Annotated in this window: 365 protein-coding genes, 2 tRNA genes, 2 pseudogenes and 1 CRISPR repeat array (2 of these 370 running past the window's edge); of the genes and pseudogenes, 187 read left to right on the forward strand and 182 right to left on the reverse strand. The window is 47.0% G+C overall.

Annotated features, from left to right (window positions below; translation table 11 throughout):
* Together H6F73_RS11375 and H6F73_RS11380 are read left to right on the forward strand one after the other, a co-directional pair.
* Positions 1-109, forward strand: partial view of an AAA-like domain-containing protein gene (locus tag H6F73_RS11375; protein WP_190758865.1) — the final stretch only. It extends 2171 nt beyond the left edge of the window; the window shows 109 of its 2280 coding nt (coding positions 2172-2280); the start codon falls outside the window, past its left edge; its stop codon occupies positions 107-109.
* A gap of 36 nt (positions 110-145) precedes the next feature.
* A complete protein-coding gene (locus H6F73_RS11380; protein ID WP_190758866.1) occupies positions 146-3610 on the forward strand; it encodes an AAA-like domain-containing protein in 3465 nt (1154 codons plus the stop codon).
* Positions 3611-3703: 93 nt separating this feature from the next.
* Here the strand turns inward: H6F73_RS11380 and H6F73_RS11385 are convergent, their stop codons facing one another.
* The 3 genes from H6F73_RS11385 to H6F73_RS11395 form a co-directional block, all read right to left on the reverse strand.
* Positions 3704-3853: a hypothetical protein gene (locus H6F73_RS11385; RefSeq protein WP_190758867.1), complete on the reverse strand. Its 150-nt coding sequence runs from the start codon at positions 3851-3853 to the stop codon at positions 3704-3706.
* A gap of 356 nt (positions 3854-4209) precedes the next feature.
* Positions 4210-4905 (reverse strand): two-component system response regulator RppA, encoded by a 696-nt coding sequence (gene rppA, locus H6F73_RS11390; RefSeq protein WP_190758868.1) that lies wholly within the window; start codon positions 4903-4905, stop codon positions 4210-4212.
* Positions 4906-4923: 18 nt separating this feature from the next.
* Positions 4924-5577, reverse strand: coding sequence for a glutathione S-transferase family protein (locus H6F73_RS11395; protein WP_242072420.1), 654 nt, complete (start codon positions 5575-5577; stop codon positions 4924-4926).
* 59 nt (positions 5578-5636) lie between these two features.
* On the opposite strand from H6F73_RS11395, the gene hisG reads away from it, so the two are divergent.
* The gene (gene hisG, locus H6F73_RS11400) at positions 5637-6281 is read left to right on the forward strand and encodes an ATP phosphoribosyltransferase (RefSeq protein WP_190758869.1); all 645 of its coding nucleotides are present in this window, start codon (positions 5637-5639) and stop codon (positions 6279-6281) included.
* A gap of 415 nt (positions 6282-6696) precedes the next feature.
* Positions 6697-8541, forward strand: coding sequence for an ABC transporter ATP-binding protein (locus tag H6F73_RS11405; RefSeq protein WP_190758870.1), 1845 nt, complete (start codon positions 6697-6699; stop codon positions 8539-8541).
* 173 nt (positions 8542-8714) lie between these two features.
* On the opposite strand, the gene H6F73_RS11410 is transcribed toward H6F73_RS11405, so the two are convergent.
* Complete coding sequence (locus tag H6F73_RS11410; RefSeq protein ID WP_190758871.1) at positions 8715-11441, reverse strand: PAS domain S-box protein; 2727 nt, start codon at positions 11439-11441, stop codon at positions 8715-8717.
* 881 nt (positions 11442-12322) lie between these two features.
* Here H6F73_RS11410 and H6F73_RS11415 point away from each other — a divergent pair.
* The 4 genes from H6F73_RS11415 to H6F73_RS11430 all read left to right on the forward strand — a co-directional run bounded on the left by H6F73_RS11415 (position 12323) and on the right by H6F73_RS11430 (position 16472).
* A complete protein-coding gene (locus tag H6F73_RS11415) occupies positions 12323-13540 on the forward strand; it encodes a HAMP domain-containing sensor histidine kinase (protein ID WP_190758872.1) in 1218 nt (405 codons plus the stop codon).
* An 85-nt stretch (positions 13541-13625) separates the two neighbouring features.
* Positions 13626-15668, forward strand: a complete 2043-nt coding sequence (bchD, locus tag H6F73_RS11420; RefSeq protein WP_190758873.1) for a magnesium chelatase ATPase subunit D — start codon at positions 13626-13628, stop codon at positions 15666-15668.
* 64 nt (positions 15669-15732) lie between these two features.
* Positions 15733-16200 carry a GNAT family N-acetyltransferase gene (locus H6F73_RS11425; protein ID WP_190758874.1) on the forward strand — a complete coding sequence of 156 codons (468 nt, stop codon included), beginning with the start codon at positions 15733-15735 and terminating at the stop codon, positions 16198-16200.
* A gap of 77 nt (positions 16201-16277) precedes the next feature.
* Entirely contained in the window at positions 16278-16472 is a 195-nt protein-coding gene (locus H6F73_RS11430) for a hypothetical protein (RefSeq protein WP_190758875.1), read from the forward strand.
* A gap of 51 nt (positions 16473-16523) precedes the next feature.
* On the opposite strand, the gene H6F73_RS11435 is transcribed toward H6F73_RS11430, so the two are convergent.
* Together H6F73_RS11435 and H6F73_RS11440 are read right to left on the reverse strand one after the other, a co-directional pair.
* Positions 16524-17651: a succinylglutamate desuccinylase/aspartoacylase family protein gene (locus H6F73_RS11435; RefSeq protein WP_190758876.1), complete on the reverse strand. Its 1128-nt coding sequence runs from the start codon at positions 17649-17651 to the stop codon at positions 16524-16526.
* A 283-nt stretch (positions 17652-17934) separates the two neighbouring features.
* Positions 17935-18270 (reverse strand): ribbon-helix-helix domain-containing protein, encoded by a 336-nt coding sequence (locus H6F73_RS11440; protein WP_190758877.1) that lies wholly within the window; start codon positions 18268-18270, stop codon positions 17935-17937.
* Positions 18271-18671: 401 nt separating this feature from the next.
* On the opposite strand from H6F73_RS11440, the gene H6F73_RS11445 reads away from it, so the two are divergent.
* Both H6F73_RS11445 and H6F73_RS11450 read left to right on the forward strand, forming a co-directional pair.
* Positions 18672-19196: an HNH endonuclease gene (locus H6F73_RS11445; RefSeq protein WP_347239520.1), complete on the forward strand. Its 525-nt coding sequence runs from the start codon at positions 18672-18674 to the stop codon at positions 19194-19196.
* A gap of 63 nt (positions 19197-19259) precedes the next feature.
* Positions 19260-19658: an alr0857 family protein gene (locus H6F73_RS11450; protein ID WP_190759618.1), complete on the forward strand. Its 399-nt coding sequence runs from the start codon at positions 19260-19262 to the stop codon at positions 19656-19658.
* 81 nt (positions 19659-19739) lie between these two features.
* On the opposite strand, the gene H6F73_RS11455 is transcribed toward H6F73_RS11450, so the two are convergent.
* The 3 genes from H6F73_RS11455 to H6F73_RS11465 all read right to left on the reverse strand — a co-directional run bounded on the left by H6F73_RS11455 (position 19740) and on the right by H6F73_RS11465 (position 21436).
* Entirely contained in the window at positions 19740-20591 is an 852-nt protein-coding gene (locus H6F73_RS11455; protein ID WP_190758879.1) for an Npun_R2479 family HD domain-containing metalloprotein, read from the reverse strand.
* 114 nt (positions 20592-20705) lie between these two features.
* Entirely contained in the window at positions 20706-20906 is a 201-nt protein-coding gene (locus H6F73_RS11460; protein WP_190758880.1) for a hypothetical protein, read from the reverse strand.
* A 329-nt stretch (positions 20907-21235) separates the two neighbouring features.
* Positions 21236-21436: a hypothetical protein gene (locus H6F73_RS11465; protein WP_190758881.1), complete on the reverse strand. Its 201-nt coding sequence runs from the start codon at positions 21434-21436 to the stop codon at positions 21236-21238.
* Between the two features lie 1124 nt (positions 21437-22560).
* Here H6F73_RS11465 and trmB point away from each other — a divergent pair.
* Both trmB and H6F73_RS11475 read left to right on the forward strand, forming a co-directional pair.
* Positions 22561-23199, forward strand: coding sequence for a tRNA (guanosine(46)-N7)-methyltransferase TrmB (gene trmB / locus H6F73_RS11470; RefSeq protein WP_190758882.1), 639 nt, complete (start codon positions 22561-22563; stop codon positions 23197-23199).
* Between the two features lie 20 nt (positions 23200-23219).
* Positions 23220-23771 (forward strand): pentapeptide repeat-containing protein, encoded by a 552-nt coding sequence (locus tag H6F73_RS11475; RefSeq protein WP_242072421.1) that lies wholly within the window; start codon positions 23220-23222, stop codon positions 23769-23771.
* A gap of 139 nt (positions 23772-23910) precedes the next feature.
* On the opposite strand, the gene H6F73_RS11480 is transcribed toward H6F73_RS11475, so the two are convergent.
* Complete coding sequence (locus H6F73_RS11480; RefSeq protein WP_190758884.1) at positions 23911-25482, reverse strand: phospholipid carrier-dependent glycosyltransferase; 1572 nt, start codon at positions 25480-25482, stop codon at positions 23911-23913.
* Positions 25483-25673: 191 nt separating this feature from the next.
* On the opposite strand from H6F73_RS11480, the gene H6F73_RS11485 reads away from it, so the two are divergent.
* On the forward strand, positions 25674-27104 hold the full coding sequence (locus tag H6F73_RS11485; RefSeq protein ID WP_190758885.1) for an NCS2 family permease: 1431 nt from the start codon (positions 25674-25676) through the stop codon (positions 27102-27104).
* Between the two features lie 48 nt (positions 27105-27152).
* Here H6F73_RS11485 and H6F73_RS11490 read toward each other — a convergent pair whose 3' ends face one another.
* Positions 27153-27668 carry a Coq4 family protein gene (locus H6F73_RS11490; protein ID WP_190758886.1) on the reverse strand — a complete coding sequence of 172 codons (516 nt, stop codon included), beginning with the start codon at positions 27666-27668 and terminating at the stop codon, positions 27153-27155.
* Between the two features lie 643 nt (positions 27669-28311).
* Between H6F73_RS11490 and H6F73_RS11495 the strand changes: the two genes are divergently transcribed.
* Both H6F73_RS11495 and H6F73_RS11500 read left to right on the forward strand, forming a co-directional pair.
* A complete protein-coding gene (locus tag H6F73_RS11495; RefSeq protein WP_190758887.1) occupies positions 28312-29103 on the forward strand; it encodes an endonuclease/exonuclease/phosphatase family protein in 792 nt (263 codons plus the stop codon).
* A gap of 293 nt (positions 29104-29396) precedes the next feature.
* Positions 29397-30674 (forward strand): FAD-dependent hydroxylase, encoded by a 1278-nt coding sequence (locus H6F73_RS11500; RefSeq protein WP_190758888.1) that lies wholly within the window; start codon positions 29397-29399, stop codon positions 30672-30674.
* Positions 30675-30710: 36 nt separating this feature from the next.
* On the opposite strand, the gene H6F73_RS11505 is transcribed toward H6F73_RS11500, so the two are convergent.
* On the reverse strand, positions 30711-31412 hold the full coding sequence (locus tag H6F73_RS11505; RefSeq protein WP_190758889.1) for a cyclase family protein: 702 nt from the start codon (positions 31410-31412) through the stop codon (positions 30711-30713).
* A gap of 123 nt (positions 31413-31535) precedes the next feature.
* On the opposite strand from H6F73_RS11505, the gene H6F73_RS11510 reads away from it, so the two are divergent.
* From H6F73_RS11510 to acs, 14 genes are all read left to right on the forward strand, one after another.
* Complete coding sequence (locus tag H6F73_RS11510) at positions 31536-32366, forward strand: DUF3386 domain-containing protein (protein WP_190758890.1); 831 nt, start codon at positions 31536-31538, stop codon at positions 32364-32366.
* 171 nt (positions 32367-32537) lie between these two features.
* Positions 32538-32840 carry an antibiotic biosynthesis monooxygenase gene (locus H6F73_RS11515; RefSeq protein ID WP_190758891.1) on the forward strand — a complete coding sequence of 101 codons (303 nt, stop codon included), beginning with the start codon at positions 32538-32540 and terminating at the stop codon, positions 32838-32840.
* Positions 32841-32962: 122 nt separating this feature from the next.
* Positions 32963-33085 (forward strand): hypothetical protein, encoded by a 123-nt coding sequence (locus tag H6F73_RS26980; protein ID WP_277882599.1) that lies wholly within the window; start codon positions 32963-32965, stop codon positions 33083-33085.
* Positions 33073-35124 (forward strand): NAD-dependent DNA ligase LigA, encoded by a 2052-nt coding sequence (gene ligA, locus H6F73_RS11520; protein WP_190758892.1) that lies wholly within the window; start codon positions 33073-33075, stop codon positions 35122-35124. The genes H6F73_RS26980 and ligA overlap by 13 nt, the downstream gene beginning before the upstream one ends.
* 114 nt (positions 35125-35238) lie before the next feature.
* A complete protein-coding gene (locus H6F73_RS11525) occupies positions 35239-36177 on the forward strand; it encodes a DMT family transporter (protein WP_190758893.1) in 939 nt (312 codons plus the stop codon).
* A 317-nt stretch (positions 36178-36494) separates the two neighbouring features.
* Positions 36495-38288: an alpha/beta hydrolase gene (locus H6F73_RS11530; protein ID WP_190758894.1), complete on the forward strand. Its 1794-nt coding sequence runs from the start codon at positions 36495-36497 to the stop codon at positions 38286-38288.
* A 121-nt stretch (positions 38289-38409) separates the two neighbouring features.
* Complete coding sequence (truB, locus tag H6F73_RS11535) at positions 38410-39375, forward strand: tRNA pseudouridine(55) synthase TruB (RefSeq protein ID WP_190759619.1); 966 nt, start codon at positions 38410-38412, stop codon at positions 39373-39375.
* A 7-nt stretch (positions 39376-39382) separates the two neighbouring features.
* Positions 39383-39817, forward strand: coding sequence for a hypothetical protein (locus H6F73_RS11540; RefSeq protein ID WP_190758895.1), 435 nt, complete (start codon positions 39383-39385; stop codon positions 39815-39817).
* Positions 39818-39962: 145 nt separating this feature from the next.
* Positions 39963-41906 carry a S9 family peptidase gene (locus H6F73_RS11545; RefSeq protein ID WP_190758896.1) on the forward strand — a complete coding sequence of 648 codons (1944 nt, stop codon included), beginning with the start codon at positions 39963-39965 and terminating at the stop codon, positions 41904-41906.
* 260 nt (positions 41907-42166) lie between these two features.
* On the forward strand, positions 42167-42400 hold the full coding sequence (locus tag H6F73_RS11550; RefSeq protein WP_190758897.1) for a Nif11-like leader peptide family natural product precursor: 234 nt from the start codon (positions 42167-42169) through the stop codon (positions 42398-42400).
* 330 nt (positions 42401-42730) lie between these two features.
* Positions 42731-43315 carry a rhomboid family intramembrane serine protease gene (locus tag H6F73_RS11555; protein WP_190758898.1) on the forward strand — a complete coding sequence of 195 codons (585 nt, stop codon included), beginning with the start codon at positions 42731-42733 and terminating at the stop codon, positions 43313-43315.
* Positions 43316-43386: 71 nt separating this feature from the next.
* Complete coding sequence (locus H6F73_RS11560; protein WP_190758899.1) at positions 43387-43596, forward strand: hypothetical protein; 210 nt, start codon at positions 43387-43389, stop codon at positions 43594-43596.
* Between the two features lie 218 nt (positions 43597-43814).
* On the forward strand, positions 43815-44084 hold the full coding sequence (locus H6F73_RS11565) for a TIGR02450 family Trp-rich protein (protein WP_190758900.1): 270 nt from the start codon (positions 43815-43817) through the stop codon (positions 44082-44084).
* A 346-nt stretch (positions 44085-44430) separates the two neighbouring features.
* Complete coding sequence (gene acs, locus H6F73_RS11570; protein WP_190758901.1) at positions 44431-46401, forward strand: acetate--CoA ligase; 1971 nt, start codon at positions 44431-44433, stop codon at positions 46399-46401.
* Positions 46402-46598: 197 nt separating this feature from the next.
* Here acs and H6F73_RS11575 read toward each other — a convergent pair whose 3' ends face one another.
* On the reverse strand, positions 46599-46841 hold the full coding sequence (locus tag H6F73_RS11575; protein ID WP_190758902.1) for a hypothetical protein: 243 nt from the start codon (positions 46839-46841) through the stop codon (positions 46599-46601).
* 459 nt (positions 46842-47300) lie between these two features.
* On the opposite strand from H6F73_RS11575, the gene H6F73_RS11580 reads away from it, so the two are divergent.
* Positions 47301-47657 (forward strand): 4a-hydroxytetrahydrobiopterin dehydratase, encoded by a 357-nt coding sequence (locus tag H6F73_RS11580; protein WP_190758903.1) that lies wholly within the window; start codon positions 47301-47303, stop codon positions 47655-47657.
* A 105-nt stretch (positions 47658-47762) separates the two neighbouring features.
* Here H6F73_RS11580 and H6F73_RS11585 read toward each other — a convergent pair whose 3' ends face one another.
* Positions 47763-49103: a cytochrome P450 gene (locus H6F73_RS11585; RefSeq protein WP_190758904.1), complete on the reverse strand. Its 1341-nt coding sequence runs from the start codon at positions 49101-49103 to the stop codon at positions 47763-47765.
* A gap of 656 nt (positions 49104-49759) precedes the next feature.
* Between H6F73_RS11585 and H6F73_RS11590 the strand changes: the two genes are divergently transcribed.
* The 6 genes from H6F73_RS11590 to H6F73_RS11615 are packed head-to-tail and all read left to right on the forward strand — an operon-like array spanning position 49760 to position 54064.
* Positions 49760-50092 (forward strand): hypothetical protein, encoded by a 333-nt coding sequence (locus H6F73_RS11590; protein ID WP_190758905.1) that lies wholly within the window; start codon positions 49760-49762, stop codon positions 50090-50092.
* Between the two features lie 47 nt (positions 50093-50139).
* On the forward strand, positions 50140-50808 hold the full coding sequence (locus H6F73_RS11595) for a class I SAM-dependent methyltransferase (protein WP_190758906.1): 669 nt from the start codon (positions 50140-50142) through the stop codon (positions 50806-50808).
* Between the two features lie 9 nt (positions 50809-50817).
* Complete coding sequence (locus H6F73_RS11600) at positions 50818-51783, forward strand: glycosyltransferase family 2 protein (RefSeq protein WP_190758907.1); 966 nt, start codon at positions 50818-50820, stop codon at positions 51781-51783.
* Positions 51784-51810: 27 nt separating this feature from the next.
* Positions 51811-53235 (forward strand): DUF2142 domain-containing protein, encoded by a 1425-nt coding sequence (locus H6F73_RS11605; RefSeq protein ID WP_190758908.1) that lies wholly within the window; start codon positions 51811-51813, stop codon positions 53233-53235.
* A gap of 15 nt (positions 53236-53250) precedes the next feature.
* Positions 53251-53898, forward strand: coding sequence for a class I SAM-dependent methyltransferase (locus H6F73_RS11610; RefSeq protein ID WP_190758909.1), 648 nt, complete (start codon positions 53251-53253; stop codon positions 53896-53898).
* Positions 53870-54064, forward strand: a complete 195-nt coding sequence (locus tag H6F73_RS11615) for a hypothetical protein (protein ID WP_190758910.1) — start codon at positions 53870-53872, stop codon at positions 54062-54064. Before H6F73_RS11610 ends, H6F73_RS11615 begins: the two co-directional genes overlap by 29 nt.
* On the opposite strand, the gene H6F73_RS11620 is transcribed toward H6F73_RS11615, so the two are convergent.
* Together H6F73_RS11620 and H6F73_RS11625 are read right to left on the reverse strand one after the other, a co-directional pair.
* Positions 54043-54924, reverse strand: coding sequence for an inositol monophosphatase family protein (locus tag H6F73_RS11620; RefSeq protein ID WP_190759620.1), 882 nt, complete (start codon positions 54922-54924; stop codon positions 54043-54045). The two genes, H6F73_RS11615 and H6F73_RS11620, sit on opposite strands and share 22 nt — an antisense overlap.
* A 10-nt stretch (positions 54925-54934) precedes the next feature.
* The gene (locus tag H6F73_RS11625; RefSeq protein ID WP_190758911.1) at positions 54935-55414 is read right to left on the reverse strand and encodes a hypothetical protein; all 480 of its coding nucleotides are present in this window, start codon (positions 55412-55414) and stop codon (positions 54935-54937) included.
* Positions 55415-55720: 306 nt separating this feature from the next.
* Here H6F73_RS11625 and H6F73_RS11630 point away from each other — a divergent pair, with 306 nt between their 5' ends.
* Complete coding sequence (locus H6F73_RS11630) at positions 55721-57142, forward strand: NADP-dependent isocitrate dehydrogenase (protein ID WP_190758912.1); 1422 nt, start codon at positions 55721-55723, stop codon at positions 57140-57142.
* Positions 57143-57379: 237 nt separating this feature from the next.
* Here H6F73_RS11630 and H6F73_RS11635 read toward each other — a convergent pair whose 3' ends face one another.
* The 6 genes from H6F73_RS11635 to H6F73_RS11660 form a co-directional block, all read right to left on the reverse strand.
* Complete coding sequence (locus H6F73_RS11635; RefSeq protein WP_190758913.1) at positions 57380-58861, reverse strand: hypothetical protein; 1482 nt, start codon at positions 58859-58861, stop codon at positions 57380-57382.
* Positions 58862-59158: 297 nt separating this feature from the next.
* Positions 59159-60334: an LptF/LptG family permease gene (locus H6F73_RS11640; protein WP_190758914.1), complete on the reverse strand. Its 1176-nt coding sequence runs from the start codon at positions 60332-60334 to the stop codon at positions 59159-59161.
* 226 nt (positions 60335-60560) lie between these two features.
* Positions 60561-61289, reverse strand: a complete 729-nt coding sequence (lptB, locus tag H6F73_RS11645; RefSeq protein WP_190758915.1) for an LPS export ABC transporter ATP-binding protein — start codon at positions 61287-61289, stop codon at positions 60561-60563.
* An 82-nt stretch (positions 61290-61371) separates the two neighbouring features.
* Positions 61372-61845 carry an LptA/OstA family protein gene (locus tag H6F73_RS11650; RefSeq protein WP_190758916.1) on the reverse strand — a complete coding sequence of 158 codons (474 nt, stop codon included), beginning with the start codon at positions 61843-61845 and terminating at the stop codon, positions 61372-61374.
* 292 nt (positions 61846-62137) lie between these two features.
* Positions 62138-62551, reverse strand: coding sequence for a DUF309 domain-containing protein (locus H6F73_RS11655; RefSeq protein WP_190758917.1), 414 nt, complete (start codon positions 62549-62551; stop codon positions 62138-62140).
* Positions 62548-62916, reverse strand: a complete 369-nt coding sequence (locus H6F73_RS11660) for a ferredoxin-thioredoxin reductase catalytic domain-containing protein (RefSeq protein WP_190758918.1) — start codon at positions 62914-62916, stop codon at positions 62548-62550. Before H6F73_RS11660 ends, H6F73_RS11655 begins: the two co-directional genes overlap by 4 nt.
* A 5-nt stretch (positions 62917-62921) precedes the next feature.
* Between H6F73_RS11660 and H6F73_RS11665 the strand changes: the two genes are divergently transcribed.
* Positions 62922-63065 carry a hypothetical protein gene (locus H6F73_RS11665; RefSeq protein ID WP_190758919.1) on the forward strand — a complete coding sequence of 48 codons (144 nt, stop codon included), beginning with the start codon at positions 62922-62924 and terminating at the stop codon, positions 63063-63065.
* Positions 63066-63168: 103 nt separating this feature from the next.
* Here H6F73_RS11665 and H6F73_RS11670 read toward each other — a convergent pair whose 3' ends face one another.
* Positions 63169-64353 carry a DUF58 domain-containing protein gene (locus H6F73_RS11670; RefSeq protein WP_190758920.1) on the reverse strand — a complete coding sequence of 395 codons (1185 nt, stop codon included), beginning with the start codon at positions 64351-64353 and terminating at the stop codon, positions 63169-63171.
* A 433-nt stretch (positions 64354-64786) separates the two neighbouring features.
* On the opposite strand from H6F73_RS11670, the gene H6F73_RS11675 reads away from it, so the two are divergent.
* The gene (locus H6F73_RS11675; protein WP_190758921.1) at positions 64787-66001 is read left to right on the forward strand and encodes a type IV pilus twitching motility protein PilT; all 1215 of its coding nucleotides are present in this window, start codon (positions 64787-64789) and stop codon (positions 65999-66001) included.
* A gap of 227 nt (positions 66002-66228) precedes the next feature.
* On the opposite strand, the gene H6F73_RS11680 is transcribed toward H6F73_RS11675, so the two are convergent.
* The gene (locus H6F73_RS11680; RefSeq protein WP_190758922.1) at positions 66229-66999 is read right to left on the reverse strand and encodes a YebC/PmpR family DNA-binding transcriptional regulator; all 771 of its coding nucleotides are present in this window, start codon (positions 66997-66999) and stop codon (positions 66229-66231) included.
* A gap of 517 nt (positions 67000-67516) precedes the next feature.
* On the opposite strand from H6F73_RS11680, the gene treZ reads away from it, so the two are divergent.
* Entirely contained in the window at positions 67517-69346 is a 1830-nt protein-coding gene (gene treZ, locus H6F73_RS11685; protein WP_190758923.1) for a malto-oligosyltrehalose trehalohydrolase, read from the forward strand.
* A gap of 44 nt (positions 69347-69390) precedes the next feature.
* Positions 69391-72180: a malto-oligosyltrehalose synthase gene (treY, locus tag H6F73_RS11690; RefSeq protein WP_190758924.1), complete on the forward strand. Its 2790-nt coding sequence runs from the start codon at positions 69391-69393 to the stop codon at positions 72178-72180.
* 113 nt (positions 72181-72293) lie between these two features.
* Here treY and H6F73_RS11695 read toward each other — a convergent pair whose 3' ends face one another.
* Complete coding sequence (locus tag H6F73_RS11695; protein ID WP_190758925.1) at positions 72294-75023, reverse strand: PAS domain-containing sensor histidine kinase; 2730 nt, start codon at positions 75021-75023, stop codon at positions 72294-72296.
* Between the two features lie 573 nt (positions 75024-75596).
* Here H6F73_RS11695 and glgB point away from each other — a divergent pair.
* Positions 75597-77900 (forward strand): 1,4-alpha-glucan branching enzyme, encoded by a 2304-nt coding sequence (glgB, locus tag H6F73_RS11700; protein ID WP_190758926.1) that lies wholly within the window; start codon positions 75597-75599, stop codon positions 77898-77900.
* Positions 77901-77933: 33 nt separating this feature from the next.
* On the opposite strand, the gene H6F73_RS11705 is transcribed toward glgB, so the two are convergent.
* Complete coding sequence (locus H6F73_RS11705) at positions 77934-78089, reverse strand: hypothetical protein (protein WP_190758927.1); 156 nt, start codon at positions 78087-78089, stop codon at positions 77934-77936.
* A gap of 71 nt (positions 78090-78160) precedes the next feature.
* Here H6F73_RS11705 and H6F73_RS11710 point away from each other — a divergent pair, with 71 nt between their 5' ends.
* The 4 genes from H6F73_RS11710 to H6F73_RS11725 all read left to right on the forward strand — a co-directional run bounded on the left by H6F73_RS11710 (position 78161) and on the right by H6F73_RS11725 (position 82685).
* Positions 78161-78898: a phycocyanobilin:ferredoxin oxidoreductase gene (locus H6F73_RS11710; RefSeq protein WP_190758928.1), complete on the forward strand. Its 738-nt coding sequence runs from the start codon at positions 78161-78163 to the stop codon at positions 78896-78898.
* A gap of 206 nt (positions 78899-79104) precedes the next feature.
* Entirely contained in the window at positions 79105-80592 is a 1488-nt protein-coding gene (locus H6F73_RS11715) for an ABC exporter membrane fusion protein (RefSeq protein WP_242072422.1), read from the forward strand.
* A gap of 141 nt (positions 80593-80733) precedes the next feature.
* A complete protein-coding gene (gene devC, locus H6F73_RS11720; protein ID WP_190758930.1) occupies positions 80734-81882 on the forward strand; it encodes an ABC transporter permease DevC in 1149 nt (382 codons plus the stop codon).
* 89 nt (positions 81883-81971) lie between these two features.
* A complete protein-coding gene (locus H6F73_RS11725) occupies positions 81972-82685 on the forward strand; it encodes a DevA family ABC transporter ATP-binding protein (RefSeq protein ID WP_190758931.1) in 714 nt (237 codons plus the stop codon).
* Positions 82686-82716: 31 nt separating this feature from the next.
* On the opposite strand, the gene H6F73_RS11730 is transcribed toward H6F73_RS11725, so the two are convergent.
* Both H6F73_RS11730 and H6F73_RS11735 read right to left on the reverse strand, forming a co-directional pair.
* A complete protein-coding gene (locus H6F73_RS11730; protein ID WP_190758932.1) occupies positions 82717-84474 on the reverse strand; it encodes a ShlB/FhaC/HecB family hemolysin secretion/activation protein in 1758 nt (585 codons plus the stop codon).
* Positions 84475-84893: 419 nt separating this feature from the next.
* Complete coding sequence (locus H6F73_RS11735; RefSeq protein WP_190758933.1) at positions 84894-85064, reverse strand: hypothetical protein; 171 nt, start codon at positions 85062-85064, stop codon at positions 84894-84896.
* 191 nt (positions 85065-85255) lie between these two features.
* Here H6F73_RS11735 and glpX point away from each other — a divergent pair, with 191 nt between their 5' ends.
* The 5 genes from glpX (at position 85256) to H6F73_RS11760 (ending at position 93772) form a co-directional block, all read left to right on the forward strand.
* A complete protein-coding gene (gene glpX / locus H6F73_RS11740) occupies positions 85256-86293 on the forward strand; it encodes a class II fructose-bisphosphatase (RefSeq protein WP_190758934.1) in 1038 nt (345 codons plus the stop codon).
* Positions 86294-86499: 206 nt separating this feature from the next.
* Positions 86500-87798, forward strand: coding sequence for a glutamyl-tRNA reductase (locus H6F73_RS11745; RefSeq protein WP_190758935.1), 1299 nt, complete (start codon positions 86500-86502; stop codon positions 87796-87798).
* A 218-nt stretch (positions 87799-88016) separates the two neighbouring features.
* Entirely contained in the window at positions 88017-91202 is a 3186-nt protein-coding gene (locus H6F73_RS11750) for a UPF0182 family protein (protein WP_190758936.1), read from the forward strand.
* A 129-nt stretch (positions 91203-91331) separates the two neighbouring features.
* Positions 91332-92924, forward strand: a complete 1593-nt coding sequence (locus H6F73_RS11755) for a glucose-6-phosphate isomerase (protein WP_190758937.1) — start codon at positions 91332-91334, stop codon at positions 92922-92924.
* Between the two features lie 146 nt (positions 92925-93070).
* Positions 93071-93772 carry a response regulator transcription factor gene (locus H6F73_RS11760; RefSeq protein WP_190758938.1) on the forward strand — a complete coding sequence of 234 codons (702 nt, stop codon included), beginning with the start codon at positions 93071-93073 and terminating at the stop codon, positions 93770-93772.
* 52 nt (positions 93773-93824) lie between these two features.
* Here H6F73_RS11760 and H6F73_RS11765 read toward each other — a convergent pair whose 3' ends face one another.
* Both H6F73_RS11765 and H6F73_RS27270 read right to left on the reverse strand, forming a co-directional pair.
* Entirely contained in the window at positions 93825-94256 is a 432-nt protein-coding gene (locus tag H6F73_RS11765) for a low molecular weight protein-tyrosine-phosphatase (protein ID WP_347239521.1), read from the reverse strand.
* Positions 94207-94431: a hypothetical protein gene (locus tag H6F73_RS27270; protein WP_347239522.1), complete on the reverse strand. Its 225-nt coding sequence runs from the start codon at positions 94429-94431 to the stop codon at positions 94207-94209. The genes H6F73_RS11765 and H6F73_RS27270 overlap by 50 nt, the downstream gene beginning before the upstream one ends.
* Positions 94432-94738: 307 nt before the next feature.
* On the opposite strand from H6F73_RS27270, the gene H6F73_RS11770 reads away from it, so the two are divergent.
* Positions 94739-96094 (forward strand): SGNH/GDSL hydrolase family protein, encoded by a 1356-nt coding sequence (locus H6F73_RS11770; protein WP_190758940.1) that lies wholly within the window; start codon positions 94739-94741, stop codon positions 96092-96094.
* A 286-nt stretch (positions 96095-96380) separates the two neighbouring features.
* On the opposite strand, the gene H6F73_RS11775 is transcribed toward H6F73_RS11770, so the two are convergent.
* The 3 genes from H6F73_RS11775 to murC form a co-directional block, all read right to left on the reverse strand.
* A complete protein-coding gene (locus tag H6F73_RS11775; RefSeq protein WP_190667965.1) occupies positions 96381-96725 on the reverse strand; it encodes a YbaB/EbfC family nucleoid-associated protein in 345 nt (114 codons plus the stop codon).
* Positions 96726-97063: 338 nt separating this feature from the next.
* Positions 97064-98056, reverse strand: coding sequence for a UDP-N-acetylmuramate dehydrogenase (gene murB, locus H6F73_RS11780; protein WP_190758941.1), 993 nt, complete (start codon positions 98054-98056; stop codon positions 97064-97066).
* A gap of 104 nt (positions 98057-98160) precedes the next feature.
* Positions 98161-99741 carry a UDP-N-acetylmuramate--L-alanine ligase gene (murC, locus tag H6F73_RS11785; RefSeq protein WP_190758942.1) on the reverse strand — a complete coding sequence of 527 codons (1581 nt, stop codon included), beginning with the start codon at positions 99739-99741 and terminating at the stop codon, positions 98161-98163.
* A 458-nt stretch (positions 99742-100199) separates the two neighbouring features.
* On the opposite strand from murC, the gene nadD reads away from it, so the two are divergent.
* Entirely contained in the window at positions 100200-100904 is a 705-nt protein-coding gene (nadD, locus tag H6F73_RS11790; RefSeq protein ID WP_190758943.1) for a nicotinate (nicotinamide) nucleotide adenylyltransferase, read from the forward strand.
* A gap of 57 nt (positions 100905-100961) precedes the next feature.
* Here the strand turns inward: nadD and H6F73_RS11795 are convergent, their stop codons facing one another.
* Positions 100962-101123: a hypothetical protein gene (locus tag H6F73_RS11795; protein WP_190758944.1), complete on the reverse strand. Its 162-nt coding sequence runs from the start codon at positions 101121-101123 to the stop codon at positions 100962-100964.
* A 96-nt stretch (positions 101124-101219) separates the two neighbouring features.
* Between H6F73_RS11795 and H6F73_RS11800 the strand changes: the two genes are divergently transcribed.
* The gene (locus H6F73_RS11800) at positions 101220-102236 is read left to right on the forward strand and encodes a type I glyceraldehyde-3-phosphate dehydrogenase (protein WP_190758945.1); all 1017 of its coding nucleotides are present in this window, start codon (positions 101220-101222) and stop codon (positions 102234-102236) included.
* A gap of 169 nt (positions 102237-102405) precedes the next feature.
* On the opposite strand, the gene thiL is transcribed toward H6F73_RS11800, so the two are convergent.
* On the reverse strand, positions 102406-103422 hold the full coding sequence (thiL, locus tag H6F73_RS11805) for a thiamine-phosphate kinase (RefSeq protein WP_190758946.1): 1017 nt from the start codon (positions 103420-103422) through the stop codon (positions 102406-102408).
* Positions 103423-103633: 211 nt separating this feature from the next.
* Between thiL and H6F73_RS11810 the strand changes: the two genes are divergently transcribed.
* The 4 genes from H6F73_RS11810 (at position 103634) to H6F73_RS11825 (ending at position 109043) form a co-directional block, all read left to right on the forward strand.
* Complete coding sequence (locus H6F73_RS11810) at positions 103634-104290, forward strand: Uma2 family endonuclease (RefSeq protein ID WP_190758947.1); 657 nt, start codon at positions 103634-103636, stop codon at positions 104288-104290.
* Positions 104291-104518: 228 nt separating this feature from the next.
* Positions 104519-106039 (forward strand): EcsC family protein, encoded by a 1521-nt coding sequence (locus H6F73_RS11815; RefSeq protein ID WP_190758948.1) that lies wholly within the window; start codon positions 104519-104521, stop codon positions 106037-106039.
* Between the two features lie 195 nt (positions 106040-106234).
* On the forward strand, positions 106235-107572 hold the full coding sequence (locus H6F73_RS11820) for a hypothetical protein (RefSeq protein ID WP_199330501.1): 1338 nt from the start codon (positions 106235-106237) through the stop codon (positions 107570-107572).
* Between the two features lies 1 nt (position 107573).
* Positions 107574-109043 (forward strand): hypothetical protein, encoded by a 1470-nt coding sequence (locus H6F73_RS11825; protein WP_190758949.1) that lies wholly within the window; start codon positions 107574-107576, stop codon positions 109041-109043.
* Between the two features lie 201 nt (positions 109044-109244).
* Here the strand turns inward: H6F73_RS11825 and H6F73_RS11830 are convergent, their stop codons facing one another.
* Both H6F73_RS11830 and H6F73_RS11835 read right to left on the reverse strand, forming a co-directional pair.
* Positions 109245-109547 carry a hypothetical protein gene (locus H6F73_RS11830; RefSeq protein ID WP_190758950.1) on the reverse strand — a complete coding sequence of 101 codons (303 nt, stop codon included), beginning with the start codon at positions 109545-109547 and terminating at the stop codon, positions 109245-109247.
* Positions 109548-109844: 297 nt separating this feature from the next.
* The gene (locus H6F73_RS11835) at positions 109845-110957 is read right to left on the reverse strand and encodes a peptidylprolyl isomerase (protein WP_190759622.1); all 1113 of its coding nucleotides are present in this window, start codon (positions 110955-110957) and stop codon (positions 109845-109847) included.
* A 201-nt stretch (positions 110958-111158) separates the two neighbouring features.
* Between H6F73_RS11835 and efp the strand changes: the two genes are divergently transcribed.
* The 3 genes from efp to H6F73_RS11850 all read left to right on the forward strand — a co-directional run bounded on the left by efp (position 111159) and on the right by H6F73_RS11850 (position 112987).
* Positions 111159-111716 carry an elongation factor P gene (gene efp / locus H6F73_RS11840; protein ID WP_190758951.1) on the forward strand — a complete coding sequence of 186 codons (558 nt, stop codon included), beginning with the start codon at positions 111159-111161 and terminating at the stop codon, positions 111714-111716.
* Between the two features lie 75 nt (positions 111717-111791).
* Positions 111792-112355, forward strand: a complete 564-nt coding sequence (gene accB / locus H6F73_RS11845; RefSeq protein WP_190758952.1) for an acetyl-CoA carboxylase biotin carboxyl carrier protein — start codon at positions 111792-111794, stop codon at positions 112353-112355.
* 278 nt (positions 112356-112633) lie between these two features.
* Positions 112634-112987, forward strand: coding sequence for a metalloregulator ArsR/SmtB family transcription factor (locus H6F73_RS11850; protein WP_190667996.1), 354 nt, complete (start codon positions 112634-112636; stop codon positions 112985-112987).
* 108 nt (positions 112988-113095) lie between these two features.
* Here the strand turns inward: H6F73_RS11850 and H6F73_RS11855 are convergent, their stop codons facing one another.
* The 5 genes from H6F73_RS11855 to H6F73_RS11875 all read right to left on the reverse strand — a co-directional run bounded on the left by H6F73_RS11855 (position 113096) and on the right by H6F73_RS11875 (position 117474).
* On the reverse strand, positions 113096-113773 hold the full coding sequence (locus tag H6F73_RS11855) for a GerMN domain-containing protein (protein ID WP_190758953.1): 678 nt from the start codon (positions 113771-113773) through the stop codon (positions 113096-113098).
* A gap of 254 nt (positions 113774-114027) precedes the next feature.
* Positions 114028-114819, reverse strand: a complete 792-nt coding sequence (locus H6F73_RS11860) for a DUF2993 domain-containing protein (RefSeq protein ID WP_190758954.1) — start codon at positions 114817-114819, stop codon at positions 114028-114030.
* A gap of 80 nt (positions 114820-114899) precedes the next feature.
* Positions 114900-116708, reverse strand: a complete 1809-nt coding sequence (gene proS / locus H6F73_RS11865; RefSeq protein WP_190758955.1) for a proline--tRNA ligase — start codon at positions 116706-116708, stop codon at positions 114900-114902.
* 62 nt (positions 116709-116770) lie between these two features.
* Positions 116771-117184, reverse strand: a complete 414-nt coding sequence (locus H6F73_RS11870; RefSeq protein WP_190758956.1) for a PIN domain-containing protein — start codon at positions 117182-117184, stop codon at positions 116771-116773.
* Positions 117181-117474 carry a hypothetical protein gene (locus tag H6F73_RS11875; protein ID WP_190758957.1) on the reverse strand — a complete coding sequence of 98 codons (294 nt, stop codon included), beginning with the start codon at positions 117472-117474 and terminating at the stop codon, positions 117181-117183. The genes H6F73_RS11870 and H6F73_RS11875 overlap by 4 nt, the downstream gene beginning before the upstream one ends.
* Before the next feature lie 623 nt (positions 117475-118097).
* On the opposite strand from H6F73_RS11875, the gene H6F73_RS11880 reads away from it, so the two are divergent.
* Entirely contained in the window at positions 118098-118577 is a 480-nt protein-coding gene (locus H6F73_RS11880; RefSeq protein ID WP_190758958.1) for an orange carotenoid protein N-terminal domain-containing protein, read from the forward strand.
* Positions 118578-118654: 77 nt separating this feature from the next.
* Here the strand turns inward: H6F73_RS11880 and H6F73_RS11885 are convergent, their stop codons facing one another.
* The gene (locus tag H6F73_RS11885) at positions 118655-119326 is read right to left on the reverse strand and encodes an acetoacetate decarboxylase family protein (protein WP_190758959.1); all 672 of its coding nucleotides are present in this window, start codon (positions 119324-119326) and stop codon (positions 118655-118657) included.
* 370 nt (positions 119327-119696) lie between these two features.
* On the opposite strand from H6F73_RS11885, the gene H6F73_RS11890 reads away from it, so the two are divergent.
* Positions 119697-120434, forward strand: a complete 738-nt coding sequence (locus H6F73_RS11890) for a DUF6714 family protein (protein WP_190758960.1) — start codon at positions 119697-119699, stop codon at positions 120432-120434.
* Here H6F73_RS11890 and H6F73_RS11895 read toward each other — a convergent pair.
* The 4 genes from H6F73_RS11895 to H6F73_RS11910 form a co-directional block, all read right to left on the reverse strand.
* Positions 120379-120738: a hypothetical protein gene (locus H6F73_RS11895; protein WP_199330503.1), complete on the reverse strand. Its 360-nt coding sequence runs from the start codon at positions 120736-120738 to the stop codon at positions 120379-120381. The genes H6F73_RS11890 and H6F73_RS11895 overlap by 56 nt on opposite strands.
* A gap of 28 nt (positions 120739-120766) precedes the next feature.
* Positions 120767-121255 (reverse strand): peptidoglycan-binding protein, encoded by a 489-nt coding sequence (locus tag H6F73_RS11900; protein ID WP_190759624.1) that lies wholly within the window; start codon positions 121253-121255, stop codon positions 120767-120769.
* Positions 121256-121802: 547 nt separating this feature from the next.
* Complete coding sequence (gene dnaK / locus H6F73_RS11905; RefSeq protein WP_190758961.1) at positions 121803-123716, reverse strand: molecular chaperone DnaK; 1914 nt, start codon at positions 123714-123716, stop codon at positions 121803-121805.
* A 352-nt stretch (positions 123717-124068) separates the two neighbouring features.
* Positions 124069-124692, reverse strand: coding sequence for an Hsp20/alpha crystallin family protein (locus H6F73_RS11910; protein WP_199330504.1), 624 nt, complete (start codon positions 124690-124692; stop codon positions 124069-124071).
* Between the two features lie 974 nt (positions 124693-125666).
* On the opposite strand from H6F73_RS11910, the gene H6F73_RS11915 reads away from it, so the two are divergent.
* Positions 125667-127100: a DICT sensory domain-containing protein gene (locus tag H6F73_RS11915; RefSeq protein ID WP_190758962.1), complete on the forward strand. Its 1434-nt coding sequence runs from the start codon at positions 125667-125669 to the stop codon at positions 127098-127100.
* A complete protein-coding gene (locus H6F73_RS11920) occupies positions 127090-127734 on the forward strand; it encodes a pentapeptide repeat-containing protein (protein WP_190758963.1) in 645 nt (214 codons plus the stop codon). Before H6F73_RS11915 ends, H6F73_RS11920 begins: the two co-directional genes overlap by 11 nt.
* A gap of 49 nt (positions 127735-127783) precedes the next feature.
* Here H6F73_RS11920 and H6F73_RS11925 read toward each other — a convergent pair whose 3' ends face one another.
* The 4 genes from H6F73_RS11925 to H6F73_RS11940 all read right to left on the reverse strand — a co-directional run bounded on the left by H6F73_RS11925 (position 127784) and on the right by H6F73_RS11940 (position 129808).
* On the reverse strand, positions 127784-128632 hold the full coding sequence (locus H6F73_RS11925) for a type II CAAX endopeptidase family protein (protein ID WP_190758964.1): 849 nt from the start codon (positions 128630-128632) through the stop codon (positions 127784-127786).
* Between the two features lie 100 nt (positions 128633-128732).
* Positions 128733-129014 (reverse strand): ATP-dependent Clp protease adapter ClpS, encoded by a 282-nt coding sequence (gene clpS / locus H6F73_RS11930; RefSeq protein WP_190668035.1) that lies wholly within the window; start codon positions 129012-129014, stop codon positions 128733-128735.
* Between the two features lie 147 nt (positions 129015-129161).
* Complete coding sequence (locus H6F73_RS11935) at positions 129162-129548, reverse strand: type II toxin-antitoxin system VapC family toxin (RefSeq protein ID WP_190758965.1); 387 nt, start codon at positions 129546-129548, stop codon at positions 129162-129164.
* Positions 129545-129808, reverse strand: coding sequence for a DUF2281 domain-containing protein (locus H6F73_RS11940; protein WP_190758966.1), 264 nt, complete (start codon positions 129806-129808; stop codon positions 129545-129547). The genes H6F73_RS11935 and H6F73_RS11940 overlap by 4 nt, the downstream gene beginning before the upstream one ends.
* A 384-nt stretch (positions 129809-130192) precedes the next feature.
* Here H6F73_RS11940 and H6F73_RS11945 point away from each other — a divergent pair, with 384 nt between their 5' ends.
* Positions 130193-130603 (forward strand): hypothetical protein, encoded by a 411-nt coding sequence (locus H6F73_RS11945; RefSeq protein WP_190758967.1) that lies wholly within the window; start codon positions 130193-130195, stop codon positions 130601-130603.
* 611 nt (positions 130604-131214) lie between these two features.
* On the opposite strand, the gene H6F73_RS11950 is transcribed toward H6F73_RS11945, so the two are convergent.
* Positions 131215-131409 (reverse strand): hypothetical protein, encoded by a 195-nt coding sequence (locus H6F73_RS11950; RefSeq protein ID WP_190758968.1) that lies wholly within the window; start codon positions 131407-131409, stop codon positions 131215-131217.
* A gap of 451 nt (positions 131410-131860) precedes the next feature.
* Here H6F73_RS11950 and H6F73_RS11955 point away from each other — a divergent pair, with 451 nt between their 5' ends.
* The 5 genes from H6F73_RS11955 to H6F73_RS11975 all read left to right on the forward strand — a co-directional run bounded on the left by H6F73_RS11955 (position 131861) and on the right by H6F73_RS11975 (position 140032).
* Complete coding sequence (locus H6F73_RS11955; RefSeq protein ID WP_190758969.1) at positions 131861-132196, forward strand: STAS domain-containing protein; 336 nt, start codon at positions 131861-131863, stop codon at positions 132194-132196.
* 360 nt (positions 132197-132556) lie between these two features.
* Positions 132557-135337, forward strand: a complete 2781-nt coding sequence (locus H6F73_RS11960; RefSeq protein WP_190758970.1) for a TIGR03960 family B12-binding radical SAM protein — start codon at positions 132557-132559, stop codon at positions 135335-135337.
* Between the two features lie 1128 nt (positions 135338-136465).
* Entirely contained in the window at positions 136466-138694 is a 2229-nt protein-coding gene (locus H6F73_RS11965) for an Rne/Rng family ribonuclease (RefSeq protein ID WP_190758971.1), read from the forward strand.
* Between the two features lie 50 nt (positions 138695-138744).
* A complete protein-coding gene (locus H6F73_RS11970) occupies positions 138745-139401 on the forward strand; it encodes a ribonuclease HII (RefSeq protein ID WP_190758972.1) in 657 nt (218 codons plus the stop codon).
* Complete coding sequence (locus tag H6F73_RS11975; RefSeq protein ID WP_190758973.1) at positions 139331-140032, forward strand: hypothetical protein; 702 nt, start codon at positions 139331-139333, stop codon at positions 140030-140032. The genes H6F73_RS11970 and H6F73_RS11975 overlap by 71 nt, the downstream gene beginning before the upstream one ends.
* A gap of 28 nt (positions 140033-140060) precedes the next feature.
* Here the strand turns inward: H6F73_RS11975 and H6F73_RS11980 are convergent, their stop codons facing one another.
* Positions 140061-140648, reverse strand: a complete 588-nt coding sequence (locus H6F73_RS11980) for a DUF1997 domain-containing protein (protein ID WP_190758974.1) — start codon at positions 140646-140648, stop codon at positions 140061-140063.
* Positions 140649-140876: 228 nt separating this feature from the next.
* Between H6F73_RS11980 and pheA the strand changes: the two genes are divergently transcribed.
* The 3 genes from pheA (at position 140877) to H6F73_RS11995 (ending at position 144904) form a co-directional block, all read left to right on the forward strand.
* Complete coding sequence (gene pheA / locus H6F73_RS11985) at positions 140877-141785, forward strand: prephenate dehydratase (protein ID WP_190758975.1); 909 nt, start codon at positions 140877-140879, stop codon at positions 141783-141785.
* An 82-nt stretch (positions 141786-141867) separates the two neighbouring features.
* Positions 141868-142509: a pentapeptide repeat-containing protein gene (locus tag H6F73_RS11990; RefSeq protein WP_190758976.1), complete on the forward strand. Its 642-nt coding sequence runs from the start codon at positions 141868-141870 to the stop codon at positions 142507-142509.
* A 994-nt stretch (positions 142510-143503) separates the two neighbouring features.
* On the forward strand, positions 143504-144904 hold the full coding sequence (locus H6F73_RS11995) for a hypothetical protein (RefSeq protein ID WP_190758977.1): 1401 nt from the start codon (positions 143504-143506) through the stop codon (positions 144902-144904).
* A gap of 59 nt (positions 144905-144963) precedes the next feature.
* On the opposite strand, the gene H6F73_RS12000 is transcribed toward H6F73_RS11995, so the two are convergent.
* The 6 genes from H6F73_RS12000 to rpsL form a co-directional block, all read right to left on the reverse strand.
* Positions 144964-145605, reverse strand: coding sequence for an LON peptidase substrate-binding domain-containing protein (locus tag H6F73_RS12000; protein ID WP_190758978.1), 642 nt, complete (start codon positions 145603-145605; stop codon positions 144964-144966).
* Between the two features lie 153 nt (positions 145606-145758).
* The gene (rpsJ, locus tag H6F73_RS12005; RefSeq protein WP_190668083.1) at positions 145759-146076 is read right to left on the reverse strand and encodes a 30S ribosomal protein S10; all 318 of its coding nucleotides are present in this window, start codon (positions 146074-146076) and stop codon (positions 145759-145761) included.
* 164 nt (positions 146077-146240) lie between these two features.
* Positions 146241-147470, reverse strand: a complete 1230-nt coding sequence (gene tuf / locus H6F73_RS12010) for an elongation factor Tu (RefSeq protein ID WP_190758979.1) — start codon at positions 147468-147470, stop codon at positions 146241-146243.
* A gap of 103 nt (positions 147471-147573) precedes the next feature.
* Positions 147574-149646, reverse strand: coding sequence for an elongation factor G (fusA, locus tag H6F73_RS12015; protein WP_190758980.1), 2073 nt, complete (start codon positions 149644-149646; stop codon positions 147574-147576).
* A 328-nt stretch (positions 149647-149974) separates the two neighbouring features.
* Positions 149975-150445: a 30S ribosomal protein S7 gene (gene rpsG / locus H6F73_RS12020; protein WP_190668094.1), complete on the reverse strand. Its 471-nt coding sequence runs from the start codon at positions 150443-150445 to the stop codon at positions 149975-149977.
* Between the two features lie 321 nt (positions 150446-150766).
* The gene (rpsL, locus tag H6F73_RS12025) at positions 150767-151153 is read right to left on the reverse strand and encodes a 30S ribosomal protein S12 (protein WP_190758981.1); all 387 of its coding nucleotides are present in this window, start codon (positions 151151-151153) and stop codon (positions 150767-150769) included.
* Between rpsL and H6F73_RS12030 the strand changes: the two genes are divergently transcribed.
* Positions 151146-151379 (forward strand): hypothetical protein, encoded by a 234-nt coding sequence (locus tag H6F73_RS12030; RefSeq protein ID WP_190758982.1) that lies wholly within the window; start codon positions 151146-151148, stop codon positions 151377-151379. The genes rpsL and H6F73_RS12030 overlap by 8 nt on opposite strands.
* 17 nt (positions 151380-151396) lie before the next feature.
* On the opposite strand, the gene H6F73_RS12035 is transcribed toward H6F73_RS12030, so the two are convergent.
* The 3 genes from H6F73_RS12035 to H6F73_RS12045 all read right to left on the reverse strand — a co-directional run bounded on the left by H6F73_RS12035 (position 151397) and on the right by H6F73_RS12045 (position 154703).
* Positions 151397-151735 (reverse strand): iron-sulfur cluster assembly accessory protein, encoded by a 339-nt coding sequence (locus tag H6F73_RS12035; RefSeq protein WP_190758983.1) that lies wholly within the window; start codon positions 151733-151735, stop codon positions 151397-151399.
* 33 nt (positions 151736-151768) lie between these two features.
* Positions 151769-152185, reverse strand: coding sequence for a phosphomannose isomerase type II C-terminal cupin domain (locus H6F73_RS12040; RefSeq protein WP_190758984.1), 417 nt, complete (start codon positions 152183-152185; stop codon positions 151769-151771).
* Positions 152186-152606: 421 nt separating this feature from the next.
* On the reverse strand, positions 152607-154703 hold the full coding sequence (locus H6F73_RS12045; protein ID WP_242072423.1) for a phosphodiester glycosidase family protein: 2097 nt from the start codon (positions 154701-154703) through the stop codon (positions 152607-152609).
* A 1187-nt stretch (positions 154704-155890) separates the two neighbouring features.
* Here H6F73_RS12045 and H6F73_RS12050 point away from each other — a divergent pair.
* From H6F73_RS12050 to H6F73_RS12055, 3 genes are all read left to right on the forward strand, one after another.
* Complete coding sequence (locus H6F73_RS12050; protein WP_190758986.1) at positions 155891-160537, forward strand: glutamate synthase-related protein; 4647 nt, start codon at positions 155891-155893, stop codon at positions 160535-160537.
* A 138-nt stretch (positions 160538-160675) separates the two neighbouring features.
* Complete coding sequence (locus tag H6F73_RS25965) at positions 160676-160870, forward strand: hypothetical protein (protein ID WP_199330505.1); 195 nt, start codon at positions 160676-160678, stop codon at positions 160868-160870.
* 10 nt (positions 160871-160880) lie between these two features.
* A complete protein-coding gene (locus tag H6F73_RS12055) occupies positions 160881-161255 on the forward strand; it encodes a Uma2 family endonuclease (RefSeq protein WP_199330506.1) in 375 nt (124 codons plus the stop codon).
* A 94-nt stretch (positions 161256-161349) separates the two neighbouring features.
* Here H6F73_RS12055 and H6F73_RS12060 read toward each other — a convergent pair whose 3' ends face one another.
* The 6 genes from H6F73_RS12060 to H6F73_RS12085 all read right to left on the reverse strand — a co-directional run bounded on the left by H6F73_RS12060 (position 161350) and on the right by H6F73_RS12085 (position 167032).
* Positions 161350-161682, reverse strand: coding sequence for a helix-turn-helix domain-containing protein (locus H6F73_RS12060; RefSeq protein ID WP_190758987.1), 333 nt, complete (start codon positions 161680-161682; stop codon positions 161350-161352).
* 149 nt (positions 161683-161831) lie between these two features.
* Positions 161832-162167: a type II toxin-antitoxin system RelE/ParE family toxin gene (locus H6F73_RS12065; RefSeq protein ID WP_147686747.1), complete on the reverse strand. Its 336-nt coding sequence runs from the start codon at positions 162165-162167 to the stop codon at positions 161832-161834.
* A 262-nt stretch (positions 162168-162429) separates the two neighbouring features.
* A complete protein-coding gene (locus H6F73_RS12070; RefSeq protein ID WP_147686750.1) occupies positions 162430-162651 on the reverse strand; it encodes a hypothetical protein in 222 nt (73 codons plus the stop codon).
* Positions 162652-162802: 151 nt separating this feature from the next.
* Entirely contained in the window at positions 162803-163750 is a 948-nt protein-coding gene (locus H6F73_RS12075) for a polysaccharide deacetylase family protein (RefSeq protein WP_190758988.1), read from the reverse strand.
* Between the two features lie 176 nt (positions 163751-163926).
* Positions 163927-165540 carry a bifunctional pantoate--beta-alanine ligase/(d)CMP kinase gene (locus H6F73_RS12080; RefSeq protein ID WP_190758989.1) on the reverse strand — a complete coding sequence of 538 codons (1614 nt, stop codon included), beginning with the start codon at positions 165538-165540 and terminating at the stop codon, positions 163927-163929.
* Positions 165541-165898: 358 nt separating this feature from the next.
* Positions 165899-167032 (reverse strand): septal ring lytic transglycosylase RlpA family protein, encoded by a 1134-nt coding sequence (locus H6F73_RS12085; protein ID WP_190758990.1) that lies wholly within the window; start codon positions 167030-167032, stop codon positions 165899-165901.
* Between the two features lie 412 nt (positions 167033-167444).
* Here H6F73_RS12085 and purM point away from each other — a divergent pair, with 412 nt between their 5' ends.
* A complete protein-coding gene (gene purM, locus H6F73_RS12090; RefSeq protein ID WP_190758991.1) occupies positions 167445-168458 on the forward strand; it encodes a phosphoribosylformylglycinamidine cyclo-ligase in 1014 nt (337 codons plus the stop codon).
* 66 nt (positions 168459-168524) lie between these two features.
* Positions 168525-169412, forward strand: coding sequence for an Rpn family recombination-promoting nuclease/putative transposase (locus H6F73_RS12095; RefSeq protein WP_190758992.1), 888 nt, complete (start codon positions 168525-168527; stop codon positions 169410-169412).
* Positions 169413-169551: 139 nt separating this feature from the next.
* Here H6F73_RS12095 and H6F73_RS12100 read toward each other — a convergent pair whose 3' ends face one another.
* Positions 169552-170061 carry a pentapeptide repeat-containing protein gene (locus tag H6F73_RS12100; protein WP_347239523.1) on the reverse strand — a complete coding sequence of 170 codons (510 nt, stop codon included), beginning with the start codon at positions 170059-170061 and terminating at the stop codon, positions 169552-169554.
* 278 nt (positions 170062-170339) lie between these two features.
* Between H6F73_RS12100 and H6F73_RS12105 the strand changes: the two genes are divergently transcribed.
* The 7 genes and pseudogenes from H6F73_RS12105 to H6F73_RS12135 form a co-directional block, all read left to right on the forward strand.
* On the forward strand, positions 170340-171425 hold the full coding sequence (locus tag H6F73_RS12105; RefSeq protein WP_242072425.1) for a sulfate ABC transporter substrate-binding protein: 1086 nt from the start codon (positions 170340-170342) through the stop codon (positions 171423-171425).
* A 278-nt stretch (positions 171426-171703) separates the two neighbouring features.
* The gene (cysT, locus tag H6F73_RS12110) at positions 171704-172513 is read left to right on the forward strand and encodes a sulfate ABC transporter permease subunit CysT (protein WP_347239548.1); all 810 of its coding nucleotides are present in this window, start codon (positions 171704-171706) and stop codon (positions 172511-172513) included.
* Positions 172503-173393: a sulfate ABC transporter permease subunit CysW gene (gene cysW, locus H6F73_RS12115; RefSeq protein WP_190758995.1), complete on the forward strand. Its 891-nt coding sequence runs from the start codon at positions 172503-172505 to the stop codon at positions 173391-173393. Before cysT ends, cysW begins: the two co-directional genes overlap by 11 nt.
* A gap of 9 nt (positions 173394-173402) precedes the next feature.
* Positions 173403-173753 carry an NIL domain-containing protein gene (locus H6F73_RS12120; RefSeq protein WP_190758996.1) on the forward strand — a complete coding sequence of 117 codons (351 nt, stop codon included), beginning with the start codon at positions 173403-173405 and terminating at the stop codon, positions 173751-173753.
* Between the two features lie 46 nt (positions 173754-173799).
* Positions 173800-174048: an NIL domain-containing protein gene (locus tag H6F73_RS12125; RefSeq protein ID WP_190758997.1), complete on the forward strand. Its 249-nt coding sequence runs from the start codon at positions 173800-173802 to the stop codon at positions 174046-174048.
* A gap of 18 nt (positions 174049-174066) precedes the next feature.
* Positions 174067-174417: an NIL domain-containing protein gene (locus H6F73_RS12130; protein ID WP_190758998.1), complete on the forward strand. Its 351-nt coding sequence runs from the start codon at positions 174067-174069 to the stop codon at positions 174415-174417.
* Positions 174392-174517: pseudogene (locus H6F73_RS12135) on the forward strand (photosystem II q(b) protein); the annotation flags it as partial. The gene H6F73_RS12130 and the pseudogene H6F73_RS12135, both read left to right, overlap by 26 nt.
* A gap of 143 nt (positions 174518-174660) precedes the next feature.
* Here H6F73_RS12135 and H6F73_RS12140 read toward each other — a convergent pair.
* Positions 174661-175320: a class I SAM-dependent methyltransferase gene (locus tag H6F73_RS12140; RefSeq protein ID WP_190758999.1), complete on the reverse strand. Its 660-nt coding sequence runs from the start codon at positions 175318-175320 to the stop codon at positions 174661-174663.
* 163 nt (positions 175321-175483) lie between these two features.
* Here H6F73_RS12140 and trxB point away from each other — a divergent pair, with 163 nt between their 5' ends.
* The 3 genes from trxB (at position 175484) to H6F73_RS12155 (ending at position 179988) form a co-directional block, all read left to right on the forward strand.
* Positions 175484-176851 carry a thioredoxin-disulfide reductase gene (trxB, locus tag H6F73_RS12145; protein WP_190759000.1) on the forward strand — a complete coding sequence of 456 codons (1368 nt, stop codon included), beginning with the start codon at positions 175484-175486 and terminating at the stop codon, positions 176849-176851.
* Between the two features lie 163 nt (positions 176852-177014).
* Entirely contained in the window at positions 177015-177692 is a 678-nt protein-coding gene (locus tag H6F73_RS12150; protein WP_242072426.1) for a GDSL-type esterase/lipase family protein, read from the forward strand.
* Positions 177693-177873: 181 nt separating this feature from the next.
* Positions 177874-179988, forward strand: a complete 2115-nt coding sequence (locus H6F73_RS12155; protein ID WP_190759001.1) for a TIGR00300 family protein — start codon at positions 177874-177876, stop codon at positions 179986-179988.
* Between the two features lie 36 nt (positions 179989-180024).
* Here the strand turns inward: H6F73_RS12155 and H6F73_RS12160 are convergent, their stop codons facing one another.
* The 3 genes from H6F73_RS12160 to H6F73_RS12170 form a co-directional block, all read right to left on the reverse strand.
* Positions 180025-180726 carry a Uma2 family endonuclease gene (locus H6F73_RS12160; RefSeq protein ID WP_190759002.1) on the reverse strand — a complete coding sequence of 234 codons (702 nt, stop codon included), beginning with the start codon at positions 180724-180726 and terminating at the stop codon, positions 180025-180027.
* 89 nt (positions 180727-180815) lie between these two features.
* Positions 180816-182390, reverse strand: coding sequence for a Na+/H+ antiporter (locus H6F73_RS12165; RefSeq protein WP_190759003.1), 1575 nt, complete (start codon positions 182388-182390; stop codon positions 180816-180818).
* An 86-nt stretch (positions 182391-182476) separates the two neighbouring features.
* Positions 182477-183043 (reverse strand): hypothetical protein, encoded by a 567-nt coding sequence (locus tag H6F73_RS12170; protein WP_190759004.1) that lies wholly within the window; start codon positions 183041-183043, stop codon positions 182477-182479.
* 188 nt (positions 183044-183231) lie between these two features.
* Between H6F73_RS12170 and H6F73_RS12175 the strand changes: the two genes are divergently transcribed.
* Positions 183232-184212, forward strand: coding sequence for a hypothetical protein (locus H6F73_RS12175; RefSeq protein ID WP_347239524.1), 981 nt, complete (start codon positions 183232-183234; stop codon positions 184210-184212).
* Positions 184213-184384: 172 nt separating this feature from the next.
* Here H6F73_RS12175 and H6F73_RS12180 read toward each other — a convergent pair whose 3' ends face one another.
* From H6F73_RS12180 to H6F73_RS26985, 3 genes are all read right to left on the reverse strand, one after another.
* Entirely contained in the window at positions 184385-186142 is a 1758-nt protein-coding gene (locus tag H6F73_RS12180; protein WP_190759006.1) for an N-acetylmuramoyl-L-alanine amidase, read from the reverse strand.
* A gap of 544 nt (positions 186143-186686) precedes the next feature.
* Entirely contained in the window at positions 186687-187715 is a 1029-nt protein-coding gene (locus tag H6F73_RS12185) for an N-acetylmuramoyl-L-alanine amidase-like domain-containing protein (protein ID WP_190759007.1), read from the reverse strand.
* A 611-nt stretch (positions 187716-188326) separates the two neighbouring features.
* Complete coding sequence (locus tag H6F73_RS26985) at positions 188327-188455, reverse strand: hypothetical protein (RefSeq protein ID WP_277882600.1); 129 nt, start codon at positions 188453-188455, stop codon at positions 188327-188329.
* Positions 188456-188756: 301 nt separating this feature from the next.
* Between H6F73_RS26985 and H6F73_RS12190 the strand changes: the two genes are divergently transcribed.
* Complete coding sequence (locus H6F73_RS12190; protein WP_190759008.1) at positions 188757-190394, forward strand: CTP synthase; 1638 nt, start codon at positions 188757-188759, stop codon at positions 190392-190394.
* Positions 190395-190429: 35 nt separating this feature from the next.
* Positions 190430-190648: a hypothetical protein gene (locus H6F73_RS12195; protein WP_190667103.1), complete on the forward strand. Its 219-nt coding sequence runs from the start codon at positions 190430-190432 to the stop codon at positions 190646-190648.
* Between the two features lie 246 nt (positions 190649-190894).
* Here the strand turns inward: H6F73_RS12195 and H6F73_RS12200 are convergent, their stop codons facing one another.
* On the reverse strand, positions 190895-191674 hold the full coding sequence (locus tag H6F73_RS12200) for a response regulator (protein ID WP_190759009.1): 780 nt from the start codon (positions 191672-191674) through the stop codon (positions 190895-190897).
* A 207-nt stretch (positions 191675-191881) separates the two neighbouring features.
* On the opposite strand from H6F73_RS12200, the gene H6F73_RS12205 reads away from it, so the two are divergent.
* The 3 genes from H6F73_RS12205 (at position 191882) to H6F73_RS12215 (ending at position 193114) form a co-directional block, all read left to right on the forward strand.
* Entirely contained in the window at positions 191882-192382 is a 501-nt protein-coding gene (locus H6F73_RS12205; protein WP_190759010.1) for a hypothetical protein, read from the forward strand.
* A gap of 34 nt (positions 192383-192416) precedes the next feature.
* The gene (locus tag H6F73_RS12210) at positions 192417-192665 is read left to right on the forward strand and encodes a DUF6761 family protein (RefSeq protein WP_190759011.1); all 249 of its coding nucleotides are present in this window, start codon (positions 192417-192419) and stop codon (positions 192663-192665) included.
* A gap of 191 nt (positions 192666-192856) precedes the next feature.
* The gene (locus H6F73_RS12215; protein ID WP_199330509.1) at positions 192857-193114 is read left to right on the forward strand and encodes a hypothetical protein; all 258 of its coding nucleotides are present in this window, start codon (positions 192857-192859) and stop codon (positions 193112-193114) included.
* Between the two features lie 22 nt (positions 193115-193136).
* Here the strand turns inward: H6F73_RS12215 and H6F73_RS12220 are convergent, their stop codons facing one another.
* The 5 genes from H6F73_RS12220 to H6F73_RS12240 all read right to left on the reverse strand — a co-directional run bounded on the left by H6F73_RS12220 (position 193137) and on the right by H6F73_RS12240 (position 196828).
* Positions 193137-194714, reverse strand: a complete 1578-nt coding sequence (locus H6F73_RS12220; RefSeq protein ID WP_190759012.1) for an RNA-directed DNA polymerase — start codon at positions 194712-194714, stop codon at positions 193137-193139.
* Positions 194715-194959: 245 nt separating this feature from the next.
* Complete coding sequence (locus H6F73_RS12225) at positions 194960-195178, reverse strand: GNAT family N-acetyltransferase (protein WP_199330510.1); 219 nt, start codon at positions 195176-195178, stop codon at positions 194960-194962.
* A gap of 207 nt (positions 195179-195385) precedes the next feature.
* Positions 195386-195709, reverse strand: coding sequence for a Grx4 family monothiol glutaredoxin (gene grxD / locus H6F73_RS12230; RefSeq protein ID WP_190667091.1), 324 nt, complete (start codon positions 195707-195709; stop codon positions 195386-195388).
* 64 nt (positions 195710-195773) lie between these two features.
* Positions 195774-196034, reverse strand: a complete 261-nt coding sequence (locus tag H6F73_RS12235) for a BolA family transcriptional regulator (RefSeq protein WP_190759013.1) — start codon at positions 196032-196034, stop codon at positions 195774-195776.
* A 134-nt stretch (positions 196035-196168) separates the two neighbouring features.
* Entirely contained in the window at positions 196169-196828 is a 660-nt protein-coding gene (locus H6F73_RS12240; RefSeq protein ID WP_190759014.1) for a hypothetical protein, read from the reverse strand.
* Between the two features lie 360 nt (positions 196829-197188).
* On the opposite strand from H6F73_RS12240, the gene H6F73_RS12245 reads away from it, so the two are divergent.
* Positions 197189-199306 (forward strand): S8 family serine peptidase, encoded by a 2118-nt coding sequence (locus tag H6F73_RS12245; RefSeq protein WP_190759015.1) that lies wholly within the window; start codon positions 197189-197191, stop codon positions 199304-199306.
* 312 nt (positions 199307-199618) lie between these two features.
* Here the strand turns inward: H6F73_RS12245 and H6F73_RS12250 are convergent, their stop codons facing one another.
* The 7 genes from H6F73_RS12250 to H6F73_RS12285 all read right to left on the reverse strand — a co-directional run bounded on the left by H6F73_RS12250 (position 199619) and on the right by H6F73_RS12285 (position 216329).
* Complete coding sequence (locus tag H6F73_RS12250) at positions 199619-201364, reverse strand: CHASE2 domain-containing protein (RefSeq protein WP_190759016.1); 1746 nt, start codon at positions 201362-201364, stop codon at positions 199619-199621.
* Between the two features lie 335 nt (positions 201365-201699).
* On the reverse strand, positions 201700-204237 hold the full coding sequence (locus H6F73_RS12255) for a CHASE2 domain-containing protein (protein ID WP_190759017.1): 2538 nt from the start codon (positions 204235-204237) through the stop codon (positions 201700-201702).
* 193 nt (positions 204238-204430) lie between these two features.
* A complete protein-coding gene (locus H6F73_RS12260; RefSeq protein WP_190759018.1) occupies positions 204431-205207 on the reverse strand; it encodes a DUF928 domain-containing protein in 777 nt (258 codons plus the stop codon).
* 347 nt (positions 205208-205554) lie between these two features.
* Positions 205555-208218, reverse strand: coding sequence for a CHAT domain-containing protein (locus H6F73_RS12270; RefSeq protein ID WP_242072427.1), 2664 nt, complete (start codon positions 208216-208218; stop codon positions 205555-205557).
* Positions 208211-211204 carry a filamentous hemagglutinin N-terminal domain-containing protein gene (locus H6F73_RS12275; protein WP_190759020.1) on the reverse strand — a complete coding sequence of 998 codons (2994 nt, stop codon included), beginning with the start codon at positions 211202-211204 and terminating at the stop codon, positions 208211-208213. The genes H6F73_RS12270 and H6F73_RS12275 overlap by 8 nt, the downstream gene beginning before the upstream one ends.
* 65 nt (positions 211205-211269) lie before the next feature.
* Positions 211270-213582: a filamentous hemagglutinin N-terminal domain-containing protein gene (locus H6F73_RS12280; RefSeq protein ID WP_190759021.1), complete on the reverse strand. Its 2313-nt coding sequence runs from the start codon at positions 213580-213582 to the stop codon at positions 211270-211272.
* A gap of 68 nt (positions 213583-213650) precedes the next feature.
* On the reverse strand, positions 213651-216329 hold the full coding sequence (locus H6F73_RS12285) for an S-layer family protein (protein WP_190759022.1): 2679 nt from the start codon (positions 216327-216329) through the stop codon (positions 213651-213653).
* A 116-nt stretch (positions 216330-216445) separates the two neighbouring features.
* On the opposite strand from H6F73_RS12285, the gene H6F73_RS26990 reads away from it, so the two are divergent.
* Entirely contained in the window at positions 216446-216568 is a 123-nt protein-coding gene (locus H6F73_RS26990) for a hypothetical protein (protein ID WP_277882601.1), read from the forward strand.
* A gap of 255 nt (positions 216569-216823) precedes the next feature.
* On the opposite strand, the gene H6F73_RS12290 is transcribed toward H6F73_RS26990, so the two are convergent.
* Together H6F73_RS12290 and H6F73_RS12295 are read right to left on the reverse strand one after the other, a co-directional pair.
* Positions 216824-218173, reverse strand: coding sequence for a pitrilysin family protein (locus tag H6F73_RS12290; protein WP_190759023.1), 1350 nt, complete (start codon positions 218171-218173; stop codon positions 216824-216826).
* 86 nt (positions 218174-218259) lie between these two features.
* Positions 218260-219525, reverse strand: coding sequence for a pitrilysin family protein (locus tag H6F73_RS12295; protein WP_190759024.1), 1266 nt, complete (start codon positions 219523-219525; stop codon positions 218260-218262).
* Positions 219526-219780: 255 nt separating this feature from the next.
* Between H6F73_RS12295 and H6F73_RS12300 the strand changes: the two genes are divergently transcribed.
* A complete protein-coding gene (locus tag H6F73_RS12300) occupies positions 219781-220224 on the forward strand; it encodes a hypothetical protein (RefSeq protein WP_190759025.1) in 444 nt (147 codons plus the stop codon).
* Positions 220225-220463: 239 nt separating this feature from the next.
* Positions 220464-221486, forward strand: coding sequence for a phospholipase D-like domain-containing protein (locus tag H6F73_RS12305; protein WP_190759026.1), 1023 nt, complete (start codon positions 220464-220466; stop codon positions 221484-221486).
* A gap of 223 nt (positions 221487-221709) precedes the next feature.
* Here the strand turns inward: H6F73_RS12305 and H6F73_RS12310 are convergent, their stop codons facing one another.
* The 5 genes from H6F73_RS12310 to H6F73_RS12330 form a co-directional block, all read right to left on the reverse strand.
* Positions 221710-222720, reverse strand: a complete 1011-nt coding sequence (locus H6F73_RS12310) for a DnaJ C-terminal domain-containing protein (RefSeq protein ID WP_190759027.1) — start codon at positions 222718-222720, stop codon at positions 221710-221712.
* Between the two features lie 257 nt (positions 222721-222977).
* Positions 222978-223472: an AAA family ATPase gene (locus H6F73_RS12315; RefSeq protein ID WP_190759028.1), complete on the reverse strand. Its 495-nt coding sequence runs from the start codon at positions 223470-223472 to the stop codon at positions 222978-222980.
* Positions 223473-223542: 70 nt separating this feature from the next.
* A complete protein-coding gene (locus H6F73_RS12320; protein WP_190759029.1) occupies positions 223543-224832 on the reverse strand; it encodes a glucose-1-phosphate adenylyltransferase in 1290 nt (429 codons plus the stop codon).
* Between the two features lie 438 nt (positions 224833-225270).
* The gene (locus H6F73_RS12325) at positions 225271-226713 is read right to left on the reverse strand and encodes a tetratricopeptide repeat protein (RefSeq protein WP_190759030.1); all 1443 of its coding nucleotides are present in this window, start codon (positions 226711-226713) and stop codon (positions 225271-225273) included.
* Between the two features lie 69 nt (positions 226714-226782).
* Positions 226783-227247: a hypothetical protein gene (locus H6F73_RS12330; protein WP_190759031.1), complete on the reverse strand. Its 465-nt coding sequence runs from the start codon at positions 227245-227247 to the stop codon at positions 226783-226785.
* 490 nt (positions 227248-227737) lie between these two features.
* On the opposite strand from H6F73_RS12330, the gene H6F73_RS12335 reads away from it, so the two are divergent.
* Complete coding sequence (locus H6F73_RS12335) at positions 227738-229198, forward strand: glycoside hydrolase family 13 protein (protein ID WP_190759032.1); 1461 nt, start codon at positions 227738-227740, stop codon at positions 229196-229198.
* A 134-nt stretch (positions 229199-229332) separates the two neighbouring features.
* On the opposite strand, the gene H6F73_RS12340 is transcribed toward H6F73_RS12335, so the two are convergent.
* Both H6F73_RS12340 and H6F73_RS12345 read right to left on the reverse strand, forming a co-directional pair.
* A complete protein-coding gene (locus tag H6F73_RS12340; protein ID WP_190759033.1) occupies positions 229333-229752 on the reverse strand; it encodes a fasciclin domain-containing protein in 420 nt (139 codons plus the stop codon).
* A 210-nt stretch (positions 229753-229962) separates the two neighbouring features.
* On the reverse strand, positions 229963-230943 hold the full coding sequence (locus H6F73_RS12345; RefSeq protein WP_190759034.1) for an ABC transporter ATP-binding protein: 981 nt from the start codon (positions 230941-230943) through the stop codon (positions 229963-229965).
* A 193-nt stretch (positions 230944-231136) separates the two neighbouring features.
* Here H6F73_RS12345 and H6F73_RS12350 point away from each other — a divergent pair, with 193 nt between their 5' ends.
* From H6F73_RS12350 to H6F73_RS12360, 3 genes are all read left to right on the forward strand, one after another.
* Entirely contained in the window at positions 231137-231331 is a 195-nt protein-coding gene (locus H6F73_RS12350; protein WP_190759035.1) for a hypothetical protein, read from the forward strand.
* 411 nt (positions 231332-231742) lie between these two features.
* Positions 231743-232480 (forward strand): Uma2 family endonuclease, encoded by a 738-nt coding sequence (locus H6F73_RS12355; RefSeq protein WP_190759036.1) that lies wholly within the window; start codon positions 231743-231745, stop codon positions 232478-232480.
* Positions 232477-233412 (forward strand): RluA family pseudouridine synthase, encoded by a 936-nt coding sequence (locus H6F73_RS12360; RefSeq protein WP_190759037.1) that lies wholly within the window; start codon positions 232477-232479, stop codon positions 233410-233412. The genes H6F73_RS12355 and H6F73_RS12360 overlap by 4 nt, the downstream gene beginning before the upstream one ends.
* A 123-nt stretch (positions 233413-233535) precedes the next feature.
* Here H6F73_RS12360 and H6F73_RS12365 read toward each other — a convergent pair whose 3' ends face one another.
* From H6F73_RS12365 to H6F73_RS12375, 3 genes are all read right to left on the reverse strand, one after another.
* Positions 233536-234300 (reverse strand): phycobilisome rod-core linker polypeptide, encoded by a 765-nt coding sequence (locus H6F73_RS12365; RefSeq protein ID WP_190759038.1) that lies wholly within the window; start codon positions 234298-234300, stop codon positions 233536-233538.
* Positions 234301-234584: 284 nt separating this feature from the next.
* A complete protein-coding gene (locus tag H6F73_RS12370; protein ID WP_347239525.1) occupies positions 234585-235244 on the reverse strand; it encodes a hypothetical protein in 660 nt (219 codons plus the stop codon).
* Entirely contained in the window at positions 235241-235855 is a 615-nt protein-coding gene (locus H6F73_RS12375; protein ID WP_190759039.1) for a phycobiliprotein lyase, read from the reverse strand. Before H6F73_RS12375 ends, H6F73_RS12370 begins: the two co-directional genes overlap by 4 nt.
* A gap of 223 nt (positions 235856-236078) precedes the next feature.
* Here H6F73_RS12375 and H6F73_RS12380 point away from each other — a divergent pair, with 223 nt between their 5' ends.
* Complete coding sequence (locus tag H6F73_RS12380) at positions 236079-236249, forward strand: NblA/ycf18 family protein (RefSeq protein WP_190759040.1); 171 nt, start codon at positions 236079-236081, stop codon at positions 236247-236249.
* 249 nt (positions 236250-236498) lie between these two features.
* On the opposite strand, the gene H6F73_RS12385 is transcribed toward H6F73_RS12380, so the two are convergent.
* Positions 236499-236969 carry a helix-turn-helix domain-containing protein gene (locus H6F73_RS12385; RefSeq protein ID WP_190759041.1) on the reverse strand — a complete coding sequence of 157 codons (471 nt, stop codon included), beginning with the start codon at positions 236967-236969 and terminating at the stop codon, positions 236499-236501.
* A gap of 152 nt (positions 236970-237121) precedes the next feature.
* Positions 237122-237928 (reverse strand): phosphate ABC transporter ATP-binding protein PstB, encoded by an 807-nt coding sequence (gene pstB / locus H6F73_RS12390; protein ID WP_190759042.1) that lies wholly within the window; start codon positions 237926-237928, stop codon positions 237122-237124.
* 855 nt (positions 237929-238783) lie between these two features.
* On the opposite strand from pstB, the gene bioB reads away from it, so the two are divergent.
* From bioB to lspA, 3 genes are all read left to right on the forward strand, one after another.
* Positions 238784-239854, forward strand: coding sequence for a biotin synthase BioB (gene bioB, locus H6F73_RS12395; RefSeq protein ID WP_347239549.1), 1071 nt, complete (start codon positions 238784-238786; stop codon positions 239852-239854).
* Positions 239855-239914: 60 nt separating this feature from the next.
* On the forward strand, positions 239915-240484 hold the full coding sequence (locus H6F73_RS12400; RefSeq protein WP_190759631.1) for a biotin transporter BioY: 570 nt from the start codon (positions 239915-239917) through the stop codon (positions 240482-240484).
* Between the two features lie 85 nt (positions 240485-240569).
* Positions 240570-241040, forward strand: a complete 471-nt coding sequence (gene lspA, locus H6F73_RS12405; protein ID WP_190759044.1) for a signal peptidase II — start codon at positions 240570-240572, stop codon at positions 241038-241040.
* A gap of 127 nt (positions 241041-241167) precedes the next feature.
* On the opposite strand, the gene H6F73_RS12410 is transcribed toward lspA, so the two are convergent.
* The gene (locus H6F73_RS12410; RefSeq protein ID WP_242072428.1) at positions 241168-241848 is read right to left on the reverse strand and encodes a Coq4 family protein; all 681 of its coding nucleotides are present in this window, start codon (positions 241846-241848) and stop codon (positions 241168-241170) included.
* 851 nt (positions 241849-242699) lie between these two features.
* On the opposite strand from H6F73_RS12410, the gene H6F73_RS12415 reads away from it, so the two are divergent.
* Complete coding sequence (locus H6F73_RS12415) at positions 242700-244973, forward strand: transglycosylase domain-containing protein (protein ID WP_190759045.1); 2274 nt, start codon at positions 242700-242702, stop codon at positions 244971-244973.
* Positions 244974-245082: 109 nt separating this feature from the next.
* Here H6F73_RS12415 and H6F73_RS12420 read toward each other — a convergent pair whose 3' ends face one another.
* Entirely contained in the window at positions 245083-245619 is a 537-nt protein-coding gene (locus H6F73_RS12420; protein ID WP_190759046.1) for a DUF937 domain-containing protein, read from the reverse strand.
* Between the two features lie 271 nt (positions 245620-245890).
* Between H6F73_RS12420 and H6F73_RS12425 the strand changes: the two genes are divergently transcribed.
* Together H6F73_RS12425 and H6F73_RS12430 are read left to right on the forward strand one after the other, a co-directional pair.
* Entirely contained in the window at positions 245891-247543 is a 1653-nt protein-coding gene (locus H6F73_RS12425) for a DUF697 domain-containing protein (RefSeq protein WP_190759047.1), read from the forward strand.
* Between the two features lie 95 nt (positions 247544-247638).
* The gene (locus H6F73_RS12430; protein WP_190759048.1) at positions 247639-248610 is read left to right on the forward strand and encodes a phosphoribulokinase; all 972 of its coding nucleotides are present in this window, start codon (positions 247639-247641) and stop codon (positions 248608-248610) included.
* Positions 248611-248628: 18 nt separating this feature from the next.
* Here the strand turns inward: H6F73_RS12430 and H6F73_RS12435 are convergent, their stop codons facing one another.
* Positions 248629-249189: a Uma2 family endonuclease gene (locus tag H6F73_RS12435; protein ID WP_190759049.1), complete on the reverse strand. Its 561-nt coding sequence runs from the start codon at positions 249187-249189 to the stop codon at positions 248629-248631.
* A 289-nt stretch (positions 249190-249478) separates the two neighbouring features.
* Here H6F73_RS12435 and H6F73_RS12440 point away from each other — a divergent pair, with 289 nt between their 5' ends.
* The 4 genes from H6F73_RS12440 (at position 249479) to H6F73_RS12455 (ending at position 254749) form a co-directional block, all read left to right on the forward strand.
* A complete protein-coding gene (locus tag H6F73_RS12440) occupies positions 249479-252646 on the forward strand; it encodes a tetratricopeptide repeat protein (protein WP_190759050.1) in 3168 nt (1055 codons plus the stop codon).
* A 434-nt stretch (positions 252647-253080) separates the two neighbouring features.
* Positions 253081-253341, forward strand: coding sequence for a sulfiredoxin (locus H6F73_RS12445; RefSeq protein ID WP_190759051.1), 261 nt, complete (start codon positions 253081-253083; stop codon positions 253339-253341).
* A 121-nt stretch (positions 253342-253462) separates the two neighbouring features.
* Positions 253463-253954, forward strand: a complete 492-nt coding sequence (locus H6F73_RS12450) for a Dps family protein (RefSeq protein WP_190759052.1) — start codon at positions 253463-253465, stop codon at positions 253952-253954.
* 162 nt (positions 253955-254116) lie between these two features.
* Entirely contained in the window at positions 254117-254749 is a 633-nt protein-coding gene (locus H6F73_RS12455; RefSeq protein ID WP_190759053.1) for a helix-turn-helix domain-containing protein, read from the forward strand.
* Between the two features lie 6 nt (positions 254750-254755).
* On the opposite strand, the gene H6F73_RS12460 is transcribed toward H6F73_RS12455, so the two are convergent.
* The gene (locus H6F73_RS12460; protein ID WP_190759054.1) at positions 254756-255529 is read right to left on the reverse strand and encodes a DUF1350 family protein; all 774 of its coding nucleotides are present in this window, start codon (positions 255527-255529) and stop codon (positions 254756-254758) included.
* A 1114-nt stretch (positions 255530-256643) separates the two neighbouring features.
* On the opposite strand from H6F73_RS12460, the gene H6F73_RS12465 reads away from it, so the two are divergent.
* Positions 256644-258164 carry an ATP-binding protein gene (locus H6F73_RS12465; protein ID WP_190759055.1) on the forward strand — a complete coding sequence of 507 codons (1521 nt, stop codon included), beginning with the start codon at positions 256644-256646 and terminating at the stop codon, positions 258162-258164.
* A gap of 210 nt (positions 258165-258374) precedes the next feature.
* Complete coding sequence (locus H6F73_RS12470) at positions 258375-260816, forward strand: EAL domain-containing protein (RefSeq protein ID WP_190759056.1); 2442 nt, start codon at positions 258375-258377, stop codon at positions 260814-260816.
* A 373-nt stretch (positions 260817-261189) separates the two neighbouring features.
* Here the strand turns inward: H6F73_RS12470 and H6F73_RS12475 are convergent, their stop codons facing one another.
* The gene (locus H6F73_RS12475; RefSeq protein WP_190759057.1) at positions 261190-261450 is read right to left on the reverse strand and encodes a hypothetical protein; all 261 of its coding nucleotides are present in this window, start codon (positions 261448-261450) and stop codon (positions 261190-261192) included.
* A 244-nt stretch (positions 261451-261694) separates the two neighbouring features.
* On the opposite strand from H6F73_RS12475, the gene H6F73_RS12480 reads away from it, so the two are divergent.
* The 3 genes from H6F73_RS12480 to H6F73_RS12485 are packed head-to-tail and all read left to right on the forward strand — an operon-like array spanning position 261695 to position 264016.
* Complete coding sequence (locus H6F73_RS12480; RefSeq protein ID WP_190759058.1) at positions 261695-263248, forward strand: nucleoside transporter C-terminal domain-containing protein; 1554 nt, start codon at positions 261695-261697, stop codon at positions 263246-263248.
* 18 nt (positions 263249-263266) lie between these two features.
* Complete coding sequence (locus tag H6F73_RS26995) at positions 263267-263392, forward strand: hypothetical protein (RefSeq protein WP_277882603.1); 126 nt, start codon at positions 263267-263269, stop codon at positions 263390-263392.
* A 15-nt stretch (positions 263393-263407) separates the two neighbouring features.
* Positions 263408-264016 carry a DUF3318 domain-containing protein gene (locus tag H6F73_RS12485; protein WP_190759633.1) on the forward strand — a complete coding sequence of 203 codons (609 nt, stop codon included), beginning with the start codon at positions 263408-263410 and terminating at the stop codon, positions 264014-264016.
* A 97-nt stretch (positions 264017-264113) separates the two neighbouring features.
* Here the strand turns inward: H6F73_RS12485 and H6F73_RS12490 are convergent, their stop codons facing one another.
* The 5 genes from H6F73_RS12490 to H6F73_RS12510 all read right to left on the reverse strand — a co-directional run bounded on the left by H6F73_RS12490 (position 264114) and on the right by H6F73_RS12510 (position 272318).
* Positions 264114-265535: a hypothetical protein gene (locus tag H6F73_RS12490; RefSeq protein WP_190759059.1), complete on the reverse strand. Its 1422-nt coding sequence runs from the start codon at positions 265533-265535 to the stop codon at positions 264114-264116.
* Between the two features lie 311 nt (positions 265536-265846).
* A complete protein-coding gene (locus tag H6F73_RS12495; protein ID WP_190759060.1) occupies positions 265847-267781 on the reverse strand; it encodes a glycosyltransferase family 39 protein in 1935 nt (644 codons plus the stop codon).
* Positions 267782-267999: 218 nt separating this feature from the next.
* Positions 268000-269241, reverse strand: coding sequence for a glycosyltransferase (locus H6F73_RS12500; RefSeq protein ID WP_190759061.1), 1242 nt, complete (start codon positions 269239-269241; stop codon positions 268000-268002).
* A gap of 136 nt (positions 269242-269377) precedes the next feature.
* On the reverse strand, positions 269378-271087 hold the full coding sequence (locus tag H6F73_RS12505) for a glycosyltransferase family 39 protein (protein WP_190759062.1): 1710 nt from the start codon (positions 271085-271087) through the stop codon (positions 269378-269380).
* Positions 271088-271106: 19 nt separating this feature from the next.
* A complete protein-coding gene (locus tag H6F73_RS12510) occupies positions 271107-272318 on the reverse strand; it encodes an acyltransferase family protein (protein ID WP_190759063.1) in 1212 nt (403 codons plus the stop codon).
* A gap of 127 nt (positions 272319-272445) precedes the next feature.
* Here H6F73_RS12510 and cofH point away from each other — a divergent pair, with 127 nt between their 5' ends.
* From cofH to H6F73_RS12535, 5 genes are all read left to right on the forward strand, one after another.
* Complete coding sequence (cofH, locus tag H6F73_RS12515; RefSeq protein WP_190759064.1) at positions 272446-273600, forward strand: 7,8-didemethyl-8-hydroxy-5-deazariboflavin synthase subunit CofH; 1155 nt, start codon at positions 272446-272448, stop codon at positions 273598-273600.
* 304 nt (positions 273601-273904) lie between these two features.
* Positions 273905-275725, forward strand: coding sequence for a DUF3352 domain-containing protein (locus tag H6F73_RS12520; protein WP_190759065.1), 1821 nt, complete (start codon positions 273905-273907; stop codon positions 275723-275725).
* 120 nt (positions 275726-275845) lie between these two features.
* Entirely contained in the window at positions 275846-276730 is an 885-nt protein-coding gene (locus tag H6F73_RS12525) for an ABC transporter permease (protein WP_190759066.1), read from the forward strand.
* Positions 276731-276877: 147 nt separating this feature from the next.
* Entirely contained in the window at positions 276878-277438 is a 561-nt protein-coding gene (locus tag H6F73_RS12530; protein ID WP_190759067.1) for a hypothetical protein, read from the forward strand.
* 300 nt (positions 277439-277738) lie between these two features.
* Positions 277739-278671: an ROK family protein gene (locus tag H6F73_RS12535; protein ID WP_190759068.1), complete on the forward strand. Its 933-nt coding sequence runs from the start codon at positions 277739-277741 to the stop codon at positions 278669-278671.
* Positions 278672-278682: 11 nt separating this feature from the next.
* Here the strand turns inward: H6F73_RS12535 and H6F73_RS12540 are convergent, their stop codons facing one another.
* The 5 genes from H6F73_RS12540 to H6F73_RS12560 form a co-directional block, all read right to left on the reverse strand.
* Complete coding sequence (locus H6F73_RS12540; RefSeq protein ID WP_190759069.1) at positions 278683-279441, reverse strand: ATP-binding cassette domain-containing protein; 759 nt, start codon at positions 279439-279441, stop codon at positions 278683-278685.
* Between the two features lie 65 nt (positions 279442-279506).
* On the reverse strand, positions 279507-280061 hold the full coding sequence (locus H6F73_RS12545; RefSeq protein WP_190759070.1) for a hypothetical protein: 555 nt from the start codon (positions 280059-280061) through the stop codon (positions 279507-279509).
* A 92-nt stretch (positions 280062-280153) separates the two neighbouring features.
* Positions 280154-280591 (reverse strand): DUF4079 domain-containing protein, encoded by a 438-nt coding sequence (locus tag H6F73_RS12550; RefSeq protein ID WP_190759071.1) that lies wholly within the window; start codon positions 280589-280591, stop codon positions 280154-280156.
* A gap of 87 nt (positions 280592-280678) precedes the next feature.
* Complete coding sequence (locus H6F73_RS12555) at positions 280679-281071, reverse strand: DUF1830 domain-containing protein (protein ID WP_190759072.1); 393 nt, start codon at positions 281069-281071, stop codon at positions 280679-280681.
* Positions 281072-281401: 330 nt separating this feature from the next.
* On the reverse strand, positions 281402-282616 hold the full coding sequence (locus H6F73_RS12560; RefSeq protein WP_190759634.1) for an RNA-guided endonuclease TnpB family protein: 1215 nt from the start codon (positions 282614-282616) through the stop codon (positions 281402-281404).
* A gap of 182 nt (positions 282617-282798) precedes the next feature.
* Between H6F73_RS12560 and H6F73_RS12565 the strand changes: the two genes are divergently transcribed.
* Complete coding sequence (locus tag H6F73_RS12565; RefSeq protein WP_190759635.1) at positions 282799-284367, forward strand: photosystem II high light acclimation radical SAM protein; 1569 nt, start codon at positions 282799-282801, stop codon at positions 284365-284367.
* A 105-nt stretch (positions 284368-284472) separates the two neighbouring features.
* Here H6F73_RS12565 and argC read toward each other — a convergent pair whose 3' ends face one another.
* Complete coding sequence (gene argC, locus H6F73_RS12570) at positions 284473-285531, reverse strand: N-acetyl-gamma-glutamyl-phosphate reductase (RefSeq protein WP_190759073.1); 1059 nt, start codon at positions 285529-285531, stop codon at positions 284473-284475.
* A 452-nt stretch (positions 285532-285983) separates the two neighbouring features.
* Here argC and H6F73_RS26555 point away from each other — a divergent pair, with 452 nt between their 5' ends.
* Positions 285984-286271 carry a hypothetical protein gene (locus tag H6F73_RS26555; protein WP_242072430.1) on the forward strand — a complete coding sequence of 96 codons (288 nt, stop codon included), beginning with the start codon at positions 285984-285986 and terminating at the stop codon, positions 286269-286271.
* A gap of 886 nt (positions 286272-287157) precedes the next feature.
* Positions 287158-288852, forward strand: coding sequence for a bifunctional 3,4-dihydroxy-2-butanone-4-phosphate synthase/GTP cyclohydrolase II (ribBA, locus tag H6F73_RS12580; RefSeq protein ID WP_190759074.1), 1695 nt, complete (start codon positions 287158-287160; stop codon positions 288850-288852).
* Positions 288853-288893: 41 nt separating this feature from the next.
* On the opposite strand, the gene H6F73_RS12585 is transcribed toward ribBA, so the two are convergent.
* The 3 genes from H6F73_RS12585 to H6F73_RS12595 all read right to left on the reverse strand — a co-directional run bounded on the left by H6F73_RS12585 (position 288894) and on the right by H6F73_RS12595 (position 290479).
* Entirely contained in the window at positions 288894-289211 is a 318-nt protein-coding gene (locus H6F73_RS12585) for a glutathione S-transferase (protein WP_190759075.1), read from the reverse strand.
* A 29-nt stretch (positions 289212-289240) separates the two neighbouring features.
* Positions 289241-289909 (reverse strand): glutathione S-transferase family protein, encoded by a 669-nt coding sequence (locus tag H6F73_RS12590; RefSeq protein WP_190759076.1) that lies wholly within the window; start codon positions 289907-289909, stop codon positions 289241-289243.
* A gap of 363 nt (positions 289910-290272) precedes the next feature.
* A complete protein-coding gene (locus H6F73_RS12595) occupies positions 290273-290479 on the reverse strand; it encodes a hypothetical protein (protein ID WP_190759077.1) in 207 nt (68 codons plus the stop codon).
* A 417-nt stretch (positions 290480-290896) separates the two neighbouring features.
* Here H6F73_RS12595 and H6F73_RS12600 point away from each other — a divergent pair, with 417 nt between their 5' ends.
* Both H6F73_RS12600 and H6F73_RS12605 read left to right on the forward strand, forming a co-directional pair.
* A complete protein-coding gene (locus H6F73_RS12600) occupies positions 290897-291436 on the forward strand; it encodes a hypothetical protein (RefSeq protein ID WP_190759078.1) in 540 nt (179 codons plus the stop codon).
* Positions 291437-291607: 171 nt separating this feature from the next.
* Positions 291608-293578, forward strand: coding sequence for a penicillin-binding protein 2 (locus tag H6F73_RS12605; RefSeq protein ID WP_347239526.1), 1971 nt, complete (start codon positions 291608-291610; stop codon positions 293576-293578).
* A 30-nt stretch (positions 293579-293608) separates the two neighbouring features.
* On the opposite strand, the gene H6F73_RS12610 is transcribed toward H6F73_RS12605, so the two are convergent.
* Positions 293609-294205, reverse strand: coding sequence for a cobalt-precorrin-8X methylmutase (locus H6F73_RS12610; protein WP_242072431.1), 597 nt, complete (start codon positions 294203-294205; stop codon positions 293609-293611).
* Positions 294206-294211: 6 nt separating this feature from the next.
* Between H6F73_RS12610 and H6F73_RS12615 the strand changes: the two genes are divergently transcribed.
* The gene (locus H6F73_RS12615) at positions 294212-294352 is read left to right on the forward strand and encodes a hypothetical protein (RefSeq protein ID WP_190759080.1); all 141 of its coding nucleotides are present in this window, start codon (positions 294212-294214) and stop codon (positions 294350-294352) included.
* Positions 294353-294393: 41 nt separating this feature from the next.
* Here H6F73_RS12615 and H6F73_RS12620 read toward each other — a convergent pair whose 3' ends face one another.
* On the reverse strand, positions 294394-295137 hold the full coding sequence (locus tag H6F73_RS12620; protein WP_199330581.1) for a DUF1868 domain-containing protein: 744 nt from the start codon (positions 295135-295137) through the stop codon (positions 294394-294396).
* 74 nt (positions 295138-295211) lie between these two features.
* Here H6F73_RS12620 and holA point away from each other — a divergent pair, with 74 nt between their 5' ends.
* The 4 genes from holA to H6F73_RS12640 all read left to right on the forward strand — a co-directional run bounded on the left by holA (position 295212) and on the right by H6F73_RS12640 (position 299245).
* Positions 295212-296198, forward strand: coding sequence for a DNA polymerase III subunit delta (gene holA / locus H6F73_RS12625; RefSeq protein ID WP_190759081.1), 987 nt, complete (start codon positions 295212-295214; stop codon positions 296196-296198).
* A gap of 345 nt (positions 296199-296543) precedes the next feature.
* The gene (locus H6F73_RS12630; RefSeq protein WP_190759082.1) at positions 296544-297029 is read left to right on the forward strand and encodes a DUF4168 domain-containing protein; all 486 of its coding nucleotides are present in this window, start codon (positions 296544-296546) and stop codon (positions 297027-297029) included.
* 494 nt (positions 297030-297523) lie between these two features.
* A complete protein-coding gene (gene surE, locus H6F73_RS12635) occupies positions 297524-298198 on the forward strand; it encodes a 5'/3'-nucleotidase SurE (protein ID WP_190759083.1) in 675 nt (224 codons plus the stop codon).
* A gap of 111 nt (positions 298199-298309) precedes the next feature.
* A complete protein-coding gene (locus tag H6F73_RS12640; protein WP_190759084.1) occupies positions 298310-299245 on the forward strand; it encodes an NAD-dependent epimerase/dehydratase family protein in 936 nt (311 codons plus the stop codon).
* Positions 299246-299379: 134 nt separating this feature from the next.
* Here the strand turns inward: H6F73_RS12640 and H6F73_RS12645 are convergent, their stop codons facing one another.
* Both H6F73_RS12645 and H6F73_RS12650 read right to left on the reverse strand, forming a co-directional pair.
* Positions 299380-300372 carry an S-layer homology domain-containing protein gene (locus H6F73_RS12645; protein ID WP_190759085.1) on the reverse strand — a complete coding sequence of 331 codons (993 nt, stop codon included), beginning with the start codon at positions 300370-300372 and terminating at the stop codon, positions 299380-299382.
* A gap of 376 nt (positions 300373-300748) precedes the next feature.
* Complete coding sequence (locus H6F73_RS12650) at positions 300749-301699, reverse strand: DUF2382 domain-containing protein (RefSeq protein WP_190759086.1); 951 nt, start codon at positions 301697-301699, stop codon at positions 300749-300751.
* A gap of 842 nt (positions 301700-302541) precedes the next feature.
* On the opposite strand from H6F73_RS12650, the gene H6F73_RS12655 reads away from it, so the two are divergent.
* Positions 302542-303156, forward strand: coding sequence for a hypothetical protein (locus tag H6F73_RS12655; RefSeq protein ID WP_190759087.1), 615 nt, complete (start codon positions 302542-302544; stop codon positions 303154-303156).
* A gap of 68 nt (positions 303157-303224) precedes the next feature.
* Here H6F73_RS12655 and pgsA read toward each other — a convergent pair whose 3' ends face one another.
* The 5 genes from pgsA to H6F73_RS12675 form a co-directional block, all read right to left on the reverse strand.
* Positions 303225-303767 (reverse strand): CDP-diacylglycerol--glycerol-3-phosphate 3-phosphatidyltransferase, encoded by a 543-nt coding sequence (pgsA, locus tag H6F73_RS12660; RefSeq protein WP_190759088.1) that lies wholly within the window; start codon positions 303765-303767, stop codon positions 303225-303227.
* Between the two features lie 231 nt (positions 303768-303998).
* Positions 303999-304625: a sugar transferase gene (locus H6F73_RS12665; protein ID WP_190759089.1), complete on the reverse strand. Its 627-nt coding sequence runs from the start codon at positions 304623-304625 to the stop codon at positions 303999-304001.
* Between the two features lie 601 nt (positions 304626-305226).
* Positions 305227-310296 carry a hypothetical protein gene (locus tag H6F73_RS12670; RefSeq protein ID WP_190759090.1) on the reverse strand — a complete coding sequence of 1690 codons (5070 nt, stop codon included), beginning with the start codon at positions 310294-310296 and terminating at the stop codon, positions 305227-305229.
* Positions 310297-310800: 504 nt separating this feature from the next.
* A CRISPR array of direct repeats spans positions 310801-316330; the repeat unit is 36 nt; unit sequence TTGAAATTCACTTGAATCCCTATCAGGGATTGAAAC.
* Positions 316331-316505: 175 nt separating this feature from the next.
* Positions 316506-316634, reverse strand: a complete 129-nt coding sequence (locus H6F73_RS27000) for a hypothetical protein (protein ID WP_277882604.1) — start codon at positions 316632-316634, stop codon at positions 316506-316508.
* Between the two features lie 39 nt (positions 316635-316673).
* Positions 316674-321608 carry a PD40 domain-containing protein gene (locus tag H6F73_RS12675; RefSeq protein WP_190759091.1) on the reverse strand — a complete coding sequence of 1645 codons (4935 nt, stop codon included), beginning with the start codon at positions 321606-321608 and terminating at the stop codon, positions 316674-316676.
* Positions 321609-323306: 1698 nt separating this feature from the next.
* Between H6F73_RS12675 and H6F73_RS12680 the strand changes: the two genes are divergently transcribed.
* Positions 323307-323450 carry a hypothetical protein gene (locus H6F73_RS12680; RefSeq protein WP_190759092.1) on the forward strand — a complete coding sequence of 48 codons (144 nt, stop codon included), beginning with the start codon at positions 323307-323309 and terminating at the stop codon, positions 323448-323450.
* Positions 323451-323540: 90 nt separating this feature from the next.
* Here the strand turns inward: H6F73_RS12680 and H6F73_RS12685 are convergent, their stop codons facing one another.
* The 3 genes from H6F73_RS12685 to H6F73_RS12695 form a co-directional block, all read right to left on the reverse strand.
* Complete coding sequence (locus H6F73_RS12685; RefSeq protein WP_190759093.1) at positions 323541-328307, reverse strand: WD40 repeat domain-containing protein; 4767 nt, start codon at positions 328305-328307, stop codon at positions 323541-323543.
* On the reverse strand, positions 328304-329662 hold the full coding sequence (locus H6F73_RS12690) for an AAA family ATPase (RefSeq protein WP_190759094.1): 1359 nt from the start codon (positions 329660-329662) through the stop codon (positions 328304-328306). The genes H6F73_RS12685 and H6F73_RS12690 overlap by 4 nt, the downstream gene beginning before the upstream one ends.
* A 104-nt stretch (positions 329663-329766) precedes the next feature.
* Positions 329767-330003: a hypothetical protein gene (locus H6F73_RS12695; protein ID WP_190759095.1), complete on the reverse strand. Its 237-nt coding sequence runs from the start codon at positions 330001-330003 to the stop codon at positions 329767-329769.
* 257 nt (positions 330004-330260) lie between these two features.
* Here H6F73_RS12695 and H6F73_RS12700 point away from each other — a divergent pair, with 257 nt between their 5' ends.
* The 3 genes from H6F73_RS12700 (at position 330261) to H6F73_RS12710 (ending at position 334053) form a co-directional block, all read left to right on the forward strand.
* Complete coding sequence (locus tag H6F73_RS12700) at positions 330261-330755, forward strand: MarR family transcriptional regulator (protein ID WP_347239527.1); 495 nt, start codon at positions 330261-330263, stop codon at positions 330753-330755.
* A gap of 399 nt (positions 330756-331154) precedes the next feature.
* Positions 331155-332624 carry an efflux RND transporter periplasmic adaptor subunit gene (locus H6F73_RS12705; protein WP_242072478.1) on the forward strand — a complete coding sequence of 490 codons (1470 nt, stop codon included), beginning with the start codon at positions 331155-331157 and terminating at the stop codon, positions 332622-332624.
* Positions 332625-332835: 211 nt separating this feature from the next.
* The gene (locus tag H6F73_RS12710) at positions 332836-334053 is read left to right on the forward strand and encodes an ABC transporter permease (RefSeq protein ID WP_190759097.1); all 1218 of its coding nucleotides are present in this window, start codon (positions 332836-332838) and stop codon (positions 334051-334053) included.
* Between the two features lie 3 nt (positions 334054-334056).
* Here H6F73_RS12710 and H6F73_RS12715 read toward each other — a convergent pair whose 3' ends face one another.
* Positions 334057-334476 carry an SH3 domain-containing protein gene (locus H6F73_RS12715; RefSeq protein WP_190759098.1) on the reverse strand — a complete coding sequence of 140 codons (420 nt, stop codon included), beginning with the start codon at positions 334474-334476 and terminating at the stop codon, positions 334057-334059.
* Positions 334477-334750: 274 nt separating this feature from the next.
* Here H6F73_RS12715 and H6F73_RS12720 point away from each other — a divergent pair, with 274 nt between their 5' ends.
* Entirely contained in the window at positions 334751-335416 is a 666-nt protein-coding gene (locus H6F73_RS12720) for an ABC transporter ATP-binding protein (protein WP_242072479.1), read from the forward strand.
* A gap of 123 nt (positions 335417-335539) precedes the next feature.
* The gene (locus tag H6F73_RS12725; protein WP_190759099.1) at positions 335540-338932 is read left to right on the forward strand and encodes an ATP-binding protein; all 3393 of its coding nucleotides are present in this window, start codon (positions 335540-335542) and stop codon (positions 338930-338932) included.
* A gap of 148 nt (positions 338933-339080) precedes the next feature.
* On the opposite strand, the gene nblB is transcribed toward H6F73_RS12725, so the two are convergent.
* Positions 339081-339746: a phycobilisome degradation protein NblB gene (nblB, locus tag H6F73_RS12730; RefSeq protein WP_190759100.1), complete on the reverse strand. Its 666-nt coding sequence runs from the start codon at positions 339744-339746 to the stop codon at positions 339081-339083.
* 107 nt (positions 339747-339853) lie between these two features.
* On the reverse strand, positions 339854-340318 hold the full coding sequence (locus H6F73_RS12735; RefSeq protein ID WP_190759101.1) for a CBS domain-containing protein: 465 nt from the start codon (positions 340316-340318) through the stop codon (positions 339854-339856).
* Positions 340319-340458: 140 nt separating this feature from the next.
* Between H6F73_RS12735 and H6F73_RS12740 the strand changes: the two genes are divergently transcribed.
* Together H6F73_RS12740 and H6F73_RS12745 are read left to right on the forward strand one after the other, a co-directional pair.
* A complete protein-coding gene (locus H6F73_RS12740; RefSeq protein WP_147688702.1) occupies positions 340459-340788 on the forward strand; it encodes a (2Fe-2S) ferredoxin domain-containing protein in 330 nt (109 codons plus the stop codon).
* A 1-nt stretch (position 340789) separates the two neighbouring features.
* Positions 340790-340975 (forward strand): hypothetical protein, encoded by a 186-nt coding sequence (locus H6F73_RS12745; RefSeq protein WP_190759681.1) that lies wholly within the window; start codon positions 340790-340792, stop codon positions 340973-340975.
* Between the two features lie 100 nt (positions 340976-341075).
* Here the strand turns inward: H6F73_RS12745 and H6F73_RS12750 are convergent, their stop codons facing one another.
* Positions 341076-341999 (reverse strand): alpha/beta fold hydrolase, encoded by a 924-nt coding sequence (locus H6F73_RS12750; RefSeq protein WP_190759102.1) that lies wholly within the window; start codon positions 341997-341999, stop codon positions 341076-341078.
* 522 nt (positions 342000-342521) lie between these two features.
* Between H6F73_RS12750 and H6F73_RS12755 the strand changes: the two genes are divergently transcribed.
* Positions 342522-343706, forward strand: a complete 1185-nt coding sequence (locus H6F73_RS12755; RefSeq protein WP_190759103.1) for a hypothetical protein — start codon at positions 342522-342524, stop codon at positions 343704-343706.
* 50 nt (positions 343707-343756) lie between these two features.
* Here the strand turns inward: H6F73_RS12755 and H6F73_RS12760 are convergent, their stop codons facing one another.
* Complete coding sequence (locus H6F73_RS12760; RefSeq protein ID WP_347239528.1) at positions 343757-344749, reverse strand: ribose-phosphate pyrophosphokinase; 993 nt, start codon at positions 344747-344749, stop codon at positions 343757-343759.
* A gap of 347 nt (positions 344750-345096) precedes the next feature.
* On the opposite strand from H6F73_RS12760, the gene H6F73_RS12765 reads away from it, so the two are divergent.
* The 9 genes from H6F73_RS12765 (at position 345097) to H6F73_RS12805 (ending at position 367656) form a co-directional block, all read left to right on the forward strand.
* Positions 345097-345555, forward strand: coding sequence for a GatB/YqeY domain-containing protein (locus H6F73_RS12765; RefSeq protein ID WP_190759104.1), 459 nt, complete (start codon positions 345097-345099; stop codon positions 345553-345555).
* A 26-nt stretch (positions 345556-345581) separates the two neighbouring features.
* Positions 345582-346088, forward strand: a complete 507-nt coding sequence (locus H6F73_RS25970; RefSeq protein WP_199330514.1) for a hypothetical protein — start codon at positions 345582-345584, stop codon at positions 346086-346088.
* 162 nt (positions 346089-346250) lie between these two features.
* Positions 346251-348479 (forward strand): serine/threonine-protein kinase, encoded by a 2229-nt coding sequence (locus tag H6F73_RS12775; RefSeq protein ID WP_190759105.1) that lies wholly within the window; start codon positions 346251-346253, stop codon positions 348477-348479.
* Positions 348480-348676: 197 nt separating this feature from the next.
* Positions 348677-349405 carry a dethiobiotin synthase gene (bioD, locus tag H6F73_RS12780; RefSeq protein WP_190759106.1) on the forward strand — a complete coding sequence of 243 codons (729 nt, stop codon included), beginning with the start codon at positions 348677-348679 and terminating at the stop codon, positions 349403-349405.
* 886 nt (positions 349406-350291) lie between these two features.
* Positions 350292-355892: a tandem-95 repeat protein gene (locus H6F73_RS12785; protein WP_190759107.1), complete on the forward strand. Its 5601-nt coding sequence runs from the start codon at positions 350292-350294 to the stop codon at positions 355890-355892.
* A 965-nt stretch (positions 355893-356857) separates the two neighbouring features.
* Positions 356858-359965, forward strand: a complete 3108-nt coding sequence (gene ppc / locus H6F73_RS12790; RefSeq protein WP_190759108.1) for a phosphoenolpyruvate carboxylase — start codon at positions 356858-356860, stop codon at positions 359963-359965.
* A 169-nt stretch (positions 359966-360134) separates the two neighbouring features.
* A complete protein-coding gene (locus tag H6F73_RS12795) occupies positions 360135-365678 on the forward strand; it encodes an ATP-binding sensor histidine kinase (protein ID WP_190759109.1) in 5544 nt (1847 codons plus the stop codon).
* Positions 365678-365968, forward strand: a complete 291-nt coding sequence (locus tag H6F73_RS12800; RefSeq protein ID WP_190759110.1) for a hypothetical protein — start codon at positions 365678-365680, stop codon at positions 365966-365968. Before H6F73_RS12795 ends, H6F73_RS12800 begins: the two co-directional genes overlap by 1 nt.
* A 92-nt stretch (positions 365969-366060) precedes the next feature.
* Positions 366061-367656 carry an S-layer homology domain-containing protein gene (locus tag H6F73_RS12805; RefSeq protein WP_190759111.1) on the forward strand — a complete coding sequence of 532 codons (1596 nt, stop codon included), beginning with the start codon at positions 366061-366063 and terminating at the stop codon, positions 367654-367656.
* A 549-nt stretch (positions 367657-368205) separates the two neighbouring features.
* Here H6F73_RS12805 and H6F73_RS12810 read toward each other — a convergent pair.
* Complete coding sequence (locus H6F73_RS12810) at positions 368206-368346, reverse strand: hypothetical protein (RefSeq protein WP_190759112.1); 141 nt, start codon at positions 368344-368346, stop codon at positions 368206-368208.
* Positions 368347-368582: 236 nt separating this feature from the next.
* Between H6F73_RS12810 and H6F73_RS12815 the strand changes: the two genes are divergently transcribed.
* On the forward strand, positions 368583-368777 hold the full coding sequence (locus H6F73_RS12815) for a hypothetical protein (RefSeq protein ID WP_190759113.1): 195 nt from the start codon (positions 368583-368585) through the stop codon (positions 368775-368777).
* A 309-nt stretch (positions 368778-369086) separates the two neighbouring features.
* Positions 369087-369569: a hypothetical protein gene (locus tag H6F73_RS12820; RefSeq protein WP_190759114.1), complete on the forward strand. Its 483-nt coding sequence runs from the start codon at positions 369087-369089 to the stop codon at positions 369567-369569.
* Between the two features lie 55 nt (positions 369570-369624).
* Here H6F73_RS12820 and H6F73_RS26560 read toward each other — a convergent pair whose 3' ends face one another.
* Complete coding sequence (locus H6F73_RS26560; protein ID WP_190759115.1) at positions 369625-371259, reverse strand: chemotaxis protein CheB; 1635 nt, start codon at positions 371257-371259, stop codon at positions 369625-369627.
* A 211-nt stretch (positions 371260-371470) separates the two neighbouring features.
* Positions 371471-372433, reverse strand: a complete 963-nt coding sequence (locus tag H6F73_RS12830) for a glutathione S-transferase family protein (protein ID WP_190759116.1) — start codon at positions 372431-372433, stop codon at positions 371471-371473.
* Positions 372434-372643: 210 nt separating this feature from the next.
* Here H6F73_RS12830 and H6F73_RS12835 point away from each other — a divergent pair.
* From H6F73_RS12835 to H6F73_RS12855, 5 genes and pseudogenes are all read left to right on the forward strand, one after another.
* A pseudogene (locus H6F73_RS12835) lies at positions 372644-373551 on the forward strand (transposase).
* A gap of 124 nt (positions 373552-373675) precedes the next feature.
* Complete coding sequence (locus tag H6F73_RS12840; protein ID WP_190759117.1) at positions 373676-374308, forward strand: AAA family ATPase; 633 nt, start codon at positions 373676-373678, stop codon at positions 374306-374308.
* A complete protein-coding gene (locus H6F73_RS12845) occupies positions 374308-374982 on the forward strand; it encodes a hypothetical protein (RefSeq protein ID WP_190759118.1) in 675 nt (224 codons plus the stop codon). Before H6F73_RS12840 ends, H6F73_RS12845 begins: the two co-directional genes overlap by 1 nt.
* Positions 374983-375189: 207 nt before the next feature.
* Entirely contained in the window at positions 375190-375411 is a 222-nt protein-coding gene (locus tag H6F73_RS12850; RefSeq protein WP_190759119.1) for a type II toxin-antitoxin system HicA family toxin, read from the forward strand.
* Positions 375411-375638 carry a type II toxin-antitoxin system HicB family antitoxin gene (locus tag H6F73_RS12855; RefSeq protein ID WP_190759120.1) on the forward strand — a complete coding sequence of 76 codons (228 nt, stop codon included), beginning with the start codon at positions 375411-375413 and terminating at the stop codon, positions 375636-375638. The genes H6F73_RS12850 and H6F73_RS12855 overlap by 1 nt, the downstream gene beginning before the upstream one ends.
* A gap of 268 nt (positions 375639-375906) precedes the next feature.
* Here the strand turns inward: H6F73_RS12855 and H6F73_RS12860 are convergent, their stop codons facing one another.
* Positions 375907-377007 (reverse strand): site-2 protease family protein, encoded by a 1101-nt coding sequence (locus H6F73_RS12860; RefSeq protein ID WP_190759121.1) that lies wholly within the window; start codon positions 377005-377007, stop codon positions 375907-375909.
* 108 nt (positions 377008-377115) lie between these two features.
* Here H6F73_RS12860 and H6F73_RS12865 point away from each other — a divergent pair, with 108 nt between their 5' ends.
* Together H6F73_RS12865 and H6F73_RS12870 are read left to right on the forward strand one after the other, a co-directional pair.
* The gene (locus H6F73_RS12865; protein ID WP_190759122.1) at positions 377116-377391 is read left to right on the forward strand and encodes a hypothetical protein; all 276 of its coding nucleotides are present in this window, start codon (positions 377116-377118) and stop codon (positions 377389-377391) included.
* The gene (locus tag H6F73_RS12870; RefSeq protein WP_190759123.1) at positions 377378-377752 is read left to right on the forward strand and encodes a four helix bundle protein; all 375 of its coding nucleotides are present in this window, start codon (positions 377378-377380) and stop codon (positions 377750-377752) included. Before H6F73_RS12865 ends, H6F73_RS12870 begins: the two co-directional genes overlap by 14 nt.
* 64 nt (positions 377753-377816) lie before the next feature.
* Here H6F73_RS12870 and H6F73_RS12875 read toward each other — a convergent pair whose 3' ends face one another.
* A complete protein-coding gene (locus tag H6F73_RS12875) occupies positions 377817-380900 on the reverse strand; it encodes an SMC family ATPase (protein WP_190759124.1) in 3084 nt (1027 codons plus the stop codon).
* 291 nt (positions 380901-381191) lie between these two features.
* On the opposite strand from H6F73_RS12875, the gene H6F73_RS12880 reads away from it, so the two are divergent.
* On the forward strand, positions 381192-382046 hold the full coding sequence (locus H6F73_RS12880; RefSeq protein WP_190759125.1) for a hypothetical protein: 855 nt from the start codon (positions 381192-381194) through the stop codon (positions 382044-382046).
* A gap of 127 nt (positions 382047-382173) precedes the next feature.
* Here H6F73_RS12880 and H6F73_RS27005 read toward each other — a convergent pair whose 3' ends face one another.
* Together H6F73_RS27005 and H6F73_RS12890 are read right to left on the reverse strand one after the other, a co-directional pair.
* A complete protein-coding gene (locus H6F73_RS27005) occupies positions 382174-382305 on the reverse strand; it encodes a hypothetical protein (protein WP_277882605.1) in 132 nt (43 codons plus the stop codon).
* A gap of 174 nt (positions 382306-382479) precedes the next feature.
* The gene (locus tag H6F73_RS12890) at positions 382480-382701 is read right to left on the reverse strand and encodes a hypothetical protein (protein WP_190759126.1); all 222 of its coding nucleotides are present in this window, start codon (positions 382699-382701) and stop codon (positions 382480-382482) included.
* Positions 382702-382866: 165 nt separating this feature from the next.
* Between H6F73_RS12890 and H6F73_RS12895 the strand changes: the two genes are divergently transcribed.
* The 4 genes from H6F73_RS12895 to H6F73_RS12910 all read left to right on the forward strand — a co-directional run bounded on the left by H6F73_RS12895 (position 382867) and on the right by H6F73_RS12910 (position 389021).
* The gene (locus H6F73_RS12895) at positions 382867-385203 is read left to right on the forward strand and encodes an NACHT domain-containing protein (RefSeq protein ID WP_190759127.1); all 2337 of its coding nucleotides are present in this window, start codon (positions 382867-382869) and stop codon (positions 385201-385203) included.
* A 245-nt stretch (positions 385204-385448) separates the two neighbouring features.
* The gene (locus tag H6F73_RS12900; protein WP_190667146.1) at positions 385449-385985 is read left to right on the forward strand and encodes a cyclic nucleotide-binding domain-containing protein; all 537 of its coding nucleotides are present in this window, start codon (positions 385449-385451) and stop codon (positions 385983-385985) included.
* A gap of 362 nt (positions 385986-386347) precedes the next feature.
* Positions 386348-387073, forward strand: a complete 726-nt coding sequence (locus H6F73_RS12905) for a hypothetical protein (protein ID WP_190759128.1) — start codon at positions 386348-386350, stop codon at positions 387071-387073.
* Between the two features lie 688 nt (positions 387074-387761).
* Complete coding sequence (locus tag H6F73_RS12910; protein ID WP_242072432.1) at positions 387762-389021, forward strand: S-layer homology domain-containing protein; 1260 nt, start codon at positions 387762-387764, stop codon at positions 389019-389021.
* 174 nt (positions 389022-389195) lie between these two features.
* Here H6F73_RS12910 and H6F73_RS12915 read toward each other — a convergent pair whose 3' ends face one another.
* Positions 389196-390647 (reverse strand): ATP-binding protein, encoded by a 1452-nt coding sequence (locus H6F73_RS12915; protein WP_199330515.1) that lies wholly within the window; start codon positions 390645-390647, stop codon positions 389196-389198.
* Between the two features lie 470 nt (positions 390648-391117).
* On the opposite strand from H6F73_RS12915, the gene H6F73_RS12920 reads away from it, so the two are divergent.
* On the forward strand, positions 391118-391438 hold the full coding sequence (locus H6F73_RS12920; RefSeq protein ID WP_190666866.1) for a DUF3155 domain-containing protein: 321 nt from the start codon (positions 391118-391120) through the stop codon (positions 391436-391438).
* 329 nt (positions 391439-391767) lie between these two features.
* Here the strand turns inward: H6F73_RS12920 and H6F73_RS27010 are convergent, their stop codons facing one another.
* Complete coding sequence (locus H6F73_RS27010) at positions 391768-391896, reverse strand: hypothetical protein (RefSeq protein ID WP_277882606.1); 129 nt, start codon at positions 391894-391896, stop codon at positions 391768-391770.
* 279 nt (positions 391897-392175) lie between these two features.
* On the opposite strand from H6F73_RS27010, the gene H6F73_RS12925 reads away from it, so the two are divergent.
* Positions 392176-392508, forward strand: a complete 333-nt coding sequence (locus H6F73_RS12925; protein WP_190759130.1) for a DUF565 domain-containing protein — start codon at positions 392176-392178, stop codon at positions 392506-392508.
* A gap of 4 nt (positions 392509-392512) precedes the next feature.
* Entirely contained in the window at positions 392513-393571 is a 1059-nt protein-coding gene (locus H6F73_RS12930) for a glycerate kinase (RefSeq protein WP_190759131.1), read from the forward strand.
* A gap of 133 nt (positions 393572-393704) precedes the next feature.
* Here the strand turns inward: H6F73_RS12930 and H6F73_RS12935 are convergent, their stop codons facing one another.
* Together H6F73_RS12935 and H6F73_RS12940 are read right to left on the reverse strand one after the other, a co-directional pair.
* Positions 393705-394841 carry a glycosyl transferase gene (locus H6F73_RS12935; RefSeq protein WP_190759132.1) on the reverse strand — a complete coding sequence of 379 codons (1137 nt, stop codon included), beginning with the start codon at positions 394839-394841 and terminating at the stop codon, positions 393705-393707.
* Positions 394842-395024: 183 nt separating this feature from the next.
* A complete protein-coding gene (locus H6F73_RS12940; RefSeq protein WP_190759133.1) occupies positions 395025-396236 on the reverse strand; it encodes an aminotransferase class V-fold PLP-dependent enzyme in 1212 nt (403 codons plus the stop codon).
* A gap of 587 nt (positions 396237-396823) precedes the next feature.
* Between H6F73_RS12940 and H6F73_RS12945 the strand changes: the two genes are divergently transcribed.
* The gene (locus H6F73_RS12945; protein ID WP_190759134.1) at positions 396824-398290 is read left to right on the forward strand and encodes a TM0106 family RecB-like putative nuclease; all 1467 of its coding nucleotides are present in this window, start codon (positions 396824-396826) and stop codon (positions 398288-398290) included.
* A gap of 58 nt (positions 398291-398348) precedes the next feature.
* On the opposite strand, the gene H6F73_RS12950 is transcribed toward H6F73_RS12945, so the two are convergent.
* From H6F73_RS12950 to H6F73_RS12960, 3 genes are all read right to left on the reverse strand, one after another.
* Positions 398349-398900 carry a hypothetical protein gene (locus tag H6F73_RS12950; protein ID WP_190759135.1) on the reverse strand — a complete coding sequence of 184 codons (552 nt, stop codon included), beginning with the start codon at positions 398898-398900 and terminating at the stop codon, positions 398349-398351.
* 260 nt (positions 398901-399160) lie between these two features.
* A complete protein-coding gene (locus H6F73_RS12955) occupies positions 399161-399442 on the reverse strand; it encodes a hypothetical protein (protein WP_190759136.1) in 282 nt (93 codons plus the stop codon).
* The gene (locus H6F73_RS12960; RefSeq protein ID WP_190759137.1) at positions 399439-399576 is read right to left on the reverse strand and encodes a hypothetical protein; all 138 of its coding nucleotides are present in this window, start codon (positions 399574-399576) and stop codon (positions 399439-399441) included. Before H6F73_RS12960 ends, H6F73_RS12955 begins: the two co-directional genes overlap by 4 nt.
* 147 nt (positions 399577-399723) lie before the next feature.
* Here H6F73_RS12960 and H6F73_RS12965 point away from each other — a divergent pair.
* The 4 genes from H6F73_RS12965 to H6F73_RS12980 all read left to right on the forward strand — a co-directional run bounded on the left by H6F73_RS12965 (position 399724) and on the right by H6F73_RS12980 (position 402662).
* Positions 399724-399797, forward strand: a tRNA-Asp gene (locus tag H6F73_RS12965).
* Positions 399798-399920: 123 nt separating this feature from the next.
* Positions 399921-401858 (forward strand): glutamate--tRNA ligase, encoded by a 1938-nt coding sequence (gene gltX / locus H6F73_RS12970; protein WP_190759138.1) that lies wholly within the window; start codon positions 399921-399923, stop codon positions 401856-401858.
* 3 nt (positions 401859-401861) lie between these two features.
* Entirely contained in the window at positions 401862-402026 is a 165-nt protein-coding gene (locus H6F73_RS12975; RefSeq protein ID WP_190759139.1) for a hypothetical protein, read from the forward strand.
* Positions 402027-402131: 105 nt separating this feature from the next.
* A complete protein-coding gene (locus tag H6F73_RS12980; protein WP_242072433.1) occupies positions 402132-402662 on the forward strand; it encodes a hypothetical protein in 531 nt (176 codons plus the stop codon).
* A 281-nt stretch (positions 402663-402943) separates the two neighbouring features.
* On the opposite strand, the gene H6F73_RS12985 is transcribed toward H6F73_RS12980, so the two are convergent.
* From H6F73_RS12985 to H6F73_RS13050, 14 genes are all read right to left on the reverse strand, one after another.
* Positions 402944-403537 carry a plasmid segregation centromere-binding protein ParR gene (locus H6F73_RS12985; RefSeq protein ID WP_147688355.1) on the reverse strand — a complete coding sequence of 198 codons (594 nt, stop codon included), beginning with the start codon at positions 403535-403537 and terminating at the stop codon, positions 402944-402946.
* Between the two features lie 5 nt (positions 403538-403542).
* A complete protein-coding gene (locus tag H6F73_RS12990; RefSeq protein WP_190759140.1) occupies positions 403543-404700 on the reverse strand; it encodes a ParM/StbA family protein in 1158 nt (385 codons plus the stop codon).
* Between the two features lie 804 nt (positions 404701-405504).
* A complete protein-coding gene (locus H6F73_RS12995) occupies positions 405505-406395 on the reverse strand; it encodes a lipid kinase (protein WP_190759141.1) in 891 nt (296 codons plus the stop codon).
* On the reverse strand, positions 406388-406855 hold the full coding sequence (locus H6F73_RS13000) for a phosphate-starvation-inducible PsiE family protein (RefSeq protein ID WP_242072434.1): 468 nt from the start codon (positions 406853-406855) through the stop codon (positions 406388-406390). The genes H6F73_RS12995 and H6F73_RS13000 overlap by 8 nt, the downstream gene beginning before the upstream one ends.
* 317 nt (positions 406856-407172) lie before the next feature.
* Positions 407173-407997, reverse strand: a complete 825-nt coding sequence (locus H6F73_RS13005) for a nitrate ABC transporter ATP-binding protein (protein ID WP_199330587.1) — start codon at positions 407995-407997, stop codon at positions 407173-407175.
* Positions 407998-408188: 191 nt separating this feature from the next.
* A complete protein-coding gene (locus H6F73_RS13010) occupies positions 408189-410189 on the reverse strand; it encodes a nitrate ABC transporter ATP-binding protein (protein ID WP_190759144.1) in 2001 nt (666 codons plus the stop codon).
* A gap of 146 nt (positions 410190-410335) precedes the next feature.
* Entirely contained in the window at positions 410336-411184 is an 849-nt protein-coding gene (gene ntrB, locus H6F73_RS13015; RefSeq protein WP_190759145.1) for a nitrate ABC transporter permease, read from the reverse strand.
* A gap of 123 nt (positions 411185-411307) precedes the next feature.
* Entirely contained in the window at positions 411308-412657 is a 1350-nt protein-coding gene (locus H6F73_RS13020; protein ID WP_190759146.1) for a CmpA/NrtA family ABC transporter substrate-binding protein, read from the reverse strand.
* Between the two features lie 858 nt (positions 412658-413515).
* Positions 413516-414385 carry an NF038130 family PEP-CTERM protein gene (locus H6F73_RS13025; RefSeq protein ID WP_190759147.1) on the reverse strand — a complete coding sequence of 290 codons (870 nt, stop codon included), beginning with the start codon at positions 414383-414385 and terminating at the stop codon, positions 413516-413518.
* Positions 414386-414780: 395 nt separating this feature from the next.
* Positions 414781-415950 (reverse strand): LL-diaminopimelate aminotransferase, encoded by a 1170-nt coding sequence (locus H6F73_RS13030; RefSeq protein WP_190759643.1) that lies wholly within the window; start codon positions 415948-415950, stop codon positions 414781-414783.
* Between the two features lie 85 nt (positions 415951-416035).
* Positions 416036-416359, reverse strand: a complete 324-nt coding sequence (locus tag H6F73_RS13035) for a thioredoxin family protein (RefSeq protein WP_190666829.1) — start codon at positions 416357-416359, stop codon at positions 416036-416038.
* A gap of 342 nt (positions 416360-416701) precedes the next feature.
* On the reverse strand, positions 416702-417472 hold the full coding sequence (locus tag H6F73_RS13040) for a PspA/IM30 family protein (protein WP_147682906.1): 771 nt from the start codon (positions 417470-417472) through the stop codon (positions 416702-416704).
* 377 nt (positions 417473-417849) lie between these two features.
* Positions 417850-418554 carry a PspA/IM30 family protein gene (locus H6F73_RS13045; protein WP_190759148.1) on the reverse strand — a complete coding sequence of 235 codons (705 nt, stop codon included), beginning with the start codon at positions 418552-418554 and terminating at the stop codon, positions 417850-417852.
* Positions 418555-418938: 384 nt separating this feature from the next.
* Positions 418939-420342 (reverse strand): hypothetical protein, encoded by a 1404-nt coding sequence (locus H6F73_RS13050; protein ID WP_190759149.1) that lies wholly within the window; start codon positions 420340-420342, stop codon positions 418939-418941.
* Positions 420343-420837: 495 nt separating this feature from the next.
* Between H6F73_RS13050 and H6F73_RS13055 the strand changes: the two genes are divergently transcribed.
* Positions 420838-421395 carry a DUF721 domain-containing protein gene (locus tag H6F73_RS13055; protein ID WP_190759150.1) on the forward strand — a complete coding sequence of 186 codons (558 nt, stop codon included), beginning with the start codon at positions 420838-420840 and terminating at the stop codon, positions 421393-421395.
* Positions 421396-421842: 447 nt separating this feature from the next.
* Positions 421843-422154, forward strand: a complete 312-nt coding sequence (locus tag H6F73_RS13060; protein WP_190759151.1) for a hypothetical protein — start codon at positions 421843-421845, stop codon at positions 422152-422154.
* Between the two features lie 261 nt (positions 422155-422415).
* Here the strand turns inward: H6F73_RS13060 and menB are convergent, their stop codons facing one another.
* Both menB and H6F73_RS13070 read right to left on the reverse strand, forming a co-directional pair.
* The gene (gene menB / locus H6F73_RS13065; RefSeq protein ID WP_190759152.1) at positions 422416-423249 is read right to left on the reverse strand and encodes a 1,4-dihydroxy-2-naphthoyl-CoA synthase; all 834 of its coding nucleotides are present in this window, start codon (positions 423247-423249) and stop codon (positions 422416-422418) included.
* A gap of 379 nt (positions 423250-423628) precedes the next feature.
* A complete protein-coding gene (locus H6F73_RS13070; protein ID WP_242072435.1) occupies positions 423629-425437 on the reverse strand; it encodes a M3 family metallopeptidase in 1809 nt (602 codons plus the stop codon).
* A gap of 507 nt (positions 425438-425944) precedes the next feature.
* Here H6F73_RS13070 and H6F73_RS13075 point away from each other — a divergent pair.
* The 5 genes from H6F73_RS13075 to H6F73_RS13095 all read left to right on the forward strand — a co-directional run bounded on the left by H6F73_RS13075 (position 425945) and on the right by H6F73_RS13095 (position 443413).
* Positions 425945-432061, forward strand: coding sequence for a hybrid sensor histidine kinase/response regulator (locus H6F73_RS13075; RefSeq protein ID WP_190759154.1), 6117 nt, complete (start codon positions 425945-425947; stop codon positions 432059-432061).
* A 661-nt stretch (positions 432062-432722) separates the two neighbouring features.
* Positions 432723-438695 (forward strand): hybrid sensor histidine kinase/response regulator, encoded by a 5973-nt coding sequence (locus tag H6F73_RS13080; protein ID WP_190759155.1) that lies wholly within the window; start codon positions 432723-432725, stop codon positions 438693-438695.
* Positions 438692-440236 (forward strand): response regulator, encoded by a 1545-nt coding sequence (locus H6F73_RS13085; protein WP_190759156.1) that lies wholly within the window; start codon positions 438692-438694, stop codon positions 440234-440236. Before H6F73_RS13080 ends, H6F73_RS13085 begins: the two co-directional genes overlap by 4 nt.
* A 115-nt stretch (positions 440237-440351) precedes the next feature.
* Positions 440352-442256: an excinuclease ABC subunit UvrC gene (gene uvrC, locus H6F73_RS13090; protein ID WP_190759157.1), complete on the forward strand. Its 1905-nt coding sequence runs from the start codon at positions 440352-440354 to the stop codon at positions 442254-442256.
* Positions 442257-442531: 275 nt separating this feature from the next.
* Complete coding sequence (locus tag H6F73_RS13095; protein ID WP_190759158.1) at positions 442532-443413, forward strand: acyltransferase family protein; 882 nt, start codon at positions 442532-442534, stop codon at positions 443411-443413.
* A 199-nt stretch (positions 443414-443612) separates the two neighbouring features.
* On the opposite strand, the gene H6F73_RS13100 is transcribed toward H6F73_RS13095, so the two are convergent.
* The 3 genes from H6F73_RS13100 to H6F73_RS13110 form a co-directional block, all read right to left on the reverse strand.
* A complete protein-coding gene (locus H6F73_RS13100) occupies positions 443613-444365 on the reverse strand; it encodes a sucrose-phosphate phosphatase (protein ID WP_199330516.1) in 753 nt (250 codons plus the stop codon).
* A 98-nt stretch (positions 444366-444463) separates the two neighbouring features.
* The gene (locus H6F73_RS13105) at positions 444464-445195 is read right to left on the reverse strand and encodes a tetratricopeptide repeat protein (RefSeq protein ID WP_190759159.1); all 732 of its coding nucleotides are present in this window, start codon (positions 445193-445195) and stop codon (positions 444464-444466) included.
* A 564-nt stretch (positions 445196-445759) separates the two neighbouring features.
* Complete coding sequence (locus H6F73_RS13110; RefSeq protein ID WP_190759160.1) at positions 445760-447010, reverse strand: tetratricopeptide repeat protein; 1251 nt, start codon at positions 447008-447010, stop codon at positions 445760-445762.
* Positions 447011-447256: 246 nt separating this feature from the next.
* Between H6F73_RS13110 and H6F73_RS13115 the strand changes: the two genes are divergently transcribed.
* On the forward strand, positions 447257-448576 hold the full coding sequence (locus tag H6F73_RS13115) for an MFS transporter (protein WP_199330589.1): 1320 nt from the start codon (positions 447257-447259) through the stop codon (positions 448574-448576).
* Between the two features lie 68 nt (positions 448577-448644).
* Here the strand turns inward: H6F73_RS13115 and hisIE are convergent, their stop codons facing one another.
* The gene (gene hisIE, locus H6F73_RS13120) at positions 448645-449295 is read right to left on the reverse strand and encodes a bifunctional phosphoribosyl-AMP cyclohydrolase/phosphoribosyl-ATP diphosphatase HisIE (protein ID WP_190759162.1); all 651 of its coding nucleotides are present in this window, start codon (positions 449293-449295) and stop codon (positions 448645-448647) included.
* A 344-nt stretch (positions 449296-449639) separates the two neighbouring features.
* Between hisIE and hemL the strand changes: the two genes are divergently transcribed.
* Positions 449640-450938 carry a glutamate-1-semialdehyde 2,1-aminomutase gene (gene hemL / locus H6F73_RS13125; protein WP_190759163.1) on the forward strand — a complete coding sequence of 433 codons (1299 nt, stop codon included), beginning with the start codon at positions 449640-449642 and terminating at the stop codon, positions 450936-450938.
* Positions 450939-451147: 209 nt separating this feature from the next.
* Here the strand turns inward: hemL and H6F73_RS13130 are convergent, their stop codons facing one another.
* The 8 genes from H6F73_RS13130 to H6F73_RS13165 form a co-directional block, all read right to left on the reverse strand.
* Positions 451148-451597, reverse strand: coding sequence for a hypothetical protein (locus tag H6F73_RS13130; protein ID WP_190759164.1), 450 nt, complete (start codon positions 451595-451597; stop codon positions 451148-451150).
* Complete coding sequence (locus tag H6F73_RS13135; RefSeq protein ID WP_190759165.1) at positions 451575-452798, reverse strand: sulfite exporter TauE/SafE family protein; 1224 nt, start codon at positions 452796-452798, stop codon at positions 451575-451577. The genes H6F73_RS13130 and H6F73_RS13135 overlap by 23 nt, the downstream gene beginning before the upstream one ends.
* A 366-nt stretch (positions 452799-453164) precedes the next feature.
* The gene (locus H6F73_RS13140; protein WP_190759166.1) at positions 453165-453392 is read right to left on the reverse strand and encodes a 4Fe-4S dicluster domain-containing protein; all 228 of its coding nucleotides are present in this window, start codon (positions 453390-453392) and stop codon (positions 453165-453167) included.
* A gap of 32 nt (positions 453393-453424) precedes the next feature.
* Positions 453425-454639: an ATP phosphoribosyltransferase regulatory subunit gene (locus H6F73_RS13145; protein WP_190759167.1), complete on the reverse strand. Its 1215-nt coding sequence runs from the start codon at positions 454637-454639 to the stop codon at positions 453425-453427.
* Positions 454639-455616, reverse strand: coding sequence for a J domain-containing protein (locus H6F73_RS13150; protein ID WP_190759168.1), 978 nt, complete (start codon positions 455614-455616; stop codon positions 454639-454641). Before H6F73_RS13150 ends, H6F73_RS13145 begins: the two co-directional genes overlap by 1 nt.
* Before the next feature lie 67 nt (positions 455617-455683).
* The gene (locus H6F73_RS13155; RefSeq protein ID WP_190759169.1) at positions 455684-456523 is read right to left on the reverse strand and encodes an inositol monophosphatase family protein; all 840 of its coding nucleotides are present in this window, start codon (positions 456521-456523) and stop codon (positions 455684-455686) included.
* Positions 456524-456557: 34 nt separating this feature from the next.
* Positions 456558-457097, reverse strand: coding sequence for a thermonuclease family protein (locus H6F73_RS13160; RefSeq protein ID WP_347239529.1), 540 nt, complete (start codon positions 457095-457097; stop codon positions 456558-456560).
* 25 nt (positions 457098-457122) lie between these two features.
* On the reverse strand, positions 457123-457491 hold the full coding sequence (locus H6F73_RS13165) for a 2Fe-2S iron-sulfur cluster-binding protein (protein ID WP_190759171.1): 369 nt from the start codon (positions 457489-457491) through the stop codon (positions 457123-457125).
* A gap of 264 nt (positions 457492-457755) precedes the next feature.
* Between H6F73_RS13165 and H6F73_RS13170 the strand changes: the two genes are divergently transcribed.
* Together H6F73_RS13170 and H6F73_RS13175 are read left to right on the forward strand one after the other, a co-directional pair.
* Positions 457756-457842 (forward strand) — tRNA-Ser (locus H6F73_RS13170).
* A gap of 417 nt (positions 457843-458259) precedes the next feature.
* Positions 458260-459459: a tyrosine-type recombinase/integrase gene (locus tag H6F73_RS13175; RefSeq protein WP_190759172.1), complete on the forward strand. Its 1200-nt coding sequence runs from the start codon at positions 458260-458262 to the stop codon at positions 459457-459459.
* 159 nt (positions 459460-459618) lie between these two features.
* On the opposite strand, the gene uvrA is transcribed toward H6F73_RS13175, so the two are convergent.
* On the reverse strand, positions 459619-461373 hold the 3' portion of the coding sequence (gene uvrA / locus H6F73_RS13180) for an excinuclease ABC subunit UvrA (RefSeq protein ID WP_190759173.1). The gene runs 1248 nt beyond the window's last position; the window shows 1755 of its 3003 coding nt (coding positions 1249-3003); its start codon lies off the right edge, out of view — the gene reads right to left on this strand; the stop codon is at positions 459619-459621.

Consider the following 461373-nt stretch of genomic DNA (forward strand, 5'->3'; position numbering starts at 1 on the left):
AGTTTATCAAGTCGTTAGAACCCACTCAGATTTAAATGTGATTGACTTAGGCTTGCAACAGTTAAAAGGAATTCCTGAACCTGTACGATTGTACAAATTGATTCCCTGATTCTCTGATTTTCCCCCTATGAATTAACAATGACTTATGAAAGATTATCAATATCAAGTTGGAGGGAGTCTTCCTGCAAACGCCCCAACTTATGTCACTCGAAAGGCAGATGAAGAGCTTTATCAAGCTTTAAAAGCCGGAGAATTTTGCTATGTTCTCAATGCCAGACAAATGGGAAAATCATCCCTGCGAGTGCGGACGATGCAGCGGTTACAAGCAGAGGGAATCGCCTGTAGTAGCATTGATATCACAGAAATTGGCACCTCAGATATTACGCCAGAAGAGTGGTATGCAGGGGTGATCGATAGCATCATCAGCCGATTAAATTTGTATGAGGTTTTTGATTTAGATGAATGGTGGGAGAAGAACAGCTTACTATCGAATGTTAAACGATTTAGTAAATTTATTGAAGAGGTATTACTCAAGAACCTCTCAGGAAATATAGTAATTTTTGTCGATGAATCGGACAGCTTACTCAGTTTAAGTTTTAAAATAGAAGATTTTTTTGCGGTGATTCGTGATTGCTATAATAATCGAGCGGATAAACCCGACTATCGTCGATTAACATTTACGATGTTAGGGGTAGCCACTCCATCAGATTTAATTCACGACAAGCGACGCACTCCTTTTAATATTGGTCGAGGAGTAGAGTTAACAGGGTTTCAATTAGCAGAAGCTCAACCTTTGGCAGTTGGGTTAGACACTCAAGCAGAAAATTCTCAACCTCTATTAGAAGCAGTGTTATCTTGGACTGGCGGACAGCCATTTTTAACGCAAAGAGTTTGTAAATTACTGTTTAATTATGCCAACTCTGCATCCATGCAAAACCCCGCTGAGTGGGTAGAAAGTTTAGTGCGAGAAAAAGTGATTGAGAATTGGGAAATACAGGATGAACCAGAGCATTTAAAGACGATTCGAGATCGCATTTTACACAGCGAACAGCGTGCCAACCGATTACTGGGACTCTATCAGCAAATTTTACAGCATCATGAAATAGCGACTGATGATAGTCCCGAACAAATGGAACTGCGATTAACTGGGTTGGTGGTTAAGCAGTCTGGCAAACTTAAAGTTTATAACCGAATTTATCAATCAGTTTTTACGGCTGATTGGGTGGAAAAACAATTAGCAAATCTCCGCCCTTATAGCGAAAGTTTTAAAGCTTGGATAGAGTCTGATTGTAAGGATGAATCGCGACTGTTGCGAGGTCAAGCGTTGCAAAATGCTCAAGTTTGGGCAAATAGTAGAAGTTTGAGCGATTTGGATTATCAATTTTTAAGCCTTAGTCAAGAAATAGACAAACAAACAATTCAAACAGAATTGGATGTTCAAAAGAAAGCAAATCAAATTTTAGCAAAAGCTCGAGAAAAAGCGAGTTTGATTAGCTGGCTTTCCTTGGGTGTATCCTTGGGTATATTTATTTTTTCTATAGCTGCGACGATGATAGTTAATAGCGAAATATTGAAAGCAGCGGACGTAAGATTAAAAACTGCATCTTCTAGAGAAAAACTTGTTTCTGGTCAAGGATTAACCGCCTTACTGGAAGCATTGCGGGCGGGGCAACAACTCAAACAACTTAATAGATTACTCTGGGAAAAGGACGACACTCAAGCGGAAGTGTTAGATGCCTTGAGCCAAACGCTTTATGCTATCGGAGAACACAATACTTTGTCAGGTCATGAGGAGGTTGTCGGGAGTGTGAGTTGGAGTCCCGATGGTCAAACTCTAGCTACTGCAAGTGATGACAAGACGGTTAAACTCTGGAGCAAACAAGGCAAATTCCTCAACACTCTTAGTGGTCATAAAGGATCTGTCTATAGTGTCAGTTGGAGTCGCGATGGTCAAACTCTAGCAACTGCAAGTGAGGACAAGACGGTGAAACTGTGGAGTAAACAAGGCAAATTCCTCAAAACTCTTAGCAGTCATAAAGGCTCTGTCTATAGTGTCAGTTGGAGTCGCGATGGTCAAACTCTAGCAACTGCAAGTGAGGACAAGACGGTGAAACTGTGGAGTAAACAAGGCACGCTCCTCAAAACTCTTAGTGATCATCAAAAACCTGTCTGGGGTGTGAGTTGGAGTTCTGACGGTCAAACTCTAGCTTCTGCAAGTAGTGACAAGACGGTTAAACTCTGGAGTAAACAAGGCACACTCCTTAACACTCTTAGCGGTCATCAAAAACCTGTCTTGAGCGTGAGTTGGAGTTCTGATGGTCAAACTCTAGCTTCTACAAGTAATGACAAGACAGTGAAACTGTGGAGTAAACAAGGCAAACTCCTCAATACTCTTAGCGGTCATCAAAAACCTGTCTTGAGCGTGAGTTGGAATCCCGATGGTAAAACTCTGGCTTCTGCAAGTCGTGATAGCACAGTGAAACTCTGGCATAAACAAGGCAGATTCCTGCAAACTCTTAGTGATCATCAGGAAGTTGTCTGGAGTGTGGATTGGAGTCCCGACGGTAAAACTCTAGCTTCTGCAAGTGATGACAAGACGGTGAAACTCTGGAGTAAACAAGGCACACTCCTCAACACTCTTATCGGTCATCAGAATCCTATCTGGAGTGTGAGTTGGAGTCCCAACGGTCAAACTCTAGCTTCTGCAAGTGGTGACAAGACGGTGAAACTCTGGAGTAAACAAGGCAAACTCCTCAGCACTCTTAGCAGTCATCAAGGATCTGTCTCGGGTGTAGTTTGGAGTCCCGACGGTCAAACTCTAGCTTCTGCAAGTTTTGACAAGACGGTGAAACTCTGGAGTAAACAAGGCCAATTCCTCAAAACTCTTAGCGATCATCAAGCACCTGTTAATAGTGTGAGTTGGAGTCGCGACGGTCAAACTCTGGCTTCTGCAAGTGATGACAAGACGGTGAAACTCTGGAGTAAACAAGGCACACTCCTCAACACTCTTAGGGGTCATCAAGCACCTGTTAATAGTGTGAGTTGGAGTCCCGATGGTCAAACTCTAGCAACTGCAAGTTTTGACAAGACGGTGAAACTCTGGAGTAAACAAGGCCAATTCCTCAAAACTCTTAGCGATCATCAAGGATCTGTCTGGAGTGTGAGTTGGAGTCCCGACGGTCAAACTCTGGCTAGTGCTAGTGGTGACAAGACGGTGAAACTCTGGAGTAAACAAGGCACACTCCTCAACACTCTTAGCGATCATGAGAGTGTTGTCTGGAGTGTGAGTTGGAGTCCCGACGGTCAAACTCTAGCTTCTGAAAGTCGTGACAAGACGGTGAAACTGTGGAGTAAACAAGGCCAACTCCTGCAAACTCTTAGCGATCATGAGAGTTTTGTCTTTGCTGCCTATAGTATGAGTTGGAGTTCCGACAGTCAAACTCTGGCAACTAGAGGTATTGAGAATACCGTGAAACTGTGGAGAGTCGATAATAATTTAGAAAGCATTATGTCAGAAGGCTGCAATTGGATTAGCGATTATCTGAAAACCAATCCTAATGTTACAAAAGACGATAAACAGATGTGCGCCAGCTACCTCACCGACCAGTAGAAGGGGAAAAGAAAACGTAGATTTCTTAAACTTTTCCCGATTTCTAACTCAAATCACACTCTTCTTCAAAATCATTTCCATCTTTTCCGTTGTTCATTCCTCACTCGCATCAGTCACAACCCTAATATTTCGCTGAGGTTTATCTTCATCCACAACCGCCGGCAGCAATTTTTCCAACCCATTTGTCGGTGTTTTAGCGCCAAATCCTTTCCAAGATTGGTCTAAGGCTGGTAAGTCTAACAATTGAAGATTTCTTCTATCCACCGTCGCAAATAATTTAATGACATCAACCCCTTCCTGCTAATTTTCTGGCAATTCGATGTCAAAGCGAGTTTCGTTGTATTGTTCTGCTTCTACAACTTCGCTTATTTGCCCCTCGCAACCCTTCGTCAATTTCTCTGATTTCTTGATCCAATCGTAAGGGCGCGGTATTTGTAGGATTAGCAGCCAGAATCAAAATTGTTTGGACAGGCACGTTGTTACTCATCCGAGCACCACACTTTAATTTAGGCCAAGAATTGAGACAATATTAACCGGCTTTCTCACTTTTGAAGGGCAACGCAATGTTAGCCAGTGCTGGCATTGTACTCACCGGCAGCCTAAACCAAGTCGCCGGCACCGCCAAAACGATAGCCTCTGCCGTAAACCGTGTGTATCAGCGCAGTCTCACCGGCACCTTCAATTTTGCGGCGCAGCAGGCGAATTTGCGCGGCTAAGACATTACTGCTGGGTTTGTCACCTTCAGCCCATAAATGCTGGTAAATTTGGGCGTGAGTCAATAATTGACCGGGGTGACGCATGAAATACTCTAGCAACTGACTTTCTTTTTCAGACAGTTCAATCACGCGTCCCTGCCGGTAGGCTAACTGATTTTCCAGATCAAGTTCCAAATCCTCAACGCGTAACCGAGGCGCAACAAGTGTAGCTTCTTGGCCGGCAGATCGGCGCAGTTGAGCACGAACCCGCGCTAATAACTCGCGCAATTCAAAAGGTTTAACCAGATAATCATCCGCGCCGGCGTCCAAACCTCGCACGCGGTCATCTAAAGTATCCTTAGCCGTCAAAAATAGCACAGGTGTCGTGTCGCCCTTGCGGCGCAACTGCTGGCAAATCTCCAACCCCGACAGTTGCGGCAGCATCCAATCGAGAATCAGCAAATCATAGCCTCCCTGAGACGCCAACTGGGTGCCGGCAGCCCCATCACAGGCGACATCCACACTGTAACCCTCACGAGTCAGTAGCCGGCTCAAAGGGTCAGTCAGTTCCACTTCATCATCAACCAAAAGAATTCGCATACTGCCACCCATTCGCGGCTAAACTTCATAGTGAGCAATCACTTCGGGTTCAGCCTGTGCTGCGGCAACCCATTCTTGCATCGCCGGCAGCGCCCAAATCGCATCGGCATAGTCTTTCGCCACCGGCTCTAATTTGACATCGTAAGTAACGAAACGGGATACAACGGGCGCAAACATCGCATCAGCGAGCGTGAAATGACCGAACAGCAGATCGCCACCCGATCCAAAGTTTTGCCGGCATTCACGCCAAATTGCCGTAATGCGGTCAATTTCTTCGCGCACACCAGTTTCCATCCCTTTACCAGGAAGCCTCGCACGGCAGTTCATCGACATATTTTCGCGCAAGTTTGGGAAGCCGGCGTGCATCTCCGCGCTAATTGAGCGAGCGATCGCCCGCGCTGCCGGATTTTCTGGCCAAAAAGCCGGCGCAAACTGTTCAGCGACATACTCGCAAATCGCTAAAGAGTCCCACACCCTTACCTCACCGTGTTGTAAAAACGGCACTTTGCCAGAGGGAGAATAACGCAGAATCTCTTGCTGTGAGGTCGGTGTTTGCAGAGGAATTCGGACTTCTGTAAAGTCTACCCCAGCTTGTTTCACCGCGAGCCAAGCCCGCAGCGACCAAGATGAATAATTTTTGTTGCCAATAACTAAAGTTAGCTCGCTCATCATCTTACAGGTCAGCTTTCAGCTACTATTTTGCTGGACATTAACTGTAAAACCAACCCCCAATGATTACCGTTGCTTTGCCGAAGGGCGCATTGCTCAAAGACAGCATCAAACTGCTGCAATCCGTCGGATTAGATTTCAGTGCTTTTCTCGATTCATCCAACCGGCAACTCCAGATCCACGACACCACCGGCACCGCCAAAGCCTTGCTCGTTCGGACACATGACGTGCCGGTTTATGTAGAATACGGTCAAGCCCAACTGGGAGTTGTGGGATACGATGTACTGCGAGAGAAAAGCCCCAAAGTTGCACATCTTGCCGATCTTAAATTTGGCAAATGCCGGCTGTCAGTTGCTGTGAAAGCCTCTAGTCCCTACCGGCAGTCTCTAGAGTTGCCGGCACATGGACGGGTCGCCTCCAAATTCGTTCACTGCGCCCGCGAATACTTCCACAATTTAGATATGCCGGTGGAAATTGTACCGCTTTACGGTTCAGTTGAATTAGGGCCAATTACCGGAATGTCAGAAGCAATTGTTGACTTAGTTTCCACAGGTCGCACCCTCACAGAAAACGGATTAATTGAGATTGACGTACTTTTTGAAAGCAGCGCCCGACTAATTGCCCATCCCCTCAGTTATCGCCTTAATAGCGATAATTTAGAGCATTTAATTTCCCAATTGCGAGAAGCAACACTTGCAACCGCATAATTACAATTAATTTACCAAAACCCCTGCTACCCAACGTAAAATCATCCGCGTTTCATCTGCGTTTATCTGCGGACGCAGGTGGAACTTGAATGACGAGCAAAGCACATTCCAGTTTCACCTGCGGAATCTGCGGTTAATAAAAAATCCAGCAATTTCGCAACCAGTCCGATTGCCGGCAAAGTTGAGATAGAAATTACGCTAAAAATTCAGGAATTTAATTTTAACCACAGATGCACACAGATGGACACAGATGGCCTGTCTGCTTTGCCAACTAGCTTGATTGTGGGGTGGATTAGGGAAGAACTGCCCGAAGCGTAGCCGGCCTGTTTCTATCTGGGGCAGGATGACAGTGTAAATGACTGCGTTACATTGGGAGGGCGTGTTTTTTTCTACAGTGCTGCTGCTTAGGTTGTAAATGACTAGCTTATCACCGCCGACACAGGCTCCTGAAAACCGGCGATCGCGCGAAAATGACTGGCGCTTATTTTTGCGGTTAGTGCCCTATGCCCGACGTAGTGGGCGTTTGCTGGCCATTTCTCTTGTGTTATTGGTGCCCCTATCCTTTGCCGGTGCGATTCAGCCGATTATTATTGGGCAAGCAATTTCACTCATTCGTTCTGAACCGAATACCTTTGACTTTCTTCAAGGCAAACCGCTATCGCAGGGTTTGAATATACTCGCCGGCCTTCTGCTACTGACTGTCGTGATCCGGCTAGCATTAGAATCGGTGCAAAGCTATCTAGTGCAGAAAGTTGGCCAAAAAATTACCGCCGACATTCGTAATGACTTATTTCACCACGTCACGTCCCTGGGGGTGCGATTTTTTGATCGCTCACCCGTAGGCCGGCTAATCACTCGCCTCACCAGTGATGTAGACGCCTTGGGAGAAGTATTTTCCACCGGCGCAATTGGCATTATCACCGATTTATTTTCAATTGTGGTGATAACCATCACCATGTTTACCCTGCAATGGCAGTTAGCTTTGATGCTATTACTAATGTTGCTGCCGGTTGCCGGTGTGATTATTTATTTTCAACAGCAATACCGCAAAGCGAATTACAAAGCTAGAGAAGAACTTTCTAGTTTAAACTCCACCCTACAAGAAAATATCACCGGCATTGGGGTGGTGCAACTGTTCCGCCGAGAAAAATTTAATAGCCAACTATTTCGCACGATTAACCAACGCTATATCAAAGAGGTGGATAAAACCATCTTTCACGACTCAGCCGTATCTGCCACACTCGAATGGATCGCCCTTGTTGCGATTGGTGGTGTTTTGTGGCTGGGGGGTGTCCGTGTCATGCAAGACGCGCTCACTTTTGGTACATTATCTGCCTTTATTTTGTTCGCCCAGCGTTTATTTGATCCTCTGCGACAATTTGCTGAAAAATTCACCGCGATTCAAGCCGGGTTCACTGCGGTTGAACGCATCAGCGACATTTTAAGCGAACCGATTGAAATTCGCGATCCAGAAACATCATCTGTCAAAAGTCATCTGTCAGCAACGGATAACCCACAAATCGGTGAAATTCGCTTTGAACACGTTTGGTTTGCCTACAAAGAAGATGAATACGTCCTCAAAGACTTGGATTTCACGATTCATCCAGGTGAAAAAGTTGCTTTAGTTGGCCCTACCGGCGCGGGTAAAAGTTCGATTATTCGGCTGCTGTGCCGGCTTTATGAACCGACGAAAGGGCGGGTTCTTGTTAATGGGGTGGATGTTCGCCAGATGCCTCAAGCCCAATTGCGCCGGCATCTCAGTGTGATTTTGCAAGATGGTTTTTTGTTTGCCGGTGATGTCAAGAGTAACATTACACTCGGAGATGATTATTCTTTAGATGAAATCCAGACAGCCGCCCAGCAAACGAATGTGGCGAGTTTTATGGAACAGTTACCTCAAGGATATAATACCCAATTGCGAGAGCGGGGAACGAATCTTTCAGGAGGGCAAAAACAGTTATTAGCGTTTGCCCGCGCTGCAATTCGCAATCCTCAAATATTAGTCCTTGATGAAGCAACGGCAAGTTTGGATGTAGGGACTGAAGCTTTAGTTCAGGATGCGCTTGATCGTCTTTTGGTGAAACGTACTGCGATTATTATTGCTCACCGGCTTTCAACGATTCGTAATGTGGATCGGATTTTTGTGCTGAAGCGGGGACAGTTGGTGGAGTCGGGTAGTCATGAGGAATTGTTGCGGCAAGAAGGTCTTTATGCGAGTTTGTATAAGTTGCAAATGTTAGGAAATGAGGCGAGTTTGTAGGTGATAGTGGGGTCGGTTGGGTAGAATTTGCACAGTTGTGTGTTAAAACTTTTGGATTTTTTTTTAACCGCAGATGCACGCAGATAAACGCAGATGTAGGCGTAGTGTGTTGGTTAGGGATTGGGAGATTCACGCGGATGATGTTTTAGGGTTTTTGGATGTTTGAATGGGGTTTATTCGTGTTCTAGGGTTTGTTGCAGGGGAATTTCGATGAGAAATTCTGTACCTTGTGCCGGCGCTGAATTGCAAATCAGCCGGCCTCCGTGTTTTTCTACGATTATTTGATAGGCGATTGTTAAGCCTAATCCTGTGCCTTTACCGACGGGTTTTGTGGTAAAAAATGGGTCAAATAGGCGAGTTTGAACTTCCTCTGTCATGCCTGGGCCGTTGTCGGCAATGCGAATGATGGCTGAAGTTGTGTTTTGAGCCGGTTGTTTGCTGTCAAAGTCGGGTGTAAGCGGTTCAGAATTGATTGAGGTGCGAATTGTAATTCGCGGGGATGGCTGGTTTTCTATGGCGTCGATGGCGTTGGAGAGGAGATTCATAAAGACTTGGTTAAGCTGGCCGGCATAGCAATCTACTAAGGGCAAGTTGCCATACTCTTTAACGATCTCAATTCCTACACTGCTGGGTTTGGATTTGAGCCGATACTGTAATATCAGCAGGGTACTGTCGATGCCGGCGTGAATATCGACTCGTTTTTTTTCGGCTTCATCTAAGCGGGAGAAGTTGCGTAAAGACAGGACAATCTCACGGATGCGATCTGCGCCTATCCTCATAGAATTGAGAACTTTGGGCAAGTCTTCAGTTACAAAATCTAGATCAATATCTTCTGCTTTTGCTTGAATTGCCGGCATCGGTGACGGATAGCATTCGTCATAAAGATGTACCAGTTCCAGCAGTTGTTGAATGTACTGGCTAGCGTATTCGATGTTGCCGTAAATAAAGTTAATCGGGTTGTTAATTTCGTGAGCCACCCCTGCAACTAATTGCCCTAAGCTTGACATTTTTTCGGTTTGAATCAGTTGGGTTTGAGTTTTTTGCAACTGGCGCAAAGTGGCTTCTAATTGCGTTGCTTGTTGTCTTAGTTGCGCTTCTGATTGTCGCAAGGCGTCTTCAGCAGAGGCACGCTCAGTAATGTCTTCAGAAGTCACTAAGATGCCTACAACATTGCCGGCTCCATCATGAAGGGGAATTCTATTTTTATCTAACCAAACTTGGTTGCCATCGGCTTGCAGGTGGGATTCGATAATGTGATATTCTGGCGTGTCTGTAAGCATTACTCGCAGCTCGCCTTCCCGCAAGAAATCGGCCTCTTCAAGTTTCCAAGGTAAATCGCTATCTGTTTTGCCAATAATATCTTCTGGAGAAGATAAGCCGGCCACCCTAGCCATGCTGCGGTTACAACCGAGATAAACGGAATTGCAATCTTTCCAAGCAATTAATTGGGGAATATTGTCCATTACTTGCTGCAACATTTCTTGGGATTTGCGAAGTTGCTCTGCAACGTGTTTGCGTTCGGCAATTTCCCCATGCAACTGTCCAATGGCGTGTCGGAAGGCGGCGGTTCGCGCTTCAACTTTCATTTCCAGTTCTTCGTTGGCTTGTGTGAGCGATTCTGTGGCTTGTTTGCGTGCGGTGATGTCTGCAACGGTTCCGATCATCCGTACGGGGTTGCCGGCATTATCTCGCAAGACTTTCCCATTACCGGCAACCCAGCGGACGGTGCCATTGGGCCACATAATTCGGTTTTCGATATTGTACTCGTGGCCGGCTTCTACGGCACAAGCGAGCGCTAGCATCATCCGGCTGCGATCTTCAGGATGGATCAGGTTGAGAAAGGCGTAATAAGTGCCGGCAAAGCTGTTTGGAGGCAAGCCAAATAAGGCTTCCATGCTGTCTGAAAAGGTGACTTGGCCGCTGGCAATATCCCAGTCCCAAACGCCCATCCGAGCGGCTTTGAGAGCCAAATTTAGCCGCGCTTCACTTTGGCGCTGTGCCTCTAGGGTTCGCACGCGCTCGGTGGTATCTTGAACCAAGGTGACGAAGTAATCGATTGAGCCGTCACTTTGGCGGACGCAGCGCACTGAAATGTTCGCGTGGATCGTTTGGCCATCGGAGCGGATAAATCGTTGATCGATTGAGTAGCTATCAATTTCGCCGGCTAAGGCTCGGTTAAATTGCGTTAAATTGGCCGGCAAATCTTCAGGATGCGTTAGCGATTCCCAACTTTTTTGCATCAGTTCTGAGCGGCTATAGCCAAAGATTTTGCATAAGCTGTCATTGACTTCTAGCCAGCCTTTTTCGGGTGAGGTGATGGCGATGCCGATTGCGGAGAGTTCTAAGTAACTGCGTAAGCGTTCTTCCCTTTGCCTCAGTTGTTTCTGAGCGCGTTTACTTTTACGAATTTTTTGCCTAAGTAGGGTAATGGTACGGGTTAATTTTGGGGGTTGCTTTGGGTGGGTTGCTTCTGATTCGTCCCTTAGAATTGCCGGCTCTGATGGCGCTGCGGTTTCGTTGTTGCTAATATCTTTTGCTACGGCGTAGATCAATTCTTCTTGTGGGATAGATGTGGCATTCCACAATAGTCTTTTGTAGGAACCGTCGGCGCAGCGATAGCGATTTTCAAAGGAAAGTGTGTCCGTGTTGCCGGCTAGTGTTTGAATCGCCGCCAAGGTAGATTCTCGATCTTCGGGATGCACGAATTCAATCAGCGGGTTGCCGAGCAGTTCTTCCTCACTGAAGGACAAGGTGTTGAACCACATCGAGTTGATGCGTTTGAAATAGCCGTCCAAACCGACTACACAAAGCATATCTAGGGAGATTTTGAAAAAACAATCCGCCTCCGATGTGTGATCGGCAGGCTGATTAATTCGATTTTTTAATGTGTTAATTCCCATTTCCTACCTGCTTATTCTCTGATCTGGCGGCAGTTTGCTTTAGCGATTCTTAATGAAGTTTATAGAGCTGACAGATTTTATTTTGTTGGGGTAATGGATTTTTTTATATTTTTTAATTTTAATCTAGCTGATTTTATTTTTTGTTAAATCTAACATAGCTTAATCAAGCTGAACTGGGTCGAATTATGTAACCGGCAGCTATTGGGCGCAAAGGTAAGTGAAGCGTCAACAGCTCAGATTCTCTGGCTTTTCACTTTTTACGGTTGACTGCCGGCGAGGTAGGGAAGGCGGATCTCGATGCCGGTGTTGCTTAATTGAGCTGCGGTGAAGCCAGTGTGATCTCAGTTGCTTGTTCTGTTAACGCTCTGTAGGATAAGCGTTTATGCCGGCCTACTGCAAGCTGATGCTGTTAACTTTAGAGCAAATATGGGAAAACTGTCTCTTAGCGAGATGTGGCAGCCCATGTAAAATTTAAACTCGTTCACAGACATGGCAGTTGGCTGCCGGCTGCTCTGTTAATGAAGTTAGTGAGGTATGCTGAATAAAAAGGGCTACTTACCTAGGGCTACCCTACCAGTCAGTCTTTTATTTAAAGATGAGTGCGACTGTTAACAGTCTAGCCTCACTGCTTTTCTTTTTGAAAACAATTAAACTGGCGCTCTCCAAGAGCCTGCATTCGATTAAAAATTGAAAAAAGTTGCGACTATCGGCTGCTTTTAGAAGCGCGGGGATCACTCACGGGTCAATTTTTAGGGGTTGGTTCTTTGATTGAAAAAATGCCGGTGATGCCGGCTGCCATGAAATTTTCTTGAGAGAAGCGCTTTTTTACTTTAATCTAGATCCAGACAAATCTTACAACTACTCATCCTCTCGCACGAACTATGATGGATTTCAGTCAAGCGCTCCTCAATAAGATTGATACAATTGTAGAAATTTGGGTTGAAACGGTTCGTCAGGATGATAGAATTGAAACCGCTAAGGAACTGACTTATAAAGGGGTACGCGATAGTGTCCCGATTGTTCTTCAGGCGATAGCCAGAATGCTATCTCCCTCTGAAGACAATGATATTAAAACTTTGGTAGAGAAGAGTTTAGAACACGGCACGCTTCGAGCCAAGCAAGGTTATGATGCTGAAGAAATTGCGCGGGAATATCGCTTGTTGCGCTGGGTAATTTTTTCTACTTTAGAAGAAGATTTAATCAAAGGTTCGTCGGCAGAAGTGATTCGAGCCTGTCGGCTAATTGATACCGGCCTGGATGAAGTAATCGCCCGGTGCTTCAAAACATATACAGAAGAACGATTGCGGGAATTGGAGGATCTGCAAAATCAACTAAAGCTAACCAATCAGGAACTGACTCGGTTAGTTCGGGCAAGTAAGGATAATCTCTCTCACCTTGCCCACGAATTGAAAACACCTCTGACCTCAATTATCGGCTATTCAGATTTATTTTTGCGGCAACAAGAAAAAAATCCAGAAACTAAAGATTCGATTCCTAATTTAGGACATATTGATAAAGTCTTAAAACATGGGCGACAGTTACTTCATCTAATCAACGATGCCCTGGAAATTTCTCGGTATGAAGCGGGAAAGATGATCTTGCAGCCCAATGTAATAAATTTAAAAGAAATTATGGCGAATGTCACGGAAATGGTAGAACCGATGGCACGTTCAAAAAATATAAAAATAAGTGTAGATTACGAGGAGTTTCCAGAGCCGGTGGTGACAGATTGCTTACGATTGCAGCAAATTGTTACAAATTTGATGACCAATGCCATTCGTTATACCGAGTCGGGTTCAGTTAACATGAAGTGCCAGATGTTGTCTGACCGGCAGTGGTCGATTACCGTCAGCGATACGGGAATAGGAATCGCTCAAGAAAAGCAATTGCAAATTTTTGAACCTTATTTTCGAGAAGCAGAGGCCGGCAATCAGCCCTATGTGCCTTACAGTACAGGGCTAGGATTAGCAATTGTTACCAGATTAGTGGAACTATTACAAGGTAAAATAGAGTTAGAGTCAAACGTCGGAGTTGGCTCTAAATTCACGGTAATTTTTCCTTTGGAAATCAAGGTTTCCGAGGTTCAGGTAAAGCCTTAAAAAGTTTGTTGGGGAAATTAAATTGAATGAATTAGGGCAGTTGCGCCGGCTATGGTAAAATTCTGATTCCGCCTTGAGAGAAACCATGCCTTTGCTGAGTAGCCCCACTTCTATGTCTGCTTTTCCCCTAACAGCGGTCGTCGGCCAAGAAGCAATCAAGTTAGCTCTGCTGCTGGCGGCGGTCGATCCGGGGTTGGGAGGCGTTGCGATTGCCGGTCGTCGGGGAACCGCCAAATCGGTCATGGCACGCGCACTTCACGCCCTGCTGCCGCCGATAGAAGCGGTTAAGGGTTCGATTTGGAACGCCGATCCCAGCGAGTGGGAGGAAGAAATCGGGGGCGAAATTCCCACTACGGAAATCATTCCGTCACCGTTTGTGCAGATTCCCCTGGGGGTGACAGAAGACCGGCTCATCGGTTCGGTGGATGTTGAGCAGTCTGTCAGGCAGGGGCAAACCGTCTTTTTACCGGGGTTGCTGGCAGAGGCGCACCGGGGCGTTTTGTATGTGGATGAAATTAACCTGCTTGATGATAATATTGCCAACTTGTTGCTAAGTGTTCTCACAGAAGGACGCAACCGAGTTGAGCGGGAAGGCATTAGTTTTGAGCATCCTTGCAAACCGCTGTTTATTGCTACTTATAACCCGGAAGAAGGGCCACTGCGGGAGCATTTGTTGGATCGAATTGCGATCGCCCTCTCTGCAGATGGAGTGTTGGGATTAGATGAGCGGGTGCAGGCAGTTGAGCAGGCGCTTTCCTATGCAGATTCGCCAGGAGCATTTTTGCAGCAGTATGCAGAAGACTTGGATAATTTGAAAACGCAGATTATTCTGGCGCGGGAGTGGCTCAAGGATGTGGCAATCTCTCGCGAACAAATTATCTATTTAGTGGAAGAGGCGGTTCGGGGTGGAGTGCGGGGACATCGCGCTGAGCTGTTTGCGGTGCGAGTAGCGAAGGTGGCAGCAGCTTTGGAGGGGCGCACAGCGGTGAATGCTGAGGATTTGCGCCGCGCTGTGGAGTTGGTGATTGTGCCTCGCGCAACGATTGTGCAGACGCCACCGCCGGAGGAACCGCCACCACCCCCGCCACCGCCACCACCGGAGGATCAGTCAGAGCAAGAGCAGGAGGAACAGGAGGAGGAGGAAAATCCCGAACCCCCAGAGGAAGAGGAGATGAGCGTTCCAGAGGAGTTTCTGTTCGACCCTGAAGGAGTGATTCTCGATCCGGAAGTGCTGTTTTTCGCTCAAATGGCTCAGCGACGCGGGAAGTCGGGCAGTCGCAGTATTATTTTCTCCGATGATCGCGGGCGGTATGTGAAGCCGGTGTTGCCAAAAGGGCCGGTTCGCCGAATTGCGGTGGATGCGACGTTACGCGCGGCTGCACCCTATCAGAAGGCACGTCGGGCGCGTCATGGAGAAGCCGGTGCGCCGGCACAAACCAGCGATCAACCAAACCCACCCGCACCAAGCAAGCGGGTATTTGTTGAGCAAGGCGATATCCGGGCAAAGCGGTTGGCGAGAAAAGCCGGCGCATTGGTGGTGTTTGTCGTGGATGCCTCTGGATCGATGGCGCTGAACCGGATGCAGTCGGCAAAGGGTGCGGTGATGCACCTGCTGACGGAGGCGTATCAAAACCGCGATCAGGTGTCGCTGATTCCGTTCCGAGGTGAGGCGGCTGAGGTGCTGCTGCCGCCTACACGTTCGATTACAACAGCACGCCGGCGTCTGGAACGGATGCCCTGTGGTGGTGGTTCGCCCCTAGCACACGGGTTAACTCAGGCGGTGCGCGTGGGGGTTAATGCCCAGCAATCGGGGGATATTGGTCAGGTGGTAATTGTGGCGATTACGGATGGGCGGGGGAATATTCCCTTGGCGCGATCGCTGGGTGAACCGCCGGTTGAGGGTGAAAAGCCGGATATTAAGGGGGAATTGTTAGAGATTGCCGGCAAAATTCGGATGCTGGGAATTCAGTTGTTGGTGATTGATACGGAGAATAAGTTCGTTTCCACCGGCTTTGCCAAGGAGTTGGCGCAATCGGCTGGGGGTAAGTATTACCACTTGCCGAAGGCGACAGATCGGGCAATTGCGACAATGACAATGAATGCGATTGCGGATTTGAAAAGCCGGTGATTTTTAATGGCAATTTTAGTTGCTTTTATCGTCATAAAGTCTGCCGGCGCTAGCTTGAGAATTTATGAATCAGTTAGGTGTTTCACTACTACCCGGATGTGTTCTTCGCCCAGCTAAGGTTGAGGATATATGGGCGATTCGTAAATTAGTGCTGGGGGCAAAACTTGAGCCTACTCAGTTGCGGTGGCAGCAATTCTGGACGATTGAATATCAGGGAAAAATTGTTGCTTGCGGGCAATTGCGGAGCTTTTTAGGGGTTCAAGAACTCGGCAGTTTGGTGGTAGCGCCGGCTTGGCAGGGTAAAGGGTTGGCTTCCTATCTGACTCGGCATTTAATTGAGCAAGCAACGCAACCGCTGTATTTAGAATGTATGTCTGGGTTAGTGCCGTTTTACCGCCAATTTGGTTTTGTAGAAGTTTCTTGGAAGTCTTTACCACAGCCGTTGAAGATTAAATTTGCGCTGGGACAAGTTGCGTCTAAATTGCTGCCGGTTCGCTTTGCGGTGATGCAGTATCAAGGCATTTCTAAATAATAATGAATGATGTCTGCCGGCTATAATTTTAACAAGTTAAAATTAATCTAAATTGCTTTTTGTCAATCTAAAATTCTATGACGCCGGCAGAATTTGAGTATTTAATTCGCAAGACAGTCACCTATCTGGAATTTCACTCGGATGATTCAGCGAAAGAACTAGCCGCCGAGTGGCGAAAAATACTTGCTCAAATGAAGCAGATGAAGAAAAAGAAGGTGAAGATGGAAGCAAAATTAGAAGGTAAAATATTAAAACCAGACGAGCAAAAATAGATAAGCTGATTTTTTTGGCTTGATTTTGAAACTTAATTTTTTGATAAAATCTTACATCATTGATAAAACAAACTCGCCTTCATTCACCGACTCATTAATAGAAAGTTCAAAAACGCTGCCGGCATCCTCAGCACAAACATCCAAGACAGCCGGTAACTCTCCAACTTTATTAAAACTGAGAATCTGGTAAAGCAAATCTCCAGCCTTAACTGCAGTTTCCAAAGCTACTCGATTTTGAATCATGCCGCCGGCAGATGCAAAGTATTTTTTTACCTCGCTTCGTTGCTTTAAAATCATTTCGCGTGCTATATTTTTATCATGGGAAAATGTGCCGGCATATAATATCCCTTTTTGAATTAAATAATTCTTGATGCCTCGAATTCCTTTCTCCACAGATTCAGAATTCATTTGCATCCCCGAACCAAGTTCCAAAGTCCAAGCTTCTATATCAAATTGAATTTCTCTTCCCGATTTAGAAAAACTTTCTTCTAAAGCTAGCCAAGGCTTGATAAACGCTTCATCGAAGGCATCCCCATCATATTTATCCAAGATCATGCCACAATCCAGTAAAAAGTATTTGGCACTTTCTTCCCGATGGCGGAAGTAATAGACAAAATCCACGCATTGATTGGTAGAACTATGCAAGTCTATCAAATAATCTGCATCAATACATAAAGACTGTAACTGATAGCGGTAACGCTCATGATAGGGTACACTTGCCGGAGATTGGATTTTTTCTAACAGCTTTTCAAAGCTTTCTTTTATCCGCTTCAGATAATTTTGCCGAATGGTAGCTGTGTCAAAATTAAGCTGACTTTGCGCGAAGGCGTCTAAATCCTCGCACTCTTTTTCATAATCCCAGAAGATTCGATTCCAGTCTTTTCCATCATAACTGTTGAAGCGCCCTGTGGAAAAATTATGCCCTCGCTGATTAGTTCCCAATGGGTTGCACACCGGCAGCAGCCAAATTTCCCCGGCAAGCTGGGAGGCATCTAATGTCATCAAGAATTCTATCAGTTGGTGAATCACCGCATTGCCGACAATTTCAGCGCCATGCAGGTTCGCTTGCAAGTAAACTTTTTTACCCGGTTGGATGCCGGCAAACTTATAAACTTGCAATGAGAGGCGATCACCAGAAGCAAGTTGCAGTAGTGGAATCGTTGAAATATCTGGAATCATCTTAACTGCCGGCTGGGAACATTTATAAATAGCTACAGGTTGAGTTTTTAATATTCTTAAAAAATATAGAAAGCGAACCCATAAAATATTTTATCATGAATGCCAATTATCATTTAATGACATTTTCCACTCTCAGCGAATTATCATCGCCCTTCAAGAAACCCGGCAAATTATGACAGAAATCGATCAGATAATTAAAAGCTTGCTGCTGGTATAATTCTGGAAAAGAAGCAACAGGTTTCCCTGATTTGGCGCAAGGGGGAAACCTGTTGCTCTCATTAAGCTAGCCGGCCAAACTCTCCAAACTGAGGGGAACCATATCACCGTTCGTTGTGAGTCCTAATAACATGGGTTCCTGCGGTCGAATTAACTTGCCCGTGAGAACGCAGTGTTCTTCTTTTTGCGCGGTTGCTGCCAGACTCGCTCGAATATCCGCCCTGGAAAATTGCGGTCGATAATCTCCTGATTTCTGCTGAACATAATTCCAGAGCAAATCTCGAATTAGGGCTTGATATCCTTGATTGCCAGCGAGTTCTTTGAGTTTTTCCTTCAGCTCTCTCTCCAAGCGTATGCTAGTAACTTCCATTTCAGTGGTCGGAGTGCGAGTGAGGGTATGCATAACTTTTTTCCTCCAGAGGGTAGACAGGCTTGTACTATAAGTGTAGTATATAAGCTGTAGGATTAAAATAGCTGCTTTCAACAAGTATCACCGTGAACATTATTACCCTTATCTCCACGACATGGTCGGCCTTCCATCGCTTTTGCGGCTGGGAATTGGCGGCAATGGACGTGGAGTTTATATTTGAGGGTAGCGATAGCCTGCGATATCGGGCAAAAGATAATAGAAGCAATTTCAAGGGTGCCAGCGATCAGCCGGTCGTGGGGCCACAAATAAACAAACGAAGCGGGAGGTACAGGAGTCATGCTGTACCAAAATAGGATGAAAAGACTCCAACAGGACTTTTTCAGCCCCCGCTTCTAAACATAGAAAGCGGGGGTTTTTTTATGAGGAGTTCAGCTGTGACAAGCATAACTGACGTATTAAGCAGGTCGGTGGTGGTGTTCTCCCAGAACTACTTGCCAGTTAGCCGGATTAACATCAAGCGGGCAATTATTTTATTAGTCACCGGCAAGGCAGAACCACTCGATTTTGTGGGTGGAACAGGTGGCACTTCTTGGCCAGTGCGCTCACCAAATTGCATTTTGCAGGTGCCAGAATACATCCGTCTGACGATAGCCGGCAAAGAACGCATCTGGAAAGTTCCACCCGTAAACCGCCGGGAAGTTTTGCGGCGAGACGGCCACGCCTGCCAATACTGCGGCAGCGGCAAGCATTTGACCTTAGATCACGTCATTCCTCGGTCTAAAGGGGGTCCCCACACCTGGGATAACGTTGTCACCGCCTGCGAACGGTGCAACTCCCACAAAGGCAATCGCACACCCCTACAGGCGGGAATGCCACTTCGCAGCCAACCCAAGGCACCCATCCACCCAGCGGTGTCATTCTCCGAACACTTCTGGCGCGAACAGCAACTTCGGGAATAAGGCATGGGGAATCGGTCTGTACATTCCCCACTCAGCACTCAAAACAACGGGAGACCACCGGCAATGCTGAAGTTCACATACACTGAAACAAGCTTTCATTTAGATCGTCTGGCTCAATCTTTAGAGGAATTGGTTGCCGCACGAGTGATTGTGGCAATGCGAGTTGGCCAAAGCCTCTGCGTTGAACCAATAACGGCGTCCTTTCTACTCCCTGCCGATTTACCCGGTTTGCATTACTTGGAAACTGAGATGCAGCGAGAAGGAAGCGATACGATCTCAGTGTGTGCGGCTGATGCAGAGTATGTTGAAGTCAGCTTGCGGGGGACTTGGGTTGCGGCAGACGGTGAAACCGCTGAGGGGGTGTTTGTCACAGCATTGTGTGATCGCACTGAATTCTTCTTGCTCAAGTGTTGGCAAGAAGCTCAAACTTGCGCCTCTTTTGTAAAGGAAGCCGGTGATTGAAAATTTGACTAAAAAAGGGCGTTCAATTAGACGCCCTTTTTGGTTTAAATTCCTAACGAATTTAATTTTAAACTTGTTACGTTAGGCAACTAAAGATAGCGGCTGCTCGTGTTCGACTCGGCACACATTTGAGTAGAGGTTGGCAATAATTTGTTTCCCTTCTTGTGTGAGTTCTAAATAGCTGAGGGTTTCTTGAATGTAAGGGTAAACTCCGTTCCAATAAAACTTGGGATAGTTGCGCCGTAAATCTCCGGGGTGGCGGTAGTTTAGTGCTTTATTGGTGCCGGTTTCTTCAAATTCGTAGAACAAGGCACCAATTTTGTTTAAGTAGCGGGGATCGCTGAGTTGACCGATGAGATCGGCGGCACGAAGTAGTCCGGGATAGTTGATGGTATCTTGATGATCTTGATCTTTGGGCGCGGGAAAGCGAGTCAGCTCAATATTGCGTTTAATACTTTCGGCATCTATCAGCCGGTGTCCGCCAAATCGCTCATCAATAAACAGTTTGCCCCGATCCACATGATAAGGGGTAAGGCTGGCATCGGTTGCGCCGGCAGCGATACTGACTTTCATTCCGTCTATGCCGGTGGCGTACAATCTTTGCGCGTCGTCATCTTGCCGGCAAACGCCTTTAACATAGCCAATGTCATGGCATAACAGGGAAATAATGAAATGTAGCCAATCTTCGCAGGAAACCCCTCCTTCACGGATATGCTTGCCGCGCAGAATTTCCTGACCGACTAAGGTGACTAAAATAGTGTGTTCGACGTTGTGATAAAGTGCGTCGCTATTATCAATATTTTCTAATGCCATATTGCCGGCCCAGGCAATAATATCTGCATAGTCGGGTTTATATCCCCCATAAGTGCGCTGGTAGCCGGCTTGCAACTGCGGCACAAAGGCATCAATCAAAATTGCTGTTAAATTAAGCATATTCATTTCCCCCAAGACAGAATTTTTACAATTTATTTGAAACTCGCGATAAAGTTTAACTTTATTACACGGTTTTCCGCACCCCATTGCCTTAAGGGCAGGGTTTCTAATGGGTTAACTCACCACTTTTAACCAGCCTCTGCGAACCGCATAAAGCATTCTGTTGATAATGATTTGATCATATTCGCTTAAGGACTCGGCTAACAGTGCCGACCTGAGCTGCTGCCGGTGAGCTTGATTAATGCTACCAGTTTTCCAAACCTGAAAGCAGAGGTCTACAAGGTTAAATTGGGAAATATTTACGAAAAATTGCATAGCGTTAAGCTTTGAAATTTATCTTTATAGTATGAATCATGCCTCCCTTTCTTACTGTGATGCGAATCCAGAAGCTTTTGTGACAAAATCACTCAAGATTTGTGATTTAAATCTCTATGAATTATCTAGGCTTCCTGATAAAATTATCTAGAGGCTACGCTGGCTACCCAAACAAAAACGCCCCGAAGCGCACCCCGGAGCATTTTAAGCAATTAGGTTGTAATTCAATTGTCTTAATGTTGTGGGTGAGGGGTGAAAGATTTTTGCTAAACGTCGCAGTTTTTACACTTCAAGAGCCTGCCGGTGCTAAATCGCTTCGTCAACTTTGCTCAATCGGCTAGTTTCAACCATCCGCGACGAACTGCATAAAGCATTCGATTAATAATTCGGTAGTCAGCTTCGTTCAAAGAATCATTTAATAATGCCGCTTTTAAACTTTGCCGACTCGTAGAAGAAATGCTGCGAGTATTCCAGGCCGAGCAATACAATTCGGCAATATTAGACTGATATAGATTAGTTGATGCTTGCATAGATTTAAATGAAATTCAATCAGTGTTTACCTAAAAAACAGTTAGCACCCAGGATATAAATAGTATTGAGCCGATTTTTCGCTTGAATCAAACCGCTTTTTTTATGCCGAGCTAATATTTTTGTGTGCTCAGCGATTGTTTAGCGGCTCTTTCCATTCATACAGAGGCAGCCATCGTCTCAACATCTAGCTTTTTAACTGCTGCGATTGAACCCCACCAACTGAGACCCAGAGGAATTGTCAAGTGGGTTGCTGGTGGATCAACCCCACTGTTCTTCAGTCTATGCGCTCGTTTTTGCGTCGCCATCTATCTAGAGGAATATCATTAATATTTTATTAAGAAATAAAATAACGAAATCCTGACCGCACAGCAACTCGTCAAACTCTAAACTTCTCTTTTTATCAGCGACATATCCTGAAAAGCTGTAATTTGAACTTAACGACGCAAGCCCTTGTGGTTGCGTCAAATTACATATTTAACCCTGTTTATCTGTAACATTTAAATTTGCAATAATAAAATAAAATGTCAGTGTGACGCAGTGTTGCCGGCTGAAAGCCTCTAGAGAAAAGCTATTAAGTTTAACTTGACATTAAGCAGAAGATATATATTTTTTCTGAAAAACGTTGTCTGAAGAGTGTTGTTGCTGTAATTTTTTCTGCGGTTAGAACTTCTAAAAACCTCTAATTTCTTAGTTAAAATTTCAGTATTTCCCGCATTTAAAGATATAAAGTCTTTATCAAATAGAGGGTATACAATAAAATTGAGTAGGTGAATAAGATTAAAGCTTCTCGCCTGATAATTACATTTTCCCGCAAATACTTAACAAAATCAGAAATCGCCCAATACTCATTTCTAATAACAATCTTCTCCATAATTATAATCTAGATTAATGTGGGTTAGTTGAATAGACTTTGGGTAAATTTTTGTTTAAAGAAACTCATCGCACTTTTGTTTCACCGGCTGTCTTTTGCTTTCAGAAGGGTAGCTTTCGTTTTTTGAGCGGAGGGAAAGCAGATTTTCTGGTTTGCCATTGCAAAAACTGCGTTAATAGTTGTGGAAAGGCTAAAATTAAAAATATAATAGCTATCTTGACTGCAAAATTAAAATGACAGGAGGAATTGCCGGTGGCACGAGTGAGAGTGCGCCAACACGTTAATCCACTCAGCAAGATGTATCAGACGCCGGTGCAGCCGCCGGTTTGGAGTCAAGTCTATGCTGACGCTGCTAAGCCGCTACATCTAGATATTGGTTGCGCTTGGGGGCGATTTTTGCTCAATATGGCGCAATTAGAACCGGCTTGGAATTATCTAGGATTAGAAATTCGGGAAGCACTGGTAGAGCAAGCAATCGTATCGCGAAATCAACTCGGTTTAACTAACCTGCACTATCTGTTTTGCAATGCGAATAACTCATTGAAACCTGTGCTAGAATCCTTGCCGGCTGGCGTTTTACAGCGCGTTACCATTCAGTTTCCCGATCCTTGGTTCAAACACCGGCATCAAAAACGGCGTATGGTGCAACCGGCAATGGTAGAGGATTTAGCTGCCTGTATGACTGCCGGCGGACAGGTTTTTATTCAATCTGATGTTGAAGAAGTAGAAAGGGAAATGTGCGCTCGATTTGACGAGCATCCAGCGTTTAGCAGAACGCACGATGGCGAGGAATGGCTAACAGAAAATCCGCTGCCGGTAGCAACTGAACGCGAAATTTATACCCTAGAAAGGGGTGAGCCGGTGTATCGAGCGTTGTTTGTTCGTCGTTAAATTTGTAGCTTGCTGAGGCGATGGCTTTACGCACAGGTGAAGGCAATATGAAATTCAAAATAATTGAGATTGTCACTCTGTTAATCTCCCTCGGTTTAACCGTGCCGGTGATAGCAGCAAATCAGGCACACATTACGCGATTGCTGCAAACAAAAGAATGCCGGCTTTGCAATCTGAGTAATGCTAACCTAACTAACGCCAACCTCAGTGACGCCGATCTCCGCAATAGCTATCTTGAAGGTGCCGATCTTTCCGGTGCCGATCTTTCTGGTGCTAAACTCAACGGTGCCAAACTTAGAGGTGCCAACTTGAGCAATACCAATTTGATGGGTGCCGATCTTCAGAATGCTAACCTAATAGATGCCAACTTAAGTGGTGCTGACTTAAGATCCGCTCGCTTAAGTTTGGCAAATTTAACCAAGGCGAATCTGAGTAATGCTGATTTAATTGGTGCCTATTTAATTAAAGCCAACCTTGAAGAAGCCAATCTCACCGGCGTTGACTTAACAGATGTTATTTTAACAGGAACGATCATGCCAGATGGAAAAATTCACGAAGACATCAAAAAGTAAAAATGCATCCTACTAACTAGGGTTTTTCCCTATTATTGAACAGCCTAAGTGCGTTTCTAGCCCTTAAAAAGGTGTAATGGCAAAATCGAGCCATCTGATCCGCTCAAATCTCAGCCTTTTCTATAGGAATAAGCCAGAATTATATCCAAGAACGGAACCACATCCGGTGGTTAAAATCGGCTTGTGATATCGGCAACCCCCAATAAACCGGCAGCCAGAAAACTAAGGCAATCAGAATTGCAAAAATTGCGGTTACTCCCAGAATGCGATGTAGCTTTTGGTAACTCCGAAGCCAGCGATCAACCACCCAGGCAAGCGCTAAAAATGAAAACACAGAAGCGCTCATATAAAGATAGATAAAAGTGCAGCGAGTCACCCCTATCCAAGGCAGCCAATTTGCCGCATAATTAATAACTAAATAAAACGGTGTCCACAAGGTTGGCACAACCCACCGGCTGCCATTGACAGGAGAGTTAACGGGTTGGCGATTTGCTGCGACGTTCCTATCTGTTAGCCACATCCAAAGCTGATGCGCTAATAGTAAAAATAACAGCAAAATCGTAGAACTTGAAAGCCACCACAATCCCGGATTTCCCATTGCGTGAACATCATAAATTACCCTACCGACACCTTCAGGTAAAGGAGGATAAGTGGGAACTAATTCAGTGGTATTGCGAGCTTTTTCAAAAAGATACACCATCGGTCGGAGCATGAACGGCCAAGTGTACCAAGCCGAACAATAAGGATGGACATCCTTTCCACTAGGCATCCCCTTGTGAAAACTCAAAATAGCTTTGTGTACGCCCCAAAATCCAAAATCTGTGTTGATTTGCAGGTGAGGAATCCAGACCAAACAATACACAACTGCGGGGATCAGTCCTAAATATAAAAGCATTTGCCAGAAAGGCAATCGCCTTAAATTTTGCAGAGGCGTTTGGTTTTTAGCCACGCGAACCCATTTTAACTTTGAGAGTTTCGCTTGGAATTGCGGATAGTCTAAATCTAAAACATCGATAGTTAAATTTAAAATAGTCGGAAGCCAAGCAGCCAACCAAACTAAATAAATTCCCAGTAGAAATCCTAAGCCGTTCCACTTAACTGCAACAGATGCACCCAAACAAATGCCGGCAAAAACTAACCAAACTGAACGCCGCCTTCCCCGGCTATCTAATGCCAACAAAAACAACCAGTGCCCCAAAAATCCAAAAAACACCAAATACAAATTAATTAAGGCATAGCGAGACTCCACTAAAAGCAAACCATCGGTTGCAGTTAGCAAGCCGGCAATTAAAGCATAACTACGTCGATGAGTGAGTTGGTAGGCAAGACCGGCAACCACTAACGGCAATAAAGACCCAACAAAAGCATTCAACCAGCGATAACTAAACGGAGAAAGCATAATGCCGGTGAATCCGTTTGGTGTGCCGGTTCCGAATGGCAAATGAGAACCGATTAAAATCCCCAAGGCAATCATATATTTGCCCAAGGGCGGATGGGCATCAAATAGCGGCACTCCCTCTAAATAATTGAGGGCATATTTGGCATAATAAACCTCATCAAACACTAACGTATTAAATTGATTTATTCCCCAAAACCGCAGAGTCGCGGCCAGAAGAAAAATGCCGGCGATTGCTATCCAAAACCCAGAAACAGGCCGATAAGTTAGCTGTTTCAGAAATTTCGGTTTTAAGATTTGAGACTTTGGATTCATCTTGAGTGATGGCGTCATTGATCCTTCGCCGTTTATCCTCTATGTGCAAGTTGTTAACCCATGACCGATGGCTGAAGGTGCCCTTAGCCTCAGCACAAAACGTAATTGTGTAGTATTGTGCCAAAACTTGCTCGATAAAACTGTACTCTAATCGCATTGTTTGCGAACTACAGGGATAACCCCTCAAGATCATGAGTAATTTCGACGCAAATCCAGGATCTCAGCCTCCCAAGCAGCCGCCTGCTGCCGGTGTGGTAGGAAATATTGCCAAATTCTTCAAGTTTGCAGAATATAAGACCGATTTCCGCACCGAGGTACTGGCTGGAGTCACGACGTTTATGACGATGGCTTATATTCTGGCAGTTAATCCAGGGATTTTGTCTAATGCCATCTTTCTGCGACAACCAGGGGATCTATTGGGTGAACTGGTAATTGCAACAGCAATCTCCTCTGCGATTGGCACCCTGGCGATGGCCTTAATTGCCAATTATCCCTTCGCCCTCGCCCCCGGCATGGGCTTGAATGCCTTTTTTGCCTTCTCTGTTGTTCTCAAACTCGGAATCAGCTGGCGCGTGGCACTGACTGCCGTGTTGATTGAAGGGCTGATTGTCATTGCCCTCACCCTCTCAAACATTCGCAGCCAAATTCTCACAGCAATTCCCGAATGCCTCAAACAATCAACAGCGGCGGGTATTGGCTTATTTCTTGCCTACATCGCCCTCGCTGGCGATCCAGTCACCGGCGGTGCCGGCATTATTGTCGCCGATCCCGTAACCAAAACTGCCTTGGGAAACTTTAATCAGCCGCAAACTCTGATGGCAATTGCCGGCATTGCGATAGCATCGGCTTTAGTGGCCCGCCGCATCAATGGTGCACTTTTGTGGGCAATTTTGGCCACAGCTTTGCTGGGATGGATTTTGGGTGTCTCCCCTTGGCCAAATGGGATTGTCGCCTTGCCTCAGATGCCAGTAGATTTGATGGGCCAAGCGATTATCGGGTTGAGTGGGCTAACGCAAAGCAATTTCTGGGACGTGCTAGCCGTTACCTTTGTCTTTTTCTTTGTTGACTTATTTGACACCATTGGCACTCTTGCCGGTGTGGGCATTCAAGCCGGCTACATTGATCAAAACGGTGAATTGCCCCGTTCCAAGGAAGCATTACTAGCCGATGCGCTAGGCACTACGATTGGTGCTGTTTTGGGAACTTCCTGCGTCACCACCTACATTGAATCCGCTGCCGGTGTTTCTGAAGGGGGGCGCACCGGCTTTACCGCCGTTATCGTCGCTGCATTGTTCGCCCTATCGGTGTTTTTTATTCCCTTACTTTCCGCAATTCCCGCTTATGCAACCACCCCTGCACTCCTCATTGTCGGGGTTTTGATGGCCGGCAACGTTCGGGGAATTCGTTGGGATGATCCGGCAGAGTCAATTCCCTCATTTTTAACAATTTTGATTATGCCGTTGGCCTTTTCAATTGCTGAAGGATTAGCCATCGGTTTTATTACTTATCCGCTTCTCAAAACATTTCAAGGCAAAGCCCATGAAGTCAAGCCGGCAGTTTGGATTCTAGCCGGCGTTTTTGTGTTGAGATTTGTTTTGATGGCGCTTAAACCTGGAACTTAAATTTGGTTAGTGATCCATTGTGCAATTAGCTTGTTTACGATTGTCAAATTAAACTCGGAATAGCGCCTGCACCTGCATCAGCGGTAATTGCCAGAGCAATTCTGGCTGCCAATCATCGGGGTCAAATAAACAGTAACGACCGCGCTGGTAAGCTGCCCAAAGTCTCTCGCCGGTGATTGCGTTGCGCCGGTCTTTTTGGGGCGTTTGCAGCAGTTCTAGTAGCCGCAAGAGATTGAGTGGTCTTAACTTTGCCCCCAGCAAAAAAGCCTGAAGTTCAGCCTCACCGGCAGCATCGATTCCATAATCGGTGAGAACATGGATGCCATCATGTAGCTGTTGGCGTCTTGGGCCGGTGCTGATGGGTTCGAGTTGATGCCGGTCGAGAAAATCTGCCCAAGCGCGGCCAAAGCTGCCGGTGGGGAGTGCTTGCAATTGCTTAAGATCGACAATCTGAGACGCATTCATCCCAAAAATTCCGCTCGCACGATCCTCCCGATTCTGGAGTTGCTGGAAACGAGGGGCACTGTTGGGCGCAAGCTTGGGTGAAGTGAGAACTTGTAACATGGTGAGATCAGCTCCTCTTGAGTGTGACGGGAAGAAGTGTGCGAGACTTGTGGGCGGAGTCCGGGATGCGACCTTAGCCTTGAGGGGTCTGACCCCTCATCGCCCCTTATTAACTAATAACAACTTACACAACCTACTGTCCATAAAAATCGATGAAGTTTCCATAAAGAGTCGGCTGGAAGCTGTGAAAACAATTAATAAAAAAAATATTTGCCAAAATAGGGAGAAAACACCGTAATTTTACGGAGAAAAACTGACTCTCAAAGGCAACTCGCCTTGCTGGTAAATCTTGCCACAGTTCCAACCGCTTTTCAAGCAGGAGTTTTCACAACCGGCGCTTAAGGGACTTCTCATCTTTAGTTGTTTTTCTTGTAGGGAAAGGGTTCTTAGGGATAAATACTTTGGCGGAAGAGACCCAAAAATAGACTTTTCTGAAAAACATTTACAACCCGGCTATCCTTCCGTACTTTTTGGCAAAGGTTCCCTTTTTCCTCTCTTAATAAAAGCAGACGAGCCGGACGAGTGCAGGATTTTTGCAATCAGTAGATTAAAAAGTGGTAAAGCCACCCAGAAATTTATGTTTTTATGTTTTCGGTGTTCAGTTTGAGGGTAAATGGAATTAGCGAAAGAGGCAGGAACGGCTATGAGACTCAAAATTATGAGTTTGAATTTGCGCTACGACAAACCCGATCCGGGCGATCTTGCTTGGAAAGTGCGGTGCAAGGCGGTGGCAGCCATGATCTCCCACTATGCGCCGGATGTGATCGGCACCCAGGAAGCGTTGCCGCATCAACTGTTCGATTTGCTACAACTGCTGCCGGCTTACCAATGCGTGGGAGGTGAGCGCACCGGCAGGGGTTCTGGGGAACATTGTGCTATCTTTTACCGCACCGAGCAACTACGATATATAAGCAACGGCGATTTTTTCCTCAGCGATACGCCAGACATTCCAGGGAGTATCACTGCGGAGTGGGGAAATCCTATCCCGCGCATGGCAAGTTGGGCGGTATTTGCCGGCAGTGATGAAAGACAGTTGATGGTGTTTAATACTCATTTAGATTATCGCAGTGCGCGGGCGCGAGAACTTGGTGCTGAACTGATTTTTCAGCGCATGAGTGAAGTCAATTCCACTGAGTCGTTGCTATTGCTCACTGGCGATTTTAATGCTGAGCCGGCTACAGCGCCGCGAGAAAGTTTTCTGCGTCAATTACCGGATGGGAGACAACTTTTTGATGTGTTTGCCGGCATTGAATTAGAAGAGCAAATGACGTTTCATGATTTCACCGGCGAAGGATTTGCAGCCGTTGACACGATTTATTACGACAGCCGGTTAACGTTGCAGCAAGTGACAGTAGATACCGCCCAGTGGGAGAATTTTTGGCCCTCAGATCACTTTCCAGTCATTGCAGAGTTTATAGTTGCTGAGCCGATTTAATTCTGCAAACTTGTCATCTAGTTCTTGTAATCTGCTATGCCGCATCTGCCGGTAAAATCTCCAATAATTTCAGTGGAAAATTATTCACTTTCATAAAGAAGAAGGGCGAAGCATTCGCTTATATAGGCTGGCGAGACGGCAAAGATTGATGGCGCGAATGCTATCGCCCCTACGTGTCCTTTTGCTACACGGGGAAGAGGGATGGCGCGAATGCCCCTACCCCTTAAGCGCCAATTTGCGGCAAAATGAAGAAATGTAAAGATTACAGTTGTTTTTGATAAAATCCCTTAAAAATGCCGCTAGAGCAGTTAATCCGCACATCTGAACCGGCACCTGAACTGAATTTCGACTATGACATTACAATCGTGGGTGCCGGCATTGCTGGGACAACCCTGGCTGCCGGGTTAAAAAATTCCGGGTTGAAAGTCGCCCTGATTGAAGCACAACCCCAAACCGTCGCCGCCTCCAGGCAGCAAGTTTACGCCATTACCCTACTTTCGGGGAAAATCTTTCAAGGTTTGGGGATTTGGGACAAAATTCGCGCTAATATCACGGCTTTTTCCCAAATTAACCTCTCAGACACCGGCACAGAGGGCGTTGTTTTCAACCCCTCCGACTTAGGCAAAGACGAACTCGGATATGCCGGCGAACATTGTGCAATCCTGCCGGTGTTGCAAGAATTCCTCAACGACTGCCCTAATGTTACTTGGCTGTGTCCCGCCGAACTTGTGAGTGTGGACTATCAAAGCGATTTTGTTGAAATTGAAGTGAAGGTTGCTGGGGATGGAGACAGCGAAAATGCTCAACCGGCAAGCAATCAGAGGATTCGCACCCGCCTACTCGTCGCCGCAGATGGAACGCGATCACGCATTCGTAACGATGCCGGTATCCGTACCCACGGCTGGAAATACTGGCAATCTTGCATTACCACCCGCGTTAAACCCGAAAAACCCCACAATAACATCGCCTACGAACGTTTTTGGCCCAGTGGCCCTTTTGCCATCCTTCCCTTGCCTGGAAACCGCTGCAACATCGTGTGGACAGCGCCTCACGAAGAAGCCAAAGCTTTATTAGAACTCGATGACGAGCAATTTCTCGCGGAACTGCGGCGCAAATACGGCGATCAGATGGGGCATTTGGAATTGGAAGGGAAGCGGTTTATGTTTCAAGTGCAATTGATGCAAAGCAATCGCTACGTTCAGCCTAGACTCGCCCTGATTGGAGATGCCGCCCATTGCTGTCATCCCGTGGGAGGTCAGGGTTTAAATTTGGGGATTCGAGATGCTGCGGCAATAGCTCAAGTCTTGCAAGATGCACATAAAAATGGGGAAGATATTGGTTCGTTGCCGGTTTTGCAGCGTTACGAAGGCTGGCGAAAAACAGAAAACCTGGCAATTTTGGGTTTTACCGATATTTTAGACCGGCTCTTTTCTAATAATTGGTTGCCGGTGGTTGTTGTGCGCCGGCTGGGTTTGTGGGGGTTGCGGAAGATACAGCCGGTGAAGGTGTTTGCGTTGCGATTAATGACCGGCCTTTTGGGACGCACACCGCAAATCGCCCAACGTTTGTAGAGTGGAAATTGGTGGCTATTAATTAGCTAATTAGCATTAATAAAACGCCATCACTGCTGCCGGCGATCCTGATCCCTCGCGCAAGCGCAGAATTCCAATCACTAAAGTGGTGCCGGTAGGAGGCAAGCGATCTAAATTCGTTAGATTTTCTAACACAATCCCCCGGCGTTTTAATACCTGCCGGTTGGTGGCAAAGGTGGTATCCGATCCATCCACACCATGCGTATCAATTCCCACACCGGCAATATGACGTTCATCGATTAAAAAGCGCGTTGTTTCTCCGGCAAACCCTGGAAAGTGCATCTCATTGAGAAACGCCACGGGATTTAACCACTTTTCCAGCCAGCCAGTATACAACAGCACTACACTGCCGGCAGAAATTTTACCGTGCTGTTGCTCCCAAGCGAGGACATCCGCTATTGTGAGCGCATAATCAGGATTGGTAGTAGATTGGCTGCGAATATTGATCGCAACTGCCGGCACCACTAAAGACTCGGCGGGGTAAGCATCGATTCCCACACCATCGGCGTGAAAACTGTTTGGCGCGTTGATATGAGTAGCGCTGTGCTCTCCCATTGAAAAGCGCCGCAGGTAATAGCCATCTTTGTCTAATTCCGCTGCCGGCTCAAATTCCACCGGCGGATCGTTGGGCCATTGGGGAATCTGCGGGTTGATCCCATGACTCAGATGGATCACCCGCGAGTAATTGATGGTTAAAAAAGCCGGTTTCTCGTGCATTAAGCGGTCGATTAGTGATTGGGGCCGGCAAGAATAGCTATCTTTTTGTTTGCATCCATCTTGACTGACCGGAAGAATATGCTAAACCATTTTGAACAAGACTACCTTATTCAAACCAGTGTTATGCAACAATCACTAAAACGCCAAATTGTACTGTGGGGTCTGAGCTTAATTTTAACCGTTGCCGGCTGGGGATTTAGCGGGCCGGCGTTCGCCCAATCAACCTCCGCGCTTGATACTTTTCGCACCGCTTACGACAACCGTTACACTTGGGACAGCAAATTTCCCGGTTACACGGCAACAGTCGAAGTGAAGCAAGACGGAGAAAGCTATAAAGGCCAAATCCGCATCAATTCTGATCTCAGTATTGAAGTTGCCGGCATCGAAAGTAACGAGGCATCGGAAACTGTCTCCAACCAATTGCGAATGATGGTGACACACCGTAGATCCGTTCCCTTCAAACTCGCGCATGGCAAACACACTTTTACGTTTGGCGAAACTCCTAGTGCCGGTGCAGTACAAATCGATCAAAAAGGCGGGGATACACCCTCTTATTACGAAGTTAAAGCGGAAAAAATCACTCAAGTCAACCGATTTACCGGGCCGGTTTTAGTTACCGTAGATTTATTAGATTCAGAAGACACACCGGCAGGCTATCTAGGCACTCGCTATATCGCCACATTCAAATATGCCCAAACCGGCGACGTGCTGGAAAAATTAGAATTTAAAGACACGTACAAAAAAATAGGAGATTACTATATCTCAACTCACCAGACTGTTCGCAGCTTGGAACTCGGACAGCAAGACACAACAGAAGTTAACTTAACCGATATTCAACTGCTGCCGGCATCCGAAAGATCGCTCAAAACAGCTTACCTACCAACTTTTTCTTCCAGCTTCCAAGTATCCACATTTGGTCAATTTTATGCTGCCGGTGGAGGTAATTTTATGTAAGAACATGATTGATCAAGTAATTGTCTGTCAATTTAACCTATTGAGTGCTGGGCATTGTTGTCCCCTGAAAAGTGTCTAGGAGCCAATCCAGCTTTAATACTACTTAAGGCTTATTAACAAAGAAGTCTTGCCAGAACGTAGAATTTAAAGAAGTAGAACAATAAAAAAAGCATGATTTTGGAAATTGCAATCCTCAAGGTTAAACCTGGAAAAGCTGCTGAATTTGAAGCAGCCTTCACGATAGCATCATCAATTATCTCCTTAATTCCTGGCTACATTAGCCATGAGCTACAGCGGTGTTTGGAAGTTGAAAACCAATACATCCTGCTAGTGCGTTGGAGAAAACTCGAAGATCACACGGTTGGTTTCCGACAATCACCGGAGTATCAAAAATGGCGTCTCCTGTTGCACCATTTTTATGAGCCATTTCCGACGGTCGAACATTACGAAAAGGTTGCAAGCAATGGAATTTAATAGTTTGCGGATGCAGACTTATTTTGTGTAGCTGCGAATAGAATCCGCCACGGCTTAACCAAGAAGTATTGCGCCCTTACGGGGTTTAAAAAATATGAGTAATTAATAATAAATTAACCGTCATGCCTACTCCCTCTCATCGCTCACCGGCACAATGCCGGCATCCCCAAACATCCCATTCCCGGACTAAAATCCCTAAAGAGGGCAATTTCATCGCCGAGGGGACAACGCCGTGCAACAGCTAACACCAGAAACTCAACAGCGAGTACAGCAATTGCGACAGCAGGTGCAAAGCGCTAGCTATGCCTATTACGTCCTCGACGCACCCACGATGCCCGATGAGGTTTACGATCGGCTGTATCGCGAATTGCAAGAATTAGAAACGCAGTATCCCGAACTAATATCGCCCGATAGCCCCACCCAGCGCGTCGGAGAAAGGCCGGCAAGTCAGTTTACCTCGGTGCGGCATAACATCCCCCTCTACAGCCTGGAAAACGCCTTTAACATCGAGGAATTCGCCACATGGCAAGAACGCTGGCAGCGCGTTTCCCCCGCCGATGAGTTTGAATATGTTTGTGAGTTGAAAATAGACGGTTCTGCCTTGGCGCTGACTTACGAAAATGGCGTTTTGGTTAGAGGTGCAACGCGAGGTGATGGCATCACCGGCGAAGAAATTACCCAGAATGTCAAGACGATTCGCTCAATTCCGCTGCGGTTAAATTTGGAGAATCCGCCGGCAGTTGTGGAAGTGCGCGGCGAGGCATTTTTAGGATTAGCCGTATTTGAGCAAATTAATCGAGAACGAACCGAAGCCGGTGAAGCGTTATTTGCCAATCCCCGCAACGCCGCAGCCGGCACCCTGCGCCAGTTAGACTCCCGAATTGTTGCCCAGCGCCGCCTCGATTTCTTTGCCTATACTTTGCACATTCCACAACCATTGCCCAATGCCCAATTCCCAATGCCCAAAACCCAATGGGAATCCTTAGAAATGCTGCAAAAAATGGGTTTCCGGGTGAATCCGAATCGAACAATGTGCCAGTCTTTGCAAGCGGTTAAAGATTATTATGATCGTTGGGATACTGAGCGATTAAATTTGCCTTACATGACGGATGGTGTTGTCGCGAAGCTCAATTCTTTTGATTTACAGGAAAAACTAGGTTTCACTCAAAAGTTTCCTCGTTGGGCAGTTGCGCTGAAATATCCCGCTGAAGAAGCGCCAACGCGGGTTGAAAATATTTCGATTAATGTTGGCAGAACCGGCGCGTTGACACCCTTAGCAGAGTTGCAGCCGGTGCAGTTAGCGGGAACAACGGTTTCACGGGCAACATTGCACAATATTGATTATGTGCGATCGCTGGATATTCGTATTGGTGATACTGCAATTGTTCGTAAAGCCGGCGAAATTATTCCAGAAATTGTGCGTGTTTTACCAGAACTTCGCCCCAGCAATGCTCAATCTTTTGAAATGCCCACCCACTGCCCAGAATGTCGGCAGCCGGTGGTAAAACAAGCGAGTGAAGCAGTGACTCGCTGTATTAATACTTCTTGCCCTGCAATTTTGCGAGGGGCGCTGACTCATTGGGCGAGTCGAGATGCGATGGATATTAACGGATTAGGCGAAAAAATTGTGCTGCAATTGGTTGACCGGCAGCTAGTAAGTTCGGTTGCAGATTTGTACGATTTAACCGTTGATAAATTAGCATCTTTAGAGCGATTTGGCAAGAAGTCTGCAACTAAATTAGTTGAAGCAATTGCCCAATCAAAAAATCAACCTTGGGCGCGAGTTTTGTATGGTTTAGGCATCCGTCATGTTGGCAGTGTGAATGGGAAAACACTCAGCGAACAATTCCCCACGGTTGAACAGCTTGCCGCTGCAAAAACAACCGATATTGAAGCGGTTTATGGAATTGGGGCAGAAATTGCCCATGCTGTTTTTCAGTGGTTTCGGGTGCCGGCAAATCAAAGTTTAATCGATAGGCTTCGCGCTGCCGGTTTGCAACTCGCTAAACCCGAAACATCCCCGCTTTCTTCTACCGCAAAAACAGGCGAAAATTTGCTCTTATCTGGAAAAACCTTTGTGATCACCGGCACGCTGCCTACTCTCAAGCGAGATGAGGCAAAAACGCTGATTGAAAATGCGGGAGGCAAAGTCACCGATTCGGTTAGTTCTAAAACCGATTATTTAGTCCTAGGAGAGGATGCCGGTTCTAAACTGAAAAAAGCTGAGAAGTTAGGAATTGCTCAACTAAGTGAAGCGGAATTAATGACTTTATTAGAAAGCTAAAGACAATTTCTTAAACCTAAAACCATCTCTATTTTCGGAAATCACCCGATTGGAGGAAGCACAGTTTTAGGAAATGCTAGAGAATTAAATTTTAAAGGCACAACTGCAAAGTTAATGCAACTTCATCACACTTCAGGCCGGTGGCGTTTAGGGTTAGCGCTATCGCTAATAACTGTTTTTCTTTGGGGAATTTTGCCCATCGCTTTGACGGTAATACTTCAAGAGCTTGATGTATACACCGTCACATGGTTTCGCTTTCTCGGATCGTTTACACTTCTCGCCATTTATTTAGCGGCAAGGCAGCAATTACCGGCACTCCAAAAACTTCGCTCAACATCTTTAGGATTGTTGGCAATTGCGATTATATTTTTAGCGATTAATTACCTGCTTTTTCTCCAAGGGTTAGTACAAACCTCGCCGGCAAATGCCCAAATTCTCATCCAACTGGCTCCCGTACTTTTGGGTTTAGGAGGACTGGTTGTTTTTAAAGAACATTACACGCTGCGGCAGTGGGCCGGCGTTGGGGTATTAACGTCAGGATTTAGCCTGTTTTTTCACGAGAAATTACAAACTTTAATCACAACGCCTACTCAATATTTAACCGGCAGTGGATTGATTGTGATTGCGGCAGCAACGTGGGCGGTTTATGCGTTAGCGCAAAAGCAATTGCTGGATAAATTACCTTCGGCAAGTATTATGCTGATTATTTATGCCGGCTGTGCGCTTTTGTTCAGTCCTTTTGCCACACCAAAACAGATTTTAACTCTGAGTCCTTTCCATTTGGGAATATTGCTTTTTTGCGCTTTAAACACAGCCTTGGCTTATGGAGCTTTTGCGGAATCCTTAGAACACTGGGAAGCATCACGAGTCAGTGCCATGTTAGCTTTGACGCCCGTTGTTACTTTGATCTCTATTTGGCTGGTTTCGTTTTTATCGCCAAATTTAATCCCACCAGAACGCCTCACAATTTTAGGATTAATGGGGGCTATTTTGGTTGTCAGTGGTTCAATGACGATTGCGTTAGGAAAGCGCCCTAAAGTTAATCTTACTTAGCACACACTTTGATAAATACAAGTTGGATATTTAGCAATGAGGTGAGTTTGTGACAAAGGCAAGCCGGCAATCATTAATTAGAGAAAATCACCTCATTACCAGCGGCATCAGCGAAAAGATCCCGACACTTATAACCACCTTTAACCGTCTGTAGTGGTTAGTAACCGCTCTTTTATGTAACGGCTCGAAAAAAGATGACGCGCTGCTTTTGCTATTTTTTTGCACTGTTTCTCGATTTGAAAAGGTGTAATTGAAATTGGCCCAACCGCTCCAAAATCCGAAATCCAAAACTCAAACTGATATAAGAGGCTTGAGGAATGAATTGTCTGTTTCCTGTGTTATTTGCCACTGCCAAACGCTCTAACCGGCGTCTAATCGCTCGCCCCACCGGCAAACGTTCAAATCCGTCTAAAAGCCTGCTGTTAAACCTCAGTCTTTGGCTGCTGCCGGCAGTTTTGACCGCAACTCCAACCGTCGCAGCAGAAAAGATTTACGCTTCCTATGCGGTGCTTGAGCGCTCAATTTCCATATCCGCCTTAGAAGCCTTTGCCAAAGAAGGCCAAATCGATGAAGATTTAGCCGTCTACGCCCAATACGTCCCACCCGAACAATTGGAACAGCTACGGGAGATTCTTCTAACGCGCGCGGATATCACTCCCGTCACCATTTCCCAGTTTCTCTACACACAGCAAGGAGAAACCCTGCTCAAGCGGCTGGGACAAGTGATCAAAACCGGCTCGCGGCGGGAAGGTAAATTTGCAATTCGCTCGGCATTGATCTTAGCAGCCGCTGATCCGGAAGGATTAACGCTGCTGAATGTGCTGCGGAAGTTTCCCACCGAGAGCATTCGCATCGACTTGCAAAGTGTTCAGCGAATTGCTCGGCAATTGCAACAAGCAATCAATCAAACTAATCAGGCAATTGCCTTGGTAGACGGGCTTTCCACAACGGAGGCAGCCTCACAGCCTGGATTTGGTGGCATCCCTGTGGCTGTCGATCCCGGATCTTCTGAGTTTCCGGTGGCGCTAGGTGGCCAGTTAGATTTATGGCGGACTGGGCCGTTCACTAGCGAAGTGAAATCCATTGAAATCACCATTCGCAATGCCCAGATCCCAACAGCCCTAACAGATGAACGGATTTTTCCGGTCGATATTTACCTGCCCCAGCAAGCCACTCGTCAAGCTGCGCCGGTGATTGTCATCTCCCACGGCTTAGGCTCAGATCGCAAGACGTTTCAGTATTTAGCCCAACATCTGGCGTCCTACGGCTTTGCCGTTGCAGTTCCTCAGCATCCCGGCAGCGATGCCCGACAGTTGCAGGCGTTGCTCAGCGGTACAGCCAGTGACGTTGCAGAACCGAAAGAATTTGTCTATAGGCCGCTGGATGTGAAGTATTTGCTAGACACACTCACTCAGCTAGAACAAACAGACCCGCAACTGCAAGGCCGGCTCAATTTGCAACAGGTGGGAGTCCTCGGACAGTCATTCGGCGGCTATACCTCTCTAGCGCTGGCTGGTGCGCCGATCAACTTTAACCAACTCAGACAAGACTGCCCTAACTCCTTTGACTCTTGGAATATCTCGCTGCTGCTGCAATGTCGGGCGGCAGAGTTGCCAGATGCTGTGCAGTATGACTTAAGCGATGAACGCGTCAAAGCGGTAATCGCGATTAACCCGATTAATAGCAGCACTCTCGGTCGAGAAAGCCTGAGTCAAATTCAAGTGCCGGTGATGCTGGTTGCCGGGAGTGCGGATACAGCCGCACCGGCTTTGCCCGAACAAATTCAACCGTTTACTTGGCTAACGACACCAGAAAAGTATCTTGTCGTGATGAACGGCGGCACACACTTTTCTACCCTGGTTGAAGCAGACGGCGGGGGTGGCGTCGTACCCATTCCCTCTGACGTAATTGGCCCTACTCCTGGCCAAGCTCGTCGCTATATTTCTGCGTTAAGTTTGGCCTTTTTTAAAACCCATATTGCAGGAGATCCCCAATACCGGCCTTATCTGCGAGCATCTTATGCCGAAGCTATTAGCCGAGAACCGCTGTCTCTCAGTCTTATCGAATCCTTAACCGAGACTCAGCTAAATGAGGCGCTAAACCGCAGGTAGGCAGTTGTGTGGTGGGCGGATGGATGGAAATGCTGATGGGACGACTGGACTTCGCTCACAAAAAGTCGTAGGTCACCAGAAACAGTACAATAGCACAGGCTTTTTATCGGATGATTGTGCTGTGCAAGGGTTCGTAAACTTAAATAAGCCTGCCGGTTTTACCTCCCACGATTGTGTTGCGAGGATGCGCCGTCTATTGCGAATCAAGCGCGTGGGACACGCCGGCACCTTAGATCCGGCTGCCACCGGCGTCTTACCCATCGCTGTGGGCAATGCCACGCGGTTGCTGCAATTTCTCAGGACAGATAAGGCTTACCGGGCTACCATTCGCCTTGGCATCCGAACCGCGACGGATGACTTAGAAGGGGAAATTCTATCTCAGGTGCCGGTGTCTGGCTTGAGTCGGGAAACCGTGGAAGAGGCGCTGATGCGTTCGTTTGTGGGTAAAATCCAGCAGGTGCCACCGAACTACAGCGCAATTCAGGTGCAGGGAAAACGCCTGTATGACTTGGCGCGTGCCGGCGAAACGATTGACGTGCCGGCGCGAACGGTAGAGATATTCAAAATCGAAATTTTGGACTACAGATCGGCAGATTTTCCGGAAATTGAGCTGGCGATTGCCTGTGGCCCAGGAACCTATATCCGTGCCATTGCGCGGGATCTTGGCGCGGCTTTAAATACCGGCGGCACGCTGGCGCGTCTGATTCGCACGGAAAGCAGCGGGTTTACCTTGGCAGATAGCTTGACATTTGACACGTTCAATGAACAGCTAGAGCAAGGGGCATTTCAACCAATTTCACCGGCAGCCGTTTTAGCCCATTTAAGCGCTGTTACCTTGGCGGCAGCCGAAGCGCGGCGCTGGTGTCAGGGACAAAAAATTTTAGAGTTTAGGGATTTGATTGTAAATTCCGGTGAAGATAGCAGTTTAGAATCAGTAAGTTCTAAATTTAATGAGTCACTGCAAAATTCCACAACAGTTGTGCGAGTTCATCATGAAGATAGCCAACTTTTGGGGATTGGCAAGCTTGAGAATTTAGAAACAGAGCCGGTACTCATTCCTCAAGTTGTATTGAATCCAATTCAGTGAAGAAAATATGGTTAATTTTGGTCTTGCATTTGTTTTATGGTTGATTGCCTTCGCTATAGGTGCCGGGAATAATTCTATCGCCGATCTGTTTATTGCCCCAGGATATGGGGAGTACGGATCTCATGTTTATAAAATAACCGTGCTGATCGTCGTTTTCTTTGTATTAGCGTGGATCTACGCTCGGCAAAATCGAGGAGCTACTTGGGGAAGTTCTGTCTTAGGAACGGGTTTTTTATGGGTAGGACTGTCTGCCATTGCAGATTTAATTCTTAAAGCCTATGTTTGGAATATTCCCAGACAGTGCCCGGAAACTTATAAAACCCTAGTTTCCAGTACCTGTGTACTAGCTGATTATTACATTTGGGAAGGCCGGCTTTGGATATTACTGTTAGTGTGCGCTTTCCTCGCACCTCTAGTTATGGGAATCAGAGCTAATCGATAAAGTATCTGATAGCAAATTAGGTTCATAAACACCTTTGTTTGAATCGGTTCCTGACTTTCTTTTTCTGCGCTAGGAAGTCAGGAAAAAACCGCTGTTTTACGGGATCGCTAAGTATCTCACGACTCAACATGACTGGAGAATTTAAATGGCTGCACCACAAATAGTTGCTTACGGTTCATGGAAATCGCCCATTACCTCAGATTTAATTGTCTCTGAGACAATTGGCTTAGGGCCGATCGCTGTAGATGGAGAAGATATCTACTGGGTGGAAATGCGACCGGCAGAAGGTGGACGCAACGTGTTAGTGCGACGAACGCCACAGGGAGAAATCACGGATCGCACGCCAGCCGGTTTCAATGTTCGCACCCGTGTTCACGAGTATGGGGGTGGTTCGTTTGCCGTGGCGGATGGCACGATTTATTTTTCCAATTTTGCCGATCAACGCCTCTACCGGCAACTCCCAGACTCGGAACCGCAACCGCTGACACCGGCAGGGGTGGATCTCCGCTATGCAGACGCCACCATTGATCGGCAACGCAACCGCCTGATCTGTGTGCGGGAAGACTTCACCGGCAGCAGTCATGAGCCGGCAAATACCTTAGTTAGCATTCCTTTTGCCGGCGGTGATAGTGGTGAAGTGCTGGTTTCGGGCGATGATTTTTATGCCTCACTGCGTATAAGTCCAGATGGTTCTCAGTTATGCTGGCTGAGTTGGAATCATCCCAATATGCCGTGGGATGGAACGCAACTATGGGTGGCGCAACTCAATGCAGATGGTTCCCTCGGTGATCGTCAACAAATTGCCGGTGGTGTGGATGAATCGATTTTTCAGCCTGAGTGGTCGCCAGATGGGATTCTATACTTTGTGAGTGACCGTACCGGCTGGTGGAATCTTTACCGTTGGAATGCCGGTGAAGTCGAACCGCTGTGGGAAATGGCCGCCGAGTTTGGGCGTCCCCTGTGGGTGTTCGGGATGTGTACCTACACCTTCGCCTCTGCGGAACGCATCCTTTGCACCTACACCCAAGAAGGCGTCTGGCATTTGGCAAGTCTTGACACTAAGGCAAAACAGCTCGAAAAAATTGAAACGCCTTACACAGAAATTTCATCCCTACTGGTCGATGCCAAAGGTCGTGGGTTGATCTTAGCCGGCTCACCTTCCGAATCTACCGCCGTCGTTCAGCTCAATTTAGCGACAGGTGAGATGGATGTGTTGCGCCGTTCCAGTGAAATGTCAATTGATAGCGGTTACTTGTCCACACCGCAAACGATTGAATTCCCCACCGAGAATGGGTTAACCGCCTATGCCTTCTTCTACCCACCCCAAAATCGTGACTACACTGCCCCAGCCGGCGAAAAACCGCCGCTACTGGTGAAAAGTCACGGAGGGCCAACCGCAGCAGCGAGCAGCCGGCTGAATTTGGGAATTCAATACTGGACGAGTCGCGGGTTTGCCTTCTTAGATGTTAATTATGGCGGCAGCACCGGCTATGGACGGGAATACCGGCAACGGCTGGAGAAAATGTGGGGTGTGGTGGATGTGGATGACTGTGCGAATGGGGCGCGTTATCTGGCTGAACAAGGTTTGGTGGATGGCGAACGGCTAACCATTGCCGGAGGCAGCGCCGGCGGCTATACAACCCTGTGTGCGCTGGTATTTCACGATACCTTTAAAGCCGGGGCCAGCTACTACGGCGTCAGCGATCTAGAAGTATTGGCAAGAGACACGCACAAGTTTGAAGCCCGCTACTTAGACCGGCTGATTGGCCCATATCCTGAACAGCAAGACCTTTACAAGCAGCGTTCTCCCATCCACTACACGGATCGTCTTTCTTGCCCGGTGATTTTTTTCCAGGGAAAGGAAGATAAAGTGGTTCCGCCAAACCAAGCGGAGATGATGGTGGAGGCGCTAAAAGCCAAAGGGTTGCCGGTTGCCTATGTGTTGTTTGAGGGTGAACAACACGGTTTCCGTCGTGCTGAGAGTATAAAACGTGCGCTTGATGGGGAATTTTACTTCTATTCGCGGGTTTTTGGGTTTAAACCGGCTGAGGATTTAGAGCCTGTGTTGATTGAGAACTTGTCAATCTAATTTTCCTGTCTTTCAGCGGCAAAATGTTCGCCTACAGAATACTTTTTATAACTGCGCGAACCTTTGCCGCTGAAACCAATTCAGGGCTTTGTTAAGTAGTTTTTACGCCTTTTGCGCTTTTAGGAGTTTTGTGTTAGGACAGATTGAGCAGGCTGGTTAAAATCTTTCTTGCGGTGGATTGATTCCACAGGTCAAACTAATTAGATATAAAGTAGCTGTGCCGGCCTAATAAAACCCGACTGTGGAAGGAGCTTTTTACAATGTCTAAACAAAGTGCTACGCAATTTTTATCCGTTGCTGCTCGTAATACCGAGGTTCAAGAAAATTTTAAATCAGTTAACAACCCGGAAGAATTTGTACAAGTTGCCGAAGAGTTGGGTTATAACTTTACAACTGAAGAGTTGAAAGATGTTGTTAAAGAACACAGTGAGGGCGTTACGCTCAGAAGGAAAACCGGCGTTTGGCACTGGCTACGTCGCGTTAATTGGATTTAATGACGTTTTCTAGAAGCCGGTTCAGTAGAAATGTTTGCCAAAGACAACAAAATGTAAATCCTGTAGGGGCAGAGCATTCGGGGCGTAACTGATTCATCTGCGAATGCTTTGCCCTAAGCTAAGCGAGGAAAGCAATTTATCTTGATGAGCAGAAAAGAAGCCGACAGATGGGTTCGTTGGGTAAAGTAACGGGAAACTCAACACCTGCAAGCATTTGAGCCGTAGCGCTTCTCAAACCAACCGACATCATGCCGGCTGAATTTAAGCATACTCCTCGCTGATGTTGCTACGCTGGAAGCAGAAGAAACAGGCTACCCCAGAGGCAACGACATGAGCAGGGATGACACAAAATCAATTGCCCGTGAATTGAAAACCCAAGCCACGATCTTAGGTGGGTTGATCGCCCTCATCTGGATTTTGGAACTTGTGGATCTGTTTGTGTTCAGAGGAGCATTAAATTCTTATGGGATTGTACCGCGCCGAGTATTCGGGCTGCGCGGCATCCTATTCGCGCCCTTCCTTCACGGGAATTTAGTTCATTTGATGGCAAACACCGTACCCTTTCTGACGCTTGGCTGGTTGGTGATGCTACAAGAAACCAGCGACTTTTTTGCAGTTAGCGCTGTAACAATGGTTGTCAGTGGTTTAGGTGTTTGGCTATTTGGATCGCCAGGGATTCACATTGGCGCAAGCGGTGTGATTTTTGGCTATCTGGGTTTCCTGCTGCTGCGCGGCTTTTTTGAACGTAATATTCCCTCCATTTTCCTGTCATTAATTGTCGGCTTTTTCTACGGAGGCTTGATCTGGGGTGTATTGCCGGCACAAGTTGGAATTTCCTGGGAAGGGCACTTGTTTGGATTTTTAGGCGGTGCATTAGCTGCACGAATGCTAGCACGACGCAAGCAACCGGCATAGACGATTTGCCGGCAACAATTTTTCTGTAAACAACTGCCAAGTGGATGTAGTTAATATTCTAAAGTACAGTAATGACTGGAGGACTTATGCCAGAAGATGAAGTCGTGTTTCAAATTAACGAATCGATTTTTCAGCAATTAGTTGATTGGCAAGAAAAAATCGAAGAAACCGAAATAACTGAACCAGACGAAGAAACCCCCTGTTTCAACAGCCCCCAACCCCTGACTGAAGCAGAAAAAGCAAAACTCACAAAATCTCGCCCAAAAGATTCAATTAATTAAAAGAGTGCCGGTAGAGACGCGCCCATCGCGTCTTTATCTGCGTTATCATCTGCCTATCCCTAACGACAGCCTGCATTATCATCTGCGTTTATCTGCGGACGCAGGTGGAACTTGAATGACGAGCGTAGCACATTCCAGTTTCACCTGCGGAATCTGCGGTTAAAATCAAAACCTTCAGCCGTACACCCATCCATTAAAACTTAAAACTTATTAATATAATGCCTAAAAAACAAAAATTTCCTTACCTAGTTGGCTCCAAATGGACAGCCCAGCAAAAAATGTGGGGTTGGCGTCATTTTCAAGTTGCTAACCGCAAAAATCAAGGCGAGTGGGTATTTGCGGAAATGGTTGCTTCTTGCGATCCAGATGTCCGGTTTTGGATTAACTCCAAAATCTTAAAAGATCGTTCCCAGTGGCAACCGGGCTGGCAATCTTTAAAAGAAATGGGTGAAACTCAAGAAGAAGAGATGTGCTTTCATGTAGACTAAAAACATAGCAGAGAAAAAAGATGCCGGTTACACCAAACAATCTAAACCGGGAGAATCTTCCTCCCTGAGATGACAGCAAACCGGCAAGATGCCAATACGATATCATAATTAATCGAATTTAATATAATATTTTAAGCCAATAAAGTTAAAGATAAAAATAAAAGTTTGAGTGTAACTTCCACCCGGCACTATCCCGCGTCTACGGCGACAGTGAGACAGGGATGCCCAAAGCCGCGCTTGATTGCGAGCGTAAATCGCCGCGAAGTTTTAAAAAAACTCAAGATTCTTTTGTACCAATCTGCGGCAAAAATAGTTTAAAAGAGTAACCGCCGTAACAAAAATAGCGATGTCAGAATCCAGCATAGAATCAATCCTTCAAGAAAAACGCCTATTCCCTCCTGCTGCTGAATTCTCCCAGAACGCTCACATCAAGAGTCTGGAAGACTATCAACAGCTATATGAACGCGCCAAAGCTGACCCCCAGAAATTCTGGGCAGAATTGGCAGAACAAGAATTGCACTGGTTCCAGAAGTGGGACACTGTGCTGGATTGGCAGCCGCCGTTTGCCAAGTGGTTCACCGGCGGCAAAACGAATATTTCCTACAACTGCCTGGATCGGCACCTCACGACTTGGCGCAAAAATAAAGCTGCCCTAATTTGGGAAGGCGAACCCGGAGACTCGCGCACCCTCACCTATGCACAACTGCATCGGGAAGTCTGCCAGATGGCAAACGTTCTCAAACAGTTGGGTGTGCAAAAAGGCGATCTCGTCGGGATTTATATGCCGATGATTCCGGAAGCAGCAATTGCAATGCTGGCTTGTGCTCGGATTGGCGCACCGCATACGGTTGTTTTTGGTGGCTTTAGTGCAGAAGCGCTACGTGATCGCTTGAACGACGGCAAAGCAAAGCTGGTGATTACCGCCGATGGTGGGTGGCGCAAGGATGCGGCAGTTCCCCTTAAAGCTCAAGTCGATAAAGCTTTGGCGAATAACGCAGTTCCCAGTATCCAAAATGTCTTGGTTGTCAAGCGCACTGGGCAAGAAATCCAGATGGAATCCGGACGCGATCACTGGTGGCATGAGTTGCAAGCCGGCGCATCCGCAGATTGCCCTGCAGAACCGATGGATAGTGAGGATATGCTGTTTGTCCTCTACACCAGCGGCAGCACCGGCAAACCGAAAGGCGTGGTGCATACGACTGCCGGTTACAACCTCTACACCCACATGACAACCCAATGGATCTTTGACCTCAAAGATACCGATGTTTACTGGTGTACCGCTGATGTCGGCTGGATCACCGGCCACAGCTACATCGTCTATGGCCCACTCTCCAACGGTGCCACAACCTTGATGTACGAAGGTGCCCCTCGCGCCTCCAACCCCGGCTGTATGTGGGACATCATTGAAAAATACGGCGTCAACGTCTTCTATACCGCCCCCACTGCAATTCGGGCATTTATCAAAATGGGCGAACATTTGCCCAACGCCCGCAACCTGTCTTCCCTGCGCTTGCTGGGAACTGTGGGTGAACCGATTAACCCGGAAGCTTGGATGTGGTATCACCGGGTAATTGGTGGTGAACGTTGCCCCATTGTGGATACTTGGTGGCAGACGGAAACCGGCGGGATTATGATTACTCCCCTGCCTGGTGCAATTCCCTCCAAACCTGGTTCTGCAACGTTGCCTTTCCCCGGAATTCTGGCGGATGTTGTGGATTTGGACGGCAACTCGGTTGGCGTTAACCAAGGTGGGTATCTGGCGGTTAAATACCCCTGGCCCGGTATGATGCGGACAGTCTACGGCGATGACGATCGGTTCCGTCGCACCTACTGGGAGCATATTCCCCCCAAAGATGGCCAGTACACCTACTTTGCCGGCGATGGGGCGCGTCGTGACGAGGACGGTTATTTCTGGGTGATGGGACGTGTAGATGATGTGATTAACGTTGCCGGCCACCGGCTGGGTACGATGGAGATTGAATCAGCACTGGTGTCTCACCCGTCGGTTGCAGAGGCGGCGGTTGTAGGTAAACCGGATGACATTAAAGGCGAAGATATTGTGGCGTTTGTCACTTTGGAAGGAACGGCTAGCCCCAGCGATGAGTTGAATAAAGCTTTGAAGCAGCACGTTGTCAGTGAAATTGGGGCGATCGCTCGTCCAGGGGAAATCCGGTTTACGGATGCTTTGCCGAAGACGCGTTCCGGTAAAATCATGCGCCGGCTGTTGCGAAATCTGGCTGCCGGTGAGGAGGTTGCCGGTGATACTTCGACTTTAGAAGATCGGGGTGTGTTGGATAAGCTTCGTGAAGGCGCTTAATCTCATTTAAGATTTTTGGCCTTGGTTTTGATTTGACTTTGCGTGATTCAAAACTGAGGTCAAAAAGCAAAAGTTCTGGATTCGGTGAATGCCGGTGTCTTGGCTTTCAGCACAATAGGGGCGCACGATGTGGTACGCCCCGACTGAGTTGTTATGATTAAAGAAGAATGCAGTGGCTCAGCGAACCGGCCTGAACTTTAACTATCTTTTTGCTTAATCTGGAAAGTCGCGCCCAAGGCTGCGCCGGCCCCTGCTAATAAGCCAACGCTCATGCCTTCAAGGGTTTTGCTGAAGGGATCTTGAGTTAGGCACTCGTTGGTAACAGAGGTAGCGTTTTGACACTGATTGATCTCAGCTTGGCTGGCAGTTCCGCCGAGGACGACGCCGACAGCACTACAAGTAACAATAAGAATAAAAAGCCGACTTGTTTTTCTTACCATAGATAGATGTGAAAGGCAGCACTAACAACTTCACATCATTGTGCTGGGGTTCAGGGCATTTTGCAGCAGTATAAATACTGAGATTCTGCCACATTTTTTCAGAATATGCCGGCAAAGAAGGCAATTTTGCCGAGGTGTAGCGGGTGACAGGGCGATCAAAGCTATGCCGGTGGGAATATGGGGGTGAAAAGTGCCGGTCTTTTTTTTCAGAAAGTTCGCGGCATCAAAATTGCTGTGTTCGCTTGTGAGTGAAGTGGAGAGTACGGAAGAGGTTGCCGGCACGCTAATTCATCCTGTTCACATTATTAAAAATTTGCCAAATCTAACCTTTTAATTGACTCGAAATCACTTGCATTTCTATAAAAACTTTTATATTAAACTCTCTTTTTTGAAGTATATTTGATTCAAATTAAAAATTTTCAGTTAAACTTATTTCAACAAACAAAGGAAAGCGAAACGATGACCAACCTTACGACAGAAAAATGTTCTGCCTGCCATGACGGTGCACCCCGCGCCACTGAGGAAGAAATTGCTGAACTCAAACCCCATATTCCTGATTGGGATATTGTGGAGGAAGAGGGAGAACAGCGCTTACAACGCAGCTACAATTTTCCAGATTTTAAAACGGCATTAGCGTTCACAAACAGTATCGGAGATGCTGCCGAAGAAGTAGGACATCACCCAGCATTACTCACGGAATGGGGGAAGGTTACGGTTACTTGGTGGACTCATGCTATTTCTGGACTTCACCGGAACGATTTTATTATGGCGTCGAGAACTGATGACATTGTGAGCAAATTTACACAGAAGAATTGAATTTTTCTAAGTTCTAAGTGCAGCTCTACGCAAATTAACACAGAGCGGTAATTCTCTGTGTTAATTTGCCTTTTTAAGCAAGAAATAGGAAAATTTACAGCTAAATCAACGGTTTTTTAGAGTGACTTTAATGCCGTGTTCCGGTCGTAAAGTGATGGATGGTTGAGGAACAATGGGGTGTTCTGGCACAAGATTAAGTTGAAACTTTTGAGCAATTGTTGCTAGCAGTAAAACCGCTTCCATTAGGGCAAAACCTTTGCCGATGCAAATTCGGGGGCCATCTCCAAAGGGAAAGTATACGCCTCGTGGAAGCTGTTTTTCGAGGTCGCCGGCCCAACGTTCTGGTTTAAACTGTTCTGGATCTTCAAAATAACGGGGATGCCGGTGCATTACCCACTGACTCATGATGATCGCGCAGCCTGCCGGCACTTGATAGCCGCCAATTTCGCAATCTTTAATCGTTTGACGCCCCATCGTTGCCACTGCTGGATAAAGCCGCATGGCTTCCTTGATCACCATGTCTGTGTAGCGCAAACGCGGTAAGTCAGCCATCGTAGGGACGCGATCTCCCAATACCTCTTTTAACTCTTCTTGCAATTTAGTTCGCGCTTCCGGATATTGAGATAAAAGCATCCATGTCCATGCTAAAGTATTGGCGGTAGTTTCATGTCCAGCTAATATTAAAGTTGCCGCTTCATCGCGCAACTGTTTATCGGTCATTTTGCTGCCATCTTCTTCATCTTGCGCTTGCATTAACATCGAGAGTAAATCTCCTTGATCTTCTCCGCTAACACGGCGCTGATTGATGATGTTGTAAATATTTTTATCCAACTGCTGGATCGCATTTCTGTAGCGGATATTTTCTGGTCTGGGAAACCATTCCAGAATTAAAAATCCTTGTTTCCGCTTACTTTCAAACCAATCCATCGCCACATCAAGGGCATGGGCTACATCTTTCGCTTCGCCTTCGGTGACATCACTGTTAAATATCGTTTTCATCACAATATTTAAAGTCAGACGCATCATGTCTGCGTGGACATCACGAGTTTCTCCATCTTTCCAGCTTTCAAGCATTCGCTCAGTATAAGCAACCATGACCTCCCCATACCCAGCAATTCGCTTTTGATGGAAGATCGGTTGAGTAAGGCGTCGCTGGCGAAACCAAGAATCTCCCTCACTGCTTAAAAGTCCTTCGCCCAGCAAGGTTTTTAACGCCTTCAACCCACGACTTTTAACAAATAATTCTCGCTCTTTCAAGACATACTGGATATATTCAGGGTTGGCTAGCACACAGGCTGGTGCTAAGCCTAAGCGCAGAGGGGTAATATCCCCATATTTCCGAACACATTCAGTCATAAACTCCAGCGGATTACGACCAAAGTCGGCAAGGTTGCCGACTAGGGAATTTCCTTCTGGCCCAGGTAAGTCGAAGATATCTTGAGTCATGGTGAATTTTTCTAGATAAGATACTTACTACTTTAATTTAAATTTTTACGAAGTGGGATTAAAAAGGTGGTCGTGAAAATCTCAATCTTATTTTTATATTTTTGAAAAAGTAACATTGGAATTTTTAACATTATTGTAAAGTTAGCAAAAATGAGAAAGAATATTATTTTTTACTAAATACCGAATTTAATGCTACAGAATTCCCAAAATCACCTTAAATTGTTATAGCAACAAACCTGCTTAGATAACTCTACTCGCTTTTGATTGATTTCATTCAGCTTTTTAAGCCGGCATCCCATCCAAACTTCCCACAGCTTAGCGTTTTGAGTTGAACACCTGTCGCATTCCACCTATCGAAATCAGGGTATTCATAGTATAGGGTTAATTAAGTAGCAGGTTTTTCGTATTTACGTTTCTAATATGGCTCCTGAAACCTACACTATTCCTTACAACTTGATAATGACCGGCGGCGATGTGGCGCTGTTATGGCTTTGCGGTGCAAAATGCCTAAAATGGTGCAAAATGCCGGCTTATTCGCGTTAGCAGCTTTTGGACTAATTGCTCCGTTCTTTATGGGAGAATACGGCTTAGGCATCCTTTAACTATTAGCCTACGGAATCTTTGTCCACAGGTTTATTGTCCTCACCGGCTTACCGTTGGCAGCTTCCAGAAATTCTCGGTTAAAGGTTGCGCCTTGCGATCGCTTTCACATTGTTTTAGGTCATGCCCCGGACTGTGCCCTGGGTGATGTTGACGCCGATCTGCTGGTTGCCGGCCACACACACGGGGGCCAGGTGCGGCTTCCTTTCGTCGGGCCGGTGTTTACCCGTTCCAAAATACCGCGAAGTTGGGCTGCCGGCATGACGAAACTAACGGGCAATCGCACGCTAATTGTATCGCGGGGAATTGGGATGCAGCGAGGCGTTGCACCGAGGGTGAGATTTTTATGCCGGCCAGAATTAGTCATCATTGAATTGCTTCCCGCTTAGGGGCGAACAGCAGTGGTAAACTTCCTTAATGGTTGCTTATTGCTTTTATGTTTGTTGAGATTGAGCCAAATTTTCTTCGCACCATTGCCACCGACTCGGATCGGGTTCCCACGCTGTATTACTCTAAATATTGGCCGGTGAGGCAAGTGTTTTGGATGCGATTGAAGATGATTAACTTTCACCTGCAACGCCTGCAAATTTCCAAAGATTCTTGTCTGGATTTTGGCGGAGGTGGTGGTGTATTTTTACCAACGCTTACGCGTCACTTTCAAACGGTTTTTTTTCTGGATTTAGAAGATATTGAAGCACGACAAGTTGCTGAAAAGCATCAATTAAATAATGTTAAAATCATTAAAGATGATGTAGCGGTTGTCAAAATTCCTCAAGCGTCTTTTGATGCGATTATTGCTGCTGACGTTTTAGAACATTTTCAGGATTTATCGGTGCCGGCATCTATCCTGAGAAGTTGGTTAAAACCGAATGGTGTCTTGCTGACTTCATTGCCAACAGAAAATTTTATTTACATCGGCTTACGCAAAGTCTTTGGAATTACGAAGCCGGCTGATCACTATCACACCGGCAGCGAAGTAGAATCTTATCTAAAATCTCATGGATTCAAGCAAATTCGCAGAACCTTTGTTCCTTTATATTGGAATATATTCCCCTTGTTTCTCGTAAGCGCTTGGCAGCGTGATGAAAATTATAGCAATTTATAAAAAAGTAGGATGCTTCAAAAAGTTGCTGTTGTGATTCCCTGCTTTAACGTTAAAAAGCATATTTTGGAAGTTATTGATAAAATTGGATCTGAGGTGAATTTAATTTATGTGATTGATGATAAGTGTCCAGAGGCAACGGGCGATTATGTTAATAGCTATTGTCAAGATTCACGGGTAAAAGTTATCTTTCATCCAACGAATAGAGGCGTAGGAGGTGCCGTTGTTTCTGGGTATAGGGAAGCAATAGCTGCCGGCGCAACGATTATTATTAAAATTGATGGGGATGGACAAATGGAACCTGCCTTAATTCCCAAGTTTATTAAACCTATTGCCGGCGATTTGGCAGATTATGTTAAAGGCAATCGATTTTTTGATTTAGATTTACTGGCATCTATGCCGAAGCTAAGGCTAATCGGAAATGCCTTGCTGTCTTTTGTAAGTAAAATGTGTAGTGGATATTGGGATATTATGGACCCAACGAATGGCTATACCGCTATTCATGCAAGTGTTTTAAAAATGATTCCTCTGCATAAATTAGATAAAAGATATTTCTTTGAAAGTGATATGCTATTTCGATTAAATACCGTGCGTGCAGTAGTTTATGATTTGCCGATGGCTGCAAAGTATGGGGAGGAAATTAGCCATCTCAAAATCGGCAGAGTTATGTTAATTTTTCCCTGCAAGTATATCAACCGTTTTTTTAAACGAATTTTTTACAATTACTTTTTACGGGATTTTAATATTGGTTCGGTTGAGTTAATTGTTGCTATTATTTTAATCAGCCTGGGATTAATATTTGGATTGTATAATTGGTATTTAAGCATTCAACGAGGAATACCGGCAACCAGTGGTACAGTCATGCTAGCGTCTCTCCCGATTATTCTGGGATTTCAATCCTTATTGGCAGCAATTAACTATGATGTGACAAATGTCCCGAAAATGCCGGTTCACAAAATATGGGAAAGTTTGGAATAAAAATTTGCTATAAAATCTCAGCTTATAATGATACAAAACTGGAAATCGATTGTCAAAACGCCTGAAAAGGCATTTGTTATTATTAGTGTCATTTTTGGCATTTTATTTTTATTGATAACACCTCCCTTTCAAGCGGCTGATGAATACCAGCATTTTTATCGCTCTTTTCAGGTATCCCAAGGAGGTTTCATCTCAGAGAAAAAAATCGTTGACTGTCATGGAAGACTGGTTTACACGCCGGCAGCGATTTGTGTGGGAGGAATGCTGCCAAAAAGTGTTCTAATAACCGCGCAACAAGCCTCAACAGTTGATCTCCGTTTTCAACCAGAAAACAAGCAAAAAATTCAAGATATTCTTTCTTTGCTCAATTTACCGCTTAAGCGTCAAGATAAAATTTTTGTACGTTTTCCCAATGCTGCTTTATACTCTCCTGTTCCTTATTTACCCCAAGCTTTAGGAATGGCATTCGGGCAGTTGTTGGGAGTTTCTCCCATAATTATATTTTATTTGGGGAGAGCAGTAAACTTATTGGTTTGGGTGGGACTTATCTATCTAGCGATTAAAGTTACCCCGATTTATAAATGGCTGGTATTTTTGCTAGCTTTAACTCCCATGTCTCTGTTTCAAGCAGCCTCTCTATCGGCGGATGCTTTGACAAATGGTGCTTCATTTCTTTTAGCAGCTATTTTTTTCCAGATAGCTTTTGAACCGGCACAACGTATTAGATATATTAAAATTCTCAGTATCGCTTTACTTTCGATTTTAATCGGACTGTCTAAAACCGCTTACTTCCCATTAAATTTATTATATTTAATCATCCCAGTTAAAAAGCTAGGGAGTCTCGCAAAATATTTTTTAGGGTTTGCCGGCATAAATTTATTAACCTTGATCGCAATCCTAGCTTGGTCTTCTCTAATTAAAGATTTATATATTCCCCTAAGACCGGCTACAGACAATGTCGTATTAAGCGAACAGGTAAATTATATTTTAAATCAGCCGGTGCAATTTATTTTAACCCAAACTAATACACTTTCAACTTACGGCTTAACTTATTTAGAACAATTAATTGGAAAACTTGGATGGCTAGACACCTCATTGCCTGGTTTTCATATAATCTCCTATATAATTTTACTAATTACCGTTGCTTTATTTAGTCACCGATCCGATATTAAAATCTCATTATTCCAAAAAACTATACTTTTAATTATCATTCTTTTAACCGGCTTACTAATTACAACAGCTATGTATCTTGCTTGGACTCCAGTGGGTGCAAACCTTATAGAAGGCGTACAAGGACGATATTTTATCCCCCTCACTCCACTTTTTTTATTATTACTCTATAACCAAAAAATCAAGATTAATTTAAAAATCCCTATCTCAACACTCACCGGCTACGCCCTATTTTCCTGCACCCTGACGGCTGCGATATTATTAAAGAGGTATTATTTGTAACATTTCTTCACACTCATGGTACTCAAACCGATTCAGCGCACAAAATTAGACGATACCAGCGATAGCGACTTTTATTCAGTCCCGCGCTTCGTCACCCACGTAGACGAAGGATTTATCGATCAACTAACCAACCTCTACCGGCAACGCCTCCAACCCAACACACGCATCTTTGACATGATGAGTAGCTGGGTTTCCCATCTCCCAGAAGAGATGAAATTTGCCCACGTTGAGGGACACGGGATGAATGGGGATGAACTCGCCAAAAATCGCCGGCTGGATCATTACTTCCTGCAAAACCTGAACGAAACCCCCAAATTACCCTTACCGGATCAAGATTTTGACGCCGTTCTCAACTGCGTTTCTGTGCAATATTTGCAGTATCCAGATGCGGTGTTTTCCGAGATTTACCGCATCCTCAAACCGGGTGGTATTGCCATTATCAGCTTCTCCAACCGGATGTTTTATCAAAAAGCTATCCAAGCGTGGCGAGATGGTTCAGAAGCTAGCCGAGTTGAACTCGTTAAAAGCTATTTCCAATCAGTACCAGGATTTAGTCAACCAGAAGTTGTCGCCCATCAGTCAAGTGCGCCAAGTTTCCTACAAATGTTAGGAATGGGTGGGGGCGATCCTTTTTATGCCGTCATTGCCAGCCGGCAATCTTAGAGGATTTTTAGAAAGTGAGCATTGCAACCCAAACTGTCCCCTAAATCCACGCCAGTTGCTCCACTTGGGGGGAACCCAAGACCGCACTGGCTCCCCAAATTTGGGGGACTTTGAAGAGAAATTGGAAGCAGTCGCCACCGGCACTCATTTTTTGCGTTCCCCCTGAGTGAGAACCTTTTGAGCTTGAGCGCACAGATCTTCGTGACAGTGGCCATTACTGGCGATCACGCAACCCCACTGAGTGACATCCCCCTGGTTATACATCAGGGGGGTGCCATCCGCGTGAGTAAACCGGCCCCCAGCTTCGGTCAAAATTAACTCAGGCGCAGCAAAGTCCCAATCCTTCGGCGCACTTTTACCAGAAATCGAGATATAAACATCTGCCTCGTGTTCGACAATCTGGGCGATTTTGCAGCCGATACTCCCGCCAAATCTCTGATTTTTGCAAGGCAATCGGCGCATTAACTGGTTGAAGCGCTCATTTCGGTGGTTGTGGCCGCTGATAACCGTTAATTCCTGTAGGCGTTCCCGTGGGGAGACTTGCAACGGCGTCCGAAATCCCGCCGGATTTTCCACAAAAGCACCGGCACCTAACTGCGCGTAGTACAGCTTGCCTTCAGTCGGCCACACAACCACAGCCACTACAGGCCGACCTTCACAAACGAGGGCGATGTGAACAGCATAATTGCTGGTGCGCTTAATAAACTCGCGGGTGCCATCAATCGGGTCAATGATCCACACCCAAGATTGGGGGACAGGGATAGACTTTTGCGCTGCCGGCAAAGATTTATAAGTCTCCTCGGTGAGAAACCCGAAGTCTTGAGAACCCAAAGCAATGCGTAATTGTTGCAAGATGTAGCGATCAACTGCCAGATCGGCACTTGTCACCGGCCCATCTTTTTTATCCTCAACGCTAAGCCGGCTAGCCGCTGCGCCGTAGGAGTAGGAATGCAGGATCTCAGCCGCCCTCCAGCCTACAGCGCGGGCGATCTGACCGATCTCATCCAAATTCTTTTGATCGGGCAAATCGGGCACCCTAGGAATCCTCACCAATAACAAGAGATGCCGGCTGGAAAGATGCCACCCAATACCGGCGGCAACTCCACAACAACGCAATCCCCACTGCAATATAAATCAAACCGCGCACCTCAAAGCTAACGCCGGCAACCCGCAGCACAATACCAATGCCCATCATCGCCAAAATTAGAGCAATTGTCTTGCCCCCAAACATTTGAAACACGCTCTTAAACGGGTTAGGCTCTTGCAAGGTTTCCACCCGCTCAATTACCCTGCCGGCAGTGCGATCTAGAATCAATTTTCCTTTCACCAAACCAATCCCAAGGGCGGCTGCGCCTCCGAGAAGATGCTTGGAGTCTAAAAATCCCAAATAGGGAAAATGAAACCAAAACACCAAACCCATGACAAACAGGCCGGCACCAACCAGCGTCCAGATGCCGGCGGCGATCCAAAGATGTTGTGTACGGCTCAAACCGCTTTTTGTGTGAGTGCTTTCCATATTCAAAATTTTAAGATTGAGAAGCTTCACAAAGCAAACATTAGATGCAGCCAAGATGGATACAATTCGCAAAAAAGCTTAACTTACATTGAACGCTCCAGCTCGCCAAAGACTCTTTCTTAAACTAAGACGACCGATGTCGTTGTTTTCTCTCCAACTCCCCAACTCTCGGACTCACCCACTGTCCCACTCAGGACTCAGCACTCAGGACTCAGCACTATTTTGTTGTAGGATGAGCATTTTGCGCGTCCCATCAATGCTAAGTGTGGGATGTTAGTTCTACCGAAGAAGTGACGAGCCTGCGATATGTACGAGAAAATTACTGCCCCCTCCACCGGCGAACGCATCACCTTTGAAAATGGTAAGCCCATTGTCCCAGATAACCCGATCATTCCCTTCATTCGTGGGGACGGCACCGGCGTTGATATTTGGCCGGCATCCCAAAAAGTCCTTGATGCTGCCGTAGAAAAAGCCTATGGTGGCAAGCGGCAAATTAGCTGGTTTAAGGTATATGCCGGCGATGAAGCTTGCGAAAAATACGGCACCTATCAATATCTGCCCCAAGACACCCTCACAGCGATCAAAGAATACGGCGTGGCCATTAAAGGGCCACTTACTACGCCGGTTGGCGGTGGCATTCGCTCTTTAAATGTTGCCCTGCGGCAAATCTTTGACCTTTATTCCTGTGTGCGTCCTTGCCAATATTATGCCGGCACACCTTCACCGCACAAAACCCCTGAAAAACTGGATGTAATTATTTATCGGGAAAACACCGAAGATATTTATCTGGGGATTGAATGGCGGCAAGGCAGTGAAATCTGCGACAAATTAATCGCTTTGCTCAATAACGAGTTAATCCCTGCCACGCCTGAACATGGCAGCAAGCAAATTCGCCTCGACTCCGGCATTGGCATCAAGCCGGTGAGCAAAACCGGCTCTCAGCGACTTGTACGCCGCGCCATTCAGCACGCCCTGCGGTTGCCCAAAGCCAAGCAAATGGTGACTTTGGTTCATAAGGGCAACATTATGAAGTACACCGAAGGCGCGTTTCGCGATTGGGGTTATGAGGTTGCGACGAGCGAGTTTCGCGCTGAGTGCGTCACCGAACAGGAATCTTGGATTTTAGGCAATAAAGAGCGCAAACCCGATATTTCCCTCGAAGACAACGCCCGTGAAATTGAGCCAGGATTTGATGCCCTAACGCCTGATAAGCAAGCAAAAATTTGTCAGGAAGTGGAAACAGTCCTCAATTCCATCTGGGAAACTCACGGCAATGGGCAGTGGAAAGATAAGGTGATGGTGAATGACCGAATTGCCGATAGTATTTTCCAGCAAATTCAAACCAGGCCGGCAGAATATTCAATTCTTGCAACGTTAAACTTAAACGGCGATTACTTGTCTGATGCTGCGGCTGCCATTGTCGGCGGTTTAGGCATGGGTCCCGGTGCAAATATTGGCGATTCATCTGCAATTTTTGAAGCCACCCACGGCACCGCCCCCAAGCACGCCGGTTTAGATCGGGTAAATCCCGGTTCGGTGATTTTATCGGGGGTGATGATGCTGGAATTTATGGGCTGGCAAGAAGCCGCCGATCTGATTAAGAAAGGTTTGGGGGATGCCATTTCTAACCGGCAAGTCACTTACGATTTAGCCCGGTTAATGGAACCGCCGGTGGAACCGCCCCTAAAGTGTTCTGAGTTTGCCGAGGCAATTATTCAGCACTTTTGAAGAGGGGCATGGGGCATAGGGCATGGGGCATGGGACTAGAGGCTAGCGAAGAGGGAGAGAAGGGGAGAAAAGTTCTTTCATCCAATGCCCATACCTTTAGGTTGGCGAAGCCTTGCCCTATGCCCAATCCCCAATGCCCATACCTTTAGGTTGGCGCAGCCTTGCCCATACCTTTAGGTTGGCGAAGCCTTGCCCAATGCCCAATGCCCAATGCCCAATCCCCAATGCCCAATCCCCTCACCTTGTCGGATTTGAGAACGTATTGACTTGACCGTTACCAATACTTCCGGGTGCTGCATAGTTCGGTTGTGCGTTTGGCAGAGCCGGCTGCAGTCCTGGCGTCCCGTAGTTACTGGGAGATGCGGAGTTGATGCCGGTGCTTGGGGTATTTAAGCTGGGTAACGGTGATTGCCCGTAATTATTTGGGATCGCCGGCAATCCTTGCGGTTGCGCCCCAGGTGCGTTGAAGCCTGGGTAAACCGGCTGTCCGTAGTTGTTGGGAATGCCGCTGACTCCCGGTTGCGTTCCTGGTGCGTTAAAACCGGGGAAAGCCGGCTGGCTAGCGTTCGTCGGAACACCCGGCCTGCTTAGGGGCTGTACAGGACTATTAGAGGTTGGTAACGGGGCTGGGGCTGTGATGGTCGGTAATGGCGATTGTTGTCCTAAATTGCTGGGTGTAACGGTCGGTGCCGATGGTGCAAGGTTTACGGCGTTTGGTGCTGCGGGGGAAGAAGGGGAGCCGGTTAAATACTGGTAGGAATTATCGGGGGCTGCATTCGCTCCTGTCCCTGGCGTCAAGCTGGTGTCTGGTGCGCCGTAATTCGTTGAGGGAGCGATTTGTCCCGGTAACGTGGGAATCAACGAAGAATTGATACCGTCTGTGCCAGTGGAGCTGAGCCGGCCTGGATCTCGTCCCGGTCTTGGGCCTCGGTAGGGTGGGTCAAATCCATCTAAACCCCCTCTTGCCGGCGTGACTCCTGGCTTGTTGGGAAATGACTGGGCGACGCCTGTAAATCCTGCGTTAAAAGCGGCTTCAGTCTCGGTGCCGGTATCGGCATTCGCGGAAGGCAGCGATGATGAATTTTGGCCGAGCTTGTACCTGTCCAAAGCCGATTGCAGGGGGCTGGCAGGAGGCAAATTGCCAATCCCACCCGTGGCGTTGAGCAAGCTGTTACCTAAAGTTGTGTCATAGATTTGCCCCGCTGATGGCATCGCGCTAGGAATTCCTGTGTCATACCGCGCTGGGGAGGAATTGCCTTTAATCGGTGCGGTTGCTAAGGGTGTGCCGGCTAACAGATTTGCAGTTTCTGGCCCTATTGCATTGGGGTTTTTCTGTGGATCAACCGATTTGGTTTCTTCCTTTCCAGCCTTTGGGTTCAGCCCCAGGCTTTGTTCCAGCAGACTTTTAGAATTTGCTGAGGTTGGCTGTTTGCCGGCAGCATCCCCAGCTTTCAACTCTTTAAGCAGCGCCGACGAGCGCTCAATCTCAGCGATTCTGGCCTTTTCTTCGGGCGACAGTGCTCTTGCGTCGGATTCCTCTGCCCCCATTTGCTTTGGAATGAGTTCTGTAAATTGCTCTGGGTTCGCCAAATACTCAGACATAAACAGTCCCAATACCACCAGAACTCCTGCCGTTCCCCAAACAGCCGGTCTTAATAGGGGTCGTATTTTGGCTCTGATGTTGCGGATCGAGTTAGGCAGTTGCTTATGAGGTGACATAGGTTAAGCGCAGTTTGAGCTGGCACGGAAGGGGCAAAAATTTTACACTGACATTGATGCCAATTGTCTGGCTGCCGGTTACAGCGACAACAAGCGCCGGTGGGAAAGTGTCCCCAAAAGGAAAGTTGACTGTGATTACATCCTAGCCTTGAATTTGTCTTTAGGGGATTTTAACTTCCAACTTTCTTAAAGTTTATCCACCCAACGATTTTAAATCACCGCTATCTAAACTTGCATCCACCCTTGCAGACTTTCTTAACCGGCAGCTTGGTTTGATCTCTTTAGTCTCCCTAAAACTTATTGGGATACCCGCACTAACAACACTGCTCCCATTACAAAGCCGCACAGGGTTGGCAACCAGCCGGCTATCACAGGAGAAATCACCCCGCTCAACCCCAAGGCATCCCCAATCGACATCAATAAATAGTAAGCAAAGACTAATAAAACACTAACGCCAAAGCCTGTGGCTTTGCTGGTTCGCTGTGGTTTAGTCCCTAATGCCGCACCGACTAGGGCAAAGGCAACACACGCAAAGGGCAGCGAATATTTCTGTTGAATGCGGATAATCAGCTTGCGAATTTTCTTTTCTTTCCCGCTCTGTTGGAGTAGTTTCAAATACTCTTGGGATTGTGCAATATTCATTTCATTATAATCCCGGTCTTTTGATGCCAGATCAAACGGAGCGCGAGAAAGATTTAATTCTTGTTCTTCAAATTTTAAAATATTGCGATACGAACCGTCTGGTGCGACAATATAAATGGTGCCATTAAAAAAGTTCCACGTATTTGTTGCGTTATTCCAAATTGCTGATTCGGATACCAATATCTGATTAATATTTTCCTGCGAGCGATCTAAAATTGTCAAGCCTTTCATTCGCTGACCGTCAAATTCTTCTGCATAAAATAAGCGCGTAAGAACTTCTTGTTTTTTGCCATTGGGTTGCTTGACTTGACTAAATTCTGGATAAATAATATTTTTCTCTTGAAATACTTTTGTATCTTGTTTCAATGCCCGCTCTAAGGTAATAGACGCTTCATAATTTGCAGCCGGCACAAGAAGTTCATTAAAAAAAAAGGTCATCCCTGTCACGAAAATACTCAGCACCAGAGCCGGTGTAATCAATCGGTAAATACTAATGCCGCAGCTGCGGAGGGCAATTAGCTCGCTGTCACTCGATAGCCGGCTGTAGGTAAGTAAGGATGTTAGCAGCATTGACATGGGAAAGGCGAGAACGACGAAATAAGGAAGCTTTAACAGCAAAATTTTCATCGCCAGCGTCATTGGCAAGCCGGCTTCTGTTACCTTCCGCACCAAGTCAAACATTGACCCAATGGCTACCCCTACGGATGAAAAAGCTCCCACTCCAAATAGAAATGGCGGCAATAACTCCATTACAATATAGCGATCCATGACCGAAATTCTAGGAGTTAGCCAGCTAAGCGAATGGAAGGATTTGGACAGGCTTAATCTCATGTTTTGAGTCTGGGGATTGAGGTGTGAGGAGGAAGAGAGAAATTAAGAGTTTTATAAAAATAGATAAACACAGAGGGTTTATAAAAACTTTCAGCTATTGCCAAAAATTTGGTTATGAAGACCGGCAGGGGGATTGGATAATTTAGGTGAGTGATAAAACATTGAAAGTTTATTAAGTTATGGATTTTACCAGTAAATCCCCACTTTAAAATCTAAAATGAGCCGGCTATCGCTGGAAGCTTTCACCTAAGTAGTATTGTCGAACGAGGGGATTGTTGTAGAGTTCCTCTGCATTGCCGGCTGCTAAGATTTGGCCATCGCGCATAATGTAGGCGCGATCGGTAATGGCGAGGGTTTCTCGGACATTGTGATCGGTAATCAGGATGCCCATTTGGCGATCTCGCAATCCGGCGACAATTTGCTGAATTTCTGCCACAGCGATCGGATCAACACCGGCAAACGGTTCATCAAGCAGCAAAAATGTTGGGCCGGCTTGTCCAGCTGCCAATGCTCTCGCTAGTTCAGTACGCCGGCGTTCTCCGCCAGAGACTTGAATGCCGGCGGTATAAGCAACTTTTTCTAGGCGAAATTCTCGCAACAAATAATCTAGACGCTGCTGCCATTCGTGACGGGGAACGCCGGTTTGCTCTAATACCAGTAAGATATTATCCCGAACGCTCAATTGACGAAAGATACTTGCTTCTTGAGTTAAATAGCCAATGCCAAGCTGCGCCCGTTTGTGCATCGGCAGGTTAGTAATATTGACGTCATCAAGCCAAACGGTGCCGTGATTGGGTTTGATCAAGCCGGTGGTAATATAAAACGTTGTTGTCTTACCGGCACCGTTGGGTCCGAGCAATCCTACGACTTCTCCTTGCGCCACTGACAAGTTAACGCGGTTGACAATGACGCGCTTGCCATAGGATTTGTGAACATTTTCAAGCCAAATTTTCATTGGGGATTTGTGATAGATGATTCGGGAGAGGGTGATGGGAGATTTCTGCCGGTTGGTTCCCTCTCTCTATCCTCATTTGAAATTAAAATGCAGGCGTTGCCGGCGCGGTTTGAGTACCAGGTGCAGCGGCGTTTTCTTCTGGAACGAGATAAATTGATTCGACTTGCCGATTTGATTTGGGAAGTGCGATAAATCGCCCCTCATCAATCAGGTAAACAATGTTTTCACCCCGCAAACTGTTACCTTCCTGCAAAACATAAACATCGCCACTCAAGACAATACGGCGTTCTTTGCTGAAATATTGCGCTTGCGCGGCTGTGGCTTGAATTTGTCTTGCTGGATAATCGATTTGCACGTTCCCACGCGCTGTGACAACTCCAGTTTTGGCGTCAGCTTCTTGAATATCAGAACGCAGCGTCAGGGGTCTATCCACTGCGGCTGGGTTTGTTTGGGGATAGGTAGGAGCAACACTCCCACACAAAGCCGCCACCGGCAACATCAAGGTTAATCCGAGGCGTAGCATCAGTAAACCAGGCAGTTTTGCAAATGACATCATGGATTGTGAGGCTGAGGAGGAACAAGCGGTGCGGAACTACCTTTCAGGCTGAGGATCACCTGACAGGCTGCTGTAGGTAGTTTAACGTGTCCTGTGAAGACTCTATCGAGATCCCTACAGATGTGGTTGGCACTCGCCAAGCTATCACAATTTTGACGTTGACTGATTTACTGAGGGTTCCTCATCTTAAGTGCTGAGTGCTGAGTCCTGAGTCCTGAGTGGGGAAGTAGGGAAGTAGGGAAGTGGGGAAGTAGGGGTTATGGCTTGCTTGCGTTTTTCCAGCAAACCTGCCTTATTCTTTGGGTGCAGGAAATCGGGCAATTTGAGGGCGCTGTAATGAAGGATTACTTCCTTGACTAAGCTGCTGGGCGAAATCTGCTACGTTTTCTGGCCCTGCTTGTTGCAATTCGCTCAACAGATCGACGCTTTGCTTTAGTAAGCTATTGACATCTATATCAAAATATGGATGCTGATATTTCCGCAACCGGCTGATGCCTTCTCCCAGCAAAATTACGGCTCCGCGCCAGTTATGATTGCCCAGATGATAGAGGGCAACGGCAATTTGTAGCACTCCCTGATAAAAAGTGCGTTCGGGTTCGGATGCCTCCATCCACAAAGCCTCTAGGGTGTCATGACAGGCGTAGAATTCTTGCCGGTTGAACTGCTCTACGCCTTGCCAAAACTCATCAGGGATCAGCTCACTCATCCCATGCTTTCTCTAATTTCTTTGACTTGTTCAATCGTCATTGTTTGCGATTGGCCGGCAAAGTCATTTTCTGGGGTGAGGAATAGCATACAGTGGCACTCTTTGCGCTCCCGCATCGGTACGCAGGGGCAGTTCCAGTAGGCAGCGGCGACTTCGGCTTCTTTATCTTCGTAGTGCCGGCAGGGACACAGGGGCGAACCGAGGTCATCTTTGTTTTTGGCCAATCCTTCGATCACCACAGCAGTTACTGAAGGTTCCGAACAGAAGTAGGTGCCGGTGCGCTGGGCATAAGTTTGGGAAAACTGCACCATTGCTTCTAGGCTTTTATCGCTGGATTTGTTGTCGGTGTCTGTTGGAGAGGTCATTAGCTTTGACTATAAGAGGAGATTATATTTATTGCATTGTACCGCAAGGCTTAGGCCGGCAGTATGAAGTGGGGCATTGGGCATTGGGCATTGGGCATGGGGCATTGGGCATGGGGCATTGGGCAAGGCTGCGCCAACAAGAACAGTAGGGGCATGGGGCATGGGGCATGGGGCATGGGGCATGGGACTAGGGATTTGAAGAGGCTAATCAGATTTGAGGTTTTTTAGGCAACTGCTTCTAGGAAATTTGGACTAGAACCGGCTTAAAGGTTCTTGCAGTTGTAAATCTAAGGCTCGATCTGGGCGGATCTCAATGCCTGGTCGATCTCGCTTGATAATCGTGTTTTCTTCTTGGGGTAAGGATGAGGCTGCCGGCCATAAAACCCATCGGCTGCCAGGGGGAAGGCTGCTTAGACTTACAGAATTTTGAGTTAACCAAATTAAAGGCATCTCCGGCAAGCCATTGGGGAGGGGATCTTCACCGGCACTTGTGGCAGCTAGGGTTTCTAGAACCACTTGATGTCCTTGAATTAGGCCGGTTTGAGCTGTCCAAAGGCTGGCATTTAAACCGGCGCGGCTGGCGTAGAAGTACAACGATGCCGCTGCAATGACAGCCGCTTCAAAATCCGCCTGCTGCCAAGTGCCGGCGCTGTCGAGGCTAATCACGATTTGCTGTCCGCCGGTGGAGACTTCTAACTCGCGCACCCGCATTTCGCCGTAACGGGCACTGGTGCGCCAGTGGATCAGACGGATAGGATCTCCAAATCGGTAAGGGCGCAGGGTTCGCGTGATGCCTTCGGTTCCCATTTGCTGCCGGCGATCACTGTAAAGCTGGGCGCTGTCTTCTTTGCCCATTTCGTCTACCAGTGGGCAAACCTTTAGTGGGAATACGGTGGGATAAACAATGGCTGTGGCTTTGGCTTGGCGTGATCGCCGGCACCAAAATAACCCTAACGGGGCTGCCGTCCTCAAATGAATCTCATCCCACCGATAGACGCCTCGGCGTTGGGTGGGGTGGTAGTATACCAAATGATGTATGCCTTGGGGAGGGATCGCTTCAACGGCAACGGGTTTCGGCTGCCCTAAGACATAAGGGAAAATGTCATAGACTTGCAGCAGCGTCTTGGTTTTCTCAGTTGGGTTTTCTATGTCGATTTCAATGGTTAGTTGGTCGCCCACACTCACCGGCTCAATCGGACGGCGGCGAACTTGCAGTGGGCGCAGCGTCCGAATCGGCAAAGTCATGGCAATGCCCAAAATCGCAAGACTAATCCCGCTGATCGCGTACAACCAGCCAGCCATTGTATTCGTGCCGGCGGCAAAGTAGAAGAGAGCCAGCCCACCCAGCAGCCAACCCGCGAAGGCCGGCGTTACCCAGTGGGTTTCCAGCCAATCGGCGATTTGTGTGCTTAGCCTCTCAGCGAACTGATAAAACATTTTCATCGCAAGTCTATTTTGTCTAAGTTGGCCAACAAGTTAATAAATTCTCGGCGAGAAAAAATCTTTTAGGGTTCATTTTCTTAAAAGGTTTTATGAAAGCGCGGCTAGGGAAATAAAATTTAACAACTTAATTTGAAAAAAATTTAGCGCCTTGGCTTGATTCCTGAAATGAATTTCTGTGGTGACCTCGCTGTTTTTAAGGCAATTTGATAGCAAATTATCACGAGAGACCTGCATCAGTGTTTTTGTTCTTCTGCAATACCCCTTAGCATCAAGTTTACACCTGATTGACGATTTTTTATAATTTAAGTATATTCACGAGTGAGTGCTTAGCCAAATAGAAGGATCTCAACTCCAGAAACTCACATCGATTAATTTTAAAAACTCATCCATTCGTTGCCATAAATCTCGCCTCGAAACCGAAAAGAAAATGAACCCAATAAATGCTGGTGCAGTACCCGGATCTCAGGCTCAGCCTTCCCACAAAACACCACCGCCACCACCACCGCTCAAACCGACGGTAGGGCAAGTGGCCACTAGCCACGGCACGATTACCATTGAGCAGATGGTAAAAGAGGCTTACGCACGGAAAGCCTCTGATATTCATATTCGAGTTGGTCAAGTTCCGAGAATTCGAGTTCGCGGCGAGATGATTCCGGTTTCAGAACATGGGAAGACGACACCCCAAATCTATGAACAGTACCTGGCGGAAATTTTAACGCCGGCTCAGAGAAAACAGTTTGTAGAAAGTAAAGAACTGGATACAGCAATTTTTTATCCAGGCTTTTTGCGCTGCCGGGTCAACTGTTTTGATTCCCTAACCGGCGGTGCGATTGTGCTACGGTTGATCACCCTGCACATTCCTTCGATTGAAGAGTTAAAGTTACCCGAAGTCCTGAAAAAAATTATCTCCAATCACCAGGGACTAATTTTAGTTACAGGGCCAACTGGTTCAGGTAAATCGACTACAATGGCGGCAATGATCCGTCATTTAAACGAAACCGCAGCCAAACATATTGTCACCATTGAAGACCCCATTGAATATGTTCACCCCAGCCATAAGTGCTTGATTAGTCAGCGGGAAGTGGGGCTACATACCCTTGATTTCCACTTGGCTTTAAGGGCGGTTTTACGGGAAGATCCAGACGTGATTTTGATTGGGGAAATGCGTGATCGCCTCACCATTAATACGGCGCTGCAAGCTGCCCAAACCGGCCACTTAGTATTAGGAACCCTTCATACTCGCAGCGCCATCAACTCGATTAACCGTTTGTTAAACCTCTACAATCCAGAGGAACAGCCGGCAATGCGAATTCAAATTACCGAATCTCTCGTGGCTGTCGTCGCTCAGTTGCTATTGCCGACCACCGATGGTCGCCGCACAGCAATTCACGACATTTTAGTTAACACGCCGGCGATGAAAGATTACCTGCTTAAAGGTAATGAAGATGACGCATTCCACTTGATGTCAACTGACACCATTGAAGGAATGCAAATCATGAATGTCGCCCTCTACGAGCAAGTGCTCAATGGCCGCATTACCATCGAAGACGCTTTAAGTGTTTCGCCAGATATCGGCGATCTTGAACGGCGGATGCGAACCGGCGGCTTTGACTCTTCTAATTCGCCTCGTGATTGGAGTTAAACGAGCGATGTTCTGAGACAAAGTTGGGGCGGGGGTTGAGCCGGCATTAAGCTGGCATACAGCCTTTCGCCTCTACAACTTTACATATTTGAGGGCGAATTACGATAAAAGTTCGCCCCATTGCTTTGCTCGGAATGTTTTAAGGCTCAATCATAAAATAAGAATTTTTAAAGTTCTTTTATGATTGAGCCTGATTTTATTGTAACTAACTAATTTCTAAGCGGCGATTACATCATGCTTTCAGACATCAATTCCTCAGTCATTTCAAAGTTTGCAGTAGCATTTTGTACATCATCCAAATCTTCCAAAGCATCCATTAATTTGAGCAGAGAACGAGCGTGTTCGGGATCGGTAACTTGCAGTGTATTGCTGGGAATCCAGCGCAGTTCAGACTTGTTTACCGTATAGCCTTTATTCTGTAAAACTTGAATGAGATTTTCCAGGTTTGTGACTTCAGTAAAAACTTCAGCTCCCTCTGTTTCTTCATCAATTTCTGTCAGTTCATAATGCTCAGCACCGGCTTCCAGAGAAGCTTCTAATAGCTGTTCCTCATCAATCGCACCGGCAATGGTGACAACGCCTTTTTGGTCGAACATCCAACCAACACAGCCGGTTTCCCCCAAATTGCCGCCATTTTTACTAAATGCCGCTCTTAAATCCGCTGCAGTGCGATTGCGATTATCAGTGAGTGCTTCGATGAGAATTGCCACGCCACCGGCACCGTATCCTTCATAGCGAATCGCTTCGAGACTATCGCCTTCGGGACCCCATTTACCGGCACCTTTAGCGATCGCTCGGTCAATATTGTCATTCGGAATCCCAGCCGCCTTTGCTTTGTCAATCGCCGTGCGTAATTGAAAATTGCCGGCTGGATCGGGGACACCGCTACGCGCAGCTACAATAATTTCGCGAGAGATTTTCGTAAAAATCTTGCCCTTGACAGCATCTACCCTCGCTTTTTGGCGCTTGATATTCGCCCATTTACTATGTCCTGCCATAAATGTCGATTAAACTATTGAAGGTTAGACCTTTTATTTGGATACTTGTTACTTGTTATAAAGACAGTTTATCAAGTTACCACGTCTTGCCGACACGCTTCAAGATTTATTCACACTGTTATTGTCTGGATTAATACAAAACAGCGTCATATTTTTAGGTTAATCTTGATTTTGCCCCTCTAAAGCCAGCACTTGATTACCCGGAAGTTATATAAATGCGCGTGTTTGGGGTTCCCTTGAGGCCGGCTGTTTGGAAAGCCGTAGTCAGCGCCGTGTCGGCGCTACATCATAGCGATAACTTAGCGTGCCGGTGAGCCGCAAGCAACGCCCAAATGCCTTTAGCTGCCGTATCTAGCACCCAGGCGCGGGCTGCCGGCACCTTAAACCAAAACACCTTAGCAATACTCCCTAGGATAGTTTTATTTAACTCAACGGATATGTATCCTTTAAACAAACAATCAGGCAGTACCTTTCAATCCAAAAGTCTAAAAATCAATTGATACGAGGAGAATTGAAGGTGAAAAATGGGGCGTATTATTTGGGTGATGGACGTTGTGAGTTTATTGTTTGGGCACCCACTCTTAAAGAGGTAACTGTACATATTGTTTCTCCTGAAGATCGATTAATTTCAATGCAACAGGATGAGCAAGGATATTGGAAAGTCACTGCTGAAAATATTAATCCAGGTACACTATATTTTTATAAATTAGAAGGAAAAAATGATAGACCCGATCCCGCATCGGACTTTCAACCCCAAGGAGTTCACGGCCCTTCTCAGGTAATTGCTCGCAATAATTTTGTTTGGAATGACATGAATTGGTCTGGCATTCCTTTAGAAGAAATGATTATTTATGAATTGCACGTCGGAACTTTCACCGAGGAAGGAACTTTTGAGGCAATGATTCCCCGGCTCAAAGATTTAGCTGAGTTGGGCGTTAATGCGATTGAAATTATGCCGGTGGCTCAGTTTCCAGGCGACCGTAACTGGGGATATGACGGCGTTTTTCCCTATGCCGTGCAAAATTCTTATGGCGGCCCTGAAGGGTTGAAAAAGCTTGTTAATGCCTGCCATCAGGAAGGCATTTCAGTTATTCTGGATGTTGTTTACAATCACCTTGGCCCTGAAGGAAATTACTTGCCTGAATTTGGCCCCTATTTTACAGATAAGTACCGACCAGTTTGGGGAGAAGCGCTCAACTTTGACGATCAATACAGTGATGGAGTGCGTGAGTTTTTTATTAACAACGCTATGTATTGGTTTGAAGATTATCACATTGATGCCTTGCGATTAGATGCGATTCAAGCAATTTTTGAAGTCGGTGCAAGACCGTTTTTACAGGAACTCGCAACAGCCACTGATACCCTTTCTCAACAGCTAGGACGGAAACTTTATTTAATTGCAGAAAGCGATTTAAATGATGTTCGTGTTCTGCGTCCCAAAGAATTGGGAGGATTTGGGCTAGATGCCCAGTGGTGTGATGATTTCCATCATTCACTTCACGCCTTGCTAACTGGAGAAAGTGACAGATATTACCAGGATTTTGGAAAATGCGAACATTTGGAAAAAGCTTTTAAAGAAAGCTTTGTTTACTCTGGACAGTACGCCCCCCACAGAAAACGAAAGCATGGGAATTCTGCGAAAGATCAACCGGGTGAGCAATTTGTGGTGTTTTCGCAAACTCATGATCAGATCGGCAATCGAATTTTAGGAGATAGATTATCTAAATTAGTGTCTTTTGAAGGGCTAAAATTAGCAGCCGGCGCAGTTTTGATTTCTCCTTATATCCCGTTTCTTTTTATGGGTGAAGAATATGGAGAAGAAGCCGCGTTTCTGTACTTTGTTAGTCACTCTGATGAAAACATAATTGAAGCCATTAGAAAGGATAAACAAGAAGAATTTAAAGCCTTTGAAGGACGGGGCGAATTTCAAGACCCGCAAAGTCCTGATACTTTGCAAAATTGCAAGCTGAATTGGGAAAAAAAACAGCAAGGAAAACACAAAGCTCTCTGGGAATGGTATCAGAGGTTAATTCAGCTACGCCGTACAGTCTCGGCCTTGAAAAAGCTAGACAAGGAAAGTTTAGAAGTTTCTAGCATTGAAGAGGAAAAAAATATATGTTTGCGACGATGGACGAAGGATAGCCAAATATTCTGCATTATGAACTTTAATGATAAAGAGGTGACTTTCCCTGCGAAGATTCCTGCCGGCAACTGGCAAAAGATTTTGGATTCTTCTGACCAAAAATGGATGGGTGCCGGCACAACATTACCCGACACTATTGAGCCGTCACAAAAATTGACGGTTAAATCACAAAGTTTCGCACTCTACGAAGCTAAAGCACAGTAGTAACCAGACTTCAAAATTAATTACAGAGGAGCGCTCGTTTCATCATGCGAATTCCAACAGCAACCTACCGAATTCAATTTCATGCCGGTTTCAACTTTGATTCGGCCAAACAAATCGTTTCTTATTTAGCAGAACTGGGAATTTCCGATCTTTACGCTTCCCCCATTTTTAAAGCAAGAGAAGGAAGCACTCATGGTTATGATGTTGTTGATCCAAATCAATTGAATCCGGAACTTGGAACTCAAGAAAACTTTGAAGCATTGGCAAAGGAAATCCAAGCGAACAGCATGGGATGGGTGCAAGATATTGTTCCCAACCACATGGCTTACGACAGCCAAAACCCGATGCTCATGGACGTGCTGGAAAATGGGGCGGATTCGGACTATTTCGATTATTTTGACATTGCCTGGAATGCTCCTTATGGTGATAACCCAGAAGGAGTCCTCGCGCCTTTATTAGGCAATTTTTATAATGAGTGTTTGGAAAATGGCGAAATTCAACTCAAGTATGATCAAACCGGCTTGAGCGTCAATTACTATAGCCTCAAATTGCCCATCAGAATAGAATCCTACGCCCGGTTCCTGACTTATCATTTAGGTAAACTTGGAAAGGCACTTGGAAGACATAACCCGGATTTTGTCAAACTGCTAGGAGTGCTTTATATTATCAAAAGCATACCGGCAGAAGCAAAAGGTCGAGAGCGCTACGATCAGATCACCTTTGTTAAGGCACTTCTCTGGGAACTCTACGAAAATCAACCAGAATTCAAAACTTTCATTGACGAAAACCTCAAAACTTTCAATGGAGAACCTGGGAATCCAGAAAGTTTTAACCTGCTGGACAGTTTACTGGTAGATCAATTTTACCGCCTCTCCTTCTGGAAAGTTGGCGCGGAAGAAATGAACTACCGCCGCTTCTTCACCGTCAACGAACTAATCTCAATGCGAGTAGAAAACCCCAAAGTTTTTTACAAAACCCATTCCTTAATTAGCCAACTCGTTGAAGAAGGCAAATTCACCGGCTTAAGAATTGATCATATTGACGGACTCTACGATCCAGCTCAATATCTAGAACGCCTTCGAGAGAAAGCAGGAGACACTTACATCACTGTTGAGAAAATCGTAGAACCGCAAGAAGAAGTCCCCAATAACTGGCCCATTCAGGGGACAAGCGGCTATGACTTTTTAAACTATGTCAACGGTATTTTTTGCCAAACCGAAAATGAAGAGAAATTTAGCGAGATTTACACCCGATTTACCGGCATACGAACCCCCTACGAACAGCTAGTCCTTGAGAAAAAAGCGCTAATTCTCGATAAAAATTTGGCGGGAGATGCCGATAATCTGGCAAAACTGCTGAAAAAAATAGCCGAACAATCGAGATATGGTAGAGATTTTACCGTCTATGGTCTCAAAACAGCGCTTTTAGAAGTCCTGAAAGCATTCCCGATTTATCGAACTTATATCGACTCACAAGGAATCAACGAAACCGATCGTGCTTGCATACAGGAAGTCATTGAAAAAGCCAAAGAGCAAGTACCCATCCTGTTAAAAGAACTCAATTTTATTGAGAAGTTCTTGTTACTTGACTACGAAGATTTTCTCACCGAAGAACAAAAAGATCAGCGTTTGTACTTCGTAATGAGACTTCAGCAAATGACTGGACCCTTGATGGCAAAAGGGTTTGAAGACACATTCTTATATGTGTATAGCCGGCTCCTCTCCCTCAATGAAGTCGGTGGTGCTCCTATCCACTTTGGCATTTCACTGGAGACATTTCACGACTTCAATCAACGAGACCAAAAAAATTGGCCGCATAAAATGAATGCCACCGCCACCCACGACACAAAACGCGGTGAAGATGTGCGAGCACGCCTTAACGTTCTCTCAGAAATTCCTGAAGAATGGGAAAAGCAAGTAAAAACTTGGAGTGAAATGAATCGCTCTAAAAAAACGCGTGCGAAGCGGCGGTTGATGCCCGAAGCTAATGATGAATACTTCTTTTATCAAACCTTGGTAGGGACTTTTCCTTTTGATGGAGTTGTGGATTCTGAGTACATCGAACGGATGAAGAACTATGTCATTAAAGCTGTCAAAGAAGCTAAAGTTCATACAGCTTGGTTAAGACCAGATAGTGAGTATGAATCGGCATACATGGCTTTTGTTGATTCAGTTTTAGACTCAGCAGATGAGAATCAATTTATCAAGGAATTTTTGCCTTTCCAGAAGTTGGTGGCTCATTATGGAATCTTTAACTCACTCGCCCAAACGCTTCTGAAAGGAACATCTCCAGGGGTACCCGATTTTTATCAAGGAACTGAATTTTGGGATCTCAGCCATGTAGATCCAGATAACCGGCGTCCGGTTAATTTTGAGCAGCGAATCGCCTTATTGCGCGAGATGAAGGAGCAAGTACAAAAAGATCCTCTAAAATTCATGGAGGAGTTAATGGCTAATAAAGAAGATGGGCGAGTTAAGCTATTTTTGATCGCCCAACTCCTTGAAGCAAGAAAACAAAACCGAGAACTTTTCTTGGATGGAGATTACCAACCGCTGGAAGTTACTGGAAAGTTTCAGGCTCAAATTGTGGCTTTTGCGAGAAGCTATGGCGGAAAGACGGCAATTACTATCACCCCACGCTTTTTAACCGGCTTGATTCAACCTGATGAACATCCACTCGGTGAACAAGTCTGGGCGGATACTCAAATTAAGCTGCCGGCAGGAAGTTCATCTTCATGGAAAGATGCGATTTCATCCCAGTCAATTCAAGCGAATGGAACGCTTTCAATTGGTGAAGTTCTTCAACACTTTCCTGTCGCGCTGTTAATTAGTTAGAGCCATCCTTAACTTCATTTGCCTACCTCGATTTTCAATTGGGGTAGGCATTAGTTTTCTTAAGGTGTAACCCACCCCATGAAACTTTTGAAACCTGTTCTAAGAAAGCCGGCTTAAGCAGAAATTTTGTAAACTGCTTCCGTATCAGTCGGTAACTCCACCGTAAACCAAGTTCGGTTAGATTCACTTTCCGCCCAAATTCTGCCGCCTAGCTGCTGCACCAATTGCTTAACCAGCGCCAAACCCAAACCCGTACCTCCCTGTTTCCAAGGATCGCTGCTAGCAACCCTGTAAAATTTATCAAAAATTCGACTTAACTCTTCTACAGGAATTTGACTGCCAGAATTGCTAACAATGAGTTGGGTAACATTAGTCGCTAAACTTGAGGAATCGGCACCCCCAGAACTACCAGAAGCTTGTTGTAACCTCACCCCAATCTCACCACCCGGAGGCGTGTATTTGCAAGCATTATTCAGCAGTTCCGCCACAATTCGCTCCCAACTAGCTAAGTGAGAATGTAAGGGCAACACATCAGGATCAATGTGAAGATGCAGTATTTGCTGCCGGTTTCGCAAACGCGCCTGAAAGGGTACAACCACTTGAGGAAGCCACTCCTGTAAACAAATTGTTTCCCACGTCGGTACAGCCGGCGACATCTCCAAACGTTGCAAATCAAGCAAGTCATTGATTAGACTAATTTCCCGCTCGCATTCATTTTCTAAAATTTGCAAATAGCGCTGAAATTTTTGATAAAATTGGGCGAACGCATCTTCCTTTTCTAGCCCTCGCTCTTGTGTTGATTTAATGGCCAACTGCAACATACTAATCGCCATTTTCATGTTAGTCATTGGCGTTCGCAACTCATGAGAAACCGTACTGAGAAAATCATCTTTTAACTCATTAAGCTGCCGCAGTTCCTGCATTTGCGTTTGCAGTTGCGCCGTGCGTTCCTCAACTTGCCGTTCTAACTCTGCATTAAGCGTTTGCAGCCGGGTTTCTGCAGCTTTGCGTTCTGTAATATCCATCAGCGTACCCGTCGCACCGGCAACCTCGCCGCTAGAAGAGATTAACCGTCGAGCAAACACTGCCAAAGTGCGGATACTGCCATCCTGAGCCAAAAAGCGAACCTCATACCGGCAATCATCGATTTCAAAATTCAGCAAACAATGCAGCTGCGTTTGGCTATAGTGCCGGTCATCTGGATGTACATAATTCAAAAAATCAGTTCCCAGTGTTTCTGCAAGCGTGTAGCCCATCACTTCTGACCACGCCGGGTTCAAAAACGTCCATATCCCCCGCCTATCTTGTTGGAAAATAATTTCGTGAAGGTTGTTAACCAGTTCCCGATATTGCTCCTCGCTCGCCCTCAGCGCCCTTTCCGCTCGCTGGCGTTCAGTGACATCATTCGCCAAAACAAGTTGAGTACGCCTGCCGGCAAACGTCAGACTGTGTGCAGTAATTTCTACCTCAATAATCGTTCCGTCTTTCTTGCAATGCCGCCATCTGCCGGCAGCCCGCAGCCCTGTGGGTAATTTAGACAAATCCTCAATCAAAGCGGGAATATCTTCAGGAGGACGAATATCCCGAATTGTCATCGCCAGAAATTCATCCTCAGAATAGCCATAGTGCTGAGTTGCCGCAGAGTTAACAGCTACAAAAGCCAGCGTTTCAACATCATAAACCCACATCGGTTGCGGATTGGTTTCAAATAACAGCCGGTATCGCCTTTCAGACTCGCGCAGCGCTTCCTCCATCTGCTTGCGCTCAGTGATGTCGTAAATCGTAGACAGAAGCGCCTGTTCCCCATTAAAAATTAGAAGCTGAAGCGAAACGACGATCCAGAACCGGCTGCCGTTGGCTTTCTTTGCTCGAACCTCGTAGTTGTAAACCACCTCGTCTTTCTTAACGAGTTCTAGCAGCGCTTCTCGATCTGCAGGGTTATCGTAAAAATCTGGTGCTCTGCGACCGATAAACTGCTCAGTTCCAAGGCCCAACATCAGGCTAAGTTGCTCATTGGCATACAGGATCACACCATCGCTCGCACGAGAAATAATGATCGGGATCGGAGACGCTTCAGAAATGATGCGAAACTTGACCTCACTCTCCCGCAATGCCGCTTCCGCCTGCTTGTACTGCGTGATATCTTGAGCCGCTCCAAAAATCCGAATCACCCGTTGATGGGTTGCATCCCACTCTGGACGGGCGTAATCTCGCAACCATCGCACTTCTGCGTGTTTGGTGATGATCCGAAAGTCTTGTGTACTGGGCTGACCACTTAACAGATTGCGGTTCCTGACCTTAACAAGAAGTAAATCATCCGGATGAATCAACTTTTCCCAGCCTTGAGGGCCGGTAACTTCTGCCAAAGGGTAACCACTGCTCCGGGAAAAGGCTTCAGTTAACCATTCAATCGTAAATTGCCCATCGGAAGCCACACTGAGCGTATAGGCGTAGTCTGAGGTTAGCTCGGAAATCAGGCGATAGCGTTCTTCACTGGTTTGCAATTCTTCCTGAATCGCTTGCAATTCGCTCAGATTTTCTTTAAGGCTTGATTGGGTTGCTCTTAGGGTTTCATTCGCCTGCCTCAAAGCCATTTCTGATTGCTGGGTTGCCCTCATTAGCTGGTGGATCAGCCAATAGAGAATTGAGGCTGTGATTGTGACGTAAAACCAGCCTTTAAAGGTTTGTAATTTGCTCAGGATGCCGGCATGAGGAATGAGCGATAACAGAATTTCATCGGAAAACCAGATCCATAAGCTTCCGATCATCACGTAGATGGCCGTAATTCTCAATGGAGTCAGTCTGGGTTTGGACGGTCTTCCCCCGTTCAAGGTGTTTTTCATGGCAACTTGCGTTCACCCATAAGCCAAAAAGAGCTGGCTACTGATGAGACTTTATCAAATGCAGCTTTGCCATGCCTATTTCATCAGCATATTTTTAGTTGTGGCACAAAACCGGCTCTCGAAATTGGCCAGCCGGCACCGTTAATGCTACCTATCAGGTTTATACGCTTAATTGCCCTGACAGTGGGGATTTTCAATGCCGGCACATAGACCGCCAAGAAGATCAGACGCCGGCTTCACTTCAGAGATATCACGTTTTTTATCCAAGGATTGACGAATTTGTGAAAGCTTTTTGCTACCGTTTATAACAGATCATTACTGATTGTTTAAATTTGTGTAGTATTTGGGTGCGCTGCCGGTAGCGCCCACAACCTCGCACTCCTGGTCGTACTGTCAAACTAAAAGAAGAGATGCTGCTAAGCTCAAGGATAGCTAAGCCAGAAGCAACAAAGAACCCTGTCCTACACTCACAAAGGCCAGCCTTTTAACCAGCAAAATTCTCAAAGAAGGCGCGGCAAATCGCGCAAATCGTTCAAACTTAAAGCCGTTTATCATAATAGGTAGTTTATGTCAATGACGCTTGTTGCTCCGGATCAGATTAACCGCATTGTTGGGAATCAGCATCATGACCCGTTTGAAATCCTCGGCCCTCACCCCATCGAACAGGATGGCAAAATCACTCACTGGGTAGTGCGAGCCTACCTGCCTTCTGCCGATGCCGCATGGGTTGTGATCCCGGAAGAACGGCAAGAATATCCCATGCAATCGGTTCACGATCCCCACTTCTTTGAATGCACGATTGAAACGCCGGAACTGGCCAATTACCAGTTTCGCCTCAAAGAAGGAGAGCACGAGCGCGTCATTTACGATCCCTATGCTTTTCGCTCTCCGAAGTTAACAGACTTTGACATCCATCTATTTTCCGAAGGCAACCATCACCGCATTTACGAAAAATTAGGCGCTCACCTGACGGAAGTGAACGGGGTCAAAGGCGTCAACTTTGCAGTCTGGGCACCAAACGCGCGTAACGTTTCAGTGTTGGGTGATTTTAACAGCTGGGACGGACGCAAAAACCAAATGCGTAAACGCGACAACGGCATCTGGGAATTATTTATTCCCGACTTGGGCGTTGGCGATGGTTACAAATACGAAATCAAGAACTCCGATGGCCACATTTACGAAAAATCAGACCCCTACGGCTTCCAATCCGAACCTCGCCCTAAAACGGCTTCCATCGTCACTGACTTAGATAGTTATACCTGGAACGACTCCAAATGGATGGAAACGCGCCGGCATACCGAACCCCTAAGCCAGCCGATTTCCGTTTATGAATGTCATATAGGCTCTTGGTTGCACGCCTCCTCAGCAGAGCCGGCCAAACTACCGAACGGCGAAGAAGAGCCGGTGGTGGTTGTCTCAGAATTGCGTCCTGGCGCACGCTTCCTCACCTACCGCGAACTCGCTCACAAGCTGATTCCCTACGTCAAAGAACTCAACTTCACCCACATTGAACTGCTGCCGATTGCGGAACATCCCTTTGATGGCTCTTGGGGTTATCAAGTCACCGGCTACTACGCCCCCACCTCCCGCTATGGCACTCCCGAAGACTTCATGTACTTCGTCGATCAGTGCCATTACCACGGCATCGGCGTCATCGTTGACTGGGTTCCCGGCCATTTTCCCAAAGATGGTCACGGTTTAGCCTTCTTCGACGGCACCCACCTGTATGAGCACGCCGACCCCCGCAAAGGTGAACATAAAGAATGGGGCACCTTAGTCTTCAACTACAACCGCAACGAAGTGCGGAACTTCCTCGCCGCCAACGCCCTGTTTTGGTTTGACAAGTACCATATTGACGGCATTCGAGTAGATGCCGTCGCTTCCATGCTCTACCTCGACTACTGCCGCAACCCCGGTGAATGGGTAACCAACCAGTACGGGGGACGGGAAAATATCGAAGCTGCTAACTTCCTGCGTCAGGTGAATCACCTGTTGTTCAGCTACTTTCCCGGCGTCCTCTCAATTGCCGAAGAGTCCACTTCATGGCCGATGGTATCCTGGCCCACTTATGTTGGCGGCTTGGGCTTCAATTTGAAGTGGAACATGGGCTGGATGCACGATATGCTCGACTATTTCAACATGGACCCCTGGTTCCGCCAGTTCCACCAAAACAACATCACATTTAGTATGTGGTACAACCACAGCGAAAACTTCATGCTGGCGCTGTCTCACGATGAGGTTGTGCATGGTAAAAGTCCGCTAATCGGGAAAATGCCGGGAGATGAGTGGCAGAAGTTTGCCAATGTGCGCTGTCTGCTAGCCTTTATGTTCTCGCATCCCGGCAAGAAAACCCTATTTATGAGTATGGAGTTTGGCCAATGGAGCGAGTGGAATGTGTGGGGCGATTTGGATTGGCATTTATTGCAATACGAGTCCCACAGACAGCTCAAACAGTTTATGAGCGAACTCAACCACCTGTATCGCACTGAGCTGGCCCTTTACACCCAAGATTTTGCGGAGGCAGGGTTTGAGTGGATTGATTGCAGCGACAACCGGCACAGTGTTGTCTCTTTCATCCGCCGCGCTAAGGATTCGGATGAGTTTGCCATCGTCGTGTGTAACTTCACACCCCAACCCCACAGCCACTACCGCGTCGGTGTCCCGGAACACGGATTCTACACTGAGCTGTTTAACACTGATGCCCGCAAGTATGGCGGCAGCAATATGGGCAATCTCGGCGGCAAGTGGGCAGATGAGTGGTGGAGTCACAACCGGCGCTACTCAATCGACCTGTGTTTACCTCCTTTAGGTGTGCTCGTTCTTAAGCTAGACCGGCAAAAGAATAGAACTGCTTTGGAAGGAACGCTAGAGGAATAGAGGGGCATAGGGCATAGGGCATAGGGCATGGGGTTAGAGGGAGAAATGCCCCATGCCCATACCGTTCTTGTTGGCGAAGCCATGCCCCATCCCCCTACCGTTCTTGTTGGCGAAGCCTTGACCCATCCCCCATGCCCATACCTTTAGGTTGGCGAAGCCTTGCCCAATGCCCAATGCCCCATTCCCCATTCCCTTTTATGAGATACACCGGCACCGTTAAGATAGAGGTTGCCGCTTAGGGTGATTTTGGAGAAATAATCGTGTCATTGACTGCAACTCCCTCGTTGCGCGAGGAACAACATCCGCTGATTCGGGATTTAGCCAATCGCATCGAGGCTATCTGGCAGAGCTATTTAGATTTGTCTCCCTATCCGATGCCTGAAGAGTTGGGCTATGTGGAAGGGCGCTTGGAGGGAGAGAAGCTCACGATTGAAAATCGCTGCTATCAAACCCCCCAGTTTCGTAAGCTTCATTTGGAGTTGGCGAAGGTTGGCAGTACGCTGGATATTTTGCATTGTGTGATGTTTCCCCGCTCTAATTACCCTTTGCCGATGTTTGGCACGGATTTGGTTGGGGGGCGCGGCCAAATTAGTGCCGCGATCGCAGACCTTTCGCCGGTGAACGCAGATCGCTCTTTACCGGCAGCTTATGAAAATGCGCTCACCGCATTGCCGGTTGCCCATTTTTCTCAACCTCGCGAGTTGCCGGCTTGGGGCGATATTTTTTCTGACTTTTGTTTATTTGTCCGGCCTGGTGGCGCTGAGGAAGATGCCCTATTTTTGGCGCGGGTTAGCTCATTTCTAGAACTCCACTGCCAGCAAGCGCTCTCACAAGCACCTGTTTCTGGGGAAGAAGAAGCCCGCGTGATTGCCGGCCAGCGCAACTACTGCACCAAGCAACAGAAAAATGACAAAACTCGCCGGGTGTTGGAAAAGGCTTTTGGCCCGGAATGGGCGGAATATTACATGACAACCGTGTTATTTGATGTCGCTGACTAACTCAGCTCGCTCGGTTGCGACTAGAGGATGTTGACTGCTGCTTCTGTGAGGGTATTCTTTAAAGCAAGCATTTGGGAAGCTTATATATCAGCTTTCAATGAATCTGTCATCAAGACCAGGAATGAATGCTAGCTTTTAACTAGATGATTAGTTAGGATTCCATCACTATTGTCATGGAGCAGGAATATCGCCCAAAGGATAAACCCTTGTTAAAGCCTGCGGGGTGGCGGCTGATAGCTATCATCAGTGCAGCAGCAGTTGCACTTAGCGTGGCGGGTTTCTACCATCTCTCTCAAGTTAAAGCGGAAAAGATTAAGGCAGAGGAAGCACAAACGGTTCCAGCACCTCCCAAGGCAGTGACTGCTTTAGGCCGGCTTGAACCCCAAGGAGAAGTGATTAAGCTGTCAGCGCCGGCTTCCATAGAAGGAACGCGCATCAAAGAAATTCTTGTGAAACAAGGAGACAAAGTTCGCGCGGGGGATGCGATCGCAGTTCTCGACAGCCGGGAACGCTTAGCAGCGGTGTTAGCACAAGCTGAAAAACAAGTCAAAGTGGCCGAAGCACGTCTGGCACAAGTGGAAGCCGGTGCGAAAGCCGGGGAAATAGAGGCCCAGAAGGCGACAATCGCCCGTCTAGAAGCGCAGCTGCGCGGAGAAAAAGAAACTCAAGAAGCCACCATCGCTCGTTTAGAAGCGCAGCTGCGCGGGGAAAAGGCAACTCAAGAAGCCACCATCACCCGGCTTAATGCTCAGCGCGAAGGCGATAACACAGTTCAAGAAGCCACGCTTGGCCGGCTTACCGCTCAGCTTAAAGGAGAAATCGCCGCTCAACAAGCCAAAATTGACAGAATTAAGGCGCAGTTGAGCAATGCTGAATCCGAATATTCACGTCACCAGCAATTGTACCGAGACGGTGCGATCGCTATTTCTTTGCTTGATAACAAGCGTTTGACGTTTGAAACAGTTCGAGAGGAACTGATTGAGGAACAAGCAAACCTAAATAAGATTGAGGGGATCGGGCGGGAGCAACTTGTTGAGCAGCAAGCTAATATCAACAAAATTGATATCACCACTCAACAGCAAATTAACGAAGCCACAGCGACCCGAAGCAAGACAGTTGAAACCCTTGAAGAACAGCTTAATGAGGCTAGATCAACGAGAGATCAGACAATTTCTACCCTGCAACAGCAAATTAATGAAGCTAAGGCGAATTTAGAGCGAATTTCTGAAGTGCGTCCTGTTGATGTGCGAACCGCTCAAGCAGAAGTTGAAAGCGCAGTTGCAACTGTGGCAAAAGCTCAGGCAGACTTGGATCAAGCTTTTATTAAAACTCCGACGAATGGGCAAATTTTGAAAGTTCATACTCGCCCCGGAGAAACGGTTGGCAATGAGGGAATTGCTGATGTCGGTCAAACTGAGCTGATGTTTGTGGTGGCAGAAATTTATGAAAGCGATATTGAGCAAGTAAAAGTTGGTCAGCCGGCTACGATTACCAGCAGTGCGATTAATGGGGAATTGCGCGGAACTGTGGATGAAATCGGGTTGCAAATTGGTAAAAAAGATGTTCTCGACACCGATCCGGCTGCGGATGTTGATGCCAGAGTGGTTGAGGTGAAAATTCGTCTCAATCCAGAAGATAGTAAGCGAGTGGCCGGTTTAACAAATTTACAAGTTGAAGTCAAAATTTATATCTAATTTATTCAGAGGTCAGCGAAAACTGTTGAGGCAAAGCATCCGCTGATCATGATGCCGGTTAAAGCTAAAATTTTGTGCGCGGATGCTTCGCCTAAAATAAAGATGCCGATTCCTTACTTTTTACTCCTCAGCCCTTAAATTATGAAAATTCCTTTAGCTTGGTTGCAACTTACCCGTGAAAAAATGCGCTTACTTGTAGCATTAGCGGGAATTGGATTTGCTGACATTTTAATGTTTATGCAACTCGGATTTCGGGATGCACTTTTTGATAGTTCCGTGCGGGTACACAGCAATTTAGATGGAGACATTTTTTTAGTTAGCCCCCAGTCTACGACATTAACGGCCATGAAAAGCTTTCCTCAACGGCGTTTATATCAAACACTCGCTTTTGAAGGGGTGGAATCAGTCAAGCCGGTATATTTAGACTTTGCGTTGTGGAAAAACCCTGTGGATCGCAGCACACGGGGCATTTTCGTACTTGCCTTCAATCCTGATGATTCTGTATTTAATTTACCAGGGGTCGTAGATAATATTAACCAAATTAAACTAACAGATAAGGTTTTATTTGATGCAGCTTCTCGTGATGAGTTTGGGCCGGTTGCTGAAAAATTTAATCAGGGCGAATCCGTCACAACCGAAGTGGGAGGACGGCGAGTTGAGGTCAGAGGACTATTTGAAATGGGGGCATCTTTTGGAGCAAATGGGAATATTTTAACCAGTGATTTAAATTTTTTACGAATGTTCCCTAATAGAAAAAAGGGAATAATTGATGTCGGAATTGTTAAATTAAAACCGGCAGCCAATGTTGAGGCTGTTCTTAAACAAATGAAAACCTATTTGCCGGCTGATGTGAGATATTTCTCAAAACAAGAATTTATGGCTTGGGAAAAAGATTATTGGCAAACAAGCACAACTATTGGGTTTATTTTCTCTTTGGGGACGGCAATGGGATTTATTGTCGGAATTGTAATTGTTTATCAAATTCTTTATACCGATGTTTCCGACCACTTGGCAGAGTATGCAACTCTCAAGGCAATGGGATACAAAGACATTTACTTTTTAATCGTTGTTTTTCAAGAAGCTTTAATTCTAGCAATTTTAGGTTATCTTCCTGGGTGCGCTGTGGCAATTGGGTTGTATAATTTAACTAAAAATGCAACAAGCTTACCGATGATCATGACGCTTGCCAGAGCTACGACAGTGCTAATTCTGACAATGGTCATGTGTTCGGTTTCGGGTGCGATTGCTGTGCGTAAGCTGAGTGCGGCTGATCCTGCTGATATTTTTTAAGTGATTTTGTTGAGGTTATCTATTAAAGAATCAACAAAGTTTACAAGAAAGCTAATTTTTTGTTGGCTTAATATTTAAGTAATAAAATTATGAATCAAGAACCCGTTGTTAAAATTAAAAACCTGAATCATTATTTCGGACAAGGGGCACTTAAGAAACAGGTTTTGTATGATATTAGTCTGGAAATATATCCGGGAGAAATTGTTCTGATGACCGGCCCTTCAGGGTCTGGAAAAACTACGTTGCTGACATTACTGGGCGGGTTGCGATCTGCTCAGGAGGGCAGTCTAAAAGTATTTGGACAAGAACTTTGCGGTGCCGGCAAAAATAAGCTTGTGCAAGTCCGGCGCGATATTGGCTATATTTTCCAAGCCCATAACTTACTGAAATCTTTAACAGCCCTACAAAATGTGCAAATGTCGCTGGATTTACATCCAGAGATTCCTCAGCAAGAGATGAAAGCTCAAGCAATGGCGATGTTAGAAGCCGTTGGATTGCGAGAGCGAGTCAATTATTACCCGGAAAACCTCTCAGGCGGGCAAAAGCAGCGGGTTGCTATCGCACGGGCTTTAGTGAGTCATCCGAAATTAATATTAGCAGATGAACCTACTGCGGCTTTAGACAGTAAATCCGGTCGAGATGTCGTAGAAATTATGCAAAAATTAGCCAAAGATCAGGGCAGCACGATTTTACTGGTTACTCACGATAACCGGATTTTAGATATTGCAGATCGCATCGTTCACATGGAAGATGGATATTTAGCAAAAGATGCCGCAGCGCAGACTGCCGGCACTCCTGCTTAAAGAAAAGTTGTGCCGGCAGCTATTTTTTAAGCTAAAAAGGTGAGGTCACGATGGAGAAATATAAACCATTTTCCTGCCATGTTCTGTTACTTGAATTAATATCAACTAACGGAATACCGTAGTCTATACGCGCTGTCAGGCGATTAGCAAATTGGAACCGTAAACCCAAGCCGGCAGAAACCAGCGTATTCGGCTCAGGTGCCTCTCTGCCAGAGCTATTCCAAGTTGTACCAATATCAATAAATGGGGCAACTTGCAAAACTCCTTGCTGATTGGGTAAACGATAAATTGGAATCCGAATTTCTGCGGAAGCAAAAGCGCCGTTATCGCTCAGTAGCGCATCTTGCCGGTATCCGCGCACACTTTCAAGACCGCCTAAGCCAAATTGTTCTAACGGTAAAAGTGCTCTAGATGCTAGCTGCACATCGCCGCGCACTAACAGCAACGTATCTGGAGCAAATTGTCTCAACCACTGCGCCTGTCCTCGCCACGCAAAAAACCGGCTGTCGGGAGGTTCAGCGTTGACGGTTGCTCTCTCACCGATTCCTAAACTAAATTGAGAACGTGCAGCGAACACTTGCTGAGCATCTCGCTGTGTCCAGTCCTGAAAAAACCGAATCGCATTAATTCGGGTTTGCCCTTGCTCGTTGGCACCCGGAGACAGCGCAAAAGGCACATTTAACAGCGTTGTATCACTTTCTTGCCGGTTTGCACTTAAACCCAGAGCAAATTCTCGCGTCGGAGTGAGAATTAAAGGCTGGCGCACGCTTACCTCATAGTTGCGCGATCTCGCCTCAATATCGACTTGATCGAACGGAGGCTCGATAATATTGCTACTGCTTCGGCTATAGGCAAAAGTAACCGCGCCATTACGAGCGTTGAAGGGTAAAGTATAGCTGCCATCAAACGCATTACTACCATCTGTATTGGTATAAGCTAAATTGAGGCTATCTCCTAGCCCCAGCACATTACCTTCGTTTAAGTTTATTTGGCGTCGGAAACTTCCAACACTTGGAGTTCGGCCATTATCAAACGTGAGCTGATGACTGAAGGAATTTGCCTCTGTCACCGTTACATCTAGCAAGCTGCTACCGGCACGCGAACCGGCAGAAAGTTCGGCAGACACCGTTGCAACTAAAGGGTTGAGCTGCAGCAGTTGCAAGGATTCTAGCAGTTTGTTGACATTTAGCGGTCTGCGAGTGGCAATGGCGATGCGGCTGCGAATATAGTCGTCGTTCAGGCGGTTAGTGCCGGCTATATTAATATCTTCTAATTCCCCTTCAACGATTTGGATGATGACGACACCTCCATCCAAAGTTTGCGGCGGAATTAGCGCCCCAGATGTGATAAATCCTTCGTCGGTATACAGTTTAGTGATGGCAGAACGTGCTTGCAGCAGTTCGGCAAAGGTGAGGGCACGTCCGGTTAATTCCAACTCATCGAGTACCTGGCGTAACCTTTCATCACTGAATGCTGTATTGCCCTCAAACTCAAAGCGTTCCACCTGAATATTTCCAGGAACGTTATCTGGAACCAGTTGTTGGGGGGGTGCCGGCGTGGTGGGAGGCTGTAGTAATTCTTCTGGGGGTGGCAGCAGTTCCGGGGTTGGTAGCGGTGTGGGTTCTTGCGGACGAGGAAACGGCAACGGAACTTGAGAGGGATCAACCGGCTGCGCGAGTAGCTCTCCAGTAGTCGAGACAAAGTAGAAAGAAAAAGCAAAAAAGCAAGAATAAAGAAGATTATACGCTTTGATTTCGCTTTTTATAGGATTGTTTTGTTTCAATGGCATTGGGTGGAACCTTTGGTCGGGAGCGTCTGAAAAATATATTGGCCTATTGAGTCCCCTTAACGGAAATTTTCGATACAAAATGTCAGCTAATTTTTACAAGCGTGAGACGCACCCCTGGCAGCCCCGTGCTAATGGCTAATGAATAGCTATCTAGTTTAATACAAATTTAAATTCCTTTAACTTGACACTGCCGGCAGAAAATGCAGTTTCTCCGGGATAGCATAACAGTAAACTTGTTTAGAGTCGGTGGCTTTTCCAGATATCTAGGTGCCGGTGTAGCGCGTATTGGGATAAAGCCAGGGTTGATTAACAGATTATTATTCTTTTTAAGAAGTTTTTGTCCTTGAATGTTGAAAAAGCCCAAACGCCCTTATTATGTCTAAATTTGAAAAGCTTTGATAAATTATTGAATCCCGGCGTTATTGCAAGTTTGGTTTACCCAGACTCTTACTTGCCGACAAAGAAACTCTCTTGATGCCAAGTTGAGTGCCGGCGCGGATCAAAACCGGCTTGACTGTGTCCCTGGCCATAATCTGTGCCGGTCTGTCCAGTGTCTCATCCCAACTCAAATCGGCAGCGCGTGTAGCCATAAAGCCGGATTCGGCTACCTAGCTTCCCAGGATAAATGAGCCAATTTCAGCCATAGCCGACACATAGCAGCAAAACTTAACACAAACAGAACAGCGAGACTTCGTCCTTCGGTAGCCGCGCTCTGATAGACTTTAACACTTGAGTAGGCTTATGAAACGACGCAAAATCAGCAGTTGGGAGGATAGTATTCGTGGAAAATACGCTCGGTCTAGAAATTATTGAAGTTGTTGAGCAAGCTGCGATCGCATCCGCCCGGTGGATGGGGAAAGGCGAGAAAAACATCGCTGACCAAGTGGCTGTAGAAGCCATGCGGGAACGGATGAACAAAATTTATATGCGAGGCCGGATCGTGATTGGCGAAGGGGAGCGCGATGAAGCCCCCATGCTCTATATCGGCGAAGAAGTTGGCATTTGTACCCGCGAGGATGCTAAAGCTTATTGCAACCCCGATGAACTGATAGAGATCGACATCGCGGTTGACCCCTGCGAAGGTACTAACCTCGTTGCTTACGGTCAAAACGGTTCAATGGCAGTGCTCGCCATTGCCGAAAAAGGTGGGCTGTTCGCCGCACCCGACTTCTATATGCGGAAGCTAGCCGCACCGGCAGCCGCTAAAGGCAAGGTCGATATTCGCAAGTCTGCAACCGAAAACCTCAAGATCATTGCCGAGTGCTTGCAGCGCACAGTTGAAGAACTCGTGGTCGTGGTCATGGACCGGCCCCGTCACAAAGACCTGATTAAAGAAATTCGTGAAGCTGGGGCACGGGTACGCCTAATCAGCGACGGTGACGTGTCAGCCGCTCTGTGCTGCGCGTTTTCTGGCACCAATATCCACGCGCTCATGGGCATCGGCGCGGCTCCTGAAGGCGTAATTTCAGCAGCAGCCATGCGCTGCTTGGGCGGGCACTTCCAAGGTCAATTGATCTACGATCCAGAAGTAGTGCAAACCGGCTTGATTGGTGAAAGCCGAGAAGGAAACCTCGCTCGCTTGAAAGAAATGGGCATCACAGACCCCGACAAGATTTATGATGCTCACGAACTCGCCTCTGGGCAAACCGTGCTGTTTGCTGCTTGCGGCATCACCCCCGGAACCCTGATGGAAGGCGTTCGTTTCTTTCATGGTGGAGCACGGACGCAATCTCTGGTCATTTCTAGCCAATCCAAGACGGCTCGGTTTGTTGACACTATCCATATGTGGGAAGAAACACAGAGGCTGCAATTGAAATAGTCACCTTGTAGGGCATGGGGGATTGGGCATAGGGCATAGGGGATGGGGGATTGGGCATAGGAATAGCTAGGTGGTGATTTAGTAGTTTCCCCGGCCCCGTCCCTTATCTATCGTGAGATATTGCACACTCGTCCCATGCCCCATGCCCCATGCCCCATGCCCTCTTCCCCATTAGCAATTAGCCATTAGCAATTAACCATTAGCAAATGAATATTGCAGTTGTAGGTCTTAGTCACAAAACAGCCTCGGTAGAAGTTCGGGAAAAACTGAGCATTCCGGAACATCAAATTGAATCAGCCATCGCGGCTTTAAAGTCATACCCGCATATTGAAGAAATTGCCATTCTCAGCACTTGCAACCGTTTAGAAATTTATTTGGTGACAAGTGAAACTGAGCAGGGTGTGCGGGAAGTTACGCAATTTTTGTCAGAACACAGTAAACTTCCTCTGCACCAGCTACGCCAGCATTTATTCATTTTGTTGCACCAAGATTCGGTGATGCATTTGATGCGCGTAGCAGCCGGCCTGGATAGTCTGGTTTTGGGAGAAGGGCAAATTTTGGCTCAAGTCAAAAACACCCACAAACTCGGCCAGCAATACGCCGGCATCGGACGTATTCTCAACCGGCTCTTTAAGCAAGCACTGACAGCCGGCAAACGAGTTCGGACAGAAACCAGCATCGGCACAGGTGCAGTTTCCATCAGTTCAGCAGCCGTTGAGCTAGCTCAGCTAAAAGTCCAGAATTTAGCAGCTTGTCGCGTCGCAATTGTCGGTGCCGGCAAAATGTCTAAACTTTTGGTACAACATCTAGTATCAAAAGGAGCTGCTCAAATTTCAATTCTCAACCGTTCCTTGCGCCGATCTGAAGAATTAGCCAGTCACTTCCCAGACGCGCAAATACAGTTGCACCTGCTGCCAGAAATGATGCAGGTGATCGCCCAATCAGATATCGTTTTTACCAGCACATCCGCCACAGAACCACTGCTGGATCGTGCCAAACTAGAAGCATTTTTGGTTCCAAACCAGCCTTTAATGCTATTCGATATTTCCGTTCCTCGCAACGTCCATGTGGATGTGAACGAGCTAGAACACGTTCAAGCATTTAATGTCGATGACTTGAAAGCCGTTGTGGCTCAAAATCAAGAAAGTCGCAGAAAAATGGCGATGGAAGCCGAAGGATTGCTTGAAGAAGAAGTAGAAGCCTTTGATGTTTGGTGGCGCTCACTCGAAACCGTCCCTACCATCAACAGCCTACGGGAAAAAATCGAAACCATTCGCGAACAAGAGTTAGAAAAAGCCCTCTCCCGTCTGGGTTCAGAATTCGCTGAAAGACATCAAGAAGTGATAGAAGCCATGACGCGAGGCATTGTGAATAAAATTCTGCACGATCCAATGGTGCAGTTACGCGCACAGCAAGATATTGAGGCGAGACGCCACGCAATGGAAACCTTGCGGCTGCTGTTTAATCTAGAGACAGAAACTCGCTCAAGCGAACAATATAGCTGATCCGATTTTAGATTTTAGATTTTGGGTTTTGGATTTTAGATCGCGATCAGTTAGTGATGATTGGTAAGCACTCAAACGTCAAAGATAACTGACAACGCAACAGGCAGGCGCAAGCCAATAAAAAAACGGTGGAAACTGATACGGATAAACTCGCATCATTACGCCACACAACTGACAAGTCACGGTCTAAAATTTAAAATCTAAAATCTAAAATTGCTATGTTTGTTTGGTTGAAAAAACGCGGGTTTCAATTAATTAGCTTGGTGATAGGGCTATGGCTAACTGTTGAATTTGTTACCTACATCACAGCAGAAAGTTTTTGGTTTCAAGAAACTGGGTATTTACAAGAGTTTTGGTTGCGGCAGCTAACCCGTGCAGGACTGTGGTTGCTGGCGCTGTTCGTCACAACCGGCTTTCTGATCGGAAATTTGGTACTTAGCAGCCGGTTTAAGCATCCCCAAACAACAGAACTTCAGAGGAGTCGGGAAGCAAATTCTCCCCTCTTCTCCTCATCCTCCCCGCTTCCCCTCTCCCCCTCACGACTCACCTTGCCGTGGCTGCTGCCGGCAGTCTTTGCTGTGGGGTTATTAATCGGGGCGATCCTGCTTCAGTATGGCTTAGTAGCGGCTAGTTACTGGAATTGGAGCGCCGGCTTGCTTGGGGTGTCTCGCACTCAATTCTCTCAGCTACAGCCAGAAGCACTTTCCCAGGTGTTGCGGCAACTCCCCTACCAACCCTGGCAACTACTCGGTGTTGCCGGCGTAGCGCTTGCCGTGGTGCTCGTCCCTCAGTTGCTGTGGGCGATCGCACTTCTGATGAGTTTAGGCTTTGGTTGGATACTCTCTAACAACTGGGCCAAATTTTTGCAGTTTATCCATGCCACCCCTTTTAGCAATAGCGATCCCCTATTCGGTCACAATATCAGCTTCTATGTGTTTCGGCTGCCGGTGTGGGAACTGCTAGAATTTTGGCTTTTCGGGCTATTTTTTTACGCCTTGCTCGCAGTCACCCTAGTTTATTTACTTTCAGGAAACAGTCTTTCGGAAGGGCGTTTTCCAGGCTTTTCTCAACAGCAACAGCGACACCTGCACGGGTTAGGGGGATGCTTAATATTGCTTGTTGCTCTCAGCCATTGGCTGTCGCGCTATCGTTTGCTCTATTCAACCAGTGGCGTCACTTATGGAGCCGGTTATACCGATGTCAAGGTGTTGCTGCCGGCTTATGGATTGCTGAGCTTCCTTGCTTTGGGACTCTCTATTTATCTGCTGGCGCGGACAATTTTTTGGTCTGGCGCGGCTAAGAAAAAGATAGAAACGAGAAAGCAAATACCAAGATTACCTGATTTTCAATTCTTACCTCGCATTTCCCGCTCTCCCTCACTCAATCAATACAGCCGCACACCCTATCCTCGCCCATTTCTGTTTGCCCTGGGACTTTATTTGATATTGGTCGTAGTAACCAATATTGCTCTCCCCCCGGCAGTTCAGCGCGTGCTCGTTCAACCCAACGAACTGGGACGGGAGCGCCCCTATATCCAGCACAGCATTAACTTGACCCGCCGAGCGTTCGATCTGACGAATATCGAAGTTATAACCTTCGATCCAGAAGGGCAGCTCACTTACGCAGACATTCAAGCAAACGATCTAACTATTCGTAATATCCGCGTCTGGGATCAGCGTCCGTTGTTGCAAACCAATCGGCAATTACAGCAAATCCGACTGTACTATAAGTTTCCAGATGCCGATATTGACCGCTATACCCTGAAAGCAGATCCCAACCGTAGCAGAGGCATCCCGCCGACGAGATCGCTGAAGCAGGCGGACACAGGAAAAGACAACCAAAGAGTTCAAGAAACACAGAGACAACCCATCGCCGATAGCGAAGAAACAGAAAAACGACAGGTGCTATTGGCAGCGCGGGAGTTAGACTACACAGCCGTTCCCCAGCAGGCTCAGACTTGGCTGAATAAACATCTGATTTATACCCACGGTTACGGCTTTACCCTGTCGCCGGTGAATACTGTTGGCCCTGGTGGGTTGCCAGACTACTTCGTCAAAGATATCGGAGTTGGAGAAACCACGCTACGCACCTCTAGCGAAAGAATTCGCGCCAGTATCCCCATCGCCAAACCCCGCATCTACTATGGCGAAATCACCGATACTTACGTGATGGCACCCACCAAGGTTAAGGAACTGGATTATCCCAGCGGCGATGATAATGTTTACAACACTTATGATGGTGCCGGTGGAGTGCCAATTGGTTCTTGGTGGCGTCGATTGTTGTTTGCCAAGTATCTCAACAACTGGCAGATGATGTTAACTCAAAACTTTACGCCCCAAACAAAGGTACTGTTTCGCCGCAACATTAATCGCAGGGTGCGGACGCTTGCGCCGTTTCTGCGCTATGACAAAGACCCGTATCTGGTCGTCGCCAAAGGCAATCTCGACAAAAACCGTGCCGGCACCTCTTCTGCTACCACGGCAGGCACCTCCCAGGAAAACTACCTGTACTGGATTATTGATGCCTATACAACCAGTGATCGTTATCCCTATTCAGATCCGGGCCGGTATGAATTTAACTATATTCGCAACTCCGTCAAAGTTGTTATTGATGCCTACACCGGCAGCGTCAACTTCTTCATTGCTGATCCCCAAGACCCCATTATTAAAACCTGGAATAGCATCTTCCCCAAAATGTTCAGACCGCTCAGCGAGATGCCGACTTCCCTTCGCAGTCATATCCGCTATCCCGTAGATTTTTTCGACATCCAATCTGAACAGTTGCTCAACTACCACATGACAGACTCCCAGGTGTTCTACAACCGGGAAGACCAGTGGCAAGTCCCTAATGAGATTTACGGCAACGAAACGCAGCCGGTGGAACCCTACTACCTGATTATGAAGTTGCCAACCGCCGAATTTTCAGAATTTATTCTGCTTAACCCCTTCACACCCACCAGCCGTAACAACCTCATCGCATGGCTAGCCGGTCGCTCAGATGGTCAAAATTACGGCAAACTGTTGCTCTACCAGTTCCCCAAACAGCGACTCGTCTATGGCCCAGAGCAAGTTGAGGCCCGCATTAACCAAGATCCAGCCATCTCTCAGCAAATATCGCTTTGGAACCGGCAGGGTTCACGAGCGATTCAGGGAAATCTTTTAGTAATTCCGATTGAACAATCCCTGCTCTATGTTGAACCCCTCTACCTTGAAGCGGAGCAAAATAGCCTGCCCACATTAGTCCGCGTGATTGTGGCTTACGAAAATAGAATCGCAATGGCAGAAACCGTTGAGCAGGCACTGGAAGCAATTTTTAAGGGTGAAAAAGCCACAACGCCGGTGATTCTATCTCCAGGCGATGACGCAACCCCACAACTGGGAACGCCCCTCACACCGCAACCGTGAGGAAAGTGCTGAGTTTAGTTTTGGCTGATTGTCCGAGTATTAGAAGCAGATGTTCGTGTTGCGTCGTTTCCTCTTGACTTGGATCGGTAAACTTGTGAGTGTTGAAAACAACATTACTTGAGATTTGTTATGGATGCGAGTAAAGCACTCTGGCAACGCTATCAGCATTGGCTCTACTACCACGAAGGCTTAGAATTTTACGTTGATGTCAGTCGGATGCGATTTGATGACGCTTTTGTTGAGGCAATGCGGCCACAATTTGAGAAGGCGTTTAAAAATATGGCGGATCTCGAAGGGGGGGCGATTGCTAACCCGGACGAAAACCGCATGGTGGGCCACTACTGGCTGCGAGATCCTGACTTGGCACCGGCACCGGAACTCAAACAAGAAATTGTTGAAACTTTAGAGCAAATCGAAGCGTTTACTCAAAAAATCCACAGCGGCACCATCCACCCTTCCGACGCACCCAAGTTTACGGATGTGCTTTCAATTGGCATTGGGGGTTCTGCCCTTGGCCCGGAATTTGTGGCCGCTGCCCTCGCTCCAGATGTGCCGCCGATGGCCATTCATTTTATTGACAATACCGATCCTGCCGGCATTGACAGCCTACTCACTCGAATCCAAGACCGGCTGCCCACGACGTTAGTTTTGGTAATCTCCAAATCTGGGGGAACGCCTGACACTCGCAATGGCATGATTGAAGTGCAAAAAGCCTTTGCCAACCGGCAGCTTAACTTTGCCAAACACGCCGTCGCCATCACCGGCCACGACAGCACTTTAGACAAGCTAGCCAAGTCTGAAGGCTGGTTAACCACATTCCCTATGCACGATTGGGTGGGAGGACGAACCTCTGAATTGTCAGCCGTTGGGCTGCTACCAGCGGCGCTACAGGGCATTGACATCCATGCCATGCTGGCGGGGGCTAAGGAAATGGATGCTGCCACGAGGAAGCCTCAAATTAAGGGAAATCCAGCCGCTTTGCTAGCGCTATCTTGGTACTATGCCGGCAACGGAAAGGGCGAAAAAGACATGGTTGTGCTGCCCTATAAGGACAGTCTGCTCCTGTTCAGCCGGTATCTGCAACAGCTGGTTATGGAATCGTTAGGTAAAGAAAAAGACCTGGATGGTAACATTGTTCATCAAGGCATTGCAGTCTATGGCAACAAAGGCTCAACCGATCAACACGCTTATGTGCAGCAACTACGCGATGGGGTGCCAAATTTCTTCCTTACGTTTATTGAGGTCTTAGAAGACCGGCAAGGCCCATCACCAGAAGTAGAACCGGGCATCACATCGGGAGACTATCTGTGTGGCTTCCTTTTGGGCACCCGGCAGGCGCTTTACGAAAATCACCGGGATTCAATTACCGTGACGATTCCTCAGGTAAATCCCCGCACTGTGGGTGCCTTAATTGCCCTGTACGAACGAGCCGTGAGTTTGTATGGGTTTCTGGTGAATGTTAATGCCTACCACCAACCGGGTGTAGAAGCCGGTAAAAAAGCCGCTGCTGTTATCCTTGATTTGCAGAAACGCGTATTACAAGTGCTGCAAACCGAAAGCCAACCGCTTTCCTTAGAAGCTATAGCCACCAAAGCCAATGCACCTGACCAGATCGAGGCGATTTACAAAATTCTGCGCCATCTAGCGGCTAATGACCGGCAAGGCGTCAAATTGCATGGCAATCTTGGCGAACCCGCTAGTTTGAAGGCAGTTGTGACTTAGGACAGGTGTTTATTCCGCTACAGTTGACCTAGTCTAGAAGTGGAAACTCGGCTTTTTTAGATTTTGGATTTTGGATTTTGGATCGACCAAAAATTCAAAATCCAAAATTTAAAATCTAAAATCCTTATGTTTGCTGTCTGCGCCCCATGCCCTTGACAATTCTTGTTGTTGATGACGATCCAGGGACTCGTCTGGCCATCAGCCATTACCTTGAGATGTCTGGCTACTCAGTTATCACGGCTGAGAATGGTCAAGAAGCCTTGATAATGGTTGATGAATACCAGCCGCATTTGATGGTGACAGACATCATCATGCCTCGGATGGATGGCTATCAACTGGTACGGCAAGTCCGCCAAAGGCCGGCTTTTCGCTTGTTGCCAGTTATTTTCTTAACCGCTCGTACCAATACCGAGGAACGAATTCGCGGCTACCAATTAGGGTGTGACATTTATTTGCCAAAACCCTTTGAATTGGATGAATTGGGAGCAGTTATTCGCAATCTATTAGAGCGCTCACAGCTAATTCAATCTGAGTGGCGATTCTCCTATCCAGATGCCTTACGCTCTCCAAACGGTTCGGTGTTGCCATCGCACCTCCCTCAAGGTGAGGCATCTGAGGCTAAGCCAATCCCTGCACCCGATAGCGAGCCGATGCTTCCTCTCACCCAAAGAGAACAAGAAGTTTTGGATTTACTAACGGTTGGTCTTTCTAATGTTCAAATTGGCGATTCTCTCCACCTCAGTCCCCGGACTGTGGAAAAGTACGTTAGCAGTCTTCTGAGAAAAACCGCAACCAGTAACCGAGCAGAACTGGTTCGTTTTGCAATGGAGCATCATTTAGTAAAATAGCTAAGGGCTAATGGTTAATCGCTAATTGCCATCAATTATGAACAATTAGCCATTAGCCATTAGCCCTTGAGTTTGAGGCTTGATTGTTAATAATGTGCTGTAATAGACCCTGACAGGCATCTAGAAGTAAATCAATTACATAGTTAAAGCCGTCGGAGCCGCCATAATAGGGATCGGGCACTTCTTTGTCGTTGTGGTGGGTGCAAAAGTCACACATCATTCTGACTTTGTCTCGATATTTGCCGACAGGATCTAGGGAAATAATATCCCGGTAATTCTCCTGATCCATTGCCAAAATTAAATCAAATTTTTCAAAGTCTAGTTTCTGAAACTGACGCGCTTCACCTAAAAATTTCATCCTCCGCTGACTGGCAGCCGCAACCATGCGCCGATCCGGTGGGTTACCAACGTGATAGCTAGCAGTGCCGGCAGACTCACAAATAATCTGATCGCTCAAATTTGCTTCTGCGATCAGGTGGTTCATGATATTCTCGGCTGCCGGTGAACGGCAAATATTCCCAAGGCAGACGAATAAAAGCTTGTAGGGCATTCGTAAATATCTCTGGTTCTGTAAATGAGAGGGTCAGCCTTGCTTTTCCCAACGTATCGATTAACGCCCCAGAGCGTTTGCGAAAAAGCCAAAAGCAAGATTGGCTCACCTCTGAAGTGGCTGGGGTCTTCAGGCTAAGTTAAGCGACAAAATTATACCATCTTATTTCTTAGATTCGAGCTAGAGCGTTATTGGCCTTGTTTTCCATTGTTTGGAAACTTACTACAAAATGGAAGGTGCCGCGTTTGGCCGCTCGTTAAGTCTTTGCTGTTGTTGGAAAATTACAGATTGAGAAGTGCTAGCTAGACTGTAAGCACTCACACCCTTGTCTTGACCGACCATACACAAGAGTGCGACGCTTTTGCAGGTGCGCGGCTTAGTGTGCGACCCCATCGGTTTTTATAGGAAATTGCTTGATGTTTAAAAGCAAACGCGGAATTTATCAAACCCGCCGTCCATTCCCTAAGCCACTGGCGATCCTCTTGTCGATCCCTGTGGCGCTAATTGTCTTGGAAATACTGATCCGCATTTTGACGGCAATTACCGGCTTCAGTGATGAATTGGCAGCCTATGAAGCCGAACGTAAAATAGTCACCGCATACCGGCTCAAATTTCTCAACCAAGCACAAGTCCCCTATGATGGACTCTCGAATAGAGGGTCTTTGATCGCTCAAGGAAATGAGCTGCTCGGGTACAAACTTGCTAAAAACCAACAGAGCGATTTTTGGCGTATTAATGAGCAAGGCTTTCGGGCTGATGAGCCGGTGGCATTACAGAAGCCTCCGGGTGAAATTAGAGTATTTGTTTTAGGGGGAGCGGCGGCTTTTGGCTACCTCAGTTTAAACAATCAAACGACCTTGGCCGGCCAACTCGAACAGCGTCTGAACCAACAGGCGGGGAAGCAACAGCCCAACTCAGAGGAAACTCCCTCGGAGAACGAACAAGGGGAAACACCGGCTTCTTCAGTCCGAATACGGCAGGGTCAGTATCGCGTCATCAATGCTGCCGTACCGGGTTATACCTCAGGCAATGAAGTCGTTCAATTAGCCCTTGAGATTTTGGCTTACAAACCCGATCTGATCGTGGTTTTGAATGGTTACGAGGACTTGATGTTACCCAGCACTCAGCAAGGCGCTGATATTCCAGGGACACAAACCTTCTTGCAAAACGCTTCCACTCATTTCTCAGCCGCTGTGACTCAGGGGTGGCAAAATTGGATCTCTCAAAGTTATCTCCTTAAAGGAGTCCAATACTGGATATTGCGGCCTCATGAAGCTCCGCTCAAAGACTATGCCAACCAATTGAGTCTAGTTGCCGACAATTCTGTACTTCCCCCAGCCAAACAGTTAGCCGATGATGCTGATGAACTGCAACGCAGGGTGAGCCGGTACGGGCATCATCTCCAGCAAATGGCTCGTCTTACGGCAGCGGCGAATGTTCCGTTAATTGTGGCGGTTCAGCCGGAAATTACGGGCCGGGGGCAAAATAATCCCATTCCCGATGAGCGGGAGATTTTAGAGCAGCTAGGAAAATCCTACGCTCAAAAAGTTGAACCAGGGTTTCCACAATTAGGGGCAGTTGTCAAGGATGTAGAGCGAGAATTTCCCAAGAATGTAACGGCGCTGAATCTCTATAATTTTTATGCAGACTTTCGCGATCCAGCTTTTCAGGATGCAGTTCATTTGTCCGATGTTGCCAATACACAACTTGCCAACCACCTATCGGAAACCGTTAATAAGGCGCTGCAAACGCAGACGAAACCCCCAAATTAGCCCGGTGAAAGGCTAGGGGCAACAGGCACGGGAAATGCTGTTAATGCTGTTAAAAGCAACGCTAGGCGCTCAATATTTCTGCCGGCTGAGCGCAGGTGTGTTTGAAGATTAGGGTGCGGGTTTGACTCATCGCTCAGCCAATGCAAGGACGGTTGGGCAAATGAGAACTGCTGGCGAGAAAGAGAAGGTATCTCAGGGTGAGTCTCGCCAGCGATGTTAGCCGGATTATTTAACCACTTCCAGACTAGAAACGTGATCGATGCCTTAGCAAGCGCGAAGAGAGCCGTTACAGACCGGGCAGATTAAGTCCCCCTGTCAACTCTTCCATACGCTCTCGCATGGTTGTCGTGGATTTGTTGTAGGCATCTTGCATGGCGATGGTGACGAGTTCAGACACAACATCTGCGCCTTCACCCAGTGCATCCGGTGAAATCACCACCCCACGGGGTTCTTGATTTCCACTGACAATAACCTTGACCAAACCGCCGCCGGCTTGTCCCTCGATTTCCATTTGATCGAGTTCTTCTTGGAGCTTTTTCGCTCCTTCTTGTACCTGCTGGGCTTTTTTAAAAGCTTCGGTCAGCTCTTTCATTTTCCCCAGACCGAAGCCAAATCCCTGTCCTTTTGACATAATTTCTAAACTCTGAATGGATTAGGGTTGCATTTGACAGACTGCCGTTTCAGCGCTTTGCGCTTGATCGGGCAGACACAGACTTCTCGCTTTTTCCTGCATTTAATGCTGACGCAGTTCGAGTTTTACGCCGGCAGATAAAGATCCACAAAGGCGTGGACTGGCTGCTTCAATTGACAAGAAGCCCCAGCCAGAGAGCCGGTGATTGCTCCAGATACTCATGTTACCAACTGTAACGTCTGATAGGAGCGCGACCCGTCAAAAGAAAGTGAAAAGTTAAAAGTGGGTAGGGTCGCCCCCACTCACTCAGATGACCTAGATATCCTACCTGCCGCTGACTAAATCGGTTGAAATTCTCCGAGTATTTTAACTTCTGGTTCTAAACACAAAGACCAACGCTGTTCCACCTGTTCCTGAACATAACGGATCAGTTGGAATATCTCATTTGCGGTGGCTCCGCCACAGTTGAGAATAAAATTAGCATGGCGCTGGGCGACTTGAGCGCCCCCAATTTGATAGCCCTTGAGACCGGCTTGCTCAATTAACCAGGCGGCTTTGAGAGGATTGGGATTGCGAAAAACACTGCCACAGCTAGGCAAATGGTAGGGTTGAGTCGTTTGTCGCTGCTTGAGATGTTCTGCCGTTGCGGCCATCACCTTTGCCGGCTCTGCTCCAGGCCGCAATTGAAAAGTCGCTTGGCTAACTAAGCGATCACCGCCTTGAAGCCCGGAGGTGCGATAGTTGTAGTCCAGGTCTGGGGGGGTGAGAATGTCTACTTTGCCGCTCGGTGAAAGGACATGAGCATTCACTAAAATCTCGGCAGTACAGCCACCGTGGGCACCGGCATTCATCACCACAGCCCCTCCAACGGTGCCGGGAATTCCCACCGCCCACTCTAGCCCTTCCCAGCCGCGCTCTGCGGCTTGCCAAGCGAGGCGAACAAGCGGTTCGCCGGCGGCAGCGGTCACTTGGCCGGTTTCTGCATCAAAGTGGGAGTGGCGCAAGTGGCGAGTGCAAATCACTAAGCCGTCTAGGCCGTGATCGCTCACCAATAAATTAGAACCGGCACCCAACAAAGTAATGGGCACACCTTCAGCAACCGCCCACTCGAAACTTGCTTGCAAGTCTTCCAAGTGGCGTGGCGCAATGTACCATTCAGCAGGGCCGCCTACGCGAAAGGAGGTTAGAGTTGCCAAGGAAACTTGAGACTTAATTTGACAATTCGTTCCTGGCAGGGAAATTGGCGAATCTGGTTTCAAAAAATTGGCCTCGGAAGTGGCTGTCACACTAGCAGTTTTGAAAACACTCGGAGGATCATAGGAAAGAGTCATGATAATTTAGGTGCTTAAATTCCTATAGACCTACATTCTGAAAGTGGGTAAACAAGCGCTTTTTTTGCTTGTATCAGGGCGCAAGAAACGGATGTTTCAGCAGATCAGGCGCGACGGTGCCCTTCGTGAGACCGTTCCTGCTCTGACTTTTCATAAAAAGTCATGACCTCTGGAATGATCTGATTTAGGTTACCCGCTCCCAGAAATAAGGCCACATCGCCAGGAAGGAGCGTTTCTGTTAGAAACGTACAAACTGACTGTAATGATGGTTGATAGTGCACCTGATGATGGTAAGTGGCAACTAAATCGGCAACTTGCTGACCACTGACTTGCCCTAAGTCCGGTTCACCGGCGCTATAGATATTCGTAAGAACAACGATATCGGCATCGCTAAAAGACTGGGCGAATTCTTGTAGGAAGGTGAGGGTGCGGCTGTAGCGGTGGGGTTGAAAGATCGCCACAACCCGTCCGTTCGATTTGCCATTATGGTTTTTGGTGGAACTGGCCTCGCGATCCTTTGCTCGTAGACTCGCTGCTGCCAGGGTGACCCGGAGTTCGCTGGGGTGGTGGGCATAGTCATCGACAAATAAAATGTCGTTGTGTTCACCTCGAACTTCAAAACGACGCCGTGCGCCTTCAAACGTGGCGACCGCGTCGGCAATTGCGGCAAAGTCTAAGCCTAACAACCGACCGACTGCGACTGCTGCCAGGGCGTTGCTGAGGTTATGCCGGCCTAGCAATTTCAAGTTCAGCTGTCCCAAGATTTCTCCGCGTTCCCACACTCTGGCCGTGGTGCCATCTGCGCGGGTCGCAATACAATCGGCAGTATAGTCGGCTCCAGTTTCTGGATCTAAGCTATAGCTAATTTTTGGTTTGAGGCTATCTCTGACCGTGGGGCAGTCAATACAGCCCACCAAGGTTTCGCAGCGCCCTTCAAAAATTTTGAACGTGGCGATTACTTCATCAAGGTTGGCGTAGTGGTCTGGGTGATCGAGTTCGATATTGGTGACAACGCCGATTTGGGCTGAAAGCTTGACGAGAGAACCGTCTGATTCGTCTGCTTCTGCAACTAAATACGGCCCTTCTCCCAGTCGGGCGTTGCCTTCCCAGGCTTTGACTTCTCCCCCCACCACGATGGTTGGATCTAAACCGGCCTGCATCAGCACATACCCGATCAAGCTACTCGTTGTTGTTTTACCGTGGGTGCCGGCTACAGCAATGCTTTGGTAATCTTTGATCAGGGCGGCCAGTAAATCTGAGCGGTGGAAAATCGGACACCCCAAGTCAATCGCCGCTTGATATTCGGCGTTGCCTGAGTGAATTGCTGTTGAGCAGATCACTTGGGGTAAGTTTGCCGGCGACTTAGCAACCTTGGATGTGCTTTCCAGCGTTGTGGTTGCTGCTGCCGCGCCCTGCTTAGAACTCTCGCTCACACCGGCAGGTGCAAACGTTGCTCCAGTTTGATCGCTTGCCGGCTTAAAAAATTCTAAATTACTTGCGTCTTGACGCCAAAAAATATGAGCGCCAGTTTCCTGCAACCGCTGAGTAATATGGCTAGATTTAAGATCCGAGCCATATACGGGCAGCTGACGCTTAGCTAGAATATAAGCGAGGGCTGACATTCCTATTCCGCCGATTCCGATGAAATGGAATGGCCTGCCGCTGAAATCTACAGAACTCAGCATTTTTAGCTCCTTACACACCACACCACGCCAATAACACGCGATATCATATCAGGAATTCCTTTTTCCCGATACAACCCAGGATAGATTTAGACAAGTCTGAAAGTTTAGTTTCTCACTTTAAAGCAATGACGGCACAGGTGATCTAACTCTTAGATGCTCATTTCTCTATAGCAAGTGTATTTATCTTGACTGTTTAACTTACATCTGTTGTCCTAGGATTTCCTGAAAAAACACTAATGCTGTTGGCATCAGCAATCAGGAACTCGGATTTCTTCAAAAGCCGTATTGATGGCTTCTGAGAAACACCTGTTAGATATCAGCGCTACTAGAGTTATAAATCTGACTATTTGATAGGTATCCGGACGAGCCGGCAATCTTGAGGTTATTTTGGCACAGGGAGGACAAATGGCTATATTTATTAAGCTCTTTGGCAAAATCCAGCGTTCGAGACTGCAGGGATGAAGGGTGGTTGTGAAGGTTTAGGTACGCAGAAAGTCGCTGTTTTTGGGGGCACCTTCGATCCGGTTCATTTAGGGCATCTGCTAATTGCCCAGACTGCTTCGACGCAGGTGGAGCTTGATCGGGTGATTTGGGTTCCCACTCGCTACCCTCCCCATAAATCTTCCCGATCATTGGTTGAGTTTGAGCGTCGCTTGGAAATGGTGCGGCAGGCAATCGTAGAGAATCCGGCGTTTGTTGTCTCGCCGGTAGAAATTAATCGCACCGGCTCTTCCTATGCCATCCAAACTTTTATGGAGCTTCAGGAACTCTATCCAGCGATTCAGTGGTACTGGATTGTTGGAGCAGACGCATTCCAGACACTGCCCAAATGGCACTGCCGCGACATTCTAGCTACGTCTGTTGAGTGGTTGGTGGCCCCCCGACTGCTGCGAGGAAGTGCTGCTGAAGAGGTCGGTAAGACCTGCTGGAGCGATGAAATTTACTTGGAGACTCAGATACTTTGCCAACAAGTGGCCCACCATCTGGCTCATACGTCGATGCCGGTGCGCTGGCAAGTTCTGCAATCGCCTTTGGTGGCAGTTTCGTCAAGTTTAATTCGCCAGTTTTGCCGCGAAGGGCGCTCAATCCGTTACTTAGTGCCGGAAGCCGTTAGGATTTACATTGAAACTGAGAACCTTTATCAATCGGCAACTAATCAGTAATGATTCATTCGGATTATATGCAAAGCATTACTGAGGTAAATTCGTTTTATCTATTGATTACGCTTGAGTAATTTTTTTATAATTGAAAATCATCGCAGTTAAAAATGCATTCAACTCGGTTGGGCCGGCTGGGGGTGCCGGTGAGCAAAAATAGCCATTAGCTGTGCGCCCTAGCCCAGTTAAAACCGGCCACTTGTTGTTTAAGAAGATGGAGAGCATAGACGGTACTCTTTTGTGGTATCTTCAACACCAAGTCCCAAAATATAGGCTGGGGCGAACTAGGTATCTATTAAGAAAACAAAGGGGCAAGACGCAGTGATTAGAGTCGCGATCAACGGGTTTGGACGCATCGGACGTAACTTCATGCGCTGCTGGATTGGCAGAACCAACAGCCAACTTGAGGTCGTTGCTATCAACGACACTTCTGACCCAAAAACCAACGCTCACTTGCTGAAATACGACACGATGTTGGGCAAGTTGGACGCCGATATTAGTGCCGATGACAACTCCATTACCGTCAACGGTCATACAGTTAAATGTGTATCAGATCGCAACCCTTTAAACTTGCCCTGGGCTGAATGGGGAATTGACTTGATCATTGAAGCAACAGGTGTGTTTGTTGACAATGCCGGTGCTTCAAAGCACATAGAAGCTGGAGCTAAGAAGGTACTGATCACAGCACCTGGGAAAGGCTCAGACATCGGCACCTATGTGATGGGTGTCAATGACAACGAATACGAACACGACAAGTTCAACGTCCTGAGCAATGCCAGTTGTACAACCAACTGCTTGGCACCCGTGGTCAAGGTGTTGCACGAGAACTTCAATATTATCAAAGGTACGATGACCACCACCCACAGCTATACCGGGGATCAGCGGCTGCTAGATGCTAGCCACCGGGATGTGCGACGCGCACGGGCTGCGGCAATGAACATTGTGCCTACCACCACCGGCGCTGCGAAAGCGGTTGCTTTGGTGATTCCAGCCATGAAGGGCAAGCTCAATGGCATTGCTATGCGAGTGCCAACACCTAACGTGTCGGTTGTGGATTTTGTGGCTCAGGTTGAGAAAAGAACCTTCACTGAAGAAGTCAATGAAGCGCTGCAACACGCGGCACAAGGTCAACTCAAAGGCATTTTGGAATACAGCGATCTCCCCCTGGTTTCTTGTGACTATAAGGGGAATGATGCTTCTTCCATCGTGGATGCTAGCCTGACAATGGTCATGGATGGCGACATGGTGAAGGTTCTTGCCTGGTATGACAACGAGTGGGGCTACAGCCAACGGGTTGTCGATCTGGCTGAATTGGTGGCTCAGAAGTGGGTTGCTTAGGACGTTGGATGTGGGATTTAAATTTTTAAACCGTTGATTCCGTAGGTGAAACTTGAATGTGCTACGCTCGTCATTCAAGTTCCACCTACGTTTGCAGATAAACGCAGATATTTTTAAATGTGGTTAAATATCTGCGTTTTCGTTTATCTGGGTTCGTAAAAATTTAAAATTAGAAATGTTTAAATCCTTGGTTAAGAGTCAGTTGCTGATCGGGATAAATACCGGCATTGTCTGTTAGCCAAACACCAGCTTGGGAAGCAATTGTTCCGACAATAGCTGCACCGGCACCCAATTGATTTAGCAATTTCTGAGCAACGGCTGCCGGCAGGCAAAGTACGAGTTCAAAGTCTTCTCCGCCATATAAAGCCCATTCTAAAGCGCGATCTGCCGGCACGAGTTGATTGAGTGCCGGCGGGATGGGAATGCTGTTGCGTTCAATTTTCGCGCCAACTGCACTGGCTTGACAAATTTGCACGATAGCGTCTGCTAATCCATCGCTGCTATCCATACCGGCTACAGGGATTGGAGATTCCAGAGCGAAAATTTCCCAAAGTAGCGGCAATACATCTAATCTGGGTTTGGGGCGTTGGTGAGCGAGTGTGAGGCTGTCTCGCTCAGCCGGCTGAAGATTTTGACCAAATTCTGGATGCAGTAATAATTCTAAACCGGCACGGGAGGCTCCGTGAAAGCCGGTGACGATAATGGCATCTCCAGGTTGAGCTGCACAACGACGGATGATCCGATTCGGGTAAGCTTGACCAAAGGCGGTGATCGAGAGGGTAATTATTGGGGAACGGACAATATCGCCGCCGACGATGGGGGTGTTGTGCTGTTGCAGGCAGCTTTGCATTCCTTGATAGAGTCTTTCAACCCAACTGACAGGGGTAGTGCCGGTGATGCCTAAACCTACCGTAATTCCTGCCGGTTGTGCTCCCATTGCTGCGAGATCCGATAAATTAGCCGCAGCAGCACGCCAGCCGGCATCTTCTGGGGATGTTGTACGTTCGCTAAAATGAACGCCATCCACCAACATATCAGTTGTGATTACTAACTGTTGTGCCGGTAACAAATTCATTACCGCCGCATCATCCCCCACCATATCTGGAGGACAGAATTTGTGTAATCGTTTTAAGAGTCCCTGCTCTCCAATATCTTGAACTTGTAAGGACGGAGGATTATCGGTCACGAGTTTTTACAACAATGCCGGTTTAATATTCTTGAATGTAATTTTACTGTATTAAGGATATATTCAATTAATTTCAAGACAACTTTTATTTAAATTAAAAATAAAAAACTCTTGAATCAGTTATATTAAAATTAGGTAATTAAATAAAATATTTAAATAAGCAAAATCCAGATTAAAAAAGATAAAATAAGCTCAGTTAGAGGCTCTCACTATGCAACTTACAACGGAACAAATCATTTATCCATCCAGTAACGGTAAACCAATGGCAGATGGTACAATTCAGTACCGATGGATTACTCAAATAAAGGGCGGCTGTGACGCAATCTTTAAAGATGACCCAAATGTATTTGTAGCCGGCGATTTATTTTGGTATCCGGTAGAGGGAAACGCCAACATCTGTCAAGCCCCTGATGTAATGGTGGTGTTTGGCAGAGGCAAAAGTGATCGCAAATCTTACAGACAGTGGCAAGAAGAGAATATTACACCCCAAGTCATCTTTGAAGTGCGCTCAGAAAGCGATAGCCAGACAAAGATGGATAAAAAGTTAGTGTTTTATAACCGCTATGGAGTGGAAGAATATTATTTGTATGATCCAGCAGATAAAGATTTGAGGGGATGGCGGCGCACGGACGGATTATTAGATGTCATTGATCCGATGATCGGCTGGGTTTCTCCTCGTTTGGGGGTGCGGTTTGAGTTGAATGATGAGGGGTTGGAACTTTACGCACCGAATGGGGAAAAGTTTGTTGATTATCTGGAGTTGTATCAGCAAAGAGAGCAGGAACGAGAGGAGAAAGAGTTGGCGCAACAACGAGCGGAACGATTAGCCGCGCAGTTAAGAGCAGCAGGAATTGAACCGGAGGAGTGAATTTTTAATTGCTGCAATATTTCAAGCGATTTGTATACCGGCATCTTTTGGAGAGGGAAGGGTGCCGGTTTTTACTTGAATGGGACTTTGTTACGTTATTTGAACAGAAGCGCAAGCATAGCGGTAGGGTAAGCGTCTAATTGGCTAAAAAATTGCGGGAAATACGGATTATTTGCCAACCTCCGAAGCGTTACCCTGAAAGCAAATCCCAGGTTATACGCTTTTTTTATGACACAACCAAATTTCTGGCAATCACTGACAAAAACAGCGACAGGGTTTGGAGAAACAATTAGTAACGCTGCCGCACACGCAACACAAGCGGCAACGGATACGGCAGCCAAAGCCGGCGAAGCTATTAGCAGTGCGGCATCAGGCACAGCAGCCAAAGCCGGCGAAGCCATTAGCAGTGCGGCATCAGGCACAGCTGCTAAAGCCGGCGAAGCCATTGGCAGTGCGGCATCAGGAGCATCGATAGCTGTAGCGAAAACCGCAGCTAAAGCCGGCGTAGCTATCAGCAGTGGCGCGTCAGGGGCAACCGTAGCGGCAACGGAAACCGCACTCAAGGCAAAAGGATTTTTCAGCAGTGCGGCATCAGGAGCAACTGCGGCGGCATCAGGCACAGCAGCCAAAGCCGGCGAAGCCATTGGCAGCGCGGTATCAGAGGCAAGTCAAGCCGTCGTTGGGAAATCTTTAGGAGTAAGCGGAGTCGTTGCCGGCGCTGCATCTGTAGCCGGCAAAGCAGTTGTAGGGAAAGCAACGGAAGTTGGCGGTGCAATCGCTTACACTGCATCCAAAGCCGGTCAAACTGTTGCTAAAAAAGCGACAAATGCAGCGGCACCTATTATGGATGCTACTGGAAAAACTATTCAAAATGCTAAAAACGTAACAACTGATTGGCTAATTCGCTTCATAGATAAAGTGGATGTTCCTAAAGCCGAAGCTGAAGTTAGAGGGCTACAGCAGCAGTATCCTAACGAAGAACCAAGAAAAATTGCTCATCGTTTGATGGTAGATAAAACAGTGCTTGCAGCCGGCTCAGGTTTGGCTAGCAACTTGGTGCCGGGAGCAGCACTGGCGATGGCAGGCGTTGATTTGGCGGCGATGACTGCTCTTTCAGCAGAATTGATTTATCAGATCGCTGCTGCTTATGGGCAGGATTTACAATCGAGTGCTCGCAAAGGGGAAGTTCTCACAATCTTTACTTTATCTGTGAGTGGAAGTTTAGCGCTTGAAGCCGGTTTGGGTTGGCTGGGAAATGTGCCGGTGGCTGGGGCAATGATTGGTGCAAGCACGAATGCAGCAATGATCTACTCACTTGGATATGGGGCTTGTCGTTTTTATGAAGCCAAGCAGCGAAATTCATTGATTTTGGAAGGTACTGTAATAGATTCTCTGGTTGAAAGTGAGAAATATTTAGAAGGTGCGATATCACAAGAAGTGATCATGGATCAAATTTTGATTCATGTTTTTTTAGCCGGCAATCCTGATAAAACAGGGGAACAACTGTTGCCAGAACTGCAAATTTTGAATCTCAGCCCTGCATCATTAGAAGCAATTACGGCTAATATCACATCTCCCCCCTCTTTAGAAACCTTGCTTGCTCAAATCAATAGTGATTTTGCCGTGCCACTGCTCGCTCAATGTCAAAAAATAGCTCAATTAGATGGAGTAGTAACCCCCGAAGAAACGCAAGTTATAGAAACTATTCTCAATAAGTTTGGTATTAATATTAATAGTGATGCTCAATAAAAAACCTGTAGATGATAGCACATTTTATATTTAAAGATTCTAGTTTTTTTGATGAAAGAGGCTATCAATGAAATTCGCCTTAGTTTACTGAAATCTAGAATCTTTCACAAAATACCCATTGATGAAAAAATCACTCATTTGAATCTCTGAGTTAACTTATTTAGTTACATTTTAAACTTTTTACCTCTACCTCTTATGACACAGCAAAACTTTTGGAAATCAATCACAAAAACAGCGACAGGGTTGGGAGAAACCATTAGTAACGCTGCCGCACAAGCAACGCAAGCAGCAACAGAGACAGCAGCCAAAGCAGGTGAAGCCATTAGCAGCAGCGCATCAGGGGCAACTGTAGCGGCAACGCAAACTGCAGCCAAAGCAAAAGAAGCGATTAGCACTGCGGCATCAGGGGCATCTCAAGCCGCAACAGACAAAGCAGCCAAAGCCGGTGAAGCTATTGGCAGAGCGGCATCAGGGGCAACTGTAGCAGCAACGCAAACTAGAGCCAAAGCCGGTGAAGCTATTGGCAGAGCGGCATCAGGGGCAACTGTAGCGGCAACGCAAACAGCAGCTAAGGCAAAAGAAGCGATTAGCACTGCGGCATCAGAGACAACTCAAGCCGTAGCAGAAATAGCAAATGGAGGCAGTAAGCCAACTAATCAAGTTTTAGACTTTTCCAAATTACCAGAAAGTGAGCGCGTCGCTTTTTATGGTGCGCTTTTTGCAATTGCCGCTGCTGACGGTTGTCTCGACAAAGAGGAGATGGAACTCATCTTTGGAATTATGGATTTAGAGGGAATGTCTGAGCCGGCAAAACGCAAAGTGCAATCCTATATTATTGAGCCGCCTGTATTATATGACTGCTTAAAAGCCCTATCAACTGCCGAGGAAAACCTTCATTTAAGCTTAATGGTTAACCTCATCGACACTGCTTGGGCTAATGATGAACTTGATCCTAATGAGGAAAAAGCAATCCAACTCGCACAGCAAGAGTTACGGATTACAAATGAACAAGTAAAAGCAATTGAAAAGTTTATCCAAGAAATGAAAAAAATCCGCGCTCGTGGTTTAGATGATAACCAAGCTGCGGATGCGATAAAAACTGCGGCAGCCGGCTTGTCTGCTGTCGGTATTCCCATTGCTGCCGTTTATCTTTGCGGATCAGTTATTGGATTAAGTGCAGCAGGAATTACCTCTGGATTAGCAGCATTAGGTGCATTTGTCGGTGTGGGGGGAATGGTTCCCGGCATTGGTGTTGCGGTTCTTTTGGGTACAGGTATATTCATGGGCGTATCGCATTTGCTCGATACAGGCGACAAGCAGAAAAAAGCACAATTCCAAGCCGAAAAAGAACGCAAAGCTCAACTGGTGATTAGAAACCTTCAAGAAACATTGAATGGAGTGATAGAAAAAATTGAAGAGTTACAAAAAGCCGCTGCTGATGCCGAGACTAACCGGGAAGCCATTCGCATTTTAACTGAAAAGATGCGTTATTTACAGCAGTTACTTGCCAAGCGCAAACAGGCAGGAGTTTAAGATGGTTTCAGAGCGGTTTGCTGCTGAATTAAATGCTGTGTTGCACACACAAAATCGCATCCTGCAACAGCTTAAAGCTGCAGTGTCAGATGTAGAAGTAAAACTCGCAGATGTTTCAAATCAAGCTCAACAAATCCAAGAGCTTGAGAAGCTCATGGCAGAATTAGAAGCATCGGTTGATTTGCTTGATGAAGATGATTTGAGCGATTTTAACCCTGATGAAATTCTGCGATTATATGATCACCGGCGTGCTGCTATTTCCCAAGATTTAATCAAAATTGGCTTCAAAGATTGGGATAGTTTTGTCAGACAATGCCAAATTTCCTCGCTTCAGTATGAATGCAATAAGGAAGCCGGTTTTCAAAATATTTCTTTAGCACCTTACGAAGCACTGCTAACAGAACAAGACTTTAAAAAACTGCGGGATGAATCTTATCAAGCTCAGTACGCTTGGGATAAGTGGGATTATATTTTTGTGGGTGCGAGTGGTATTTTAGCATCACTCACAGACTTTTTATTAGTCAAAATTCCGGCAACAATAAACACCGAAGAATACAGCGGACAAGTCGGAAGTCCGATCACTGCATGGGTTAAGCAATATGATATCAAAAAATCGGATGACTGGTTTGCTCAATGGGCAAGATCCCTTGAGAAAACCTGCAAAGTTCCCTACGATAATCAAAAACTTATCGGGGGAATGTATCCCAAATCGCACCGATTTCAATCATTAGGACACGATCCTGTTTTGGGATTTGTGTTTGGTGTACTTGACATCATGCGGGGAACGATCACCGGCTTTTCTTATGATAAACTCAGTAGCCTTCACAATTTCGAGATTAAAGGTGTGCCGGCAAGCCAAACTGTCGGATTAATTGAAGCAATTTTGCGGCAAATTGGGCATTTGATTTCTGATGTAGCGACTCCGATGGGATTGCCGGCTCCTTTTATGACGCTCATTCAAGGAATTAATGCCGGCAGCTTTGGAGAAAAAAATCGAACGGCTGGTGAAGTGGCTCGATGGATGTATTTAAATGGCTATGATTTTCGGCATTTCTTAGTATCTGGAATCACGCCGGCAGTGATTGAGATAGTTCTGAGAGCCTACATTATGCTAAGGCACTATTCTGAATACGGGGAGACTAAATTTACTTTAGCTTCTCACCCAAAATATAGATCAATGCTGTTAGCTGCTCATGGAATTGCTGCCTTGGGAAATACCGGCAAGATTGCACTAATGCAAGGGAATCCTCTAGCGATTAACTCTGCACAATGGATGGCTTTATTTCGTTACCTCATCCCCAGCATTAAATATTGGGTATTTGATCAACACCGGCTTGGGATAGAACAGATGGAACAAGTTGACGATGCCGGTTGGGATGAATTAATGGAAAATAGTGATAGATTGCTTGAAATGGTTGCTAAAATTGAAGGAACTAATATTTGTTTAGGAAGTGTACCAATTTTATCTTAGAATTAGCTTATAAAAAACATTAGTTTGTATTTTCTTGATAAAATGTACGTTATTTTTAATTTGAGGGGAAGGACTATTTACAAATTTATATACAGCTAAGGTAAGTTTATTTCCCATATAATTTTAGCCCAAGTGGGAGAAACCAGATTTTCCACCGGCACTGATCAAAATTCCTAAAAAAGCGCTTCAAAATCGAAGGTACTAATTATTTCCAGGAAGGCGAAGTTTAGGAAATCGGTAATAAGTATTTCCATCATCATCAACTTCTAAACTCGCGGAAAACACCTTAGCTTGGCGTTCTAAATATTGCCGACTTAGTTCAGCCTCAACTCTAGCACCGGCAGCCAACTGAATCAGAGATACTTCCCCATTTTGAGCTTCTAGCAAATGGTAAAAAGCATTCTCTAACCGCTGCTGCTGCTGACTAATCTTAACAGAATTGAAAATCCCAATACCTATCAACACACCCACACTGATAATAAACGCAAACTCAATAATTATCATAAACTAACATCCTATTAATAAATCTTTTGCAAAAATTTACCACACGCAATTAATCCCTCATCCCAACTCATAACCCATCTGTATTTATCTATGTTTATCTCTGGTTAAAAAATCTTTTCAATAAATCTAATTACGAGAAAAAACTATTAATTTACGATGCCTAATAGAATGACCGGCAGTGCAATAAAAAGAACAATAGAATAGAGCCGGCCAATCCCAAGCAGATATAGATGAAGCATTCGGAGCAATCAATTACGGATTAAACTCAAGATTGATTACCCGAATGCTTAGCCCCTATTAAGCTTGCGGTTGAACTAAATTTTCTCCGCCTTGGATAACCTTGGCAGATAGGATTTTGTCTCCCGCGCTCAATTTTTCCAGAACTTCCTTACCCTCAATAACATAGCCAAAGACAGCATAACGACCATCTAGCAAATTAAGACCGGCAGGCGTCAGTTCAGGTTCAAATAAGAAAAAGAAAAACTGAGAAGATCCACCATCCACTTCGGTTTCAGGACGCGCCATTGCCACCGCACCATAGGCAGAGAAGGGAAGCACCGGCTGATCACGATAGCGACCGGCTTGTTCCAAAGTAATGCCGTAGGTTGGTTCTTGATCGCCTCTGACAAGAATTTCTAGGGGAACATTGCGGTATTTTTTAGAAGTCGGGTCAATAAAACCCACTTCCGGGCCGGGTGGATCACCGGCTTGCAGCACATAGGATTCTTCCGAACGAATAAATTCCAACCCGTCGTAAAAACCGCGCTGAACGAGATCGACAAAATTGCCGGCGGTAACGGGTGCATTGTAGCCGTCTGCAACGAGCGTAATCTTGCCTTTGTCCGTCACCACTTCCACCGTGGCACGTCCCTTAAGTTGGGGCAAGTAGCTGTACTGTTCTGGCACCTCAAAGGGATATTCTCCCACCATTAACGCTTCAAGCTGGCCAACCAGATTGAGCATTTCAGTGCGCTTGATCCAAATTTGTTCCTTATCTTTGGCTTCGGTGGCCGCTCTCATAGTGGCCAAACCTTCTTTAAGCTGAGCGATTAAAGCTTCCGCTTCCGGTTGTTTCGCTTCTGCAACACTGGCAAGCAGATCTGATTGACGATTCACAATTCTTTCTGCTGTGCTAATGTCGCTCGTAACTCCACCCCAGCGCCGTTTTGCCCGCAGTTGGGTCGAGATATCTTCCAAAGAGGTCTGAAGTTTTCGCACCGGCTCATTTTCAATCGGCAAAGCATATCGCAACAGTGCTCTGCCATCGGTAATTGCATTTCCAGCCGGCAAGCCATAGTCACGGTTAGCAGCAGCGCTCAGTCCTAGAGATAGAGTGAGCAGCAGCGCGATCGTGCCGGTTTTTAGCCAGCGTTTGAATCCATCCATCATTACTTTGCTCAAGTGATGCATTAGTCTGAAGAAAAGCTTCTTCGAGCGGTTTGCAGAGTTAGGCGGCAAAAATGTTCTTGCCTTAACCATATTGCCACAGCGCTGCCGGCGGGGCGCGTTAATCCCCAACTGACTTTTGTCTGACTCGTCCCAGCCGCAGGTCAGCAAGGGGTCACGCTCGCGGTAAAATAAAATGCCGATTGTTCTGCCCGAGAAAGATTCATGATCTCCAGTAACGACTTTCGCCCCGGTGTCACGATTGTATTAGATGATAACGTTTGGCGGGTGGTGGAATTCCTGCACGTTAAGCCAGGAAAAGGTTCAGCTTTTGTTCGTACAAAACTTAGAAATGTCAAGAACGGGAACGTTATAGAGCGGACATTCCGAGCCGGCGAAACAGTTCCCCAGGCCAACCTAGAAAAAAGCACTATGCAGCATACCTATAAAGACGGCGACGAGTTTGTCTTTATGGATATGGCCACTTACGAAGAAGCGCATTTGAGTTCTGCTCAAATTGGCAACCGCGTCAAGTATCTCAAGGAAGGAATGGAAGTCAACGTCGTCCGGTGGGGCGAACAAGTTCTAGACGTGGAACTGCCGAATTCCGTCGTGCTGGAAATAACTGATACCGATCCGGGTGTCAAAGGAGATACCGCAACAGGCGGCACTAAACCTGCCATTGTGGAAACCGGCGCTCAAGTAATGGTTCCCTTATTTATTTCTGTGGGAGAGCGGATTCGGATTGATACCCGTGAGGATACCTACTTAGGCCGAGAGTAAAAAGTTTTGAGTTTTGATTTATTCACTGATAATTCAAAAGTCAAAATTCATAAGTTTTGACGGGGTCAAACCACTGTGCAATTAGATTTAAATCAACTCCGCGAGCTGCTAGCGGTTTTCGATCAGACTGACATCTCAGAGCTGACGTTAAAAAGTGGCGATTTTGAGCTGACGGTACGCAAGGGCATCCATCTGGTTGAGCGCGGCACGCCAACATTCGAGCCGCCAGCTGGGGGAGGTGCCCCTTGGGGAACCCCAGCATCCCCAGCCCCACCAGCATTGACTTCTGTGGCTCCCGGTACTGGATCAGAATCTGGGCCAAGTGGAACCAGCCAAGGAAATGCCGGGGCGAATCCTCCTGTGCCGGCTCCCATTGCTCCCCCTCCCAATGATAAAAAGTGGATTGATGTCATTTCCCCGATGGTAGGGACGTTTTACCGATCACCGGCCCCGACTGAAGCGCCTTTTGTCGAGGTGGGTGATCGGATTAAAGTTGGCCAGACGGTCTGCATTATTGAGGCAATGAAGCTGATGAACGAAATTGAAGCTGAGGTGTCTGGACAAGTAATGGAGATTGCCGGCCAGAATGGGGAGCCGGTGGAATATGGCCAAGTTTTGCTGCGGATTAACCCAGAGTAGCGGCAGCCAGAACCAGGGGAACGGGTGCGGGACACAATTCACCAAAATATTCGTTGACTTTTCAACGAAATTATGATAGGTAATTGTGAATCAAATACCCTTCCCCACAAGCATCTGGGCCGGCCTCGCAATTCAAGACTTAAAAGGCTTGAGCAAGGCATTGTTGCAAAACTTTAAAGCCAGTAAAAATCAGCCTTAAAAATTCTAGGTTAATTACTGTATTGGCATAGACAGGTTAACTGGTAAAATCTGGGGATCAGTCCTTTCAGGTTGATCCGATGAAATCAGCGCAGCCTGTCCCACAAGAAGTCGTCCAACAAGTTGCCGAATACTTCAGCATTTTGAGTGAGCCAATGCGGCTCAAAATTTTGAACTTACTCCGCGACGGCGAAAAGTGTGTGCAAGAGTTAGTCGAAGCCACCGAAACCAGTCAAGCCAACGTCTCGAAGCATCTCAAAGTGATGCTGCAAGCCGGAATACTCTGCCGGCGAACAGAAGGCACCTCAGCTTACTACCGAGTGGAAGACCAGCTGATTTTTGAGCTGTGTAACTTAGTGTGTGATCGCTTGGCGACGCGGATTGAGCAGCAAGCCCGCCACTTCCGCGCCTTTAGCCTGATCAGCAAAGAATGAGCGTAAGCCACCTAAGACCAAACTGAATGCGGTGAAGAATCTCGCTTCAGAGAATTTACCTTCACCGGCATCCAGCGGAGACTGTATTGCAAAAGACGCCGGCCCTGATTAAAGCGAATAATCCTTTCGGAAAATGTCGCGCGTGAGTGGCTGCGGAACCTCTAAACCTTCACCCCCTAAAAGTTCTAAAGGTTCGCCTTCCACAGAAATCCAGACTTTAGCGTTAGGTTCTAAACTGGTCGCCGTGTAGAGCACCTGAGCCAAGCGAGCGATCATCGAGGAACTACCGCCGCCGGTTTTAAAATCCCGCGATAGATCCAGGTAGACTCCACCGTTCTTAACCGCTAAACTCCGCATTTTTGTTCCCTGAGGGATGGCACTGCTGTTTGCGGTGTCTGTGGGTCCTGCTAACAAATTATTAAAAGCCACCTGCAAATTAGCATCAGCTTTGTCGGCCTTATTTTGGGCAATCGGCACCGGCACTAACTCTGTACTGGTGCCGGTGTCTCTAAGCCAAAAAATTTGCGCCGTTGGCTGTGCGGCTGGCTGCGTTGGCTGTGTTGCCGGCGTTGCCGGCGTTGGCTGCACTGGCAAGGTTGGCGTTTCTGTCGGCTCGACAGTAGGTATCGTTGTGGGAATTACCGTGGGAGTGACAATTGGAACCTCAGATGTTGTCTGCGAATTCCGGACTAACCAAGCGGTGCTACCACCAGCCACTAAAACCAGCGCCGCTAAGCCTGCCAAGACGCCGGTTGGGAGGCGACGACCTTGTTGTTGCTCGTTCATAACAGAAGGGACTCCTTGAGGATTTAACAGAATTCAGGGTGAGAATAAGCATTCAGCCGTAAAGCGCGATTTTAGATTTTAGATTTTAGATTCAATCCAAAATCTGGGCATCCGGGTATCGGAACATTGACTTGCTAACTGCTTTTGGTGTGAGGAGACCTTACTGACAACTACATGAAAAGCGGCAGTTTTCCAGAAACGGCCAGAAGTCCCAGACTGCTGTAACTGCTTTTCGCGCTCCTCTAGAAGACAATTCATCGCGGTTTGACTTGCACAAATGCCGCCATCTCTAATTGTTCCGAGGTTATTTTTAATTGTAAAAGCCGCGCGAGAATTCCGGATCTCTCTAAAGTTTGGAGATCCAGTTGCCGGCTGATTCCCTGAGATAAACCTTTAACTAAGCGAGCCGGTGCGGGTTCCCCATTTACCAGCACGGCCAAGTCAATTAATTGTAACTGCCGGCCTGAAATAATGCTTAGTCCTGATTCAACGGTAATCGCCAGTTGTTCTGAATAGCCCCTTTCCTGAATTTCCACTTGAAAACGCAGCCGGTTGTTGTCTAAAAATTCTACCCGTGGGTTGACAATGTCATAGCGTTGCAATTGCTCAGCTTCTTGACTCCCCAACACACGAATCCCCAGATTTCGCAGCCGGCTTGTGACATCTGGCCCTTGCAAGGCTTTATTGATATCTTCCTCGGTTAAAACCAAACGCACCCCACCCTGTGCCGGCTCCCGCAGCGCTGAGAAATCGCGCGTCCCACCCTTTCGCAAGCGCCCGATATCAACATTAATTGGATCGGTTTCTACTTCTAAATCGGCTATTCGGAAATCTTCAGTCAGCCACAAACCTCTACCGGCAACTCGTACCCGTCCTATTTTCCCCTCCACAATTTGATAGCTCGGAGCATTATCAACGCGCACTTGCAGTTGCTCAACTTTTTCAAATTGAGAGCGGATTGCCTTTTCGGCAGTGTTGTCAAGAATGAGGCCGGCTGGGGAAATAACAGAAAGCAAAAGTGACAGGAAGATGGCAAAAAATTCCATTTCAGTTATTAGGGATAAATTTTTAAACGCAAAGGTTACACGAAGTCAGCTATGACCTGCTTTTCCTCTGCGTTTAACATTTACGATTGTTTGGCTGCCTCAATCCACTGTTTTAAAGTTTCCACAACTTCACCAACAGGAATTTCTTGAGATTTGTGAGTCGCGCGTTCTACAACTTCTAGTTTCCCTTCTTTGAGAGAGCGTCCTGTAACGAGCCGGTAGGGAATTCCAATTAAGTCCGCGTCTTTAAATTTGACACCGGCACGCTCATCTCGGTCATCTAAAAGTGTTTCGATGCCGGCTTGATTTAACTCGTTGTAGAGTTTTTCTGCAACTTCTACTTGGTTTGCGTCTCCCACATTTGGGACGGTAATGATCGCATGATAAGGTGCAATGGCTACCGGCCAAATAATCCCATCTTTGTCATAAGATTGCTCAACGGCTGATTGAGCTAACCGAGAGACGCCAACCCCGTAGCAACCCATGACGAGAGGCACTTCTTCCCCTTGTTCATTCGTGTAGGTCGCTCCCATTGCTTTAGAATATTTGATGCCGAGTTGGAAGATGTGACCCACTTCAATTCCTCTGGCACTTTGCAGAGTTTGGCTGGGGTTGTGGCTAGCACGATCACCGGCTTTGGCTTTGCGGACATCAACAACTTTTTCTGGCAGTTGAAATTGTTCGCCCCAATTTGCACCAACGACGTGATAGCCTGATTCATTAGAGCCGGTGACGAAGTTTTTTAAATCAACCGCTGTTTGATCGACTAAGCGTAAAAATTTGGGCGCTACACTTTTATCAGATTTAATGTAGCTATCTTCCACATTAGGCGCGATATACCCTAAAGGTAGGGATTGAGCTGCCCATTTCTTTTGCGCGTCTGCATCGGGTACACTAAGGGCAAGAACGGTTTTAGAGCCGTATTTCTCTGCTTGCTTTGTCAGCTCATTCAGTAATTTGACTTCATTAACATCTTGATCGCCTCGGATGCTAACGATTACCAGCACAGTCATGCCGCTGTCATAGACGGCTTGATAAAGCACATTTTTGACAATTTGGGTAGCAGAACACTTGAGAAATTTGCCGAGTTTTTCGATGGTGTCCGTTCCGGGAGTTTCCCGTTTTTCATAACTTGTAAAGGGTGAAGTTTCTGCATCTGCCGGCAAGGAAATTGCTTTTTCCACATTGGCAGCATATTGACCATCTTCGGTGTAGAGAACTTCATCTTCACCGGCTTCTGCCAATACCATAAATTCTTGGGAACCCGACCCACCAATCGCCCCAGAATCTGCATCCACCGGACGAAATTTCAAACCGCACCGGCGCAGCATATTGCTGTAGGCACGATCCATATCTTGATAAGTTTTTTTCAGGCTTTCTTCATCGGTGTGGAAAGAGTAGCCATCTTTCATGATGAATTCCCGTCCGCGCATTAAGCCGAAGCGAGGGCGAATTTCATCGCGGAATTTGGTTTGAATTTGATAGAGGTGCAGAGGAAGTTGCCGATAAGAACGGATCATTTCCTTGGCAACGGTTGTGATCACTTCTTCGTGGGTTGGCCCCAATCCTAATTCTCGGTCTTGCCGGTCTGTGAGGGCAAACATGATGCCTTCAGCTTGGGTGTAGGTGTCCCAGCGACCGGATTCTCGCCAAAGATCAGCCGGCTGTAGTTGTGGCAGGAGACATTCTTGTGCGCCGGTGGCGTCCATTTCTTCGCGCACAATTTGGCTGACTTTACGCAGTACGCGCCACATCAAGGGCAAGTAAGCATAAATACCGCTGCCAATGCGACGGATATAGCCGGCGCGTAGCAATAGTTTATGGCTGGGAATTTCCGCTTCGGCTGGATCTTCCCGCAGTGTGACAAAGAGCATCTGTGACAGTCGCATCGCTTGTTCCCTTTCTAGACCGGACGATCATTATCTCAGATCAGTCTAGGACATCATTAGGGTTAGCTCCCAAGTCGCTGAATCAATTGGGTGGGGGTGAGAATTTGCAATGTGGCATTGATGTAGTCTTGCGGGTTGGGGGTGATGATTGCATCGAGATGATTGATAATGGCACTACTGTACTGAATCGCATCTTCAAAGTCTGTGAAGTTGGCAGTGAGTGCTATTGCAATCGCCGCTTCATCCACCGTTGCAATTCGGCAGATTGTGGCGAGCCTCCTTAAGAAATCAAGTGCCCTCTCTCGCCCTTGAGCTTTACGGATAAGGTAATAAAGATCGCTAAAGGTTGAGCCAGAAACATAGCCTTTTATTTGGTTCTGCTGAACCCGTGTCAAGACTTGGTTGCTTTGGTCAAAAAAAGGCTGTCGTTGCAGCGCCACATCCAGAATGATATTAGTGTCTAGGAGGACTTTCACAGTTGGTGTTTTTCTCGTAAAGCTTCCCATCGAACTTGATCTGGATCGAAATCGGGAGAAATTGGATTTGCTTGGGCTAGCCAATCACTAAAAATGTTGCTTTGCTCCGAATTTTTGGAAATTTCTGGCTTTTCGGCTAGGGGTTCGGATGTGAGATTAACCGGCTCAGTTACAGTTTTCACCTCTTGCAAGATGATAACTTCTACATCGCCCACAGGTAAGTCGATTGATTCGGTGAGGGTTAAGTGGCCGGCTGCGTCAATTTTTCCTTTAAGTTTATATGCTTGCATAGTCGAGTTTTAAGAAGTTGTTAGGTGATGATGGTTCAATTTATATGCTAAAGCTTTTGGAGAAGCTAATTTGAGGGCAACCACACTGAACAATAAAAACGCCGCTTCAGACTTGCACTTGCAGGAAATTACGACTTTCAACCGGCTTGAATCACTCCTTTTCCCAACCTAAGTCGCTTCACTAAGCAGGTTGTCCCTTTCATCGGCATCTGAATAATTTATCTTTTTAGTTGCTCAGCCCGGTTATCCTGCAGAATCATTTTAGTGTTGCCGGCACGCTGTATTCACTCATGGTGATACGTTAAGCCTGACCTATTTATAGTTAGCTGGATATATATCTATTTGGAATTTAATAAAGATGCTGGCGCAAGTTCGCTGCTTTTCAAACATGAGCCGTGATCCCAAATGATTTTGAATGCAGAATCAACGACTACAGGGTTCTTCCTTTGGTTATAAATTTTCTGAGAGTTTTGATACAAATTTGACTGATTTTCCGGCAAAAATATCTCCCTCTTCAGCAAGATTCAATACTGATTAAATAGTTGTTAACTTTTATAAAGAAGACAAAACAAGTTTCCAAACAAATAAGGAAACTCAGCAATTATTAGTTTTTGGAGAATTAGATGACATCTGGTACTAGCGGTGCTTACGATAAAGGTAAAGAAGCTTTTGGCAGCTTAGATGTAGACACTCAGCTGGCTGTGCTGTGGTTTGTTTACGAAAAAATGGGTACATCAGTCACACCGGCAGCTCCTGGCGCATCGGGTTCTGAAATCGCCCAAGGGTTGTTCAATCAAGTTAAAGACTTGTCCCATGAAGAACAGCTACAAGTTCAGCGGGATATTGCCGGCAAGAAAAGCACAGAAATCAGCCGGATGTATGGTTCCATGAGTCCTGAAACCAAGCTAGCTTTCTGGTATTTTCTCGCCCAAGGTATGGACAGCGGAACCATCATTCCCATGCCTCCAGACTATCAGCTTTCTCCAGAAGGGCAAAACCTCTTAGGGCAAATCGAGTCTATGGACTTTCAACAGCAGATCGATTTCCTGCGCGGTGGCGTATTGCCAATGGGTGCCGAAGCGGCCTCAGGTGCTAGCATTTAGGAACTATTCGTAAATCTTGGCTGAACTCGTCTCATATTCCCCCGCTATATTAGCGATTAGCGGGGGTTTTGTTGCGATTACTGATAGCTGAAATCAACAGATTTTTGACCCACCACTTCTGGCGCATTAACCAAAATTTGCAACGATTGGCATTTAACCGTTAGCAGAGGTTTATCTAAATTTAAACGTGCAAAAGGACTCTCTGTTGGGATATCCAATTTCCCATTAACTAGCTCTAAAGGAGAATTAAACTCACCTTTAAACAGCAGCACATCAGAATTTAAGGCACTGAGAACCGGCCCACTTAAAGGCAGAGGGAAACCTGTAGAGAACGGTAGTACCATATTTGTGGTGCTGAATCGGCACAATTTTCGGTTGCCTTGACGGACAGCAACCTGAGATGAATCTTCGCGTTTATCCCAAGTAAACTCAGCTAATTCTTTCGGCAAACCCCAAATTTCTCGACCGCCGGCAACCGAATCAGGATTATCTACATAAATATGAGAAATCCAAGCTCCCCAGTTGCCGGCATAGCTAACCAAGCCGGCGACAACTATTAACTCGCTGTACTCCAGCGCTGAACCTGATTCGTAGCGGGAAGCATAAACCCCACCTAACGTTTTTCCAGGCAACACAGAAATAATTTCAAACTCTGGGGGAATGAATGGACGAGCTTGTTCAATATCAACTAACTGCCCAGTCTGGATAGCGTAACCTTGAAGTTTCCAAGGTGCTTTTGGATAAGCCATTTTTAGATTTTCCTCATTTAAAAAATCATGCTTTGCAAGAAGTCTGTTAAACCCTGCTTTTCTTGTAATACTATTTTACCTTAGCTCCACTAGAAATAGCTTTAAGCAGCTCTCAATTGGATATCAGCGAATAGCCAATATCTAAAAAAATCAAATTTAACAAAATTACGCAATTAGAAAAATAATTAAGGATTCTGAAAGTTAAAAACATTTTATGAGGTTTATATTCGGCTAAAATGCTCAGCGAGTCAAAATATCAACTTACTTATCATTGTTGTTTTGACGGATGGTAAGAAATTTGCTGAGCTTTATCTCTAGCCAATTTTTTGTAAAATGGTAAATTATTAACCAAGCACCTTATAGAAAAGCCATGTATCCCTGTCCATGTTGCGGCTACAGAACCCTGGGTGAAAAACCACCGGGGACATACTTGATTTGCCCGATTTGCTGTTGGAAAGATGCGGCAGACGAAATTTTCCTGCATTGGGCACAGCAAAACTTTCTCGCTTTCGGCGCTTGTGAGCAGGAATGGCTCGATTATGTTCGCGCTGCCACACCTACCGATCAGCGAGATCCTGATTGGCTAACGCTTGATGAGAAAGCTTGCGCCGCCGGCTCACTGTTGATCAAACAAATTACCAAAGCATTTGAGGGCGTCACTCGCGACGGCGGCGTTTCACTGCACGAAGCGCGAGAAATTGACCACCATGAAGGCGCAGAGGGACGCGCTGAAGCTCGTAAGAAAGACACAGACTGCCGGTGGCAAGATGTTCCAGATGAGTGGATTGAATATTTTTACGATGTCTTTCCTTTTTTTGATGCCAAAGGATTTCGATACTATCTTCCTGCTTATATGGTTTGGACGCTCAAGAATTACATAACCAGTGAATCAAATTCTGTTGATTTCACTATTTATACTTTGAGTGCTTATGAAAGAGTAGATGACCCTTACTATCGCTTTCGCTTACTCAATGCGGAGCAGTCAAAAGCTGTGTGTAACTTCCTAAAATTTATGGCGACTTATGGTGCTTATTGGGTCGATGCCGGTGCTGCTAGGAGAGCATTGAATCAATATTGGGACCAGGTAAACCCTGGGGAGTGTAAATAGGCTGTTTAGCTTGAACCCGTCCGGCTACTGTCGCCCCACTGCCACAAAGAATAATCACAATATTGACAGTTGCATCGACACTTAGCTTTTGTTCTTTAACCGCATTTCCTAGAATGGGCGCGATAGCAGCAACCGTTGTAAAAACAACTCCCCAAAAGGTTTTGCTGGCAAAGATACTCTTGGCTTTAGGGATAGATAGAGCAGGTTCGTTTGTAGAGGTGGATGTTTGCATAGTTTTGAATTGAATGAAAATAATTGGGCTGAAGTGTTTGAGGGTTGAGTAAAAATCAGCAGGGTTTTGCAATATCCTGCTGATTTTTAGCGAGTCTTAATTAGCACCCCATTGGGACAAAAATTTTGCTCAGAGCGTACCAGGTTTTAGAACCAACAATGCCATCAGCGATTAAATCGGCATCTTTCTGGAAACTGCGAACGGCAGCATCAGTCGTTGCGCCAAAGTCTCCGTCCAGCCGGCCTGTATAGTGGCCTGTAATTTGAAGCGTTTCTTGAAGTGTAATGACTGCTTGACCTTTGCTTCCCCGTTGCAAAATCGGCATATTAACGGGAGCGCCGGTGTAAAGCGCTTGCCAGGTTAAATTCCCGACAACGCCATCGGCTTTGAGGAAGACGCGGCGCTGAAAAGCTTTCACAATGTCTAAGGTTGTCTGTCCAAAGGTTCCGTCAATCGGAAGGTAGTAACCCCAGTGGTTGAGAAGCTTTTGCAGTTCTTTAACGGCATCGCCTTTTGATCCAAGTGTCAGTTGAGGCTTGTTCAGTTGAGCGGTAGCTTGGGAGGAAAGTTGCTTGTCAAACAGTTGCATAGTTGTTTGAGTGAGTTGAATCTCTACACTTCCTAGATTAGGGGGCAACACCCCTCATCACCATCGCCCAAGCAGTTCATCGCTTTGGAGGGTTTGACAATCGTTCAGTGAGTTCACCCGTAAGGATGAGGGCGTTTGATAAAATGCAACAGTATTAGACTGAATCGGGATACGGATTGGCGTGATGCCGGCTCCGATGCGGTCACTGTAAGAGAAATAAGGAATACTAGCTTCAGGAAAGAATGCGACAGATAGGGAGGTTAGGCAGAGGAACACGAAACTCAACACTGAAAAAAGGGGTTGGGTTGAGAATCCAAAGCTCCATCATGTTGCACAATTATTTTTTCAATGGGTATAAGACAAATAGCAGCAAACCGTGCTGAACTATTGCTTTAATTAGTAAAATTGCATAATAAAAAAAGGCTGACAATGTGCGCTTTAGCAGACATTATCAACCTTTAAAAATAAATTAGCTATCTGTTATTTCTTGAGAAGAAGGGAGCGGGTTTTGCTCACATATTGTAGATCTAAAACCCGCACCGGCTGACTACTTCGTTTCAGAGAACTCAGCATCAATCACATCATCTTCGCCACCGGCAGATTTCGGCTCATCGCCAGCACCGTCGGGAGTTGGGCCTTCAGGAGCCTCACCGCCACCGGCTTGCTGATAGATATTGCTACCGACTGCGTAGAGAGCTTGTTGCAGTTCGCCCGTGAGTGTCTTGATCCGGTCGAAATCTTCCTTGCTGATAGCCTCACGCAGGTCTTTAACCAATCCTTCAACCTTGGTCTTATCAGCAGCCTGTACCTTGTCGCCTAGATCCTTAAGCTGCTTTTCAGCTTGGTAAGCCAAAGAGTCGGCTTGGTTCTTCAGATCAATCTTTTCACGACGTTCCCGGTCAGTTTCGGCATTGCGTTCGGCTTCCTTCACCATCCGATCAACTTCATCGTTGGGAAGGGTAGAAGCGCCGGTGATGCTGATGGATTGTTCCTTGCCGGTGCCCTTATCCTTAGCCGTCACATTCAAGATACCGTTAGCATCAATGTCGAAGGTGACTTCAATTTGAGGCACACCACGAGGCGCAGAAGGAATGCCATCGAGGCGGAACTGTCCCAGACTCTTGTTGTCGTTGGACATTTCCCGTTCGCCTTGCAGAACGTGGATTTCGACGTTGGTTTGACCGTCTACAGCCGTCGAGAACACTTCCGACTTCTTGGTAGGAATTGTGGTGTTGCGAGGGATAATCTTGGTCATCACGCCGCCCAAGGTTTCCACACCCAGAGACAGGGGGGATACGTCGAGTAGCAAGATGTCTTTGACTTCGCCGGCAAGCACACCCGCTTGAATTGCTGCACCCACGGCAACCACTTCATCCGGGTTCACGCTTTGGTTGGGTTCCTTATTCAGAACGCGCTTCACCAATTCGTGAACAGCAGGAATCCGGGTAGAACCACCGACTAGCACCACTTCATCCAGGGCACTCTTGTCGATTTTGGCATCGCGCACTGCGTTTTCCACCGGCACGCGGCAGCGATCAATCAAATCGGCACACAGTTCTTCAAACTTAGCCCGTGTCAGGGTCATATCCAGGTGTTTTGGCCCTTCCTGGGTTGCCGTGATGAAAGGCAAGTTGATTTCAGCTTGAGTGACGCTAGAAAGTTCAATCTTGGCTTTTTCAGCCGCTTCCGTCAGACGTTGCAGGGCTTGCTTGTCTTTGCGGAGATCGATGCCTTCAGCCTTTTGGAATGAGCCGGCGAGGTAGTCTACGATCTTCTTGTCGAAGTCGTCGCCACCCAGGTGAGTGTCACCAGAGGTTGCCAACACTTCAAACACACCGTCGCCCACTTCCAAGATGGACACGTCGAACGTACCACCACCCAAGTCAAACACCAAGATGGTTTCGTTGCTCTTCTTGTCTAAACCATAGGCAAGAGAAGCGGCAGTCGGTTCGTTGATAATCCGCAGAACTTCCAAACCGGCAATCTTACCCGCGTCTTTCGTTGCTTGACGCTGGGAGTCGTTAAAGTAAGCCGGCACCGTGATTACCGCTTGGGTAACAGTTTCACCGAGGTACTTGCTGGCATCGTCTACCAGTTTCCGCAGAACTTGCGCCGAGATTTCTTCCGGGGCAAATTGTTTGCCGGCAGTCGGGCAGTCAATTTTGACGTTGCCGTTGCCATCCCGCAGGACTTTGTAAGAAACTTCGGTTGATTCGTGGGTGACTTCGTCAAAGCGACGCCCGATGAAGCGCTTGACGGAGTAAAAAGTATTTTCAGGGTTCATCACCGCTTGGCGCTTGGCAATTTGGCCAACCAAGCGATCGCCATTTTTTGCGAAGGCGACGACTGACGGTGTCGTGCGGAAACCTTCTGCATTCGCGATTACGGTGGGTTTGCCACCTTCCATAACGGCGACGCAAGAGTTAGTGGTTCCTAAATCAATTCCAACAACTTTTCCCATAGGGGTGCTTTCGCTCCAATGACTACAAAAACTTTGGCTTGTACCAGCCTGTTTATTTAGGGATACAAATGACTGCGAATTAAATCGCTTTTGGTTCAATCAGCAGTCAATCTGTGCTCAGTACACTTTAGAAAGTCACATATTTATATACTGAGCGTGGTGAGGCTTCTGATGAAGGGGGGGTTACCGTACCTGAGAGAGGGCGGTTTAACCCCACAGGACTTACGCTTTTCAATCGCGATTGGGATTGAGGGGGAGAAGGGGAGAAAAATCTTTATTTCCCCAACTGCTTGCGTAAGTCCTGGTTTGCCCGGTGGGCGCTTATGCGCTAAATGCCCACAAGTGCCGTAAATTAAGCGGCATTCCAGACATCTTCGGTGACTTCTGCATCTGCCGGCGCAACGACTTTGCTATTCTCAGGAGTCGCTGGGATGTCGCTATCAGCTTCTTGTGCAACTGCCGGGGCAATAGCTGGTTCAGTTTCAACCGCAGTCTCAGCGGGTGCGGGAGTGGCATCTGTTGCGTCAACAATGTTGACTTTAAACACCTTCGGACGTACAGATGACTCTTTTGGCAAAGTTAAGGTGAGAATGCCATCTTTGAGTTCAGCTTGCAGTTGATCATTAAGCACCGGCATCGGCAATTGAATCACGCGCTGGAAATTGCCATACCGGAATTCTGTGCGGTAGCGTCCTTGATTATCCGTTTGTTTGTGCTGATATTGACCGCTGAGCACTACAGCTTGCCGGCTGACTCGCACATCCAAATCTTTGGCTTCGACACCGGGAACTTCCGCACGTAAAATTAACGCGGTTTCTGTATTTTGCAATTCTATTGCCGGTGTCCAGCTAATACCCGATTGTGAGGAGTTAACGGCAGCACAATTCCTGGTTTGAGGAAGTCCGAACATACGCTCTAGTTGATTTTGCATGGTAGCAAGTTCGCGCCAAGGTTGCATATACATCCGTGTCATCATCGGGTTACCTCTGTTAATAAGATGTGCTTTTTTCCAGCCTGGTTGAATTAGGTTAGAAGGTGAAAGCTTAAATTTCAAAATGTTGCAGCCGTGCTGCTGGGTAACTTAGATAAAGGGACAGGCTTGTTTGAGGTTTTCACTTCACTGCTGTCCTCTACTGAATTCCATCTTACGGAAGCTAATGGGTTAAAGAATTGGTGCAAACCGTAAATTAATAGTTGTATTTGCCGCTCGAAGTCCCAAGCCCGTAAAATTGTACGTCTGAGGTTATACAAATCCTGCTGCTAGGTGGCAAGGTTGTGGGAATCTGCTTGCCTTGCCGGCACTTTTATTTCTTCAATAGCACCACTTGTCAATATAGGGTGCGGCAAACCGTAAATTATTAGTTGTATTTACCGTTCAAGTAGATTTTTTGTAAAAGCCGGCATTCCTCGGTTAGTTTAAATTCCAGGCTAATCGCTTAAGCTGATTCAACCCGGCTGATTGTCAGATGTTTAATTTATTAAAAGACTGCCGGTGTTTTAGGGATGCCGGTATGTCAGCCATCAGCCGCCAATTAACCCCTAGATTAATATCCGGAATTGGATGAAGCCGGTTAAAAGTTTGGATTATCTTTGATTTCGAGATAAAAACTTTCCGAATTTTCGGGCGTATTGCTCACACTCAAACAAAAGCAATCAGATTGAGATGCAACAATAACCGGACTCTACCAATTCCTGAACTGCTCACCCTCAGAAACGCACACCGGCTCTCATCTTGCCACGAATCCTAAAGTCCGGGTGAGCTTATATGAGAAGCCGGCACAACTACCTATTTATCTAAGAATCCGATTATTCCCTAATCCCAGTGTCCCCCAACCCTCTCAAGAGCTGATTCACCCCTAAAAGACTTAAATTTAGGCGATCCCGTCATAATTCAGAATGGGATAGTATACTTTTTTTATGCAATAATGTTTTCTCATTTGATGTAAATAAATGTTAAAAGGCTCTATTGTGCAGCAGCTCGACGCCGCACATCGAACCGGCAAAAGACCTATAAGATTCGGGGTCTATTACAAAAACACTCTAGTTGCCCTTTGCCACGCCCTAGAGGACTGGATCTTGAACTCCGCCAGTTCACCCATCGTCATCGCCGCATTCCAACGGGGCAAATGGTATTTGCAGGAAGCTGATCGCTATAACGATTTGGCGAAAAAGTCCCGCAACGTCGTGATTATGGCAGCAGCGGAGAGCGGCTTTGGGGAACATCCCACCAGCCAAATGCCAAACGTGGATTTAGTCAGCTTAGATCCATCTGACCCGGTGGCTCAAGAGTGGCATTTGATGATTTTGTCACCCACATACACAGCAGTCGTACTTTGTCAAGAGCTGTCTGAGGAAGATTATGGGCCGGCTGGCTTCCCCCAAGAAGACCGAGATCGGAAATTTTATGGCTTATGGACATTTGAACCAGAACTCGTAAAAGAAACCGTAGAATTAGCAATCGAGCATATCGGGCGCTACAACCCAGAACTGGCGCAAGCTTTAACCGCTCAAGTCCAAGCCATTACCGAGGAAGCCGTTGCCCAGGAGCGAGACGACCTGAGCGAAATTGTCTCCCGCGTGGTGGAATACTTGCAGACGAGCCAGCTTGAATTAACCGGCAGCATTCCGGACGCTCATTCATTCTCCAGCCAACAAGCGCTAGATCGGAACTTGGTTTCTAACGAAATCCAGGCATTTTTGCGAATGGCGCAATTGATGGATCTCGCTGACACCACCAACCCAATGGCAGCAGCGGAAGTCGTGGCACTGGCAGAAATGCTCGGGCAACTGCTGGATTTACCGGCATGGCAAATGAAGCGGCTGCATCTAGCAGCTTTACTCCACCGGCTTGAACCTTTGCAAGGCGTTGAAAGTGTCCTCAGCAGTGGATCTTCCTCTGGTGGCGAGGAACATGGGCCTTGCTGTCCCTTGGTACAGGGAGCGCAAGTGTTGCGAAGGATGCCGCAATTACGAGCCGTTGCGCGAATCCTTACCCATGAGGCAGAGTGGTGGAATGGAACCGGCTTGCCGGGTGGGATGGCCGGCGAAGAAATTCCTTTAGAATCGAGAATTTTAGCCTTAGCGGCAGACTTTCAACAGCGAGTGGCCCTTCACCGAGCCAATCAACCTGATGACGGTTCAGGAGGAAATTACGCGGCCCAGGCTTTAGCAGAGTGTCAGGCGCAGCAAGGCGAACGCTGGGACCCCAAACTTGTCGATACTTTGGCGCTTTTGGTGATGGGTTTACAACAAGGTTTAACCCTGCCGGTGAGTGCGCCTAACATGACAGCCGGAATGTGGTTGTTAGATTTCCGGGTCGATAGTGAAGCAAAAGCCGGCGAAACCACTAGCACTTACAGCAGCGGAGGACGCTATGAATCTTGAAGCGCTGCGATCAGGCAAAACCAAACAGTTTCCAGGCGCAGATTTGGAAGATGAAGACCTTTCAGATTTAACGCTGAGTGGAATTAATCTTGCCGGTGCTAATTTAGTTGGCACTAATTTTGCCGGTTCCAACCTGGAAAGAGCGCGTTTAGATGGCGCGAATTTGCTCGGTGCCCAGCTTGTGAGAGCTGATCTGCGGGCGAATTTCTTAGGAGCAAATTTAATGCAAGCCGACTTAACCGGCGCTGACTTGCGCGGTAGCAATCTGCGAGGGGCTAATTTAATGGCTGCTAAACTCACAGAGGCATCCTTTGCCGGCGCTTTTTTAAGCGGGGCAAATTTGATGAATGTGAATTTGCAGGGAGTAGACTTGCGGAGTACAGACTTACGAGGTGCCAATCTCACCGGCGCTAATCTTAGCGGCGCTAATTTAAGTCGAGCTGATCTGCAAGGCGCATTATTAAGTGATGCAAATTTGGAAGAGGCGGATCTGCGAGGTGCAAATCTTTCGGGTGCAAATCTTTCGGGTGCAAATTTACTCTGTGCTGAGTTGCAGGATGCGAACTTGGAAGGTGTGGTGCTTACGGGTGCCTGTCTTGTGGGGACTGCGGTTGCACAGCCGATATCTAGATAAAGATTTTTTAACCGCAGATGCACACAAATAAACGCAGATAGTATGCAATTCATCTGTGTTTATCTGCGGTTTTTTTTCTGGAAACTGTCCACATTGTCAGGGCGAGAGTGCCCAAACATAGCACTCCCATGACGCCGGCTAAAGGATTTCGATCAATTCCTGTCACCCATTCTGGGACGTTGCCTGAATATCGCACCAGTTGCCCGACGTTAATAATGTAAAAGCCCCAAACAAGGCCGGCATGAAGTCCTATCGGTAAGCCGAGGCGTCCGCTGCGAGAGCGTTTTGCCCAAACTAAAGTTAAACCCAGCACCAGCAGTCCCACAAATGTCGGCCACGTTTTGAGAATGGCTTCCAGGGGTTTAATAAAGTGGAGCAATGCAAATAAGATTGCATCCACCCATAGAGAGGTTTTGAGGCTGTAATTCCGTTGCAATTCATCCAGTAGCCAGCCGCGAAATAGCAATTCTTCGGCAAAACCAATACCGAGAGAAACGATTAAGCCTTCTAGGATGACTTGGCGTAAGAAAACAACAGAAGTCGGTTGTTGCCAGACTACCCACCCTAGCAGTCCTTGCAGCACAAACAGCCCCAGTTGGCTTAAAATTCCTGTGGATAAACCTTTTAAGAGGTCTATCGCATTCTGCCTTGTTCTTTCTAAGCCATAGTTGCTTAAAAGATGGGGCTGCCGGTAAACATAACGCCCCCATAATCGCACGAGGACAATAAATTCCACGTACAAAATAACTAGCGTCAGAATATTGACCAAGTTTTGATCGCTGACAAGCCAGTAAATAGGGACGCAGAAGGGCAGCCAGAGGCAAAGTAACGTCAGCACAAAAATTCCCAGCCGTGCGGGTGCTGGGTAGTGAGCGAGTCTATCGGGGTGGAGTTTCAACTGCCGGTGTCAAATTTAGATAGAACCTTGTCCCGCAGGGGCGGAGTGTCTACCGCCCCCAGAACAAGTATTTAAATGCGCTGCGTCTTCAGATTCGCTCCTATTCATCAGGCTCAATGGTGCTCGTGAGTCCATGATTTTTTAAGGTTTCGCTGTAAAATTCAGCGTGTTCCAGCGCACAGGTGATCACTAAAGCAAGCCCATTGGTGTGGGCTTCCATCATAATGCTGACAGCTTGCGGCTGAGTCAGGCTGGGCACGGTCTTCATCAACGCCTGCACCACGTGTTCCATCGAGTTGAACTCATCGTTATGGAGCAGAACACGATAACGAGGTGCAAGCTTGCGGACCGTTGAACTCTTTTCAATGGTCTCGACTGACACTATCTCTATCCTCTCTAGTCAGTTATTTACAATTGTTTACTCTATAGTAATTAGATTCTTGTATAAATCCAAGTTCGTCAACTCCCTTGAGTGTGAGAACTTTTTGATGCATATTTTTTTTTAAAAGTCAAGTAGCAGCCTATTATTTTACCACAACCGCTGAACCGGATAAGCATCAAAAGCCGAATCAGCACTCAGGACAGGTATTTGCTCAACCATTGCTTGTGAAATGATCAGCCGGTCAAATGGATCGCGGTGATGCAGAGGAAGCGTGCTAACAGCCTCAAGGTGGTCGAAATTGATATTCAGCAAATTGAAATCGTTAAGATTGAATTGCTGCTCTATAAATTCCCGAAAAGGCACGCCAAAATTCAGCTTGCCGATGCTTTGCTTAACTGCCATCTCCCAAATACTCGCTATACTAATCCGCTTATCGTTATTCTCATCTTCCATAAGTAGACGTGCGGCTTCACTCAGTTTTGAATTGCCGGTAAAAAACCAAATAAACGTATGAGTATCTAGTAGCAACCTCATTCCATGTACTCCTTAAAGTCTTCTAGAGGTTCGTCAAAGTCATCTGAGATCCAGATTAAGTCTTTAGCGCTACCAAACAGAGGAGGGCGACGCTGCTGATCTGGCGTCCCATTTGCTTTTTTCTCTTGCGTTCCCTCACCGGCATCCCCATTCGCTGTCTCAAAATCCTGAACCTCAATGACAATCTCCACTCCATCAGGAATGTTAATTTTTTCTAAAAGTTCAATAATTTGACCTCGTTTGATTCCTTTAACTTTCATCAGGCTTTCTCTTATTGATTGGATGATTTAAGTTTAACATTGTTGGCTTTAAGTAAAAAATGCCCACAATCATGTTTTTTATCAATTCAAGTAAAAACCCAATTAATTAACTCCTGGTTTTACATTACTGCCTTCATTTTTTCTATAAATTAATACAAATTTAAACCAGATTTTAACAATTAGCAAAAGCTTTTATGGTTGTTGTGTATTAATATAATCAGTAAAGTTTTTCTTGAGTTTTGGGTGGGAAGGATGCCGGCACCAAACCTCCCTCAACGCCACTACAGGGGATTATCCCTACCGATTGTGAGGCAATCTCGCTCTCGCTTCCGCAACAACCGGCTTTTAAAATTAAGGGAAACGTAAAATTTTTAGATTACTTCTATGAAGCCAGCATCCATCAACTGTGCCGGCCCATTTCAACCTAGCCAAATTATCTGCCTAGAACATCAAAACAGCTACCTGTACGCGGAAGTCATCGATATCATCGAAGTGCGTCAGATGTGCTGGGGGCGGCCTATTATGCTAGCAGTATGGCTTGCCGGCGCTGATCGACCGAGTGAGGGGCTGTTCGAGCAATTACCCGAATTGTATGACTTACGCGACGGTGCGGACATTCTCTTACCCGTTAGTTTATTCCGTCCAGCACTCGACACAGAACTAATTCCCCTGCTGCCTCAGTTAGAAACAACCGCCGAAAACAAGCCGGTGGACGCGCCAAAAATTGCCCACCGGCAGCTTCGAGAATTCATCCACCAAATCTGGCAAGCTTACCCAACAGCGTTTCAAGCTTAAGGTGTATTTCCCTTTCTTGCTAACACGCGAATGCCAAGAAATACTTGATTTTTCTTCATATAACGATCCATCTACGCAACCGCCGCTTGCAGACATTTTGCAGAGCATTAGGCGTAGGTGAAATGATGTCAACTGCCTTTGCAACGAGTTTATCTCGTTTGAACACGATTTCAGCCCACAGATAGGGGAGAATTTTGCCAAAGCGTTCGGCAAACGGCATGGTAGCTCGTAAATCGAGCTGAATCCAATAGAAAAACCATCAGACAGTTTCCCGCTTTCCTTGACTCCCTCATCCACAAACCTAACTTGAAAATCTCCTGTAATCTTCTCGTGTGCAACTGTTACTCTGATTTTGAATTCAGACAAAAATAAAGTCACCGAGTTACAGCAGCAAAAAGACTGTTCAAGCTGTCGTAGTGCCTTTTGGGCCTGAGAGTTTATTTAAATAATCCCAATAATCGCTGGATAATTCAGCCATCCTGATGCACCCTAACAGCAGCAGTTATGGCAAATTCGACTTTCAACAGCAGATGCAAACCAGTTACGAGCGCTACCCTTGAACCTACAACCGACTTCCAGAATGGCCATTGATTCTGGTTCCTTTGCCAACATTACGGGCTAGGGACTAATTGAATGCGACCAGCATCCATCTCGTCCATCAATAGCTCAAGCGCTTCGTAATCAACATCAGAGATATACCCTAGGCGGGTCAGCTCATAGTTGATTTCATTTTCGATATCAGGCGTCAGTCGCTTAAAGTGTAAAGCTTTCTCCACAAGATGACGAATCACGGCAGTCCCTTTCATGGTAGATCAGTAGAATTCCGTACACCATCTATTGTCTGTTGAAGGGACAAAAGGGAAAGTGATACAGAACTCTCACTTGTAATGATCTCAATCACCAGGCCGATCTAGGGTGATTAGCGTCCCAACGACTTGATTAACCTCCAGCCGTTGCAGTGATAAGGATCTCTAAATTTTATGATACTGATCACTTGCCTGTTATGCCGAACACAAAAAGACCGAGAATTTACTGAAAAACAACCAAACCCACAGCCGTCTTAACTTCTGAGTTACTGGGGATTTGTATAAATACATACAATATTTTATAAAAACTTAACGATAACTTTACAGAAGAGGGGTCTACTTGTGAAGATTCAGTAAAACTACTGAACCGGCATGGGCGAACCCAGGGTTTAGGTTTTAAGGTCAAGACATCTCAAACAGTTATTCAGTTTCTTATCAAGAGGAGTGATTTATGCAGACACTTACCGTTTCCCCCCAAATTACAGTTTTTCAACCGCAAGGCCATATCAATGCATCCAACGCCCCAGAACTTCAGAACCAACTGGTTGCAGCGGTAGCTTCACAAGGCACTTCAGTCATCCTGGTTGATATGGAGCAAGTACAATCCTTAGATAGCGCCGGCTTAATGGCTTTGGTTTCAGCACTGACACGGGCGCAGAACCTGAATAGACGGTTTAGCCTTTGCGGCGTTTCACCCTCCATCAGAATTATCTTTGAACTGACCCAACTCGATAGAGTCTTTGAAATTTTTGAAAATCGTGCTGCTTTTGAAGCAACCCTAGCCTAGTGTTATCCCCTGTCTATCCAATTCATGCGTGGCTAGCAGCGGCTTCCCATTGCTAATTGTCATAGTATCCCGCTTGATGTGAAGCAAGCTGCCGGCCTCGCCCCCTCTCTTCCCACTTGAAATAGAAGAACCGGCATCGGTAAGCTTGGGAGTAAATCTAACCCCCTTCATTTTTAGCCGGCTTTGAGTGAAAGCAAAACCCGACCCCCTCGCAACGGCTTAATTGCAACGGGTACGCTTTAGTTTGAAGATCGCGCACACTTCTCGCCTCAGCAGGCGACTGACTTTGAAGACCTCCAGTATAGTAAAAGGATAAAAGAAACCGTCCTAGTCACTGGAAGCTAGAAGTAGAGATTTGCTGTGGCAGTTGCACTAGAAGAATTATTAACACCAGAAATCTTGCAACCGGCTCGTTACCTCGGTAATGAGTTGGGTGCAGCACATAAACCCTGGGAGTCCGCCGCCGTCCGTTGGGTGCTAACTTACCCAGAAATTTATGAAGTGGGTGCCTCAAATCTGGGTCATATCATCCTCTACAACATCCTGAACACCCAGCCCAGGCAACTATGCGATCGCGCCTATTTACCGGCACCTGATCTCGCTACGAAGCTTCGCACCACCCAAACACCCCTCTTTGCCGTTGAATCTCGCCGTCCCCTCACCGACTTCGATATTTTAGGCTTCAGTCTTAGCTATGAACTGGGGGCGACAAATATTCTGGAAATGCTGGATTTAGCCGGCATTCCTCTAACCTGGAGAGAAAGGGCAACCGGGGGCAACAGTCCCTTAATTTTTGCCGGCGGACAAACAGCAACCTCCAACCCAGAACCCTACGCAGACTTTTTCGACTTCATCGCCCTAGGAGATGGGGAAGAACTGTTGCCAGAAATTGGCTTAGTGTTGGAAGAAGGCAAAGCTGCCGGACTCAGCCGAGAAGAATTACTTCTGGATTTGGCACAAATTCCCGGCGTTTATGTGCCGCAATTTTATGACATGGCAGAGGATGGATCGGTTCATCCCAACCGGCTTGACGTGCCAAAACAAATTCTGCGGCGGGTGGCAACTCCCATGCCGAGTTACTCGATTGGGCTGGTTCCCTACGTCCAAACTGTACACGACCGGCTCACCGTAGAAATTCGGCGCGGTTGCACCAGAGGGTGCCGGTTTTGTCAACCGGGAATGCTTACCCGACCGGCAAGAGACGTAGAACCGGAAAAAGTCGTTGATGCCATCGAAAAAGGCATGAGAGCAACCGGCCAAAACGAATTTTCCCTACTTTCCCTCAGTTGTTCCGACTACCTCGCTTTGCCGGCAGTTGGAGTAGAAATCAAAAATCGGCTTAAAGACGAAAATATTACCCTCGCCCTACCCAGCCAGCGCGTTGATCGCTTTGATGAAAACATCGCCAATATTATCGGCGGCACTCGGCAAGGCGGTTTAACCTTCGCCCCAGAAGCCGGCACCCAGCGAATGCGCGACATCGTCAACAAAGGTTTGACCGACGAAGAACTCCTGAGAGGTGTCAAAACCGCCTTTGAGCAAGGCTGGGATAAAATCAAACTCTACTTTATGATCGGCCTGCCAGGAGAGACAGACGCGGATATTTTAGGCATTGCCGACACAGTCCGGTGGTTGCAGCAAGAATGCCACGCCTCTAGTAGAAAACGTTTGAATTTTAACCTCACCATTTCCAACTTCACACCCAAACCTCACACCCCTTTTCAGTGGCATTCAGTTTCCACAGCAGAATTTAAGCGCAAACAAAAACTGCTGCGGTCAGAATTTGGCCGAATGAAAGGCATCAAAGCCAACTTCACCGATATCCGGATCTCAGCGATGGAAGACTTCGTGGGACGGGGAGATCGCCGGCTGGCAGCAGTTTTGCGTCGGGCGTGGGAACTAGGCACCGGCATGGATGCTTGGTTTGAAAGTGCGGAACGCGCTTTTGCAGCTTGGGGGCAAGCCATTGCCGAAGCCGGTTTAACCTGGAAATACCGGCAAGTCGAGAACGGCGAATGGATCAAGAGCAACGCAGAGTCGGCAACCGGCAATGAGGCAGACGCTTTCCAATCCCCCAATCCCGAACTGCCGGTTTCCCAAAATCCCGCTCTCGACAAACCATTGCCTTGGGATCACATCAACACCGGCATAGATAAACAGTGGCTTAAAGCCGACTTGCAACGAGCGCTAGACGCCGCAACGGTGCCGGATTGCTCCTTTGATGGTTGCTCTCATTGTGGGGTGTGTACGCCCGATTTTGGCCACAATACCGTCATAGAAGCGTTGCCAATCCCCGAATTTAGCGGCCACTTTACCCCCAACCAAGACCGGCTCGCGCGACGGCGAATTTGGTTTGGCAAACGCGGTGATATGGCGCTTCTTAGTCACTTAGATTTAGTCCGCTTGTTTGAGCGTGCTGTGCGAAGGGCGTCTCTTCCCATTGCCTTTACCGGCGGATTTCACCCCCAACCTCGAATTTCCATCGCGAGTGCACTTACCCTTGGTGCAACCAGCAGTGGCGAGATTGTAGACTTTGAACTAACGGAAGGTGTCGATATCGATACCTTCCGTGAAAAATTGGCCGCTCAGATGCCGGTGGATATTCCGATTTACCATGTTGAAGCGGTTGACTTAAAAGCACCCTCTGCAACCCACCTGCTAGATCGCGCAGAATACTCAATTGCCTTGTGTTTGCTGGATTCAGAACATAACCCACCCTTAAATTCCCAGCAATGGACGGCTTGGCTGGAGTCTATTTGGACAAGTGAATCCATCGAGTGGGAACAAACAAGCAAGTCTGGCAAAAAGAAACTTGTCAATTTGCGTGAGCGCTTGTTTGAGCTGAAACTGGTAGAATCTCAAAAAGATAGAAGCTCTGAACCGGCAAGATGCCAAGAGCGCCAAGACCATCCTGAGTTGCCATCGGCAATTCCTGTCTTGAAGCAGAACGCCATCTTTGCGCGGAACTGGGCTGTTGTACGTTACACCGGCAGCGGTCGCAATGACGGCACCCTCTTGCGACCCGATCATTTGGTCTATATGCTGGAACAAGTAACCGGCTTGGAGTTTCAGCTGCTGCACACCCATCGGCATCAACTGACCCTGCAATCTTCGTTCTCTGAGTCGCCGGCGATCAGTTGACTCATGGAACTAAACGTTTCAACAATAGCTCTTTTGTTCTGACGGCAGGCAAGGATCTGGCATTTCCTAGAGTGCGACTGAGGTTAGCCACGATCTGTTTGATGTGAAGAGGGTAAACAGTTCCGTGTGCAGGACTTTTTGATGCTTTCACCGGCATCATCCCCTAAAGTCAAGGTTTGACTTTAATATCATCAAAACGCAAATCTGTCAAGAAAAAATGTGAAACGTGCGGGACAAACGCATCTAATTTCTAAACCTCAACTCAATCAAAGGTTTGGGAAGTTGAGCAATTTTGTAGCTTAACCCTTCCAGCATTCGATCTGAGTGAGATTGAAAATTTCAAGGCGTTTGCTGCACTGAAAAGTCAAAGAAGATAATTGTAAAATTTTTGGCTTTTTCAGCTAGCTTTCAACCTCGGTTGCATCTCCAACTTGATTAACAAAAAAGGTACAATTGAACTAAACATGGCCTCAGATGCAATAGATGCAATGAGCCTGGTGCAAACGGTTGAGACTCCGTGCAGGGATACGCGGAGCCGGCCTGACCCAGCGGCCCTCGTGAAATAGAGTCGCTAACGGAGAAGCAAATTGCTCCAAAGCACTCTGGAGAATTCCTAAAGACCTTTCTGCGGGAATCACTCTTTCAGGAAGGAAAACTTCCTCGCCCGGACAAAAAATTTCGATCTTCAGTTGATTGCTTGGATCGGAATTTACAATGCACACGCGTTTCAAGGGAAGCCGTAGTGGTGGTAGAGTCTAAGCGTGTTTTAGCTCTCATGAACCAGCAGCAGATGCTGGATACTACCGGCTCCTGAAACACTTCCAGACTTTCTGTATATTCTTGGCAACCTCTTAAACCAAAAGCTCGTTGTCACCAGGGGCGGTACGAACGATTGGTGGATTTTCCAGGGCAGACTCACTTTGGATTGTAAAGTCAGTCCCTTGTCCGTAATACCCACGCAACTAGAGGGCCTTTAAGGGCGTTTGAAGCTCCCAGCAGAAGTTCTGGGAGTGGCTTGTTTGCATAACTATCGAGTTCAAATGTACCGAGCGCATCAATTGCGCGTCACGTACAAAGGCACACGCGGCGTAAGTGCCTGAGCGCACTACCAAGTTTTGAGGAAATTGAATGCCGAAGCAAATTATTATCGCAGAACAGCATCGTATTGCTGCCGTTTTTTCCGAAGATCAAATCCAAGAACTCGTTGTCGCGACGGGTCAGCATCAAGTCGGTGACATTTATTTAGGCATCGTTGAAAATGTATTGCCGGGAATTGATGCCGCCTTCGTTAATATTGGTGATGCTGAACGCAATGGGTTTATTCACGTAACCGATCTTGGCCCACTGCGGCTGAAGCGCTCAGCGGGAGCCATTACCGAACTGCTGGTGCCGCAGCAAAAAGTTTTGGTGCAGGTGATGAAAGAGCCAACGGGAACCAAAGGCCCACGGCTCACCGGCAACATCACCCTACCCGGTCGCTATTTGGTGCTGATGCCATTTGGGCGGGGTGTGAATTTATCACGGCGCATCCGCAACGAAAACGAACGCAACCGCCTGAGAGCCTTGGCTATTTTAATTAAACCGGCAGGCATGGGTCTGCTAGTGCGGACAGAAGCCGAGGGAATGGAAGAAAAGGCGATTACGGAAGATTTAGACTTTCTACAGCAACAGTGGGAAAACATTCAGCAAGAGACCGCCTCAACGCGGGCACCGGCACTGCTAAATCGGGACGATGATTTTATTCAGCGCGTCCTGCGAGATATGTACAGCACTGACGTGAACCGGATTGTGGTAGACTCCCACACCGCGATCAAGCGAGTGAAGCAACACTTGGTCAGTTGGAGTGGCGGCAAAACACCTCAGGGCGTATTAATTGACCATCACCGCGAACGTGCGCCGGTTCTGGAATACTTCCGAGTCAATGCGGCAATTCGAGAAGCGCTGAAACCGAGAGTTGATTTACCCTCAGGCGGTTATATCATCATCGAGCCAACGGAAGCGCTGACGGTGATTGACGTGAACTCAGGCTCCTTCACCCGTTCCGCCACTGCCAGAGAAACGGTATTGTGGACGAACTGCGAAGCAGCCACAGAAATCGCCCGCCAGCTGCGCTTACGCAATATTGCTGGGGTGATCATTGTTGACTTTATCGATATGGACGCGCGGCGAGATCAGCTGCAAGTATTAGAACACTTCAACAAAGCCTTGAAAGCAGACAAAGCTCGGCCTCAAATTGCCCAGCTTTCTGAACTCGGCTTAGTCGAACTCACCCGCAAGCGCCAAGGTCAAAATATTTATGAATTGTTCGGTCGCACTTGTCCTGCTTGCGGAGGATTGGGACACCTTCACCGGCTCCCTGGCGAAGTTGAACAAGCTCCTAGCGAAATTGTAGAGCGCCCCTCGCCGATTAGTGTCAGAGAACCCCGCTTTTCCGATCTTGGTGATTTCCAGGCTGAGCCGTTCGAGCTAGATTCTGGCAATGACCTCCAAGAAATGGGGCTGATGAATCATCCCAGCTACCAAGAACGAGGAGGGGCGGATGTTAACCGGCGGCGGCGGCGGCGGCGCATTGGTGAAGGGGGTGCAGCTGAGGAGGAAGTGACTCCAGTTCGCATCAGTCCTGTCGTGCCGGTGAAAACTGCCAAACCGGACGTGATGCTAGAACCAGAAATACAGCAGGAACCTGAAGAGTTTCCCCCCACTCCCAGCCGTACCCAAATTCCGGAGAGGACTCGGATTATCAGTCGCGAGCCGGTTTCGCCGCCTGAACCTCCAGAGGTGATTGCGGTGGAAATGACGCCTGAAGAACAGGACGTTTACGCCCTGATGGGGATTTCTCCCTTGGTACTGGCTAATCGAGAGGTGAAAAATCCTAAATCTGCCGTGATTTCTGTGTACGCTCCCGGTCAATCGCCAGAGACCGCTCCAGAGCCGCCGGTGGCTGCGGCTACAGGGCCGATGCTCCGCGCGGGAATGTCTGTGAAGCCGACCCCAGCCGCTTCTCGCAATAGCCGGCATGACCCGGATATGGCTGAATTTAATCGCAGTAGCCGGCATGACCCGGATATGGCTGAGTTTAATCCCAGTAGCCGACATGACCCGGATATGGCTGAGTTTAATCCCAGTAGCCGGCATGACCCGGATATGGCTGAATTTAATCTGGCTGAAGAGGCTACCTCTACAGAAGAACTGACAGAAGCAGAAAACATTGAGATCAATGAACCACAAAACATTGAAACCAATGAACCAGAAAACATTGAGATCACTCAACCAGAAAACACGGATCTGAGTGAATCAGACAATAATGTGTCTGGAAGTCGTCGCCGTCGCCGCAGGTCTTCTGCCTCTGAGTCATAATTTCACCTAAGCAACCCCTCTCTTAAAAAAGAGAGGGGGCAAATTAATCCATGAATTTTCCATCTCAATTGCCTGAACAGCTCAGTTTGTGGGAGCCGCCGATATCAGCGGATCTGCCACGGCTGGTTGCCGGTGTGGATGAGGTGGGGCGCGGCTGCTTATTCGGGCCGGTGGTGGGGGCGGCGGTGATCATACCGGCCCAGATTGAAGCGGATCTCGTTGCGGCTGGGGTTAAAGATAGTAAGCAACTGGGCAGTGTTCAACGATGCCGGCTCGCCCAGCTAATTCGGGAAGTGGCGATTGATTGCAAAATTGGTATCGCTTCTGTGGCTGAAATTGACCGGCTCAATATTTTGCAGGCGTCTCTGCTGGCAATGAAGCGGGCAATTGTTAAACTGAAGGTGCAGCCGGAACTTTGCTTAATTGATGGAAATCAGCGCATTCCAGGCTTGCCGGTGCCTCAACAGACGATGGTGCGGGGAGACAGCCTCTCTGTATCTATCGCTGCTGCCAGTATTGTTGCCAAGGTCTGGCGCGACGAGCTAATCGTGCGGTTAGCTGCTAAATATCCTGCCTACGACTTGACAAGTAATAAGGGATATGGTACGAAAAAGCATTTGCTAGCGCTGCAATGTTATGGGGCAACCCGCCTACACCGGCTTTCTTTTAGTCCTTGTGGTGCCCGTGATGAAACTGAGAATTTTTAGTACATTATTAGCGCTCATCACCCTTAGTGCAGTCACACCGGCTCTCGCTCAATTTCGTCCAGATCGTCCAGACTTTTACGAGGATGGACAGCGGCAGCTAGAAAGAGAAATTCAAAGGCTGAACCAAAAACCGCCAGCCGATGTCTTGACTGTGGATGGTGAACAATCACAATGGCAGGAATTTACCTCAAAAGAAGGAAACTTTTCCGTCTTGATGCCGGGGGTTCCCGCTGAAGAGACAGAAGTTTTAGAAACGGCTGCTGGAAACCTTGAGTTAAAAGGCTTTAGTTCGACTCAATCGGCTGCAAGGTTTGTTGTGGCCTATTCAGATTATCCCCTGACGGCTCAGGTAGGCAATTCTGAAGTTGTTTTAGCCAATGTGCGCGATCAAATTTTAGAGCGTGTTGGGGCGCGGTTGGTGAGCGAACGCCCGATCTCTCTAAATGCTGAACCAGGGAGAGAGGTGAAACTCGAAAGCGAGGGTGAACCGATGATTTTCAGGTTGTTCTTGGTGGGACGGCGTTTGTATATTTTGGGAGCCGGTCAAAACAACCAAGCAAGTGGAGCTGAGGATGTTGCTAAGTTTCTAGATTCGTTTGTGCTGCTGCAAAAACCGGCTTCTGGGCGTTAATCTCAGCTTGCTTGTGAGAGATGAGGTGTCAGATAATCTGTTGGTTGGGTGAGAGTCCCGTTCCCAGATCGCTCACCGGCACCCCTGTTTCTTCGGACGCCCAGTGCCGGTAGTCTAACAGCAGTTGGTGCATCAATCTCTGCTTTACGGTTAGCAGCACACTTTTCAGCAGGGCGTTGCCGGTTGCTTCTAGGATAGCTTGTGGCGTAAACCAAAAAGGCGGTGGCAGTTCCACCTTCACTTCTAAGTCTGCTTTGCCTTTGAGGTAAGTTACGCCATTGATTTCGACGGGATAAAGCTTGCCAATGAGGTTGAGTCCAAAACGCTGATTGATATATTCAACGCCCCGGATTTCAGAGCGCACGGATTTTAAATGAATTGAGCCATCTGCATCCGCCCATACTTTCATGTCTACTGTCGGTTGAATGCTCAGCATCATAAAGCTCAACGGTCGCATTTTTAGGCGAAACTGATCGTGGCTCAGCTGCTCCATACGGCTGGGGTCTACTAGAGCGTAGACGAGACGTTTGGGCTGGCGCAAATAGTGCTGAATGGGCACAGGCTGCTCTGGAACAGCGATTTCTACGGATTGTGAGGCAACAAACCGGGTATTCATGAGCGGCAAGTAAAAAGTAATAAATCTGTACCTATGTTAATTAATTTTATGATTGTTTACGATCTTTAAAATAATTAAAAACCGAGTTGGGAGAAAAAAATCAAAAAAATCTTACTATATAAGTATTTTTGGGGAATTTTACCCACTCACGCTGGCAAACAATCTCTGATAAAAGTAATAAAAATATTTGAGATATAAAATTTGATAGTAAACAGCGCACTGAACTCCATGACCGTATCTGTCGCCCATTTAGGCCCACCCGGCACTTATGCAGAGGCAGCCGCCCTTGCTTATGTCAATCAAGTCAAGCAAGAAACTGGCTGCGAATGTTTGTTATGTCCTTATCCGAGTATCGCTCAAACGCTGCGGGCGGTGGCGCAAGGGGAGGCGCAGTTGGCAGTGGTGCCGGTGGAAAATTCGATAGAAGGCAGTGTGGTAGTTACGCTCGATACGCTGTGGCAGTTGGATTCGCTACGAATTCAGCGGGCGATCGTGTTGCCGATTTCCCACGCTTTGCTATCGACGGCTCAAGCTTTAGAGGAGATTCAAACGGTTTACTCTCACCCCCAGGCGTTGGCGCAGTGTCAGGGATGGTTGGAAAAGTTTCTGCCAAATGTGCAGCCGGTTCCGACGAATTCCACAACGGAAGCGTTGCAGTTTCTTGAACAAGAACCCTCTGCGGCGGCGATTGCTTCTTTACGGGCGGCTGAACTTTATAAGCTGCCGGTGTTGGCACATCCGCTGAATGATTATCCCGATAACTGCACGCGATTTTGGGTGCTGGCTAGGGGCGAAGATAGCCAAATTTCTAGCAACTTAGCGTCACAAATGTCTGCCGGCACATCGCATACATCCCTCGCTTTTAGCCTTCCTGCCAACGTTCCAGGGGCGTTACTTAAACCTTTGCAAGTATTCGATCTGCTCAGCATTAATATGAGCCGCATTGAATCTCGCCCTACGAAACGTTCTTTAGGAGAGTATCTTTTCTTTATTGATTTGGAAGGCGATATCAATCAAGCCCCTGTAAAATCAGCGCTACAACTATTAACACTTCACACGGAAACTTTAAAAGTTTTAGGCAGCTACAGTGTGCTGTCATTGCAGCCTCCATCAGTTGTTTTGGCAAATCAAGTATGAACGTTGTGGGGCAACAGCCATCTTCTGGAAAACTGTTGGGTTATTCTACAGTTATCCGTAAAACTACGCAGGTTTTTTTGAGATGGATGCTGATCTATTCCTGAAGCGATATGCAGCCGGAGAGCGTGATTTTCATGAAACAAACTTAAGAGAGGCTTCCCTCCAAGGGGCATTCTTGAGTCATATTTGCCTGGTGTGTGCCAATTTGAAAGAGGTTAACCTGGCTGAAGCTGACCTAAGTTGGGCCAATTTAATCGGGGCTGATCTCAAGTATGCCTGTCTGGCTATCGCTAACCTCAATTGGGCCAACCTGAGTCGGGCAGAGCTATCTTGGGCGAGGTTAACCGGCACAGATTTAATCGGGGCTGATCTGACAGAAGCCAATTTGAGTGATGCGAAACTCATTGCTGCCAATTTGCGAGGGGCAAACTTGCCAGGGGCTAACCTTCAAGAGGCAAATATGATAGGAGCTTGCTTAGACAGGGCGGATCTGAGTCGAGCTAACTTATGCGAGGCAAAACTGCGTGGAGCAAGTCTTCAAGCTGCCAACTTGAGAGGGGCAACTTTAACTGAAGCAAATCTTGAGGGGACTGATTTAAGAGGGGCTGACTTGCGCGAATGCAATCTCACTGGGGCTTTTTTATGTGCTGCCAATTTGGAGGGTGCGAAGCTTGATGGCGCAATTTTAAGTGGGTCTATTCAGTTTTGTGTCAGACAAGTTTAACTTAAGATCACACGTTTGCAAAAGAACAATTCAGGAAGCTGTCTAATGTTTTAGCCGGCAACTTTTCTGTGGCTGAAGTCTGGGCTAGATGTGGCTCAACATTTTTTCCCGTGATTTTGAGTTTTAGTTTTTGTAAAGTTTCTAGCTAGTTTTTAAAGGGGTAAATTTTTGTTGAATTTGCGATTATTTAGTGATAATATAATTAAATAATGAGGTGGTTAAAAATATTTAATTTGATAACAGATTTCTATTATAAAAATAACTATAGCGCAAATTTAGGGAAATCGTTCAGTTTTTTTACTTTTTTGCCGGCGCTATCTTAACAAAGGATTTTTAACCGCAGATAAACGTAGATGTAGGATAACCGGATGTTAAGCCAATTTTATCTAAGAAAGGTTTGATTAAGAAAAAACCGCTCAGGGTGCCTGAGCGGTATCTGTTATGGTGTGAGGAGCTTTTAATGCTATCCAAGAATAGTTTATGGAACTGATGTATCAATCTTGTGTCAAGCAGATGACAAAGATGTGTTATTTCACCGGCACCTGACACAAAGTCACTGGAATAACTGTAGCTGCCGGCCTTTTTAAAGGTGTTTGATTATATGTGCTGCTATGAAACAAAAAATTATAAGGCTTAATTATCTTTTTTTATTAAATTTATAGGGCAGCACATTTTCCCATGATAATAATTTAAGCAGAAATGAAGCTTTTGTCAAGCATTTATTAGGAAAAATAGGTATATTTTTCGTTAAAAAATCGTAAATTTAGCAACCCCGACAACTAAAAGTATTAAAATTAAATGCACAGGAAATGTTTAAAAATTTTAAGGAATAATTACCTAAATTTTGACATTGTTTGCCGGAATAAACCGGCCTGCGTTCTGGGTGTTACCGCTAGGTAGCCGGTTTTAAGAAACTCTTGAACAGCTTGATTAGTCTGGAATTAAACAAGCAAGACAGGCTTAATCGCGTCCCACAGGCTCAAAAGGAAATTTTATGTATCCATCTTCCCAAGGTGTCCCCGGCTTGCCCGATCTTACCCATCCCAATGAACTCATAGAATTTGGCTCTAAGCTGATCAGTGTGTCCCAACAATTTGCCCTGCTTGTGGCAGTCTTGGGAATTGCCCTGGCTTTACTCAGCTTTTCTCTGCGCCGAACGAAGTTAGAACAAAACCACTGGGTGGGAAAATGGATAGATCGCTATGACTTATTGTTGCAAAAGTTACCGCATGGGCTTTTAGTGCTGACGCTGGTAGTAGGGGGTTTCTTTCTATCTTCAACCTTGGCAAATCGCTACCATCACTGGGAACAAGCACGGGTGGCTACAGTTGCGGCGAGTGTTGCCGGTGATCGCTTAGAACAAGCTGCACCACAAGTGCGCTATGTGATTCAAGAACCTTACACCTATGACACTCAATTAGAGGGCAAGATTGTCAGCGTTCAGAAGACGCGAGATATTAACCGTTTCTTGACGGTTGCCGGCTCGCAAATTGACGTAAAAATTGACCAAATCAAGGATGTTCAAGATTCGCGGGCGGTGTATCGCGTAAATCTTCAAGCTGATTACAAAGTTGTTAACCCGTTAAAGGAAGCGGAAGACTTTTTCTTTGAAATTAGCCCGCCAAACGGTTACTTGCTGCTGCAAAACTTTAAAGTAGACCAAGACGGGACTCGGTTAGTGCCGGTGAATCCGGGAGATTATGGTTTTCCGTTTCGCTTAGAAGCGGGGCAACAAAGCAACTTTCGCGTGACTTATCAAGCTCAAGGGGGGCCGCGCTGGGTTTATGATGCTACGGGCCAACTGTTGTCTAACTTTCGTCTGACGGCGCTGGCTAACTTTCCAAATGCTGATTTTGCCAGTGGTATTGTCCCCACGCAGCGAAAAGAGGAGGGAGGGGGAACTCGCTTCACTTGGGTGTTTGATGATAATGTGTCGGTTCGCAATCCGTTTGGTTTATTTACTTCCACCGGCCCGATTCGCAACACCGGCATTCTTCCCCGGCTGCTATTACTGGCACCGGCACTATTTCTCTGGTGGATTTTGATGCTTTACTTGTCGCTGCCTCTAAACCTGCGAGATGTGGCAATTGCCGGCGCTATCTTTTTTGCTTGCCTGCTGAGTTTAACTTACCTAAGCCGGGTTATAGATGTTCAGCTGGCTTGGGCGGCGCTTTCGCCGGTGATGCTCATTCTAGTTTGGGGCTTGGGGTCAAATCTGCGGGCTTCCTTGGCTGCGGTAATCGCCACGATTGCCGGCGGTATCGTGCCGATTTTGGGATTAATCATACCTTATAGTGGACTCACCCTCAGCTTGGCCGGCCTTCTGTGTGTGGTATGGCTTGCAGTCCGCCACTGGTACGGATGGTATCGAATCGAGCAAGATACTAAGCGCTAAAGGCTGAAGTGTGAAGTGTGAGGTTGAAAATTCTCCCGCTTCATCCTTCACCCTTCGGTTTACTGCAAGGTATCTTTGAGAACAGTTCGGGCTGCTAGGTGATTGCGGGTCGAGGTGAGAATTTCGGCTTCGCGTTCCAGTCTAGCAGCGGTATCTTGCATTTCTAAGAGCGCCTGCTGCTCAGATGCTACGCCGTAAAGGTTGCTAGCGACCCAGTAGGATAGTTCGGTCGGTAGGCTTGGGATGTCTTCAGGAAGTTCAATTCTTTGATCCATCAATTTAGCGGACAGACGAACAACATCCCGCAGCAGTTGTTCTACTTCTGTTGCTAAGGTTCTGATATCCTTTGTTGGTGGCCGGTCTTCGATCCATTCGACCAAGCCGACGCGATAAGGCTTTTCTCGCACATACTCCAGCACCCGAAATCGCTGCTGTCCTAGTGTCCAGACTTTCATCCGATCATCAGGGAGGCGCTGAAATTGCAGGATTTCGGCGCAGCAACCGATAGCGGCGGGTTGACCTTGAACTGGGTCCCACATCAGAACGCCAAAGCGACGATCGCTCTCCAGGATCGTGTTCATCATGATCCGGTAGCGAAATTCAAAGATGTGCAGTGGCAGGGGCCGGCCTGGAAATAGAACAACTTCAGGCAGCGGAAATAGGGGAAGTTCTCGAACAGCGATCGACGATGCGGATGCCATTGTCCTTCAGTAATTGCGCTTTTTCTTATCCTACTTTAGCCGATCTATTCGCTCGATTTCCAACAATGAAACCCTTTAGAAGCGATTCTAAAGGGCGAAAGGGCGGTAAATAGCCACTCAAAGCGAAAACAAGCTCATTAATTGTGAATGTTTTTAGAGCTTGACTTCAATATCTACGCCGGCAGGCAAGTCAAGTTTCATCAGCGCATCAATCGTTTTAGACGATGGTTGGTGAATGTCGATAATGCGCCGGTGGGTACGGGTTTCAAAATGCTCCCGCGAATCTTTATCAACGTGAGGAGAACGCAGCAGACAGTAGATTCTGCGGCGGGTCGGTAATGGGATGGGGCCTACGGCTGTGGCGTTGGTGCGATTTGCGGTATCGACAATCTTTTCGCAAGAGGTGTCTAGCAAGCGGCGATCGTAGGCTTTGAGGCGAATGCGAATTTTCTGTTGCTGTAGAGTGGCCATTTTTTTGTTTTCTAGGTTCTGTTTGTCAGTTATCAGCAGTTAGACAGCGGTCTCGGATGCCATCCGTTGCGATTAGCCAATGAATCAAGCAGAGACAGCAAAGGAGCAGAAAAGCATCTTGACATTTTGTTGCTTTTCTGCTCTTGCTGCGTCAGCTCGTTGTCTTACTTGAGGATTTTAGCGACGACGCCGGCACCCACGGTGCGGCCACCTTCGCGAATAGCGAAGCGCATCCCTTGTTCAATGGCGATCGGGTTAATCAACTCAACCGTCATTTTGATGCGGTCTCCCGGCATCACCATTTCGGCGGCACTGCCATCATCAGCGGTAAATTCACTGATGGTGCCGGTGACGTCCGTGGTACGAACGTAGAACTGAGGGCGGTAACCTGGGAAGAAAGGCGTGTGCCGGCCTCCTTCTTCCTTCTTCAGGATATACACCTCAGATTCAAACCGGGTGTGAGGGGTGATTGAACCGGGTTTGGACAGAACCATACCCCGCTCAACGTCTTTCTTCTGAATACCCCGCAAGAGAACCCCGACGTTATCGCCGGCAATTCCCTCATCCAACACCTTCTGGAACATTTCCACGCCGGTTACCGTGGTGCTGCGGGTATCTCTGATCCCAACCAGCTCAACGGTTTCCCCGGCTTTAACCTTACCGCGCTCAATCCGGCCCGTGGCCACCGTACCCCGACCAGTAATCGTGAATACGTCTTCCACAGCCATCAGGAACGGCTTGTCAATATCCCGTTCTGGTGTCGGAATATAGGAGTCCACGTTATCCATCAATTCGTAGATTTTATCAACCCATTCATTGGTGCCCCGCTTAGTAGTGGGAGTGGCCACCATCGCTTCCAGTGCTAGCAGCGCTGAGCCGGCCACAATCGGAATATCGTCACCGGGGAAATCATAGGAGCTCAGCAGTTCGCGCACTTCCAATTCCACCAGTTCCAGCAATTCATCGTCATCTACCATGTCTTTCTTGTTCAAGAAGACGACGAGGTTAGGAACGCCCACCTGCTTAGCCAACAGGATGTGCTCACGGGTCTGCGGCATGGGTCCATCTGCTGCTGAGACGACCAGGATGCCACCATCCATCTGAGCCGCTCCCGTGATCATGTTTTTGACATAGTCAGCGTGACCGGGGCAGTCAACGTGAGCGTAGTGACGCTCTTCGGTTTGATATTCAACGTGAGCGGTGTTGATGGTGATCCCCCGCGCTTTTTCTTCAGGCGCAGCGTCGATTTCATCATATTTCTTCGCTTTTGCCTGACCCAGCGCGGCTAGGGTCATTGTGATTGCGGCAGTTAGGGTCGTTTTGCCGTGGTCAACGTGACCAATCGTGCCGATATTGACGTGGGGTTTATTCCTTTCAAACTTTGCGCGTGCCATGAATGATGTGTTCCTTTGTCAGTTGTTCAGTTGTCAGCTGTCAGCTGCCAGCTGTCAGTTGTGAGAAACAACTGACAGCTGAGCGCTGACTACCGAGCGATTATTATTTCCCTTTGCTCTTAGCGATGAGCGGTTCAGCCACGTTGCGAGGCACCTCTTCGTAGTGGCTAAACTCCATCGAGAATATACCCCGGCCCTGGGTTTTAGACCGGATTACGGTGGCATAGCCAAACATTTCTGCCAATGGAATCTTAGCAGTAACTTTGGCAATTCCCTGTTCAGTTCCCTGGCCTTCTATCTGGCCTCGTCGGGAGTTGAGGTCGCCAATAACGTTCCCGATAAAATCTTCAGGAACTTCAACCTCTACTTTCATCATAGGCTCTAGTAGCACAGGTGTGGCCTTCATCACAGCTTCTTTAATCGCCATCGAGCCGGCGATTTTGAATGCCATTTCTGAAGAGTCTACATCGTGATAAGAGCCATCTACCATCGTGGCTTTCAAGTCGATCACCGGATAGCCGGCCAAGATGCCTGATTCGCAAGCTTCTTTCATGCCTTGTTCTGCTGGGCCGACGTACTCTTTAGGCACAGCGCCGCCAACAATTTTCGAGACAAATTCAAAGCCTGTTCCCGGTTCAGTCGGTTCTAACTCAATGACCACATGGCCATACTGACCTTTACCCCCACTCTGGCGGATAAACTTCCCTTCAGCGCGGACGGCTTTACGAATGGTTTCCCGGTAGGCTACTTGTGGGGCACCCACGTTGGCTTCTACCTTAAACTCTCGCAACATCCGATCCACCAGAATTTCCAGGTGAAGTTCACCCATGCCGGCAATCACAGTTTGATTGGTTTCGGCATCGACGCTAACCCGGAAGGTGGGGTCTTCTTCTGAAAGCGATTGGAGGGCTTTGGATAGCTTCTCCATATCCTGCTTGGTTTTGGGTTCGACCGCAACCGAGATCACAGGTTCTGGAATGAACAGCGACTCTAGGATGATCTGGGAGGGTTCCTCGCAGATTGTATCCCCGGTAAACGTCTCCTTCAAACCCAAGGCTGCGCCTAAGTCGCCGGCACGCAGTTCATCGACTTCAATTCGATCATCAGCTTTCAGAACGATTAGGCGAGACACCCGTTCTTTCTTACCCTTGGTCGAGTTGTAGACGTAACTGCCTTTCTTGAGCACTCCAGAATAGACGCGAACAAAGGTCAAGCGTCCATAGGGGTCTGCCATAATCTTAAAGGCCAATGCAGCCAGTGGGGCTTCGTCATTAGCAGTGCGGACAGATATTTCCCCATCTGGCAGGGTTCCCTGAATTGGGGGCACATCAATTGGTGCCGGCAGGTAATCAACCACCGCGTCTAACAACAGCTGGACGCCTTTATTTTTAAACGCGGAGCCACATAACATTGGGACAATTGTCCCATCGATGGTGCCTTGACGCAGGGCTTTGCGAATTTCCTCTTCGGTTAATTCTTCGCCTTCGAGGTACTTCTCCATCAAAGCATCATCCGTCTCAGCAACGGCTTCAACCAGTTTGATCCGGAACTCATCAGCCTGAGCGCGAACGTCTTCTGGGATATCAGTTTCTTCAATATCGGTGCCGATGTCATTGGTATAGATCCGGGCTTTCATCCGCACCAAGTCAATAATTCCCCGGAAATCATTTTCACTTCCAATCGGGATTTGAATCGGTACAGCGTTTGTCCGCATCCTGTCAAGGATCTGGTTATAAACTTTGAAGAAGTTTGCACCTGTGCGATCCATTTTGTTAACAAAGACAATTCGAGGCACTTTATAGCGATCTGCCTGACGCCACACTGTCTCGGATTGAGGTTGGACGCCTCCGACTGAGCAGAACACCGCGATAACTCCATCCAATACCCGCATGGAACGTTCTACTTCAATGGTGAAGTCTACGTGGCCTGGAGTATCGATAATGTTGATCTGATGATCTTTCCAACTGGTGGTGATGGCAGCAGCAGTAATTGTAATGCCGCGCTCCCGCTCTTGCTCCATCCAGTCAGTGACGGCGGTTCCTTCGTGAACCTCGCCCATTTTATGAACCACACCGGAATAGAACAGAATTCGCTCTGTTGTTGTTGTCTTGCCTGCATCAATATGAGCTGCAATGCCTATGTTGCGTACTCTTTCGAGCGGGATCGTCCGTGCCACAGCTACCTCCTTAATCTCTGCCGCAGATATTTTCACTAGCGCTGTATCGAGATTCTGTGTTACGAAGTTTGAGAGAAGCAGTGAGTTGCTCTCAAAATGCCTAGATATTGGTTAAATCCTTCTAACCTTTATCACAGCCCACACTAGAACCTTTAGCCCATTGCTCCAAGCGATGGGCGTATTTTGGGGAAGATTCCACACTTAATGTTGCCGCCAAAGGTGGCGACTGGGTGGTTACCGAGTTCCTTGTTATTATATTTTAATATTTTTCATTAAGTTTTGTTCCCCTATCGCCACCAATTGCGGGAACTTTGGAACTCGTACTTTCTTAGTACCGATAGTGTGCGAATGCCTTGTTGGCTTCAGCCATCCGGTGAGTTTCTTCCCGCTTGCGAATTGCGTTCCCCGTCTCGTTTGCAGCATCCATCAGCTCATTTGCTAGCTTGTTTGCCATTGTACGACCGGCTCTACTTCTAGCAAATTGGATCAGCCAGCGAAGTGCTAAGGCTATTCCTCGATCTGAACGGACTTCCATTGGGACTTGGTAGGTTGCACCGCCAACCCGGCGAGCTTTGACTTCTACAAGCGGGGTGGCATTGCGAACCGCTCTTTCAAACGTTTCTAGGGGATCGCCGCCGGTGCGTTCCTGAATGGTTTTAAAGGCATCATAGATAATGCTAGTGGCAACAGATTTTTTGCCACTTTTCATAATCCGCCGCACCATCATACTTACCAAGCGGCTGTTATAAACTGAATCGGGAGGAACGGGACGTTTTTGAACAACAGTACGACGCGACATAGTCAGTTTTTAGCGAGACAATTTAGGTCATTTTGGCATTTGCACACCTAAGCCAGGGGGAGTTACTTCAACTTACCCGCTGCCGAGATGAAATTTGGAGGAAAATTTTGAGCTATGCAGCTCATTCCTTGAGCATTGACTTCCCGCGTGCCCCACGGGAGGGTCTAAATTGATGAGTGCTTCAAAGCGCTTGCCTCGGTCGGCAGGCTTTAAGCGCGAGCCAAAGTTCGGCCACCAATGGCTTAGCAAATTATCGTCGGTCTTTTTAGTCGGTTTGAGAGGATGTTCCCACTTAATTGTTAGCGGGATGCAGCCTCTGCTCTATTTGCTGGCTGCTGCTTTAGGACGCTTAGCGCCATACTTAGAGCGACCTTGCCGACGATCTTTGACTCCAGCGGTATCTAAAGTTCCACGGATAATGTGATATCTCACACCGGGTAAATCTTTTACCCGTCCCCCTCTAATCATCACGACAGAGTGCTCTTGCAGGTTGTGGCCAATACCTGGAATATAAGCGGTCACTTCAAATCCAGAAGTGAGGCGAACCCGCGCCACCTTACGCAGCGCTGAGTTGGGTTTTTTCGGGGTAGTGGTGTAAACTCTTGTGCAAACGCCACGACGCTGAGGGCAACTCTTCAAAGCCGGGGATTTAGTTTTCTTGTTGGCTTTCTGGCGTTCGTCACGAATGAGTTGCTGAATAGTGGGCATGAGTAAGGCGTGTGCAGCTCTATTGCTGTTCCAAGTTTTAACAAAAGCTGATTATATCGATTTTAAGCGTTTTATGTCAATTAAAGCGCTGGATAAATTTATGAGTTTTAGAGAAAAACGCCCCCACGTCAGGGGTTGCCAGGAAGCGGAACCGGCGAAAACAGTGCTCAGTAGGAGAGTGGGAGAAGGGGTGAGGGAAAGAAAAATGTTTGAAAATAAAAATTAAGAAAACTGCCGGCGTCTTTAGCTAGTAGAAGCCGGCACAGAGAAAGAGTGGCCACAACTACAGCCTTGTAGCGCATTGGGGTTGTGGAAGCGAAACCCCCCACCCATGAGATCCTCGGAATAATCTAAAGTGACCCCGTTGAGGTAATTCAAGCTCTCAGCATTAACCAGCACTTGAATTCCCTCACAGGCATAGACGTGATCGCCCTCGCCGGCATTTTTGTCAAACTCCATCGTATAAGACAGGCCGGCACACCCACCAGGTTGAACTCCCAGGCGAAAGAACACCTGAGAGTTTGGCTGTTTAGACTTTAGACGATTGACTTCGCGGACAGCAGCTTTGCTCAGATGAATCATGCAGAAATTCCGAACCCGACTTCTGAGCTTATATTACTTCGCGCCGGCCCGTGCATAATCATCTTGGTAGCGGACAATATCATCCTCTCCCAAGTACTCCCCATTTTGTACCTCAATCAAAACCAACGGAATCACACCAGGATTTTCCAGCCGGTGCGACGTACACTGCGGCACATAAGTCGATTGATTCGTAAAAATAAGTTGATCTTCATCCCCGCAAGTCACCTTCGCCGTCCCGCAAACCACAATCCAATGCTCACTCCGGTGATGGTGCATTTGCAGGCTTAGGCGGTGACCGGGCTTGACTTCAATGCGCTTAATTTTATATCCCCGCCCTTCTTCCAGAACAGTAAACGATCCCCAAGGGCGCAATTCCGTAGCGGCAACTGCATTCGTAGCGGCAACTGCTGACAGCGTAGAAACTTGAGACATTTCTTTAACTTGAACCATGATTTTCTCTCCTTAAGAGCTGCTTCCGAATTAGGCTAACTGAGTGAAAGGACAGTTGGGGGCGAAGCGCTGAATTTTGAAGCACTCCATAACTTCTACTTGGCCGAAAAATCCCCAGGCTAGAGTTTTTCTCAATACCGCAACATCTGTGAGGCAGACCCTCAAAAAATGGTTAGCAAAACTCAAAATCCCTGAACAGAACTCATCTGCCTCAATCTGAGAATATGCCAATTAGGGGGGCTGAAATCAACCATAGCAATTTCAGCTTGGGGGCTGACACCACAAACCGGCAAATTCAGCCAATCTACATCAAGTCTTTACGTCGGCAACCGATGCTTTAAATAAGCTTTAACCGCAGTAAAGCAGACAGCCAGATCCATAAAAATCTCCCAATCCCCTAATTTAGCAAGCTAGAAACTGATCAGCGAGGGCGATCAAGGAAGACACCCAAACCATTGTGAACCCGTGCAGCCGTACGCGCAGGCCGGTCGAGGAGTTGACCTCCTAGATAAAGACCTGTAGAACTGCCACCATCGAGATTCAGGGCTTCAACAGCCCCTAGCTGCCGCATCAGTTGAGCCAACTCGGCCAAAGTAGAACCGGCACCCCCAGCGCGGTTGTGAACCGCCGCTATTAGTAGTGTGCCCGTCGCAGTCGTGCCAATCGCACTTCGAGACGCAGTTTGTTGAATAAAGGCATCACTGAAACCTTCCGCCTTAGCATCCAGAACAATTTGGCCATTTTGCATTAAAAGTGGGCCAGCGCCGATGATGTGGGGATAATCGCTAAAGTCAGCCGGCGCGGTGACGCTTTCGATAGCCACAGAGGTGCCGGTGGCGAGGGCGTCAGTTGCCGCCTTCCGAAGCACCAGCAAATAACCATTGCGGGGGATGGGAAAAGCAGTTTTGCCCACTTCCCCAGCCGGCTGCTGGCCTGTAACCCGGTTATTCTCGACCGTAACAATCGTTTCCCCGTCACTTAGGGCAGTGTAAGTCAATCCCCATTCAGGTGAGTAGCGGGAAATCCCTTGTTGGACAAAAGCGCTGTTGAGATAAAGCACCGGCAGGCTTACTCCCGCAGCGGCGATTAACGTTTCCTTCAGCGCCAGCCGGCCCATTTTAACGCTGCCGCTATCATTCCACGCCATCGCCCCCCGGTTAAGAATTGGACTGGATAACCATTGATTATCCCGGCGGAGCGCACCCAAGGGCATCGTATTATTGCGGTTGAAAAAGCCCCCATTAATCGCCGCTGAAGCTTGCCAGCGATTTGCCGTGGCGATTAGGGGGGCAGTACCCACTTGAGTGGCCGGTTCGCTCCAAATCGGTTTCAGACTCAATCCCGATTGGCGGAGATCGATTTCCAGCCAAACCACCGGAAAGCGATCTTGACCCAACGTCAGGTACTGCTGATGCCAGCGCACCCCTGGTGCCCAAAGAATATCTTTTTCCACCAGAGAGTCCGGTTGAATGTCAATCTGTAAGCGATTCGTGTTGGGTGAGGTGACAACCAGAGGACGCCAACCCGGAGGAACTAGCAGCCGCACAGTTGTTTGATTCGCAGCCGTTTCAACTTTCAACCGGCGGGCTTTTGGCGGGATCACCGGCTTGTCTTTGGCGTCTGGCAGTTGGTAGCCCGGATAGGCAATCTCCCCCGGTTCCAGGGCGTTTAAGCGCTGCACCAGAGCCGGATCGATTTGGCCATCTACAGTAATCACCCATTCATCCAGCTTGGGGGGTTTCGGTTTTTGCACTTCAGGCGTTTCCCCCTGCGGCTTGGATGTATCATCGGCGGCTTCTTGCTGGCGGTTGTTGCCGGCACCTTCAGCCGGCGGTGTTTGTGGTTTCGGAGTGTTGGGCGGTTTAACTGGAGCCGGTTCTGGCGGTGTTAAGGTGGCGGAAAAATTCGCTTGCCAGGGGGTCGGGCGATCTAGCTCAATCACAATGCTGCGCGGCAGGCTGACAACTGCTTCTTTTTCCCCCCAATTTTGCATCGTCGCTTCAATTGCCTGGACTGTTGCCGCCGGAGAAGAAATCGAGAGCGTGTTTCCAATCACCTGCATCTGCCAGCCGGCTGCTTGGGCGAAATCGCTCATGTCCAAATAGCGGTATGAACCGGCAAGTTGAGGAGTCAAAGGTGCGAGTTGAGAGAACCACCGCACCGGCTGCTGTGTCAGATCGCCGGTGCTTAACAGCTCCACCCCTAACAGTTGGGTAACTCCCGCATCACTGATGCCGGTGCGAATGGCACCCTCAGCCGCCTGCTGCCACTGACTCCAAGCTGCCGGCCAAGTTCGACCGTTTAAGGAAATTTGAGTGCCTTGCCGCAGCATGGGTTGCGTAGCGAACGCTTGAACGGATGTCAGAGAAGGCACCTGCTGCACGTCAGAGTCCAAGCCTTCCCAAACTTCCTGGTTGATGGCTTGAGCTTGAGCGCTGCCTGGGTGAGTAGTTGTGAAGCACAGAGCCGTAAAAACAACAAGGGGAGTGAAGGCAATAAGTTTCAAAAAAGCAGGCATAAGCTCAATCATGAAACGAGAGGACATTTATGGAAAGGCGCATCTTTCTTAAAGGCCGGATTCTAATGAAGTTCTCAAACGACCGACTGGCAAGGATTTCACAATTCAAAATTCGCATAACTAAACGCTAAAATGGGATGAGTTACAACCAATTGCCGCCCCTTAAACGTAAACATTGACAAGCAGGCTGAGCAGGCGTAACAAGAGAAACCCTGACAAGAAAATATAAGGGCCAGATAGACTTGCTTCGCCCAGAAGAAGTGCTTACACCGGCACATCAAATTCAGCCGGATCTAAAAATATAAAGTCATTGCTGAGCGCGGTTTTCTGGTAGGAACGCTAAAACTTGGCTTCCTCCTCGCTAAACTCAGCACTTTTGAAAGTCACCCCTATCAAGAAACCATGACTTGTCGCCAATGGCTAGCTGCATTTCTTCCAGCGCGATTCGCCAAGGAACAGCCTAGCTAATTCTAGTGCCGGCAAGGATTCAGCCTTTGTGCTAAAACAGGATAAAATTGCAAAAACTTGCTTAAAGCTTGCCAGATATGGTGGAACCCAGGTTGGTTTTTTTGTTTATCCTAGATATGAGCCTCTTCGGTGGCTAAAGCATAATCACCGATGCGCTACGTCTGGCAAGACGGCAAAGTGGTAGATATAGGGATTGCTAGAATACAGGATTTTCTGTAAGATTTTTCTGCCGTCCTGCTAGGATACCGTTTTGGGGAATCAGAGCCAGGAGCGCGTTTCTTGATCTGTCGGTCAAACTCCAAGCAAACCGGATACCTCGATCGATTGGCGATCGTTATGCGATGTTTCGAGTTTAACCGCTGCCCGCCTAATTCTAGTTTTTAAGGGAAAGTTTTGTAAGGCTGAGACTTAAGATCGAGGCAGAAAAGAGCCATCTATCAATTGAGAGGGGATGGCAAGGTAAGGTTTAAATCGAAAGGGATGAAGCTATGTCGTTAGCGATTATACGGCGAGCCATGTCAGTAGAGATGATCCTTAGCGCCTCTTTAACGATCAAAGACTAGGATACTTGCCAAGCCATAAGAATTTTTACTTACTAACTTTCTGGCAAATAAAGGAATTCCCCTCCTTTATAACCGGCACTAGGGCGGCACGCCCCGCAAAATTAATCCGTAAAACCCATCTACGAATATCAGACAAGGAAAAGAATGATCCATCCCATGAACAATTCGAGCGTGAATCACAACGGCACACAAAATCAGGGAAATCAAGACGAAGATAAAAGCCTTTTCGGGCAGCGCTGGCTAGTAGAGGAACGAGATGCCTGTGGTGTCGGCTTCATTGCCAACTTAAAAGGGCAAGCGAGCCATGAAATTGTGGCCAACGCCTTGTCCGCGCTCACCTGTTTGGAACACCGGGGAGCCTGTAGCGCCGATCAAGATTCAGGGGATGGGGCGGGTGTGATGACAGCAATCCCCTGGGAACTGCTTGATGGGTGGATGAGCGAGGGGGATATTCAACGCGATCCGGGCGCAGAAACCGCAGTGGGGATGGTTTTTCTGCCCCAAGATGCAGCCCAGGCAAAAGCTTGCCGCGAAGTTGTCGAAAAAGTTTTAGTTGAAGAAGGACTGACGCTGCTCGGCTGGCGCACAGTGCCGGTGCGCCCAGAGATCCTGGGGATGCAAGCGCGGGAAAACCAACCGCAAATCGAACAAGTGATTGTTCAGTCTAAGCAGTGGCGCGGAGATGAACTCGAACGCCGGCTCTATCTTGCCCGCCGCTCATTTGGCAAAACCCTGCACAGCATGGAAACCGGCAAATGGGGAGACGATTTTTATGTGTGCTCCTTCTCTTGCCGCACCATTGTTTATAAAGGCATGGTGCGCTCAGCCGTGCTGGGAGAATTTTATCTCGATTTACAAAACCCAGCCTACAAGAGCGTTTTTGCGGTCTATCACCGGCGCTTCAGCACCAATACGATGCCCCGTTGGCCCCTAGCACAGCCGATGCGTCTGTTAGGCCACAACGGCGAAATTAACACGCTGCTGGGCAACATTAACTGGATGATGGCGCGGGAAGGCAGCTTGTCCCATCCGTTTTGGGACGGTCGGATTGAGGATCTCAAACCGTTGGTGAAGCCAGATAACAGCGACTCCGCCACGCTGGATAACGTGATGGAACTGTTAGTGCGCTCAGGACGCAGTCCTCAAGAAGCGCTGATGATCATGGTGCCAGAAGCGTACAAAAATCAGCCGGCTTTGGATGAGTATCCAGAAATTGTAGATTTCTACGAATATTACAGCGGCCTGCAAGAGCCGTGGGATGGCCCTGCCTTATTGGTATTCAGTGATGGCAAGCTGGTGGGAGCCACCCTTGATCGCAATGGACTCAGACCGGCTCGTTACGCCCTCACTCGCGACGGTATGGTGATTGTGGCATCAGAAGCCGGTGTGGTGGAGTTGCCCGAAGCAGACATTGTGGAAAAAGGCCGATTGGGTCCTGGGCAAATGATTGCCGTTGACCTCGAAGCCGGGGAAATTATCAAAAACTGGGAGATTAAACAGCGCATTGCCAAAACCCAGCCTTATGGACAGTGGCTGCGGCAACACCGGCGCGAATTATCACTGCAACCGTTCCCCGAAGCCGCCCAAATGGAAATCGGTGACGTGCTGCGCTATCAAACCGCCTTTGGCTACACCGCTGAAGACGTAGAGATGGTGATCGAAGAAATGGCGGTCAGTGGCAAGGAACCCACGTTCTGCATGGGAGATGACATTCCCTTAGCTGTACTCTCAGAACGCCCTCACTTGCTCTACGACTACTTCAAACAGCGCTTCGCTCAAGTTACCAACCCTCCCATTGACCCTCTGCGGGAAGGGATGGTGATGTCTTTAAGTATGCAGCTCGGTGAGCGGGGAAATATCCTGGAAGCCAAGCCAGAATATGCCAACCGGCTCAAGATTTCCACGCCGGTGATCAATGAGGCAGAATTAGAGTCAATTCGCACATCGGGTTTGGAATCAGCAACCTTATCCACTTTATTTGAGATTGCTGCCGGCCCTCAAGGACTCGCTGAAGCCGTCAGCCGGCTGCGGGAAGAAGCGGCAGAAGCGGTACGTGCTGGGAAAAAGATTCTAATTCTCAGTGATCGCGCCCAAAAAATTACAGATGAGCTGAGCTACATTCCCCCTCTGTTAGCCGTGGGTGCCGTCCACCACCACTTGATTCGTCAAGGGTTGCGGATGAAAACCTCTTTAATTGTCGATACCGCGCAATGCTGGAGTACCCACCACTTTGCCTGCCTAATTGGCTATGGCGCGAGTTCTGTGTGCCCCTACTTAGCCTGGGAAAGTGTGCGGCAGTGGGTGTTCAATCCCAGAACTCAAAATCTGATGGAACGGGGCAAGATTGCTTCGGTGAGCGTGGACAAAGCTCAGGAGAACTATCGCAAGGCAATAGAAGGTGGCTTGCTGAAAATTCTCTCGAAAATGGGCATTTCCCTGCTTTCCAGCTACCAAGGGGCGCAAATTTTTGAAGCGATCGGAATTGGGTCAGATTTAATTGGGTTGGGCTTCACCGGCACTACATCCCGCATCGGAGGGCTGTCTGTCAGCGAACTGGCTCAGGAAGTCTTGGCATTCCACAGCAAGGCTTTCCCAGAACTGAATATCAAGAAGCTAGAAAACTATGGCTTTGTTCAATACCGGCCCGGTGGCGAGTATCACATGAACAGCCCGGAAATGGCCAAGGCGCTGCACAAGGCGGTGGAAAATAAGGCGCACGACCACTATGAGCTGTATCAAAAATCTCTGCAAGGACGCCCGGTAACTGCCTTGCGGGATTTGCTGGATTTCAATGCTGATCGCCCCTCAATTCCGATTGAGGAAGTTGAGCCGGTGGAAAACATTATGACGCGCTTCTGCACCGGCGGGATGTCCTTGGGGGCGCTGTCCCCGGAGGCTCATGAGGTGCTGGCCATTGCCATGAATCGCATCAGCGGTAAATCTAACTCCGGTGAAGGTGGGGAAGATCCGGTGCGGTTTAAGGTGCTTGATGATGTGGATGAAACAGGGCATTCTCCGTTGATGCCGCACCTCAAAGGCTTGCGGAATGGCGATACGGCATCGTCTGCAATCAAACAGGTAGCATCGGGCCGGTTTGGGGTGACGCCTGAGTATTTGATGAATGCCAAGCAGATTGAAATTAAGATGGCTCAGGGTGCGAAACCCGGTGAAGGTGGCCAATTGCCTGGGAAGAAGGTTAGCCCCTATATTGCCATGTTGCGCCGGTCAAAGCCGGGAGTGACGCTAATTTCGCCGCCGCCTCACCATGATATTTATTCGATTGAGGATTTATCCCAGTTGATTTTTGACCTGCACCAGATTAATCCCAAGGCTGGGGTTTCGGTGAAGTTGGTGGCGGAAATTGGCATCGGGACGGTGGCTGCCGGTGTGGCGAAGGCAAATGCGGATATTATCCAAATTTCTGGCCACGATGGCGGCACCGGCGCGTCTCCCCTGAGTTCGATTAAGCACGCCGGTTCGCCTTGGGAATTGGGACTGACGGAAGTGCATCGGGTGCTGATGGACAACCAGTTGCGGGATCGCGTTCTCCTGCGGGTTGATGGCGGCTTCAAAACCGGCTGGGATGTGCTGATGGGCGCTTTGATGGGTGGCGAAGAGTATGGTTTTGGTTCGATTGCCATGATTGCGGAAGGCTGCATTATGGCCCGGATCTGCCATACCAATACCTGCCCGGTTGGGGTGGCGACTCAGCAAGAAAAGCTGCGCCAGCGCTTCACCGGCATCCCCGAACACGTTGTTAATTTCTTTTACTTTGTGGCAGAGGAAGTGCGTTCTTTGCTGGCGCGGTTAGGCTACCGATCTCTCAATGAGATTATCGGGCGTGCGGATCTGCTGAAGGTAAAGGAAGGCGTGCAACTGACGAAAACCAAGTCTCTGAATTTAGATTGTCTGCTCAAGTTACCGGATAGCCGAGAAAATCGCGATTGGTTGCACCATGAGCCGGTTCACAGCAACGGGCCGGTTTTGGATGATGAGTTGTTAGCTGACTCGGAAATTCAAGGGGCGATCCAAAGTCAGGGCAGCGTGACGAAAACTTACCGACTGGTGAATACAGACCGAACCGTAGGGGCACGGCTGTCGGGTGCGATTGCTCAAAAGTACGGCAACACCGGCTTTGAGGGTCAAATTACACTCAATTTCACCGGAAGTGCCGGCCAAAGTTTTGGGGCGTTCAACCTTCCGGGCATGACGCTGATCCTAGAGGGTGAAGCGAATGATTATGTGGGTAAAGGGTTGCACGGGGGCGAGATTATTATTAAGCCGCCGGCTGAGGCTACCTATGATCCAGCACAAAATGTGATTATTGGCAATACTTGCTTATATGGTGCAACCGGCGGCTTTTTGTTTGCCAATGGCCAAGCCGGTGAGCGGTTTGCGGTGCGGAACTCAATGGCGAAGGCTGTGATTGAGGGTGCCGGTGATCACTGCGCTGAATACATGACCGGCGGTGCAATCGTTGTCCTCGGCAGGGTTGGCCGCAATGTGGGTGCCGGCATGACGGGTGGGATGGGCTACTTCTTAGATGAAGATGGTAGTTTCCCGCAAAAAGTCAATTACGAAATTGTTAAGATTCAGCGGATCTGCACGGCTGCCGGTGAGCAGCAGCTTAAGGAGTTGATTGAGCTGCACGCAGATCGCACTGGCAGCCAAAAGGCGAAGACGATCTTGGAAAATTGGTCTGAGTACCTGCCGAAGTTCTATCAGGTTGTGCCGCCTTCTGAGGCTGACAGTCCTGAAGCAAGTGCTGAAGCCCCGACTGAAAAGGTTCCAGTAAAAGCATAGTTTGGTTATCCATTCAGTAGAGAATGGAACAAAAGAATGAAGAAGGGGCGACAAAAATCGCCTCTTTTTTTTGGTTGTATGGCAACACTTTGGAACAAGAGAACCTGATGGCTTGAGGAATCTTTAATTAAGGAGCGATTGATTCAGGTTAAATGGCCGGTTAAGCTGACTTTTGAAGGGTATCTTAGCGATGATGCCGGTATAGATAATCGTTATGAACTTGTGGATGGGGAATTAGTAATGGTTCTCCTGCCAACGCCTGATCAATCTGATGTTATAGATTTGTTAACTGATGTTTTTAGGACAGAAATTGGCAGGGAAGGATATCCTTGAATAGTTAGGAGTGTATACACGCACAGATCTGAATACGGGAAAAGATCGCTCTCGCACACCCGATGTCTGCGTGATGAATTCCGCACAATGGGCTGAATTGAAAGCGGAAAAAACAAAATCGGCTGTTTTAAAGACGCCGCCTTTACTGGTTTTTGAAAGTGTGAGTCCAGGTTCAAAGAAAACCGATTACACGGCTAAAGAGTTTGAATATGCCAGAGTCAAAATTCCTAAGTATTGGATTGTAGATTTGCGTCAATCTAAGATTTCAGTTTTTCTGTTAGTGGGGGACAGCTATCAGGCAATGGAATACAAAGGAAGTCAGGCTATTATTTCTCAAGTTTTTCCAGAGTTGATGCTGCCGGTTGATCGGGTTTTGAACGCTTAGAAAATCCCTATTTCAGAAGTGCTATTTTATAGGGCTGTTTATAACCAAGAAATGCCCGCACTATCCAGAGAGGTTACCCTTCACTTCATGCCAATTATCTTTCACGCACTCTTGCCGATAGAGATATTTCCTCACCAATACTTGAAACAGTAGCGCCGGCAAATAGTAAAGCTTTCACCAGAAGATCGAGCGATACAGAGGGATCACCGGCTTCCATTTTTGCTACTCTCGATTGACTCGATCCAATTTGTTTAGCAAGAACAGTCTGAGAAAGTTGCTGGCTCAATCTTTGCTGCTTTAGCCGTTTACTCAACGCGAGTTTTAATTCTACCAAAGCTGTCTCTTCTTTTGAAAGTCCAAGAAAATCTGAGGCATCACCAACACTCCAGCCTGCTGCTTCTAAACGCTTACGCTTCTGTGCATCCATAATATTCCTCTTAATTTATCTAAATTGTGCATCCATAATATTCCTCTTAATTTATAGCGTTTCCGGCTCCCGTGAGGTACAATATAGAGGCTCAAAGCCTTGCCCTGTATTGCCCCAACTGTACCTCATCCGGTAGAGAACCGCTATATCTAAATTTCGTCGTAAAGTTTTAGGCGTTTTTTACATCGCTCGATCACTTGACTGGGAGTTTGTTTAGTAGTTTTGTTAAATACTTCTAAGATGACAATTGCATCATTGTCAATTAGGTAAATGATTCGCCATTCTTTCTCGGCATCTTTAATCCGCAACTCATGACACTGAGCAGCAATACTAGACATGGGGCGAGAGAATGGCATGGACAAGTTTTCTCCATCCTGTAATTTTCTCAACAAAAAGCCGGCTTCTAAGCGGGCTTCCTGTGAAAAAGGCGGGGTTTTCACTTCGCCAAAAAGCCAGACAAGGGGTTTGCTTTGCGAATCTGTCATTTTGTTCTTATGTCAGTTTTAGCATATTAAATATAAATATGTAAGGGGTTTGCTTTGCGAATCTATCATTTTCTTCTTATGTCAGTTTTAGCATATTAGATACAAATATGTCAAGTTTGACATAAAAGCGAGATAGGTTTTAAAGCAGAAGTTCTAAAACTAAAGCAAAAACCCCCACCGGCGTGGGGGCAATAAGCTAATTCGCTTTGAAATTGTGCCTTTGTCAAAAGGGGGAATGGAAAGAAGGATAAAGAACTTGAGGTTATTGATTCGTTGAAGCAAAAGCATCGACTGTATAGCCGGGAATTCGCTCAGAATAATCGGTTTTTGTTGCGGTAATAGACTCAGCTAGCTGCTCAAAAGAGTCAGAATTCCAGTTACGCTCGTGGATCGGCTTCGATTGTTCACCTCTGAAATAAGCTTGAGTTCCCAAAACTGCTGCAGCAACCCAACCCACGATCAATAGCGCAATTAGTAGCGTCATTTCCCTTTCTCCTAAAGATTTATTAAATTATGTAAATAAATGTAACGAATATGTTTGCAAGGTGCAAGGCCGTGCATGGGCGGTTAACCCGGCACGGAAGTAGGGTATTCCAGACTTGACAACTAACTAGGCTGCCGGCAAAACCCTATTTTTACGGCTTCTCGGTGGGTAAATTGGCAGATTTTGCTTGTGCTACGAGTTCCTTATCTTGCATTTCTAGCAGTTCAGGCAATGTTACAAACTTATATCCCCGCTTCTTTAACTCAGCAATGATTTGAGGTAAAGCTTTTAGGGTGTTTGAGTGATCGCCTCCGCCATCGTGCATCAAAACAACAGCGCCTGACTGCGCGTTACTGAGTACAGTGTTAATGATTTCCTGTGGACTGGGAGAATAGGACTCAAAAGTATCCGTAGACCACATGGCAACGACCATCTTTTGGGCTTGGGCGTAGGCAGCTAACCCATTGTTTAAAATGCCTCCCGGTGGCCGAAACATTGCGGTTTTAACACCCGTGATTTTGTAGATGAGTGACGCGGTGTCTTCTATTTCCCTTGCCGCAGTGGGGCGATCCACTTCGTGATAATGGTGGTTCCAAGTGTGGTTGCCAATGGCATGACCTTCAGCAACAACTTTTTTGCCAATTTCTGGATGAATTTGCAGATGCCGACCTATCCAAAAGAACGTTGCTTTAATTTTGTTTTGCTTGAGAATATTTAAAATTTGCAATGTATCTGGCCAAGGCCCATCATCAAAGGTAAGAGCAACAACTTTTTCCTTCCCACTGAGTTTTATTTCATAAGTGATAGTCCCCTGAAACCGAGCCGGCACTGAAAAATTGAAGCGTTTTTCGTATTGTTTTTGTATTTGTGCAGCCTTAGTATTAAAGCCCTTAATGCGATGCTCAATTGCCGGCTTTACATTCAGTAGATTCTGCTTTTCTTTCTTCTCAACCCTAGTTAATTGAGGAGCCGGCAGCTTAAGTTCTTCATTAGCGGGTGGGGATGCCGGCATAATTACCCCCAGCATAAAACTGCCAAAAGCTGCCCCTATCATTAAAAATATTTTTTGCTGACCAACTAAGGAAGCCAGGTTTGCCATGTAATTTCTCCCGCAATTATTTTGGCGATAAGCCGGTTAAAATTAATGCCTTTAGTGAATGTTGTTTTTGAAGCAGGGAGAGCGGAAAGACTATAGGTCAGACATCCATATTGTTTATGACCAATAGTTTCCGCTCATTTTTCACTGACATTCAATCCAACTTAAAAAGTCGTTGCTTAGGCAGATGCTTGGACTTGATTGTAATAGCAGCGAACAATGCGCTCAACGACTTCAGTAATGCTTAAACCATCGGTTTGAATTTCAATGGCATCGGCTGCTTTGCGAAGGGGTGAAACCGCACGGTTGGTGTCTTTTCGATCTCGTTCAGAGATGTCGTGTTCCAACTGTTGCAAACTAATGATATTCTCGCCCTGCTGTTCAATATCTTGGTGCCGGCGTCGCGCCCGTTCTTGGACGGAAGCCGTTAAAAAAATCTTGAGTTCAGCATCCGGGAAAACTTGAGTGCCAATGTCGCGCCCTTCTGCGACTAAGCCACCCTTCTTGCCAAAATTCTGCTGTTGTTTGACGAGTAACTGACGCACTGCCGGCTGTGCAGAAATGGCTGAAACGTTCGCGGTTACTTCCAAACTCCGAATAGCTTGAGTCACATCTTGACCATTAATCAAAATTTGGGCTTTGGGCATTGGAGATTGGGAAGCGTCTGTTCCGCTTGCCAAACCGGCAAAACTAATTTCACTGTTGGCAACTAACTCAGCCACAGCGGGTTCATCGTTAAGGGGGACACCGGCTTGCAAAACCAACCAAGTGACAGCACGATACATCGCGCCGGTATCGAGATACAGCAGCCCTAAAGCTTGGGCGACAAGGCTTGCGACAGTGGATTTGCCGGCACCGGCAGGCCCATCAATGGCTACAATTGGCTGCCGGTCGCGCAGCAAAATGTTATCAATTAGGCGGGTAGAACCGAGACGGGCGGCAACTGCTAACAGCCCGACCTCTTCAACTTTCTCTAAAGGCATCAAAGTAGTGGGATCAACAAGTTCAATATATTCCAGCTGGACGCTTGGCACGTTTGCCAGCTCCGCTTTAACAGATGCCATCATAACAGTGCCGGTGCGTTCCCCTGCAATGAAAGCTTTTTCGGCTTTTTGTAAACTGCGATACAACACCGTTGCTTGTTCTTTTTCCGCTGTTGTCAGGTACTTATTTCGAGAACTCATCGCCAGTCCGGATGTCTCCCGCACAATGAGACAGGGCACAATCTCCACGGGCAAGTTTAAATCTGCCACCAGCCGTTTAATAATAGCGACCTGCTGAGCGTCTTTCTGACCAAAATAAGCGCGATTCGGCTGTACCAAGTTCAACAGCTTGGTGACGATTGTTGTAACTCCCTGAAAATGGCCAATTCGAGAGCGACCGCACATGACCGAGGTCATGGATGCTGGGGGAATAACCTGAGTAAGGGAGTGAGACGGTGAATTTTGAGCGAAATCCCCCGATATCCCGATCTCTCGCTCTTGCACTCCGATTTCCTCAACAGTGGGAGCAAAAAGCACATCAACACCGGCTGCTTCGCATAACTGCCGGTCTTGTTCTAGAGTGCGAGGATACTGTTGGAAATCTTCCGTTGGGCCAAATTGCAGCGGATTGACAAAAATACTGACGATAACGATTTCATTTTCTCGTCTGGCCCGCTGGATCAAACTTAAATGGCCTTGATGCAGCGCCCCCATCGTTGGGACAAAACCTACTTCCTGGCCAAGATGTTGTTCAGGCCGGTGTAGACCTAAGTAGCAGCGCAATGCAGCGACCGTAGTAAACAGGCGCACCAAATCCCCCAAGTATTTGCTTAACTCTCTTCACCGTCAGTATATTCTCAGAGAGCGGGGACTCATGAGACTTCTTGCAAAAGTCTTTTTTTAACCACAGATGAAAGTGCAGCCTGCCGCGCCGGCATACACAGATAATTTAACCGCTGTTGTTCGATACAGATTGGCAGTTCGAGACTTTTGCTAGAGGTTGATTAAATAATCTCGATTGATTGGCTAGCGGGAGAGTGCTGAGATTGGGAGAGCATCAAGAATTAAGAAAATTTTCAACTTTTCCTTCTCAATTCCCTAGCCCGTACCTTGAGGCTGGCGCAGCCTTATCCAATCTCACCTCACTCTTTTCCCTGTTTTCTGGTTCCTATTGGGCTGCGGCGGTGTTTTGAGATCCCAGCACCTCTAAACTGACTGGGGCGACTCCTGAGTGTGTTATTCCCAGGACTTCAGCTGCACCGGCAGACAAGTCGATAATCCGGTCTTCGATGAATGGCCCGCGATCATTAATCCGGACAACCACAGATACGCCGTTATCGAGATTGGTCACTTTCACGCGGGTGCCAAAGGGTAAATCGCGATGGGCGGCGGTTAAATCGTTTTGGTCGAATATTTCACCACTGGCGCTCGTGTTGCCATCAAAACCAGGGCCGTACCAAGATGCCCAACCAGTCAGCCGGTATAAAATTGGCGCAGTAGAAATTTCTGGAGATTTGGGCTTAACAATGGCAACGCGGCGGGGCATTCCGGGAATCTCCGCCAGTGGCGTGGCGTTGCCTATTTGTCGCCGCAGGCGGTTTGTGGCTTGCAATGCGTCTTCTGCCCGGTTGCCGGTGGTGTTGGCGAGCATAGTAACTGCGTCGATAGCAACTAAATCTTTGCCGTTGGCTTTGATGAGGTAATTATCGCCTTCATCCGGGGCGACGGTGATGGTGCCGGCATCTACACTCTCTCGACTCAGCTGGTTGAGCTGGGCTGCTACGGCATTTGCCCGGAAAATTGGATCGTTTTGCTGACTCTGACCGGCTGCTGTTGTTAGGTTGCGGTTATTTTCTTGTTGCTTGCCGGTTGCAACAATCGCAGATCCAGGCTGAGTGCTATTTTCAGCGGAATTGGCTGGTAGCACTGCTGTGGTTTTGCTTCCACTCTTGCCGGCTGGGGAGGCGGCGCTATTTGAGCCGGCACTCGGAGTGAGGAATGTCAAAATCGGAATGTTGCGGACATAAAGGGTTGCGGCTTGTCGCCCTGCCACTTCATGAGGGTAAATTTTGGCAATGGCGGCAGTGCCGGCTTTTGTGTTTGCTTGAGATTGATGTTGAGCGACTTGAATGACTTGAAGCGGGGTGCCGGTGTTTTGTTGGTTGCGTTTCTGAGCCGGCGAGTAATTTGCTTGGGTGCCTTTGTTAGCTGTCTGAGTTTGCGCCGCACGAGTGTACGCCATTGGCCAGATGGCAGTCATGAGCAAGGCAGTCGTCAGGCTAGTCCAAAGTCTTTGATTCATACGTCCACTTGTGAGGAGCAATTGCAAGTTGAGGTTTGAGCTGTCAATGTGCCGCCATTCTGTGGGGAATTGACTGGATAACTCATACTCATTCTGTGTTCGTGCTGAAAGTTTGAAACTGCAACAGACTACCATGAAGGTTTTGAATTGCGGATCGTGAACTTACCTAGAAGTTCCGTAACTTTATGTAAAATTTAAATTTCAAGGTTACGAAGAAAGAGTCAAAAACCTTTTAGTGTAAAGGTCTCGCGCCTTTTTAGGGTTTTCTCAAACTTTATCAAAACTTTACATAAACTTTAGGCGAGCTATGTGTTGCCTTTTGCCGGCACTCTTCTAGAATCTGGCAGGATCAACTCGCTCGATTGGCAAGTACAATACTTCCTGCAATCAGCGCTGTTGTGGGATTTCAGGCATGGATTATCGGGAAGCGGGTGTAGATGTTGAGGCCGGTCGCGCTTTTGTGGGCCGAATTCGCAGTTTGGTGAATAGCACGCACCGTCCGGAGGTTTTAGGCGGGTTGGGCGGTTTTAGCGGTTGTTTTCAGATGCCGGCTGGTTATCAGGAGCCGGTTTTAGTTTCCGGGACAGATGGAGTAGGGACAAAGCTGAAACTAGCTCACACGCTCAATCGGCACGATACGGTTGGCATCGATTTAGTTGCAATGTGTGTCAATGATGTACTGACATCTGGCGCAGAACCGTTGTTCTTTTTGGATTATTTGGCAACGGGGAAGCTGAATCAAGAGCAGTTAACTCAGGTGGTGGCTGGAATTGCAGAAGGGTGCCGGCAGGCAGGCTGTGCGCTGCTGGGGGGAGAGACGGCGGAGATGCCGGGATTTTATCAGCCTGGTGAGTACGATTTAGCCGGCTTTTGTGTGGGAATTGCCGAGAAAAGCCGGCTGCTAGATGGATCTCAGGTGCGGGTGGGTGATGTGGCGATTGGGTTGCCGAGTTCAGGGGTTCACAGCAATGGGTTTAGTTTGGTGCGGAAGATTGTCAGCGATGGCGGCTTTAGCTGGGATGAATGCCCAGAGGGGTTGAATGGCAATCTAGGTGATGTGCTATTGACACCGACACGGATATATGTGAGGGAAGTTTTGGATGCCCTGCGAGCCGATGTAGAAATTCACGGCATGGCTCACATTACAGGAGGCGGGTTGCCAGAGAATTTGCCGCGCTGTTTGGGTTCGGGGCAATCGATTCGGATCGATGTGAGTCGTTGGGAAGTGCCGGCAGTTTTTCAGTGGTTAGCAGATGCCGGTGATGTGAGTTTGCCGGATATGTATAACACTTTTAATATGGGAATTGGGTTTGTGTTATTAGTGCCGGCAGCTCAAGTTGAGGAGACAATTCGCCGGTTTGCTTCGGCTTATGTTATTGGGGAAGTGGTTGAGGGTGATGGGGATTTGATTGGCGTGCCGGCATAAGTAGCGGTGAGGGTGTGGGGGTGCCGGCAGCATAAGATTTGATCAATCGAAAAAACTCAAATTTTCATGGCAAAAGCAGCAGATATCGGCAGTAAGCGATTAATTAGTCTGGCACCGGCACGCTGGATAGAATGGGTAACACAAATACCCGATGTGGAAGTCCGAGATATTATCAGTTCAGAATTCCAGTGGGTAAGCCGTGAAAGTGATGTGTTGGTAAGCGCCTACACTCCTCAAGATGGTGAATTTCTCGTCCTCAACGAGTTACAATTGCGCTATACATCGGCAATGCCTCAGCGAATGCGAGCTTACGCAGCTTTAGCGGAAGAACGATATAACAAGCCGACCTATCCTGTACTGATTAATATCCTTCAACCAGGGCCGGCTGTCGAGATCCCCAACCGCTATGAAACGAATTTTAGAGGCTTGCAAGCCCGTCAAGACTATCATGTAATTAATCTGTGGGAAGTCGATGCTGAAATCGCTTTTCAACAATCACTTCCTTCTCTGATTCCATTTGTGCCGGTGTTGAAGGGAGGAAATGAGGAATCAACAGTCCGGCAAGCTTTGCAAATTTTGCGCTCTGACGAACAATTAAACGAGTTAGAACCACTCTTAGCTTTTTTTGCTAGCTTCGTATTAGACATTCCGCTAGTTCAGCAAATTATGAGGTGGGATATGGCAATATTACATGAATCACCCTGGTATCAACAGATTTTGCAGCAGGGGATGCAGCAGGGGATGCAGCAGGGGATGCAGCAGGGGATGCAGCAGGGAATGCAGCAGGGGCTGTTATCGGGTATTGCATTGGGTTTAGAGCTAAAATTTGGCTCGCCTGGATTACAACTATTGCCAGAAATTCGTGCGATTGAAGATGTAGGGCGATTAGAAGCAATTCAGCAAGCAATTAAAACTGTGAATACGCTGGAAGAATTGCGGCAAATTTACAGCTAAACCGGCTTGATTCAAAAAGTGAGCGGGGGAGAGGAGTTAATTAACCATCAAGCTTATAGACTTACCCATGTTTTTCACTCCCTCTACCGCCTCTTAACTGCTTTCAGGCACTTGCAAAATACTCTTTTTTACGATTAATTTATTTAGTCACTGGCCTCTCTATTACTAATCCGATTACACCTTCCAGTTGAGCATTCACTAAGTTCGCGCCTTTGAGATTGGCACCACTTAAATGAGCGTTCAACAGATTAGCATTAGATAAATCAGAAGCACTTAAATCGGCTCCTTTAAAATCAGCTTCTTTTAAATCTGAGCCACTCAAATCAGCCCCTTTTAAGTAGGCTCCTTTCAGGTTAGCACCTCGCAAGTCAGCACCTCTCAAGTCAGCACCTCGCAGGTTAGCACCCCTCAAATCAGCACCACTGAGATCCGCAGAAAATAAATTGGCATTGCTGAGATCGGCACGGCTCAGATCAGAGCGCCTCATGTTTGCTCCCCCAAGGCTCGTCCCTTGGAGGTTGGCACCGGCTAGGCTGCAACCCTGGCATTGTTTATTTTTCAGCAACCGCTTCATGTGTGCCGGCTGTGCCCAACAGCCTGAGCAAAGCGCAAGCAGCAGTGCGCTGGTTACTAGGAATCTTGTTTTCACAGTCCTTTTCCCCTCACTTGTGCCAATCACAGCAGTTCCTTCCGCAAAAGTCTCGGTTTCACAAGATACATTATCTGTCAATAAGGGTGAAACCCCTCATTTAATTTTGAATGCCGGTGAAGGATTGCAACCCTGCCGCTGACGCCCTAACCCCAGCCTCCAAGGGAGTTACCGGCTCAAAGGAAAAAAATTGCGTTTTCATTGATTCCCGTGTAATATGTGAAAAAACAAACAACGGTATCCCGACCGAATAACCGTAGATTATGATCAGGCCCTCCTTGAAACATCTCTGGCAACGCGATTCTTTAACACGCTGGGTGTCCCTCTTCTTGACGGGGGTAACATTAAGTTTGACGATCGCTGCCTGCACCGGCGGCGGGACTGCCGGCAATTCCAATGCCAGTTCTGCTAACGGTTCCAGCTCAGCTGCTAAAGAAGTTGAGCTAACCCTCGTTTCGTTTGCTGTTACCCGCGCTGCTCACGAGCAAATCATTCCCAAATTCATTGAAAAGTGGAAGCAAGAACATAATCAAACCGTCACCTTCAATCAAAGTTATGCGGGATCGGGTTCCCAAACCCGCGCTGTGATTGACGGTTTGGAAGCAGATGTCGTACACTTGGCACTTGCCTTAGACACAGAGAAAATAGAGAAAGCCGGTTTGATTGAACCGGGTTGGGAAAATGAAGCCCCCAACAATGCAATTGTTAGCAAATCTGTCGCTGCTTTGGTGACTCGTGAAGGCAACCCCAAAGGCATCAAAGATTGGGCAGACTTAACAAAAGAAGGCGTTAGCGTTATTACTGCGAACCCTAAAACCTCTGGTGGAGCGAGATGGAATTTCTTGGCTTTGTGGGGTGCAATAACCCGGACAGGGGGTGACGACGGCAAAGCCCAAGAATTTACCACCAATGTTTTTAAAAATGTGCCGGTGCTCCCTAAAGATGCCCGTGAGGCTAGCGATGTATTTTTCAAACAAGGGCAGGGAGATGTCTTAATCAACTACGAAAATGAAGTGATTCTCGCGGGTTTGAATGGCGAAAAACTGCCTTACGTGATCCCAGAAGTAAACATTTCCATCGATAATCCGATTGCCGTTGTAGACAAAAACGTTGATAAGCACGGAACTAGAGAAGTTGCTGAAGCATTTGTGCAGTTTCTTTATACACCAGAAGCTCAACGAGAATTTGCTAAGTTAGGATTCCGACCTGTTGATCCCACAGTAGGAGAAGAAACCGCTAATAAGTTTACAAAGCTCAAAACCCTCTTTACAGCGCAAGATTTAGGGGGCTGGGATAGTATCCAGAAACAATTTTTCGATGATGGGGCAATTTTCGACAAAGTTCAGGCTGACACTAAGAAATAGTCAATCAACAATCCATTAAAGATTGAATCGTTTCTGGATTCAGGTTTAATCTTGAACACTGTATTTTGTTTGGGCAATAAGCTAAGGCGCATCTAATTATTATGATAGGAGAGCAGATAAAAGTCCCTCATTTCTTCCTCCTATCCATCAACTGGGCGCAATATCCTGTGCGCCCTTACAGCCCTTTCTTACTCTCAATCTCAACAAAAAAATTAAATGCCTAACAGCTTATGACTGTCTCTACTCCCTCCTCTCCCACTCCTATTAAGAAAAATCCTCTGAGTCAGGTAGCTAATCTTTCTTGGCCCTGGCGCATTACCTTAGGGTATCTGACGATAATGCTTCTCCTACCAGTGTCCGCACTAATCTTAAAAGCGAGCACTGAAAATCCCGCTGATTTTTGGAGAATTGCCACCAGTCCTGTTGCCCTTGCAACTTATGATGTTACCTTTGTTACCTCGCTAATTGCAGCATTAATCAATGGTGTTTTTGGCACTTTAATTGCTTGGGTTTTAGTGCGGTATGATTTCCCCTTCAAGCGGGTAATTGATGCGGCTATTGATTTGCCGTTTGCTTTACCTACTTCGGTTGCCGGTTTGACGCTAGCATCTGTTTACAGCAATAACGGTTGGATTGGATCGTTGCTTGCACCCTTTGGAATTAAAGTTGCTTTTACTCGGTTAGGGGTAGGAGTTGCAATGATTTTTATCTCCTTGCCTTTTGTGGTGCGAACATTGCAGCCGGTTTTGCAAGATATGGAAAAGGAGATAGAAGAAGCAGCTTGGTCCTTGGGTGCCTCGCGATGGGAGACGTTTTGGCGGGTTGTTCTTCCGCCTTTATTGCCGGCCATTTTGACGGGGATCTCTTTGGGTTTTTCCCGTGCAGTCGGCGAATACGGTTCTGTTGTAATTGTTGCTTCCAATGTTCCGTTTAAAGATTTAATTGCTTCAGTTCTAATTATTCAAAGATTGGAGCAGTATGACTATTCTGGAGCAACAGTGATTGGCACCGTTCTGTTACTAATTTCTCTAGGAATTCTGCTAGCAATTAATCTATTACAAGCTTGGGGACGACGCTATGAGCTATAATGTCGCGGGAAAGTCTTTTTATCCAGATCTAGAACCTTCTGAGCCATCTTCACCAGCAAAACCGGCAAGGGAAGTGAATTGGGTCAAGATAGTTTTGATAAGTGTGACACTTCTCTACTTATCATTAGTTATGTTTATTCCTGCTTTGAACGTTTTTGTAGAAGCGTTTAAAGCAGGTGTGGGTCCATTTTTAAAGAATCTGACAGAGCCGGCTTTTATTCATGCCATCAAGCTAACTGTTTTGATTGCTTTAATTGTTGTGCCGGTTAATACAGTATTTGGACTTTGTGCGGCGTGGGTCATTGCGCGGAACCATTTTCGGGGTCGAACCTTACTGATTAGCATTTTAGACGTTCCTTTTGCCGTATCTCCGGTAGTTGCGGGACTAATGATCGTGCTACTTTACGGACGGAATGGTTGGTTTGGCCCACTTCTAGAATCAGCCAACATTAAAATTATTTTTGCAATGCCGGCAATGGTACTGGCGAGCGCATTTATCACTTTACCTTTTGTCGCTCGCGAAGTGATTCCGGTTTTAGAAGAAGCCGGTTCAGAGCAAGAAGAAGCTGCCAAAACTTTGGGTGCAAATGATTGGCAAATATTTTGGCGCGTGACACTGCCAAATATCCGTTGGGGTTTACTATACGGGGTGATTTTAACAAATGCCAGAGTTATGGGCGAGTTTGGCGCAGTATCAGTGGTATCTGGAAATATTGCCCGTAAAACTCAAACCCTGCCTTTATTTGTTGAAGAAGCTTATAAGCAATACCAGACACAAGCTGCTTATTCAGCGGCGGTTTTGTTGGCGCTTCTAGCTGTTGTCACCCTTATTTTGAAGGAAGTTCTTGAGCAAAAAACCCGCATTAAAAACGTGGACTAGGAGGGTTACATGGTTATTAAAAATCTCACAGATTCCCAAAGCGAGCGTTTCAATGATTTACAGGAAAACCCAGAATTAGCTTCGGCTAGCGATCCTGTAGATAATCCAATCGTTCTCACCCGAATTAGAATTCGGATTTCCAAAAAATATCATCAAGAACCTGTCATTTCACGGTTAGTTTCTGATTATGGCTTAACGGTCAATATTGCCGCTGCTCTTTTGGGAGCAAATGCCAGAGATGATGGCTGGTTTCACTTACAACTTCAAGGAACAAGCCAGCAGATTAATAGTGCTTTAATCTACTTGAATGACTTAGATTTGGAAGTTTGGCATGAGTCTGAAAAGGCAAATGATTGGTAAAGACTTAAATCGTAGTTCGAGTGTTTCTGCAAACAGCAGTCCCATCATGACGCGAATTAAAATCCAAATTCCCAAAAGATGCAGGAAAGAGCCGGTGATTTCCAGGCTAACTTCAGAACACGGCTTAACGGTGAACATTACTGGAGCGATGCTGGGAGCGCATAGCTATGAAGAAGGGTGGTTTGATTTAGAATTACACGGACTTCCTCTACAAGTTCAAAGCGCTCTAGCATACCTTCAGGATCTTAATGTGAAAATTTGGGGAAAGCCCAATCCCGATGGCGATGGTTGGTGAATAAAGAGGTAAAATTAGATGATTACTGAGATTCAACAGAATTCGCAATTTACTTTGATGCAGCCGGCACAATCAACAGCCGAGTTGGTTAATGGGGTTGGAGATAATCGACCCACTCAAATTCGTATTCGCATCCGAGTTTCTCAAAAATATTATCACGAGCCGGTGATTTCTCACTTGATTTCTGAGTACAGCTTGAATGTAAATGTCAATGCAGCACTACTCGCGGCAAATACTCCAACTGATGGTTGGTTTGATTTAGAACTGCGGGGAACGAACAAGCAAATTCAACGCGCTCTCATCTACCTCAATCAACTTAATGTACAAATCTGGAGTCAATCGACTGATCCAGAAGAAGAGAATTGGTGATGTGCTGATGTATGAACGGAATGCTTACAATTTTTCGCTTGATTTGGCTGCCGGCACTTCTGCACCTGTTGTTTTGACTGCGCCTTCTATCAATGGCTAAGTTTTAGCTATTGATTAAAAAAAGCGCTCCTCAAAATGGGGGCGCTTTTTTGTTGGCTTGTTTCCACTGTATGTTTGCTTTTTTTAGAGAAACCACAGATGGATATAGATGGTATAGAAGTATTTGAAATTTGGGCAAAAGCTTTATTTTTGGACGGTTCTTTCTGCTGTCCAATGCCGGTTTGAGGATGAATAAACTTTGACATCTTTGAAACCGGCATCTTTTACTATCTGATTCACCTCTTCTAAGGTAAAGGCAGCATTTAGGGAATCCCGAAATAATTTTTTCTGATGCGCGTTACAATCAGTGGCGTACCTATTAACTAAGGTATCCATAATTTTTTCATCAGCCGGTCGAAATAAGTCTCGCAGAAAAATAGCACCGGCAGGCTTTAGCACCCGTTTGATTTCTCTAAAAAACGGCAGCGGATCGGGTAAGTGGTGAACGATGCTATTTGAAATCACCATATCGAAGTGATGATCTAGATAAGGCAATTTTTTGGCATCAACTAATTCCAATTGAATGTGCGATTGTAAACCGGCTTTCTCTACATTCTCTGACCCAACTTGCAGCATATTTTTTGAGAGATCAATGCCGATAATTTGCCAATGCGGGCGCATTTGACTGATTAAAATGGGAATGCGGGCTGTTCCGGTGCCGGCATCTAAAATAAGCCCTGCCGGTGGCCCTATTTCAACTGCATTTTGGGCAAAGGCTGTATTCACTCCTGTAAAGTCCATTGCGTCATACTCAATGGCTTCTTCCCAGGTATCCATCACTTCCGCTTCCAACACTCGCTGCATAAGTCTCTCCCTGAGGAATTTTAGATGTCAAACGGATTGTTCGCAGGCTCTGACTGCCGGCATTTCAGCTTTGTGCGCTCCTTTTGATAGCAATCAATCATAATTGGAGACAAGCCGTTATAATACAGTTAAGCGTAGTCGTTATGAGTTCGTAAAAAGCCCTATGACAAACCCAACTGTAGAAAATTTGGTGATTATTGGCTCTGGGCCAGCCGGCTACACAGCAGCTATTTATGCCGGTCGTGCCAACCTGAAGCCGGTCGTCTTTGAAGGCTATCAAATGGGTGGCATCCCTGGAGGCCAACTGATGACGACGACGGAAGTTGAGAACTTTCCCGGCTTTCCAGAAGGCATCACCGGCCCTGCATTAATGGATCGGATGAAAGCGCAGGCGCAGCGCTGGGGTGCTGAGCTATACACCGAAGATGTCATCTCTGTTGACTTGAGCCAGCGTCCATTTACGGTGCGTTCTGAGGAACGGGAAGTCAAAGCTCATACCATTGTAATCGCCACCGGCGCGACGGCGAAACGCTTAGGATTGCCCAATGAGCGTGCGTTTTGGAGTAACGGCATCTCAGCTTGTGCGATTTGTGATGGTGCTACGCCAATTTTTAAAGGCGTTGATTTGGCAGTCATTGGTGCCGGCGACACAGCAGCGGAAGAATCCATTTATCTCACAAAGTATGGAACTCACGTTCATTTGCTAGTGCGCTCAGATAAAATGCGGGCGTCTAAAGCCATGCAAGACCGCGTTTTAAGCAATCCTAAAATTACCGTTCACTGGAACACAGTAGCCGTTGATGTTCTGGGTAAGGATGGCGGCCACATGAACGGAGTGAGGCTTAAAAATACCGAAACTGGCGAAGAAAGCGATCTGCCGGTGAAGGGTTTATTTTACGCCATCGGTCACACACCGAATACGCAAATTTTCAAGGGTCAGTTAGAACTCGATGAGATCGGTTATGTTGTCACCAAGCACGGTTCGGTGGAAACCAGTGTTGAAGGGGTTTATGCGGTTGGTGACGTGCAGGATCATGAATTTAGGCAGGCGATCACTGCTGCCGGCAGCGGCTGTATGGGGGCAATGTTAGCAGAACGCTGGCTCTCACTACACGGTTTGGCGCAGGAGTTTAAACAAGCAGAAGAATCTGGAAAGCCGGCTGAACCAACGAATGAGAAACAGGCTGATACAGCAGACACATTCGATCCAGAAGTGACGCATCATGCCGGTGGTTTTGCTTTGCGGAAGCTTTTCCATGACAGTAATCGCTTGATTATGGTTAAGTATGCCTCGCCCACCTGCGGCCCGTGTCACACACTCAAGCCTATTTTACATAAGGTTGTGGATGAGTTCGATGGCAAGATGCACTATGTTGAAATTGACATCGAGGCAGATCCAGATATTGCTCAAAATGCCGGTGTCACCGGCACGCCAACGATTCAGTTTTTCAAGAACAAAGAATTGCTGGCAGAAATGAAAGGCGTTAAGCAAAGAAGCCAATATCGGCAAATGATTGAAAGCCATTTGTAAGGATGGCCGGTTGTTAGGGCACACTCATGAGTGTGCCTTTCTTGCTTTTTAATTAGATAAAAAATACATAGTATCTCAAAAGCAAATAGATAAAGTTAAACTGTTTTTATATATAACCTAGCGTTTAGGAAAAGCTTGATTGCTCATCCAAAGTTTTATGAAAATGTCTAAGTGGCTATCTTTCCTTGCTTTAACATTAAGTTCCTTGCTGCTGGTGGTTAGCTGCCAAAGCCAGACATTAGATATAAAAAATCTCAACCGTGGCACCGGCACGCAAATTATCGTCATAGGTGACAGTATTGCTTCGGGCTATGGCGTGCCACCGGAAGCCGCATTCCCCAGCGTTTTGAGCCGGCAACTCGGTGTACCCATTGTCAATCAAGGTGTTAGCGGCAATACAACGGCAATGGGATTAAATCGGTTACAAACGGATGTGATCGCCGGCAGCCCTTGGTTAGTCATTGTAGAGCTTGGCGGCAACGATTTTTTGCAAAAATTGCCGAAACCAGAAACCGAAAAAAATCTGCGCGAGATTGTTACCTCTGTGCAAGAGTCCGGTGCAATTGCCGTCTTATTGGGCATCGAACTGGGTATTTATGTGGATGAATACAAGGAATTGTATGAGAGAGTAGCGCAAGATACAAAAGCTCATCTCATTCCTCAAGTTACTAAGGGAATTTTGGACAATCCGCGCTACCGGCAAGATGATATTATCCATCCAAATCAGGCAGGACATCAGCTTTTAGCCACCCGCATCGCCCAACAGTTAAAGCCTTTATTAGAAAAAGCAACTTGGCCTCCAGCATTGTTAAAATTTCAAGACAATATTAAGAAGCCCTAAGCGTCAGCCACCCCTATCCCCAGCCGCGTGATAAAGTAGAATATTGTTCCTTAATCCCCACTTCAGTTTCAATTTTTCTGAAAGCACTCTTTGTTCCTGAAGAGAAAAAACGAGTGGCTTTTGCGGTGGCTGTAGAGAATTCGGTTAACGGCAATTTGTCCTGTTATAGTTTCATTTTCTTATGAACGATTCGATTCGTTTCCTCATGTGCGCCCCCGACCATTACGACGTGGATTATGTGATTAATCCTTGGATGGAAGGGAATATCCACAAATCCTCACGAGATCGTGCTGTAGAGCAGTGGCATAAGCTTTATCACGTCCTGAAAGAAAATGCACTCGTAGACTTGGTGAAACCCGAAAAAGGTTGGCCAGATATGGTGTTTACAGCCAACGCCGGCCTGGTTTTGGGCAAGACAGTGGTACTCAGCCGCTTTCTCCACAAAGAGCGACAAGGCGAGGAACCTTACTTTAAGGAGTGGTTCGAGTCACAGGGTTACACCGTCCATGAACTGCCCAAAGATTTGCCCTTTGAAGGTGCCGGCGACGCACTGCTAGATCGGGAAGGACGCTGGCTGTGGGCAGGATACGGCTTCCGTTCCGAACTTGACGCTCACCCGTATTTAGCAAAATGGCTGGATATTGAGGTGATTTCGTTGCAGCTTGTGGATGAGCGATTCTATCACCTGGATACCTGCTTCTGTCCCCTCAACGGCGGCTATTTGCTCTACTACCCACCGGCATTTGATTTTTACTCAAACCGCATCATTGAAATGCGCGTGCCGGCAGAAAAACGCATTGCAATTGCGGAAGCAGACGCCGTGAACTTCGCCTGCAATGCAGTCAATATTGACTCAATTGTGGTGATGAATAAGGCGAGTGAAGAACTCAAGAAACGCCTTAGCGCAGTTGGGTTTGAGGTGATTGAAACCGCGCTGACGGAGTTTCTTAAAGCTGGGGGTGCCGCTAAGTGCCTGACGCTGCGAGTGACTGAGCCGGTGCGCGAAGAAGCCAAAGCCTACGTGCCGGTGGAAAGTCGGATCATGCGGATGGAAGGACACCTGCTAGACTCCGGCTTGATCAACCGCGCCTTGGACACCATAGTAGAAGGCGGCGGCAGTTTCCAAGTCTTGAATTTTAATTTAGGAGAGCAGCGACAAAGCACGTCCTCCGCCGATGTGAAGGTATCAGCACCTTCCCATGAGGTGATGGAAGAAATCATGACGCTGCTGATCGATCTCGGTGCGGTGGCACCTCCCCAAGAGGTTTGCGATACGAATTTAGAACCCGTGATCCAAGACGGTGTTGCACCTGATGATTTTTATGTTACGACGATCTACCCCACCGAAGTGCGGGTGGACTGCCAGTGGATCAAGGTGCAAAATCAGCGCATGGATGGCGCGGTTGCGGTGACACGCACCCCTGAAGGGCCGGTCGCCAAGTGTAAACTGCTGCGGGATTTAAAAGTCGGCGAGTCCGTTATCGTCGGTGTGGACGGCATTCGCACGGTGCGGAAGACAGAATCACGGGAGCAACGCAATAGCCAGGAATTCAGCTTTATGTCTGGCAGCGTTTCCAGCGAGCGCCGTGTCGAGTTGGTGGTGGAGCAAGTCGCCTGGGAACTGCGGCAAATCCGTGATCGTGGCGGTAAAGTTGTGGTGACAGCAGGGCCGGTTGTTATCCACACCGGCGGCGGCGAACATCTGACTCATTTAATCCGCGAAGGCTATGTGCAAGGGTTATTGGGTGGCAATGCGATCGCGGTGCATGACATTGAGCAATCAATGATGGGGACATCTTTGGGTGTGGATATGAAGCGCGGGGTTGCAGTTCGTGGCGGACACCGGCACCACTTGAAGATCATTAACATGATTCGCCGGTGTGGCAGTATTGCCGCAGCAGTGGAGCAAGGCATCCTCACGAATGGTGTGATGTATGAATGTGTCAAGAACAATGTGCCGTTCTCACTGGCCGGCTCGATTCGGGATGATGGCCCATTGCCGGATACCCAGATGGATTTGATTAAAGCTCAAGAAGAGTATTCGCGTTTGATTGTTGGTGCGGATATGATTTTGATGCTGTCTTCAATGCTGCACTCAATCGGTGTGGGGAATATGACGCCGGCTGGGGTCAAAATGGTCTGTGTGGATATTAACCCGGCAGTGGTGACGAAGTTAAGTGATCGCGGTTCAGTGGAATCAATCGGCGTTGTTACCGATGTGGGATTGTTCCTCAGCTTGCTGGTGAAGCAGTTGGATCAATTGACGAGTCCTTATCCAATCTCTCAAGCGGTTTAATTAGTAGTAGGGTGCGTGAAAAACGCACCCGACCAATTAAAGCTCATCCGGGTCAATATTTAATTCTCTGAGCTTTGCTGCCAATTTTTCTGCGCGTTGTTGCGCTAATTCTTTCTGTTGTTTCTCTGACTCGGCTGATTCTTCCGGTGTCGGAACTAGCGCACCCTCTGGCGTATAAAAGCGCAACTTTCTCTGATAAATACCGAAGTATAAATTTAGCTGCTGACTCCACAGCCGGCCTTGAGAATTCGGTTCTAGTGGTTGATATTGACCATCTACTAAATGAAAGCCGGCAAATTCTAAAGTTTCGGGATCAAACCAAAAATAATCAGGGGTGCGGAACGTATCTTGGTAGATTTGTTTTTTCAGTCCCCGATCTGTGCCGGCTGTTGTCTCAGAAAGAAGTTCCACAATTAAATTAGGATATTTGCCGTCTTCTTCCCAAACCACCCAACTTTTGCGGGGTTTGCGTTCAGTTCCCAAAACCACAAAAAAATCTGGCCCCCGGAAATCCTCAGATTTGCGCTGGCGGGGACTGTAGTAGATGGTGAGATTGCCGGTGGCGAAAAAGTCATTTCTATCTCGCCATAACCAGTCCAGACATTTTATCAGCAGCATCATCTGCTGCAAATGCAGATAAGTTTCCAATTGCGGTTCGTCGCTGTATAAATCACCGGGTGGAAAGATCACATCTTGGAGAATGTTTTCTGGGGTGTCGATATCTTTAGCAAGAGACATAGCCGGCTACCCAGGAGAGAGTCTAATTATGATTAGTTTAACTTAAGGTGGAGTGGGGCAATTGCCCCAACAAAATTCACCGTGAAGATTTAACCCCTATTTTCATCTCCTGAACCAAGGATTTCTTCCAAGAAAGGAGAAAGTTCATTATTTAATTGGCCGGCTCGAACAAACTCCGCATAGGTATCAGCTTCAATCGCTAATAATTCTTCTCGCAACTGTTCAATTGCATACTCTCGCATTTGGGAGTTTTGCTGACGCAATTCGTGAATTTCTTCTTGCAAATCGTTCAATTGCCCTTGAACTAAAGCTGTTTGATATCGATAAAATTCTGGCTCAATTTCTGGACGTTTATCTACTTCTTTTAGGCGATCCATAACGCGCAGCAGTGCGACTCGACGCGCCAGAACTTCTCTGTATTTTTGACGCAATGGCTCATCCCCTAAAAGCTTCAGAACTTCTAGCAAGGGTTTGGTTGTTAAACCCTGTACTAAGAGCGTAAAAAGCACTACTCCAAACACGATAGCAATAATTTCATCTCGCCCTTGTACAGCGATGGGCACACTCAAAGCCAGGGCAATAGAAACAGAACCTCTTAAACCTCCCCACCACAAAACAGTTTGCTCTTTCCAGTTAATTTCTGAATTCGCAATTGCGTTACTCAAATTTCCTAAACTATAGATAGCAATCGCCCGCGTTAAAATCACAGCAGCAATTGTAATCGCAATCGAACTGAAATTATTGATTAAACTGGAAAAGTGAATTTGATCTCCTATCAGCAAAAATACAATAGAATTGACAAAAAAGGCGAGAAAATCCCAAAACTCACTGACAATGACTCGTGTGCGGGGATTCATGCCAATTCGAGAGCCAAAATTGCCTAAGATTAAGCCAACTGTGACAACACCAATTACCCCAGAACCCCCACATTCTTCGGTAATAATATAGGTGCCATACGCAGAAACCAACGTTAGAGATTGTTCCACTAAAGGTAAGTCAAATCGCTGGGTGAGGTAGGAGATTCCAAAACCAATTAATCCACCTACGCCAAGACCAATTCCCACAAAAACAAAAAATTTGACAATGCTCGTTTGAATGTCAAATTCTTCGATTCCCAAAGGAATTCCGACTAGCAAACTAAAAGCAACAACTGCAACACCATCATTAAATAAACTTTCTCCTTCCATCACAGTGCTGATGCGTTTGGGTGCGCCGAGTTCTCGTAAGAGGGCAACAACTGAAACGGGGTCAGTTGCGGACAAACTAGCACCGACTAATAGAGCGGTTGCTAGGGGTACTCCTGCTAATTTATTAATGCCGAAAGCAATTCCAACAATCGAAATAATTACGCCGAAAACTGCAAACAAAGTCACCGGCACTAAATTCTGCTTTAACCCCGACCATTTCAAATTCCAAGCAGCTTCAAATAACAGCGGGGGTAAAAAGATTGAAAGAATCAGTTGAGGTGATAGGTTAACTAATCGGACATCAACCAATGCCAACCCTAGCCCGACAATCACCAGTAATAAAGTGTAGGGAATGTTGCGAAACCAACTGAAAACTTGTGGGAGGGTTGCCACACTCAGGGAAACCGAAAGAACTAGCAGGAATTGCTTTAAATTTGCAGAAATTGCGCTATGTTCAGCTAGAGTTTCTACTGCCATAAATGCCTCTCTAGTTAACTAATTTTACAGCCGGCCTATTCACTCATAAAGCAATCTGATAGGCTTTTAAAATTTGGATATTTTGACTAGAAGCGCGTTACCAAATTTTGCTCAAGCACTTGAACAAAGCCAATTGCTATTTGAATGATAGGCCAGCCCACTAAACAAATTGATGCGGCCCAATGAGTCTTGATATCTAAACCTTGGCGGACTGCAACAATGACAGCTAACAAACTCCATACGGCTAAGATTAGCTCAATGGGGCGTCCCAGTAAGGGAATTAATGTTAAGAAGTTGAACACTTGGGGAGCATAGGCAAAGCCGATAGGAATCAGCAAATCTCTGTAGGTGACGTGATTAGGTTTTAGCCATTGCCCGATTTTTGAAATAGTAAACGTCCAAAAATAGTAGCCTCCTACGATGCTGAGACCATCTATCAAAAGTGCTAAAACTAGGATAGAAGGCTTAGCCAAGTTAATCAATAAGATGACGAAGCTACCCAGCACATGAGATAGTGCTGCTAAGATGACAATCGTTCGGGCTATCTGGGTGGTTGCAGGAGTGATGGGAGCATTTTCATAAAAATTGGCATCCAATGTTAGTGCGCTCCTAAGCGTCGCCCATAAACTTCCTTTTGAGTCTTTGCCACTCACGCTGCCTTTCTTCTCCTCTTAGTTAATCGCAACTTTGATAAAATACTATTTTATAGAGAAACCTACCACAAAAAGTTCAACAAATTTTGCTGGCGTGCAGGGCTTGACAAAAACTCAATTCTTTATCTCAATCTGATTAAATGCTGCAGTTAATTGGTCGGATACTTCGCTGGTTTAGGGGTGGAACCTTGAATCTACTGATCCTAGCAGGAATAATTTTGCTAATTTGGGGATTCTTTGCGCCGGTGGGAACGCTGGTATGGTGGCTGGATCAAGGGGCTGAAATTATCGGTTTACGGAAAAACCGGCTCAAAGAGTTACCTGCCGGCAATGGCTCAAATGCTGGGGCAAAACCGGCAAAGGTCAACTGTTATATTATCTTTTTGCCTGGAGTGGGAGATTTTTCAGCAGATGAATTAACTCCCGGAGAAGAAACTTTTTTAAATCGTTTAGTGCAGAAGCATCCTAACTGCGTTGCGGTTTCGGATGTTTTTCCTTATTCAGCCTCTAATCAAAGTTTAGGGGGGCAGCGACTGTTTGCGCCAGTATGGCGGTTTGCAAATAATGCCAAAGGCTGGCGAACAATTGGAGATATACTGGTTAAAATTCGCAATCTTTGGCGATTTGCAATTTCTGTTGATCCGCGCTATGGCCCTGTTTACAATCAAGGAATTGCCACAGCAATTATTGAGCGGATGAGAGCCAAGCAATCACTATCGGTTTCCTCCGAACAACCACTCAACATTGTATTAATTGGAACAAGTGGCGGTGTGCAAGTTGCTCTTGGTGCAGCCCCCTATCTTAACCAGTGGTTAAACGCACAGATTTCTGTGGTTTCTATTGGCGGTGTTTTTAATGGAACAAATGGATTTGAGGCGGCTGATCAAGTCTATCATCTTCAAGGCCGGCAAGACTGGATTGATGATCTCGGCAGCATTGTATTCGCATCGCGTTGGTATGGGAATGTAGGCTCGCCTTTCAATCAAGCCCGTCTAGCCGGCCATTATAAAACTTACATCATCGGTTCACACGCTCATGATGGTGAGAAAGGTTATTTCGGCGAAGCTTCGATTCCAGAAAACAGCGGCACCTATGTAGATGTCACAATTGAAGAAGTGAATAAACTTCCAATTTGGAACCTGAAAAATTCCCCCAGTAACTCTAAGTAAGAATTCGTTGTAAGCAGGGATTTCTTTACAAAACCTTGTTGTTTTTGAAAAAACCGCCGGCAGAAGGCCGATTTCACAGGTGCAAGGCAGGCAGACGCCCGCCCCACAAATTAATTCAATCTGCGAAACCAATCGGTTGCCAACGCCCCTAAAGACTGAAAAAATCCAACTTTTATTGACTTCTGGCAACCCATTTGCTGATCCCATCTGCTAGGGTAGTTGCTAATCTTTTCTGTTCTTCCTGATTGACAATCCACTCAAATTCTTCGGGATTGATCATAAACCCCAATTCCAGCAAAACAGATGGGGTAACTGTCGGGCGGGTTAAGGCTAAATTATTCCAAAACACTCCATAAGAAGGCCGCTTTAACCTTTGCACTAAATAGTCATGCAAAAACACCGCTAAAGGTTGGGCTTGGGGATGATACCAAAACGTCCCAATGCCTTTCGTATTCATCGCATCACCGCTATCAGGCAAAGCATTGTAGTGGATGCTGAGCGCAATATTTGGCTCTTGCTGTTCAATCATACTCACCCGATCTTGAGGGTATAAATCTTCATCTCCCTCGCGGGTCATATACACGGTTGCACCGCGCTTTACTAATTCATCTCGCAACAGTTTTGACACCACTAAAGTGACATCTTTTTCGGGATAGCCGTTTGGTCCCCTTGCCCCCAAATCCTCGGGGCTGCCATGTCCGGGATCGAGAAGAATTCTGACACCGGCAAGCGGCTGAGTGTTACGGAGATTCGGGGGTGGATTTCGCAAAGACAGTACCAGCGTCGTGCCTTCATACCTTAGCTTGTAGCCCCACTGCTGCTGGCTTTTGAAATTGAACGTATACTGCACTTGTCCCGGCACCGCTTGCTGCCAGTCAAAGCGGGAAATCACGGAGTTATCGCCGAGACGAATTGTATCGGTTTGGGCGGTGGTGTTGTACAGCGTCAGCGTTAAACTGCGGTTGCCTTGCTGCACATTCACCGGCACCGGCACTTGCAGGGGGAACAGCACCTCTGTCCAATTATCAACCTGGCGGGAAGTCACCCCGCGAATCAGCGATCGCGGCGGAACTGAACCTTCAATAATCTGCGTTTCCTCGCTCTTGATCCAACCGCCATAGTCGAGTAGCAACCATTCCCCCTCACGACCTGTAATTGCCGCCTGCGTGCCTTTTGGCAGCGGTGTCAGGCGCGAAAAATCGGTACTTGGGCCAGTTCTGGCGACACCGGCATCAGCAGACACTTGGGCGGTTGCCAGTTGTCCCGGCGACAGAATTCTAATGGTTCCCGGCCCTTGTTCCGATATCGTTTGGCCATTAAGGGTTAGCAGGAATTTCGGTTGCCCCCAATTTCCCGCCGTTGCCGGTGCCGCAATACAACCTTGGTACTGTCCCGCTGATTGGGAGATCGGCTCATTTTGGCCGGTTAAAACCGCTGAATTCGGAGGCAAAGTGGTCGTTAGAGGTTGGGAACTCAGGGGAAACGTCAGGTTGCCGATCTGGACGGAAACCTCAGCATTTGCCGGCGCGACAGCACTAAAACAAATCAACTCTCCCGGCATTCTGGCAACGTTCGCGGCAGGGGTGAGGGAACCTTCCGCAAACCCCACTTTTTCGGGCACCTGCGGCCCGCCTAATGTCCGCGTTACCTTAATTTGCAGTTCTTGGTTTTCGTAGCGCAACGTAAACACATTCTCGCCGATCTGGAGCGGGAAACTGGGCGCAAAATGGCCGGCCTGACTGCGCTCAATTTTCTGGCCATTAATCGCAACTTCTCCTGCCGGCGGCGCGGTGCCAATCAAAAATATCCGCTCTGAGGTGGTTGTGTGGTTTGGGGGTGGATAGGCTACAAATAGCAATTGATCGGCGCGAGCGGTAGATGATATTACCATCACAGAACCTAATGTCAGCAGTCCTAATATTTTATTCATAATAATAAATTCCCATTATTGCAGCGCTACCCAATTTCATAATTGCCGTTTTTTATGCTATCTCATTTTCTCTTTGGGCAGCAGCATATTTTTTTCTCTCTTCCATTGAAAATGTGTAAATTGTTTTTTTTAGAGAGCAGTAAGCTAAAATCATTCAATTCCAATACTTTTTCTTAAATTAAAATTTTTTATTCAGAATTAAATTCATTCATTTAATTTATTTTAGCTTAATTTCCGCTTAAATCTGTTTCATTAAAATTTCCTCTTGATTCATTTAATTTGAGAAAAAGGTTTTTTTTTCAATGGGCGCATCAAGTTTCAAGATATGAACAAATTTTTTTGATTTAACCTGAGTTCATGTCGGCCAATTAACGAATGCTTGTTTTGTCCGATGCTAATTTTGTTTAATATTGGTAATCAACGCTTTTTCTTCAGCTTTCTCCACCTGATTAACAGCGCCAAGTTAAATCTATTTCAAAACCTCCCAAACGCTAAAATCTACTATCCTGCCAAAAAGTAAGACAGTCTTCAGTTCGTCTAAAAGTTAAAATGCTTGACGCAAAGCTGTCTGCCGCGAGTCAGCAGGACGCGCTAATATAACGCCAACCGTGCTCTCGACTGCTTCGACATAGGCTTGTAAATCGTGAGCTATTTTCACTTCCCCACTCGGAGAAGCGTGAATAAACCCAATACTGCCATCAGAATGCTGGTAAACAAGGCCAGTGTGGGTGACATCCAGACCTTCGACATCGGTTGCTATTGCTACAACGTCTCCCGGTAGCAGCCGGCTATAAACCGTATGGATCTCGTTTTTGGGAATGTAATCCACTTTAAGTTGAGCAAGATTTGCTTCCATGCCGACAATACACTCATAAGCTGCATCATCGTTAGCAAGTTGCGGATAACTGCTTCGATGTTGGCTCATAAAATTCAGTTGGTTATTTAAAGGAATTCCCCCAAAACTCTGGGTCAAATTTTGAACGCCTCCGCGTTTTTGATTGTCTGCTATCCAATCGGAAAAATAATGCAGCCGGCTGCAATATCCATTCATTTCACCATTGCGATAGCGTTGATCCTGAATGTTAGTGGCAAAACTTTGGTAAGAATAATCTTGCAACGCCACACCCCGCGCCATCGCCAGCACAGTTTCGATAAACAGCACGCAGTCAAACCCCTCTAGGGATAAAACTAGCGTTTCTTGGTTAGACTTATCTAACAAACCGGCGGCGTAGGGAGTGCCAACAAATTGCTCGGCTATTGTTTGGATAATGTCTCCCATCGGACGCTGAGACAAATTTTCCCCCATCGCATACTGCATCACTTGCCGGAAGCGGACTCCACTTTGCGTCTTGGCAACTTCCTGGGGTAAATTAAACAGATTTTCTCCTCGCTGCTGCGGTAAACTGGCGATCAAATCACCTGTTGCTTTGTGTTCAAACGCCAGAGTGTTCACCGGCATCTCCGCTTTTGCTTGGAGGACAGCCGGTGGGTAAGCGACCGCAAGGGGTTGAGCTGTCCAAGCGGGAAACGTCATTACAGACCCTAGCACGGCCAATCCTGCAAATTTTCTCATATTTTCCCAGTGTTTCAGCGATAACGAGTTTTTTAAGGCTTCTGAGCAACCGAACTTGATTTTAGTTGAATTTGGAGCCGGCACACGCATTAGACCAATTTTGGATTTTAACAAACAACCTTCTGCTGTTCAGGCCGGTAGTGCGCCCTGTAAATTATGATAGGGACAGCCAGGTTTTGGGGATTTAGGGATCTAAAACTGACGAACGCTTTGAATTGTTCTCAAAAATTTTACAGGGCGAACCGATTACTATCCGGCTGTTTTATCCTGGATTTGCCGATCAAAAGATAAAGGTTATAAAACTGCCTCATGGATATAGGTGTAAGCAGCTTTTTAGCCGGCTCGTATGCCTATTAATCGGTCGTAAAAATAAAATTTATTCAGGTTTTGAAAGGAGAAAATAGTGCTGTATTTGTATAATTGCCTTTTTAAAAACCTAGAAAAGCTTTTTTCCGATTTTTCATTTTTTATTGTTTTCTAGTTTTGTAATAGTTACTTTATAAGGACTGCTTATCCTGATTAAGTCTCATGGTTAATTAATCGTTGTTATTGTAGTTTATTTAATTATTTTTGTTATTTTTGAAGACTAAATAAAGACAAAATTGATTTACTTATTTTGAACTATCTTGCCAATATTCGATTGCTGTATTACTCACAAAATGAGCTGCCAGAATGCCATCATCAAGAGCTAAGTATTGCTTCTTTGTTGTGTTTAATATGTTGGCTTCTATAATTAACATGATCGAATTTTCTCATGGAATATCATAAATAAAATATTAAGATCCAACAAGAATCAAAAGCCATCTTAGAAGGACGAGACTTTAGACCCATTTTCTCGGTAAAATTTAACAGAGGTCACGCAATCATTGAGGCTAGGAAGTCTGGCGACTTTTTATAAGTCAGTAGGAAGAATGCTATCCTGTCATCTGGGTTGTGTGCAGGCAACAGCTGGCGACCGCCCCAGCTGAAAGCTGACAGCTACGGCTGTGCCGCAATTGGCAGCAGGCGCTGGCGGGGAAATCTAAGCATTTGACGAAGTTTATGACTAAGTTTGTATTTGTGACGGGTGGGGTCGTCTCCAGTATTGGCAAAGGTATTGTCGCGGCAAGTCTGGGCCGGCTGCTCAAGTCGCGGGATTATTCTGTTTCAATCTTAAAGCTTGACCCCTATATTAATGTCGATCCGGGCACGATGAGTCCCTTTCAGCATGGGGAAGTCTTTGTCACGCAAGATGGTGCGGAAACTGACTTGGACTTGGGGCACTACGAACGCTTTACAGATACCTCCATGTCCCGCCTCAACAGCGTCACCACCGGCTCAATTTATCAAGCCGTGCTGAATAAAGAACGTCGCGGCGACTATCAAGGTGGCACCGTACAGGTGATTCCGCACATCACCAATGAAATTAAAGAGCGTATCCACCGAGTTGCTAAAGATACCAATCCGGATGTAGTCATTACGGAAATTGGGGGCACCGTCGGGGATATTGAATCCCTCCCGTTCCTCGAAGCGATCCGCCAGTTCCGCAAAGATGTGGGGCGCAATAATGTGCTGTATATGCACGTCACCCTCTTGCCCTGGATTCCCGCAGCCGGCGAGATGAAAACCAAGCCGACGCAACACTCAGTCAAAGAACTGCGCTCCATTGGGATTCAACCGGATATTTTGGTGTGCCGGTGTGACCGACCCCTGCAACAAGGCATGAAAGAGAAACTCTCTGAATTCTGCGACGTGCCGGTGGAAAGTGTGATTACCGCCAAAGATGCTATCAGTATTTATGAAGTGCCGCTCATCCTAGAACGGGAAGGGCTAGCTCAGCAAGTGCTCGACTTGTTCCAGCTTGAACAGCGCCAACCCAACCTCAGTCAATGGCAAAGTATTGTAGATCGCTTGTATCAAGGAGGGCAGCAGATCGAGATTGCAATTGTCGGCAAATACGTGCGGCTGACGGATGCCTACCTGTCAGTCATAGAAGCCGTGCGCCATGCTGCAATCGCAATGGGAGCCTCGCTCAACGTGCGCTGGATCAACTCAGAAGACATCGAAGTTTACGGTGCCGAATCTTATCTTCAAGATATCGATGGCATCCTGGTGCCGGGTGGGTTTGGTGTGCGAGGAGTCGATGGAAAAATTGCGGCTATTGAGTACGCCCGCCAGCACAATATTCCTTTTTTAGGGTTGTGTTTGGGAATGCAGTGTTCCGTTATTGAATGGGCGCGTCACATTGCCACGCTAGCAGATGCTAACAGTGCCGAATTTGACCCCGACACACGAAATCCAGTGATCAATCTCTTGCCGGAACAGCAAGATGTTGTGGATTTAGGCGGCACCATGCGACTGGGACTGTATCCCTGCCGTTTGGCACCCGATACCTTAGCGTTCAGTCTCTACCAGGATGAGGTCGTCTACGAACGCCACCGGCATCGCTATGAATTTAATAATGCCTATCGCAACCTGTTTTTAGAAAGTGGCTTTAAGATTAGTGGCACATCTCCCGATGGGCGCTTAGTGGAAATCATTGAACTTCCCAATCACCCCTTCTTCATTGCCACCCAATTCCACCCAGAGTTCCAGTCTCGCCCAAATATGCCTCACCCTCTGTTCAAGGGTTTTATTCAGGCGGCAGTCGAGCGTTTGCAACCGGCAGCAGCACCGGCAGTGCCGGCTGAAGTATTTTGAGGCCGGCTAGCGGGGTTTTGAGCAAAGGAGGTCTTGTGGCGCACTGGATCAAGATATGCTATGAGCGAGACAAACAGATTTACGTGCTCGATCTCGATCGCATTAGCGCCTTCTCCTTGTCTTGGAATGGCCGGTTAACGCTTTACTTCCCCGGTGGCGAAACCAGCATTGTGTTGACTCAGCAAAGCGATCCAGAAGCCTACAGCAAGGTTCTTGACTTCATTAAAGAAACGACTGGCTTTCCATTACCGTGAAGGTAATGGGGCAAGGCTGCACCAACCTAAAGGTATCGGGATTGGGAATTAAGCTTTGAGCTTTTCCCACCCTTGCCTCAGTTAAATCTCCACAAGTCGTTGCTAGTCTACTGTTAAGCTTCTACTCATTTGCTAATTTTAGTTTGACAAGTTTGCAGGTACGCCCTAGAGGGGGGGAGGGGAGAGTTTCCAATTCTATGCCTGTACCGTTCTTATGGGCGCAGCCTTGCCTGATTTCCAATGTTCCTAGATCCGGTGGCTTTCACCGGCTGCAACTTTAGACAACTGACGCATCGGCAGACTTTTACCAGTGGCGTGTTCTGCCGATGGCATCGGGCTAGAGAGCACTTCCAGATTCAAGCGATAGCCCACATTGCGGACGGTTTGAATCAAGCTGGGTTGCCGGGGGTCGATTTCAATTTTCTTCCGCAGCGAGAGCACATGGGTGTCTATCGTGCGCGGATTATCAATGGCATCTGGCCATGCTCGGCGCAGCAATTCTGGTCGGCTGAGTGGCAATCCCCCAGCTTGGGCCAAGACATAGAGCAAACTAAACTCTTGAGGAGTTAGTTCGATTGACTCCCCTTGAAAGCGGACTCGGCGCTGTACCAAGTCTATTTTCAGCTCGCCATAATCTAAGCTGACTGGGGGTGTCATCGTTTTATGCCGGCGAAGCAGGGCTTCCACTCTGGCTAAAAACTCTTGCATCCCAAAGGGTTTTCTCAAGTAATCATCTGCCCCCGCCTTCAACCCTTCCACAATATCTGCTTCCGTGTTGCGAGCTGACAGCATCAAAATCATTGAGAGTTGCTGCCGGTGTAGCCACCGACAAAACTCTAGTCCATCGCCGTCGGGCAGTTCAGAGTCAACGATCACCAGTGTGGGCTGCCGGTGAAAAAAAACATCCCTGGCATGACGGATATCAGCGGATTGGTGCACAGCATACCCAACTTGCTGTAAGTGCCAACCTAACAGGGAACGTAAGTGAGGATTACCCTCAACGATTTGAATAGAAACTAATACCACAGAAGTTCACCTTCACGTCGGTGGTTTTAAGAGTAACAAAGCATTTGTCATGGTTTTGTAACCACTGCTACTCCCGTTTAAGGTAAAAGGCTGAAGCCAAGGGTCAGTTTGTAAAGATTGCGTAAAATATTCAACGCCGGCAGCCCTGGCGCAGGACTTTGGGGAGATTCCGTTACAATAGTTTAAGAACTCCCTTTGAAAAACTTCATGGCTGAAGCGTCGAGTTACAGAAAGATCACTGGTTGTGTTGACCAGGACGCGCCACTGCTCTCTCGTTTACGTGTGACTGCCGGCAACTCCAGCCAAGACGTGATTCTGAACACCCCTTATCGGCGGTATCTGCTTAAAGACGCATCCCAAAATTCACTGAAGGCTAAGCTTTGCCTTAATCGTGGGACTATATTGGTCTTAAAAGGTATAAAGTTAAACCTTTTAGCAGACGAAACTGCTTGGTTTTTGCTGCTAGACTACGAATTCTATAGAAAGAATATTTTCTGGCCAGCCACTGTACCGGAGGCATTGATAAGTGAGCCGGCAATGACCCAAAGGATAGACAACCCGTACCGATTTTCTGACGCCTTGAACCTAACCGATCAAGATATTCAGTTAAAGCCGGAATGGGTTAACCCATTCCCGAACAATGTGGCGGTGGGTTGCGTCAATCAAGTTAAAACCGTGCGTTCGCCCCAGCTGACCAGGCCAACCTAAACTTTTTCCACTTACCTATCCGGAGGTCAGACTCATGCTTCAAGATACTCAAACCATCCGTCACTATCAAAAACTTACAGACGCTCTTGTTGAAATGTGGAATAAAGGTTACCGCTTCGACGATCTGAGGCTGTATTTAGATGGTTATTTAGCTGCTTTGCGGCACACAAATGCGATTGAACCCTATTTGATTCACAGATTGGAGGAAGAGGCCGCTAGATATATCTACGACCCCTCTAACTTTGAAATGCCCATGCCACAACCTAAATCGGACTATTATTAGTTACGTTTTCCATTCAGGAAAATTCCTGAGCGTGCCGGCATAATCTCCGAAAATTTTGCCGGCTTTTCGCATCTGCAACGCGAAAAAATACAGATACTTCAAATTGGCGTTAGCAGCCGATTCTAGAACTTTCCTGTCAACAGGACTAAGTAGAAGGATATGAGGTGATATCACTAAATTATATTCAAACTATGAATCTAACAGTCACACTTGACTCTCCAAGCATTAATAAATATATCATATCTGATATAAATGGTGGGTGTATAGACGAAACAGATAAACCGTTAGTGTGGCTGCATGGGGAAGTTAAAACTCCTCCTTTTAGCCAAGAAGCACGCATAGAAACAGGTGTTTTGTTGAGACGGTTGCAGCAGGGCGAAAATTTAGGGTTGCCTCACTCAAGACCAATGCCAAGTATTGGGGCACACTGCCATGAACTGCGGGTTTGAGATGCAGGGAAGAACTGGAGAATTATCTAAAGCTTAATACATATCGAGCTATAGCACGATCAATTAGATCTTCACTACTTCTCAAAACTTGATTCATCCATACTGTACGTTCACGCACACCCAATACGCTTGCAGCTAGTAGTAATGACCACCGATCTAAAGCTCCAAATTGCTGCCAGTTAGATCGATGCTCCTTCACCCAACTTTCATGGGCAAAAAGTCTAGCGTAATCTGCTTGAAAACGCAAAGGCTTTAACTCTCCAACTACAAAATCTCGAACTACTTGTGATTGTGAGTAAGCTTGATGCCGAGTTATAAGCCATCTCAGCCACATTGAGCAAAAAGAACTTTTAGTAATAATGGAGGGCTTAGCGATTATTTTTTCAAAGCAATCTAAATTTCTGTTGATAGCAGCTTCATTCATTACGCTATCAAGATAAAGGCATACATCCCGAAAAACAGGAGAAAAGAATTCGATATTATCAAGAAGGGGCGCAATAATAGCCCTAAGCCTTGCGTGTTTTGCACGTCGAAGAAGATGGCGAGCGAGTCCAAGATCTAGTGAATCGTGCCCAAGGATACTATCCATCATACTGTTTAAAAGTTGACTTCGCTCTTCAGAAGTTAATTTATCCCATGAAGGGGGATTCTCTACATAAGCTGTCCGAAAAGCAAGACTTGTTTGACTAGCTATAGACTGTGCAATATTTGCATGTATAACAGCTCTTTCTCTTGAATCAGGTGAGTCAAGATAGCGGTCAATTAATTCTGCACTAGGCAAAATAAAAGTCTTCTCTGAGGATAGAGTCAATCTGTGGTTCTTATAGAGATATCCAACAAGATCTTGCAATATTGTTTCTAGCTCTAACTCCGAATTTGAGAAAATTCGGAAATCGTCAACATAACGAACATAGTCACAACCTCTGTGTTGAATCCACTGATCGACATCAAGTAATGCTGTTTCTGCAAGAATAATACTAGGAGCTGGACCAACAGGTATCCCAATTGATACACGCTCATTAAGATTAAGCATGAATTCCTCTACAGCAGAGGAAATAGTTGCGAGCCTAGAATCACAAAGTTCAATAGCTGACTGCAAGCGATGGAGATATATCTGGTTGTAAAAAGCAGCAATATCTGTAATTAGGACATAATCAAAATTCTTTGCTAGTTCAAAAGACTTTGATGTATAAGATTGAAAGCCATTGTGCCCTTCATCAAAAAAGTCACCTCGCTCATTTACGCTAAGTTTATACGAAAAAACACGATCACCTAATTTTTCACGGCGTGTGTCAATGTATGGTGCAAGAGTATAGGCTATTGCCGCATAAGCTAATGAATCAAGTGGGTTTGGATCATGCACAACACGATAGCCACCCCTTGCTTTAGGAGCTTGCATTGATAAAGGGAGACGTCCGAGTTCCTGAATAGGTTTACCAGATAAAGACTTAACGACTTCGTCCCAATCCGCCCAAAGTGCATCTAGAACGTCTAAAGATGGGAAAAAATCAGAAGTATAAAAGCGTTGGATGTGGCTACGTGCAAACTCTAAAGATTTTTTCGATAGATGCATGGTTAAACCTCGATTTATAGAACCCATATACAACTTGTTTTATACCTAACAGCAAAACGCAGCGGCGGTAGATACTCTCCAATTCAGCACCAGTGACTTTCGAGTTCGCTGCCGTGAAGTATTAGCTGGCTGGTAGTTGCCATGAAAACTATTTACGACTCTGCTGCAATTACCCTCAAATTTATATCTAAATTGTAATAAGTTCTATGCCCAGCATATAGAAAATCTGTGAATCAGTAGGTAACGTGAACCAAAAATCAACACATCTGCACTTAAAGCTTCTTGAAGTATCTGGCAACTGGGAATACCTCGAAGCCTACCTTTTCATAGGTGTGACGGGCTGGGGCATGACCGGCATCGCCCCCAGTCTCAACCATAGCAAGGGACATCCCAGCATCTTTCATCCAAGCCAGAGCGAATTCTATCAGATCACTACCAATACCGCGACCTTGAAAGTCTGGATCGACAGCAACCATGTAGATTTCACCCATATTGTCCTCTGAGGGTAGTTTCTACGGCTACAAAGCCCACAGTAGAACCTGCGTCGATAGCAACCCATACATCAAGGTTTCAGCTTTTTTGCTATCCCCTAGGCTTAATATTTAGATTTAAGAAAGCTCAACAATAAAAAAAACCCTTGCGAGTTCTTTGCGTACCAAACTTCTGCAAGGGGTTTTTCAAGTCAGTATCGTGAAAGTTTAAGAAGCAAGAGCGACTTCTAGCATCTCCTGCAATTCGCCCTTTTGGTACAGCTCAATCATAATATCTGAACCGCCAACAAACTCACCATTAATGTAAACCTGGGGAATGGTTGGCCAGTTGGAATACTCTTTAATTCCCTGCCGAATTTCCCAATCTTCCAGAATATCAATGGTTTCGTAGGGAACTCCCATCGCGTTGAGAATCTGCACTACATTGTTAGAAAAACCACACTGGGGCATTAACTTATTGCCCTTCATAAACACCAAAATTTTGTTTTGCTGTACCAAATTGTCAATTCGCTCTTTCAGTTCTGGGTTCATGGTTGCGCTTGGACTTCCTTTCTTCTCTTGTGTGGATCTAGTGTTTAGTTTATCGTTGTTGAAGCTAGACCGGCTGACCGGCAGCCGCCCACGACTGGGGCGTGTAAGTCTTTAAAGCAAGGGCGTGAATGGCTTCTGTAGACATCGCCTCGCGCACAGCCCCATAAACGAGTTGATGCTGTTGCACCAGTCCTTTGCCTTCAAATTGCGATGAAACGACCGTTACCTGATAGTGATCGCCACCGCCGGTTAAATCTTGAACCACCACTTGGGCATCTGGCATTTGAGCCTTGATCATTGCCTCTACGCGATCCGGGCTAACCATTGCTACTCCTGAGTTTCCTGTCGCTTCTCTATCTAATTTAACGTTAGCGGGTTTATCCTGGCCGGCTCAACTAAAGTCTGACTAGAAATTGAGCGAGCTTAGGCAAAACCCATCAAATCCCCCCATCCCGCTGATTATTGCGCGGAACCCCCTGAAGACGAGCTAGGCTCATCACTACGGGGTCTGGGGTAGGGTGAATCTACAAATCCTAGTTCAAACAACTGCTGATAGGCTTTTTGGCCTAAGTCGCGCGTCGGTTGCTGAGAGCGAATAATCTGAACCAACAGCGGCACAGCTAATTCCGGCTTGTTTTGCGCCCGATGTACCAATGCCAGTTGATAAGTTGCCTGATCTCGCATTTGGGCGGTTTCTAGGGCTTTCTTGCGAAGACTGTCAGCAATCCGGGTATCAATCCCCGAAAAGCTAGAACCCAACTCTTGATAAAAATTCGACAGCTGGTTGAAAACCTGACGGGCTTCCACAAGCTTTTTAGCAGCCCCATCATAGTCTTGGGAGGCAACCGCATTGCTCGCTTCGTCCATCAAGCGTTGCCCTCCCTGAAGACTCAGCAGGCTGCTATCGAGCACCATTGGGCGAATATTGTCCGGTTCTGTCGATTCCCCAGGTTCGGGAACATTAATAGGAGTTGCGGGGTTTGCCGGCTCAAGCGGAATCGTATTCTCTGGCTGGGCAGATTCCTGGGCGCGGACACTGGCCAGAGGCAGTAACGTTAAAATTGCCGTCAGCGGGATTACAGAGGATAAACAGAGGAAGCGAATAGTTCCAGATACCATAAAGTACCTTGTATGTGCGTACTTAAAAATCGGAGCGATACAAACTTCGGGTATCTTATTTAAATCCCTGAAGCGGGGTCAACTCGCCCGCCTCTACCGCCCACAGAATCGTAACACAGACAAGGGCGGTTTGTAACAATCTAATAAGAACTGAAGTTAATATGGCGAAACATCAACGGATGCGAGTCCAACACCCCACAAACTTAGCTGAAGTATTCTTCAACTGCCCGAATGTAAATCAGGCAGACTGAGAAAAACATGAGCGCCGGCAAGACTCTGACAAAACCCGCACTGTCAGCAATACATTTAAATGAGACTCAGTTTGTGAAATAACAACTGTATCACCAGAGGCTCGCTTCTATGACCAATCCAGTTAATTCAACCAATTCTGATCAAAACAATTTTCCCGCTGTAGGCGTCCCAGAGGAAAGCGTGGGTTTCATCTTACAACGGGGGGGTGATGAATTAGCGCTTGAAAAGGTCAGTGATCGGTTTACTGTGCGCCCCACCGGCACCGGCACCCTATCGGAAGATTGGGCACAACTTTGGGGGGCTGTTCGCCACAGAAGCGTACCGCAAGCCAAGCTCGTAGAATACACCGTTGAACCGGCACTCCTCGAACAAGCCATGCAAGCGGCGCGAAATTCAGAAGCCGTTGCCTTCGTCAGTCATGTTTATCACATTAAGAACAACCCAGAGCAACTGCTCTACCTCACGGACGAGTTGACCATCCAGTTTAGCGATTCTGCCGATCCAGCAACGCGGGATGCCATCGCAGCGGCAGCGGGACTGCGTCAGATTCGTCTACTCGCGGGAATTGCCAATACCTTTATCTTTGAAGTCACCAAGCAAGCGACGGAAAATCCGATCAAAATTGCCAACCGGCTCACCGGCAACCGGGCGGTATTGGTTGCTGAACCGAATATTGTGGTAGAAACGGCTCCTCACTACCGGCCTCGTGACACCCTCTATCCCAAGCAATGGTATCTGTACCACACCGGCGGCCCGGAATTAGCAGCCGGCGCTCATATTGATATTGAGAAAGCGTGGGATCTCACTCGCGGCGTGCGTTCTGTCGTCGTGGCTGTTGCGGATGATTCAGTTGACCTCAACCATCCAGATTTTCAAGGGTTGGGTAAAATTGTTGCCCCCCGTGACTTTAAAGCCAAAGACTTTGTGCCGATGCCGGGGGAAGACGAAGACAACCACGGCACCGCTTGCGCCGGCGTTGCGGTTGCAGAAGAAACCGGCAGCGGCATTGTGGGGGTTGCCCCCGGTTGTGCCTTGATGCCATTACGCACCACAGGTTTTCTCGATGACAGTTCGATTGAGCAACTGTTTGAGTGGGCCATTGCTAAAGGGGCCGCCGTGATTTCTTGTAGCTGGGGTCCCTCGGCTGTTTATTTTCCGCTTTCCTTGCGCCAAAGTGCCGTTGTACATCGCGCCGCAACAGAAGGGCGCAACGGCAAGGGTTGCGTAATAGTTTTTGCTGCCGGTAATGCCAACCGTCCCACAACCGGCACGATTAATGAGCGCGGCTGGCCGAACAATATTTTGCAAGGCCAAACGAAATGGCTGGGGGGTTTTAGTGTTCACCCGGACGTGATGACGGTTTCTGCTTGCACCAGTTTGAACAAAAAAGCCGCCTACAGTAATTGGGGTCCCACCATCTCTGTTTGCGCCCCCAGCAATAATGCGCCCCCCGGAATGTGGCTGCAAGAAACCGGCTATATCAACACAGCGCCGCAAGTGACTGTTTCTCTAGCCGGTCAAGGAGTTTTCACTGCTGATCGCATGGGTGCTCTTGGGTACGATGCGGAGGATTACACCGGCTATTTTGGCGGTACTTCTAGCTCTACCCCCGTGGTTGCCGGTGTTGCAGCGTTAGTGCTTTCTGTCAATCCTGATTTAACTGCTCAGGAAGTCAAGCAAATCCTGCAAAATACCGCAGATAAAATTATTGATCGAGAACCCGATCCCCAACTGGGTATCAACATGGGTACTTATGACGCCAACGGACACTCCCAATGGTTTGGCTATGGCAAAGTGAACGCGTTTAAGGCCGTGCAGGCGGCACAAAAGCAAGTGAGTTCCTTGAAAGTTTCCCGGCAGCTACAAGGGCGCAATGACACTAGCGTGGCGATTCCTGATTATAACTTGCGAGGCATTACCAGCCCTATCCAAATGAATGATACGGGGGCTGTGCGCGATATTCGCGTCGGTGTAGATATTGAACACAGCTTTATGGGCGATCTGGAGATTTATTTAATCGCCCCTACCGGCAAGAGCGTTTTGCTCCAAGGACGTACCCAAGGGCGCAATAAGCGATTACAGATGGCTTATTCTCTGCAAACAACGCCAGTGCTGAGGCTGTTGATCAATCAGCCGGTGAAAGGTGTTTGGCAGTTGCGCGTCGTTGACAGTGCCCTAGAAGACACCGGCAAATTGCTAAGCTGGGAATTAACTTTAGGCATCTAATCTGCATCTGCATCTGCCTGCGGCACGCTACGCAATCCTCTGCGTATGCCGGCAGGCACTCGGCGCTATCATCTGCGGACGCAGGTGGAACTCCTATGACGAGCAAAGCACATTCGGGTTTCACCTGCGGAATCTGCGGTTAAAAATTCCAAAAAATCTCCCTTGACAACCCATCAATTCTTTAGGAAAAACTGCAAAATCAACACCGACTATAAAAACTCAAAGGTGATTTGAATGAGGTGTAAGCCGGCACGCTGTTTTTCCTAAACAACAGTAACGAACTCAGAAAGTTTTGCAAGAAATCAAAAGCTTTTACAAACTCTGAATTTCTCGCCGGCTGACCCGATCTCTCCCCATCTTTTTTGCCTCATAAAGCGCCTCGTCAGCCATTTTAATCAATTCCATCGGCAAAGCTTCAAAATCTGCAATCGTGCTAGCTAGCCCACAACTGAGCGTAACATACTCACTAATTTGGGAATTGATGTGTGCGATTTGTAAAGCTTTAACTTGAAAGCAGATTTGTTGAGCCACTTGCCAAGCCACTTCTGCACTTGTATTAGGCAAAATCACTACAAATTCTTCTCCCCCATAACGGGCAATTAAATCGCTAGGACGTACAGCCTCACCAATGGCTTTAGCAACTTGTTGCAGACACCAATCACCGGCTTGATGACCGTAAGTATCATTGTAGATTTTGAAATAATCAACATCGCATAAAATTAGAGACAAATCTCGTTTTTCCTGGGCAGATTGCCACCATTGTTTCTCAAAAAAATCGTTAAAATAACGGCGATTGGCAACCTGAGTCAAACCATCTAAGGAGGCTAAACGCTGCAATTTGTGATTGTAGTAACCTGCCATCACAATCGCAGAGGTGATCAAAGCGGCAATTGGTGCAATCACAGGAATCCACCAACCGCCCAAAAAAGCAAGATAACTAACACCAATTGGAGCGCCTACTGCCCCAATTACTACCCCAATCTTCCAGACAGGGACTACTTTTTTTCCCAACGAGTTTTGCTGCAGGAATCTCCAACTGCCTCCCGCGCCGGCAAAAGACCAAACCACAACCCACAACCACTCCACTGTATCAGGCCAGAATCGAATCAAGCTACGCCCTTCCAGGGCAGCACTTAAAATTTGGCTGGTTAAATTGGCGTGAATAAAAACCCCTGGAGTGCGACTAGGGCTGCCGGTAAAACTATTGCCATAGGGAGTCAAAAAAAGGTCATTAAAACTTTGTCCGGTTGCGCCAATTAACACGATGCGATCTCGCAAAAGATTGGGCGGTATCCGGTTTTCTAATACCTCTTTTAAAGATAAGGTCTCGAAGTTTTCTCGCGTCCCCCGATAGTTCAGCAAAATTTGATAACCGCCACTATCAAGGCCGACATAACCTCCCTCCTTGCCTTTTAAGGGCACAAATAAAGCTTTTCCTAACTTTAAGTGCCTCTTGCCGGCATCCACCTTTTCTAAGCCAATGCCCTTGTCTTTCAGATAAATCAGCGCCAAGCGCACCGCCAAGCCTAATTGCGGGCGTTCATTTTCATCCGGTTTTACTGACAGCAAACCCCGCCGCACTTTGCCATCTGCATCTAAAACTAAATCTGCTAAACCGACTTTATCTTGTTGCTTTAAACTCGGTGGTGGGGCTACAGTCTCGCCCACCACTTTCTCAACGCCAATCAGATTGGGTGTAGATTTAAATACTCTCACCAATGCCTGATGCCCTGGTTCCACCGGCAAATTGCGATATAGATCTATGCCGATCGCCAAGGGCTGTTGTTCTTTTAAGTTTTCGATCAATTTAGCCAGCACGGCATCAGACATGGGCCACTGCCCGATCTCAGTGATATCTGACTCGCTAATGGTAACAATTACAATGCGGGGGTCTGCTGGTTCGCGGGGGCGCAGGCGAAAAAATTTATCAAGTGTCGCCAACTCTAAAAGCTGGAAGCAGCCAAAAGAGTTAGCACTGATCACGACTCCTGCTACACAAGGGGCTGCAATCAGTATCTCTTTGCACTGCCCGATTCGCTTTCCAATCTGTTTCCACATAGAAGATCGCCCGCACCCAAAACTGACTCCATTAATCAATTGTTTTTGCTATACCTTACTTTAATTATTTTTATTGAAATAGTTTTCCTAATCACTTTCCTTGAACTACTCACTATTCTATGAGTATTTACCTACTAACCGCAATCGTCAGCTCTATACTATTTAACTGGCTTCCCGATTTTTTTAAATTTTAACCGTTCGGGTCGGGAGTTAATGTACTAACAATTATATTTGGGAAAACTCTTAATTTGGTGAGAACCCAAGCTTACGCAGAAATTTTCCTTGCTCGTCAGCCTTAACGTTTGAACTCTTGTCTTTAAACTTTTCCCATTTATTCAAATCTGGTTAGAGCCTTCGATTATCTGTTGCCGGCAGCGTTCCAAATAACTTTGAGCAACTCGATCTTCAGGATAAGTTTTTAAGCAGCTTTGAAACTGTTGCGCGGATTCCCAGAAACGCCCCAGGTTGTAAAGAAGTAAAGCTTTTTCAAAAGTTGTTTTGGTTTGGAGCTTGGCTTCTTTTATTTCCGCCGGATCGGCATCAAATATTTCATAAACTGTAACCATTTGCGATTTTCCTTTAACTTTAACTTTGTCAATCAACCGAAACGCATAATCGCACGGATTTTTAAGCGCTAAAAAAGTTTGTCCTGAAATTAATAAAGACACGCCATAAGTTTTTGTTAAGCCTTCAATGCGGGAAGCTAAATTCACGGCATCACTGATAACCGTTCCATTCATCCGGGAATTACTTCCAACTGTGCCCAACATTAAAAAGCCTGTATTAATACCAATGCCAATTTGAATCGGTATATAACCAGCCTTAATCCGAGCTTGGTTATATTCGGCTAGCTTAGTGAGCATAGAAATTGCTGCTCTCAGGGCATCATCTGCTCCTTCACTAAACAAAGCCATAATCGCATCACCAATATATTTATCAATGAACCCGTAATTTTCAGTAATTGCCGGCTCCATGCGAGATAAATAAGCATTAATAAATTTAAAATTATCTTCAGGAGTCATTGTTTCCGATAGACTGGTAAAGTCGCGAATATCGGAAAACAGCACCGTCATTTCTAGTTGAATGTTATCTCCTAGTTTTGCATCAAGGATACTTTCATATCCTAAAAGATTAAGAAATTCATGGGGTACAAACCGCCCGTAGGCATCGGTAATTTCTAATTCAGCATCCAGGGCTTTTTCTAAATTGCGATTCAGTTCAAACAGTTGTTTGGTAAATTTTTCTCGTTCAGCTTCAGATTGTTTGCGTTCCGTGATATCTTGGAAGGCGACAATTGCGTAAGCAACATTACCTGTGTCATCAAAAATAGGAGTCCCCCATGTTTCGATAGGAATAATCTTGCCTTCTCGATGAATTTCGATATCATGAACCGTTGCCCGTTCTCCCCTCAGCGCTCGCACGACGGATAATTTTTCTGAAGGATAAAGTTGATCGGTGCCGGCAATATAAAGTTGATAAACCTCTGATAATTGATCGACTGTCGCGGAGTCGATCACGCCTTGACCTAGTAACTGCTGTGCCTTCTGATTTGTATAGCAGGGTCTGCCGCTGCTATCGAGGACGGCTACGGCAACTGACATGGCTTCTAAAAATTGAGATAATTTTCTCTCACTTTCGCGTTGCACGCCTCGATTGTAATAAGCGGCAATGGTAATGCCAGATAGCAACAAAGCAACTAATGGCGAGATGCTAGGAATCCACCAGCTAAGCAAAAACGCAATATAGCTGCTGCTCATCAAAATAGTGACCGGCAGTAAAATTCCGATGCCGAGAACCGTCCATCTCAAGAGTAGATTTTTTCTGAATAGCTTGGATACCAGTAGCGTCCAACTCATGGAAGCGCCGGTAAAAGACCAACCTAAAACCCACAGCCACTCCACTGGCTCATCCCAAACCTTGATAAATGGACGCCCTTCTAAGGCAGCACTTAAAATTTGGCTGGTTAAATTCGCGTGAATAACCACCCCTGGAGTGCGGCTAGGACTGCCGGTAAAACTATTGCCGTAGGGAGTCAAAAAAAAGTCATTAAAACTTTGTCCAGTGACGCCAATTAAAACGATGCGATCTCGCAAACTATTCGGATCTATCCGGTTTGCTAACGCATCTGTTAGCGATATACTTTTAAAGCTATCTTGCGTCCCCCGATAGTTCAGCAAAATTTGATAACCGCCGGCATCAAGGCCGGCATAACCTCCCTCATTGCCTTTTAAGGGCACAAATAAAGCTTTTCCTAACTTTAAATGCATCTTGCCGGCATCCACCATTTCTAAGCCAATGCCCTTTTCTTTCAGATAAATCAGTGCCAAGCGCACCGCCAAGCTTAATTGCGAGGGTTCCTTTTCATTCGGCTTTACTGACAGCAAACCCCGCCGCACTTTGCCATCTGCATCGAGGACTAAATCTGCTAAACCAACTTGATCTTGTTGCTTTAAAATCACTGGTGGGGCTACAGTTTCCCCCACGAGTTTCTCAACGCCAATCAGATTGGGTGTAGACTGGTATACTTTCACCAATGCGTCATGTCCTGGTCGCACTGGCAGATTTCGATACAGATCTATGCCAATCGCCAATGGCTGCTGTTTTTTTAAGTTTTCGATTAATTTAGCCAGCTTTGCATCAGACATTGGCCACTGCTCAAGGCGATCAATATCTGCTTCATCAATGGTGACAATCACAATGCGCGGATCGACTGGTTCACGGGGGCGCAGGCGAAAAAATTTATCGAGCGTCGCCCATTCTAGAAGCTGAAACAAGCCAAAAGAGTTTGCAGCAATCACTAAACCCGCTACCGAGGGGGCGATCATGAGGACACCGCGCCATTGCCAAATTCGCTTGCTGAGCTTTCGCCCCATGTTTCCCCGGCACATAGAAATGACATTAAAAACTGGGTCGATAGCCAAACTTTAATTGACTCACCCAGGGTTTGGAAATTAACCCAGTTTCTATCACCCCTAATCTTATTTAATTTTAGCGCTGCCTTGCTGAGAAGCTAGTGCCAGTTATGGACTGCCAGCAGCTTCTCCATTGGTTAACATGACTCTTCCATCACAAGAATGGCTGGGCTGCTATTGCTTCCAAACCCACGGATGTTAACAATTCCTTCCATCTCTGTGCGAGATTGACATCTGCTGGTTGGGATTTTTTTAGCTCGGCTAGAGTGCTGATCGTATCTATCCAAATGCCAGCTTTTCCATATAGAGCGGCACGTTCTAGAGGGCTGGCATTGACTAACTGGCTCTTAAGAGCCGTATCAGCTTCAATTCGTTTGACGGCTCCTTGGACGACGGGGCTATCTGGTTTGAGTCCCTGTTCGCCAACGATGATAAAAGCCCACTGATAATTTTTGCCAATTTCTAAGGCCGGCGCATTATCTGGGAGTTGGAAACTGAGAATTCCCGAATTGCCGGCAATGGGGACTTTGGTTTGGTAAATATGTTGATTGTTTTCATCGACCAAACTAAAAAATACTTGTTTTGCCGAAGTTTCGGGAACGTAAACCAAAAACACAGGGCGTTCTGCCACGGTTAGCCCCTCTTGAGTCGTCGGCATGAGCGGCTTGACACAGGAACTTTGCGCGGCTAACTCCTGAGAGCATTGGCTGCCGTCTCTAGACGCTCCTCCTGCTGTATCTTTGGGCTTTCCGGGTCCGGGAGGATCAAAAGTGATGCGGAGAACTGAAGATCCAGGAAGATTGGACGCTTGATTCACCGGCTCTTGTTGAGCTTTAGCCGATGGGTGCAACCCAGGTAGGGTTGCCATTGCCAGGAATAGGCCGGTGGACAAGATCGCGATGGGTAAAGGTTTATTTTGTTTAGACTTCATGGTGTCACCTCTCAAGGTTTGTTGGTTACCGCAGGCTCTTCTAGCACCCTTGCCAGATATTGTAAATCTTTCGCGAGAAATGATTTAAAAATTTAGGCAATGATCTTAGCGCCAATTCCCGACCAGAATAAATGGTGCCCAGTAAGAAGGATGCTCAGATCCAGGGTTCTTCAGCAGACTGAGTTGAGCTTGACGCAAAGCTTCTGCTTTGGATACACCAGATTAGGTGATTTTTCGGGAAAACTCACTGATTAGAAGGATTCGTAGTTTTTACCGGCTCCACTATCAAAGCTGCCTGAGTTTGTCAATATTCCTTGGGCAATAAGTACAAAAGTTATGCCATTATCTTAGCGCCAATTCCCGACCAGAATAAACGGTGCCCAGTAAAAAGGATGTTCATATCCAGGGTTCTTCACCAGACTGAGTTGAGCTTGACGCAAAGCTTCTGCTTTGGATACACCAGATTGGGTGATTTTTCGGTAAAACTCACTCATCAGTTCGGCAGTAGATTGGTCTTTGACTGACCACAGGGTGGCTAGGGTACTGCCGGACCCTGATCGCACAGCCACTCCCGCCAACCCCAACGCCGCCCGTTTATCACCGGCTGCCGTTTGACAAGCACTCAAGATCAGCAATTCGATGGGGACGCGTTCTTGTTGTTCTCTAGCTCTCAACAAGCTTTCAAACTCTTTTACTTTGATTTTCTCATTCCAAGTCAGAATAAAAGTCTCATCAGGATTAGAGCTAAACTGCCCATGCGTCGCTAAGTGAACAACCGGATAATTCTTTGAAGTGAGCTGTTCTTGCAAGTTTGGTACAGTAAAGTCTTGATTTAAAAAAATCCTTGTCGGCACCTCAGACGAAATCTGCTGCACTTCCAACTGTACCCCTGGCAGGGCTGAAAAGCCTTGACGTGCCTCAGACAAGCCGGCGGTTAAAACCTTAATTTCCTTTTTTTGCAAAGACTGTGTTTCCAGCAGTTGCAGTCCAGGCGTTAGGGCAACACTATATTTTTCCACAAGATACTGCTTTCCATCGGATAGCGCCGCCATTGGCAGATTTCGCAAAACCCCATCCAGCACAAAGACCAGGGTTTTAATTTCACTTTGAGCTAACTGATTTTCTGCCGGCTCGATCAACCAATTATAGACTTGCTGAGAAAGGCGCAACCGCTCTTGATCTGCAAAAAATGGATTTAAAGATTCCAGAAACTGCCCCAAAATACTTTCCACTTCATTTTGAGGTAAAACCGTCGTGTAATGGCTTAAAGGCTGTCCCGGTAGTGAGAGGATCACTTCTAAGCGATCAGGCAAAATAATTGGATAAATAACCGCAGCGGTTGGATCAAGCTGATCGATTTGCTGAGGCTTGACATCCAAACAAGCTTCCCGGAAAAAGTTATCTAATTCTGCCACTTGCAGGGCTTCAATCACTTCACGAGCTTTCTTAAGATTTTGCTGACTGGGATTAGATTGCAATAGCAAACTGACTAATTGCCGGTAAACAGGTTCAACACTCTCATTAAAAGAAAACTGAACATCAGGATTAATCGCGGCTAAGTCACTGCGAAGAGATTGCAGCTTATTGATAGCTTCTGTATAAGCGGCGATTGCGCCAAAAGTATCGCCTTGCTGCTTTAAAATTCGGCCTAGCTGTCCTTGCCAACGAGCCACAATATAATCAGCACCGCTCGCTTGCGCCAGCACGAGAGCTTGCTCTGTCAAGGTTCTAGCTTCTTTCCACTGTGTGGAACCTTCATATAAATGTCCAAGTTGACCGAGGGCGTAAGATTCCGCTCTTGAGTCTCCCAGCATTTTTGCCTGTTCCACAGCTTTTGCTAGCATTTGAGCGATTTGTTGGGCATTGTTTGGGTTCGATTTGCTATCCCCTATGTCCCATTTTATTAAACTTTCAGCAAAATTAACTTGAGCGTAAACACCATATCTGCTCGAAGGTAAATTGCTAAGCTGTGATTGAATTTGAGGTGACAAAACTTGAGCTTCTGCCCAATTTTTGGTTTCCAGGAGTAAGCTTAATTTATTAAGTTGAGCTTCTACTTTTGTGAGCGGATGAATAGCATTTTCAGCAGCTTTTTGATAGCTTTGCAAGGCTTTATCAGTCTGTTGCAAAGCTCTATAACTATTTCCCAGGCTCAAGAGGGTGGAACTGATCTCAATTGGGGAATTGAGTTGCTGGGCAATGGCTAAACTTTGCGCTAAAACCTCTTGAGATTTGCTCACATCTCCCACCACTTGCAAGGTGTCTCCCAAACTTCGCAATCCTGTTATTTTGATTGAGGAATTTGGTTCGGCTTGCAGTTGTTGGCTGATTCGCTCCAAGGTTGTTTGTGCTCGCCGATACAGTCCGAGGGTTTGCAGAGCTTGAGCTTGGTTAATTTGGCTGCCTAGGATGCCGGCACGATCTCCAATTTCTGTATAGGCTTTTTCTGCCTGTTTCCAGCTCTCTAGAGCGGCTTCAGTTTGGCCGGTGGCTAGTAGCAAGCTTCCTTGTGTATTGAGGGCTTGGGCAAGAACTTGTGTATGACCTTTTGCCCTTTGTTTATTGCCGATAAGTAAGTTAAGACTTTGAGTAATTGCTGTTTGCGCCGGCTCCCATTGTCCTAATTCTTGATAAGCAATTGATAAATAGTTTAAACTAATAGCTTGATGGAGCTGATCACCCTGATTTTCATAATTTTTAACTGCTTCCTCCCAGACAGCCGCCGCTTCAGAAAAGCGTCCCGCGTCGTAGAGGTTTCTGCCTTCTTCTAGAAAGTTTATTGATTGCGTATTTGGTGAGATGCCGGCATCCCCTTGAGCCGCAAAAATCTGTACTTGTTCAGCCTTAGAGCCTAATGGAAACTCTAAACTTGAAAATTTAAAATCCGAAGGCTGTGCGGCGACACTCGGCAACAAAGCTGTCACCACAAAGAAAGTCAGTAATCCTAACCCAACACTGGCAGGAATCGATCTCAAACGTTTCCAAAATTTGCCCATTATTCGCTTAATCATTGCAGTTTGCCGGCTGATTCCAAGAACTAGAAAGAGTCACATTAGCGGCTTTAGCCACCAATTCAACCTGTCCTTTGGCATTGACTGTCCATCCAGTCGCCTCAACCAATGAGGATGCGGGATTGGAGACTGAGACTTCTGTGATACTGCCTTGCTCCCTCGCTTCCTGGCTTCCCAACTCCCCAACCGGACGCAGATCGTGCCACACTGCTTTACCAATAAGGGTTTGAGTTGGATCGGAAGGTAACCCACCACGTCCGGTAATCGTGAAACTGTTGCCTTGTTTGGCGCAACCGGCAGATATTTGAGTTGTTGGATCGGTTGGGCGCACCGGCAGCTCGATTAACCCAGAAGCGGGGTCAACATCGGGGGTATTAATTTCCACGGTGCCGGTAAACTGAGGGCCAAGATTAGAGGTGGCGGTGATATCGCTTTGCGGGGTAAGTGCGTCGCGAAACTGAATGCCAAAAATGCCTTGGGAGGTAATACTGACTCTGCCGCCAAATCCTTCTTGGGCGTTAGCGGTAATATCACTATTTTCTAACGCGACCAGGGTTTTTGTACCGAGGGTGATGTTACCGCCATCGGTATTGCCGGCATCGGTTGTAATTCGGCTGCCCTGGCGCAATTGTAAGTCTTGCGTGCGAATTTGGATGTTACCACCGGCACCCATTGCTGTCGCGGCGTTGAGTGTGCCTTGCCTATCTAAGCGAACCGACTGGGCGTTAATATCAAGCGTTCCGGCATCGCCAGTTGCGAAACTCCGCACATCCAGCGCCGCGCCATCGCGCACGACGACCGAACGGGCGTTAATTTGCAAATCTCCGCCTGCCCCTGTTACCGAACGGGGGTCAATTTGCGAATCTTCGCCTGCCAATCCACCAAACTGCAACAAGTCTGCCCGTCCCGACGAGGTGACTAAGGTAGCGGGAAGGCCGGTTATTGCTGCTCTGCCGGCCAACTCTAGCAACTCGGACGCATTAATGGTAATCGTTCCGCCATTTCCAGAACCTAGCGTCGCGCTTGAGACGATTGCGCCGTCGGAGATTCTTATATTCGGGCTGTTCATGGTAAGGTTGCCGGCGGGCGAAGCGGTGAAAGTTGTAGTGCCAGGGCCGCTGGTGATCCTGCCATCCGCAGAAACGCCTTTGATTTCAATCGATTCGCTGGCATTAATCACCACATCCCCCCCCGGCCCGCCAGTGGTGATGATGCCGGTGCCGATCACCCCGCCGCTATTTGCCACAATTAGCCCACCGGCTTGATTGACGACCCTTTTTGTGTCGATCTCAATGTCGCCGCCTGCGCCAGTGCCGAAAAAGCTAGTATTTGTAATCCCTGTGGCTAGCAGGGCACCCGGTATCGTTGTTGAAACCTCCACCGATTCAGAAGCTTTGACAATCACATCTCCAGCCGATCCACTGCCGATGGTGGCGCTAGAAAGTATCGCCCCGTCCCGGATGGTTAGGGTGCCCGTGTTGACCGTGACGTTGCCGGTGGAACCGCTACTTCCCGGACCCGGTGCTGTGAGAATGCCAGAGGCAACGAGATTAACGGAACTAGCAGCCTGAATGTCAATTTTTCCGCTATCACCTTGTGTTTTTGCCGGACTGAACATCAGCGCACCATTTTGCATAATCAGCGAGTTCGTCTCAATCGCCATATTCCCGCCGGTGCCGGTGCCACTGGCTACCGAAAACATACCGCCAATCCGATTTGTTGGGCTAAACTGCCCTAATATAGCGGCACCGATGAGCAATTCCATCGTGTCAAATCCTGTGCCTACAAACACGGCTGAATCCGTAGCCCGCACAGTTAAATTCCCGCCGGTGCCGGCATCATAGGTGCTCGCTGATAAGAAGGCTGCCCCTTGAAGTTGGAAATTCCCGGTTTCAACGGTAAGGTTGCCGCCGGCACCGGCACCGGCAGTATCGCTTGATAAGCTGGCAAATGCTAGCGGGTTGCTGCCGGCGATCTGGGTTGTTTGGCTGGCGCGAACGGTTAAATCTCCCCCCTTGCCGGCACCCAATGTTGTTGTAGATATCGAGGAATCGAGTAAGTTAAATTGCGCTGCTTGAATCTCGATGCCTCTGCCATTTTGATCGCCCAGGGTATCGGCAACTACGCTTGATCCCTCTCGAATGTTGACGGTTTCGCCCCGCATCGCGATCGCGCCACCGCCGATGCCGCTAGTGTTTAGCGTCGCACTAGCGAGATCGATTGTGCCGAACTGGGTAATGCCGGTGTATCCGAAGTTCCAGCCGGTGGCAATTGGCGTGAGGCTAACGGTTCCCGGACTTTGTACCGCACCCAGATGCACTTCGCCCCCGCTTGCGCTTGCACTGCCGCCGGGAAAGATCACATCTCCCCCAACTAGGGCTAAGGTTTGGCCGGCTTTGACTTGCAACCCTCCTGTTAAGGGTGCTGTTGAGCTGTCCGGGCGAGATTGATTGACAATTGCCCCCGGATTGCTGCCAAATTGCAAGCCAATGGGTACGTTAACCGTTAAAACTGGTGAGGATTGCGGATTTTTCGCGGAAAAAACATTCCCGTCTGCAAATTGGATGCTGTCGGCTGTGGTGCCGGTGAAAGAACCCCCAATATTTAACCGCGCATTTCGCCCAAAAATAATTCCATTGGGATTGAGCAAAAATAAATTGGCGGTTCCGTTGGCGCGAATTAATCCTTCAATATTGGAAATGTTGCTGCCGGTAACTCGGCTGAAAATGTTTTGAATATTGGCAGAATTATTAAAAAATGTTTCAATATTTGCCGGCACAGAAAATTCTTTAAAGCTGTGAAAAAGATTGCTGCCAGATGTGGTGCCTCCGTCAATCTGAATTATATTGCCGGCTGGAGTAACTTCTGTATTGTTCGGCAGCGTTGTATCGGGTATAACTTGCGCCTGAGCAATGCCGGCAATTGAAGAACAACCTATGACACAAGCAACAATCAAGACAGGGTGATACTGGAAAAGACGATACATAAATTCTTTAATAGCATCTAAAAAAATTCAGCAGCGCACCCGATAACCTGACGCTTATAATTAAATTAATTATGGCACGAAGTCAGCGGATTCCAAGAGTCATAAAAAGTTACATTAGCAGCTTTAGCCACCAATTCAACCTGTCCTTTGGCATTGAATGTCCATCCAGTCGCCTCAACCAGTGGGGATGCAGGGTTGGAGACTAATACATCTGTGATATTCGCCCTCTCCTCAACGCCTCCTCTACCCAGATTTTCAACCGGGCGTAAATCTCGCCAGACTGCTTGACCAATAAGGGTTTGAGTCGGATCGGAGGGTAAGCCGCCGCGTCCGATGAGGGTAAATTCACTGTTAGCGGAAACACAGCCGGTGGTAATTTGAGTGCTGGGATCGGCGAGATTTTCTTGGAACTGAACTAAGCCAAAGGCGGGATCAACATCGGGAGTATTGATTTGTACGATGCCGGTAAATTGTGCGCCGAGTTGGGAAGTTGCAGTAATATCGCTTTTGGGGGTTTGAGTTGTGCGAAACTCTGTGCCAAAGATGCCGCTGGCGTTGATGGTAACTCCCCCACCAAAACCTGTTTCTGCATTGGCGCTGATGTCACTATTTTCGAGGGCAACTAAGTTATCTGTTTTGATGGCAATATTACCGCCATTCGCTTCTTCCGCATTGGTGGGAATTTCTTGTCCATAATCGCTGACAATTTTACTACTGGCATTAGTTGTAATCAGGCTTTCTTGACGTAATTTTAAGTTTTGAGCGCGAATTCTAATATTACCTTGCTGGCCGGCTCGTCGGGTGGCTGTAATCAGGGATTCGTTATTAAGTTCAACGGTATTAGCATTGAGTTCAATGTTGCCGGCTTCTCCGGTTCCTAAACTTGCTACATTAATGGTTGCCCCATCCCTGAGACTTAAGCTGCCGGCGGCTACGGAAACTGTGCCGGCATCTCCCGTTAATGCTGTTGCATTATTCAAAGTTGTCCGCGCATACAATCCACTCCGAATTTGACCGTTTATCGATCTACCATAAATCTCCACTTGATCTGCTTGAATATTAATATTGCCACCTTGGCCGGCACCAAAGGTTGAGACGGAAATCACTGCTCCATTTTCTACGGTTAGTTGTTCAGCAGCAATTGTAATATTCGCTCCATTTCCTGTTGAGCTTGGCCAAGGATTAGACTGAATCGCGGTTAAACTTCCACCATCTGCTGATAGTCCTCCTAGGCTGACTTGTCTGGCTTGAAGGTTAATATTGCCGGCATTGCCGGTGGCATCTGTGCCAGAAAGTATCCCGCTGCCATCTCTCAGCATCAATTGATTTGTGTTAATGCTTAATTCGCCTCCACCACTGCTTCCTTTTGTCCAAGAAATAATGCTGCTGAGAAACTTTCTATCTGGAGTTCTGCCAATTAACTCCACTGAATCGGAAATATTAAAAGTTAAATTTTTACCTAATTTTGATCCTTCGTTAATGGAAAAGATAACTGAACCGTTTTCCAACGTCAGTCGTCGCGCCTGAACTTGCAGCAAGCCGGCTGGATCGCCACTGGTATCAACTGAAGCCGATTGAGTCAGGCGGATATCCTTAAATTGGGCAGATGTTTCAGGACGGAAGGTGATTTCAGAAGCATTGAAATTAATAGTAACTTCCCCACTCGATAAAGCGAGTAAATTAATCGTGCCGGCGGGGGCGAGTAAATTTCCACCTTCTAGATAAATATTTCCCCCTACTAAGGCTAAGGTTTGACCGGCTTTGACACTTAAAGAGTTGCTTGGATTTTCTCGTTCTAGTCCGGTTTCTAAACTCAAATTTAAAGAGCGACCGGCACCTTGAACAACAATATCTCCTGAATCTGCACCCACTTGCAATCCAATAGGTACATTAACGATGAGTAAAGGAGGGGCTTGCGGATTAATAGCGCTGAAAAAAGTACCGTCGGCAAATAGAAGACTGTTCGCCGTTGTTCCGATAAAAGATCCTCCAATATCAAGCTTGGCATTCGGGCCAAAAATCATGCCATTGGGATTGAGCAAAAATAAATTAGCAGTTCCGTTGGCGCGAATTAATCCGTCAATATTGGAGATTTTGCTGCCGGTAACTCGGCTGAAAATATTTTGAATCGTAGAGGAATTGTTAAAGACAGCTTCGCTATTTGTCGGAACAGAAAATTCGCGAAAGCTATGAAATAAATTGTTGCCGGCTTGGGTTCCACCTTCAATTTGGATTGCGTTGCCGGCAGCCTTGACGTTACTGTTATTCGGCAGCGTTGTATCTGGAATAATTTGAGCGCTAACAGTGCCGGCGGCTATCAAGCTCAAATAGAGAGCACTGCTAATAATTGAGGCTGGGAAAACCTGGTATCTATGCATAAAATACCGCCTGTCAATAGAATTAATAAACTTTTAGGTTACTGAAACCCCTAATTCCAAGGCATTTTTCAATTGTCACAACTAGCCGGCTGATTCCAAGAACTAGAAAAACTGATATTGGGAGCCTTTGCAACCAATTCCATCTGACCTTTGTTATTGATAATCCATCCCGTTGCTTCAATAATTGGGGGCTGGGGGTTGACAATTGAGAATTGGGAAAGACTGCTCTCCCTGTGCCCTCCACTTTCCCTCTCCTCTACAATCTGCCCCGCAGTCTCTAGGGGACGCAGATCCTGCCAACGCGCTGTGCCTCTGAGGGTTTGAGTGGGATCAGCCGGCAAACCGCCGCGTCCGGTAGCGGTGAAGCTACTGCCCCTCGCTGCTGTGCAACCGGAAGCAATTTGAGTGTTGGGATCGACCGGCTTTTCTGACAACTCAACCACACCTGAAGCTGGATCGACATCCGGGGTATTCAGTTGAACCGTGCCGCTAAACTGTGCGCCAAGGCTGGAAGAGGCAGTGATATCACTTTTTGCAGTAAGTGTTGGCCGAAATTCTGTGCCAAAAATGCCTTGTGCATTGATAATAACCTGACCGCCAAAGCTGCCGGTGGCATTTGCTGTGATATCGCTATTTCTCAAGGCAGCTAAGGTATCGGCATTGATGGTAATATTGCCGCCGGTGGCGGTGCCGGTGGCATTTGTGGTGATGTGGCTGCCGTGCTGTAGTTGGAGCTCAGAGGCGTTGAGGGTCATGTTACCTTGATTTCCTTGGGCGGCGGCGGCGCTGAGTGTGCCTCGATCAAGGCGAATCTGATCGGCATTAAGATTGAGGTTGCCGGCACCACCCGTTTGATTGGAACTGACAGAGACTTGCGCCCCATCGCCAACGATTAGCCGCTGTGTCTCAATGGTTAAGTTGCCGGCATCTCCAGTTCCCTGAGAACTTGCAAATAACCCACTGGGAAAGCGCTGTCCTGAATCATCGCGGAAAAAGTCACGCTTTGTAGGAGGAATTGCCGGCACCGATCCACTCAGTTCAATCGACTCAGACGCTTTAATATTCAGGTTTCCCCCCGCACGACTGCCCAAGGTGCCGGTGGCGATCTGTCCCCCATCCCGGACGATCAGCCTTGCAGTTTCCAGGCTTAAGTCGCCTCCCAAACCGGCATCCGTGGCGTCAGCCGATAAAGTGCTCGGATTTCCCAAAATTGAAGTGCCGCTGACTTCGACAAGATTTGCTCGCACGCGAACTTCACCGGCATTGCCCAACGCTAGGCTTTCAACGCCCACCCGTGCACCATTGGTGATCCGCAAACTTTCGGCTTCAATGGTGAGTTTGCCCCCGTTGCCGGTAGCCCCTGGTTCGACAGACGCGGCTAAAACGCTGGCAAATCTTCCAGATTCTGAAGTGCCGGTGATTTCAACTTCTCTGGCTTTTACCGTCATTTGGGCGGCATCACCGCCACCTAGGGTAAAGGTTAAAACTTGTGCGCCATCTGTTACTAACAAGCGATCCGCTTGAATAATTAAGTTTCCGCCCTGACCTGTGGCTCCTTGATACACAGAAGTTTCTACCACGCTGCCGGCGAGGAGTTCGACTAAATTTGCCTGGATCGTTAAAGTGCCGGCGTTGCCAGATCCAAAGGTATCTGCGCCAATAATCGCGCCATCTGCAACCCTCAAGTGATCGGTTTCGATGAGCAAGTTGCCCCCATTGCCGGTTGCGCCGGGATCAACGCTGGCAAAGAGACTGCTGGAAAAGGCACCGGGACTACTGGTTAATTCAACGGATTCAGTAGCGCGAACAATCAGGCTGCCTCCGGGTTGATCACCCAAGGTATCGGCTAAAATGGCTGAACCTTCACTGAGTGTAATGCGCCGGCCCATAAGTTGAACGTCGCCGCCGCCGGTGCCACTACTACTAATAGAAGCCGCTTGAGAAAGACGGATATCTTGAAAGTTTTCAACGCCGGGATACTGAAGCGTCCAACCTGAATTCGTGGGTGTGAGGGTGACTGTTCCACCGGCAACACTTCCCAGTTCAATTCGCCCAGATTCTGCGGTTAAATTGCCGCCAATAAGTGTAATATTACCGCCAATCAAGGCTAAGGTTTTGCCGGCATTCACTTGAAGTCCTGCCGGTCTATCTTCTCGAAGAGTTGCTAAAGTTACGCCATCAAATGCAAGTTGATTCCCTGGCCCTTCAACCTGAATTCCCCCTGGATTTGGCCCTAATTGCAAGCCGATGGGGACATTCACGGTCAATATTGGTGGGGCAGTGGGATTAATCGCGCTGAATTCGCTGCCACCGGCAAATCGAATACTGTTCGCCGTTGTCCCCATAAAAGAACCCCCGATATTTAACCGGGCATTTGGGCCAAAAAGGATGCCGTTTGGATTGAGCAGAAAAAGGTTAGCTGTGCCGTTAGCGCGAATTAAACCATCAATGTTGGAAATTTTGTTGCCGGTGACGCGACTGAAGATGTTTTGAATACCGGCTGCATTGTTAAAGAATGCTTCGGTATTTGTTGGAACAGAAAATTCTCGGAAACTGTGGAATAAACTGCTGCCGACTTGGGTTCCGCCTTCAATCTGAATTACATTGCCGGCAGGCGTAACCGTTGTGTTACGCGGCAGCGTTGTATCTGGGGCAATTTGGGCGCTGGCGATGCCGGTGAAATTCATGCTACAGCACATCCCACAGCCAATTAACAAGGCTAGGTGAACTGGGTTATTTGACATCATAAAAAGAATGATTTGTCAATTTTTCTACCAACAAATTTTTAGCCGCACACCTGACAATTTCCTGATGATGCCATCAATTATGGCACTTAGCCGGCTTGTGCTAAGGATGTTGTTAAATGTCAAATCAAATCTTTACACAAATCGAGGAATTTGACCCAGACTTTTTCATTGCCGGTAAAAACCTTGACGCTGAAGACGAGTTTTTCTCTTTCTCTAAAAACTCGAAAATCCTTGTTTAAAATACAAATATTTTTATCTATGACAAGCTAAAAATAACACTAGGAAGCGTTATAGGGAGTTGCAAGTTGCCGCACTAAACTTGCGGCTGAGCCGGCTTGAGCGTTCGTTAGGAAATTCCCCGCTAAGGCTCGCCTCAAGCCGCAGATTTTAACGCTGATTGATAGGTTCAACCCCAACCAAGTACAACCTTTTATAGAAGCTGGAAAGGGATTTTAATCGAGTGTGGGTTGCTCAGTTATTTTTGCTCGATTGCCCTAGGAAACGGCTACAACCGGCACCTGAGTCACCGCAGCAGCCGGCCCGACCAAAGAGATAAAAGGTTCACTAAAATACCGGCAAGCCGCTTGCTGAGCCACAGGTGCCGTCACCGCACTAATCGCTGCAGTAAAACTCGAATCAAATTCAATTCCCAGCCCTAACGTCTCGTACCAGCCAAACACCTGAGCGAGTTGAGCATTGGTTTGTTTGCCCAGCGCATATTGCCCTAGCAACTTATTCTTCGCCGCTTGTAGTTCTTCATGACTGAGCACCACGTTGCAGAGGCGCTCTACTTCCGTCCGCAAGCCGGCTAGCGCTGTTGCCGTATTGTCGGGTGCGGTGCCCATGTAAACCGCAAATTGGGAGGTATCAAGCCGCGTGGGGTACAGCGCCGAAACTTCGTAAGCCAAGCCGCGCTTCTCTCGCAATTCCACAAACAGCCGGCTGGAGAGACCATTTCCTAAGTAAGTGTTGAGTAACTTCAGCGCTGCATAATCGGGACTAACAGCTTTGGCGGTGGGAAGGTTTAACGGTACGCTGGCACTTTCGGGCGTTGCTGTAGCTTCTGCACCCCGTACTGAAGGCGCGAGATAACCCAGCATGACAATGGATTGCTGCGTCTGCAGGGGAGTGACGATTTGCTGAGGTTTAGGGTTTGGCACCGGCAGCACCAGAGCCGGCAGAGGTGTTGCCGGTGCTTGCCAATCTCCAAACACTTCACTGATCAGTTCGAGGGCGTATTCTGGCGCAATCCGACCGGCCAAACTGATCACCATATTATCTGGGCGGAAATACGTTTGGTGATAGTGGTGCAGATCGGCGCACGTCAGTTGAGAAACCGTGGCTTCGGTTCCCAGACTAGAGAAGGCATAGGGATGATCCGGGTACATGGCTTGCCGCAACTGCTCGAATGCGATCGCAAACGGCTGTTCCTGCTGGGAGCGAATGCCTTGAAGCGTCAGGCATTGTTCTAGTTCCACCTCGGCTTCTGGGAAGGTTGGCGCTCTCAGCAGTTGCCCCGCCAAGTCGAGCATCTGAGCAAAGTCAGATGAAACGGTTTTCAGACTTAGCAAGAAATAATCTGGGGTAGCATCTGCACCCAGGCTGGCTCCAACAGACTCTACCTGCTCAGCAATTTCTAGGGAAGAAAGCCGGCTGGTTCCTTTTGTTAGAACTGCGGCTAGTAGATGCGCCAACCCTGCTTGGTGTCTGGGTTCGCACCGGCTGCCGGCGCGGACAAAGATCCGAGAGGCAATAATATCGGCGGCGGGATTTTCCACCAATAGCACTACCATGCCATTGTTGAGAACGGTGCGATGAACAGTCCGGTTTTGAAAAGATTGCATTAAAGTTTGATTCACGTTTGAGTTGAGGGTGGAACTTCAAAAAATGGGGAGATGGAGCGAGCTAAATGCCGGTAACGAATTAAGAACTAGAGAGGTTTAAGCACCGTAACGGCGTAATAGTGGGGGGAGAGATACTGAGCCGCTAAACGCTGTAAATCTTTGGCTTGATAGGACTGAATTTTTGCCGGATAAGTCACAGACATTTCCGAGCGGGCAATCGTATGGTAATAACCGTATAAACCGGCTAGCTGAATCGGGGTTTCTGTTGAAAAGGCATAGTCATTACACAGCAATCGTTTGCAGCGAGCGAGTTCGGCTTCAGAAATTGGTTTTGCTTGCAGTTGCATGAGATGCTCGCAAATCAACGCTTCCACCTGCTCCACATTTTTTGGATCTAACCAAGCACTGATCGTTAACAAACTCGATTCCTGCTGTAGGGAGAAACTACAGTTAACCCCTTGAACCCACCGTCCCTCTTCCCGCAAGTCCCGGACTAAGCGAGAGGTTCGCCCTTCTCCCAGCAGCACCGAGAGTAAATCTAATCCGTAAGCATCTTGTAACTGATCGACCCCTGGCCCTGTCCAAGCCATGATTAGCCGCGCCTGTTCCAACCGGGGAACATACAGTTCCCGCCGGCGGATTTCGATCATCGGGGGTTCAGCTTCTATTTGGATTTTGGGACATTTTTCTGGGACGGGAAATTTCTCAAAGGCTTGATTCACCAATTCCAGGGCCGGTTCCAGTTCAACATCACCGACTATCACGACAGCCATGTTTTCTGGTTGATAGTGCGTTCGGTGGAAACTCCGCATTTCCTGGGGTGAATGCTGCATCAATTTAGCCTCAGTTCCCAGGATTGGACGCCCGTAAGGGTGGCGAGGGTAAACAATCTCCATCAGGGCTTGAAAGGCTAACCAGTCCGGGCTATCGGCAGATTGACGGATTTCCTCTAACACGACATCACGTTCGCGGACAAATTCATCGTCTGGGATGGCGGCGTGTAAAATAAGTTCTGCCAAAGCCGGCAGCGTATCTTTTAAATACTCGGCTGCTGTGAGCGTGAAGAAATGTGCGTAGTCGTGACTCGTGGCAGCATTTGTCATTCCGCCCCGATTTTCGATCGTGCAATCAAATACTCCAGGCGGCATCAGATCGGTGCCTTTGAAGATCATGTGTTCTAAAAAGTGCGCCATCCCAGACCATTGCGCCGGTTCTGCCATTGCGCCGGCTCTGACCCAAACATCTACTACAGCCACAGGTGTGGCCGGAACCGATTGGTGAATAACTGTTAACCCGTTTTCCAGCCTCAAGATTTCGGCTGGGAACCCTGATAGAGTCCTCAATTGAAGCAATTTGTGTAAAGGCCAATAAAAATTTAATACGATGTGACTTATCGTAACGTTTTATAGCTAAACAATTTGAATGAATTGTTACAGTCTAGCCCAAAGTGGCCACTAACTGCTGGTGGCCGGCGGTTGAGGATTCACAGGGTACCGGCTTTTGGGGTGGGTGTCGCACTGATCACTCATACCCTCCGTTTCACTGCGCCCAACGTAATCGTTGGGTTTTCGCTCTGCTCAACCCAACCTACGAAAATCTAAAATTGTATGGCTGATGCGCTTACGGAACGGATGAATCTGGCTGCTGAAAGTCTTTTGGATAATGAGGCGCTTACTGCTCAACTAGACGAGCCGGCAGCTAACGCCTTGCTGGATTGGGGCTTAGCCTGTGTCAAACTAATTGTGCAAGACACGGCTGATTTGGATGAGGAAAGGGCTGAAACCTTCATCGCGCCCAAACTTCGCGCCACCCGCTTGCTGATGCGCTCAGTCAATCAGTGGGTTGCCAGAGGGGATGGGGATGATCGTGCCGGTGAGTCTTCACTCAATGAGATTCTAGAGCAAGCCGCCAAGATTTACCCCAATTACCAACCCCCAAACAAGGCACAACAGCAGGCATTTTTAAGGCAATCTCTGCCAGATGAGCCGTCCGAATGGATTCTCAATCTCCGCCGGCTCGTTGAAGGTTCGCATGAAGAAGCAAAGCCGTAATTTCTCATATAAAAATTTAGGCTTGATGAGACAAAAGGGAAAACTATCTAATCTTTAATGTTATGAATGCAATTAATCAAGATTCAAAAGAAACTTTAACTTCCAAACTTAAAAAAACTATTCCACAGCCTCTTATTGAATTTTGGATAATAACACGAAAAGCCTTATCTAACTCACTCAGCACTCAGCATTCAGAACTTAGCACTCTCTATCGCCGGCACACCATCTCTGTGTTGTTAATGGCCGCCCTTATTTGGGGGTTAGCCGGCTGCGGTTTATTTCAAAAGTCTTGGTGGCAAACTCAGTTCACCAATCCTGCCCAGCAAACTAATCCGATTGTAGCCGACTTGGTTACTAATATTAACAGTAGCCAAAGTAGCATTCACGTTGCCGCCTTTGAATTTAATCTCGATTCAATTGCTGAGGCACTGATTGCTGCTAAGAAGCGCGGAGTCGATGTTAAATGGGTGACAGATGACGAATATGGATTGGCAGAAGATAAAGATCCGGGACACGGGCAATTCGCTCAGCTAAAGCGGGCAGGAATTCCTGTAAAGGCAGATAACCGACCGGATTTGATGCACAATAAATTTATTATCTTTGATAATCAAATTGTCTGGACCGGCTCCACAAATTTAACGATTAATGGCACGCAAAGAAATAACAATAATGCGATTTTGTTGAATTCGCCAGAATTAGCGGTGATATTCGAGCGAGAATTTGCTGAAATGTGGGCCGGCCAATTTGGCCCTTCTTCTCCCTCAACGGTGGATCTGCAACAAGTCACCGTAAATGGGACGCCGGTACAGGTATTATTTGCCCCTGAAGATAAAGTCTCCAGTAAATTACTGCCGCTGATTAACAATGCAAAAAGCAGTATTCGATTTATGGCTTTTTCATTCACTCATGAACAATTGGGTGCAGCAATGCTGAGTCGTGCAAAAGCGGGAGTGGATGTGCAGGGAATTTTTGAAACGAATGGCAGTGAAACTCAGTACAGTGAACTGCCTAAGTTTTACTGTGCTGGGATGCCGGTGCGTCAAGATAGTAATCCGAGTGCTTTTCACCACAAAGTGATTGTGATTGATAATAACACCGTAATCACCGGCTCTTATAATTTCTCGAATAATGCAGACCGACGTAATGATGAAAATGTGGTGATTCTGAACAATTCAGAAATTGCTAAGGATTATTTATCTGAGTTTAATACTCGCTGGGCAGAATCACGCCAGCCGGCAAAGACGAGAATGAAGTGCCGGTGATCTATAGTTGAATCTCCTCGATAGCAATTTAGCTGTTTTTGGGGGTTTCTATGGTGCCGGCAAAAAGATTGTTTAATTCTAATATTTTATTCGTACCTCATAACATTTTAAAATTGTAAGTACGAACAAAATCACACCTTTTGCAGCCGGCCTTTTAATCCCTTCATCAAAAAAAAAGACGCGGTGTAATGCCGCGCCCTAATAAACTTGGTGAGGAAAAGATTTACAAGTGAATTTCCTGAAAATGACTGCGGGGATTAAAGCTGCGAGAAGCCCGAATTTTTTCGTATAATTCACGCTCAGTCGCACTGATATCTTTTGGCGCTACAATCACGATCTTTACCAGTTGGTCACTGCGGCCTCCTTTTGGACGGGGCCAGCCTTTGCCGCGCAGCCGCAGAGATTGACCGGAACGAATGCCGGCGGGGACATTCATGGTGACAGTCCCATCCGGTGTAGGGATTTCAACTTGACTGCCTAAGACGGCCTCATCGGGCGTCACCGGCACCTCACAGACGAGATTATCGCCATCAAATTGGAAGAACGTGTGAGGCTGGATTTCGACCACTAAATAAAGGTCGCCGCGCTGCTGGCTGTAGGGATTGAGCTGACCTTTACCCTTAACACGAATGCGACTTCCCGGTTTAGCGCCGGCAGGAATTCGCACATCAATCATTTCATTGCCCAAACTCAAGCGTCTCTGCACGCCTTGAAAGGCTTCGGAAAAGGTGAGGGTGATCGTTCCCTCGCGATCTGCAGAGGTGCCGGCTGCGCGATCACCAACGCCTGAAGCATTTTCAAAGCCACCAAAGCCGGTTGGGCCACCTGTGCTGGTACGGTAGTTGTAATTCCAGCGAGGATTGCGACCAGCAGTCGGGCCGGTGCTGCCAACGCGACCGAGTAATTCGTTAATGAATTCGTCAAAGCTGCCGAACTGGCTAAAGTCGAAGTTATTAACATCTACACCAGGGGCAGATGACCATCCTGGCCCTGGCCCAGCTTGTTTCCAATATTGACCGAATTGGTCGTATTTTTTGCGTTTTTCGGGGTCAGATAAGACTTCGTAAGCTTCAGTTACTTCTTTGAAGTGGGCTTCTGCCTCCCGATTGCCAGGATTCATGTCTGGGTGGTATTTCCGTGCCAGTTTGCGGTAAGTCTTTTTAATGTCATCCGCACTGGACGTTTTACTGATACCCAAAATTGCATAGTAGTCTTTAAAATCGGTTGCAGCCATTAACCAGTCACCTCTGTTTTAATGAATAAGTTTAAAGTTTTTTTTCTACAACGTCATAGTGAGTGCTGAGTGGTGGGGGAGTTAGAGAGTGCCTTTAGCTGGACGTAAAAGTTTTAGGGCGACGCTGCACTCAAAATGAGGAAGATCGGATACCGGCTTGGTATTATCTGGTTAGTGAAGGGGTGATGGAAGAAAAATGCTCACTTCTCTAGCTTCAGATTACCTAAGGTTAAGTATGGCTCTAGTTCGGTTTTTTCTTAGGGTATGATCGCAATTTCCGTACTAATGCCGGCAGGTGACCACCGGATTAGCTGATCAAGGCCATCTTGGAGGGCTGGGGGGGCGTCACTCATCTGCCGGTGCATCCGCAAGATAACTTCTTCTGGGACTTGCCGGCCTCGCTGCCGGTTGCGTTGTAAGCACTGCTTTAAGGGGGTGTCTAGCCACAAGCCGGTGATGTGGGTAAAACCGGCCTCTCTTGCCAGCCCAATGGCTTCGCGGCGCTGTTTACGGGCTGCATTGGTGGCATCGTAAATGGCTGAGGGGGCATGGATCAGGGCTTGCTGAAGCTGACGTTGTACTTCTCGCCAAACAAGTAACCACGGCCCTTGAATCGATTCATCTCCAAATAGCTTAGCCCGGATGGCGTCTGTAGAAATGAGGTGCCGCTGTGGGCAGTCTGCAATCAAGTATTGTGCTAAATAAGTTTTTCCGCTTCCAGGAAGCCCGATTAGTAAAATGAGTTTGGTCATCGAAGGTTTAGATTTTAGATTTTAGATTTTAGAGGGTTAATCCAAAATCCAAAATCTAAAATCCAAAAGGCTAAATAACAGTTCTGTCAGGAATTACCGCATTTTTCAAGACGACAACGATGCCGCTGCGGATGTAGAAACCGTCGTCTTCACGATTGGCTTCTTCTACTCTATCTTTGTTGATGATTTGGACGTGCCGGCCTATCCGAGCATTTTTGTCGATGATGGCGCGGCGAATGGTGGTGTCGGAACCAATACCCAAAGGTACGCCGCCTTTTTGTAAGCCGGATTGACGTTCTGCGAAGGGTTCGTAGAAGTCAGAACCCATGAGCAGGGAGTCTTCGATGTGGCAGCGGGCTTCCACGCGAGAACGCACGCCTAAAACCGAGTGATCGATGCGGCATTCTTTGAGGATGCAGCCTTCTCCGATCATCGATTCGGTTACTTGACAATCGAGCAGCTTTGTGGGTGGCAAGTAACGGGCGCGAGTGTAAATGGGGGCTTTTTCGTCGTAGAAGCTAAAATCCGGTTGGGGTTGTTTGGTTAAAGCCAGGTTGGCTTCATAGAAGGCTTCTATGGTTCCAATGTCTTCCCAATAATCGTTGAATAAGTAGGCTTGAACGTTGTAGTCTTTCGCGGAAGCGGGGATGATTTCTTTACCAAAATCAGTCCGATCTGGGGCTTCTTCCAACAGTTTGACCATGACATCTCTGTTGAAGACATAAATCCCCATTGAGGCGATATAGGGGCTTTTCTTGGCTTGTTCGGGTGATAAGCCGAGGGTTGTGGTGTCAACCTGCATTTCCTTCAAGGCGTCGCCTTTGGGCTTTTCGCTGAAGGACATCACCCGTCCTTTCTCGTCGATTTTCAATAAGCCAAAGTCGGAGGCGCGTTTCTCGTCGATGGGTAAGACGGAAAGGGTGATATCTGCGCCGGTTTCGCGGTGACGTTCGACGAACTGCCGGTAGTCCATGCGATAGAGGTGATCGCCAGAGAGAATGAGATATTCATCAACATCCCATTCCTGCATTAGCCAGAGATACTGGCGCACGGCATCTGCGGTTCCCTGGAACCAGTTCGGGTTTTCGGCGGTTTGTTGGGCGGCGAGCACTTCTACAAACCCTTCCGTGAAGCCAGAAAACGTGTAGGCGCGGGCGATGTGGCGGTTGAGGGAGGCTGAGTTGAATTGGGTGAGGACGTAGATTTTGTAGATTTCTGAGTTGATACAGTTACTGACGGGGATATCAATCAGGCGATATTTGCCGGCGATGGGGACTGCCGGTTTCGCCCGTAGTTTCGTGAGTGGATAGAGGCGGGTGCCTGCGCCGCCGCCGAGGATGATCGCTAAGACTTTTTTCACAGAATTCCTCCCAAATGCCGGTGATCTCTCCTGTCCAGTGTCGGACTGTGCGGGATCGTTGGCAAGGGGGGAAGGCAGGATGTTAGGTTAAGAGCCGGTTAGGGGTGAGGGTTTCGGGGCAAAATATCAGTGCGGTAATACATCTGTTGTCATCTTCTGTTCTCAACTATAATGTAAGAAAACTTGGATCTTCTTCCGGGTAGTTCACTTACGCAATGTAAACCTAACTGTATTAGCTGATAGGAGTCTTTTATGTGTCAATATAATTTTAATGTATTTACATGTCCCAAAGACAAAACGTGCAAGACCAAATTCTGTAATCACCCAGAACTGGGTTTTATTCAATGTCACTCCTATAGAGCAGATGATGGGACTGAGTGGTGCTTCCAAAGAAGGAAAAGTATGAGAAATGATATTAAAGACAGTTTATAAAATCCTTTATTCAATCATAGCTGAGATCCTGTTGATCTTTAAATCAGGTTTTTGTTTTGAAATAGCTTGCAAGTCATTGAGAAGTTCATTTTTCAATGGCTCCCCAGTTTCAGTTTGAATGTTCTTATCTTTCTCTAAAAACCTTTGAATTTTTCCATAAGTTATTTCTGCTTCAGTGAGCTTTCCTGCTTGTAATTGGGTTTTCCCGAGAAAGCGAAGACAATTAATATCTCCTGGGAAATCCTTGCAGAGTACATCTAGATCGCGAAGAGCTAATTCAAATTCCCCTTTCTCAGCGTAAGTTTTGGCTCGACCATTCAGTGCTTCTCGATTAATTTCTTTATCAAAATTATTTTCAAGAATTTTTGTATAGACATTAATGGCTTCGTCTAACTCTCCTAATCGTATGTAAAGATCGATTTGATTGAATAAAGGTTCGGAAAATTTATTGTAAAAGTCTGAGGCGTCTTTAAAAGCGCCTAGAGCTTCAAGACAATCATTATAAGTCCCTTTATCGCATTTATAAGTAGTGGCTTGATCTATTAACAGACCTAAAAAAAAGTAAGCTTCTCCCAATTTTTTTTGATATTCATCTCCTGTTTTATCAATATTTTTTCTGGCGTTTTGAAGAGTTTCTCTTAAAACTTGGCGTGCTTGCGTTAACTGTTCTTTACTATTATAAATTGCACTCAAATGAACAGCTATCATAACCGAAAACAAATTAGTCCAATTTTGGTTATTGGACTTAGAATTCCAGTTACTATTTAAGGGAACCCAAAACTCGCACAACTCGTTAGGGAGATCTACATTTATCTTAATAGCTACTAAGGATATTTTAAAATATGAGGTATTTTGATCTGCCCAAATTACAATATCTGCATTCAAATTTTCACCTATTTTTTTGGCTTCTTGATATGTTAAAACACCTTGTTCTATTGAACAAATTTCAAGGTCTTTCCGGTTTTGACGTTGAAGTGCATCTAACAAATTTTCTTTCAAAAAAAGTTGAGGTGAGGTTTGGCTAGAAGCGAGATCAGCTAGGATAACTTTAATTAGATTTGAGTGTTTGGCTGTAGTGCATTCTTTCATTTGAGATTCTCCATTTAATCTAAAAGCAAATAGGGGATAAAAAAAAGTAGTTCCACTTAGTAAAATAAAAGAGGCTAAAATTGCTGAGCTTACTAAATAGATATGCTGAACTTGAGAAGCTTTCTGACTGCTAGGATTTGGTTTGACTACTTCAGGCTGGCTAGGAGGAAATATAATAACAGTCTGTTGCTCAACTTTATTGAACTGATTATTATTTCCATTGGCTAGATTAGCATCCCCATCGGCACTCGCTCCTTGCATAGAACCCGAATTAGAAGAGCCATTGTCTAACCCTTGCTGAACGCCGGCTTGCTTAGCTAGCTCATCATTATCTGAATTTGAGGGCAAAGGCTGAACCATAAAACCCATCCCAAAAATGATATTTCTGAAGAATGACAAAAATCAATCAGTCTCTAAAGAATTTTTGTTTCACACATTCCCCAGAAAAAAGCTGGCAGCTACCCCTAACCAAGGTGCTAACTTGACAAAAATTGGGGTGATGCTTTTCCAAAGTCCTTTACTTGCTGAAACTGTTTCAGTTGTGGCTTTAATTGTCTTTGTCACCCGTTCTAAATTGTTCTTGATAAAGTCCTTATCAGGCTCAGCTTCTTTTGCTTCCTCCTTAGCGGCAGCCAAAAATTTAGTAGCTTTTCCTTTTTGAGCCTCCGGTAAATTAGCAGCTTTGAGTAACTCTTCAATTTGTGCAAGCAACTCAATCGCCTCATCTTGAGTAATTTCTGGCTGTGCTGCGACAACTTGATTGGTTTGCTGAATCACGTTGGCATCACCGGCAAGCACATTGGCATTACCCCCAGCCACCCCTGCTTGCATTGCCCCTTGATTGGTGCTGCCACCTTGAAGGCTTTGATTAACTCCACCAGTATTCGATGACATATTAGTGCCCTGTTTTAAATAATTGTCTGACTAAAACCTAAACGTAGAAGCACCTTCAATACCTTGACTAAAGCTACTCTAGCTTGTCACCTATCTCCGTAGCCGACTTTTGCTTCCTGCCGGCTATTCTGCCAGCAGCTATAGATAGCCAATTATATAAAACAGCCTTCGCCGGCTCATATCCGGACAATTTACAAAAATATAAATAATTTCGTACTGTAAATTTTTCCACGAGCGCAGAAACAGTCTTTAATCCTCTAATTTTGGCACAATCCATAATCAGATTTACAGGTGGAAATCATTTGAATTCTGCTAAGGCAAAAACCGGCATCCCGATTCCAAAAAAAATGTGATTTCTTATACAAAAAAACCGGCACGCAACCCTAACCGGCATATCTCAAACCCTAAAATAGCGGCTTTCTACCCACAGCTAGATCCACAAGCCGGCTAGACCCTTGTAGCCTAAGCGAGGAACGGCTACTAAAAATCTATGCAAATTCAAACTCCAGACTGGGTCAAGCACGCAGTATTCTACCAAATATTTCCAGACCGCTTTGCCAAAAGCCAGCAGCCTCGCAAGCGGCTATTGAAAAACGCCTCTTGGGAAGATTGGCATGAAATGCCCACACTCCAAGGCTACAAAGGTGGAGACTTATGGGGCGTGATAGAAAAGCTAGATTATTTGCAAGATTTGGGAATTAACGCGATTTACTTCACGCCCATCTTTCAATCTGCTAGTAACCACCGCTACCACACCCACGACTATTATCAAGTCGATCCGATGTTGGGGGGAAATCCAGCGTTTAAAGAATTGCTAGATGCCGCCCATGAACGGAATATTAAGGTGGTTCTCGATGGGGTTTTCAATCACTCCAGCCGGGGATTTTTCTTTTTCCATGATGTTTTGGAAAATGGCCCTCATTCACCTTGGCTGGATTGGTTTAAGATTGAAGGCTGGCCGTTATCTCCTTATAATGGGGAATTTCCGGCGAATTATGTGGGTTGGGATGGCAATCGGGCGCTGCCGGCATTCAATCACAACAACCCGGAAGTGCGGGAATACATCATGGAAATTGCCGAATATTGGATTAAATTCGGCATTGATGGTTGGCGCTTAGATGTGCCGTTTGAAATTAAAACACCCGGTTTTTGGCAAGAATTTCGTGATCGCGTTAAAGCTGCTAACCCAGAAGCTTATATCGTTGGGGAAGTTTGGGGAGACTCCCGCGAGTGGCTAGATGGTACGCAATTTGATGGAGTGATGAATTATCTATTTGCTGCGCCAACCATTGCTTTTACCGCCGGCGATCGCGTTGATATCGACCAAGTTAAAGACAGATCCTACAGTCCCTACCCACCGCTATTCGCACCCGAATATGCGGAAAAAATCCAGCACTTGCTAGAATTTTACCCTTGGGAAATTCAACTAACTCAGCTAAATTTACTCGCAAGTCACGATACGGCGCGGCTAATTTCTATTGCCGGCGGTGATAAACCGAGTGTAGAATTGGCAACGCTGCTGCTGATGACGTTCCCCGGTGCACCGAGCGTTTATTATGGTGATGAAGTTGGCTTAGCAGGCAAGCTTGATCCCGACTCGCGTCGTGGCTTTCCAATGGAATCTAACTGGCAACGGGATGTTCTGGATTACCATAAACAGCTCATTACCCTGCGTCACCAGTATAAGTGTCTCCGCACCGGCAGCTATCAAGTTCTCTATGCTCATGCGGCAACTTACGCCTTCGCTCGCATTTTGGATAATGAGGAATTGATTGTTATCTTAAATGTGGGAAGTGCTGCATCTCAGGTAACTTTTGAGGTGACAGGTTTGCAATCTAAACCGAATAAGTTTTTATACGGTTCGGCTGAGATAGAGTGGACGGGTGAAGGGGAATCTCAGCTCAAATTGGATATTCCTCCCCGCAGTGGCTGCATCCTTGGTATGGGCTAATTTAGCCGGCACCGGCACTCTTTTTTAGGGCAATCTTTGACAGCCGAAGAGGTGTAATTAACCATAGATAAACACAGATAAATTGTCTGTGTTTATCTATGCTTTGATGACGATGCCGGATGTGCCGATCTCGTTTAGTTAACGGATACGAGTGCCGGTATCAACACGGTGTCAATGATGTGAATGACACCATTATCTGTGAGGATATCTGCTTGCAAAACCTTCGCGTCATTGATTTTGTAGCCACCCTCAGATTTATCAATCCCAACTAAGCCACCCTCAACTGTCTCAGCAGACTGGAGTTCATCTAAGTTATCAGTTCTGACATCGCCAGAAAGAACGTGATAACTCAAAATTTGCTTCAGCTTGGGAATGTCTTCCATTAAAGAAGCCAATGTTTCGGTTGGAATCTTGGCAAATGCTTCGTCGGTGGGGGCAAAAACAGTGAAAGGGCCAGGACTTTCCAAAAGTTCTAGCAAACCCGCTGCTTCAACCACTGTCATTAACGTTTTAAAAGAGCCGGCCTCGCTGGCAGTCTCGACAAGGTTAGCCATAGTGTTTTTCCAGTTGCGAATGTATTTCCTCTTTAGAAATACAAGGAGAAAGACTCATCGCGCATCTTTCATGGGTTAGACGTTGTACAAAATCTAAGAAATTTTGCAAAAAAAATGAATGTTGGGGGGATGCTCGGCGAATTTTACCCTAAAATCTCCCAGATTTCCCTCGCTTGCCGGCACTCACGCCGATTTGGGCTGCCGGTTTGTTTAACGACTGGTCAGAATTCCTCGCTGTTTAAGCTGCTGCATAAAAAACTCTTCTAAAGAGGTTCGCGCTTCGGATAAAGCTACGATTTGCCCACCCATAAGGTTGAGGCTGGCGAGAAAATCCTGGGGATCGCCTTTTAAATGGCCGTGCCAGTATTCATCTTGAAATTCTAAGTCGGGTATGCGCTGTCTGATCACGTCCGGGTTGCCGCCTTTGCCTTTGATGTAGTAGGTTTCTGCGTTGCCGAGGAGTTCGCTAAGTGAGCCGGTGCAAATTAATTCGCCCAAGGCGAGGATGGCGACGCGATCGCAGATTTTTTCGACATCTGAAAGGATATGGCTGTTGAAAAAGATGGTTTTACCTTGGGCTTTGAGTAAGAGAATGATTTCTCGTATCTGGTAGCGTCCCATCGGATCAAGACCGGACATCGGCTCATCGAGAAAGACGACTTCTGGATCGTTGATCAGTGCCTGTGCCATGCCAATTCGCTGCACCATGCCTTTGGAATATTGACGCAATTGTTTTTTGCGGGCGGCGGATTGAGCGAGTCCGACAAGATCGAGCAGTTGGGGTATGCGGTGGCGCTGTACGGCGGCGGGGATTTGGAAGAGACCGGCAGTATATTGCAAAAATTCCCAGCCGGTGAGGGAGTCATAGTAGTAGGCGTTTTCCGGCAGATAGCCAATTCGCTGTTTTACTGTGCGATCGCCTAAAGGACGCCCTAACAGTAAGCCTCGTCCAGAGGTGGGACGCGCGATTCCTAGGAGGGTTTTGAGCAAGGTGGTTTTTCCGGCACCATTTGGCCCCAGCAAGCCAAAGGTTTCTCCCTGATAGACTGTGAGGGTGCAGTTTTTCAAGGATTCGATTTTCTGGTTCATCCAGAAGCCGGTGCGGTAGACTTTGCTCAGTTCATAGGTTTGCACCACCGGCTGCCGGTTACGAGCGATTGTTTCCTCTGGCAAATTTGCAACAGATTCCATACCAGTAAGCGCGATAAGTGGCAACTGAGTTTATTTATTCCCTATTTTGCCGGTTTTTGTATCAATTTGAAAGAATTAACGATTTCTCTCACGGCTATGGATGCCGGCTGAAATCAAGGTTCTCTGTCCTTGGCGTTCGATTGCGGTTCAACTTAAACTTTTATTAAGAGCATTCAATAAACCAAGGAATCACATGGATCGTTCAAAAATTGTTGCGATTATTACCGGCGCGATTTCTCTCATTCTGGCGATCGCCTATCTCGTTATTGTACAGGTGCTCGATTTCCGAGGCGAAATGCTCCCGGCTCCCCAAAGTCAAATAGACGTGCCGGTGCAAGTTGCGTCTATTTCACACCTGGCACCCGTTACAACACCCGCCAAGGATTAAAATTGCCGGCTGATAACGCCAGTCCATTTAAGTGGATCAAATTTTTCTGACCGGCTGGCGTGTCCTAGCTAGGGTGTGCCGGCAGCCTGCATTAGGTGATTTTTGGCTCGGCTGCCGGTGCTAATTTCTGTTATTCAGCGGTACAATACTTTTATTATAATTTAATTAAAAATACTATTTTTATTAAGCAAAAATTTTATGAATAATTAACAAAGCTTCGTAACACACCTTTCACAGATTAATTAACTAATAAAATGTTATGTGCGTTGATCAATTAGACGGACGCTGAGAGATTTGCCGATACAATAAGACCGAATATTTCATAAATTTTGATTTTTTCATTCTTTTTACTCTAGATTTTGGTTGTTTATTTAAAATACAAAATAAATCAGCATTCATAGGATAAGAACAATGCTAATCCAACCACAACCGCTCGAAAAACAAGACATTATCTACCCAGAAAGTGACGGCAAGCCAATGGCAGATAATACCGAACAATTCCGCTGGATTGTAATTATTAAGGAAAACTTAGAATTGCTATTTGCTTCTGAGCCTAATGTCTTTGTTGCCGGCGATCTTCTCTGGTATCCTGTGGAAGGAAATAGCAGCCTTAACCGGGCACCAGATGTTATGGTGGCATTTGGCAGACCGAAGGGAAAACGCGGCTCTTATCTGCAATGGCTAGAAGATAACATCGCTCCCCAAGTTGTGTTTGAAATCCTGTCGCCGAATAACACGCTCACAGAGATGGGGAAGAAATTTCAATTTTACGACCGCTATGGCGTTGAAGAATACTATTTGTATGATCCGGCGAAAGCAGATTTGAGTGGCTGGCTACGTTCTGAATCAAAATTACAAGTCATTGAACCCATTGAGGGTTGGATTAGCCCCCGATTAGGAATACACTTTGATTTGTCTGGGGAAGAACTGCAAATTTATGGCCCAGACGGTGGCAAGTTTCTTACTTTTGTAGAATTGGATCGACTGCGCCAACAAGAACGGCAGGAGAAAGAATTGGCTCAGCAACGCGCTGAAACTGAGCGCCAACGCGCTGAGCAGGCAGAAACCGAATTGCAACAAGAACAACAGCGCCGGCAAGCAATGGAAGCGCGACTTAGAGAAATGGGAATCGATCCGAATCAACTGTGACAGAAATTAATTTACAAGTTCAAGAAACCAGCGAACGCCTTGATCGCTACCTTGCTGAACAACTCAGCGATTTTTCTCGCTCTCGAATTCAGCAGCTAATTTCACAAGGTCATGTAAAAGTCAACAATCAAACTTGCACGTCTAAAAAGGTGGCGGTGGCTGCCGGCGATCTCATTGAGTTAATCATTCCGCCGGCAGAACCGCTAGAACTGCAACCGGCAGACATTCCTTTAGATGTTCTCTACGAAGACGATCACCTGCTGATTCTTAACAAGCCAGCCGGCTTAGTCGTCCATCCCGCACCCGGACACGAAGCGGACACCCTAGTAAACGCCCTTCTCACCCACTGCCCTAATCTCGCCGGCATTGGCGGCGTACAGCGTCCGGGAATTGTCCACCGGCTCGATAAAGACACCACCGGCGCAATTGCGATCGCCAAAACTGACCAAGCCCATCAACACCTGCAGGCCCAACTCAAAGCCAAAACAGCCCGCAGAGAGTATCTAGGCATCGTCTCCGGTGCGCCTAAAACACCAAGTGGTACAGTTGACCTGCCCATCGGTCGTCACCCTGTAGACCGCAAAAAAATGGCTATCGTGCCGGTTGAGAAAGGCGGACGCCCCGCTATCACCCACTGGCGCGTCCAAGAACGCCTCAGTAACTATACGCTGATGCACTTTCAACTTGAAACCGGACGCACCCATCAAATTCGCGTCCACAGCGCTCAGATGGGGCATCCAATTGTTGGTGATCCAGTTTATAGCAGCGGTCGCTCTCTAGGGGTTAATATAGCCGGTCAAGCCCTTCATGCTTGGCGACTTCAGCTACAGCATCCCGTCACCGGCGAATTGATTGAGGCGACTGCACCCCCTCCAGAAGCCTTCACAACCCTCCTCACCATTTTGCGGCGACGCGCTAACTTTGGGGAATAAATAGTAGTTAAGGACAAGAAACTAGGTACTATTAACTAGAAAGTGATTCTAGCCTGTAGCATCTAATTTCTTGCCCTTAGTTAGCACTCAAAAGCCCTGATCTATTTAGTTGTCAGCACCTAATTAGCGCTTGCGGTAAGGCACAGTCGTATCGATATTAATGTTAAAAACGGAAACCCTGGGCGTATTGGTTGCTGTGGGAGTAACTTCCCGTGCCATCCCCAAGTACCGTGATGGATTGCCCTCTTGTGCTTGCTTCTCTTGCGGAGTAAAGCGGCGCACTTGATTTTGCCAGATGCTTTGTGGGAAGCCTAGCTGACTGCGATGATAGGCTTCGTAACGAGGAGTCCTCAGATTGAAGGGCACCTCGCCTTTTGCGCGCTGCGGCAAAATCCGCCGGCGTTGATAGGGCACTGTGTTGTCCCCAAAGTTGCTCAGGTATTCGTCGCTATTAAGCAAGTCATTGATGAACCCTTGCAAACCTTTGTTCACCAACACAATTGACCAAGCGATTTTTTCGCGCTCATTGTACACATCACGCCCTAGAACGCGTTGTACGCAAAGCTCAACAAACCGATAGTTGCTGTTAGGGTCAAGATTGCGCCGGCGGAACACATCCGAAGTCGCCAAACCCCGGATAAAATCGCGCACGCTGATCTGACCGTCTTTCAGCTGGGATTCCAAATAATCTTGGCGGCTGCTTTTCAGAATTTGGTGTTCGCTGAAAATTTGGCGGTATGCCGCCCAGATCAAATCATCGATTTCTGTACCCGACAGAAAGTTATCGGTTGTATAAATTCTGGGTTTTTCTTCACCCGGTTGTTGCTCAAATCCAGCCACGCGCTGATTTTGGCTTGATGGCGCGTACTCTAACAAAGGAATAGCCACGTCATAATCTCCGTAATCTCAAACTTTTAGCGTTCAGCTAGTAGCTAGTGATGTCGTTGGGCCTAGTGGCTAGTGGCCAAGTGTGAAGCGTGAAGTGTGAAGTTTGCTTTACTCTTCTGTCTTCACTCTTTAACCTTCATCCTTTCCCCTAGTCCCTAGTCTCTAGTCCCTAGTCTGACCGCTGCCGTTTAACCAGCCAACACTCAGGGTAGGGGATTACGGTAATACACGTCTCATTTTCCTGAACGACTGCAACAATATGTAATATTTTTTTACAAAAACGTTCAAATCTCCCCTCTCCAAAAGGCCAAAGAATTAGGAGTTGAGGCGCAATGAGGCCAATTGCGTAACCAAGCTTGCCGTTCTTGTTCATCTGTGCCTTCCACAACCGGCACTTCCAGTCCCAAGCCCAAACACAAATGGCTAACGACCGCCAAAAAGCGCTGCTCGTGACCGGGGGAGCGCAAATGGCCATGAGCGTATTCATGAGCGACGATGCTTAACCAATCGTGCCGGTTCATGCGTCCCACATCAATGAGAATCGTGATGGGTTCAACGAGAATATTGCAAAGGCCATCGACTCCAAACTCTTCAGCCAAAGGCGCTGCAAAAATTTGCATCTGTTGCCGGTCTTGTGGATGAAAGCAACTCTGACAAGCTTCTAGACAGGCATTCAGTTCAGCATTCAACGCCTCAATATTCTGGCCAATCCAAGTACAGATGCGAATGCGCTCATTAATATCATCCGCCACATCAGTCATTCCCGGCTGCAAAAGCAGCGGGCGCAAGGCATTTAGGTAATCGGCACCGCGCAGGAACGGATCGCTTTCTATTGAGAAATTGGAAATGGGGAGTGAAGCATTGGTCTTTGAGAGGGGGATTTTAGAAATCCCGAATCCTTCCTGCCGCTGTACTCCCGCACTCCCCGGTTCACAGTCTCTCACCAGCCTAAAGCCGAGTAGAACTGTTTGCTGTCAGAGGTTTCCTGAGCCGGCGCGGAAGTCGCCTCTGAATGGCTGCCGGCACCTTCACCGGAACCAACTCGACTCTCTGTACAAAATGAGGCTGTGCTGAACCCGCCGAAACGCTTCACTGTACTTGTCCGCATCCGCACGTCGGGTCCTGCAAACCAGAAGCGCTCAACAGAACTCATCGTCTCATATTCCGTTATCAGCACCAGCGCATTATCTTCATCGAGCAGATAGCGACCGGCAATCGGCACGATTTCAGCATAGCCCCGTTCTCGCAACATCTGACCCTGTCTGGGATTGTCTGAATCTGGGACGATGGCAAAGACTGTCGAACCTTCGTGATTTTCATCCTCTTTATCCCATGCCATTGAGCCGTGCCATCTCACGAATGCGCCACCGGCAGCTTTATTTGGATCAACCTCATGCAACTGGCAAATCTCTATGACTTTGGGATGATCCGCTGCCAGCGTTTCCACTGTGATTTCGGAATCTCCCATCTCCGTTCTTCTAAAAGGTAGATGGTGAGTTGCACGCTGGGACAGCCATTTGCCCTCACTGCGTTGAAAAAACTCCATTGCCTCCATTCGACTAATTTTCTCCCGCTAGAATGATGCTTCCGAATTTTCACCCTTTTATGATAAGCCGTATCAGGTTTAATCAACTTTTGTTTCCACGACAAGTCTTCTACCGTACAGAGTGAATACTTTGTCAAGGAATACTCACGTTAATTTACATTTTACGGATACAACAGGTTCCACAAAACCTCTTTTACCTCTGCCCAGGATTACCAACTAACAGGAGTGAGCCATGAATGTCCCCACAGGTCTGAGTTTAGAGCAAGAGTTTAAGCTGCAAGTTTTGCGCGAACAAGTCCAAACTTTATCTCAAGAGCAGGCCCAGGAATACTTATTGGAGGTGTTGCGGCAAAATATGGTGAAAGATAACTTATTCAAGCATTTGCTCAAAAAAGCTTCCTGATCCGATAAATTTAGGGTGAATCTACGAAACTAAATTTAAATGGGTGCATCAGGCTGCTTTTTTCTATGCGACGGGGTGAAGCTGTAACTAAATAATTGCTCAACCGTGCCAGTGAAATTTTAGAATATAAAATCTGAAATTTACAACAGACTTTTCGCAAATATCATTGGGATCGCAGCGTTTCTAGAACGACGCAGATAGTTTATTGCTGTTGATCGGCGAGCAAATCTACTTTTGCATAAGGTAGAATTACTCGGCTTGGTTTCTAGAGAGACGTTGAGACTTGAAACCCAGTTTTATGAGATAGTTCCAACCTGTTACTGCAGTGGTTTTCAGTCCTGTTTCAAGGGCGATCCACCGAGAAACCTTCGGGCCACTCCATAACCCCCCATCGGGAGGCGCTGACAAAAGTGCTTGTGATAGTTTGGCTTGTTGTTCTGGGGTGAGAATCGCTTTTTTGCCGCCCGGATTGTAGCAGTGAAAATCTATCAATCCCTGTGTTCCATAGTTATTGTATCGATGAGCTAACTTTCGCACCCAATCTGCTGAAAATCCGACAACTGAGGCGACTTCTTCAGCACTGAGTGGGTTATCTGGCCGGCTCAGTAACCAAATTGTCTGCCAGCGAGACCGTTCCTTTGCATTTTTGCAAGAACGGTATCGCCCAGTAAGTTCTTTATAGCTTAAATGCGGAGTTAGCTTAATCCGAGTTTGAGCCATGCAAGACGACTAGGTGAGTAGAATTCGCTCCTCATATTACCGCAATGCAGGCTCTAGGGAGAGCAAGGGGAGAAAGAGTCAAGAAGGAAAAAAGAATAAAAATTCGCAATTCTTAATTCTTGACTCCCGATTCCCCATGCCCCCTTGCATATTTATCCAAAACGACCGCTGACATATTCTTGTGTCGATTCTTTAGCGGGGTTGTGGAAGATAATCTGCGTTTCGTCGTACTCGACTAAGTAACCGATCCGCCCACCCTTTTCTGTCGGCTCAACATTAAAAAAGGCCGTCATATCCGACACCCGTGATGCCTGCTGCATATTGTGAGTGACGATGACAAGCGTATACTGCTGCTTGAGTTCATGAAGAACCTCTTCAATTCGCAGCGTTGAAATTGGGTCAAGCGCTGAACAGGGTTCATCCATCAGAATAACATCAGGCTGAACGGCTAATGCCCTAGCAATACACAGCCGCTGTTGTTGACCTCCAGATAGCGCTAAACCACTTTGGCGGAGTTTATCTTTGACCTCATCCCAAATGGCGGCTTGCTTGAGAGATCGTTCTACCAATTCATCCATATCCCCCTTATAGCCATTAATTCGGGGGCCAAATGCCACATTGTCATAAATTGATTTGGGGAAAGGGTTTGGCTTTTGAAACACCATCCCAATCTGCCGGCGCAACTCTACCGGATCGATATTCGGTGCGTAGAGATTTTGACCGTAATAGGAAACCTTTCCTTCAGCCCGAAATACCTTGATGAGGTCATTGAGCCGGTTATAGCACCGCAGCAAGGTACTTTTGCCACATCCTGAGGGGCCAATAAAAGCTGTAATTTTGTTTTTGGGAATACTCAAGGAAACATTCCGGAGTGCCAGGAAGTTACCGTAATAAACACACAGATTTTCTGTGTCTAGAACCGTTTCAGTTTGCTTGGAATTGTGAGAATTAGAAACCATAAAAAATGTGCAAAATTACATTAAAGTGACCTTGCTATCTGAGTGAGATAGAAAGGGTAGAGAATGACAGGAGAAGAAACGAGACGTTAAACAGCGGGTGCCTGAAGTCTCAGGGAGTTATTGAAAAAATTCTTTTTCATGAAGCTGCAAACATTCAATGACTCCCATCCATTGTTGCCGTTGACAAATTCTTGTGATGCAAGTCTCAGTGATGTTCTCTTGAACCCAGATTTGTTGGAGCGGTTAAGCCGACCCACTGAAGCTTAATTGTATCTTTGATTACATTACCCATTGCCTCTGAATAATATTCTTAATTCAGTCTGCATATAGTTAACTTTTGCTAAACAGATCCCCGTAATTTTGCGGAATTCATCGTTGATATACCGAGTGCTGGCCGTCGATTGCTCGTTACAGAATTATTCGCACCTAATACTTGAATGTTAGAAAGCGTGTTCTAGCTCCAAATGCTCAGCGAGCAGGGCAATGGCTGGAAGTTCATTAGGCAATCGAGGTATTTTTTCAAACTCAATAGAGAATGACGCCACGCTTCACAAGCACTGACTTGAAAGCAGACGGTCAGTAGGGGCATGAATGCAGCCCTGTAATACTACGGACACCTATATCATAACGACCGGCGCAGCGCAAAGACGTTAAGGCTAAATTAAGGGCAAGCCAGAGTATGTTCGAGATAATACTGGCAAGCGCCAAATAAATCAAGATCGGAGCCAGTAACTGAGTAGCCCAGAGCAAGTGATAAAATGCCAACAATTCAGTTACGCAATTAAAGGGCCAAAAGTGGTTCAAGCATCAGTTTCAACTTCATCCAATCCGTCGAACGCTGATTTCTCTGGTGGGATCGTGCCACTCGCCGGCAGCAACGAGCAATTGCGAGAGTGGTTAGACAACCTCGCACAGCGAATCATAGCCGGCGAACGCATTGGCCGAGAGGAAGCGCTCGAACTCACCCAAATCGAAGGACAGGACAATATATTACTGCTGTGCGAAGCCGCAGACCGAGTGCGCCAAGCTTGTTGCGGCAACACGGTGGATCTGTGCAGCATTATCAATATCAAATCTGGTAATTGTTCGGAAAACTGCGGCTATTGCTCTCAATCAGCTCACCATCCGGGCAAAAATTCCCCGATTTACGGGCTGAAATCTACCGAGGAGATTTTAGCGCAGGCAAAGGCGGCTGAAGCTGCCGGTGCTCGCCGGTTTTGCTTGATCTCTCAGGGACGGGGGATTAAATATAACAGCCCGAAATCCGCTGAATTTGAGGAAATTTTGGACACAGTGCGGCAGATTATTGCCGAAACGAATATCAAACCTTGCTGCGCCCTTGGGGAAGTGACACCAGAACAGGCACAAGCGCTTTCAGAGGCGGGGGTGACGCGCTACAACCACAATTTAGAAACCTCTGAGAACTTTTTTGGGGATATCGTGACGACGCATACCTGGCGAGATCGCGTCGAGACGGTGAAGAATGTGAAAGCTGCCGGCATCCAAGCCTGCACCGGCGGCATTATGGGTATGGGTGAAAGTTGGGAAGATCGCGTGGATCTGGCAGTGGCGCTGCGGGAATTAGAAGTGGAATCAGTCCCGCTAAACCTGCTGGATGCCCGTCCTGGCACCCCTTTAGCCGGTCGCCCCAAACTCGATCCTTATGAAGCTTTGAAAATCATCGCGATCTTTCGGTTGATCCTCCCCGAACAGATTATTCGCTATGCCGGCGGACGGGAAGCCGTGATGGGCGAACTCCAAGCCTTGGGTTTAAAAGCTGGAATTAACGCCATGTTAGTGGGAAACTACCTCACCACAATGGGTCAACCTCCCGATCAAGACCGTGCTATGCTCGAAGCGCTTGGACTTCAAGGTGGTGAAGCACCGATTCCCGCCCCGCAACAATCCGCTAAATTGGAGATTTGAGATTTGAGATTGGTGCAAAATCCAAAATCCAAAATCCAAGATCCAAAATCCCAAACCGCCGTGGCAACTCCGCTGGAATTACTGTGGGCTTTGATAGGCTTACTGCTGACGATTGGGGGCACCTTTCTGGAAGCCTCAATCGCCAGCCCTTCATGGCCTTGGAATCCTGCTGCCATTCACGCTCAATCCCTCGGTGTCACCTATCAAATAGGGGCCGTGCTTTTAGTTGGCTGTCTGGGTGGCAAAAATGCCGGTGCGCTTTCTCAAATTGCCTACTTGGTACTGGGCTTGATGTGGCTGCCGGTGTTTACCAAAGGCGGCGGATTAGATTATCTTAAAGAGCCAACGTTTGGTTATTTACTAGGGTTTATTCCAGGTGCGTGGGTATGTGGTTGGCTGGCGCTTCAAGTATCCCCGCGTTTAGAGTTTCTGGCTTTTAGCTGTATTTGTGGCTTGCTGACCGTTCATATTACAGGTTTGAGCTATTTAGCGCTGACTTACTCGTTCAATCAAGATCTGCTGCTACCGGCAGCGATGAAGTTTTCCGTTGAGCCCTTGCCCGGTCAGATGGCAGTCGTCTGTGCTGTGACAGTTCTCTCCTTTATCTTGCGGCAACTGATGTTTTATTAGCCGGTTTCACTCATCCCTCGCCTGTCAGCAGCCCAAGACAAAGAATAATCGGACACATGACAAAACGCTAATAGCTTCCGTTACCATGAGATTTAAAAATCGTCTGTTTTGGATTGCTGCTGCAATTAGTTTGGTTCTCGACCGGCTGACGAAAGCTTGGATCGTGCAAAATTTTAACCTGAGAGAAACTTGGCCCCTGTGGCCCAATGTTTTTCACTTCACCTATGTCACGAATCCCGGTGCAGCGTTTAGTCTGTTCAGTCAAGGGGGTGGGTGGTTGCGCTGGCTATCTTTAGCCGTGAGTCTTATTTTAATTTTATTAGCCGTGTTTGGCCCCAATCTTAACCGCTGGGAACAAGCCGGGTATGGATTAATTTTAGGAGGAGCGCTAGGCAACGGCATTGATCGATTTATTGCCGGTGAAGTCGTCGATTTTTTGGACTTCCGGCTCATTCACTTTCCAGTATTTAATGTGGCAGATATTTGTATTAACCTGGGCATTGCCTGCTTGCTGATTGCCACCTTTAAGCAAGCGCCGGCAGCATCTAAAGGCTAAACAGAAGTGGAGAAGAGGAGAGGAAAAGAAAGATTGGCTTTGCTGGTGCGAAAGTTGTGCTAAATAATTTTTTGGGAATGGAATCTAAGGTGTTCTTGGGTGTCGAGTTAGATGTGATATACCAAGGCTAGACGGGAATATCTAAAGACATCCGAATATCTTCTAAGGGCTTTTCCCATAAGCTATTCCACTCAATTCCAAAAAGTGGCTTCGCTTTTTTCCCCATTATCCATCCTTCTGTCAAGGCATCCATAATCACTTCACAAAGCTCGATCTCTTCAATTGCAGTTTTGAGGAGATTTTTAGAGAGAAGTGAGAGAAATAAACGATCACGATATAATAACTGCGCTACATAAAATGCTTCTACTTTTACCTCACCCGGTTTATCTATACCACAACCTGTTACGATATGCCAAATGTCATGGGTTTCGGCAATATGAATATTTAAATAAGATGAGTCACTACCTTCTATTTTATTAACCGGAATAGGCTTTAAATTATTCTTCAGCATATGATCAGAATAAAGATAGCCTAACGTATTTTTAGGTAACTGATGAAGTTGAGAAAGATCAAGGTGACCTAGAAGGGGACGTTCTTTAAAAGCTCTTTCACCTTGAGGTGTTTGGCGCAGGAAATTCACAAGTTCCTGTAGAGTGGAATTATCATTTAGCTGTTGAGAAAGTTTTGCAACCCCTGAAAAATCTCCATAGGGCGCTTTCACAAGATCTAAAAAACTGTCAAAGATTGCTGACTGCTGAGCTGTATCCATTGTTTTGATTGATGGGTTAGAAGTGTCTAGAATATTCATACTAACTTAGATGATTACTGTTGAATCTGTAAACAGTGTTAATTTTAATGGCTGAAAAGGGAAATGACTCTACCCAGGAGATGGGGAAAATTCCTGTACTTTTGGCTAGGTAAAAGCCTGAAATAAATCGGAGTATTGCGGAAAGGATTATGCTGTTTGAGCCAAAATGGAACAATTAATGCGGCTCTCCTCTGCTTGTAAATGAAGAGTCCAAAGTGTAACCCAACTGAGGCATCCAAGAACGGTCATCTGTTAACCACAAACAGGCCAAAACATTGGCCTGAACAATTGGGAACCGCAGTAGCGAAACCTTTAAGTCCTTGTGGGCCATTGTCCAATGCTAGCAATACTTTTTTTATCTAACAGACGGTTGGTCGGTAGACTCGATGTTGATTGAACAAGGAGATCACCGGCTCAGCAAGACCTATCGGACTCGTGTAGAAAGAGAAAACACAAGGCTGAGGCATTATCTGAGTCCTTAACCTCGCAAAACGCTGTGCTACTCCAAGTCGTTTGGACTGCTGAAGTGTTCACTGCGTTTACTGCTGCACTATTTGAAGTATCAAACAGTACCTCTGCCGGCTTAAATGATTACTGTTTCCGCACTGCCGAAAGATTTTTATCATAGGTGTAGGCGAAAAGGCGATTGGCAGTCTACCGTGAAAAGTGAGAATTCCTGCCTTCGCCGGCTGAGAGTATTAAAATCGGTTGAAGAAGCCGGCATATTGAAAAGCGCTTCGGGAAAGGCCCAATCCCGCAGTGTAGTACCTGCAAAACAGATATTAACGCTCTTACGCCCGCTTTCCCCCCGCCTCGCCACCCAATTCCAGACCCACCTGTGTAAATTGCCAATGACTCCTCCTCAGCCTCCCCAACAGCCTAAAACTATCCTCAGCGTCTTGACTCAAGCGGTGCAAACCGTTGCTAAAGTTAATTTTGGCCAACTGGCGCTTAAACCCAATGCCAGAGTCGCTGAACTCTGGGTTCAGGATGCCGGTGCGGCGGCGGCTGAGAAGTATCCGCTGTTGGGGGAACGCTACCTTCTAGGGCGCAGTTCCAAATCTAGCGATATTGTCGTCCGTAACCCAGTCGTCAGCCAGACACATCTATCCTTATCTCGCGATAGCAGCAAGCCCAATGCCGCTTTCGTGATTAGAGACGAGGGTTCTACCAACGGCATCTATCGGGGCAAGCGCAGGATTAGCGAAATGCCTTTGCGTCATGGCGATGTCTTTACCCTAGGGCCGCCTGAACTGGCTGATGCGGTGCAGATTAAATATATCGATCCGCCGCCCTGGTACGTCAATGCATTCCGCTACAGCCTTTACGGTGCCGGTGGGCTGACTGCATTGACGGTGTTGTGGGTGGGTGCTGAGTGGCAAAAATTCCGAGTACGGCCTTTGCCAACCTCTGTACAAGGGCCGGTGGTGGTTTATGCGCGTGATGACCAAACGCCGCTACGCCCTCCTTTTAATAACGCTCACCGAGAACAGCGCCGGCTATCAGACTTTTCTCGTTACTTGCCAATGGCCATCGTTGCTTCAGAGGACAGCCGGTATTATTGGCACGTCGGGGTCGATCCGCTGGGCATTTTGCGGGCTGTGGTGGCTAATGTGCGTGGGGGTGGCATCCGTGAGGGGGCCAGTACCCTGACTCAGCAGTTGGCCAGAAGTTTGTTTCGAGACTATGTGGGAACCGAAGATTCGGGAGGTCGGAAGCTACGGGAGGCTGTCGTCGCCCTGAAATTGGAGACGTTTTACAGCAAGGATGCTTTGCTGCTGACTTATCTGAACCGGGTGTTTTTAGGGATTGACTTGTATGGGTTTGAAGATGCGGCGCAGTTCTACTTCGGCAAGTCCTCAAAAGATTTAACGCTTTCAGAGGCGGCGACGCTGGTGGGAATTTTACCGGCTCCCAATAGTTTCAACCCGGTTCAAAATTACGAGCTGGCTGTAAAATATCGCGATGGCGTTCTCTACCGGATGCGTGCCCTTGGCATGATCAGCCAAGAGGAGGCTGATCGGGCGCGGCGATCTCGGATTGAAATTAACCCCAGAGCAAAGGAAGTTTTAGAAAGTACGATTGCTCCCTATTTTTACAGTCATGTCTTCAATGAACTTGAGGAATTGCTAGGAGATCAGCTGGCGCGAGAAGGTAATTTTATTGTAGAAACCGGCCTTGATGTGACGATGCAACGACAGGCGGAGGCGTCTTTACGCAATACGGTGAACACTGCCGGCGCGGCCTATAACTTTTCTCAAGGGGCAATGGTGACGCTGGATTCTAGGAACGGGCAAGTTGTTGCCCTCACCGGCGGCGTAGACTACAGAGAAAGTCAGTTTAATCGTGCAACTCAAGGTCTGCGGCAGCCTGGATCGACGTTCAAAATCTTTGCTTACACCGCTGCGCTGGAGGCGGGAATTCCACCAGGAACAGCCTATTCCTGTGCGCCGGTCGATTGGGCCGGCCAAGCTTTTGACGGCTGCGGTGGCGGCAGTTTAGATATGTACACCGCCCTTGCGCGTTCGGCTAATGCGGTGGCTTTGCGAGTCGCGCAGGATGTGGGTTTGGATGGGGTGATACAGATGGCCCGACGCATGGGAATCAAATCTAAACTCGATCCGGTGCCGTCGTTGGTGCTGGGTCAAAGTGAAGTGACGGTGCTGGAACTGACCGGCGCATTTGGTGTGCTGGCCAATGGTGGAGTTCGACACCGGCCCCACACGATTAAGCGCATTCTCGATAGCAGCGATTGCACCGATCCCAAAAACCCAGCAACCTGCCGGTGCATTTATTCTTACTCGGCAGACTCACAATGTGAGTCGCGGGGGGATGGGGGCGTTCAAGCGATTTCGCCGGAAGTCGCAGACACGATGACAGTTCTGATGCAAGGGGTTGTCGCACCAGGGGGTACAGGACGCAGCGCCTCGATTGGACTGGGAGAGGAGGCAGGGAAAACCGGCACCACCAACGATAATGTGGATCTGTGGTTTGTGGGTTACGTTCCCAGCCAGCAACTGGTTACAGGTGTTTGGTTGGGCAATGATGATAATACTCCGACTGCCGGTAGTAGCGCTCAAGCAGCACAGCTATGGGGCGATTATATGAACCGGGTGGCGCGTTAGTTTAATCTGGCTTAAATCACACTTTTGTAAAAAAGGCAACTAAAATTTAGATTGATATGCCGGCAGGGTTTGAAATCCGTGCCGGCAGACTGGGATTGCTTAGCCGCGATTAAAAGCGATTACCTTGAGTGAAATGGCGTCCGGCTAACTGAATAGCGTCTGCGATATCCACATCTCCATCCCGATCGGCATCTAAAAAGTTGTTCAGGACTGGGTTTTGTCCCTGCTGCGGATTTTGGACGTTTGAGCCGGTTTTGAGGAAGTTAAGAACAATTGGGATTAACACCGGCAGCATCATTTGAATGGTTTGGGCGTTTAAGCCGGTTCTTTGGGCAACTTCTTGAATAATATGCCCTTGCATTTGGGGGGGAAATAATGCCTGAACGGCTTGGTTGTTGGGTGTTGTCCCGCTATATTGATTGACGATTTGCTGCGCTTGCCCAGGGCCGGCAGTATTCCGTTGTTGTTGTAAGGCGGATCGCACGTAGTTACCAACCATTGATAAGGCCATTTGGGTTGCGTCTGGGGTGGCACCGTAGTTGTTGCCCAGCTGTTGGACTGTCCCGTAAATATTGTCTATTTGGTTGGGATTCGCTTGTTGATTGGGATTGTCGATGGCATTGATAATTTGGTCAAAAAGTCCCATGATAGTTTGGCTCCACGATGATAGAAACAATGAAGTTAAAGGCACTCAAGCGCTTAGTTGTAAGGCAATGCTTGATTAGGAATGGACTGGTAGTGCGGTAGAAATGAGTGCGCCGAGATGCTTAAATAGCTTGCCGATTTAACCAGTTAGTCATTCGCTGATGCTTTTTTTAGGATAAAACAGCTACAGAAATTGCCATCTAGCTTAAGGCTCAACATCATCAGAGGAGACTAAGATCGTAAGCATCTGACCCACCCATTTGCTGCTGTCCATGCCTCTGTCGCGCCTGTTACCACTGATTGCCGGCCTCACTTTCATCCTGGGATTAATGCTGTGGTTGATTAATTCCCTTTACCGGCTATACATCCAAGTTGCTTTTTCAACCCCGTTTCTGGCAAATCTGCTGCTGTTGCTGCTGATTGTGCTGCTGGTGGTTTTAATTACAGCCTTGGTGTATTATCTGCGCCTGTTTCAGCCGGCTAAAAAGCGAAAAACCGGCAAACGTAAGCCAAGGGTGAAAGTGCCGGTGCAAAAATCTGAGGCGGCTGAGGAAACCTTGAAAGCGGTTCGCCAGCAGGTTGATCAAATTCAAGATGAGGTCGCTAAGCAAGCGTTAATTAGCCGATCACGCGAAATTGAAACTTATTTATCGCGGGGGGATTTGCAGGTGGTGGTGTTTGGGACGGGGAGTGCCGGCAAAACTTCCCTGGTCAATGCTTTAATGGGGCGGATGGTGGGGCGAGTTTCTGCACCGATGGGGACAACGGAGGTGGGGGAAACTTACAGCCTGAAGTTAAAAGGATTGGAACGGGAGATTTTAATAACCGATACACCGGGAATTTTGGAAGCGGGAATTGCCGGCACGCAACGGGAAGAATTGGCACGACAATTGGCGACAGAAGCCGATTTGCTGTTGTTTGTGGTAGATAATGACTTGCGAAAGTCGGAATATAATCCCTTGCGGGCTTTGGCAGAGATTGGCAAACGTTCTATTGTGGTTCTCAATAAAACGGATCTTTATCCAGAACAAGACCGAGAAGCCATTTTAGCGAGATTGCGAGAGCGAGTGCGGGGGTTTGTGGCGGCAATGGATGTCGTGGCGATTGCCGCCAATCCTCATGCGGTGGAACTGGAAAATGGGCAAATTTTAGAACCTGATCCCGATATTATGCCTTTAATTCGGCGCATGGCGGCGATTTTACGCGCTGAGGGGGAAGATTTGGTTGCAGATAATATTCTGTTGCAATCCCAGCGCTTAGGAGAGGAAGCGCGACGACTAATTGACGCGCAGCGCCGCCGGCAAGCTGAGAAAATTGTGGAACGTTTTCAGTGGATTGGTGCCGGTGTGATTGCGGTGACGCCGCTGCCGGTGGTTGATTTGCTGGCAACGGCGGCGGTTAATGCCCAAATGGTGGTAGAAATCGGCAGAATTTACGGTTCTTACCTTGATATGGAAAATGGCCGGGAATTGGCGCTGTCTCTGGCTAAAACTCTGGCGAGTTTGGGAATTGTTAAGGGCGCAACGAATTTGGTGTCTACAGCGCTGCAAATGAATGTGGGTACACTTATCGTTGGCAAGGCAATTCAAGGGGTGACAGCGGCTTATCTAACGCGAATTGCCGGCAAAAGTTTTATTGAGTATTTCCGCCACGATCAAGATTGGGGCGATGGCGGGATTACTGAGGTGGTGCAGCGGCAATTCCAGTTAAATCGCAAGGATGAGTTTGTTAAGGCGTTTATTAAGGATGCGATCGCTAAGGTGGTCGAACCTTTGAAGGTGCTTTCGCCTCAGCCAGAGGAGGAAGAAGAAGAAGAGTTGGAATATGAAGAGGAAGAACAGGATCGCCGGCAGTCTGATAGGGATCAACGAACGCAACACGAGTCTGATTGGGACGAACCAACGCAACGGCGGGATGATTGGTAAGGCAGTTTCTTTATTTTTATTTGTTAATTTTTAAGCGCTCTCCGCCATTTCCTCGTAAGATTATGCCAAAAGAATTTTTAACTAAATGAGGAATTATGAGCCAGCGCCCCATTATCCTTGGCATCGTTGGCGACAGCGCTGCCGGTAAAACAACGCTCACCAAAGGGATTGCTCAAGTCTTGGGTTCTGAGAATGTGACGGTGATCTGTACCGATGATTATCACCGCTACGACCGCAAGCAGCGTGCGGAAATCGGCATTACGGCACTGCACCCGGATTGCAATTACCTCGATATCATTCAGCAGCACTTGCATTTGCTGCGAGACGGTCAACCCATTCTCAAGCCGATTTACAACCACACAACTGGGGAATTCGATCCGCCAGAATACATCAAGCCCAGCAAATTTGTGATTGTTGAAGGGTTGCTCGGTTATTCAACCCTTGGAGCGCGAGAGGCTTATGATGTGAAAGTGTATCTAGCACCGCCGGAATTCTTACGCGCCAAGTGGAAGGTCAAGCGCGATACGATGAAGCGAGGCTATAAGCCAGAACAGGTGCTTGCGGAAATCGAAAAACGTGAACCGGATTCAGAGGCTTTTATTCGTCCTCAGCGCCAATGGGCGGATGTGGTCGTCAGTTTTTATCCGCCAAGCGAAGGATCTGAAGAAGATGCGTCACATTTAAATGTGCGTTTGGTTCTCAGACCGACGATTCCGCACCCGGATCTTCTGAAAGTTATTGATGAAAGCGCAGAGGATTCTACATCGGCAATCCGCTTGGAGTTAGAGCGGGATATGGGCAAGCCGGTTGATGTTTTAGAAATTGATAATCATGCAACTGCTGAACAGGTGAACAAGTTAGAGCGCATTTTATGCCACGAAATGCCAGACTTGTTACCCTACTGCGGGTTGCAGATTAATCCAGAAATTGGCAAACTCGTCGGCACTACGGGTGAAACGCTGCAGAGTTACCCCTTAGCAATTACACAGTTATTAATTGCTTATCATATGCTCAAGGCTGTTCACTTAGACTCGACGAAGACAGTACCGCAAAGCGCTCTCTCTTAGCATTCACACCTTTGCCGGCTATCCCAACACTTCGTCTACGGCTAGTTGAATTTCAGGAAACGCTTGCGGGGCAATTCTTTGTCCCCGCAAGCACTTTTGAATATCTTGATAGCCGGCTGCTGTTGGTTGCCGGTAAATTTCGATAGATTGTTCATTAATATCGATTAACCAAACTTCAGAAATTCCACTGCCGGCATACAGTGGAATTTTAACTTGCCGGTCTGCTTCTACGGTGGTGTCTGCAACTTCTACGATTAAGAAAATATCTTTTGGCTGAGGATGGCCGGCTTCATAAAAATCAGATCGCGGTTGCAGTAATGCGATGTCGGGTTGCGGTTCAGATCGATCATTTAATTCAACAGGATCTTGAACCGAAACAATACTATTGTTGCCCAACCGTTGAGAGAAAAGTCTAATGAATCGCTTCACACACGCTGCATGACGCGGGCTTATAGGCAACATCTGAACAATCATGCCTTCTATCAGTTCTACCCGCTCATCTTCTGTCAGAATACCTGCCTCAGCCATGCGGTGATACTCTTCAACTGTGAATTGCCGCCGCAGTAATTGCACAGGCACCTCAACCTCCCTCGTTTCATACAAGCCGGCTCACTCTCATTATGCTTTAACAGGCCAATGACAATACAACGCGTTAATCATACCCAAGCCGGTTCAATAGGGTTCATAGAAAGCCAAAGATATTGCGTTCTCCCAGAAGAGAGGAGAGAGGAGCACAAAAATCTCATAGCACCGTGCTTTGGCGCGATCACACCAATGACTGTTCCTGAAAAAGTTGAATAGATTTTTACATAACCTCCCCAACATGGGAGATATATGTAAACAGTTCACTAACCGATTGATTAAGACTATGCATCCTCATCTACATCGCCTTAGCGTTATTAGTGCAACCTTGCTCATCTATTTGAGTTGTCCGTTACCAGTGGTGAGGAATACTTGGGGAAGTGCTGCTTGGGCGCAAGCGCAGACCAAAGAACAACGCCGAGACGAGGCGTTGCGTCTGTACCAAGTAGGTATGCAGCAGTTCAATCAAGGTCAGTTTCGAGAAGCTTTAGAGACGTTTCAAAGTGTTTTAGTGATTGTCAGAGAAATTGGGGATCGCCAAGGTGAGGGAACCACTCTCAACAATATTGGGGCAGTTCACCGCAACCTAGGACAGTACCCCAAAGCCTTGGAGTCTTATCAACAAGCTTTAGCCATTGCCAAAGAAATTGGTGACAAGGCAGGAGAAGGTACGACGCTCAACAATATTGGGTTAGTTCACCACAACCTAGGACAGTACCCCAAAGCGTTGGAGTATTATCAACCATCCTTAGCCATCGACCAAGAAATTGGTGACAAGGCAGGTGAAGGTACGACGCTCAACAATATTGGGGAAGTTCACCGCAACCTAGGACAGTACCCGCAAGCGTTGGAGTATTATCAACAAGCCTTAGCCATTGCCAAAGAAATTGGTAACAAGGCGATGGAAGGTACGACGCTCAACAATATTGGGTTAGTTTACGAGGGCTTGGGACAGTACCCCAAAGCGTTGGAGTATTATCAACAAGCTTTAGCCATTCACCAAGAAATTGGTAATAAGGCGATGGAAGGTAGGACGCTCCACAATATTGGCGCAGTTTACAACAGCCTAGGACAGTACCCCAAAGCCTTGGAATATTATCAACAAGCCTTAGCGATTGTTAAAGAAATTGGTAACAAAGCAGGAGAAGGGACGACGCTTAACAATATTGGGTCAGTTCACCTGAGCCTAGGACAGTACCCCAAAGCCTTGGAGTCTTATCAACAAGCTTTAGCTATTCACCAAGAAATTGGTAACAAGGCAGGAGAAGGTACAACGCTCAACAATATTGGGTTAGTTCACAACAACCTAGGACAGTACCCTAAAGCTTTGGATTATTATCAACAAGCTTTAGTCATTGCCAAAGAAATTGGTGACAAGGCAGGGGAAGGTAGGACGCTCAACAATATTGGGTCAGTTTACAACAGCCTAGGACAGTACCCTAAAGCTTTGGAGTATTATCAACAAGCCTTAGCCATTCACCAAGAAATTGGTAACAAGGCAGGAGAAGGGACGACGCTCAACAATATTGGGTCAGTTTACAGCAACCTAGGACAGTACCCCAAAGCCTTGGAGTCTTATCAACAATCCTTAGCCATTGCCAAAGAAATGGGTGACAAGGCAGGAGAAGGTGCAGCGCTCAACAATATTGGGGAAGTTTACCGCAACCTAGGACAGTACCCCAAAGCCTTGGAGTCTTCTCAACAAGCCTTAGCGATTCACCAAGAAGTTGGTAACAAGGCAGGAGAAGGTACGGCGCTCAACAATATTGGGGCAGTTCACCGCAACCTAGGACAGTACCCCAAAGCCTTGGAGTATTATCAACAATCTTTAGCTATTCGCAAAGCAATTGGTGACAAGGCAGGGGAGGGTACGATGCTCAACAATATTGGGTTAGTTTATGACCGCCTAGGACAGTACCCCAAAGCCTTGGAGTCTTATCAACAAGCCTTAGCCATTGGCAAAGAAATTGGTGACAAAGCAGTAGAAGGTACGACGCTCAACAATATTGGATTTGTTCACAATACTCAAGGTAAATATTCCCAAGCTGAAACCACCTTATTGGCAGCGATTGAGGTTTTGGAATCTCTCCGACCGCGAGAATTAAAAGATGATCAAAAAATCTCCATTTTTGAACAGCAAGCTAGTACCTACCGCTTTCTGCAACAAGCTTTGGTAGCACAAAATAAATTTGTTGAAGCACTCTTAATTGCTGAACGCAGTCGCGGTCGGGCTTTGGTTGAGTTATTAGACTCCAAGCTCTCACAAAATCCCAACAATCAACCCAATATCAAACCCCCAACCCTTCCAGAAATTCAGCAAATTGCTTCCCAGCAAAACGCTACCCTTGTTCAATATTCGATTATTGATGAACCTTACCAAATTCAAGGAAAAGAAGAATGGCAACAATCAAAGCTCTACATTTGGGTCATCAAACCCACAGGTGAAATTGCCTATAAGCAAGTAGACCTGAAAAAATTATTGAACACATCTTTACAAGACCTCGTTACCACCAGCCGTGATGATATCGGTGTGAGAAGTCGCAGTATCTTTGAAGTAACTTCCACAAATCCCCAACCCCAAAACTCAACCGAGAAATTACAGCAACTCCACCAACTCCTGATCGCACCCATTGCCGGCTTGCTCCCAAAAAACCCTGATGAGCGAGTCATCTTTATCCCGCAAGAATCGTTGTTTCTCGTCCCCTTCCCCGCACTGCAAGACGAGCAAGGCAAATACTTAATTGAAAAACATACCATCCTCACCGCGCCGGCTATTCAAGTTTTAGACTTAACCCACAGGCAGAAGCACAATGGTCAAAGGTCAGTCAAGGATGTGCTAGTTGTGGGCAATCCTACCATGCCCAAAATTAAAATTGGAGAATTAGTGGCAAACTTAACCCCTCTCCCTGGTGCGGAAAGGGAAGCGATTCAAATTGCCAAACTCTTCAACACCGAAGCACTGATCGGTAGCAAAGCCACCAAAACAATGGTGATGGAGAAAATGCAACAAGCACGCATCATTCATCTAGCTACTCACGGCTTACTTGATGATTTTAAAGGATTTGGTATACCGGGAGCCATCGCGCTTGCTGCTGCCGGCAAACCTGATGATGCGATCGATGGTTTACTCACTGCCGGCGAAATTTTTGATATGAAACTACAAGCAGATTTAGTTGTCCTCAGCGCCTGCGACACCGGACGCGGTGACATTAAAGGCGATGGTGTGGTTGGTTTATCTCGCTCTCTAATTGCTGCGGGAGTCCCTAGCGTCCTGGTATCGCTGTGGGCAGTTAATGATAATTCAACCGCCTTTTTAATGAATGAATTTTATCGCTATCTGCAACAAAATCCTGACAAAGCTGTTGCTCTACGTCAAGCCATGCTTACTACAATGAAAGAATATCCTAATCCTAAACAATGGGCGGCATTTACGCTGATTGGTGAGGCGAATTGAAGACTTATAAATATCTCAATTAACAACCCAATTCTATCAATTTATACCAAAATTATGTTAAAATAAAGAATCATTTTTTCAATAATTTCTATTATATAGAGTCGGCTTTCCTTAAAAAGCAGTTGCTTCTGAGGAGCGCACTCTTCTGTATTGTGTCTCGCAAAACAGTCTGCTGAGTTAACTCTTTGGCATGAGTCCTCTTTAGAGGACTTTCGCTATAAGCAAGAGGATTTAAATCCCAGGCGGGTTCTCGGTGGGATGCTCACTCCGCCTGGGACTTAAGTCCCTGTCTCATAGCTTAAGTCAGTTGAAACTGACTAAAGGCTTGAGTGAGCCGGCTCTCAAAACCGGCTTTGTTATCAGTTCTTGACCTCGCTTGCAAGTCGAAGTCATTACGACTATGATTTATAAAGAAGGACAAAAGGAGATGCAATATGAGAATCGAGGAGATTCCCCTCGCGCAGATTCGCCGGCCTCTACCACGCAAAAACGATGCGGCTAAAGTAGAGGCGCTGATGGAGTCGATTAAAGAAATTGGTGTACGAGAACCGATTGACGTGTTAGAAGTTGATGGCCAATATTACGGATTCTCTGGCTGCCACCGCTACGAGGCTTGCCAGCGTTTGGGACTAGAAACGATTCCCTGCAAAATCCGCCGTGCACCCCGTTCTGTCCTGCAAATGCACTTAGCCTAGAGAAGGCCGGCTACAAATCTTCCTACGGGGAGTTGCGCCACAATGGCTGTAGCCCTTAAATGTAATGCAGGTTAGAGTACAGGATTAACCGGCGAATTCTATAGTTAGAAGAGGATGCAATATGCAAATTCAACCCAAATCCATGAAAGTTGACATCGGAATTGACGAAAAGGCCAGAAGTGAGATTGCTGAGGGACTTTCTAGACTCCTCGCTGACACCTACTCGCTATACCTCAAAACCCATAACTTTCACTGGAACGTCACCGGCCCGATGTTCCAAACTTTGCACCTGATGTTTGAGACGCAATACACCGAACTGGCTTTAGCCGTCGATCTAATCGCTGAACGCATTAGAGCATTAGGCTTTCCTGCGCCCGGTACTTACAGCGAATTTGCCAAGTTAAGCGCAATTGAAGAAACGCCTGGTGTTCCGAAGGCAGAAGAAATGATTCGCCTGTTGGTGCAAGGTCAAGAAACTGTAGCGCGAACCGCCCGATCCATTTTCTCCGTTGTTGAGCAAGCCAGTGATGAACCCACGGCAGATTTGCTAACCCAACGGCTGCAAGTCCATGAAAAAACCGCTTGGATGTTGAGAAGCCTCCTAGAGGAATAGGTTCAAAGTGACTTGTGCCAATCTCTCATTCTAGAAGCTGAGGGGGAGAGAGGGAGAGGAGGAGGATTACAGATTTCCTGTAACCAAAATCCTATCTCAATCCCCTAGTTCCGGCTTCCTGGTTTCAAATATTTATTGACAAATTACAAGATTTAATTTGTAATGTCCGCCTCTAAAGATCAAGACTATACCCACCGGCTGCAAGCGTTGATGAAGCAGGCGGCGGTTTCTAGTTTTAAGGCACTCTCGCGGCAAGCCGGTGTTTCTGAATGGCAAGTCAGGCAACTGCGGCGAGGGCAAGTGTCACAAATGCGAGTGGAGAACTTGCAAAAGCTTAGCAAAGCGCTGCAAATATCCTTAAGTGAATTACTGGCAACTTTTTTAACAGATGAGCCGGCACCGGCATCAACAGCAGCATTGCAACAAGAATACCGGCGCTTGCAGGCGCAATTGGCAGAACAGCGAACCTCTTTGATGCAGGAATTTCAGCAAACCTGCCTGCAAACCTTGGAACCTTGGATGCGGTTTTGGCCAACGGCAGCTTATAAGGTGCAGCAAAACCCGGAGATGCTGGCACTCAAATTATTACCGCTGGTGCGTCCGGTCGAAAATTTATTGCAACAGTGGGGCGTAGAGGCGATCGAGCAGGTGGGTGCCGAAGTCGCTTACGATCCCCGCCGGCACCAGCTAAACCCAGGAACTGCTGAACCAGGGCAGCCGGTGAAAGTGTCTCACATCGGCTATCAGCAAGGCGATAAACTGCTTTACCGTGCTCAGGTTAAGCCTTTAGGGTAAGGATTCTCATTTCTTTCTCGGTGCCAGGGGATCAAGCCAATGGAAAATTTGTTGTTTGAGCTGATTTAAATCTCGGTAAACTTCTTGCCGCATCCATTGCCCAAGGGCATCCATCGGCGTAAACACTTGGCCAACCGGCCAGCTTAAATCTTGTCCCAAGGGCGTCAGATGGTTGCCGTTGAGGGTTTGCAGCGTCACCATATCGGGGAACATCCGCTGCAGTACCTGGTTTAACAGCAGCGTTTGGTCAATGTCGTCGTTGTTAAATTTGATCAGCAGATTGCGCCGGATTCGGTAGCCTTGGGCGATAATGTCATTGGTTTCCAGGGGCGACGGTGTAAACTCGATAGCAAAGGCCGGCCTAAACTGCTCGACTAAGGGGATCGCTCGACTGGCTGGGTAATTATTAAACGAAATCAAAATATTGCCGGCGCGTTCCACCTCAAACAAGCTGCCAATCAATAAATGCAATTTACAGCCCATGCTGTGCCCAACGCCGTAAATGGGCAAATATCGCTTGCGGAGCATTCCTGTCGAGTGTAAGCGATTGAGTGTTTGCTCAAAGTTCCAGAGTACAGAGCGGGCGATTTCGGTATGATCGAGGGTATTTACAAAGGGTGTGGCCACCACTGCATACCCTTGCCGGTTTAGCTCCTCTAATAACCATCGATAGGTCAGCTGAGGTGCAGCTGCCACAAAAGCGCCCCCAAGGAAATGCACCATGCCGGTGGGCCGAGGGGGAATTAAAACCCAGCTACCCGCTACTTCCTGCCAATCCATGCTCAACCCAATTCAGTCGTTTTTTCTATTTCCAGTATAGGCTCGTCAGCCTTGCATTTTTCCCAATTCACTACAACCTATCTTGTAACTTGCTGATTTTTTTTAGATTATTTTTAGGATCTTTCTTTAAGCTTTTTTCTTTAATTTGAAATCTATCGTAGGAAAGATAAAGGCACCGACTGTTGCCTTTCTAGCGTTGCGTTGCCCCATGAGAGTTCAGATTAAGGGCGTTTAGAGTAAATATTTTTAGTGTGTTCAGCTCAGCTTTTTTTAATGTTTGTAAAGCTTCTGTAAATTCTTCCCCTCAAACTGCTGTCCGACACAAAATTCTTTTTTCGTTTGTAAAGTTTCTGTAAATTATTCCCCTCAAACTACTCTCCCCAGGCACAAAATCCTTCGTTCTACAGTCTAGGAAAATTTAATAATTTTGGGGTGGGTTTCAGGAGTTTCTGAGCGGCTTTGAACTAATTTGGGCGACTACAACCGGCAGATTTCATGTTATCATGACTAAAATTTTGGCTGTTTGGGCGACTCAGTTAGCAGTTTTTTAAAGAACCAACGAACTATTCTTAGCGAAAAGCATGATCACGTTCTCCTCAAAAACGCTAAATTTATAAATCAGAAGCAAAGTACAAGAAATCCTGCCTTTGCCTTTCTAGCTTGAAGCAACTTCTTTGGTGTCTATTCGCCAGAATTATAAAAATAATTGTCTAGGCCGGTATGATGCCATGTTTTCATGCTATGGAACATAGTCGATAGCCTTAAATAAATATTAAATAATATAAAAATGTAGTTTAGACAACAAACATAATTTGGTGTATTCGAGGACTATATAAACTTAGGACTAGGATACAAAGGCTTGCCCAATAATTAAATTCAGGGCGGTACTCAGGTTGAAAATTTATTAATCAGCGTCAAAATTTAATACAAGACGCACTTTGAATTAGCAAAGCTTTAAAATTAACTGAGGTTAACTTACTGTTAATTTTTGTTTAAAACTTTAACAACGTTAACTTGTCTTAATAAGCCAGTTAGGGTGCCGGCATAGAGATGATTTCACTAAAATTTTTAACCGTTAAAAATATTTCTGAAAACTTACAGAAAGACTTCAAGTATGGTTATGACCAACAGCCACAAATTTATGAGTGTTAGCACAAGTGAGCAAACCCAGGGCAAACACCTTACCTTTAGGAGGGAAGCTATAGGGACTCATCAAATGAAAGAGGCTAGCGGGTTACTGAATACCATTAGGCAAGCGCTGCACTGGCACCAGGTACAACAGGATTTGCGGCAGCACCAACACCAGTTGCAACTGCTAGAGGCTCGTTTTCGCAATGTAATTAACAAAAACGCAGATAGTATTATCATTGTTAATTCTTTTGGGCTGGTAAATTTTGCTAACCCAGCAACAGAATGTCTTTTTAACTGCAAAGTAGAAGAACTGGTAGGTCAAGCGCTGTTCGGCTCATTTGTCGCAGAAAAACCGGCTTGTGAAATCGATACAGCCATTATGCCAGGTGGAGGGGCAACCGGCACCGCAGATACACGAATTGTGCAAACACAAGTTGATATTACCCCTCGCTATGGCGACAAAGCCGTTGCAGAAATGCGAGTGGTTGAAACTGAATGGGAAGGAGAAATTGCTTTTCTAATCTTGCTGCGCGATATTACCGCACGTTTGCGTGCAGAAGAAGCACTGCGGCAGTCGGAAAGCCGATTTAGAGAACAAGCGCAGGCGTTGCAGCAAGCTTTAGACAATTTGCAGCAAACTCAAGCCCAGCTTGTTCAAACCGAAAAAATGTCGTCTCTGGGGCAAATGGTTGCCGGTGTTGCCCACGAAATTAACAACCCGGTTAACTTTATTTACGGCAATCTTGCCCACGTTAGTCAGTACACAAAAGACTTACTCGAATTAGTAGAACTTTATCAGCAGAATTATCCCAACCCCGTGCCGGCAATTCAAGAAAAACGGCAAGAAATTGATGTGGATTTTATTATCAAAGATATGCCCAACCTAGTCTCTTCAATGCAGGTGGGAACCGAGCGCATCCGTCAAATTGTCATCAGCTTACGGAATTTCTCCCGGCTGGATCAAGCCGAGAAGAAGCCGGTGAATATTCATGAAGGAATTGACAGCACACTGCTGATCTTGCATAGCCGGCTCAAAGCACAACCAGAGCGTCCTGAAATTGAAATTATCAAAGAATATGGCGAACTTCCTTTAGTAGAATGTTACGCCGGCCAGATGAATCAAGTATTTATGAATATTCTCAGTAATGCCATTGACGCCATTGAAGAATCTGCCGGCAGAAAACAAACCGCCCAGAAACCGCAAATTCGGATTCACACATCGATAGAAACAGAGCAGAGGAAACAGAAAACAGGACAAAAAGATCCCCCAATACCCCATTCCCATATTGTGATTCGGATTGCTGACACCGGCAATGGAATGACCGAGGAAATCCGCCACCGATTATTTGATCCCTTCTTTACAACAAAACCCGTGGGAAAAGGAACTGGACTAGGGCTTTCAATCAGTTATCAAATTGTCAAAGAAAAACATAGCGGTCAATTAAAATGTACTTCATCGCCGGGAGAAGGATCTGAATTTGTCATTGAGCTGCCCCTTCACTAAAAATCGCTGTCAACTTATCAGACATATAAGGAAAGGCTCGTCACTTTATCTGTTAAGAAGGCAAAGAAAAGGAGAAACAAAAATGCTTTTTTGCACTTGGGGCACTTTCTAACAGCAAAGCCCTTTAAAATAACAAAAATTGAGCGCGGTAGGCAGCAAGGGCTGGAAAACACCAAAGCAGTGCCGCTGATGTGCGGAGATAAAAATTTTATGATGCTCCAAGAACCGAAAAACGAAGCGATTAAGAGTGATGCTGGCCGGCAGTACGATCCGGCAGCAGTCTTTGCAGAAATACCGCACTTAGCAGCCCGCATTTGCGGCACATCAATGGCATTGCTGTATTTGGTTGATGGCACCCGATACGCTTTTAATTTAGAACTGCTAGAAGTTTCCCTGTGGGAGGTGGACTTTTGGGCGCACACCGTTGTGCAGCCAGATGTGTTGGTTGTTGAGGATACGTCCCAAGATGTCCGCTTCGCCAACAACCCAAAGGTGACTTCATCGCCTTACATTCGGTTTTATGCCGGCGTTCCCTTAATCACCTCAGATGGCCATGCAGTCGGGGCGTTATGTGTATTGGACTCCGTGCAGCGAGAGTTAACCCAGTTGCAAATAGATGCCTTGCAGGGACTTAGCCGGCAAGTGATCGCTCAAAGAGAGTTACAGCATCATTTCAGCGATTTAAGGCAGACAGCCCTCCAGTGTCAGCAAAGAGAAAAATCGCGCCCTCACGCAGAGGAAGAATACCTAACGGTTTTAGAGCAAGTTCAGGACGGGATTTTTATTCTTCAAGGCAATCAACTGCTTTTTGTCAATCAGCCATTTGCCAAGATGCTGGGTTACACGGTGGCAGAATTGAAAGGAATCGATTTTTCAGCACTGGTGGCACCAGAAGATCGCCGGAAGTTAGGCCAGACCAACCGGCGCGGGCGGGCTAGAGTTCCAGAACCGCAAACCTCTGATTTCCGGCTACTGCACAAGCATCAGGCCAATCCAATCCGGGTATCGGTGAAAGTTGCTCCGATTTCATATCAGGGCAGTGTGGCCAGTCTGGGACTTGTGAAGATGATTCATCCAGGCCGGCTGGTTGCCGGCAGAGATGGGAAATTTGCTGTACCGGCTCTCCCCAACAGTTATTACGATCTACTAACAGGACTGCTCAACCATGCTGGGTTGATGAAGTGCGTGGAATTTGCCATTGAGCAGTCAAAGCAACAGCCTAGGGATGGCTTTGCCGTGCTGTTTCTCAATATTGATCACTTCAAACGAATCAAATGCAGCCTGGGATACCGGCTGGCAGAGCAATTACTCGTAGCCTTTGCTCACCGGCTGCAAACTTGCTTACGAGCCGGTGATCCCATCGGACATCTGGGATCGGATGAGTTTGGGATTGTCGTACATCACATCAAAAATATTAATGACTCGCTCGCCATTGCTGAGCGGCTGCACGAATCCCTAAAAGTGCCTTTTCTCATCGAGAGGCAAGAAGTATTTATTACAGTTAGTATTGGCATTGCCCTCAGTGTGGGTTTGCACGCTGAAGTAACCAGCCGGCGCAAAACAGGACAAAACAGGAGCCGGCTGGTTTTACAAGACGTGGCTGCCCATGAGCACCCTACTGGAGAGCAAGAAACCAAGGCGGAAGTTGATAGCCCACTGAACGGCGTTGTACCCTTGCGCCCTCCTGCCCGACGGTTAAATGATCTAGCCGCCCAACAGCGCCCAGAAGATTTACTGCGCGATGCCGGTGTTGCTATGTACAGCGCCAAAGCGCAAGGCAAAGCGAGTTCTCAAGTATTTAATGCCGGTATGCATACGCGTGTCTTAGCCGGCTGGCGATTAGAAACCGACTTACGGCGAGCAATTCATGACAATGCTCATTTATCTGAATCCACCCGCCATTCACAATTTATACTGCACTACCAGCCTATTGTTTCCCTTGGCACCGGCACCCTAGCTGGGTTTGAGGCGCTCGTGCGCTGGCTGCACCCAGAGCGAGGTTTGGTTTCGCCAACAGAGTTTATTCCCGTGGCAGAACAAACCGGCTTGATTGTCCCTTTGGGAGCATGGGTGCTGCGCGAGGCGTGCCTTCAGATGCGCTGGTGGCAGGAGCAATTTCCAGCCGCCCAGCAGCTGACAATGAGCGTGAATTTATCTGGCATACAGCTTTCGCAGCCGGCTTTGCTCGCTCAAATTGACGAAACGCTGCAATATACAGGCATCCAGCCGAGCTGTTTAAAGCTGGAAATTACCGAAAGCGTGGTGATGGATAATGCCGATGCGGCAACCGCTGTGCTAGAGCAACTTAGAGATAGAAATATCCAGCTGTGCATCGATGATTTCGGCACCGGCTATTCCTCATTGAGCTATCTGCGCCGGTTTCCGATTAATACCTTGAAAATTGATCGCTCGTTTGTCAGCGCCATGTGCGATGAAGCAGAAAACTCAGAAATTGTGCGAGCGATTGTAATGTTGGCAAATAATTTGGGGATGCAGGTAGTGGCTGAAGGAATCGAAACGCCAGCCCAAATGCAACTGCTCTCAGCACTGCAGTGTGAGTATGGACAGGGCTATTATTTCTCAAAACCGATTGATAGCGACACTGCCGGTGCTTTAATTTCGGCAGTACCGGCTGCTTATTTTGGAGGGTAAATTAAACTTTCTAATTCTTTTTCCAGTAGATATTTAGCTGTAAAGCTCATAAACCGGCTTGATGAGTCTCAGTTAAGCAACAATGCAAAAGTTTTATAAAATAACTTAATTTTATTAACTTTTGCTTAAACTTTCCTTTAAAGAAAATTAAAATTTATTTGTAAACCGCCTAAAGCTATAAAATTAGCTAAAGATTTTAAATTCAAAAAATTAACTTTTGCAAAAAATGTAAAGATTTGATTTCAAGCAATCTTTTAACGCTCTAATTTTATTTGATCGACAGCGAAAAATCTGTTTACAACATGGCAAAAGAAGGGTAAAATTTTGAGTAAAAATTGTGAGTTCAAATTTCAAAACTTTCCCCTCTCTTGCTTTAGAAATCCTCCAGGATGTCGGGCTTTGTCAGATTGGAGGGTGGGCGATCATTACTCCACGCCCACCACACACAACCGCACTGACACTGGTAAAATTCCTGCCATTTTCGGCGATGATCCTCTGTATACACCGGCGATCGCCGGTTAATCCAAACTCCCTGCGCTTCCATCGCAGACGCTTTGCAGTTAGGGCAGCAGAACTCGTGGGCGTGAATCCCCTGGGATGTCCATTCAGGCGGGGTTGGCTCAAAAGCGTCCATGCATCATTCCTCAGTGCAGTTACCAATTATCAGCTTTTATGCCAGTCTCAATCTGGTGAAGTGGCTTTGCTAAATGTATCAGAATCTTAAGTTTTGAAGACATTACTGTATTCCCTGACTATTCTAGATTGCTTGGAGGATTGTCGCGCTTGGTTTTACCTGCCGAGATCAAATCAGCCAGATACCGATGGCACCGGCAGCCGAACGAGTAAGCATTCGTCATAAAATTGCAAGGATTCAGCTCATGCCTCATCCGATCTATCTCAACATCATCTCGTTTTTTGGCATCTTTGGCCTATGCGCGATCGCGTGGCTTTTTTCAGAACACCGCCGAATTATTCCCTGGCGCGTCATTATATCCGGCATTGCCTTGCAATTAATTTTAGGCGCGTTCGTATTTATGTTTCCGCCGACTAGGAGCGCCCTACAGGCATTTAGTAACCTACTAGACGGTGTTTTTCTGGCGGCTGACACCGGCGCGAGTTTTGTATTTGGGAAAAATCTCGTCCCACTGCCTACTAGGCCGGCGGATGTAAATTTAGGCTATATCTTCGCATTTCGAGCCTTGCCTACCGTCATCTTCTTCTCAGGATTGATGGCATTGCTCTACAACATCGGGATTATTCAAATTGTAACCGAAGTATTTGCCAAAATCTTTTATGCCACCATGCGCTTGAGTGGTGCTGAAGCTTTAAGCGGGGCGGCTAATATTTTTGTGGGTATTGAAGCTGCCATTGTTGTTAAGCCTTATTTGCCTAAAATGACTCGCAGTGAACTCTGCGCGATTTTATCGTGTTGTTTTGGAACCGCCGCTTCTTCAACTCTTGCAATTTATGTGAGTTTTTTAAGGCCGGTTTTTCCCAACATTTTGGGACACTTAGTATCTGCCTCAATTATGGCAATACCGGCTTGTTTTGTTCTCTCAAAAATTTTAGTGCCAGAAACCGAAGTTCCCCTAACTGCCGGCGGGATTCCCCAAGAAGAAAAACAAGACAAAAATGAAAAGAAATTCACCGGCACAGAACTCGGCGGGCAGGGTTTAGATGCAGCCCTAGATGAAGAACCAGAAGACATAAAAATGGAAACAGTGGGTGGAGAACCCATCGAGCGAGTGAGTCCCTTGGATGCTGCAATTGTGGGTGCATTAGATGGCGTAAAAATGGCTGTAGCCATCGCCGCCGTGCTGATTTTAATCTTAGGGTTTGTGTCTTTAATCAATCAAATCTTTGGGGGGCTAGCCGGCTTACCCAGTCCAATTGGAGACATTTTTAAGGTTGTCACCTTACAAAATATTCAAGGCGTCTTATTTTATCCCCTGACTTTGTTAACCGGCGTTCCCTTTAATGAATCTTGGACAGCCTCCGTTATTATTGGGCGTAGACTCTTAGAAACAGCAATTCCTCCCTATCAAGCACTCGGCGAAGCCGCTAAAGCCGGCACCATAAGTCCTCGCACTGTGTTGATCGTCAGCTATGCTCTTTCTGGATTTGCTCACTTAGCTTCCGTGGGAATTTTTGTTGGGGGTACAATTGCCCTCATTCCCTCACGGCGCAAAGATATTTCAGAACTTGGTTGGAAAGCTTTATTTGTTGGCACCTTAGCAACAATGATGATTGCTTGTGTTGCCGGCGTATTCGACACCGGCAGCCCCAGTATTTTAGGTGACAAAACTGCACCCGTTAGTGCGCCGGCTGTTGCCCCCTCGCCGGCAGCCCCCACCGTCGCACCTTCACCCACAGCGCCGGCTGCTAAACCCCCTGCACCCGCCCCTAAACCTTCACCGAATCGCAATCGTTAGATAATATTGGGAATGGGAATGGGGCATGGGGCATGGGGCATTGGGCATAGGGCATGGGGCATGGGAAATTTCTTCCCTTCTCCCCCTCTCCAACTCTCCGACTCTCTGACTTTCCCACTCTCCCACTCAGCACTCAGCACTTAGCACTCAGCACTCATGATCGAGCCTGGATCTGAAATTCAACGCCTGCTAGACTTAATGCCGGCTTCTGGTCGGATGCTGACTAAAGTTGTTAGCAAACCGCAGCAACCTCTGGTTATTGATAGTCCTTTTCCCCTGCCTTGGGCGAAGGATCGGCCTATTTTTATTAATTTTGATTTGTGGGGGCGACTGCCGAAACCGCAGCGAGATTTGCTGCTGCTGCGTACTGTTAGTTGGTTAACTGAAGTTAGATGGTTTAAGCCAGATTTATATCAAGGATTGGTTGCTGCTGGAGTTGTTGGCACTTTTGTGGAATTGATCCAGGGAGATGCTGTGGGTGTGATTGTTGCCGGCGGTTTAAGTGCGCTTGCCGGCAGCCAAATTTGGCGATCTTACCGCAGTTCTCAATCTGAAATTGATGCGGATCAAGTGGCTATTGGTGTTGCACTGCGGCGAGGTTATAGTGAAGCTGAAGCGGCTGCTCACTTGTTAGGGGCAATTGAGTCTGTTGCCAAAATTGAGGGGCGGGCCGGTTTGAATTTTATTGAGTTAATTCGCTCTCAAAATTTAAGGGCGATTGCGGGTTTTTCTTCGGTGGGTATCCCTGATGCGATGAAGCGGGAATGACACCTGACAAATTGGCTGTTTGGTAATTTTATTTTTTTAACCGCAGATGCACGCAGATAAACGCAGATGGGGCTGATTGTTGGATGCAAAGTAATTCTTAGTTTCTAATGTTTCGCGGCCAAGGAATGTTTGCGTCTTGAGCTAGCTGTTTAGCTACGGCTGCTGCCCCAAAAAGGTTAAGATGACTGGGATCGGAAAAATTATTATTTTGGGTTAAGTTTTTCTGGGAAAGGTTGCGGAAGATAAATCCTTTGGCATTTGCTTGACGTTGCATATTTTGCACGAATTGCTGTTCGGCTGATTTTCGTGTGGGGTCTAAGTAATCTTGGGTTAGGGGTAGATTGACAAAAATTAGGGGTATGTTGCGAGTGTTTGTAAAATAAACAATATCGTTAAGTGCTGCAGCTTGCTGTCCTTTGAATTGAAAAGCTGTATAGTCGCTGTCATACAACCCTGAAACTCGCGGATTCTGCCGATAATAAATCGCAGGATTGAAGCGGTTGGAAACGGAGAGAAATCCATTGGCATCAATTGTATTAACCGGCTCATCTAGAAATTGAAAATTAAACAGTGAAGCGTGAAAACTGCTGTCTTCCAGCTTTTGATCTAGCTGCTTTTCAAACTCATTAAATTGTTTATTTGTCAAGTCAAAAAAGTCTGTTTCAGTGATGCCGGCAGCTACATCAAGTTGTGGACGCTGCCAAATCTCATCTAAACTCAGACGAGGCCGGTTTCCCCTGACTAAGCGCTGATAGCCGGGAGAAGAGAGGATCGCATTATACGTCCGATCCTGCCGGCCACTGTTAAACGCCCGCGCCCCATCTGCCCACAAAATCAGTCGTGGCAACTGCTGCGGTGTCAAAAGTTGTCGCAACTGAAAATCAACGACTTGGGCAGTCGCCCCATTCACCGCAAAATTGAAAATTTGCAGTCCCGGATAACCTTGCTGGGCTAAAGCTTGCTGAAGTGCTCTCGGATCGACGCCCTGCAAGGCACGGGAACTCCCGACTATTAGAATATCGGGTGGGCCAATTGCTGCCAAGTAGGATAGATACAGCAGCAATTGCTCATCGAGAACTTCACTGTTAAACGTCGGGAAAGGAACGTTAGAACTCTTACCGGCAGCTTTTTGTTGGGCAATGGTAAAGTTCCGCAAATACTCAACGACTTTTTTCTGGGCGAAGGCGCGTTTCGGGCTTGCCGGCGGCACGGCTTGCATCCACGCAGCCGCCTCCAACCACGCCACAGCCACGTCGTTCCATTCTTGAAGCGATTTTGCTGTTTGAGCCAAATTCGCCGCCCTAATAGCGCTTCTAACGCCCTCTGCGAAGGGATCGGGTTGGGGTTTGGCAGCAGGGGGTGGGGTTGCTGCGACTGCCGGCACCCCTAAACTGGCAGGGGAAATAGAGTCAGACAGACTCATGGCGGTGGATGGCGCGGGGGTACAGATGCCGGCTAGCGCGAGGATTGCTACAAGGGTTATCTCATACCGGGAAGGAAGCAATAAGCTGCTAAGCATTTGATTTTTTTAGGAGGAGTGCTGAGTTCTCAGTGGGTGAGGGATTTAAGATTTCGATTCTTTGCATCAAATGCCAAATGAGATAGATGCGTGTTTACTTGTTCAGGTGGCATTTTTTGGCTGGGATGGTTGGCTATCGAATTTCCTATAAACGAGAAGCCGGTGTGGGAAGTCACGCTTGTTTTCATACTATCTAATCACTAATTAAACTGCACTGTAGACGCTGCTTCCGGAAGAAACTGGGTTAAAGAGTGCTGAGTTTGAGAGTTAATTAAAACGTATTTGAAGCATAAGTTAATCAAACAATTAATTTAAAATTTATTAGACCGACAGTGATAAAGCTGGTAGTTATAGCCATCTACTAGCGGCAGTTTGCGCTCATCTAAAGTGCAATTTTGGGGATTTAAGTTTGCCGGCACTTTGAAATTCACCAACCACAAATCCGCAAAAGAGGAAGTTTCTAGTGTTTTTTGAAGCGTTTTAGCTGCTGGACAGATTTCACCCTCACAAGCAGGGTTTTTTTGATGCGCCAAAAGAAATTGGATATTCGCCTGGTCATTTAAGCCGGTAAGACGTTTGAATTCCCAAGCTAGTCCCATCATTTCACCAATTTGCACATGGTTTTGGTGTGTGGTTGCAATTAATACTGCGGTTTTTGTATTTGTTTTTGCTTGGCTAATAGTAGACTCAAATTTTGTTTTGTAATCTTGAGAAGCTTGTTCAATAATTGGAACCAACAGATCGGGTCTATAATATTTTTGATATCCTAAATTTATTGCCACCGTTAACCCGCTTAAAAATCCCACCAGCAAAATCAGCACAACGGCTATTTTTCCACCGGCAAGGATTTTAAATGAGGCAACGCTGCGCCAACTGAAAGATAGGGGAATTGAAGATTGCCGTATTTCTCCCTCTCCCCCACTCCTAGGCTGAGAAGTTTCCCAGCAAGCCCCTAAACTTGCGCCTAGCAAAGCGATCACGGCAGGGAAGTAAACGAAATGATATCGAGCACCGCGAGTCAGATCGATGCCGAAGCCGTAAGTCATGATAAAAAATAGGGCAATTACACTTAAGATAAGCCCAGCCAAAACAGCGGTGACTGTGCGGTTTGCCGGCATTGTGAATTGGTTTTTAAAACCCCGCCATAATATGGGTGACGCCCAAAATATGAACATTAGCATCGCCGCCCCAGAGACAACCGCTACCGACAATACCGGCGACTCCACCGGCAGCAAAAGCAGCATCGTCACCCAAGCAGCCAGGGCTTGAAATAGCGGGCTAATCCAGGCTAATCCCACGCGAGCACCACTATAAATCCATTCTGTCAGCCCGCCGTCATCTGAGCTACTTTGCCACACCGGCAGCCAAACTAAACAGCCGGCTAAAGTGCCGGCGGCAACGGCAAAAAGGGTTTTGAGGGGGAGAAAGAGAGGCGGCGAATTATTTTCTTGAGCTGCCTTAGCAATGCGAATCTTCTCGCGATTTTGATGCAAAATAAGCGCCAGCAAAACGATTCCTTCAGCGCAAAGCGTGAAGCTGAAAAAGTAATGAACGGCAATGCCTAAACTGTTAACGGCAACCCAAATAAGTGCCACCCAAACCGGCATTGATCTGTGTTGATCAATGCACCGTACCGCAACGATTAGGCAACTGAGGGAAGCAATCACCAGTAAAATAGCCAAGGTATAGTGACGGGCTTCTTGTGCCAAATAAATGCCGTATGGAGAAATTGCCATCACGGCTGCTGATAGTTGCGCTATCAGCCGGGAACGAAAAGTTAGCCGGCTAAACCCATATATCGCCGGAATTGAGAGAACACCCAAAAGTGCCGGTAGAGATCGCGCTACCCACAGTGAGACATACTCGCCGGCAGGGGGAAATAAATGCATCCACAAGTTAGCCAATATAAAATAAACCGGCGGATGATTACTTTCACCCAGTAAGTGATGAATGACGTTTTCTGCCGAAGTAATTAAACCTGTATTTGTAAATGCCGGCTGCAGAGGTTCGAGTAAAACATTTAATGGAATCGCTTGATCGAGAGGAACCGTGCGAAAACTGTTCCCCAAACTAAACACCATTGTAGAAAATTCATCCGTCCAAGGAGACTTTTTATCTAGTTGGGTAAAACGTAAGCCGGTGCCGGCAGCCACCCACACTAAAAGCAACAATCCTTGAAAATATAAAGAGGAACCGTGAAAAGTAAAAATACTTTTTCCTCTTTGCTTTCCGCCTTCATCCTTCATTAAATTTATCTTAAAATCCTGATTTCTAAATTTTAATTATACTTACTGCTAACTAACATCAAACCTACATCCCTATTTATAGCAATTATAAATCGGTTTTAATATTTCTAGTGGGCCAGATTCCCGTACTACAGGATTTTCAGGGTAATGATCCTTAACCAATCACAGACTAAGGCTATATCATTTGCGGTTATAGAAAAAATAAATTGCCTAAAATCCTATTTCTTCTCAACTTCCGTCACCCGCCAACTCAGCTTTAAATTAATCCAGAAATTCCAGCAAGTCACCAATCCAATGGCTATCAAATTTGCTAAATACTCATTAACTTTCAATATATTAAATAAGAAATTCAAAAACATCACATTTAAAATTAGCCCTCCCAAACAAATCAAATTAAATTTTAACAATCGTTTCAAGCGTTGCCGATTTCCCTGCTGCTGGCTAGAAACATCTCCAAAAGTCCAACGATCATTCCATAAAAAATTGTTAATAATTGCCACTTCTGCCGCTAGAATTTTACTGCGAGTCAGAGGCAAATTAAAAGTGCTGGGATCGTGCAGCAAATAAAGCACACCCATATCCACAAACACCCCACTCAATCCCACGATAGCAAAACGCAGAAATCGCTCAACCGGCCACAAAGAAAAGCGCAACCGTAGCAGGTGTTGGAGATACTCCAAATATTGTTTCCATGTTACCTTACTTTCTCCTTCTTGGCGTTCTTGAAAGACATAGCCAACTTCAGCAATCCAGCGAATCTTTCCGCGTCCTAAAACCTCAATCAAAATCTTATAACCGAGTGGGTTCATTACCTTGCCGGCAATCACATCACGGCGAACTAAAAAATAGCCGGTCATCGGATCTGACACTCGACTAATCACCTCTGGCAGCAAAATTAAACCCAACAATTGAGCACCGCGAGATAAAAACCGGCGCATTAAACTCCAATCACTCACGCCGCCGCCTTCCACATGACGGCTAGCGACAGCCAAATCCGCGCCGCGCTCAATTTCTGCTAATAGTTTTAATAGCACTTGGGGCGGGTGTTGGAGATCGGCATCAATCACCCCTAAAACCTCTCCTCTTGCCGCTTGCCAACCGCGAATCACTGCGGTACAAAGTCCCCGTTCTTGCTGACGCCGCATCACTCGCAATTGAGGATATTCAGGCATCAATGCTTGAGCCAATTTCCAAGTAAAATCCGGGCTATCGTCATCTACGACAATGAGTTCATAATTATTGGGAATGACCTGATCGAGTAACTGGCTCAATTGCTGAATTATTTCCTGAATATTTCTCCCTTCGTTATAAGTTGGAACCACCAGAGAAAAATAAATCGGTTGTTCGCTGAGTGCCTGAGAATAAGACTCGCTGTTGTCAGTGAGCCTTGGTGCCATTTGAGGAACTTCTAAAGATCCTGCCGGCATTGGTAAAAGAGGCTTATATTGGCTAGCACTCATGTCGATTTTACATTTTAAATTTTAGATCGTCGCTCAATAGAAAACCTAGGAAGTTTAAAGGTTTCTCGAATTTTAGAAAAGAGAAAATTAATTTCAGAAAAAGCAATTAACCAAAGATGATATCATTTAACAAGGGTTAACGATCAGCAGAACGAGTGTAAAGACTGAGTTTAAATTCATCGAGATCCATCGTGCCGGATAGAGACTGCTGCTGAATCAGTTGAAACCGGCTGTTTAACACCTGTTGAACTTGCTGTCTTTCAGCCTCAGTTGCCGGCTTCGACCATACCGGCATCGCACTTTCTAACCAGACAATACGAGAATATCGCGAACCGTCAGACTTGAGAAACTTTTCTAATGCATTTGCCAACTGGGTAGATTCTTGCGCTAGTAGATTCACCGGCAATGCCGGCGAAATATAATAAGCCAAACGCATCACATGACCCCAAGCTTGAGAGTCCATCGCAATTAAGGTGGGTGTAGTTGGTTGCTGTGCGATAACATCGGCAATTTTATGGAAAACCCAGCGCTGCCGCAAACTATAATCGCCAATACTGACACTCAAATACAACAGCAATAACACTGCCACTGCCGGTTTGCACCAATGTGAGGCAGCCTTTTCCACCCACACAGCCAGCAACAGCAAGCAGCCTGGTAAAATCCAAATCATACTGCGTCCCCAGCCAAAACCTACGGTAAACTTGCCGGTGACGATATCCACTGCCAGCGCCAGCAATAGCGGCAGCAAGCTTAATAATAGTGAAAGTTGAACAGCAGGAATTTTCCCCCTCTCCTGCCTTGGCTGACGCCATAGACTGGCGATCACCGCAGCAAGCACACCCATTACCCCCACTCCCGCAATCAGGCGGCTTGCCGGCGGCAAACTTGTTACCCAGTCTCCCAAGAGTAGGTGAGTTCCCAAGGTTTGGGCGACATCCTGAAAATGCTGTACGATGCCGGCAATCAATCCTGCCGGTGCGTTAAACCGCTGAAAGTCGGCATTACGGAGTTGCTGGCGGGTGCCCCAAAGTATCCAGGGGAGGGATAATAGGATGCCGGCTGCTAAACGGAATGCGTGTTGCCACCACCGGCATCTATCTAAATAAATTGCGATGATTGCTAAAGTAATGATCCAGTAAATATATAAATAAAATGTCAGGATTCCTGCTGTGACTGAGGCGATTAACAGGATATCCCAGAAAAATATAGGGATTTTTTTTGCCGGCATTCCGGAATTATAGGATTTTTGATTAAGTAGAATTTTAATTCGTTGAAGTAATGCCCATGTGCTAAGGGCGATCCACAAAACAAGTGGTGCATACATTCGCACATTTAGCGAGTGAAATAAATAAAAGGGATTGGTTGCTAAAAGCGCAGCGAGTAAAAGTCCGCCGCGATGCCCTAAAATCGTTTTTCCCAATCCATAAGTGCATCCAACTGCGGCGATACTTAACAAAGCATTCAGGCTACGCATAGCGATTTCACTGTTTCCAAAAAGGCGTAACCAAAAATGCTGACTGAGGAAAAATAGGGGTGGGTGAGGTTCTCCGCCAACTAATCCTCTTAGCAGGCTGATGAGGGTTTTCAGGGTGTCTTGAATTGTGGTTTCTGCCGGCAACTTTAATAAAAAAGTATAGTTCGCTAAAATAACCGGCGTATCTTCTGGAGATTGATAAGCAAGTTTTTTGCCGGTGGATAGTAATAAAGATAGAATTTCGTCATACCAAAATTCACGAGTTCCTAAATTAATCAAGCGCAGCATAATCCCAATGGCAATCGCTGCGATGAGTAAATGTTCTAGTGACAAGCGAAACGGCTGCTTATTTACAATACGGCTTTGATTCATCACGGTTTTAAAGTTAAATTTAGCTGCTGGTTTTTATCGGATTTTTTTGGCTAAGCAATCGGTAACTATAATCAAATAATCCTCCCAAACAGCAGGTAATTGCTAAGACGATAAAAAACCGTAACCAGTAAAACGTGAGTTGGGGTGTTAAAATTGCCCACAGCGCCACCATAAAGTTCATGTGGGAGAGATAAATGCCATAGGAAAGGTTTCCAAGCGTTGCTAAACCGGCTTTCCCCCACGGAATTACACTCATCGTTTGAAACAATAAGCAAAATTCTCCAACACCTATTAAGCTATCTGCGGGAATTCTTAGGATCATCCAACCTTCAGAGGAAGCCCAATCAAAACCCACACCCACAACCCACATTAGCGCAGTTAGCCAAATCCAACGTTTTTCAAGCAATAATTTTTGACTCCACCGGCATACCCCCTTAAAATCTTTCGCTGCCGGTTCTAAAAGGCTAATCGCAAGCACAATTCCAAAGACAAATCCAAATAGGCGCGTCGGAAAAAAAGCGCCGCGCAACAAAATATCTGTCGTCATTTCATCCAAAGGAAAACTTACAATAATTCCTCGATATAATAAAGTAATTAACAGAGAAACCAGAAGTAAAATTGACCATCCCCAACGTTTCCCAAACCACACCAGTATTGGAAAAATTAAATAAAATTGAACCGCTAGCCCCACGTACCACCAAGCCGCATTTAGAAAAAAATAGTAATCTAAACTAAAATTCCGCAAAGTCGTGAAACTCGCAAAACTTGCCAAAATCGTATCAAATACCCCTCGATTTAATACCTCCCGCCCAAACGGAACCCAAGCCGGCTGTACCCACGCCAAAATCAGCGCCAAACCATGCGCCAACCAATAAAGCGGAAATAATCGCCAAAGTCTTCGTTGCCAAAATTTTAAAATATCAAAGAGGCGAAACGTGTTGCCGGCAGCTTTTCCCCCTCGCCACCAAGAAGCCGCTAAGCCAAAACCACTGGCACTAATAAAAATATGAACGCCGTACTCTCCTAGTAGACAAAAAATATTTAAACTTGCCTCAAATAACCCATTGACACCGCCCCTTGAAAATGCAGCATAAACCTGAGAGAATAGTAACCAGCCTTTAGAATAGCCCCACAAATGATAGGCAACAATCGTAAAAATTGCCCATCCCTTAAATGCCGGCAGCAGTTTACTGAGACGCTGATAATTTTGCGGCAACGTTTGACTGAGCATAGGAACAAAAACGTTTTATTCTAATAAGTTAGAACGACTTCTAAATTTCCTAATTTCCTAATCCAGGTCTCACCCACAGAATAGCCTGCCAAAATAAAAGAAATCACTGGCTATTTTCTAAAACGCTGTGAAAACTCAAACTGTTGATGCAATTCTAAACCGTGCCTTAACCGGCACCGATATTTCCTCCGAAGAAGCAGTCGCACTCCTGAAACAAACAGAACCGGCAGCCATTGCAGCCATTCGCCAAACCGCCGACGAACTCCGGCGCAGACAAGCCGGTGAAGCTGTCACCTACATCATCAACCGCAATATTAACTTTACAAATATCTGCGAACAACACTGTAGCTTCTGCGCCTTTCGCCGCGATGACGCAGAGGAAGGCGCGTTTTGGCTGGATGCCGGCAAAATCCTCGAAAAAGCGACAGATGCAGTGCGACAGGATGCCACAGAAATTTGTATGCAAGGGGGATTAAACCCGCAAGCAAAGGTTGCCGGTTCCTCTTTGTCGTTTTACCGGCAATTGGTGAAAATAATCAAAGATGAATTTCCCCATCTGCATTTGCACGCCTTCTCTCCCCAAGAAGTGCAATTCATTGCCAGAGAAGACGGACTCAGTTATGCCGATGTCATAGCAGCGCTGCGGGATGCCGGTGTTGGTTCAATGCCGGGAACCGCCGCAGAAGTGCTGGAGGATCGGGTGCGGCGCATTATCTGCCCGGAAAAACTCGATAGCAACACCTGGCTAGAAATTGTAGAAACTGCTCACCGCCTAGGTTTGCCGACAACAAGCACCATGCTGTGCGGACATATTGAAACGCCAGAGGAGCAAATTAGCCATTTAGAAAAATTGCGTCTACTTCAGCAAACCGCCATTGATCGGCAATATCCCGTTCGCATTACAGAATTTATTCTCCTGCCTTTTGTCGGAGAAATGGCACCGGCACCTTTGCGGCGGCGGGTGGGACGCGATCAGCCGGTTCTTGCCGACACCCTCTTACTCACAGCCGTGTCTAGAATCTTTTTAGGAAATTGGATAGCCAACCATCAACCTAGCTGGGTTAAACTCGGTCTTGCCGGCGCAACAGAAGCCCTTAAATGGGGTTGTAACGACATTGGCGGCACCTTAATGGAAGAACACATTACCACAATGGCCGGTGCCCAAGGCGGCAGTTGTCAGACAGTAGAAGCCTTACAGGCAGCGATCCACTCCTTGGGCCGTCCTGACCGGCAGCGGGATACATTGTATCGTCCTCTGTCAGTTTTGAGTGCTGGGTGTTGAGTGCTGAGTTCTGAGTTCTGAGTTCTCAGTCCTGAGTTCTGAGTGCTGAGTCCTGAGTGCTGAGTTCTGAGTGCCCAGTGCCCAGTGCCCAGTGCCCAATGCCCAGTGCCCAGTGCTGAGTGGTTCGTTGAAAAGCGGTGTTGAAGTCAACACCGCACACCTCTTATCTTCTCCCTGGCAGCGTTTATTGAACCAACTCTATTAAGGGTTGGAACCGGACAAGATTGATCGCCATCAATTCCGCAGACCCTGGTAAATTGACAATTGCACCGGCTACCCTGTCTGAGCGACCATTTCTGACTCTATGATTGACAAAATAAAAACTGCATTTGAGAAACCGAACTCTGCCCGCCTGCTGACGGTGGGGGCTGCCGTTTTGCTAATTGGTGGCGGGATCGCAGCTTATTGGGCATTGGTTCAAAAAACCCCTTTAGGAGACACCCCTATCGGTTCCACCGTCGTCCCCCAAGACGCATTTGCCGCCGTTTCCCTGAATACCAATAGCGGTCAGTGGCAGCAGTTACGCCAGTACGGCACCCCGGAAAGCCGAGCACTTCTTGATGGACAACTGACCCAGTGGCGCGATAACCTGTTGAGCGTCAATGGCTACAACTATGAGAAAGATATCCAGCCTTGGGTCGGGCGAGAGGTCATGATAGCTTGGTTATCGCCTCAACTTGTTGCCTCAGCCACCACTCCTGCCCCCAATGCCGCCGCCTCTATCGAAAATGCCCTGATGATCGTGCTGCCGATTAACAACGCAGGAAGGGCAAAACAACTGTTAGAGAAGCCCAAACCGCTGCCACAAGGTCAGTGGGTTGAGCGCACTTACAACAACGTCAAAATAAGGGAAATACAAGGCGCACCGGCTCAAAGATACTCAGCCGCAATCCTTGATGATCGGTTTTTAGTCGTCACCACCAACCCAAGAGCAACAGAACTGGCAATTGACACCTATAAAGGCGGCCCTTCCCTCGCCAAAACCCCTGGATACGGTGAAGCGTTAAATCAAATCGAGACATCTGGGCCATTTGCCAGAGTTTATATCAATGTGCCGGCGGCTGCGGATGTTGCCGCCATTCATTCTGTGCGAACCATTCCCCCGCAAGCAAGGGCGCAACTGCAACAAAATCAGGGAATCGCCACAACGGTTAACCTGCAACCTGAAGGCATCAATTTTAAAGCGGTTTCTTGGCTAAAACCGGATAGTGAGAAAAAGCAAGCCGTAGAAAATAAAGCCCAAGGAATGCTCAGCCGGCTGCCGGCGGACACCTTAATGATGGCGTCGGGCAGCAATTTGCAGCGGATGTGGCAAGATTACACCGAAGGTTCTCAAGCCAACCCCCTGACGCCCTTCGATCCGCAATGGCTGCAAAAAGCCATTACATCAAACACCGGCTTGAATTTAGAAAAAGACTTGCTGGCATGGATGGCAGGGGAATTTTCATTTTCCCTGATTCCCGCAGCTCAAGGAACGGTGACACAGTTTCCCGCAGGGCTAGTCTTTATGGTGCGCTCTAGCGACCGCCGCGCCGCAGAGAAAGCCCTCAAACAGCTGGATCGGGTGATGAGTGATCGATACAAATACAAGGTCGAAGAAGCGAAAATTGGCAATCAGTCGGTCGTCAATTGGACTTCCGAATATGGTGCCTTGACACTCACTCACGGTTGGTTAAATGGCAATGTTGCTTTCTTGACAATGTTTGCGCCGGTTGCCGGTGGCATCGTTCCGAAGCCGCCAACTCCACTGGCAGTTTCTGAACAATTCCAAAAAGCTGTTCCCACAGAACTTGAATCCACCACCGGCAACTTTTTCATTGATGTTGACCGCCTAGTCAATACGAAGCAATTTTTCTTTCCAGAACTGCCGGCGGCGCAGCAAGCCGTGGTGAATGCGATTCGCAGCGTTGGGCTAACCGCAGCCATTAGCGACGCGCGCAGCACTCGCTACGATGTCTTTGTGATGCTGAAACAGCAAGGCAAACCAAACCCATTGCCCAGTCCTGCCAAAGTTCTCCCCTCTCCAAAGCCTCAAAGCACTCCGCCCAAACAACAGACACAACCCAGTCCATCACCCACCAGTCCGCCGGCAACACCTCAAACGCCTCCTCAGCCGTCTCCTTAATTGAGAGGGTGACGGGGTAAAGGGGAAAGGCAAAGAAAAATTGTTGCCAAAGTCTTACTGAATACTGATTCAGAATTCTGTCAAAATAAGCAGCGTATCTTGCTGAGAGTGAATATCTAGATGGCTCCTAACAGACTGCCCCTGCCTCAATTCTTGCGTCGTGCCGGTCAATCCAGCCTTTCGATGCAAATGATGGGGGTGGGTATTGTGCTGACACTTCTATTTGTCTTTATTGCCCTCTTAGCACCGGCTTTCCAAAGTTGGGGCTGGCTACAAAACCCCACAGAATTCCTCAGTAACCCGATCCACGAACCTCCCTCTCCCAGCCATTGGTTTGGCACCAGCCGGCAAGGTTATGATGTGTTTTCGCGCACCTTATTCGGTAGCCAAGCCGCGTGGCAAGTCGTGATTTTGGCAACAGCACTCAGTTTAATTATTGGCGTCCCCCTCGGCTTAGTCAGCGGTTATTTAGGGGGAAAAGTGGATCGGGTGTTGCTATTTTTTATGGATACAATTTACACCTTACCCGGATTGTTGCTGTCAATTACCCTGGCGTTTGTTGTCGGGCGTGGAGTATTAAATGCGGCGATTGCCTTGAGTATTTCTTACATTCCCCAATACTATCGCGTTGTCAGAAATCACACCCACAGTGTTAGAACCGAACTGTTTATTGAAGCCGCCCAAGCAATGGGCGCATCTACCTGGACAGTTCTCACACGTTACTTATTTCTTAACGTCATTCAAAGCGTGCCGGTGTTATTCACCCTCAACGCTGCTGATGCCATTCTGACATTAGGAGGCTTAGGATTTCTCGGTTTAGGTTTACCCGAAGAAACAGCAGAGTGGGGACACGATTTGCGGCAGGCGCTAGAAGCACTTCCCACCGGCATTTGGTGGACGGCTTTATTTCCCGGTTTAGCAATGACACTAATGGTTGTCGGGTTGTCTCTAGTCGGTGAAGGGTTGAACGAGTTCGTCAATCCTAAATTGCGGCAGCAAAGTTAAGGCAAACAAAATTAAATAGGGCATGGGGCATGGGGCATGGGGCATGGGGCATGGCTGCGTTAACCTCTAGCCCTACCCCGGAAATATCACACCGGCTGTTGTATCTCTATTTAGCCGTCAGAGTGATAATTTCTTAGGAATCCGTCAATGCAAATTAACCGATCTCTTCTAAAAGCAGCTATTTTTTTAGCTTTGGTTCCTGTCGCAGTTGCCGGGATGTTATGGTCTGTTAAAGAACAGCAGACTCGCTTGCAAATCAGCCCCAATTCCAACACCGGCACCGCCAATTCCTCTTCAAACCCAGCCCCGCAGCCGGTTCATCCAGACGAATTAATTGATGATACGCTCAATCAAAGATTTACATTTGAAAATTCCTTAACGAGAACTCAACAAATTAAGGAAGCACTAGAAAGCTTTAGACAGTTAACAGATACCAGTAAAGCAAAACTGGGAAAATCTGCAATTTCCCAAGTAAAAAACACAGATCCAGAAACGCAAACCTTGGGATTTTACAATTGGCTTGGCTCAGTTGAAGGAACCCTGATCAAACAAAACTATCAACTCAAAAAACTAGAATTTGAACTTGCACAAAAACAATATCAAGACAAAGAAATCACGAAACCTGAACTAGATATTAAATCAGACAATTACCGCAAAGCCGAACAAGAATTTCAAACATTCTTGAAAACATTCACGATTGCCGATTAAATAAACTCCTTCAAACACAAAAAATGCCTTCAAGGCAGCCAACCCTAAACCTCATCTGCGTTTAATCAAAAAACCCAAACCTCAGCAACCAACCCTACACCCATCTGCGTTTATCTGCGTTTATCTGCGGTTAAAAAATCTTAATTCCAAAATCTCTGCCACCCACCCTAAACCCATCTGTGTATGCCGGCGGCACGCTGCGCTATCATCTGCGGTTAAAAAAACAAACGTATCAAAAAACCAGATAAATCTAAAATCTAAAATCGTACAATAAGGCAAAAGCAATTACAGGTTGCACTTATGAGCGCAGACGCCGGCATTGTAATAGAAAAGGGCATCAGCCCAGAAGTCATGGGCATAGATTTAGGGGGCACAGCCATTAAACTGGGGCGTTTTAGCCCAGATGGTAAATGCCATCATTCCTTAAGCGTGGAAACACCCCAACCGGCAACACCGGCAGCCGTTTTAGGCGTCATGGTGGACGCAATTGAGCAACTAGATCCAGACGGCAAATGCGTGGCCATCGGCGTTGGCACACCTGGCCCAGTCGATACCGGCTCTCGCGTGGCCAAAGTCGCAATTAACTTAGCCGGCTGGGAAGATGTCCCCTTAGCCGACTGGTTAGAAGACAAAACCGGCAAACCGACGATTTTAGCCAATGACGCCAACTGTGCCGGTTTGGGAGAAGCGTGGTTAGGTGCCGGTCGTCAGTTTGACAACCTCATCGTCCTGACTTTAGGCACCGGCGTTGGCGGTGCCATTATCCTCAATGGTGAGCTATTTATGGGCCGCACCGGCGCTGCAGGAGAATTGGGTTTAATTACCCTAGACCTTTACGGCCCAGAATGCCACAGCGGCAACCGAGGTTCTTTAGAGCAATTTGTTTCAGTTCAAGCCATTCGTCGGCGCACAGGGCAAGAACCGGAAGAACTTGGCCACATGGCAAAAGCTGGCAACCGGCAAGCATTACAGTTTTGGGAAACTTACGGACACCAACTGGGTGCCGGTTTAGCCAGCCTCATCTACGTGCTCACCCCAGAAGCGATTATTATTGGCGGCGGCATCTGTGCCAGTGCGGAATTTTTCCTGCCGGCAACCTTAGCAGAAATTGAGCGGCGAGTGCTGCCGGTGTGCCGTCCAGGTTTACAGCTATTAACCGCCCAATTAGGCAACCAAGCCGGTATTGCCGGTGCCGCAAAATTGGCTTGGCAGGTGGTTGGGGCTAAGGGCTAGCCCTTCGATGATTAACTCCACTCTTGAGCTTCTTTGGCTTCTGCTTGGATAAGGGTTTGGCGCAGTTGAACCCAGTCGATTTCCTGCGCCGGCATATCTTTAATGAGTTCCCCCTGCTGGAGATAGAGGGTACGAGTGCAAAATTCTTTGGCCAAATCCAGTTGGTGATTGGCCATTAAAATTGTTGTTTGCGTGGCTTCCGCCAGTTCAGTAAGAGTCGTGATCAAATTTGCCCCCCTGCCGGCATCCAGGGCGGAAGTTGGCTCATCCAATAATAAAATTTTTGGTTGCAGCGTCAGCGCCCTAGCGATGGCAACGATCTGTCGCTGCCCTGCGGATAGCTGCACTTCTGTGCGCCCCAACCACTCATTGGGAATATGCAGGCGCTCAACCCACGTTAAGATGCGTTCGGTAATCGCTTGTGCACTCATGCCTTGCAACTTCAAGGGATAGGCTAGGGCATCTCGCACCGGCATCCCTAAAAGTTTAGACTCTTGCAGAACCAGCGTCACCTGCCGGCGCAACTCGATTGTAGGGATTTGCCGGTAAGCTCGATCTTCCAGATAAATCGCTCCCTGAGTGGGTTCGCTGAGCCGGTTGAGAAGCCGTAACAAGGTGGTTTTCCCGGCCCCGGATGGCCCAACAAGCGCTACTCGTTCGCCGGTTTTAATTTCAAAGGAAATATCCTTGAGCAAATAGTGCAAACCCACTGAAGCAGTCACGCTGACTTGATCAAGCCGCAATTGGGCGCTTGGGACAGTTGATACCATGAAGGGTTGGGGTGATCAGAGGGTGAGAGAGAGTTTTAAAGTAACTTTCCAAGCCTTAAAATTTATCAATGTATCTGGGTTTGTGCTGTCCAAATTGTCCAGATATCTACTAACAGCAGCAGCAATGTAAATCCTAACAAAATTAAATACATCCAAGGCTGCGCTAAGGGACGAACATCTTTTGTATCAATGCCGGTTTTTGCTTCGACTAACTGCACTAATTTAGCAAATCCCACAACACGGGCCGGCAATAAATAGCCTTGACCTGATTTACTCAAGAAATAGTAAACCAATCCACCTTGGCCGGTTGTTCGCGGTTTTAGTGCCTGTACGTCTGCCCAGGGTAATGACCAACCTTTGCGAAAAATCTTAGGAACCCAAGCAGGATAAGTTACTTGAATGCCTTGCTCATCTAAGATTACGCGCTCGCTTAAGGCACCAGATAAAACAATGCCGCCGAACCCCAGCGCCACCCACAAAAGTGCCGGCGGGACGGGTGCACCTGTGAGTTGAGATAAAAACGGTAAGGGAATTGTCAGGGCAATATATAAACTTAAAAGAGTCAGCCGAATTAAGGGAGAAATGCGGAAGATTGCCGGCTGAGATTGTTCGCTGTTCATGATTGACTGTTCATTTATTCTATTAAAAATTGGGCGTGAGGTTGATATCCTGGAAAAAATCCCAATGACTCATTCTTCACACCCAATTTCCATTAAGGTAAATATTTTTGCACCACAATCCAGCCTGTCCATGTAACCCACGCAAAAGCAATAAACAGAACTGCATTTGCGCTGATGTGAACGGTTCTAGCCCAAGGACGCCCTGGGCTAATTTGTGTTGCGCTCCAGGCAGATATTAAAACTAAACCCACTACCGTTAAACCGGCTCCAAAGTGAGCTGAGTGGTTCAGGGTGCCATAATACCCTAGAGTGCCGACAAGGCCAATCCCTAGTAGTAAAAGCACCAAAGCCACCATGATGCCACCAATGATGTAATGCCCAGATCGCAGCCAACGCGGACGTCGGTGCCGAGTTTGCCGCGCCTGAAACATCCAAGTGCCGGTCATGGCAAGCAGCAAATAGGCGAGTAGGGAAAATCCCATAGACCAAGCAGCTATTTTCCACAACCAGATAAAGGAAGGCAGGTTCAAAGAGGTACACCCATCAAATCAGCCCTCGCATCATAGCAAGTCATGAGCGAGCGAGTCAGCCCTCGCGGGGAATATAAAAATTGAATTTTAATCCACTGAAGTTAAAGCAGCAGCGATTAAAGGTTTTGCAGCCCCTCTAGCTTTATTGGGAGATTCGAGGCTGGGTGAAAACTTTTTTTCAGTTGCTTTTGGTTCCTGAGTATTTTCGGCAACAACATCAGTATTTTCACGTATACACAAGCGATTACATGGTATCTTATCGGATAGAATGGCACTCGCCATCATACCTGTATGAATTTCTAATACTGCTTCAGGAAAAGATTCAAACACTAAACGCTGTCCGGGAAAGACAACTCGCTCAAAGTACCAGTTGGAAATATTTGTGATTCGGGCTATTTGAATCTTGCTGGTAGCATTGACATAGCAGCAAAGAATGTGGCCGACTTGGCCTGAAGGAATAGGGTCGAGAATTTGTGCCATAACGACTGAAGGGTTTTGCACCACAGCGGCTTACTTTCAAACATTAACACTGCGCGATCCCCGTGAGTTGTAAACGCGACTACCAACTGAACTGTATCGAAGGATTTCTTCCTTTTGGAAGAAGAACTTTATATTGTCTTTAGACTCATTTATCTTGACATATTTGATAGAATATGTAGCTATCAGTTATGAACTGTGTGTGAGCTAGAGAAAATCCCCACCGGCAGCCAGTTTCCAGCGAAGCCGGTTGACAAGAACTTAGCGATCCCCGTCTGGACAGTGATTCGCCCACATAAGGGGACAGTAAGTGGTATTTTGACACTCCCCGCACTAAAGTGACGGGAATTCTTTCATCACCGGGAGCGCAACCGCTTTACCCTCTGAAAGCATCTTGACCGTGTGCCCCACGGCTGCAAGTCCTCTGAGGAGAACCACTTGAGCGGCTGCAACATCTCTATCCGTTGTGTAGCCGCAATCTTGGCATGAATGGACTCGCTCAGACAATTCCTTCTTCCCTGTCAAGACGAGGCAGTTAGGGCATATCTGGCTGGTCTTTTTGCTGTCAACTTTCAAGAAAAACACCCCACGCTTAAAGCAGCACTGTTCCAAGATTTGCAAGAATTGACCCCAGCCGGCATCTAAGCAATGCTTACTCAAGAAACCTCGTGCTAAACCTTTAAGGTTTAAGTCTTCTACAAATATGGTTCCCGCCCCATCACAAAGATGATGCGCTAACAGCCAGCAGTTGTTTTTCCTAATGTTGGCAAGGCGTTCATGCAACTTGCTCACTTGGCACTGCGCTTTTTTGCGATTGTTGCTCCCCACTTGCTTTCTACTGAGTCTCTGTTGCAGCAATTTCAGCTTGCTTTCGAGTTGTTTAAAAGGTCGTGGATTTGGGAATAACTGACCGTTGGAAACGGCTACCAAGTGACTAATCCCGACATCAATTCCTATGGCTTCACCCTGTGGTATGACATCGGGAATTTGAACATCCCATTGCAATGTCAGTAGGGCATACCAACCACTCGCACGTCTGACAATCTGCACTTGCTTTACAGTGGCACTATCGGGAATCGAGCGAGACTGACGGAACTTTACCCAACCAATTACTGGTAGCTTGATGGTGCTACCCTGAATTGGATTAGCTCCTAGCTGTGGAAAGACAAAAGATCGCATTGCCCCGGCTTTCTTGAAGCGAGGAAATCCATGATGAAGTTCCCACATCCTCACGAAGGCGTTCTCCAGCCGCCGCAATGTTTGTTGCAAAACTTGAGAGTGAACGCTTTGCAAGTTTGGGCTAGTTTGTCGATAAGCCGTTAATGCTTTACATTGATGGCTATAGGTGGGTCGAGGCGCATCGGCTGCAATGATGTATTCCGAGTGAAGTGAACAAGCGTTAATTCGACAACTACGAGATTTATACCAATCTTTGCGCTCAGCAAGTGCATAGTTGTAGACTCTACGGCACTGCTCCAGCCAGTCTTCAAATAGAGCTATCTGGGCTGATGTCGGTTTGAGCTTAAATTCGTAGGTCAGACTGAACAGTTGCACCACCTCCGATTGCTATTATAGAGAAAGTCTTACATAACGGCTCATTGCTTTGTAAGAGCGGCGCTTTTCAGCGCGACAAAGTTTTCATCCGCCATCTGAAGATAGGCGGCTTTCAACTGCGACTATAGTAAAGTTATATGAAAAAACTTTCATAAATGCTTAACCCCCAAGCCGGTATGGAAAATCGCATCCTCTACGTCCGCCTGCCTTGCAATCCCATCTTTCCCATCGGGGTTGTTTATCTGGCTGATCACGTCCACAAGCTGTTTCCAGAAGCAGAACAGCGCATTTTTGACTTGGGAACAGTGCCGCCTTTAGATTTCGCCGGCGCGTTAGATGCTTGTGTAGATGAATTTCAGCCAACGCTGCTGGTATTCTCTTGGCGAGATATTCAGATTTATGCCCCAGTCGGTGGACGAGGCGGCAATCCTTTGCAGAATGCCTTTGAATTCTACTACGCCAAAAATCCTTTCGTGAAGCTGCGGGGGGCACTGGGAGGACTGCGGATCACCACGGCTTACTATACTGAACTGTGGCGCAACCAAGGCTTGATTAAGCGGGGACTGCAACGCGCTCAAAAATACCACTCAAATGCCCGTGCGGTTGTCGGTGGAGGTGCGGTGAGCGTATTCTATGAACAACTGGGGCGCAGTCTGCCGGCGGGAACCATTATCTCAGTCGGTGAAGGTGAAGCGCTGCTGGAAAAACTGCTTGCCAATCGAGATATTAGTGATGAACGCTGTTATGTGGTGGGAGAAACCAAACCGCGTGATCGCATGATTCACGAACAACCCACTAATATTGAGAAAACGGCCTGTAATTACGACTATATCGAGAAAATATGGCCGGAATTTCAATATTACCTTCACGACGAAGATTTTTATGTTGGGGTACAAACCAAGCGCGGTTGTCCTCATAACTGCTGCTATTGCATTTACACAGTAATTGAAGGCAAGCAGGTGCGAATTAATCCAGCAGATGAAGTGGTGGCAGAAATCCGCCAGCTTTATGATCGCGGGATTCGTAATTTTTGGTTTACAGATGCTCAGTTTATTCCGGCGCGGAAATTTATTGATGATGCCGTTGAACTGTTGCAAAAAATCATTGATGCCGGCATGGATGATATCCACTGGGCAGCTTACATTCGGGCGGATAACTTAACGCCCGAATTGTGCGATTTGATGGTAAAAACCGGCATGAATTATTTTGAAATTGGCATCACTAGCGGTTCCCAAGAACTGGTTCGGAAAATGCGAATGGGTTACAACCTCCGCACCGTATTAGAAAACTGCCGCGATTTAAAAGCTGCCGGTTTCAATGATTTGGTTTCGGTTAACTATTCGTTTAACGTGATAGACGAAACTTATGAAACGATTCGCCAGACGATTGCCTATCATCGGGAATTAGAGCGGATTTTTGGGGCGGATAAAGTTGAGCCGGCCATTTTCTTTATCGGCTTGCAACCCCACACCCATTTAGAAGAATATGCCTTTAAGAAGGATATTCTCAAACCCGGTTACGATCCGATGAGTATCATGCCGTGGACAGCTCGAAAATTGCTTTGGAATCCTGAACCGTTCGGCTCATTCTTTGGAGAAGTTTGCCTGCAAGCTTGGCGGCAAAATCCCAACGATTTTGGGCGGGAAGTGATGAAGATTTTAGAGGAAAAGCTGGGTTGTGCAGATTTGGAAGAAGCCTTATCTGCGCCGGTTGAGGTCAAGGAGAAACAGTTGTTGCCGGCTTAATTTACCGGCAAGATTTTAACCATAAAGTCGTACAGGCATAGCATTCGGAGGATAATAATCGGGAATAAACTAAACATTTATCACCCGAATGCTATGTCCTCTAAGCTACGGATAAAAACCCATTTGGGGCAATCCCAGAGTTTCTTCCCAGCCCATCATTAAGTTAAGACATTGCAGCGCTTGACCGGCTTGTCCTTTGATTAAATTATCAATCGCTGACATAACAATCACCCGATCTGTGCGGGGATCAACTTCCACGCCGATATAACACAGATTTGTGCCGGCAGCCCACTTGGTTTGAGGATAAACCCCATTGGGCAATATCTTCACCCAAGGAGAAGATCGGTAAAAAGCGGTGTAAATGGTAATTAAATCTTCCCGCACTAGCCCAGGATCACGTAGGGTGGCGTAGACGGTAGACAAAATCCCGCGCACCATTGGAATTAGGTGAGGGGTAAATTGTACCAAAACTTCGTGGCCGGCTAGATCGCTGCAAATTTGTTCGATTTCTGGGGTATGCCGGTGACGCGCCACTCCATAAGCCCCTAAAGAATTATCAGCCTCAGCGAGCAACATATTTGTTTTCGCTTGTCTCCCACCGCCAGAGGTGCCAGATTTGGCATCAATGATTACAGTTTCGCTCAAAACTAATCCTTGCTTGAGCAGTGGTGAAAGCGCTAATAAACTGGCAGTGGGATAGCAACCGGGACAACCGACTAATTGAGCTTCTTTAATGCGTTCCCGGTAAAGTTCAGGTAAACCGTACACAGCGTTGACAGCAGTTTCTCCATCGGTACGTTCTCCGCCGTACCATGTCGTATAAGTGTCTAAATTAGAAAATCGGTAGTCAGCAGAAAGATCGAGAACTTTGCACCCCTTCTCGATAAGTGCCGGTGCCATTTTCCATGCCAAACCATTTGGCAAGGAGAGAAAGACTACTTTACAGCGTTCCGCAATGGTTTCTACATCCACCGACTCGATCGCCTGGTTCACAAAATTACCGAAATGGGGATAGAGATCGGAGAAAGATTTGCCGGCGCTGCTGTCTCCTCCCAAATAAGCCAGTTTAAGTTTTGGGTGATCCATCAGCAACCTCACCAACTGCACCCCCCCATAGCCTGACGCGCCTACAATACCAACCGGCAGCCGTTCTAAATCATCCATAATCCTTTCTCCTTATAGCGTTTTCCTAAACGAGGGGTTAGCTTTTGCTGAATTTTATACCAGGTTGAGTTCTAAAGAGCGTTTTACACAACCTTTTGATTCTGCTACGTCAAACACTAACACTCAAGTCTTAGGATTTCCAGTTATTATCGCCCCTATTTTTTAGGGTGAGATCACATTCTGAGCTTAAAGCATTTGCCAAGCGAGGTGTCTGTGCCCATAACAATTAGCCGAACTAGCCAGCGTGCGTCATAACTGCATTGATGGCATTGAACGCGGCATGAGAAATGCCGCATTCTTCAATATTATTGTGTACTTAGGAAAAGCCCTAAGAGTGTCTTACCATTTTAGATTTTAGATGTTCAGATTAGCAGTTCAGTTCGTTTTACACAACAGAATTGATAACTTTTGGGTGAGAATTCCCCCCCTAGGGGATGCAACCGCAACAAAAAATGATATCACTCAGTGAACGATTGAAGGAACTTTGGAGAAAGGTATCTTTTTTTACAGGATTTCACCAACAAGTTTGCTGGGGTAACAGCAACCCGCAGCCACAAGCGAGCAAACGCTGCACTCAAGCACTCTCAAGGTCTGAAATTATCACATTTACAAATATTGCCGGTTTGAAAATAAAGATAATTGGAATGTCTGAATTTGCTTTTATCGTAAAAAATCCTCAAGTCAGTTACGGTAATCTCGCAGTCGTCTTGGCGAAGCTCAATGCCAAAGGCCAGAAGTGATAGCATTAACGCAGCAATAGCAATCGTTCCAGATTCCATAAATGAATCAAAAACAAGCTCTTTACGGTTAGAAGTGGCTTGTATTATGCGTGCTATAAAAGCCGATGGAAATTGATTGGGGTTAAATATTCTTTTTTTTAAGGATCTGCTTTTCCCTAAAGTGACTTTAGGAAATTGCCAACATCTGTAAGATTTTTTTTGAAGTAAATTTAAAAAAATTATTAAAAAATGAAATTACAGCGCTTGTTAAGAGAAAAATGTAAAATTTAAAAATTTAAAAATGTCAAAATACTTTTTATTTCAGATTAAAAACTTATTGCCGGCAACTCCAGCGTCATAAAGCCAACCCATCTCCTGATCAGATAAAAAAAGTCTATTCCCAAGAAGGTAAGCAATTAAAATTGCTTGAGTGTGGTAGGGAAGGGACAGTGCATTCAAGTTAAGCCAAAAAGCGCCTTGGGAAGAAGTGAGCCGGCAGATTTCTGCAATCTAACTCTCACAACCATTTAAATAAGCATCAGGCGGCAAGGGCTATTTATAGCCTTTCCGAATATTAGACGGTAGGCCGGCTACAGTTAACAGAGCAATTTATTAGACGGCTTTGACATTGCCTCTAAACAATTAATGTGAGAAATCAGGCAATTAGAAGCTGGAAAAAAAGGGTTGCTCAAAAGCTTAACGATATCCGTCAAAATCAGGAAAAACCCCCGGCCCAAAAAGTTTACCCGTTTCGACACACAAAGTATTCCATATAATAACTAGCATCCGGTCGCCAGCCCCAAAAAGCTGTTAAACAAGCGTTGAATGTTTACAGAGCCGGTAAAAGGGCTACAATCAAAAGATTAGGCTATAGAAAACTTTACGACTAATTGGCTGGAACGTCTCTGTGGAATCGCCGCAACATCCCTCAACGCAATTTGTGAAATTTGACTCGATAGACGCCGCCTTGGCAGACCTGAAGGCCGGCAGGTCGATCGTGGTAGTCGATGACGAAAACCGGGAAAACGAAGGCGACTTAATCTGCGCCGCCCAATTTGCCACGCCGGACATGATTAATTTCATGGCGGTGGAAGCACGCGGTTTAATCTGTTTGTCCATGACCGGGGATCGCTTGGATGAATTGGATTTGCCCTTAATGGTCACCAAAAACACCGCGCAAGATCAAACCGCTTTCACCGTCAGCATTGACGCCGCACCCAACCTGGGCGTGACCACCGGCATCTCAGCGGAAGACCGCGCCCGCACCATCCAAGTGGCCATTAACCCAGCCACAAAGCCCGAAGATTTGCGAAGACCGGGCCATATTTTTCCCCTACGGGCGCAAGACGGGGGCGTATTAAAACGGGCCGGTCACACAGAAGCCGCTGTAGACTTGTCCAGACTGGCCGGCTTATATCCTGCCGGTGTGATTTGCGAAATCCAAAATCCTAACGGTTCGATGGCGCGGCTGTCCGAGTTAGTGGAATACGCAAAACACCACCAGCTAAAAATCATTAGCATCGCCGACTTAATTAGTTATCGGTTGCAACACGACCGATTTATTCGCCGCGAGACGGTTGCAGTTCTCCCGACAGAATTCGGTCAGTTTCATATCTACGCCTATCGCAACCTGCTGGATAATACCGAACACGTCGCAATTGTTAAAGGAGATCCCACAGAGTTTCAAGACACCGGCGTAATGGTGCGGGTGCATTCCGAATGCCTCACCGGCGATGCCTTGGGTTCCCTGCGCTGTGACTGCCGGATGCAATTGCAAGCGGCGCTGAAAATGATTGAGAATGCCGGCAACGGTGTTGTCGTCTACCTGCGCCAAGAAGGACGCGGTATTGGGCTGGTTAATAAATTGAAAGCCTACTCATTGCAGGATATGGGGCTGGATACGGTGGAAGCGAACGAACGCCTCGGTTTCCCCGCAGACTTGCGTAATTACGGCGTTGGGGCGCAAATGCTCAACGATCTAGGCGTGAAGAAAATCCGCTTGATTACAAACAACCCGCGCAAAATTGCCGGCCTGAAGGGCTATGGTTTGGAAGTGGTAGACCGGCTGCCGTTGTTAATTGAAGCGAACCCCTATAACTGCACCTATCTCAACACAAAAGCCGAAAAATTAGGGCATCTACTGTTGCAGACTTATTTGGTGACAGTCGCCATTCACTGGCAAGATGAGTCGCTGCCGGCCACCGAACGTTATGAACTGTTGGAAAAACTGCGGCATTTGGGCAATGTTCATAACCTGTTGCTGCAAGAAGAAGCGCGTCCTGTCACCATTGCCCTATTTGGTGAGCCGGCGCTGACGTTCCATTTAGGCTTTGATCAAGCAGAACTGGCGGCATCAGATTGGTATGAGCAACCCGGACACCCTTACGTGCAAGCGATGGCCCAGATCCTGGACACCCTCGCCGGCTGGCCGCAAATCCAGCAATTAGAATTTCTGGTGTCTGCCGGTGGCGATCCCCTGACCAGTTTAGGTGTGCAATTAGATCGTCAACCCGTTCCCCGCAACCAGTTGCCTTCCGTTGTCTGCGAGCATCTAGAACTGCAAAAGATTTACACGTTTAGTCAAGAAAAAAGTGCCGAGTAGCAAGTTTTAGGGGGCGTGAGCAACGCTCCCTACAATCCTGTCTAAGGCACGATGTTAAACGGAATAATAGTACGAATCAGTCTGCGAACACGTAGCTGAAAAATGACGTGCCGAACTTCAGAGCTTAAGCGGGGTGTCGGCCCAGTTTCTAACTGAGCTTTCAGTTCCGCATACTCAGCTGCCGTCAGGGGTTTGCCGTCTACCGGCGAACGTGCTTCCGTAAAAATTTCTGTCCGTAAGATTTCTTCTGGTATTTCTTCTGCCGGCGGCAAAGAAAATGCCGGCTCAACGCTTCCCAGGGTTAACCCTAGCAAAACACCAAAACCGGCACCAAATTTAAGTAATGGGATGCGCTTCATTGTTGTCCCTTCACTCGTTACCTTTTCTTTTATAATCCAGGCGGCAGGGGTTCGCCGCAGATTTGATGGATTTCGACGATCCGCTCAAATAGCCAGGGATAATCTTGCCGGTATTGGGGAATCAGCGCCAGGGGACTTAGCAGCGCGGCGGCGGCGATATCTGCAACACTCAATTTATCCCCAACTAAATAAGGACTGTTCTGCCACCGACTAGAGAGTTCTTCCATTGCGCCGGCAAGGCGATCAGCAGCTAGCTGCACAGATGCAGGCTTAATGCCATACTGCCGGCGCACCACCCCAATTACTAGCTGACTAAATAACGAGGGGTCAATCTGTTTGCCGGCACCCGCTCGAAAATCGTAATAAACAAAGCGAGTGGCTGTGCCGATGCTTTCGTCAAGCCAATCTTCCAACATCAACGCTTCTGTTTGCTGCCGGTGATCACCTAACGAAAGCGACGGATCGGGACAGTAGCTGTCCAGAAACTTCAAAATTTGCGTCGAGTCTCCAATTGCTGCCGGTGTTCCTTCAACTTCTGGTAACAATACCGGCAGCGTCGTCAACCCTGTCAGTGGCTTGAGCTTAAGGGCGTGTGCTCCAGGGGTTAAATTTTCAACTCGGTAAGCTATCTTTTTGTAACCCAGAGCTAAGCGAGCCTTGCGGCAGTAATGAGAGGTACTAAATTGCAGTAAAAGCATTCAAAAAGTTTAACAGCCAACCCCTTTGTCTATCCCATTCTCTTTTAAACTGGCATTTACCAATCGCTTCATTAAACTCTTTTAATCGGCAGTTTATTCTGATGACTTTTTTATTAAAAAAAAGCGAAAATAGCTAGGCTTGATTCAGGCGAATACAAGACTAGCTGATCTTAGCTGCTGAGTTAACAGGCTGTTATTCAACAATTAGGTAACTGTAAACAGTCAGATGCAAAATACTGGCAATCTTGCAACTAGGCCAACCGAAATTGTGAGGAGCGATTGCCAGCCGATTACCTTTCAAACTTTCATGCCAAAGCTGCTACCAAACTTAGGCGCTGAAAGTTTAAATCAGCCAGTCTCCAACTAGGGAGTTTTTGCGGGAGGCTTAGCCGGCGAGGTTGTCGCCGCAGGAGACGGAGACGTAGCCGGTGTGGTGGCTGCAGGAGAAGAAGTTCCTCCAGCAGGAGTTGTCGTAGTGGCATCTGGTGTATCACCACCACCCTCACCGCAAGCTCCTAGAGCGGCGGCCAAGGTAAGAACTAAAGCGAAACTAAAGAATTTTTTGTTCATAACACTCTCACACGCCGATCACCCCATCCTCAGGTGGATGGAAGAGGCGTTTCCTCCTAACTAAGGTTTACAACGCGCAGTTTTCGAGCGCTTTTCAGCCTGGAACCCGGCCAAACCGTAATGTTCCACTCATCGAGCGCTTGCGGCAATAATTGAAATCCGCTAGATGAATAAGATACTCTATTTAGCCAAAAATTTCACATAAATTCATTTATTTTCCCTGAGTCGTCCCTTCTCGCTCGAAGAAACGATCTTGTCTAGTGCAAAAACAGCCGGGTGCTAGGATGGTTGTGATTAATTTTTGAGGTGTTGTGGGGAAAACTAGCCGAACGGTGCTGTGATTGGGTGATATAGGATAACTATCATCAATTCTGCGCCCCTGGGTGGGAAAATCCCTACTTGATATAGGTGAAGTCTATGTCTGCTGCAATGATCTCGACTAACTCTACCCGACGATTTCGGTCTATAAAATCAGATATTACCGGCTCCAGCGCGAAAATTACGCCAATTACTCAAGCAAAACTAACAAGCGTCGCGCCTTTAACCGGCAGCCAAAGCGTTAAAATTCTGCCGACTCCAGGCAAAACCCCTTTATGGCTGAGCTGGCTCGTTCGCATACAGCAGAGTTCCTCACTTTTAACGTTAATCACAGTGGCCGCGTGCTTAAGCGTTTATGGCTGGACAGTTTATTGTCAGCAGATGTCGGGAAAAGAATCCCGCAAGCTCAATAGTCTGCGCCGGCAAGAGCAACAGCTAGCAGCCGCCAATGCCGTGATCAAACATCAAATTGCCCAGCAGGCAGAACTTCCGGGGAGCGAATTAGTCCCGCCAGATCCGAGCCAAATCATTTTTCTAGAGCCAGCGCCACCCCGCACGAAGCCGGCAATCCATCCTGTACCCGCTCCCCAGTCGTCTGCCGATTCAAAAGAGGCAGTCAAAACTCCATTGGGTTACTAAAATCGTCAGTGTGCTTTGTCCTGGATCAAGCGCCCCCATCACCGCCTGGGAAAACTCAAACCAGCAGTTGCCGGCTGAAAATCGCACTCGTCGTAAATTCGAGCGCTGAGGGTGCTTGGAGTGCGGCACTCTTCCATCTGTAAAGGACAAATTGGCAGCAAGAAACCGTGAGTGAGTGAGCGAACTATGGACTCTACAACGCCACCGTCTTCAGAAGGTGTGGGCCGGCACAAACGCCGATCCAAGAAACCCCGGCAGACACAGTTTGAGCGCGAATCCTTCCAAGAGCGCATCGGCGCAAGCGTTCCCCTCTCTGATCCCAAAACCCGTCGCCGTCAAGAGCCAGCGCCAAGCTCAAAAAGAAAGCAGCGCCGCTCCTCAGCCAAGGCAAAAAATCAGGGGGAAATGTCCCGACCCGCCTCCTCCCAACTGGCCAACCGCTTTCGATTAATGGTGGTTGGGGGAGTTTTGCTCGTTGGTGGATTGGGGTTAGGGTTGAATTTGTTTAAGTTGCAAATTATTCAGGGACAGGAGTTAGGAGAACGCGCCCAGCAACAGCAACAAGTCGCTCCACCCACCCCAATCCCCCGACGGCCAATTATTGACCGCAATGGCAATTTATTAGCCATTGATCGGCCCGTCTACACGCTCTATGCCCACCCCCAGATGTTTAAAAAGCCGGCGACACAGATCGCAGATCAACTGGGTCGGATTTTAGATCGCCCTGCCGGCGAATTAGAGGGGCTGTTCAAAAGCGCAGATACCGGCATTCGCGTTGCTGATTTCCTCGCGCAAGAAGTGGGAGATCGCATCACTAGAGAAAGCATTGATGGTTTAGAGCTGATTCAACATTTCACCCGGCTGTACCCTCAGCAAGATGTGGCAGCAGAAATCGTGGGCTACATAGATGTTGACCAACAAGCTCAAGCCGGCGTGGAATACAGCCAGCAGAACTTGTTAGAACGTTCGGTTCCAGAAGAGGATCTCGAAGAGGATCTCGAAGAGACAAGCGATGAAGAAAAGACATCGCAAGGCGACTCTGTGGAGCCGGTGGATGACCTAAACTTGCAGGTAACAATCGACACTCGCTTGCAAAGAGCCGTTCGCTCAGCCCTCAAGCAGCAGATGGAAAAGTACGAAGCCGCACGCGGAACCGTGATGGTGATGGATGCGCGGGATGGTTCGCTGCTTTCCCTAGTTTCAGAGCCTTCCTACGACCCAAATAAATACTACAACTTCGATTTGGCGCGGTTTAAAAATTGGGCACTGACAGATATTTATGAGCCTGGATCAACCTTCAAACCAATCACGGTTGCGATTGCCCTAGAAGCCGGTGCTGTCCAGCCGAATAGCGTCTTTCATGACGAGGGCTTAGTCTACGTGGATGATTGGCCCATTGCGAATGCGGATTACGAGTATGCCGGGGGTCGGGGAAGTTTGACCCTGACGGAAATTGTGCAGTATTCCAGCAACGTCGGCATGGTACACGTCGCGGCTCAAATGCAGCCGGAGGTTTTCTATAGCTGGCTAGAACGGCTGGGACTGGGCCAACCAGTCGGCATTGACCTGCCGTTTGCAGTCCCCAGCCAGATTAAAAGTCAAGTCGAGTTTACTGCTTCGCCGGTGAACTCAGCGACCACCGCATTTGGCCAGGGGTTTGCGCTGACTCCTCTGCAACTGTTGCAGTTGCATGGCACTCTGGCGAATGGGGGCAAACTGGTGACGCCCCACGTCGTGCGTGGACTTTATAACAGTGCCGGTGAAGCGTTCTGGCAGCCTGAGTTACCGCTTCCCCGCCAAGTTTTCTCGCCCCAGACAACGAAGACGGTGTTAAAAATGATGGAAGAAGCTGTCCTCGATGGAACCGGCACAGCGGCACAAATTTCTGGCTATCGGATTGCCGGCAAAACAGGAACAGCACAAAAGTCAAACGGTTATGGCTACTCTGAGCATGCCAAAGTCGTTAGCTTTGTGGGAATCTTTCCCGTTGAGGCACCCCGTTATGTTGTTTTAGCCGTGGTTGATGAACCGGATGGAGGCAGTGGCGGCGCTGTGGCGGCACCGATTGTGAAATTAGTGATGGACGCGTTGATTGCCATTGAAGGCATTCCACCTTCCCAAGCGGGACGAACCCAGCATTAAACGAAGCAACGGATCATGCTTGCTTCTTTCTCACCCCCTCTCGCCTTCTCCCCAAGCTAAAACGATTAAAGCATTGAGGATGGCGGCAGCAACCGGCGAACCTCCTTTGCGCCCCTCTACGCGAATCTGGGGCACCGGCAACTCGGCGAGTGCTGCCTTGGACTCAATCACCGAAATAAACCCGACAGGTGCGCCAATGATTAATGCCGGCAGGGTTGAGGTGGTGGTGAGGTGATCACAAAGGGCGAGTAAGGCAGTGGGGGCATTCCCAATCACAAAAATCGCATCTGGCCATTGTTGCAAACATTTCAGCATTCCGGTTTCGGTACGGGTTTTACCCGCAAGCGCCGACTGTGCCTGTTCAACGGCACTGATCAAGGGGTTGCCAAAGCTTTGATTGACAGAACTCACCACCCCCTGTTTAACCATGCTGACATCTGTGACGATGGGAACCTGCCGGCGCAGTGCTGTGATTGCCCCCTCTATTGAGCCTGGACTGAAGTGAATGAGCTGTTTAAATTCAAAATCTGCTGTGCTATGAATTACCCGCCGCACAATTGCATACTCAGCGGGGCTAAAGTTGTGTTCGCCAATTTCTCGGTCAATCGCGGCGAAGCTTTTTTCCATGATTGGATGAATGGGCAACATATCTATGGGGAATGGGGCATGGGGCATGGGGCATGGGGAATGGGTCAAGGCTTCGCCAACCTAAAGGTAGGGGCATGGGGCATGGGGCATTGTTCTGTTTCCCATGCCTCATTCCCCATTGCTTAGATATGCCGAGATACTACCTCAAAAGTCCCATGACGGATGACTTAGAACTCTACAGCCGGCCAATCTGGCTCTCGATAGTAGCGCGTCATGTCGTCAAACTTCCGAATTTCGGCGCGGCGCACCCGGAGTTCATGGGGTTCTTCGTCGATCCAGCGCTGGTTGTACTCATGTAGGAGGACACTGAGGCGATCACGATCAACATCGGGACTCACGTCACCAAAGTAGCCCAAGGTAACATGAGGGGTGAAATGATACTGTTGCTCAATCCCCAAACCAATTAAACCGGCATTTTGATAAATTGCTCGGCGCAACTTGATAATTCGCTCATAAGAGTCCTCGTCTCTGGGCACTAAACAAACCGCTAAGGCGCGGGTTCTCAGCATTATCCCTAGTATCTGCCAGCGAACCTGAGCATCCCCGCCGACTTCAGACTCATACTGCTTAAAGCTTTGAGCGATCTGCTCACGGAGTTGTCCCTCAAATTCCGGATTTTTACTGGCGTGCCGGTAGGCATCGTCCCAAATCAAGTCCGCTAAGGTCAAATGAAAGCTTTCAGGCGGCACCGGCACCCATAAGCCGGTGTCTAACTGCTGCAACAGATGTTGTTGGCAGTTCTGCAAGTTAGTGTAAAATTCAGTGTTCTCCGAGTCATCTTCCCACGTTGGTGTTGTCACTGTATAGCCTGGAAACGGCACGGGTTGCCGATCCCCAGCGGGTGTGGGTTGAAACTTCGGAGACTCCTGAATGTGCTGTAGCCCGGATAGATATGTTTCCAGCAGCATCATCCGCGCTACCCGATTTAAGTAAATCTGATAGGTATCGTCCAATCTCGATCGCCTCACGATCTAAGGTACTCTTTATGCCAATTTACCTCTATTGGGGAGAAGATGACTTTGCGATTGCTAAAGCTGTTGACGCTCTCCGGGATCGCGTCCTTGACTCTAATTGGGTGAGTTTTAACTATGATAAAATTCCACCCGACCAATCGGATGCTGTGATTGTGGCCCTTAACCAAGCCATGACCCCGGCGTTTGGTGCCGGCGATCGTTTGGTTTGGTTGGTGGATACGACGCTGTGCCAGCAGTGTCCTCCTGAGTTGCTGGCACAGTTGGAACGAACACTGCCGGTGATTCCAGAGTCTTGTGTGCTGCTGCTGACGACGCGCAACAAACCTGATGGACGCCTCAAATCGACAAAGTTGCTGCAAAAATGTGCCGGCAAGAATGTGCGGGAATTTGCAACAATTCCACCTTGGAAGACGGATGAGTTGGTGAGACACGTGCGTGAGGCTGCTGATGATGTTGGGGTGAAATTGACGGGGGATGGGGCGGAAATGCTGGCGCAAGCGGTGGGGAATGATACGCGACAACTTTATGCGGAGTTGGGGAAGTTGCGGCTTTATGCTGCCGGCAGGAGTAATCAAGCGATTGGTGCGGAAGATGTGGCGTCGCTGACGATTTCTAGTACCCAAAATAGCTTGCAACTGGCGGCTGCGATTCGCACGGGAGATGCGGCGACGGCTTTGGCAATTGTGTCGGACTTAATCCATCGCAATGAACCGGGTTTGCGGATTGTGGCGACGTTGATCGGTCAGTTTCGGACGTGGTTGTGGGTGCGGCTGATGATGGATGCCGGTGAGGCTGATGAGCGAATCGCACAAGCGGCAGAGGTGGGCAATCCCAAACGAATTTATTTTCTGCGCCAGGAGGTTAAAAATCTGAGGTTTGAACAACTGCAAAAAGCTCTGCCGGTGTTGCTAGAGTTAGAAATCAGCCTGAAGCGAGGTGCCCAAGAAATGCCGGCTCTGCAAACTAAAGTCATTGAACTCTGCCAAGTTCTTTCATAAAGACTTTATCAAAGCTTTTTATAAAATTTCCCATCTTTTAGATATGGTAGAAAAAGATACCTTTGACTGCGTAAAATCCCTAGACGAATCGTTGTCAAAAGACGCTGGAGAGTCTTTAGGGCTTAACTGCCAGGGCGAATCGCTGTCCGAAAGGCACGCTTGCCGGCAGTCAGCTTTGTCTATAAAATCCAGAGCGATTACAGAGAGTTTTATTGAGTCATGGCCTCGCCTGTGAAAATCTCCAGATTTTTATAACTTCCGGAAGTTTTAGCCTGGAACTTCCCTCTTGTAAAATAGTTCAAATTTGGTATCGGGTTTATTTCTAGTTTTTTGTCCCACGCAATCATGATTAATTTTTTCTATCACGGTTCTCAAATTCACATCAGCCGATTACTCTCGAAATTTCTGGCAGTCGGCATTCTTTCCACAGTGGGTTTAGTTTCCGGGCTGATTCCTGGCTTTTCTGCCGGCTCACCTGGCTTGGTGTTTACCCAGGCAGCACAGGCTCAAGTTAATGATCAAGAGATAACGAGCTACGCTCGCACTGTTTTGGCTCTTGAGAAAGGCCGGCAGCAAGCTTATGAAAAAATTAAAAGCACGATTGGGTCTAATGAGGTTCCCAATATTGTTTGCAGCCAAGCCGGTAGCATTAATTCACTTCCCCGAAATGTGAGAGATATTGCAGTGAATTACTGTAATCAATCGAAGCAGATTGTCGAAAGCAACGGTCTAACAATTTCCCGATTTAACGCAATTACCGTGAGCTTGCAAAATAACTCGGCTCTGCAACAGCAAGTGAAAGAGGCAATGCTTCGTATTCAACAAAATTAGGCTGTTACAAAAGTTTTAAATTTGCAGCAAATCGGGGCTAATTTATAGAGATTTATGATTCAGTCTAGCTCAGAAATGCTAATGGGATTGACATAACTTATCTGTAGAACCGGCTAGCCAGATTGGCAACAAGGTGCGCTATCACGACATAAGTTTAGTGGGGCGATCCTCTGGATCGTCCTCTAATTTTATAGAGCTTTCAATAGGGTTAAAGTATTCGCCTCTATTAATACAAATTTGGCGACATTTTTAATGGGGCAAGATTATAAGCCGGTAGCAACCTAATGTGATATTTTAGATAAAAATCTAGGATGAATGTCATTTTTTTTTAGATCCGAATAGTGCCACAGCATGATGTCAGCACGGAAAATGATTTTGATGCCGGCTGCTATTTTTGTGGTGAATGACTCTCGCCAATTTTGCTGCTTCATGGCTAATGCTTTTTAACCGTGAGAAGCTTAATAATGGCTTTAGGACTCAACATACTAACTTAAATGCTAATTCTAACCAATGACGACGGAATCGACGCCCCCGGCATCAGGGCACTTCAGAAAGCCGTAAACGACGCCGGCATCATTGTCGCACCCAAACAAGAATGGTCGGGATGCGGGCATCGAGTTACCACAACTCAACCGATCCACGTTCACAAACGCTCTGAAACCGAGTATGCAATCGCCGGCACTCCTGCTGACTGCACCCGCCTTGCGATTACGCATCTTTGCCCAGATGTCAAATGGGTGCTTTCTGGCATCAATGCCGGCGGCAATATGGGTGCCGATATTTACATATCAGGAACCGTCGCCGCCGTGCGAGAAGCCGCCTTTCATCGCATCCCTGGAATTGCTGTTTCCCACTATCGAAAAGGCAAACAAAATGTTGATTGGGATGTAGCTGCCAAATGGACGGCAAATGTATTAGCTGATTTATTCAACAGAACCCTCGAACCTGGAAATTACTGGAACATCAATCTCCCACATTTACTACCCGGAGATCCCGATCCAGAAGTCGTGTTTTGTGAGCCTTGTTCCCATCCGTTGCCGGTCAATTATCGCATCGAAGGCGATAACTTTTATTACTTCGGAGAATATGCAAATAGAAAGCGCACCACCGGCACTGATGTTGATGTCTGCTTCTCTGGTAAAATTGCGGTAACTCAACTGCGACTTTAATAAAATGCCGGCTTCGCGCCTTTCCATAATTGTTAAAGTCACAAAGAGAGCTAACTTCCTGTGTAATTCCTGGGGAAGTAGCCTAACTACAAATCAAGAGGATTGAGGAAAATGCGAATTCTAATCATGGGTGGCACCCGGTTCATCGGGGTTTATTTAACTAAAATTTTGGTTAAACAAGGACACGAAATTGTTCTGTTTAATCGTGGAAAAAAACCGGCACCCGTTGAAGGTTTGCAACAAATTCACGGGGATCGCACAGATGCTGCCCAACTAAAAGAAAAGCTGGAACAAGAAGAATTTGATGCTATCTTTGATAATAATGGACGCGAACTGAGTGATACCCAGCCCCTCGCAGAAATATTTAAAGGTCGGGTGAAACATTTTGTTTACATGAGTTCTGCCGGCGTCTATCTCAAATCTGACCAAATGCCGCATAAAGAAGGCGATCCGGTTGACCCAAAAAGCCGGCACAAAGGCAAGCATGAAACGGAAGCCTATCTCGCAGAACAGGGATTGCCGTTTACCTCTATTCGCCCCACTTATATTTACGGCCCACAAAATTATAACGATTTAGAAGCCTGGTTTTTCGACCGCATTGTGCGGGATCGCCCGATTCCTATCCCTGGAAATGGAACCCATTTCACACAATTTGGTCACTGTCAAGATTTAGCCAACGCAATGGCAGCGGTACTCGGCAACGAAAAAGCCATCGGACAGATTTATAATGTCTCAGGTGATCGCTATGTCACGTTTGATGGCTTAGCCCGTGCCTGTGCCGAAGCAGCCGGTAAATCACCTGACTCGGTGCAACTGGTGCATTACGAACCCAAAAAATTTGATTTCGGCAAACGCAAAGCCTTCCCCATGCGCGTGCAGCACTTTTTTGCTGATGTTCACAAAGCCATGAGTGAACTAAATTGGCAGCCAGAATACGATTTGATTGCCGGCTTAAAAGACTCATTCCAAAATGATTATCTAACAGCCGGTCGCGAGAAAGCCGCAGTTGATTTCTCCACAGACGACGAAATTCTTTCGGCTTCCTAAAACTTAACCGGCAACGGGAATTAAACGTACAAATCCGTTGCCGGTGGTTAGCCTATCCTTGAGTTCAATGCTAATTAAGCAGAGTGCCGGCTAACCAAACTTCCCTCACAAATTTCCTCAGGAACTTCGGCAGTTTAGTTGTTCTTAGAACTAGAATCAACAATGTATTGAGAAGCCGCAACATTTTTAGGTAAGGGTTCCAACTTCCCTTGCTTGACTAAAGCTTGATGAATGATCGCAGCAGCCGCCCCGCGATTCAGCAGCTTATCAGGATTGAAAAGCTTTGCATCTGGATAGTTGACAACAATATTAGCTTGCGTTGCGGCAGCTAGATCATTAACTGAACTTTTTGGAATCTTGTCAGCATCTTGATAGTACAATTTAAGTATATCCGCTGCCGCAAGCTTATCTTTTGGCTTATTGACGACTGCTGCTGGAGTGGTACTCACAGCTTTCTGAGCCGGCTGCGGCGACGAAGCAGCATTAACCGGCTTCTGCGAAACGGTCTGTAAAAACGGTGTCATCATGGCAGTCGATGCTATGGGAAACATCAAGGGGTTTCCCCTAACTCGACGTTGATTTCTTTGAGGAGTAGAAGCTGGAGTTGTCGTAGCCGTTGAAACTGGAGTTGTCGTTGCCTTCGCTGCCGTTGCCGATGGCTTATAGGACATATTCAATCCCTTCATTAAAGCAACTAACGCCTCAGTCCTAGAAAGCGGTTTTTGCGGCAGAAACTTATTATCGCGGGTGCCGTCCATAAAGCCTGTTTCGTAAGCTTCTTTAATGGGAGGCGCTCCCCAGTAGCCTTTAGGAACATCTTTAAAGGTACTTCCACTGGGAATACTTCTCACCGGCTTTTGCTCGAACGCTTGGCGGATCATTGCCGCAAACTCATCGCGATCTACTGCTTTCTCAGGTTTGAATGTTCCATCCCTATAACCTGCAACCATGCCTTTATTCGCTAAAGCTTGAATAAAGGGAGTTGCCCAATAATCGGGTTTGACATCACGAAATGCATTGGGTGCTGAACCTTGAGCGGACGAAACCAACGTTAACGTTGCCTCAGCCATGATGCCCACCGCTAGCAAGAGTGCGCCGGCTGACATACCTGCAAATTCTTTATTCATCAAAGACCCTCCTTCACTTTAAAGTTGTTTATGATGTAGCAAACAAGCCTGCGGAAAGCTTAATTAGTGAAAATTTTTAAAATGATTTCAATTAAAAAACATTTATCTCGTCATTTTTATTATTTTCTCAGTTGTTTCGCGCTAAGTAGGAAAACCTCAATCAACAGCAGTTGGGTAAACCTATCAAAAGTCAATTTAACAATTCTGTGTTGCCAAATTGGCACTTTTTTAGAAAGCTTTCCATCATCCCGCGTAATTGTGTTCGCTTACTTAGCGCATTCATCGCAACTGACTGGTGAGGCAAAACCGAAGTTGAGTTATGACGCTGGCATTCATTTAGTGCCGGCATCACAACTTAGAACCTCAAAAACGTAACTTAACGGTCAGTTCTGGGCTGATTATTTCGCTCTATAACCGGATGCCCTTCCGTGTGCACGTCTAATTCTTCGCGACGCAGGACTTCCTCAACCTGTACAATTTCCTGTTCAGTTTCTTTCCTGATATTGACTTCTTCGCGCACAAAAGCTTGCTTTTTGATATTAGCAACTTCTTCGTAAAGTTCAACTCGCGCAACTTCGCCTTCATGGAAATCAACGCTACCGGGACGCACCGACTGTCCAGGATTAACCTGTGTTCGCTCAATCACAACTCGATCTTTCTCCACCGGCACTGCAGCACGTGCGACTTGGGTTTCAACGTGCTTGCCAATTTCTACCGCACCTGCCCGATGCCGGCTCTTATTTGCAACCAGCCGTTCTTCGTACAGCCGCAGCTTTTGATGATCACGCTCGTTCATCTCGTAGAGCGTAGGTTCTCGATCATAGTTGTAAAGCTCAGCTTCATCAGGAGCTGAACCGAAGGGATTGGCAACCGTTTGTCCTGATGTGACTGGAGTTGCAACGGGTCTGACTCGTGGTGCTTCCACCGGCGCTGATGTTTCTACGGGTAATGACCCTTCTACGCTGGGAGTCCGGTAAACCCCGCGCACTCGCTCTTCATAAGCGTAATCAACCGTCATGCTTTCATCGTACTCAGGCAAGTGTTCCGCTTGCTCTTTGCTCACAAGCCCCATCGCATAAACCCGTTGGGCGTTAACATCCACACGGCAACGACCGACCGGCAGCAACACTTTTTTGCCAAAAATCCAGAAGCCGGTATCAATTACGAGATACCGGAAGCGTCCCATTTCATCAACTAAGGCGTCATAAATTTTGCCAATCCTCTCCTCTGAGCTGCCGGCATAAACATCTAGCCCTTTAATATCCTCGCCATCAAAAGCTTGTTCGCGATAATTGGGATTAAAATCTTCTAGTTTGTAAAGTGGCATTTTCTTATCGTCCTCTTTTTATCCTTTGACCTCTGCACTTAATTTATATGGCTCTCTCCCATGAGCCGTCCTTCTCCGGGCAGATTCATCAGTGCCGCTGAAATAAGAAGAATACTGTAGTGAAAGGGGTTTAAATTTATTTTCAATCTATTGATGGATTGACTTTTTAATTATAAATTGATACCTAAACAGCTATTCACTTATGTAAAAACTGCCCCTGGCATCTTAGCTGGCAATTCCCGTCAGCCGGCGAAAGAACGCATCCCGAACGCCTTTTTTTGCCGGCAAGCACAAAGCAAGACAGGAAAAGGTCGAACCGCTGTTTTTTAATATTTAAATTAAAGGGTTAATATTTAAAATCTTCCTATTTTAAAGACATTTTAATGAAAATAATTCATGCAATAATTAAGCAAAATATTCTTTTGTGCTGTCACAGATAGCTGTCAGATGGGTATTAATAAGTCTTTCAAGCTAAGAGCTTTATACCTTAGCTGATTGCTGATTTTGCTTAAAATTTCTCAAATATAGCCAATGAAGCTATGATTTTTTAATCACAAACCTCTGGAAAAAAACTGGAGAAATGAGTAGCACGAACTCGATCAATCAAATAAATTTTCTAGCGAAAACCCTTCAATTATTGAATGAAATAATGAAATGATTTTCTATCTAACGGTAGATATTTTATTGAAAAAAGCTTGTTTAGATAGGTAGGCTGTTTAACTTATTCTTCTATCTAGCGATAGATATGACTATTGAAAATTATACCTAAAATTAAGTATCCAATAAGATTGCTCTGATTGGAAATAGACAATATAGCAGTAGTAAAATGGGGTAAAGAGTTTATGTCATATTCAGAGCGCACAGAAAATAGAGTGGGTGAATCTGTTGTTGTAAATCCGGTCGTTGACTACCACGATCGCGTTAGATGGGGTCCTATCTTTGCGGGAATTGTCGTTGCGATTAGCACCCAACTGGTTTTAAGCGCCTTGGGGGCTGCAATTGGGCTGGGTGCTGGCGCGTCTGGAGCGGATGCCGGTTCTGCTGCCTTGGGTGTGGGCATTTGGGCAATCATCAGTTTGCTGATTGCTTTATTTCTTGGCGGTTGGGTGATGGCACGCACTTGTGGCCCAATGAACAGCAAAACCGCTCTGTTAAATGGTGCCATTCTTTGGGCAACCACTTTAGCAATCAGTTCTTGGTTGCTGGCGAGTGGAGTTTCGGGAACCTTCGGCGTTGTCGCCTCGAATGCTGGAGAAATCATTAACCAGGCGCAACAGTCCGGTGGTGTTAACGTACCAAACAACGCCCCCAATATCAACAACGCTGAAGCTCGCAACATTGCCGGTAACACCGCCAAAGCAGCTTGGTCCTTCATCTTCGGCTCTTTGCTCGGTTTAGTCGCCTCAATGATTGGCGCTTCTGTGGGAGCGAGAAAACCGGGCGTGCGTGCCGTCTAAAAAGATTAAAATCTTTAGTTGCAATTGATACAACTACATAGTCAGGAATTTGCATCAGCAATCAGTCATCAGCTGTCTAAGGTACTGCCGGCAGCGGATGGCTGCTCGCTTTTTGGGGGAAACAAATAAATCGCGCCAGAAATTAAAGTGAAAGCAACGGAAACCCAAAAGGCGATGAGGGCGGGGGTTTTCCAGCTATCAGGCGTAGGTGCAAGCAAAAGGGCGATTGCTAGAATTTGGCTCACGGTTTTGAGCTTGCCCCAAATATTGGCACCGGCAATCGTTTTTTGGTTAACCCGCCAACCGGCAATCGTTAATTCCCGCGCCAAAATTAGAAACACGCCCCATGCCGGCACCCAATTAAGTTCTATAAATGCCAGCAAAGGCGCAAGTACCAGTAACTTATCCACCAAGGGATCAAGAAACTTACCCAGATCGGTAATTTGGTTAAATTTTCGAGCAACATACCCATCCAGCCAATCTGTGCCGGCAGCCACCAGAAAAATGGTTAAACCAATCCATCGGTGTGCCGGTGTTGGGTTGTGTAGCAAATAAAGGAGAAAGGGAACTCCTAAAAGACGAGATAAAGTAATCCAGCTAGCAAGCGTCATTCGTTTTTAAAACACGGCGACTGGCTACCAGCTTATATCAATTTTGGAGTTTAAATTTTAGATGTGCCGGTAAAAGTTTCAGAATAAAGCTTTCTGCCGGCCAAATACTTTTATACAGAAGCATCCCACCTAGACTATTTACTTAGAACTCAGCACTCAATAAAAAAACCTGCAATAGCAGCAGGTTCAACCAGAACTATATACAAGCCTTGCAATTACTGTTTGCTGCGCTTAGCAAGCGCCACTCTTATTAAAAACAACTGCAATTGTCTTTAGGATCAAGTTGATGTCATAAACAATTGACCACTTCAGTTGGTAATTCAGATCCATCCGAACAATCTCTTCAAAATCTTTAATAGTGGAGCGACCGTTCGCTTGCCATTCGCCGGTTATACCAGGTTTAACATTCAGGCGTTGCCAGTGATGGCTTTCATACCGCTCAACTTCGTCGGGAGTCGGGGGTCTAGTTCCTACCAAACTCATATCACCGATCAAAACGTTCCAGAATTGCGGCAGTTCATCTAAGCTAGTGCGTCTGAGGAACCGGCCCACACGGGTGATGCGGGGGTCATTCTCATTTTTAAAAATATGCCCATTCGCTTCGTTATTCACTAAATGCTTGAGCCGGTCTGCTCCTACAACCATTGAACGAAACTTCCAAATTCGGAATCTTTTCCCTTTATAACCGCAACGAATTTGGCTGTAAAGTATTGGGCCTGGATTGTCTAGCTGCATCAAAAATGCGACTGGAATGGCAAAAACAATAGCAATTGTTAACCCAACTAAAGCGCCCAAAATATCCAGCAAGCGTTTGGCTTTATTCGTTACGGATGGATGCAACTCTTGCTCATACGACATCAGCTCATTCGTGGAGTTACACCTAGAAGGATGGCTCGATAGGGAAGTAGAGAAATTAGAAGTAGTAATCACGGCTCAGCTACAACTTGTTTAGAAGTCAGGTGTTCCTAGGCTATATATTAAGGGACTTCCAGAAGAAAACCCCTGTGATAAATACTGAGATTTACGGAATCTTTGAATTAGCAACGGTTTTGTAAAGTTCTCATGTTTCTCTCTAAGAAATTCAGGAAACTACCGATAACAAGTCGGAGTAAATAGGTTAGTTTCCGCTTGGGTTCTTTTCTGAATGATTGAAGATTATCCTACAGGAATTAGCAAATCCTGTTGTTGCCAAATTGCCAATTACTCCCTCTTCCTTTAGGAATAGAAAGGGTGAGGGGGTGAGGGGGTGATAGGGTGAGGGGGTGAGGGTTCAGGGGCAAAAAAAGCTGATTTCGCGTGTAAATCAGTTTTTTAATCTTGGATAAAAACGTTCACGATTCTTGTAAAGGAAGCCTGCCGTTCCTGATGAATCAGTTCTAATTCATCAGATTTGATGGTAGTTGTGAGAAAAATTGGGCGGAGTTGTCTCAACCCCGCCCCTGTAGCCTTCGGTAACAGCTCACCAGTCTTGAGCACTTACGTCCAACAACGATGCAGATTTTTGGAGACGCTGCCCCAAATCCACCGTAAATGGCTCCTCTAATTGCTGATAGGTGCCGGCTACCAGCTGGTTGAAATAGGTTCGCAGTCGTTGAAATTGCTGAGGATTCGGACGATAAGTTTGATTATCTTCCTTATAGAAAAGGGGAGCCGCATTAAGCCCTAGGAAATCAGGATCTTGCCGGCACTCGTCATTCAGCAGCACCGCATCAATCTCACTTGGCAATAAACCGGCAGGCAGCGCACCCTCAAGGATCGTAAAAATACGCGCCTGACAAGCACGAGTATTAATCCCTCGGCGTTCGAGTAAGCGCACAATCTCCGCAACATTACAGGCAGAGTTCGGAAACGCACTCAGAAGTTCTCTGAGCAAAAAGAAATCGCTATACTGCTGCCGGTGGATATCAAAAACTTGAGGGTGGAGAGGCAACGCCGCTAAACCGCAGGCGATGCGACTGCAAGCCGGCGGACGGCGATCTTGATAAGTATCCTGAATAATCGTGGCATTCGGGAGCTTTTGCCGTAACCAGCGAGCGATCGCCGGCAGCGAAGCCGTGGCACCCGTACAAATCGCTTGGTCGATGGCCACCGGCTGAATGCCGGTCTGGCTCAGCAGCACATTCAGCTCTCGATTCAAGCGCTGAACAAACGGAACAAACACGCGGGTTTCCAATTCCTTGCGAGTGCAAGTCCAGCGCTGGTTTCCAAGCTCCAGCGTAAAGCGATCTTGGTGTTGCAAAATCACTTTCAAATGCTTCGCCGCTTCTAAAAGCGCCTCTCCCTCCGCTGAACCGTGCAAAAGCTGCTGCAATTGATAGCGTTTGTGCAGATCCGGCTGACCGGCTTGGGGTAAATCTTGTAAAGCGGGAAGCGTAAAAGCTGTTTTGCCCCTCGGTTCACCTTTTAATAGCAATTGGCAGATAATATCTTGGTCAATCGCATCACCGGCATAAGGACAACTGAGAAAGTTGAAGTCACTGTATGTTAAATCTTGAAGGTTCGCCGGCAAATTGACCAGCGCCAATTCCGATGTCACCGCACCGGCACTTAAAATCAGCGTCTCTCCCAACCAGTCTGCATTGAATAGATCAAGTTTTTGAGACACACTGCTGGGCACGCTCAACGTTTCACCGGCAGCGCCCCGCACAACCGACAGCACGGTTGCGATCGCATCCTCAACCACAACAATTTGCTCAGCACGGCGCACCAACCCAGCACCCAGCACAGCCTCGCGTAAATTAAAACTGTAACTATCGGGCCATTGTGCCGGCTGATTTAAAAACACCCCCGCCAACTGAGTCAGGGCCGAATTAAATGTGGCCGACTCCAGACCGGCAGCCCCCGTTAATAACGCTGTTTCTGGATGATTCTTGAGGGGATTAAGCGTCGCCAGCAGCCCTGTCAGCGCTTGTTGCAACCAACTGAGCGGAATTTCCTGGCCGGCAGACCACTGCAGAATCGGCTCCCACGGCAGCGCTGAGTGAGTCAGGGCGTTCCCCTCAATTTTGGTGCCGGTGATGCCTACCTTTAAATAAGGCTTAAAGTGCTCTAGCTGCATCTCTGTGCTGTTCTCAACCCCAGAACCCTGAGCGCTCATATCTGGCTGGTACACAGCCGTGGGCAAGCGAAACGAACGCTCCACCGGCACCCCAGATTCGGCTGGTTCCGTTGCCATCCAATAGACTGGATACACTTCACAGCTTTGACAGTTCAGCAGCGCTGCTGAAAGGCCGGTTGAGCCAAAATCAATGCCAAGATACCAGATTTTTTCCCCTGGCTCCTCCTCAACCACAACTGCCGGCGGTTGCGCTTTTGCAACGGGTTGAGTTACTTCATCCTTCTGTGGCAGCCGATTTCCTGCCACGCCAGCCGGTTCAGACGTGGCAGACTCAAAGACTTCCAGGAGGTTTGCCGGCTCTAAATTCTTTTTTTTTTCACTGCTTGAATCTGGGGGGGCGGGTTCGGCAGGTGGCAAGGCTTCATCGGCCAGCATATCTGTCAAATTGCCTACTGGGCGCGGTTTCTCAGATTCAAGGGGCACTGGAAAATCTTCATTGAGACTCGCCAACAGATTATCAAGAGTTGAGGTGCCCATATCTTCGCCATTGACTGCTGCCGTCTCCGTGAGAGCCGGCTCTGGGGACACCGGAAAGTCCTCATTTAAGCTGGCAAACAGATCATCCAGGGTTGAGGTGCCCATGTCGTCGGGGGAAACGGTGCCGGTGGTATCGGGATTCCAATTTTGTGGCTCAAATAAATCGGCTGCTTCTCCCTCAACGGGTGCCGGGGGTTCCTCAGTCAAGCTGGCAAACAGATCGTCAAGGGTTGAGCTGCCGGCATCCTCGGTAGACGGTTCGCTGCTGATCGCCTTCGCTTTGCTATCGGTGGACTCAAATAAATCTTGAGGTGCCCTGGAAGAGGCGGTTGCCGAACTCATGCTGGCAAACGCCTCTTCCAGGGTCATGTTAGGCGTGTTTGTGGGCGGTAGGGGAGGATTAGAGTCGGCCCAGTCTGCCGGTAGAGCCTCGCTTTCACCGGCCAACTCGGCGAACCAATCATCTACACTCGCTAAAAGTGCCTCTTCTTCAGGCGTTGCCGCCAAGTCTGAAACGCTCAGCTCATCCGGTGATGCCCCTAAATTTGGGCTGCTTGGCGGTGCCGGCGCTTGGGAAACTTCTATTTCTTCTGTCCACTGTCCAAGGGGCGTGCTTTCCCAATTTTGCTGCGGCAGGCGTTCCGGGGGCGTTGGTGTCGGTTCGAGGGACGATCCTGGTTTCTCAGGTGTCCACTCATTCACAGCCACGTCTAAATCTGCCGGCACGTTAAGCGCCTCGGCACTGAAGTCGTCAAAACCTTCCAGGCTGGAAAGATCATTTTGGAGTTGCTGTAGAGTTGTGATCTTGACGGCAAGAGCGCGATCGGGATCTTCTTCCTCTATAGAAGTTGGCAGCAGATTTTCATCGGGTGAGGCTGGGATGTAGCTGTCTGCCGCCCAGTCGTCAAAAAGATTTAGGGCATCGGGTTCCTGACTGGTTTGCGGTGCCGGCTCTTTTTTAGCTTTGCGAGGCTTTGCCTCTGCGGGTTGTTTCGTGGGTGTGGGGGCTGCCGGTTCGGGGAATAAGTCCGAGGGCGTTTCCTGTACTTCTAGATTGTCTACTCTACTGGCAGCAACCTCTGTCACTGATGCCGGTTCGGAAACAACTTGTGAGGGGTTGATCTCAACTTCTGCGGGTTTTTCTTGAAATAAATCTTCAAGATTCTCAGGACTTTGATCCGCTGCCGGCTCGTCTTCAAAAAATAGAAATTCTTCGAGTGACTGCGCTGCTGGCTCGGTAGTTTGAGCCGGCACAGATGTCTCAATGCTTTCCTCAGCCGGTTCTGTAAAGCCCTCAAATAATGCTTCTTCAAATAGATTTAAACCGGCACTTTCTGACGGGACTGGGGCTGCCTCTGCCGGTTGAGCCGGCACCGCTTCTTCATCAACCCCAAATAAATTGTCATACAGATTGTTAAGCTGTTGCTCCATGACGGCTGTATCTTCCCCAGCACTTAACCCAGCTTCTGTTGGGGAAGTTTCAGGGGTGGGCGCGGCTGATTCTTCTTGCCATTCTGCGCCCAGCAAATCCAGCCAAGCATCAAAATCTTCTTGCTCTGGTGCTGTTGCTTCCGAGTCAATGGCTGTTGCCGATGAGAGGGCATCAACTGACTGGGTGGAGTTGGCAGATCCTACTTCCAAATCCATCAGCAATTCTTCGATAACTGCCTGATTGTCTGGGGCGCTGGGCGCTGGTTCTACAGAAGAGAGGGCTGCCGGCTCTTCTACTGGGCTTTGCCGTTCAACCGATTCTTGACTTGCCCGTGCAGAGTTCTGATCTTGTCCGCTTTTGCCCCCTTTCTGTGCCGGTGTTGTGGTGGATTCAGCGCTACGTCGTTTTGCTTTAGTCTGGGCTTGTGCTTCAGTTGCTTTTGCTTGTGCCGGTGGTGGAGACACCTCGCGCTTTTTCTTGGCCTCGCTGGCCGGCAATTTGGCTTGAGAAGCTGTTGAGGAGGGAATTTCGCCCGATGCCGGTTCTAGATTTGCCACCGGCGTTGGTGATTGCAAAAAGCCGGCTGCTTCTTGCCCTAACTTTAGCGCCAGGTGATTAACCAAGTGAGAAAACATGGTTTCACCCTGTTGCCCCAAGCTGTGCATCTTTTCCAGTCCAGTGGACAAAGACTCTTCATAGCCGTGAACATTCCGCAGCAGCGCTTCAAAGACGACACTGATGGTAGAATCGAGCGTCAATAATAGCTCGTCGCTTTTCTGCTGTAGCGCCCGCATTTGCTCTAGGCGCTGGCGTGGGTGAAGGGGTGCGGCAGAAACTTGCCGGTATGCGGCGGATGGGTCCCACACCGGGATATAGGGAACTGACTCAGGTTCACCGGCTCCTTCTAAGGCGGGGCTTTGGTAGCCGGTTACCGATTCATAATTTAAAAGCTGGTGTTCTATATTATTGAGAGTCTGGCTAACTTGCTGAGTCAGACTCTCGTGCACACGCCCCATTAACCCTTGCAAAAATTCTGAAATGATTTGCTGCTGGTAAGCCGACTGTTGGGCTAGAGTTTGCTGCTGCTGTCGCTGTGCCTCTAGTTGCCGGATTTCTTTAAGCAGGGTGTTGCGTTCGCGCTGCAAGGCTTCTAAGTCTGCCTGCAAGGGCTGCATGAGGTTAGCGCGTAACCCCATCATGTCTTGCACAACCGATTGTAATACCTGTTCAATGGCAACCGGATCGGCGGTGTTTTGTGTTGTCAGGGAACTTTGAACCGGCTGGATGTTTGTTGCCGGCGGTGCTATGGCGGTTTGAGCCATGAAGTCATTTGCGGCGATTTGTTGCCGCAGTTCTACCAGATAGCTGCGAGTTCGTTCTAGAACCCGACGCGAGTCTTTTGCAGTTTCTCCCATCCACGGCAAGCGCGGACTCGGCTGCCGCAGCACCCCGTCAATATCAGCGATCAGTTCTTGAATTCGATCCAGATGAGAACTCACCATAGAACCCCTGGCTAGAACGTGCGTCAGCTAGATTTAAACTCCCGGAAACCCGGCTGTTACTTTCTATCATGCTAGATTTCCCTCAAGTTTTGAGTGATCTCTCCCGCTTGTGGGGGCGGTGATCGCCGGCATCTAGCATGAGTGCCGGTTGAGTATACTATACTCTATGCTTCTGGCCAAGTTCTTTGTGATTGACTGGGAAAGGGGAGAAAGGTTTTTACAGATTTAATCGTATTTTTTGGTTGAGCCGGTGGCGCGGATGGGTAGGTGTTTGCCAGAGAGGGGGGATAAAATCGGGTTTAAACTTAGATTGTGCAAGGGTTTGAGGGCAATTATTGCTCGTATTCGATCCGCGCAATCGCTGGAATGCTTACAGATACTAGATTTTAGGTTAGTGCCGGTGATGATTTTGTTGACGCAAATCGGGTTGATAAACTACTATAAAGAGGATTCGCGCAACCGCACCTTGAAAACTACATACAGCACGGTCTTCAGACTCGCGCCTTGAAATTCACTTGAATCCCTATCAGGGATTGAAACAGTCATGGTCTGAGCATACTTAAAACCACTCACATTGAAATTCACTTGAATCCCTATCAGGGATTGAAACAAACCTCACTAACGGCTAATTATACGCCAGCCAACTTGAAATTCACTTGAATCCCTATCAGGGATTGAAACAAAGCCTTCGCGCATTGCCGCTTCACCCTCAATATTGAAATTCACTTGAATCCCTATCAGGGATTGAAACTTGGGATGAGGATAAGAAAGCTGGCAAGCTAGGTAAATTGAAATTCACTTGAATCCCTATCAGGGATTGAAACAGACCTGCAACGATTCCTCCACTTAATCGGCGTGGCTTGAAATTCACTTGAATCCCTATCAGGGATTGAAACGCAATGCCGATAACAATTGCCGCACTTAAAGCCAGTGGATTGAAATTCACTTGAATCCCTATCAGGGATTGAAACGGGCAAACCCTTCAAAGCCTGCAAAAATCCCAGCTACTTGAAATTCACTTGAATCCCTATCAGGGATTGAAACACAAGGGTGAGGAGGAAACTATCGGCTTCTGCTAGCATTGAAATTCACTTGAATCCCTATCAGGGATTGAAACCAAGTTCCGCCGGCTCTATACCTTGGGCCTTGGCAGTTGAAATTCACTTGAATCCCTATCAGGGATTGAAACATCTAACCAAACGAATCGGGGAGCCGAAATGATCAATAAATTGAAATTCACTTGAATCCCTATCAGGGATTGAAACCGATAAATTCCTATCAGAACTACCGGCAGAACAATATTTGAAATTCACTTGAATCCCTATCAGGGATTGAAACCACTGCACCACATTTACCAAAGAGCGCGACTGGCTGTTGAAATTCACTTGAATCCCTATCAGGGATTGAAACAGGGAACCAAGCAGGATAACTGAAAGCAACCAAACTTGAAATTCACTTGAATCCCTATCAGGGATTGAAACCCATAATTGGGCTGAGGATAGATGGCTTCTTTCTCTTGAAATTCACTTGAATCCCTATCAGGGATTGAAACCGCTTGGATACGGGGGGGGAAGTTGTCTTTATGCGGATTGAAATTCACTTGAATCCCTATCAGGGATTGAAACTTTGCGGTAATACTCGCTAAAGTCCAAATCTTCAGAATTGAAATTCACTTGAATCCCTATCAGGGATTGAAACAACAGGACATGAACCACAATGAGTCAGATTATCATTGAAATTCACTTGAATCCCTATCAGGGATTGAAACACCTTCTTTGGCTCCATTTGGCCATAGTTGAACTTGAAATTCACTTGAATCCCTATCAGGGATTGAAACGCATTCAGTAATGCCACCCAGCCATAACCAACGCTAGGTTGAAATTCACTTGAATCCCTATCAGGGATTGAAACTGATTACCATTCCCAAAGAGGGCATTAATTGGCACTTGAAATTCACTTGAATCCCTATCAGGGATTGAAACTGAGCAATCATATATTTTCGCGCTTGCTATTCTTGCTTGAAATTCACTTGAATCCCTATCAGGGATTGAAACCAGTGATCCATCCTAACTCCCTAGAACGAAGACTATTGAAATTCACTTGAATCCCTATCAGGGATTGAAACTCTTCTTCTATGCTTTCGTATGTAAAATGGCCTGGGTTGAAATTCACTTGAATCCCTATCAGGGATTGAAACTGAGTTTGGAATCGAAGATAAAATATAAATCTGGTTGAAATTCACTTGAATCCCTATCAGGGATTGAAACGCACTGGCTTTCATTGGGATATGAATCAGAATATGTTGAAATTCACTTGAATCCCTATCAGGGATTGAAACTGGCTTTCCTGTGCGAAAGCAAATCTAGTTTTTATCCTTGAAATTCACTTGAATCCCTATCAGGGATTGAAACGGCTTTGGCGTACAAAATCCTTAGCTCTGTTTGGCAACTTGAAATTCACTTGAATCCCTATCAGGGATTGAAACCAATCACTAAATAGCCCAGGCCATTTTACATACGAACTTGAAATTCACTTGAATCCCTATCAGGGATTGAAACTAGATTTTCCTTGAATTCTACTCGCGTGTATTTGCGTGTGCTTGAAATTCACTTGAATCCCTATCAGGGATTGAAACTTTGTGTCTGCTCACAATCCATGTGTCATACGTTTCGGCTTGAAATTCACTTGAATCCCTATCAGGGATTGAAACGATGCTTCGGCAGGACGAGGTGCAGTAGCACCCCATTGAAATTCACTTGAATCCCTATCAGGGATTGAAACTAGCTCCCCTTGGCGCTTGGTATGCCGACAGCACTTGAAATTCACTTGAATCCCTATCAGGGATTGAAACAGCATCCGAATCTGGGCATCGACCTGCTTTGTATTGAAATTCACTTGAATCCCTATCAGGGATTGAAACAATCCCATCGGATTTATCTGGTGGATTGTTAGCACTTGAAATTCACTTGAATCCCTATCAGGGATTGAAACCGAGTAACGACCCAACAAGGGTTCGACAGCACTCTTGAAATTCACTTGAATCCCTATCAGGGATTGAAACCTGATGTAATCACGAGCAAAGTAACCAGGCTTAACTTGAAATTCACTTGAATCCCTATCAGGGATTGAAACCTAGCTCACCGGCATCACATTCGTGCGATGCCTCTTGAAATTCACTTGAATCCCTATCAGGGATTGAAACGAGTGAGGTGTCGAGTGGAGGTGTCGAGTCAGACCTTGAAATTCACTTGAATCCCTATCAGGGATTGAAACTATGTAGGCTTACACCCTGGATTACTTAGGTAGCTTGAAATTCACTTGAATCCCTATCAGGGATTGAAACCACTTACCACTTGAGTGTCAAGTGTTGCCGCCAACTTGAAATTCACTTGAATCCCTATCAGGGATTGAAACTGCAGTAGGAACCGTAAAGAGTTGTTGCGCGTTCCTTGAAATTCACTTGAATCCCTATCAGGGATTGAAACCTATGAACTAAATACGCTCCGTTCCATAGCTAATGTTGAAATTCACTTGAATCCCTATCAGGGATTGAAACGTTGCGAAAGGCGTATTAATTCTTTCCAGCGATTGGGTAGATTGAAATTCACTTGAATCCCTATCAGGGATTGAAACAAAAAAGTGGCAATTACATTTTTGGCCAATTTGATGCCTTGAAATTCACTTGAATCCCTATCAGGGATTGAAACTAAGCCAGCATTCAGGACTGACATTTTGGGTCAATTGAAATTCACTTGAATCCCTATCAGGGATTGAAACAAGTAAATTTTTATAACTTGCTATTCTCCATATAATTGAAATTCACTTGAATCCCTATCAGGGATTGAAACTACCAAGACAAACCGAGACAGGACTTTCCCGTGTAATACACTTGAAATTCACTTGAATCCCTATCAGGGATTGAAACGGGTTTCAAAGCAAAAAATTTTTCGCATTCCTCTTGAAATTCACTTGAATCCCTATCAGGGATTGAAACACATTTCTTCACAACAGGATTGCAATCCAGCAAAGTTGAAATTCACTTGAATCCCTATCAGGGATTGAAACTACAAGCGGTATACAAAAGGCAAAACGACGAAAAGACTTGAAATTCACTTGAATCCCTATCAGGGATTGAAACACATTTCTTCACAACAGGATCACAATGTAGCAAATTGAAATTCACTTGAATCCCTATCAGGGATTGAAACTGATGGTGTTGAAATTTCAAGCAACTACCATCGGTTGAAATTCACTTGAATCCCTATCAGGGATTGAAACGGCTCTGGCTTTCATGGGCAACCGATACCCGCAACTGCGTTGAAATTCACTTGAATCCCTATCAGGGATTGAAACCTCAGCGCTATCAGCATCTTTCATCCAGGATTCGCCTTGAAATTCACTTGAATCCCTATCAGGGATTGAAACTCGTATGTGAAATGGCCTGGGCTATTGAGTGACTGCTTGAAATTCACTTGAATCCCTATCAGGGATTGAAACATCTTCGGGATGAATATAAAATTCTTCATAGAATCATCTTGAAATTCACTTGAATCCCTATCAGGGATTGAAACGTTTCTCTTATTCTGCCGGCACTCCCTGCACTGGCTACTTGAAATTCACTTGAATCCCTATCAGGGATTGAAACTTAAACTCTTGGAAGAAGAATAAAGAGCATGAGTGCTTGAAATTCACTTGAATCCCTATCAGGGATTGAAACACTGAATCGGCAGGCTTGAATGATTTTGCAAATAGTCCAATACTTGAAATTCACTTGAATCCCTATCAGGGATTGAAACAGTGAGTAGAGCGGAGCCGGACTGAGGAGCGTACACCTTGAAATTCACTTGAATCCCTATCAGGGATTGAAACGACTAATCAAGCGGAAGTTAAGGAAGCGCGGCAGGCTTGAAATTCACTTGAATCCCTATCAGGGATTGAAACCCTGACCATCTAACGAATTTTTGCGGTTTAATAAGCTTGAAATTCACTTGAATCCCTATCAGGGATTGAAACCATTTCCCAGATAGCGTCCTCCCGCGCCGGCGCAAACTTGAAATTCACTTGAATCCCTATCAGGGATTGAAACGATCTCTTCCACGTCGATAAACCTAACATCCATAGCCTTGAAATTCACTTGAATCCCTATCAGGGATTGAAACGCTAGTAATGCGACGAAAGGTTGCTTGTTTTAACTTGAAATTCACTTGAATCCCTATCAGGGATTGAAACAAAGCAGTATTGGCCCGCCGGCAAGCCCAAAAATGCTTGAAATTCACTTGAATCCCTATCAGGGATTGAAACTTGAGTTTTTCGCTAACTTCTTCCTTCATTTTTCTCCTTGAAATTCACTTGAATCCCTATCAGGGATTGAAACGATGGCGGCTTTGGCTACTCGCTCTGCTATTTCTTCTTGAAATTCACTTGAATCCCTATCAGGGATTGAAACATTAGATGATGCAGGTATCCGGAACGCAAACAACATCCGCTTCACTTGAAATTCACTTGAATCCCTATCAGGGATTGAAACGGTTTAGTCCGTGCCGATTTTAGCTGACTTTCTTCTTGAAATTCACTTGAATCCCTATCAGGGATTGAAACGGTTTAGTCCGTGCCGATTTTAGCTGACTTTCTTCCTTGAAATTCACTTGAATCCCTATCAGGGATTGAAACGATACCCACCCCAAAATGCTACGCTGTGGCATTCATCTTGAAATTCACTTGAATCCCTATCAGGGATTGAAACGTGGTGCTTTCAAGCGTGTAAAAGTGAATTTTTACCTTGAAATTCACTTGAATCCCTATCAGGGATTGAAACAGTTAATCCCGTTAGTGTGGTGATGCCGGCAATCCTTGAAATTCACTTGAATCCCTATCAGGGATTGAAACTTAAAATATAGCCCTAAAGCTACGGCTGCATTGTGCCGACTTGAAATTCACTTGAGTCCCTGAAAGGGATTGAAACAAGCAGACGATATCGCCTTTAACTACACCCGTCAACTTGAAATTCAATAGAATTATTGAAAGAGATTAAAGTTTATAAGTGCTATGCTATAGCGGTCTTTAGAAATATGAGTGCAAGCTTATAGTGTGGGTGAAGAGAGGATCGGGGCAAACTGTACCAAACCTAAAAGATAAACCGCTATAAGCGCTAAAAAGATACCCCCGCAATATCTCTACATGAATCATCTTGAGCGGCAAATATTGACTTATTAACAAATATTACTCAGAAAACCGGCATTAACCTGAATCTCTGCCTTAATTTGCCCCCAATCGCTTTCTTCTGACAGGGGTTGGGCCAGTTTCAGGAAATGCTCAAATTCTTTAAATAAGTCGCTCATTTCCTCTCACACCGGCTCGGTTATTCTGAATACAACCAGCTAGCGCGTTGCTACCCCATCACAAAGCTGACCCTCGCTTTCACTGCCGGCATTATTCGTCAGGTAATTCCTCAGCCAACCGCAACCGCGCACAATCAGACTATCTAAATCCAGATCGCCCAGACGCCACAGAATAACAGTTTTGTCGGAGCTGGCTAAGGCAAGGGTTTGGCCGTCAGGACTGAAGTTCACACTATTAACCACATCGTCTAAGTTGAGAGTGGCAATTAAAGTCCCGTCTGTGCGCCAGAGTTTAACCATTTTGTCCGCACTTGCCGTGGCAATCGTTTCACCGTCGGGGCTAAATGCAACACTATTAACACTGGCATCATGCGGGAGCGTTTTCAGCAATGTCCCATCTTTGCTCCAAAGCTTGACGCTATTGTCTGGACTTGCACCGGCAGAGGCAATCATTTCACCGTTGGGGCTAAATGTCACACTATTGATACTTGCCTCATAGTTGAGCGTTTTCAATTCCTTACCGGCCTTACTCCAAAGTTTAACCATCTTGTCCGCGCTTGCCGTGGCAATCGTTTGACCATCGGGGCTAAATGTGACGCTATTGACACTCTCCTCGTGCTCAAGCGTTTGGAGTTCCTTACCGTCTTTACTCCAAAGTTTAACCGTCTTATCTGCACTCCCAGAGGCGATCATTTCACCGTCGGGGCTGAATGTCACACTATTGACTGCATCCTCATGTTTATCTAAATTTTTGATTAAAGTGCCGTCCTTGCTCCAGAGTTTAACCGTGCTGTCTGCACTCCCAGAAGCAAAAAACTGACCGTCAGGACTGAAACTCACTGAATTCACGGCATCCTCATGTCTCTCTAAATTTTTGATTAAAGTGCCGTCAATGTTCCAGAGTTTAACCGTGTTATCCGAACTGCCGGTCGCTAGCCTCTGGCCATCGCGGCTAAAACTCACACTGTAAACCCAGTTACTATGCCCAACAAGTGCTCTAGGTAAAGGGGTGCTGTCGCGACTCCAAAGTTTGACGGTTTGGTCATCGCTAGCAGACACAATCGTTTGGCCGTCAGGGCTAAAACTCACGGCCCTGACAACATCTTGATGGCCTCTTAAGGTTTTCAAAACGGTGCCATCAATGTTCCAGAGTTTAACAGTGTTATCTGCGCTGCCAGAGGCCAGGGTTTGGCCGTCACGGCTGAAACTCACGCTGTAAACGACATCACTGTGCCCTTTGAGGGTGTTAATCACTGTGCCGTCGCTAATACGCCAGAGTTTAATAGTGTTATCGGCACTTGCAGAAGCGAAGGTTTGACCGTTGGGGCTAAAGCTAACTCTGTAAACGCCGCCTGTATGCTCTTTATTTAAGGTTTTGAGTTCTTTACCGGCCTTGTTCCACAGTTTAACGGTGCCATCCACACTGGCGGAGGCAAGGGTTTGACTATCTGGACTAAAACTGACATCTACTACCCAATCTTTATGTCCCTTGAGTGTTCTTAGCGCTTTGCCGTCGAGATTCCAAAGATTAATCGTTTTATCGGTACTAGCAGAAGCAATAATTTGGCCATCGGGACTGAAACTAATACTGGTAAAAATTACTTTGTTATTTGTACCTTTAAACGTTTTAAGCAATTGGCCATCGTTAAGACGCCAAAGTCTGATGGTATTGTCGGTGCCGGCAGAGGCAATTGTCTGACCATCCGGGCTAAACGTAATACTCGTAACATTCCCGTCATGGCCGGTTAAGGTTCTCAGCAATTTGCCATCGGGACGCCAGAGGTTGATAGTGCTGTCTGCACTGGCGGAGGCAATGGTTTGACCGTCAGGGCTGTAACTAACGCTCAAAACCTTGTTTTTGTGTCCCACTAAGCGGTTGCTTTCTTGAACTCTAGAAACGGTTTGTCTGAGTCGTTGAGCAATCTGATTTTTAATTTCTGCCGATAGGGATGATGTCTCCTTAGCAGATTGACCAATCTTGACGCTGTTTGCCAACACGCCTAGCTGATCGTTGTCAATTGAGAGGACAAGTGCTTTAGAGGCTGATTGCAATGCCTCAGTCTGGGCGTTTTCTGCCAGTTGTCTTTGGTGCAATGCCATTGCAGTCATGCCAGCCAGCAATACAAGGCCGGCCACAGCCGCTCGAAGTTGCCATTTTTGATTGCGGTTAAGTCTCTCTTCCACTTGACTTTTTTCCTCTTTTGTCTTCGCTAATTGAGCGAGGAGTTCTTTATCTCGTCGCAATTTCTCGATTTCATCTTGGTTTAGTTTATTTTGCTTTTGCAGTTCTTCAAATTCCGCCTGTCTGTCAGATTTTTGCTGCTGGCGAATGAAGGCAACCAGATAATCGTGAACGAGCTGGTAAAGTTCTGCCGGCACTTCTCTTAACCGAAATATTAACCCCGATTCAACTAAGATTTCTAAAACTAAATCTAATTTGCTGGCTTCTTCAACTGAGGCTAAATCGGCGGCTAATTCAGCGCGAGTTTTTAGGGGGCGGGTATCATTTTCATCAGTGAGGGAATACAGCACAAATCTGGCGGCGTTTTCATTTTCTTGGCCACAATCTTCGATGGCTTCTTCTAAAAATCGCTCTACCAGTTTTTGTTTCGGGCCTTTTTGCTTGTAGTCTTCGAGGGTAGTGATGTTTTCTGCTTGCAGTTGCGAACCAACCACTTGCAATTCTATGGGGCGTACTTCCCCAGTTTCACTTGCCAAATCCCGCACTAATTCTTGGATCAGGGCCGGCTCTAAATAAAACTGCGCTCTATCGGTTAAGTTTTTAATAACTTCTGTGGCATCTTTTGGGGTAAAATTACCCAAGTAATAAAGAATATCTTTGCCGAGAATATCGTTATCAATTGCATCCAGTTGGGTGAGCCGGCTGCACTCTAATAAATAATGTAGGTAATCTTCTCGTAGGGCAATAATAACTTTGACGAATGGAATATTCAAACAAACTCGCAAAAATTCAAAAAATTCTTGTCGTTTTGCTTGTTCTTTCCAAACAAAGAAAAATTCTTCAAATTGATCAAAAATGAGAACCGTTAATAAATTGCGCTCACCATTTTTTTGTAATTGTTCCAGAATCGCTGCCGCTGAATTGAGTGTGGCTGGGTTAGAACTTGGAGAAAAACGACCGTTTTTCAGCGTCTTGAGTTCTTGAACTAAAGTTTTCCCCAATTCCGCAATCCAGTCGGTGTAAACTTGCTGCACCACCGGCAAGGCTTCACGAGTGCCAACGTTGGTTTGTTTTAAAGCCGGCACTAACCCTGCCATGACAATCGAACTTTTACCCACGCCAGACTGACCATGAATAACGGTCAATTTATTCTGGGCTGTGCTCATTCTGGTTAGTAAACGCTGGACATCTTTCTGCCGCACAGAAGCCGTAATATCTTCAGTAACAGTTGCAGAAACCGGCTCTAAGGCGGGATTAATCGCGTGTCGTTGCGGTTGCAGCCGGCCTGCCCCGATAAAGGCGCGGAAGCCATATTGGGCTTCTATGGCTCGCTGTTCTTGCTTAATATGAAAGGCGTCTAAATACTGGCTTTGCTGAAAGTACAGCTTTTGCAACTTTTCCAAGATTTGGAGATACAGCCAGGGATCGTACTGCGGTTGACTTTCTTGGCGGGCTGTTTCGAGTCGAGCAACGGCTTCAGAATGCTGGCCCAGCTCATCCAAGGCTTGCGCCAAAAGCAAGCGATATAAACCCCGGTGATGTGGCCCGGTTGCGGCGGCTTGGGGCGTTTGTACTGGGGCAGTCGCCTGAATAGCCAAAGCCTGCTGGGCGTATTGCTGGGCCTGTTGCCAGTTAGACTGGTGCAAGGCAACTTCTGCAAGAAACCCATAATCTTGAGCAAGTTGAACTTGATGGGTGCCGGTTTGATGCAGTTGCAAGGATTTTTGAGCGAGCACTGCCAAGTCTTCCCAGGCTTCTAAATCTCGCAGCACTTCGCCTAGCTGGTTGATAAATTTAGCGACTAAGTCCTGATGCCCTGCGTGTTCAAAAACCTCAATGCACTGTCCCAGATGGCGACGCGCTTCTTGCCAGTAGCGCCGGCTTTCCGCCCGATGCCGATCTGCTTGCCGGCGATAACACAGCCCGATATGAAACAGTACGACTCCCAGCCACTGTCGATCAAGGGAGAACTCAGGGCTATGGTAACTAATTGATGTCGGGTGAGGGGAAAGCGGGATTTGGGCGAGTGTGGGATGGTGGTTATTGACTTGTTCCTGCCAGAAGTTCAAGCTTTGCTGATAGTGTTCTAAGGCGGCTTCTATTTGGTGATTGGCATAGTCATCACGCCCTAAAATAAATTGCAGACCGGCTTCTAAGGCGGGTTCTAACTTAACGCCGCGCTTTTGTAACTCTGTGCGGGCTGATTTCAGTTCTGAGGAAGAAGGGGAACTGAGGATGGTGGAGTTGGGCAAAAATTGGCCGGCACCGGCATTCAAAACAGCAGAAAATACCCGTTCTGTGTTTTGCCGGATGAAATCGATCAGTTCTTCTGTGGTGAGGGCAAATTCAAAAGCCGTGGCGTAGGTTTCAAAATCGGGTGCTAAGCGAATCAGCTTTTGCAGCACTTCGTCATTCACCCACAATACCAGGGGAAAGCGAAAACTTTGGGGAAATTCATCCCGAACTAAATTGGTTGAGGTGAGGACTTCATCGATGGCACTGACTGACTCTAAGCCGAATACCATCAAAGCTTCCGGTTGTTCTTTAGCCAGTTCTGTCTGAATGGTGGCGTAGAGCATCTTCACAGATGCCGGCAAGAACAGCTCTTGAATTTGAACAGGACATTGCTCCCGCAGCTTTTCTACGATACGCCCTCGCAGGGTTGCGTAGTTGCAGCGGGCTAAAATCAAGGAAAATTGCCCTTCTGAGAGGGTCAGCGCTCGGTTGAGCGTCCGCAGAGCGCTATTGTTTTGTGCGGCGATATCTTCGTGTTGCCGGTGCGGATCGATCATGCCTTAAATTCCTTTGTCAAAACCGAATTAATCTGAAGTTAGCACCCCCCTTGTATGCGCTCGTTCGATCTGCGGTCAGTCATGTTTTATTATTCCCACAACAACATACTGCCTCAAGCGCGTTGAATTTCCTGTTTTACCTATCACGCTTTGTGACTGGTGTGTTCAGGCAATAAGTTCCACTTATTTTAGTGATTTGTTTAGCCTGTGCAATCTTTGCATCTGGCTCAGCTCAAGTCATTGCAGCGTTTCTTGATTGCAGCTTTTCAGCAATTAAACTCAGTGTTGCCGGTTTGCTTTGCGAACACCGAGCCAGAGCAGAGGCAAGTTCGGCTGCTCTTGCCGGCACGCCCATCAACATTTTAGCCCGGTGGCAGTCAACTCGAAATTCACCCTAAAAAGGAATCAGTTAAAGCACATCTCATTCGTCTTGCCGGCGAGGGGGTTAAAATCTGCGAATTGCTCTGTCCATCTCCTGTGAAGCGGGCGCACACGTCAGTACGCCCCTACAGTTTCTCTTAATCTCAATCAACAAATTAAATGGGTAGCCGCTAATCAGCGCACTCCCCCTGTTTCTGCCTTCGTCGGTTGTTGCTGTCTTGATTCGGATGCGAGTGAGGTTTACTCAGGACTGGTTATTTTAGAACTTAGTATAAAAAGTCTGCCGATTGTTTAACTGCACTCGTTGGGATTAACCGGCAGCCGGTTGGCGCAATCTCAGAGAGAGCCGGCTTGGATTCTGAAATAACTTTTTAACTTTGCAGCAATCAAAAATTACTTCAAAATTGCTAATTTTTTGCATAAACCAATCCTGGAGTTAGAACCCTCAACACATCTTAGTCTATCCAGTTTTAACCGATTGAATTTTTCCGCTTAGCTTAGGTTCGTTGCTTTTTGCTGCTTCACTCACCACCACAAACTCACTGACGAGAAACCCGTGCCGCATCATATATCACAATTTATCCCCAATAAACGGCACTCTCTTGTTTTCCGTCCAGTTGCTACGGGTGCTGACAAAATCGGCTGAGGAAAATTGAAGCTGTCTTTACCGGCTCTTGCTATTGATTGCAAAACCGAGCTGTCCAACATTATCATCTTACTATTGCCGGCCCAGCTCCCCTCCATACCCAGCCAGGGCAGCATCGGCAGCGCTATCATCAAACTAACTATTTGCTTTCGCATATTAACGATCTCCTTCTTTGTGCGAAAAACGGATGGAGGCTGTGCCCTTGGTTTTTGATTCTTCATGGCTTTTCTCAGTCTTTTTATTAATTTAGTAGATTCGTTGGGTTGTCCAAACATTGCTTGATGCCAACAGCTACTGAATTGTCCTTTTGGATACAGCGCGACTAAAAACTGAAGCCCTAAAGTTGAAAGATGCCTTTAATATTCCCTCACTTTGTCTTTTGCTTTTTTTTTACGTGTCCCCTCGCATTACTATCTTCAACAACGACAACAAATCGGGAAAATTACCGAGAACGCTCTGGTAAAATATATCAACTTTTTCTACCTAATTCCATTGTCTCTCTTCTGGCGAAAGATAGCATGGTAACTATGACACTCGCGGCAACGGATAATAGGCACTGTACTGAGAGAGTACAGCCGGCAACGTTCCCGCCTGCGTGTCTGCTGTCTCCAAGCCTGATCAGGATTGGAGTGCGAAGCATTTAGACGTAAGACGGCAACCGGCAGCCGGTGGTGCCTGTAAACAAAAGCACCAACCGAACATCAGGACGGTTGAGCAAGTGTTCCGCGATTACAGGACTCGCTCGCTCTGCATTCGCTTGGCGATGGGGAGTTCTGCCACCGGCAGCCTTACTTTTAAGCGGGTTGCCGGTATGAAGGTAAAAAGGTTACACAGCATTCACGGGTTTACGTCTCATAGGTTATTTCTCACGTCAAATACGGTATCCGTTCAATGGCAAAACGCTTTTAAGTCTCGTTTACCCTCTCCTCACACAAATACCGCTCACTCTCACTCACATTGGGATTGGTTTTCAGATAGTTACTGAGCCAATTGCAACCGTGCAGCAGTAACTCATCGAGATCCAAAGCTTGGGGTTGTAGGCGATCAAGACTCCAAAGTTTCACGGTTTTATCAGCGCCGGCAGAGGCTAAAATCTGGCCGTCTGGACTAAAACTCACCTGTGAAACCGTATCCTTATGACCCCGCAAAGTTTGCAGTTCTGTCCCGTCCAAACGCCAGAGTTTAATCGTTTTGTCTGCGCCGGCAGAGGCTAAAATCTGACCGTCTGGACTAAAAATCACACTCAGAACTAAATCTCGATGTCCGTCCAAGGTTTGCAAGAGCGTTCCATCCAAATGCCAAAGCTTAACAGTTTTGTCCCAACTGGCAGAGGCCAAAATCTGGCCATCCGGGCTAAAACTCACATCCCAGACGCGATCGCTATGACCCTGCAATGTTGTCAAAACCGGCTCTAAAGCGTCCCAGCGTTCCATGTCCCACAGCTTAACCGTAGAATCCCAACTAGCAGAAGCTAATGTCTTGCCATCCGGTGAAAAACACACACTCCAAACATTGTCTGTGTGACCTCTCAGGGTAGTCAGCAGTGTGCCGTCAAGACGCCACAGTTTCACGGTTCTATCAGCACTCGCAGACGCCAAAATCTCACCATCCGGCGAGAAACATACGCCACCGACCCAATCGTGATGGCCGGTAAGCGTTGCTAAGAGTGTGCCATCGAGACGCCACAACTTCACGGTTCTATCCGCACTCGCAGAGGCCAAAATCTGCCCATCCGGCGAGAAACAGACGCGCTTCACCCAATCGTGATGACCGGCAAGCGTTGCTAAGAGTGTGCCATCAAGACGCCAGAGGTTAATCATTTTATCAAAGCCGGCAGTTGCGAGTGTCCTGCCATCTGGAGAGAAACCCACACTCATCACCCGATCTGGATGAGTAATATTTCGCCGGCAAGCCAGATCAAGCTGCCACAGCCGAATCGTGGTATCTGCGCCGCCAGAAGCCAGGATCGTCCCATCTGGCGAAAACCGCACGCTATTAACTTTGTCGGTGTGACCCTTAAAAGTGGCGATAGCGGTTCCGTCTAGCTGCCAAAGTTTCACCGTTTTATCCCAACTGCCGGTGGCTAGTGTCTCCCCATCTGGAGAGAAACCCACGCAGGAAACCCAATCACTATGGCCGGCAATGGTAGCCAGCAATGTCCCATCCCTTCGCCAAAGTTTCACTGTTTTATCGGCACTCGCGGAAGCCAGCAATTGCCCATCAGGACTGAAACTCACCTTCCAAACTCGGTCGCCATGACCGCTGAGGGTAGTTAATAATGTGCCGTCAAGTTGCCACAATTTCACGGTACTATCTGTGCCGGCGGAAGCAATTATCTGGCCATCTGGGCTAAAACTCAGGCCACTCACCCAACCTTGATGTCCCGTGAGGGTGGTTAGCAACGTTCCATCCTGCTGCCAAAGTTTCACTGCCATGTCCTCACTGGCCGAGGCAATCGTTTGGCCATCCGGGCTGAAACACACGCTAAAGATCCGCTCACTGTGACCCCGAAAAGTGGTAATCACAGTGCCATCTAGCTGCCAAAGTTTTACCGTTTTGTCCCAACTGGCAGACGCAATAATTTGACCATCCGGACTGAAACTAACACTATTCACCCAGTCGCTATGGCCTTGAAAACTTAGGATCTGGCTGCCGTCAAGTTGCCACAGTTTCACCGTTCCATCCCCACTGCCAGAGGCTAGCAGCCGGCCATCAGGGCTGAAACTGAGCTGAGTTACCCAATTTTGATGTCCCTGCAAGCGATTGCGTTCTCGCGCTTCTGAGATAGCTTGCCGTAATCTCTCAACTGTTCGCTGTTTAACGTCTGGGGAGGCGTGTGTCTGTTGCAATTGTCTGCCGGCTTTGACGCTGGCAACTAATGCTGCGAGTTGATCATGGGAGAGCAGCAACACTTGAGATAATGAAGAAAGTGCTTCAATTTCTGCTATTTCTGCCCGATTTCGCTCTTGTTGTTCTTGATAAAGTGCCTGTCTGAGCTGTTCTTTTGTTAGCCGCAGTTCTATTTGCAGTTGAGGTTCTTGGCGCTGGCGAATTAAGCTAACCAGATAATCGTGAACCAGTTGATAGAAATCAACTGAGACTTCTTTTAATAAGGAAACGATTCCAGATTGAACTAAAATTTCTAGGACTAAATCTAATTTGTCTGGTTCTGCTGCTAAATCATCGGCTAATTGAGCGCGAGTTTTGAGGGGCCGGATGTCGTTTTCATCGGTGAGAAAATACAACACCATTCGGGCAATACTTTCGTTTTCTGGGCCGCAGTCTTTGACGGCTTCTTCTAAAAACTCGGCAACTAATTTGGCTTTCGGCCCTTTTTGTAGGTACTGCGTCAGTGTTGTGATATTTTGCGCTTGTAGTTGGGCACCAATCACCTGTAACTCAATGGGGCGAACCTCGCCACTTTCTCCAGCCAGATCCTGCACAATTTGCTCAATTAAGGCCGGCTCTAAATAAAATCGGGAGCGTTGCGTCAAACTTTGGATAACGGCTTTCGCATCTGCCGGCGTAAAATTTCCTAAATAATAAAGAATCTCTTTACTGAGAATATCGTTATCGATGGCATCCAGCCTGGTCTGGCGAGTAAACTCTAATAAATAATGTAGATAATCCTGACGCATGGACAGCACGACTTTTACAAACGGAATATTTAGGCACTCGTTTAAAAATGCGTAAAACTGCTGTTTTTCCGATTGAGATTTATTTGTAAAGAAAAATTCTTCAAATTGGTCAAAAATTAATACAGTTAACAAATTGCGCTCGGCATCTTGTCGCAATAATTCCAAAATTGCCAAGGGAGAATCAAGCGGCTCGTTAAATTGAATACCTTTAATTTCTAAGAGCGCATCTGATAACTGCCGGCCTAATTTGCTGACCCAATCGTTATAGGTTTGCAACACCACCGGCAAGGCGTCTCGCGTGCGAATACAACTTTCTTTGAGAGCAGGAACTAACCCGGCAGTAACAATCGAAGTTTTGCCGACACCGGACTGCCCGTGAATCACCGTCAGTTTATGCTGAGGGCTGCTAATTCTAGTTTTTAAACGCTCAACATCTTGCTGCCGGCCAGACGCTATAATTTCGCAGGCAACGGTGCCTTGATGTGCCCGTTCTGCAACTGCTGCTAGGTTCGGTGCCGGTTGTTGAGGTTGGAGCCGGCCTGCCCCAATAAAAGCCCGTAAACCATATTGCTGCTCAATAGAACGCTGTTGTTGCTTAATCCAAAATGCCGCTCGATAGTGACCTTCTTCAAAGTACAGCGAGCGCAATATTTCCAGAAATCGAATGTAGCGGAGGGGATCATATCGATGCTCACTTTCACTAATCGCTGTTGTCATTTCAAAAGCAATCTCTTCTAAACTGTTATGTGCTTCTTGTCGCTGCCCTAAATGCCGCTGCGCTTTCACAAGAAATAATTGGCAAACTTGCCTCCAAAGTAAGGGAAATAACTCTGGATTTTGAGTTTGGTCGGCAACACCGTTTAAGATTTGCAGTGCAAGTTCTGCTTGTTGTTTGGCATCTTCCCATCGAGCGTGCCGCAGGGCAGATTTTGCGAAAAACGCATAATCTTGGGCTAACTGAATGGAATTGCCAAACATCTGGTGGAGTTGTAGGGATCTGTGGGCCAGGGCTTCTAGCGATCCCCAAGCAGATAATCGCTGCAAAACTTCTCCAAGGTGGGTGATAAACTGTGCAACTAAATCCGGGCGTCCTGCTCGCTCAAAGATATCTACACACTGTTGGAAATAACGTCGGGATTGTTGCCAGTATCTGCGCTTTTGGGCCGGCACCCGATCAGCAGTGCGGCGATAGCACAGTCCGAGATGAAACAGCAAAACCCCCTGTCGCTCTAAATAAGGAGCCGGTTGCAGGGAACAAGTTTCAGGAGATGTCCCTGCCGGCTCCTCTTCCCTAGGCGTTTGCCAAAAGGCTAAACTTTTTTGGTAATTCTCGATTGCCCCATCAATGAGATCACGGGCGTAAGCATCTCGACCGAGAACAAATTTCACACCGGCTTCTAACTCTGAATCTAACTGAATTCCGCGCCGTTGCAAATCCTTCAAAGCTGACTGAAATTCTAAGCAACTGCGCTTACCCAGAAGTGTGCAATTGGACAAAAACTTGCTAGCGCCGGTTTCTAAAACCGCACTAAAAATTCGCTCAATTTTGTGTCGTAAAAAATCAATTAATTCATTCGTGGGTAGCGCAAATTCAACCGTTGTCAGCCAGCTTTCAATATCAGGCACTAGCCGAATCATCTTCGGCTGAATTTCATCATTAACCCATAATAAAAGCGGAAACCGGCAGTGTTTGCGAAACTCCTCCCGGTCAGCGTTCATTGAGGTTAGCACTTGCTCGATTGCTCTCACTCCATCTAACCCAAATACCATCAATGCCGGTGGCTGAGCGCTGCCGAATGCGGCTTGGATCGGGCTATAAAGTGTTTGGACTGTCTCCCCTAAGACAAGTTCTGGTATTTCTATGCCACAGAGTGTTCGCAGCAGCCGAACCATCCGCTCACGCAAAGATTCATAGTTGCAGCACACTAAGATCAGTGAAAACTGATCCTCACTGAGTGCGATTGCCCGGTAGAGGGTTTGCAATGAACCCTCGTTACCGGCCACAACTTCTTCATCTTGGTTCGGCTGTATCATGACTTGAATTCTTTTGCTTCTGCCAAAATCGGATTGATGTCGTACCAGTGCCCTTGATCGTTGCGGTATTCAAACACAAACATACTGCGGAGCAAGATTTGATATTCTGTTTCGCCCCTGACGCTTTTTGTTTGTGCGACTTGACGCAGCAATTCCCATTCATCGGGTTCAATTGCTCGCGAGAGTTCGTTGCAGCGTTCCTGAATAACGCTTTCTAACCGCTGACGCGGGATGGGTAGATCGCCTTTTTGAATACAGCGATACAGTAGCCCTAATAAGTTCCGAACATGACCACCACTGACACGGCACAGCCGATCTAAGGTATCAAGGCTATCAAAGATTTCTGTTACTAAAGTAATGCGTCGATCTGGTTCGACATCCGGAAATGCACGGGCGAGTACCATCTGCCGCAGCAATGCCACGCCTTCGGTGCAGTCCAGCCCATCGGATAGCTGCGCCGGCACCATTGGCAAGACTTTAGCATCTACACCACCACCCAGGCGAGACATCAATGAACCGTAATCATTGGAGAAGGTTAAGACTAGCGGAATCGTATAAACCAGGTGACAGTTGAGTTTGCGTAACTGCTCACCACGATCGACAAACAGATATTCTGGCTGTGTTCTTCCAGATGGCAGCCGGCGTGGATCAACCCGATCCAGGTTATCGACAATCACCACCAGTCCTTCTCGTCCCCGCTGCCTGAGTGACTGAATGGCCGGTTCTAGAAGTTCTTGGTTAATCGATTGCAGAATGCTATTCGTGCGCGGTTCGAGGTATTCTCTGAGCCGGCTGCGGACATCGGGGCTTTCTTTCGCTTGTGCGGTAATTTTACCAATTCCAAATGCCAGTGAAAACTCTCCATCTGTGCCGGCACGTACTTTGCCCACTCCCGGCAGCGAGGCTTCAGCGGTTAAATCGATCTCGGTTTGCAGCAGATCGCTGGCACCTTTAAGTAAAGATCTAAAGCCTTTTGGTTTCAACTCGATCTTCAGTTTCTCAATACTTTCGCTGACTTGACGAGCAATCATCAGCAAAATATCGCTAACATCCACGTCAACTAATTCCAAGTCTTGATTGGACTCGAAATAAACGACGTGAAATCCCTGCGCTTCTAATTCGGTTCTGAGTCTAAGCAATTCTGTAGATTTTCCGCAGCCGATATGACCGCTAAATAACTGGCAAGTTGGCTCATCGGCTTGCAGAATGGCGATGGTGCGCTCGATTTCTTCGATAATTTTGCTGCCTCGAACGGGAGAGAAATCAATGTAATATTTCTCCTCTTCGGCATTTTTCATATCGATTGCTTTGGAGGGGTTACAAGCTTTATAAAATCTGCGTACATCCAATGCCATAACAATTTACCTTTTTTACTACGCTTAAATTTGCTGCGCCCGGTTAGTTCGGCGCTCTTTATTAATTTAGGATGCTTGTGTTGCCATAATTGTTGCGAATGGATTTAACCGGCACTGAAACTTCTGACAAAACCAGTCCAACCTGACAACCAGTATTCATTTTGCCTTTGTTTTAGCCCTTGAGCGCCTTTCGGCTGTGACACTCTTGCAAAAAGCTGGTTAAGTCTTACATAGCCGGTGCCGGTATCAAAGATTTGGATGAGACCGGCTCGCCTCACAAAAGCCGGCCTACAGGCGCTCTCCATTACCAAGGGTGGAAGCGTTGCCTGCGCTCTAAGCATTAAACTGCTTTCTGCGGTGCTGACACCCGGCAGAGTGGCACCTTGGGCTACGGCCTAATTCCCGTTGCCGTGTAACTTTGACAAAGCCGGTTAAACTCCGGGGTTTAGTGAGTGTTCAACCTTACCTCTGGCTCTTGACATCTTAACAAAAATATGAATCCAAACACAAAAATAGTTTTATTCGTTCAGTCAGGACTGAACGTTCAGAAAGATGCTAAATTAAAGATGGGTCAAAATCCCTGACAAAGGCATAACGTGTGGACGAAGAGCAACGGCAATTTGAAGTGAAACGGTTTGTCGAAGAAGTGGGCTTATTGTTCGAGTTAGCCGGTCTACCTCGGATGGCTGGTCGAATTTTAGGCTGGCTGTTGATTTCAAACCCGCCGCACCAGTCTACCGGCGAACTGGCAGAGGTTTTGCAAGCTAGCAAAGGCTCGATCAGCACCATGACTCGGCTGCTGATTCAAGCCCGCTTAGTAGAGCGCATGAGCCTGCCCGGAGATCGCCGGGACTACTTTTGTATCAAACTGGGTGCTTGGTCAGCGTTAATCAAACAACAAGTTGCCCAAATCACAGCAATTCGGCAGCTAGCCGAACATGGGTTGCAACTCGTAGAAGGCGAAGATCCGCAGCGGCGGCAACGCTTGCAAGAGATGCACGACTTTCACGCTTTTTTTGAGCGGCAATTTCCAATGTTGATTGAGTGTTGGGAACAAGAGCATCCCCAAAGAGACCAACCCAATGTTTCGTAGAAGTCCTAAAAGTCATCCACTCAGGTGAGTCAACTGGAGGACGTGCGATCTGTGCTGGGGAGCGTAAGTTGGAAAGTAAGCCGATGAAATGGGTTCGCATCTTTGCCTCAGTGATTTCCATTCCAGAAAAAGTCGTTACAAATCGTTACAATTAATACAACTCCAGCCGCCGGCATTGAATTTAGCTGATTCGCAGCCAATCTCATGTAGTCTAATCCGGCCTCGCTTTCCCAGAGTTTAGAAATAATTCGACGAAATTTCGTTCACTTACTGATTAATTTCAGGAATACGGCCATGCAATTGCAGTCAGCAACGGATAAAGAATCAGCTCTCAAACAAGACCGGCAACGGCCACCAGAGCCACCTGTCGATCGCTCAGCCAAGCCCAAACGAAAATGGATGCCGAAAGGGAAAGGTTGGGCAATCGGGCTGATTGCGGCTGCGTTGCTGGGCACCGGCGGCACAGCATTTGTGGCGTTGCGGAATGCCGCACCCAAGGTAGATATCAGTGAGCTAACCGTGCCGGTGGAGTCAAAAAACCTGACAGTGCGGATCGGGGCGAGTGGGGCAGTGCAGCCGGTGCAGCGGGTCAATCTTAGTCCGAAAACCCAAGGTCGTTTAGCCGAATTATATGTGGAGCAAGGCGATCGCGTGGAGGCGGGGAAAGTCGTTGCTCGCATGGAAAGTGGCGAAATAGAAGCACAACTGATGCAGGCACAAGCACGGCTATCGAGCGCCAAAGCCCGTTTGCAACAGCGCCAGACCGGCAGCCGGCCAGAAGAGATTGTCCAAGCGCAGGCACGTTTAAATCAAGCGCAGGCGAGTTTAGACCAATTGCGAGCCGGCAGCCGTTCTGAGGATGTTGCCGAAGCCGAAGCCGGTGTGACGAGAGCACAGGCGCAAGTAGAAGAGGCGCAATCGCGGTTAAACTTGGCTTCCAGCAATGTCAGGCGCAACCGGGAACTAGCCGACGTGGGGGCAATTGCCAGAAAAGATTTGGATCAGTTTCTCGATGAAGAGCGTAGGGCGCAAGCAAACCTGGAACAAGTGCGAGCCGGTGTTGCAGAAGCAAATCGCCGGTTAGAAAAACTCCAAAATGGCACCCGCCCAGAGGAAATTGAACAAGCCGAAGCGGCAGTGGCAGAAGCCCAAAGCAGTTTAGAGCAGCTGCAAAATGGCACCCGCCCAGAAGAAATTGCTGCGGCTAACGCAGATGTTACCGAGGCGGAAGGACAAGTGCGCTTTTATGAAGTGCAATTGGAAGATACGAAAGTTCGTGCTCCCTTTGCTGGAATTATTACCCAGAGATACGCCATAGAAGGTGCGTTTGTGACGCCGGCAACCTCCGCTTCTGACGCGTCTTCCGCAACGTCAACTTCTATTGTTGCCCTTGCCAGGGATTTGGAAGTTTTAGCGAAAGTTCCTGAAGCAGATATCGGTCAAATTAAAGTCGGTCAAACCGTTGAAATTGTCGCCGATGCTTATCCCGATCGCGTATTTAAAGGTCGCGTTCATTTGATTGCCCCGGAAGCGGTGAAAGAACGAGATGTTACCTTATTCCAAGCGCGGGTGAGCATTGATGCCGGTAAAGATCAGTTACAGTCTGGAATGAATGTAGATATTAAGTTTGTAGGCGACAAGCTCAGCAATGCTTTGGTGGTTCCTACCGTGGCAATTGTCACTAACAAAGGAGAAACCGGCGTCTTAATTCCCGACGAAAAAAATCAACCTAAATTTCAATCTGTTACCGTCGGCTCTACCATTGGCAATCAAATTCAAGTCTTAGATGGCGTAAAAGCCGGCGACCGCGTATTTCTTGAACTTCCCGAAGGTAAAAAACTAGAAGATGTAATCAAAACCATTAAATAAACCCTCAAAAAACCCCTAACCAAACGCATCAAAACCCTTAACCTTATCTGCGTCATCTGCGTTTATCTGCGTGCATCTGCGGGTTTCAAATCATCCAAAACCCCATGCAAAAGCCAACAATCCAGATAAACCATCTGTGGTTTTTAAATCCAAAACCTCTAATTTTTGCAAAAAGCCTAATCAATAACCAAAGAGAAATCACAAAAAAACAATGGATATTGTTGAAAGCGTCAAAATGGCAACCACAACGTTGCTCTCCAATAAACTCCGAAGCAGCCTAACCATGCTAGGAATTATTATTGGCAATGCTTCAGTGATTGCAATGGTTGGAATCGGAGAAGGGGCGCAGAAATTTGTTGGCGATCAAGTTAACTCATTAGGCTCAAACTTGCTGTTTGTGATTCCAGGGAGTCCTGAAGCTCAAAGACGGCCTATTTATCCACCTCAAACACTGGTGCTTGATGATGCAAAAGCAATCGCTGAGCAAGTTGCTTCAGTTAGTGAAGTTGCGCCGGCACTCAACGGCAGCGAACTGATTTCCTACCGCAACAAAAATAACTCAGCTACGATTATCGGAACAACGCCAGAATTCCTTTCTGTGCGAAGTTTCGATATTGCCAAAGGCCGCTTCTTAATGAATTTAGATTTGCAACGGCAAGAAGATGTTGTGGTTCTAGGTTCAGAAATAGCTCAGCAATTGTTTGGGAATAAAAACCCCCTAGGCGAACAGATTCGTGTTAAAAATGTCAGCCTGCAAGTGATTGGCGTGATGGAACCAAAGGGTTCAACTTTTGGTGACAATCAGGACATGAATGTTTATGTGCCAATTACAACAATGGCGCGGCGAATTGTAGGCCGGTCATCTCCTTATGGAATTCAAGTAACCTTTATTTCCGTCTCAGTTGAGGATGAGGCGAGTATGAAAAAGGCGCAGTTTCAAATTGAAAATTTACTGAGATTGCGTCATAAAATCGTCAATGAAGATGATTTTACAGTGCGGAATCAGCAGGAGTTAATGAATACCTTGGGCAGCATTACAGGGGCATTAACGTTGCTCTTAGCGGCAACGGCAGCGATTTCTTTGTTTGTGGGCGGCATTGGAATTATGAACATTATGCTCGTCTCCGTTACCGAACGCACGAAGGAAATTGGACTGCGTAAAGCAATTGGTGCTTCCCAGCAAGATATCCTGGTTCAGTTCATGATTGAATCTGTCATTCTGTCAGTTGTGGGCGGTTTAATTGGCGTTGGTTTCGGCATTGGCGGTATCATGCTGATCGGAGCATTTACGCCTTTGAAGGGTGGCGTTTCTCTCGTGGCAATTGCCGTGGCTACCAGCATTTCTGGTGGCATTGGTTTCTTCTTTGGGGTGGTGCCGGCACGTCAGGCGGCTAGACTTGACCCAATTGTTGCCCTCAGAAGTGCCTAAAGTTCACTCCAAGCTGTTAGGTTCGATATACCGGCTGTTTGCTCTGACAAAACACTGGCCCCCGTTAAGTTCCACACGAAGCCAAGGTTTGCCGGCATTGTCCCGCTGAATCACGATCACTTCATCGGAACCGCCACGACCAAAGCTTGCCGCTTGAAACAAATCTTCCTGAGCAAATTGCCGGTTAACTCGGTGATTAACGCCAGGGCCATTACGGCAGTTTAAACCTTCGGTAACAACCCGCCAAGAGCGATGTTCGCCGGCAACTCCCTGAATTTCCTGACCGTTGGCGCTGATTCTCTGGATTGAATTGTAATCTCCATTGCGATCTGGAATTGGCTCTTGATTTCTTTGCGCTAAAGCAATGGTCGCAATGGTACAAATTGAAGTCGTGATCACGATTGCCGGTACAAAACGAAGCATTTTTTTACCCGTATCTACAGGAGTATTTAGCTTTTATTTCTTTAGATTAGTATTATAATAGACAAAATAGCAATAAACATATTTTTCCATAAAATCTTTCGGTTAATTAAAATTAGTCTAGTCTTCTGATTTTTCCAGCCGTTGAGTCTCTAGCGCGAATATCCTTATGAAAAACCAACCCTTAGATAGTCAAGCCCTGAAAACGTTAGACAACACCCCTACAGTGCATAAGCCGGTGATTGTGGGGCTTGAAAATGTTTCCAAAATCTATGGCATGGGCAACACAGAAGTTCGCGCTCTTAACGGTGTGGATTTGACAATAGAACAGGGTGAATACTGCTCGATTATGGGGGCTTCTGGATCGGGCAAATCTTCCGCCATGAATATTATCGGCTGTCTTGACCGGCCTACATCGGGAAAATATTATCTTGATGGGTTGGATGTTGCGGAGATGGACGAATCAGAATTAGCGAAGATTCGTAATCTTAAGTTGGGGTTTGTATTTCAGCAGTTTCACCTTTTGTCGCAACTGTCAGCCTTAGAAAATGTGATGTTGCCGATGGTGTATGCCGGCGTTTCCCCTCAAGAAAGGCGAGATAGAGCAACAGAAGCACTAATTCGAGTCGGGTTAGAAAACCGGCTGAATAACAAACCTAATCAGCTATCAGGGGGGCAACAACAACGGGTGGCAATTGCGCGTTCAATTGTCAATCGTCCCGTGTTGCTACTAGCAGATGAACCCACCGGCGCTTTGGATTCCAAAACTACCCAAGAAGTGATTGATATTTTCTCCGAACTCAATGCTGCCGGCATCACAATTGTTATGGTGACGCACGAACCAGATGTCGCGCGTTGTACCCGTCGCATCGTCTGGTTCCGCGATGGCCAGATCGTACACTCCCATCTAACCCCAGACGATTTAGGTCACGCTGCTTTCTAAGGAGTATATTAAGCTGCAAGTGGATTATCATTGCTTAGTCAGATTTCGCGCTTTTGTATGGCGCTTCAAACTAGGCTAAGTGGTGCCAAAACATTGCGGCTCGCTTCTCAGGAGAGTTAAAAAATGAGGCTTGTATCTCGCTGGAACCGCGCCCACATTTTATTATGTTTAGGCGCTTTTTTGTTGGCTGTGCTGATGGGTCAGCTTTTTTCGACTCAGTCGAGTTATGTTGGTGTTCCGCAACCTACAAATTCGCTGCCGGTGGCGATTACAGAAGGTTGGCAGTACCGCTGGGGTGATTCACCATTTGATGCGGCGGGTGTGCCGGTGTGGAGTTATCAGGAACTCTCAAGTCCTGAGTGGAAATCGTTACAAATTCCCGCAAAGCTAGCGAAACCTCCGGGAGAAAAAATGGCTTGGTTTCGTGTTAAGTTGCCTGAAGGCCGGTGGCAATATCCCAGCCTTGATTTACAAGGAGCTTCTTGGGCATTTGAAGTATATCAAGAGCAGGAACTCATTGGTAAATTTGCCGAGTTAGATGCAGCCGGGAGCCTACTCAACTTAAAAGATAGAAGCTGGTGGATTATTCCGGTAAGACCTAATTTACAAAATCAAACTTTGCTTTTTAGAGCAAATGTAGATTTTCAGAACCTAATTGATATTAGACTTGATAAAAAAATAGTCATTGGCTCGCTTCCACAGCTAATTAAATCAGTCGTTAAAAAAGAAATTTTTAAGTTTGTTTTAGGATGCCTATTTGCTTTGATTGGATTTTTTGCGTTTTTATATTTATTGAAAGATAGCACAAAAAAAGTTTATTTAGGATTTAGTTTTTTTTCAATTTGCTTAGGAATTTATAGCATTTTAGACAACCACACGATTAACTTAATTTTTACTATTCCCAAATATTATGAACCGATAATGCTAGCCTCCTTTTACTTAATACCTGTTGGGCTATGTTATTTTTTTGAGCAAATATTTGGCACCGGCAGTAAATCTATCATCAGGCGACTATGGCAATTGCATCTTGTTTATGCGGTTGTCGCTTTAACTTTAGTGAGCGTTAAATCATCTTTTTTAGACGCTACAGTAAATACGGCTTTTATCCTGTTTATTGGAAGTACATTCATTATAATTGCAAGTGCAATTAAAGTAGCTTTAAAAGGAAATATTGAAGCAAAATTGTTTACATCAGGATTTACTGTCTTTGCACTTTGCGCTCTGCCAGATATTCTTGAAAGCCTGAAAATTATTAGCTGGCCGGTAGAGACTTATTACTGGGGAATGTTAGGCTTTATTTTATTTCTGGTTGTTATTCTAGAACGCCGATTTACCGAAGCGCGAAACCAGCTAGAAATGCAGAATGCTACATTGCAGAGAATTGCTAAGCTCAAAGATGAGTTTTTAGCAAATACATCCCACGAACTTCGCACACCCCTTAACGGCATTATTGGCATTGCTGAATCTATGATTGATGGAGCCACCGGCTTACTGACTTCACAGCAAATTGCCAATCTTTCTTTAATTGTCTCAAGTGGCCGGCGTCTAACTCAGCTTGTTAATGATATTCTCGATTTTTCTAGACTAAAACACAAAAATATTGAACTACAAAAAGGTGCCGTGGGGATGCGAGAGATCGCAGATGTGGTGTTGACACTTAGCCACCCCCTAATCGGTAAAAAATCTTTAGAGTTAATCAATAAAATTGACCCAGATTTGCCGCCGGTAGAGGCTGACGAAAATAGATTACAACAAATTTTACACAATTTAATCGGCAACGCCATCAAGTTTACTGAAGCCGGCACCATAGAAATTTCTGCTGTATTAGGAAGTGGAGAAGAATTTTCTGCCTCACCACCCCTCAATCCGCAATTGCCAATATTAGCGATTACCGTTTCTGACACCGGCATTGGCATTTCCCCTGACAAATGGGAGAGAATTTTTGAGTCGTTTGAACAAGCAGACGGCTCAACTGCCAGAGAATACGGCGGCACCGGCTTGGGTTTAGCCGTTACCAAACAGCTTGTCGAGTTGCACGGCGGCAAAATTTGGCTGGAATCAACGCTGGGAGAAGGTTCGCGGTTTACGTTTACCCTGCCGGTGTCATTTCAAGATAGGCAACCCACAAATATCAGCAATCCTCGTTTGAAATTATCAAAATTAGCTGTAACAAACGAAGAAGACACCTTGCCAGAACGCAACTTTGTTTCAGATTTATCCCTGAATCTAGCTCCAGAACCTAATCCTCCTCAATTTAACGCTTCTCAAGGAGACTTTAAAATTTTAATTGTGGATGATGAGCCGGTGAATCTGCAAGTGCTTGTTAACCATTTATCTCTGCAAAACTATTCTCTCACGCAAGCGACAAATGGGATGGAAGCTTTAGCAACCATTGAAAAAGGGTTTCAACCAGACCTCGTTCTTTTAGATGTGATGATGCCGCGAATGACCGGCTATGAAGTTTGTCAAAAACTTCGCGAAAAATTTGCGGCAAATGAATTGCCGGTGGTGTTACTAACTGCATTAAATCAAGTGTCTGATTTAATGGAAGGATTTACTTCAGGAGCTAATGATTATTTAACCAAACCGATTTCAAAAAATGAATTGTTGGCCCGAATTAAAATCCACATTCAACTATCAAAAATAACCCTGGCTTACGGGCGTTTTGTGCCTCATGAGTTTCTGCGTTTTTTAGGACATGAGAGCATTATTGATGTTAAATTAGGCGACCAAGTCCTTAAAGAAATGACAATTTTGTTTTCTGACATCCGCTCGTTTACAGCTATGTCGGAGCGCATGACACCCAAACAGAACTTTGATTTTATTAATGACTACTTGAAACGAGTTGGCCCTGTGATTCGGAATCACAAGGGTTTTATCGATAAATATATTGGTGATGCGATGATGGCACTGTTTCCGGAAACCGCAGAAGACGCGGTGCAAGCAGCAATCGCAATACAACAGCAAGTCTCACTTTATAACGCTCACCGGCAGGAAAATGGCGACCCTCCGATTGCGATTGGTATTGGTTTGCACACCGGCAGTTTAATGTTAGGGACTGTTGGAGAAGAACAGCGCATGGAAACAACGGTAATTGCCGATGCGGTGAATCTGACGTCTCGCTTGGAAGGGCTAACAAAACTTTATGGCTCAGGGATTGTGATCAGCGAACAAACGCTTAATTGTCTCAACGAGCCGGCAAACTATTGCTATCGATTTTTGGGTAAAGTTAAAGTCAAAGGTAAGCAAGAAGCCGTCGGAGTCTTTGAAATTTACGACGCAGAGCCAGCCCAACAAAAAGCTTTAAAACTGCAAACCCAAACTGATTTTGAACAAGCGATTAATCTTTATGAAAATCAAAGATTTGCTGAAGCCTGCCAAGTTTTTGAGCAAATTTTGCAGGTAAATAATCAAGATAAAGCGGCTGCTTTTTATGTGAAACGCGCTCAAGAGCTGCAAATATCTGGGAAAGCGGGAAGTTGGAGGGGGATTGAAACACTCGAGGAAAAATTATAAAGAGATTAGTAAATTAACAGCCCCTACATTCTGCTGTTATTTAACTGAAGCAGAATCGCAAAAATTCCTAGCTGTAGGGGCCGGTTTTGCTAATTGTCCCAATCTCCTAACAAATAATGACTGCTGCGATGCTACACCGGCAGCTCATTTAAGCAGAGGTCAAGCCGGTTTTAGCTTCTTGGGCCACCTGTTCCACGTCATCGTTGGCAAGACTTTCTAAGGTCGAGCGCGTGTCCGATCCGCCAAAACGTGTCAGTGCTTGTGCCACTCTGTAGCGGATCTGCCAGTCATCATGGGTGGCAAAAGGAGTCAGCAACGGGATCGCCCGCTGATCTCCGAGTTCCCCAAAAGAACTAATCGCAGCCATTGTCAGGAGGTCTTCGCCGGCATTCAAAGCATTTTCTAATAAATCGAATGAGCGCTCGTCTCCCAGTTCTCCTAAAGCAGCAACAATGCTGAACTTAACAATCCACTCTGGCGTTGTTTGATACAGTTGCTGTAAGTCTTCAAAGGCTTCTTTTAACTGTAGCCCTCCCAAAGAATCTGCCGCTGCTGCTTGCACATCGGGTTCAGGATCGTGGATTAGGCGATCACGCAGCACATTTAACGCCGTTTGTAAATCCTGCCGGCCTAATGATGCCATTTGGCTTGCCGCTGCGTAGCGAACGCGGGCGTTGCTGTCTTGAATAGCCGTTTGGGCTAGTTCAAATGCAATGGCCGGTTCGAGCTGGCGCAGTTGGTTAACGGAACGAAGGCGCTCGCCCAAATCTTCTGAATTTAGTTGCTGCCTAACAGACTCAGGAGTAATACTCATTCTCTTGCTTTTGCGAACTTACGAACTGACCGAGGGCTAGTGGCTAATTGTTCAACGATGATTAACGATTAGCGCCAAACTTTCGAGCGAAAATAAAAAACTTTTGATTAATCTTGACTGGCTGCCATCTCTCGCACAATATCCCCACGAGTCAGGATACCAATCAGGTGGCCGTTAGCATCCAGCACCGGCAAGCGGTGAATCTTGCGATCATGGATCTGCCGTGCTGCATCTGTCAGGGATTTATCGGGTGTGATGGTGATCGGATTTTGGCTCATCACTTCCCCCACCGTCTGCCCTAAGGCTTTGTGCAAGTCTCGTTCGTGGGTTGCTGGATTTTTTAAGTAAATCACACTATCAAGCAGCATGATATAAGCCGGAGGCGTCGTTCCAGTTGCCCGCACCATCAAGTCAGTTTCAGAAAGGATACCAACCAACTTGCCGGTCTCATCCACCACGGGAAGACCACTAATGCGTCGTTCAGCCAGAATCTCAATCGCTTCCTGTAAGGGGGTTTCAGGCCGGACAATGATTAAATCCCGGCTCATCACATCGGCAACGGTCTTAGGCATGGTGGGTTAAATCTGCTACAAAGATCCACTCATCTCCTATCATAGCTCTGCCAGGACACTCAGCCTTTGATCGACAAAGACTCCTCACGCCTAAGGTTAAGATCGGAAGCATCAGGCGATTTACATGGCAACCCGAATCAATGGCAGAAGCAGAAACTGAGTGTGACCAACCGCACCCGCAACCCAAATATCTTTGCGTTATGGTTTGCCAGCATCTATCTTGCCAGCGAAACGGCTCAGCAGAGGTGCTACAAGCGTTCCGAGAGCATAAAGTTGCGGGCGTCACGATTAACCCTAGCGGCTGTCTGGGACAGTGCAGCTCTGGCCCTACTGTCCGGGTGACGCCAGAAGAGACTTGGTATTGCCGCGTGACACCGGATGATGTGCCGGTGATTGTTGAGAAGCATCTAATCGGGGGAGAGCCGGTGGAAGCCAAACTGCACCCTAGGATTCATTTGCGATTTTATTAATATGGGGCATGGGGCATGGGGCATGGGGCATTGGGCATGGGGCACTGGGCATTGGGCAAGGCTGCGCCAACCTAAAGGTATGGGCATTGGGCATGGGGCACTGGGCACTGGGCAAGGCTTCGCTAACCTAAAGGTATGGGCAAGGCTGCGCCAACCTAAAGGTAAGGGCATGAGGCTAGAGACATGATTAGGAGCTCAGTAAACAGTTGTCTTCTTTATTTTCCTTTCAGTAATCGCACTTGTAAGAGACAATAGCTTGCCGTGTTTTTGGGTAAATAGGAGCGCCCCTACTCCTTCTCGCTCGCTTCTGGCTTCGGGATTTCCATAGATAACAGCGCCCAAGAACGGATCAGATTATTCACCTGTTCTGGGATTTCGTCGTGGGGACAGTGACCGGCACGGAGGAAATATTCGGTTAACTGGGGATAGTATTGGCGAAACTTGATGCTTCGTTCTCTTGAGTTCATCCAAGGATCGGCTTCTCCCCACAGCATCAACAGGGGACAATTTAGCCGGCTCAACAGAAGGTCAACTTTTTCACCTTGAGGGGATCTGAAGACGGAGGCAAACACTTTTGCCGCACCGGCATCACAAGAAGGCCGGTAAATATCTTCTACCAGCTGGTCTGTTACCGCACTTTTGTCTAGATAAACTTTCTCTAGCGTTTTGCGAATGATTGAGCGCTGGCGGGTGTATTGAAACAGCAGGAAACTCGCCCAATCTTGCAAAAACAGCCACTTCATGCCTTCTTTTAAGGTGTCTCGCATTGGGTCAGGTTGGCGCACCGGCTCGTTAGAGGTAAAAGGGCCGGCACTGTTAATTAACACCAAACCTAAAGCAGACTCTGGTCGCTGGGCTGCAACGCACAGCGAAGCATAGCCACCGAGGGAGTTACCGACCAATATTGCCGGCTCACCGATGACTTCGGTAATAAATTCATGCAGTTGATCTCGCCAGATATCGCCGCTGTAGAGTTGATCTGGTTTGGCAGAACGCCCAAACCCTAAAAGGTCAATTGCCCAAACGTCAAAGTCGGCAGATAAATCGGCAACATTTTTGCGCCAGTGGTCTGTAGATGCCCCAAAGCCATGAATTAACAGCAGTGGCGGACGTTGTGGCTGCTGGCTGCCGGCGTGCAGGTAGTAAATAGATTGCCCCCGCCATTTCCAGTAGGCACCAGGAATTGTAGGTGTTGTAAGAGTTGCTTCCACGCGAGATAAATTAATAAGTTTTATTAACTATTATAAAGCTTTGTTTCGGATTCAGCTTGGAGCTATCGTTTCTCTGGAATTTGACTGCCGGTTTTGGCCAGTTAGAGAGACTTGTGAGCAATCAGATGTGCCGGCAGTACAATAGCCGGTACGCAATAGCGATAAGGCATAATGCCCTTACTTCACTTTTCGACTTAGGATCTGCCAATATATTGTATTGATGAGCCAGCCGGCTCACCAGACTTTCCCCAAGATGCCCCCGAAGAACCCAATGACAAAACGCAAAATCAGATCGATCAATCGCTATATTATAATTTCCTGGTCTCTCAGAAAGCCGTAATTTGAAAAGGACAGGGTGCCGAAGGCGTGAAAGCTCTATTAACAAATAAGTTCCTTTGGTTTTTGCGGGCAGCGCCAACCTGCAAGCGCGGATTGCGTCAGATTCCCTTGGAAGCAACCCCCACAACTGGGCGACAACCGGCGCATCTTCCAGGCTAAAGTTTATAGATTTTGAAGGTGGAAATGATGACGCAGCAGAACATTTTAACTCTCGCCAAGCAAGGCAACCCGCAAGCAATCAAAGTCTTAATCAACCAATCCCTCCAACCTAAAGGAATTACCGTTAAAGTTGGGATTAAGAATAATTGTTTAATGGTGTTTGCCGAATCAAATAATCCCCCGGATCAATCAATGGTGGTGAATTTTATCCGCAAGGGGATGATGAATTTAAAACCCGAATCAGTGCAGCGGGTGGTGGTACAGGGACACACTGCCGGCAACACAGCCCCAGCTTGGCGAGAAAAATTTGATTTGAATGCCGGTTCAGCAGCCACACTCGTTCAGCTTCCGACAGCCCAACCCCCCGCCAGCAAAAGTCCTGCCGCAAAAAAAGCGCCCACCAAAAACGCGAAACGTCCGCAGCCTAGTTCCGATCAAACCGAGCCGGTAACCCAGGTTTTAACCCCCCCTAAACCGCTTCATCCGGTTCTTGCTTTCATTAAAAGTTTCGTTTTTATTATTTTGTATTTTTTGTGTATTTTGGGTTTAGCTGCTTTAGCTTTTGGTGTAAAACTAGCGGCAATTTTAGTAGCTGAACGTTTAATTTATGAAATTCAAATTGTTGGCGATGTGTTGCGGGGCATTCAAATTATTGAAATTTTAAATATTTTAGTTTTTGCAATTTTGGGAATGGGGTTTGGCGTTGCAACCATCCTATTGCCGCGAAAAGTTGGCGTGCCGATCAGCAGTCTTTTGATTATTGCTTTACTTCCCGTTATTTTTTGCACAACGGATATCGTCAAGTATTCCAACTGGGTGAATGAAATAGCAGAGCGAGATAATCTAGAATACGTGAAAGCCGAACAGCTCACTAACTCATTTTTAAAAAGTAGAGTGGGGCAGCAAGGTTTTTTAGGATTTTATATTCATACTGCCGAATTTCCAGTTCTTCCCACAAAAAAAGCGGAGATGGAATCGGTTGGCGCTCATAAACAGAAAGTTACATCAAGATTCGCCACTATCACTAAAATAGATTCCAAAAAAATAGCAGCTTTGTTTTCAATTTCTGGGTGGGGAATCCGAGCTTTCTACTTTTTAGTTGCCATCATGACAACCATCATTCATTTTCGTGAAGGTTTGAGCGCTGTTAAGATTTTATCTAAACCTAGCTTTGAAAATGAGCCGTATATCAACACGCAAGAAGCATAAAAGGTAAAAGTTCAGAAGATTTTCTTTTACCTTTTACTGCTTATTGCCGGTTAACGGAACATACTGCTGACAGAACTATCTTCGTGAACGCGCCAGATGGTTTCACCGAGTAAGTTGGCAACTGTAAGCATCGTTAGCTGTGGGAAGCGGTTTTCTTCAGGCACGGGAATTGTATTTGTGACAATTACTTCCTCAAAAAGCCCACTTGAGAGACGTTCAATCGCTGGCGGCGAGAAAACCGCATGAGTTGCACAGGCGTAAACCTGCCTCGCGCCTTCACTCCGCAACAGTCTGGCTCCTTCTGCAATCGTGCCGCCAGTGTCGATCATATCGTCTACTAGCACGGCTGTTTTACCTCTGACATCGCCAATGACGTTCATCACTTCCGCCACATTATGAGCTTGCCGGCGCTTATCAATAATTGCCAGGGGAGCATCATCTAACTTTTTAGCAAAAGCTCTGGCGCGTGCCACACCGCCGACATCGGGGGAAACCACTACCAGATCAGGCAGATTCTTACTTGCCAAGTAATCTAAGATCACCGGCGAACCGTAAACATGATCAAAGGGAATATCAAAATAGCCCTGAATTTGGGCTGAGTGTAAATCCATCGCCAAAATGCGAGTGGCTCCAGCTTCAGTAATTAAGTTGGCCACCAACTTTGCCGTAATCGACTCCCGTCCAGCCGTTTTGCGGTCTGCCCGCGCATAGCCATAATAGGGAATCACAGCCGTAATTTGCCGTGCCGAAGCACGACGACAGGCATCAATCATAATCAGCAATTCCATCAGGTTATCGTTCACCGGATGGCAAGTAGGCTGGAGTAGGTAAACATCACAACCCCGAATCGATTCCTGAATTTGAATGTAAAGTTCTCCATCCGCAAACCGTTTGCGTACCATTGGACCCAAGTCTATTCCCAGGTATCGAGACACTTCCTGAGACAGGGCCACATTGGCCGAACCAGAGAAGAGTCGCAGACGGTTATGATCAGCAACAGCTGGTAAAGCAGGCTGAAGAGTTAGAGTAGCAGAATGGATCACAGCAGACCCTCGCAGCGCGTTCTTTCATGGCAATCTTATCATTCCTATTTAAAATTATTGCCTAGGATTCTACGGAGAAATCCTTGAAATGGGGATCGATTGTTTCGGTAAATTAAAGAATGTTGCTCTAACCGGCTCCCATGCTTAACAGAGCGACCCCAGCCGGCTATCCCTAAGCCAGACAAGCACGGAAGGGCATTCGTTTTATAGGCACCTGTGGGGCTTGGGCCAAGCTGAGACTGGCCTGAAAACGTCCAAGCTGTCGGGCCGGCACAGAAAATAAAAATAAAATAAAAAAATTCTCGCGTTCGCGCCTGCTTGTCAAAGTCGTAAGAAAGGTTAACATCATGAGCTTGAAGGATCAGATTGGCGAAGACATCAAAGCAGCCATGAAATCTAAGGATAAAATCCGGCTGGAAACAGTCCGCAGCATTAAAAAACTGCTCCTGGAAAAAGAAGTGAGCGTCCGTCCTGCCGGCCAAGAAGCACTCACCGAAGAGCAAGAAATGGAAGTCTTAGTGCAGCTAGCCAAACAGCGGCGGGATTCAATCGAGCAATACCGGCAAGCCAAGCGAGAGGATCTAGCATCACAAGAAGCTCAGGAATTGGCCATCATCGAAGAGTATCTACCTCAACAGATGTCTGATGAGGAAGTCAGCGCCATCATTGACCAAATCATCGCCCAAGCCGGTGCCACCACAGCCAAAGACATGGGTAAAGTCATGGGTCCTGCAATGCAACAGCTCAAAGGAAAAACAGACGGCAAAAAAGTCCAAGAAATGGTCAAAGCCAAATTAAACAGTTAACTCATCCCTACGGGGAAGGTTGCAATATGACCAAGCTGATTAACACAAAAACGCTCCAGACAACTTTAATCGCAGCAATACTTGCCGTGGCAATGAGCGGCTGTTCCTTCGCCGGCACTGAGGCAAACTCATCACCGGCTCCCAAAAACAGTCAAACGCCAGCAGTGATGGCCCAGCAGTCCCCAGACTCAAGCAGCCAGTCTCAAACCCAGAAATGGCGACCCATGACTGAACCAGAAAAAGCCGATGCCTTGCAGTACATTTTGAACCGACCCTTGGGCATTGCAGCACTCAACCAGCTAGCTATTGAAGGCTTCATCAGCCCCCAATGTCCCAAAACCTTTTACACCGACGAAACAGGGTTCCAAACCTTACTGCGCGTCAAATGTCCTGACGCACGCGGCGTCTCCATTGCCGTGAGTTACGATGAAATGCGCGTTATTTTCAATCGTTTTGAAGATAACATTGAGAGTTTCCAAGTGCAGCGAGTCAGTGACGAAAATCGCGATCGCGTGGCACCTCTGCCCGAATAAAGGCCAATATCCAGTGAAGCGGGGAGGAAATCGTGAGTAACGTCCCTATCCCCTCTTCCCTTTTTTGTGATCCGAACGTTTGGTAGGAAGCTAGAAAGTCTCTGAAGGGCAACCCGTTCACTGCCAATCTAAAATCTAGAATCTAAAATGGTCTAACCTGCTATGCAACCACCAATTCCTGCCGGCACCATCCTACAAAACCGTTACCGCCTGCTCAGTATTTTGGGTCAGGGAGGGTTTGGGCGCACATACTTGGTTGAAGATACCAATCGGTTTGACGAACGTTGCGCCCTTAAAGAATTTATCCCCATTCAGACGGGTGCCTATGCGGTGGAAAAGTCGCAAGAGTTATTCCAAAGAGAAGCCGTCACCCTCTATCAAATTCAGCATCCCCAAATTCCTCAGTTCCGAGCGACGTTTGAGCAGAATGGTCGGCTGTTTTTGGTGCAAGATTACGTGGAAGGGAACACCTATCGCACCCTGCTCAACGAACGAAAAGCAGCCGGGAACACATTTTCCGAAACCGAAGTGTTGCAGTTGCTGTGGCAGTTGTTGCCGGTGTTGGAGTATATCCACACTCAGGGCATCATTCACCGCGATATTTCCCCAGATAATATTATTAAGCGAGAGGCCGATGGGGTGCCGGTGTTGATAGACTTTGGCGTGGTTAAAGAACTGGCCACCCGTGTCCTCTCCCCTGAGACAACGCCGCCGGCAACCACCGTTGGGAAAATGGGCTATGCGCCCAGCGAACAAATCCAAACAGGCCGTGCCTATCCGAGCAGTGATTTCTATGCTTTAGCCGTGAGTGCCCTTGTCTTGCTCACGGGTCGAGAACCTTTAGAATTATTTGATGACGTGCAGCTGACTTGGAATTGGCAGCAGTGGGCGTCAGTGAATCCCGATTTCTGTGCAGTCTTAAATCGGATGTTAAGTTATAGACCCGGAGATCGCTACTTGAGCGCAACCGAACTTGCTCAGGCGCTCAAGCCTCTAGTCACTCCACCCCCCATTCCTGCCATCCCAGCGATCCCCCAGCCGCCCATTCCCGCCCCTCAACCTCCTCATCCCAGTCTTTCCGAGGTGCAAACGGTAGCGGTTGGACGCCGGCTTGACCCAAATAGCCCTGCTGCTGCCCCTAGCCCGAACCGAATCAATCCGATCATTGAGCCACCACAAGAAACGTCTATTTGGGATAACCCTCTGGCGGTCACAGCCATTGGTGCCGGCCTGGTACTGATCACCGGCTTTGGATCTTGGGCGCTGGTGAGTTCTGTGGGAAATCGGCAGCCGGTTCAACCCTCCCCAACCGCAACCGTTGCCGTTCCCCCCACCCAGGCACCGACAGCTCCACTGCGACCCAATCCCAGTCCGACTCCAACGCCCAAACCAATCCCCATCAAGCGTTTACAAGTCCCCCTCGGCACAACTAAAGCTGCCGGTGGCAGCCTGAAAGGTGATGAAACGATTAACTATGTGGTTCAGGGACAGCCAGGACTGCAATTAACCGCTTACTTGCTGAGCAAAGATGTTTTTATGACCCTGTTCGGGCCAAACGGAAAACCTCTGGCTGAACCGTCGCGACGGGTATCTGTGTGGCAGGGTATTTTACCGGCTGCGGGCGAGTACAGCATTCAACTTAAACCTGTGCCCGGAAAGTCCAAAACTGACTACCAGCTAGAGGTAACTTTGGAGCAGCCGGTGCAACCTACACCTACACCCGAACCGACTCCGATTCCCACACCCACTCCGATTCCCACACCCACTCCGATTCCCACACTCGAACCGGAACCTACGCCTATCCCAACGTTCACCCCCGAACCCATTCCCACACCGACTCCCACCCCAACATTCACGCCGGCTCCAACTCCCACACCTACGCCTATCCCGACGTTCACCCCCGAACCAACTCCCACACCGGAACCGACTCCCATTCCCACACCCGAACCGACTCCAACTCCCACACCCGAACCCACACCAACTCCCACTCTAGAACCGACTCCCACGCCGGCACCTGTCATATCGCCTACTCTAGAACCACCACAACCCACAATTCCACCCTTGGACGGAGAACCTCTTAGCTTTCAGACTTTGGACGGAGAACCCCTTAGCTTTCAAACTGGTGAAACCCAAACTCAAATTTCTGGTCGCACCAGCCCCCAGTTACTCAAGCGCTATTTAGTGCGTGCTGCCAAAGGACAAGTGATTGCGGTTGAACCCGTCACCGGAGATGTGACGTTCAATATTCGCTATCCAGACGGTGAGCCGGTGGAAGACGCATCTGGCCTTTTGTCCTGGCAGGCTCAACTGCCCACTGCCGGTGATTATCAAATTGAGGTAATTGCACCCCAGGAAACTGCCTTTACGCTCAATGTCAGCCTTCGCAATTAGGGCAGCGAGGGTTTGGACTTTTAAGATTTTTGCCAGAGGTGGATTTTAAGCTGATACTCCTCTAACTTGTGTTGTTGGCGAAGCGATCCTCATCAGTAAAGTCCTCTCTCCTGAACCGTTGAAGAGGGCGCACACCCTCTTGCGTCCCTACAGCCCCCCTCAATCTCAATAAACAAACTTATTTGCGTAGTAGCTGAATGAATGCACTTCTGATTACTGGAACAGATACAGATGCCGGTAAAACTGTTTTGACGGCGGCTTTAGCTGCTTACCGGCAGACTTATTGCACTTCCCAAACCCTGGGAATTATGAAGCCTATTCAGTCGGGGGTGGGCGATCGCGAACTGTACGGGCGTTGGTTTTCCTCTGAGCAATCTTTAGAAGAAATCACGCCTTTATTTTTTCAGGCACCTTTAGCACCGCCGATCGCAGCGGAACGGGAAGGACGGCGGGTGGAGTTAGAACAGGTTTGGCCGGCTTTTGAAGCGCTGCGACGCCGGTTTGATTTTGTGCTGGTGGAAGCGCTGGGGGGGCTGGGATCGCCGATTACGCACGAATTGACTGTGGCAGATTTGGCCAGAGATTGGCGAATTCCGACGGTTTTAGTGGTGCCGGTGAAATTGGGGGCAATCGCGCAAGCGGTTGCCAATGTTGCTTTAGCCAGACTTGCCGGTGTTCATCTCAAAGGTATTGTCCTCAATTGCGTCCAACCTCGCACAGAGCAAGAAATTGCGGATTGGGCACCGGCTGATCTGGTGAGTTCCTTAACTCAGATGCCGGTTTTAGGCTGCTTGCCTTACTTGGATGATCCAACAGATCGGGCCAAACTCGCCCAAGTTGCCTCGCATTTAGAGCTTGAACGGTTCATGCCGGTGGCAAATGCCTTCAGCTTGTCCCCTGGTAACACAAGTCGGGCTGCCGGTTGAGTGTTTTTTAAGTTGTATTTCTAGGAGCAAAGCCGGTCAACCACGCCTTCATTAGTGAAAACCCGGCTTTCTCAAAATAATATTTTGCCGCTCAACCGAAAGTTTCTCGCCCCTAGAGTTCAAGTAAATACTCCTGTGGTATGACAGACATTAAAGTTGGGGTGTATCTAAATTTTCAATTTTAACCAAACTTTCCGTAATAACACTGATAAAACTTTTTCCCTTATGAAATCTTTATAAGGTTTTGTAAGTGTTTCAGTAATTAAGCTTACATATAGCCACTTTGTTCTCTTTATAGGCAAAAGTTATATTTCTAACTATCGGTAGATTCACCTAGATTCTTGAGAAAATATAAAGAGAATAGCTGGGTGCATCTCCCTTTTGCTACCAATGAGTGCGGATTTGTGTTTAGAGCGATCTGCTGTGCAGTAACGCTTCGCTATCGCTCAGGGAATCCCAGATGAAAACATTCCTGAAAAGGAGTCAGTACAGACTGACTCAAGCCGGCCTGTGCTTGAGTCATTAGCAACCACGCGCCGATTTTGCAACAGGAGAGGCCAAAATTTTGAGTTCTTCCTGACTACAGCATGGCCGGATTAGCTCGATTGCAGGCTGTTACTCGATTCTGGCTCCTTCACAAGATGTTTGATAGCTGGAAATTCCCTCAGTGAACACAACAGGCCGATTTGGAATCGGGAATCTCTCAGTTGCTCTAAATGCGGGAACGTGATTTGAGCCAAAGCGACGGGAACGAATAGCTTGGGTGCATAAAGTAAAAATTGCTGCACCGCAATCTAAATGGCATCCCCACAAAGCTAAACGCTGAATAGATTAGCAAAAGCGAGATGCACCCAGAGGAGCGATTTAAAAGGGAGCAAAAGCTAATATGTCAACGAGCAACGGCACATCTGGTAACGATTTTGTTTTAGGCACTACAGATGTAGATAATCTTCAAGCGCTAGCCGGCGACGATCTAGTTTTGGGGCTAGATGAAAAAGACCAAGCTGAAGGCGGCCCAGGTCAGGACTTTCTCGATGGCAACATCGGCGACGATACCATATTCGGGGGTTCTGGAAGCGATACGGTGCGAGGCGGGAAAAATAACGATAATCTATTTGCTGAAGCTGGCAATGACACCGTCTTGGGCGACTTGGGGAACGACACCGGCTTAGGTGAAGTTGGACGCGATATTCTGTTTGGCAACCAAGGTTTAGATTGGCTGGCTGGCAACGAAGACAACGATAGCCTGCATGGTGGCAAAGGAAACGATACCCTGCGCGGGGGTAGAGACAATGACCAGTTGCTTGGTGAACTTGATGATGACGTACTTGCCGGCGATCTCGGTGACGACGTTGGATCAGCCGGCACCGGCACCGATATTCTGTTTGGCAACCAAGGTGCCGACTGGCTAGGTGGCAATGAACAGAACGATTCCCTCTATGGCGGCAAAGAAAATGACACGCTGCATGGCGGTCAAGACAATGACCAGTTATTTGGCGAACTAGATGATGACGTACTCGCCGGCGATCTAGGGGACGACATCGCTTTGGGTGAGGTCGGCAACGATTATGTATTTGGCAACCAAGGTGCTGATTGGGTTGCTGGCAACGAAGGCAACGATACCATCTATGGCGGTATGGATAATGATACCGGCCACGGGGGTAAAGATAACGACATGGTCTGTGGCGATCTCGGCGATGACGTGATGCATGGCGACTTGGGAGATGACCTCGTTTGCGGGGGTGCCGGCACAGATGTCTTATATGGCAACGAAGGCAACGACTGGATCGGCGGTAACGAAAATGAGGATACACTTCATGGCGGCATCGGCAATGACTCCTTGTTCGGCGGGATGGAAAATGACTTCATCTATGGCGAAGAAGGTAATGACGTACTCGCCGGCGATATCGGTGCAGATACAGTCTACGGCGGCAATGGCAATGACTCGTTTATTATTGGCCGGCGCAACGATGTTCCAGGCTATCGCACCACCGGCGGCCCGGAACTCTCTGACGCAGACTGGTTCCTCGACTTTGGCAGCGATGACGTTATTTCATTGATAGGCGGTTTGACAGCAGCCGAACTAAATATCTTTGCCGGCACTGAGGCATACGCCGGCTATACGATTATTCAAGATAATGTTCTCGGCGAATATTTAGCCATTATCAGAGGCACCCAGCCAAACTCTTTCGTCCGCGACACTTACCAGTTGACTTACCGGCCTACCTCAGCACCGGCTGACGATGGTGACGGAAGTCCGGCTGACGGTGGTGACGGAAGTCCTGTTGTTCCACTGCCAGTTGATAGCGGTGGCGGTACACCAGGTGGTGGTGGGGTTATACCGGGCGGTGGCGGCGGTACACCAGGCGGCGGTGGCGGTACACCAGGCGGTGGCGGTACACCAGGCGGTGGCGGCACACCAGGCGGTGGCGGTACACCAAGCGGAAATACTGCCCCAGTTGCTGTAGCTGATGCGGTGACGACAGATGAAGATGTGCCGGTGACTCTGCCGAACGTGTTAATCAATGACACGGATGCTGATGGCAATCCCCTCACAATTACCGGCAGCACCAATCCGGCGAACGGCACCGTGGTCAATAACGGCGACGGCACGTTTGTGTACACACCGACAGCCAACTTTAACGGCACGGATAGCTTTAATTACACAGTGTCAGACCCTCAAGGGGCCACAGCAGCCGGCACAGTCACAATTACCGTCAATCCAATCAATGATGCGCCGGTTGCCTCAGCTGGCAATGCTTTTACCACAACCGAAGACACGCCAGTTCAGATTCCTAACCTGTTAGCGAATATCACAGATCCCGACGGTGATCCCCTAACTGTGACCCAGATCGGGACGCCACAAAATGGCACTTTGACTCCCAATGAGGATGGCACCTATACATACACCCCAACACCGAATTTCAACGGGACAGACAGCTTCACCTACACCGTTTCAGATGGCAAGGGTGGCACAACCACTAACACGGTAACGATTAATGTTGGCGACCAAAATGATGGCCCGGTTGCTGTAGCCGATGCGGTGACGACTGATGAAGATGTGCCGGTGACTCTGCCGAACGTGTTAACCAATGACACGGATGGTGACGGCGGCGTCCTCACAATTACTGGCATCACCAACCCGGCGAACGGCACTGTGGTGAATAACGGCGACGGCACCTTTGTTTACACACCGGCAGCCAATTTTAACGGCACCGATAGCTTTAATTACACAGTTTCTGACCCTCAGGGCACGACAGACACCGGCACAGTCACAATTACCGTCAATCCAATCAATGATGCGCCGGCTTTTACAGGTGACAATGGGTTCACCACAAACGAAAACACGCCGGTACAAATTCCAAATCTCTTAACCAATTTCACCGATCCCGACGGCGATCCCGTAACGGTGACCCAGATCGGAGTGCCACAAAATGGTACCCTGACTCCCAATGAGGATGGCACCTATACCTACACCCCAGCACCGAATTTCAGCGGGACAGACAGCTTCACCTACACGGTTTCAGATGGTAAGGGCGGCACAACGACTAACACGGTAACGATTGATGTTGCTGATGGTGGCGGCACACCCCCTGTAAACGCCGCCCCAGTTGCTGTAGCTGATGCGGTGGCGACTGATGAAGATGTGCCCGTGACGATTCCGAACGTCTTAATCAATGACACGGATGCTGATGGCGATGCCCTCACAATTACCGGCAACACCAATCCGGCGAACGGCACTGTGGTGAGTAACGGCGACGGCACGTTTGTTTACACACCGGCTCCTAACTTTAACGGCACGGATAGCTTTAATTACACAGTGTCCGACCCTCAAGGGGCCACAGCAGCCGGCACCGTCACAATTACCGTCAATCCGGTTAATGATGCGCCAACGATTAGCGATGTCGCTGACCAATTTACCACTCCAGACACTCCCACTGGGCCGATTCCATTCACTATCGGTGATGTGGATACTGAACTGGCGAATTTAACCGTCACCGCGACTTCTTCCAATCCGGCTTTGGTGGCAGATGCCGATATTACACTGATCGGCACCGGCCCTGAGCGCAAGGTGACAGTGACTCCAATTGCCGGCCAAGTGGGCACCACCACCATCACACTCGCTGTTAGCGACGGGGTGACAACGACAACCGATACATTTAATCTGGCAGTTTATACGCCAATTGCGCCTAATGACATTACCCGGAAGGTGTTGTTAAGTAGCCCCTTGCAAATTACTCCTGCAGAACTGCTGGCTAACGACATCGATCCCATCGGCCAAGGACTGACGATTACTGCCGTGTCCGATGCTGTCAATGGCACGGTAGCTATGGACCCACAAACTGGGCTGATTACTTTCCAGGCAATTAGGGATTTTTCGGGAATCGGCTCTTTTACCTACACCGTGCAAGATAGCAATGGGGGCACGGCAACAGCGACAGTCACAGTACCGATTACTCCTGTAGTAGAGTTGGCTTCAATTGCTACAAACACGAACGTGCCGGTGGGAACCGGCGGCTTTCCCATTAACGGCGAAACACCCGGAGACAATGCCGGTAATTCGGTGAGCGGCATCGGGGATCTCAATGGTGATGGCCTTACAGACATGATTGTTGCCACGAACCAAGCCGACCCCGACGGCTTGGTTAATGCCGGCAAAGCTTATGTGGTTTATGGCAAGGCAGATCCCGCTCCAATTAATTTAACCGATGTCAATGCCGGCATCGGCGGCTTTGCCATCAGCGGCGAGGCGGAAAATGACCAAGCCGGTCATGAGGTCAGTGGGGCGACGGATTTCAATGGCGATGGTGTTGTCGATGTGATTATCGGCGCTCGCTATGCTGACGTTGGTGCCCTTGGCAATGCCGGCAAAGCTTATATTGTCTACGGAAAGACAGACGGCACCCCTGTTCCTTTAACCCAAGTGGCAGCCGGCACCGGCGGCGCAGTTCTCTTAGGTCAGGCGGGAGCCGATCAGCTCGGCAATTCCGTGAGTGAGGCAGGGGATGTCAATGGCGATGGCATTGGAGATGTAATTATCGGTGCACCCAGCGCGGCTGTTGGTGCAACTATCTCTACTGGGAAATCCTATGTGGTATTTGGTAGAGCAAATGGCACTGCACCCTCAATTAGCGATGTTGTTGCCGGTATTGGCGGTTTTGTGATCAACGGCGAAGCGATCGATGATCAGTCAGGTCAGTCTGTCAGGTCAGCGGGGGATGTCAATGGCGACGGCCTAGCTGATGTGATTGTGGGTGCTCCGTTGGCCGATGCCGCCGGCGTGAATGACTCTGGCAAAGCCTACGTGGTTTTTGGTAAAGCTGATGGGACGGCGGTGAGTCTGGCTAATGTGACAGCCGGCACTGGCGGCTTTGTGATCAACGGCATAGACCCAGGCACCCGTGCCGGTCGCTCCGTAAGTGGCGCTGGAGATGTCAATGGCGATGGTTTTTCTGACCTAGTCATCGGTGCTCGTGGTACTAACAATACGGCTGCCGGCAATTCTTATGTGGTGTTTGGTAAGGCAGAGGGGACAGCCGTCAATCTCACTGCCGTGGAAGCCGGTACCGGCGGCTTTGTTATCAACGGTGAGCCAACGAATGACACCACAGGGCGTCCGGTGCGGTCGGCAGGGGATATTAACGCAGATGGCCTTGCTGATATTATTTTGGGCGCGAGTATTGCGGATGTAAATGGCCCTCAATCTGGGAAAGCCTACGTGATCTTCGGCAAAACTGGCACTGAGGCGCTTAACTTGAATGAAGTGGCTACCGGCATGGGCGGGTTTGCCATTAACGGGGAGTCGCCGCAAGACTTGGCCGGTACTGGAGTCAGGCGGGCCGGAGATGTCAATGGCGATGGCTTCTTGGATGTGATTGTGGGTGCTCCAGGGACGACCCCGAACAATGCTGCAGGAAGATCCTACGTGGTTCATGGGGGCGATTTTACCGGCTCTGTGACCCAGCAGGGAGGTGCCGGTGCTGATGTTCTCACCGGCACGGCGGCGGCGGATGTTCTCGTTGGTGGTGGCGGCAACGATACCCTCACGGGTGCCGGCGGTGCGGATGTTCTCTATGGTGGCCCTGGTAATGACATTCTGGGAGTCAGCGATGGCAGTTTCATTCGTGTCGATGGTGGCACCGGCACCGATACCCTGCGCCTTGATGGAGCCGGTTTCAATCTCGACTTGGCAGCGATTTCTAATATTCGGATGTCTAGCATTGAGCAAATTGATCTCACGGGTGCTGCCACCAACAGCTTGGGACTGACTCGTCTGGAACTTTTCGCTCTGACGGATACCAACAAGCAGCTCATTGTTAATGGCATTGCGGGTAATGTGGTGAGCTTACAGGATCAAGGCTGGACGCTTGCCGGTCAAAGTGCCCTGAATGGCATCACCTACAACCAGTACAGCAACGGCAATGCTTCCCTGTTAATGGATACAGACATTACCGTGCAAAACTTTAACCAAAATGCTGCTGTGTAAATTTGTCAGGGTTTCTTCACATGAAAACAACGCAATTGCAGAGGTATCAATGAGCGGAACTGCATTTAATATGCACAAGTAGAAAAGGAGTTATTGTCAGGAATCAATATTCATCTTACGTTTGCGTGCTAAATGAATATTGATTTCTGGCATTGACTCGCCGGGAGCTTAATTGACCAAATTATCTTTTGCTTCCTTTTCTTTCGGATTGTTGTTAATTAAATGTTTTTGTTTTCAAGATAAGGAAGTAACGACATTATTATCTCAAGCTACAGAGCATTTAAATGGCGCTTCTGTAGCTTTTAATTTTATCATTGTACTCATTTTAACTATAAAATTTATAAGTAATTGAATTTAAAATTTAAGCATAGATTTAAATTTAACCTTAAATTTAAGAATGTGACATTTATTTAAATAACTACTAATTTAATTCTGTAAAACTCTATCTGTGAAAGATTTTGAGGTTAAAAATATAAAAATTAAAAGTGAATCAATCAAAGATTAAATGATTAACACTATTAAATCCGAATATTCATTAAAATGCCATAAGGAACCGTAAATTTTAGCTCTAGAGTAACCACCGGCAGCTAGGGAAGAATCAGTGATTTGCCTCAACCCAACCTAGACCCTTATAAGGAGCCACCTTAAGAGATTTAACAGCCAGTTTGGCTAAGGACTGCAAAAAACCATTCAAAACCGATTAGACAGATTAAAAAGTCGCCTTAAAATCGTAAAGCGCTCCGTATAGAACTCAATAGCGGTGTATGTCACCACCTCCTAGCCTCCTGGATCGCCCCTGGTACTGGAAAATTGGCATTATCACACAGACACGGGTTCCGGCGCTGGCACAACCAAAAATGTGCCGCATCAGAGGTAACAGAAATCTTATATGTTTCTTGAGAATACAAAAAGAAGAGTTAACCCCTAAAATTGTGAAGTATCCTAGCTCAGCCCGGAAAGAACCTATGAGTTCGCTACTCCACTCCTCAGATCAGGCTATCAGCGTCACCTCAACCGACCTGTTCTTGCGACATCGCCTCAAAGTCGTGGAGGACTTATGGGAGTCTGTACTGCGATCCGAGTGTGGTCAGGAATTCGTAGACTTGTTGAGACGCCTGCGCGATCTGTGTTCCCCGGAAGGTCAAGCGCCCGATTTTATGGAATCGGAAGTCTTAAGCATTGTAGAAAAACTTGATCTCAATGATGCCATTCGAGCCGCCCGCGCCTTTGCCCTGTACTTCCAGCTGATCAATATCGTCGAACAGCACTATGAGCAACGAGAGCAACAGCTCGCCCAAGCCGGCGGCAAAGGAGTCGGATCTCAAATATTCCCCAAACCTGAAGTAGAAGCTCACAGTGGTGGCCCAGAAGCCGATTTACTCGAAAAAAGCTGGCACGAACCCAGCCAGCGACGCCGGGACATTGGCACCTTCGACACCCTATTTCCCAGGTTACAAAGCCTTAACGTGCCACCGAAACAGATCCAGAAATTGATCGAGCGTCTGGATATTCGGTTAGTGTTTACCGCTCACCCCACGGAAATTGTCCGCCAGACAATGCGGGCCAAGCAGCGGCGCATTGCCAAGATTCTGCAACAGCTTGACCAACAAGAGGAAAACACGACCACGTTGCCTGATCCGGCCCTGCTCATGGCCAACGCGGAAGCTAGCGTCACGGGGGTTTCTTCTTGGGAAGCCCAACTCCTGGACGAACAGCTGACCGAAGAAATCCGGCTTTGGTGGCGTACCGACGAGCTGCATCAGTTTAAACCAACCGTGCTTGATGAAGTAGAATACACCCTCCACTACTTCAACGAAGTCCTGTTTGATGTGCTGCCCAAACTCTATCAGCGCCTGAAGCATTCATTGCAGGTGTCCTTCCCCTATTTGCAGCCACCGCGTCACAGCTTCTGTAATTTCGGTTCTTGGGTTGGCGCAGATCGAGACGGCAACCCTTCAGTCACACCGCAAATTACTTGGCAAACGGCTTGCTATCAGCGCCATGTCGTTTTAGAAAAATACGCCCAGTCGCTGCGGCAGCTAACGGAGCTGTTGAGCTTGTCACTGCACTGGAGCGATGTTTTGCCAGAACTGCTGGAGTCGTTGGAACAAGACCGGCAGCAAATGCCAGAAATTTATGAGCAGCTAGCCATTCGCTATCGGCAGGAACCCTACCGTTTAAAACTTTCTTACGTGCTCAAGCGGTTGGAAAACACCCGTGATCGCAACTGGCGTCTGTATAACGGTGATGATTGGCAGCGGCAAATTCGGGAAATCCCCGCCGTCCCCACTTACCGCTCTGGCAACGACTTTTTGGCAGAATTACGGATGATTCAGCGTAACCTCTCCGCCACAGGTTTGAGCTGTCGCGAATTGGAAACGCTCATTTGTCAGGTGGAAATTTACGGGTTTACTTTGGCGCACCTGGATATGCGTCAAGAATCATCCCGTCACAGCGACACTATTAGCGAAATTGCTGAATACTTGCAAGTTTTGCCAAAGTGTTATAACGAATTGTCAGAATCAGAGCGCACGCTGTGGCTGGCAACTGAGTTGCAAACACGGCGACCGTTAATCCCAACTGAGCTGCCGTTTAGCGAAAAAACGAACGAGGCGGTTGAAACCTTCCGCATTTTACGAGCGCTTCAGCAAGAGTTTGGCCCAGAAATCTGCCAAACCTACGTGATTAGCATGAGCCATGAGGCTAGCGACTTGTTAGAAGTGTTGCTACTGGCGAAGGAAGCCGGTCTTTACGATCCGGCCACCGGCATTAGCACCCTTCAAGTTGTGCCCTTATTTGAAACGGTAGAAGACCTCAAACGCGCGCCGGCAGTGATGACAAGTCTGTTTGAGTTGCCGCTGTATCGCGCCATGCTTGCCGGCGGCTATGAGAGATGGAAAAAGGAGAATGAAGAGAGCCAACTCAAGCAAGAGTCAACCGTTTTGAATTCTCAATTCTCAAATCAGAATTCTCTGCAAGAGGTGATGCTGGGCTACTCTGACAGCAATAAAGATTCAGGATTTCTTAGCAGCAACTGGGAGATTCATAAAGCTCAAAAAGCCTTACAAAATATTGCTGAGCCGTATGGAATTGGGTTGCGAATCTTCCACGGACGCGGGGGTTCTGTTGGGCGGGGTGGTGGCCCTGCTTATGAGGCGATTTTGGCGCAACCTTGCAACAGTATTGGCGGACGAATCAAAATTACTGAACAGGGGGAAGTTTTAGCATCAAAATATACTCTGGCCGATTTAGCAATTTACAACTTAGAAAGCATTTCCGCTGCGGTCATTCAAGCAAGTTTGCTAGGCACCGGCTTTGATGATATCCAGCCTTGGAATGAAATTATGGAAGAGTTGTCGGCGCGTTCACGATCTCACTATCGTGATTTGATATACGAGCAACCCGATTTCATCGAGTTCTTCCATCAAGTGACCCCCATCGACGAAATCAGCCAGTTGCAAATATCTTCGAGGCCGGCACGTCGCAGCAGCGGTAAAAAAGAGCTATCTAATTTACGGGCAATTCCTTGGGTGTTTAGCTGGACGCAAACCCGTTTCCTCCTCCCCTCTTGGTATGGAGTCGGCACGGCGCTGCAAAGCTTTTTGAACGAGCAACCAGAGGAGCACATGAAACTGTTGCGCTACTTTTACTTTAAATGGCCTTTCTTCAAAATGGTCATTTCCAAGGTAGAAATGACGCTATCTAAAGTAGATTTGCAAATCGCTCATCACTACGTGCGCGAACTAGCAAAATCTGAAGATCAAGCTCGCTTTGAAGCGCTATTTGAACAAATTGCGAGTGAATACCATCTCACTCGCGATTTAGTGCTGACGATCACGGGACACAAGCGACTTTTGGATGGCGATCCGGTTCTCCAACGTTCGGTGCAGCTGCGTAATGGAACGATTGTTCCCCTTGGTTTGTTGCAAGTTTCTTTGTTAAAACGTTTGCGCCAGCACAGCACGAGTTCGGTTCCTGGTGTGATCCACTCGCGCTATAGCAAAGCGGAATTACTGCGAGGTGCGCTGTTAACAATTAACGGCATTGCTGCCGGGATGCGGAATACAGGTTGAGCTGTTAAACAGCAGAAACAAAAGGGAATACTAGGAGGAATATGGGTTCTAGAAAAGTTGCTCCAACCGCAAACGCTTAAGTCGCGTGTCAACGTTGAGCAAACTTTTTATGAACCCATCTTGTTGCAACGACAACTAAATCATTCCTCCTAACCCTAACCCCAACCGCATGATCGCACTGTCAGGCTACAAAATTACTGAAGAACTTGTTTCAGGAATCAGAACCGTTATCTATCGGGGACGCGACGAGCGAGCACAAAGGCCGGTTATCGTTAAAACCCTCAAATCAGATTATCCCACCCTTGAAGAAATTACTCGCTTAAGGCAAGAATATACGCTTGCTAAAAATTTTGATTGTGAAGGAATTGTCAAAGCTTATAGTTTAGAAAAAGACCGCAACAGTTTTGCTTTAGTCATAGAAGATTTTGGCGGCCAGTCCCTTGCGGAATACCTCGCTGAGCAAAAAATTCAACTCGTAGAAGTGCTACGGATAGCAATTGCTTTGGCAGAAGCTTTAGATTATTTGCATAAAATCCCGATCATTCATAAAGATATTAAACCTTCCAATATTATTATTAATCCAGTTACGAAAAAAGTTAAATTAACAGATTTTAGTAGTGCGTCTCGCCTGCATTTGCAGAATACAACCAGCAGCTCTTCCAATTTACTAGAAGGCACTCTGGCTTATATGTCACCGGAGCAAACTGGGAGGATGAACCGTTCGGTTGACTACCGGACAGATTTTTATTCTTTGGGTGTCACCTTATATGAGGTGCTAACAGGTGAGTTACCTTTTACAACGACCGATCCAATGGAATTGGTTCATTGTCATTTAGCTAAACAACCGCTGCCGGTTTGGAAAGTAAAAGCAATTCCCCAAGCGGTTTCTGATATTGTCATGAAGTTATTAGCCAAGACGGCTGAAGACAGATATCAAAGTGCCTTAGGATTAAAGTTTGATTTAGAAACTTGCTTGACTAAACTGCAAACATCGGGAAAAATTGAAAGCCTTGTTTTGGGTAAAAACGATTGGGGCAGCCAGCTTTTAATCCCACAAAAACTTTACGGGCGGGAAATTGAGGTGGATACGCTGATGGATGCCTTTGAGCGTGTCAGCGAAGGGGCAACCGAGCTTATGCTAGTTTCTGGTTATTCGGGAATTGGTAAAACTTCGGTTGTTCATGAAATTCATAAACCAATTGTCGGAGCACGGGGCTACTTTATTGCCGGCAAGTTTGACCAATTTAAACGAAATATTCCTTATGCGGCTCTGATTCAAGCTTTGCAGGAATTGATTCGTCAATTATTAACAGAAAGCTCTGAAAAAATAGCGATTTGGAAAGAAAAGCTGTTAGAAGCTCTAGGACAGCAAGGGAATGTGATTATTGAAGTGATTCCCGAAGTGGAGCTGATCGTCGGTAAACAACCAGAATTAGCGCAACTGGGTGCTACTGAATCGCAAAATCGCTTCAACCGCGTGTTTCAACAATTCATTCATGTTTTTTGCCAATTTGAACATCCCCTTGTTTTCTTTCTGGATGATTTACAGTGGGCGGATTCAGCCTCTTTAAAATTACTGCAACTCCTGAGCAATGATCCGGATAGTCACTTTTTATTAATAATTGGCGCGTATCGAGATAATGAAGTTCATCCCACACATCCGTTAATTCAAACGCTGGAGAAGATTCAACAAGCCGGCACTGTGGTGAATAATATCATCCTCCAGCCTTTGGATATTAATCATGTCACTCAATTAGTCGCTGAGACTTTAGGAGAAGGTGAGTGTGCTGGAGGAGAAGAGTGGCAGAGTGATTCTTCAAACCTCCTGATTACCTCTTCTCGCTCAAAACCGCTTGCCAAGCTACTTTTCAATAAAACGCAAGGAAATCCCTTCTTTTTAACCCAGCTTCTTAAAACTTTGTATTTAGAACATCTGCTGGTTTATCAGGCAAACACCGGCATCTGGCATTGGGACGTAGAAGAAATTCAAGCAATCGGAATTACGGATCGTAATATTGTTGAGTTAATTGCGAGAAATATTGGCAAGCTGCCAGAAACTACTCAAAACATTTTAAAATTAGCAGCTTGTGTTGGAAATAAATTTAATTTAGATGTTCTGGCAATTGTGAATGAGGAATCACCCACCGGCACCGCAGCTCAACTGTGGCCGGCACTTCAGGCGGGTCTCATTTTGCCGCTTTCAGAAACCTACAAAATTCCGCTAGTATTTAGACAGGAAGAATCAGAAGCCCTAACGCTTCATGATATTAAAGTTGATTACAAATTTTTACATGACAGGGTGCAGCAAGCCGCTTATTCTTTGATTCCGGAAGACCAGAAAAAAGCCACTCATCTGAAAATTGGTCAATTGCTGCTGCAGAAAACCAATATAGAAGAACGAAAAGAAAATATTTTTGCTTTAGTTAATCAATTAAATTTTGGCGTTGACTTACTCACGGTTCAGCAAGAAAAAGATGAACTAGCTAACCTGAACCTGATAGCCGGTCAAAAAGCAAAAGCAGCAACAGCTTATGAAGCGGCTTTGAAATATTTGAACGTTGCTTTATTACTCTTAGCGCCTGAAAGCTGGGAGAGTCAGTATGACTTAACGCTGGCACTTTATATCGAAACAGCAGAAGTAGACTACCTTAACACAAATTACGAACGGGCGGCACAGCTAGCTGAGATAGTTCTGCAAAAAGCGAAAGACATTTTAGAAAAAGTCAAAATCTATGAGCTGCAACTTCAGTTTTATATCGCTCAAGGTCAGATGTTAGAAGCGGTCGAAACATCTCTAGAAGTGTTGAATATGTTGGGAGTCTCGCTGCCTAAAAAAGAAAAAGAAATCATAAAGGCTACAAAAAAATTGCGTGCAGAGTTGGCAGATGAAATCGAAGATATTTTAGATTTAGCTAACTTGCCGGCGATGAGTGATCCCTATAAACTCTCGGCGATGCGACTTTTAATGAGTGTGAGCACTCCCGCTTATCTATGGCAACCGGCGTTGTTGACGCTGATCATTTTCACAATGATTAAGCTATCAATTAAGCATGGAAATTCACCCCTAGCCGCTTATGCCTATGGTTATTACGGCGTGCTATTGTGCGGGGTTTACGTGGATATCGAGAGAGGATATAAATTTGGTCAACTATCAGTGCGGGTGCAGGAGCAATTTAATACCCCTGAACTAGGTGTAAAAATTAGACATTTGTTTAATGCTTTTGTGAGACCCTGCAAAGACCATTTCCAGGAAACGATAGAACCCTTTCAAGAAAATATTCAAGCCGGCATAGAAGTGGGGGATTTAGTATATGCTTTTTATGGCGCACTTCAATATTGCAATCATCTACTGTTTCTCGGAGAACCCTTAGATTCTGTTCATGAAAAACAGAGTCAATACCTTGAGCTGATGGGGAAGCTTAAACTAGAATTTCACAGCGATATTGTTAAAATTTGGAGACAATTAGTTTTAAATTTATCGGGCGAATCTGCGAATCCCTGCTTGTTGGTGGGGGAAAGCTTTGATGAGTTAACGATGCTGCCGGTTTGGATAGAAGAAAATTCGCCTTATTTAATTTTTTGCACTTATATGTGCAAAACGATTCTACTGTATTTTTTTAAAAAATACCCTGAAGCAGTAACAGCCGCCTCTTTAGTCGAAAAATATGAAAAAGGGGGTGCGGGGGTACTTTATGCGGCTGAACTTAGTTTTTATTATTCGCTGGCGCTTTTAGCTAACTACCGGCAGGTTAATCCTCAAGAAAAAGAGCGTTATTTAAAAAAAGTAGCCGCGAACCAGAAACAAATGAAGCACTGGGCAAAAAATGCACCTGCCAATTTTCAGCATAAGTATGACTTAGTAGAAGCTGAAAAAGCACGGGTGCGGGGACAATCTTTTAAGGCAAGCACCTATTATGAGCAAGCGATTCAAGGAGCTAAGGCGCAGGGATATATTCAAGAAGAAGCACTTGCCAATGAATTGGCTGGAGAATTTCATCTTTCTCTCGGTCGAGAAAGTATGGGACGCTTCTATATTATAGAGTCTTATTATAGTTATATTCGCTGGGGAGCAACCGCAAAAGTTAAGAATTTAGAGGAAACATATCCGCAGTTTTTATCTAAGATTGTTCATCAAAAATCGACAGAACTTGATGTTTATCACACAAAGTTAACCACAACAGATAGTGATTCAGGCTTTTTAGATTTTGCCGCAGTGACAAAAGCATCCCTGGCGATATCGGGTGAAATTGTGCTGAGTCAACTGCTGAACAAGTTGATGAAAATTGCGATTGAGAATGCCGGCGCACAAAAAGGCTGTCTTATCCTGAATCGCCAAGATGCGCTTGTCATTGAAGCAACTGGGGAAGTTGAAGGGAACGAGGTGACGGTGATGCAGTCTTCGCCAGGGGAGATTGGTGAAGCTGTGCCGGTGACGGTGATTAATTATGTGGGACGGACTCAAAAAAGTGTCGTGTTAAATGATGCGAGAAATGAAGGAGTCTTTAATCACGATCCATATATTATTAAACATAAATGCCAATCTGTTCTTTGTATGCCAATTTTAAATAAAGGAAGCTGGCTTGGTTTACTTTATTTAGAAAACAATTTAACTCAAGGTGCTTTTAATAGCAAGCGGCTGGAAGTTTTGAAAATTCTGGCATCTCAAGCAGCGATTTCAATTGAAAATGCCCGATTGTATGCCAATTTAGAAATGGTCAATGAGCAATTAGAAGATTACAGCCGGACGCTGGAAGTAAAAGTTTCAGATAGAACAATGGAGTTACAAGACAAAAATGAGCGTTTAAATGAAACGCTAAACCAGCTACAGCAGGCTCAAATGCAACTGATTCAAACAGAAAAAATGTCCTCTTTAGGACAAATGGTTGCCGGAATAGCCCACGAAATTAATAATCCTATTAACTTTGTTTATGGGAATCTCCTCCACGCACATGAATATACCTTGGATATGCTACGTCTGATTGACATTTACGAGCGAAATCAGCCGCGAGCTATACCAGAGCTGGAAGCGGCCCTCGAAACAATTGACATCAACTTTGTTAAAGAAGATATGCCAAAAATGCTGGAGTCGATGCAGTATGGAGCCGAACGTATCCGCGAAATTGTTTTGAGCTTGCGGAATTTTTCTAGGCTGGATGAATCGGAGATTAAGGCAGTTGATATTCATCAAGGCATTGACAGTACGCTGCTGATTTTGCAGCATCGTTTCAAAGAAAGCAGCCACGGGAAACAAGCTGGTTTTGCTAAAGAAATTCAAGTGATTAAAGAATATGGGAAGCTGCCTTTGGTGGAGTGTTGCGCCGGCCTGTTAAATCAGGTGTTTATGAACATCCTGAGTAATGCGATAGATGCGCTGCAAGCGTCTGGAGGAGAGGGTTTTTCCCAATCTCCTACGCGCACGATTTGGATTCGCACAGAGTTGGGGGGTGAAGGAGCCGGATCGTCTGCTGTAATTCGCATTGCCGATAATGGTGCCGGCATGACAGAAGAAATCCGCTCAAAGCTGTTCGATCCCTTCTTCACAACCAAACCCGTTGGCAGTGGCACCGGCTTAGGATTATCTATCAGCTACCAAATTGTCGTAGAAAAACACGGCGGACAATTAAAATGTAATTCAGCACCCGGAGCCGGTGCTGAGTTCATCATTGAAATTCCACTCAAGCCCCGTCAAACAGCGCGACTGAAACCCGACTGATGACCGCGAAGAAACGAGCCTTGATCTGCAGCTTAGTTGCGATAGCCTCTGGATTGTTTGGTGCCTACCTTGGTGGGCAACTCAGTGTCGTGGATCGCACCAACCAGTGCCAAACCCTTCCAGAGGGATTCAAAAGCGTGTGCGCCCTTTTAGTCACACCAGAAGCTGCGATGCGAGGCAGCACCACCGGCTTGTGGGTGGGAACGATTGTTGGGGCGTTTGTGGGGGGATTGGCAACTCATAAGGAAGGGGAAGCGGAAATGGAGAAAGAACCCAGAAGAGAGAAGTGAAGATTCTTTCTTCTTGCTTTCTCTAGTAAGCTTCAACTTTCTATCATCGCTTGTGACTTCTGATGTCTCACTTTGTTCTAAAAGGCTGGGTTATGATACACGCGAAAAAATGGCACTCTAGACTGGCCTTACCGGCAGCAAGAATTGCGCTCATTGGCACATTTATGCCTTGGGCGATCGCGCCCTCAGCACAGGCTCAAAGCCGGTTTAACGACATCCAAGGTCACTGGGCGCAAACCTGCGTTGAACAATTGGCCAACCGGCAGATTATCAGCGGCTATCCAGATGGCACCTTTCGCCCCACCGCACCCGTCTCGCGAGTGGAGTTTGCCGTTTTAATTAGCAAAGCGTTCCCCAATATAACGCCGGTGCGCGATCCCATTACTTTTGTGGATATTCCCACAGATTATTGGGCGGCAAGTGCGATTCAATCGGGATATCGAGCCAACTTTCTCACCGGCTATTCTGATCGAATTTTCAACCCCAACCGCAAGATTGAGCGGGCACAAGCCTTGAGTTCTCTGGCTAGCGGTTTAAGATATGCGCCCAGTTCAAGGGCAACTGAGATGTTAACAATGGCATTTGATGATGCTGCTGACATTCCCAACTATGCCAAAACTGGAATTGCCGCCGCTACAGAAAGAGGGCTGGTTGTTAATTACCCCAATGTCAGGCAGCTCAACCCCAATCAGCAAGTCACTCGCGCAGAGATGGCAGCCTTTGTCTGTCAAGCGTTGAGCAGAGGGCAAACGGCTTTGGTGCCGGCGCAGTATATCGCCCAGTTAACACCGCAGCAACAGCCGGCGCAACAACAAGCGCAGCAACAACCGCCGCAACAACCACAGCCCCCACAACAACCACAGCGACAGCCGGCTGTGACTGCCGCGCCAAGGGTGGTAGGTAAAATCCAATCCGTTGAATCTGGCAATGTGCGAGCCGAATTTTCTTATGATCCGCAAGACATCACCGGCACCGGCATCGGCAGCAATATGCGATTAAGAATTGCACGTGCCGGTCAAGTGCTGCTAGATAAGCCGGTGCAATTGCCGGTGCGGGGACTTGCAGACAACCCAAGGCGTTCAGAAGAACGGGTTTCAGAAGGCCGGTTTCTTGGTTTAGAAGTCCGAGATATTGATGGTGATCGCGAACCAGAAATTATCACGGATTTATTCTCTACCAAAAGCGGCAACAACTGCTGCGCTTATTCCTATATTTATCGCTACGAGCCGGCGCAAAATCGTTACACCCATATCGAACAATCTTGGGCAAATTTGGGCTATGAAGTCAAAGATGTTGAGGCAGATGGAATTCCAGAATTTGAGAGTTTGGACAGCCGGTTTATCAATGCCTTAGACATTCCCGATGCAGATGCTCGTTTGCCAAAACGCATTTGGCATTACCGGCAAGGAGAGATGGTTGATGTTAGCCGCGAGTATCCTCAATTAGTCTCTGAACACAATCAAAAGCTGTGGCAGGAGTATCAAGACCGGCAGGCTTTAAATCAGGAGGTTAAAGGCGTTTTAGCTGCTTACTTAGCCAATAAATTCTTGCTCAATGAAAATGTTGAAGGCTGGCAAGTTTTGCAACAAGTCTACACCAGCAGTGATCGCGATGAATATTTCGCACAACTCGGTAAACTTCTCAGCGACTTAGGCTATGACAGTCGCAAAGCCGGTTCAGCTCGCTAATCTTAACTTCTGAGTTTGAGAAGAAGTTAAACAGGGGTTTCTCAGGTTTTCTGCCGAGATCCCCTTTCATTATCTACCCCTTAAAGCACCGGCCAAAGTCCCCATCCATCTGTACCTAAAAAAAGACTTTGATTACATCGCCTCATGAATACTCCGACAAGAAATAAATCTACAAACTCACCTTTCGGAAGATTCTTATAGTAGAGTGCGCTCCCTTTTCATATCTGCCCTATCTTGATTTCTGGCGAATTCTACTCATGCCGGCTCTACTTTCTGCCCTTAGACGGAGTTTTTTTTCTCTTTAAACAAGCACCATAAGTATATAGGATGATCCGAGAAAACCAAGAGTCATACCATCTCTTGTTTAATGTCCCTGCTAGTGCAATGGGAGGATCTTATCGTAAAAAAAACCAATTTATTTTCTGATCAAATAAACACTGTCTCGATTATTTGATTGAGTCAGTTTATCACGCTCAAGATAAGGCAATTTTGCTAAAATTTGCAGTGAATTGAATTTTCTTGAACGTTATAAACTGAATTCTGAAGGCGTCAAGCAAGGTTTTCGTAAACTGTTTGATGATCCGAAAGTAGAATTTGAGACAGTGAAGGAATACGGGCAACTACCGCAATTGCTACAATTGCTAGGAGCATTCGGTAGTCGGCATTACTGTATTCCTTGCTGAGTCGCACAAAGTTTCCACGTCTACTAACTGAATCTCCTTGATTAATAGGCCGGCTCTATGTTGGCCTATTTCTTTACAAGTTAGCTTTTTCGCAAATCTTCACCAATATTTAACACATTTAGACAATAATTTAAATAATCAATAAAAAATGTTAATTCTGATACGGTTAAATTTTTAATTTGAATACAATATAAGTAGAACAAGTTTTACTCCGTCTCAGTCCTGTCTGTAGAGGTCTTCTTTATGTCAGACTTAACCAATACTCTTTCCATTCCCAGCACCCTGCAAGAATTGGAACAAGCGGTTGAGCGCTACAAATCCAGCGATCTAAGCGGGAGTGAACTCCTTCGTTTGTGGCAGGCGATCCGTGATGGATCGCTTAATCAGTTTTTATCCCAAGCAGATCAAGATGGAGTTCCCGGAGAAGAAAGTTATTAAGTAACATTTTCTGGTTGAAAATGACGAATGCCGGCATTCATTCAGCAATGAATCGATGCTTTCTTCAACAAGTTGTTCAAGTTTTTGCCGGCAGCCGTGACAACTGCTTGTTTACTTCTCTCATCTGCCTTTAATAACCGAGAGGCGTCTGGCAAGACGCCTCTACCGTTTGCACTTGCGCCCTCCCTACACAGCGCAAATGCACATCAACCGCTTTCTTTTAGGTTAGAATAGAATAGATGGGCAGGTTATAAGACTTTGTTGAATAACCGGCCCATTAGGTTTGAAAAAAGATTTTTCCCCACAGATATGGTTCAGTACACGCTCGCTCAGTGTCCAGAAGTTGTCCTCACTGTTTCCGGCAAAGATTCCACAAAAGCCCGTGACAAAGCGATGGATCAGCTAATGGAACTGATGGATGCCGGCAAACTTCCCACTGAACTCTCAGATGGATTTGGCCCTCAGCAGCTGATTGAAGTGAAAGAGCAAGTATCGGATACTGCCGGTGATGAGGACGCTGTAACTCAAGCAATACAGACGCTTAGCAACCTCGCCACCCTCAAGCTAAAGGTGCAGGAGTCCCGCGCTGAGGCGCTCAAGGTTCGCGCTCAAGTCGATATCCTTTTTTCTGATAAATCCGTAAGTGAGGAAGAAATCACCAGCCTCAAGGACGGTTTTAAGGTTCTCAAAACCTTCGCCCAAGCCAATCTGCGCTACCAAGAAGCCCGATCTAAAGCAGAAGATGCGCGTGCAGTGTTGGATCGCGCTTTGAAATCTCCTGAAGAAAGTTAGCCGGCTAACAGAAAAAGCAGTTGCCCACTCATTTTACAAACGAATTCTCGATAGATTATTCGTCACGATTTGCCATTACTAAATTTACAAGCGCAGGCGCAATCTCATCGAGTGGCAGAATCGAATCTACAGTGCCGGTGGCAATGGCAGCGCGAGACATTTCAAAAAATTGAGCTGTAGTTTCATCCAAGGCAATCGTTTTGCCACCCATCTTTTGAATCGCCCGCACCCCGGATGCCCCATCACTGCCGGTGCCAGAAAGAATTGCGGTGATCGCGCGATCTTTGAAACTCGCTGCAACTGACTGAAGCAACAAGTCGGCGGAGGGACGCGCAAAGTCTACCAGTACCGCCTGAGAAAGGCAGAAAGTGCCATTGGGAGTTACCAGCAAGTGCTCATTTGGGGGCGCAACGTAGACAACGCCCGGTTGCAGTTGCTCTCCTTCTTGTGCCTGTTTGACCGGCAAGCTATGAGACCGGCTCACAGCATCCGCCATCAAAGTAGAATCGGACTCGGTATCAAGGCGCTGGAGTACGATGACGGCTGCCGGCAAGTTGGCGGGTAAAGCCGGCAGGATATAACTTAAAGCCAAACGCCCGCCGGCTTCCCCTACCAGCACCACCACCTTAAACGCAGCCTCTACAGCCTCACCCTCACTCGATGAAACTGCCGGCTCATCTGGATTCTCAATCACCGGCACTTGACCTTGGAACAGCGTTTGCCGGATCGAGTCAGCACGTTGTTCCGCCTCCTTTGCTTGCATTTCATAACGCTCTGCTGATTTGATATTTTTCCGTTCGCGAGCGTTCTTAGCCATCTTGTGCATCAACTCTGCACGCTCCTCTAGAGAGCGAATTGCGGCCCACAGCGCCACCTCTTGCGACTCGCTTTGCCCCGCAACCAAAGTCTGCCCTGAATAGGCGTGGCCCACACGACACCGGAACTTCAGCAAACCCTTGCCTTGCACTTGGAACAGCGTCCCGCCGCAATCTGGACAAGTAAAATTTGAGGCCGGCCCAGGGTGCCCTTGCTGCCGCAATCCAGCCCCATCCACTTCCACAATGTCACTATTGCCATCAATTCCGCTTTCGCTAGACACAGCCTTTCCTCCGTCCTCTACTACTGGTTCATGGGCTAGACCTACCAACGCCGGTGCTATGGATGAGAGCGGCAGAATATGGTCAACCTTTGCGTATTCGATAGCGCTGCTGGGCATCCCCGAAAAAAGCGCATCATCCGGGTTCTGAACAACAGCGACACCACCCAGCCGCTTTAACTCTATAAGTCCCTCAGTGCCATCGTCGAGCGTGCCCGAAAGCACCACCCCTACCACGCGGCGTCCGTATGCTCTTGCGGCTGTGCGAAACAAAGGATCGACTGCCGGACGGGTGCCATTTTCCTTCGGCCCTTGCACCAAACGAATATAGCCGCTTTTGACGAGCAGGTGGTAGTCTGGCGGCGCTACATAAATGCGTCCGTGTTCGATCCTCTCATAATCTTTAGGGTGAGCCGCCGGCAAAGGCCCATATCGGCTGAGAATATCCGGGAGAAAGCTTTTTGTTTCGGCTCGAATGTGAACGACGATGAACAATGCAGCCGGCAAGTCTTTAGGCAAACCAGCCACCAGTTTATTCAAGGCTTCCAGCCCGCCGGCGGAGGCTCCAATAACGATAATATCGTGACCGGGCATTTGCCTCTCCTTTTTGAACAGCGCTCACAGCTCTATCTTATTACGATAAAAGGGTGAGTCGCCTCAAGTAATGGTTTGCCGAATTTTGTCAGAAGGTTGTTGTTATCATGATGCCCCAATTTCCTGCTGAGATCGGTGGCAAAATTCCCCATAAAATACTCCCCACACTGTCAGGGGAGAATAAAAGTCATGACAGAAGTTTTTCAACGCGTCAAAAGCGTTCGCGAGAGTGGGGCGCATCTAAATCAAGTTTTGGCCCTTTGGGAACAATGCCGGTTGGATTAACTTGATTGTGGCTTTTGTAATAATGTTGCTTAATGTGGTTCAGGTCGCACGTTTCCTTAACTCCGGGCTGCTGGTAAATATCTTTCAAGTAATTCCACAAATTTGGGTAGTCCCAAATGTGACGCAAATTGCATTTGAAATGCCCGTAGTAAACGGCATCAAATCGCAATAAAGTTGTGAACATACACACGTCTGCTTCAGTGAGGCGATCACCGCAGAGATAGCGCTGCTGGCTCAACACCTCGTCCCAATGGTCAAGATTATCAAAGAGTTCCGTAACCGCTTCTTCGTAGGATTCCTGTTTCGTCGCAAAGCCGGCTCTGTAAACACCATTATTAATCGGCTGGTAAATCGCATCAATTGTCTGGTCAATCTTCTCCCGCAAATCTGTAGGATAGAGAGTGATATCTGATTTTGCCACCCCCTCAAATTCGGTATCTAACATCCGAATAATCTCGCGGGATTCGTTGTTAACAATGGTGCCGGTTTTCTTGTCCCACAGTATCGGCACTGTCACCCGTCCCGTGAAATTAGGTTCTGCCTTTAGATAGATGTCTCTGAGATATTTTGCCCCATTTACACTATCAGGAATGCAAGCCGGTGCTTCAGAAAAAAACCATCCGTCATCCCCCATAAACGGATCAACGATTGAGATCGAGATCGCCTCATCTAAACCCTTCAGGTTTCGCATAATCAGCGTGCGTTGTGCCCAAGGACAGGCGAGGGCAACATAAAGATGGTAACGACCGGCTTCTGGCAGATAATCGCTAGAACCGTCTGCCCGAATCCAATTGCGGAACGTCGTTGAAGGACGGATAAACTTACCTTGCGAGTCTTCTTGCTCTCGTTTGCTTGTCCATTTGCCATCAACCAGCATCCCTAGCGCCATAAATTGTCTCCTTTTGTTCCTGCTAAGTGATGTTTCAAGTTTAGTTCTATCGTAACGTGGGGGTTTAGGGGAGCGATAGGACTGCGGCTTCAACGTAACGAAGTGGAGTTAGCCGGAGGTACTGCCAAGTAAAAAGCATTACTCAACGTACCTGCTTTTTACCATTCCTGTATCCTAAGTTAGAATGTTCAGCATAGATTCAAGACAACCATGCTAGTATTTGAGGCAAAATTACGAGGAACAAACGCGCAGTACGCCATCTTGGATGAAATGATTCGGACTGCCCGTTTTGTGCGTAATTCCTGCCTGCGATACTGGATGGACAATACTGGGGTTACGAAATACGACCTCAATAAATATTGCAAAATACTCAGAGAACAATTTGATTGGTGCAAAAAACTTTCAGCTCAAGCTTGTCAAGCTAGCGCCGAAAGAGCTTGGAGTGCCATTGCCCGATTCTTTGAGAACTGCAAGAAAGAAGTTACAGCCAAAAAAGGCTTCCCTAAATTTAAAAAACATCAGACTCACGGTTCTGTTGAGTACAAAGTCGATGGCTGGTTATTATCGGATGACCGATTAACCATTACCTTTAGGGTCGGATTAAAGCCATCAAGCGGTTAGGGAGAACGCATCTCAAGGTATCAAGGCGGCGTAAAGACTTTGTGGTTAAGACCGCAAGGGCGCTTGTCCAGTCGGCAGACTTGGTAGCCATTGAAGACCTAAAAGTGCAGAATATGGTCAAGAACCATCATCTAGCCAAGTCAATCTCTGATGCTAGCTGGACATTGTTTAGGCAGTGGTTGGAGTATTTTGGAAAAGTGTTTCATGTGCCGGTCATTGCGGTTGCACCTCATTACACGTCCCAGAATTGCTCCAACTGTGGATGTGAAGTGAAGAAATCCTTATCCACTCGTACCCATAAATGTAACAAGTGCGGGTACTTGGATAATCGTGACACGAATGCTGCCATCAACATTTTGGCGAAAGCATTACAAGGTTTAGCACAACTACCGAGGGGCACTCGGAAAGTCACGTCTGGGGATGAGATGACCCACTGCGATTATGGGGAAACCCAGAAAAGTAAGGTTGCTCGTAGAACCAGAAAGTCTCATCAGTGATGATGAGAATCCCCACTCCCAGCAATAGCGGGGTGGGGAGGATGTCAATAAGTAACACCATCGGCTGAGAGAATTCGACCCCATAAAGCGGTATATTTCAGGGAAGTCAGCGTCGGAATTTGCAGTGCCAAGAATCATCGCCATCATCAACGGTAAGGGAGGCGTCGGGAAAACCACGACGGCAGTCAATTTGGCTGCTGCCCTCTCGGAGAAAACACGCGTTCTTTTAGTCGATGCCGATCCTCAAGGATCTGCCTCTTGGTGGGTTGAGCGTGGGGAGGAAAAAATGGGCTTCGATCTGTCTCGAAATACAGATCCGAAACTTTTGGGGCGTTTGCGGAAGGTAGAAGGCTACGAGATAGTCGTCGTAGATACACCGCCGGCGCTGAGATCCGAAGCTTTAGCGGCGGTGGTGGCAAGTGCGGATTATGTGGTTTTGCCCACACCTCCAGCGCCGATGGATCTAACTGTGCTGATTGAAACCGTACGGGAAGCCATCATGCCGGTGGGAACCGCCCATCGGGTGCTTCTAACTAGAGTGGATACGCGGAGTTTAGGAGAAGCACTAGAGGCTCAAAACACACTTCTCGAATTAGGAATCCCCGCTTGCAATGCTTTTGTGCGTGCATATAAAGCACACGAAAGAGCCGCACTTGATGGAGTTCCCATTACAAAAGCGAAAGGAAAAAACGCACGAGAAGCTGAAGCAGATTACCGCCGCGTGGCAGAAGAAATACAGCGTGACTGGAGGAAATAATGGCTAAAAAACGGCTTGCAGACTTGTTACATGAAGAAGCGGAAAAATTCCCGAATTCAGAAACTGAGGGAGTTCTAGAAGCTCAGGTTGAAGAAGTTCTAGAAGAGGAAGCAGACACAGAAGACGAGGCTGAAACAGAAGAACATGACGACACTCGCCCGAAACGCACAGCCCCAACCAAAGCTGAATTACAAGCCATTGTCAATGAATTAACCGCATCTCTAGCGTTAGCCCACCAAACAGTTGAATCTCAACAGCAACAAATTGCTGAATTACAGTCTGAGTTAGACATTCAAAGAGCATCCGTTGCTGACTTACAATCTGAGTTAGACAAGCAAACAACCTCCGTTACTGACTTGCAGAAAAAGCTAGATCGCGCTCAGCACAAGAAAAATGAATTTGAGGAAGCTAAAAAAGCAGCCTTGCAACTTGCAGAAGCCAACTCAAAACTCATTGAAGAAATCGAGGCGTTGAAAAAAGACAAGGAACCCGTTAAACAAAAAGACAAGGAACCCGTTAAACAAAAAGACAAGGAACCGGCTAAACAAAAAGAGACGGCACTCGTTAAAAAACAGCAAGAATTCATCAAAGCGCCAGGAAGATTTGAGCGGTTTGTTCTCCCCCTAAGCCAGGAGAAGGCTGACACCGGCGCAAATAGTTGGATGCTTGACTAAAAGTTATACGGTTTTTATTTTGAGGCGCTACAAATAGAACCCCCCTACCTTTCTTTTGGGATGTGGGGGGATCATGTAGCCAGGGGAAAAGGAAATAAGATTAATCTCATTTGTGCCGGTGCCGGTGTTGCAACAATTAACCGCAGATTCCGCAGGTAATACTAAGTCCGGTTTGCCCCGACTTTGCTACAATTCCAATATGTTCTCATGCCTAAAAAGATTCGAGAACTCAAAAGCCTGTTGCTGAAAGCCGGGTTCACTTATCGTTCGGCAAAAGGCAGTCATACGAGATGGATTCATCCTTTGCTACCTAGTGAACCCATTACTATTGCTGGAAATGACGGCGATGATGCCAAACTCTATCAAGAGAGAGAAGTTATCCGAAAACTTGAGAGATTGAAAGCAATTGAAGAGGGCGAGTCAGAATAATGCAATTACATTACACAGTTGTTATTCACTGGTCTAATGAAGATAACTGCTACCTCGTTCACTTACCCGATTTTCCATCCCAACAGTTCCACACTCATGGAAATACCTACGAAGAAGCTTTAAAGAATGCACAAGAAGTATTAGAGCTTTTAGTAGAAGAATATCAGGCAGAGGGTAAACCCCTCCCAGAACCTAAAACTATAGAGCAAAACGTTCAGTTTGCTTGAAAATTGGTAAGGTGAAGTTGTCAGATTTCAAACATATAATATTTTGCGTTTGCGCCGGCAGAATGTGGCTCATATCCAATTCATCTACGTTGATCTTTCATCTGTGTTTATCTGTGTATGGCTAGCGCTACGCTGCGCTATCATCTGTGGTTAAAATTCAATCACTTTACTTCTGCAAAAGAAGATTAGGTGAATACAAAAACAAATCCTCCGGACGGTATTTGAACTGTCCGGAGGAAATAATAAGTTATGAATTAAAGAAAGCTAGTTAAGCGGGATTGGCTTGCGCTCTTTTCTCAAGTAAGCTGATAATCGCAGCTTTTTCTATAAGCCCGACAATCGCTCCGTTTTCACGAATCACCGGCAGCTCAGTTAGCTGTTTTGTTTCCAGTAACGTCACAACTTCTAGTAACGATTGTTCCGGTTTAACGACGTTAGCGAATTCGATGGGTTTCATCAAGTCTTTCACTTGAGTTTGGGGCCACTGATCAGTTGGAATTGCTTTCAAATCGTCAACCGAAATCGCGCCCAACACTTGCCCTTCAGTATCGGTGACAAAGAACTTACGCCAAGTTGCTTTGCCAATGATGTACTCGTTTGCCAATTCTCTCAGGGTCAACTCTGCCGGCACAATCGGACTATTCGGATTCACCGCATCTTCAGCCGTCAAACCGGCTAATTTATCTTGCACTGTGGCAAACTGAGCAGAGCGACCGGCATTTTGCAGTAAGAAGAAGCCGATTAACAAATTCCAGAAGTTGCCGAACACCCCAGTAGCGATTGCAATCCAGCCAATAATTTGACCGACGCGACTGGCAAACACAACACCTTTATAAGGATTGCCGGTGAACTTCCAGACTGCGGCTTTGAGGATATTACCGCCATCAAGAGGTAAACCAGGAATCAGGTTAAAGGCAGCCAGGACTAAATTAATCGAAGCGAGGAGTCCCACAATTGCCGCAACCGGCCCTGTCAGACCGATGCCGGTGCCAATGGCTGTAAACAAACCAAAGAGTAAAAAGCTAACTGCCGGCCCTGCGATGGCCACCCAGAACGCCTCTGCCGGTGTTTTTGACTCTCTTTCCAGACTTGCTAAACCACCAAACAGAAACAGAGTAATCGATTTCACTTCTATTCCCTGCTGCATGGCGACAAAACTATGCCCCAACTCGTGCGCTAAGACAGAAGCGAACAGCAACAGCGCCGCAACAAATCCCAACACCCAGGGCATCGCGCCGCCCATTGCCGGAAATTGAGCTGCGAGTCCACCACCATAACTGAACGTCACTAAGCCCAAAACTAAAAACCAGGAGAGATTCACAAAAAATGGAATCCCAAATAAGTTGCCTACGCGGATGTTGCCGTTCATTCTCGGCTCCTTTTTAGTACATCTTAGAGAAGAGAAGCTTAATTTGGCCTCTCGACTTCTCTATTGTAACGAAGCGTAAACAAGGCTTTCAGTTTTCCACTAGCGTGGTTGCCGTCCCTTAAGGTTCGGTTTTGGGCATTGGGGATTGGGCATGGGGCATGGGGCATTGGGGATTGGGCATGGGGCATGGGGCATGGGGCATGGGGCATGGGGCATGGGGCATGGGGCAATGGGCATGGGGCATTGGGGATTGGGGATTGGGCATGGGGCATGGAGCATGGGGCATGGGTTTTTGATATCGTAGTTACCGCGTCCTTAGCTTGCTTCCGCGAAGCGGTGGGATGGGGCATTGCTGAGATACGGGGTGATTATGGCAAGACCTGATTTTGAAGACTTGGAGGTTTATAAATTAGCGGAGAGCTTGGCTAATAATATTTGGGATATTGTTAAGCAGTGGAACACTTTTGCTCAAGATACAATAGGTAAGCAAATTGTTCGCTCGGCAGATAGTATTTGTGCCAATATCGCCGAAGGCAGAGGTCGGTATAATGACCAAGACAATCGGCGTTTTGTAAAGATTGCCAGAGGCTCATTATACGAAACCATAAACTGGTTAAGATTAGCCTATGCAAGGCAACTCTTGAGCAGTGAACAGGTAGGCCGGCTTAAACCAATTACTGATGAACTATTACCCAAACTTAATGCTTACTTAAAATCAATAGGACATAGGGAACATAGGGAATAGAGAAAGGGAAAAAATTACACTTGCCCAATCTCCAATACCCAATGCCCAATGCCCCATGCCCCAATTAAACAGAAAGACTGATTTTAGACCCATTGGGGGTTTTAATCACCTCAATCCGAGCTTGGAAAGCCTCTTTGAATTGCGGCATATGAGTGACAGTGAGAATGCAAGCAAACTCTGGGGCGATGGCATTGATCGCAGAAATTAAGCGATCGCATCCTTCTGCGTCTTGTGTCCCGAAACCTTCATCCACAATTAGCATTTGCAAGGCTGTACCAGAACGGTGTGCCAGCAACCGGGCGAGGGCGAGACGAATGGCAAAGTTAATGCGGAAGGCTTCCCCGCCAGAGTAGGTTTCGTAAGGGCGCGTGCCACGGGCGTCGGCAATCAAAATATCTAAGGTGTCGATGAGTTTACCGGCACTCTTAGAGGATGCTTTTTTGCTTTTACCGGCTCGTTGCGTCACAAACTGGATGTGCAACTGATTTGCACTTAACCTCGATAAAATTTGATTGGTTTCCGCTTCCAGCTGCGGCAGCACATTCTCAATCATCAGCGCTTGGATGCCATTTTTGCCAAAGGCTGCGGCAAGTTCCTGATAAACGCGCTGTTGTCTGAGTCCGGTTTGCAACTGTTGCTGCTGTTCGCTTAGTTGTATCTGGAGGTTTTCAAGATGCTGCTGTTGTTGTTGCAAACGCCCCAAACTCGCCAGCCGGCTATCTAGCTGAGTGCGTCGCGCTGAGATTTGCTGTTCTAAGGATTGAATCTTAGTACCGGCATCCGGGGTTTCCAATAGCTGCCGGTTAATGCTTTCAATTTGATTTGCAATCCCCTGCCGGTCTTGATTTCGCACTTGCAGCCGGCTGGTTAGCTCCTCTGTCCTGATAGACAGTTGCGGGTACTGTTCACGGGCGGATAGCAATTCTTGGTAACGCGCCAGCCAAGTTTGCGCCTTGCCTCTGGCTTCACTGACTGCTTTATGGGCTTGCCGGTCATAACCGAGTTCAGCCAACTGCTGCTCAAGGCCGGCAATTTGTTGGGAGAATTCGGAAGATGTTTGCTGCTGTTCGAGATCCTGGGTGAGTTGGGCAATTTGCGCTTGCAGTTCTGGCTTGCGGGCATCAATTTGCGCTTGCCGGCGCGTTGCGGTTTTAATTTCTGCCTGCTTAATTTCCGCCCAACGCCAACGATCCACCTGTCCGCGAGTCAGGGCGTGATCTTTCTCGTCATAGTTGAGCTGTTGCAATTTCCCGTCAAGCTGTTGCAGTTCTGCATACACCTCCGTGGCATAAGTGCCGGTGGAGAGCGATCGCTCCAGCTTTTCTTTTTCCTCTGCCAATTGTTGCAGCCGGTGCCGGTCAGATGTTGTGGCGTCTAATTGTGCCTGCAAACTGCCTCGGCGCTCTCGTAGGGCGTCATAACCGGCCAGTTCATGGCTTAGCTGCTGATATTCCGTTCGCAGAACTTGAATCTCCCGCTCGGATGTGGCCAGTTGCTCTCGCACCACCCACAACTGATTGAGAATTTCTTGCTGTTCCGCTTGATGTTTTTCCATCACCAAGTCCCAGTGATGTTCATCTAGGGGGCGATCGCACAAGGGGCAGGGCGGAAATTGTGAGTTCATCAGTGAAATCGCAGAATTTCCCCGGCTTTCCTGCTCAACTGCTCCCTTTTGCAACATCAGCATTTTTTGCTCCATTTCTGAGAGCTTCATCTCATAATCTCGCTGATGCGCTTGCAGGCGTTCCATAAAGCTGCGCCGTTCCAGTCCTTTTTCCCGCACTCGCTGCTGATAAACGCGCTTTTTCTCTAAATCTTCCAACTGATTCGCCACTTCTATAACAGCTTGTTGCAGTTGCGGCTGATGTTGTTGCTGCGTTTGCAGTTGGTAAGCTTGGTTATAAAGTTCTTCCAGACGGGCACCCATCCGAGCATGGGCGCGTTCCAGTTCAGTTTGCAGGCTGTTGCGGCGCTGAATGAGGGGGGCGACTTGAGTTTGCAACTGATCTAAACCGGCCAGTCTATCCCGCGCTTGTTGCAATTGAGCCATGCCGGCTTCTATTTCAGGCGCTTGTTTCAGGGTTTGCTGAATTTCTTCTTCCTGTTGCAACAAGGCGTCTAGCTGGGCTTTGGCTGAAGAAATTTGGCCGCCAAGATAGGACAGATGTTGCGTCAGCTGCTGTTGCACCTGCTGCCGGCGTTCTTGAATGTCTTGGTGAGTTTGCCACTTGGAAACTTGAATTTCTTCTTGGGCTTGTAGTTGCAAGAATTGGGCGTAACCGGCATCAATTGCTTGTTGCTGTTGCAAAAGTGCTTCTAATTCTTGCTGTCGCCGGCGCGTAGTGGCAAGTTCTTGTTGCAAGCGATCGCATTCACTGCTGAGTTGATCGTATTGCTGCCGGTGCCACACTTGCTGTTGTTGCCAAGTTTGCCGCTGATGCTGTTGGGCTTGCAGTTGTTGCAATTGTTGCCGATCACTGTCTTGTTCACGATGCAACTGGGCGATCATTTCTTCGAGTTGCGCGAGTTCTTGGGCAATTGCCGGCTTGACTTGCAGTTGAGCTTGAATTGATTGCAAACTCTGCTCTAATACTTCTATCTGACCTTTAAATTGGCGAGAACGGTCTTTTGCTTGTTCTGCTAATTCGTCATAATGGTTGAGTTTGAGCAACTCCGCTAAAATTTCTTTGCGTTCGGTGGGGCGCTTGAGCATGAATTCATCAGCTCGACCTTGGCGCAAGTAAGCAGAGTTAATAAATGTCTCGTAGTCGAGTTTCAAATGTTGGATAATTTTCTCTTGCGTCGCCCGAACGCCGCGCTCGGTTAACGCCCGAAAACCGTCGCCGGTGGCTATTTGAAATTCCAAGCCAGATGCGTGTCCTCGCTGCCGGCTGCGAATAATGCGATAGATTTGATCGTTATTCTGGAAGGTAAAATCGACACGGGCTTCTTTGGCTCCCATGTGGATGATATCGTCTTCCGAGGCGGCGCGGCTTTGACCCCAAATCGACCAGGCGATCGCTTCGAGTAGGGAAGATTTACCGGCACCATTCGGCCCACAAATGCAAGCGGTGTGCAAGCCGGCAAACTCTAGGGTTGCGTCAGAGTAACTTAGAAAGTTTTTTAGGATCAGTTGATGCGGAATCATAATAAAGTCAAGGTTATAAATTTAAAATGAGCAGCAATCTTTTGTCTTTTCCGTTTTCAGTTTTTCCTAACCGGCTGTTGTTGCTTTCCATGTTGTCTGACTGTTGAGCATTCCAAATAACTATTGTGTGCCAGTCAGACTAAGGATTACAGCTATTTATCAATTAATTTTACAATTGTTTACATTTTTGCGGGCAACCCATAAGATTCTATCAAATCTCCTCATGCCCCATGCCCCATGCCCCATGCCCCTCTCCCTAACAGATTTACTAGCTTAAAGGAAAATAATAGTATGAAAGGATTTGGCTATAGCCGTGAAAAGAGTTTAATTGCCAAGGCGATCAAGACTCACGATGTCGCGGTAGTGGATAAGCAAATTTCTGAATTCGAGCAGCGCATTTCCGCAAAACAGATGGCGTCTCTTTTGTTTGAGGTGATAGAAACGCTGCCGGCTGAAGATAAAATTTGGGCATATAGCAATCTACTGCCGCAGGAAGCTTTGCAAGAAATGTATCAAGAGGCGGTAACGCTTCTCTATAAACTTTTAATAGAACATGGATTTGAAGCCGGCAGAGATTTCAGCACAAGTGAGCAGGGATTAAAAATGAGCCGGCAAGCGAGTGAAACACTCTTAAAAGAATTGCCGGCAGACTTTCAAGCGAATTTTGACGATATGGTGACATCAGGCGTGATTGTCATTCAAGACGAATCGCCAATTGATGTATTAGAGGCGCAGTTAGGAGTGCCGTTTGTAGAGAATTTGCTGCAACGAATTGAGCGCCGGCTGCCCGATTTAACCGATAGTGAGGCTTGCACTTATTTATATAATATTTTTGAGGGAGTAGAAGCGCAAACCGGCATCTCAGTGGTGGATTTGGTGTCTTCTCGTTTGCAAGGAAATAAACGGTTGGGCAAACTGTTTCAAATGATGGAGAAGGGAGAAACTGAGGAAAATATTGATTGGATGTTCGATCTGGTGTGTGCGGCAGGAGGTGAAGCGCAATTGCAACCCGATCCAGAGGATGCCGGTAATTGGATTCTCAGCCGGCAAGCCATAGAATTATTAGATAAAGTTTATCTAGGTGAAAGGCCGGTTGCTTCTTTAATTGAAGCAGCAGAATTGATTGAAAAGTTAGAGGAAGGGTAGCCACGAGTTAAATTTACTTCTTAGTAAATTAGTAATCATCTTCACTGTCAGATAACCATAAATCATGCAGCGAATTTCCGGGCATATAGTCTGGAAGTGCGGCTTTTGCTGCTACTGCTAACTTCTGCTATTTTTCAGCATTCAGTCTAGCCTTTTCTTCTATTTCTTCGCGCATCATCCGCGAGATAGATTCGATGATTTCTAAGCGCTCGTCTGCACTCATCTGCTTTAGTGCTTCCAAGATTTCTGTTTTTGTCATGGGTTAGCCTCGGTGGTTAGGCGCTCACGCTACAGGATTATTTTAAAACAATTAAACCCATCGAGGCCGGTTTATTCTGTGTGCGCCTAATCTCCTTTGGCTAGGAAGTGATCACCGGCAGCACCTTATAAATTAAGGTTTGAGATTGGGCGATCACTTCTCATCTGTGGATGTCTACTGACTTAAATTCTCTTTTTCTCGCTTTGGTATGGCTTTTACAGGTGTTTTGAGCAAAACCCAATCGAGATACAGCATGAGAATTTGCATTTTCAATAAGTTGCTTGCACGCTTGATATTGCTATCACTTAGCACCGACTCCCAGAACTTCTTCAGCCGGATTCCAAGAACAATGTCGGTAGACTTCTCTAGAGCCAGAAGAACAAGATTTTCAACCATTTCAATGACCTTAGTTATTTACTAAGGACACTGTCGCAATTTTATTTAAGAGTGATTTACCTGACTTGCTCTGACTTAGCCTGACTTGTTCTGACATTCCCTGACTAGCTAAATTTTTTGGGAAAACTTTGGCTAGACTGGTTTAAGAGATTTAGGAAATAGTAAATGTCGCTACCAGAAGACTTTCTGACTCAACTAGAACAGTATGGGGAGTTATCGCAGGGGGAAAGGGAGGTCTTCGTGGCGATATTTAGTCATGGCAAGAGTCGAGTGGAAGTTACACAGGCTTTACATATCTCAGATAGTAATTTGAGTACCCGGCTATCAGGCATTTACAAAAAATTCAAGATTAGTGGCAATGGCCCAGTTAAGGAAAACCGATTACGGGAATATCTGAGCAAACGATACTCACTGTTGAAAGCGTCTGCTTCCTCAACTCCTCATGATTCAGACTCTAACATTAATGCGTTAGTCCAAGAAGTGCGAGAGAAGGTGAAACCCGGCATTCAAGAACGTTGCAGTACAATGCGCGTGCTGGATATGACTCAGCCTATAGGGTTGAATGATATCTACACCAATGTCAATATTCTGGAGAAAATTACAAGAAATCGGCGTATAGAAGTTTCTGAACTATTGAAAGTGTGCAACTCAGATGATTTTGAGCGCTTTGGACTTAGTGAAATCGCTGAAGAACGAGTGCCGGGACTGGAAGCCGTCAAGAAATATACCAAGCTGATGATCTTGGGGAAGCCGGGAGCGGGAAAAACCACGTTTATGAAATATGTAGCGATGCAGTGTATTGCGGGAAATTTTCAAGCTGATCGCGTGCCAATTTTTGTCACTCTCAAAGACTTTGCAGATTCTACAAATAAATCCGGATTACTGGAATACATCTGTCAGCAACTTTCTAACGGCGCAGAAACACAAAATTCTGCGTCTATGCAAAAGGTGATCGCCCACGGCAGAGCATTGATTTTACTCGATGGCTTGGATGAAGTTAGAGAAGACGAGAGCAACTGTGTTTTAAAGGAAATTCGTAATTTATCTGATAAGAATAGTGATAATCACTTTGTAATGACTTGTCGCATTGCAGCGCAGGAATATATCTTCAATAAATTTACAGATGTAGAAGTCGCTGATTTTGATAATGAGCAAATGGCCACGTTTGCGAATAAATGGTTTAAGGGTAAAGTCGTAAAAGCGGAAACTTTTCTTAAACGTATTCAAGATAATCAACGAATCAGAGAGCTGGCCACAAATCCGCTGTTGCTGACGCTCTTATGTTTGGTCTTTGAAGAATCCGGAGATTTTCCGGCAAATCGTTCTGAACTGTACAAAGAAGGACTGGATGCCCTGCTGAAAAAATGGGATGCCAAGCGCGGAATTGAGCGCTATCAGATTTACAAAAAGCTATCCGTTCAACGCAAGGAAGATTTACTTAGCAAAATAGCCCTAACTACATTTGAGAAGGGAGACTATTTCTTCAAGCAAAAAGCAGCAGAACTCTACATTAAAGATTACATCCGTAATTTACCTGATGCTAATACTGAACTGGAAGTATTGCAATTGGATAGTGAGAAAGTCTTGCAATCAATAGAAGCTCAACACGGGTTATTAGTAGAAAGGGCTAAGGGAATTTACTCTTTTTCCCATTTGACATTTCATGAGTATTTCACGGCTAGAGAGATTATTGTCGGCAATCAATCATCAGAGGAAGCATTGCAAAATCTGGTCAACCACATCACTGAAAGGCGTTGGCGAGAAGTCTTTTTACTCGCTGTTGGGATGTCGCCAAGTGCAGATCGGCTGTTGTTGCTCATGAAAAAGCAGGTCGATTTGCTTCTAGAAGATGATCAGAAGTTGCAGGAGTTCTTGATATGGCTCAGGGAGAAATCTGATTCACTTGACGTTCCATATAAATCAGCAGCAGTTCGGGCTTTTTACTTCAAGCTCGACCGCGACCTTGACCGCGACCTTGCCCGCGACCTCGACCGCGGCCTCGTCCGCGACCTCGACCGCGCCCTCGCCCGCGCCCTCGACCTCGACCTCGTCCGCGTCTTCGCCCTCGACCTCGTCCTCGACCACGCCCTCGACCTCGACCGCGCCCGCGACCTCGCCCTCGACCACGTCCTCGCCCCCCTTTTTGCCTACGCCCGCGACCGCGCCCGCGACCGCGACCTTAAGGAAGCACTGCAAGAACTTAAGGAACAATTACCTGTTCTAAATGATGAAGAAAAAATATTTAAACAATGGTGGAAAGATAATGGTTGGGCTTGGATTGAGCAATTAAGAGTCGTAACCATTAAATATTGCAATATTGGGCACGATTGGCAGTTCAGTAAACAGCAAAAGGAACTGCTTCAGCGGTATTACGATGCGAACTTGTTGCTAATCAATTGCTTGAATAGCGATTGTTATGTGTCCCGTGAGGTGCGGCAGGAAATAGAGGATACCTTGTTGTTACCCATTGCAGAGATTGAAAAACACCGGCACCCCGCATAACTCTGCAAAATGGGGGGTCAGACCCCTCTAGGTGACAAATCACCGGCACGCTATGCTGCAAACAAAGAATTTCTGTCAACTGTAAAACTACTGAAAGCGCGGGGCTGTGCGGCTGGCACCCCGCTCGTTCGCCTAAGAAGGCATTGGCGCAGCTGTTGTCTATGTGAGAATCGAGGGAGAATATGTATAGACCCTATCCGCATCTGAGAGATAACGGCAAACAAGCTGTTGCCAATGAGCCATCTATGAGAAAAGTTTTATTCATCCTCGGCGAGTTAAACGATCGGGATCTCGATTGGATGCTGACAATCGGCAGCCGGCAAGAAATCGCTGCCGGCACCGTACTCATCGAAGAAGGAAAACCCACTGACGCACTCTACATCGTACTTGAGGGCACCTTAACCGTTTCGATGGCGGCTTTAGGCAACAGAGAAATCAGCACAATCGGTTGCGGCGAAGTCTTGGGAGAAATGTCTTTCGTAGATGATCGCCCGCCGGCAGCCACCGTCAAAGCGATTGAAGACTCCGTTGTTTTGTCGATTCCGCGACAGCCCTTAACTGAAAAATTACAGCTAGACGTGCTTTTCGCTTTACGTTTTTATCGAGCCATCACCAAATTTCTTTCCACCCGACTGCGCGGTGCCGTTAACTGGTTCAGTGATGATAAAGACTTACGCATGAGTCACCAGCAAGACGACGACTTAGCAGCACTGCCGCCTCATGACATGGCACTGGCGACAGCCAGATTCGATCAACTCCTTGAACGTCTCAAAAATTCCTAACAGCTTCTAACCATTCAGGTGTGGCATTTATTCATGCTCACCCACATATCGGCCTTTTTTCAATAAAAAGCCTGGGTTAACCGTTGCCAAAGCTGATGACAACTGCCGGCAGCCGAGCGTTTTTGACTTAAACATTCGTTTCAATTTCAGAAACCAAAGTAAAAAAACGCACCTAAGCTATTAGAAAAATTATCGAGTTTTTCAAGAAATCTAAGCATTAATTCTCAATTAAATAGCCTTAATAACGATTAAATTTAAAATAGGAAAAGCTCAGGAACACTTCAGCAAACTTCTGGTCTACCTAAATACGAGCAACGCATAACTTGCTTTACCAATACAGGCGTCTCCTGAGGGAGCTATCTATGTTTAAAACTAAAAAATGGCAATCTAAAACCGCTGCGCTAATGGCATTGGCAATGAGCCTTGCTGCCGGCGCACCGCTTGTGCAAATAGAGCCGGCTAATGCACAGTGGAACGCGCCGCCAACACGCCCGAAAAACGGACAACAGAACACGCCCCGATCACGCCCGAATAACGGACGGTGGAATGCGCCCCCATCAAGTGCTAATGCCAGCCTTCCATACGGCACAGAGATTCGAGTTAGGTATGACGATGCCGAGAAAATCCTTGTTTTGCCCGATGAAACCGCACCTCTAACCCTAAGAGTTGCCCAAAACATCAAATCATCAACCGGCACCATTTTAATTCCTGCCGGCAGTCAAATTATTGGGGAACTGCGACCGGCAAACGGCGGATCTCAATTTGTCGCCAAAGAACTGCTAATGGGGCGTAATAGCCGGCCCATCCCCCTGAATGCCCGTTCTGAGGTCGTTACAAAAACCGAAAAGATCGATAAAGGTGCCAGTACCGGCAACATATTAAAAGGTGCAGCCATCGGTGCAGCCGCAGCAACCGCCATCTCAGCAATCACCGGAGATCGTGCCATTGCCACAGAAGAAGTCCTCGGCGGTGCTGGTGTCGGTGCCCTCGGTGGACTGCTGCTAGGGCGCAAAAAAGATACCGTCGTGGTGATCAATCCCAATACCGATCTGGATCTGACCTTACGTTCTGAGTTAGCGCTGCGCTAACCTACGGCAAAACAAAGCCGGCTACCCTCAGCATCGGGTGCGTCAGCGCTGAAATATAGCAGTGCTCACTTATATGAGGCTCAGCAGATCACCCCTTTTGGAGGGGGTTTGGGGGACGCAACCGTCCACCAATGGGGGGTTTGGGGGGAACCCCCCCAATGCCTTTCTGACTTTTCCCAGTTTTTCATCCAATGGAGAACCGCTATAGATACGGTTGTTCATCATCACACCAACCCAGGAGCACCTCTAGTAGGTGCTCTCAAGTTTTTCGGTAAGCTTATCGGAATTGGGGTAGCAATTCTTACCAAAACCTGACTGATCACCCCCGTACCTAGCCGTAGGTATTGGTTATGAGGGATGCGATTGATAATTATTCAATTTAAATAAAATCTTATCAACCCAATTCCCACATTTTCTTACATCACTGCTAAGCATGGGCCGGCTATCGGTGAACTAGCAACTGAGTGCAACAAATTTGACAGCAATGCGTCTGGAACAGTTAGGAAAGTTAAAGAAAAACCACGCAAAATTACGAAAATGCCCCGTTGTTTTGCTAAATTAACTTGATTTATCTGCCAAACTCAGCCTAGGAACAAGTGTTGCATCCTAATGTCTATTTAATTAGCTAGGCAAGAACACAGCAGGCCGTGCCTCTACTCACTCTCATGTATTCTGGAGAACATTGATTATGACCATGAATCGTTTGCAATCAGGAACCGCCGCCTTAATCGCTTTTGGTATGATTGCAGGTGCTGCCGCACCCATCGTGGTTACGGCCCCAGCATTTGCTCAAACCAGCTTTTCTGATGTCACTACCAACTACTGGGCTAGAGATTTTATACAAGCGCTAGCCTCGCGAGATATTATTAAAGGCTTTCCTGATGGCAGCTTCCGACCGAATGAGCCGGTGACGCGGGCACAGTTTGCCGCAATGGTTCGTAAAGCATTTAATAAAGCCGATGTTCGCACCGGCATCAACTTTGTCGATGTCTCGTCCAACTACTGGGCTTACACTGCGATTCAAGATACCTATGAGATGGGATTTCTCACCGGCTATCCTGGCAATGTTTTCAACCCAGAACAAAATATTCCTCGCGCACAAGCCTTGGTGTCGCTGGCAAACGGGCTAAACTACACCAGCACAACTGCTGCCGGCACCGTCTTGCAAGGTTACACTGACGCCACGGCTATCCCAGACTACGCCCGTGGCAGTGTTGCCGCAGCCACAGAAAAACGCATTGTCGTCAACTATCCCGATGTTAAATACTTAAATCCCAACCAAGTCGCCACACGCGCTGAAGTGGCAGCCTTCATCTACCAAGCCTTAGTGAGTGCCGGTCAAGCAACCGCCCTCACCTCACCTTACATCGTGGCTGGGGCAACAACCCCAACCCCACCCGCAGATGATCGCATCATTGTTAAGACAGGGACGACTATCCCCGTCAACTACTCAAAAGCCGAGAAAATTCTCCTCGCGACTAACGAACCCAAACCCGTACCTGTAACCTTGACAGTGGCTCAAAATGTCTCGGTTCAAAACACAGTAGTGATTCCTACGGGAAGCCAGATCGTCGGTGAAATGCAATTAGTTCAAGGCGGCGCTCAGTTTGTCGCCAAAGAACTCGTGCTGCCGAATGGCACACGCAGCGCGATCAGTGCTAATTCTGCTGTCGTTACCAAAACCGAAGAAATTACCAAGGGCATTAATATCGCCAAGGTGCTGAGGAATGCAGCCTTGGGTGCTGCAGCAGCAGCGGCAATCTCGGCGGTAACCGGCGATAAAGCCATCGCCACTGAAGAAGTGTTGTTAGGTGCCGGTTTGAGCAGCGTGCTCACCCTAATTGGCGTCTTCCAAGGTCGCAACAAAGTCGATCTGATTTCAGTTGACCCCAACAAGGATCTAAATCTCACCTTACGCTCAGATTTAGTCTTCCGTCGCGCTTCTTAACTTCTCTAAAGTCATTTAATTAAGCGTTCGCAATCTTAACGGGTTGCGAACGCTTTTATTTTTAGATAAAGTTCGCATTTATATATTTCAATTTTGCCTATTTTTTACAAAAATAAAAAATAAACTACACACAACAGATTAAACTCTTTTTTCTCCTACTCTCCCACTCAGGACTCAGGACTCTTCTCCCACCGGCAGCGACAAAATAAACGTCGTTCCTGGCCCCGCATTCGGAATATCTGCCTTCCATTTCTCCAACTTCGCCGGACTAAAAACTTGAATTTTGCCCTGCATTTGTTCTACCAAATCTTTAGCAATGGCTAAGCCCAAACCTGTGCCAGGAATCTCTGTTTCTGCCTGAACGCCTCGGAAATGCCGCTCAAACAGCCGCTCCAAATCCTGTGGGGGAATGCCTGGGCCGGTATCTGAGATGCTGAATATGATCCATTCAGAAGGGGAATTTGAGGGAATGATGGGATGCTGGGATAAGGGGCGCAATTGTTCTTGATTCTCTCCCTCGCCGGCTCGCTTCTCAACCTGGATATAAATCTGCCCGCCGGCAGGTGTATATTTCAAGGCATTGTCTATCAAATTGCTCAAGACTTCGCGCAATGCCTTGGGATTAACCGGCACCGGCGGTAAATCGGACACAATGCCGGTGATGATACTCAGTTGGCGCTCACCGGCAATTGCTCTGGCTGATACCAGCAATGGTTCGAGGACTTGCGCGACGGAACACAATTCTAGAGGGGATGCCGGCAGCAGGGGTAATATCTGGGAATTGGGGGCCGGTTCGCCGGTTTGTCGGGAAGTGCCTTCTGAGGTTCGCACCGCTTCCCAATTAACTGCTAAAGGAGCCGGCTCGATTTCCAGCCGGTCTTGTTCGATGGTTCGATCCATCTGTTGCAGCAACTCTTGCAAGCGATCGCTCTCCCGGACAATGCTGGCGGCAATATCGCGGTTGCCATCTCCGGGTATTAGGCGTCTTAGCAACAGTTTGCCGAATGTTTTTAAAGCCGTAAGCGGACTGCGAAGCTGGTGCAGCAAATTATCCAGGATGTCGTGTTGCTGAGCGTGAATCAGCTGCTGCTGGCGATAGTTATGCTCTACCCACTCAGAACGCTGGTCTAAAATACAAGCCAGTGCGAGAGTATGGGCGATTTGTTCGATTTGAGAGCGCTCTCGTTTATTCCAAGGCCGGTCTTCTCGACTGGTGACCAACAATCCCATCACCACCCCCTCATGCATGAGAGGCAGGATAATTTGGCGCTGTTGCTGCCAGGAATCTTCTTCATCGCCCTCCCCCGCCTGCCCCCGATCTGCCTTCTGGTCAAAAAAAGGTGTTTGCGAATCAATTAATGCATCTACCGATGGGATAATGCCTGGTGCGGCAGAGAGTAAGCGAGGGAACGCCGCGCCGGCTCGTTCGGGTAAAAGCGTTAAGGGATCGTTTTCTTCCCATACCACAGCCGTTTCTGGGTAAGCCACTATCGGAATTAATTTGGCTTCTGCCCCTTCTACCAGTTCCTCAGTCAAATACACCACACTTAAGGACGCTCTCAGTCCTTGAGTTAACAGGGCTAACTGCGCTCGGCAAAGCGCAACAAATTCTGAACTCGCAGGCATTAACATGAACTGACTGTGGGTTTTTTAACAACGGTGATCAAATAAAGGGGTTTTGTCTCAGGCAAAGTAGACTTGTCCTCTACTATGATTGTGATAGGTTTGCGGCTAAGCGAGGCAAATGTAACAGGAAAATTCCGTTGCCGGTAAATTGGGATGGACACGCAGCCGCGCTCACTCACTCATTTGTCCCGCCACTGCTCGATTCTCTGTCGCTTGCGATCCGCGTTCTCTATCTCCCAAGACTTAATTTTTTAACTTTTATTAAAAAATATTTTTTTTTGTTAAAGATAGTGTAGCTTTTTTTCCGGACTCCCCTGGTTCTAAATCGCCAGAAGCCTTATCCACACTGGGTTCAGGAAAATTATGTAGAAAGGTTAAAAGAGATTGATATTTTGTACGGGAACAGATATACTTGCGACGGTTTTTGTAACTATCACTACACCCGTCGGCTGAAAGAGGAGGTAAAGAGGTTGGCTAGGAGACGTAAACGTAAGAGCCGTCGTCGGCAAGAAGGGCGTCGAATTCTTGAGCACGTGCCTCAGTATAGTATCGAAAGTGGCGAAGATAAACCAGTCACAGCTGCTCGCAAGTTTATCCATACCGAGGGTATCCTTCCACCTGCCTTGCTGTTAGTTAAAAGGAACGAACACACCACTGACCGATATTTCTGGGCAGAAAAGGGTCTATTTGGGGCGCAATACGTTGAAGAAAATCATTTCCTGTTCCCTAGCTTAAAAGTGCTGGAGGGCAGTCCGGGCACGAATCCGAGCTTAGCACTCAGTGTCCGTTGAAATCAAAGACCGCGCCTTGAAAACACACCCCGCCGGGGAAGCGAGTTGAAAACGCTCAAGCTTGCTTAGAGATAAGTGAGCTTAAGTCTAACTAGAATACCTGATTGTGTGACGGGATATTCAAGTTGTCTCGATTAGTCTGGCAATCAACGACTTGCTGTCGAGCCTTACTGCTAATTAGGGTGCTGCCGGCGACGGGCTGTAAGCCAGAGTTTCTCGAGAGGTTGGCCTCTCCAGGGGTGTGCCTAATAAAACTGCTTAAGTATCTGTTGGGAAGAAAAGCGAGTAAATCGCAAGGCAAAAATAAGGAAATCGGGTGGAGATAAACTCTAGCTAAGTGCCCGAAATTCTTTCATTGCGCTTTGTGCCGGCTGTAAATAGCCAATATCGAATAGGCAATTATCAATATCGGCAGCCCTCAGCCAAGGTTCGTGCTGGGTGTTGACTGGAATTAACATTCATTTTTTAGTGTGGTGTAGGGCGCTACGCCTTGCCTTTATTTTTCATCGGCGGTTGCATTCGCCGGTGTAATTTTTTTTGGATCTGTCCCCTGTTGTGTCTCTGATGACGAGGGCCGATTTTTGATTGGGCTTACCGGCAAGGGGTTACGCAAATAAGTTTGTCTTTATGAACCGGCTGGGGATTTAATATCCAGCAGCAGTTAAGCAGGATGGAAGCCGGCAGCGACAAAGCAGGATATCCTAGCAAAAGAATGTTTTCCCCACTCAGCCCTCTGTATGCAGAATACCCGTCTCAACAGCCTGGTTGATGTCGCCTCTGGGCGGTTTGGGCAATGGTTACGCAATCCTTGGCGGCGAATCTCGCTGCTGGTAATCAGTGTGTTGTTTGGCGTCTTCTTGGGAACCGCTATTTCTACCATCGCCGGACAAAAAGCTAACTTAGATATTAGTGTGGCTGCGATTTTGGTCGTGCTAACGGAAGCGATCAGCTGGGTTGTTTACAGGACAAAGCGGCCAATTTCCAACTCGCTGTTGGTACAAATATTAAATGCGCTCAAAATTGGTTTGACTTACAGCCTATTTGTAGAAGCCTTTAAGCTAGGTTCCTGATGGCATGGAGCAACCGAGTTTATCCCTGAATCAAATTCTTACACAGTGGGCGGATCAGCGCGAAACCCCGGCAGAGGTTTGGCAACAGCTAGAAGCATGGGAACTCTCAGATCAACGGCGGGCCAAAGCTTTTGGCGTTACGCCTGAGAATGTCAGTGAAATTGTCCAACAGCGATGGCTGCTTTTTCAGTCTGTCTATCCCAGTTTCCCCCCAGCCGTTGCGGAAAATCCATCTTTATTAAACACCTTATGGCATCTTTGGCTGCCTTTGGGGATGCAGTTGGCCCAATACCGGCAAACTTTAGGGCGTCCTGTAGTTCAGGGGATATTGGGGGGACAAGGCACCGGCAAAACAACTTTAGCTGCCGGCCTAACGATGATTCTTGGCCATTTAGGCTACCGCACTGTCAGCCTGTCCCTGGATGACCTTTACAAAACTTATCGTGAACGGCAGCATCTCAAACTGCAAGACCCGCGTTTGATCTGGCGTGGGCCACCGGGAACCCATGATGTTGAGCTGGGGATTGAGATCCTGGATCAGTTGCGCCGGCTTGATCGTCCCTCTGTTCAGGTTCCGCGCTTTGATAAGTCTGCTTGGGGAGGTGCCGGTGATAGAACGAACTCCCAGACAGTTGCCGGCGCTGATATTGTCTTGTTTGAAGGTTGGTTTGTCGGGGCGCGACCGATTGATCCCGCTATTTTTGACACTGCACCGGCACCGATTATCACGCCGGCTGACTGCTGTTTTGCCCGTGATATGAATGCCAAACTCCACGATTATTTACCCCTGTGGCAGCGCTTAGATCGCTTAATGGTGCTGTATCCGGTTGATTATCGGCTTTCTGTACAGTGGCGACAGCAGGCAGAACATCAAATGATCGCTGCCGGTAAAGCGGGGATGAGCGATTTAGAAATTGAGCAATTTGTCTATTATTTCTGGAAAGCGTTGCATCCAGAGTTATTTATCAAGCCTTTGGTTAACCGTGCTGATTGGGTGGATTTGGTAGTGGAAATTAATGCCGATCATTCTGCCGGCAGCGTTTATAAGCCGATTGATGGCTAATTTTACAAGCTTAAACATGAAGAAATTTAAGCAGTTTCTAACCGATTGGGGAATGTGCCGGTGAACCCCACACACTCCCCAGCCGTACAAATTGAAAGCCGGCTTATCACAACTTCTGATAATTTCCAAACCTTTAACAATTTTGTAGATAATCAACAACAGCACCGGCGATCACTTCAGTTCCATCTTTAGGAATTGAGGCGTTGAGGCGAGGCGGTTGCAACGGTTGCTGCAAAAATTCCCAACTGCCTTCAAAAAAGTCTGCCGGTGAGATAATTTGATGATAAGCGCGATCAGCAATTCCTTCTAACAGTAAAGGAGATTCTGCAAACTCCTCTCGCGTTACTGAAACAATCGGAACACCCACCCTCAAAGCTTCGGCAAACGTACTATATCCAGGCTTAGAAATGACTCGCCCGCAAAGCGGCATAAAGTCTACGGGACGGATGGAAAGACTCTGAGAGGGAGAGAGGGAAAGATGGGGGAATGAAGAAGTTTTTGAAGGCTGTCCAGAGACTTTGATTAAATTAGGAAAATCTGGGGCTTGCTGATCAAAGGTGATAAATTGCCAGTCAGAAAATTTTTGCAGGTTGCTATAAGGAATTTGAGCTAAACCCAATCCTCCAAAAGTGAGTAAAACAATTTTTTCCTGCGGTGCAGTTAAGCCCCAAATGCCTCTGATTTCATCCTCGTTATAACGAGGGGAACCTCCCGTTAAGCCCACATCGGTTATGTTGGGAAAAGCGCTCATTGCTTCGTGAAATGGCAAGCGAAATAGACGATCACACTGGCTAAAGCACTCTCCAATCCAATCAGCCATTTCTATAAATTCTCCTCCCCAAGGCCGATAGATAAAATCCCAACCGAAGTTACTCATCATCCAACAAGGAATGCCGGCAGCTTTGGCAATGGGTGCTGCTAATGGAGGAATATCAGCTAAAATTAAGTTCACCTTATTTAAATGAATGAAACTAACTTCTGTGGCAATAATTGAGCGCTGTCGGTCACGGATTTGTTTTAATTCTTTCAGCGTGGTTTCTTTATCCATCGTCAGGCTGTCGCTTTGCACAACGCCCACATCAAACGCACGAGGACGCACGATAAAATCCCCAGGAATATAAGATTCTAATAACCAGCGGGGTGCGGTTGTGACTAACACAAGGAGAATTTCTGGATTCATCTGTTGAATTGCAGCGGCAACAGACGCAGCACGGACTGCATGACCGAATCCATGATTGGTAATTGCGATATATAAAACAGGTCGTGACATTTCTAGTTTCTCAGGTACTTAGAAGGGAGGGTTAATTTTTGTTCGCACACATTTTGTACTAGCCGGCGAACCCGTTCAATAATTTATTTCTGGGCTAATGGTTAAAGTCTGCTTCATCCGAATAAAAAACACATTTCAATGTAATTTATTGAATTTTAGCGATTAGATGGGCTTCAAAATCTCTTAGACTTTAAAATCTGAAATTCCTGCAACTAGCTGGTCTATTTCAGATTCCAAGGTGAAGTAATGAACACAGGCACGGATGCAGTGGGGATTAAGAAGTGTCCGCACCATTATTTTTTGTGATTCTAAGAATTGCACGAGTTGCTGATGTGTGACACCGGCATCCTGTCGGGTTGAATCTAGCTGAAAGGAAATTAACCCGGCTTCTGGGGGGGATGTTCGCAGACAGTTAATGCCGTCTAAGTTTTGTAATTGTTCCCAAAGATATTTACTAACTTTCTGTATCTGTTGGTAACGTTCCTCAGTGCTTCCCCACTGGTGATGAAGTGCCATTGCACTCCGCAAACCGGCATAGAGTGGCACTGCTGAAGTGGCAATTTCAAATCGCTTCCCAGTCGGCTGCCAACCTGCCGGCTGACCACTTCCATCGGTAATAATCCCGCGCCAGCCGATAAACGTGGGATGCAGGCTTTCTAAGGCTTCTGGCTGCACATACAGTCCCCCGACGCCGGCTGGCCCGCACCACCATTTGTGGCCGGTGAAGGCATAAAAATCTGCCGCAATTTCAGTTAAATTCAGCGGCAACACGCCGACAGACTGCGCGGCATCGACTAAAACTCGAACCGGCTTTCCCCAAGTTGAATGGTTATGGCATAGCTGGACAATTTCAGCCAGCGGCAAAACTTGGCCGGTGTTCCACAGGATGTGACTTAAAACCACTAGTCGGGTATTGGATCGCAAATATTGATCAATGGCTGCCACCGGATCGCCATCATTCAACGTCGCCATCAGGGGACAGGTGGAAACTTCGATATCAAACCGGCGCTGCAATTCCCCCACGGCTGCTACAATGCCTTGATGTTCGCAGTCGGTTAGCAGCAGGTGATCCCCAGGTTTCCAGTCAAAACCCCACAAGGCAATGTTGCAGCCAACGGTGACATCCTCGGTGAGGGTAATCGTTTCTGCCGGCACACAAAGTTCTGTGGCGATCGCTTGCCGCGTTTGGGTGGCTTCTCGGCCAAGCCAAGCATTCGCCTCTCCTGAAAATGGCCCAACACGTTCTACTTCTTCATAAGATTGTCTGATCGCCTCCAAAGCGGCTTGAGGCAGTGGACCTTGTCCCCCATAGTTAAAATAGGCTTTATTCACCAAGGCAGGGAAGTGCTGCCGGTGGTCTTCGAGGGAAGTTTGTACTGGGGTAGATCCCGTCATAGTAATCAGTTCAAAGGAGGTTATACTATTTCGCGCTTGCCGATGCCCAAAATGCTAGGATTGCGCTCTAGACATTGTAAGAGCCAGCCGGTGAAATTTACCTGGAATTTATTTCAAAAATTGAAATAACCTGACAAGTAACATCGGCTGATTTCAAGTTGCCGGTTTTTCCCTGAGTGCCTTCGTCTTCACCAGCCTAGAACCTAGCTAAATTTTACTGTTTTAGCCGGCTTTACTTGCTATTGATGATATTTATGGAGTTGAGATTGTGATTCAACCAAATTTATTTTCACTATGAAAGACGAAAAATTGATTTTTTATTCAATTCACCAAATCAAGTTAATTGAAAATTTCCTAAAACTAAATTAACTATTTTAAGATATAATCAAGCTTGAGAAGATATTAAAAAACAATATAATAAAAAAGTTATAAAGTTAACAATTAATCAGCAGAAATTAAAAAAAATAATCCAAAATCTAGTAAATTTGCTCATTAAGGAGTCAAGAAGAAATGTTCGCCGGCAGAAAATTTTTATTGAATAGCACTGAAACAATGCGGTCGGCTCAGTTTTTTGCTAGCCTAAAAGTATGCTTTTGACTGCTGAACTTTTATTTAATTACCAACGGTGCCGGCGTCGGTCTTTTCTAGATACCTATGGAGACGCCCAACAGCAAGGGTGCGAGAGTGACTTTCTGTTGAAACTGCAACAAAACAGCTGGGCACACCGGCAAGCAATTGTTGCTGACATGACGTACCATCAACCCCAGTACCCACGGCGAGATTTCATTGCCGGTGCTGAGGCAACGCTAGAATTGATGCGCCAAGGTGTTGATCGCATTTATCTGGGAATACTGCGGGCAGACGGGCCGGCAGGATTTACACTGGCAAGCAGCCCTGATTTACTGATCAAACATCCCGGAAATTCATCTTTTGGCAACTGGCTTTACGTTCCCACAGATATCAAACTGGGCAAGCGTCCGAAGCTAGACTACCAAATTATTGTGGCTTTTCACGCCTATGTCCTGGCATCTGTGCAGGGAGTTAGCCCAGAAACGGCTGGGTTGCTATTGCGAGAAAAAGGTGCTTATCGGGTGAATTTGGGGCAACGAATGCCGCAAATGCAGCAGATGCTAACAGAATGTATCGAGATGCTGCACCACCGGCAAGAACCTGAAGTTTTCATCGCCCGTCATCCTTGCAGCCATTGCCATTGGTATAACAGTTGCTACGCGATCGCAACAGAAACAAAACACCTGTCCCTGTTACCGGGAGTCACGCCGGTTCGTTACACCCAGTTGCAAGCGCTGAATTTAACAACCGTGGAAGCCCTTGCCGGCATCGATCCGGGGCAGCTTGCTTGTTTAACCGAGTTTCCCGATGAAGTGGCGGGGCAGTTGGTGTTGCAAGCGCAATCAGTTCGGCAAAATCAAGCAATTGCTAAACCGGCAGGTTTGTCCATTTCTCCCTCTGAGTTGCCCACTGCGCCGGTTGAGCTTTATTTTGATATCGAAGCGCAGCCAGAATTGAATCTAGCATTTTTACACGGCGTTTTAGTGGTTGATCGGCACGCTAAAACTGAAACATTTTATCCACTTTTGGCAGAACAGCCGGCAGAGGAAGGCGCAATTTGGGAGCAACTTTTAAACTTGATTTGGACATATCCCGATGCGCCAATTTTTCATTTTTGTGATTACGAGGTTCAAACTTTTAAACAATTTGCCAAGCGTTATAATACCCCCTCCCATTTGTGGCGTCCTGTGCTGAGTCGTTTCGTGGATGTACACGAACGGGTGACACGCACAGCCGTATTGCCGGTGGAAAGTTACGCCCTCAAAGCGATTGCCCGCTGGGTAGGTTTTGAATGGCGCGACCGGCAAGCAAATGGCGCTCAATGTATCTTCTGGTATGATCGTTGGTTAGAAACCGGCGACCGTGCTTTTCTTGACGCAATTCGGCGCTACAACGAAGATGACTGCCGCGCCACTTACGTGGTTAAAGATTGGCTAGTCAACTTTTTGCAAAATGCTGATCGCACACTTGCCCCCCTTTCCTAACCAATCAAACCCGACACTTTTAAAATTTTAAAGAGCGCTTAGGCAAATTTGATTTGCCTCAATTTAAGCTAATATCCGTAAAAGATAACCGAGGGCAATTATTCCACCAGTCAGGGTGAATACAATCTGCTCTCAGGGTAACACTTTGAGCATTCTGAAGATCAATTGACCAAGTTTGCTTTTCGTCTGAACGCGTGATATATCTTTGATCGACCAACTGCCGGTTTCTATAAACTTCTAGCACGATAATATCTTCTTTGTCAGTTACCTTGCTATTTCTGTCTAAACCGAACTCCAAATTTAGTTGAGAAAATCCCGAAGGCACCCCACAAACTACTTCAGCCGCCGCCACACTGTTATTTATAATATCTCCCGATTCATTCAATACATATCTATTATATAAATAAGCAATTTCTGGGAAAGAATCTTTCCCCAGTTTCACCTTGGTTGCTTCCTCAACAGGTTTTAAAGGTTGCTGAATTTCAGGAGTTCGGCTCTGGCACTCTAGATCAAATAAATAAGTTTGATTGGTTTGCGCTTGAAGTTTTAAAGTTGAAAGTAAAACAAGAAAAGTAACGGGAAAAAGAATCAAATTTTGAATAGTTTTCATGTTTACGGCTCCTCACGGGTGGCAGGCGTTCAATAGAAAGTTAACGAATCTTATAATAGAGCTTTTGCAGCAAATTGAGTTAAGTTCAGCCACAAAGATGTTTGCTCAGGTTAGAAGTGATATCAGGTTATTTGTTTTTTAGTAGGTTTGGTGCCGGCCTTCCCTTAACCTAAATGGTTCATATCATATCTAATGAGGCATCATTTAGACCAGACCTCAAATCACTTTAACGGGTTCCTATTTATAATTTAAAGTTCTCATCACAGCCGAGAATGAGATGCCATCGCACGCAAAGCTCGTTCCTGAGAACACCCAAAAATATCGGCTTGAACTTTTCCTCGCACACCACCGGCATCCTTATCCAAATTTTGAACAACTGCTACGCCAAGTAAATATCTTGCTGGTTCACCCACTTTTAAGCCTGCCGGCGTTCCATTGGCGCACTCACAGAACTGCGACGCTATCTGCTGCCGGCGCAAAGGTAGATTTCTGACTGAATCCACCGGCAGCGCCAGGGTTGCCGGTTCAAACCTTAATATCACCCCCTCTTCCCATGCCCCATGCCCATACCTTTAGGTTGGCGCAGCCTTGCCCCATGCCCTATGCCCCATGTCCCATCACCCCCTCTTCCCATGCCCAATGCCCATACCTTTAGGTTGGCGCAGCCTTGCCCCATGCCCATACCTTTAGGTTGGCGCAGCCTTGCCCCATGCCCCATGCCCCATGCCCCATGCCCAATGCCCCATGCCCCATTCAGCCATTTTCAAAAAAAGTGTTTGACAACGCTGAGAAATGTGTGCATAATAAATCTTGGCGAAAAAAAGGGACTGTAGTTCAATTGGTTAGAGCACCGCCCTGTCACGGCGGAAGTTGCGGGTTCGAGCCCCGTCAGTCCCGTTCTGGTAAGCTTGGTATCAAGACGCTTCATAATAGTGTCTTGAATTTAGAGAGAAGTAGAAAGGCCATTCTATACTTAATTTTGGCCGGCCTACTTGAATCTAGCGTTTAAGAGAGATTGCTGTGACTGTTAGAGTTCGTCTTGCCCCAAGCCCAACCGGCAACTTACATATCGGAACAGCCAGAACGGCTGTGTTTAACTGGCTATACGCCCGTCACAACGGCGGCCAATTCATCTTGCGCGTAGAAGATACCGATCTCGAACGCTCACGCCCCGAATACACCGAGAATATCCTAGAAGGTCTCACCTGGCTGGGGCTGAACTGGGATGCGGGGCCATTTTTTCAATCGCAGCGCCTCGACTACTACCGGCAGATGATCCAGACCCTTCTGGATAAAGGGCTAGCCTACCGCTGCTACTGCACAGAAGAAGAACTGACTCAAATGCGGGAAGCGCAAAAAGCCAACAAAGAAGCCCCCCGCTATGACAACCGGCACCGGAACCTAACCCAGGAAGAACGGGACGCCTTTGAAGCCGAAGGACGCACCTCAGTCATTCGCTTTAAAATCGACGATGACCGGCAAATCATCTGGAATGACTTAGTACGGGATGAAGTCAGCTGGCGAGGCAGCGATCTCGGCGGCGACATGGTGATCGCCCGCGCCTCCACTAAAGACGACATCGGCCAACCCCTGTACAACCTGGCAGTCGTCGTGGATGACATTGATATGCGAATCACCCACGTCATCCGAGGCGAAGATCACATCGGCAACACGCCAAAACAAATCTTGCTCTACGAAGCGTTTGAGGCAAAAATCCCAGAATTTGCCCACACGCCGCTGATTCTCAATCAATCTGGCCAAAAGCTATCGAAGCGCGACGGCGTTACCTCAATTTCTGACTTTAAGCAGATGGGTTATACGGCTGAAGCGCTGGTCAATTACATGACCTTGCTGGGCTGGTCATCCCCCGATAATGAAGAGATATTCACCCTAGCGCCGGCAGCAGAAAAGTTTAGCTTTGACCGCGTGAATAAAGCCGGTGCTAAGTTTGACTGGGACAAACTCAACTCTCTCAACCGGCACTACATCCAAGCGATGCCGGTGCCCCAGCTAACTGATTTGCTGATTCCCTACTGGCAAGAAGCCGGGTATCAATTCGATCCCATCGGCGAACGCGCTTGGCTAGAACAGCTCACCGCCCTCATTGGCCCAAGCTTCAACCGGCTTGATGAAGCAGTGGCGATGAGCCGAGTATTCTTTGTCCAAGGGATAGAATTCCATGAGGAAGCAGCCGACCAACTCCAGCAACCAGACGCCCCCAAAGTTTTACAAGCGATTCTGGCTATATTAGACAGCCCGCAGCCCCTCACCGAGTCTGACGCCCAAGATGCGATCAAAAAGGTGACAAAAGAGCAAAATGTAAAAAAGGGGATGCTGATGCGTTCGCTGCGGGCGGCACTCACCGGCGAAGTGCACGGGCCAGATTTGATACAATCTTGGCTGCTGCTTCATCAGCGCTCTTGGGATAAAACCCGCTTGCAAAGTGTCTTAGGTGTGAATGACCCACAGGAGGGTGCCATGACCGAACTACCAACTCCAGAGCAACCAATCGATGAGACGCCGTCTGCAACGTCTTTGCCAGATCCAGCAGTTGCCGGCATGGTGACTGAACCCCCACCCCCTGATGCCTGGGTTGAACAGGAAACACCGGCACCCGTCCCAACTGAAGACCAGTTTCAGCAGATTAGGGATCAAGTTCTCTCAACTTTGTCGGATTTGCCGACTTCCGTGACTGAGTTTTTCGCACAGAATAAAAAGCTGATCAACTCCTTCGGTCTGATCATCGGTGTGTTGCTCGGCTTGAGAGTGCTTCAGGCACTGTTGGATGTGTTCAACAGTATCCCGCTCCTGGGTGGAATTTTTGAAGTGGTTGGCATGGGATACTCTGGTTGGTTTATTTACCGCTATTTGTTGCAAGCCTCTCACCGCCAAGAACTCACCCAACAAATTCAATCAATCAAAGAACAAATTGCCGGTAAACATTCCGCCAATCAATAACCCTTGAAGCTTAAACGTCGGGCCGGCAGTGCCGGCCCTGCTAATGAAGATTCAGGGGAAAATCGGGAAAGTGCGAACTTGAGTTCAGTTGCCGCCGGCAGAAACTCCCTAGGGGCACTTTTAACGAATTTTGTGTTAAAGTTGCCGGGAATAGGTCAAAGTTCCTAACTCAAAAGGTTTTAATTTTTAAGATGCCGGCGGTTTAGTTCTTATTTAAAATCTAAACCTAAAATGCTAAAACCTCTGATTTCCAAAGCGCAATAGACAATCGCAATGCACAACAGAGGGCTATATAAACGCTCGAAATGGTTGAAGGTGTGCGGCTGGACATCTGCCGTGGCGGTTTCGGTTGTAGCGATTGGATTCTGGAACCACTCGGATTTGCGAGCACAGCCGGCTTCGGTGCCTTTATTTGAAACGATTACCCTCAGCCCTAAGTTTAAACCCGACCCAAAAGCCATTAGCGGCATTAGTGGCGGATCAATCCCCGCAGAAGGGATTGCCGGTCGCAAAGAAACAGCCAATGGCCCTTGCGTTGGTTTTCTAGACAAAGAACCTGACCACGTCCTGACGTTGACTGCTTTTTTTAACTATCTCAGCATTCAAGTTGAAAGCACTACAGACACAACCCTTTTGATACGCGGCCCTGGGGGAAGTTGGTGCAATGATGACTCACCCGGCAGAAGTAAAAATCCAGGGATTGCCGGCCAGTGGCTCGAAGGAACTTACCAAGTTTGGATCGGTTCCTACGAGCCAAATAAATACCACCCCTACGTCATAAAAATTACCACAGAGGTCAATTGACATCCTCCCCGTCTGAATAACGGAGATTTCCTCAACCCTGCCGTGAGGTTTTATTCTTCAGCGACTCAAATGAGCTTGAGCCGATGCAAATGCCTTCTTCGCTTTCAGCCATCCGATGAATAGAACTGAAGAGCGAAGTTAAGCCTTTGCGCTCTGTGCCCATACAAGTGCGAAATTTTAGCCTTCACCCTTCACACCTGTACAGGCATGGCAGTGATAGGCTTCACCCTTCTAGCGCGAAGAATCTTCAGGTAGATGCCGGTCAACGCAGTAAAGTAGCTTCAGAACTCCTCTAGCAACCCTCTCAGACGAGCGATCTCAGGATCAATTTCTTCTGGAGGCGGTTCAGGAGCCACGGGTTTTGGCGGGGGTTCTGGCAGCGAGGTTAGGTCAGCAACAGACGACTGACTGACTTGCAAAGCTAACTGCATCATCTGCTGGCTGAGTTGATGTAATTGGCGTTCCAGAGTTTCCAGCCGGCCCGATTCTTTGGCCATTACCCGCTGCTCTAAAGCGGCAAGTTGGCGTTGCACCTCAGCTACTTGTTGTTCCGTCTGACCGGCAGCCGGCTTAGGCTGCTGAGGTTCAAATACCGGCACAGGGCCGGCAGATGGTTTAGCCGATCCCCGTTTCTCAAACTCAGCAAATTGACGCTGGAGATCCGCGATTTGCTGTTCGATTTCCCCAATTTTTGGGCTGGGCCTTAAAGATTCAGGGACGCACAAAAATTGCCACAGAGCTTCTTTACAGAGGTCGCTGAAAGTCTTGTGCGGTTGTTTGGCCAACTCGGTTTCAATCACCGTCAACAAGGTTTGGTCAGCAACCTCTTGGTTGAACGTGACCGATTTATTTGTCTTATTTGACCTCTGGAACATCAGGTTCAAGCCTTATTATTGGCGCGAGCAGGGAATGTCGCTAACTGTGCTTCTCCATAAATATACTGTCCCAAGGCATTCGCTTGTCGAGATGGCGAGGCTAAATGGGCTTCGATCCGGGCGTCTTTGAGCAACAGTTGCATATCATCCCAGAAGAATTCTCCGCCCCCACCAGTCAGAATCACCGCTTTCACGCGCTCTGGCAGCCATGCCAGCACACGCGCGCACATTTCACGGGAAAAACTTTCTTTCAGGTTAGGCAAAATATCATCAAGGTTGGTCGGTTTCGTTGCCCCTCTTGGCCGGTAGAACCGATCACCTTTGGCCCGGTTGACTGCCTCGATCAGAGACAGAGACTGGGGATCTGAGCCTTCAATCTGAGCGGCGACTTGTTTGTAAAACTCAGTCATGGCGAAGGGTTCGCTCTTAGATGCAGCTCGTGCGAACCGGAAACTATCGACCATTAAACAATCGGTCGTTTGATGTCCAATGTCTATAATGGCCACCGGCACTTTTGATAGATCTGTCGTTGCCGGCTTTTTCGATTCGCCTTCACACCAAATGAGGCTGCCATACCCTTCGGGCATCACCCACACCTTGGTAATATTTATTGACATCTGCTCGCCCCGGAAGCTCATTGTGTGAGGGCCGGTTAGCAAGTTAACAAGCTTTTCTTTCTCACGCTCAAACTCTTCTTGGGCGTAGTAAGGCAGGCTGATCACGACGGACAGATCGTCCTTATCCTTGAGCTTGTCGCTAAAGTAACCGATACAAGTTAAGACTTTGGGCAGGGCATCTTCAGTCTTAGATTGCTTTTCTTGGGTGGCGCTAGAGTAAAGATTCGCTCCAAAGTCGGCTGCCAGTTGCCCAAGGGCGTACCCACTTCCCTGGTACTCTACCCACAAATCCAGTAGAGGATCGGTGGTGCGAGCTTCAAAGATGCCTCCACGCAGCTCTTGCACCGGCTTCTCGACAATATTAGCCGGGATGAAAATGACACTATCAGGCTCGCGGCTGACGCAGGTTTTTGTAGATGTTCGGCCCAGATCAACGCTCAGAATCGATTTGTTGACAAAACTAGAGGTTGGCTTGGCATTATTCAACGAAGTCGTCGTTGACTTCGGCGCATTCATCGGGGTAGCAGCGTTTGGTTGGCTATTCATTAGAACTCCTAATCTCACTTAGCCTCAAAATTATCATGTCCCATCCCCCTATTTGGGAAGAGATGAAGACTAAGATATGTTCTGACATTTGATCCGTTAATCGGGTTTATCTCAAACAGATTGTGCTTGGCCTCAACTGCCAGTGCAGTGCCACCGGCAACAGAGAGTTTGAAGGTGTTACAAGACGCTTGAGTTTCTCTGGGTATTGCTGCCGGTGCCATCCAGTGCTATCACTATCCCCCGATCAGGCTCGTAGATGCTTTGCATCTGTCCCTGTTCGGATTGACCCAACAGCCATGCCGGCACCCGCACTCAACATCAGGTGCTGGCCATTAATTCACTTTGCCGTCTTGAAGGCGTCCAGTTAGCTTATGGCATCATTGCACCCTTGGGAAGTCAGTCTTGCCCTTGTTCTTCAACCTTTTAAGTCTAAATGGACACGGTTCACCCTCAAGCACCCAAACCCTTAAAGCCGCACCGATAGCAATATCCATTGAACTTTAAAACGCTCACGCTTCCTACATAAATTTTTCCCAGTTAATAAAATTTTTTGTTAAATTTTGTAAACATCCATATTTAGAAATATAGCTAAACTTCTACTACATCAATAGTTTTTAAATGGCTGAGATTTTTTTTAAACAACATCTAAGTTCTGTCCTAGCTATTTATCTTTAAAGTAACTTACGAGTTTAAGGCTTTTTGTCATCAGTCGATGCCAAACTTATTGAATTTTAGACGATTAATAAACTCAGGCTTCTCAGACTTTTTAACTTAAAAGCACAAATGAGTTTGAGACGGAACTGTTTAAGGAACCAAAACAGCTAAAGCTTGAGGAATGACGCGGAATTGAGCCGGCGTGTGGGTAGTAATTTCGCCATCAGTATTGATGGGGCGAGGTTTGCGAGTAAACACCTCAAATTCAGTGCCGTTGAGGGCGCGAACACCCCGCAAATCAGCATGATTTCCTTGCCGCATTGCCGGCAGCAAGAGAATCATTTGCCACCAGGATTTAATTTCCAGACTGTATAGATCCAGCCGCCGGTCGTCAATTGTAGCATCCTCAGCAACAGTCATCCCGCCCCCATAATAACGCCCGTTACCAACGGCAATTTGAACCGTTTTCACCTTTATTGATTTCCCCTTTAGGCGGATCTCTGCTTTAAAAGGTCGAGATTTCCAAAGCACCTTAAGAGCAGTCAAACCATAGGCAAAAACTCCCCACCGGCGCTTCGCTTCTTTGCTCAACTGTTGAGTAATTTGCACGCTTAATCCCAAGCTTGCCACATTAAAAAAGTATTGGCCATTCACCCAACCCAAGTCAATGCGCCGAATTTTGCCGGCAGCAATAATTTGGCAGGCATCGGGTATAGAAGTGGGAATTTCTAAAGTCCGAGCGAGGTCATTTGCCGTTCCCAAAGGCAAAATTCCCAAAGGTAACTGAGAGTCTATCAATCCCTCTGCGGCTGCATTCAGAGTGCCATCACCGCCTCCAATAATGACCAAATCCACTTCACGCCGGTAGCGCCGAATCAGATCGGGAATTTGTTGAGGATGCTCTGCTGATTCCTCTAGGATCTCAACCCCTAAGTATTGCAACTGCTTAACTGCTTTAGAGATACTTTCATCTCCCTTTCTAGCGCCACGATTGACTAATAGCAGTGCGCGACGCCTATCAGATTGCGAGTTATCAGTCATACTTTTTGGCGTTTTGGCTACGAATAATCCAATAACTAATTGAAAGGGAAAAAACTGCAACAGCTAATCCAATAATTTGAATCCCTTCTATTTTCTCCAGATCCAAGATGATAATCTTACGAGCGACTGCAATGATAGAAGTAACAATGACTAACTCTACTTGAATAACGTGTTTTTTGAGGTAAGCCGTAATATTTTCTAGAATTTCTAGGGCAATCAAAACATTCAAAAACAAACCAAAAACTTTAAACAAATCCTTACCGAAATTGTCTGGCGGTGTTGTGAGGAGTTCTAGAAACAGAAAGAGTCCCAAATTCCAAAGGGAGGCTAAGATAACAATGATCATCCCCACAGAAAGAATTTTGGAGACAACTACTTCCAGGTTTTCTAGCCCATGCAGGAAGTTTTCATCTTGGCCAGCTCGTCTCAGTTTTTTGTATAGGTTTTTAAATAACCACATTGTTATCAGGTTTGTTGACAGCAAAACCGTTATGAGGTTCCTTTGAGAAAGCTGTCTTTTCATTGAGGTCGCACCCCTTCTCAAGCAACTTATTAACTAGCTGGGAGAGCATGACTCAAAGAAAGCAAAAGCAAAAGTTATGCCGGCAGAGACTATCTTACTTTTGAATCAGTCAAGAATGCTCTAGAAGTAGAGAATCAGATAACCTCTAGGAGAGTAGGCTTCTCATTTTCGTCCCCCTTCATATTTGCATAATTGCGCTGATAGGGAAAGCCTTTCACCGGCATGACTTGGATTTTAGTGTTTGCCTTGAAAATTCACTCATCCTCATCATGAGCGAAGCGGTGATAGAGGAAATCGAGGGCGTGATTGCGGAGTTTGTAGTATTCTGGATCTTCCATAATGCGGGCGCGATCGCGGGGACGCGGAAAAGGAATCTCTAAAATCTCCCCAATTTTAGCAGCCGGCCCATTCGTCATCATCACCAATCGGTCTGCCAGGAATAGCGCCTCATCAATATCGTGAGTAATCATCAACACCGTTGCGCGGTGATCATTCCAAATTTTAAGTAATTCCTCCTGCAACTCTTCTTTGGTAATTGCATCCAGCGCCCCAAAAGGCTCATCTAAAATCAAGACTTTCGGACGCATTGCCAAAGCACGGGCAATCGAAACCCGTTGCTTCATCCCCCCAGAGATTTGGCTGGGCTTTTTATCCGCCGCTTCTGTTAAGCCTACCATTGCCAAGTGTTCCCGTGTCATGGCCGCTTTTTCTGCGCCCGATTTGTTGGGGTAAGCCGAGTCAATGGCTAAGTAAACGTTTTCATAGGCTGTAAGCCAAGGCAACAAAGCGTAATTTTGAAAGACGACCATGCGATCAGGACCCGGTTCGGTGATGCGCGAACCTTGCAATTCCACCTTGCCGCTAGTGGGTGTGGCGAAACCGGATACCATGTTCAGCAGAGTTGATTTGCCACAGCCAGAGTGACCAATGACGCAAATAAACTCCCCTTCCTTAACGGTGAGATTAACGCCGTCAAGCACCGTGAAAGGCCCTTTGGGGGTTTTATAAACTTTAGAAACATCTTCAATGACCAGGAATGTGTCCTTACGGGTTTTTGGAGTAACAGCCGCCTGTGTCATGGTGCCGGTGTAGGTGAAATTGCGATTTAAAGATGCCATCGTTTTTGTTTGTCCTTTGTGCTTTATCTTGGGTTTTTTGTTGACAGTAGGGGCTATAGCTTAGCGGCGCGTCAGCGCTAGCATTCGCGTAAATAGCCTATCGGTTTAAGCAGAAACTTTAGCGCTAGTATTTGCCCCTATACCTAACCTAATTAAGCGGCTGTTGGGCGTGAATCGAGGATCACTTCGGCTACGCTGAAATCACGTTTAATTTCCAGACTGTTGAGATAGCCAATCGGGTCATCTGTATTAAATGTGGTGCCATCAAATAGCTGGATTGAGCCGCGATTGTATTTCACATCCAGCACGCCAATTTCTCGCGCTGCGGTGCTAAATACACTCACACGGCATACCCGTTCTAGAATTTCCAACCAGTTCCGGGGGAAAGGAACGTCACCCCACCGTGCCATTTGCACCATGTGCCACAAATGTTCTGTGCGACTAGGCCGGTTCACGCCATCCCCAAAAAACAGGTGATGGGCATATTCCCGCATTGGCTGATCTAAGCTACAGGTTGCGGAGTTAGGGTCACCCATTTGGATATAAGCCACATCCGTACTCACATAATCACGTCCGGCGACGATCTGGCGCACCTCTTCGGCATTCGCTTCATCAGCACAGTATTTGCAAGCTTCCAGCAGCGCCTTAACTAAAGCGATGTGGGTATTGGGATAGGCATTGGCCCAGTCTTCCCGAACGCCCAGCACTTTGCCAGGATGTCCAGGCCAAATTTCCAAATCTGTAGCGACGGTAAAGCCAACCCCTTCCATTGCGGCGCGGAGGTTCCAAGGTTCCCCCATACAGAAACCGTCAATACTGCCGGCTTGCAGATCCACCACCATTTGAGCCGGCGGCAGGTTTTTTAGAGAGACATCAAGATCGGGGTCAATGCCACCGGCAGCCAACCAGTAACGCAATAGCAAATTGTGCATGGAAGAGGGATGCACGATGCCCATTCTGTGCTGTTGAGCCGGCGACGCTTGCAGCATCTTTTTAAAGTCTGCCAAGGTATAAATTCCTTGGTCGTAGAAGCGCTTGCACAAGGTTATCCCGTTCCCGTTGCGCGTCATGGTGAGGGAACTGACGGTGGGGACAGGCCGGTTTTCATGGCCTCCTAAGGTTAACCACAGAGGCATTCCTGAAGGCATTTGAGCCGCATCTAAATAGCCGCCGGTGATGCCATCGCTAATTCCCCGCCAACTGGTTTCTCGCACCAAGGTCACTTCATCTAAACCGTGTTTGGCAAAGAAACCTTTTTCTTTTGCAACTGCCAAGGGGGCGCAAGCAGTTAGGGGAAGAAAGCCAATTTCTAAATTAACTTTTTCCAAGCCATGACGGGCGATTGCCGCCGTTTTTCTAGCGCGAAGTTTCTTAATACGTTTCTGTTGATTGAGGAAGTAGATCATTTCACTCCGCAAGCTGTAATAGCTGGGATGTTCTACAACTTCCATGCGCTTGCGAGGGCGGGGAATATCTACTTCTAGAATTTGACCAATTTTTGATTCCGGGCCATTCGTCAGCATCACAATTCTGTCAGACAATAGCACCGCTTCATCGACATCGTGAGTCACCATCACCGCAGTGACTTGGTTTTCCTCACAAATTTGCATTAATTTCTCTTGCAAATTGCCGCGTGTGAGTGCGTCTAAAGCGCCGAAAGGTTCATCTAGCAGCAGCAGTTTTGGACGAATTGCAAGGGCGCGGGCGATACTCACTCGCTGTTTCTGACCTCCCGATAGCATAGCCGGCTGTTTGTCAGCATGAGGTCGCAGCCCTACCATATCGATATGTTGCTCAACGATGCTGCGCTTCTCGGCTTTGGGAAGATGGCTGAAGACTTCATCAACCGCTAAGGCAATGTTTTCACGCACATTTAACCAAGGCAGCAGTGAATAATTTTGAAAGACCACCATGCGATCTGGGCCAGGGCCGGTGATTTTTTGGGATTCTAGAGTCACTAACCCATCTGTGGGTAAATCCAGGCCGGCAATTGTGTTCAAAAGCGTTGATTTGCCACAGCCGGAGTGTCCGATTAAGGAGATAAATTCTCCTTTTCTAATTTGAAGGTCGATTCCTTTCAGGGCGATGTATTTGCCCCCGCCGGATAAGTCAAAGACTTTCTCAAGTTGATCAACAGCAACAAAGACAGACATAGTGTTTAAAGATTGGGAATGGGGAATGGGGAATGGGGAATGGGGCAAGGCTGCGCCAACCTAAAGGTAGGGGCAAGGCTTCGCCAACCTAAAGGTATGGGCATTGGGAATGGGTGAAATTATAATTTTCACTCTTCCCTTGTCACTTATTTACGTTCTTCTGGAACTACTTTGCTGGCGATGAAACCCATTGCTTTGTCAAGAATTAAACCCACAACTCCGACATAAACAAGCGCCACGATAATGTCACTGGTACGGCCCACGTTATAGGCGTCAAACATGAAGTAGCCAATTCCAACACCGCCGGTAATCATTTCTGCGGCCACAATTGCCAGCCAAGCTAAACCAATGCCAATTCTTAGACCTGTGAAGATGTAAGGAACCGCAGCCGGTAGAACAATTTTGAAGAAATACTTTTTCTGAGGTAAACGCAAGACTCTAGCAACGTTTTTATAATCTTGCGGAATTTGCTGCACGCCCACAACTGTATTAATTAAAATTGGCCAGAGTGAGGTGATGAAAATTACGAAAATCGCTGATGGTTCTGATTGTTTGATAGCTGCTAAGGCAATCGGTAACCAAGCAAGCGGGGGAATGGTACGAAGGATTTGGAAAAGTGGGTCTAAAGCTTTGAAGAGAAGGGCATTAACTCCGACGATAATGCCAACTGTTATTCCCACAATCCCCGCCAAAGAGTAGCCGACTGCCACCCGTTGTAGGCTAGCCCAGATTTGCCAAAACAAGCCTTTCGCAGTGCCTTCTCGGTCAGGATAGGCAAAGGGCCAAAATATTTTTGTCCAGCTTTCTTGAAACACTTTAATTGGACCCGGCAAAGTAGACTCTGGACTGAGCGTAAATAACTGCCAGACAATTAGAAACGTTGCGAGGGCTAAAAGGGGCGGAATTAAATCAGGAGATTGCTTTTTTAAATAAGAAACTGCACTGTCAAGCAGATTTGCCTGATTCGCTTTATTACGTCTGGAGTTGACTACCATTTGCTTTTCCTCTGATTGGTTGAAATACTTGACTTAACTGAAAACTACGGAACCGAGAATGCAAGAAACTCACTACAGAAGTTAGAACTTAAAAATTAACTTAATTCTTAAGTTTTAACGTTTCTAAATCTTCTTAATCTTCACATTCTTCAAATAAGCCACTGGATCGGCGGGGTTAAAGGCAACACCATCAAAGAACTTCTCCACGCCTTTCGATGGATTCTTAGGAATTTCAGCAGCAGCAACGCCCATCTCCTTGGCCGCTTCCCGCCATAAATCCTCGCGGTTTACCTGCTTAATAATTGCGTTTTTATCGGTATCCGCCGGCAGCATTCCCCAACGCATATTTTCTGTTAAAAACCACAGATCGTGACTTTGGTAAGGGTAAGAAGCTGTTCCCTTTTCCCAGTACCGCATAACGTGAGGGCTATTTTCCGCAACTGGGCGACCATCGCCGTAGTCTATCTTGCCTTTAAGCCGATCAATAATATCTTTTACGGGTACTTTTGCATACTCATCTCTTGAGAGAATCTGAGCCATTTCTTCGCGGTTTTCCATTTTGTCGCACCACTGCTGAGCTTCCATTACCGCTTTGAGAATTGCTTTAGTTGTTTTGGGATGTTTGTCTACCCAGTCGGCGCGGAATGCGAGCGCTTTTTCTGGATGATCTTTCCAGAATTCGCCGGTAATTAAAGCGGTATAACCAACTTTTTGATTAATGGCTCTCAGGTGCCAAGGTTCTCCAACACAGAAGCCTTGAATGTCACCTGTTTGCATATTTGAAACAAGTTGAGCGCCCGGTACAATTTGAATCACAACATCGTTTTCTGGATCGATGCCACCGGCAGCTAACCAATAGCGCAGCATAATATCGCTGGTGCCGCCTTTAAAGGTGTGGGCAAACCGCAGCGGTTTGCCGGCAGCTTTTGCTTCCTGAGCTCTCTGCTTCAATACGGAAGTATCGAGTTTAACACCTGTACCCTTAAGGCTATCAGCCACCGTAATGCCTTGCCCGTCAATGTTCAGGCGCAACGGTAAGTACATAGGAATCTTTTTATTTCCTTTGGTGACAGCACCTAATGCCATTAAGTAAGGCATCGGCGTGAGAACCATACCCGCCTCAATTCCACCGCCGGCTGGATCGAGTTCCAACTTATCTCGAACCACCGCCCAAGAGGGTTGCTTTTGTAACTTAATATCCGGCACCCCATACTTGGCAAAAAAGCCCAACTCTTGTGCAATAATCAGCGGCGCAGCATCAGTTTGACCGATAAAGCCGATATTTGCTGATTTTGTTTCCGGTACTTGTTCTGCCGGCAGAGTAAGTGCTTCTACTTTTTGGGTTCGAGTGGCTTCAGAGATAGATTCAGGAGGGTTTCCCAAACAGCCTTTGAGAAACACAGAGCCAACAGCAGATGCTCCAGCAGTTATCAGAAATTTCCGTCGAGAATATTGAGCAGAAAAATTGGTCATAAAATCTCCTGGCGGCGGCTCTCTTTTCCTAAAATTAGGTTAAGAAAATCGTCACTTTGTGTGAGTTAACAAAGCGTACTTCACGGGTTTGACGATGGGTTGCTTAGATACTTCTGTCAGTCCTGCTTAAGTAAATTAAAGTTAAGCCAAATTTTCAGAATTTAAGCAACCATTTGTAAGAAACCTCAGGCGCTTCATCAGGCGAATTCGCTGAATTCAGCGCAAGTCATTGTTTGATATTTCGCACTTGACTATTGGCTAAATGCCGGTCAATCGCTTTTAAGCACCTTGGTGGGGTGCGTTCGCGTCGTGCGAAACATCGATTAAAAGTAAGCTTACTGCCTTTAACGCGTAATGCATAGACTTCGGAGCTGCAAAACTAAAATAAATATTAAATTGTATCCATAAGTAAATTAATAGATCTCTCAAACCCTTATAAAATAAGCTTTTTAATCTACCGGGATCAACCTATTGAAACCATTCAAAATCCCCGATAAGTAATTAGTCTTAAGGATTTTCCTGAATCTACCCTATGAGCCTTATTGAAACCATAAGAATTTATCTATGCAAAACTGTGTTGCTCTGTTGGGCCAAAAAATCCCTTTAAATCCCCCTAGTTGAGACAATTAAAACAATAGAGTTTTATCTATATAAATTCTCAATTCGGTCAGATACATCTTTTAAGGCGCAATGAGGAGCTGCCTCTAAGCTTGAATTCCCTATATAGCGCATGAAGACGCCAAACCCTGCCGGCTGCTAACTCAAAAAACGAGCACAGAAGCATCAGCTGCACAAGATAAGCAAAATCCTCGATTCCCGGCTTCCAGGCAATCGTTACAACTTCAAATCCAAATCTGCTCAAACGTTCTTCATCGTGCGTTTGGTAGCCAGCAAGCCCCCCAAACCGATTAGACTCAATATTGCACAAGGTTCTGGCACTCTAGCTGGAGGCACCCCCGCCAACAGCAATTCATAGTTCCCGTTATGCGAGAAACCATCGTCTAGCGCAAACAGCCCTGAGTTAGTTGCCCTAAAGTTATACAGATAATGAGTCTCGCCATTATAAGTAACTTTGACAATTTCACTGGCTTGCACTGTTGTGTTTGAAATCAAAGACTCTAGTGAAGCAGGAATCACACCTAATAGTAGAGATTTGGCATCATAATGACCCGCAAGCCCAATTTTAATCTCGCCGGTGATGTCATCTTGGTTTAGATAAGAAATATTAGGGTCACTAAACCGTTGCCGGCCTCCATTCACGATAAAAGAGTTATAAAGTGTACCCCCTTCCCGTGTTCCTACCAAGCTACCCAAACCGTTGGCACTCAAAGCCTCATTGAACCATCTCTTTGCCAGCGTCACGCCCCCAACTTTGCTATCCCAGTCAGCGGCGGTGAGACTGCTTAAGATAATGTCTTTTCCCCCTATTGTGCCGGTGAGGCTGCTAACACCGGCATATTGTGCGAATTCCCCATTACTGAGTCTTTCACTACTGGAAAATAACTCGACATTTCCCCCTGGAGAACTGCTATTGCCACCTAAGATAGTTGACAATTTTGCAGAGGGTTGTATAAAGGTACTTGTCCCGTTAGAATCATAGAGCGAGTAATCACTACCGGCAACGGTTACATTGGTGAGGCTGGCGGCGAGCACTGAGGTGCCGGAGATCGTAATCATGCCGGCCGCCAACGAAGTGCTGAGCATAAATTTTTTGACAGTTCCTGCCATCTTGGGTGCCTCCTCAAATTTCTCTGGGCTATAGTCAGGCCGGTTCATCCTAACTGGTGAGAGATAGGATATCTGCTTTATTCCATTTGAGCGTTTAATGTTTGAGTTTAGGTGTGATTGCACTCACATAAAATTATGATCCCGCAAACTGTGCGTTGAAAAACTTAACCCAAACTTTATCTCAAACCTATCGCTGATTTGGGCTTGCAATCCCTGATGTTTGTAGCGCGTTTAGTGGGAGCTATTTCTCTCTCACACCCTGTAGATATCATAGTTCCTTTCAACGTGACCCATAATCAAATGCGTGTTTCATTCATCAAACTTTGCGTAAAAATACATAAATACAAAGTTTGTTAGCAAATTTGCAACGCTTCTGTCTTTTTAGTTAAGAACGATTACGAGCGGACAAACTTAGCGATTCTTTCCACTGCTGCTTCCAGGATCGGCGGTTCATGGACTAAGGCAAAGCGAACATACCCTTCGCCGCCTTTCCCAAAACCGGCACCCGGAGAGGCTGCAACGCCGGTTGTTTCTACCAGCTGCGTGCAAAATTCCATCGAATTATTTTCCCAAGGTGCCGGCAGTTTTGCCCAAACATACATGGTTGCCGGTGGGGTTTCTACAAACCAGCCAATGCGGTGTAGTGCGGTGATAAAAGCATCCCGACGCTGGCGGAAAGTTTCTACCGTTTGCTTGACAATATCTTGAGGGCCACTTAAAGCAGCGATCGCACCATTGAGAATTCCTAGATATTGGTTAAAATCAACCGCCGCTTTCACCTGTCGCAATGCTTGAATAAGTTGGGGGTTGCCGATGGCATAACCGATGCGAAAACCGCCTAAATTGTATGACTTAGAAAGGGTGAAGAATTCTATAGAAACCGTTTTATCCGGGTCAGCTTGCAAAATAGAGGGTGGGGCTGAGCCTTCAAACACCAAGTCTACATAGGGGAAATCGTGAACCAAGACAAGGTTGTGCTGCCGGCAAAACGCTACAGCTTCTTGAAAAAACGAGAGTGGAGCGATCGCGGCGGTTGGGTTGTGGGGATAGCTGAGCACCATCATCCGCGCCTGCGCTAAAACCGGCCCTGGCACGTCCTCAAACACCGGCAAAAATCCATTTTCCGCCCGCAGTTGCATCGGGTAAATCTGCCCACTGGCTAAGTAAACACCGCCGACATGGGAGGGATAGCCCGGATCGAGCAGCAGGGCAAAATCTCCCGGATTTAAAATCGCTAAAGGCAAATGCGCCGTTCCTTCTTGAGATCCAATGAGGGAGAGCACCTCCGTTTCCGGATCAACCGGCACGCCAAATTTCTGCGTGTACCATTTGGCGGCTGCGTGGCGAAATTTTTGAGTGCCGTGAAATAGCAAATACTGATGGGTGCTGGGATCTTTCAAAGATGCGGCGATCGTGTCGAGGACGCGATCTTCGGCAGGTAAGTCAGAAGATCCTAGAGATAAATCAATCAAATCTTGGCCGGCTGCCCTCGCCTTTGCCTTTGCCCGATCCATATCAGCAAAGACATTAGCACGGAGGGGATCTAAACGTTTCGCAAATTGCATATTCATATATCCTTTGTTATTGGTCTTTTGTCATTGATGCGGCTGCCTTGGCAGGACAAACGACAAAAGACTCATAACTCTATGTTTACAAATGAGCGTCAAGCAGACCGGCTAGTTTTTGCTGGCTGATCGCTCCTTCATAGGACTCAATCACTTCTGTCCCATTAAACAATCTCAAAGCCGGAATTCCTTCCACTTTATATTGCTTGACGGTGGCGGGATTGGGATCAACTTCCATTTTCACGACCTTGAGGCGATCGCTGTAGTTGTTGGCTGCCCAGTCCACGGACGGTGACACGAGCCGGCATGGGCCACACCAAGACGCCCAAAAGTAGACTAAAACGGGTGTTGTGGATTGCAGGACTTCGGTTTCAAACTCGGCATCGCTAATGGAAATGAGGCTGCTCATAGCACTCCCGTTAATCAATCTGCAACAGAATTTTACAGTTTTATTATTGTGAAGCTTTTTGTGACCTCAAGGCAAATCTGTGAACACGACAGTCAACCGAGCCGGTGAACTGACATTATCGTATCCGTTTGATGATTCTTTGCTTGTCCGCAAATTTCTCCAGCCTAAAACCTTATCCCATCCAGATTGTATCGGCCAGCACTTAGCAAACAGGCCCCGATAGACTCCCTGAATTAATCCATCCCCTCTGCGTTCGCTCGAAATGGAACAGGTAAGAGAGTGGACGTACAGCGGTTTATCGAGACCTGGGTTGCTGGAGAAACGAGTAAGAGCCGGTGAAACTTACATATCGTTGAGTTGCGAACGCAGCTCTTCCAATTCAGCGTCAACAGCTTGATTGTTTTTGGGGGCACTCGTTTGCCCAGAGGCGGGTAGAGCTTCTTGGGTAGGAGGAGCACCGCTAAGGGAAGCTTTCATGGCTGCGAGTTCGTCGTCAACATTGCTTCCAGATTCAAGCAGGGCAAATTGACTTTCTAAATCGGCACCACCCAGCTCAGCAGCAGCTTGAGATCGGGCTTCCATTTGCAAAACCTTCTCTTCCATGCGCTCGAAAGCGCCCATTGCGCTGCTAGTGCCCAAATTGCCAATCGTGTTTTGCAGCTGTTCGTTAGCCTTAGCAGCTTGCGCCCGCGCTTTGAGCATATTCTTCTTGGTTTTGGCTTCAGAAATCTTACTTTCCAAAGCAATCAGGTTGCGCTTGAGCGTATCCACCTGAGTTACTTGTGTATCCAGCTGAGCTTTCAGCGTTCCTGCTGTTTCAGCGTGGCTTTTTTTCCGAACCAGTGCTTCGCGGGCTAGATTTTCATCCCCTTTTTGCAAAGCCAGCTGGGCGCGTTGTTGCCAGGTGTTGGCTTGAGATTGAGCCTGATTGTACTGTTGCTCGGTGCGTTTTTGTGTGGCAATCGAACTGGCAACGGCCTGACGCAACTGCACCAGGTCTTCCTGCATATCTATGATGGCCTGGTCTAAAACCTTTTCAGGATCTTCTGCCTTGCTGACCATGTCGTTCATATTGGCCCGGACGACGCGGCTAATGCGATCAAACAATCCCATGATTTCGTCTTTCCTTTTGGGGTTTACGAGGTATGTCAGGCTTCTGGTGTCAGCCCGTTGGGTTTAATTTAGGTGGCCAGCGTCTCAATCGATTCAGTCTGAGACGGCTGCCCTCAACTTAATATCTAGTTTAAGTTGCTATTTTCAGGGAGGCACGCAGCCTTGGTGAGAGATTCCAAAGAGGACTTCCTTTCTTCAGTGTAAAAACTTCAGGCTTTAATCGGTAGAGTTTAGGGAATTTCTTTGTATTCAGCCGGCATCTACTTTGCTTTGTGAAAGAACTTGCTTCCCCGGTTAGTCTGGCCCGTTTAGGGTGCCGGCACGCCATCGGTGCGGTTTAGAAGCTTTTTATCTCTTTCACCTTTATTAAAAATCGTTTACGGATTCGATGACTCACCGGGAGGCAATTTGGCTGGATCGCTACCCTTAATGATTTGGGATTTCATCGCCGCTAGTTCAGCATCAACGCCGCCTCCCCCTTCCAAAGCGGCAAATTTGTTTTCTAAGTCATCGTGTCCGAGATGTGCAATTGCTTCTGATCGAGCTTCGAGTTGCATGACTTTCTCTTCCATACGCTCGAAGGCACTCATGGCGCTGCCGGTGTTGAACTGTCCCATCATCTCGTTCAACTTTTCAGAAGCTTTGGCAGAGCGGGCGCGGGCAATGTACAAATCTTTTTTCGTTTTAGCCTCGGCAATTTTGCTCTCCAGGCTCCGCATATTTTGCTTGAGCTGGTTAACAACACCACTTTGCTGTTCAATCTGCGCCTTCATTGCCTGTGCTGTTTCGTGGTAGGTTTTCCGCCGCATCAGGGCTTCGCGGGCCAAATTCTCATCCCCTTTTTGCAGCGCTAGCTGGGCGCGGCGATACCATTCATCTGCTGTGGATTGAGCTTGGCTGCACTGGCGTTCTGTGCGTTTCTGGGTGGCAATTGCCTGGGCTACCGCTTGCCGCAGTTGGATCAGATCCTCCTGCATATCGATTACAGTCTGTTCCAGAATTTTTTCTGGATCTTCCGCGCTGCCAACCAGACTGTTGATATTGGCGCGAATCACCCGCATGACACGGTCAAATAATCCCATAACGGATTCTTCCTTGTACCGGATTTTCAGGCAGTTGAAGGAGCAGCACAGACCGCATTCTTCCTAGCTTTTTGAATAAATCTCTTCTTTTCAGACCTTCCCAGTCTTACTGTCTAGGATGAATGGCGGGTATTACTCGCACAATTATGCAAACCACTGAGGTTTTTGCATTTTCAGAAAAGGTGCTTATAGCATGGTGATGGCGAATTCACCAATGAGTTAATCTTACCAAAAAACTGCTACGAGCGTATTTCAAGCTTTGTAGCCTGTGACTTTGCCGCTGCCGGCAGACTTGCTGAAAAACCGGCCTTTGTATTGATCCCGGCAAGAAGCGAAAAACCGATTTGCAGTTTTACGGAATCTTGCCGGCTCTCATTGGCCCGCTTAAGGCCGGTAAACCTTGGCCGCTAGTCCTTGCCGTTGCAGTTCCTGCACCAAAACTTGGGCAGTCGCAGCATCATTAAAAGCCCCTAACTGAATTTGAGAGCCGGCTGGAAAGTCGCGTGCGTAGGCATCTGCGACGACTTGCCGTGCTTTTTCCAGACTGGCTTCGCCGTCATAATCCAAGACAACATAGAAGTAATCGTCTGTAACAGATTCAGCGTTTGCTGTTGCGGCGGCTGTTGGCGTCGCCGTGGGCGTGGCTGCTGGGGTTGTTGTGATGGTTACTGCTGGGCTGGGTGTTACAACCGTTACTGTGGGTGCCGGTGCTTTCGGCGCGGCTGGGGGAGCCAGGGGCTGTCCTTTAGCCGCTGGTTTGTTTGACCCTTGCGGTTTGTTTGACGGAGGCAATAAAGCCGCTGTCAGACTTCCCAAACCTCTGGATTTCGCCGCTGGGCTGGGAGTGGGCACTGGGCCTGATTTGACAGTAACCTGGGGAATGGGTGTGGCGCTGGCGGTTGGCGGTTGTACCGCAGGTTGCACGACTGGGGCGAGTAGTGGCGTGGGCGAGGGATTCACTGTACTGAGTGTGCCCAAATCGAGTTCCACAAATTCCTCGGAGGCTAAATTTGGGGAGGTTGGCAGGCTTGCTTCCGCCGCACCGCCGGTGGTGACGGTTGTATTGTTTGAATTTTGGGCGGTGTTGGGCGTTTGCTGGTTAAAAAGCCGGCTCGGTGAGAGGTGTTTCAAACCGGACGGATTGGTGGCCACGTAGCCGAAGATCGCGCTGGCCATTAAAAACAGCAACATTGACCCGATGCCCAAGGGGCTAAGTAGGCTGTCTGCGGCGTTCCGTTCTGTTTGTTTTCTTTTGGTTGCTACTTCGCCAAGACTTTTAAGCAGTTCTTCTGAGGACTCCAAATAGTCGTTTGGAACTTCACTTTGGTTGGGAGAGGGTAAACTTTCACCGGCAGCAATTTCTGTGGTGGGGCTGGGTTCGCCGTTGGCGGTTGGAGAGGCTTCTAGCGATTTAGAGGCGATGGCCAGCTCTGCCGCTGAGGCTGGGATCGATATCTGGGGCAGTGATAGCTCCTCTTTTTGCCAGGTTGGAGCCGGTGGGTCAATGGACACCGAGGGGGGCGGCATTTCTGCCGATGAGCCTGCATCCGGCTGGGTTCTGCCGCCGGTGGCTGTCACGTAAATTAAATCTAGGGGATCTCGGCTTTGGCTTTGGCCAATTGCCCGGTTAGAAGCGGGTGTTTGTTCCCGGCGTCGCTGGCGTCGGTATCGGGTTAATTCTTCCTCTAGCTGCACATCCAAACTGCCGAGAGCCGCTTTTAAGGCCGGCTTCAATGAATGGGTTGGCGAGGCGGGTGTGGCTGAGACAAGGTCGGGACTTTTGCTCATTGCTTGCGGCTCCTACCGGCTGTTTCGATCGCGCATCATGTAGTGAAGTGGTTTATCCCTCAGGTGCGGGCGACCTGTTTCGGGCAGTTCTGTTTGTACCGATTTAAAAGCTTAACTTGATATCTTACACCAGAGCCGGTTTTTGCCCCCGGATTGTTCTGACTGACCAGGGTTAAAGTCAATGGCTGAGGGGGAGAATTTTTGATGGCGTTTGCTGTTTGGGTGGGTTGTGTCTTTTGGTGCAGATGTTTAGCCATTGCCGAACAGTGATCCGTGCCGATTCATCAATGATTTATTTTAAATCTCCCTTCAAGATTTTTGCCGGCAATGGGTTTGATCATTTTTGCGGCTTTTTTGAGGGGTTTAACTGCTACCGGCTTTCAGGTTGCCAACCCGGCTACCTAGATAAGTCACAGAGCCATCAGAATATAAAGGGAGGCATCGCTGAGGAGCTTTGCTGATAACCGGGCGTTTAAAAAATTTGAGAGGGGCGCGATGGCTTTTAACACTCTCAATCAGGTGATAGGCTCTCTAGAAAATCACGGGGGGTTGCAGCAATCACAGGAATTTCAAAGTTTGCTGCGCTGTTGGCCCGAAGTGGTCGGTGCAGCGGTGATGGCTCAAACTCGACCGCTTGCTGTGGATCGCGGGGTGCTAAAAGTAGCAACATCGAGTGCGGTTTGGGCACAACAGCTCATGTTTCAGCGTCGGCAGATTTTGGCCAAGTTAAATTTGCGTTTACCGGCACCTCTGGTTGATATTCGGTTTTCAACGGCTCAGTGGCACAAACCGCTCATGGCTGAGCCGGCAACCCAAGAGCAAACCGTGTTGTGGCGAGAGCATCCCAGCCGGGTACTTGATACGCCAGCCGGCGATAAAATTGAGCCGAAGCCGGCTGTTAAGGAGCCAAAGGCGGCTTTTCAGCAATGGGCTGAGGGCATACAGGCGCGGACGCAATCTTTACCGCTTTGCGAGCAGTGTCAGTGTCCTGCGCCACCGGGAGAGCTTCAGCGCTGGGGGATTTGTGCCTTGTGTGCGACGAAGGGTTGGTGAGGTGAAGCCTGGGTTTGCTAGGGCCAGCTTGCCGGCCTGTAACCGACCAGAGCCATTCTTTTAAAGGGTTTCTGGCTGTGGCCTTTCACAACGTTTAAAAATTGTAATTTTTTACTCCTTACGAAGGGTAAATTCAGAGTATAATTTCTTCCTTCGAGATATTGTTAGTTAATGATATTTGTGTAGTGCCCTTGTCAGGTGTTTAGTGTTTTACTTGATCCCCGTTGGGTTTTGTCCTAAATTGGTCTATTGCAAAACAAAGAGCGCTTCTATTTTTAAAGTTATATGTATCGGTTTTTAAACCAAACCTAAAAAAAAGATTAAGAGGAGAAACAGCGCGGGGATCGCTTAAATCTATACAGGATCGAGGGTTGCAGGCTAAACAACGTTGAGAGCGATCGATTACAAATAAATAAGAAGATCATTCGCATCTCCAACGAGAACTTTATGAAAACCCCCAATTGCCCTGCTTCCGCCTGCCGCCACTGCCGCTTTTACCAGCCAGTAGGAAGACGCGGTGGTCATTGCCAACAGTTGGATGTGCCGGTGCGAGGCGGCTGGACAGCTTGCTCGTTGGCGCTTCCACCTTTTGCTCCTTCTTGGGAAGCAGTGGAAGAACTCAGACTTTGGCATGAAGAAATGCTTAGTGTTCAGGAACCGATTTCCTTAGAGGGTTCATTAGCTTGTTCTCAGGCAGATGCTTGCACTCAGGAAAACAACGTGACCCCGTCAAGGTTGACCTCGGCGGTTTTAGTGTAACTGAAAATATTTTATTAATGAAGCTTGCTGGCCGGTATTGGCCAAAAACAAGTCAAGACGCTGGAGATGCATCTACGGAATGACTCGACATAGAAAAATTTGACCTAAAATTGCAGGTTTTGTAAGGGTTGGACTTACTTTAAAGCAAGGCAAAATTCGAGTCTAAAGAAAAATTGAGTAAAAATTCTCATTTCAATCGCACCGGCACTAAAACCCGGTGCGATTTTTTATGAAAAAACCTTAACTTTTGGCACTCTAGAATTATGGCAGCCAGGGGTATTGGCGAAAATCGGGAGGGCGTTTTTCGAGAAAGGCTTGTTTGCCCTCAGCACCTTCTTCGGTCATGTAATAAAGTAAGGTGGCGTTACCGGCAAGTTCTTGAAGACCGGCTTGTCCGTCGCAGTCGGCGTTAAAGGCGGCTTTGAGGCAGCGAATCGCAATGGGGCTTTTCTCTAAAATTTCATTGGCCCATTTTATGCCTTCTGCTTCCAACTCTTCCACCGGCACGACACAATTGACTAAACCCATTTCTAGCGCTTGCTGTGCGCTGTACTGCCGGCAGAGAAACCAGATTTCCCGTGCCTTTTTTTGGCCCACAATTCTAGCCAAATAGCTAGCCCCAAAACCTCCGTCAAAGCTGCCAACTTTTGGGCCGGTTTGTCCGAATACAGCATTATCTGCGGCAATTGTCAAGTCACAGATTAGGTGCAAAACGTGACCCCCACCGATGGCGTAGCCGGCAACGAGGGCAATGATCACTTTCGGCATGGAACGAATTAGGCGCTGTAAGTCCAGCACATTCAGACGGGGGATGCCGGCATCATCAACGTAGCCGGCACTCCCGCGAACACTTTGATCGCCGCCAGAGCAAAATGCGTATTTGCCATCGGTGTGAGGGCCTGCGCCGGTGAAGAGTACGACGCCAATGCCGGTGTCCTCACGCGCATCGCAAAAGGCATCGTAGAGTTCAAAGACTGTTTTCGGGCGGAAGGCATTGCGTTTGTGAGGCCGGTTGATGGTAATTTTAGCGATGCCGTCGGTTTTGTGGTAAAGAATGTCTTCGTAAGTTTTGGCGGTTTGCCAGTTGATTTGCATAGAAAATGACTGCGTTACTTTGGCTTGAGAATTTTAACGCAGTGTCTTGAGCCGGCGCGATAGATTGGCTGCAGCCGGTTTTTGCCAATATCCCTTACTTGCCGGGAATGAGGGGGATTTTTTTTAACCGCAGATAAACGCAGATAAACGCAGATGATAGCGCAGCGTGCTGTTAGGTATATGCAGATGAATACAGATGATAGCGCAGCGTGCCGTTAGGTATAGCAGATGAGGGGGATTTTTTTAACGACAGATGCACACAGATAAACACAGATGATAGCGCAGCGTGCCGGCAGGTATATGCAGATGATGTGGAATGTATTTTTTTGTTCAATTTTTAAGGACAACCTTGGGAGTTGCCCTTAAAAGTTTACGGGTTTTAAAGGGTTGCTTGTAGTTGGTTTAAGAGACTTTCTACATACCCTAAAGCGCCTCGGATCGTCTCTGGATTTTCTATGTCTACATCTACATACCGGCGTAAGGCTTCTACCTGATTCATACTGCCACCGGCAGCGAGTAATTCCATGTAACCGGGGATAAAATCTTTGCCGGTTTGCAGGTATTTTTGATAGCAGGCTAAGCTGACAATATTAGAGGCCGTGTATTGGTAGCAGTAGAACGGTTTAAAGAAAATGTGACCGATCCGCGCCCAATCATATTGATGTTCTGGCAGCAATTCCACGGCATCGCCACAGAGTTTGCGATACAGTTCCATCCACTGCCCGTTAACCCATTTACGATCAAAACTGCCCTCGGCAGCTCGTTCGTGAATGGCTAATTCCAGCCGGCTGATGGTGCTTTGGCGGAATAGCAGGTTTAACTGATCTTCCAACTGCCGCGTGAGCAAAGATTTGGTGAGAACTTTGTCATTTGCAGCAGTTTTAAGCAAGTGATCGAGCAACAGCAGTTCATTAAAGGTGGAAGCAATTTCTGCCAGCACCATTGGGGGGTTACTGTTGAAATAAGATTGCCGATCGCCTATCCAGGCAAAGTGCAATCCGTGCCCCATTTCGTGGGCTAAAGTAAACAGGGAATTGTAGTCATCTGTGTAGGAAAGCATCAGATAACTGTGCTTGCCGTGGGTGTAGGAACAAAAGGCACCGCCGCGTTTGCCTGGACGCACTTTCGCATCTACCCAGTTTTTGATGAAAAATTCTTCCGCACGACGGGCGTAATTAACATCAAATTTTTCTAAAGCGGTGAGAAGGGTTTCTACACCGGCTTTGTATTTCACCGGCGGCGTTGGCTGATCGCCAGATGTCCAAGGCGCGTAAATATCGCAGATGCGAATTTTTTGGCCCAAGGCTTTGCTTTTGAGCTGATAGTAACGCTGGAATAAGTCAAACCGGCTGCCGGTGCCTTCCATAATGGCGCGGAAAACCGGCTCAGATACTTCATCGGCTAACAATTGCTTGTGCAACGTGCCGGTGTATCCCCGCATCTGGCTTTCAATCCGGTGATCTTGAGCGACGGTGTTGAGAATGAAGCCATACAGCGAGTTATGCTCGTGCATCACGTCCCGTACTGACAGGTAAGCGTCATAGCGCACGTCGGCATCTGGGTGAAACAGCAGCGCACTGAGTTCGGCTTCTTCCGTAACAGTTTTGCCTTCTGGTGTTGTCACCGGCTCGTATTCTCGTTCACCCAAGTGTACGGAACGCAACTGGACAAACGCTTGCCGTCCCGTGAGGCTGTCTTGGTTGCGAGTTTGCTCAACTTCCTCAGACAGCTTGTGAGGGCGTAATTCGGCAATACGATCTAGGTAGTGGCTATAGGTTTGCAGTGCCGGTGAGGCTTGCAATTCGGCAAACTTCTCAGCATCCAGCTTTTGCAGTTCCAAATCAAAAAATAGCAGCTGGTTCTCAACAATCGTCAGCGCTTCCATCACTTTGTCGAGAAATTGCTTCGCCTCAGTGTTGCGGGTATCCGCAGAGAAAACGAGGGAGGGGAAGGCGTAGACATAACCGGATTTTTCTGCGATGGTTTCCAGCTGTTGCAGACAGCTTGCCACTGCCTCCGGTTTAAGTTCGGCAACTTTGCCGCGATAGTGTTCCCGGAACTGTGCCGCACTCTGCTGCAACGCTTGCAAATCTTGCGCCAGTTGAGGATCGTCGAAGCCTTGATAAAGGTCTGATAAGTCCCATTCTTGGGGACTTTCCACCTGGTTGATAGCGGATAGTTGAACCAAGGTTGAACTCCTTTTTAGATGAACCGCCAAGACACCAACAGCGCCATGAGGGAATTTTTGAGTCCTCTGCATCTTCTGTGGTTGTTCTATCTTTAGTCTAGGAGATTCGCTCAGTTCTTATAGTGCCGGCTGCACGCTCGCCCAGAATCGAAGCAAGAACCGCTAACAAGCCTAACGAACTTTGACCTTTTATTTTTGGTTACGACGTTTAACAATCTTACCCCATTCGTGGAAGAGTTCGCTGCATTGCATCTTTTATCTTTATTTAATAAAATGATTTTTATCTTCTATAATTTTTAATTTATCTTAGAATATAAAATTTTCGTCTACTTTGAGCAACTATAAATATTACAGCTAATTCCACGGATCTGATTAGGCTTTACAATCTATAGGAGGGAATTCGCACTTACATTCAGGCTAATGTCTAAACTGAAGCCTTGAGCCTTCGTATTTGCACGTGCCTTCAGGAAATTAGCGCCTCAATTCATAAAACTGTCCTTAATTAAAATGAGCATAACTCTCGCCGGATACATACTAAACAAAACTATCTATGAAAGCTATAAAACTGTTATTTATAGCGGGGTCAAAGAAGCAGAAAACACTTCAGTAATTGTTAAAACTCTCAAAAATGAATATCCAACTATCGAAGAAATTACTCGCTTAAGGCATGAATATAACATTCTAAAAAATTTGCAAATTGAGGGAATCGTTAAAGCATTAGAATTACAGAATTATCAAAATGGATTGGCCTTGATTTTTGAGCATTTTGTGGCACAGTCTTTAAATGATTTCTTGGCGGAGCAAAAAAAGCTTAAAGTTATCGATTTTTTAAACATTGCTTGTCAGTTAAGTAAAATTCTGGGAAACTTCCATAAGAATCATATTATTCATAAGGATATTAAGCCTCATAATATTCTGATTAGTTCAGAAACAGCAGAAGTTAGAATCATTGATTTTAGTATTGCTTCTCGTCTGGAAAGAGAAAACCAAACGATTAGTAACCCGAACTTGTTAGAAGGCACTCTCGCCTATATGTCACCAGAGCAAACCGGCAGAATGAATCGGTCATTAGACTATCGGACTGATTTTTATTCGTTGGGTGTCACCTTTTATAAAATGCTGACGGGTGAATTGCCTTTTTCGGCAACTGAGCCTTTGGAATTCGTTCACTGCCACATTGCCAAAGTGCCGGTGCCGCCTCATCATTTAAATCCAGAAATTCCAGAGGCCATTTCATCGATTGTGATGAAGTTATTAGCAAAAATGGCTGAAGATCGGTATCAAAGTGCAGAAGGTCTAAAATTTGACCTAGAAACTTGTTTGATGAAGCTGCAAACAACCGGCACAATTTCTGATTTCATCGCCGGCAGTGCGGATAAAGCCGGCCAATTGCTAATTCCCCAAAAGCTCTATGGAAGAGAAGCAGAAGTTTCCAGACTTTTGGAAACATTTGATCGGGTAGCCGGTGGCACAACTGAATTAATGCTCGTTTCCGGTTATTCCGGCATTGGCAAAACAGTTTTAGTCAATGAAGTTCACAAACCCATCGTGCGGCAACGGGGTTATTTTATTGCCGGCAAATTTGACCAATTTAAACGAAATATTCCTTATGCTTCCCTAATTCAAGCCTTCCAGTCTTTAATTCAGCAACTCTTAACTGAAAGTGAAGCACAAATCCAAACTTGGAAAGAAAAACTCTTATCAGCTTTAGGAGTGAACGGGCAAGTCATCATTGATGTGATACCGGAAATAGAATTAATTGTTGGCAAACAGCCGCAGGTGCCAGAATTGGGGGCAACAGAATTCCAAAACCGTTTCAGTCGGGTGTTTAAACAATTTATTAGCGTATTTACAACCCAAGAACACCCCCTCGTTGTCTTTTTAGATGACTTACAATGGGCGGATTCAGCTTCATTAAAATTGATTGAATTGCTGATTACTGATACAGATAGCAAGTATTTATTATTGATGGGTGCTTATCGAGATAACGAAGTTTATCCAACGCATCCAACGATTCTAACGATTGAGAAGATTCAAGCTGCCGGTGCGACGGTTAATAATATTGTACTAGAACCCTTACAACGGATTCATGTCGAAGAATTAATTGCCGAGACTTTAAATGAATCTGTTCGCTCAAAGGCGCTATCTGAGCTACTTTTTAACAAAACTCAGGGCAATCCTTTCTTTTTAAGTCAACTACTGAAAACGCTTTATCAGGAAGATTTGCTAGTCTATGACTTATATTCTGGGACTTGGCAGTGGAATCTTGAGCAAATTCAAGCCATTGGCATCACCGATTATAACGTTGTCGAACTGATTGCCCGAAATATTCGCAAACTGCCAGAAGATACGCAGAAAGTTTTAAAACTAGCAGCTTGTATTGGTAACACCTTTAACTTAGAAGTCTTGAGCGTTGTGAATGAGACCTCTTCCTTAGTCACGGCGGCTCAATTGTGGCCGGCACTTCAGGCCGGTTTGATTTTGCCCTTGGGGAATGAATACAAAATTCCGCTAGTATTAACTCAGGAAGAATTTGGTGGGATTGCTTTAACTGATGTCAGAGTTGACTACAAGTTTTTACACGACCGAGTGCAGCAGGCGTGTTATTCTCTAATTCCCGATAAAGAGAAAAAGCAAACTCACTTAAAAATTGGTCAATTACTACTGCACTCGACAACGCCTGAAGACCGAAAAGAGAATATTTTTGCTTTAGTTAATCAACTGAATTACGGGACTGATTTACTCACTTCTGAATCAGAAAAATATGAGCTGGCGGCACTCAATCTCATAGCCGGCCAGAAAGCTAAAGCAGCGACAGCTCATGAGTCTGCCGTCAAATATTTGCAAGTAAGTTTAGGACTGTTAGCAGAAAATAGCTGGAGCAGCCAGTATGAACTAACATTAGCGCTGCATCAAGAAGCAGCAGAAGCGGCATATCTGAATGGCGATTTTGAGGGAATGCAAAGATTGACTAATGTAGTGTTGCAACAATCTACATCCCTCCTGGACAAAGTGAAGGTGTACGAAGTCCAGATGCAAGCTTATATGGCGCAGGAAAAATTACAAGAAGCGCTGAATACGGGGCTGCAAGTCTTAAAGCAGTTGGGGGTAGAGTTTCCTGCTGAGCCAAACCCATCTGATATTGGGCAGGCGCTGGGGGAAACTGCGGCAATTTTGAGCGGAACGCAAATTGAGGACTTAATCAATCTTCCTGAGATGAGCGATCCTCATCAATTAGCAGCTATTAGAATTCTGTCAAGTATATTTTCTCCTTGCTATTCTGGGAGGCCCTCAATGGTGCCTTTAACAGTGTGTAAACAGGTCGATTTATCCGTTCAATATGGCAATGCTTCTGTATCTCCCTTTGGATATGCCGTATATAGTCTTCTTCTTTGTGGGGTCGTAGGAGATATTGAACGGGGCTATGAGTTCGGTCAATTAGCTTTACGTCTCGTGTCAAAGTTAAATGCCAAAGAAATTGAAGCTAAGACGTGTCACTTGGTGTATGCTGCCGTTCAACATTGGAAAGAACACCTCAAGAATACTTTAGAACCTTTCCTGTCCGTTTTCTCTACCGGGCTGGAAACCGGAGATTTAGAATATGCTGGCTATGCCATCATGGTGTGGAGTCATTACTCGTTTTTTGCCGGCAAGCAACTAACGCAACTCGAACAAGACATAGCAACTTATACAGATGCCCTTCATAAAATCGGCCAAGAAACAGCACTTAATAATACAAAAATTTGTTGGCAAGCCGTCTTAAATATGATGGGAAGGAACCAAAACCCATCCCAGTTAAAGGGAGAAGCCTACGACGAAGAGAAAATGCTGCCGCTACATCAGCAAACTAATAACCAACTTGCACTTCATTACTCATACTTAAACAAACTTGTGCTTTGTTATGTGGTTGAAGATTACCCAGAAGCTTTGAAAAATATCCCTCAAATAGAAAGTTCTTTTGGATCATCTGCAGGGCAGCTAACGGTTGTTATTTTCTATTTTTACGATTCTCTAGTAAGGCTAGCTGTGTGTCCTGAGAGTTCACAGTCTGTTAGCGAAGCGGCGACGAAGTCGCAACAACAGGAGATTCTTGAGCGGGTACACAGTAATCAAGAAAAGATGCAGAAATGGGCGCATCATGCTCCGATGAACTTTCTTCATAAATTTTATCTAGTGGAGGCAGAGAGACATCGAGTTCTTGGTGAAAAGGTCGGGGCAATAGAAATGTACGACAAGGCGATTGCCCTTGCTAAAGAAAACGAGTACATCAACGAAGAAGCACTCGCTCACGAACTGGCTGCCAAATTCTATTTGTCATGGGAGAAAGAAACGATTGCGAAAACCTACATGACGAATGCTTATTACGCCTATATGCGTTGGGGAGCAACCGCTAAAGTTGAACATTTAGAAAAACGTTACCCAGAATTATTAAGTGCTGTCTTGCAGCATAAAAAGAATCAAAAAGCCGGTGAGTCCATAAAACAGACAAGCCAGGGAACGAGCACTTCCACCGGCTCAGCCATTTCAAAAATGCTGGACTTAGGAGCGGTGATGAAAGCATCGCAGGCTATTGCTGAGGAAATCGTGCTATGCAATTTGCTCGACAAGTTAATGAAAATTTTAATCGAAAATGCCGGCGCACAAACCGGCTGCTTTATTGTAGAGAAAGCCGGCAAGTTAGTTATTGAAGCGCAAGGAACCGTCGAAAGCGAAGATGTCACGGTACTGCAAGCAATGCCGGTGTCAAGTAACGAGACGCTCCCAACTTCTATCATTAACTATGTAGCCCGAACAGTAGAAAATGTCGTTCTCAACAATGCAAGTGCGGAGGGCACATTTACAAAAGACGCTTATATTATTAAAAACCAGCCTAAATCCGTGTTATGCACGCCGCTTATCCATCAAGGAAAACTCAGTGGCATTCTTTACTTAGAAAATAATTTAACAACAGGAGCATTTACAAAAGAGCGATTGGAAGTGTTAAAACTCTTATCGGTTCAAGCAGCAATTTCCATTGAGAACGCCCGTCTTTATACCGATTTAGAAGCAGCTAATGCAACTTTAGAAGCCGTTAATGCAACCCTGGAAGCTAAAGTTCAGGAGCGAACCCAGGAGTTACAAGAAAAAAATATTTACCTGCAAAAAGCCGAAAGAGCCGCTCAATCTGCCAGCCGTGCGAAAAGCGAGTTTCTCGCAAACATGAGCCATGAACTGCGAACTCCCCTGAATGGAATTTTGGGATATGCTCAAATCCTTAAACGAGACAAAAAATTAAGTGAATCCTATCAGCATTCGGTCAATATTATTTACCAATGTGGGGATCACCTATTAAATGTCATTAATGATATTTTAGACCTTTCCAAAATTGAAGCCCAGAAAATGGAGATCAGCGCCAAAGAGTTTCGGTTTCCAGAATTTCTAGAAGGAATTGTTGAAATTTGCCGGCTGCGGGCAGAACAAAAAGGAATCTCGCTGATTTATGAACCGTTGACTCAACTGCCCACCGGCATTCGGGCGGATGAGAAACGGTTGCGGCAAGTTTTAATTAACTTATTAGGCAACGCTGTTAAGTTTACCGAAGTTGGCGGAATAACCTTTAAAGTAGGCGTCATGCCGGCAGGAGAAGAATTGCCTCATTCCTCAAATTCTAATTCCCAATCTTTACCCGTCAAAATTCGCTTTCAAGTCGAAGACACCGGCGTTGGAATGTCGCCTGAACAGTTAGAAGAGATATTTTTACCCTTCCACCAAGTGGGCGAACACAATCGTAAGGCAGAAGGAACAGGATTGGGATTAGCAATTAGCCGGCAATTAGTCGAGATGATGGGCGGCGAAATTCAAGTTCAAAGTTGTGCGGGAAAAGGCAGCATTTTCTTCTTCGATTTGGATTTACAGAAAGTCTCGAAAATGGAGAATCACTTAAGATTTGATGAGCAAACAATTATTGGGTTTAAAGGAGATAAGCGAAAACTTCTCGTGGTCGATGACAAGTGGGAAAATCGCTCGATTCTGGCTGGCTTGCTTCAGCCTTTAGGATTTGAAATTGCTGAAGCAACAAACGGGCATGAATGTTTGGAGAAAACAATGCAATTTCAACCCGATTTGATTTTGACAGACTTAGTGATGCCGGTGATGGATGGCTTTGAAGCAACCAGGCGCATTCGCAAGTCTCCGGAATTAGCCAAGATCATAGTAATTGCCACTTCAGCCAGCGTTTTTGATTTTGAGCAACAGAAAAGTTGGGATGCCGGCTGTGATGATTTTCTCCTCAAGCCGATACGCTCAGAGGAGCTTTTAGAAAAACTACAACGACACTTAAAGCTGGAATGGGTTTATGAAGAAACCCCAGATGAAAAACCCAAAAAAGCAGAAAATGTGCAGGATTCAGGACTCAACAATGAAGGCTCAATGGTCATTCCGCCGGCAGAAGAAATTGCAATTTTGTGGGACTTAGTGATGATGGGTGACCTCAGAGGCATTCAAGATCAAGCAACCAGACTGAAAGAATTGGATACTCAATACATCCCCTTTGCCACAGAATTGCAGCAGTTAGCAAAAGGTTTTAAGCTAAAAGAAATTCGAGAATTTTTAAACAAAATACAGGGGAATGCAGTGGCAAATTAGCATTAAAAATCCTAAAAAAGACATTAGGTTAATGCTTGCTTGCACTTCCAGTAATTGAGAATTTCTAATAGTGTGATAGATCTTTGCCTGTTATTAATGGCACGTCTAGTAATTTTTCTGTCTCACTTCTTGCACTAGGCGGGAGCAATCTGAGCAGTCTAAAAGAAAGTGAGTGCTTGCATCAAGATACCCGCTCTGCTCGCTGTCCCGGCATCTGGTATTACTGGAAAATCCTAAAGCCGGCTGGTGGGAGCAAGTTCGTATAGTTGCATTTTTTTACATTTATTTAATAAACGTAACTTTAACAGGGTCTAATTTTAATTTTATTGAAGCGGCAAGGTTTTTTGATAAATTCGGGCATTCTGAATAATACACTCACTCGATTGGGCTTTAAAATCCGTCTGCTCCACTTCTAGCTTAGCCGGCGAACCCATCTTATACCCTTTTCCCAGGGGAACTTTAACTCTAGCTTCCTCCTTTGAAACAGCTATAAGGGAAGCTAAATGCTGCGAGACAATTTAGGAGAATTGTCTAGAAACGGTAGCTTGGAAGGGAGAGCAAAGTTACATTCGAGCGAATGGATCAACTAAACTCTCCGGACTCTGTCTTTTTTCCCACCTTAGAGAAATCTATTAAACTTACCAAACTTTACTTAACTAAAATGACTATTACACTACCTGGCTACCGACTAAATCAAACCCTTCATACAGGATTTAAAACAGTTATTTATAGCGGGACAAGAGAGATAGCGAACACATCAGTGATTGTTAAAACCCTTAAAGCTGAGTATCCCACCATAGACGAGATTACCCGCTTAAGACATGAATATAAAATTTTGGAGAATCTGGAAATTGAAGGAGTCGTAAAATCTATCGCCTTAGAAAACTCTCAAAATGGTTTAGCGCTGATCTTAGAACATTTTGCCGGCCAGTCTCTCAAAGATTATTTAACAGATCAAAACCACCTGAAACTTAACGATTTTTTTATGGTGGCAATTCAATTAGTGCAAATTTTAGGAGACTTGCATAAAAATAAAATTATTCATAAAGATATCAAGCCCCACAATATCCTGATTAACCCCCAAACATTTCAGGTTAAAATCATCGACTTTAGCATCGCTTCTCGCTTAGAAAGAGAAAACCAAACCCTCAGCAATCCCAACTTGTTAGAAGGCACTCTCGCCTATATGTCGCCGGAGCAAACCGGCAGAATGAATCGGTCAATAGACTATCGCACTGATTTTTACTCCTTGGGTGTCACCTTTTATGAAATGCTGACAGGTCAACTGCCTTTTTCTGCAACTGACCCTTTAGAATTTGTTCACTGCCATATTGCGAAAATGCCGGTGCCGCCTCAGCAGCTAAATTCAGAAATTCCAGAGGCAATTTCCTCAATGGTGATGAAGTTATTAGCCAAAATGGCTGAAGATCGGTATCAAAGTGCAGAAGGGTTAAAATTTGACCTAGAAACTTGTTTGATGAAACTACAAACAACTGGCAGGATTTCTGGTTTTATTCCGGGCAGTGCAGATCGAGCCGGTTTATTGAATATTCCGCAAAAACTTTACGGGCGTGAAGCGGAAGTTTCGAGACTTTTGGAAACCTTTGATCGGGTAGCCGGGGGCGCAACCGAGCTAATGCTTGTTTCCGGTTATTCCGGGATTGGCAAAACCGTTTTAGTCAATGAAGTTCATAAACCCATTGTGCGGCAGCGGGGATATTTTATTGCCGGCAAATTTGACCAATTCAAGCGAAATATCCCTTTTGCCTCTCTGATTCAAGCTTTCCAATCCTTAATTCTGCAATTACTCACTGAAAGCGAAGCAGAAATTCACCTTTGGAAAGAAAAACTCTTATTTGCTTTAGGGATTAACGGGCAAGTCATTATCGATGTCATCCCCGAAATCGAACTTATAACCGGCAAACAACCTCCTGTCCCTGAATTAGGGGCAACTGAATCGCAAAACCGTTTCAGCCGCGTCTTTAAACAATTTATTGGCGTATTTACAACCCAAGAACATCCCCTCGTTGTCTTCTTAGACGACTTGCAGTGGGCCGATTCAGCATCCCTGAAATTAATTGAATTGCTGATGACGGATAGCGATAGCAAGTATTTATTGCTCATTGGCGCGTATCGAGATAACGAAGTTTTTCCAACCCATCCTACAATTCAAACGATTGAGAAGATCCAAGCTGCCGGTGCAACCGTCAATAATATTGTGCTTGGCCCATTAGAACTTGTTCATGTCGGACAATTAATTTCCGATACTTTAAATGAGTCTGTTCAGTCAAAGCAGCTAGCCGAACTGCTTTTTAACAAAACACAAGGAAATCCATTTTTCTTAACACAAATACTCAAAACGCTGGCTCAAGAAGACCTGTTAACTTATGACTTGTATTCGGGTGCTTGGCAGTGGAATCTTGAGCAAATTCAATCCATTGGTATCACCGATTATAACGTTGTTGATTTAATTGCTCGAAATATTCGGAAACTATCAGAAGATACACAGAAAGTCTTAAAACTGGCCTCATGTATTGGCAACACGTTTAACTTAGAAGTTTTGAGTGTTGTCCGACAAGAATCTTCCTTAGCCACAGCCGCACAATTGTGGCCGGCACTTCAGGCCGGTTTGATTTTACCGTTAAGCAATGACTACAAAATTCCCCTCGTATTTAGCCAGGAAGAATCAAGCGGAATTACTTTAACGGATGTCAAGGTAGACTACAAATTTTTACATGATCGAGTGCAACAAGCGGCTTATTCTTTGATTCCCGATGAAGAGAAGAAAGCAACACACCTAAGAATTGGTCAATTACTCCTACAAAATACCACCCCAGAAGACCGCAAAGAAAATATTTTTGCTTTAGTTAATCAACTGAATTACGGGACGGATTTGCTTGTATCTGAGTCAGAAAAATATGAATTGGCTGAGCTAAATTTGATTGCCGGTCAAAAAGCTAAAGCAGCAACCGCTCATGAGTCCGCTGTCAAATATTTGAATGTGGGGTTAGGACTTCTTGCCTCAGATAGCTGGCAGCATCAATATGATCTAACGTTCACCCTTTACTTGGAAACCGCAGAAGCCGAATACTTGATTGGTAATTTTGAGCAATTGAATCAGCTTTCTGAGGTTCTTCTCAAATCTGCAAAAACACTCCTCGAAAAAGTCAAAGTATACGAGCTAAAAATTCAGTTTGATATCGCTCAAAGTCAGTTGCAATCAGCGATAGATACCAGCGTTAGCGTTCTGGAAATGTTTGGGGTTCGCCTGGAGCAAGAACCGCCTCAAAATTTGATTATTGATCATTTAGCTGATCTGCCGGCAATGACAGATCTCGACAAACTCGCCTCCATGCGAATATTAAAGACGAGCGTGACAGCGGCTTATCTCGGAAATGCGGCGATGCTGCCACCGATTCTTTTTACAATGATCTCTTTGTCTATCCGATATGGAAATTCACCCGAATCCGCCTACGCTTATGTTTGGTATGGCTGTCTCTTGTCTGGGGCAATGGGAGAGATAGAGTCGGGCTATCAATTTGGTAAACTCGCTGTTCCTTTGTTGAAAAAACTTGACTGCAACACCCTAAAATCTAAGATTATTTGTATACTGTATGCCCTGATTAATCACTGGAAAAATCATCTTAGTGAAAATCTAGAACCGTTGCTCGAAGGGACTCAAAGCGGTTTAGAAGTTGGAGATTTAGAATTTGCTTGCCATGATGCTGCGAATTATTGCAATTTCGCATTTTTCAAAGGTGAACAACTGCAAAAAATGGAAGTTGAACATGAAAAATACCTTGCTTTAACCATCAAATGCAAGCAAGATTATGATATTAACTTTCTCAAAGTTTATGGTCAATTGATTAAAAATCTTCTCGGCAAAGCCCCGGATAAATTGCGTTTGGCCGGCAATGTTTTTAATGAAGAAGAAATGCTTCCTATCATTAAAGAAGGTAACAATGGAACTTTGCGGCTGCTATATTATGTTGCTCAAACCATTCTCCTGTATTCATTTAAAGATTACAAGGGAACAGTAGCCAGCGCAACTTTAGCAGCCCAAAATGCCCATTTCGGGGTGGGAACCATTCATAATATCTTTTACAACTTCTACCACTCTCTTGCTCTCCTCGCATTGTATCCAGCAGCCGAAGCAGACGACAAAGAAGAATACCTTACTCAGGTGGTAGCCAATCAAGAAAAAATGAAGACATGGGCATTTCATGCGCCGTCAAATTTCCAGCATAAGTATGACTTGGTAGAAGCGGAAAAGGCGCGGATTTTGGGACGGCGGGAAGAAGCAATCGATTATTACGAACGGGCAATTCAAGCCGCCAAAGCGCAGAAATATATCCAAGAAGAAGCATTAGCCAATGAACTGGCAGCAGAGTTTCAGCTATCTCTAGGTAGAGAGAAGATTGCTAAAACCTACATGACCGATGCTTACTATGGCTATATCCGCTGGGGTGCGAAGGCTAAAGTCGAAGATTTGGAGGCCCGATACCCGCAATTAATTATGCGCTCAACCGGCACAGAAATGCCCCTTGATCATACGGCAACGATTACCTCTTTAACCACCACCGGCAGCCAAACCGAGTTGCTAGATTTAGCAACGTTGATGAAAGCGTCGCAAGCGATTGCCGGGGAAATTGTTTTATCTAGCTTGCTTGACAAGTTAATGAAAATCTTGATAGAAAATGCCGGCGCACAAACCGGCTCACTCATCTTGCTGAAAAACGGACAACTTTTCCTAGGGGCAGAGGGGACTAAAGATGAGGTGCGAGTGCTGGAATCGGTGCCGGTTTCAACGAGCCAGCAGTTACCGATGTCGGTGCTTAATTATGTTGCCAGAACTCAGAAAGAACTTGTATTAAACGATGCAAGAAGCGAGGAAATCTTTAACACCGACCCTTACATCACCCAACATCAGCCAAAATCAGTTCTCTGCACGCCTATCCTCTATCAAGGTCAACTCACCGCCATCTTTTACTTGGAAAACAATTTAACTTCAGGTGCTTTTACCCCCAGGCGATTGGAAGTCTTGCGGATATTATCAGGACAAGCTGCAGTTGCATTGGAAAACGCCCAACTCTATCACACCCTAGAAGCCAAAGTAGAACAACGAACCCAAGAGTTAAAAGAAAAAAATATCCACTTACAAAAAGCTGAAGAAATAGCTAAATCAGCGAGCCGCGCCAAGAGCGAATTCCTAGCAAATATGAGCCATGAACTACGAACTCCCCTCAATGGAATTTTGGGTTACGCTCAAATCCTTAAACGAGACAGGAATTTAAGCAACTCGCACAAAGATTCCGTCAATATTATTTATCAATGCGGCGATCACCTGTTAAATGTGATTAACGACATTTTAGACCTTTCTAAAATCGAAGCGCGGAAAATGGAAATCCACGCTAATGAATTTCGGTTTCCTGAATTTTTAGAAGGAATTACCGAAATCTGCCATATTCGTGCCGAACAAAAAGGAATCTCGCTGAGTTACGAACCCCTCACTCAACTTCCCGCCGGCATCCGGGCTGATGAGAAACGATTGCGACAAGTTTTAATTAACTTACTGGGCAATGCTGTTAAGTTTACCGAAGCCGGTGGTGTTGTCTTCAAAGTTGGGGTGCCGGCAGGCGATGAATCTAGCAATTCCCCAATTGATAATCCCGAATCTCCAACTGTGAAAGTTCGCTTCCAAGTGGAAGACACCGGCGTTGGCATGACTGCTGAACAATTAGCCGAGATATTTGTGCCCTTTCATCAGGTGGGTGAACACAATCGTAAGGCAGAAGGAACGGGATTAGGACTCGCCATTAGTCGGCAATTAGTGGAAATGATGGGCGGCGAAATTAAGGTGAAAAGTACCGCCGGAAAAGGCAGCACTTTCTTTTTCGAGCTAGATTTACTGACACTGCCAGAATTGACGAATCGCTTTAAATTAGACGAGCGAACAATTATTGGTTTCAAAGGCACGAATCGAAGAATTCTGGTAGTGGATGACAAGCAGGAAAATCGCTCAATTTTAGTTGGGTTGCTTCAGCCTCTAGGATTTGAAATTGCTGAAGCAGCAAATGGTCAAGAATGTTTGGAAAAAACAGCCCAATTTGAACCCAATTTAATTTTGACAGACTTGGTGATGCCGGTGATGGACGGCTTTGAAGCAACCAGACGCATTCGCAAGTCTGCCGAATTTGCCGGGGTTGTGGTTATTGCCTCTTCAGCCAGCGTTTTTGATTTTGAACAACAGAAAAGTTGGGATGCCGGCTGCGATGACTTTCTCCCTAAGCCGGTGAGAACCGAGGAACTTTTAGAAAAACTACGAATTCACTTGAAGCTGGAATGGGTTTACGAAGAAACCCCCAATGGCAAACCTAAAAAACCCGAAAAACCTCAAGATTTAGGATTTAAAAATAACGACTCAATTGTCGCTCCGCCGGCAGAAGAAATCGCGGTTTTCTGGGACTTGGCGATGATGGGTGACCTCAAGGGCATTCAGGAGGAAGCAACCCAACTTGAAGAGTTGGATACTCAATACATCCCGTTTGCCACAGAACTGAAGCAATTCGCGAAAGGCTTCCAAGTTAAACAAATTCGTGAATTTTTAAATAAATACAGAGGGATCGATAAATGAATGTTAAAAACACTGAGAAAGGCATTATTTTAATCGTCGATGACACTCCCACTAACTTAGGAGTTTTGTTTGAGTTCTTAAGTGATTCCGGCTTCAAAGTCTTTGTAGCACAGGATGGTGAAGATGCACTTGAGCAGGTGGAATATGCACCCCCCGATCTGATTTTGCTGGATGTGTTGATGCCAGGAATTGATGGGTTTGAAACGTGCCGCCGGCTGAAAGCGAATGAATCATTCAAAGATATTCCCGTAATTTTTATGACGGCGCTTTCTGACTCTGTCGATAAAGTGAGAGGCTTAACTATTGGGGCAGTTGATTACATCACTAAGCCACTTCAGCATGAAGAAGTTTTAGCTCGTGTCAACATCCACATGAGTCTTCACAACTTAACTAAAAAACTCCAAGAACAAAATTTGCGATTGCAGCATGAGATAAAAGAGCGAACCGTCGCACAAATGGCTCTCTTAGAACTGACAGCAGATTTAGAAAACCGGGTTGAGGAAAGAACTGCTGAACTTTCTCAATCTAATCAGCGTCTGAGGCAATCCAACGATATGCTGAAACAGGAAATCGAAGAGCGCCTGAGCGCGGAGATGGCATTGCAGCAATCAGAAGCACAACTGCGAACTCAAACTAAATGGTTAGAACAAGCATTTGCAGAATTGAAACAAACTCAAAGCAAATTGATTCAAGGTGAAAAAATGTCTTCTTTGGGTCAGTTGGTTGCCGGGGTGGCTCATGAAATTAACAATCCCGTTAACTTTATTTATGGAAATCTTTCTTACGCTCATAGCTACACTCAAAACTTAATAAGAATATTGAATCTTTACAAATCAAAGTTTCCGAATCCAGGCCCAGAAATTGAAGAAGAAATTGAAACAAGCGATCTAGAATTTTTAGTAGAAGATTTGCCTAAACTGCTGGGTTCTATGAAAGTCGGGGCAGATCGCATCCGCGAAATTATCCAATCGCTGCGGATCTTTTCGCGGCTCGATGAAGCGCAGATGAAGTCAGTCAATATTCATGAGGGCATTGATAGTACGCTGCTGATTCTGCAAAACCGGCTCAAAGCTAGAGCAGACCGGCCCGCGATTGAAGTGATCAAAGAATATGGCGATTTGCCTCAAGTCGAGTGCTATGCCGGCTCTCTGAATCAGGTATTTATGAACCTCTTAGCCAATGCAATTGATGCCTTAGAAGATTACAACCGGCAGCGATCAAGCGCTGACATCAAAGCTTTTCCCAATAAGATTTGGATTCGCACTGAAGCGAGTGACAATGACAAAGTGATGATCCGAATTACAGACAATGGCCCTGGCATCAGTGAGGATGTTAAAACTCACCTATTTGAGCCATTTTTTACGACGAAACCGATTGGTAAAGGCACCGGCATTGGTTTATCAATTAGCCAGCAAATTGTCGAGGAAAAACACAACGGTCTTTTGACGTGCATTTCAAATTCTGATAGAGGAGCAGAGTTTATTATTGAACTTCCCATTCGGCAACAATATCAACAACAAAGCCGCCTTCAATCTGCCTAAAGTCATGGCAAAGTTATAAAGCGCAGGACATACGGAAATCTGGTCGGGAATTCCTCCCTCCTGTTGGCGGCGGTTTTTCTATGATGGTGTTAGACATTGAGCGAACCTGCCTGTCATGCCATCCACCAAAACGCTGCCGCTTGTTAAAGATCCAGACCGCTTGGAAAGCCGGCTCAAGGAGATTCCGGGGGAACCAGGGGTCTATTTAATGCGAGATTCGAGTGATCGCATCCTCTACATCGGTAAATCCAAGAAATTGCGCTCTCGCGTCCGTTCCTATTTTCGTGACCGGCAGAACCTCAGCGAACGCATCGCTATGATGGTGCAGCAGGTGGCGGAAATTGAATTTATTGTCACAGATACAGAAGCTGAAGCTTTAGCACTAGAAGCAAATCTTGTCAAGCAACATTTGCCTTATTTTAATGTGTTGCTCAAAGATGACAAGAAATACCCTTATTTGTGCATTACTTGGTCAGAAGATTACCCCCGCATTTTCATCACCCGCAAGCGCAGAGCCAGTCAAGCAAAAGACCGTTACTATGGGCCTTATGTGGATGTGCGCCTGTTGCGGAACACCCTGCATATCGTTAAGCGAATTTTCCCGCTGCGGCAGCGACCTCAACCGCTGTTTAAAGACCGGCCTTGTTTAAACTACGATTTGGGACGCTGTCCGGGTGTCTGTCAGATGCTCATTTCCCCAGAAGACTATCGCAAAATCGTGCAGAAAGTCGCGATGGTGTTCCAAGGAAGAACGCAAGAACTTGCAGACATTTTGAAAGCGCAGATGGAACAAGCCGCAGAACAGCTTAACTTTGAGCAGGCGGCGCGAATTCGCGATCAGATTGGGGGTTTAAGAGCGCTCAATGCCGATCAAAAGGTTTCTTTGCCGGATGATACCGTGTCGCGGGATGCGATTGCTCTAGCCTCTGACGCGCAACACGCCTGCGTTCAGCTATTCCAAATTCGTGCCGGCCAGTTAGTAGGACGCTTGGGATTTGTCGCCGAAGTTCCCACTCCCCCAGTTCCCCTCTCTGCTTCTCCTCAAATCGAATCGGGAGCGATTTTACAGCGAGTGTTAGAGGAACATTATCAAACTGTAGAGCCGGTGGAAATTCCATCTGAGATTTTGGTGCAGCATGAGTTGCCAGAAGCGGAAATGCTAGCCGATTGGTTAAGCGAACGCAAGGGTCGAAAAGTCACCATTCTTGCCCCGCAGCGGCAACTGAAGGCAGAATTGATTGAGATGGTGGAGCGGAACGCTCAGCATGAATTGGCGAGGATGCAAAAGCTGGGTGATCGCAATTCCCAAGCCATGCAAGATTTAGCTGACATTGTCGATTTGGCAGATTTGCCGCACCGCATTGAAGGTTACGATATTTCTCACATCCAAGGCTCAAATGCGGTGGCGTCGCAGGTGGTGTTTATTGATGGGTTGCCGGCAAAACAGCATTATCGGCACTACAAAATCAAGAATCCTGACGTTAAGGCCGGTCATTCCGATGACTTTGCCAGCCTTGCTGAGGTAATCGGGCGTCGCTTTCGCAAGTATGCTGAAGATCCGCAATTGCAACGGGCCGGTAATCCCGACTGGCCAGATTTGGTAATGATTGACGGCGGCAAAGGTCAACTATCGTCAGTGGTTGCGGTATTGCAGGAGATGAATTTGCTGGAAGAGTTACGAGTGGTGAGTTTAGCCAAGCAGCGAGAGGAAATTTTCTTACCCGGTGAGTCGCAGCCACTGCAAACAGAGGCAGAACAGCCAGGGGTGCAGTTGTTGCGCCGGCTGCGGGATGAAGCGCACCGCTTTGCCGTCACTTTCCACCGGCAGCAGAGAAGCGATACATTAAAGCGATCTCGCTTAGATGAAATTGCCGGTTTAGGATTTGAGCGGCAAAAGCAACTGCTGGCGCATTTTCGCTCAATTGACTACATTCGTGCAGCCACTCCCGCACAGTTAGCTGAAGCACCTGGAATTGGGCCGCGTTTAGCTCAGCAAATTTACGATTATTTCCATCCGTGAAACGCCAACCAAACGTTATTTAACCGATGAATAATTCCTCGCCAGTCTTTTCCTGCAGCGCGGACTTATTTTCAATTGTTATCGGTTTAGGAAGTTTTTCACTCATCTAGGCAAGTTATCCAGTTTTGCAGCGAATGCTGTCTTTCTTTACTTTGCACTTCAACCCTCCTCGGATACGGCTGGAAGCGAAAAAGCAGTAATTTTTTACTTCATAGCCACGTTCGCATTAATATTCTAAACAGTGCAATTTTGGTGTGTGGAGTCGTTAAAAACCAGTGTTAGATTTTTTTGATGTTACGACAAGTGAGCCGGTAAGCAATAGCCAAAGCTCTCCGCCTCGGTTTGATGGTTGGTCATTAGATGAGCGAGATCCTGAAGTGATTAAGTTTTTCCTGCCGCTGTGGGGATGGCTTTACGATCACTATTTTCAGGTGAAAACTGATGGCTGGCATCATATCCCGGCAGAGGGGAAGATGCTGGTTGTGGGTTCTCACAATGGCGGCATCATTGTGCCCGATATGTTTATGTTTATGTATGACTGGTTTCGCAGATTTGGTACAGAACGTTTAGCTTACGGACTGATGCATCCAACCGTTTGGAAAGTTTCGCCAGAAATTGCCCGATTAGCCGTGAATTGCGGAGCAGTTCTCGCACATCCTAAAATGGCAATTGATGCTCTCCGGCGAGATGCAGCCGTTGTTGTTTATCCAGGCGGTGCTCAAGATACTTTTCGCCCTTACTCTTTGCGCCATAAAATTCATTTTGCGGGACGCAAGGGCTTTATTAAACTTGCATTGCGAGAAGAAGCGCCAATCGTACCGATTATCTCCACCGGCGCTCACGATTCTTTAATTATTTTGGCAGATTTTTATCAGCAAATCCGGCAACTTCATGAATGGGGAATGCCTTGGTTACTAGGCATCGATCCAGTGGTTTTTCCGATCTATTTAGGATTGCCTTGGGGGTTGGGAATTGGCCCTTTGCCACACATTCCGTTACCGTTGCCCATTCACACTCGCGTCTGTGCACCCATTGTATTTGAGCGCTACGGGCGTCAGGCTGCCGGCAACCGTGATTATGTAGATGAGTGTTATGAAAAAGTCCGCAGCAAAATGCAGTTAGAACTCGACTGTTTGGTTCAAGAATCTAATCACTGAGCTACAAAATTAGCGGAGTCATAACTTGCACAATAATCTTAAAAAATTAAGGCTGTAGGGGTAAAGCATTCGGAAAGCAATTTATCAGGAATGCCGGCAATTTTCCTATCCGAATGCTTTGCCATTAAATCCAATGTCGTGACTCACGTACCCGATGAAAAAGGCAGGTTTAATTTAGGCTAAGTTTGCCGGCATGAAATTACAAAAAGCCAAAGTGATTTAAACCTTCTAAAATGCCACCGGCACAGGAAGATTTAGCCAAGTATAAAGCCTCCGATGAGTTAGCATCATGCCACCGGCGCAATTCTGGCTGGGCATTCCCCACAATAATTCCGCGTTCTTCGCCAACAGCAAACAAAGCAATATCATTACCAGAATCCCCGCAAACCACGGTTTGTTTGGCATCAATTCCCAACTGCCGGCGGAGAAATTGCATGGCTAAGCCTTTGTCGCCGTGGCGGGGTAAAATATCGAGGTCTTTGCCGCCACTGTAGATCAGCTTGACATCTAAACCGCGCTCTTTTAACACACTTTTCAACTGAGGCAGCACCTCCACAGCAGCTTCTTCTGTGAGAAAATAACTGACTTTAAACGGGCGTTGCTCAGGTTGTGGCTGAGGCACAAGATCGGAAAAATGGCTAGTGCTAGCAACCACTAAATCCCGATCCCACGCTTGGGAGAGGGCGTTTGCCCAGGCAGGATCGGGCGTATCATCGTTGGAATGGTAGATTTCGGTTCCTACGGATGTGACTAAGGCATCCGGATCGAGGAGCGATTTTTCCGCTTTTAGCTGCCGGTAACTGGTGAGCGATCGCCCGGTAGAATAAACGATTTTAGTTCCGTGCGCTTGCCGGTGTTGACTCAGGTGCCGGTTGAGGACTTCTAGCGCGTCGTCATCCCCGACGAGGGTATTGTCTAAATCGGTTACAAATAGAAACGGTGCCACACTCATAAAAAATCTACTTCTTAGGAATCAACTCAACCTTATATGTTATGGCTCATTGGTTGCCGGCTTCGCACACCAAAATCTAACAACCTAAAATCGCCGCTTTAACCCTCTAAGTTTTTAATATCCGCGATAATTTTGCGGTAGGCTGTCAGGTGCCGGTGTTTCAAAAACAGATTGGCGGCGTGCTGCAAATCTGTGAGGGCTTTTTGCTTAACTCCCAAATCGCAGTAAATGAAACCCCGATTGTAGTAAGCTTTGGCATAGTCAGGATTGACTCGAATCGCTTGGCTGTAGTCTTCAATGGCTGCCAGAGATTTTCCCAGGAGGCGATGAGCCAGCCCCCGGTTGTAGTAGGCTTTGGCATAGTAGGGATTGAGATGCAAAGCCTTGTCGTAATCTTCAATCGCACACTGAGCGTCTCCTGATTCACGGCGGGCATTGCCTCGATTATTGTAGGCTTCTGCAAAGTAGGGATTGAGCCGCAGCACTTCAGTGTAATCTTCGATAGCGCCTTCATTCTCTCCGACTTCACGCTGGGCGTTTCCTCGCTTGAAGAAAGCATCGGCACAGTCAGGAGAAATCTGCAAAACTTCGGTGTAATCTTCAATGGCACCGTGAGGATCTTTCAGTTTGCGGCGGATATTGCCCCGATCAAAGTAGGCGGGAGCAAAATCAGGATGCAACTGCAATTCCTGATTCCAGTCCTCAATTGCTCCTCTGTAATCTCCTTGCTGAGCCTTTTTTACTCCCCGGTAATAGAAAAAGTGACTGTAAATTTCCACAGCGTCATCTGAGCTATGAGGGTTTTTGGCAGTGGATGGCAGGTACATCATTTAATGGGAATGGGTTCCATCTGGGGGCAGCGCACCGGCAGCCCATACTGCCAACACTTTGATAACACTTGGTGGAGGAACGATGTTTTTGCCAAACTGAGATGCTCCCTGAGTTATGGCTGTACTTTAATCAATTTTACGCAGCACTCAGAGCAATCCTGTGAAAATCACGATTTGTTGCCGGTTATCGGGGAATTTACGGAGTTATAAAGGTTCTTCGCTCGTGAGACGCCTGCCGGTGGTGACTCTAGCAATCCTAAATTCTTTGTTAACGCTAATCATCCTGGTTTTTATAAAAAATTGGCCTTCTCACCCTCACAATGTTTACAATGCGGGCTTTTAGATAAATGTAAAAAGTGCTACAGTTACTTGAAGAGACAATCTAGCAGTGTTTCTGCGCTTCGTAGCTTTCTTCAGGGTGGCATCTACTTTCTCTTCAACGATGCCGGTATTTTTAAATGAGTGAGGCAAGTCACAGATTTTTTTGATTATCAATAGAAATTATTACTTAGTGAAATGAGTGATGGCTCTCTGGATGCGGGGTGTGGCAACTGCTGCATGATTTTACTGCCGGCGATCACGATCCAAGTCATAAATCACTTTTTCCCAATACCAATTCTCTGATTTACCAGGATTTTTATATCTCGTCTGTTCGATTAATCGCTCAGCCGCGCTGCGATTACCATTTAAAAGGTTGATGAGTTTCCTTTCTAGTTTAAGGCTTGGTAAGTTTCTCTGATTTTCTGTATCTGCGTTTCTAGAGGAAGTTGTTGAAGTGGGTAAGCTAGAAGGATTCTGTGCCGGCTGCGAATCGATTTCCCCTGCCTCTATTGCCGGTAAATTCTTCATCGCTCGGTTATAATTTACCATATCTCCCTGCTGAAAAAATAAATTTGCCGCTTTTTGATAATCTTCTAAAGCTTTGCGTTTATCATCTAGCGAGCGGCGTTTCTCTCCAAGTTCCGAGTAAGTGAGCGCTCGGTTATAATACGCGTGAGCATCATTAGGTTTAAGTTGTAATGCTTGCGTGAAATCTTGAATCGCTGGCTGGTAAGAACCGAGTTTCCGGTGAACATTGCCTCGGCTCAAATAAGCTTCTGCATAGCTACTATTAATCTGTAAGGCTTGATTAAAATCTGCCTTTGCTCCCTGATGATCGCTGAGTTTGAAACGAGCCATTCCTCTGTTATAGTAAGCTTTATCGGATTGAGGATAAAGCTGCAATACTTGATTAAAATCTTCAATGGCTCCCTTATAATTGCCTGTTTTAACGTTGTATAATCCTTGATTGAATACTTCTTCAGCAACTTGAGAGGAACTGCTTTCCTTACTTGGATCTTTTTGCTGTTGCTGTAGCTGTTTAAACGCGCTGAGTGCTTGCCGGTAATTAGCTTGATCTTTTTGCTCAAAAAATAGTTTAGCAGCTTTGCGATAATCCTCAATGGCTCCCTGCATATCGTTTATATCAGCCCGAACATTTCCCCGGTTCATATAAACGCCGGCACCAGTAGGATTTACGGTAATAACGTGAGTAAAATCTTCAATCGCTTCTTGCTGTTGCCCTAATTTAGCCCGCAGAATTCCCCGCTCGATGTAAGCTTCTACTAAATTGAAATTTACTTGCAATGCCTGATTAAAAGCTGCAATTGCTCCCGCACAGTCTCCTCGCTTAGCCTTAGTGATTCCCTGGTTGTAATATTGAATTCCAGGCTTTTTTCGCGAGCCGGCGCGGTAATATGCAAAAATCAGTCCCAGGATGAGTGTACTCAGCGCAATGCCTATCCCTATGATGATGAGCGTCGTCTGTGTAGCCATAGCAAGCTTGTAAATATCTACTCACAAGGGTGGCATTCCCCACGCCGGCAGAAGCACAGCCCAATTAACATCGATCTATGAGCCTGATTAAAATTTTACCAGCCTTTATTAACCATAAACACCTTACAAAAATTTACCATCCCCCACTTTATCTGAAACCCCAACCCTTAACCCATCTGCGTTTATCTGCGTTTATCTGCGGTTAAAAAAAATTTATTGGTTAACTAACTTTACTCAATGAAATCCTTGCTAAAACAAAAACTTTTCTCGTGGATACCTCAGCTAAAACGCCAAGTTTGGATTTTAGTAGCCGGTCGATTACTATCAGGAATTGGCACCGGCTTTACCTTATTTTACGCACCCATTTTTTTTGCAGATCGGGTAGGTTTAACAAAAACTGCCGTAGGAATAGCCTTAGGCAGCGCATCAGTTTCTGGCATTTTCGGGCGCATATTTAGCGGTTCTTGGGCAGACTCACCGGCATGGGGACGCCGGCGCACACTTTTACTCTCGTGTTTGATATGTGCCGGCGCATCATTCGTCCTAGCATCTGCGAATAATTTCCCCATCTTAGTTGTTGGTAACTTGCTTTTAGGTTTCGGTGTTGGTTTATACTGGCCGGCAACCGAAGCAATTATTGCAGATTTAACTACTGCCGAAAACCGTCATGAAGCTTATGCCATAACCCGACTAGGAGATAGTCTAGGTTTGCAATTTGGGGTAGTGTTCGGGGGCGCTTTGATCGCACTCACCGGCGCTTACCGGCTGCTGTTTGTGATTGACGGCATTTCCTTCTTAGTCTTCTTTGGCGTCATTTGGGTAGCAATTTCAGAAACTTATCAGCCGGCAGCGAAACCCGCCACTCAAACCCCAAACATTCCCACTCCGCAGCTAAAATCAACGAACACAGATAAAAAAACAAAATTCAGCGATTTTCTCAATAATGGCTGGAAGATCGCACTGCAAGATCGAGCGCTTCTTGTCTACGTCCTCGTTAACATTTTATTTACCACTTATATCGCCCAAATTCAATCCACTGCGCCCCTTTATTTCAGCAACTTTGTATCCGTTAAAGACAGCAATCAAGGATTTTCAACGGCAACTATTAGCGCCCTGTTTACCTGGCATATTGCCCTTTTAATTGTGTGTCAGATGCCGGTAGCCCGGTTCTTGAGGCGCTTTAGTCATCCCCAGTCATTAATCTATTCAGCATTGCTGTGGGCAATCGGATTTACCCTGATCGGGATCACCGGCATCACTACAACTTACCCCATCGCTTGGGCAATGCTAGCACTCGCCGTCTTGGCGATCGCCACCGTCGCTTACACCCCCGCAGCCTCCTCCCTCGTTGTCGATTTAGCCCCCAAAACTTTGCGCGGCGTTTACCTGTCTATCAACTCCCTCTGCTGGGCAGTCGGCTACATGATTGGCCCCCCTTTAGGCGGCTGGGCGCTAGATTTGCCGAGACCATTTGCTGATAGCTTGTGGGTAGCCTTAGCCCTGAGTGTCGGCCTCACAATTTTTATTTTGCAGTATCTCGACCGGCTTGTTCCTCAAAGAAACTAATCCTTGGGGTCAATTTTTTGTAACAAATGAAATTCTTATCAATTGCCAATTTTCGCGCTACTTCTTAGCTAGCGTCGGCGTTCTTGCAATTTCTGATAAACGGCTCGCAAATCAACTTGATGGTGCGCTATAGCAACCAATGTGTGGTAAAATAAATCCGCAACTTCGCCGGCGATCGCATCTGGATCATCATCCTTACAAGCCATCACCACTTCAGCCGATTCTTCCCCAATTTTTTTGAGAATCTTGTTATCACCACCGGCAAATAACGTCGCCGTATAGGAACCTTCAACCGGCTGAGCGCGCCGGTTGCAAATCACCTCAAAAACCTGAGACAACATATCAGCCGGCGGCGCTACAATTTGCCCGTCTACTTGATGAAAACAGCTACGTTCGCCTGTATGGCAAGCAATGTCCCCCATTTGCTCAGCGCTAATCAGCAACGCATCACTGTCGCAGTCATAACGGAGGGATCGCACTTTCTGAATATGACCCGAAGTTGCGCCTTTATGCCATAATTCTGCACGCGACCGGCTCCAGAACCAAGTCTCTCCAGTTTCCAGCGTTTTTTGCAGAGATTCCCGATTCATCCAAGCCATCATCAACACCGTGCCATCAAGATAATCTTGCACAATTGCCGGCACCAGCCCCTGTTCGTTGTAGCGAATTTTCTCTACAGGGATAGATTGGGATGAGGGCGTCACTTCAGGAGTAGGCATAAATTGATTGTAGGTTTAGTGGCAATAAACACAAGTTCAAACGATACAGAAAACTTCGGGGCGCGTTTGTACTTAAAGATTCCCGGCCACCGGACAACTTATTCTACTATACTTAGACCCACTAAAGATATGTAAAGAATATTTAAAATTTAAAACACGAAAGTTGATTATAAAATAAAACAATTCTGCAAAAATGTAGCGGGAATCAAAGCGGGTTTCTCGTGCCGGCGCAACCCTAAGCCATCATTCATCAAGCCTGTGACTTTGCGTTTAATAAAACAAAACGGTAGGGTAGACAGCGCCGTCTGCCCTATATTAAACAATACTGATAGAGGAGATAAATTTTGATTACCACAAGCCTGAACACCACCAAATCAGAAGAAATTTTCGCCGCCGCCCAGAAACTCATGCCAGGGGGCGTCAGTTCCCCAGTCCGTGCCTTCAAATCTGTCGGAGGTCAACCCATCGTCTTTGATCGGGTCAAAGGCGCTTACGTCTGGGACGTTGACGGCAACCAATATATCGACTACGTCGGCACCTGGGGACCAGCAATTTGCGGTCACGCCCATCCAGAAGTGATCAGCGCCCTACACGATGCCTTAGAAAAAGGCACAAGCTTTGGTGCCCCCTCAGTGCTAGAAAACGTGCTGGCAGAAATGGTAATCGATGCCGTTCCTAGTATTGAAATGGTGCGCTTTGTCAACTCCGGGACAGAAGCGTGTATGTCTGTCCTACGCTTGATGCGGGCTTTCACCAGCCGCGACAAAATTATTAAATTTGAAGGCTGCTACCACGGACACGCCGATATGTTCTTGGTCAAAGCCGGCTCCGGGGTGGCCACCTTGGGCTTACCCGACTCTCCGGGCGTCCCCAAATCTGCAACCAACACCACCCTCACAGCGCCCTTTAACGACTTAGAAGCCGTTAAAGCCTTATTTGCGGAAAACCCGGATGAAATTGCCGGCGTCATTTTAGAACCCGTCGTCGGCAATGCCGGCTTCATTGTCCCCGATGCCGGCTTTTTAGAAGGGTTGCGCGAAATTACCCAAGAAAACGGCGCATTGCTCGTCTTTGACGAAGTCATGACCGGCTTCAGAATCGCCTACGGCGGCGCTCAAGAAAAATTCGGCGTTACCCCCGACTTAACCACCCTCGGTAAAATCATCGGCGGTGGCTTACCCGTCGGAGCCTACGGCGGACGCAAAGATATCATGTCAATGGTCGCACCGGCAGGGCCAATGTATCAAGCCGGCACCCTTTCCGGCAACCCCCTCGCCATGACAGCCGGTATCAAAACCTTAGAATTGCTGCAAAAACACGGCACCTACGAGCAGCTTGACAAAATGACCAAAAAACTCGCAGATGGCTTAGTGCAAATCGCCCACGAAACCGGCCATGCCGCCTGCGGAGGACAAATCAGCGCCATGTTTGGCCTATTCTTCACAGCTGGGCCGGTTCACAGCTACGAAGACGCCAAAAAGTCAGATTCAGGCAAATTCAGCCGATTTCATCGCGGAATGCTAGAACACGGCATTTACCTCGCCCCCTCCCAATACGAAGCTGGATTCACCTCCCTCGCCCACACAGACGACGACATTAACCGCACCCTAGCAGCAGCACGGGAAGTCATGTCCAGCCTGTAACATCAGTTTTAGCCGGGATTAGGAGATTAGAGGAAAGAAAACACTCAATCCCCCAATCCCCCAATCCCGGCTTCCGCGCTTATCTCCCAATACCTAAAGTCAGACTCCGCATACATCTGCGCTCATCTCCTAATACCCAACAACAGACTCCGCCTACATCTGCGTTTATCTGCGTTTATCTGCGGTTAAAAAAATCAAACCTTTGCCTCTCACCGGCTCACATTAACCCTATATTTCATCTGAAAAGCCCGAAAATCCCCCCCACCCTTAGCAGAACCGCTGAATTCTAACTCATAAGAACCGGCCCTAGGAAACACAACATCAGCACCCGGAATTCCCTTATATCGTTCAGCATTAATACTTTTTAAAACCGGCATCATCAGCGGTTTAGCATTAGCAGCACGAGGCAACGAATAGATAGCCAACTGACAATCACACTTCTCCAACGGTATCGTTGCGCCACCCTTGCGAGTTAGGGCAAACCAAACCTTAGCCGGCTCTCCAGCTTTCGGGTTATGATTCGGTTCTAAATGAAAAGTTGCAGCAACATCCCCAGAAATTTCAACATTATGTGCCAAAGCCGGCACAACGAGAGCCGGTGCAGAAGAAAACAGCAGTAAACCCACTAGAAATTGACTAGCGTTGAGACGGTGGTGCATAAAATCTTTCTAAAAACAGAATTGACCAAAACAGGCGCAACCGCACCAGCAATACAGCCAGTGTAATCGCTCCCAGTAAAGCTGCATTCAGTTTACTGCCCCAAGTCCATTCCAACGCCCCCAAGTAATGAGAACCCAGCAGCACAGCATGACCGGCACACAACACAAACGCCGGCACACTTAACAGGTGCAGCAGTCGCCAGCGTGTGCCCAAATAACTCATAGCACGGTCAAAACTGGTCAGTGCTAGCGGGATCATCAATACCAGCGCCAAAATGCCGGCCCACATTCCCACCTGATGCTGCTGCAACATAAATGAGAGGGCGTCAAAATTCCAGTTTAGGGTGTGATCCATCATGTGAAATGTGTGAGCCACCGATAGCACAAACGCTCCCACACCCAAAGCGCGACGGTAGTGCAGGAGTGCCGGCCATAACCGGCTGAGGGGACGGGCAATTAAGGCGAGAAGCAGACACAACAATGCTCCATGACCCGTATAATCTACCATTTCATCCGTCCGCAGCAGCGTGAGGATGCCGATAGTGAGCGTCACCCAGCCTCCTAGCTTAAATAGTTGACTGCGCCGGCTGGCACTCAATCTCGATGCGGAAACACCCACACCGAGCATACTAGGCATCGTTCCCAGCCCAAACGCCAGCATCGTTGCCGCACCCATCCAGAGGTTGCCGGTTTCGGCGGCTTTAATTTGGGCAGCATAGAGAAAACCGCAGGGAATCAAACCCCACACCAGTCCTAATAATGCCGGCGTCCAGCAGCTGTTTTGCATGGAGAGGTTGAGCATTGCTTTCTGAAGCCGGTTGTGCCAGTTTCCTTCTGCCAGTGGGTGGAACACCGGCAGGCGTGGCAACCATTCTGGTTTAATCTGCACCAAGCCAAACCACACAAGCAAGATGCCGGTGAAAATAGCAATCAGCCGGCGCAAAACGCTACCAATGCCGGCCAATTGACCGCTAGCTATAACGGCAGAACCTAATGCCCCAATAGCGGCACCGACTAAGGCGTAACTGATAATTCGCCCGAAGTTTAATAGGAAATGAAAATAAAATTGTTGCTGCCAGCTAGGCTGAGTTTCTGACTTGCCCGACAGAGAAAATGCCACAGTTAGGGGGCCACACATTCCTACACAGTGGCCAAAACTGCCAAGAAACCCCACAGTCATGACTAGCAGCAGGTCTATCATTATAATTTTTCCAGCATTAAGAGAAAGCCGGTGGCAAAGGTTTATTTTTTTAACCGCAGATGCACGCAGATAAACGCAGATATGAGCAATGTTTATTGGTTAGGTGCAGATAATCGCAGATAAGCTTACTGGTGTGATGCCATTGGGTCTATAGATTTTAGATTTATCCCAAAGGTTTATTGTTTAGATGAAAATACAAATAAACATCAATCATTCATCTGTGTTTATCTGTGTTTATCTGTGGTTAAAAATTCCCCAATCATAGCAAGAGTTTTGAATGCAGAAGGATACAAGAGTTTTCTTTCTATTTTTCTTTAAAAACCTTTGCATCCCTCTGCGTCACAAATACACTCAGACACCCAAAACTTATTGCGGTGTCTTTTGCAACTCAGGACGTTCTTCTGCAACAATTGCTCCTTCTACAGGACACACCTGCATACAAATGCCGCAGTCAATACAAGTTGCAAAGTCAATCCAGAACCAATCCGTTCCCTTCGTATTTTTACCAGGGCCGGGATGAATGCAAGCCACTGGACAGGCATCAACGCAATCCGCGATGCCTTCACAGGTGTTTGTAACAATCGTGTGCGGCACAGTGTTCTTCCTCTCTCGGCAGTTCTTAATCGTTAGCTTAACGTTTCAATTTCCGGTTCACCGGCATCCTTGACCCAGGCAATCTGTTTAATGCGGCGTTGCTGCGCGTATTCTCGCACGGCTTCCGGTGTTTCTCGCTGCCCGAAATCTAGCTCAACCCGAACTAAATCACCGTCTTGCCGGAGTTTTTGGGCGTAGGCAAAGGCAGCAGCATCCGCTTGGGAACTCACCGGCACGACTAACCAATCACTGGGCACAGTATAAGCCGGCAGTTGACCTCCTGGCAGCAAACAGGTGTGCAAGTCTTCAATATTTAGCGAAAAGCCAATCCCCGGATAGGTTTCCCCTTGAGGATGATACAGTCCCAGCAGTTGGTCATAGCGTCCGCCTTGGCCTAAGACTTGCTGTCCTGTTTCGCTTTCGCTGACGACTTCAAAGACGATGCCGGTGTAGTAGTCGAAGGTTTGAATCAAGCTCAGATCCAAAATTACTGGAAATGCTGACGACTCGTTCAGTAATTCGACCAGAGATTTGAGATTATTGACAATTTGCTGCTGATGTGCATCCAAGTTCAATTGACTGACGCGTTGCAGCACGTCAGCAGGGCGTCCCCGCAAATCGAACAAAAACAGCGCTCGTTCTCGCTGATCTGGGGAGAGGGGCAAGGTTTCTAGGGCAATGCGATCCAGATGGGCAATTGCGTGCCGCACCTGATTTTGCAATGCCGGCTCAAACGCAGCAAGCAGCGATTGCATCAAGCCGGCTTCCCCTAAAATCACCCGCCACTGGTTCAGCCCCAAACTCTGCAAGCACTGCGATAGCAACAGCAAAATCTCGGCATCCGCCATCACGCCGGCAGCACCGAGCAATTCCACCCCAGCTTGGTAAAACTCCTGTTGCCCGCCGTGAATGCCTTCGCCGGCTGTGCGGAACACATTGGCATTGTAGTAAAGGCGCTGGGGATAGGTTGCCCCCGCCATGCGAGTCACCGCCGCACGGGCAATGGAAGCCGTCAATTCTGGGCGCAACCCCAGCACCTCATCCTCGGCGTCGCGCAGTTGGATTACAGTCGATGGCTGGACAGCACCCCCAGCCATCAGCGTGTCCAACCGCTCCAGGGTTGAAGTAATAATTCGGTGATAGCCCCAGCGGCGAAAAACCGTTCGCAAGCGCTCTTCTATCCAGTGTTTTTGAGCCACATCGAGGGGTAATAAATCCCTCGCGCCGGTTGGTGGTTGATAAACCATTATTTTTTCTTCCCGCCACCTCCAAACAACCCTCCAAAGATACCACCACCGGGTTGATCGGGCTTACCTGATTTCGGCGGCGTTTTGGATGTGCCACCCTTGGTTCCACCTTTTTGAGGCGGCTTTTCTAGCAATCTCTTTGCATCTAGTGCCACTTTCTCTTCAGGGTTCAACTGCAAGGCTTTATTAATATGAACCTTGGCCATTGTTGCCTGATTTTGCTTCAAATAAATCATCCCCAATAAGCCATGACACCGACTATTATTCGGCTCAAGCTTGAGGGCGTCCCGCAGTTCGATAATGGCTTGAGCCAAATTGTTTTTGCTCATCCAATCTTCCGCACGCCGGTAGTATCCTTCCGCCCGTGACTCTGCTTTTGGAGGCGGTGGCGGTGGGGGGGCAGTCGTGGAAGCTGCGGCTGGGGGGCGAGTTGAAGTTGCCGGCACCCCTGTTGCCGCCGGCTTTTGAGTCTGCTGGGTTTGCCCAACAACTCCGCCTTTGCTTTCTTGCCGCATCAGATAAACCATATTGAGTTCACTGATTTGGGCGATCACGTCTAGGGTTTGCGATAAAGATTGATACTGAGTTTCTGCTAAATTTGCTACCAAAGTTTTGTAAGCTTTTTCAAACTCACTTGCTTTAGATAACTGTTTTGCTAGATCGCTGTGAAGTTGTATTTTAGATGCCTCTTGAAGACAGCGCTTACCCATCAACCCTAAAAGGACACCATATTCTGCACGTTCACGCTCATTGGAGAATTTCGTGTAGGCGGGACTCACTAGCTTTGAAAATAGATCGCTGGCTAGCTGTTTATCCGCTTCATTGTCAGCCTTGCAACTATCAGGATGCAGGCGACGAGCAATCTTGAGATACCGCTTGCGGATGTCATTAAACTCCGCATCAACAGGAACCCCTAAAATGGCGTGATGATCCGTAAAGTCAAACTTAAATAGTCCTTGTTCAATTTGAAAAGACATGGTGCGCCATCCCACTTCGCTGCCTATCGATTGTTTCTAATGTACCTTGTGAACCCAATTCACGGCATTAGTGATTCCTCGAAGGTACAGCATCCCCCCAAGATGCTAGGCTAGGAACTTGTAATAATTCTTTGCTTAGCTCGGCGTGAATTTGACCGTTGGTTGCGAGAATTCTGCCAGAGCGGATTTGGAAAGGGCTGTCATCATAGGCGGTGACTCGCCCACCGGCTTCTTCAACTAAGACTACACCGGCTGCTACATCCCAAGGGGATAAACCTCGCTCCCAGTATCCATCTAAACGCCCACAGGCAACATGAGCTAAATCGAGGGATGCTGATCCGCTGCGTCGTACTCCCTGCGTTAAATGGGTGAGGTGACAGAATTCGGCATAGTTATTATCGGTGGTTTCGCGCCGGTCGTAGGCAAAGCCGGTGACGAGTAAGCTTTTACTCAGCGATGAGGCTTGGGACACTTGGATGGGGCGTCGGTTGCGCGTTGCACCCAGCCCTTTGCCGGCTCTAAATAATTCATTATGGAAGGGGTCAAAAATCGCTCCCACATGAGGAACCCCGTCAATCAGCAGCCCCACAGAGGCAGATGAGAAGGGATACTGGTGGGCGTAGTTGGTGGTGCCGTCGAGGGGATCGATTGCCCAGAGGTAGGTGCCGGTGGTATCTCCCAACGCCCCGCTTTCCTCTGCCAAAATTCCGTGATCGGGTACGTGACGCTGCAAAACTTCCAAAATTGCTTTTTCAGCGGCTTTATCCGCTTCCGTCACCAAATCCCCAGGACGCCCTTTTTCTTGAACTTCCTCTAAGTTGCCCCAGTAAGCTTGCAACACTGCGCCGGCAGCCAGTGCTGCTTCTGTTGCGATATCTAAGAAAATTTTCAGTTGGACATCAGTCATGGATGATGGGTGATTGATGAAGAACAATGCACAATTATGACTGATTTTGACTGCGAAACTCTGCAGGAGTCAGGCGCATCGGGTTTTCTGGGTTCCAAATGCCCAGCCCCATGAGTCTTGCCCATTCCTGGGCGTGTGCGAGACGTTCCGTGTATTTCGAGTTGGGGGAACGCGGCAGCGCCAGCACAGAACCGGCTTTTGCTAGTTGCTCATTGAGCATCTGCCCATTTTGCCACACGTAAGCTAACTGAGTGCAGCGCTCTTTGTAGCAATATTTTTCCTCAACATCAAACTCTAGCAACACCGGCTGTCCTTGAATCATTTCCTCTAAGCGTTTTGCTGCCTCGATTCCCCAAGGCTGCTGCTTCAAATCGGGTGCCTCAACGCCAATTAGCCGCACCCGCTCGAATGTCCCAGAAGTGCCGGCAATCTCCAAAGTTTGCCCGCTAACCACCCGTTCAACATTAACGGTTAATCCTTGCGGGGGTGCCGGTTTTTCACAGCCAATCAGAAGCAAAGCTGAAAACAGCCCTAAAACATAAAGAATTAGCGATGAAACCCATCTGCGTTTCACCTGCGGAATCTGCGGTGCCAAATCCTCAATCCTCATCCAAAGGCAAGCCCGCCCGAATTTTACCTTTGCCAAAATAGCGCCCGAATTGGAGTTCGTAAACTTCATCCTCATCTTGGGTTTCCACTTCTAAATCGCAACGGGCATAACTGACGCACAACAAGGCGTAGCCACGTTTCCGCAAATCAGGAGATAGCCCCATTGCTTCTGGCTGGTAAATTTCGCCGGTTTTCACGCGCACCGCACAGGTGGTGCAAGCCCCATTGCGACAGGAAAAGGGCAGTTCTACACCTTGATTTTCGGCACTTTGCAGGATGTAGCGATCTTCGGGCACCACAATAACGTGACGCTTGCCGGTTTGCCGGTTGTGAATGGTAATTTTGTGAGAGCGAGTCATCAGATTTTAATAGAAAGACTTAGGGGCTAGGGAAGAGTGGGGGAGGGGGAGAGCATTCTCTATGATTTATTATCGATGCCCCATGCCCTCATCTATTATGGGCCTGAGTAGAGAGTACGACAAAACCGGCACCCCGATCTAGCCGGTGCGGAAGTGGGGCAAAAAAATAAATTTGAGAATTCTCTTTTCAAACTCACCAGGGTTCTGCTAATATAGTTTTCCTGTGGCAAATGTGGCAAATAAACAAAAAGCCCATTTTCACCTGGAGAGGTGGCCGAGCGGTTTAAGGCGCAGCACTGGAAATGCTGTGTGGGGGTAACTTCACCGTGGGTTCAAATCCCACCCTCTCCGTTTAAAAAGATTGATATAGCAGGGTTTTAGGCGTTGAAGTCTTGCCGGCAACGCAATTCTTTCGGCTGTTTTTTCCCAAATTTCCTTGATTTTTGACTATGGCTGACTATGATTTGCGGATGGCAGTCCTGCCGGCAGGATTTAGCGGTGGGCTTGTTGTCCCTGAAATGCCTTGATTTTTGACTATGGCTGACTATGATTTGCGGATGGCAGTCGTGCCGGCAGGGTTAAGCTGTAGGTGGTTTGTCCCTAAATTTCCTTGAATTTTGACTATGGTTTGACTATGATTAGCGCCATAGCACTTCTAGGACTGCCGGCAGGGTTAAGCTGTAGGTGGTTTGTCCCTAAATTTCCTTGAATTTTGACTATGGTTTGACTATGATTAGCGCCATAGCACTTCATAGTCAGGGTTAGAGCATGGACACGACACAGAAAGCGTCCAAAGGTTCTGTAGGGATAGAATCCTTTCAAGGGCGTTTGCGGTTACGACTCCCCCGCCAAATGTATGAAGGACAGCAAAAATACTTAACCCTAGGGCTAGCCGACACAGAAGAGAACCGTAAAACAGCCGAGGCTAAAGCTTGTCAGATAGAATTAGACATCATCTCAGGGAATTTCGATTCAACTCTAAGAAAGTACAAGCCGGCGACACACTTAACCCTAATACAGTCTATAGAACAGCCTCAAGTGGCGGTCAATATAGCTGAATTGTGGGCTAAATATGTGGAATATAGGAAGCCTAAAGTGAGTGAAACCACTCTCAAACTCAACTATAAAACCATCGCGTCACATATTGATAAATTACCCTATAAAGAGTTGACTGAATCCAATAGTGTAGCCATTCGTGACTATCTAGCGGCCAATAATTCTGCTTATACAGCCAAACGGGTAATCACACAGTTAGCAGCCTGTTGTGAGTGGGCAGTCAGTTCAAAATTGCTCCCTTCAAATCCCTTCAAAGGAATGGCAGGGGAAATTATAGATACCACAGAAAAAGAGGAAATCGATCCTTTTACAGTTGGCGAAAGAGAGGAAATAATCAAAGCATTTGAAGCACACCCGACTTACCGGCATTATGCGTCATTTGTGCGATTTTTGTTTATGACGGGTTGCCGTACCAGTGAAGCGGTTGCTTTGCAATGGAAACATATAGCGGATGATTTCTCGTTTATTCTCTTTTCTGAGGCTGTGGTTTGTGTCTCTTCTTCCAAAATTCGTAAGGATACTAAAAATCATAAACCCCGGAAATTTCCCTGTAATAAACCCTTGAGAGAATTGTTAAGTGCAATTAAGCCCAAGATTTGTGAGTCAGAAAAATTGGTTTTTCCAGCGTTAAGGGGAGGGGAAATTAACGCCCATACATTTAGCGCAATGTGCTGGAAAGGGACAACGGTGCATGGGAAGTATCAAGAGGGGATTGTCTCTCGGCTAGCCAGGGAGGGAAAAATTTCCCACTATCGTCCTCAATATAACACTCGCCATACTTTTATTACTCTAGCGCTTGAGAATGGTTTAGATGCCAAAGATGTGGCTAGATTAGTGGGAAATAGCCCGGAAATCATCTACAAACATTATGCCGGCACCAATATCAGCAAACTTGAAATTCCTGAGTTTTAAAGTTTAACCCTTGCCGGCAAACGTTTTTTTATCAAGAATTGTAGGATGGGTTTCGCTATCGCTCTACCCATCTTTCTTTAACCGCTGCCGGCATCTTTTCCTCTAGGGGTTTGTTGGGTTTTCTTTCCTCAACCCAACCTACTATAAGAGGAACGCAATCTAAGCTTTCTTTTTCAGCTTTTCCTTATTAATCTGAATTGCCGGCGGATGTTGTAGCAACACCGGCTTTAAATATTGTCCTGTATAAGAATGGGAATTCTTCGCTACTTGTTCAGGAGTTCCTTCTGCAATAATTTCTCCACCTTTATTTCCACCTTCTGGGCCTAAGTCTATCACCCAATCCGCACACCGGATTACATCTAAATTGTGTTCAATGACTAAAATTGAATTGCCTTTATCAACTAAGCGTTGCAACACATTTAGCAAGTGGTGAACATCATAAAATGATAAGCCGGTTGTCGGTTCATCAATTAAATAGAGGGTTTTTCCAGTTGCCCGTTTAGACAATTCAGTTGCTAATTTTACCCGCTGTGCTTCCCCACCAGATAAGGTAGGTGCCGGCTGTCCTAATTGAATATACCCTAAGCCAACATCCACTAAAGTTTGCAACCGGCTTCCCGCTTTAGGGATATTTTTAAACATCTCTAAAGCTTCTTCAACCGTCATATTTAGAACATCAGCAATTGATTGGTTTTTATACTTCACTTGCAGGGTTTCCCGGTTATATCGCGCCCCTTTGCACACCTCACATTGTACATACACATCTGGCAGAAAATTCATCTCGATGACATTCACCCCTTGCCCACCGCAAGCTTCACAACGTCCGCCTTTGACGTTAAAAGAAAACTGTCCTTGTTTGTAACCTCTGGCTTTCGCTTCAATGGTTTCTGCGAATACCGCACGAATGGCATCAAAGATGCCGGTGTAAGTGGCAGGGTTAGAGCGAGGAGTGCGACCGATGGGGGATTGATCAATTACAATTGCTTTATCAATTGCGTCGAGTCCTTTGATCTCATCCAATTCTTTCGGCAAGGGAACTTTGCGGCTGAGTTGATGCTGCAATGCTGGATAAAGCAGTTCGTTAATTAGGGTAGATTTACCCGAACCGGAGACGCCGGTGACGCAGACAAGCTTGCCGAGCGGAATCTCAACGTTAATATTTTTTAAGTTATTACGGTAAGCATTTTTGATTTGCAGTTTTTTGCCATTTCCCGCTCTTCTTTCCCCTGGGGTTTCTATCACCCTGCGCCCCGATAAATAAGCGCCGGTGAGGGAATCTTCTGCGGCTAATAATGTCTCTAAACTGCCCTTTGCAACAATCTGCCCACCATGAACACCGGCATGAGGGCCAATATCGACAATACAATCGGCTGCGCGAATGGTTTCTTCATCGTGTTCGACGACGATTAAAGTATTTCCTAAAGACCGCAATTTTGTTAAAGTATTCAGCAAACGTCCGTTGTCTCGTTGATGCAATCCGATACTCGGTTCATCTAAAACATAGAGAACGCCGGTAAGTCCAGAACCAATTTGGGTAGCAAGACGAATTCGCTGCGCTTCCCCCCCTGAAAGGGTCATGGCGGGACGATCTAATGACAGGTAATCTAAACCGACATCAAGAAGAAATTGCAGCCGTGCGCGAATTTCTCTCACGACTAAATCGGCAATTTTTGCTTGACGTTCGGTTAATTTTAGGTTATTCGTGCGTTCCAAACATTCGCTGATAGAAGTGCCGGTTAAATCGGTAATTCGGGAACCTCCCAACCGTACAGAAAGCGCTTCTGCTTTGAGACGTTTTCCCTGACAAACTTCACAGGCTTGATCGACTAAATAGGGTTCTAATTTCTGTTTTTGCAGTTCTGAAGAAGTTTCATCGTACTGACGCTGTAAGATAGTAATAACGCCAGGGAAGGG

It is taken from the genome of Microcoleus sp. FACHB-68 (genome assembly GCF_014695715.1).
GTDB lineage: Bacteria > Cyanobacteriota > Cyanobacteriia > Cyanobacteriales > Oscillatoriaceae > FACHB-68.

Excerpts from the sequence above, each read along its gene's own strand:
- ppc (WP_190759108.1), top strand. The coding sequence starts at position 356,858 with ATGAGTTCGCTACTCCACTCCTCAGATCAGGCTATCAGCGTCACCTCA.
- pstB (WP_190759042.1), bottom strand. The coding sequence starts at position 237,928 with ATGGTTTCTAATTCTCACAATTCCAAGCAAACTGAAACGGTTCTAGAC.
- H6F73_RS12935 (WP_190759132.1), bottom strand. The coding sequence starts at position 394,841 with ATGTCACGACCTGTTTTATATATCGCAATTACCAATCATGGATTCGGT.
- H6F73_RS11550 (WP_190758897.1), top strand. The coding sequence starts at position 42,167 with ATGTCTAAACAAAGTGCTACGCAATTTTTATCCGTTGCTGCTCGTAAT.
- rppA (WP_190758868.1), bottom strand. The coding sequence starts at position 4,905 with ATGCGAATTCTTTTGGTTGATGATGAAGTGGAACTGACTGACCCTTTG.
- H6F73_RS12455 (WP_190759053.1), top strand. The coding sequence starts at position 254,117 with ATGTCCGCCTCTAAAGATCAAGACTATACCCACCGGCTGCAAGCGTTG.
- H6F73_RS11675 (WP_190758921.1), top strand. The coding sequence starts at position 64,787 with ATGAACCCAATAAATGCTGGTGCAGTACCCGGATCTCAGGCTCAGCCT.
- H6F73_RS11635 (WP_190758913.1), bottom strand. The coding sequence starts at position 58,861 with ATGTCACCTCATAAGCAACTGCCTAACTCGATCCGCAACATCAGAGCC.
- H6F73_RS26990 (WP_277882601.1), top strand. The coding sequence starts at position 216,446 with ATGTCAAATCAAATCTTTACACAAATCGAGGAATTTGACCCAGACTTT.
- H6F73_RS13055 (WP_190759150.1), top strand. The coding sequence starts at position 420,838 with ATGGCTTTTAACACTCTCAATCAGGTGATAGGCTCTCTAGAAAATCAC.
- H6F73_RS11540 (WP_190758895.1), top strand. The coding sequence starts at position 39,383 with ATGGTTAATTTTGGTCTTGCATTTGTTTTATGGTTGATTGCCTTCGCT.
- H6F73_RS12225 (WP_199330510.1), bottom strand. The coding sequence starts at position 195,178 with ATGGGTGAAATCTACATGGTTGCTGTCGATCCAGACTTTCAAGGTCGC.
- H6F73_RS12510 (WP_190759063.1), bottom strand. The coding sequence starts at position 272,318 with ATGCTCAGTCAAACGTTGCCGCAAAATTATCAGCGTCTCAGTAAACTG.
- H6F73_RS12190 (WP_190759008.1), top strand. The coding sequence starts at position 188,757 with ATGACTAAGTTTGTATTTGTGACGGGTGGGGTCGTCTCCAGTATTGGC.
- H6F73_RS12475 (WP_190759057.1), bottom strand. The coding sequence starts at position 261,450 with ATGGACGCTTTTGAGCCAACCCCGCCTGAATGGACATCCCAGGGGATT.
- H6F73_RS12280 (WP_190759021.1), bottom strand. The coding sequence starts at position 213,582 with ATGCATAGATACCAGGTTTTCCCAGCCTCAATTATTAGCAGTGCTCTC.
- H6F73_RS13035 (WP_190666829.1), bottom strand. The coding sequence starts at position 416,359 with ATGAGCAGCCTCATTTCCATTAGCGATGCCGAGTTTGAAACCGAAGTC.
- H6F73_RS12070 (WP_147686750.1), bottom strand. The coding sequence starts at position 162,651 with ATGACGCTACTAATTGCGCTATTGATCGTGGGTTGGGTTGCTGCAGCA.
- H6F73_RS13110 (WP_190759160.1), bottom strand. The coding sequence starts at position 447,010 with ATGGCTACACAGACGACGCTCATCATCATAGGGATAGGCATTGCGCTG.
- H6F73_RS11440 (WP_190758877.1), bottom strand. The coding sequence starts at position 18,270 with ATGCATACCCTCACTCGCACTCCGACCACTGAAATGGAAGTTACTAGC.
- H6F73_RS12385 (WP_190759041.1), bottom strand. The coding sequence starts at position 236,969 with ATGGCTCAAACTCGGATTAAGCTAACTCCGCATTTAAGCTATAAAGAA.
- H6F73_RS12470 (WP_190759056.1), top strand. The coding sequence starts at position 258,375 with ATGATGCTCCAAGAACCGAAAAACGAAGCGATTAAGAGTGATGCTGGC.
- H6F73_RS12540 (WP_190759069.1), bottom strand. The coding sequence starts at position 279,441 with ATGGTATCAACTGTCCCAAGCGCCCAATTGCGGCTTGATCAAGTCAGC.
- H6F73_RS12065 (WP_147686747.1), bottom strand. The coding sequence starts at position 162,167 with ATGACAGATTCGCAAAGCAAACCCCTTGTCTGGCTTTTTGGCGAAGTG.
- H6F73_RS13155 (WP_190759169.1), bottom strand. The coding sequence starts at position 456,523 with ATGACTGATGTCCAACTGAAAATTTTCTTAGATATCGCAACAGAAGCA.
- H6F73_RS13080 (WP_190759155.1), top strand. The coding sequence starts at position 432,723 with ATGACTATTACACTACCTGGCTACCGACTAAATCAAACCCTTCATACA.
- H6F73_RS12490 (WP_190759059.1), bottom strand. The coding sequence starts at position 265,535 with ATGCTTAGCAGCTTATTGCTTCCTTCCCGGTATGAGATAACCCTTGTA.
- H6F73_RS11565 (WP_190758900.1), top strand. The coding sequence starts at position 43,815 with ATGCCTAAAAAACAAAAATTTCCTTACCTAGTTGGCTCCAAATGGACA.
- H6F73_RS12520 (WP_190759065.1), top strand. The coding sequence starts at position 273,905 with ATGATTGACAAAATAAAAACTGCATTTGAGAAACCGAACTCTGCCCGC.
- H6F73_RS11935 (WP_190758965.1), bottom strand. The coding sequence starts at position 129,548 with ATGAGGTTGCTACTAGATACTCATACGTTTATTTGGTTTTTTACCGGC.
- H6F73_RS12420 (WP_190759046.1), bottom strand. The coding sequence starts at position 245,619 with ATGGGACTTTTTGACCAAATTATCAATGCCATCGACAATCCCAATCAA.
- H6F73_RS11530 (WP_190758894.1), top strand. The coding sequence starts at position 36,495 with ATGAATTGTCTGTTTCCTGTGTTATTTGCCACTGCCAAACGCTCTAAC.
- holA (WP_190759081.1), top strand. The coding sequence starts at position 295,212 with ATGCCAATTTACCTCTATTGGGGAGAAGATGACTTTGCGATTGCTAAA.
- H6F73_RS11415 (WP_190758872.1), top strand. The coding sequence starts at position 12,323 with ATGATGGATTTCAGTCAAGCGCTCCTCAATAAGATTGATACAATTGTA.
- H6F73_RS12140 (WP_190758999.1), bottom strand. The coding sequence starts at position 175,320 with ATGCAGCGAGTGTTGGAAGCGGAAGTGATGGATACCTGGGAAGAAGCC.
- H6F73_RS11465 (WP_190758881.1), bottom strand. The coding sequence starts at position 21,436 with ATGCAAGCATCAACTAATCTATATCAGTCTAATATTGCCGAATTGTAT.
- H6F73_RS12205 (WP_190759010.1), top strand. The coding sequence starts at position 191,882 with ATGGCTGAAGCGTCGAGTTACAGAAAGATCACTGGTTGTGTTGACCAG.
- H6F73_RS12980 (WP_242072433.1), top strand. The coding sequence starts at position 402,132 with ATGCACAACAGAGGGCTATATAAACGCTCGAAATGGTTGAAGGTGTGC.
- H6F73_RS11560 (WP_190758899.1), top strand. The coding sequence starts at position 43,387 with ATGACTGGAGGACTTATGCCAGAAGATGAAGTCGTGTTTCAAATTAAC.
- H6F73_RS12615 (WP_190759080.1), top strand. The coding sequence starts at position 294,212 with ATGAATGGGCAACATATCTATGGGGAATGGGGCATGGGGCATGGGGCA.
- H6F73_RS12600 (WP_190759078.1), top strand. The coding sequence starts at position 290,897 with ATGTCTGCTGCAATGATCTCGACTAACTCTACCCGACGATTTCGGTCT.
- H6F73_RS12240 (WP_190759014.1), bottom strand. The coding sequence starts at position 196,828 with ATGGTATCTGGAACTATTCGCTTCCTCTGTTTATCCTCTGTAATCCCG.
- H6F73_RS13135 (WP_190759165.1), bottom strand. The coding sequence starts at position 452,798 with ATGATAGACCTGCTGCTAGTCATGACTGTGGGGTTTCTTGGCAGTTTT.
- H6F73_RS12095 (WP_190758992.1), top strand. The coding sequence starts at position 168,525 with ATGGCAAAAGCAGCAGATATCGGCAGTAAGCGATTAATTAGTCTGGCA.
- H6F73_RS12350 (WP_190759035.1), top strand. The coding sequence starts at position 231,137 with ATGGATCGTTCAAAAATTGTTGCGATTATTACCGGCGCGATTTCTCTC.
- H6F73_RS11880 (WP_190758958.1), top strand. The coding sequence starts at position 118,098 with ATGACATCTGGTACTAGCGGTGCTTACGATAAAGGTAAAGAAGCTTTT.
- H6F73_RS12940 (WP_190759133.1), bottom strand. The coding sequence starts at position 396,236 with ATGACGGGATCTACCCCAGTACAAACTTCCCTCGAAGACCACCGGCAG.
- H6F73_RS12375 (WP_190759039.1), bottom strand. The coding sequence starts at position 235,855 with ATGGAGGCAATGGAGTTTTTTCAACGCAGTGAGGGCAAATGGCTGTCC.
- devC (WP_190758930.1), top strand. The coding sequence starts at position 80,734 with ATGAAAATTCCTTTAGCTTGGTTGCAACTTACCCGTGAAAAAATGCGC.
- H6F73_RS12640 (WP_190759084.1), top strand. The coding sequence starts at position 298,310 with ATGCGAATTCTAATCATGGGTGGCACCCGGTTCATCGGGGTTTATTTA.
- H6F73_RS11990 (WP_190758976.1), top strand. The coding sequence starts at position 141,868 with ATGGATGCTGATCTATTCCTGAAGCGATATGCAGCCGGAGAGCGTGAT.
- H6F73_RS12925 (WP_190759130.1), top strand. The coding sequence starts at position 392,176 with ATGCAGAATACCCGTCTCAACAGCCTGGTTGATGTCGCCTCTGGGCGG.
- H6F73_RS12500 (WP_190759061.1), bottom strand. The coding sequence starts at position 269,241 with ATGAGTGCTAGCCAATATAAGCCTCTTTTACCAATGCCGGCAGGATCT.
- H6F73_RS11915 (WP_190758962.1), top strand. The coding sequence starts at position 125,667 with ATGTTAAAAGGCTCTATTGTGCAGCAGCTCGACGCCGCACATCGAACC.
- H6F73_RS12340 (WP_190759033.1), bottom strand. The coding sequence starts at position 229,752 with ATGGCTAACCTTGTCGAGACTGCCAGCGAGGCCGGCTCTTTTAAAACG.
- H6F73_RS12800 (WP_190759110.1), top strand. The coding sequence starts at position 365,678 with ATGACCGCGAAGAAACGAGCCTTGATCTGCAGCTTAGTTGCGATAGCC.
- H6F73_RS11815 (WP_190758948.1), top strand. The coding sequence starts at position 104,519 with ATGACACAACCAAATTTCTGGCAATCACTGACAAAAACAGCGACAGGG.
- H6F73_RS12245 (WP_190759015.1), top strand. The coding sequence starts at position 197,189 with ATGACCAATCCAGTTAATTCAACCAATTCTGATCAAAACAATTTTCCC.
- H6F73_RS12035 (WP_190758983.1), bottom strand. The coding sequence starts at position 151,735 with ATGATTCATCTGAGCAAAGCTGCTGTCCGCGAAGTCAATCGTCTAAAG.
- H6F73_RS12050 (WP_190758986.1), top strand. The coding sequence starts at position 155,891 with ATGAACAATTCGAGCGTGAATCACAACGGCACACAAAATCAGGGAAAT.
- H6F73_RS12260 (WP_190759018.1), bottom strand. The coding sequence starts at position 205,207 with ATGAAGTCTAAACAAAATAAACCTTTACCCATCGCGATCTTGTCCACC.
- H6F73_RS12185 (WP_190759007.1), bottom strand. The coding sequence starts at position 187,715 with ATGAGAAAATTTGCAGGATTGGCCGTGCTAGGGTCTGTAATGACGTTT.
- H6F73_RS11605 (WP_190758908.1), top strand. The coding sequence starts at position 51,811 with ATGATACAAAACTGGAAATCGATTGTCAAAACGCCTGAAAAGGCATTT.
- H6F73_RS12530 (WP_190759067.1), top strand. The coding sequence starts at position 276,878 with ATGCAAATTAACCGATCTCTTCTAAAAGCAGCTATTTTTTTAGCTTTG.
- H6F73_RS11910 (WP_199330504.1), bottom strand. The coding sequence starts at position 124,692 with ATGATGACACGGATGTATATGCAACCTTGGCGCGAACTTGCTACCATG.
- H6F73_RS12465 (WP_190759055.1), top strand. The coding sequence starts at position 256,644 with ATGGTTATGACCAACAGCCACAAATTTATGAGTGTTAGCACAAGTGAG.
- H6F73_RS12815 (WP_190759113.1), top strand. The coding sequence starts at position 368,583 with ATGTCAGACTTAACCAATACTCTTTCCATTCCCAGCACCCTGCAAGAA.
- H6F73_RS11480 (WP_190758884.1), bottom strand. The coding sequence starts at position 25,482 with ATGAATCCAAAGTCTCAAATCTTAAAACCGAAATTTCTGAAACAGCTA.
- H6F73_RS12425 (WP_190759047.1), top strand. The coding sequence starts at position 245,891 with ATGCCTCTGTCGCGCCTGTTACCACTGATTGCCGGCCTCACTTTCATC.
- cysW (WP_190758995.1), top strand. The coding sequence starts at position 172,503 with ATGAGCTATAATGTCGCGGGAAAGTCTTTTTATCCAGATCTAGAACCT.
- H6F73_RS11510 (WP_190758890.1), top strand. The coding sequence starts at position 31,536 with ATGCAACAATCACTAAAACGCCAAATTGTACTGTGGGGTCTGAGCTTA.
- H6F73_RS27000 (WP_277882604.1), bottom strand. The coding sequence starts at position 316,634 with ATGAGCGACTTATTTAAAGAATTTGAGCATTTCCTGAAACTGGCCCAA.
- H6F73_RS12805 (WP_190759111.1), top strand. The coding sequence starts at position 366,061 with ATGATACACGCGAAAAAATGGCACTCTAGACTGGCCTTACCGGCAGCA.
- H6F73_RS11695 (WP_190758925.1), bottom strand. The coding sequence starts at position 75,023 with ATGAAAAACACCTTGAACGGGGGAAGACCGTCCAAACCCAGACTGACT.
- H6F73_RS12255 (WP_190759017.1), bottom strand. The coding sequence starts at position 204,237 with ATGGGGCGAAAGCTCAGCAAGCGAATTTGGCAATGGCGCGGTGTCCTC.
- H6F73_RS11455 (WP_190758879.1), bottom strand. The coding sequence starts at position 20,591 with ATGCTTAATTTAACAGCAATTTTGATTGATGCCTTTGTGCCGCAGTTG.
- H6F73_RS11875 (WP_190758957.1), bottom strand. The coding sequence starts at position 117,474 with ATGCAAGCATATAAACTTAAAGGAAAAATTGACGCAGCCGGCCACTTA.
- H6F73_RS12460 (WP_190759054.1), bottom strand. The coding sequence starts at position 255,529 with ATGGATTGGCAGGAAGTAGCGGGTAGCTGGGTTTTAATTCCCCCTCGG.
- H6F73_RS11835 (WP_190759622.1), bottom strand. The coding sequence starts at position 110,957 with ATGCATCACTTGAGCAAAGTAATGATGGATGGATTCAAACGCTGGCTA.
- H6F73_RS12845 (WP_190759118.1), top strand. The coding sequence starts at position 374,308 with ATGGCTAAAAAACGGCTTGCAGACTTGTTACATGAAGAAGCGGAAAAA.
- H6F73_RS11725 (WP_190758931.1), top strand. The coding sequence starts at position 81,972 with ATGAATCAAGAACCCGTTGTTAAAATTAAAAACCTGAATCATTATTTC.
- H6F73_RS12555 (WP_190759072.1), bottom strand. The coding sequence starts at position 281,071 with ATGGCACAAATTCTCGACCCTATTCCTTCAGGCCAAGTCGGCCACATT.
- H6F73_RS12045 (WP_242072423.1), bottom strand. The coding sequence starts at position 154,703 with ATGCCTGCTTTTTTGAAACTTATTGCCTTCACTCCCCTTGTTGTTTTT.
- H6F73_RS12330 (WP_190759031.1), bottom strand. The coding sequence starts at position 227,247 with ATGTCATCGAATACTGGTGGAGTTAATCAAAGCCTTCAAGGTGGCAGC.
- H6F73_RS12650 (WP_190759086.1), bottom strand. The coding sequence starts at position 301,699 with ATGCCACTTTACAAACTAGAAGATTTTAATCCCAATTATCGCGAACAA.
- H6F73_RS12655 (WP_190759087.1), top strand. The coding sequence starts at position 302,542 with ATGTCATATTCAGAGCGCACAGAAAATAGAGTGGGTGAATCTGTTGTT.
- H6F73_RS11500 (WP_190758888.1), top strand. The coding sequence starts at position 29,397 with ATGCCGCTAGAGCAGTTAATCCGCACATCTGAACCGGCACCTGAACTG.
- H6F73_RS11770 (WP_190758940.1), top strand. The coding sequence starts at position 94,739 with ATGTTTAAAAGCAAACGCGGAATTTATCAAACCCGCCGTCCATTCCCT.
- proS (WP_190758955.1), bottom strand. The coding sequence starts at position 116,708 with ATGCGACTGTCACAGATGCTCTTTGTCACACTGCGGGAAGATCCAGCC.
- H6F73_RS12675 (WP_190759091.1), bottom strand. The coding sequence starts at position 321,608 with ATGATCGATCCGCACCGGCAACACGAAGATATCGCCGCACAAAACAAT.
- H6F73_RS12995 (WP_190759141.1), bottom strand. The coding sequence starts at position 406,395 with ATGACTGATAACTCGCAATCTGATAGGCGTCGCGCACTGCTATTAGTC.
- H6F73_RS12630 (WP_190759082.1), top strand. The coding sequence starts at position 296,544 with ATGATTAATTTTTTCTATCACGGTTCTCAAATTCACATCAGCCGATTA.
- H6F73_RS11890 (WP_190758960.1), top strand. The coding sequence starts at position 119,697 with ATGTATCCCTGTCCATGTTGCGGCTACAGAACCCTGGGTGAAAAACCA.
- H6F73_RS12285 (WP_190759022.1), bottom strand. The coding sequence starts at position 216,329 with ATGATGTCAAATAACCCAGTTCACCTAGCCTTGTTAATTGGCTGTGGG.
- rpsJ (WP_190668083.1), bottom strand. The coding sequence starts at position 146,076 with ATGGCCACTCTACAGCAACAGAAAATTCGCATTCGCCTCAAAGCCTAC.
- H6F73_RS12450 (WP_190759052.1), top strand. The coding sequence starts at position 253,463 with ATGCAAATTCAACCCAAATCCATGAAAGTTGACATCGGAATTGACGAA.
- H6F73_RS12875 (WP_190759124.1), bottom strand. The coding sequence starts at position 380,900 with ATGATTCCGCATCAACTGATCCTAAAAAACTTTCTAAGTTACTCTGAC.
- H6F73_RS12440 (WP_190759050.1), top strand. The coding sequence starts at position 249,479 with ATGCATCCTCATCTACATCGCCTTAGCGTTATTAGTGCAACCTTGCTC.
- H6F73_RS11970 (WP_190758972.1), top strand. The coding sequence starts at position 138,745 with ATGAATTTTCCATCTCAATTGCCTGAACAGCTCAGTTTGTGGGAGCCG.
- H6F73_RS12480 (WP_190759058.1), top strand. The coding sequence starts at position 261,695 with ATGCCTCATCCGATCTATCTCAACATCATCTCGTTTTTTGGCATCTTT.
- H6F73_RS13040 (WP_147682906.1), bottom strand. The coding sequence starts at position 417,472 with ATGGGATTGTTTGATCGCATTAGCCGCGTCGTCCGGGCCAATATGAAC.
- H6F73_RS11975 (WP_190758973.1), top strand. The coding sequence starts at position 139,331 with ATGGGGCAACCCGCCTACACCGGCTTTCTTTTAGTCCTTGTGGTGCCC.
- H6F73_RS12130 (WP_190758998.1), top strand. The coding sequence starts at position 174,067 with ATGATTACTGAGATTCAACAGAATTCGCAATTTACTTTGATGCAGCCG.
- H6F73_RS12795 (WP_190759109.1), top strand. The coding sequence starts at position 360,135 with ATGATCGCACTGTCAGGCTACAAAATTACTGAAGAACTTGTTTCAGGA.
- H6F73_RS12165 (WP_190759003.1), bottom strand. The coding sequence starts at position 182,390 with ATGGCAGTAGAAACTCTAGCTGAACATAGCGCAATTTCTGCAAATTTA.
- H6F73_RS11940 (WP_190758966.1), bottom strand. The coding sequence starts at position 129,808 with ATGAAAGTTAAAGGAATCAAACGAGGTCAAATTATTGAACTTTTAGAA.
- H6F73_RS12775 (WP_190759105.1), top strand. The coding sequence starts at position 346,251 with ATGCAACCACCAATTCCTGCCGGCACCATCCTACAAAACCGTTACCGC.
- H6F73_RS11580 (WP_190758903.1), top strand. The coding sequence starts at position 47,301 with ATGACCAACCTTACGACAGAAAAATGTTCTGCCTGCCATGACGGTGCA.
- H6F73_RS12610 (WP_242072431.1), bottom strand. The coding sequence starts at position 294,205 with ATGGAAAAAAGCTTCGCCGCGATTGACCGAGAAATTGGCGAACACAAC.
- H6F73_RS11430 (WP_190758875.1), top strand. The coding sequence starts at position 16,278 with ATGACGCCGGCAGAATTTGAGTATTTAATTCGCAAGACAGTCACCTAT.
- H6F73_RS13030 (WP_190759643.1), bottom strand. The coding sequence starts at position 415,950 with ATGCAATTTGCGAAACGTTTAGATCCCCTCCGTGCTAATGTCTTTGCT.
- menB (WP_190759152.1), bottom strand. The coding sequence starts at position 423,249 with ATGCAAATCAACTGGCAAACCGCCAAAACTTACGAAGACATTCTTTAC.
- H6F73_RS12705 (WP_242072478.1), top strand. The coding sequence starts at position 331,155 with ATGCCGAAAGGGAAAGGTTGGGCAATCGGGCTGATTGCGGCTGCGTTG.
- H6F73_RS12960 (WP_190759137.1), bottom strand. The coding sequence starts at position 399,576 with ATGGGGCAAGGCTGCGCCAACCTAAAGGTATGGGCATTGGGCATGGGA.
- H6F73_RS13165 (WP_190759171.1), bottom strand. The coding sequence starts at position 457,491 with ATGACTCGCTCTCACAAAATTACCATTCACAACCGGCAAACCGGCAAG.
- murB (WP_190758941.1), bottom strand. The coding sequence starts at position 98,056 with ATGACTCTTTCCTATGATCCTCCGAGTGTTTTCAAAACTGCTAGTGTG.
- H6F73_RS12870 (WP_190759123.1), top strand. The coding sequence starts at position 377,378 with ATGGCAAGACCTGATTTTGAAGACTTGGAGGTTTATAAATTAGCGGAG.
- H6F73_RS11490 (WP_190758886.1), bottom strand. The coding sequence starts at position 27,668 with ATGTTACAAGTTCTCACTTCACCCAAGCTTGCGCCCAACAGTGCCCCT.
- nblB (WP_190759100.1), bottom strand. The coding sequence starts at position 339,746 with ATGAGTATTACTCCTGAGTCTGTTAGGCAGCAACTAAATTCAGAAGAT.
- H6F73_RS12290 (WP_190759023.1), bottom strand. The coding sequence starts at position 218,173 with ATGCAATCTTTTCAAAACCGGACTGTTCATCGCACCGTTCTCAACAAT.
- H6F73_RS11515 (WP_190758891.1), top strand. The coding sequence starts at position 32,538 with ATGATTTTGGAAATTGCAATCCTCAAGGTTAAACCTGGAAAAGCTGCT.
- H6F73_RS12670 (WP_190759090.1), bottom strand. The coding sequence starts at position 310,296 with ATGGTGAGTTCTCATCTGGATCGAATTCAAGAACTGATCGCTGATATT.
- H6F73_RS12585 (WP_190759075.1), bottom strand. The coding sequence starts at position 289,211 with ATGAAGCGCATCCCATTACTTAAATTTGGTGCCGGTTTTGGTGTTTTG.
- H6F73_RS11640 (WP_190758914.1), bottom strand. The coding sequence starts at position 60,334 with ATGAGATTAAGCCTGTCCAAATCCTTCCATTCGCTTAGCTGGCTAACT.
- H6F73_RS12410 (WP_242072428.1), bottom strand. The coding sequence starts at position 241,848 with ATGAATATTCTAGACACTTCTAACCCATCAATCAAAACAATGGATACA.
- H6F73_RS11425 (WP_190758874.1), top strand. The coding sequence starts at position 15,733 with ATGAATCAGTTAGGTGTTTCACTACTACCCGGATGTGTTCTTCGCCCA.
- H6F73_RS11950 (WP_190758968.1), bottom strand. The coding sequence starts at position 131,409 with ATGAAAGGGACTGCCGTGATTCGTCATCTTGTGGAGAAAGCTTTACAC.
- H6F73_RS12785 (WP_190759107.1), top strand. The coding sequence starts at position 350,292 with ATGTCAACGAGCAACGGCACATCTGGTAACGATTTTGTTTTAGGCACT.
- H6F73_RS13045 (WP_190759148.1), bottom strand. The coding sequence starts at position 418,554 with ATGGGATTATTTGACCGTGTCATGCGGGTGATTCGCGCCAATATCAAC.
- H6F73_RS11650 (WP_190758916.1), bottom strand. The coding sequence starts at position 61,845 with ATGATGTCATTTGCAAAACTGCCTGGTTTACTGATGCTACGCCTCGGA.
- H6F73_RS11850 (WP_190667996.1), top strand. The coding sequence starts at position 112,634 with ATGAAATCAGCGCAGCCTGTCCCACAAGAAGTCGTCCAACAAGTTGCC.
- surE (WP_190759083.1), top strand. The coding sequence starts at position 297,524 with ATGCTAATTCTAACCAATGACGACGGAATCGACGCCCCCGGCATCAGG.
- glgB (WP_190758926.1), top strand. The coding sequence starts at position 75,597 with ATGACGCTTGTTGCTCCGGATCAGATTAACCGCATTGTTGGGAATCAG.
- pgsA (WP_190759088.1), bottom strand. The coding sequence starts at position 303,767 with ATGACGCTTGCTAGCTGGATTACTTTATCTCGTCTTTTAGGAGTTCCC.
- H6F73_RS11395 (WP_242072420.1), bottom strand. The coding sequence starts at position 5,577 with ATGATGAGCGAGCTAACTTTAGTTATTGGCAACAAAAATTATTCATCT.
- H6F73_RS12745 (WP_190759681.1), top strand. The coding sequence starts at position 340,790 with ATGGGGCATGGGGCATGGGGCATGGGGCATTGGGCATGGGGCACTGGG.
- H6F73_RS26555 (WP_242072430.1), top strand. The coding sequence starts at position 285,984 with ATGATATCACTCAGTGAACGATTGAAGGAACTTTGGAGAAAGGTATCT.
- lptB (WP_190758915.1), bottom strand. The coding sequence starts at position 61,289 with ATGAAAATTTGGCTTGAAAATGTTCACAAATCCTATGGCAAGCGCGTC.
- H6F73_RS11575 (WP_190758902.1), bottom strand. The coding sequence starts at position 46,841 with ATGGTAAGAAAAACAAGTCGGCTTTTTATTCTTATTGTTACTTGTAGT.
- H6F73_RS12620 (WP_199330581.1), bottom strand. The coding sequence starts at position 295,137 with ATGATGCTGCTGGAAACATATCTATCCGGGCTACAGCACATTCAGGAG.
- H6F73_RS11730 (WP_190758932.1), bottom strand. The coding sequence starts at position 84,474 with ATGCCATTGAAACAAAACAATCCTATAAAAAGCGAAATCAAAGCGTAT.
- H6F73_RS12565 (WP_190759635.1), top strand. The coding sequence starts at position 282,799 with ATGGAAAATCGCATCCTCTACGTCCGCCTGCCTTGCAATCCCATCTTT.
- H6F73_RS11410 (WP_190758871.1), bottom strand. The coding sequence starts at position 11,441 with ATGGGAATTAACACATTAAAAAATCGAATTAATCAGCCTGCCGATCAC.
- H6F73_RS12645 (WP_190759085.1), bottom strand. The coding sequence starts at position 300,372 with ATGAATAAAGAATTTGCAGGTATGTCAGCCGGCGCACTCTTGCTAGCG.
- H6F73_RS12905 (WP_190759128.1), top strand. The coding sequence starts at position 386,348 with ATGTTTAAAACTAAAAAATGGCAATCTAAAACCGCTGCGCTAATGGCA.
- H6F73_RS12495 (WP_190759060.1), bottom strand. The coding sequence starts at position 267,781 with ATGAAGGATGAAGGCGGAAAGCAAAGAGGAAAAAGTATTTTTACTTTT.
- purM (WP_190758991.1), top strand. The coding sequence starts at position 167,445 with ATGGATTATCGGGAAGCGGGTGTAGATGTTGAGGCCGGTCGCGCTTTT.
- H6F73_RS12220 (WP_190759012.1), bottom strand. The coding sequence starts at position 194,714 with ATGGGTTCTATAAATCGAGGTTTAACCATGCATCTATCGAAAAAATCT.
- H6F73_RS11555 (WP_190758898.1), top strand. The coding sequence starts at position 42,731 with ATGAGCAGGGATGACACAAAATCAATTGCCCGTGAATTGAAAACCCAA.
- H6F73_RS11830 (WP_190758950.1), bottom strand. The coding sequence starts at position 109,547 with ATGATAATTATTGAGTTTGCGTTTATTATCAGTGTGGGTGTGTTGATA.
- H6F73_RS12525 (WP_190759066.1), top strand. The coding sequence starts at position 275,846 with ATGGCTCCTAACAGACTGCCCCTGCCTCAATTCTTGCGTCGTGCCGGT.
- tuf (WP_190758979.1), bottom strand. The coding sequence starts at position 147,470 with ATGGCACGCGCAAAGTTTGAAAGGAATAAACCCCACGTCAATATCGGC.
- H6F73_RS26985 (WP_277882600.1), bottom strand. The coding sequence starts at position 188,455 with ATGTTAATTATAGAAGCCAACATATTAAACACAACAAAGAAGCAATAC.
- H6F73_RS12275 (WP_190759020.1), bottom strand. The coding sequence starts at position 211,204 with ATGTATCGTCTTTTCCAGTATCACCCTGTCTTGATTGTTGCTTGTGTC.
- H6F73_RS12380 (WP_190759040.1), top strand. The coding sequence starts at position 236,079 with ATGAATGTCCCCACAGGTCTGAGTTTAGAGCAAGAGTTTAAGCTGCAA.
- H6F73_RS12355 (WP_190759036.1), top strand. The coding sequence starts at position 231,743 with ATGCTAATCCAACCACAACCGCTCGAAAAACAAGACATTATCTACCCA.
- trxB (WP_190759000.1), top strand. The coding sequence starts at position 175,484 with ATGACAAACCCAACTGTAGAAAATTTGGTGATTATTGGCTCTGGGCCA.
- H6F73_RS12860 (WP_190759121.1), bottom strand. The coding sequence starts at position 377,007 with ATGAACGGCAACATCCGCGTAGGCAACTTATTTGGGATTCCATTTTTT.
- H6F73_RS11435 (WP_190758876.1), bottom strand. The coding sequence starts at position 17,651 with ATGATTCCAGATATTTCAACGATTCCACTACTGCAACTTGCTTCTGGT.
- pheA (WP_190758975.1), top strand. The coding sequence starts at position 140,877 with ATGACCGTATCTGTCGCCCATTTAGGCCCACCCGGCACTTATGCAGAG.
- H6F73_RS12945 (WP_190759134.1), top strand. The coding sequence starts at position 396,824 with ATGCTTTTGACTGCTGAACTTTTATTTAATTACCAACGGTGCCGGCGT.
- H6F73_RS26995 (WP_277882603.1), top strand. The coding sequence starts at position 263,267 with ATGGGGCATGGGGCATGGGGCATTGGGCATAGGGCATGGGGCATGGGA.
- H6F73_RS11820 (WP_199330501.1), top strand. The coding sequence starts at position 106,235 with ATGACACAGCAAAACTTTTGGAAATCAATCACAAAAACAGCGACAGGG.
- H6F73_RS12210 (WP_190759011.1), top strand. The coding sequence starts at position 192,417 with ATGCTTCAAGATACTCAAACCATCCGTCACTATCAAAAACTTACAGAC.
- H6F73_RS12155 (WP_190759001.1), top strand. The coding sequence starts at position 177,874 with ATGAACGATTCGATTCGTTTCCTCATGTGCGCCCCCGACCATTACGAC.
- H6F73_RS12820 (WP_190759114.1), top strand. The coding sequence starts at position 369,087 with ATGGTTCAGTACACGCTCGCTCAGTGTCCAGAAGTTGTCCTCACTGTT.
- H6F73_RS13130 (WP_190759164.1), bottom strand. The coding sequence starts at position 451,597 with ATGCACCACCGTCTCAACGCTAGTCAATTTCTAGTGGGTTTACTGCTG.
- H6F73_RS12685 (WP_190759093.1), bottom strand. The coding sequence starts at position 328,307 with ATGATACAGCCGAACCAAGATGAAGAAGTTGTGGCCGGTAACGAGGGT.
- H6F73_RS11955 (WP_190758969.1), top strand. The coding sequence starts at position 131,861 with ATGCAGACACTTACCGTTTCCCCCCAAATTACAGTTTTTCAACCGCAA.
- H6F73_RS11475 (WP_242072421.1), top strand. The coding sequence starts at position 23,220 with ATGGCTTTACGCACAGGTGAAGGCAATATGAAATTCAAAATAATTGAG.
- H6F73_RS12735 (WP_190759101.1), bottom strand. The coding sequence starts at position 340,318 with ATGCCTAAGACCGTTGCCGATGTGATGAGCCGGGATTTAATCATTGTC.
- H6F73_RS12415 (WP_190759045.1), top strand. The coding sequence starts at position 242,700 with ATGACTCCTCCTCAGCCTCCCCAACAGCCTAAAACTATCCTCAGCGTC.
- H6F73_RS11405 (WP_190758870.1), top strand. The coding sequence starts at position 6,697 with ATGACTAGCTTATCACCGCCGACACAGGCTCCTGAAAACCGGCGATCG.
- H6F73_RS12505 (WP_190759062.1), bottom strand. The coding sequence starts at position 271,087 with ATGAATCAAAGCCGTATTGTAAATAAGCAGCCGTTTCGCTTGTCACTA.
- H6F73_RS11855 (WP_190758953.1), bottom strand. The coding sequence starts at position 113,773 with ATGAACGAGCAACAACAAGGTCGTCGCCTCCCAACCGGCGTCTTGGCA.
- H6F73_RS25970 (WP_199330514.1), top strand. The coding sequence starts at position 345,582 with ATGACCAAGCTGATTAACACAAAAACGCTCCAGACAACTTTAATCGCA.
- H6F73_RS13010 (WP_190759144.1), bottom strand. The coding sequence starts at position 410,189 with ATGTCTGTCTTTGTTGCTGTTGATCAACTTGAGAAAGTCTTTGACTTA.
- H6F73_RS11705 (WP_190758927.1), bottom strand. The coding sequence starts at position 78,089 with ATGGGGAATGGGGCATTGGGCATTGGGCAAGGCTTCGCCAACCTAAAG.
- H6F73_RS12345 (WP_190759034.1), bottom strand. The coding sequence starts at position 230,943 with ATGGAATCTGTTGCAAATTTGCCAGAGGAAACAATCGCTCGTAACCGG.
- H6F73_RS27010 (WP_277882606.1), bottom strand. The coding sequence starts at position 391,896 with ATGTTAATTCCAGTCAACACCCAGCACGAACCTTGGCTGAGGGCTGCC.
- H6F73_RS13020 (WP_190759146.1), bottom strand. The coding sequence starts at position 412,657 with ATGACCAATTTTTCTGCTCAATATTCTCGACGGAAATTTCTGATAACT.
- grxD (WP_190667091.1), bottom strand. The coding sequence starts at position 195,709 with ATGAACCCAGAACTGAAAGAGCGAATTGACAATTTGGTACAGCAAAAC.
- H6F73_RS11485 (WP_190758885.1), top strand. The coding sequence starts at position 25,674 with ATGAGTAATTTCGACGCAAATCCAGGATCTCAGCCTCCCAAGCAGCCG.
- H6F73_RS12890 (WP_190759126.1), bottom strand. The coding sequence starts at position 382,701 with ATGGTTGAAAATCTTGTTCTTCTGGCTCTAGAGAAGTCTACCGACATT.
- H6F73_RS12910 (WP_242072432.1), top strand. The coding sequence starts at position 387,762 with ATGACCATGAATCGTTTGCAATCAGGAACCGCCGCCTTAATCGCTTTT.
- H6F73_RS11775 (WP_190667965.1), bottom strand. The coding sequence starts at position 96,725 with ATGTCAAAAGGACAGGGATTTGGCTTCGGTCTGGGGAAAATGAAAGAG.
- H6F73_RS12765 (WP_190759104.1), top strand. The coding sequence starts at position 345,097 with ATGAGCTTGAAGGATCAGATTGGCGAAGACATCAAAGCAGCCATGAAA.
- H6F73_RS12720 (WP_242072479.1), top strand. The coding sequence starts at position 334,751 with ATGGGCAACACAGAAGTTCGCGCTCTTAACGGTGTGGATTTGACAATA.
- hisG (WP_190758869.1), top strand. The coding sequence starts at position 5,637 with ATGATTACCGTTGCTTTGCCGAAGGGCGCATTGCTCAAAGACAGCATC.
- H6F73_RS13060 (WP_190759151.1), top strand. The coding sequence starts at position 421,843 with ATGAAAACCCCCAATTGCCCTGCTTCCGCCTGCCGCCACTGCCGCTTT.
- H6F73_RS12985 (WP_147688355.1), bottom strand. The coding sequence starts at position 403,537 with ATGTTCCAGAGGTCAAATAAGACAAATAAATCGGTCACGTTCAACCAA.
- H6F73_RS11670 (WP_190758920.1), bottom strand. The coding sequence starts at position 64,353 with ATGTTTTATCAGTTCGCTGAGAGGCTAAGCACACAAATCGCCGATTGG.
- H6F73_RS12740 (WP_147688702.1), top strand. The coding sequence starts at position 340,459 with ATGGCAGAAGCAGAAACTGAGTGTGACCAACCGCACCCGCAACCCAAA.
- H6F73_RS12235 (WP_190759013.1), bottom strand. The coding sequence starts at position 196,034 with ATGGTTAGCCCGGATCGCGTAGAGGCAATGATCAAGGCTCAAATGCCA.
- lspA (WP_190759044.1), top strand. The coding sequence starts at position 240,570 with ATGAGATTTAAAAATCGTCTGTTTTGGATTGCTGCTGCAATTAGTTTG.
- H6F73_RS12535 (WP_190759068.1), top strand. The coding sequence starts at position 277,739 with ATGAGCGCAGACGCCGGCATTGTAATAGAAAAGGGCATCAGCCCAGAA.
- H6F73_RS12125 (WP_190758997.1), top strand. The coding sequence starts at position 173,800 with ATGACGCGAATTAAAATCCAAATTCCCAAAAGATGCAGGAAAGAGCCG.
- H6F73_RS11525 (WP_190758893.1), top strand. The coding sequence starts at position 35,239 with ATGCAACTTCATCACACTTCAGGCCGGTGGCGTTTAGGGTTAGCGCTA.
- H6F73_RS11900 (WP_190759624.1), bottom strand. The coding sequence starts at position 121,255 with ATGCAACTGTTTGACAAGCAACTTTCCTCCCAAGCTACCGCTCAACTG.
- H6F73_RS11885 (WP_190758959.1), bottom strand. The coding sequence starts at position 119,326 with ATGGCTTATCCAAAAGCACCTTGGAAACTTCAAGGTTACGCTATCCAG.
- H6F73_RS12310 (WP_190759027.1), bottom strand. The coding sequence starts at position 222,720 with ATGGCTGCAACCGATTTTAAAGACTACTATGCAATTTTGGGTATCAGT.
- H6F73_RS11625 (WP_190758911.1), bottom strand. The coding sequence starts at position 55,414 with ATGGAAAGCACTCACACAAAAAGCGGTTTGAGCCGTACACAACATCTT.
- H6F73_RS12060 (WP_190758987.1), bottom strand. The coding sequence starts at position 161,682 with ATGGATGCACAGAAGCGTAAGCGTTTAGAAGCAGCAGGCTGGAGTGTT.
- H6F73_RS27005 (WP_277882605.1), bottom strand. The coding sequence starts at position 382,305 with ATGACAAAAACAGAAATCTTGGAAGCACTAAAGCAGATGAGTGCAGAC.
- H6F73_RS13075 (WP_190759154.1), top strand. The coding sequence starts at position 425,945 with ATGAGCATAACTCTCGCCGGATACATACTAAACAAAACTATCTATGAA.
- H6F73_RS13150 (WP_190759168.1), bottom strand. The coding sequence starts at position 455,616 with ATGTCTTTTCAAATTGAACAAGGACTATTTAAGTTTGACTTTACGGAT.
- H6F73_RS11495 (WP_190758887.1), top strand. The coding sequence starts at position 28,312 with ATGAGACTCAAAATTATGAGTTTGAATTTGCGCTACGACAAACCCGAT.
- efp (WP_190758951.1), top strand. The coding sequence starts at position 111,159 with ATGATCTCCAGTAACGACTTTCGCCCCGGTGTCACGATTGTATTAGAT.
- H6F73_RS11655 (WP_190758917.1), bottom strand. The coding sequence starts at position 62,551 with ATGAGTGAGCTGATCCCTGATGAGTTTTGGCAAGGCGTAGAGCAGTTC.
- H6F73_RS26560 (WP_190759115.1), bottom strand. The coding sequence starts at position 371,259 with ATGCCCGGTCACGATATTATCGTTATTGGAGCCTCCGCCGGCGGGCTG.
- nadD (WP_190758943.1), top strand. The coding sequence starts at position 100,200 with ATGAAGGGTGGTTGTGAAGGTTTAGGTACGCAGAAAGTCGCTGTTTTT.
- murC (WP_190758942.1), bottom strand. The coding sequence starts at position 99,741 with ATGCTGAGTTCTGTAGATTTCAGCGGCAGGCCATTCCATTTCATCGGA.
- H6F73_RS12850 (WP_190759119.1), top strand. The coding sequence starts at position 375,190 with ATGCCTAAAAAGATTCGAGAACTCAAAAGCCTGTTGCTGAAAGCCGGG.
- bioD (WP_190759106.1), top strand. The coding sequence starts at position 348,677 with ATGAATGCACTTCTGATTACTGGAACAGATACAGATGCCGGTAAAACT.
- H6F73_RS11995 (WP_190758977.1), top strand. The coding sequence starts at position 143,504 with ATGTATCCATCTTCCCAAGGTGTCCCCGGCTTGCCCGATCTTACCCAT.
- H6F73_RS12695 (WP_190759095.1), bottom strand. The coding sequence starts at position 330,003 with ATGCTTAGAGCGCAGGCAACGCTTCCACCCTTGGTAATGGAGAGCGCC.
- H6F73_RS11795 (WP_190758944.1), bottom strand. The coding sequence starts at position 101,123 with ATGCTCTCCATCTTCTTAAACAACAAGTGGCCGGTTTTAACTGGGCTA.
- H6F73_RS11945 (WP_190758967.1), top strand. The coding sequence starts at position 130,193 with ATGAAGCCAGCATCCATCAACTGTGCCGGCCCATTTCAACCTAGCCAA.
- rpsL (WP_190758981.1), bottom strand. The coding sequence starts at position 151,153 with ATGCCCACTATTCAGCAACTCATTCGTGACGAACGCCAGAAAGCCAAC.
- H6F73_RS11450 (WP_190759618.1), top strand. The coding sequence starts at position 19,260 with ATGCTGAAGTTCACATACACTGAAACAAGCTTTCATTTAGATCGTCTG.
- H6F73_RS12445 (WP_190759051.1), top strand. The coding sequence starts at position 253,081 with ATGAGAATCGAGGAGATTCCCCTCGCGCAGATTCGCCGGCCTCTACCA.
- H6F73_RS12085 (WP_190758990.1), bottom strand. The coding sequence starts at position 167,032 with ATGAATCAAAGACTTTGGACTAGCCTGACGACTGCCTTGCTCATGACT.
- H6F73_RS13085 (WP_190759156.1), top strand. The coding sequence starts at position 438,692 with ATGAATGTTAAAAACACTGAGAAAGGCATTATTTTAATCGTCGATGAC.
- H6F73_RS11615 (WP_190758910.1), top strand. The coding sequence starts at position 53,870 with ATGCCGTCATTGCCAGCCGGCAATCTTAGAGGATTTTTAGAAAGTGAG.
- H6F73_RS11750 (WP_190758936.1), top strand. The coding sequence starts at position 88,017 with ATGTTTGTTTGGTTGAAAAAACGCGGGTTTCAATTAATTAGCTTGGTG.
- H6F73_RS11760 (WP_190758938.1), top strand. The coding sequence starts at position 93,071 with ATGCCCTTGACAATTCTTGTTGTTGATGACGATCCAGGGACTCGTCTG.
- H6F73_RS11745 (WP_190758935.1), top strand. The coding sequence starts at position 86,500 with ATGAATATTGCAGTTGTAGGTCTTAGTCACAAAACAGCCTCGGTAGAA.
- H6F73_RS11585 (WP_190758904.1), bottom strand. The coding sequence starts at position 49,103 with ATGACTCAAGATATCTTCGACTTACCTGGGCCAGAAGGAAATTCCCTA.
- H6F73_RS12715 (WP_190759098.1), bottom strand. The coding sequence starts at position 334,476 with ATGCTTCGTTTTGTACCGGCAATCGTGATCACGACTTCAATTTGTACC.
- H6F73_RS12160 (WP_190759002.1), bottom strand. The coding sequence starts at position 180,726 with ATGTCTCTTGCTAAAGATATCGACACCCCAGAAAACATTCTCCAAGAT.
- H6F73_RS13050 (WP_190759149.1), bottom strand. The coding sequence starts at position 420,342 with ATGAGCAAAAGTCCCGACCTTGTCTCAGCCACACCCGCCTCGCCAACC.
- H6F73_RS12755 (WP_190759103.1), top strand. The coding sequence starts at position 342,522 with ATGATGACGCAGCAGAACATTTTAACTCTCGCCAAGCAAGGCAACCCG.
- H6F73_RS12040 (WP_190758984.1), bottom strand. The coding sequence starts at position 152,185 with ATGGTTCAAGTTAAAGAAATGTCTCAAGTTTCTACGCTGTCAGCAGTT.
- H6F73_RS11680 (WP_190758922.1), bottom strand. The coding sequence starts at position 66,999 with ATGGCAGGACATAGTAAATGGGCGAATATCAAGCGCCAAAAAGCGAGG.
- H6F73_RS13000 (WP_242072434.1), bottom strand. The coding sequence starts at position 406,855 with ATGTGGTTATTTAAAAACCTATACAAAAAACTGAGACGAGCTGGCCAA.
- H6F73_RS12690 (WP_190759094.1), bottom strand. The coding sequence starts at position 329,662 with ATGGCATTGGATGTACGCAGATTTTATAAAGCTTGTAACCCCTCCAAA.
- H6F73_RS12335 (WP_190759032.1), top strand. The coding sequence starts at position 227,738 with ATGCAAATTCAAACTCCAGACTGGGTCAAGCACGCAGTATTCTACCAA.
- H6F73_RS11755 (WP_190758937.1), top strand. The coding sequence starts at position 91,332 with ATGGATGCGAGTAAAGCACTCTGGCAACGCTATCAGCATTGGCTCTAC.
- H6F73_RS12315 (WP_190759028.1), bottom strand. The coding sequence starts at position 223,472 with ATGACCAAACTCATTTTACTAATCGGGCTTCCTGGAAGCGGAAAAACT.
- H6F73_RS11505 (WP_190758889.1), bottom strand. The coding sequence starts at position 31,412 with ATGCACGAGAAACCGGCTTTTTTAACCATCAATTACTCGCGGGTGATC.
- uvrC (WP_190759157.1), top strand. The coding sequence starts at position 440,352 with ATGCCATCCACCAAAACGCTGCCGCTTGTTAAAGATCCAGACCGCTTG.
- H6F73_RS12950 (WP_190759135.1), bottom strand. The coding sequence starts at position 398,900 with ATGAAAACTATTCAAAATTTGATTCTTTTTCCCGTTACTTTTCTTGTT.
- H6F73_RS12880 (WP_190759125.1), top strand. The coding sequence starts at position 381,192 with ATGAAAGGATTTGGCTATAGCCGTGAAAAGAGTTTAATTGCCAAGGCG.
- H6F73_RS11600 (WP_190758907.1), top strand. The coding sequence starts at position 50,818 with ATGCTTCAAAAAGTTGCTGTTGTGATTCCCTGCTTTAACGTTAAAAAG.
- H6F73_RS12930 (WP_190759131.1), top strand. The coding sequence starts at position 392,513 with ATGGAGCAACCGAGTTTATCCCTGAATCAAATTCTTACACAGTGGGCG.
- acs (WP_190758901.1), top strand. The coding sequence starts at position 44,431 with ATGTCAGAATCCAGCATAGAATCAATCCTTCAAGAAAAACGCCTATTC.
- rpsG (WP_190668094.1), bottom strand. The coding sequence starts at position 150,445 with ATGTCGCGTCGTACTGTTGTTCAAAAACGTCCCGTTCCTCCCGATTCA.
- H6F73_RS12325 (WP_190759030.1), bottom strand. The coding sequence starts at position 226,713 with ATGGTTCAGCCTTTGCCCTCAAATTCAGATAATGATGAGCTAGCTAAG.
- H6F73_RS12895 (WP_190759127.1), top strand. The coding sequence starts at position 382,867 with ATGTCGCTACCAGAAGACTTTCTGACTCAACTAGAACAGTATGGGGAG.
- H6F73_RS12590 (WP_190759076.1), bottom strand. The coding sequence starts at position 289,909 with ATGCTTTTACTGCAATTTAGTACCTCTCATTACTGCCGCAAGGCTCGC.
- H6F73_RS11920 (WP_190758963.1), top strand. The coding sequence starts at position 127,090 with ATGAATCTTGAAGCGCTGCGATCAGGCAAAACCAAACAGTTTCCAGGC.
- H6F73_RS11595 (WP_190758906.1), top strand. The coding sequence starts at position 50,140 with ATGTTTGTTGAGATTGAGCCAAATTTTCTTCGCACCATTGCCACCGAC.
- treY (WP_190758924.1), top strand. The coding sequence starts at position 69,391 with ATGCGAATTCCAACAGCAACCTACCGAATTCAATTTCATGCCGGTTTC.
- argC (WP_190759073.1), bottom strand. The coding sequence starts at position 285,531 with ATGGATGATTTAGAACGGCTGCCGGTTGGTATTGTAGGCGCGTCAGGC.
- H6F73_RS12915 (WP_199330515.1), bottom strand. The coding sequence starts at position 390,647 with ATGCCTGCGAGTTCAGAATTTGTTGCGCTTTGCCGAGCGCAGTTAGCC.
- H6F73_RS12710 (WP_190759097.1), top strand. The coding sequence starts at position 332,836 with ATGGATATTGTTGAAAGCGTCAAAATGGCAACCACAACGTTGCTCTCC.
- H6F73_RS12990 (WP_190759140.1), bottom strand. The coding sequence starts at position 404,700 with ATGAATAGCCAACCAAACGCTGCTACCCCGATGAATGCGCCGAAGTCA.
- H6F73_RS13005 (WP_199330587.1), bottom strand. The coding sequence starts at position 407,997 with ATGACACAGGCGGCTGTTACTCCAAAAACCCGTAAGGACACATTCCTG.
- H6F73_RS11460 (WP_190758880.1), bottom strand. The coding sequence starts at position 20,906 with ATGCAATTTTTCGTAAATATTTCCCAATTTAACCTTGTAGACCTCTGC.
- H6F73_RS13175 (WP_190759172.1), top strand. The coding sequence starts at position 458,260 with ATGGACACGACACAGAAAGCGTCCAAAGGTTCTGTAGGGATAGAATCC.
- H6F73_RS12150 (WP_242072426.1), top strand. The coding sequence starts at position 177,015 with ATGTCTAAGTGGCTATCTTTCCTTGCTTTAACATTAAGTTCCTTGCTG.
- H6F73_RS13145 (WP_190759167.1), bottom strand. The coding sequence starts at position 454,639 with ATGGTTTATCAACCACCAACCGGCGCGAGGGATTTATTACCCCTCGAT.
- H6F73_RS12300 (WP_190759025.1), top strand. The coding sequence starts at position 219,781 with ATGGCTGATGCGCTTACGGAACGGATGAATCTGGCTGCTGAAAGTCTT.
- H6F73_RS12250 (WP_190759016.1), bottom strand. The coding sequence starts at position 201,364 with ATGTGGAAACAGATTGGAAAGCGAATCGGGCAGTGCAAAGAGATACTG.
- H6F73_RS12305 (WP_190759026.1), top strand. The coding sequence starts at position 220,464 with ATGGCCGCCCTTATTTGGGGGTTAGCCGGCTGCGGTTTATTTCAAAAG.
- H6F73_RS11380 (WP_190758866.1), top strand. The coding sequence starts at position 146 with ATGAAAGATTATCAATATCAAGTTGGAGGGAGTCTTCCTGCAAACGCC.
- H6F73_RS11735 (WP_190758933.1), bottom strand. The coding sequence starts at position 85,064 with ATGGCTACACGCGCTGCCGATTTGAGTTGGGATGAGACACTGGACAGA.
- dnaK (WP_190758961.1), bottom strand. The coding sequence starts at position 123,716 with ATGGGAAAAGTTGTTGGAATTGATTTAGGAACCACTAACTCTTGCGTC.
- bchD (WP_190758873.1), top strand. The coding sequence starts at position 13,626 with ATGCCTTTGCTGAGTAGCCCCACTTCTATGTCTGCTTTTCCCCTAACA.
- H6F73_RS11660 (WP_190758918.1), bottom strand. The coding sequence starts at position 62,916 with ATGACCTCTCCAACAGACACCGACAACAAATCCAGCGATAAAAGCCTA.
- H6F73_RS11610 (WP_190758909.1), top strand. The coding sequence starts at position 53,251 with ATGGTACTCAAACCGATTCAGCGCACAAAATTAGACGATACCAGCGAT.
- H6F73_RS12665 (WP_190759089.1), bottom strand. The coding sequence starts at position 304,625 with ATGTCGTATGAGCAAGAGTTGCATCCATCCGTAACGAATAAAGCCAAA.
- H6F73_RS26980 (WP_277882599.1), top strand. The coding sequence starts at position 32,963 with ATGCCTACTCCCTCTCATCGCTCACCGGCACAATGCCGGCATCCCCAA.
- H6F73_RS11545 (WP_190758896.1), top strand. The coding sequence starts at position 39,963 with ATGGCTGCACCACAAATAGTTGCTTACGGTTCATGGAAATCGCCCATT.
- H6F73_RS13105 (WP_190759159.1), bottom strand. The coding sequence starts at position 445,195 with ATGATGTACCTGCCATCCACTGCCAAAAACCCTCATAGCTCAGATGAC.
- H6F73_RS11860 (WP_190758954.1), bottom strand. The coding sequence starts at position 114,819 with ATGGAATTTTTTGCCATCTTCCTGTCACTTTTGCTTTCTGTTATTTCC.
- H6F73_RS11825 (WP_190758949.1), top strand. The coding sequence starts at position 107,574 with ATGGTTTCAGAGCGGTTTGCTGCTGAATTAAATGCTGTGTTGCACACA.
- H6F73_RS12000 (WP_190758978.1), bottom strand. The coding sequence starts at position 145,605 with ATGGCATCCGCATCGTCGATCGCTGTTCGAGAACTTCCCCTATTTCCG.
- H6F73_RS12180 (WP_190759006.1), bottom strand. The coding sequence starts at position 186,142 with ATGAATAAAATATTAGGACTGCTGACATTAGGTTCTGTGATGGTAATA.
- H6F73_RS12725 (WP_190759099.1), top strand. The coding sequence starts at position 335,540 with ATGAGGCTTGTATCTCGCTGGAACCGCGCCCACATTTTATTATGTTTA.
- H6F73_RS11630 (WP_190758912.1), top strand. The coding sequence starts at position 55,721 with ATGTACGAGAAAATTACTGCCCCCTCCACCGGCGAACGCATCACCTTT.
- H6F73_RS11810 (WP_190758947.1), top strand. The coding sequence starts at position 103,634 with ATGCAACTTACAACGGAACAAATCATTTATCCATCCAGTAACGGTAAA.
- H6F73_RS13100 (WP_199330516.1), bottom strand. The coding sequence starts at position 444,365 with ATGAGTGTGGCACCGTTTCTATTTGTAACCGATTTAGACAATACCCTC.
- H6F73_RS12855 (WP_190759120.1), top strand. The coding sequence starts at position 375,411 with ATGCAATTACATTACACAGTTGTTATTCACTGGTCTAATGAAGATAAC.
- H6F73_RS12120 (WP_190758996.1), top strand. The coding sequence starts at position 173,403 with ATGGTTATTAAAAATCTCACAGATTCCCAAAGCGAGCGTTTCAATGAT.
- H6F73_RS12075 (WP_190758988.1), bottom strand. The coding sequence starts at position 163,750 with ATGGCAAACCTGGCTTCCTTAGTTGGTCAGCAAAAAATATTTTTAATG.
- H6F73_RS12830 (WP_190759116.1), bottom strand. The coding sequence starts at position 372,433 with ATGGCGCTAGGGATGCTGGTTGATGGCAAATGGACAAGCAAACGAGAG.
- H6F73_RS12270 (WP_242072427.1), bottom strand. The coding sequence starts at position 208,218 with ATGATTAAGCGAATAATGGGCAAATTTTGGAAACGTTTGAGATCGATT.
- H6F73_RS11765 (WP_347239521.1), bottom strand. The coding sequence starts at position 94,256 with ATGAACCACCTGATCGCAGAAGCAAATTTGAGCGATCAGATTATTTGT.
- H6F73_RS12215 (WP_199330509.1), top strand. The coding sequence starts at position 192,857 with ATGAATCTAACAGTCACACTTGACTCTCCAAGCATTAATAAATATATC.
- H6F73_RS11965 (WP_190758971.1), top strand. The coding sequence starts at position 136,466 with ATGCCGAAGCAAATTATTATCGCAGAACAGCATCGTATTGCTGCCGTT.
- H6F73_RS13025 (WP_190759147.1), bottom strand. The coding sequence starts at position 414,385 with ATGGCAGGAACTGTCAAAAAATTTATGCTCAGCACTTCGTTGGCGGCC.
- H6F73_RS12430 (WP_190759048.1), top strand. The coding sequence starts at position 247,639 with ATGAGCCAGCGCCCCATTATCCTTGGCATCGTTGGCGACAGCGCTGCC.
- H6F73_RS11980 (WP_190758974.1), bottom strand. The coding sequence starts at position 140,648 with ATGAATACCCGGTTTGTTGCCTCACAATCCGTAGAAATCGCTGTTCCA.
- H6F73_RS12900 (WP_190667146.1), top strand. The coding sequence starts at position 385,449 with ATGAGAAAAGTTTTATTCATCCTCGGCGAGTTAAACGATCGGGATCTC.
- H6F73_RS12595 (WP_190759077.1), bottom strand. The coding sequence starts at position 290,479 with ATGAACAAAAAATTCTTTAGTTTCGCTTTAGTTCTTACCTTGGCCGCC.
- ntrB (WP_190759145.1), bottom strand. The coding sequence starts at position 411,184 with ATGGTAGTCAACTCCAGACGTAATAAAGCGAATCAGGCAAATCTGCTT.
- H6F73_RS12545 (WP_190759070.1), bottom strand. The coding sequence starts at position 280,061 with ATGAACAGCGAACAATCTCAGCCGGCAATCTTCCGCATTTCTCCCTTA.
- hisIE (WP_190759162.1), bottom strand. The coding sequence starts at position 449,295 with ATGCCTACTCCTGAAGTGACGCCCTCATCCCAATCTATCCCTGTAGAG.